The organism is Pseudomonas sp. S06B 330, from assembly GCF_002845275.2.
Taxonomy (GTDB): domain Bacteria; phylum Pseudomonadota; class Gammaproteobacteria; order Pseudomonadales; family Pseudomonadaceae; genus Aquipseudomonas.
In genome coordinates this window covers 4,519,912-4,973,946 of sequence record NZ_CP088149.1, presented here as the reverse complement: position 1 = coordinate 4,973,946, position 454,035 = coordinate 4,519,912, and the positions used below count along the sequence as shown (strand labels likewise).

Sequence of the window (454,035 nt, the reverse complement as noted above, 5' to 3'; positions counted from 1 at the left end):
CCGGCAGCTCCCAGCCGAGTTGTTCTGCCAGGAGGGCTTCCGGATTCTTGGCTTCAAAACGGCCCTGGTTGGCGACTTCCAGCACCACGCCACCGGGGCGGCCGGTCAATCGGGCAGCGCCGCGACCCAGCGGGCCGGACAGGCGAATGTCGTAATAATCCTGGCGTTGCAGCCAGAACAGGGTGCCGCTGCCGGAGTCTTTCGGGGCGCGGATGCCCACTTTGCCGTTGATCTGCCAGCCGTCCAGGGTGCTCAGCTGTTGTTTGTGCTCACGCCACAACTGTGGGCTGCCTTGGCCCTGAAGGGCTTCACGGGAGCCGAAGCCGGCACAACCGGCAAGCAGGGCGATCAGGCTGAAGGTGATGCAGTGGCGCAAAAACATAGGCTTAAAGAGTCTCGGATCCGGTCAGGCGCAGAACAGTCTTGCGCAGGATAGGGCTGTCGGGTTGGGCTTCGAAGCCTTTGGCCCAGGTCTGGCGGGCCTCACGACGCTTGCCGTTGGCCCACTGCACTTCACCCAGGTGGGCAGCGACTTCGTGGTCGGGGAAGCGTTCCAAGGCCTGGCGCAACAGGCGCTCGGCTTCATCAAGGTTGCCCATCCGGTAATTGACCCAGCCCAGGCTGTCGAGCACGGCAGGATCGTCCGGAGTAATCTGGTGAGCCTTGTCGATCAGTGCCTTGGCTTCGGCATAGCGCGTGGTGCGATCGGCCAGGGTGTAGCCCAGGGCATTAAGGGCCATGGCATTTTCCGGCTCGCGGGCGATGATGCTGCGCAAGTCCTTTTCCATCTGGGCCAGGTCGTTGCGCTTTTCCGCCAGCATGGCGCGGGTGTACAGCAGGCTGTTGTCATCGGGGTACTGCTTGAGGGCCTGCTCCAGCACTTGCAGGGCCTGGGCGTCCTTGTCGTTGTTGCCCAGGGCCTCGGCTTCGATCAGGTACAGCTGAATGGCATAGTCTGGCTGAGTATCGCGGGCCAGGGCCAAGCGTCGTGAGGCTTCACTGCTGCGGCCATTGGCAACGAGGATGTCCGCCTGGCGCAGTTGCGCGGGCAGGTAATCGTTACCCGGGCCGACCTGAGCGTACTCATCCAGGGCGGCCTGTTGCTGGTTGCGTTCTTCGTGGATGCGGCCCAGGTTCAGGTGCGCCGCGTCGACGTGGCTGTCACGTTCGATCAGTTCTTGCAGATAACCGGCCGCTTCATCCCAGTTCTTGGTTTCCAGGCAGATCAGCGCCAGGGAGTAGCGCAGTTCGTCATCATCCGGGTATTGCTCGACCAGGCTGGAAAACTCGATCTTGGCGTCATCCAGACGATCCTGTTCAACCAATGTGCGGGCGTAGGTCAGGCGCAGGCGCTTGTCGTCGGGGTACTGGCGGATGGTTTTCTGCAGTAGCGGCAGGGCTTCTTCGCCGCGACCGACGCTTTGCAGCAGGCGCGCGCGCAACAACACCGGTGCAATCTCGCCTTCTTCCGGTGGATGCTCCTCCAGCAGGGTCAGCGCCGCATTGGAGTCGCCGTCCTGTTGCAGAAGCAGGGCTTTACCAAACACCAGTTGGCCATTGTCCGGGTATTTCTGCAGCAGCCGATCGAAGCTTTTCTGCAGGCCGTCACGCGTGTCCTGATCGGTTTCGGCAGCCGACAGTGCGAGGAAATCGAAATGGGTATCGCCTTTGCCCTGTAGCACTTTCTCCATGTAAACCATGGAGTCATCGTAACGGCCTGCGCGTGCCAGTTGGATGGCCGCGGCGCGCTGGGCGTCGAGGCTGTTCGGGTCATTTTTTGCCCAGATCAGCGCGGTATCCAGGGCGGACTGATCAGCGCCGAGGTATTCGGCGATGCGATAGGCGCGCTCGGAAATGCCCGGATCCTGGGTTTTAATTGCTTCAGTAACATAGTTGTCCAGGGCAATATCGAAGCGATTGCGCTGGCCGGCCAGCTCCGCAGTCAACAGGTTGAAGACGGTTTCCTGGCTGAACGATCCATAAGCCACAGGCTTGTCCGGCTGCTGGGCGGCATCAACGGCAGGCGTCTGGGCGTCCGTTGAATCGGGGGCCAGGGTCTGACAGCCCTGGAGCAGGGCCAAGGCAAGGAACAACGCGTAGGATCTATTCATATGAGAATTTGGGCGGCTTACCAGCGGTCGGATCATCATGACACAAGCGCCGGGGCAAACCCATAAGCGAAGGTCTCAGTAGGGGTAGACTATAGAGACAATAGCGAGCGGTGGTTGTTCTGAAACCTGCGAAGTAGGACAATTATCGGCTTCTCGTCATAATCAGCGATCTTGCATGGCCTTTCTTGCCCTCGGTATCAACCATAAGACTGCCTCGGTAGACGTACGCGAGCGCGTGGCGTTTACCCCTGAGCAGCTGGTGGAAGCCTTGCAGCAGCTCTGCCGACTGACCGCCAGCCGCGAAGCTGCGATCCTTTCGACCTGCAACCGCAGTGAACTGTATATAGAGCAGGATCACTTGGCGGCAGAGAGTATTCTGCGCTGGTTGGCTGAGTACCATCAGCTGAGCCTCGATGAGCTGCGCGCCAGTGCCTACATCCATGAAGATCATGACGCCGTGCGGCACATGATGCGCGTCGCCTCCGGGCTTGACTCGCTGGTGCTGGGCGAGCCGCAGATCCTCGGTCAGATGAAGTCTGCCTATGCCGTAGCGCGCGAAGCCGGGACCATTGGGCCGCTGTTGGGGCGTCTGTTCCAGGCAACCTTCAGCGCCGCCAAGCAGGTGCGTACCGACACCGCCATCGGCGAAAACCCGGTGTCGGTGGCCTTTGCCGCCGTCAGTCTGGCCAAGCAGATCTTCAGTGATCTGGGCCGTAGTCAGGCATTGCTGATTGGCGCTGGTGAAACCATTACGTTGGTCGCGCGGCACCTGCATGAACAGGGCGTACGGCGTATCGTGGTGGCCAACCGAACCTTGGAGCGCGCCAGTACCCTGGCCGAGCAGTTCGGCGCCCATGCGGTACTGTTGGCCGATATTCCGCAGGAACTGGTTAACAGCGATATCGTCATCAGTTCCACCGCCAGTCAGTTACCGATCCTGGGCAAGGGCGCGGTGGAAAGTGCACTGAAGCTGCGCCGGCACAAACCGATTTTCATGGTCGATATCGCCGTACCACGCGACATCGAGCCGGAGGTCGGAGAACTGGACGACGTCTATCTCTACACCGTCGATGACCTGCATGATGTCGTCGCCGAGAACCTCAAAAGCCGTCAGGGCGCAGCCCAGGCTGCCGAAGAGTTGGTCTCGGTCGGCGCCGAAGATTTCATGGTGCGCCTGCGCGAGTTGGCCGCCGTTGATGTGCTCAAGGCGTACCGACAGCAGAGTGAACGCCTGCGAGATGAAGAGTTGCAAAAGGCCCAGCGTCTTCTGGCCAACGGTACCAGCGCCGAAGAAGTGCTGGCGCAACTGGCGCGCGGGCTGACCAACAAATTGCTCCACGCACCCAGTGTGCAACTGAAAAAGCTCTCTGCCGAAGGCCGCCTCGATGCGCTGGCCATGGCCCAGGAACTCTTTGCCCTCAATGAGGGTTCGACGGATAAAACCCCGCAATGAAAGCGTCGCTGCTCAATAAGCTGGACACCCTCCAGGACCGTTTCGAGGAATTGACCGCCCTGCTGGGTGATGCTGAAGTCATTTCCGATCAGACCCGCTTCCGTGCCTATTCCCGTGAATATGCCGAAGTCGAGCCCGTGGCTGCCGCCTACGCTCAGTGGCGTAAGGTCCAGGATGATCTGGCTGGTGCGCAGGCGCTGCTCAAGGACAGCGACCCCGATCTGCGGGAAATGGCGGTGGAAGAAGTGCGTGAAGCCAAGGCGCAATTGGCCGAGCTTGAGAATCAGCTCCAGCGCATGCTGCTGCCCAAGGACCCTAACGACGGCCGCAACGTATTCCTGGAAATCCGTGCCGGTACCGGTGGCGACGAAGCAGCGATCTTCTCCGGCGACTTGTTCCGCATGTACTCGCGATACGCCGAACGTCGTGGCTGGCGCCTGGAAATCCTCTCGGAAAACGAGGGGGAGCACGGCGGCTATAAGGAAATCATCGCTCGGGTCGAGGGCGAGCATGTCTATGGCAAGCTGAAGTTCGAGTCCGGCGCCCACCGCGTCCAGCGTGTGCCGGAAACCGAATCCCAGGGCCGCATCCACACCTCCGCCTGCACCGTGGCGGTGTTGCCAGAGCCCGACGAGCAGGTGGCGATCGAGATCAACCCGGCGGACCTGCGAGTGGATACCTATCGCGCTTCCGGTGCCGGTGGTCAGCACATCAACAAGACCGACTCGGCCATCCGCATCACCCACTTGCCCACTGGCATCGTCGTCGAATGCCAGGAAGAACGCTCCCAGCACAAGAACCGCGCGCGGGCGATGTCCTGGCTGTCGGCCAAGCTCAACGACATCCAGACCAGCGCCGCGCAGAATGCAATTGCCAGTGAGCGCAAGCTGCTGGTGGGCTCGGGTGATCGTTCCGAGCGAATTCGTACCTACAACTATCCACAGGGCCGGGTCACCGATCACCGCATCAACCTGACCCTGTATTCCCTGGATGATGTTCTGGCAGGTGGTGTCGACGCGGTGATTGAACCGTTGTTGGCTGAATATCAGGCTGACCAACTGGCTGCACTGGGTGAGTAAATGACGATTATCGCCAGCCTGCTTCGCGCTGCGGAGCTTCCGGATTCGCCAACTGCGCGTCTGGACGTGGAATTGCTGTTGGCCGCGGCCATCGGCAAGTCGCGCAGTTATCTGCATACCTGGCCTGAGCGAATTGTCAGCAGCGAGGCGGCATTGATCTTCGCCCAATACCTGCAGCGTCGTCGTAGCGGTGAGCCGGTAGCCTACATCCTTGGGCAGCAAGGGTTCTGGAACCTGGACCTGGAAGTGGCACCGCATACCCTGATACCGCGTCCGGACACCGAGTTGCTGGTCGAGACAGCCCTGGAGCTGTTGCCCACAACGCCGGTGCGGGTCCTGGATCTGGGCACCGGTACCGGTGCCATCGCCCTGGCCCTGGCCAGCGAGCGGCCGCAGTGGCAGGTCAGCGCGGTCGATCGCGTACTTGAAGCGGTGGCCTTGGCCGAGCGCAATCGCCAACGTCTGAGCCTGGACAATGTCCAAGTGCGTAGCAGTCATTGGTTCGACGCCCTGGGGGGGGAGCGCTTTGATCTGATTATCAGCAATCCGCCGTATATCGCCGCTGAAGACCCTCATCTGGTGTCCGGTGATGTGCGTTTTGAGCCCAGCAGCGCCTTGGTCGCCGGCGCCGATGGCCTGGACGACCTGCGTATTATCATCAGCCAGGCTCCTGCGCATCTGCAGCCTGGTGGCTGGTTACTGCTTGAACACGGTTACGATCAGGCCGCAGCAGTGCGTGAGTTGCTGGCTCTGCACGACTTTGAGCAGATCGAAAGCCGCATCGATTTCGGTGGGCATGAGCGCATCAGCCTGGGGCGACTGTCGTGCTGAGTGATCAGGAGCTGTTGCGCTACAGTCGGCAGATCCTTCTGGCTCAGGTCGATATCGACGGGCAATTGCGGCTAAAAAACAGCCGAGTGCTGATTGTCGGTCTCGGCGGCCTTGGCTCACCTGTGGCGTTGTACCTGGCAGCGGCCGGTGTCGGTGAGTTGCACCTGGCGGATTTCGATACGGTCGACTTGACCAACTTGCAACGCCAGGTATTGCATGACACGCCCTCGGTCGGTCAGAGCAAGGTCGACTCGGCGTTGACCCGCTTGCAGGCGATCAACCCTGAAGTGCGCCTGGTGGCTCACCGCAGCGCGCTGGATGAAGATTCCTTGGCTAGCGCCATACAGGCGGTGGACCTGGTGCTCGACTGCACCGACAATTTCGCTACCCGCGAAGCGGTCAATGCTGCCTGTGTGGCCTCGCGCAAGCCGCTGGTCAGTGGTGCGGCGATTCGCCTGGAAGGGCAGTTGTCAGTGTTCGACCCACGTCGCCCTGAAAGCCCTTGCTATCACTGTCTCTACGGACATGGCAGTGAAGCCGAGCTGACCTGTAGCGAAGCCGGAGTACTCGGTCCGTTGGTGGGCCTGGTAGGCAGTCTGCAGGCTCTGGAAGCGCTTAAGCTATTGGCCGATTTTGGTCAGCCGCTGGTAGGTCGGTTGTTGCTGATTGATGCCTTGGGTAGCCGTTTCCGTGAGTTGCGTGTCAAGCGCGACCCGGGATGCAGCGTGTGTGGCGGGCACAATGACTGAGCAGGTTACAGCGCCGATCGGCGTCTTCGATTCCGGCGTGGGTGGTTTGTCGGTACTGGCTGAGATCCAGCGCTTGCTGCCCGATGAGTCGCTGCTGTACGTGGCCGACTGCGGGCATATCCCCTACGGCGAGAAATCCCCTGAATTCATTCGTCAGCGCTGTCGCCTGGTGGCCGAGTTTTTCCGTGAGCAGGGCGCCAAGGCCATGGTGCTCGCCTGCAACACGGCCACCGTGGCTGCCGTTGCTGACCTGCGGGAACAATATCCTGATTGGCCATTGGTCGGTATGGAGCCTGCGGTAAAGCCCGCAGCCGCTGCGACTCGCAGTGGCGTGGTGGGGGTGCTGGCTACCACGGGTACGTTGCAAAGCGCTAAGTTCGCAGCCCTGCTGGATCGATTTGCCAATGATGTGCGGGTCGTGACCCAGCCATGCCCTGGGCTGGTCGAATGCATTGAAGCCGGCGATCTGGGAAGTCCAACCGTGCGTGACTTGCTCCAGAGTTATGTAAAACCGTTGCTCGAAGCCGGTTGCGACACCTTGATTCTCGGCTGCACGCATTACCCTTTCCTCAAACCGCTGTTGGCCCAAATGGTGCCGCCGTCGATTGCTATCATCGACACAGGTGCAGCCGTCGCCCGTCAGCTGCAACGGCTGTTGGATGAGCGGCAATTGCTGTCTGCCGGTCCGGCACGGGAAGCGCAGTTCTGGACCAGCTCAAGCCCGGAACATCTGCAAAAGATATTGCCAATGATGTGGAATAAATCGGCCAGTGTGCGAAGCTTCACCCTGTGAAAAGTGTGAAAAACACTCAGGATATTGTGAACTAACGCCGTACTATCGATTTCTATAAATTTTGTCCGACGAGGCAAAAGAATCAACATTAGCATTAGGAAAAAGGACGTTTCTCATGAAGAAACTGCTTTGTTTGGCTGCAGTTGCGGCCGTGACCCTGGGGCAATCTTTTACAACTCAAGCTGCTGATATCACGTTTGCGCTGGGACAGACTGGCGACTCGACCATGACCTATCGCCTAGGCCTTCAATCGAATTGGGATAGCAACTGGTGGGAGAGCAGCATTGGTCGGCTTACCGGTTATTGGGATGCCGGATACACCTATTGGGAAGGTGACGAGACGGCAAGTAACCACAGTCTTTCCTTTGCGCCGGTATTCGTCTATGAGTTTGCTGGCGAGTCGATAAAACCTTATATAGAAGCCGGCATCGGTGTCGCAGCTTTCTCCAGCACCGAAGTTGAAGATAACAAATTGGGATCGTCTTTCCAGTTCGAAGACCGCATTGGTTTCGGTCTGCGTTTTGCCGGTGGACATGAGATTGGCATTCGCGCAATTCATTACTCAAATGCCGGATTGCAAACGCCTAACGATGGTGTAGAAAACTACACACTTCATTACCGTATGTCGCTGTAAAGCTACATCGGCCCTGCATTGTTCGCAGGGCCGCAGCTTACCTGGGAAGCGGCCAGAGACTGTTCAGTTGCAGCGCTTCGAGAACCAGGTTGGCTGAGCGATCAGGCAGTCGCTCAAGGATCGCCGTTGCGGCGCTTTGTGCAGTCCAGCCTTGCGGGGTAACTTGCACCGGCGTCTGCGAATAATTCAAACTCTTGGGCGCAACGATCGTCAGTCCGATGGACTTGGCGGCAAGAGCGGTGCGTTGGGCATTCAGCAACTGCATCACGCTGTTGTCTGAGGTTGCCGGTTGTCTGGGGTCACCCAGTTGCAACGATGAATAGCGACTGAGAATACCGACTACCTGTGGCGAACGACCATGCTGCAGGAGTGCCAAGGCGTTTTCCAGGCAATGTCTGGATGCACTTAGATTACTTCTGACAATACCTTCGAACATGGCTGCCGCCGGCGTATCCGGTGCCAGATAGTCACACGTCCCGGCATTGATGATCAGGCAATCAAGCGCCCCCCAGCGATCAGCAATGTGTTTAGCCGCCTGCTGCGCCGCAAACGGCTCGGTCAGGTTGCTATCGAGCAATAGCAATCGGGAAGCGAACTGGCGAGCCAGAGCCTGCAATGCTTCAGCGCTGGGGCCACTGGCTGCAACCTGTGCACCTTGTTCCAGTAATTGTTCGACCAGCTCCAGCCCAAGGCCGCTGCTGGCACCGCTAATCCAGACTCTTCTGGCCATCGGGTTACTCAAGATGCGATTCCTCAAACTGCCGCGTGGATAAATTCTTGAAAGCAACTAAGGCACGTTGGCGACTGCTTGCGAGGTCCACAATCGGTAGTGGGTATTGAGTTGTAGCAAAAAGCCCATCAAATAGCATGGGTAAATGAATATTTTTGTCGTCGACGTCCACCCGTTCGGGTAGCCAGCGCCTGATGAAAAAGCCTTGGCTGTCGAAGCGACGGGATTGGCTGACCGGATTGAAAATCCGGAAGTAGGGCACCGCATCGGTTCCTGTGGAGGCACTCCACTGCCAGCCACCATTGTTGGCCGCCAGGTCACCATCAATTAGGTGGCGCATGAAAAAACGCTCGCCTTCGCGCCAGTCGATCAACAGGTTCTTGGTCAAAAACATCGCCACAACCATCCGCAGGCGGTTGTGCATCCAGCCAGTGGCGAGCAGTTGGCGCATGGCCGCGTCAATGATCGGGATACCGGTACGGCCCTCCTGCCAGGCTTTTAACTCCTCGGGCGCATGACGCCAGGGCAGTGCCTCGGTTTCCTGGCGGAAGGCGCGGTGGCGCGACACACGGGGATAGCCGTGGAGGATGTGTTTGTAGAACTCACGCCAGAGCAGCTCATTGATCCAGGTCACCAGCCCTTGGTTACCACTGTCAAACTCACCCAGGTTGTGCGCCAGCGCCCGATGCAGGCATTGACGAGGGGAAATGACCCCGGCTGCGAGGTAAGGCGAGAGTTGGCTAGTGCCCGTGACAGCGGGAAAATCGCGTTGCTGCTGATAGTCCTCAACGGATTCGTCGATAAAGCGCTGCAGGCGCGTTTCGGCCTCGGTTTCCCCTGCTGGCCACAGTTCGCTCAGGCTGGAAGCGGGTGGCTCGAACCCTGCCACTTGGGCGGGAATCGTGTCGCTGGCAATTGCTAACGGCGCCTGAGGCGTTGGCAAGCATTGCAGATTGGGGACGCTCATGTGCAAGCGCTGGTAACAGGCCTTGCGAAACTGGCTGAACACCTGGAAGTAACCACCACTGCGGGTGAGGATACTTCCAGGTCTGAACAACAACTGATCCAGGTAGCACTGCACGGCGATGCCTGCTTGTGTCAATGTCTGGCGGACGGCCTGATCGCGGCGACTTTCATTGACACCATATTCTTCATTCAGGTGCAGTGCCTGCACTTGATGTTCTCGGCAGATCTGCAAGAGCACGTCGGGGGCCTTGTCCCAGGTATCGGCCTCCCGCACCAGTAGCGGAATGTTCAATGCACCAAGCTGCTCGCGCAGGACCCTTAGATTGCGTAGCCAGAAATCGATTTTGCATGGGGCGTCATCGTGGCTGTGCCACTGCTGGGCACTGATAAGCCAGACGGCCAAGGTTGGCCCCTGGGTGCAGGCCGCCGACAGCGCGGTGTTGTCGTGTACGCGCAGGTCACTGCGCAGCCAGATCAGTTGCATGGTGCTCCCCGTGAATTGTGCTCTTGTAATTGCTGACCGTTTGGTCCGCTGGACGTTTCGTTGCTTTTGCCATTCATGCCGTTGTGTGAGCAGGTTGTGGCGTCTGTTCACATTGCATTGCGCACGTTCAGATTCTGCGAAGGCGGATCCAGGTAAACCTGATGTGTCAGATAGGCATTGGGATGACGGCACAGGTGCTGCTTGAGGCGAGTCAACGGAACCTTCAGGGGCACGGTGCCGGCGTGATATTGGCTGATCAGCTGACGCATTTCCTGGCGTTCGTCTTGGCTCAGCGACTTGCGCAGGTAGCCGCTCAGGTGCAGGAGCACGTTAGTGTGAGTGCCGCGTGTGGCACAGCGGCGTAGTGCCTGCATCAGTTGGCTGAAGTAGCGAGGGCCAAGCACCTGCGGATCATCGTCGTACGTCATGCTGCCCAGTAGTTTCCCCAGCACTTTGTACTGTTCTGGGTTATTGGCCATCAATTGGTACTTATAGCGCGAATGAAAGTTGATCAGCGCGCTGCGGCTGAGGCCTCTGGCTAGCAGTTGCTGCCACGCGGTGAAGGCGCGGACACGGATGATGAGGTTCTCCCACAGCACCGGGTCGCGTATTTGATCCTGTTCTTCGAGGGGGAAATCTCGGTGCTGCTGGCAAAAAATGTCCATGGCAGGCTTCAAATAATCTTGTACAAAATGAAATTATTGTACAGAACTATCAAAGTTGCGAGATTTTACCGCTACTCCAGATGTTCAAGCAGCCGCCGCGCGGCTTCCTGGCCGCTGAGCCAAGCACCTTCAACGCGACCCGAGAGGCACCAGTCACCGCAGGCATAGAGGCCCAGATCAGCATCAGCCAGTGCGCCCCATTCGTGATTACTGGCTGGACGGGCGTAGAGCCAGCGATGGGCGAGGGAAAAGCTAGGCGCGGGCACCACGCAACCGACCAATTCAGCAAAGTCGCCCCACAGGTGTTCAATCACGGCTTCCTTACTCAGGTCGATATGCTGCTTGCTCCAGTTTGACGTGGCATGCAGTACCCAGGTGTCCATATGCTCGTCGCGGCCTGGCTTGCTGCGGTTGCGCGCCAGCCAGTCAAGGGCGCTGTCCTGTACGAAGCAACCCTGCATCGGCGTATCCAGGGGGGTATCGAAGGCCAGGGCAATTGCCCAGGTCGGGTCCATCTGTACACCGGCGGCAGTCGCTGCCAGCTTGGGCGTGGCGGCCAACAATTGAGTGGCCTGGGGCGCTGGTACGGCGACGATCACCCGGCTGAACGGGCCATGGCTGCAACCATCGGTGTCTTGCAGGTGCCAGTAATGTTTGCCGCGAAATACCTCGGCAATTCGGCAGGTGAAGTTAACGGTCAGGTCTTTGAGTAAGCCGCGGGTAATGGCGCTCATGCGCGGCACGCCGACCCAACGGGTCTGTTCGTCCGGTGACGGGCTTAGAACCCCGTTCTGGTAGTTGTAGAGCTGCGGTTTCCACTCGGCGACCCAGCCGGCAGCCACCCAGTGCTGAACCTGGTCAACAAAGCGTCGGTCGCGAGCGGTGAAATACTGAGCCCCCAGGTCGAGGGCGCCTGCATCACTGCGTTTGCTGGCCATGCGGCCACCGCTGCCGTGGCCTTTGTCGAACAAGTGGACAGTCTGCCCGGCTTTTTGCAATGCCTGGGCTGCTGAGAGCCCGGCAATACCGGCACCGATGATGGCAATAGGTACAGTCATAATGGCCTCTTCGAACCTTAGGGTTGCAGGCTGTGCTGCAGGACAAACCTGTACAACTAACGATCTGTGTATAACATGGCGGAATTCGTCACCACAGGTTGACCTATGTTTATCCGAGAGTGTTCGGTCAAAAAAGTGCCTTGTTGTTAAAAATAGACCAGCGCGCGCCATGTGAGGACACAGCCATGCATATATTGCTGACCGGCGGTACGGGATTGATAGGCCAACAGCTTTGTCGGCTCTGGCTTGCGCAAGGCCATCGTTTAACGGTGTGGAGTCGAAGGCCTGAGCAGGTGGGTAAGTTGTGCGGGGCCGGCGTGCAGGGGATTGCTCGTCTGGAGGCGCTGGGCGAGGAACAAACAATCGATGCAGTGATCAATCTGGCCGGTGCTCCGATTGCTGATCGCCCTTGGAGTGCGCGGCGGCGTGCGCTGCTCTGGAGTAGCCGGATCACCCTTACGGAGCAACTGCTGGCTTGGCTCAGCAGTCGCCAGCAGCGCCCTGAGGTACTGATCTCCGGCTCTGCGGTAGGTTGGTACGGCGACGGTGGAGAGCGTGAGCTGACCGAGGCCTCACAGCCGGTCAAAGAGGACTTTGCCAGTCAGCTGTGCATCGCCTGGGAGGAAACCGCGCAGCGCGCACAAGCCTTGGGGATTCGTGTGGTGTTGGTGCGTACGGGCTTGGTGCTGTCGAGCGAGGGCGGCTTTTTGTCGCGTCTGCGTGTGCCGTTCAAATTGGGCCTGGGAGGGCCGATTGGTGATGGCCGACAGTGGATGCCATGGATTCATATAGACGACCAGATTGCCCTGATAGATTTTCTCTTGCAGCACAAGGACGCCAGCGGTCCTTATAATGCCTGCGCTCCGGAGCCGGTGCGCAATCGTGAGTTTGCCAAGCGCTTGGGCCGTGCGCTGCATCGCCCGGCCTTCATGCCGTTACCGGCAGTGGTGCTCAAGGCCGGGCTGGGTGAACTGTCGACCCTGCTGCTGGGCGGTCAGCGAGCACGGCCGGTGCGCTTGCTCGCAGCGGGTTTCACTTTCCACTTCAATGATTTGCAATCGGCCCTGGATGAGTTGTCCAGTCGCCTCTGAAATAGGACGTTGCATGACCGATCACGCTCTGCTGCTGGTCAACCTGGGTTCGCCGGCCTCCACGTCGGTGGCCGATGTGCGCCGCTACCTCAATCAGTTTCTGATGGACCCCTATGTCATCGACCTGCCTTGGCCAGTACGGCGCTTGCTGGTATCGCTGATCCTGATCAAGCGACCTGAGCAGTCGGCCCACGCCTATGCCTCGATTTGGTGGGATGAAGGCTCGCCACTGGTAGTGTTGACCCGTCGCTTGCAGGAGGCGATGCGTGAGCAGTGGTGCCACGGCCCGGTGGAAATTGCCATGCGCTATGGGGAGCCGTCGTTGCCGACAGTGTTGGCGCGACTGGCTGCTCAGGGTGTGAAGAAGGTCACGCTCGCACCCCTTTACCCGCAATTTGCCGACAGCACCGTGACGACGGTGATCGAGCAGGCTCGGCAGGTACTCGCTGAACAGAAACTGCCGTTGCAGATGGCCGTGCTGCAGCCGTTCTATGACCGTCCTGAATACATCGATGCGTTGGTGGCCAGTGCCCGGCCGTACCTTGAGCAGGATTATGACCACCTGTTGCTGAGCTTCCATGGCTTGCCCGAGCGCCATTTGAAGAAGCTCGATCCGACGGGCACGCATGATTTCCAGGCCGCCGACTGCTGTCGGGATTCCTCGCCCGAGATGCTTGCAGTGTGTTATCGCGGGCAGTGTCTGCGCACCGCCCAGGCGTTTGCCCGGCAGATGGGCATTCCCGATGGCAAGTGGTCGGTGTCGTTTCAGTCGCGGCTGGGGCGGGCTAAGTGGATTGAGCCCTACACCGAAACGCGGTTGGATGAACTGGGAAAATCAGGGGTGAAGAAGCTGCTGGTCATGTGCCCGGCCTTTGTCGCCGACTGTATCGAGACGCTGGAAGAGATCGGTGATCGTGGCCGTGAGCAGTTTGTTGCGGCAGGCGGGGAGGAGTTGGTATTGGTGCCTTGCTTGAATGATCACCCGCAATGGGCGCAGGCGTTGAACACGCTTTGTGTTCAGGCGGGTTGAACCTGGGAACGCCTCGCGGTCCAGCGCCGGCAAGGCCGGCTCCCACAGGAAATGTGGGAGCCGATAGGCTGCAGAACAGCCCAGTAGGCGTTCAGGTCAAGGCAACTGATCGTCCAGCGCCTTTTTCTTCCAGCCGTCGTTACCTGGCAGCAGCAAGTTCAAGGCAATGGCAACCACCGCACACAGTGCAATGCCTTTAAGTCCCCAGTCATCCGGGCCAGTACCGCTACCCACAAGCACGCCGCCGATGCCGAACACCAGCGTCACCGAGACGATCACCAGGTTGCGTGCTTCGCTCAGGTCGATCTTGTGGCGGATCATGGTGTTCATGCCCACAGCCGCAATCGAGCCGAACAGCAAGCACAGAATCCCGCCCATCACCGGCACCGGGATGCTCTGCAGTAATGCACCGAACTTGCCAATGAACGCCAGGGTGATGGCGAAAATCGCCGCCCAGGTCATGATCTTCGGGTTGTAGTTCTTGGTCAGCATTACCGCGCCAGTGACTTCGGCGTAAGTGGTGTTGGGTGGGCCACCGAACAGGCCGGCCGTAGTGGTGGCGATACCATCACCGAGCAGGGTGCGGTGCAAGCCAGGCTTTTTCAGGTAATCGCGGCCGGTCACACTACCGACGGCAATCACGCCACCGATATGCTCGATCGCTGGTGCCAGGGCAACCGGAACAATGAACAGGATCGCCTGCCAGTTGAACGCCGGTGCCGTGAAGTGTGGCAGGGCCAGCCAAGGGGCGGCGGCAATCTTGGCGGTATCGACTACGCCGAAGTAGAACGACAGAGCAAAGCCAACCAGCACGCCAGCAATAATCGGAACCAGGCGGAAGATGCCTTTGCCGAACACTGCGACGATCAAGGTGGTCAGCAGCGCCGGCATCGAGATCAGCATCGCCGTGCTGTAGGGCAGCAGCTCGGTACCGTCACCGGCTTTGCCCATGGCCATGTTGGCGGCAATCGGCGCCATGGCCAGGCCGATCGAAATAATCACAGGGCCGATGACTACCGGCGGCAGCAGGCGATCGATAAAACCGGTGCCTTTGATTTTCACCGCCAGGCCGAGGAACGTGTAGACAAAACCTGCCGCCATCACCCCGCCCATGGTCTCAGCCAGGCCGAACTGACCCTTGGCAAGAATGATCGGGGTAATGAAGGCAAAGCTCGAAGCCAGAAATACCGGGACCTGACGCCCGGTCACTACCTGAAACAGCAGAGTTCCCAAACCCGCAGTGAACAGCGCGACGTTAGGGTCAAGGCCGGTGATCAGCGGCATCAGCACCAACGCGCCAAAGGCGACGAAGAGCATTTGCGCGCCGGAGAGGACCTGGCGCCAGAGCGGGTCGTTGAACTCCTGCTGCATGCTCAGGCGTCCTTCTGCTTGGTGCCGAAGATCTTGTCGCCGGCATCGCCCAGGCCCGGGATGATGTAGCCATGTTCGTTCAGGCGCTCGTCGATCGAGGCGGTGTAGATCTGTACATCGGGGTGTGCTTTCTCGACCACGGCGATGCCTTCGGGCGCTGCAACCAGGACCATCGCGCGGATGTCTTTGCAGCCCGCTTTTTTCAGCAGGTCAATGGTGGCGACCATGGAACCGCCGGTGGCGAGCATCGGATCGATGATCAGCGCCAGGCGCTCGTCGATTTCCGGGGCGAGCTTTTCCAGGTAGGTATGCGCTTCGAGGGTTTCCTCGTTACGGGCAACACCCACAGCGCTGACCTTGGCGCCTGGAATCAGGCTGAGCACACCGTCGAGCATGCCGATACCAGCGCGCAGGATCGGTACTACAGTAATCTTCTTACCGGCGATTTTCTCGACCTGGACCTTGCCGCACCAGCCATCTATTTCATAGGTTTCGAGTGGCAGGTCTTTGGTGGCCTCGTAGGTCAGGAGCGTGCCGACTTCCTGGGCGAGTTCGCGGAAATTCTTGGTGCTGATATCAGCGCGGCGCATCAGGCCGAGCTTGTGACGGATCAGCGGATGGCGGATCTCACGGGTAGGCATAGGGAAAGCTCCGGGGGGCGGGCAAAAAAACCGCGGTAGATTAATCTATTCAGCCGTGTGTGTCCTATAGGCATTCTGGACGTTAGTCCATAAATGCTTGATCTGGCGCCCTTGGATGCGTACCTTTGCCCGCTTTTCACAATTGCAGCCCCCTGGAGAGCGCCATGTCCGCTGATCTCGAGCATATCCGTCAAGTCATGCGAGAGGCTGACTGCCTGTACACCGAAGCCGAAGTCGAGGCTGCCATCGCCCGCGTTGGCGCGCAGATCAGCGACGTTCTAGCCGAGAGTAACCCGGTGGTGTTCTGTGTGATGAACGGTGGCCTGATTTTCGCTGGCAAGCTGTTGACCCACCTGCAGTTCCCGCTGGAGTCGTCGTACCTGCACGCTACGCGCTATCGCAATCAGACCAGCGGTGGTGATCTGTTCTGGAAAGCCAAGCCGGAAGTCTCCTTCATTGACCGCGATGTGCTGATCATCGATGACATCCTTGATGAAGGTCACACGCTCAGCGCCATCATCGACTTCTGCAAACATTCCGGAGCTCGCGCCGTGCACACTGCCGTGCTGATCGACAAGGATCATGACCGCAAGGCCAGTGCCGAGCTTAAAGCCGACTTCTGTGGCCTGAGCTGTGTGGACCGTTACGTGTTTGGCTATGGCATGGACTACAAGGGTTACTGGCGCAACGCCAATGGTATTTACGCGGTTAAAGGGCTCTGAATCCCATGCGCCAGCCCGGATTTCTCGACCTCGCGTTGTTTGCCGAGCTGGCTGCCAAGGCTGCGGCTAATCCGCGCAGTCGCCAGCATCACAATTTTCATGAAATGGAAGAGCCTTGCCATCGCATGGCGGTTGGCCTGCAGCCTGGCACCTATATTCCGCCGCACCGGCACCTGTCTGCCGATAAGGCTGAATGCCTGATTGTGCTGCGTGGCAAGCTGGGCCTGTTGATCTTTGATGAGCAGGGCACAGTCATCGATAAACGGGTCATGCAGGTCGGTGGCGATTGCTTAGGTGTTGATCTGGCGCCGGGTACCTTTCACGGTCTGGTGGTGCTGGAGGCAGACAGCGTGATGTTCGAGTGCAAGTCCGGCCCTTATCGCCCGGTAGGCGAAGGGGAATTGGCGAGTTGGGCGCCGCGCGAAGGTGAACCTGGTGTTGCCGACTATCAGGCCTGGATGCGCACGCACTTCGAGTGACGTGCTAGAGTGCCAGGCCGTACCAAGGAGCCTGTCATGCGTGCGATTGTTCCTCTTCTTCTGCTGTTGAGCATGCCCCTGGCTGCAGCCCCTTTGCACAGCCAATTCCTGCCGCCTGATGACCTGTCCCTGCGCCAGGACGCCGTTGAAACCCAGCAATTGCTACAGGTCACCAGCTATTCGGTGGTGGTGGGCAATCAACGTCAGTCCAACCAGCAACCGATTCCCGTGACTTCGCCATTGACCTTGCGCCTCAAGGGCAAGCCTTTGAGTAAAGGCACAAGCGCCAACCAGGTACTGATCACGTTCGATGGCGAAAGCAAAAGCCTGAAAAAGCCGGTGTTTGACGGCAAAAGCAAAACCCTGAACCTCAATTACCCGCTGAGCCAGTACCGGGTGATCCTCGATCTGTTGCGCAACGATACCGTCTATGTGCAATTCCTCAGCTACGGCAACGGCCACATCTGGGCCGATCTACATACCGGAGCGGTACGCGCGCGTTGAGCGCCGGGGCCGGGCAGGGGTAAACTGCCGGCCCGTGAAAATGTCCGTGATGGTTCAGTTGGAGTCGGTAATGCGTAAAGACAAGAAGCAAGTGATTGGCGACGAGATCAGCGACGACTACGTCAAATCCTTCCTGCAGTTCGAACCAGCGGATGCCACTTCGCCTTCGCAGCATAAGCTGATCAAGGCCTATCGCGGCCTGCGCATCGACGACTTCGAGCGTTTTGTTGGTTTCTTCGTTGAGGCTGGCCTGGACCTGGACGGTAAAGACGAACACGGCCAAACCTTCGTCGACGTGATCAAGGACCAGCGTAACGCCGCTGAGTACATTGAGATCATCGACAAGGCCCGCGGCTGATTAGCCAGCGCGCATAAAAAAACGCCCCGAAGGGCGTTTTTTTATGCCGGTGCGTTACGCGTAGCTTTGCGCCGGGCTGTTTTCGACCAGGCCGAGGACCTCGTCGTTGTGTGCGCTGATCTTGTGATACAGCGCAGCGTCGGCGGCCAGGACCTTTTCCCGTGCCGGGAAAATTTCCTTGAGTTTGGCAGCCCAAGCGCCCTTGGTTTGCTCGGGGAAGCAGCGTTCGATCAGATCAAGCATGATCGAGACCGTCACCGATGCACCTGGGGAGGCGCCCAGCAGGGCGGCGAGGGTGCCGTCCTTGGCCGCTACCAGTTCGGTACCGAACTGCAGGATGCCGCCTTTTTTCGGGTCTTTCTTGATGATCTGGACACGTTGGCCGGCCACTTCCAGGCGCCAGTCCTCGGCTTTCGCCTCGGGGTAGAAACGGCGCAGGGAATCCAGGCGCTGTTCCATCGACTGCATCACTTCGCTGACCAGGTACTTGGTCAGGTCCATGTTGTCGCGCGCTACGGCGAGCATCGGGCCGATGTTGCCCATGCGTACCGACAGCGGCAGGTCGAGGAACGAGCCGTGCTTGAGGAACTTGGTGGTGAAGCCGGCATAAGGACCGAACAGCAGCGAGGTTTTGCCGTCGACAACGCGGGTGTCCAGGTGTGGCACCGACATCGGAGGCGAACCGACCGCAGCCTGGCTGTACACCTTGGCCTGGTGCTGTTTGACCACTTCAGGGTTGTCGCAGCGCAGCCATTGGCCGCTGACCGGGAAACCACCAAAGCCTTTGCTCTCTTCGATACCCGACTGCTGCAGCAGCGGCAGGGCCGCGCCACCGGCGCCGAGGAAGACGAAGCGGGCGTCGACTTCACGGCTGCTGCCGCTGTTGACGTCCTTGATGCTGACGGTCCAACCACTGCCATTGCGACGCAAGCCAGTGACCCGCTTGCAGTACTTGACCTGGGCATCCGGCGCGCTGGCCAGGTGCTTGAGCAGCTTGTTGGTCAGGGCACCGAAGTTGACGTCGGTGCCTTTCATGACGCGGGTGGCGGCGATTTTCTGGTCGGCAGGGCGACCCGGCATCATCAGCGGCATCCACTCGTTCATCACCGCTTTGTCTTCGGTGTACTCCATCTCGCTGAAGGCATGGTGCTGCTTGAGCAGCTCAAAGCGCTTCTTGAGGAAGTCGATACCTTTCTGACCTTCGACGTAGCTCAGGTGCGGCACGGGGTTGATGAACGCCCGTGGCGATTTGAACGCGCCTTTTTTGCTCAGGTAAGCCCAGAACTGCCGGGATACCTCGAACTGAGTGTTGATGAGCACCGCTTTCTTGATGTCGATGCTGCCGTCGGCGGCCTGCGGCGTGTAGTTCAGTTCACACAGCCCGGCATGGCCGGTCCCGGCGTTGTTCCACGGGTTGGAACTTTCCGCGGCACCCGAATCCATCAACTCGACGACTTCCAGCTTGATTGCCGGGTCGAGTTCCTTGAGCAGTACGGCCAGGGTGGCACTCATGATGCCTGCCCCTACCAGTACTACATCGACTGCTTCGTTCTGCGCCATTAACGCGTCTCCAAAATCTACAGCACCAAATTGACAGCATAGGATCCCAGGCTTGGCCAGGACCGCCATGTCCGATTCTTCGCAGTTTTTGCAACTTCAGCGGACACCGCCAACCGGGCTTTGCGTTGCCTATGAACGCATTTTAAGGCCGGTGCGGCAATTCGACTTATGGTCAAGGTGTCCGTCGTGCGTTATGGACCGGCCTCAGGCACTCATCCTGGATGAGCACATTTGCCAGCTGTTCAGGGCTGTTCGGGACACTTTAGGTGCTTTTGCACATGCCAGACTGTTCATTGCTCGCCACACTCTCGTGAAGTTGTGAAAACCCGTTTTTTCACGCTCTTTTGGAGTCGTGAACCTCAAAATGGTCTGCGCGATGGCAGGCCGGCAGGTTCTGGCAGAGCAGAGGGCCGTATGACGCAGGCACACTGGCTGGTGCAAGACCTGTGTGGAAGGCTCTCTGTGGGCGGTGCGGAGGGTGCCGATGGTGAACATTGGCGGTGCTGCGAGGCCCGATCAGGAGACGTCCTTATAATCGGGGGGAGATTATAACGATGTCTCAGACAGAAATGATCTTTATTAATGACTTTTATTGATGTGCGGTTCAGGTAGCGAGGCTGCGCTGTATCCAGTTACCACGACGGCGCGTGCAAACCCGGGCGCTGGCGGGCAGCGGCCGGTTAAGCCAGGCCAGGCGAATTTCTTCGATTTCCACCCAATCGCCGACATCCGGCTGTTCTGCACACTGCTTGAAGGCCAGGCAATGACCCTGGGCATCGAGGCGGGCAAAGCTGCGGGTGGGCAGGCGGTTAAACAGTGACGTCCAGAACCAGGACATGGCGGCTACCTCTGTGAGTGTTCTGCCGTGAGCATAACCGCGGGGTGATTAAACGATTGTGACAGTCGAACCGGGATCACCCAGGGCTGTCTTATTCGCTAATGGCACAGCGATGGCTGGGTCGCGTCACGGTGGTTATACTGGCGGCCTTTGCTGCCTATTCTGGAGAGATGAGCATGTTGCAACGTTTGTTGTTCGGTTTGATCGCGGTGACCAGTCTAACGCTGGTCGGTTGTGCCCACAGCCCGCAACAACTCAGCCCGCAACCAAAACTCACCGCTCAGCTGGCGCCGGTCGGTCACGGCCAGCCAGTGGTGGTCAAGGTGGTCGATGGCCGTGCTTCGCAAACCCTGGGCACCCGTGGTGGCCTGTACCCTGAAACCAGCGCGATTACCGTGACCGGCAACGACATCCTGCCAAAACTGCAAGCCCAGGCCGAAGCGGCCGTACGTTTGCTCGGCTTCACCCCGACGCCGAACGCCTACAATGCGCCGCAGCTGACCGTGACCCTGGCCGAGCTGAAGTACCAGTCGCCCAAAGAAGGCATGTACGTCACTGAAGCCACCATCGGCGCGACCTTCAAGGCTGACGTGTCTAATGCCAATCGTCGCTACAGCGGCCGTTATGGCGCGTCCCTGGACCAGCGCTTCGGCATGGCGCCGAACCAGGAAACCAACACCAAGTTGGTCGGCGATGTCCTCAGTGACGCCCTGACCCGTCTGTTCAAGGATCAGGCAATCGGCCAGATCCTCGGCGAGTAATCTACGCTGACGAAAAAGCCCGGTGACTGTACGCCAGTCATCGGGCTTTTTTGTGGCGGGCTTCAGGCCGCTTCGACGTAAAAGTCCAGTACGCTGATACCGGTCTGGACATCGACCTCGGGCAGGTACTCATGGGCATGGCCGCCCAGCGCGCAATACACCAGCCATTGACGGTCCTGGACATTGAACGCCAGGCCGTCGACCAGAGCTTGCTGTTCGTCGCTTTGGGCGATCAGGTAGAGACGGTCCTGGTTTTCGGCGTGCAGCATGAACGAGCTCCGGTTCGTTGAAGGCCGCTAGGGTGACGTGTGTGGATGACATTCGTGTGACGATGCTCGTCATTGGTCGAAAAGCGCAGGACTTGAGGCGGGGCTTGGGTAAAATGCCCGCCGATGTCTGACTTCGAGGTACTGGAATGTCGCTGCAAATGCTTTGGGGGCTGATCGCTGCCCACCCTGCCAAGTTGATCAACGTGCTGGCACTGCTGATTACCTGCCCTGGCGGCTTGCTGCTGCACAGTGCCCGGCGCCGTGAGGCACAGGCGCTGACCAATGCGCCTAGCGATGAAGCCGTGGTCGATGGCATGACCCTGCGCATCAACCGTTTCTACTACATTCTGGGTTTTGCCTTCCTGGCGTTGGCCTTGCTGCTGTCCTGGTTCAGTACCTGGGTGTGACCGGTCGATCGCCGACAACACCGGCCCCCACAGAAATTGCAGGCGTAACGGCCTTGCATTGATTTTGTGGGAGCTGGCCTTGCCTGTGCTGCGGTGAAGCTTAAAGCGCCAAACCTGCCTTGACCCGGTACTGATTACGGACCGGCATCGCATATTGCTGAACCAGATACGGCCGCTGCTCGGCCGGGCAGGCATCCAGGCGACGCTGCCATTCGGTCTGGGCGCGGGCCAGTTCGTCTGCCGGGAACACCTTGGCCGCCGCCGGCACGTCCAGTGCCGGATCAGCGTCAGCCCACTGCGCATACGCCAGGTAGTGCACCGGGAACAACCGGTAGCCAGCAAGAATCTGCCGATCAATTTCCGCCGCCAGTTGCTTGGTGTCCTCGAAGAACGCCGTTACGGGTGGGGCGAAGTTGATGTGCACACGCCCTTTGTAGCCGGTGATGCCCTGAGCGATGCTCAGATCATCCTCGCCCGGCGCCTTGCTATAGGTACCGGTGGTGGCGCGGATGTACAACTCGCGGGCCTTGGCTTGGTCGCAGGGGTCGTATTCGTAGCTGATCGACACCGGGCTAAGGTTCAGCGACTGGATCACTGCCCCGAATGGCTCGTCTTTGCGGCTCATGTGGAACATTTTCAGGATGGCCGAGTCGGTGCGGTCGTCACCGTCCTTGGCCCGGCCTTCGGCTTGGGCGATCCAGATTGACTGGCCGTCGTTGCGGATCGAGTGATTGATATAAGCCGAGAGCAGCTGGTAGGCCGCGAGTTTTTCGCGCCGTCCGGTGATCGAACGGTGGACAATGAAGCTCTTGTTCAGGCGCATCATGTCGCTGACGAATGGCTTTTGCAGCAGATTGTCACCGATGGCGATGCGTGGCGTCGGCAGCCCGGCGTGGTACACCGCGTAGTTGACGAATGCCGGGTCCATGACGATGTCACGGTGGTTGGCCAGGAACAGGTAGGCAGTGCCCGACTTGAGCAGTTCGACACCGGTGTAGGTGACGCCGTCAGTGGCCCGCTCGATGGTATGGTCGACGTAGTACTCGACTTTGTCCTGCAGGGTTGACACACAGCTGACCCCGGCAAACTCCTTGCGCAGGCGGCGGGCGATCAGTGGCTTGAGCAACCAGCCGAAGGCATTGGCCATGCGCGGGAAGCGGAAGTGGGTGAGGATATCGAGGAATGCCGGGTCGCTGAGCAGGCGTGCCAGAACGGCAGGGACCTCAGCGTCGTCGTACGGTCGGATGGCATCGAATTCGCCCATCATGCTCTCTTGTTGGAAACGGCTAGGGTAATAGGTAGGGCCGGGGTTCGAAAAACGGCTCGAACACGCGCAGGTCCTGTAAATAGACCGGCAATTATACGCACAAGTCACTGTGGAGGCCGCGATGCTCGAAGCTGCAACTTACGAATGCCCTTATTGTGGTGAGGAAGTTGAGACAACGGTGGACCTGTCAGGCGGTGACCAGGAGTACATCGAGGACTGTCAGGTGTGCTGCAAGCCCATCCGCTTTGTGCTGCAGGTGCATGGCGATGAATGGATGCTCGATGTTTACGGTGAGAATGACTGATGCAGCGAATCTACGACCCGGAAAGCCTGTTGGAAGCTGAAATGCTGATCGGAATGCTCGACAGCGAAGGGGTCAGGGTTCACCTGGTGGGCCGCGACCTGATGGGCGCCATCGGAGATCTGCCGATGCAGGGCCTGCTGGGTCTGGCAGTTGCCGATGAACAGGCCGAGTACGCACGCCAGCTGATCGCCGCGTACAATGCCGCCCAGCCACTGTCTGGCGACGAACCGGAGCACATTCCGGGAACCCTGATTTGCTAGGTCTCAATCCCTCATGTGTGGACGTTACGCGCTGTTTCGCTGGTCTCCTGCCTTTGCTGCATTGCCGGGGTTTCCGACCGACCAGCAGGCGCAATGGAATATTTCACCCGGTGCCTCGGTGCTGATTCAGCGCCGTCTTGAAGACGGACAACCGGAGTTGGCCCGTGCCCGTTGGGGCCTGACCCCGGCGTGGCTGACAGACCTGTCGCGCACCCCGGCCCATGCCCGTGCCGAAACCCTGGCCGAACAGCCGATGTTTCGCGAGGCCTTTCGCCTGCGCCGTTGCCTGATGCCCGCCAATGGTTTCTACGAATGGCGCGGGACCCAGCGAAAACGCCCTTACTGGTTGACGCCGGGTGAGGGCTCTTCGCTATTTTTTGCTGCCATCTGGGAGGCCTATCCGGTGCAGGACCAGGTTTGGTTGAGCACGGCAGTGGTCACTCAAGCGGCGATGAACCAGCGTCGGCCACTGATTCTGGATGCGGCCGGGCAGGCGGCCTGGTTGGATCCTGATACACCGCCGGCGCGGCTTTATGAGTTGCTGGCCAGCGCCCAGGCGCCGTTGCGTGAGCGGGTGCTGGCCAATATGGTCAATGATCCGAAACTCAATGGGCCGGAGTGTTTGACTCCGGCTTAAAAGCATTGCGGGGCTATGTTGTGGGAGCGAAATCATCCGCTCCCACGGGGTCAAACCCTGAACTGATTGATCAAGCGCCGTTGCTGCTCAGCCAGTTTGGTCAGTTCGGCACTGGCATTGCTCGACTCGTCCGCCCCGCCCGCCACTTCATTGGCCACCTGGCCAATATTGATTACGTTGCGGTTGATATCTTCAGCCACCGCGCTCTGTTCTTCTGCAGCGCTGGCAATTTGGGTGTTCATGTCATTGATCACCGAAACTGCTTGAGTGATGCTCTCCAGCGCCTGGGCGGCACGGGCAGCTTGTTGTACGCTGTCGTCAGTCTTGCCTTGGCTGTCTTCCATGACCCGCACCACATCGCGGGTACCTTGCTGCAGTTGCTGGATCATCTGCTGGATTTCTTCAGTGGCCTGCTGGGTTTTCTGCGCCAGGTTGCGCACCTCATCAGCAACCACCGCAAAGCCACGGCCTTGCTCACCGGCGCGTGCAGCTTCAATCGCGGCGTTGAGCGCCAGCAGGTTGGTCTGCTCGGCAATGGCGCGAATGGCGGTAAGGATGGCGTTGATGTTTTCGCTGTCGCGGGCCAGGGTTTGCACCACGCCGACAGCACGACCAATCTCCTCGGCCAGGGCGCTTATCGAACTCGATGTGCTGCGCACGATCTGCAGGCCCTGATGGGCCGCCTGGTCGGCGTTGCTGGCCGCCTGGGCCGCTTGGGTGGCATTGCGCGCCACGTCTTGGGCGGTAGCGGTCATTTCGTGCACCGCGGTGGCCACCAGGTCGATCTCGGCCATTTGCTTGTGCACGCCCTGGTTGGTGCGGATGGCGATATCAGCGGTGTGCTCTGAGGAATCGCTGACTTTCTGTACCGAGGTCACTACCTGACTGATCATGGCCTGCAACTTGGCCAGAAAGGTATTGAAGCCCTTGGCAATCGAGCCCAGTTCGTCGGCGCGGTCGCTGCTCAGGCGGCGGGTCAGGTCACCTTCTCCCTGGGCGATGTCGTCGAGCATGGCCACCATTTGGCGCAGCGGACGTGCAATGCCATGGGCCAGCAGCCAGATCACCAGCAAACCAAGGGCGGCGATGCCCAGGCCCATCAAGGTCATGCCGGTAAGGTCGGTGCTGCGTTGGGCGCTGAGTTCGTCCTGCAGTTTATTGACGTCAGCCATCACCGCGCTCAGGGGTAGCTCCAGCATCAGGGTCCAGCGGGCGTCGGTATTACCGATCTTGAACGGCAGGTACAACTCGATGCGTCCAGCGTCCTGATTGACTTCATAGCGCAGGTTTTCGCCACTGAGCTGGCTCAAGGTGGTTGCGACCCTGGCGTCGAGAGCATCACTGGCTTTTTCACCGAACTTGCTCGGGTCTTTGGTAAAAGCCACCAACCGCCCGTTGCCGGACACCAGGGCCAGCTCCCCGGCACCTTCGTAGAGTTGGCGGTCTGCTGAATTGAGCAGCTCCTGAATGAAGTTCACCGACAGGTCGGCGCCGGCAATCCCCTGGAACTGGCCGTCGATCAGGATCGGCTCAACGAAAGAGGCGAGCATCACCATCTTGTCGCCGACCTTGTAAGGTGCAGGGTCGATCACACAGGCCTTTTTCGAGTCTCGCGAGCACAGGTAATACTCACTCGCACGCACGCCGGTGGCGAGGATGGTCTGATCGTTGACGTCGGCGAGCTTGTCCAGGCCCAGGCTGCCGTCATCATTACGGAACCACCAGGGCAGGAAACGACCATTAGTGCTGTCGATACCGGTAATGGAGGTGCCGACGAAACGGCTGTCATCATGGTCCAGAGCGTTGGCTTCCCAGCCCAGGTAAGTGCCGAGGATCAACGGGTTGGTCACAGCGGTCTGCTTGAGCAAGGCGATCAGCTGTTCGCGCTCGATCTTGAGCTGCGGATTGCCGCTGGCGTCCTTCATGCCCAGCATGGCGTTGCTGGTGGCCAGGCCACGGGCAATCAGCAGAGGCGCCTCCAGGCCACGCTGGATTTCGCTGACTTGCGTGCGTGCCAGGGCGGTCAAACGTTGTTCGATCAATGCCTCGAATTGCTGCTGGGTACGGGTCTGCACCAGCTCCTGGGTGCGCTGGCCGGCGTACACGGCATACAGCACCAGTGCGGCGACAATGCTCAAGACAATGGCACCGGCCAGGGCGGCGACGGAAAACTGGATCGACCTGAACTTCATGAAGGGCTCCAAGCGCAAGAAAGTACGTCTGCCTTGCCTTATCGGCCTGTGCCGGGCAAAGCATGAGTGCCGTCTGGAGAATTCTTCGCTTGGGATATGGCGGGCTCAATCGAGTCGGCCTAGGATACGCGGCATGTTCGAATGGAGTGTTTTCATGCGTAAGTCATTTGTAATCGGCGCCCTGAGTGCCAGCGTACTGCTTTCTGGATGCCAGGCAGTGAACACCACCAGCGGCGGTGCCGTGGGTGTCGAGCGTAAGCAATACATGTTCAGCATGCTGTCGACCGACGAGGTCAACCAGATGTATGCGCAGTCTTACCAGCAGACCCTGGGGGAAGCGTCGAGCAAAGGTGTGTTGGACAAGACCAGCGCCGATGCCAAGCGTGTGAAGGTGATTGCCGACCGGTTGATTGCCCAGGCACCGAAGTTTCGTCCAGATGCGGCGCAGTGGAACTGGGAGGTCAACCTGATCAAGAGCGATGAGCTCAACGCCAACTGCGGCCCAGGTGGCAAGATCTTCTTCTATACCGGGCTGATCGATAAGCTCAAGCTGACCGACGACGAAATTGCGGCCGTCATGGGTCATGAAATTGCTCACGCCCTGCGTGAGCATGGCCGTGAAGCGATGTCCAAGGCCTATGGTGTGCAGATGGCTCGCCAGGGTGCGGGTGCTTTGCTCGGCCTGGGTCAGGACAGCCTGGCAATTGCCGACACCGTGGTGCAGTACAGCATGACCTTGCCCAACAGCCGTTCCAATGAGAACGAAGCGGACCTGATCGGCCTGGAACTGGCCGCGCGTGCCGGTTACAACCCGAATGCAGCGATCAGCTTGTGGGACAAGATGAGCCAGGCCTCGGGTGGTTCGCAGCCGGAGTTCATGAGCACTCACCCAGCTTCGGCCAGCCGTCAGGCTTCGTTGCAGGCGGCAATACCGAAGGTGATGCCGTTGTACGAGCAGGCCAAGAAGTAAGGCGGCGAGGGGCCACGCTGCGGCCCCTCGCCGGCAACGCCGGCTCCCACAGGTCCATAGCAACGGGTCAACCTATCCAGCCACTGACCTGCATTGCCGAGTAGACCGCCACTGCGGCCAGTACAAAGAACGCCGCCGACGCCAGGCGACGAATCAGGGTCAATGGCAGTTTCTCAGCGGCAAAGTTGCCCGCCAGCACCACCGGCACGTTGGCAATCAGCATGCCCAGGGTGGTTCCGATAATGACCATGATCAGGTGCGGATATTGCGCCGCCAGCATCACGGTAGCGACCTGAGTCTTGTCGCCGATCTCGGCAATGAAGAACGCAATCAGCGTGGTCAGGAACGGACCGAAGCGACGTGCCGTGCTGGCTTCGTCATCATCCATTTTGTCTGGAATCAGCGTCCAAAGCGCCGTGGCCGCGAAGCTGGCAGCGAGGATCCAGTGCAGGGTGGCGGCAGAGAAGAAGGTGCTGACCCAGGCGCCGACAGCGCCAGCAGCAGCGTGGTTAGCCAAGGTCGCGGCGATGATACCGGCGATGATCGGCCAGGGTTTGCGAAAGCGGGCAGCGAGGATGAGTGCGAGCAGTTGAGTCTTGTCGCCAATTTCGGCGAGGGCCACGATCGCAGTCGGGACAAGCAATGATTCCAGCATCAGGATTCCTACGGGGGCGGGTCGACACGGCTATGACACGTACAGCCTTCCCGCCCCGGGTAAGGTGTGCGTGTCATAGGTCTTGTCAAACCCTGGGTCCGTCTGTGCGGACCGTGGGTCGCACGCGCCATGGTCTGTGGACCAAGTATGTTGACGCGTACCGGGCGAGCTGGCTGCTCGCGGGAGACTACTCCCCTAGGACGGAGCGGATTCTGCCTAGGCAAATCCGTTTCGGCAAGCGCTGATTTTAACCGCGTATTGCCTGGTAGATCTTGAAGCCTTGTCCTTCGGCACGTACCTGGCAGTTGCCCAAGGCGCCTTCAATCAGTGGTTGGTAGCGCAGGAAGCTGTTGGCAACCAGGCGAAGTTCACCGCCTTTTTTCAGATGATCGGCTGATTTTTTCAACAAGTTTTCCGAAGCCTGGTAATTGGTGTGGACGCCGGTGTGGAACGGCGGATTACTCAGAATCACGTCCAGGCCACGCGGTGCGGCATCGATGCCATCGCCCGCAATCACTTCACCTTGCAAGGCATTGGCAGCCAGCGTCAGGCGACTGCTGGCCACGGCGAACGCATCGACGTCCAGCAGTGTGACCTGGCTTTGCGGGTAGCGACGTTTGATGGTAGCGCCGAGCACACCAGCACCGCAGCCGAAATCGAGGACATGGCCGGTCGGCAGATGATCCAGGTGTTCGAGCAGCAGGGCCGTGCCGCGGTCCAGGCGACCATGGCTGAACACCCCCGGCAAGGTGACAATTTGCAGCGGTCCGTCAGCCAGGGGCAACTCAAAGCGCTCGGCCAGGCTTTCCAATGACTTGGCCTCGGGCGCGTGCTCTACGGTGACTTGCCACAGTTGGCAATGGCGGGCGCTGTCGAGCTTGCGTGGCTTGCCAAAGGCATGCAGCTGTTTCGCCGCGCCTTCGATCCCGCCACGCTTTTCGCCGACCAGATACAGCATTCGTCCGGCCAGTCGCGAGGCCAAGGCATTGAGCAGGTAGTTGGCCAGATCGCGAGATTTGGGCAGAAACAGCACCGCGGCATCGAAACCTTGGGCTGGCGCCTCTACGCCGAAGTGGCTGCGCCCGGCAAAGCGCGCCTCGATCCCCGCCTGATCGCCGGCATGCCAGCTCCAGCCATGGGCGGCCGGCAGCTTGCCGAGCAAGTCATCGGCGGGCAAGCCGGCGAGTAACAGCGAGCCCTGGAAAAGCTCGGCCTGACGAAGCAACACTTCACTGCGCGGGTCCATGGATGGGGCTCCTGAAAAAGTGGCGCAGTTTACCAGAGCCGGGTGCGGCTTAGCCGACCTGTCGGCGCGGGCTGCCGGCAAAAAACGCTGTGGCGTTCTCGCCCAGTTGTTCGACGATGCGCTGGCGTGATTCAACCGCGCCCCAGGCGCTGTGCGGGGTAATGATCAAGCGTGGAATATCGCCCGCCAGCAGTGGGTTGCCATCGACTGGAGGCTCGACGCTCAGCACGTCGGTCGCCGCACCGCCCAGATGACCGGCGCGCAAGGTGTCGGCCAGAGCTTGTTCGTTGATCAGGCCGCCGCGGGCGGTATTGATGACAAAAGCGCCTGGCTTGAGCAGGGCCAGTTCCTCGGCGCCGATCAGGTTGCGCGTGTGTTCGTTGAGGGGGCAATGCAAGGTCAGGGCGTCGACCTGAGGCAGCAGCTCATCCAGCGGCAAGCGGTCTTCTCGAGGAGGGCGTCCGGGCAATTGCCCCAGCAGTACGCGCATGCCAAAGGCTTCGGCCAGGCGCGCCACGGCACCGCCCAATTCACCATGACCGAGCATGCCGAGGGTTTTACCTTCCAGCTCGACGATGGGGAAATCCAGCAGGCAGAACTGCTTGGCCTGGGCCCACTTGCCTGCAGTGACGGCGTGCTGATAGTCCGGCAGGCGTGTGGCCAGTGCCAACAGCAAGGCCAGAGTGTGCTGCGCGACTGACGGTGTGCCATAGCCCTGGCAGTTGCTGACCACGATGCCTTGAACCCGCGCCGCTTGCAGATCGATGTTGTTGGTACCGGTGGCGGCTACCAGGATCAGTTGCAACTGTGGGTTGGCGGCCAGCGTCTGGGCATCGATCATCACCTTGTTGCTAATCGCGACGGTGGCGCCGTGCAGGCGTTCGCTGACCTGCTCGGCGGTCGTGCTCGGATACAGCTTTAAATCGTCGAAACTGTTGCGCAAGCCAGTCAGGTCGAGGTCGCCCAGGTCCAGTGACGCATGGTCGAGAAATACGGCGCGACGAAGGGTGGGCATGGCAGCTCCTGTTGGAAGAAGGGGGTAGGCAAAGCCATCGTAATGGCTCTGTTCGAAGCTCCACAAGCAGGCGGGCATCTGCGAGGCCGCCTTGAACGCTATGTGTGCGTAGCCACTGCCTTCAGGCTGCGATCGGCTGCAAAGCAGTCGTTATTCAGTCACCAGGATGGGACTCAATGGCGGCCGTTTCACGCCCGATCGCAGCCTGGCGGCAGCGGCTACAGGTTGTTACATGTTGTGTCTAGGGCGTAATGTACGGTTCTCATGTTCACCCACTGCCGCAAGGAGCCCCCATGTATTGGGCTGAATTTCTCACAGTTGCCTTGATTCACTTGCTGGCGGTAGCCAGCCCCGGCCCGGACTTTGCTGTAGTGGTGCGCGAAAGCGTGACCCATGGTCGCCGTGCCGGTACCTGGACCGCGTTTGGCGTCGGCATGGCGATCTTCCTGCATGTCGGCTATTCGCTGCTGGGCATCGGTCTGATCGTGTCGCAGTCGATTGTGCTGTTCAACGCACTCAAGTGGCTGGCGGCGGCGTACTTACTCTATATCGGCTTCAAGGCGCTACGCGCCAGCCCTGCCGCACCCGGCAGTGACACTGTGCACGTGTCTACCGTCGAGCGCACGCCACGCGCAGCCTTTGTCGCCGGCTTCATGACCAACGGCCTTAACCCCAAGGCGACCTTGTTCTTCCTGTCGCTGTTCACCGTGGTGATCAATCCGCATACGCCACTGGCGGTCCAGGCCGGTTACGGGCTGTACCTGGCGATGGCCACCGGCCTGTGGTTCTGCCTGGTCGCCATGCTGTTCAGCCAGCAGCGCGTGCGTGCTGGATTCGCCCGTATGGGCCATTGGTTTGATCGCACCATGGGCGCAGTGCTGATTGCTCTGGGTGTGAAGATTGCCTTCACTGAGATGCATTGATGGCGATTTGCCTTTAGCTATTTACCCCGGTCAAATCATTCCTTTGGCTGATTTGACCGGCGTGGTGGCGTTCTAGAGTGGGCTATGTTTTGCCCATCTCGTGCACTCTAGAAAAGGGACTCCTATGTTACAAACCCGTGTCATTGCTCCCGCCGAGGGCGCTTATCAGTTTCCGCTGTTGATCAAGCGCTTGCTGCTGTCTGGCAGTCGCTACGAAAAAACCCGCGAAATCGTCTATCGCGACCAGGTGCGCTATAGCTACCTGACTCTCAGCGAGCGTATCGCGCGGTTGGCGAATGTGCTGACCGAGGCCGGGGTCAAGGCCGGTGACACGGTTGCAGTGATGGATTGGGACAGTCATCGTTATCTGGAATGCATGTTTGCCATCCCGATGATTGGCGCGGTGGTGCACACCATCAACGTGCGCCTGTCACCGGAACAGATTCTCTACACCATGAACCACGCTGAAGACCGCTTTGTGCTGGTCAACAGTGACTTCGTCGGCCTCTACCAAGCCATCGCCGGGCAACTGACCACGGTAGAGAAAACTCTGTTGCTCACCGACGGTGAGCCCAAGACGGCCGAGCTGCCGAACCTGGTCGGCGAATACGAGCAGTTGCTGGCCGCCGCCAGCCCAGTCTACGACTTCCCGGATTTCGACGAGAATTCGGTTGCCACCACCTTCTACACCACCGGTACTACCGGTAACCCTAAAGGCGTGTACTTCACCCACCGGCAACTGGTGCTGCACACCCTGGCCGCAGCCTCGGTAACAGGCAGCATTGACAGTGTGCGGCTGCTGGGCAGTAACGACGTGTACATGCCGATTACACCGATGTTCCACGTGCATGCCTGGGGCATTCCCTACGTGGCGACCATGCTCGGGGTCAAACAGGTCTATCCGGGGCGCTACGAGCCAGAAATGCTCTGCGAGCTGTGGCGCAAGGAGAAGGTCACCTTCTCGCACTGTGTGCCGACCATCCTGCAGATGTTGCTCAACGCCAAAGGCGCGCAAACCCAGGATTTTTGCGGTTGGAAGATTATCATTGGCGGCAGCTCACTGAACCGCGCCCTGTATGAAGCCGCCAAGGCCCATGGCATTCAACTGACCGCTGCTTACGGCATGTCGGAAACCTGCCCGTTGGTGTCCTGCGCTCACCTCAATGACGAGCTGCTGGCAGGCAGCGAAGATGAATGCATCACCTACCGGATCAAAGCGGGCGTGCCGGTGCCCTTGGTGGAGACGGCGATCGTTGATGGTGACGGCAATTTCCTCCCGGCCGACGGCGAAACGCAGGGTGAGTTGGTGCTGCGCGCACCCTGGCTGACCATGGGCTATTTCCGTGAACCGCAGAAGGGCGCCGAACTCTGGCACGGTGGCTGGTTGCACACGGGGGATGTTGCCACCCTCGATAGCATGGGGGTGATCGATATCCGCGACCGCATCAAGGATGTGATCAAGACTGGCGGCGAGTGGATCTCCTCGCTGGAGCTTGAAGACCTGATCAGTCGTCACCCGGCGGTGCGCGAGGTAGCTGTTGTCGGGGTTGCTGATCCGCAGTGGGGCGAGCGACCTTTTGCGCTGTTGGTGGTGCATGATAATCAAGCGATCGATGCCAAGGCGCTCAAGGAACACCTCAAGCCTTTCGTCGAACTGGGGCACATCAACAAGTGGGCGATTCCCAGTCAAATTGCCCTTGTTACTGAAATTCCCAAGACCAGTGTTGGCAAGCTCGATAAGAAGCGCATGCGCCTGGATATTACCGAGTGGCAGACCAGTAACAGTACCTTTCTTTCAACCCTGTGAGGCTGTGCGGGTCGGGCTCAATGGGGTGCGACCCGCAGGATAGACGCATATTGGTCTTGTCAAATGTCGTTTTTCAGCCATTCTTGCCGCTGCCAGTGCTGCGACTGGTGAAGAAAACCGCGGCAGAGGGTCAGCGATGCAAATCACACTTTAGAGGGATCTAGCACCACTACCTGCTGGCTATAGTCGGGTCAGGGGGTTTTCAGGAATGGGGGGCTGCACAGATTTGTGCCTAGCCACTTGTTTGACGATTCAGGTGCGCTCACACCCGTCGAACAAGGCGTTTCTGCAAAGGACTCACTGCCATAAAAATAAAGAAAGTACATGGAGTAGCGTCGATGACATCAGCAAATCTGTTCTGGCGCCGGGCGAAACTGCCATTGGCCGTCAGCCTCGCTTCTACGCTCGCCGGTCCTGCATTCGGCGTCAGTTTCAACATCGGTGAAATCGAAGGCTCGTTTGACTCGTCGCTGTCTGTGGGCGCCAGCTGGTCAACGGCCAAGCCGAACGAGAACCTGATTGGCGTCAACAACGGCGGCAAAGGTTTGTCGCAGACCTCCGATGACGGCCACCTGAACTTCAAGCGCGGTGAAACCTTCTCGAAAATCTTCAAAGGCATCCATGACCTGGAGCTCAAGTACGGCGACACCGGTGTATTCGTGCGTGGCAAGTACTGGTACGACTTCGAACTCAAGGATGAACACCGTGAGTTCAAGGACATCAGTGACTCCAACCGCAAAGAAGGCGCCAAGTCCGCCGGTGGGCAGATTCTCGATGCCTTCGTCTACCATAACTACTCGATTGCCGATCAGCCAGGCTCGGTGCGCTTGGGCAAGCAGGTAGTGAGCTGGGGTGAAAGTACCTTCATCGGCGGTGGTATCAACTCGATCAACCCGATCGACGTGGCCGCGTTCCGCCGTCCTGGGGCCGAGATCAAGGAAGGCCTGATTCCGGTCAACATGTTCTATGTGTCGCAGAGCCTGACCGACAACCTCTCGGCCGAAGCGTTCTACCAGATCGAATGGGACCAGACCGTCGTCGACAACTGCGGCACGTTCTTCTCCCAACCGGACGTTATCGCCGACGGTTGTACCGACAACTTGCGTTTGCTTAACAGCAGCCGCAGCCTGCCGCCACAAGCACTGGGTTTTCTGGCTAGCCAGGGTGTCGACATCAACGAAGAGGGTGTGAAGGTCGACCGTGGCGCAGATCGCGATGCGCGTGACAGTGGTCAATTCGGCGTAGCGTTTCGCTACATGTTCGAGCCACTGGATACTGAGTTCGGCGCGTACTTCATGAATTACCACAGTCGTGCGCCGATTTTCAGTGCCACGGGTGCTGATCCTTCGGTTTATGCCGGCTTGCAGAACCTGCCGCCGCAGCTACAGCCACTGGCGCCGCTGATTGTTGCCGGTAACTCGAAGTACTTCGTTGAGTACCCGGAAGATATCCGTCTGTACGGTTTGAGCTTCTCCACTACCTTGCCTACCGGTACCGCGTGGAGCGGTGAACTCAGCTACCGGCCGAACGCGCCGGTTCAGCTCAATACCACCGATATTCTCTACTCCGGTGTGACGCCAATCCCGGGGTTGGGTAATGCTTCGCTGCTCAAAGGTGTTCCAGGTCAAGACCAGCACGGCTACACCCGTAAGGAAATCACTCAGCTGCAAACGACCTTTACGCACTTCTTCGACCAGGTAATGGGTGCTAGCCGCCTGACCGTAGTGGGTGAAGTCGGCGTTACTCACATCGGTGGTTTGGAGAGTGCGCACAAGATGCGTTATGGCCGTGACCCGGTCTACGGCCCAGGGCCGCTGGAGCCTACCGGCCCGGCGAATACCTGTGAGTTCCTCAACGGGCGGACCATCACGGGTGCTGGCAACAATGCCTCGTCGGCCAACGCCTCGCGCAAATGCGAAAACGATGGTTTCACCACCAGTACCTCCTGGGGCTACCGCGCTCGCGCCATCTGGGACTACAACGACGTGTTTGCCGGGGTCAACCTCAAGCCCAACGTGGCCTGGTCGCATGACGTTTCCGGTTACTCCCCAGGCCCTGGCGGCAACTTCGAAGAAGGGCGCAAGGCGGTCAGCCTGGGCCTGGACGCCGAGTACCAGAACACCTACACCACCAGCCTGTCGTACACCAACTTCTTCGATGGCAAGTACACCACCGTGGATGATCGCGACTTCATTGCCCTCAGCTTCGGCGTGAACTTCTAAGCACACGGATTCAGGATGAGCATGAATATGAAAATGACCAAGAATCTGCTGCAAGCCGGTGTGTTGGGCCTGTCGCTGCTGGCCACCAGCGTCATGGCGGCAGTGTCTGCCGATGAAGCGGCCAAGCTCGGCACCAGCCTGACGCCGATGGGTGCGGAAAAAGCCGGTAACGCCGATGGTTCAATCAGCGCCTGGAAGCCGCTGGCGACCAATGCTGGTGCGGTTGACGCCAAAGGCTTCCTGGCCGACCCGTATGCGGGCGAGAAGCCGTTGTACACCATCACCGCGCAGAACGTTGACCAGTACAAGGACAAACTGTCCCCAGGCCAGATCGCGATGCTCAAACGTTACCCGGACAGCTACAAGCTCCCGGTGTACCCGACTCACCGTGGCGCTACCGTGCCTGACGCCGTGTTTGCCGCGATCAAGAAAAACGCTACCAGTACCAATCTGGTAGGCGGCGGCAACGGCCTGGAAAACTTCGATACCGCCATACCGTTTCCGATTCCCAAGAGCGGTGTCGAGGTCATCTGGAACCACATCACTCGCTATCGCGGCGGCAGCGTGACCCGACTGGTAACCCAGGCCACGCCACAAACCAATGGCTCTTACAGCCTGGTGTATTTCAAGGATCAATTTGTCTTCCGTGACAAAGTCAAGGATTACAATCCGGCCGAGCCAGGTAATGTGCTGTTCTACTTCAAGCAGAATGTGACGGCGCCGGCGCGCCTGGCCGGCACAGTGCTGCTGGTCCATGAGACCCTCGACCAGGTCAAAGAACCGCGTAAGGCATGGGTCTATAATGCCGGTCAGCGCCGTGTACGTGCCGCGCCACAAGTCTCCTACGACGGCCCGGGTACCGCCGCTGACGGTCTGCGAACGTCCGATAACCTGGATATGTTCAATGGCGCACCGGACCGCTACGACTGGAAGCTGGAAGGCAAGAAAGAGCTGTACATCGCCTCCAACAGCTACAAACTCGACTCACCGACACTCAAGTACGCCGACATTATCAAGGCCGGACACATCAATCAGGACTTGAGCCGCTATGAGCTGCGCCGTGTCTGGCATGTGGTTGCGACCTTGAAACCGGGCCAGCGCCACATCTATGCCAAGCGTGATTTCTACATTGATGAAGACACCTGGCAAGCAGCAGTGATCGATCAATACGACGGTCGCAATCAATTGTGGCGTGTTTCCGAGGCCCACTCCCAGGACTACTACAACGTCCAGGTGCCGTGGTACACCCTGGAAGCCATCTACGACCTGCAGTCGGGTCGCTATTTGGCACTGGGCATGAAAAACGAGGAGAAAAAAGCCTACGACTTTGGTTTCACCGCCTCAAAGGCTGATTTCCAGCCCGCAGCGCTTCGCCAGGAAGGTGTGCGCTAAGCTTCAAACCTCCGTGTGATCTCCCAGAACGCCCCGGCTTGCCGGGGCGTTTCTGTTTGTGTGGTCTGTCAGGCGTGGATCTGTTGCTTTTTGTTTTAGTCTTTTTTCTGCAAAGGGCGGCAATCATCTTCAAATGTGCGTGTTTAACCGCTAGTCTGCCCTGATCCGTACTGCCGAAGATTCCCTAACTAAAACGAGCCGGCCATGACTGATCTGTCCCGTACGCAAGGGTTCGCCAGCCAGGCCATGAGCGTCCTGGAAGGACGCTTCTATCGTCCGCCACTGCCTGAAGGGCACGTGCCGCGGGCGCGTTTGTGTCAACGGCTGCAATCTGGGCTGGGCGGGCGCTTGTTGCTGGTCAACGCACCTGCAGGGTTTGGCAAGAGTTCCCTGGCGGTGGAGTTCTGTCAGAGCTTACCCAATCACTGGAGCAGCCTGTGGTTGGGCTTGAGCCGGCGTGACAATGATCCGGGGCGCTTTCTTGAGCGCTTGCTTGAGGGGCTGCAACAGTATTGCCCGGCGCTGGGCAACCAGGCCTTGGGCCTGTTGAAGATGCGCCAGCGCCATCAGCCCTTTGCCTTCGAAGAATGGCTTGATGGCCTGCTTGATGAGTTGGCTCACCATCTGCAGCCACACAATCCGTTGTTACTGGTGCTCGATGACTACCATCTGGCGCAAGGACCGGTTCTTGATCGTTGTCTGCAATTTTTTCTCAACCACCTGCCACCGGGCTTGGTGCTTCTGGTTACCAGCCGTTTGCGCCCGGACTGGCACTTGGCGCGGCTGCGCCTGTCGCGGCAATTGCTTGAGCTCAACGAGCAGGACCTGCGCTTGACCCCCGACGAGTCGTTGGCGGTGTTGGGCCAACAATCAACCAGCTTGCGCGGCCAGGCCCTGGACAACCTGATACAACGCAGTGACGGCTGGATTGCCGGGCTGCGCTTCTGGCAACTGGCCGCCAGCGAGTCGGGGGTCGACAGTGCCTTGCCGCAGGCGTTGCATGGTGGCGAAGGGCTAATCCGTGACTACCTGCTCGAAGAAGTGATCGACATCCTTCCAGCGGAGGTCCAGGCCTTCCTCAATGACACTGCCTGTCAGGAGCGTTTCTGCAGCGAATTGTGCGATGCCCTGCGAGATAGCCACGACAGTGCTGAAATCATCCGTTATCTACAGGCGCATCAGGTCTTTCTGGTGCCGTTAGACGAGAACGGACGCTGGTACCGCTATCACCATCTTTTTTCCGACCTGTTGCGCAGCCGACAGCCCAGTTTGCCGCTGTCGAGCCTGCACTTGCGTGCTTGTCGCTGGTTCCATGGTCAAGGCTTGCTCGACGAGGCCGTGGAGCAGGCGTTGCGTGCAGGGCATCTGGATGTCGCCGCCAACCTGGTACAGAACCTTTCTGAAGAGCAGCTGCTGGCCGAGCAGAATGTCGGCATGTTGCTACGTTGGAAAATGGACCTGCCCGATAGCCTGCTGATCAGCACTCCACGCCTGATTGTGCTTTACAGCTGGGCCTTGGGTCTGGCTGGTCAACTCGACGCCGCCGAAGAGCTGGCCAGTCACTTGAGCCATTTCCTGCCAGCGCCATCGGCGACGGCGCAAAAATCCATGCTGGCGCAATGGCTAGCCTTGAGCGGCGTGATTGCCCGTGGCCGTGGCGATCGCGAGCGTACCTTGGCGTGCTGTGGCGAAGCGCTGCGCAGCCTGCCGCAAAAACGCTACGGCCAACGTCTGGTGTGTTTGTCGACCTTGTCCAACCTGGCCATTGCCGACGCTGACTTCCCGCGTGCACGCAACTGGAATCGCGAGGCCCTGGAGCTGGCGCAGCGCGTGGGCAATCCGCTGTTCGAAGCGCTGGCGCATTACGACCGCGCCCGGGTGCTCCATGCCCGTGGCGAAGTGCTGCGCGCCCTGGAAGAAGTGCGTCAGGGGTTACAGCGTTTGCAAGGGCTATCGGCGCAACGCCTGTACGCGGCACGTGCGCGCCTGACCTTGTACGAGGGTTATCTACTGGCTACGCGCCTGCAAGGGGAGGCCGGGCGTAGCCGCCTGCGCGCCGGCCTGGTCGAGGCGCGAGCTTGCCGCGATATCAGTGTGCTGATCGGCCATTGTGTCATCGCTTCGCTCGATGGCCGCGAAGGGCGCTTTACCGAGGCCTTCAGCGAACTGGCCGAGGCCGAGCGGCTGATGCACATCTGGGATGTGCCGCCGGTTTTCTATCTGGCCATGATTACCTTGGTCAAATGTGAACTGTGGTTGGCGCAGGGGCGCACCGACCTGGCGGAGTCCTGGCTATTGCGCCTGGGGCAGACCTATGGTGGCAAGAAGGCGGCTGCAGCGCCGGAGTTCCATCCCTTGCTACCGTTGCATATCGAGTTGCAACAAGCCTTGCTCGAACGGACTCAAGGACGCCTGGAACAGGCCGGGCAGCGTCTGCAAGCGCTGGTGGAGCGTGGGCAGGCAAGCGGCGGTCAGCTGCTGTGTGTCATCGCACTGTGCCAATGGACTGGCTTGCTGTTGGCCAACAACAGCCCGGTGCAGGCGCGTGATTTACTCAAGTTGAGCCTGGAGGCGGCACGCGGTGGCGCCTTGCAACCGTTTCAGCGGTTGTTGCAGGACCACCCTGTGTGGCTGCGCGAACAGCTGCTGATGCAACCCGCCAGCCCAATTCAGACCAGCCTGCTGGCGTTGTTGCCCGTCAGTGAAAGCGTGGACGTTGCCAGCGCGGGCAGTGAAACCTTGAGCACCCGGGAGAAGGCGGTGTTGGAACTGATTGCCCAAGGTTGCTCCAATCAGGAGATCAGTGAACGGCTGTTTATTTCACTGCATACGGTCAAGACCCACGCCAGCCATATCAACAGCAAGCTGGGCGTCGAACGCCGAACTCAGGCAGTTGCCCGGGCAAAGGCCTTGGGGTTACTGGCCTGAGCAGCGGTTTTGCCGCGTCAGGGTGAATTTCTGCTGTACTCTCTGGCAGGTATTTTCCGCTGGAGGCCTTGTCCATGTTCCGTGCACGCACCCTGGTGCTGGCGACCTGCCTGTTATCCACAGTTGCTGCGTTAGCGGCGCAGGGGCCGTCGTTTTCGTGTGACAACGCTGAGGGCGTGGCACTCAAGGTGTGCCAGAGCCCACAGCTGAGCAAGCTCGACCGCGACCTTGCCGCGCTGTACAAGCGTACCCTTGGGCAAGCCGATAGTGATACCCAAAAGCAGCTCAAGGCCACGCAACGTGGCTGGATCAAGGGTCGCGATGAGTGCTGGAAAGCCAGCGATGTCGATGCTTGTATCCTTGAGCAATACCAGGTGCGCATGGTCAAACTGCATATTCAGTCAGGTGCTGTTCAAGTGCCAGCAGCTGTTGAATTTGACTGCGATGACAGCAGCAAGCCGTTCACTGCAGTCTTCTACACCCAGCTGGAACCGCAGGCGGTAGTGCTTACCTATGGCGATGATCAGACCATCGCCATGGCCCAACCTGCGGCCAGTGGCAGCAAGTATGGCGCCGAAGGTGTTGAGTTTTGGGAGCACCAGGGCGAAGCCAAGGTGAAGTGGTTCGGTGCAGAGCTGAGCTGCCAAGCGGTGCAGTGAGCGGTAACCGACGACAGGCTTTACGACCGGTAGAGGATCGAAGATGATAGCCATTTGCTATCATTTCTAGGCGCCTCACCATGACGCATATGCTGTACATCGTCGTGCTCTGGATCGGCCTGGTCATCCTCTCGATCTTGTGGGTACGTGCGTTGCTGCGCGGACGAGACCTTGAACGGCAGCTATACGCTGGCCAGCCTGTGGATGGTCTGGCAAGTCCTGTGCGCCCGGAAGATATCGAGCGTTACAAGCGCAGCCAGTACTTCGCCCGGATTGGTGGTCTGCAATGGCCACGCCATCGGCGATCAGGTGCTGATGTTTACCGCCAAGAGGCTCAAGCAAATGCTGCGTACGGCCGACACAGTGGCGAGGATTGGTGGTGACGAGTTCGTCCTGACCCTTGAAGGGTTCTCACCCGGTCTGGAACTGGAGGAAGAAATACAGCTGATCTGCAGCAATGTGATCGAATCGCAGGCCTTTGCGATGATCATTTCCGGTGAGTTGTTGCAAATAGGCACCAGCTTGGGCGTGGCGATCTACCCGGATCATGCTGCGAGCATGGATACCTTGATTCACCTTGCCGACCTTGCCATGTATGAAGCCAAGCGCAGTGGTGACAACCAGTTCCGGCTCGCCGCTACAGCCTGTGCATAGCGTTTGTTATCAACACCAGGTGTCGACGCTGAGGTCGCGCCAGATTTATCTGCGAAGCCAGGCTGTGCTTATTGAGGTCTGTGCATCCTTTTTTTTACTTGCCATGTCGGATTTCGTGGATGCAGGTCTACAGCCAAAAAAGTTTTCTGATCGTTGATGATTTCTCCGATTTCCGCAGTTCCGCTCGCTCCATGTTGCGCGAGTTGGGAGTGCGTGATGTCGATACCGCCGACAGTGGTGAGCAGGCTCTGCGCATGTGCGCGCAGAAGCGCTATGACTTCATCCTTCAGGACTTTCACCTCGGCGATGGCAAGAAGAACGGCCAGCAGGTGCTCGAAGACCTGATCCTCGACAAGTTGATCAGCCATGAGTGTGTGTTTCTCATGGTGACCGCTGAAACCAGTCAGGCCATTGTCCTCAGTGCCCTGGAGCATGAGCCCGATGCCTACCTGACCAAGCCGTTCAACCGTATCGGCCTGGCCCAGCGCCTGGAAAAGCTGGTGCAACGCAAAACCCTGCTCAAGCCGATCCTGCAAGCCCTGGACCGTGGTCGCCCGGCCGAGGTGCTGGCGGCCTGCGCCGAGCTGTGCAAGAAGGACCCACGCTTTGCGCCGTTGTGCTTACGCTATCGCGCTGATGCCCTGCGTGATCTCAATCGTTACGACGAACTGGAAAAATTCCTCACCACCATTATTTCTAGCCGCGCTACCCCGTGGGCGTATGCGGCGCTGGGCAGCCTGTTGTACAAACGCAATCAGTTTTCCCAGGCCCAAGGTGTGTATGAACAGGCCCTTAAGGCGTTTCCGCTGATGCCAGGGCTGTACGACGGGTTGGCCGAAGTGTTGGTTGCTCTGGGGGAAAACAAGCGGGCCCAGGGCGTGCTGGAAGAGGCGGTGCGCTTGTCACCGCTGGCGGTGCGTCGGCAGATGATGCTGGGTAAGCTGGCGCTGAACAACGATGACTACGACACCTCTTCCAAGGCCTATCGGCATGCGGTCAACCAGGGGCAGAGTTCTCGTTACAAGGACCCTGAGAGCAACCTCGGTCTGGTCCAGGCATTGATGAGCAAGAACACCGGCAATGGTCTGGATGCGCGCACTCGGGTCGAGATCAACACCGTGCTCAGTGAGGTTGCCAAGGAAAACGTCGAAGACCAGGGGCTGCAGGTTCGGGCGCGGTTGATGAAGGCCGCCAGCCTGCAACAAGCCGGCGACGCCGAAACTGCCGCCAAGCTGACCGAGCAAGCCATGGCCCGCCTGGACAAGATGGAGCAATTTTTCTCGGTGGAAGCGGCGTTGGTGGTCGCCAGCCAATTGCAGAAACTCGGCCAGGAGTCGGCCGGCACCTCGATTTTGAAAAACTGCGTGGAAACCTACGGTGATGACCCCAAGGTCATGCAGAGCGTATCGCGCCTGACCGACGACCCGACAGTGCTCGGGGCGGTGACCGAAGCCGTCGACCTCAACCGTCAAGGCGTGCGCAGCTACCAGGGCGGGCAACTCAGTGAGGCCTTGGCGCTGTTCCGCCGTGCCCTGACGTTGCAACCAAAGAACATCAGCATTGCCCTCAACACCGCCCAGGCCTTATTGCGCATCGGCGGTGAAACGCCACCGCCAGCCTTGATGGATGAATGCCGGGCTTGCCTGACCTGTGTCGCCGGCATCCCTGAAAGCGACAGCCGCTACGACCGCTACCGCAAACTGCACATCCGGGCTTTTGGCGCATGAACCAGGACAATCAGGGGCTGGATTTCTCGACGGTGATCGCTTCCACCGTACACGATATGAAAAACTCCCTGTCAGCCCTGACTCAAGCCCATGGCCAGTGGCTGGCACGCCTGCCAGAGGCCCAGCGCAGCGGCAGTGAGCAAGGAGTGATAGAGCACGAATTCACCCATCTCAACGGCATGCTGGTGCAGTTGCTGGGGCTGTACAAATTGGGTGTCAACCAACTGCCCATGTGCCCGGATTACCACGAGCTGGACGACTTCATCGAAGCTCAGCTGGCGGCTCAGCAGAACCTGCTTCAACACCGTGACATCCTCGCCAGTTGGCGTATCGAGACCGCCAGCCCCCTGGGATTTTTTGACCGCGAGCTGGTTAGCTCGGTGGTCGCCAACATCCTCAACAATGCCATCCGCTACGCAGGGCACACCCTGCTGATCACGGTCAGCGACGAAGATGATCAGCTGCTGCTGAGCATAAACGACGACGGTCCGGGATTTCCGGCGCGAATGCTCGAGCGTCAACACGACTACGTGCAGGGCATTGATGCACGGAGTGGCAGCACCGGGCTGGGCTTGTACTTTGCGGCGCGGATTGCCGCCTTGCATGAGCGCAATGGGGTCAAGGGGCGGATTGAAATTGCCAATGGCGGGGCGTTGGGGGGCGGATTGTTCAGGTTGTATTTGCCGTAATGGCGACAACGGTCGGCTCCCCCGATGGAGCCAACCGTTGCCCCTGTCTACATTCCCAACAAATTAGGCAGTACCAACGAGATCCACGGTACATAGGTGACGAGGATCAGGAACAGCACCAGCAGCGTCAACCACGGCATGGCTGCGCGGACTGTTGCGGTTAGTGGCATGCCGGTCACCGCCGAGGTGACAAACAGGTTCAAGCCCACTGGCGGGGTGATCAGGCCGATCTCCAGGTTGACCACCATGATGATGCCCAGGTGGATCGGGTCGATGCCCAGCTTCATGGCAATGGGGAACAGGATCGGTGCCAGAATCAGGATGATTGCCGAAGGCTCCATGAATGCACCGGCTATCAGCAAGACAATGTTCACCACCAGCAGGAAGGTCACCGGTGTGAGCCCGGCATCGATCACCCAAGCGGTGATCTGCTGCGGCAGTTGTTCGGTGGTCAGCACATGGGCAAACAGCATGGCATTGGCGATGATGAACATCAGCATGATGCTCAGCTTGGCCGACTCCAGCAGCACTTTGGGTGCCTCGATGAAGCTCATGTCCTTATACACGAACAGGGCAATGAAGGCCGAGTACACCGCGGCCACTGCTGCGGCCTCGGTCGGCGTGAACATGCCGCTGTAGATACCGCCGAGGATTATCACCATCAACAGCAAGCCCCAGACAGCCTTGCGCGCGGCCGTCAGCCATTCCTTGAAGGTGGCCCGTGGCAGGGCGGGCAGGTTCTTCTTCACCGCCACGATGTAGATGGCGATCATAAGGATCAGACCCAGCATCAGACCTGGTACCACGCCGGCCATGAACAGCTTGCCCACTGACGTTTCAGTGGCCGCGGCGTACACCACCATCACGATTGACGGCGGAATGAGGATACCCAAGGTCCCGGCGTTGCAGATGATGCCGGCGCCGAAGGCTTGTGGATAACCGGAGCGAACCATTCCGGCAATCGCAATCGAGCCCACTGCCGCCACCGTCGCCGGGCTGGAGCCCGAGAGCGCGGCAAACAGTACGCACGCCAGCACTGCGGCAATCGCCAACCCGCCGCGAATATGCCCCACGCAGGTGTTGGCAAAATCGATCAAGCGCTTTGCCACCCCACCCGTGGTCATGAACGCGCCGGCCAAAAGGAAGAACGGAATCGCCAGCAGGGTGTAGTGTTCCGATGTTTCGAACAACTTGATAGCTAGCGAGCGTACCGAGTCCTGGCTGAACAGCATGATGGTCAGCGACCCGGAGAGGCCCAAAGAAATGGCAATGGGTACGCCGATGAACATCAGCGCGAACAGAGTGACGAACAGGAAGAGAATGGTCATTTTTTATCGTCCTCCTGTTCGGTCAGTTTTAGGGCATCAGCCGCTTCGTCGGCCAGGCCGAGGCCGGTCTGACGGTGACGGAGAATGCGCACGAAGATCTCAGCGAAGCGGATGAACACCAAGGCAAAGCCCAGCGGCACGATCAGACCGACCTGCCATTGCATGATGCCGAAGTGGCCCAGGTCCTCGGCGCCAATACCGGCGCTGAACAGGGTTTGAATCCACTCGAAACTGGCGATGCTCAGCAGGCCTGCATAGCCCAGGCAACACAGGCAGGCAAGCAGACCAAGCCAGCGCTGAGTAGGCTTGCTCGCCAACTTCACCAGAGCATCGACACCTATGTGTCCGGCTACCCGTACGCCATAGGCCAAGCCGAAAAAGATCAGCCAGCCGAACAGTGCCTTGGTCAGGGCGTTGCTCCAGGTCATTGATTGGGCGGCGTCCATTACATGGTCACCGATGCCATTGAGCAGGTCTGCGGCACCGACCCAGCGCTCAGCCAGGCTGTAGAACAAGGTGTAGAGGTTGTTGAGGATGACGTAGACGAAGGTCACCAGGGTCATGGCGGCCAGGAGGAAGACGATAAAGCCCTCCTCGAAGTGTTCCCAGATACGCCGTAAGGCATTCATGCGAATTCTCCGATGCTTGACGGTCACAGCTGCCACCTTGTGGGCGGCAGCTGGCTACGGCCTTACTGCGCCTGATTGGCCGCCTCGGCTGCCTGGATCAGGTCGGTGCCGATTTCACCTTCGAACTTTTTCCACACCGGCTTCATCGCCGTACGCCATTGCTCCCGCTCCTCGGGTGTCAGGGTAATGATTTCAGTCGTTTTGGCCGCCAGAATGCGTTCCTTGTCGCCCTGGTTGAGAGCCTCGGCTTCTTTGTTCACGTGTTGGGTGACTTCTGTGATGATCTTTTCCAGCTCTGGTTTCACATCAGGCGGCAGGCCGTTCCAGAACTGGGTATTGGTGATCAGCATGTAGTCCAGTACACCATGGTTGGATTCGGTGATGTACTTCTGTACCTCGTGCATTTTCTGGCTGTAGATGTTCGAGTAGGGGTTCTCCGCACCGTTGACTACCCCGGTCTGCAGGCCTTGATAAACCTCGGCGAAGCTCATCTTGCGCGGGTTGGCACGCACCGCCTTGAACTGCTCTTCCAGTACGGCCGAAGCCTGTACGCGGAATTTCAGACCGCGTGCGTCTGCAGGCACGCGCAGCGCTTTGTTGGCCGACAGCTGTTTCATGCCGTTGTGCCAATAGGCCAGGCCGGTGATGTTCTTGTCTTCCATGGACTTGAGCAGGCCTTGTCCGGCTGGGCTCAATTGGAAGCGGTTAACGGCATTGATGTCGTTGAACAGAAAGGGCAGGTCAAACAGCTGGACCTTTTTGGTGTACTGCTCGAACTTTGCCAGCGATGGCGCGATGATCTGCACGTCCCCGAGCAGCAGTGCTTCCATTTCCTTGCCGTCACCGAATAGCGATGAGTTCGGGTAGACATCGACCTTGACCTTACCGGGCAGGCGTTCCTCTACCAGTTTCTTGAACATCAGCGCGCCTTGCCCCTTGGGCGTCGAGTCAGCCACGACATGGGAAAACTTGATGGTGATTGGATCGGCCGCCTGAGTCCAACTGGTGACCGAAAGGGTGAGTGCGCAAACCAGCGCCTTGAGCTTGGGAGTAAACATCCAGGTACTTCCTCTTGTTGTTGTAGTGCTGCTCCTTGCGCTGACGCGCGTAGGCAGGTGTTGACCCCGGCAAGTTTAGGCGGCAATTCGAGACTTGTTTTGTGCGAGATCAATATCGGTGTCGGCGTTGGTATGGGAGCCACGTGTTGCTGACACTCGAATTGGCTTAGAGCCACCGGTCGGCTTTTCTCGACGCGCCTTGATGCTGCGGGGAAAGACGACTAACTTTTTTATGTGGGAAAATTTCCCACGAAAAATAAACAAAACAACACACACAACGAATGCCCGGCTTGATTTGACGTTTCTCGCGGTAAATGACCAGGAGACCGAAGATGCAGCCTCATAGGCTGTTCAACAAAGCGCTATTGGCGATAGCCATAGCAGGCGTGCTATCGGCCACAATCGTGTTGGTCCCCGATTCTATTTCCGACAGTTTCAGTGCCTACGCCAAAGATGGCGGGGGGGGCGGCGGCCATGGCGGTGGCGGCGGTGGCCACGGTAACCACGTCGGCGGCGAACCGGGTGACGATAACGGCAGGAGCTGAATGACAGCGACGGAATCCCATACAAGACCCATAAGGCGAGGTTTTGTATGGGCGTTGATTCCACCCATGCAGCGCATGGGAATTTTTCCCGCGCCGCTATACTGAGGGCCTCTGGTAAGGAACCTGTTGAATGCAATCGCCCACGCTCCCTCCCTCGTTGTTAAACGCGCTGCGCCGGGTCATGCGCCCATTGGTGCGGTTGATGTTGCGTAAGGGCATCACCTACACGGTGTTCGTCGATCTGCTCAAGGACGTGTTCGTCGACGTCGCTGATCGTGAATTCCGCCTGGACGACAAACCGTCGAGTGACAGCCGCATCAGCTTGCTCACCGGTGTGCATCGCAAAGACGTCCGGCGTCTGCGTCATGACAGCGACGCCACGCCTGCGGCGCTGCCAGAAAACATCACCTTGGGGGCGCAGTTGGTCACTGTCTGGACCAACAGCCGCCCCTTCTGCAAGCGCGTTGGCCAGGCCTTAGCCCTGCCACGCCTGGCGAGTGCTGGCGGCGAGGCTTCTTTTGATGCCCTGGTGGCCAAGGTCAGCACGGACATCCGCGCGCGGGTGGTGCTCGACGAATGGTTGCGCCTGGGCGTCGTGCGTGTTGATGAACAGGACTGTGTACACCTTGAAGCCCAGGCCTTTTTGCCGCAGAAGGGCTTCGATGAGAAAGCGGCCTATCTGGGCCATAACCTGCACGATCATGCCAGCGCTGCGGTGCATAACCTGACCAGCGAAGGCCGGCCCTACTTTGAACGCAGCGTGCACTATGACGCTCTGGCACCGGCCAGTGTCGAGGCCCTACGCGAGGCAGTGGCCAGTGAAGGCATGGAGACGTTGCTGGCGTTCAGTCGGCTTGCCGCTGATCTGGAAAAGCGTGATTTATCCAGCCTTGATCCGCGTCAGCGCATCACCATCGGGCTTTATTTTTACACTGAGCCTAATTCGCCAACGGCTCCTGCGCCATGATGCTCCCTGTGCGCCCCCTTCACTTTTCGCACTGTGCCAAAAATGTGCCATTAACTTTACAGGAACACCCATGGAAGCCGCAAAGCCCGCGCTAATACGAGAAACCTTCCCCGTCGGCCCTTTGCAGTGCAACTGCACCATTATTGGCGACCCGATCAGCAAGAAAGCCATCGTCGTCGATCCGGGCGGTAACCATGAGCAGATCCTGGCCCGTCTGGATGCCCATGGCCTGAAGGTAGTGAGCATCATCCATACCCATGCACACCTGGATCACTTTCTCGCCTCCGGGCAATTGAAGGAAAAGACCGGCGCCACCTTGCACCTGCACAAAGACGACCAGTTCCTCTGGGACAACCTGGAAATGCAATGCCAGATGTTCGGCGTACCCTATACCCCGGTGCCGTCGCCAGACCGCTGGTTGGCCGATGATGAAGAGCTGGCCTGCGGATGCGGTGTGGCGCTGCATACCCCTGGGCACACCCCAGGCTCGATGAGTTTCTGGTTTGCCGAAGCCAAGCTGCTGATTGCTGGCGACACCCTGTTTCGCCGCGGCATTGGGCGCACAGACTTGTGGGGAGGGGACCAAGCGACCATCGTTCGCTCGATCAAGCAGCGCCTGTACAGCCTGGATGAGGACGCCACGGTGGTCACCGGCCATGGCCCGGATACGCGGCTGGGTGATGAGATGCGCCAGAATCCTTTTGTGCGCGCCTGATTTTTCAGGGAATTTTTTTGACCTTTTGCACTCCAAGGCTGGCACAGAACCGCAAAACGGTCGCCTGTACTTTCGAATTACAGTAGGAGCTTGTCAATGTTCACCATGCGTCGTTTGATTATCGTCGCTACCGTTGCCGCACTGATGTCCGGTTGCGCCAACCAGAATCCGTACGACAGCCAGGGTCAGGCGCAACAAGGCTCCACCGGGATGAGCAAAACCGCCAAGTATGGCGGTCTGGGTGCGTTGGCCGGTGCGATTGCAGGTGCTGCCATCGATCACGACAACCGTGGCAAAGGTGCGCTGATCGGCGCTGCCGCTGTGGGCGCCGCTGCTGCCGGTTACGGCTACTACGCCGACAAACAAGAAGCCGCGCTGCGTGCCAGCATGGCCAACACCGGTGTTGAAGTTCAGCGCCAAGGTGATCAGATCAAGCTGATCATGCCGGGCAATATCACCTTCGCAACCGATTCGGCGAATATCGCCCCAAGTTTCTACTCGCCGCTGAACAACCTGGCCAACTCGTTCAAGCAGTACAACCAGAACACCATTGAAGTGGTCGGCTTCACTGACAGCACTGGCAGCCGCCAGCACAACATGGACCTGTCTCAGCGTCGTGCGCAGTCGGTGGTCAGCTACCTGACCTCACAAGGTGTCGACGCCAGCCGCGTCAGCGCCCGTGGCTTGGGCCCGGACCAGCCGATTGCCAGCAACGGCGACGCCAACGGCCGTGCGCAGAACCGTCGGGTAGAGGTCAACCTCAAGCCGATTCCTGGTCAGCAGTACCAGTAAGTTTCTGCCGATGTGAAAAAGGGGAGCTAGGCTCCCCTTTTTTTGTGCCCGGATTTTGCCCCGCACTGGTGTTACGCAGGTCCTAGGACATACCCTACGAAGTCTGTCGCCCTGCATATGATTGCTCCGGGGGAAATACGCCACTAGGCTCACTGGGTCGCTAACAAATTAGCGATCGGGTTTTCCTTTTGTCTCGGTTCGCCAACCCGCGTACAGCCGCCACCCATTCATTTGGCGACGATTCGGTGGTGGCTCCATTTCAAAAGGAGCTTCACCATGAAAAAATCGTTCCCGACCCACCCGAATTCCACCTGCTCGAAACCACAGAAACCCCCTTCGGACATCTGCGATGTCGGGCATCCGCCGTTATTTGCCGTGTGTGCTGGGGTCAATGTCGAAGGTGCTTTGGTGCATGCGGCGCTCTATCTGAAGTGCGCGAGCCCGGGCGAGGCTTTGTCCAGTCGACCTTGCACTCGATGGAACTGGCCAAGGGGCTGATTGATGCCTTGCTAGATGGGCTGGAGAGCCGTGGGATAAGTTGATACTGCGCTGAGCTGTAGCCGCTGCCGCCAGGCTGCGATCGGCTGCGCAGCAGTCGTCATCCAGTCACCAAGAGGGGCCTGCATGACGGCCGTTTCACGCCCGATCGCAGCCTGGCGGCAGCGGCTACGGAGCTGTTTAGTGCTGGGTCTTAATGGTCAGCACATCGGTAAAGACCATGTCGACAGTCTGGCCAACCTTCAAGTTTTTCATCTTCTCTTGCAGTTCCGGATCTTCAACCTTGACCACCTTCTGCGGGCCTTCTGGCGGCAGCAGGGTGACCTCGTGAGTTTTCAGGTCAACCTTGGTGATCTTCGACGTGATCTTGATCTGGCGGAACGCTTCGCCACCCGGGTTCGGGTTGTCTTTGGTCGCACGGATCACGCCGGCTTCTTTGCTGGCACCCGGTTCGCCACCGACAGTGGTGTCGAGCACAGTGGCTACGGAGCGGGTGACGTGCACATTGACTTGGTCGCCGACTTTCAAGTTACCCAGGGCCTTGGCCTTGTCAGTTAGCTGGATCGGTACCTGAGTGTTATTGGGGCCTTCAACCGTTACCAGGCGCTTATCCATATCGATGGCCAGGACTTTGGTTACCACGTCATCTTCAAGTGCGGTGCCACTGATCAGAATATCTTCTGCATGCACCGAGAAACTGGCTGCAGTCATGAGCGAAGCAAGGGCAATGGCGTGGGTCAGGGTGCGCAGCGGTTTCATAGGCTTACATTCCGTGTGATGGCAGATATAGAGAAGCTTCAGGTGCGAAACGTCTGCGAGAGAGCATAGATGCTGGAAGGCGATTCGTGGAGGGCAAGGCGATTTTCTGTTGATCTGCCTCAGTCCCAAGGGGAAGAAAACTTCCCGCTTGGGTGCATCCTCACGCCAATCAGGCGGAAGGCGCGTGGTGCAGGCGTTCGAGCAGGGCATCCTTGTCTTGCCACAGCTGGTTGATCCATTGCTGAAAGGCCAGGCGATAGGCCTCATCCTGGTCATAGTTTTTACCAAGGAATTCCTGCGGGATCGGCAGTTCTTCAAGCTGCACGACGAAGTGTTTCACCCGTCCGCACAGCAGGTCCCAGAACCCCGGTGCACCTTCTGGGTAATGAAGGGTGACGTTGATGATCGACTGCAGCTGCTCGCCCATGGCATCGAGGACAAAGGCAATGCCGCCCGCCTTGGGTTTGAGCAGGTGCTTGTATGGCGACTGCTGCTGGCGATGCTTGGCCGGGGTGAAGCGGGTGCCTTCGGCAAAGTTGAAAATCGCCGTCGGCTTACCGCGAAACTTGGCGCAGGTGCGGCGCGTGGTTTCCAGGTCCTTGCCGGCCTTTTCCGGGTGTTTGGCCAAGTAGGCCTTGGAGTAGCGCTTCATGAACGGGAAGCCCAGCGCCCACCAGGCCAGGCCAATCACCGGCACCCAGATCAGCACTTGCTTGAGAAAGAACTTCAGCGGCCGAATACGGCGGTTGAGCACGTACTGCAGCACCAGGATGTCTACCCAGCTCTGATGATTGCTGGTGATCAAGTAGCTGTGCTGGTAGTCCAGCCCGGCCAGGCCGTCGACTTGCCAGCGTGCCTTGCCCAACAGGTTGATCCAGGCGTTGTTATTGCTGATCCAGGCTTCATGGATAAGGCGCATCAGCTCGTCGGTGATGCGCTGCGCTGCGGTGAACGGCAAGCACAGCTTGAACAGGCTGACAATGAACAACGGCGTGCAGCAGACAATGGTGTTGAGCCCCAGCAGCAGCGAGGCAATGACCCCGCGTAGTGGCGCGGGTAGAAATCCGAGCATGTTCAGCTATCCAGTGAGCGGTTGGCCTGAATCGCGGTCAGGGCAATGGTGTAGACGATGTCATCGACCTGGGCGCCGCGCGGCAGGTCGTTGACCGGTTTGCGCAAGCCCTGAAGCATCGGCCCGAGGCTGACGCAATCGGCGCTGCGTTGCACCGCTTTGTGGGTGGTGTTGCCAGTGTTCAGGTCGGGGAACACATACACGGTTGCACGGCCTGCCACCTGGCTGTTGGGGGCCAGTTGCCGGGCGATTTCAAGGTTGGCGGCGGTGTCGTACTGCAACGGGCCATCGATCTGCAGGCCACGTTGGCTTTCCTGGGCCAGCAGGGTGGCTTCGCGGACCTTCTCCACTTCTTCGCCGCTGGCCGAATCACCGCTGGAGTAACTGATCATCGCCACCCGTGGCGCAATGCCGAAGGCTGCGGCGGAGTCGGCACTTTGCAGGGCAATTTCCGCCAGCTCGCTGGCGGTCGGGTGCGGGTTCATCACGCAGTCGCCGTATACCAGCACCTGCTCGGGGAACAGCATGAAGAATACCGACGACACCAGGCTGCAGCCCGGCGCTGTCTTGATCAACTGCAGGGCCGGACGGATGGTATTGGCAGTGGAGTGAACCAGCCCGGAGACCAGGCCATCGACTTCGTCCAGGGCCAGCATCATGGTGCCGATCACCACCGGGTCTTCCAGTTGCTGCTCGGCCATCGGCGCGTTGAGGCTCTTGCTTTTGCGCAGGCTGACCATCGGCTCGACATAACGCTCCCGAATGAGGTCCGGGTCGAGGATTTCCAGGCCTTCAGGCAGGCTGATGCCTTGGGCGCGGGCAACAGCCTGCACGTCGTCAGGCTTGGCCAGCAGTACGCAGCGAGCGATGCCACGGGCCTGACAGATGGCAGCGGCCTGCACGGTCAATGGCTCGGCGCCTTCGGGCAGGACGATCCGCTTGTTGGCTTGCTGGGCGCGCTGGATCAATTGATAGCGAAACACCGCTGGCGACAGGCGCAGTTCGCGTGGCGTGCCACAGCGCAGGTGCAACCAGTCGGCGTCGAGGTAGCTGGCAACAAAGTCGGTGATGATTTCCGCACGTTCGCGGTCATCGATCGGAATTTCCTTGTTCAGCTGGTTCAGCTGGTTGGCCGTGTCATACGAGCCGGTACTCACCGAAAGGATCGGCAAGCCCGCCAGCAACGCGCCCTGGCACAGTTCAAGAATGCGCGGGTCAGGCTTGCTGTCGCTGGTCAGCAACAGGCCCGCAAGGGGCACACCGTTGATCGCTGCCAGGCTCACGGCGAGGATAATGTCGTCGCGGTCGCCCGGGGTTACCACCAATGTACCGGGCTTGAGCAACGGCACGGTGTTGGCCACGGTACGGGCACAGATGATGATTTTGTTCATCCGTCGCTGTTCGTAGTCACCGGCGTTGAGTACCTGGGCGCCGAGCAGCTCAGCCACATCGCGGGTGCGCGGGGCATTGAGATCGGCCTGGTAGGGGATGCAGCCGAGCAGACGGAAGTCGCCGCCGCGCAGCAGCGGTGAGTGTTCTTTCAGGCGTTCGGCGAAGTCGCTCATGCTTTCGTCGGTACGCACCTTGTTCAGGATCACGCCGAGCACTTTCGGGTCTTTCGGCCCGCCAAACAGTTGTGCCTGCAATTCGACGCGGCCGGAAAGCTCGGTGAGCACTTCGTTTTCCGGGGCCGAGACCAGGATTACTTCGGCATCCAGGCTCTTGGCTAGGTGCAGGTTGACCCGCGCGGCGTAACTGGCGTGACGGGTCGGGACCATGCCTTCGACCACGACCACGTCTTTGCCGACGCACGCCTGTTGGTACAGGGTGATGATTTCTTCGAGCAACTCATCGAGTTGACCATCACCAAGCATGCGCTCGACATGGGCCAGGCTCAGCGGTTTTGGCGGTTTCAGGCCGTGGGTGCGGGCCACCAGCTCAGTGGAGCGTTCAGGGCCGGTGTCGCCAGGATGTGGTTGCGCGATCGGCTTGAAGAAGCCGACTTTCAGCCCGGCGCGTTCAAGGGTGCGGACCAGGCCAAGGCTGATGGAGGTCAGGCCGACACCAAAGTCGGTCGGCGCGATGAAAAATGTCTGCATGCGAGCTTCTCGAAATGAGCTGTGCAAAAGAGTCAATTGCCAAGGGTATCGCTATCGGCACCCTCAGCGCACCCGCCACGGGTAAATGCCGGGATGAAGTATTCGGCAACCCGTTTGTCTGGCTTGCGTTCGCTTTCGGGCGATGCGTTGGTTACACTTGTTCGTTCTACATTCTTATGCAAAAGGTCTCGCCCCATGCTGATCGCCGCCAAAAAGGCTGTCTCCATCGACTATACCCTGACCAACGACGCTGGTGAGGTCATCGACAGCTCCGCCGGCGGCGCTCCGCTGGTCTACCTGCATGGCGCAGGCAACATCATTCCAGGCCTGGAAAAAGCCCTGGAAGGCAAAACCGCCGGTGACGAGCTGGAAGTTGCCATCGAGCCAGAAGATGCCTACGGCGAATACCTGGCCGAACTGGTCAGCACCCTGAACCGCAGCATGTTCGAAGGCGTTGACCAACTGGAAGTGGGCATGCAGTTCCACGCTTCCGCGCCCGATGGCCAGATGCAGATCGTTACCATCCGTGATCTGGACGGCGACGACGTGACGGTTGATGGCAACCACCCACTGGCTGGCCAGCGCCTGAACTTCAAGGTCAAGGTCGTCAATATCCGTGACGCCAGCGACGAAGAAGTAGCTCATGGCCATGTTCATGGTGAAGGTGGCCATCAGCACTGATTTTCTGCGCTAAGCTCAGAGAGTCGCGAAGGCGCCCGGGCAAGTCCGTCGCACTCCACTAGGGGAAGACGGCTTGGCAGGGCGCCTTTTTAATGGGCTGGTGTTACTGCTTGCAGCCCGCAGCGGCAACCGGGATCTGGAGAGGGGAGTACGTCATGAGTGCATTTCACGACCTGAAGTTGCAGGCGCTCAATGGCCAGGAGTTACCTCTGGCGCCATTCAAGGGCCAAGTGGTGCTGGTGGTCAATGTCGCCTCCAAGTGTGGCCTGACCCCGCAATACGCGGCGCTGGAAAACCTGTACCAGCAATACAAAGGGCAGGGCTTCAGCGTGTTGGGCCTGCCATGCAATCAGTTTGCCGGGCAGGAGCCGGGCAGCGAAGAAGAAATCCAGCAGTTCTGCAGCACGAACTACGGCGTCACCTTCCCGCTGGGCAGCAAGCTGGAGGTCAATGGCCATGACCGCCATCAGTTGTATCGTTTGCTGGCCGGTGAAGGCGCTGAGTTCCCAGGCGACATCACCTGGAACTTCGAGAAGTTTCTGGTCGGCAAGGATGGTCGGGTGCTGGCGCGCTTTTCGCCACGTACTGCGCCGGATGATGCGACGGTTGTACAGGCCATTGAGAAAGCCCTGGGCTGATTGAATGACCTTATCGCCGGCCACGCCGGCTCCCACCCTGTGGGAGCTGGCCTTGCCAGCGATGAACACACCGCGATGCATCAAGATCACTCAAATCAATAGTACTGGGCCAAGCGCAAGGCTGACCCTATCCTCAGGCGCATTCCTACTTCTCTGGAGCGCCGCATGTCCACCACCGCACTGTTCACCCCTATCCAGCTGGGTACCCTCGCGCTGCCAAGCCGTGTGGTCATGGCGCCAATGACTCGTACTTTTTGCCCCGGTGGTGTGCCGCATGCCCAGGTGGTCGAATACTACCGTCGGCGCGCTGCCGCCGGAGTCGGGTTGATCATCACCGAAGGCACCACCGTCGGCCACAAGGCCGCCAACGGTTACCCCAACGTGCCGCGTTTTCATGGTGAAGACGCCTTGGCCGGCTGGAAAAACGTCGTCGAAGCCGTGCATGCCGAAGGCGGCCGGATTGTTCCGCAACTCTGGCATGTGGGCAGTGTGCGGCGTTTGGGTACTGAGCCGGATGCCAGCGTGCCGGGCTACGGGCCAAGCGAGAAGATCAAGGACGATCAGGTCCTGGTTCACGGCATGACCCAAAACGATATTGATGAAGTGATCCAGGCCTTTGCCCAGGCAGCTCGTGATGCCCAGGCGATCGGTATGGACGGTGTCGAGATTCATGGCGCCCACGGTTACCTGATTGATCAGTTTTTCTGGGCAGCCAGCAATCAGCGCACTGACCAATACGGTGGTGACTTGGCTGGGCGTTCGCGATTTGCCATTGAATTGATTCAGGCAGTACGCGCTGCTGTCGGCCCGGACTTCCCAATCATTTTCCGCTTCTCGCAGTGGAAGCAGCAGGACTACAGCGCGCGCTTGGTCGAAAGCGCCGAGGCATTGGGGGCTTTCTTGCAGCCGCTGGTCGACGCCGGTGTGGATATCTTCCATTGTTCCACCCGCCGCTTCTGGGAGCCGGAATTCGAAGGCTCGCAACTGAACCTGGCTGGCTGGACTCGTCAACTCACCGGCAAGCCAACCATTACGGTCGGCAGTGTCGGCCTTGACGGCGAGTTCCTGCAGTTCATGGTGGCGACCGACAAGGTGGCGCAGCCGGCCAGTCTGGAAAACCTGCTGGCGCGTCTGAACAATGATGAGTTCGATCTGGTTGCTGTCGGCCGGGCGCTGCTGGTTGACCCGGATTGGGCTGCCAAGGTCCGTGATGGTCGTGAGCAGGACATCCTGCCGTTTAGCCGCGAGGCGCTGACGAGCCTGATTTGATCACCAGCGTTGCGGCCTGGGGGGCGGTGTTGAGCTGTTGAGGCTGGCGGCAGGCTTCACGCAAGTGGTTCTCGAACTGCTCAATAATCGCCGGCCAGCCTTGACGGCTTGCGTGTTGACGGGCGTTCAGGCGCACCCGCCGCAGGGCTTCAGCGTCTTCCACCAGCCAGTTGCAGGCATCGATAAAGGCCTCCACGTCGCCTGGCATGGCCAGCGCGCCGCTATGGCCGTGGCGGATGTGTTGGGCGGCGGCGGCCTGATCGTAGGCCACCACGCCCAGGCCTGAAGCCAGTGCTTCGAGCACAACGTTGCCGAAGGTTTCGGTCAGGCTTGGAAACAGAAAAATATCCCCCGAGGCATAGTGCTCGGCCAAGGCTTCACCGCGTTGGGCGCCGCAGAACACGGCCTCGGGTAACTGCAATTGCAGGGCGCTGCGTTGTGGGCCGTCGCCGACCACAATCAATTTGATGCACCGCAGCGGATACTGTTGTTGCGCAGCGTGCAGACATTGCTGCAGCACCGCGAGATTTTTTTCCGCGGCCAGACGCCCGACATACAGCAGGGCAATGTCTTCATTTTCCAGGCCCCACTGGTCGCGTAGCGCCTTATTTCGTCTGCCGGGATTGAACAGCTGACTGTCGACGCCACGGGCCATTAACGTGAGGTTGTCGAAACCACGACGCTCCAGTTCCAGGCGCTGGCTGACGCTGGGCACCAGGGTGGTGTGGGTACGCCGATGAAACCAGCGCAGATAGTGGGTGAGCAGTCTGGTCAGCAGGCCCAGGCCGTACTCGCTGGTGTACTGCTGGAAGTTGGTGTGAAAACCACTGACCACAGCAATCCCCAGCCTGCGTGCCGCGCGCAGCGCACTCAGGCCCAGCGGCCCTTCAGTGGCGATGTACAGGACATCCGGGCGCTGCCGGCGCCAGCGGCGCAGCAGCTTGTGCATCGACACCTGACCCCACTGCAATCCTGGATAACCAGGCACCGGCCAGCCGCGGCAGAGTAGTTGCTCATCACCTGCGTGGGCCGGATCAGTGGCCTGGCGTGGGCGTACCAGATCGACCTGATGGCCGCGTTGGCGCAAACCCTCGCTCAGGCGCCCAAGGGTCGTGGCCACGCCGTTGATCTCGGGTGGAAAGGTTTCGCTGATCAGTGTGACATGCAGGGTTGGTGCGCTCATGAGTGCCAGTTTCAGCGGCCTCGATTGCGGCCATGTGACACAACCATGACTGATTTGTGACGTCCGATTTTCGGCGCCTGATTGCGGAAAATATTTCCCAGCATTGTGCTCAAGAATGCCTGGTCATCAGCCGATGAAGAAGTATTCGAATGACCGATTTCGCTCCAGGAGAGCGTTGATGTTCAACAGCAAACTGAAAAAAGAAAACCTGCAACTGCGCGAAGAACTGCTGTCTGTTGAGCAGGTCAAGAGCAGCCTGGACAGCGAGATGCTGGTCTTGCAACTTGACCCTCAGGGGCGGATCGAATCGGTCAACAGCAACTTCGAGAAAGAGATGCTGTACAGCAGCCATCAATTGCTCGGACGAAACATCGAAGATATTGTGCCGGCGCACGTCAAACAGCTGGAATTCTACACCCGCATGAAAACGGCTATTGCCCGCGGTGAGCACCTTAATGGTGCGTTTCGCTTGCTGCGTGGCAATGGAGAGGAAGCCTGGCTGCGCTCGATCCTGCAACCGGTAAAGGGGAGTGACGGGCGCCTCAAGTATTTCACTCTGCACTCCAGCGACCTGACGCGCACCATCGAATCTTCACGCGAGCATGAGAGCCTGATCAAGGCACTGATGCGTTCCACAGCGGTGATCGAATTCAACTTGCAAGGTGAGGTGCTGACGGCCAACGATCGCTTCCTGCAGACCATGGGTTATCGTCTGGAGCAAGTGGCCGGCAAGCATCACCGTATGTTCTGCGAACCGGAGGAGTACAACTCCCCGGCCTATCAGGCGTTCTGGGACACCCTGCGCCGCGGCGAATTTGTCGCTGAGCGATTCAAGCGCGTGGATGCTCACGGTCGGGTGGTTTGGCTGGAGGCTTCCTACAACCCGATTATCGATGCCCACGACGTGCTCTACAAAGTGGTCAAATTCGCCACCGTAATCACCGATCAGGTCAATCAGGAAGTGGCCGTGGCCGAGGCTGCCGATATTGCCTACACCACCTCGGTAGAAACCGATAACAGTGCGCGCAAGGCCACGGATGTCGTGACCCAGACCGTTGAGGTAATGCGTGGTCTGGAGGGCTACATGCAGGAGGCAGCCGAGGGGATCGAGGCGCTCGACAAGCAGTCGCAGGTCATCGGTTCGATCATCAAGACCATCAGCGATATTGCCGGGCAGACCAACCTGCTGGCGCTCAATGCCGCCATCGAAGCCGCCCGGGCCGGCGAGCAGGGGCGTGGGTTTGCAGTGGTCGCCGACGAAGTGCGGCAGCTGGCATCGCGCACCAGCACCGCTACGGAAGAAATTGCCCGGGTGGTCCAGCAGAACGAAAAGTTGGCCAAGGCCGCCGTAGACATCATCGACAGCAGCAAGCGCCAGGCCGAGCAGGGTCTGACCCTAGCTGGGGAGACCGGTACGGTGATTGTCGAGATTCAGGAAGGGGCAAAGAAGGTAGTCAACGCCGTGGGCCAGTTCTCCAACCAGCTCAGGTAGCCGCTACCGCCAGGCTGCGATGAGGCCCTCAGGGGCTCCAGAGCCTGGCAGCCGTGGCGGCCTCAGAGTGGCTGATTGAAGAATGCACTCAGCGTCGCGCTCACCGCTCGCGCACCGGTGGCAATGGCGGGCAGCTCTACGACGAAGCCTGGGGTGTGATTCATCGCCGGCGGCAACTGCTTTTTCTCGATCAGGTTTTTGTAGGCATCGGGTTTGCCCGACCCCACCTCAATGAACAGCACTTTGGTGTCCGGGTAAGGGCTGGCCAGCATGTGGAAGTCTTCCGAGCCCATCAGCGGTGGCACGCCAGGCAGTACCTTGTCGGCACCGAGCTGATGCACCAGAGCGGCCTGCGCCAGTTCGGTCTGGGCCTTGCCATTGACGACCGGTGTGGAATAACCCTTCATGGTGTACTTGGCCTGGTAGTCGTCGGGCATGTCGTTCATTACCAGCACGCCCTGGGTCACTGACTTGATTCCGGCGATCAGGCGTTCGCGAACCTTTTCGTCATACCAGCGCAAGTTGAGTTTGAGCGTGGCGCTGACCGGGATGATGTTGTTGTTAACCCCAGCCTGAAACGCTCCCACGGTAAGGACTGCGGGTTTGGATTGATCGAGCATGCGGCTGATGATGGTCTGGTAGCCCATGACCGCCATGGCGCCCATCACGACGGGGTCCTTGGTCACATGAGGGGTAGAGCCATGCCCACCGATGCCTGGCAGCTCGACGTCGATCTGGTCAGTGCCGGCCAGACGCGGCCCTTCACGCAGGCCGACACTGTCGGCCGGGTAGACCGGTGATACGTGGGCGGCCACCAGCACATCGGGCTTGGGGGCAAAGTCATAGAGGCCGTTGTTGACCATGGCGGTCGCGCCTTCGAGCAGTTCCTCGGCAGGTTGGGCGACCAGCACCAGGGTGCCTGACCACTGTCCCTTGAGCTGGGCCATGACTTTGGCCACTTCTATTAACCAGGTGGTATGCGCATCATGGCCGCAGGCATGCATGACCGGCTGGCTTGGGTTGTCGAGCCAGGGCGTGACCTTGTTACTCCGGTAGTCCAGGCCAGTGGCCTCTTTGATGGGCAAGGCATCCATGTCGGCCCGGTACATCACCACCGGCCCCGGACCGTTGCGCAAGATACCCACCACGCCGGTAGTACCGATTGCCGTCTTCACTTCGAAGCCTTGCTCCTGAAGGGCCTTGGCCACCTGGGCTGCAGTTTCCTTCTCCTGAAAGGCCAGTTCGGGGTTACGGTGCAATTGCTTGAACTGCGCGATCATCTGCGCTTCGTCCTGTTTGACCAGGGTGTCGATTTGGCTTTTCAGGTCGGTGGGGGCGGCATGTGCTGAAAAGGCGCTGGCGCAAGCAAGGGCAAGCAGGCCTTGGTGGTGACGCAAAGACATGGCGTAATTCCTTGTACGAAGTGGCGTGCACAGCAGGGTCTGGGCCGCTGCGGCAGATCGTTGTTGTTCTGGTGCGCTGTGTTGCACACGCACGCCAGTCTGTGTATCTATGCCCTGTGCGTCCAATGCAAAAATAACCGTGGATTGATGCAGTGGCTGACTCAATAGATTTGAAGCGCATTCGTCATCTGGTCCTGCTCAGCGAGGAATTGCACTTCTCCCGCGCAGCTGAACGAGCCAACTTGTCGCAGACGGCCTTTAGCCGCAGCATTCAGTCCCTGGAAGCCGACTTGGGGGTGCGCCTGTTTGACCGTGACACGCGGACAGTGCTGCTCACCGCAGCGGGGCGGCAACTGTTGGCCCGCGGGCGTGAGTTGCTGGGGTGTGCCGGGCGTCTGGTCGCCGAGGCCAATCATATTGCCCAGGCCGATGGCGGGGAGTTGAACTTCGGTGCGGGCATGATGGCCGCCAATCTCTATCTTCAAGATGCGCTGACTACACTGCGCAAGCGCATTCCCAAGTTGATGATGAAGGTCGAAGTCAATCATTGGCATCACCTGATTCACCAACTGGAGCAGGAGCAGATCGAGTTCTTCGTTGCCTATACCTGCGACCCGGGACGCCTGTCCGACCCGCGTTTTGTCATTACGCCGTTGCCGGCTAAGCCTACGTCGATCTTCTGCCGGGGTGACCATCCGTTGATGCAGCAGCAGGCACCGGTCACTCGCCAGCAGCTTCTGGCATACCCGTGGAGTTCGGTCCTGTTTGATGATGTGGCGCCGGCGCGGTTGCGTGATCTGCTGGGCTTGCCCGAGGGCGCCGTAGCGCCACTGGCCCTGGGCTGCAATGACCTGCAGCTGTTGCGCAGCACGACGCTGGGCAGCGACTCGCTGCTGTTTACCTGGCGCGCCTGGCTTGAGGAGGATTTGCGCAGCGGTGCAATCGGCGATGTGGGGGCGTTGCTGCAACCCGGTTTTCCTGGAGGTGGCTGCAGCATTGCCAGTGCGATTGTCTGTCATGCCGGGCGTACCTTGTCACCGATTGCACGCCAGGCCATCGAGCTGATTGTTGCAGCGGCCGTCAATTGAACGGTGACGGACGCGGGGTCTGTGCAGAAGACGGCGGCAACATCGGCAGCTTGAAACTCGGCTGATCGCCGGTCAGTGTGTCGAGGAACGCGACGATCTGGCCGACTTCATCGCTGCTCAGCTTGCGCCCCAATTGCAGCCGAGCCATGACGTCTACTGCCTCTTCCAGGTTCCAGTAGGCGCCATCATGGAAGTAGGGGTAGGTCAGTGCGACGTTGCGCAAAGTTGGCACCTTGAACAGCATCCGGTCTTGATCTTTGCCCGTCAGGCCAGCGACACCTTGAGCGGGGTTTTTCGTGGTGTAAGGTTCGACCATACCCATTTTTTGAAAGGAGCTACCACCCACCGCTTCACCATTGTGGCAGGCGACGCAGCCGATGCTCTTGAACAGTTGATAGCCTTGTTCGGCAGTGGCGCTGATGGCCTGTTTGTCACCCTGCAACCAACGGTCGAACGGTGCGTTCGGCGTAACCAGGGTTTCTTCGAAGGCAGCGATGGCGTTGGTGACATCGTCAATCTTGATGCCATCGTCGCCATACACTTGCTTGAACGAGGCTTTGTATTGCGCAATGGAACGCAGTACATCTACCGCCAGGTCATGGGTGAAGCCCATCTCTCCTGGGTTGGCGATAGGTCCCCCGGCCTGCTCCTGAAGGGTGGCAGCGCGACCATCCCAGAACTGCGCGACGCTCATGCTGGCGTTGAGCACGGTAGGTGAGTTGATCGGCCCCTGATGCCAGTTGTGGCCGATGGAGGTGGGCAGGTTGTCGCTGCCACCCATGCTCAGGTTGTGGCAAGAGTTGCAGGAGATGAAGCCGGATTTGGACAAGCGCGGATCGAAGAACAGTTGCTTGCCCAGTTCAACCTTGGCGACATCGGTGATTTTTGCAGGTTGCACCGGCAGGATCGGTTCGCTGGTGGGGGCGGCCGCCCAGGCCTGGCCTCCCAGGATCAATCCAAACATCAACGTCAACGGTCTGTACATGGTGCGCTCCCCTACAGGCTTATCGTTTTAATAACCATGTGCCTTGTAGGGGAATGTTGCTGTGATCCAGATCAAGCTGCGGATCAGGTCGTTTGCGCCACCAGCGTTTCAGCACCGCGTTCGCGCACCCAGAACAGGGTTGCCCCGGCGACTGCCGCTGGCATCATCAGAATATTGACGAAGGGGATCATCAACGCCAGGTAGGTGATGCCGCCAAAACCCAGGCTCTGCCAACGCTTTGCGCGCAACCAGGCGAGCATGTCCTGCCAGCTCATCTTGTGGTTGTCTGCCGGGTAGTCGATGTATTGGATAGCCATCATCCAGATGCCGAACAGCAACCACAGCGGCGCGGCAATGATGTTCACCACCGGGATCAGCGAAAGGATGAACAGGGCGATTGCCCGTGGCAGGAAATAACCCAACTTGCGCATTTCGCGGCCCAGGGTGCGCGGCACCATGGCCATCAGTTCAGCCCAGCTGAAGGCCGGGAAGTTATCGGTGCCACGCACCACCACTTCGACCTTTTCCGCCAGAAAACCATTGAACGGTGCGGCGATGATGTTGGCGAGCATGGTGAAGGTGAAGAACACCATCAGCACTACCAGGGCGACGAACAGCGGCCAGAGCACGTAGCTGAGAAAACTCAGCCAGCTCGGCAGGCTGGGCATCAGCGAATCAACCCATAGGCTGAACTGATGACCGGCAACGTAGATCAAGCCGACGAACAACAGCAGGTTGACCGCCAGGGGCAGCAGTACGAACAGGCGCAGGCTCGGGCTCAGGACCAGTTTCAGTCCTTCACGCAGGTACTGAGGGCCAGAGAGGACAGGGGCTTGCATAGAGAACTCCGGTAAAGGCAAACGCGCTGACCTTACCGAGTTTGAGCGGTCGACGAAAGCGCGGCGCAATCGACGCAATGGCCTGTAACAAAACCTCGGCACGCTAGACGGCAAGCCTTCATAGACAAACAGCTGTAGCCCTCAAGGATGAATAGAGCAGGCCTATAAGGTGGATTGTCTAAGGATATTTCCTTAATCTCTGCGGCCTCGCTAAAGTGCGCACATCTTTTCAACGCCTTCGAATTCTAATCTTCAAGGAGTTTTCATGAGCATTCTGGTCAACAAGCAAGCCCCTGATTTCGATGCGGCGGCGGTGTTGGGCGACGGTTCGATCGTCGACAGCTTCAAGCTTTCTTCCCTGCGCGGTAAATACGTTGTTCTGTTCTTCTGGCCGCTGGACTTCACCTTTGTCTGCCCGTCGGAAATCATTGCCCACAACAACCGCATGGATAAGTTCCGTGAGCTGGGTGTTGAAGTGGTTGGCGTATCCATCGACTCGCAGTTCACCCACCACGCCTGGCGCAGCACGCCGGTGGAGAAGGGTGGTATTGGCGAAGTCGAATTCACCATGGTGGCCGACGTCAAGCACGAGATTGCCCGTGCCTACGGTATCGAGCACGAAGACGGCGTGGCACTGCGTGCCTCGTTCCTGATCGACCAGCAAGGCGTGGTTCAGCACCAGGTAGTCAACAACCTGCCGCTGGGTCGTGAAGTCGACGAGATGATCCGCTTGGTCGAAGCCTTGCAGTTCACTGAACAGCACGGTGAAGTCTGCCCAGCCGGCTGGCGTCCAGGCCAGAAAGGCATGAAGGCTGACGCCAAGGGTGTCGCTGACTACCTGGCAGAAAACGCTGCCAGCCTGTAAGGCGGCGGTTTAACGATTTTCAGAACCTGCGGCCAAAAGCCTTCCCCAAGTGCTTCGCAGGTTCTTTTTTATTCCAGCCGGCGATCCCGGCGTTACGACGTGGGCAATTCAGCGCCCACCTCGACAGGAGCGTGTCATGTCTGAAGTACGTCATTCGCGAGTGATTATCCTCGGTTCCGGCCCTGCCGGTTACAGCGCTGCGGTCTACGCGGCTCGCGCTAACCTCAAGCCGCTGCTGATCACCGGCATGCAGGCTGGCGGCCAGCTGACCACCACCACCGAAGTCGACAACTGGCCGGGCGACGCCCATGGTCTGACCGGCCCGGCGCTGATGCAGCGGATGCAAGAACACGCTGAGCGTTTCGAAACTGAAGTGGTGTTCGACCACATCAATGCCGTGGACCTGGCCAGCAAGCCGTACACCCTCAAGGGCGACAGCGCCACTTACACCTGTGACGCGCTGATCATCGCTACTGGCGCCAGCGCCCGTTACCTGGGCCTGCCGTCGGAAGAGTCGTTCATGGGCAAAGGCGTTTCCGCCTGTGCGACCTGCGACGGTTTCTTCTACCGCAACAAGCCAGTGGCAGTGGTTGGCGGCGGTAACACCGCGGTTGAGGAAGCCCTGTACCTGGCCAACATCGCCAGCAAGGTGACCCTGGTTCACCGTCGTGAGACGTTCCGTGCCGAGAAGATCCTGATCGACAAGCTCAACGCTCGTGTGGCCGAAGGCAAGATCGAGCTGAAACTCAACGCCACCCTCGATGAAGTCCTGGGCGACGACATGGGTGTCACCGGTGCACGCCTGAAGAACAACGACGGCAGCTTCGATGAAATCAAGGTTGACGGTGTGTTCATCGCCATCGGCCACACCCCGAACACTTCGCTGTTCGAAGGCCAACTGACCCTCAAGGACGGTTACCTGGTGGTCAATGGCGGCCGTGACGGCAACGCCACTGCTACCAACGTTGAAGGTGTGTTCGCTGCGGGCGACGTGGCTGACCACGTTTACCGTCAGGCTATTACCTCTGCCGGTGCCGGTTGCATGGCGGCGTTGGATGTTGAGCGTTACCTGGACGGCCTGCAAAACGCTTAGTTCTGATCGACCTGCGCGGTAGCCGCTGCTGCCAGGCAGCGGCTACAACACCGGTATTGCCACCGGTATGAGCAATAAAAAACCGGCTGAATCAGCCGGTTTTTTTGTGCCTGCGCTAAACCTCAGAGGCTCAGTCGCATCGACAGATCCACCGCCTTCACATCCTTGGTCATCGCACCAATCGAGATGTAGTCCACACCCGTCTCGGCAATAACCCGCAGGGTGCTTTCGTTGATCCCGCCACTGGCTTCAAGCTTGGCCTTGCCGGCATTCATACGCACGGCTTCGCGCATGTCGTCCAGGCTCAGTTCGTCGAGCATGACGATGTCGGCACCGGCGTCCAGGGCTTGCTGGAGCTCTTCGAGACTTTCCACTTCAACTTCCACCGGCTTGCCGGGGGCGATCTTGTGGGCGGCATTGATCGCTTGGGCAATGCCACCGCTGGCCGCGATGTGGTTTTCCTTGATTAGGAAGGCATCGAACAGACCGATGCGGTGGTTGTGGCAGCCGCCGCAGGTAACGGCGTACTTCTGTGCCAGGCGCAGGCCCGGCAGGGTCTTACGGGTATCGAGGAGTTTGACCTGGGTGTCGGCGACTTTGTCGGCGAAAAACTGCGCACGGGTGGCCACACCCGAAAGCATCTGCAGAAAGTTCAGCGCGCTGCGCTCGCCACTGAGCAATGAGCGGGCCGGGCCCTCGAGGTGAAACAACGGTTGGTTGGCCTTCGCCCGTTCGCCATCCTTAACCTGCCAATGCACCGCCACTCGTGGATCAAGCTGACGGAACACGGCGTCGACCCAAGCAGTGCCAGCGATGACGCAATCATCACGGGTAATGATGGTGGCCTTGGCCAGGCGCTCGGCTGGGATCAGCTGGGCGGTGATGTCGCCACTGCCGATGTCTTCGAGCAGCGCACGGCGTACGTTGGCTTCGATTTCGGCAGTCAGGTCGGCGAGACGTAAATTCGGCATGGCAGGCTCCACAAGCTAAGTGCCCGGGATTATAGGGCAGGGCGGGGCGCGCTTGCAGCAAGCACGGCATCCAGACCTTTGGTCAGACGAAATGAGCTTTTTGCCGATTTATCAGTCTATCCCCCGGCGCAGGACTTTCAGCCCGCGCTGGCGAGCGTCTCGATTTTGCCAGATAATGCGACTTGTATTTGACGTCATGGCTTTGACGAGTCGTCGATTGATAACAAGACTAACCCTGCAAGGAGTCCGGGATGCACAAAGACGGCAAGGTGGTGCCGATCAAGGCTGCCATCGATCAGGCGTTTACTGCGCCTCTTGCTCGTCTGCCGGTGGTGCTTTTGCAGGTTCGTGACAAGGCCGCGCTACACCTGCGCCAAGGTCTGCAGGCGCTGTTCGACAATGCCGACGATACGCTGTTCGAGATGGCCGACAAGGCTGCCAGTAACAGCGAGCAGAACTTCCTCTTCGAAGCCATGCGCGACCTGCGCCTCAAGCGCAAGAGTATTGAGCGTGGCTATCTCGATTGTTTCTATGACGCGTTCATGCGCATCGGCCAAGGCGAGCCGCTGCCTGGTGCTGTGCCGGGCGGATTTGACCGGCCTGCGTTGCTAAGCAGTGATGCATTGGAGCGTACCGTGGCCGTGGATGCCATGGTTAACCGGGTTCTGGCTCGCGACGGCCTGGCCCTTGACCAGTTGACCCTGCGTCTTTCAGCCTTGACTGGACACAGCCTGGTGGTTCAGGTCAATCCGTTGGCACCGGCGATGTTGTGCGGTTACTTTCTCCAGGCCGGACGCAATCTGGGCGTGGGTATCAAGGTCAAGCTGGTGATCCTCAAACTGTTCGAGCGTTATGTGCTGCACGATGCCGATCAGCTCTATGGCGAAGCCAATCATCTGCTGCTGGCTACCGGCGTGCTACCTGAGCTCAAACCGGTGCCCCGCCGTCGCGCTCAAGACCGGTCCGCGCCGAGGTCAGAGGATGTAAACAAGCAAGCGCTGTGCGGTACCCAGAACGCTGAGCTCGATGCCAGCGAACAAGCGGTGTTTGCCTCCTTGCAGAACCTGTTGGCGAAAGTGCGCGGACGTGTTGCGCCTCGCCTGGAGGCCTGCACGCCGATGCAGCCGATCAGTACCCGCGACCTGCTGCGCCTGCTCTCGCACTTGCAGCACTTTGTGCCTCCGGCTGCTGAGGTCGACGATTTTGACTTGCACCAGCAACTTGAACAGCTACTGACCCGTGTCAGCGTCAAGAGTGGCACCTACCGTAAGGTCGAAGTGGTCGACGAAGATGTGATCAATTTGATCGCGATGCTTTTCGACTTCATTCATGGCGACAGCAATTTGCCGCATTCGCTGCGCACCCTGATCGGACGCATGCAGATCCCCATGCTCAAGGTCGCGGTGCTGGATAAGCGCTTCTTCAGTCGCAGCAGTCATCCGGCGCGGCGCTTGCTCAACGAAATCGCCACGGCGGCCATGGGGTGGGATGCCAGTGACGACTGTCAGCGCGATGCGCTGTATGTGCGGGTGGAAAAGATTGTCCAGCGTCTGCTCAATGACTTTACCGATGATCCGGTGATCTTTGCTGATCTGCTTGCCGAGTTCCTCGTGTTCAACAGTGATGAGCGGCGGCGCAATGAGTTGCTTGAGCAACGCACCCGTGATGCCGAAGAAGGCCGTGCACGTACGCAATTGGCGCGCCAGCGAGTGCAGCAGGAGCTCAATCGACGCCTGCTGGGCAGAACCTTGCCACGGTTCGTGGTGCGCCTGCTTGAAGAGGCCTGGAGCCAGGTGCTGTTGTTGGCCTGCCTCAAGCACGGGGATACTTCGGGCCCGTGGCTCAAGGCGCTGGAAACCATGGATGAGTTGATCTGGAGTGTGGAACTGCCCAGCGAGCCGCAGGAACGGTTTCGACTTCTGGAGGTCGTCCCTGGCCTGCTCAAGGCCTTGCGCGATGGCTTGGCCAGCGCTGCCTTTGATCCTTTTGCCACCAGTGAGTTCTTTGCCCAGTTGGAAGCCTTGCACGTGCAGGTGTTTGAAACCCGATTCGCAGGCGTGGAACCGGTCAGCGAGGCCACCGAGCGGGTGCTGGTGCTCGAGGAAATCGTGTTGCCAAGCCCGGAGCAGGCTTCACCTGTTCACAGCCCTGTGCACCTGTCCGATGAAGATCCGGCGCTGCTGAAAGTGCAACGTTTGCGGATCGGCAATTGGCTTGAGTTGGATGAAGACGGCGACGTGCAGCGGTGCAAGTTGATTGCGCAGATCGACAGCACGGACACGCTGATTTTCGTCAATCGCACGGGGCTGAAGGTGCGCGAGTACTCACCCATGGCGCTGGCGGTGGCCTTGCGCCGTGGTGATGTGCGCTTGCTCGACGACACCCTGTTGTTTGATCGAGCGCTGGACTCGGTGATTAGCCAGTTGCGTCGACACCAGGCGCACTAGCGTCCTGTGTGTTTTAACGATGCATCCCGTCACGCCTCGGGGCATACTGAGGCTGTGCTCTCGTGTTTCAGGATCTTTTATGCAACTGGACCGCTCTACAGGTTGGTTCGCCGGTATCACCCACTGCCCTTCACCCAACTTCAATGCTCGCGCCGAAGATGAGGTCATCTCCCTGCTGGTGATTCACAACATCAGCCTGCCACCGGCGCAGTTCGCTACTGGCAAGGTCCAGGCGTTTTTCCAGAATCGTCTGGACGCCAACGAGCACCCTTACTTCGATGGGATTAAGCACCTGCGCGTGTCGGCGCATTTTCTGATTGAACGTGACGGCAAGATCACCCAGTTTGTGTCCTGCCTGGACCGCGCCTGGCATGCAGGGGTGTCGAGCTTCGAGGGGCGTGAGGCGTGTAACGACTTTTCCATCGGCATCGAACTGGAAGGCACCGATGAGTTGCCCTTCACCGATGCCCAGTATCAGGCACTGGAGGCGCTGACGCGTCAGATCCAGGCAGCATGGCCGGCGATTGGCAACGAACGGATTCGTGGCCACAGCGACATTGCTCCGGGACGCAAGACCGATCCGGGCCCGGCGTTCAATTGGTCGCGTTACCGTGCGGCCCTCAAGGACAGCGAGGACAGATCATGAGTTTTCTGGTGTTGTTACTGGTGCTGTGGGTCGAGAAGTTCTCGGCACTGCGTCAGCAACTGCAACGTGATGGTTTCTTTTGCACCGAACTTGCGCGACTGGAGCGCAACGGCAAGAGTCATCCGTGGTGGCTGATGTCGATCCTGGTGTTGTTGCCCGTGGTCGTGGTTGCCTTGCTGGACCAAGTGCTGCAACCCGTCGCCTATGGCCTGCTGGCCTTGCCCGTGCACCTCTTGGTGCTGATCTACAGCCTGGGGCGGGGCGATGTAAAAGCCTCGTTGGGGCCGTTTCGCGATGCCTGGCGCCGAGGAGATGAACAGGCCGCGGTGCATGTGGCCGAACGCGACCTGGGGGTGACCGGTGATGATGCTTCAACGCTGCTGGAGCGGGTTCAGGGTCACTTGTTATGGCAGGCTTATCAAAGCTTCTTTGCGGTGATCTTCTGGTATGTCCTGCTCGGGCCTGCCGCCGCGCTGGCCTACCGCTTGCTCGCCCTGACGGCTGAGCATGCCCACGGTGCGCCGTTGCGTGAACGGGCCGAGCAGTTGCGCCATGCCTTTGACTGGGCACCGGTGCGGATCCTCGGTGTGAGCTTTGCCCTGGTCGGCAACTTTGTCGCGGTGAGCCGGGTGATGCTGCATGAGCTGCTCAATTGGCATATTCCGGCAGCCAAACTGATCGCCTCGATCGGCCAGGTTGCTGGAGAGATGCCACAGGGCGCACCCGCAGGTTCCGAGGGGCTGGTCGGCCTAGACTCACTGTGGGAGCTGCTGCTGCGCTCGGCAGTGCTCTGGTACGCCTTTTTTGCCCTGTGGACTGTCCTCGGCTGATCGGTGAGGGCGGGGCAGCCGTTGGTCTGCCCCCTCACCGGTTAACCTTAAGTTACAAAACCCCGTTCCGATATGCGTTATACAGGCACTGCTGATAATCATCAGTGGCCTAGTGCCATTGTGCGCGCAGAACAATAAGAATCGGAGGGGACTACCCGTGAAGAGCCTGTTGTATCCGGCCATCGCGCTGATGAATCGGTTGAGTTTCGGGATGAAATTCAGCCTCATAAGTGTTCTATTTTTTCTGCCCATGCTGGTCACCAACTATTACCTGGTTCGTGACTCCTTTGCGCAGTTCCATGCCACTCAGGTCGAACTGCAAAGCCTGGAACTGCTGAGCAATAGCCTGGCGTTGCGTGGCGACCTGGAAACCCTGGGCAATCTGGTGCAAATCAATGCGGTGCTTGGCCAATCAGGCAAGGCTGCTGATATCGAGACACAGATTGGCGCGCTCGAGCAACAGGTGCTGCAGCGCTTGACCGGGCTGACGGCCGTCAGCCCCGACGAAGCTCAGGCCAAGGATTTCCACGCCAAGCGCGATGAAATGCTCAGCCTGCTCAAGGCTGCCCGGGCCGAGTCATCGTTGTTGAGCAAGGTTGCCTACCTGGACAAGCTGCTCGGCCAGGCTCAGGTGTTGAGCAAAGTGATTGCCAGTCAGGCTGGTCTGAATCAGGACAGCGGTTCGGCGATTCGCCAGCTCACCGAACTGATGACTACCGTTACCCCGGAAATCACCCAGGCACTGGGTGAAGGGCGGGCGATGGGGGCCTACTCCTTGGGCCAGGGCTATCTCAATTCTGCGGTCAGTACGCGGTTTGAGGATTTGCTTCAGCGCCTGGACAAGCTTTCGGCCAATTACGCGCTCAGGCTCCAGGATGCATTGGCCACCGAGCCTGATGCGCAAGCACGCCTGGGCACCCTGGCCGCTAGCAGTCAGGCGTCATTGAAACAGGCCAGTGAACTGTTCGAAGAGCAGGTGGTGATGGCCGAAACCCTTGATGCACCGTGGCCGGGTTTTTATCAACAGGTCAGCCAACTGATGGCGCAAACCTACACCCTGAACGCGGCAACCGGCGAGTTTCTCGATCAGCAATTGCAACAGCGCTTGGGTGAACATCGTTTGCACATGATTGTGCTGGTGTCGGCCTTGGCCGGGGTGTTTTTGTTGATTGTCTATCTCTACGGCGGCTTCTATGCGTCCACCCGGCACACCCTGAAAACCTTGGGCGCGGTCATGGACAAAGTCGCTGCCGGAGATATGACGGTGAACTTTCACGCCAGTAGCCGTGATGAACTCGGAGAGTTGGGTGCAGTGTTCAATGGCACCGTCCAGCGTGTTCACGATCTGATTGAGCAGGTCGGCCACACAGTGGTCGAGGTCGAGCGTCAGGCTGAGCAGGTTCACGCGGTGTCGGCCCGTAGTAACCAGGCCGTCAGCGGCCAGCGCGGACAGATCGAGCAGGTCGCCACGGCAATGAACCAGATGTCGGCCACTGCCCAAGAGGTGGCCCGCAGCGCCGCAGCGGCGGTCAACAGTGCCCACAGCGTCAATCAGGAGACCGTCAGTGGCCGTGGCCTGGTGGAGTCGCAGCAGGGCAACATTGTGCGTCTGGCCGGCGAAATCGATCAGTCGGTGGTGGTGATCAACCAACTGGCCAGCGACAGCCAGGCCATCAGCCAGGTGCTGGAGGTGATCAAAAGCATTGCCGAGCAAACCAACCTGCTGGCCCTCAATGCGGCCATCGAAGCGGCGCGCGCAGGTGAGCAGGGGCGAGGCTTTGCAGTAGTGGCCGACGAGGTACGAACGTTGGCCAAGCGTACCCAGCACTCGACTGAAGAAATCGAGCAGATGATTGGCCGTCTGCAGGGCGGTGTCAGTGCAGCGGTCAAAGCCATGGACGCCAGCCATCAGGTAGCCGCCGGTACGGTCGGACAGTCGCAGCAAGTACAGCAGGCGCTGGAGAACATTCTCGCAGCGGTGGGCAGCATCGTCGATCAGAACCAGCAGATTGCCGCTGCGGTGGAGCAGCAAACTGCGGTCGCTCACGATATCGACCAAAACATCGTCGAGATCAATCGGGCGGCTGAGCATACTACCCAGGGCGCGCACCAGACCGAGGACGCCAGCCGCCAGCTGTCAGCCCAGGTACTGGAGTTGAAGCGTTTGATCAGCGCTTTCAGGGTCTGAGATCAGCAGTTGCTGAAGTTTTCCACGCTGTGACAAAGTAGCGCCCTGACGGATTCCAGGGAGCCGGATGTGTCGGCAACGCTGCGGGTGTAGTCTCACCCTCACAGCAACGGAACCTCGAGTCCCCCGCGATTCGGCTCCCTCAGCATTTTCACTGACGAGGTACAGACATTGGCCATCATCCATCCTAAAGTTCGCGGTTTTATCTGCACCACTACGCATCCAACCGGTTGCGAGCTGAACGTACGTGATCAGATCGAAGCCACCCGCAAGCAGGGCGTGCGCAAGGATGGTCCGAAAAAGGTCCTGGTGATCGGTGCCTCCAGCGGCTACGGCCTGGCAGCGCGCATCACCGCAGCGTTCGGCTTTGGTGCTGACACCCTGGGCGTGTTTTTCGAGAAGCCGGGTACTGAGACCAAGTCTGGCACCGCCGGCTGGTACAACGCCGCCGCCTTCGACAAATTCGCCAAGGCCGAAGGCCTGTACAGCAAGTCGATCAATGGTGACGCCTTCTCCGATGAAGCACGGGCCAAGGTCATCGAACTGATCAAGAACGAAATGGGCGGCCAGGTTGACCTGGTGGTCTATTCGCTGGCGTCGCCAGTGCGCAAGCTGCCTGCTTCTGCAGGCGAGCGCGCCGGCGAACTGGTGCGCTCGGCACTCAAGCCGATTGGCCAGCCGTACAAGTCGACCGCCATCGACACCAACAAAGACACCATCATCGAGGCGTCGATTGAGCCGGCTTCCGAGCAGGAAATCGCCGACACCGTGACCGTCATGGGTGGTCAGGACTGGCAGCTGTGGATCGACGCCCTGAACGCCGCTGGTGTACTGGCGCCACAAGCACGCACCGTGGCGTTCAGCTACATCGGTACCGAAATCACTTGGCCGATCTACTGGCACGGTGCACTGGGCAAGGCCAAACAAGACCTGGACGAAACCGCCAAGCGTCTGAACGCCAAGGTCGGTGGCGGCGCCAATGTCGCGGTGCTGAAATCGGTGGTAACCCAGGCCAGCTCGGCTATCCCGGTAATGCCGCTGTATCTGTCCATGGTCTTCAAGATCATGAAAGAGAAGGGTGTTCACGAAGGCACTCAGGATCAACTCGACCGTCTGTTCCGTGATCGCCTGTACCGTGCAGATGGCGCGCCAGCAGCGCTGGACGAAGAGGGCCGTCTGCGTCTGGACGACTGGGAACTGCGTGATGACGTCCAGGATGCCTGCAAGGACCTGTGGCCGACGGTCACCACCGAGAACCTGTCCAGCGTGACCGACTACAACGACTACAAGCGTGAGTTCCTCAAGCTGTTCGGTTTCGAGCGCCAGGATGTTGACTACGACGCCGATGTGGCTACCGACGTACGGTTTGACTGCATCGAGCTGTAACTAGCCGCTGCTAAGGTCTTGTTGCCACACCTGTTTTTGTTCAGGTGTGGCAACTGTTCCACAATCGAAACACAATTTGAAACAAGTCCGTCAATGGCCCTTTGCCATTCCCTCGCTGCGCTGATCTATACCACTCTCTAGCTGCCCTTCCAACCGCCCGGGTCACCAGGAGACGCCATGAGTGGATTGCAGAAACTAAAAGAGCGGATCAGGCAAAAGGGTCTCCAGAAGACCCTGAAAACACTCTGCGAGCGCTACATCTTCTTCCACTGGGAACTGCTGTGGATGGAGCGTGACCTGGTCAGCCCGGTTCCCCCGCATAAATTGCGTGACCATCCCCCCGTACGCCGAGTCGATATCACCCCGGAAAACGCCGACGCCTTTGCTCGTTACTTCGGTGACCGCGTGCAAACCATGAGGGAGCTGGCTGCTGAGGGGCATACCGGGCATATGTACCTAGATGACAAGGGCGATGCCGTGGCGTTTATTTTTGGCAGCATGCGTGACTATCACGACCGCCACTATTACGGTTGCAACTTCCCGGTAAAACCGGGGGAGTTCTTTGAATTCGGCGGCGAAATGACCCGCGCCTACTTCGGCACACGGTTGTCGGTAGATGCCCAGGTCGCGTTGTGGGAGGCCATGCGTGCCAAGGGCTGCAATAAAGTTGTGGATGTCTGCGAAACCCACAACATTCCGGCGCTGAAACTGCATATCCGCATGGGCTATCACGAACAGGGGCGGGTGATGCATGTGTATGGCCTGTTCGGACGCTGGCGCCTGTTCCGTGAAACCCGTTACGATGGCTCTCGCCTTGGCGGCCTGCGCAAGGTCCCGGCGCCGCGGGTAGCGGCTTCGGCATAAGAGGTCAATGAGCAGTCTCGAAGCATTTCCACCGCTGCCAGTCTCAAGCAACAGCGGGCATGCCTTTGTGCAAGCCGCTGCCGACGGTTATCCGCTCGGCGGCTGCTGCTGGCGCCATGCCCAGGTGGACAGTACGCGCCCTGTGGTGATCATAAACGCCGCCACCTCGGTGCGTAGCCGCTATTACGCGCGCTTTGCCGAGTATCTGTTCAGTCACGGCTTCGATGTCATGACCTATGACTATCGAGGTATCGGTGAATCGCGCCCGACCTCGATGCGTCACTTTCAGGCGTCCTGGACTGACTGGGGGGCGCTGGATTTCGAAGCGATGGTGCAGCGTGCCGTGCGCGAGTTTCCCGGACAACCCATCGACGTTGTCGGCCATAGTTTTGGCGGTTGCGCAGCGGGATTGGCGGTGTCGTCCAGGCACGTGCGCAGGCTGGTCACGGTCGGCGCGCAGTTTGCCTACTGGCGCGACTATGCCGTTGACAGTCGTTGGCAACTGTTTGGCAAATGGCATGTGCTGATGCCGTTGTTGACGCGGTTGTTCGGCTACTTTCCCGGCAAGCGCCTGGGTTGGCTGGAAGACACCCCGGCCGGGGTGGTCAAGGACTGGAGCACACTCACCGCAGCCTATGAGCGGCGCCCCAGTGGTCAATCACTGGCTGAGCTGCCCTTTGCGCAGGTCACGGCGCAAACCCTGGCGATCAGCTTGACTGATGATCCTTTCGGGACCGTTGCGGCGATTGAGCGGCTGTTGGCGTACTTTGAATCCAGTCCACGTAGCCATTTGCGGATTGCACCTGCCGACATTGACGAGAGGCAGATCGGTCATTTTGCTTTTTTTCATCAGCGCTTTCAGGCCCGGCTCTGGCCAATTGCCCTGCAGTGGTTGCAGCACGGGCAATTGGCTGACGATACGCCTGGGCAACTGAAGACGTTTAGCGTGCCTTGAGCGGCTGGGCGGCGAACTTCACGCCCGCCAGGCCGTGCCCGATCAACGCACGGATGTTGCCGTGATCACTGCCCTCGGGTGTGGCCAGTACTGAACGGTAGTGCTCGCCGAACGCCAGCAGCGCTTCTTCATCGCTCAAACCTTCAAGCAGGGCCAGGCCCAGGGTCTTGCACGAACCTTCGTTCTGACCGGCGGCATTTTCCACCCCGCCGTTGGTGAAGGCCTGTGGCTGGTAATCGTAGCGCGCTGCGATGAATGCCAGGGTATCGGCAAAGACATGCTCGCCGCTGTTAAGGCTTTGGCGCAGGGTATTGAGATCAGTCATTGGGTTTTCCTTTGGCGAACGCCGCTTGCTGTTCGGCGCTGGCTTCTTTCTGGTATTGAGCTTTCCATTCGGCGTAAGGCATGCCGTAAACCGCTTCGCGGGCTTCGTCCATGCTCAGCTCGACCTGACGCTCGTCGGCGGCAGCCTTGTACCACTTGGACAGGCAGTTGCGGCAGAAGCCGGAGAGGTTCATCAGGTCGATGTTCTGGACATCCTTGCGGCTGTCCAGGTGAGCTACCAGCCGACGGAACGCAGCGGCTTCGAGTTCAAGTTTCTGTTGGTCGTTCATGGTCATTCTCGTGACAAGGACAAATCAGTCTACCGCGATGCGGTTTTTCAGATGGCGGCCACCGTTGATGACCACATTGCTGCCAGTGCTGTACTGACTTTCGAGCAGAAATTGCACCGCTTCAATCAGTGGCTGCGCACCAGGTTCGAATTCCAGCAAGGCCTTTTTCAGGGTTTGCTGGCGGTAGGCCTCGTCACTGTTTTCCTTGAGGATCAGCAGCCCCGGCAAAATGGCGTTGACCCTGACGACCGGCGCGTATTTCTCAGCAAAGGACAGGACCATATTCTGCAGCGCGGCTTTGGTGGCGGCATAGCCGATATGGCTTTTGCTGCCACGTGAGGACGTCTCGTCGCAGATGTGGATGATGTCGGCCTTATCGAGCTTGTGCAGGTGTTCACCGAGTGCCAGGTTCAGGTGATACGGCGCTTCAACATGCAATTTGAACATGGTGTTGAGGTTGGTCAGGTCATCATCGAGCCACAACGAGGCGTTGTGGATGATTGCCCGTAGGCCATCGTAGTTGCTCTGCAGGTGTTCAATCAGGGCCAGACGGTCGTCTTCGCGGCACAGGTCGGCCTGGAACTGGATGATGTTCGGGTGCGCCGCTTCAGGGTTTTTGCTTCGGCTGGCACTGACCACAGTATGGCCGGCCTGCGCCAGGTTCAGGGCCAACGCCAGTCCGACTCGCTGGCTGGCTCCGGTGACAAGAATTGGGCTGTTCATGGTGGGGGCGGTCAACTTTTACAGGTTCGCGTGGATGGCCCCCAGCATACCCGAACTAGGCAGGGTTGCGCGCACCCTGCGGGTTGACGTTGGGCGTCGGGGGATTGAGCCAATTGGCCAGCAAGCGGGTCGACAATGGAATGAACAGATACACCATCAGTGGCGTCAGCCCCAGGGTGCTGAGCAGGATGCATGGCACCAGATCGAGGGCGCTCAACCAGTGGCCGAACAGCAGGTTGAACAATAACGAAACCGGAAAGAACGCCAGCCAGATTGCCACGGCCTGTTTCCAGCGTGGCGGGCGTTGCACTGGATTGCTGCCAAACCAGCCATCCAGGCCGCTGGCACGCAGCTCCTGGGGCTGCTTGAACAGGCCGTTGCCACGCGCCAGCCAAGCCTTGCGCGATGCCGAGTGCTCCCAGGCTTGCATGGTCTGCTCGTTGGTGAAGCGAAAGATGATCTGGAACTCATCACCTTGCGGGGGAGGGGCCAGGACGCCGGAACCCAGGTAGCCGGTGAAGTCGGTGGCCAGCTGTTCGCCTTCGTGCAGCCAGCTCATCAGATCCTGATAGCGGCCTTCGGCGACGCGACGCGTGACCATCAAGGTAACGGGAGGGGTAGACATTGTATATCTCCTGGCAACGGGGCGTGGCGGGTGGCCTGCCCATGAAATGCGTCCGGGGTGGTGGACGGCATTTGCTTGCATGCAAAAAGCGGGCACGGATTATTCCTGAAATAACCTGACTCGTCAGTGCTGAGCCCTGTCGCGCAGAGTAGAATATGCCTCGTCCCTCAAGAATCGTGGTTTTCCGGCAATGTTTGAGCCTGCCCAGCCTTCTCCGAATCCTGGCAACCTCGCTCAGGAGGAGCTGTACCCCATTCGCGAAGTCTCCCGTCTGACAGGTATCAACCCGGTCACGTTACGTGCCTGGGAGCGCCGATATGGACTGATACAGCCCACGCGCACCGAAAGTGGGCACCGCCTGTATTCCCAGGCTGATATCGACGAAGTCCGTAGCATCCTCGGTTGGATCGAACGAGGCGTGGCGGTGAGCAAGGTCGGCAAGATTCTCGCCCGTAGCCAGAGCCTCAAGCCACAAGTTGATTCCCTGCGCAATCAGGCTTCTGTGGATGACTTCAAGCAATGGCAGCTGTTACTGCGCCAGACGCTGAGAGTGTTTGATGAGCGCCGCCTGGAGCAAGTCTACGGTCAGGTGTTCAGCAGTTATCCGTTGGTAGTGGCTTTCCAGGACATCCTCTTGCCGGTCTGGCAGGAACTGCGTAGCACCCAGGAAGCCTTCGGCCACCAGAGCGAGTGGTTGTTTCTCGATAGTTTTCTGCGCGGGCGGGTGCTGCAGCGCCTACAGCTCTCGGCTGACCAACAACCTGTCAGGGTGTTGCTGGCAGCGATCCCCGGGCATTGCCGGGAGCTGGAGTTGCTGGTGGCAGCGCTTCTGCTCGGTAGCAGTGATATTGCTGTGACGGTGTTGGCGGTGGGACAGCCGTTGGAAGAGTTGAGCCTGGTCTGTGAGCGCATGGCGCCTCACGCGTTGGTACTGTTCTCCAATTGTCTGCTGGCGCAAGACCTGCCAAAGCAGTTGGCCCGCCTGAGCCTGGCACTGGAGTGCCCATTGTTGTTGGCAGGAGAGGCTGCGGACCTGGCCCAAGACAGCCTGATCGGATCGCAGGTGGCGTGCCTGGGCAGTGAGGGGCGCTTGATGCGTCGTCGCTTGCAGCAGTACCTGGCGGGTCACCTGGACAGCTGAGGGTGCAACTCTGGATGGGTCTGGCGATGGGCCTGGAGAATGTACTCGCGTAGCCGTTCGATTTCGCTCTGTTGGCTCTCGCTCAGGTTGTAGGCAGCCAAACTCTGTCCGGTACGTCGCTGAAGGACGCCGTGCAGGGCAATCGGCGCGCCGTTGGCCGGGCTAAACCAGAGGTCGAAGCTGCTCGGTGGCTCAGGTTGGTCTCGGATTTCCAGCAGCACACCCTTGAAAGAAATTTCCCGTACCCACAGGCCGGTACTCAGGCCCAGCTCGTCTTCCAGCGCCACCGGCGTATCCAGGGTCAGGCGCCACGGACGCATCATCGGGCCGTCTTCATAGATGTGCGGTGCACCCAACTGTAACTGCAGTGCGTGAAATTCGTCTTCGACCAAGTGCAGGGGAAAACTCATCTGCTGGTTCTCGAACTGCGCCTGCAGGGTCACCTGCTCCTGGGCAATCAATCGGGTTAGCAGGTCTTTGATCTGGCTGCCGCCATTGACCATCAGGTGCGACACAGACTCAGCCACGGCGGGCTGGAAGGTGTGTTGCATGGTCCTGATGAAGTCCAGCTCGTCCTGAGTCAGGAGGGCGTTTGCTTGCATGGTCGAACTCGAAGTGTCAGTCGTGGATGCATTTCTTCACCGTCATGGACAAGCAAACGGCGATTTGGTTTTTACCGTTCGTCGGCTTCCAGTTCGGCAATGCGGGCCCGAGCCTGGGCCAACTCGCGCTCCAGTTCGATTACACGCTGCTCGGCTTCTACCTGGCGGCTGACGTCCTTTTGAATGCCAATGAAATACTTGAGTTGATCGGCTTCGTTGAACACCGGGGTAATCGACAGTTCGTTCCAGAACCAGGTACCGTCTTTGCGGTAATTGCGCAGGATTTCCCGGCTTGGTTGCCCGCTCTTGATCGCTTCACGGATCCGTGCGCGCGGGGCCTGGTCACGGTCGCCGTTCTGCAGGAAGCGGCAGTCGCGGTAGAGAATGTCGTTGGCGTCATAGCCCGTCAGTCGCTCGAACGCCGGGTTCACATAGATCAAGATAGTGTCGTCATCACCTTCCTGTTCGGCGACCACAATGCCGTCGTTGGAAGCGTCAATCATGCGTTGCAGCAGTTTGGCGTTGATCATGGCGAAGTCCGTATCGTGTAGTCAGGGCGCGGCGGCTGATTCTAGAGGATTGAGCCTGTGGCTCACACTGGAGAATGAGGCCTTTTGCCAGTGCTGAATGTTAGTATCCTACGTTTTTACTCAGTTTCGGAATCCACTATGAAAGTCGCAATCCTTTCCGGTTCGGTTTACGGTACCGCCGAAGAAGTCGCACGGCATGCCGAATCCCTGCTCAAGGCCGCAGGTTTCGAGGCCTGGCATGCCAATCGCGCCACTTTGCAAGACCTCCTGGGCTTCGTCCCTGAAGCCTTCCTGGCTGTGACCTCGACCACCGGCATGGGTGAGCTGCCCGATAACCTGATACCGTTGTTCAGTGAAATTCGCGACGTGCTGCCGGCTGCCTGGCGCGGTTTGCCAGGTGCTGTCATCGGTCTGGGTGATTCCAGCTATGGCGACACCTTCTGTGGCGGCGGCGAGCAGATGCGTGAGCTGTTTATTGAACTTGGCATCCGCGAAGTGCAGCCGATGCTGCGCCTGGATGCCAGTGAAACCGTTACACCAGAAACCGATGCCGAACCGTGGCTGGCCGAGTTGGTCAGCACGTTGCGTGGCTGATCAAGCCGACTGTTGCTCGCGCAGCAATTGCAACCAGGCTTGGGCTGCGCGTGACAGGTAGGCGCCCTGGCGCCAGATAAAGGCGATGTCCCAGCGCAGGTCTACCGGTTCGCTCAGCGTCAGGCGGACCACGCCGGGGCGTTCCAGGCCTCGGGCGACAATACTTGGCAGCAGCACCACGCCTTGGCCAGCGGCTACCAGCGCAGCGAGGAAGTCGGCCTGGCTGCTGCGTCCGCCTTCCTTGGGCGTAAAGCCCAACTGCTGGCAGGCACTGAGTAGCCGATCATTGAGAACAAAGCTGCGCTGATAGAGCAGGAACGGCGTGTCGGCCAACTGCGCCAAGCTGACCTGACCAGTTCCGGCCAATGCATGATCAATCGGCAGCAGGGCATCCAGCGGTTCATTGCAAAATGGCTGGAAAGCAAACGCCGGATCGTTTGGGGTCAGGCTGCCACCCAGTTCCAGCTCGCCACTCAACACCGCCTGCTCGACATTGCGGCTGCCACCTTCGAGCAAATAAATACTGATGTTCGGATAGCGCCGACGGTACTCAGCGAACAGTCGCGCAAACAGCGCATCGCTGCCCAGCAGCGGTAGGCCCAGACGCAGTTCACCGCGTCCGAGCTGGCTCAGGTCATCAAGTTCGTTCTGCAACTCCTGGCGCAGGCGCAACATGGCTTCGCCGCGCTCCAGGACAATTTTGCCAGCGGCCGTCAGGTGCAACTGCGAGCCTTGACGTTCGAGCAGGGCAACACCTAAGTCTTGTTCCAGCTGGGCTACCTGCTTGCTGACGGCCGACTGGCTGATGTGCAGGGAGTGCGAGGCTTGAGTGAAACCTCCGCGGTGAATCACCTCGACAAAGCTGCGTAGCTGTTTGAATTCCATTGCCTGGATTCCATTTTGGAATTGATACCAGTCTAACAATTCGTTTTTAGCGTGGGAAAGGAGCTTTTAGAATGGAGCCTTGAAGAGGTCCCCGCGATGAAACCTGCATCTATCAAACGCTTCCTGCGCCTACTCGCCGAGCTGGCGGTATTCCTGTTTCTCTATGGGGTTGGCGGTCAGTTGGCAGCCTGGCTCGGTTGGCCGATCCCTGGCGGTGTCATGGGGCTGGCATTGTTGCTGTTGGCCTTCGCGTTCGGCTGGCTGAAGCCGGCTGCCTTGCAACTGGGCGCTGGCTTGCTGATGGCAGAAATGCTGCTGTTCTTTATTCCGGCACTGATGAGCCTACTCGACTATGGCAGCCTGCTGCGCGATGAGGGTTGGCGAATCCTGTTGGTAATTGGCGTCAGCACCTTGATGGTCATGGTGCTGACGGCACTGACGGTGGAATGGGTGTGTCGCTGGAGGATGCGTCATGACGCTTGAGCCCATGCCGCTGTTCTGGTTGGCCTTGACGCTATTGGCCTATCTGGGCAGTCGCTGGTTGTACCGGCGCACCGGTCGTTACCTGCTGTCGCCGCTGATCCTGGTTCCGGTTCTGCTGCTGGCGGTTGCGGTACCGCTGAACACGGCTTATGCCGAATATTCACGAGACACCCATTGGCTGATGTCGGTGCTCGGGCCGGTGACGGTGGCTTTTGCTGTACCTATCTGGCAGCAGCGTGCGTTGTTGGTTCGCCACTGGCCAGCATTGACCCTGGGGATGCTGGTGGGCAGCACGGCATCAATTGCCAGCTCCTGGGGGCTGGCGCATTTGTTGTCACTGGATAACGCGGTGAGCCTTTCGCTGGTGCCACGTTCGATCACCACTCCCTTTGCCATGCCTCTGGCTCGGGATCTGGGCGGAGTGCCAGAGCTGACGGCCGTTTTTGTGATGTTCACAGGCGTGCTCGGGGCAATGTTCGGTGGGGTCTTGCTCAAGTTCCTGCCGTTGCGTACGCCTTTGGCGCGTGGCGCGCTGTTTGGTGTCGGCGCGCATGGCGCCGGGGTCAGCCGGGCCCATGAAGTGGGCGGTGAGGAGGGCTCTGTTGCCGGCTTGGTAATGGTCCTGACTGGGCTGCTCAACCTGTTTGCTGCACCAATAATGAGCTTGCTGCTGTAAGGCTGCACTATTTTGTGGCCTGACTCACAAGGTCAATAAGCTGGCTGCCAATGCAACTTACCTTTGTCTGTAGGCTGATTAGACTGCTTCACAGTAGAGCACACGAATGTGCCGAGGTGATTGCAATGATCGCAACAGATGCCTTGCTCAACACGACGTTTTTCTATTATTTGCCGGGACTACGCTGATGCCATTGGCCGAGATACCATTGTGCGTCTGGCGTACCCGGGGCCTGAGTTTTACCTTCCGCGACCAGACCATTCGCTATTGGACAGCAGGGCAAGGCGAGCCATTGCTGCTTATTCACGGATTTCCCACAGCAAGTTGGGATTGGCACTACCTGTGGGCGCCGCTGGCCCAGCGGTTCCGGGTCATTGCCTGTGACATGCTTGGATTTGGCGATTCAGCCAAGCCTGTCCACCACCGCTACAGTCTGATTGAGCAGGCTGATCTGCAACAGGCGTTGCTCGAACACCTAAAGGTTGATCAGCCGGTACATCTGCTTGCCCACGACTATGGTGGCAGTGTCTCCCAGGAGTTGCTGGCGAGGCACTATGAAGGCCGAGCGAATATCGCCAGCTGTGTCTTCCTCAATGGCGGTCTGTTTCCTGAGCGACATCGATCGCTGCTGATTCAGAAGCTGCTGCTCAGCCGATTGGGCTGGCTGGTGGCGCGCTCCTTCGGGCGTGACGACCTGGTGCGTCATGTAACCCAGATCTATGGCCCGTGCTCACATCCCAGCGAAAGCGCGCTGGATGACTACTGGAGCCTGATGGTATCGAACCGTGGCACGCGGATTCTGCACAAACTGGTCACTTACGTGCCTGAGCGGGCGGTTCATCGTGAACGTTGGGTTGGCGCCATGCAGAAAGACGGCGTGCCCCTGCGCTTTATCAATGGCGCGGTCGATCCAGTGTCCGGCGCCCATATGCTTGAGCGTTACCTGGAACTGGTGCCGCATCCCGATACCGTGCTGCTGCAAGGCATCGGTCACTACCCCCATACCGAAGCACCGGCACAGGTGCTGCGCCACTACATAGCGTTTCGTGAACAGCCGCTGACCCACCTGCCACAGAAGGTAGCCTGGTCCTGAGGGGCCAGGCCGGGTCCATCATCGTCTGGCCTTATCACCTGCCATTCACCCTGTGCCCGCTTGATTGTGTGCTGGCTGGTGCTGGCCGACACTCGGGTATTCCGTGTTGATTTCCTGGAGTGTTGAGCATGAGCGACTCGCTGCGGCTGGACGATAAAGTGGTGATTGTGACCGGCGCTGGCGGCGGCCTGGGTCGGGCCCACGCCTTACTGTTTGCCCGTTACGGCGCAAAGGTGGTGGTCAACGACCTCGGCGGTTCGACCCACGGCGAGGGTGCCAGTGCCTCAGCAGCGGATCAGGTGGTGGCGCAGATTCGTGAAACGGGTGGCAGCGCGGTGGCCAACCATGATTCTGTGGCCGATGGTCAACGTATTGTCGAGCAGGCACTGGACACGTTTGGACGGGTTGATGTGCTGGTCAACAATGCCGGCATCCTGCGTGACAAGACTTTTCACAAGATGGACGACAGCGATTGGCAGCAGGTCTATCAGGTGCATGTCGAAGGTGCCTACAAAGTTACTCATGCTGCCTGGCCGCATCTGCGAGAACAAAACTGGGGCCGGGTGATTTTCACTGCCTCCACCTCGGGTATCTATGGCAACTTCGGCCAAGCCAACTATGGCATGGCTAAACTCGGTCTTTATGGTCTGACCCGGACCTTGGCCATTGAAGGGCGCAAACACAACATCCTGGTCAACGCCATTGCTCCTACAGGTGGCACACGCATGACCGAAGGACTGATTCCGCCTCAGGTGTTTGAACAGCTCAAGCCGGAGCTGATCAGCCCACTGGTGGTGTACCTGGGCAGCGAGCAGTGTCAGGACAGCGGTGGGTTGTACGAAGTGGGCGGTGGCTGGGTGGGTAAAACTCGTTGGGAGCGTAGCTTGGGCGTGGGTTTCAACCCGCATCAGGGCTTCACCCCAGAGGACGTGGCGGCCAGTTGGCAGGACATCGGCGATTTCGCTGACGCTGTGCACCCAAAGGACAGCCTGGAAGCATTGCAGCAGATGATGGCCAATCTGCAGAAGTTCTCTCAGTAACGCCTACCTGCCTGAGGTTGTGGTCGCCCGACAATCTTGCCTATGCTGGGCGGCCATGATTGATGCAGGAGTACACCGGATGTACGAGTCCAAGGCCGAAGCGGTGATCTCACCCCGCCAGTTTCGCTTTCGTTTGCTGCGCCATGGCCTGGCGGCCTGTGTGTTGTTGATCGTGTCGATTCTGTTTGGCGTGCTCGGCCACCTGTACTTCGAGCCGCATATTCCCCTGCACGACGCCATCTTCAACGCCACCTTGTTATTGGGTGGGGTAGGGCCGGTAATCTTGCCCGATAGTGTCGGCGGCAAACTGTTCTTTGCCGCTTATGGCTTGTATGTCGGGTTGGTGTTTGTTGCCAGCATTGGGTTGATACTGGCCCCCATCGCTCACCGGCTGCTGCACCGCTTTCACTTTGATGATGGCGATGACTGAATTGCAGAGATAAAAAAGGCCGCTGCAATGCAGCGGCCAAGTAAGACGTAGATCAAGGAGCTTCAAAATCAACGTCGGTGAACCTGTTGCCGGGAAGCGGGGTGTACACGCTTGATATGCCCGGTCCAGAGCGGCTGCCAGTGATGGCGCGGTCCAGCTGCAAACAGAATAGGCTGCTGAGTCGGAAGGAAAAATAGCCGATTTGGACATTCACTGTTGCGCCTCTGGCAACAGTTAAACGCAGTTCACATTAGCGCAGGCGTCGATGAATGAGTGTGAGCCTTTGTAAGCAATCTTAAGGTGTTTGTTCGTAGCCCATGCGCCAACTGATCATCTTCGCCGCGGCCAGCAATTGCTGCGCTGCCGGACCTTGTTCATCCGCATGGAAAATAGAGGTCGGGCCGACCACCGTCAACACGGCGGCAATTTTGCCAACGGCGTTGAACACCGGTGCCGAAAGCGCATCGACACCGGGCATCAACAAACCGTGGACGTGATGCAGGCCACGCTGGCGAATGTCGGCAAACAGTGTCTCGTACGCTTCGGTGGTGTGATTCAGAGCGGCCAATTCCTGATCGCGCAGCTCGACGGTCTCACGCTCCGGCAGGTAGGCGCCAAACACTAACCCGGTGGATGAACTGAGCAGCGGCAGCACCGAGCCGATCTGGGTAACGACGGTCACCGCGCGCACGGCCGGCTCGATGTTGACCACCGTAGCCCCCTGGTTACCCCACACAGCAATGAAGCAACTTTCGTTGAGGTCGTCGCGCAACTGCGACAGCGGCATGGCCGCGACTTTCAAAACGTCCATCCCGCCCAGGGCCGCCAGGCCCACGCGCAAGGCTTCACGGCCCAAGCCATAGTGGTTGGTGGCCGGATTCTGTTCGGCAAAGCCACTGGCAATCAGGGCCTGCAAGTAGCGGTGGACCTTGCTCGCTGGCATATCCACATGCTCGGCCAAGCGCGACAGCGAGGTTGAAGGCGATAGCTGTGCCAGGGCCTTGAGGATGTCGGTGCCGACTTCAGCTGAACGGACCTTCTGTTTGCCGGTGTTATCGGCGGGGGAGCTGGCTTTGGCCATGGTGCTTTCGATCCGGGTGGTCCAGGTGGGCGTCTTTATAGCTTGACGGTCTTCGTCAATCAAATTACGTTATGCGTAATGTAATTACGATAAAATAACGCAGCAGTGTTGCCACCTTCAACGGCTCGCAGCCAACTGCCATCAACCGGCCTGCTCTGGGCCCGGAGGCTCAATGAACCTCGACAGCACCCCCGTGCCTGAATACTTGAGTGGTTTCGGCAACGAATTCGCCAGCGAAGCTTTGCCCGGTGCCTTGCCGGTCGGACAGAACTCACCGCAAAAGGCCCCCTACGGCCTATACGCCGAACTGTTCTCTGGCACCGCTTTCACCATGACTCGCAGCGAAATGCGCCGTACCTGGCTGTATCGCATTCGCCCTTCGGCCTTGCACCCACGCTTTGAGCGCCTGGAGCGGCAACTGGCCGGTGGTCCGTTGGGGGCGGTGACGCCGAACCGCTTGCGCTGGAGCCCACAGGACATTCCCAGCGAGCCGACCGACTTCATTGATGGCTGGGTTGCTATGGCCGCCAATGCCGCCAGCGAGAAACCTGCCGGTATCAGCATCTACAACTACTGCGCCAACCGCTCCATGCAGCGGGTGTTCTTCAACGCCGACGGTGAACTGTTGCTGGTGCCGGAACAGGGGCGTCTGCGCCTGGTCACCGAACTGGGTGTGCTCATTGTCGAGCCCCTGGAAATCGCCGTGGTCCCTCGCGGCCTGAAGTTCCGTGTCGAGTTGCTCGACAGTCTGGCTCGCGGTTATATCGCCGAGAACCATGGCGCACCGCTGCGTATTCCGGATCTGGGCCCGATTGGCAGCAATGGCCTGGCCAATCCGCGCGACTTCCTCGCACCGGTGGCGCACTATGAGGATCATCAGGGGCCGGTCCAGCTGGTGCAGAAATTCCTCGGCGAGTTGTGGGGCTGTGAACTCAATCATTCGCCGCTGGACGTGGTGGCCTGGCACGGCAACAACGTGCCCTACAAATATGACCTGCGCCGTTTCAACACTATTGGTACGGTCAGCTTCGACCACCCGGACCCGTCAATTTTCACCGTGCTCACCTCGCCCACCAGCGTGCCGGGCATGGCCAACCTCGACTTCGTGATTTTCCCGCCACGCTGGATGGTGGCCGAGAACACCTTCCGTCCACCGTGGTTCCACCGCAACCTGATGAACGAGTTCATGGGGCTGATCCAAGGCGCCTACGATGCCAAGGCCGAAGGCTTCCTGCCCGGCGGCGCGTCGCTGCACAGCTGCATGAGCGCACATGGCCCGGATGCGGAGACCTGCGCCAAGGCTATCGCCGTCGAGCTTGCGCCATGCAAGATCGACAACACCATGGCCTTCATGTTCGAAACCAGCCAGGTGCTGCGCCCCAGCCGTCATGCCCTTGAGTGCCCGCAGCTGCAGGCCGACTACGATAGTTGCTGGGCATCCTTGCCGAGCACCTTCACCCCGAATCGGAGATAACCCATGAATCAGTCCGCTATTGCCCGCAGTTGGGTCGAACACGCCAATGGGCATCGCGATTTTCCGTTGCAAAACCTGCCGCTGGGGATCTTCAGCCACAACGGTCAGGGCAAGCGTTGTGGCGTGGCCATTGGCGATGCAATTCTCGATCTGGAAGGCGCCTTGGCGGCCGGCCTGTTCGACGGTGAGGCCCGTGCCGCTGTCGAGGCGACCCGTGGTGGTGCCCTGAATGCGTTCTTCGCCCTCGGTCGTGTTGCCCGCGTAGCCTTGCGCGAGCGCTTGCTGCAACTGCTCGGCGAGCACAGCGAGCATCAGGCCGCGCTCAAACCGCTGCTGCTGACAAGTGCCGAGTGCCAACTGCACCTGCCGGCACAGATCGGCGATTACACCGACTTCTATGTGGGTATTGAGCATGCCAAGAATGTTGGCAAGCTGTTCCGCCCCGACAATCCGTTGCTGCCCAACTACAAATACGTGCCGATTGGCTACCACGGCCGCGCCTCTACCATTCGTCCGTCGGGCACTGATGTACGCCGCCCTAAAGGCCAAACCCTGCCAGCTGGTCAGAGCGAGCCAAGCTTCGGCCCCTGCGCGCGCCTGGACTACGAACTGGAGCTGGGGATCTGGATCGGCCAGGGCAATGAGATGGGTGAGTCGATCCCTGTCGCTGAAGCGGCCGAGCATATTGCTGGCTTCTGTCTGCTCAACGATTGGTCTGCCCGTGACATCCAGGCGTGGGAATACCAGCCCTTGGGTCCGTTCCTGTCCAAGAGCTTCATTTCGACCATTTCCCCTTGGGTGGTGACCGCCGAGGCGCTGGAGCCGTTCCGTTGCGCGCAACCTGCGCGTCCTGAAGGTGATCCGCAGCCGTTGTCATACCTGCTGGATAAGCGTGACCAGGCAGGTGGCGCCTTCGATATCGAGCTGGAGGTGCTACTGCTGACCGAACGCATGCGCGAGCAGAATCTGCCAGCCCATCGTCTGACGTTGAGCAATACTTTGAGTATGTACTGGACCGTCGCCCAGATGGTCGCCCACCACAGTGTCAACGGTTGCCAGCTGCAGGCGGGTGACCTGTTCGGTTCGGGCACGCTGTCGGGTGCCCAGCCTGGCCAGTTCGGCAGCCTGCTGGAAATCACCCAGGGCGGCAAAGAGCCTGTACAGCTGGCTTCGGGCGAGGTGCGCAAGTTCCTCGAAGACGGCGACGAGATTATTCTGCGCGCGCGTTGCGTCCGTGATGGCGTGGCCTCGATCGGTTTTGGCGAGTGCCGCGGCAAGATCCTGCCGGCGCACTAAGAGGACAGGTCCATGGAGCTGTTCAATTACTACCGTTCAACCTCGTCCTACCGGGTGAGGATTGCCCTGGCGCTCAAGCAGCTTGAGTACCAGTACGTGCCGGTCAACCTGCTCAAGGGCGAGCAGTATGATGAGCACTTCCTGAGTCTCAATCCCCAGGGGCGGGTGCCGGCCTTGAGGATCGACTCCGGTGAGGTGCTGGTGCAATCACCGGCAATCATCGAGTACCTGGAGGAGGTTTATCCACAGCCGGCACTGTTGCCCGAAGAGCCTGTGTTGCGGGCTCAGGTGCGCAGTGTGGCGGCGCTCATTGGTTGCGATGTGCACCCGTTGCACAACGTCAGTGTGCTCAAGCAACTGCGTGCAATGGGGCACGACGAAGACCAGGTGAACCAGTGGATAGCCCATTGGATCAGCCAAGGCCTGGCGGCAGTTGAGCAACTGATTGGTGATGAGGGGTTCTGTTTTGGCGACGAGCCGGGGTTGGCAGATGTCTATCTGATCCCCCAACTGTATGCGGCCGAGCGTTTCAAGATCAGCCTCAGCGACTGTCCGCGGATCCGCCGGGTCGCCGCATTGGCGCGGGAGCATTCGGCGTTTGTCCTGGCGCATCCGGACCGCCAGGCTGACACCCCTGGTTAATGTACAGACGGCCTTGAGGGCGGCAGTTGGCCGAGACGCTCGGTCAGTCGCAGGCGTTGGATGGGATCGTCGCTGAGCAACAAGGCATGCTCCAGGTCGAAGCGTTCGGCCTGGGGGCATTCAAGGTGCTGGTACAGGGTGGCCCGGGCCAGGTAGTCGCTGGCGGTGCCGGGGCCCAGTTGCAGCACCCGTTCGGCATCTTTGAGTGCTGCCAGGTCATCGTCATGGGTCGTATGCAGCTGACGCAAGTTGCGGGACAAGCGTTGGAGCATTTGCTGTGGGCTCGCGGCAAGCAGGTGCTCGGCGCTGAGCTGTAATTGCGGACCAAACTGGCGGCCGAGCAGTTCGCGGCAATCGGCAGGGTAGAGCCTGCGGCCACCGCACGGATCGAGCAGGTGATCGGCGCCGGGCACGCGCAGGAGGAAATGCCCGGGAAAGTTCACCCCTTCCAGCGGGATCGACAAGCCTCGCGCCAGTTCCAAGGTCAGCAAGGCCAGGGCTAGCGGTTGGCCACGGCGACGCTCCAGAACCTTGTCGAGCAGGGCCGCCTGGGGGCGTAACGGGTGATACTCATCCTGCTGGAACCCCAGCGCATTGAGCCTGCGCAACAGGGGTTGGGCCAGCTCACTGAGCGGTAGCATCGGCAAACCGGCGCTGACCTCTTGCTGCAAGGTCCTGACTTGAGCCATGATCAGTAGCGGTTGGACACTGTTGTCGTGCTCTGCCGCGACCCATAGCGCCGCTTCCAGCAAAGCTACTGGATTACGTTCCAGGCAGGTGAGACAAGCTTGGCGTGGGCTCATGACAATCTCCGCTCAAGCTTATTATGTAGCGCTGGCCGGGCTTTTCGTCCAGTGGTCCGGGGGCTGTCATCAATCGGCAAAGCGCAGCCTATACTGGGATCAGCACCTCACTGAGGAGCCCGCTGATGTTCGCGCTCATGCAAAGTACTCGCACGCAATCGCTGCACCTGTGCATCGACCCGGCAACCGGCTTGAAAGCGGTGGTCGCCATTCACAGCGAACACCTGGGCCCGGCCATGGGCGGCTGTCGATACCTGGCCTATCCAGACGACGACAGCGCCATGATCGACGCCATACGCCTGGCCCAGGGCATGAGCTACAAGGCGGCATTGGCGGGCTTGCCATTGGGCGGCGGCAAAGCGGTGATCATTCGCAACCCCCATGTGGAAAACCGCGCGGCATTGTTCGAAGCCTTTGGTCGCTTTGTCGACACCCTGCAAGGTCGCTTCATCACCGCTGTGGACAGCGGCACCTCGACCCTGGACATGGATTGCATTGCCCAGACCACTCAGCATGTCACCAGTACTACTGCCGCTGGTGATCCTTCGCCCCATGCAGCTATGGGGGTGTTCGCCGGCATTCGTGCCACGTCGATGGCGCGCCTTGGCAGCGACAACCTCGAAGGCTTGCGGATTGCGATACAGGGATTGGGCAATGTCGGTTACGCATTGGCCGAGCAACTGCATGCCGCTGGCGCCGAATTGCTGGTCAGCGACCATGATCCCGGCCGGGTACAACTGGCCATTGAGCAGTTCAATGCCCGGCCGGTTGCCAATGAGATGCTGATTAGCACGCCTTGCGACATCTTTGCCCCGTGCGGGGTAGGGCCGGTGCTCAATGGCCAGAGTGTGATGCAGCTACGCTGTGCGGCCGTGGCGGGGGCGGCCAATAATCAGCTGACCACCTTGCAGGTGGCCGATCAACTGGAAAGCCGCGGAATACTCTATGCGCCTGACTACGTCATCAATGCTGGTGGCTTGATTTATGTCGCACTCAAGCACCGTGGCGAAGACCTGGGCGTTATCACTGCCCATCTCGCGCGTATTCCCTCGCGCCTGACCGAGGTGTTTGCTCATGCCCAGGCAGAAAAGCGCTCGCCGGCGCGGGTGGCGCAGATGCTTGCTGAACGCTTGATCTATAGCTGAGGCTTTTATTCGCTCGCTGTCTCAGCGAGCAGCTCGGACAAGGCGTCGGGCTGGCTCTTGAACGCTTTGGCGAACACGTCGCGGTTCTTGGCCATATAGATGCCGGCATCTTCGACTTGTTGTTCACTGAGCGACGGTACGGCTTTCTTCAGGACCTCGGCGAGCAGCTCGGCCAGTTCGAGCATCTTGTCGTGACGGTCAGCTTCGGCTTTATCCATGAACAAGCGCTCCAGATCGCGGCTGCTGCGGTATACCACTTCGACGGCCATTCATCACCTCACATGCCTTTTGAATATCGATGTGCTCGACACTGTTTATTTGTACAGTGTTAATGATAGGGTAATCCACAGGACTAAGATAGTGGCAATTGAGCATTCTGCTTTGCCCAGCGGGGTACTCCAGCCTGGCGCGGCACTTTTACCGTTCTAGAAGGTCTTCTTGCGCGTGTAGAATTCCGGTCAGGCCGTCGAGCCATTCAGTCAACTAAGGATATGCAATGAACGAGCAAACATCGCGCCTGAACCGGGAACGGCGCTTTCTGGTCCTGCTTGGAGTGATCTGCCTGGCCATGATCGGCGGTGCGCTGTATATGCAGGTGGTACTCGGCGAGGCACCCTGCCCGCTGTGTATCCTGCAACGCTATGCACTGCTGCTGATTGCCGTGTTCGCGTTCATCGGTGCTGCCATGCCCGGGCGTCGCGGCCTGACCCTGCTTGAAGGCCTGGTGGTACTCAGTGCCATCGGTGGGATCGCCGCCGCTGGCAATCATGTGTATATCCTCGCCAACCCTGCGATCAGCTGCGGTATCGATACCCTGCAACCGATCGTCGATGGCTTGCCGTTGGCGTCGGTGCTGCCGCTGGTGTTCCAGGTAGATGGATTCTGTTCCACGCCTTATCCGCCGGTGCTGGGGCTTTCACTGGCGCAATGGGCATTGTTGGCGTTCATCCTGACCGCCGTTCTGGTTCCTTTGGGCATCTACCGCAACCGCCGTAAGGCTTAGACAAAAGTCATGTTTTGATGCAAGTCAGATGTGCAATGAAAACTTCATTAGACGTCGCACATTCCTTGACTTGTATCAAGCTTCAGGCCTTGTAGAACAAGGCTTTCAGGGGCGTTGCGCGGGGTGCGACAAACTGTCGCGAAACTGATTTTTCAGACTTGATTGTTGTCAATTCTGTAAAAGACTGTTGCTCAATTAGTCATAGTCATTGATTGGCGACCTATCTACAATCGCCCCCAATTTCCGTTCGGCACCGCTTGCGAGTCGCAGGATTAAAGGAGCCCCAGGCTCTTTTTGCTGACTCTGACGAGCATCGCCTGCGGCGATGCCGGGCTGACCCCCCTCCGTGATTTCCCGCACCAAATGGAATTGGTCTGAACACAGGCCTGTTGCCTACGAAGTCAAAACAATAAACACCGTAATACCCGGTTTATGCCGAGCCGCCGCAGCTGGCCTCAAGGCATAACCGTATTCGATCCCATAAATGCTGACGCTTGGCAGGACGAAGTGTTGGCGACCAAAACACAAATTGCATTGAAGCAAGCTGCTCTAGAGGTCGTGAGATGAGTAAAAAGCGTTACCCCAGACTGTTTGGCATTCTGCCCTTTTTAGGCATGCTTTTACTCAGTGGGTGCAACTGGACCCTGCTCGACCCGAAGGGCCAGGTCGGCATTGAGCAAAAGAACCTTATCCTGATCGCTACCGGCTTGATGTTGCTGGTGGTGATTCCTGTCATTTTCATGACCTTGGCGTTCGCCTGGAAGTATCGTGCTTCCAACAAGGCTGCGACCTACACCCCTGACTGGTCGCACTCGACCAAGATCGAAGTGGCGGTGTGGACCATCCCGGTTCTGATCATCATTGCCCTGGGCTATGTGACCTACAAGACCACCCACGAGCTGGACCCGTATCGTCCGCTGGTTTCCGACGTGAAGCCGGTACAGATCGACGTGGTCGCCCTGGACTGGAAATGGCTGTTCATCTACCCGGAACAAGGCATTGCCACGGTCAACAAGATCGTCTTCCCAGCTAATACGCCGGTCAACTTCCGCGTGACCTCCGACTCGGTGATGAACTCGTTCTTCATTCCAGGCCTGGGCGGTCAGATCTACGCGATGGCAGGTATGACCACCAAGTTGCACCTGATCGCCAACGAGAATGGTGAGTTCGACGGTATCTCGGCGAACTACAGCGGTGCAGGCTTCACCGGTATGAAGTTCAAGGCAACCGCCACCTCCCAGGCTGATTTCGAAGCATGGGTGAACGAAGTCAAGCAATCGCCGAAACAGCTGGATGCGGCTGAATACGCTGCATTGGCCAAAACAAGCGAAAACAATCCAGTCGCGCTGTACAGCGTGGCCTCGCCTGAGCAGTTCCAGTCCATCGTCGACAAGTACGAAGGCATGAACCGCGGTCGGCCGGTCCACGAAAAAGAGCAGAGCAAAGAAGCGGCCGGTACCGAAGGGATGGACGTGAGTATGCATTCAGCTGCTGGGGCAGAGGAGTAAGAGATGTTCGGTAAACTAAGTCTGGATGCGATTCCGTATCACGAGCCGATAGTCATGGTGACACTCGCCATGATCGCGCTCGGCGGTCTCGCGTTGGTGGGTGCAATCACCTATTTCAAAAAGTGGACCTACCTGTGGTCCGAGTGGCTGACTTCGGTCGACCACAAGAAAATCGGGGTGATGTACATCATCGTCGCGATGATCATGCTGCTGCGCGGCTTTGCCGACGCCATCATGATGCGCACGCAGTTGGCCATGGCCACCGGCGGCTCCGAGGGCTACCTGCCTCCCGAACACTATGACCAGATCTTCACCGCTCACGGTGTGATCATGATCATCTTCATGGCAATGCCATTCTTCACCGGCCTGATGAACCTGGCCCTGCCTCTGCAGATCGGTGCGCGTGACGTTGCCTTCCCGTTCCTGAACTCCCTGAGCTTCTGGCTGCTGGTGTCCGGCGTAGTGCTGGTCAACGTCTCCCTGGGTGTCGGTGAATTCGCCAAGACCGGCTGGGTAGCTTATCCACCGCTGGCGGGTATCCAATACAGCCCTGGAGTCGGTGTTGACTACTACATCTGGGCGCTACAGCTATCCGGACTCGGTACGACGCTAACGGGTGTCAACTTCCTTGCCACCGTGCTGAAAATGCGCGCGCCTGGCATGAAGCTGATGGACATGCCGATCTTCACCTGGACCTGCACCTGGGCCAACGTACTGATCGTCGCTTCGTTCCCGATTCTGACCGCTGCACTCGCTCTGCTGACTGTTGACCGTTATCTGGATTTCCACATTTTCACCAACGAGCTTGGTGGGAACCCGATGATGTACGTCAACCTGTTCTGGGCGTGGGGTCACCCTGAGGTTTACATCCTGATCTTGCCGGCCTTCGGTGTGTTCTCGGAAGTCACCTCGACCTTCGCTGGTAAGCGTCTGTTCGGCCACAAGTCGATGATCTACGCTTCGGGCGCGATCGCGGTACTGGGCTTTGCGGTATGGCTGCACCACTTCTTCACCATGGGTTCGGGCGCCAGCGTCAACACCTTCTTCGGTCTGGCGACCATGCTGATCTCGATTCCGACCGGGGTGAAGCTGTTCAACTGGCTGTTCACGATCTACCAGGGCCGTCTGCGCTTCACGGCGCCGGTGTTGTGGACCCTGGGCTTCATGGTTACCTTCTCCATCGGTGGTATGACCGGCGTACTGCTGGCTGTTCCGGGTGCTGACTTCGTACTGCACAACAGCCTGTTCGTAATCGCCCACTTCCATAACGTGATCATCGGTGGTGCGGTATTCGGCTACATTGCCGGCTTCGCCTTCTGGTTCCCGAAAGCCTTCGGTTTCACCCTGAACGAGAAGTGGGGCAAAGCTGCCTTCTGGTTCTGGATCTCCGGTTTCTACGTGGCCTTCATGCCGCTGTATGCACTGGGCTTCATGGGTATGACCCGTCGTCTGAACCACTCCGACAACCCGCTGTGGGAACCCTACCTGTACGTAGCCGTGTTCGGCGCCGTGCTGATCCTGTTCGGTATCGCTTGCCAGCTGATCCAGCTGTACGTGTCGATTCGCGATCGCAAGGACAACATGGACGTGACCGGCGACCCATGGGGCGGCCGTACCCTGGAGTGGTCGACTTCGTCGCCACCGCCGTTCTACAACTTCGCCACCATGCCTGAGAACGTCGATCTGGATGCCTGGCACGAAACCAAGCAGGCCGGTAAGGCTTACAAGGTTCCAGCCAAGTACGAAGCGATTCACATGCCGAACAACACCTCCACTGGTGTGTTCATGGGTGCGTTGCTCACCGTATTCGGTTTCGCCTTCATCTGGCACATCTGGTGGTTGGTTGCTGCCAGCCTGGTCGGCACCATCGCTGTCTTTGTTGCCCACGCTGCGCGTGACGACCAGGGCTACATGGTTCCTGCCGAAGAAGTGGCGCGTATCGAAGGCGAGCGCATGAAGGCCCTGGGCCTGGCTACCGGTTCGCCGGATGGCGCACGTGTCAAATCGTTTGAACGGGTTTAATCAATGTCCAGTCATGTAATCAATGCAGACACTCATGCTCATGGTCACGACCATGGGCATGACGATCACCACCACGACTCGGGCCAGATGACCGTCTTCGGTTTCTGGCTGTACCTGATGACCGACTGCATCCTGTTTGCGTCGCTCTTCGCCACCTACGCGGTGCTGTCCGGCAGTTTTGCCGGCGGCCCGTCGGGTCACGACATTTTCCAGCTGGACTTTGTCGCGGTTGAAACCGCACTGCTGCTGTTCTCGAGTATCACCTTCGGCTTCGCCATGTTGCAGATGTTCAAGGGCAACAAGGGCGGCGTGCTGGGTTGGTTGGCTGTCACCTTCCTGTTCGGTGCCGGCTTTATCGCGATGGAAATCTATGAGTTCCATCACCTGATCGCCGAGGGCTTTGGCCCGCAGCGCAGTGGTTTCCTGTCGGCGTTCTTCGCGCTGGTCGGTACCCACGGTCTGCACGTGACTGCAGGTCTGATCTGGATGGCGGTCATGATGTACCAGATCAACAAGCACGGTATCACCGGTACCGCCAAGACCCGCATGAGCTGCCTGAGCCTGTTCTGGCACTTCCTGGACGTGGTCTGGATCTGCGTGTTCACCGTCGTGTATCTGCTGGGGGTTCTGTAAATGGCTAACGCACATAACAGCCACGCCGAGGGCAACCACGGTAGCGTCAAGTCGTATGTGATCGGCTTCATCCTGTCGGTGATCCTGACCGCGATTCCGTTCGGCCTGGTGATGTTCCCGAGCATGCCGAAGGACATCACCATCATGGTGGTGGTGGCCCTGGCGGTCATCCAGGTAGTGGTACACCTGGTGTATTTCCTGCACATGGACCGTTCCGCCGAGCAGCGCTCCAACGTGTCGACCTTCCTGTTTACAGCGATGGTCATTGCACTGTTGGTCGGCCTGTCGCTGTGGATCATGTTCAGCATCCACACCAGCATGATGGCGAAGTGAGGTAAGACGGCATGTCCATTAAGCACTTTATCCAAATCACCAAACCGGGGATCATTTTCGGTAACGTGCTTTCTGTGGCAGGCGGTTTCTTCCTTGCCGCGCAAGGGCATGTCGACTTCATGCTGTTCCTGGCCACGGTGATTGGCACTTCGCTGGTGGTGGCGTCCGGTTGCGTGTTCAACAACTGCATCGACCGTGACATCGACATCAAGATGGAGCGCACCAAGAACCGTGCAATGGTTCAGGGCCAGATCTCGCTGAAAGTCGCCTTGGCCTACGCCACCCTGCTCGGGGTGGCCGGCCTTGGTCTGCTGTATGTGCAGGCCAATGCCCTGGCGGCGTTGTTCGGCTTGATCGGTTTCATCATCTACGTGGGTTTCTACAGCCTGTACCTGAAGCGTAAATCGGTGCACGGCACCCTGGTTGGCAGCCTGTCCGGTGCCATGCCTCCGGTGATCGGCTACTGCGCCGTGAGCAACAGCTTCGACCTGGCTGCCTTGACCCTGCTGGTGATGTTCAGCCTCTGGCAGATGCCGCATTCCTATGCCATTGCGATCTTCCGCTTCAATGACTACCTGGCGGCCTCGATTCCGGTATTGCCGGTCAAGCGTGGCATCCTGGTGGCCAAGAAGCACATCCTCTGGTACATCGTGGCGTTCCTGGTCGCGACCCTGATGTTGACCCTGGGTGGTTACGCAGGCATGAGTTACATGGCCGTGGCCGCGGCCATGGGCATGTACTGGCTGTACATGGCCTGGACCGGCTACAAGGCTGTCGATGATCGGTTGTGGGCACGCAAGCTGTTCGTGTTCTCGATCTTCACCATCACTGCCTTGAGCGTGATGATGTCGCTGGACACCAAAGTGCCGACTGAGCTGTTGCTGACCTACGCACATTGAGTGTGATGAGTTGAACAAAAACGCCCCGGGCCGCAAGGTCCGGGGCGTTTTTGTTTGTGTCGTGGGCACCGGGGCAGGGCAGGCTTGCCCTCTGCTGCCGCACAGACTCTGTGAATAGAGTGCGTCAATGCTCATCCACGGAGGAAAATTACATGAGTGTACTGACCGTTTATTTCTGCGGAACCGGTTCGCATCGTTTCGATGACACCAACCCGAACTTCTGGAATGGCGAGCTGGTTTCGACCCTGGCCGCCAATGATCAGGGTAAGCAATACGCCAATTGGATTGCCGTTGATGGGCCTGGCAGTGGCAACCTGCAAGCCGATGAACTGTTCGTCGAGCCCGGTGGCTATTACAACTGGAACCAGACCTTGTTCGGCAAAGGCTGGGAAGAGAATGTTCAGCATGCGTTGCAGATCATCAAAGGCCACAGTGCCTGGCAGCGCAAGCAGCTGAGCGAAGACGAGTATCAGCGTCTGAAAGCTGCTGGTGTGCCTATTCCAAGCTCGACGGCAACGGCCTCCTGGTTCTGGCGTACTTACAACTACGGTGACCGTAAGGTGACTCCGCAGATGCTCCAGGAGCAGATCATCAAACAGTTTCGCAAGGATGGCATCATTCCCACCCAGATCAACCTGGTGGGGTGGAGCCGGGGTGGCGTCAGTTGCCATATGCTGGCCAATGCCTTGCTTGCGGACAGCGAGTTGAAAAAGCTTCCTGTAAACATTTTTGCCATCGACCCCGTCCCAGGGATCGGCAACTTTGACAGCCACCGCGTGCAGTTGGGCGAAAACGTGAAGCAATATGTGGGCTTCTTCTCCCGTGATGAGCGCTCCAAGGGCTTTTCCTGTGTGATCCCGAAAACCCATGCCAGCACACGTTGCCATGTTTATCCGATGCCCGGTCGCCATGCGACGCTGGTGGGTAATGCTTCGGCGGATGGTGCGGCGAGTGGCAAAATGCTCGCTGAACCAGGTTTGATTGTCCGGCATCTTGCTGAAGTGTGCCTGACCCGCTGGGGAGTGAAGTTGGACAAAATGCTCAAACTCAGTGAGCAAGACTTGAAGACGTTCCATGCAGCGCTGAATCGGGACGATGGTAAGTACCAGGCAATGCGCAAGCATTCCTACACGCTGCTGACCGAGTCCAAGCAGGATGAGCGCCTGGTCAGCCTCGGCGACAAAGGGGTTGCGTTCTCCAGTGTCAAAGGCGCGACCTTTCAACCCGGCAGCGCCCTGGCGGCGCCTGTTGGATGGGATGCGTCGGCATACAAAGAGATACGCTGACCCGCATCGGAGAATGCCAAGCGTTGTTGGGCCTGCGCTGACAGTGGCGTAGGCCCACATTTGTTTTCCTTCGCCGACTGGACAGCCATACCGCCCAGGCTCTATTGTTGGCACCGGCCACCGCAGTGGCCAACGTCGCTCGGACGGTTCCGGGCGCTTACGTCTTCGAGGAAACCATGGCTGACCAAGGTTCGCCGCGCCGCTTTGCGCGCATAGATCGTCTCCCACCTTACGTCTTCAATATCACCGCCGAACTCAAGATGGCTGCACGCCGTCGTGGCGAGGACATCATCGACCTGAGCATGGGCAACCCCGACGGGGCAACGCCACCGCACATCGTCGAAAAACTGGTGCAGGTCGCCCAGCGTGAAGACACTCATGGCTACTCGACATCCCGTGGCATTCCTCGCCTGCGCCGGGCGATTTCGCGGTGGTACAAAGACCGCTACGAGGTCGAGATCGACCCGGAAAGCGAAGCCATCGTTACCATTGGTTCCAAGGAAGGCCTGGCTCACCTGATGCTTGCCACCCTGGATCATGGCGACACCGTGTTGGTACCCAACCCCAGCTATCCGATTCATATCTACGGTGCCGTGATTGCCGGTGCCCAGGTGCGTTCGGTGCCGCTGGTGCCGGGTGTGGACTTCTTCAACGAGCTTGAGCGGGCGATCCGCGAGTCGATCCCCAAGCCGAAGATGATGATTCTTGGCTTCCCCTCGAACCCGACGGCGCAGTGCGTCGAGCTGGATTTCTTCGAGCGTGTTGTGGCACTGGCCAAGCAGTACGATGTGTTGGTCATCCACGATTTGGCCTACGCCGACATCGTTTACGACGGTTGGAAGGCGCCTTCGATCATGCAGGTGCCAGGTGCCAAAGACATCGCGGTGGAGTTCTTCACCCTGTCCAAGAGTTACAACATGGCTGGCTGGCGTATCGGTTTTATGGTCGGCAACCCAGAGCTGGTCAGCGCCCTGGCGCGGATCAAGAGCTATCACGACTACGGCACCTTCACCCCGCTGCAAGTAGCCGCTATTGCTGCCTTGGAAGGCGATCAGCAATGTGTGCGCGATATCGCCGAGCAATACCGACAGCGCCGCAACGTGCTGGTCAAAGGCTTGCACGAGCTGGGCTGGATGGTCGAGAACCCCAAGGCGTCGATGTACGTCTGGGCGAAAATACCCGAAGAATACGCGCACCTGGGTTCGCTGGAGTTCGCCAAGAAGCTGCTGGCCGAGGCCAAGGTCTGTGTATCGCCGGGGATCGGTTTCGGCGACTACGGTGACGACCATGTGCGTTTTGCCCTGATCGAGAACCAGGACCGCATCCGCCAGGCCGTGCGCGGTATCCGCCAGATGTTCCGGGCTGATGGGGTAGGTAAGGCGCAGAAGTAAGGCAACCCTTCGCGGAACAAGCCCGCTCCAACACTCAGTGGGGGTGGGCTTGGCTGCAGTAATATGGCTTTACGTGTGCGTTGAAGGCTTCAAGAAACGGCGTTTCACTTGCGCTGGCGATTGGGTGGAGTGTTAAAAACCCGTTTTGATCCAGCGGAATATCGAGATCCGGTGACAGCCTCCAGCTGGCCACCGTTACGCACAAAATCACTCACCTCTTTTACCCGGCGACTGCGTAGCCAGGTAATCCATCGAGCAAGCTCGGTGTGCCCCTGCAGCTTAATCATCTGCATGAAACGCACCTGCCAGCGCTTACAGGCGATTCCGCAAAGTCCAGTGCGTCGCTGCAAATCGACAATGCTCTCGCCATTGATCAGCCCTTGGGCAAAGCCCAGCCAGTGTTCTGGATAGCCCAATCGGCACAGCAACGTGCCTTTAATTAAGCTCACCGTGGTCCAGCAGCCAGGACAGCGGAAGTTAGGGCGTCGCTGATCAATTCGCTGCATATCAGGCGAGCCACACTTCGGGCAGACGGCCTGCCGAGTGGTCAGCAAGTGCTCTAACTTACCCATGAACGCCTGGGCTTGAGCGGCAATATGCGCGGGTGGTTCCAGGTTGGTGCGATCTTGTCGCGCAGACCACCAGTGATACAGCGCCGGAAACTCTTTGGCCATCACCGCCCGGCAAGGCTTGATCCAGCGTGTTGTGGTACTGGGGGAAATAGCCATCGCTTTGGCAGTGGCGAGCATAGGCCAACCCGCTAACAAGTAATGGCCATAGAGCGACCATAAGTGCATCAGGCCATAGTTCGAGAACGGGTGCTTCGTTAGGCAGTTGAAGCCTTTATTGCACGCTATGCAGCGGTAGAAGGGCAGGCGCAGGTTTGGCCGGGTATCCAGCCGGAAGTGTGGATGACCGCACTCCGGGCACTTGGCTGGTGAGCTATTGGGAAGCTCATGCAGATAATGGATGAAGGCATCCGCTAGGCTGTGCAGCTCGACGGGCAGGCATCGGTGATAGTCAGGTGGAGCCTGAACTTCGGATATCGGATTTGAGTTTTCCCTATCACTGTTTTGCATTCAGCTTATGCTCCTTTCTCACATTCCAGATCAACAAGACGCGTGGTGGGGCCATTGGCTTTCAAACGCTCAGTAACAAGGCTCGGCCAAAGGTTACGGGTGCGGCTTTTTGCGATGCTGTAAGTGAGTTCCTTTATTTTTGCCAAGGGGTAAAAGATAGGCTCTATTATCAACTTTAAAAAATCATTGCCACTTAAGTAGTTTCTGCCGCCTGCGTGCTGTTTCGCCTGCTTTATTTTCGCCAGGGTGTTTTTAAAGCTGTCGCTCATTTTGAATCGTACGGCCAGCTGGCTTTTTACGAACGCATCCGAATCGCTATGATTGCCGTGTTCATCGAAATAAGGGCCGTTGTTCATATAGGAGCGGATGTATTCCCAAAATCCTTTTTGCAGCGCCAGTGACTTTCCGAAGGGCGCCCCAAGGCTGATCATCAACGCTGTTTCCGGTTCTTCGAATTTCCACACCCTGATTTCCAGTGATGCGTTTTGAATGCTTCCGATTTGAGCTCCAACTATCTGAAACTCATTGGCTATGGCGACAATACCATCCCACGGAGAGTGGAATAATTCGCCGTTGTGATCGAAGTACACTTCGCGGGTTCGTCGGTTGAACAGGATGGGGAGAGGTAGGGGTCGTAGGGTTTCCCATAGGAATGGCACCAGAAAAAAACAAAGACCGAGAGTAAGCATGATGGGGTCGAAAATACCTTGCATCGCCAGTATTAAGGTAAGTCCCAGCGATGCGCATCCACCTATGCCGCCTAATACTCCTGTCAGGAGTCCTCGATAAAAGTCACCGCCTGCTAGCAAAGCCAGATAATGCTCCGTGTGCTCGTCAACGATAAACAACTCCATCGGCTGTTCTCCCGTCGATTTGTGCGCCTCAAGTATTACCGTGGGTGAGGGGCTGTATTGGGATTGTTCTGGCGAGCTCATACACATTTCATTCAAGATCAACAAGGCGCGTGGTGGGGCCATTGGCTTTCAAACGCTCAGTAACAACGCTTGGCCAAAGATTACGTGAACGGCGTTTTGCAATGCTGTAGGTGAATTCCTGGATTCGATCCTGGGGATAAAACATAGCTCCCAATATTAGTTTTATAACGTCATGACCGCTCAAGTAGTTCTTGCCGCCCATCTCTCGTTTTGCCTGCTTTATTTCTTCTCTTGTCTCTTTAAAACTGTCGCTCATTTTGGGGCGAATGGCCAGTTGACTTTTTACAAAAGTATCGGACTCACTGTGATTGCCGTGCTCGTCGAAATAAGGGCCGTTGTTCATATAGGAACGGATGTATTCCCAAAAGCCTTTTTGCAACGCCAGTGATTTTCCGAACGGCGCCCCAAGGCTGATCATCAGCGCTGTTTCCGGTTCTTCGAATTTCCACACCCTGATTTCCAGTGATGCGTTTTGAATGCTTCCGATTTGAGCTCCAACTATCTGAAACTCATTGGCTATGGCAACAATACCGTCCCACGGAGCATGGAATAATTCGCCGTCGTGGTCGAAGTACACTTCGCGGGTGCGGCGGTTGAACAGAATGGAGAGAGGAAGGGGGCGTAAGGTTTCCCATAGAAAAGGTATTACGCACATAGGTGTGCACATAGCGAGCATTATATTTAGCTCTTTAAGATCACCACTTTGCAAAAAACTTAACAGCCCCAACCCTATCCCTCCTATCCCCCCTATTCCTGTCAATATGCCTGTCAGCAATCCTCGATTGGATTCATCGCCTGCTTGTATAGTCAAGTAATGCTCGGTGTGCTCGTCGACGATAAACAACTCGATTGGCTTTTCTCCCGTCGATTTGTCCGCCTCAAGTATTACCGTGGGTGAGGGACGGTATTGGGATTGTTCTGGCGTGCTCATATTCATTTCATTCAAGATCAACAAGGCGCGTGGTGGGGCCATTGGCTTTCAAACGCTCAGTCACAAGGCTCGGCCAGCGGTTGCGGGAGCGGCGTTTTGCAATGCTGTAAGTGAGTTCCTGGATTCGATCCTGAGGATACAAAATAGGCTCAACTAGCAGCTTTATAACATGATGGCCACTCAAGTAATTTTTGCCGCCTGCCTCTTGTTTCGCCTGCTTTATTTGTTTGCATGTCCTTCTAAAGCTGTCGCTCATTTTGGGGCGTACAGCTAGTTGACTTTTCACAAAGGCATCGGACTCACTGTGATTGCCGTGCTCGTCGAAATAAGGGCCGTTATTCATGTAGGCACGGATGTATTCCCAAAAGCCTTTTTGCATCGCCATTGACTTTCCAAAGGGCGCGCCGAGGCTGATCATTAAAGCCGTATCCGGCTGTTTGAACTTCCGCACTCGAACTTCAAGCGAAGCACTTTGCATGGCACCGATCTGGGGGCCCACCAGCTGGAACTCATTGGCCACCGCGGAAATTCCATCCCAAGGGGAGTGGAATAGTTCGCCATTGTGATCGAAATACACTTCACGGGTGCGGCGGTTGAAAAGAATGGGGAGAGGTAGGGGGCGTAGGATTTCCCATAGGAATGGCACCAGTAATAAAGGTATGCCTATAGAAAACGTCATATAGGTGATGTCGAACTTTCCTTGTAATGCCCCTATAAGGCCAAGCCCGATCATTGCGCAGCCACCCATTCCACCTAACACGCCTGTCAGTAATCCTCGATCAAAGTCACCGCCTGCTTGTAAAGCCAAATAATGCTCGGTGTGCTCATCGACGATAAACAACTCCATCGGCTGTTCCCCCGTCGATTTGTTCGCCTCAAGTATTACCGTGGGTGAGGGGCTGTATTGGGATTGTTCTGACGTGCTCATATCCAATTCATTCAAGATCAACAAGGCGCGTGGTGGGGCCATTGGATTTCAAGCGCTCAGTAACAACGCTTGGCCAGAGATTACGGGAACGGCGCTTTGCAATGTTGTAGGTGAATTCCTTGATCCGATCAAGGGGGTAAAGCATTGGTTCGAGTATCAGCTTTGCAACATCACTAGCGCCTAAATAGTTCCTTCCGCCTGCCTCTTTTTTCGCCTGTTTTATCTGCGCCAGTGTGTGTTTGAAGCTATCGCTCATTTTGAATCTTACGGCCAACTGGCTTTTTACGAACGAATCAGATTCGCTATGATTTCCATGTTCGTCGAAGTAAGGGCCGTTGTTCATGTAGGCACGGATGTACTCCCAGAAGCTTTTTTGCATCGCCAGTGACTTCCCAAAGGGTGCGCCGAGGCTAATCATCAAGGCCTTTTCCGGTTGTTTAAATTTACACACTCGAATTTCAAGCGAAGCGCTTTGCATACTACCGATTTGGGCGCCAGCGAGCTGAAACTCATTGGCCACGGCGGAAATACTGTCCCACGGGGTGTGGAATAGTTCGCCGTCATGATCGAAATATACTTCGCGGGTGCGGCGATTGAACAGGATAGGGAGGGGTAATGGACGTAAGGTTTCCCATAGGAATGGCACTAGAAATAAACAAATACCGAGAGTAAGCATGATGGGGTCGAAAATACCTTGCATAGCCAGCATTAGAGTAAGACCCACCGATGCACATCCACCGGCTCCCCCTAATACTCCTGTTAACAGCCCTCGATCAGAATCTCCGCCTGCTAGCAAAGTTAAATAATGCTCCGTGTGCTCATCGACGATAAACAACTCCATCGGCTGTTCCCCCGTCGATTTGTCCGCCTCAAGTATTACAGTAGGTGAGGAGCTGTATTGGGATTGTTCTGGCGAGTTAATACCCACTTCATTCAATATCAACAAGGCGTGTGGTAGGGCCATTGGATTTCAAGCGCTCAGTAACAACGCTTGGCCAGAGATTGCGGGAGCGGCGCTTTGCAATGTTGTAGGTGAGATCCTGGATTCTGGCCCAAGGGTAAAACATAGGTTCGAGTATCAGCATTGCAACATCACTACCGCTTAAGTAGTTTCTACCTCCGGCTTCCTTTTTCGCCTGTTTTATTTGTGCTAGGGTATTTTTAAAGCTGTCGCTCATTTTGAATCGTACGGCCAGTTGGCTTTTTATGAATACATCCGATTCACTGTGGTTACCGTGTTCGTCGAAGTAAGGACCGTTATTCATATAGGAGCGGAGGTATTCCCAAAAGCCTTTTTGCAACGCGAGTGATTTTCCGAAGGGCGCCCCCAGACTGATCATCAGAGCTGTCTCAGGCTCTTCAAATTTGGACACCCTGATTTCCAGTGAAGCGTTCCGAATGCTACCGATTTGGGGGCCAATCAGCTGGAACTCGTTGGCAACAGCAGTAATACTGTCCCAAGGGGTGTGGAATAGCTCGCCATCGTGGTCGAAGTACACTTCACGAGTGCGGCGGTTAAATAGAATGGGGAGGGGAAGGGGGCGTAGGGTTTCCCATAGGAATGGTGCCAAAAACATCGGAAGGCAAATTCCAAGCATGATGTACAACCCTGTTGGTTCAGCAGTTTGCAATAGGCTGTAGACGCCTACACCCAAACCTCCGATAAAAACCCATCCAGCAAGCCCAGAAAGCGACCCTCGATTAGACTCCCCACCCGCTTGCAATGACAAATAGTTTTCGGTGTGCTCATCGACGATAAACAACTCCATCGGCTGTTCCCCCGTCGGTTTGTCCGCCGCAAGTATTACTGTGGACGTTGGGCTATTTCGTGGTTGTTCTGGCGCATTCATATCCATGCTCGCTCCGTGATTTTCACCGCAGGCAGCGTTAGCCCTTCGTGTGGGGAATAAATTAATTCGCCCTCTATACGCCGCAAGTCTCTAACACCGTCCTCATGGTAAACGCGGCGATAACGGGTTATGCCGGCTGGCACAGGAATGCGGGTACCGCTATGCTGAGCAAAGTCTTTACCTGTCCACTCGACCTTTCTGATTTGATCGGCGTAATACCCGAGGGTGTCGCCCCAAACTTCTTGGCCGGTGAAATGAAGCATGGCGTCGGTAAGCAAAATATTTTCCCCTGGCAAGTTCAGCATCAGATACGTAGAGGTAACTTGCCCTTGATAAGGGTGCATTTCTGTCAGCCGGTAAGCGTCAAAGCTGATGGGGAACAGAATGGGGTATAGATTGTCCATAGAAAGGATGTAGCTGCTAGACCATGTGTTGTCCGGGCGGATACCAAAGCGGCAATTTTTCACCCATTTTTCAAGCGCCGAGTCTGCTGTGTAAAGACGTGCAAGGACCCCACCTACAATTACCACTGTGAGTCCCAGTAGTTTGGCGCCAAGGTGTGGTACTACGTTGAGTCCTCTGGCAATCGTCGCTGCATCCCCGGCTATCACCGCGGCTCGTGCGGCCCGCAATGCGCGGAATGCATGGAGCTGAATCTTGATGCTGGCCAGAGAAGCGCCAACCACTACCAAGTTCGCGGTCATGGTGTCAAAGTCGCCCGTTTTGTAGGCCTCAAAGGCATCAACCCCATAAAGCACGACGTCAAACGCCAGAAGGATACCTTGCGCCAAAGCAGTATTGGCGGTGACCCCCATAGTCTTGGCCAAAAGTAGCCGAGAAGTAGTTGAGGTGCTACCGCTCTGCCGGACAACTGAAGCCCAATTTACCTCTGCCACTCGCTGAATTACGCCTGCACCTGCAGCACCGACACCAATTAGGGCCGCTGCTACCCCGAGTCCTCCTTTAACTGATTGATTACCGGCAAACTGCCCCGCCGTCCAAACAAAATTCACCCCAGCCACCAACGTCACAATCGACTTGACCGGTGCCTTACTCAATGCACTTTTCAAATCAAACACACTGCCCAGATCAGCGCCCGCGGCGAGGTTGACCGGCAGTGGTGGCAGTTTGGTACTCGCCGGTACCAGGTGCATAAACGGAATGCTTTCGCTCACCGCACTGGCTAAGGGGGCGACGTTGAGTCTGGCGGGCAGTGTGTTGCGGGTGCCTATCAGGTCGCTGTACCACTCGCCCAGTTGCCGCGGTGTAACGCCCAAGGTCTGAATGCGCTGATCACTGCGGGCCAACGCGGCGGCCATGTAAATGCGTCCGGCAGTGCTGGCGGCATTTTCCGCTTGGTGCAAGTGCAGCCCGGCAGCAGGCGCGAGGGATAGAAACAAGGTTTCCATGCTGGAGGCCGGAGCAAGTTGAGCGAGCTTTTCAGCCGTCTTGTTCAGCGCCTCTGCATAACCAACGGCTTTCGTCAGTTGAGTGATGCCCTCTTTGATTGAGGCTCCATTGTCGTGAGCCGCATCACTCAGATCGATCAGGTATTTTATTTCACCAATGCCAAGCCTCTTGGTTAACCCAAGCAATGCCCAGAGCAACCAGGGTTTGCCTTGCGCATTACCTTCAAGGCTCAAGGTTATGGCTTTGGCGCCTGTACTGGTACTGGCCGGGCCCAGGCAGGCAGCAGCGAAGTGCAATTCCAATGCCTCGCGACTGGCTGGCAGCGTGATGTCGAAGTGGCCGCAGGCGGTGTCCATACTGGACGGGCCATTCACTTGCACGGTGTTGAACCAGTCGACCCAGAGCTGCGCCAGTCGGCGCATGTCGACGGTATAGTTGTATTCTTGGGTGTTCTGGTCGTCCCAGACGCGGTTCAACTCCTCATAGCGGGTGATCAAGCGCAACTGCGATTTCAATTGCTCATCACTGTCCATCAACGACTTTAAAACACCTGCAATGGCCCACTCTTCGGCGTGATGTTCCTTATAGTTGTCAAATCCTGCCTTGCGCGCGCGCATTAGTGCGGCGAGATCGAGCAGCACACCCCATGCGTCATCGATTAGTGCGTAAGTCTGCTGTTCGCAACGTGTCATTTGCCGGAGCATGTTCGGCCAGGCGGGTGCGTGTTCCGTTGCAGGCTCACTGCTCCAGCCGTAGCGCGTGGCATCGCTGTATTCGCCAATATGCGTTTTGATCGCGCCAATTTGGCCACTGAGCGGCGCCACTCCCGGCACAAACGTACGCATGATGCGCTGACGCACAGCAGGGTCGTGTTTGGCGGCCTGGTACTGCGGCTCACTCCAACGAACCGGTGACCACACCAAACCGGCCGACGCGCCCGCTCTGAGCAGTAGGTGGGGTTGCGTCCGGGTATCAACTACCCGTCCTGCCCGTGAGGTTTGGGTGAGTTGAGCTGATTCGACCTGGTACTCCACCAACTTGGGGGGTGTGCTCTCCCAAACGTAGAGCCAACCATCACGCAGCAAGCGTGAGGTGTAGTTCAGGTCTTGCTCGCTCAGGTCAGGATGACGCGGGCCAAGCTCGGGAAACTGACCGTTTAGAGGCGGCAACTCATAGGCACTGACATCGACAGCTGCCGTGGGCCCCAAGGCATAGCGCAGCGGCAACACCGCAGCGAAAAGCGGGCACGTCCCGTATGGCGCTTGAATAGATTGACTCATGAAGGTTGTTCCGTGTTGGCCGGCAGGCTGAGCGCGTGCATGAGCGCGTTGGGCAAGGTGATTTGTGCCGCTAGACCTTTATCTGCCGGAGCAACATCACGCTCAGGCGCTTCGTTCGTCCAGGCGCACACCGAGGCGCCGTTGTGTCTCAGCCAGACGCTATCCACGCCAAACCAGAAGCCAGCAGGCCATTGGGCACCGGCCAAGTGGGCGCGATTGAGTACGGGGCCATCAGCCAGGCGTAACCAATATTCGCCTTGCTGCTCATCAAAAATGCGTAAGCGCCGTTGCAGGATTGGCAGTAATTGGTGGGCGCTTTTAACAGTGGCCAGCCATACACCGTGCTGCAAATCGCCGCCGCCCCACCACGCGCTATAGGCGGCACTGCCGAATGAGGCATCGAGTAAAAATGGTCCGGCCCCGGCAATGGGTTCGTATGGGGTTCCCTTGAACAGGGGGCGGGGATTGTCTGAACCGTAGTGTTGGTTCAGCCAATCAAAGGCATCGTCATACTGGGCACCGTCAAGCAGGAGGAGTCCCTTGGTCGGGGGCATGGACGTCATGCGTGTAGCTCCTCGGTGTCCAGCTGTTGTTGGGCGGCATCACACACCGGACAAATGCCAGAGCTGGCCTCACGGAAAACCGCGTTTTGTTTGAGCAGGGCTTCCATGGGGACGGCGCTGACGCTGGTTGTCAGCGCGGCCACAGGCATCGCCGACACCGCAGGCATCGCCGCTGCTGGTACGCCGCCGATGACTATCGGTACGCTGCTGAAAATTCCCCCAGGACCGATCACGATGTGCTGGTCACCGCCTTTCAAGGTGATGCTGGCGCCGGCATCGAGGATCACCTGGGCCCCTGCTTTGAGGTGCAGTTGCTGACCGGCTTCAATCGCCAGCGTTTGTCCGATGCGGGTATGGCTGCTGTCGGCAATGTGCAAATAGTCGTTGGCTTTGAGCTCAACTTTTCGGTCAGCGCTCACCGTGCGCTGGTCTTCAGCTTCCAGTACCGCAATGCTGTTGCCCTTGATGGTTTCCCGGCGCTCGTTACCGACTTCCAGGCGGCTGTCATTCTCGACCTTTTGCTCCAGGTCGCGCTGGGCACGCAGGTAGATCAACTCCTGGCCTTTGCGGTCCTCAATCGACAGTTCGTTGTAGCCACCGTTGTCAGGCGAGCTGCGGCTGCGCAGCACGGTCTTGGTTTTGTTCGCGGGCAACGGGTAGGGCTGCGGTGTGAGCCTGTTGGGTACGCAACCGGTAATCAACGGCTGGTCGGGATCACCTTCCAGGTAGGTGACCAGCACTTCCATGCCGATGCGCGGGAGGGTCACCGCGCCAAAACCCTGTCCAGCCCAGCTGGACGCTACCCGTAGCCAGCAACTGCTCTTGTCGCTGTTCAGTTCGGTACGGTCCCAGTGGAACTCGACTTTGACCCGCCCGTATTCATCGCAGAAGATTTCTTCCCCGGCCGGCCCGGTAACCCGGGCGGTCTGGCTGACCAGTACGGCGTTGCGGGTGACCAGCGGTGGCCGGTAGAACACGTTCCAGGGAATAGCGCTGAAGCTGTTGCGATAGCCTTGGCTGAAGCCGTCTTCGGGTTGGCTGTCGCTGCTGACTGACTCCTCAAGCACCTGCGGCTGTTTACCTTCATGGGTGACGCTAAGCAAGAGCCACAAGTCGTTGCTGTCTTTACGCGGGTGCTCGGTCAGGTCGAAGAAGTGGCCGCTGCGCAGAAATGGTTGGTCACTTTGACCTTCGGCCAACTGGTAGTCACAGCGGTGCCGCTCCAGGGCCTGGCGGGAGCGTTGTCTGCCAAGGCTCTCGGTGTCCATCGACAACGGGTAGCGGTAGTCCTCAAGCTCCGGGCTGAACTCGGCGGTGAACTGGCTCTCCAGCAGCAGGCTTGGCCGCTGGAAGTCATAGCCGCAGCGCGTGACCGTGCTGGTGCGGGTGCTGAAGCGCCGGGAGAACTGGCTGATGACCGGGTGATCGGCCACCAGACCACCGCCTTGCTGATACGGCGTTGCGCCGAGCTTGGGGAAAAACGTCTGGTCGTCGGTGAAGACCAGTAAGTGGCCATCCGGGCTGTGTTGGTGATGCCAGGCAATCCCGTCTTCACTGCACAGCCGCCGGATCAGCTCGTAGTCGCTTTCAAAATATTGAGTGCAGTATTCACGTTCAGGGCTGGTGCGGACATGAAAGACAAAAGCATCGGCCTGAATGCCATGGCCCTTGAGCACCTGGGCAACGATCTGCGGCACCGTCAGTTGCTGGAAAATCCGCTGGTTGTAGCTGAATTGCAAGTAGTGCAGCGCGGGCACCAAGGTCAGCTGATAGCGGGTCAGGCGCCTGCCGGATTCGCCAACCAGAACATCTTCGATATGCCCGTGAACCCCTTCACCCTGCAAGCCAAAGCGCAGGAACGCCGGCTGACCGAGCAGGCTTTCCAGATCGAAATCAGGGTACTCGCTGACCAGCTCGACGCTGATCGCATACAAGCAACTAATGGCTTCAGTACCGCTGAAAGCCAGCACTTTGAAGTCGTTGCGAACCGTGGGGATCTGTAGCTCGAAAAGCGCAGCATTGGCCGGTGCGAACATACACTTATCCTTAAGCTGAAAGGGAAAGCAAAAGGCGATGCGCAAGCCATTGCCTGAGCAAGCTCAATTTTTCGAGCACGCTAACAAGGCGACATGGGAATTGATGCAGGATGCGTCCTAAGCATCTGTGCGAATTTTCTTTACTTCAGGATTTTGAGCGACCAACACGCGGAATCAACCGCCTGTCAGAGACGCGATATTTCTGCAGGTGCCCCCTTCTCAAAGCGCTGGCGAAGCATAGAATGGCGGCGGGTTTTCTCCCAATAACGATAAACTTACCCCCCCGTCTCCTTATCATGTCCGAACATAATCCTTGTTTGAACTGCGGCGCCTGCTGCGGGTTTTTCCGTGTGTCTTTTTTCTGGGGTGAGTGCACATCGGCGGGAGGCTTGGTGCCCGACGATCTGGTGGTGCAGATCAATCCAACCCGAGTGGCGATGATTGGCACCGACAGCAAACCCTGCCGTTGCATTGGTCTTGAGGGTGAAATAGGTAAAGGGGTCAGTTGTGGCCTTTATGAGCAGCGCTCCAGCCCTTGTCGCGAATTCGAGGCATCCTGGGTCGATGGTCAGCACAACCCCAGTTGCGACGCAGCCCGGGCTGCCTATGGCTTGCCACCGCTGGAGGCCAACGAGCCGATCTGGCCACATGAGGGGGCGGAAGTAGCCTGAAGGCTATACAGCCAGGCCGCTGTACTCACAACCAGCGCCTGGCAACCTTGCGGTAGACTGTGCGGCTCTTCGACCAGAACAGGAGTTCTACTCGTGTCGTATTCCCACGCATTTCCTCTTGAGCTTTGCCTTGAAAGCCCACGTCTGCAGTTGCGGCCCATGCGCGCAGAGGATGCTGCTGCTTGGCTGGCGATCATGGCCGATCCGCAGGTCATGCGCTTCTGGAATCATGCTCCTTGGAATGAACTGGCTCAGGCTCAGGCAGCACTGGAGGCTGACCGTGAAGGCTACCATCAGGGCCAGTTGCTCAAGCTGGGTATCTATCGCCGTGACAGCAATGCGCTGATCGGCATGTGCCAGTGTTCCAACTTCGAGAGTGACTCGCGCCGTGGCGAAATCGGCTACTGCCTGGCCGGCAATGCCCAGGGGCAGGGCTTTATGGGCGAAGCGCTTGAACACTTCGTTCAATACCTGGCGCGGGACCTGAAAATGCGTCGCCTGGAGGCCGAGATCGACCCGCGCAACAGCGCTTCAGCACGGACCCTGGAGCGCCTGGGCTTTGTCCTTGAAGGCGTGCTTCGCGAACGTTGGTGTGTGGCGGGCGAATTATCCGATTCGGGACTCTACGGTTTGTTGCTCGAGCGTGAGCAGTGATCATCGCCCGCCGTTACGTCGTAATCACCTTGCTGTTGTTTTTGTCGAGCCTGTGTTTCAACGCCATGTACCTCAGCGGTGACGGACGCCTGCATGCGTTGCAGGCGCTGCTGTATGGGCCTTGGGGCCTGGTGTTCGGCATGTACGGTTGGTTCGCCAATCCCTTGCTGGGGCTGGCGATCCTTGTGCACCGGCGCTGGCGTTGGCTATCACTGGCTCTGGGGTTAGCCGCGTTCTACCTGGCGTTGACCAGCTTCGGCATTGATCGGATGCCTGATAATCGCAGTTACAACTTCGTCAACCTGACGCACTTTGCTCCGGGCTTTTACCTGTGGCTACTGGCGATCTTTGCGTTTTGCCTGGGGCAGGCCTGGTGGTGCCAACAGGCGCGTCAGGGGGCCGCGATACCTGGCTGGCATTGGCTGGAGGGTGTTTTGGTGGTGGTCTTGGGCGTGGTGATCAGCTTCGCCATTGAAGCCCCCAGCCTCAGGTTCGAAATTAATCGGGCCCTGGAACCGCCGCCCTACATCCAGCCCATTGACCCGGATACCATCTAGCGCGACGTCGATGTCCCCCATTGCACTACCAGCATGCCAAGCACGATCAGCCCGACCCCCGCCAGGCGCAGGCTGTTCACGGGTCGCTGCGTCAGGCCCATCAGGCCCCATTGATCGATCAGTAGCGATGACACTACTTGGCCGGCGATCACGCAAACGATGAACCCGGCAGCCCCCAGGCGCGGCGTCAGCATCAGCGCCGCAGTGATGTAGGCGACCCCGGCCACGCCACCCAACCAGGCCCACCAGGGGGCCTGGGCCAGAGCCGCGACCTGCGGCAATGGCGCGCGCATGACCAGCAAGGCCGGAATGACCATCAGCACACTGACCGCCAAGGACACCAGTGTTGCCCACAATGGATGACCAAGCAGGCGACCCAGGGCGGCATTGCTGCCGGCCTGGAAAGGTACTGCCGCACCGGCAAGCAGGGCAATGACAAGCGGTAGCAGCGCGGCAGGGGTAAACGACAGGCTCATGGCAAGACTCCTTGAAAATGGCTTGGTAAAGTCTTGGCTATCCATGTTGTTAATGGAAATTCGAATGATGCACTGGAGTTATTCGTCTGATGGATGATTTGCGGCGTATTGATCTGAATTTGTTGCTCACTCTGCATGCACTGCTGGTCGAGCAGCACGTATCGCGTGCCGCGTTGCGCTTGCACCGCAGTCAGCCGGCGGTTAGTCATGCACTGGCGCAGTTGCGCGAACTGTTTGCGGACCCGTTGCTGGTGCGTCGTGGCGGACGTCTGCAGGTCACCGCCCGTGCCCAGGCCTTGGTCGAACCGTTGCAGCAAGCCTTGGAGCAGCTCGATGGTTTGCTGGCTCATCCTGGTTTTGACCCACGCAAGGCACGGCGCAGTTTTCGTCTGGCCATGTCGGATTACGGTGCCCGGGTGGTGTTGCCTGGGCTCATGCGTGTGCTGCGAGAAGAGGCGCCGGGGATTGATCTGGTGGTTATTCAGGGCAGCCGCGAGGCGATGCTTGGGCATCTATTCGACGGTGAGGCTGATCTGGCGCTTGGGGTATTTCCCGACGTTGCCGCCGAGCTTCGGGTTGAAACCCTGTTTGAGGAGCGCTTTACCTGCATTGCCGATCGCAGTGGCTTGCCGGCTCGCGGCGGGCTCAATTTGGCAGATTGGCTGACGCGACCGCATGTGCTGGTGGCAGTGCGTCCGGGGATCGACAACGAGATCGATCTGGCGCTGACAGCGATCGGCGCTCGTCGCCGAGTGGCCTTGGCGTTGCCGCATTGGGCGGCGGCGCAAGAGGTGATTGCCGGCACTGACCTGATTCTTACGGTTGCCCGACGCAGCCTCGACAACGGCAAGCTCGACCCGCGTCTGCGCCGCTTCGAGCCGCCGCTGGCGATCAAGGCTTTTGGCTTTCAGCAGGCCTGGCATCAGCGCCGGGAGAGCGAGGCGGGGCATCGCTGGTTGCGTGAGCGAGTGGCTGCACTATGTCAGTGATTACACCTGTCTTGTGGGTGCCAGCCTTGCTGGCGATGGGATCGGCGCGGTGTCAGATGATACGCGGTGCCGGCATCAGTGTCGGGCCGCGCGGGCCAGCAGGTATTCGCGTACTTCAACCTGATCGCCGGAAAACTCGATGCGCTCGGCCTTGCTGTCGCGATGGTAGGCGTACATCGGGTCGTAATATTCACTGAGCAGGCCGCTGATCCAACCCCGATGCAGGTCAACTGCACCACTGCGCTGCTGCTCCTCCAAGGCCTGTTGCAGCACTGCTGACAGACGCTGGTAACGCTCACCCCCCAGGCGTTTGAGGATATTGCTCATGCTCTGGTTCAGGCGTTCGGCAAACAGTGTGAAGCCTTGTTCATCACCGTGCAGGGCTACAAACTCAGCACACAAATTGATCACATAGTCGCCAAGTATGCGTTCGACACGGTTGTCGAAGGTGTCTTCCAACCATACCAGCGGATACTGCTGCATGCCCTGGTACAGTTCCAGAGGCAGTGAACAGCTGCCGACGATACGCCCTTCATCTTCGAGTACGAACTGGTCGATACCCCGTGCACGCTTTTTCAGCACGTCGATGGCCAGGCTGTTCTCGAAATCGATTTGTGCCGGCTGGCCGGTGGCGCGCTTACCGAAGCTGGAACCGCGATGGTTGGCATGGCCTTCCAGGTCCAGGGCGTTGTCCAGTACCTGCAGCACTTCAGTCTTGCCGGTGCCGGTCAGGCCACCGATCAGGACAAAATCGCACTCGGTGACGGCGCTCTGGGTGGTATCAAGCAGGAAGTTACGCATGGCCTTGTAGCCACCAACCACTTTTGGGTACTCAATACCAGCTTCTGCCTTGAGCCACTGCTGGGCGATCTGCGAGCGCAGGCCGCCACGAAAACAGTAGAGGTAGCCTTCAGGATTGGCCCGGGCGAAGGCGGCCCAGGCGGCGATACGCTCATCTTTGCTTTGGCCACTGACCAACTGGTGGCCCAGGGCGATGGCGGCCTGTTGGCCTTGCTGCTTGTAGCAGGTGCCAACCTTCTGCCGTTCCATGTCGTTCATCAGTGGCAGGTTGATCACATTGGGAAAGGCGCCCTTGGCAAACTCGACCGGGGCGCGCATGTCCATCATCGCGACATCGTGCAAAAACAACTGGCGGTAGTCGGTGCTGTTGTCACGCATCACAGCACCTCAACCGCATGGCTCTGTCGCTCAACCAGCTCGCCGATCGGCGCCAGGTTCAGACCCAGCTCGGTGGCGACAGCAAGGAACTCGGCTTCACCTTCAGGCGTCACTGCAACCAGCAGGCCACCGCTGGTTTGCGGATCGCACAACAGGTGTTTCTGCTCGTCGCTCAGCGGCGCTATTTTCTCGCCGTAGCTGTCGAAGTTGCGCAGGGTGCCACCTGGTACACAGCCTTCGGCCAGGTAGTGTTCGACACTTGGCAGACGTGGTACGGCGTTGTAGTTCAGGCGCGCGCTCAAGCCGCTACCGTCAGCCAGTTCCACCAGGTGGCCCAGCAGGCCGAAACCGGTAACGTCGGTCATGGCTTTGACGCCTGCCAGCTTGCCGAAGCGACTGCCGGGGGTGTTGAGGGTGCACATCCAGTCGCGGGCCAGCCCTTTGTCCTGGTCACGCAGTTTGGACTTTTTCTCGGCGGTAGTGAGGATGCCGATGCCCAGTGGCTTGGTCAGGTACAGGCGGCAGCCCTGGGTGGCGGTGTCGTTGCGTTTCATGTGGCGCTTTTGCACCACGCCGGTTACCGCCAGGCCAAAGATCGGCTCGGGGGCATCGATGGAGTGGCCGCCGGCCAGGGGGATACCGGCCTCGGCGCACACAGCGCGACCGCCACGAATCACTTCGCGGGCCACTTCCGGAGCCAGCACATTGATCGGCCAGCCGAGAATGGCGATGGCCATCAGCGGGTCACCGCCCATGGCATAGATATCGCTGATCGCGTTGGTGGCGGCAATGCGCCCGAAGTCGTAAGGGTCATCGACAATCGGCATGAAAAAGTCGGTGGTAGAAACCACGCCACGCTCGTCGTCGAGGGCGTAAACTGCTGCGTCATCACGCGAGGCATTGCCGACCCAAAGGTTCGGGTCCAGCGCCTGGGTACCGCTTTCGGCGAGAATCACCTCGAGCATCTTCGGAGAGATCTTGCAGCCGCAACCGGCGCCGTGGCTGTACTGGGTCAGACGAATCGGCTCGCTCATACGCACCTCGAAAAATCGTGAAGGCCGATTGTAGCAAAGCTGGCCTTTGCGCCGTTGCCTCTTATAATTCTGGAGCCAGCCCGACGCTGGCTCTTTCCCCGCTATTGAACCGGAGAATCCCCATGCTCAAACGTCCCCTGGCGCTGTTCGCCGGTCTCGTGCTGTCTTGCTCGTCTTACCTGGCCCAGGCGGCCGATGTCCTTAAGGTCAGCGCCATCCCTGACGAGGCACCGACTGAACTGCTGCGCAAGTTCAAGCCGCTGGGCGAGTACCTGGAGCAGAAGCTGGGCATGAAGGTCGAGTTCGTGCCGGTGTCGGACTATCCGGCGGTGGTCGAGGCCTTGGCCACTGACCGCCTGGACATGGCCTGGCTGGGCGGTTTCACCTTCGTGCAAGTACACCTGAAGAGCCCGACCGCGACGCCGCTGGTACAGCGTGAACAAGACGCCAAGTTCACCAGCAAGTTCATCACCGCCAACCCTGATATCAAGAGCCTGGCCGACCTCAAGGGCAAGACCTTTGCCTTCGGTTCGATTTCGTCCACCTCCGGTAGCCTGATGCCGCGCTACTTCATGCTCAAGAACGACAACATCAAGCCTGAGACCTACTTCAGCCGTGTTGCCTATTCCGGTGCCCATGACGCCACCGCTGCCTGGGTCCAGGCCGGCAAGGTCGATGCCGGTGTGCTCAACGCCAGCGTCTGGGACAAACTGGTTGCCTCGGGCAAGGTCGATACCAACAAGGTCAAAGTGTTCGCTACCACCCCGAGCTACTACGATTACAACTGGACCGTGCGCGGTAGCCTCGATCCGGCGCTGAAGGAGAAGATCAAACAGGCCTTCCTCGACCTCGATCCGGCCAAGCCGGCTGACAAGGCGATCCTCGACCTACAGGCCGCCAGCCGCTTTATCGCCACCAGCCCGGACAACTACAAAGGGATCGAGGAGGCTGCTCGCGCTGCTGAGCTGCTCAAGTGACAATCCAGCTCAAGGGTACGAGTCTGCGTCATGGTCAGGTTCAGGCACTGCACGCCATTGACCTGCGCGTGGAGACCGGTGAGCGCGTTGCGATCATCGGTCCTTCGGGAGCGGGCAAGTCCAGCCTGCTGCACCTGATCGCCAGTGCCCTGGCGCCGACTACCGGCAGCATCGAGTTGCTCGGTGAGGCGCCATGGCGACTGTCTGCGCGTGCACGTCAGCGATTACGCGCGCGGATCGGTCTGATCCATCAGGCACCGCCGTTGCCGCCTCGCCAGCGCGTGGTGACTGCGGTGTTAGCCGGGCGCCTGGGGCAGTGGAGTACCCTGCGTGGATTGCTCAACCTGTTGTACCCCTCGGATGTACCGGGGGTGCGTGCGGTGTTGTCTGGGCTGGGCATGGCTGACAAGGTCTTTGCCCAGTGCGGGCAATTGTCCGGTGGGCAGTTGCAGCGTGTTGGTATTGCCCGTGCCTTGTACCAGCAGCCAGCGCTTCTACTCGCCGATGAACCGGTTTCGGCCATGGATCCGGTGCTGGCCGAACACAGCCTGAAAACCCTCAATCAGCATGCCAGCGAGCGCGGCATTACCCTGGTCGCCAGCCTGCATGCGGTGGACCTGGCGCTGGCGCATTTTCCACGGGTGATCGGTATTCGCGAAGGGCGAGTGGCGTTTGACCGCCCGGCCAGCGAGGTCTCCAGTGAAATGCTCGATGCCTTGTATGCCAACGAACACTTGGCTTCACCTCAGATGCCTTTACCAACGCTGAACCTGCAGATTCCACGATGCTGACGGCTGACAAACGCGACCCGGCAGCGCTGCCCAGACTGCTGCTGACGCTGCTGGCGATTGCCTTGCTGTGGCCCGGTATTCACTTGAGTGAGCTCAATCCCGGCGTGCTGCTGCAGGCTGAAAACCGCCGCGAGATGAGCAATTTTGTCAGTGCCTTTTGGCCGCCAGCGCATGATCCCGAGTTTCTTGCCTTGCTGTGGCAGGCCACGCTGCAAACGCTGGCGGTGGCCACGGCAGGCATGGCCCTGGCCCTGCTTCTGGCCATTCCGGCCAGCCTGTTGGCCAGTCGGGCATTGTCCTTGGGCGCTGCGTCGCGCGGTGGGCGTCTAGGGTACTGGTCGCGCGCGGTGCGTTTGCCAGTGCGCGGGCTGCTGATCTTTTTGCGCAGTGTCCCGGAAATCGTCTGGGCCCTGCTGTTCGTCCGCGCTGTAGGCCTGGGGCCGACGGCTGGTGTGCTGGCCATTGCCATCACCTACAGCGGCATGCTCGGCAAGGTGTATGCGGAGATCTTCGAGTCGGTGAATCAGCGGCCTGCTCATGCGCTGCTGCAGGCCGGCAGCAGTCGTCTGAGTGCGTTCTTCTACGGCATTCTGCCGGATGCCGCTGCGGAGCTTGTGTCCTATACGGTCTATCGCTGGGAATGCGCGATTCGTGCTTCGGTGGTGATGGGCTTTGTTGGCGCTGGCGGGCTTGGGCAGCAGATCGACTTGTCGATGCGCATGTTCGCGGGGGCCGAGGTGGCGAGCATGTTGCTGGCCTTCCTGGTGCTCGTTTGGTTGGCCGACCAACTCAGCCGTTTGTTGCGTGGGAGGTTGGCATGAGGCAGTTGATCAACGCCGCACTGATCCTGGCCATGCTGGCGGCAGTAGCAGGTTCATTCGCCTACTTGAGCCTCGACGTGCAGTCGCTGTTTGGTGAGGGTGGCCTGGGGCAGATGGGCGCTTATGCGGCGCGGTTCCTCAGCCCTGACCTGAGCCCGGAGCATTTGCGCGCAGTCGGCAAAGGGGCCCTGGAAACTCTGGCCATGTCCGGTCTGGGCACGTTGCTAGCAGTCATCCTCGGATTGCTGCTGGCGTTACCGGCAGCCGGGCGTTTTGGTTGGCCGCTGCAGGGCGCTGCACGGTTGTTGCTCAATGCCCTGCGGGCGATACCGGAGCTGGTTTGGGCCGCGTTGACCGTACTGGCGGCGGGTCTGGGACCGAATGCCGGTACCTTGGCGTTGGCCTTGCACACCTCGGGTGTACTGGGCCGGCTGTTTGCCGAAGCCTTGGAAAATGCCCCGCCAGAACCGGCCGCAGCCATTCGCTTGCAGGGTGGCAGTCAGGTCACGGCATTCTGCTTCGGTACCTTGCCTAACCTCTGGCCGCAGTTGCTGGCCTACAGCCTCTACCGCTGGGAAAACAACATCCGCATGGCCAGCGTGCTTGGCTTTGTTGGCGCAGGGGGGTTGGGGCAGATGCTCTACACCACCCTGAGCCTGTTCCAGGAAGCCCAGGCCAGCACGGTGATCATTGCCATGCTGGTGTTGGTGTTGCTGGTGGATGCGTTGAGCGATGTGCTCAGGCAGCGATTCGTGCGGGCCTAGCGGATGCCCAGGTAGCGATCCAGCGACCAGCGTCCGCCACCGCGGCCGATCACCACCAGTAACAAACCCGCCCAGCTCAGATGGGTAGGCCAGGCGTCAGGGTAGACGAACACCTGGATCACCAAGGTCATGCCCAGTAGCGCCAAGCCGGCAAAGCGGGTGAACAGACCGAGCACCAACAACAACGGAAACAGGTGCTCGGCATAGGTAGCCAGGTGCGCGGCCAACCAGGGCGAAAGCACCGGCAGCACGTATTCGGTACGGAACAGTTCGTAGGTGCTGGGCGTGATGCTCAGCAAGCCTTCGACCTTGGTTCGCCCCGATAGAAAGAAGATCGCGGCAATGCCCAGGCGCGCTACGAGTGATAGCAGCGAGTCGTTGATCAACCCCTGTAGCTGCTCGACGCAGCGCGACCAGTGTGTACAGCGATGGCTGGGGTGTTTGTGAGGGGTATCACTGAGCGAGTGCATGGCGTGCTCCAATCAAGGCCGCGCGGGCCTGGGGCTGTTTAAGCAAATACCCCGGCCGCGAGCAGGCGGCCGAGCAGGTTGGTGAAGTCCATCGACGCATCGAAGTTCAGTACGCCATTGGCGGCCTCTTCCAGTGATTGACCAGCGGCACAGGCGTCAAGAAAGATGCATTCGGCTTCGCTTAACGATTGCCACAGCACCTGGCCGCACTGGCGGCGTAACAGCAAGCCTTCACCTCTCCAGGCGAGCGGATCGGGCAACGCCAAACCCTGGCGGTTGCAGTGCCATATGCTGTAGATCGGTTGCCCGCTGAACCACTGCCAGCGCACGTCCAGGCGCGGTCGCAAGTGCTGCTGATCGAGGTGTTCAGGGCTGATACCGGCCATCGCTACCAGGTCCAGAGCGCGGTCTTCAGGCGCGATGTGGACCTCTATCCACAAACGATCAGCGCGTGCCACATCCGCCAGGTAAGGCAGGCTTTGCGCGGGCTCGAATTGTTCGAGGAACGTTGCGAACTGGTCTCCGTAAAGGATCAATCGAGGGTCGTTGGGGGGCGTTTGCATCGCATGAATGGCAGCGGCAGCACGAAACCAGTCGGTACCGACCAGGCGTTCGACGGTGGGGAAGTTCGCCTGTAAGGCATCGACACAGCCTTTGAACACGGTGTTGCGATACACCGTGAAGCCGGCCTGCTGGGTTAGCGGTAGCTGTTCGGCCGATCCCGGCTGGCCATACAAGGCGGCGGTGAAGGCCGACTGGAATGCGCCTAACGAAGAGCCGCTCATGGCCGGATACCGAGGTTGTCGAGTAGACACTGGGCGGTGTCGCGCTCACCCAGCAGCGCCTCGAACGGTGGAATCTGATCATCACGTTCAATTAGCGTTGGGCGCGGTCCGGTCCGCTGTAATAAGTGCCGGTACAGTGACCAAACCTCTGCGGCGACGGGCGCGTCATGGGTGTCGATCAATAGGTCACTGTTGGCGTCCTGGCTGAAACCGGCCAGGTGTATTTCGCTGATCAGGTGCGCCGGAAAGGCATCCAGATAGGCGCGGGCCTCGAAGCCCATGTTGTGGGCGCTGACGTGAACATTGTTGATGTCCAGCAACAAACTGCAGCCGGTGCGTTGGACCAGCTCGGTGAGAAAGTCGATCTCACTGAAGTCGTGTCCCTCCAGATGCACGTAGTGGCTGGGGTTCTCGATGGCTAGCGGACGGGCGAGGATGTCCTGGGCGTAGTGAATGTTTTCGACAATGCGTAGCAATGCAGCCTGGCTACGTGGGAACGGCAGCAGGTCAGGGTGGTACTGGCCTTGCCAGGTGGACCAGGCCAAGTGCTCAGAAAGCAGGCGAGGTTGTACTTGGTTGACCAGAGCCCTGAGTCGATACAGGTGCTCGGCGTCAGGCAGTTGATCAGCGGCCAGTGACAATGAAACACCATGTAACGACAGTGGATGACGCTCGGCGATGGCTTCCAGCCAGGTCAGCCTGGGGCCTGCGACCATGTAGTTCTCCGGGTGAACCTCGAACCACAACCCAGGGGCCTCACAGGCAATGGCATGTTCGTAATGCTCAGCCTTGAGCCCGAGCCCCGCACCGAGATGGGCGTCGGTGGGGAGGAGAGGGAAACTTTTCATGGTCGCTTCGCCTTTTGCGGGTTGCTGTGGATCAGGACTGTTTTGGCGTCAGCGAGCCCATGCCGTTGGGTGTCTTGATCGAAGTGCAGGTACCGGCAGGGACGTTTTTCCAGGCATTGGCCTGGTAGTCCATTTTCGAGGTTCCGGCGCAGCTGGTGCCGGCCCCGGCTTTGCAGTCATTTTTGCCGGCCATGGCCACGCCGTAGCATTTCTCCATGGCTGGTGTCGGGGCGTCGGAGGAGGAAGCAGCAACAGCAGTACCGGCGATCGAAGCGAAGGCGAGGGCAGCAGCGGTGGCGGCGAACGTTTTCATGTTGTCAGACTCCAGAAGGTGAGGTGGCCGGGCAACTTTGCTTGCGGCTCGTGATGTAGTTCGCCGGGTTTCACCAATGGGTTACAGCAGGGTAGAAATTTTTCCGCACTTTTCTCCCTGTTCGGAGCGCAGCGAAAACCGCTATGGTTTCCAGCAGCACTGTCTGTGTTCCAGACACTTTCCTATCGCCCCTGTAACCAGAGCCTTGGATGGAACGAACTACTCAGAGTGAACTGATGCGCATGCGTGAGGCCGCGCTGCAAGGCTTGTTATTGTCCGGGCTGGAGGGCAATGCAGACGCCTATCGGCAGTTTTTGCAGCAACTGAGCGGGCATTTGCGTAACTTTCTGCGCAAACGGCTGTATGCTCACGCTGATGACCTTGAGGACCTGCTTCAGGAAGTGCTTCTGGCCGTGCACAATGCCCGTCAAACCTACCAGCGTGATCAACCGCTGACCGCTTGGGTGCAAGCCATCGCCCGCTATAAGTTGGCCGATTATTGGCGTGGTCAGAGTCGCCGGGAGGTCTTGAACGATTCACTGGATGACGCCGACGCGTTGTTTGCCCAAGAGCAGTTGGAGCCCGCTCATGCTCAACGAGACCTGGGTAAACTGCTTCAACAACTGCCGGACAAGCAACGATTGCCGATCATGCATGTCAAGCTGCAAGGCTTGTCGGTTGAAGAAACAGCCCAGTTAACCGGGCTGTCCGGCTCCGCGGTGAAAGTCGGCATTCATCGGGGGCTCAAGGCAATCGCCGCGATGATTCGAGGGGCACAATGAAAACTGACGACTTGATTTCCCTGCTTGCCACTGGCATCGAGCCGGTTGATCGGCGGCAGTTTGCTCGTCGTTTGAGCCTCGCCATGCTGGTCGCCATTGTGGGCGCGTGCCTGCTGACGGTGGTGCTGTTCGGCGTGCGTGCCGACATTGTCGAGGTGGCAGCCACCCCGTTGTTCTGGGCCAAGCTTGCCTTGCCGGCAGCGCTGATGGTCGCGGCGCTGCTGGTATTCATTCGCCTGGCGCGGCCAGGGCTTGAAGTGGGCATACGCTGGGGTGGCATTGGCGTGCCGGTACTTGGCGTCTGGGCGGCGACGCTGCTGGTGCTGAGCGCAGTGCCGGAGGATCAGCAAGTGAGCTTGATGTTCGGCCGCACCTGGCGCACCTGTGCGTTCAATATTGTCTTGTTGTCGATACCGGGATTTTTCGCGCTGTTGCGGGCGATGCGTGAGCTTGCCCCGACACGCTTGCGTCTGGCGGGCGGGGTGACCGGCCTGTTGGCCAGTTCCACGGCGACCTTGGCTTACTGCCTGCATTGCCCGGAGATGGAGGTGCCGTTCTGGGGTGTCTGGTATGTGCTGGGTATGGCTATTCCGACCCTGATGGGTGCCGTGCTCGGACCGCGCTGGTTGCGCTGGTGATTGATGTGGGAGCGGGCACCTGCACCTGCATTAGCCAATCAATTCCCCACACTGCGCATCGCGCTGCATCGACTCCAGATTGCGCTCGATGGTTTCGCAGATGTTGTCCATCTGGATCTGATGCTCGCTGACGCGAAACGGGCTTTGCAGATCCGTGCCGATGCGTTCGATGGCCAGCAGCATAAAGCCCACCACTGTCGAGGCCAGCGGGGTGAACCAGCCCAAGGACTCAACCAGGCCGATTGGCACGATCAGGCAGAACAGTGAGATGAACAACCGCGGGAAATACACGTAAGGGTAGGGCAGCGGCGTATTCGCGATACGTTCCATGCCGCCCTGGCTGTTGGATAGGTCAACCAGGGTCGATTCCAGCCGCGCCAAGCGAATGCTGTCCAGGCGCCCAGCCTTGTATTCACGTGCCAGCAACGTTGCCGATCCGGTGAGGATGTCGTTGGCAAAATTGTTCGAGCGGCTACGGCGGTCAAATTCATCGGGCGGGATGAAGGCCATCAGCTCATCCGGGCACGGTTCACCGCGCAGATGCGCGGCCAGGCAATTGACATAGGCAACATGGCGGCGTAACAGCGTTGCCTTGATCGGATTGACGCCGTCACTTTGGTCGTCGATCAGGGTCAGAACCTGGCGGGCAAAGCTGCGTGAACTGTTAACCAACCCACCCCATAAGGTCCGCGCTTCCCACCAACGGCTATAGGCGCTGCTGTTGCGAAAGCTGACCAGCACCACCAGCGCTGAACCCAGCAGGGTCAAGGGCATCAGCGGCAGGGTGAACTTGCTGTTGAAGAACAGCATGAAGTCGATGGTCACCAAGACGTCCCAGATCAGCAGCCAGAACAGCGACCAGCCGACGTAGCCTAGGGTTTTGACGATCAGGCGATACTTGCGGGTGATAGCGTCTTTCACAGGTGAACCTCGAGCGGCGGATGCACAAGATCGGACGCCGCCGCGTGCTCAAGGTTCGTCGCAGTTCATCGATTCAGCGCAATGCCTGCTTCATCTGCACCAATGCCACCCGGGTATTACCCGGTCCCTGGCGTTCTTCAGTGGCGAAGGGGGTAAAACCCAGCTGTGGATACAGCAACAACCCGGCGGTGTTGTGGTTGAAGCAGGACACCCAGACTTCGCGGGCATTGAATTGCGTACGCGCCAGGTCGATCATCGATTGCACCAGATAGCGCGCTACGCCGTGGCCGCGGGCAGCTGGGGCCACCACGACATTGCCCAATGCACAGATACCGTTGTGTTCGGCCTTATAGAAATTGGCAAAGGCCAGTACTGCGCCGTCGCCCTCCACCACGGTTGAACCGGCGCGCTGAGTGATGGCGTCGTGCAGTTGTGTCGGTGTCAGCGGGTACTCGGCCTTGGGAAACATATAGAACAGTTCCTCGGGACCTTGAGGGAAACAGCAGATAGTGGCGATGTCCTTGGCCTGGACGGGGCGATGAGTCAGCTGCATAGAGTGGCTCGCTCAGGGGGGGGGCGGTGACAGCAATCCTACACTGCCAAGCGGTGCGTAGAGGTCCAATTGCCGTCTGTAAACCGGCCACCCGGATCCTGCCATGAGTCTTACTGTTCTCATCGTGCCCTGGCACTGCTGCTGATTGGTGCCTTGTCTTGAGTGGTGCTGAGGTATGAGCACCACTGGCCCGGAGTATCTTCGGGCCAGGTAGCAAGTACTAGTGAGCCAGTCCCAAGCTCACATCATCAACAATCGCCTTGGCCATCTCGCCTAGAAAGTGCGCAGCCCACACCAGGGTCTGGTCTTCATCGGTAGCACCCAGTGAGGTCAGCTTGTTTACGCAGGCCATGAGCAGTGAAGCCTGTTCCAGTGCGTGTTCACAGGCGATGCCCGGGTTGATGCGAAACAACTGATGGTGGGCGAAGGTAACTGCGCCTGGCGTTTCCCTGGTCATGAAGTGATCCTCAGTGCATCAGCTACGGACCTGAACGCAAGTCAACGCCTGCTCAACACGCCGGCGCGCTGCCTCGATTTCATGCAGTGCCGTACGTACCAGTGCTTGTCCATGGGCATCAGGGTGAAGCAACGCCGCCTGTTGGGTTACGGCCAGGGCGCAGGTCAGATGCTCGGAGGCATAGACAAGGGTGTCTTCCAGGAAGTGTGGGGAATCGGTGGGGAGAAGCGGGGGATCGGGGACGATTTTTAGCATGGTCAACTCCTGTATCGGTGGAGCCGCCACAAATCTGCTGTCAAACAGGAGGGTGGCAGCTGTACGCGGGTTGACAGACCGGTGATACAGGAACCGGCGCACACGAGTGTGCCCCACGCACAGCTACCATAAAACCGTGCGACTGTATCAATGGCGGTCTGTCAAAACCGGTCGTTGAATTGGCAACGACCGTTCAAGACTAGGCAGCTACCGACGCAGACGCAACAGCTGAAGTGCCCGGGGATTATGCTTGGGAAAAGGACTACACGAAATAGCGAAACTTCTGTATCCGTTACCTACAGGTGTGTCGATGCTTTGTAGCCGCTGCCGAGGTACGAGGCTGCGATCGACTGCGTAGCAGTCGCACTTCAGGCAGATCATTAGGGTCTACGGCCCCTTCGCGGCCGATCGCAGCCTTACGGCAGCGGCTACAAGCAGGTGGTACAGCTCAACATCGATACCATTGCCGCGGGTGGGGGAGGTATTCACTGCGTGACCCACCAGTTGCCTCATGTTTGAACCTGTTAAAGGCTCACTGAACCGTGGAACTGACCCGTGCCGGTTGCCCGTGTTGGCGGGTCAGCACAATCCCTAGTAATGAAATGATCAGTGCCAGACCAATGGTGGTCGTCACTTCGACCCGGTGTTCGGGCGTCACCAACATGACCCCGAGCGCTGCGACGATAAAGGCAATCACCGCATAGGTAAGCCAGGGGAACAGCCACATATGGAAGTTGAGCTGGACGTTTTGCTGCAGCAGCCTCTTGCGCATGCGCAACTGCGAGATAGCGATGACCAGGTACACCAGCAAGGCAATGGCGCCTGAACTGGCGAGCAGGAATTGAAACAGGCTAGGCGGTGCGAAGTAACTGACGATGGTGATCAGCGCACCCAGCACGGTGCTGGCGAAAACAGCCGCCCTGGGTACACCCACCTTCGAGGTCACTTTGATCTGCCGGGGTGCCTCGCCGCGCTTGCCCAGTGAGTAGAGCATGCGTGAAGCGATGTAGATCGACGAGTTCATGCAACTGGCAACGGCGACCAGTACCACTACATCCATCATGAACTTGGCGTGAGGGATGTTCATCAGCTCCAGCGCTCGCTGGTATGAGCCCACCGAGGCCAGTTGCGGGTCGTTCCAGGGCACGATGGAAATGATCACGGCAATCGACAGCAGGTAGAACACGCCGATCCGCCAGATCACTGAGCGAGTGGCCTTGGCGATGTTCTTCGCCGGGCTTTGCGACTCGGCGGCGGCGATGGTGACTGCCTCGATGCCGATAAAGCTGAACATCACCGTGATGAACGCGCCGACCACGGCCGAAGCACCATTGGGTGCGAAGCCGCCATGCTCAGCGAGCAAGTGACTGAAGCCGCTTACTTCCCGCTCCGGCACCCAGCCAGCCAGCACCGCAGCCCCCAAGCTGATGAACGCGATAATCGCCACCACCTTGAACATGGCGAACCAGAATTCGAACTCGCCGTACTTGGCAACACTGAACAGGTTGGTCGCTGCCAGGGCAATGATCGATAGCAGGGCAAACAACCAGGCCTCCACCTGGGGAAACCAGGTGTTCAGAACATGCCCGGCGGCGAGGGCCTCGATAGGAATGACCAGCACCCAGAACCACCAGTACATCCAGCCGATGGTAAAGCCCGCCCAGGGTCCGATCGCTTGATCGGCATAGGTGGAGAACGACCCGGTGTCAGGGTTGGCCACGGCCATCTCGCCGAGCATGCGCATCACCAGAATGACCAGCAGGCCGGACAAGAAGTAGGCCAATATTGCCGCAGGACCGGCGGCGGCAATGGCATGCCCGGAGCCGACGAACAACCCGGCACCGATGATGCCGGCAATTGAAAGCATGGTGACGTGACGCGGCTTGAAACCCTGCGCCAACTGACCTTTCGAATCCTCGGAGCCCAGGCTGATCATTGTGCTTATTCTCTTTGTATTTGATCTTGGGACGCGTGACTGAATGCACGGTTGAAAAAGGCCAAGTCACATTACCTAGGTGTATTAGCGCGTGGGTTTGTCGATTGCGCCGTGCTTAAGTCCGATTGCGCCATGGCGACGGTGCAAGTAGGGGGGAGGTTTTGTGTATAATCGCGCCGCCATCATTATGATGGCGCTTCATAAATTAAAGGATTTTTGTATGAAAAAGCTGTTCAAAGTAGCCGTCGCTACTGCCATGGTTTCTGGTGTTGCCCTGCTGTCCGGTTGCACTGGTCAGGTATATAACCAGCAAAAGAATTGCTCTTATGACTACCTGTTCCACCCTTCGGTTTCTATCTCTAAAGTTATTGGTGGCTGCGGTCCTATCGATAAACTGCCTCAGCCGCAGTAATTTTAGTGATGCGCTGATTAGTCCGATTTCGGCTTAATCGAGACCCCCTGCTACCGATGGTGCAGGGGGTTTTTATTGCGCGTTTGACTGGCCCCTTGTAGCCGCTGCCGTGAGGCTGCGATCGGGCGTGAAACGCTCGCAAAACCTGACCGCCGCGATCATCCGACAGGCACCTCGGCAGCGGCTACCGCAAGCAGTGCTGCCTGGCTAGTTGTTGTGGGGAGAGGGGCTTGGTGTGACTGAGTACCCTGGAAATGGAACCCAGCAGGTTAAGTCAGTCTCCATTGCTAAAGTGGGTCGCTTCGGTCCCCTTCAGGCAATGGAGTTTCTCTCATGAAAGTATTCTGGTTCACCACGTTATGGATCGCGTCGGTTGTCGCCCAGGCGCAGACAGTCGAAATGGCCCTGGTGAAAGCTGATGGCAGCGCCCAGCCCATCGGCACCATCACCCTTGAGCAAAATCGCTACGGCACCTTGTTGACCCCGAACCTGCGGGACCTGCCAGCCGGTGTGCATGGCTTTCACCTGCATGAAAAGCCTTCTTGCGCTGCGGCGATGGTGGATGGCAAGAACACGCCTGCTGGGGCTGCGGGTGGGCACTGGGACCCGGGCAGCAGCCAGCTTCACAAAGGCCCCTATGATGACAGCGGGCACCAAGGCGATCTGCCGGCGCTTTATGTCAGTGACAACGGTACGGCGACCTATCCGGTCCTGGCGTCACGTCTGAACGTTGAGGACTTCAAGGGGCATGCGTTGATGGTGCATGGCGGTGGCGATAACCACAGTGATCACCCGCAGGCGTTGGGCGGGGGTGGGGCGAGGATGGCGTGTGGGGTGGTGAAGTAAATTGCGGGCACAAAAAAGCCGACGTTTAAGTCGGCTTTTTCATGCGTTTGGTGCCCCGAGGGAGACTCGAACTCCCACTCCTTTCGAAAACGGATTTTGAATCCGCCGCGTCTACCAATTCCGCCATCAGGGCTTGTGGCGGCGAAGTATAGAGAGACCTCTACCGTTGGTCAATCAGGTTTCATGGTCAATTTTCGACTTTTCGGCTAAACTTTGCGACCCTGTCGAACCGAACACCATCATGCGCGTCGCTGATTTCTCCTTTGAACTCCCTGATTCCCTGATCGCTCGCCATCCGCTGGCGCAGCGCCACAGTAGCCGCCTGTTGACCCTGGACGGGCCGAGCGGGGCGCTGGCTCATCGCCAGTTCACCGATTTGCTCGAGCACCTGCGCCCGGGCGATCTGATGGTGTTCAACAATACCCGGGTGATTCCGGCGCGTTTGTTTGGCCAAAAGGCCAGCGGCGGCAAGCTGGAAATTCTGGTTGAACGGGTGCTCGACAGTCATCGGGTGCTGGCCCATGTGCGTTCGAGCAAGTCGCCCAAGCCAGGCACACAAATTCTTGTCGACGGTGGTGGTGAGGCCGAGATGGTCGCCCGTCACGACACTTTGTTCGAGCTGCGCTTTGCCGAAGAGGTATTGCCGCTGCTCGACCGCGTCGGGCATATGCCGCTGCCGCCTTACATCGACCGTCCGGATGAGGGCGCCGACCGCGAGCGCTATCAGACGGTGTATGCCGAGCGTGCCGGGGCCGTTGCAGCGCCCACCGCTGGTCTGCACTTCGATGAAGAACTGATGGCCAAGATCGCCGCCAAGGGCGTGGAAACCGCCTTTGTCACCCTGCACGTTGGCGCTGGCACCTTCCAGCCGGTGCGCGTCGAGCGTATTGAAGACCACCACATGCATAAAGAGTGGCTGGAGGTCAGCCAGGACGTGGTCGATGCTGTGGCGGCCTGCCGAGCCCGTGGCGGGCGGGTGATCGCTGTCGGCACCACCAGTGTGCGTTCGCTGGAAAGCGCTGCCCGTGACGGCGTGCTCAAGGCGTTCAGTGGCGACACCGACATCTTTATCTTCCCGGGCCGGCCGTTCCATGTGGTCGATGCCCTGGTCACCAACTTCCATTTGCCTGAATCCACGCTGTTGATGCTGGTTTCGGCCTTCGCCGGTTACCCCGAGACCATGGCTGCCTATGCGGCGGCGGTCGAAAACGGGTACCGCTTCTTCAGTTACGGTGATGCCATGTTCATCACCCGCAATCCGGCGCCGCGCGGCCCCGAGGATCAAGCATGAGTCGCACCTGTCGTATGTCCTTTGAATTGCTGGCCACTGATGGCAAGGCCCGCCGCGGCCGCCTGACGTTCCCTCGGGGTGTGGTCGAAACCCCGGCGTTCATGCCCGTGGGCACCTATGGCACGGTCAAGGGCATGTTGCCGCGCGACATCGAGGCTATCGGCGCGCAGATGATTCTGGGGAATACCTTCCACCTGTGGCTGCGCCCGGGCACCGAAGTGATCAAGGCCCATGGTGACCTGCACGACTTCATGAAGTGGCAGGGCCCGATCCTCACCGACTCCGGTGGTTTTCAGGTGTTCAGCCTGGGCGCCATGCGCAAGATCAAGGAGGAGGGTGTGACCTTCGCCTCGCCGGTCGATGGCTCCAAGGTGTTCATGGGCCCGGAAGAGTCGATGCAGGTCCAGCGTGACCTGGGCTCCGACGTGGTGATGATCTTCGATGAGTGCACCCCGTACCCGGCCGATGAAGACGTCGCGCGGATCTCCATGGAGCTGTCGCTGCGCTGGGCTCAACGCTCGAAGAATGCCCACGGTGACAACACTGCAGCGCTGTTCGGTATCGTTCAGGGTGGCATGCACCAGGACCTGCGCATGCGCTCGCTCGAAGGCCTGGACAAGATCGGCTTCGACGGCCTGGCCATCGGCGGCCTGTCGGTGGGCGAACCCAAGCACGAAATGATCAAGGTGCTGGATTACCTGCCAGGCCAGATGCCGGCTGACAAACCTCGTTACCTTATGGGGGTAGGCAAGCCTGAGGATCTCGTTGAGGGTGTGCGCCGCGGCGTCGACATGTTCGATTGCGTGATGCCCACGCGCAACGCGCGCAACGGTCATCTGTTTATTGATACCGGTGTGCTCAAAATCCGTAACGCGTTCCATCGTCATGATGATTCGCCACTGGATCCGACCTGTGACTGCTACACCTGCCAGAACTTCTCCCGTGCTTATCTGCATCACCTGGATAAGTGCGGCGAAATGTTGGGCAGTATGTTGAATACGATCCATAACTTGCGCCATTACCAGCGGTTGATGGCTGGTTTACGCGAGGCTATTCAACAAGGTACATTGGCCGTCTTTGTCGATGCCTTTTACGCCAAGCGCGGGCTGCCTGTGCCGCCCTTGGACTGACGTTTTGTCGATCCCTAACAAGTACTGATTGCAACTGGAGTGCTAAATGAGCTTTTTGATCCCTGCCGCTTACGCGGACGCCGCTGCCCCTGCCGCCGGCCCAGCCGGAACCGGCTTTGAGTGGATTTTCCTGGTTGGCTTCCTGGTCATCTTCTACCTGATGATCTGGCGTCCACAGGCCAAACGTGCCAAAGAGCAGAAGAACCTGCTGAGCAACCTGCAAAAAGGTGATGAAGTTGTCACCAATGGCGGTATCGCTGGCAAGATCGTCAAAGTTGCCGATGACTTCGTGGTACTGGAAGTGTCCGATAACGTTGAACTGAAGTTCCAGAAGGGCGCCGTTGCCGCGACCCTGCCAAAAGGTACGCTCAAAGCGATCTAAGTTTCAGTTTTTTACCAATCGACGGGGCGCGCAAGGCGCCCCGCGTCTTGAACGGGCGGCGTGATGCTGAACAAATACCCTCTGTGGAAATACGTACTGATCCTGGTGGTACTGGCGATCGGTTTTATTTATTCCGCTCCCAACCTCTACCCTGATGATCCGGCCGTCCAGGTCAGCGGTGCCAGCACGGCGCTGCAGGTCACTCAGGCGGATCTGGATCGCGTGAGCAAAGCGCTCGTCGAAGCCGGAATCCAGGTCAAGGCTGCAAGCCTGGGCGAGAAGGGCAAAGGCGCGTTGGTGCGTCTGACCAAGCAGGAAGATCAACTGCCAGCCAAGGATGTTGTGCGCAAGGCACTGGGCGATGACTACGTAGTCGCACTTAACCTGGCCCCGACGACTCCGCAATGGCTGCGTAACCTGGGCGCAAGCCCGATGAAACTGGGTCTGGACCTGTCCGGTGGTGTGCACTTCCTCCTCGAAGTGGACATGGACAAGGCCATGCAAGCCCGTCTGAAAGTCTATGAAGGCGAAGTCAAAAGCCTGCTGCGCAAAGAGCGCGTGCGCTATCGCAGCCTGCCGCAGCAAGATGGCGGCATTCAACTGGGCTTCTCCGATGAAGACTCCCGCGAACAGGCTCGCAGCCTGATCCGCAAGAATTTCAACGATTTCGAGCTGACCACCACCGAGCGTAATGGCCTGTCGGTGCTGCGTCTGGCGATTACCCCGGCCAAGGTCGCGGAAATCCGTGAATACTCGATCAAGCAGAACCTGACCACGGTACGTAACCGGGTCAACGAGCTGGGCGTTGCCGAGCCGCTGGTACAGCGCCAGGGCGCCAACCGCATCGTGGTCGAGCTGCCAGGTGTGCAGGACACTGCCGAAGCCAAGCGTATCCTCGGTAAAACGGCCAACCTGGAGTTCCGTCTGGGTGCCGAGCCGGGTGCTTCGAAAGCGACCACCGAAACCTTCGAGTTCCGTGAAGGTGGTCGTTCGGCGGCCGTTGAGCGTGGCTTGATCATCACCGGTGATCAGGTGACCGATGCCCAGGCCAGCTTCGACGAGCAGGGTCGCCCACAGGTGAACATCCGTCTGGATGGTCATGGTGGCGAGCTGATGAGTCGTGCGACCCGCAGTAACGTTGGTCGCAGCATGGCGGTGATCTTCATTGAGCAACGTCCGACCACGCGTTACGTCAAGCAGATGGTGGATGGCGTAGAGAAAGACGTCGCCGTCCAGACCTTCACCGAAGAGAAGAAAATCATCAGTCTGGCGACCATTCAGTCGCCGCTGGGTAGCCAGTTCCGCATCACCGGCCTGAACGGTCAGGGTGAATCTTCGGAGCTGGCCCTGCTGCTGCGCGCCGGTGGCCTGGCTGCGCCGATGTACTTCGCTGAAGAGCGCACCATCGGCCCGAGCCTGGGTGCTGACAACATCACCAAGGGTATCGATGCATCGTTGTGGGGCATGCTGTTTGTCTCGCTGTTCATCATGGTCATCTACCGCTTCTTCGGTCTGATCGCTACGGTCGCCCTGGCCGGTAACATGGTCATGCTGCTGGCGCTGATGTCGTTGCTGGGGGCAACCCTGACCCTGCCGGGTATTGCCGGTATCGTCCTGACCATGGGTATGGCGGTCGATGCCAACGTGCTGATCTTCTCGCGGATCCGCGAAGAGCTGGCCAATGGCATGTCGGTGCAGCGCGCCATTCACGAGGGCTTCAATCGTGCCTACACGGCGATTGTCGATGCCAACCTGACCACCTTGCTGGTCGGCGGCATCCTCTTTGCCATGGGTACCGGCCCGGTCAAGGGCTTCGCAGTTACCATGTCCCTCGGGATTTTCACCTCGATGTTCACGGCCGTCATGGTTACCCGCGCAATGGTCAACCTGACCTGCGGTGGGCGTGATATCAAGAAGTTGTGGGTTTAAGGGGCTGCCATGTTACGTACCATTAACTTCATGGGTGTGCGCAACGTTGCGTTCGGCGTCACCCTGCTTCTTACCGTGCTGGCGTTGTTCAGCTGGTTCTATAAAGGCCTCAATTTCGGTCTGGACTTTACCGGCGGTACGCTCATCGAGCTGACCTACGAGCGTCCAGCTAACCTCGGGCAAGTGCGCGAAGAGCTGGTCAAGGCCGGCTTCGAAGATGCTGTGGTGCAGAGTTTTGGCGCCACCACCGACCTGCTGGTGCGCATGCCCGGTGATGATCCGATGCTCGGCAACCGTGTTTCCGAAGCACTGCAGAAGGTCAATACCGACAACCCGGCCGTGGTCAAGCGAGTCGAGTTTGTTGGTCCGCAGGTGGGTGAAGAGTTGCGCGACCAGGGTGGCTTGGGCATGTTGCTGGCCCTGGGCGGCATCATGATCTACCTGGCGTTCCGCTTTCAGTGGAAGTTCGCCTTGGGTGCGATCTTGTCGCTGATTCATGACGTCGTGGTAACCATGGGGATCCTGTCGTTCTTCCAGATTACCTTTGACCTGACGGTGCTGGCGGCGGTGCTGGCAATCATTGGTTACTCGCTCAACGACACCATCGTCGTCTTTGACCGGGTGCGTGAGAACTTCCGTGTACTGCGCAAGGCTACGTTGATCGAGAACATCAATATCTCGACCACTCAGACTTTGCTGCGGACAGTAGCCACTTCGGTTTCGACCTTGCTGGCAATTGCTGCACTGCTGTTCTTCGGTGGTGACAACCTGTGGGGCTTCTCGCTGGCACTGTTCATCGGTGTTATGGCTGGTACCTACTCGTCGATCTACATCGCCAACGTGGTGCTGATCTGGCTGAACCTCAGCAGTGAGGACCTGATTCCTCCTGCCAAAACTGATGGTGTGGACGACCGTCCATAAGGTTTTCCCCGCACTGTTGGTCGTAGAAGAGGGCGCGAGTATTGAACTCGCGCCTTTTTTTATGCTCCAAGGCAGGGAGAAGGCGGGCAATGTTCCCGCAGGTACGATCAGGAGGTTCACGTGAACAAGTCAATGCTGGTGGGTGCGGTTCTGGGTGCAGTCGGTGTTACCGCCGGGGGTGCTGTGGCCACCTACAATCTGGTCAAGACTGGGCCGGAGTACGCAGAAGTGCTGGCGGTGCAACCGGTCAAGCAGACCGTCAAAACCCCGCGCGAAGTGTGCAAAGACGTGACTGTTACACGTCAGGCTCCAGTGAAGGACCAGCATCAGATTGCCGGTACGGTACTCGGTGCAGTAGCGGGTGGTCTGCTGGGCAACCAGATTGGTGGCGGTACCGGTAAGAAAATTGCCACGGTGGCTGGTGCGGTCGGTGGTGGTTATGCCGGTAACAAGGTGCAGGAAGGCATGCAGGAGCGTGATACCTACACCACCACGCAAACACGCTGCAATACGGTCAACGACCTGAGCGAGAAGGTTGTGGGCTATGACGTGAAGTATTCGATTGGCGACAAGGTCGGGCAGGTTCGTATGGACCGTGACCCGGGTTCGCAGATCCCATTGGACAAAGAGGGCAAGCTGGTGCTGAGTCAGGCACAGCCAGGCCAGTAATGGCGCACCCTTTGTGGGCAATAAAAAAGCACCCCGAGGGGTGCTTTTTTTGTGCCTGATCGAAACTTAGCGTTTGATCGAGGCTGGCAGGTGCGGCTGGATAGCAGTCAAGACGGCTTTGAAGCACTTGGTGTTGCCCGCAACGATGTGGCCCTTCTCGAGGAAGTCATGACCACCGGTGAAGTCACTCACCAGACCGCCGGCTTCCTGAATCAGCAGGGTGCCTGCAGCCATGTCCCATTCCGACAGGCCCGATTCCCAGAAGGCATCGAAGCGACCAGCGGCAACATAGGCCAGGTCCAGGCTGGCAGCACCGGCACGGCGGATGCCAGCGGTCTGGCCGACCAGGGCGCGGAACATACCCAGGTAGTTGTCCAGATCAGCCATTTGGTTGTCGCGGAACGGGAAGCCAGTACCCAGCAATGCGCCTTCCAGGCTGGTGCGTGGGCTGACGCGCAGGCGACGGCCGTTCAGCTGGGCGCCACGGCCACGGCTGGCGGTGAATTCTTCTTGGCGGACAGGGTCCAGAACCACGGCGTGCTCAAGGCGGCCACGGTATTTGCAGGCAATGCTGACAGCAAAGTGCGGAACGCCACGCAGGAAGTTGGTGGTACCGTCCAGTGGGTCGATGATCCACAGGTAGTCCTTGCCTTCTTCGCCGCTACCGGCGTGCAGGCCGGTTTCTTCGCCGTAGATGGAGTGGTTCGGGTAGGCCTTGCGCAGGGCATTGATGATGCTTTGCTCTGCGGCGCGATCGACTTCCGAGACGTAATCCTTGGCGTCTTTTTCATCAACCTTGATGGTATCCAGGCGCTCGATGGAGCGGAAAATCAATTCACTGGCGCTGCGGGCGGCGCGCAGCGCGATATTCAGCATGGGCTGCATGGACGTTTCACCTGGGTCGTTAAAGAAAGCCGAACATTCTAGCAGAAAACTTTGCGCGAAGAAGGGGCACATTTGCTTTCGTAGCGTAAAGTCGGTCGCTTCTGTAAGATTTGCACCCTCTATTCCGTGTCTGTGAGCGCTCGCCTTGCTGCAAAATATTCGTGTTGTTCTGGTCAATACCAGCCACCCCGGCAATATCGGCGGCGCTGCGCGTGCCATGAAAAACATGGGCTTGTCGCGCCTGGTGCTGGTCGATCCGCAGGATTTCCCGTCTCATGAGGCGGATGCCCGTGCGTCGGGTGCCAATGATGTGCTGGCCGGTGCACAGGTGGTCGGCACCCTCGAAGAGGCGTTGGTCGGCTGCAGTCTGGTGTTCGGTACCAGTGCTCGCGAGCGGCGTATCCCTTGGCCGTTGGTCGATCCGCGTGAATGTGGCAGCAAGGTCATTGAGCACGCAGCTCAGGGTGAAGAGATTGCTCTGGTGTTCGGTCGTGAATATGCAGGCCTCACCAACGAGGAGCTGCAGCGTTGCCACTTCCATGTGCATATCCCGTCGAACCCGGACTTCAGTTCGCTGAACCTGGGTGCTGCCGTTCAGGTGCTGGCCTATGAAGTGCGTATGGCCTGGTTGGTCGCCGAGGGGCAGCCGTCGAAGGTAGAAAAGTTCGAGGTGACGTCGGTGCGCAGTAGCGAGCTGGCGACCATGGATGAAATGGAGCTGTTCTACGAGCACCTGGAAAAGACCCTGGTCGACATCGGCTTCCTCGATCCAGAGAAGCCCAAGCACCTGATGCCGCGGCTGCGTCGGCTGTATGGGCGCAGCTCGGTCAACCGTTCGGAAATGAGTATTTTGCGCGGCATTCTCACGGAAACCCAGAAAGTGGCCCGTGGCGAGCCGCATAAGCGCAAGGATCAATAAATGTTCGAGCGTCTGCGTGAAGATATCCAGAGTGTTTTCCACCGTGACCCGGCGGCGCGCAATGCCTTTGACGTGCTGACCTGCTACCCGGGCATGCATGCGATCTGGTTGCACCGCGCGGCCCATGCGCTATGGAGGCGGGATTGGAAGTGGCTGGCGCGATTGGTGTCGAATTTCGGGCGCTGGATGACCGGTATCGAGATCCATCCGGGGGCCAAGGTAGGGCGGCGCTTCTTCATTGACCATGGCATGGGCATTGTGATCGGTGAAACGGCCGAGATCGGTGATGATGTCACCCTGTACCAGGGAGTAACACTGGGTGGCACCAGCTGGAACAAGGGCAAGCGCCATCCGACCTTGGAAGATGGTGTCGTGGTCGGCGCTGGTGCCAAGGTGTTGGGGCCTTTTACCGTCGGTGCTGGCGCCAAGATCGGCTCCAACGCTGTGGTGACCAAGGCAGTGCCGGCGGGTGCCACCGCTGTGGGTATTCCGGGGCGGATCATCGTCAAGACCGACGCTGAGGTCGACGCCAAGCGTAAGGCCATGGCTGAGAAGATTGGCTTTGATGCCTATGGTGTCAGCGAGGACATGCCTGACCCGGTGGCGCGTGCCATTGGTCAGTTGCTCGACCATCTGCAAGCGGTGGATGGGCGCCTGGAAGGCATGTGTGGTGCGCTGAAAAATCTGGGCAGTGACTACTGCGCCAAAGAGCTGCCAGCCCTGCGTGAAGAAGACTTCGCGCAGATCAAGAATGAAGCCCGCAGCGACGCGTCGACGCATTGACAGAAGGGCGTGCGTTGGCGCCCCTTAGTTTGCTATCATTCGGCCGCCGTCTAGCGGTAAACCCGACTAAAGCACTAGGTCTTATAGTTGACTTAAATGCTCGGGAATAGCATACTCGCTCCCATCCTGTAACCCCGTGGTACCTACTAGCCATGCGACTGACTACAAAAGGCCGATACGCCGTGACCGCCATGCTCGACCTGGCGTTGCACGCGCAGCATGGGCCGGTGTCTCTGGCCGACATTTCCGAGCGCCAAGGCATCTCCCTCTCTTATCTGGAGCAGCTGTTTGCAAAGCTGCGCCGCAGCAGCCTGGTTTCCAGTGTGCGCGGCCCTGGCGGCGGCTATCAGCTGTCGCGAAGCATGGAGAGCATTCAGGTTGCGCAGGTCATCGACGCGGTCAACGAATCGGTCGACGCCACACGCTGCCAGGGGCTGGGTGATTGCCACGCTGGCGACACCTGCCTGACCCACCATTTGTGGTGTGACCTGAGCCAGCAGATTCACGAGTTTCTCAGCGGCATCAGCCTGGCTGACCTTGTTACTCGCCGTGAGGTACAAGAAGTCGCCCAGCGCCAGGACCTGCGTCGTATAGCAGGCCGGGCACCGCAGCTGGACAAGATTGAGACGTCAGCCGTCGAATGACCGTTTCGACGCGCGGCGCGACCGCCTGATAGGAGATATTCAATGAAGTTGCCGATCTACCTCGATTACTCCGCGACCACACCGGTCGATCCACGCGTTGCCCAGAAGATGAGCGACTGCCTGCTGGTCGACGGAAACTTCGGTAACCCGGCGTCGCGCTCCCACGTCTTTGGCTGGAAAGCCGAAGAAGCGGTCGAGAACGCCCGTCGCCAGGTCGCAGACCTGGTCAATGCCGACCCGCGGGAAATTGTCTGGACCAGCGGTGCCACCGAGTCCGACAACCTGGCAATCAAGGGCGTCGCGCACTTCTACAGCACCAAGGGCAAGCACCTGATCACCTCCAAGATCGAGCACAAGGCTGTGCTGGACAGCACGCGTCAGTTGGAGCGTGAAGGTTTTGAAGTGACCTACATCGAGCCAGGCGCCGATGGTCTGATCACACCGGCCATGATTGAAGCTGCCCTGCGTGACGACACCATTCTGGTTTCGATCATGCACGTGAACAACGAAATCGGCACCATCAACGACATCGCTGCCATCGGCGAACTGACCCGCGCCCGCGGCATCATGTTCCACGTTGACGCTGCTCAGTCTACTGGCAAGGTCGAAATCGACCTGCAGAAGCTGAAAGTCGACCTGATGTCATTCTCCGCGCACAAAACCTACGGTCCAAAAGGCATTGGCGCGCTGTACGTCAGCCGCAAGCCTCGCGTACGCCTGGAAGCCACCATGCACGGCGGCGGTCACGAGCGCGGCATGCGTTCGGGCACCCTGGCTACCCACCAGATCGTGGGCATGGGCGAAGCCTTCGCCATCGCCAAAGAGCAGATGGCCAGTGAGAACCTGCGCATCAAGGCCCTGAGCGACCGCTTCTACCAGCAGGTTGAAGGCTTGGAAGAGCTGTACATCAACGGCAGCATGACCGCGCGTATCCCGCACAACCTGAACTTGAGCTTCAACTACGTTGAAGGCGAGTCGCTGATCATGGCCCTCAAGGACCTGGCAGTGTCTTCGGGTTCGGCCTGCACCTCGGCTTCGCTTGAGCCGTCCTACGTGCTGCGCGCCCTGGGCCGCAACGACGAGTTGGCACACAGCTCGATCCGCTTCACCTTCGGTCGTTTCACCACCGAAGAAGAAATCGACTACGCCGCGCAGAAAGTTTGCGAGGCCGTAACCAAGCTGCGCGAATTGTCGCCGCTGTGGGACATGTACAAAGACGGCGTCGACATCTCCAAGATCGAGTGGGCTGCGCACTAAGTAGTCGCCGGCAAGAGCGGCTCTCTGATGAGGAAGGAATTGCACCATGGCTTACAGTGAAAAGGTCATCGACCACTACGAAAACCCGCGCAACGTCGGCAAGATGGATGCTGAGGACCCGGATGTCGGTACCGGCATGGTCGGCGCCCCGGCATGTGGCGACGTGATGCGCCTGCAGATCAAGGTCAATGAGCAAGGCGTCATCGAAGATGCCAAGTTCAAGACTTACGGCTGTGGCTCGGCCATCGCTTCCAGCTCCCTGGCCACTGAGTGGATGAAGGGTAAAACGCTGGACGAAGCCGAAACCATCAAGAACACCCAGCTGGCCGAAGAACTGGCGTTGCCGCCGGTGAAAATTCACTGCTCGGTACTCGCTGAGGACGCCATCAAGGCGGCCGTACGCGATTACAAGCAGAAGAAAGGTTTGCTCTAAGTTCGCCTGTTGCAGGTAAGGAGTCTCGATGGCTATCAGCATGACAGAAGCCGCCGCCAACCATGTGCGGCGCTCTCTCGATGGACGCGGCAAGGGTGTAGGTATTCGCCTGGGCGTTCGTACCACTGGCTGCTCGGGCCTGGCCTATGTGCTGGAGTTCGTTGATCAGCCGGACGCCGAAGACCAGGTCTTCGAAAGTCATGGCGAGAAGGTGATCATTGACCCGAAGAGCCTGACTTACCTCGACGGCACCGAGCTGGATTTCGTCAAGGAAGGGTTGAACGAAGGCTTCAAGTTCAACAACCCCAACGTGCGCGGTGAGTGTGGCTGCGGCGAAAGCTTCAACGTCTGAGGCTGCGCGTGGGTACTCCTTGTCATTTCGCCCTGTTTGACCTGCAACCTGGCTTCCGTCTGGACCTCGATAAGTTGGCCGTTCGCTACCGCGAGCTGGCCCGTGAGGTTCATCCGGATCGCTTCGCCGACGCCTCTGAACGTGAACAGCGCATTGCGCTGGAGCGTTCGGCTGCGCTCAACGAAGCCTACCAGACACTCAAGAGCGCGCCCCGGCGTGCCCGCTACCTGCTGGCGATCGGCGGCCATGAAGTGCCGCAGGAAGTCACCGTCCACGATCCCGAGTTCCTGCTGCAGCAGATGCAATTGCGCGAAGAGCTCGAAGATCTGCAGGACAGTGCCGACCTCGATGGCGTTGCTACCTTCAAGCGCCGCTTGAAAGTCGCCCAGGAAGCGCTCAACGAGGACTTCGCCGCCTGCTGGGATGATCCTGCGCAGCGTGAACAGGCCGAGCGCCTGATGCGCCGCATGCAGTTTCTCGACAAGCTCGCCTATGAAGTGCGCCAGCTGGAAGAGCGCCTCGACGATTAACTCGGTGCTGCTTCTGGCGGCACCCCTGGTATTCAGATAAGCATGGCCCTACTGCAGATCGCCGAACCCGGTCAGAGCCCTCAACCGCACCAGCGTCGTCTGGCGGTGGGTATTGACCTTGGTACCACCAACTCCCTGGTTGCCGCCCTGCGCAGCGGCCGTAGCGAGCCCCTGCCTGACGCCCAAGGCCGGGTCATCCTGCCTTCGGCAGTGCGCTATCACGCTGACCACATCGATGTCGGTCAGGTGGCGCGTGACGCTGCTTCCAGCGACCCGCTCAATACCGTGCTGTCGGTCAAGCGCCTGATGGGTCGTGGCCTGGCGGACGTCAAGCAGCTGGGTGAGCAGCTGCCGTACCGCTTTGTCGGCGGTGAGTCGCATATGCCGTTCATCGACACCATTCAGGGGCCTAAAAGCCCGGTGGAAGTCTCTGCGGATATTCTCAAGGTCCTGCGCCAGCGTGCAGAAGAAACCCTGGGCGGGGAACTGGTCGGTGCGGTGATCACGGTTCCTGCGTATTTCGACGATGCTCAGCGTCAGGCCACCAAGGACGCTGCGCGCCTGGCGGGCCTGAATGTGCTGCGACTGCTCAATGAGCCTACTGCGGCAGCGGTGGCCTATGGCCTGGACCAGAACGCCGAAGGCCTGGTTGCGATTTACGATCTGGGTGGTGGCACCTTCGATATCTCGATCCTGCGCCTGACCGGCGGTGTCTTTGAAGTACTGGCCACCGGTGGCGATAGCGCTTTGGGTGGCGATGACTTCGATCACGCGATTGCCAGCTGGATCGTTGAGCAGGCCGGATTGTCTTCGGACCTGGACCCGGGTGCCCAGCGCCAACTGCTGCAAACCGCCTGCGCCGCCAAAGAAGCCCTGACCAATGCCGATTCGGTGTCGGTCGCCTATGGCAACTGGCAGGCCGATCTGACCCGTGGTGCCTTTGATGCGCTGATCGAACCGATGATCGCCCGTAGCCTCAAGGCCTGCCGTCGCGCGGTGCGTGACAGTGGCGTCGAGCTCGAAGAGGTCGGTGCAGTGGTCATGGTCGGTGGTTCGACTCGTGTGCCGCGTGTGCGTGAGGCCGTTGGTACGCTGTTTGGTCGTACCCCGCTGACCGAGATCGACCCGGATCAAGTGGTCGCCATCGGTGCGGCGATCCAGGCTGATACCCTGGCCGGTAATCGCCGCGATGGCGGCGAACTGCTGCTGCTCGACGTGATTCCGCTGTCCCTGGGGTTGGAGACCATGGGCGGGCTGATGGAAAAGGTGATTCCGCGTAATACCACCATCCCGGTCGCCCGTGCCCAGGAGTTCACCACCTATAAAGATGGCCAATCGGCCATGATGATTCACGTCTTGCAAGGTGAGCGTGAATTGATCAGTGATTGCCGCTCCCTGGCGCGCTTCGAGTTGCGTGGGATTCCGGCGATGGTTGCCGGTGCGGCAAAAATTCGCGTGACCTTCCAGGTCGATGCTGACGGTCTGCTCAGTGTTTCTGCACGGGAGCTGGGGTCGGGTGTCGAATCGAGCATTCAGGTCAAACCGTCGTACGGTCTGACCGACGGCGAAATTGCCCGCATGCTCAAGGACTCCTTCGAGCATGCCGGTTTCGACAAGGTTGCCCGCCAGTTGCGCGAGCATCAGGTCGATGCTGAGCGCTTGCTTGAAGCGGTGCAGGGCGCGTTGGACGCCGATGGCGAGCGCCTGCTGGACGCCGAAGAGCGTTTGGCAATCGAGCAACAGATGCAAGACTTGCGTGATTTGATCAACGGCACCGATGGCGCAGCCATCGAGCAGCAGACCAAGCGTCTGTCGCAGGTGACCGATGCCTTTGCCGCCCGTCGCCTTGATTCGACGGTAAAAGCCGCGTTGGCCGGGCGCAACCTGAATGAGATCGAGGAGTAACCAATGCCGCAGGTGATTTTTCTACCCCACGAGAAGTTCTGCCCGGATGGCATGGTGGTGGAGGCTGAGACAGGTAAGTCCATTCTGGAAGTGGCGCACGACAACCACATCGAGATTGAAAGCGCTTGCGGTGGCGTCTGCGCCTGCACCACGTGCCACTGCGTCATTCGCGAAGGCTTCAATTCGCTCAATGAGGCCGATGAGCTGGAAGAGGACTATCTCGACCGTGCCTGGGGGCTGGAGCCTACGTCGCGCCTGACTTGTCAGGCCAAGGTCGGCACCGAAGACGTGACCGTCGAGATCCCCAAGTACTCCCTCAACCACGCCGCCGAAGCGCCGCATTGATCTGGAGCTGACATGAGCCTGAAATGGGTTGATGTACTTGAAATTGCAATCCAGCTTGCCGAAAGCAAGCCGGAAGTCGATCCTCGTTATGTGAATTTCGTCGATCTGCACCAGTGGGTGCTGGCTTTGCCGGAATTCAGTGACGATCCGCAGCGTGGCGGCGAGAAAGTTCTCGAAGCCATTCAGGCGGCCTGGATCGAAGAAGCCGACTGAGCGCGCTCGGCAGGTTAGGCAATCCCCCGGAACCCGCGTATAATTCGCGGGTTTAATTTTTCGCTTCACTCAACGTTTCTGGAGTTTCACCATGGCTGTTCAACGTACTTTCTCCATCATCAAGCCTGACGCCGTTGCCAAGAACGTGATCGGCAAGATCACCACTCGCTTCGAAGACGCTGGCCTGAAAATCGTTGCTTCGAAAATCAAGCAGCTGTCCAAAGCCGAAGCTGAAGGCTTCTACGCTGAGCACAGCGAGCGCGGTTTCTTCGGTGACCTGGTTGCTTTCATGACCTCCGGTCCAGTTGTTGTTCAGGTTCTGGAAGGCGAAAACGCCATCGCTCTGAACCGTGAGCTGATGGGCGCTACCAACCCTAAAGAAGCTGCTCCTGGCACCATCCGTGCTGACTTCGCTGAGTCCATCGACGCCAACGCCGTACACGGTTCGGACTCCGAAGCCGCTGCTGCTCGCGAAATCGCTTACTTCTTCGCAGCTACCGAGGTAACCACTCGCTAAGCGAAAGCTTACGGGTGAGGGTGAATCCATGACGACATCGACTGGCAAAACTAACCTGTTGGGGCTTACCCAGCCGGAAATGGAAAAATTCTTCGACTCTATCGGGGAGAAGCGTTTCCGTGCCGGTCAGGTAATGAAATGGATTCACCACTTTGGCGTCGATGATTTCGACGCCATGACCAACGTCGGCAAGGCCTTGCGCGAAAAGCTCAAGGAAGTTGCCGAAGTTCGCGGTCCGGAAGTGGTCAGCGAGGACATCTCCAGCGACGGCACCCGTAAATGGGTGGTGCGCGTGGCGTCCGGCAGCTGCGTCGAGACCGTGTACATCCCCCAGGGCAAGCGTGGCACGCTGTGTGTCTCGTCTCAGGCCGGTTGCGCCCTGGACTGCAGTTTCTGCTCCACCGGCAAGCAAGGATTCAACAGCAACCTCACCGCCGCCGAAGTGATCGGCCAGGTGTGGATTGCCAACAAGTCGTTCGGCACCGTGCCAGCCAAGATCGACCGTGCCATCACCAACGTGGTGATGATGGGCATGGGCGAGCCGCTGCTGAACTTCGACAACGTGGTCGCTGCCATGCACCTGATGATGGACGACCTCGGCTACGGCATTTCCAAGCGCCGGGTGACCCTGTCCACCTCCGGCGTGGTACCGATGATCGAAGAGCTGGCCAAGCACATCGACGTCTCTCTAGCCCTGTCGCTGCACGCGCCGAACGATGCGCTGCGCAACGAGCTGGTGCCGATCAACAAGAAGTACCCGCTCAAGGTATTGCTCGAAGCGTGCATGAGCTACATGTCGCAACTCGGCGAAAAGCGCGTACTGACCATTGAGTACACCCTGCTCAAGGACGTTAACGACAAGCTCGAACACGCCGTGGAAATGGCCGAGCTGCTCAAGAACGTACCGTGCAAGATCAACTTGATCCCGTTCAACCCGTTCCCGCACTCTGGTTACGAGCGGCCAAGCAACAACGCTATCCGTCGTTTTCAGGACCACCTGCATCATGCCGGCTACAACGTCACCGTGCGCACCACCCGTGGTGAAGACATCGATGCGGCCTGCGGCCAATTGGTCGGCCAGGTGATGGACCGCACCCGCCGCAGCGAGCGCTATATCGCCGTGCGGCAGTTGAATGCCGACGGTGATGTGCAGGTGCAAGAAAGCGCTGCTGGCAACTGAAGAGAGGAACTCCATGACCTTGCGCGTCGCGCTGTCGATCCTGTCGCTCGCCCTGCTTGCAGGCTGCGTGTCCGGCGGGAGTTCGGACGCGCTGGCGAGCCGCGAAGGGCGGGCGCAGGCAACGCAGGCCTACGTGCAGTTGGGGTTGGGTTATTTGCAACAAGGTTTGACCGAGCAGGCCAAAGGCCCACTGAAAAAAGCCCTTGATCTCGATAGCCAGGACGCCACTGCAAACGGCGCCCTGGCGTTGGTGTATCAGGCCGAAGACGAGCCTGACTTGGCCCGCAGTCACTACCTTAAGGCCCTGGCCAGTCGCCCTGACGATACACGGACCCGTAACAATTACGGCAGTTTCCTTTATGCTCAGGGGCAATACGCGCAGGCGCAGCAGATGTTTGCCCAAGCGGCGGCCGATACCCTGTATCCTGAACGTTCACGGGTATTCGAAAGCCTCGGCCTGACCGCCCTGCGGCTTGGTCAGCGTGACCAGGCCCAGGAATACCTGGTAAAAGCTTTGCGACTCAACCAGCAGCAACCACGTGCGTTGCTGGAAATGGCTGAGTTGTCTTACGAAGACAGGCATTATGTGCCGGCCCGCGACTACTACGATCGTTTCAGCCAGCTGAGCGACCACAGTGCCCGCAGCTTGTTGCTGGGCAGTCGCCTGGCCAATGTTTTCGAAGAACGGAACAAGGCCGCCGATTTGGGCCTGCAATTACAACGACTTTATCCCGGTACGCCGGAATATCAGCAATACCTGTCGGAGCAATGATGAAAGCGGCGCATCCCGAATTAGCAGCAGCGACTCGCGAAAATCCAGGTGACACTCTGCGTCAGGCCCGAGAAAGCAGGGACTGGTCACAGGCCGAGGTGGCCCGCAAGCTAAACCTGACCGTGAGTTCCCTGAACAACCTTGAAGCCGGCGCCTTCGACAAGCTGCCGGGGCATACCTTTGCCCGCGGCTACATCCGTGCCTATGCCAAGCTGCTGGACATGGACCAGGCCCCCTTGGTGCAAGCCTTCGACCAGTGCACCGGCACCCATGCCCAAGGCAGCGATGTGCATGCGCTGGGACGCATCGAAGAGCCGGTGCGGCTGTCACATAACATCCTGCGCATCGTCAGCTTGTTGCTGTTGGTGGTGGTGATTGGTGGTGGCTTCTTCTGGTGGCAGGACCAGAGCAGTCAGCGCAGCAAGGACCTGGTCAACATGGCCCTTGAGCATGTCGAAGTTGAAAGCGCCGACGGCACCACTCAGATTCATCCATTGGACGAGCCGGAAGATCAGGCTGTTAACGCTGCCCAGCAGCCGCAAAGCACGCCTTTGGACCTTGAGCAGGCGCCAGCCAGTGCTGAGCCCGTGCAAGACGCGCCTGCGCCACAAGCGCCAGCCACCACCGCAGTTGTTCCTGCAGTTCCGGCAGCCACCGCTCCTGTAGTACCTGTCGCGCCAGTAGCCACGACCGCTCCGGCGCCTGCTGCTGCACCAGTCACCGCACCAGCAGCGCCTGCCACTCCTGTGGTGGTCGCGACCGCACCTGCCGCAACGCCTGCGCCAGCGGCGGTACAGGCACCGGCAGCGGCAGGCAGCGGCCAACTGCACATGCAATTCACCGCCGATTGCTGGACTTCGGTCACCGACGGCAATGGCAAGGTGCTGTTCAGCGCCATCAAGCGCAAGGGCGACAGCCTGGACCTGACCGGCAAGCCGCCGTTTGCGGTACGCCTGGGCTATGCCCGGGGCGCGCAGGTCAGCTACAACGGCCAGCCTGTTGACGTTGCGCCGTTCACCAGTGGCGAGACTGCTCGCCTGAAGTTGGGACAATAAGTCATGCACGGCGAATCACCGATCAAACGTCGCGAATCGCGAAAAATCTGGGTAGGAAATGTACCTGTCGGCGGCGATGCCCCTATCGCCGTCCAGAGCATGACCAACACCGACACCAATGACGTCGCCGCCACTGTGGCGCAGATCAACCGCCTGGTTGATGCCGGCGTCGATATTGTTCGTGTCTCGGTACCGGACATGGACGCGGCCGAAGCCTTTGGCAAGATCAAGCAGCAGGTCAGCGTACCGCTGGTTGCCGATATCCACTTCGACTACCGCATTGCCCTGCGTGTGGCAGAGCTGGGTGTCGATTGCCTGCGGATCAACCCAGGCAACATCGGTCGCGAAGACCGCGTGCGTGCGGTGGTCGACGCAGCCCGCGATCGTGGCATTCCAATTCGCATCGGCGTCAACGCCGGTTCCCTGGAAAAAGATCTGCAGAAAAAGTACGGCGAGCCGACCCCGGCAGCGCTGGTCGAGTCGGCCATGCGTCACGTCGAACACCTTGATCGCCTGGATTTCCAGGATTTCAAGGTTAGCGTCAAGGCCTCCGACGTGTTCATGGCCGTCGAAGCCTACCGCTTGCTGGCCAAGCAGATCATCCAGCCGCTGCACTTGGGCATCACCGAAGCCGGTGGCCTGCGTTCGGGTACGGTGAAATCCGCAGTTGGCCTCGGTATGCTGCTTGCCGAAGGGATTGGCGATACTATTCGCATCTCCCTGGCGGCAGATCCGGTTGAGGAAGTAAAAGTCGGTTACGACATCCTCAAGTCCCTGCACCTTCGTTCGCGTGGCATCAACTTCATCGCCTGCCCGAGCTGCTCGCGGCAGAACTTCGATGTGGTGAAAACCATGAACGAGCTGGAAGGGCGCCTGGAGGACTTGCTGGTACCGTTGGACGTAGCCGTGATCGGCTGTGTGGTCAATGGGCCGGGCGAAGCCAAAGAAGCCCATGTGGGTCTGACCGGCGGCACGCCGAACCTGATCTACATCGATGGCAAACCTGCGCAAAAGCTGACCAATGACAACCTGGTCGATGAGCTGGAAAGACTCATCCGCCAGAAAGCGGCCGAAAAGGCCGAGGCCGACGCAGCGTTGATCGCCCGTGGCTGACACCCAGATTCGTAAGGACTTTTCGTGAGTAAATCGCTGCAAGCCATCCGTGGCATGAACGACATCCTGCCCGAGCAGACTCCGCTGTGGCGCTACTTTGAGAGCACCGTGGCCGGCCTGCTGGATACCTACGGCTATCGTCAGATCCGCACGCCGATTGTCGAGTTCACCGAGCTGTTCAAGCGCTCGATCGGTGAAGTGACTGACATCGTTGAAAAAGAGATGTACACCTTCGCCGACCGCAACGGTGACTCCCTGACTCTGCGTCCTGAAGGCACTGCAGCCTGTGTACGTGCTGTGCTTGAACACGGCATCAGCGGTGGTGGCCAGGTGCAGAAACTCTGGTACATCGGTCAGATGTTCCGTCATGAGCGCCCGCAGAAAGGTCGTTATCGCCAGTTCAACCAGATCGGTGTTGAAGTCTTCAACCTCGATGGGCCGGACATCGATGCCGAGTTGATCGTGCTCACCTGGCGCCTGTGGGGCCTGCTGGGTATCCGTGACGCGGTCAAACTCGAACTCAACAGCCTGGGTACCAGCGAAGCCCGTGCCCGCTACCGTGATGCGCTGGTCGAGTTTCTCTCGGCGCGCCTGGAACAGCTGGACGAAGACAGCCAACGTCGCCTGAAGACCAACCCGCTGCGCATCCTCGACAGCAAGGACGCCAACACTCAGGCGGTACTGGTCGGTGCACCGAAGCTGGAAGATTATCTGGACGAAGAATCGCGGATCCATTTCGAAGGCCTCAAGGCACGTCTGGATGCTGCCGGGATTCCGTTCGTGATCAACACCAAGCTGGTGCGTGGTCTGGATTACTACAGCAAGACCGTGTTCGAGTGGGTCACCGACAAGCTTGGCTCCCAGGGCACTGTCTGCGCCGGTGGCCGCTACGACGGCCTGGTCGAGCAGATGGGCGGTAAGCCGACCCCCGGCGTTGGTTTTGCCATGGGTATCGAGCGTTTGATCCTGCTGCTGGAAACCCTGGAGCAGGTGCCTGAGTCGATCAACCGTCAGGTTGATGTCTACCTGTGCGCCTTCGGTGAGCAAGCGGAGCTGGCAGGCCTGGCCTTGACCGAGCGTCTGCGTGATCGCCTGCCGAACCTGCGCCTGCAGGTTAACGCCGGCGCTGGCAGCTTCAAGAGTCAGTTCAAAAAGGCCGACAAGAGCAACGCGCTGTTCGCTTTGATCCTGGGGGACGACGAACTGGCGCAACAAGTGGTAGGTTTCAAACCCCTGCGTGGCCAGGGCGAACAACAAAACATTGCCTGGGATGCTCTGGCAGAGCACCTGGAAGCTTCTCTCGCGCAGGCGTGAAGCGGGTCAACAGCCGATTTGGTGAAAAGGAGTATTGGGGTGTCGAGTAGCGATGATGAACAGCTGGCAGCATTCAAGGACTGGTGGCAGCGTAACGGCAAACCACTGGTAACCGGCGGCCTGCTGGCACTGGTAATAGTGTTCGGCTGGCAGGCTTTCCAGAAGTACCAGGGCAACCAGTCGCAAGGCGCCTCGAACCTCTATCAGGCCCTGCTGGAAACCACCCTGACGCCAAGCGGCGAGCCGGATGCGGCCAAGGTCGCTGAGTTGTCCGGCAAGCTCAAGAATGAGTTTGGCGGTTCTGCTTATGCCCAGTACGGTAGCCTGTTCGTGGCCAAGGTCGCGGTCGAGTCTGGCAAGCTGGACGACGCTGCCACCGAACTCAAGTCGATCGTCGACAAGCCGGCTGACGACACACTGGGCGAGATCGCCCGTCAGCGTCTGGCCCGTGTCCTGGCCGCTCAGAACAAAGTCGACGAGGCCCTGAAATTGCTGGAAGGCGATGCCGATAAGGCGTTCCTGGCCAGCCGCGAAGAGCTTAAAGGCGACCTGCTGGTACAGCTGGGCCGTGCTGCTGATGCGCACAGTGCTTACGAAAAGGCCAAGGCCGCGCTGTCTGACGACGCTGCGATCGGTGGTTTGCAACTCAAGCTCGACGACCTGGCCAAAGGGGATGCGTGACGTGATCGGTTGGAAACATGCAGCAGTGCTGACCCTGGCCCTTTTGGCCGTGGGTTGCAGCAGCAACAGCAAAAAGGAATTGCCGCCGGCCGAGCTGACCAAGTTCACCGAAGAGGTGGTCCTGAAGAAGCAATGGAGCCGCTCGATCGGTGACGGTCAGGGCGAGTCCTTCAACATGCTGGTGCCAGCGATCGAAAATGATCGCATCTACGCCGCCGATGTCACTGGCATCGTCATGGCGATGGATCGCAACAACGGCGACGTGGCCTGGAAAAAAGACCTCGAATTGCCTGTCTCCGGCGCTGTTGGCGTAGGTTACGGCATGGTCATGCTCGGTACGCTGCGCGGTGAAGTAATCGCCCTGGATGCCAGCACCGGTGAAGAACGCTGGCGTTCGCGCGTTACCAGTGAAGTGCTGGCGCCGCCTGCCACCAACGGTGACGTGGTGGTCGTGCAAACCCAGGACGATCGCGTAATCGGTCTGGATGCCAGTACCGGTGACCGCCGCTGGATCTACGAAAGCACGCCGGCCGTACTGACCCTGCGCGGTACCGGTGCGCCGATCGTGACCAACCGTCTGGCTGTCGCAGGTCTGTCGACCGGTAAGGTCGTTGCCCTCGATACCCGCAACGGTGTGCCGGTCTGGGAACAGCGTGTGGCAATTCCGCAAGGTCGCTCGGAGCTGGACCGCGTAGTCGATATCGACGGCGGCCTGCTGCTATCTGGCGGTACCTTGTACGTGAGCAGCTACCAAGGTCGGGTTGCCGGCCTGGACCTGGAAAGCGGTCGGGTGATGTGGCAGCGTGATGCGTCCAGCTACACCGGTGTGGCCCAGGGCTTCGGTAACGTCTACGTGAGCCTGGCTTCGGGTACCGTAGAAGGCATCGACGAGCGTTCGTCCAGCGCGCTGTGGAGCAACGATTCGTTGGCACGTCGTCAGCTGTCGGCGCCGGAAGTGTTCTCCAGCTATGTAGCTGTAGGTGACCTGGAAGGCTACCTGCACCTGCTCAGCCAGGTCGATGGTCGCTTCGTCGGCCGTGAGCGTATTGACAGCGATGGCCTGCGCGCCCGTCCGCTGGTGGTGGGTGACACCATCTATGTGTACGGCAACAGCGGCAAGCTCGAGGCACTGACCATCCGCTGAGGCTATGCTTGAGGCCTTACCGGCCTCGGGCTGCGGCACTTCGGGTGCCGCCCGAACTCCGGCCGCTGCAGTGCAGCGGCCTTTGTATTTTCTGAATTTATGAAGTGGAGAGCCGCATGGTTCCCGTAATCGCCCTGGTGGGCCGACCGAACGTCGGTAAATCCACCATGTTCAACCGCCTGACCAGGACCCGCGACGCTATCGTCGGCGACCTGTCCGGGCTGACCCGTGACCGTCAGTACGGTGAAGCCAGCTGGCAAGGCCGTTCGTACATCCTGGTCGACACCGGTGGTATTTCCGGTGACGAGCACGGCATGGACGAAAAAATGGCCGAGCAGTCGCTGCTGGCCATCGAAGAAGCCGATGTGGTGCTGTTTCTGGTTGATGCCCGCGCTGGCCTGACCGCCGCCGACCAGATGATTTCCGAGCACCTGCGCAAGCGCAACAAGCGCTCGATCCTGGTGGCCAACAAGATCGATAACATCGATCCGAACACCGCCATCGCCGAGTTCTCGCCGCTGGGTATGGGTAACGCCATTGGCGTGGCCGGTGCTCAAGGCCGTGGCGTCAACAACCTGCTGGAAGCCGTACTGAGCGATTTCCCACGGGACAATGACGAAGAAGAAGTCGACATGAACGTCGCCGAAGGTGAGGAAGCGGTCCGCATTCCTGGCCCAAGCGAGAAAGATGGCATCAAGATCGCCATCATTGGTCGTCCGAACGTCGGCAAGTCGACCCTGGTCAACCGCATGCTCGGGGAAGACCGGGTTATCGTCTACGACCAGCCAGGCACCACGCGCGACAGTATCTACATTCCCTTCGAGCGTAACGAAGAGAAGTACACCCTGATTGACACGGCGGGCGTGCGCAAGCGCGGCAAGATCCACGAGGAAGTTGAAAAGTTCTCGGTGGTCAAGACCCTGCAGGCGATCAAGGATGCCAACGTCGTCATCTTCGTCATGGATGCCCGCGAAGGTGTGGTTGACCACGACCTGAACCTGTTGGGCTTTGCCCTGGAAGCCGGTCGTGCCATCGTCATCGCCCTGAACAAGTGGGATGGCATGCAGCCGGGCGAGCGCGATTATGTGAAGACTGAGCTGGAACGTCGACTGTTCTTCGTCGACTTCGCCGACATTCATTTCATTTCGGCGTTGCACGGCACTGGCGTGGGCAACCTGTACCAATCGGTGCAGAACTCGTTCAAATCGGCGGTCACCCGCTGGCCGACCAGCCGTCTGACCCAGATTCTTGAAGACGCGGTCAGCGATCACCAGCCGCCAATGGTCAACGGTCGCCGGATCAAGCTGCGTTACGCTCACCTCGGGGGGGCTAACCCGCCGATCATCGTGATCCACGGTAACCAGGTTGAGAAGGTACCCAAGTCCTACTCGCGCTACCTGGAAAACACCTATCGCCGCGTGCTCAAACTGGTCGGTACGCCGATCCGTATCGAGTACAAGGGCAGTGATAACCCGTACGAAGGCAACAAGAACACCTTGACCGACCGTCAGGTCAACAAGAAGCGTCGCCTGATGTCGCACCACAAGAAAGCCGAGAAAAAGCGTAAAGATAAGCGCTGACTGTGTGAGAGCCAGCCTTGCTGGCGATGGGATCGGCGCAACGTCAGTTGTTGCGCGGTGTCTGCATCGCTGGCAAGGCCAGCTCCCACCTTGCAACACCCAAGGCTCACCTTTTTCCTGACCACTCAATCCGCTATGCTCGGTCTCTGACCGCGCCGCCTCGAGCCGGATTGATTCGCAGGAAAGAGGGCTCCATGATCAGCAGCAAGTTGCCGAACGTCGGCACGACCATCTTTACCACCATGTCCCAGCTCGCCGCGCAAACCGGCGCCTTGAACCTGTCCCAGGGTTTTCCCGATTTCAATGGCCCCCAGGCCCTGCTCGATGCCGTAGGCCGGCATGTCAGTGCTGGACACAACCAGTATTGCCCAATGACCGGATTGCCCGCCTTGCGCCAGCAAGTCGCGACCAAGATCGCCCGTAGCTATGGCGTCAGTGTCGATGCTGAAACTGAGGTCACCATCACCCCAGGGGCCACAGAAGCGATCTTCTGCGCTATTCATGCGGTCGTCCGTGCCGGTGACGAAGTGATTGTCTTCGACCCGAGCTATGACAGCTATGAGCCTTCGGTCGAACTGGCCGGCGGGCGCTGCGTACATGTCCAGCTTTCCGATGGCCAATTTGCTATTGATTGGCAGAAGCTCACCGAAGCGTTGAGCCCGCGAACGCGGATGATCATTCTCAATTCGCCACATAACCCCAGTGGTGCGCTGATCAGCCGAGATGACCTGGACAAGCTGGCGCTGCTGATTGCCGACCGCGATATTTACCTGATCAGTGATGAAGTCTATGAACACCTGGTGTTCGATGGCGTCCAGCATGCCAGTGTGCTGGCGGTTGAAGCCTTGTACCAACGCGCCTTTGTCGTCAGTTCGTTTGGTAAGACCTACCACGTTACTGGCTGGAAGACCGGTTATGTGGTTGCGCCACCGGCCCTGAGTGCAGAGCTGCGCAAGGTCCACCAGTACGTCAACTTTTGCGGTGTAACGCCATTGCAGTGGGCCCTGGCCGACTTTATGGCTGAGCATCCTGAGCATGTTGAAGAACTCCCGGCGTTTTACCAGGCCAAACGAGATCTGTTCTGCGATCTGCTGACACCTTCACGCTTTCAGTTCACCCGCAGCGCCGGTACTTACTTCCAACTGGTCGACTATTCAGCTATTCGTCCCGATTTGAACGATGTCGAGATGTCCCTGTGGCTCACCCGTGAACACGGCGTGGCGACCATCCCGGTATCGGTGTTTTACCAGCAACCCATCCCAGAACAGCGCTTGGTGCGCCTGTGTTTTGCCAAACGCGAGGAGACGCTGCGTCAGGCAGCGGAAAAACTATGCGCGATCTGAGTGCTCTGCCCAACCTGAAAGTAGCCCTGGTCCAGACAACCTTGGCCTGGCAGGACCGCCTGGCGAACTACGAGCATTTCGACAACCTGCTGGAGCAAGCGCGTGGCGCCGACCTGATCATCCTGCCGGAAATGTTCACCACAGGCTTTTCAATGGATTCCGAAAGCCTCGCTGAGCCAGAGAATGGCCCGACCTACAAGTGGCTCAAGAGTCAGGCGAAAAAACTTGATGCGGTGGTCACGGGCAGTGTGATCATCCAAGCCGCGGATGGTAGTCACCGTAACCGCCTATTGTGGGCGCGGCCAGATGGCGAGATTCTGTTTTACGACAAGCGCCACCTGTTCCGTATGGCCGGTGAGCATAAGCATTACACGCCTGGCGAGCGCCAGGTGCAGTTCGAGGTCAAAGGCTGGCGGGTAAGACCGCTGATTTGCTACGACCTGCGTTTCCCGGTGTGGAGCCGCGACGCCCAAGATACCGACCTGTTGCTGTATACCGCCAACTGGCCGGCGGCGCGGCGCCAGCACTGGAACCGTTTGTTACCGGCACGGGGTATTGAAAACCTGTGTTACGTCGCTGCGGTGAACCGGGTGGGTACTGACGGTAAGGGCTTTGCCTACTCAGGTGACAGCCAGGTGTTGGACTTCCAGGGTGAGAGTCTGCTGAGTGCGGGAGAAGCGGATGGGGTGTTTACGGTGGTCCTGAGTTCGGCGGATCTGGCGGCTTACCGCACACGTTTTCCGGCCAACCTGGATGCAGACACGTTCGATCTGCATTGAGGTCAATCGCCAGCAAGACTGGCCCCCATCGCTGGCAAGCCAGCCCCTGTGGGCGCCGGCTTGCCAGCGATGGAGTTTCAAGGCCTAGTACACATCCCGGCGATAGCGTCCACGTTCAATTAAACGTTCAACTTCGGCTGCGCCCAGCACCTCAGCCAGCACCTCATCGACACCACTGGCCATGCCCTGCAGGCTGCCACAGATATAGATCGAGGCTCCTTCAGCCAGCCAACGGCGCAGCTCAATCGCCTGTTCACGCAGGCGATCCTGCACGTAGACCTTGTGTGCTTGATCGCGAGAGAAAGCCAGGTCCAAGCGCGCCAAATCGCCCTTGCGCAGCCAACCTTGCAGTTCTTGTGCACAGAGAAAGTCGTGGGCCTGGTTACGTTCGCCAAACAACAACCAGTTGCGTTGCTCACCCGCCACGATACGGGCCTTGAGCAAACTACGCAGCCCGGCAATCCCGGTGCCATTGCCGATCAAAATCATCGGTGTTGCAGGCGCCGGCATATGGAAGCCACTGTTGCTGCGCAGGCGCAGGCTGACACTGTTATCCACAGGCACATGTTCAGTCAGCCAACCGGAACCCAGCCCGAGACTGCCATCAGTGTGCCGCTCCTGGCGCACGATCAGCTCCAGCACGCCATCACTGGCAATCGAGGCAATCGAATACTCCCGTGCTGTCAGGGGAATCAGCGCATCGACCAAGGCCTGGGCATGCAGGCCAACCAGGTGCTCACGACTTTTGGGTAGGTTACGGCTGGCCAGGGCCTGGAGCAGGCTTTCCTGCAGCCCCTCGACTTGCACCTGAGCTTCGCCATCCAGGCCCATTCCGCGCAGGAATACCGCAAGGTCTTGAGCGCTGTTGCGCGGCAGGACTTCCACCAGGTCACCGGCCTGCCACTGCGCTGGCTGCTGCGCCTTGAGCCCCAGCAAATAGACTGCCGAGCCCTGGCTGCCCGGGTTCATTAACTCACGCTGAACCAGGGTCCAGTTGCTCAATGCTGGTGCTTGCCAGGCGGCCGGCGGCTTGCTGCCGGTCAGCTGTGCCAGCTGCTCCTGCCAGTGTTGCAAGGCTGCAGGGTCGGCGTTGTCGACTTCCACCGGGGCAAAGGCCGTGGTGGCGCCGCGTTCACCCAGCCAGGCCTGTAGGCGTCGGGCGAAGCCACAGAACTCGGGGTACTGCCGGTCACCCAAAGCAAGCAGGGCGTAGTTCAGATTGTCCAGCGTCCAGGGTTGGCCGAGCACTTTGCGTTCGAACCCGCGAGCACTGTCCGGCGCTTCGCCGTCGCCAAAGGTACTGACCACGAACAACGCACGTTCGGCCTGGTTGAGATCGTCCTCGGTCAATTCGGCCAATGGCCGAACCTGAACCGCCACGCCGGCTGCCTGCAGCTGACCGGCGCTCTGCCAGGCCAGTTGCTCGGCAAAACCGCTCTGGCTGGCGAAACCCACCAGCCAACTGTCGCCCTGATCGGTCGCAGTTGCCAGGGTGCTGCGTGCTGCCTGCACCTGGCGTTTTTTACGGCGGCGATCCAGGTACAGCAACCAGCCGGTGATGAAGAACAGCGGCATCGTCAGGCTGGCGACAGTCACAATGATCCGGCCCGGCAAGCCGAAGTAACTACCCACATGCAGGGCATAAACGCTGGCCAGCAGCTGTGCCTTGAGTGACTTGTCGGCGTAGCGCTCGTGCTTTTTCACCTGACCGTTGGCCGGGTCGATGGTCAGGGTGTTGAGGGCGCGTTCGTGCTCGGCACCTTCAAGCAGGTAGAAGAGCGTCGCCGGTTGCCCGCCAGCAGGTGGCAGGCGTAGGTTGTAGCTGGTCATCGTTGGGCCGGCGGCCGCTTGCAGGTTGCTCCAGATGGCGTCGTAGTCGACGACCAGCGGTTTGGCGTCTTTGTTCGCAGCGCCGCCTGGGCGCCCGCGACTTTCGCCACGTTTGTGCTGCTCTCCAGCGGCAGGACCATCAGCCAGCAGTTTGTTCAAGCCTTCGCGGTACCACTCGTATGACCAGAACAGGCCGGTGAGGGCGAACAGCAAATAGAACAGCAGGCACCAGGTGCCGGCCACCGCATGCAGGTCCCAGTTAAAGGCACGACCTTTCTTGGCCCAGTCCAGGGTCAACCATGCACGCCAATTCAGCGTCTTGCGCGGCCAGCGTAGATACAAGCCGGAGAGGCAGAAGAAAATCAGCATCAGGGTACAAGCACCGGTGATCTGTCGGCCAGTGTCGCCCATGGCCAGAAAACGGTGCAATTGCAGCATCAGGTCAAAGAAGCCTTGGCCGGCTACGTCGCTCTGCAGCTTACCGGTGTAAGGATCGGCATAGCGCATCGGACCTCGACGTTCGCCCGGGGGCGGGGTGAAGAACACCCGTGCGGCGCTATCACTGCGGGTATCAACTCGCAACATCGAGACCTTGTCGCCTTGCTCGGTTTCGATCCGGCGTACCAGTTCAGGCATCGGCAATACGCCTTCCTGACGAACCTCAACCTTGAGTACATCGGGGTTGAACAGGTGCAGCAGTTCATCCTGGAACGACCAGATTGCTCCGGTGATGCCCATCAAGGCCAGCACCAGCCCGGCTGTGATACCGAAGAACCAGTGCAGTTGGAACAGCGACTTCTTCACCACATCAATCACCTTGTCTTGCCGCCAATGCGAATGCGTCGCACATTATGCTTGATACACAAAAGCCCCGTTCACCGAAGTGAAACGGGGCCTGCCAGACAGCGTCCGTCAGAAGTGGAAGCTGGTGGTCAGCAGGGCAGTGCGCCCCGCTGCCTGGTTGGCATAGTGTGCCGCGTAGGCCTTGTCGTAGTAGACCTCGTTGGTGAGGTTCTGCACGTTCAATTGCAGATCGACGTTCTTGGTCAGCTTGTAGCTGGCCATGGCGTCGTAGCGCCAGTACGAATCGACCATCACGCTGTTTGTCACGTTGCCGAACACATCGTCGACGTAGAAGGCGCCGCCGCCGATGGTGAGCTTCGGTGTGATGTTGTAGGTGGTCCACAAGGTCAGGCTGTTGTTCGGCGTGTTGGGCATCTGGTTGCCGTCGTTGTAGCCATCGATCAGCACACCACCTACCGATTGCGCGCCACCGTCGATCAGCTTGGCATCCATGTAGGTGTATCCGGCGAACACTTGCCAGGCGTTGGTCAACTTACCGGTGGCGGTCAGCTCCAGGCCGTCGACGCGGCTCTTGCCTGCGTTCTGGTAGGTGTTGGCATCGACCAGTACTCGGGCATTTTCCTTCTCGGTGCGAAACACCGCGGCAGTCAGGTTCAGGCGCTGGTCAAGCAGGTCCCATTTGGTGCCGATTTCGTAGTTGGTGGTTTCCTCGGGTTTCAGCTCACTGGTGGTGGTAGCGGTCAGCAGCGGGTTGCCGTCGCTGCCTTCACCCAACGCGGCGCCAGCCGGTGTGGCCGAGGTGGCATAAGAAATGTAAATGCTGCCGTTTTCCGCAGGCTTCCAGGTCAGGCCCAACTGGCCGGTAACGAATTCGCTGGTGTCTTCGGTCTTGAAGCTGGTCGCACCGCCTGCCACTTTGGTTTTGGCTTTGGTATCGAAATGGTCGTAGCGCAGGCCCATGGTCAACAGCCAGGCCGGATTCAGCTCGAGGGTGTCGGTCAGGTAGATAGCACGGGTGTTGCTAGTGGTATCGGCACCCGCATCGGTACGGCTCACGTCACCACCCCAGGCTTCGTTCGGGTCTGGGTTGGGGAATGAGGTGCAGACGCCCGGGATCTGGCCAGTAGGCGTCGAGCAGTTACCCGCGCGAAAACCGGTGATGTCGTAGCCTTCTTTGGTTGAGGCTTCGCGGCTCAACTCGATACCGGTAGAGAAGGTGTTCTTGAATCCACCGATGTACACCTCACCGAACAGATCAGTCTGGTTGGTGGTGGTACGGGTGTTGGCCACACGGTTGTTCGGTCGGCGCCAGACTTCACCGTTGAGGATGTTGCCTTTGCTGTCATCCGGCTGGCTGTAAATGTAGTCCTGCAGGGTATTGCCGTGGCGCAGGGTATTCTTGATGGTCAGCGAGTCGCTCAGGTCATGTTCCAGGGCAATGGTGCTGATGTCGGCGCGGGTTTTGTAGAAGTCGCGGCCGACCAGGCCGTAGTAATTGTCGCTGTCTCCGCCGTCGGTCGGCTTGTCTGGATTGGCCGACGTACGATTGGCCGAACTGCCGGATTTGAGGCTGTAGGGGATGCCTGAGTCTGGCAGGTCATCGCTTTCGACGTGGTAGTAGTCCAGGCTCAGGCGGGTATCTGTACCCAAGCCAAAGACCAAGGACGGTGCCACGCCCCAACGGTCATAGTTGACTTCATCGCGACCGGCGACATTGCTCTCATGGCTCATCAGGTTCAGGCGGAATGCGGCGGTATCAAGGAACTGATAGTTGCCATCGAAGGTGTAGCGATTGGTCTGGTCCGAACCCCAGGTAAAGCCACCATCGACAGTGTTACCCAGGTGAGCGCGCTTGCTCACCAGGTTGATGGTACCGCCCGCTGCGCCACGGCCGCCGATTGCCGAGTTCGGGCCTTTGGCGACTTCGACTGATTCAATGGCAAAAATTTCACGGGTTTGCGAGCCGGTGTCACGTACACCATCCAGGTACATCGAATTCTGTGAGTCAAAGCCACGGATGAATGGGCGGTCGCCTGATGGGTTGCCACCTTCGCCAGCCCCCATGGTGATACCTGGCACCGTGCGCAGCGCGTCTTGCAGGTTGAGGGCGTTAGTGTCTTTGATCACTTGCTGTGGGACCACAGTCACCGAGCGTGGAATGTCGACCAGCGGCGCGGTGTACTTCTGCGAAGAAGCGTTCTCGACCTTGTAGTCGGTGCTGGCTGTTTCAGCCTGTCCGGTGACGCTGGTGGCATCCAGGGAAATGGCGCCGTTGTTGGGCGTTTCAGTGTCCGCGGCGTAAGCCAGGTGTCCTGCAGAAGTAGCCGTAATCGCTACACCAATGGCGGAGGCGAGCAAGCGTGGTGAACTGACAGCGGTTGGCACGTAGTGACGCGGCATGGTGGTCCCCTTCCCCAGGTTTCAAGGCCGCGAAATATAATGTAAACAAATATGAGTAACAATTGAGAAGAATTGCTATTTGTTAGAAATTTACAATCTTTACAAATTGTTGCTGCGGCGGTTCCTTGCTGAAACGTCCCGCCTCTCGGAAAGAGCTTGTGGTGGGCCAATGGGAATCAATACCATTGGTGTCTTTTCCGTTCTCAGGTGCCCGCGCCATGCTGCTACACATATCCGGACTGTTCTCCACCGAGGAAGTCATGCGTATCCGTGAGGCACTGGAGCAGACCGAGTGGGCCGACGGTAAGGTCACTGCCGGCTACCAATCAGCCAAAGCCAAGCACAACCTGCAGCTGCCCGAAGGCCATCCGTTGGCCAAAGAAATTGGCACTGCACTGATCGAGCGCCTGTGGCAGCACCCGCAGTTCATGTCGGCGGCCTTGCCACACAAGGTTTTTCCGCCGTTGATCAACTGTTACCGCGAAGGTGGCAATTTCGGCTTCCACATCGACAACGCGCTGCGTCAGCCCCGTGGCAGCCACGAGCGGGTGCGCACCGATCTGTCTTCGACCTTGTTCCTGAGCAACCCCGAAGACTATGACGGTGGTGAGCTGGTGATTCAGGACACTTACGGCGAGCAGCAGGTGAAGCTGGCAGCAGGGGACCTGGTGCTCTACCCGGGCAGCAGCCTGCACAAGGTCAATCCGGTGACCCGCGGCGTACGTTATGCCGCGTTCTTCTGGACCCAAAGCCTGGTGCGAGAGGACAGCCAACGCGCGTTGCTGTTCGAGATGGACAACGCGATTCAGCAACTGACAGCGGAGTTGCCCGATCACCCGGCGCTGATCCAATTGACCGGCACCTATCACAATTTGCTGCGCCGCTGGGTTGAGGTCTGAGCCATGGCGTTCGCATTGCGTAATCGCCAGGAACTGGACAGCGAGCAGTTCGCTCAGATGCTTGAACACAGTCCGGCAAAGGCGGCTCAGGCCATTCTGGCCGCCGCCGGGCAGGACGTTATCGAAGCTCAGTTACTGCTTGGGCAGATCCTACTGGACGGTCGTGGCATCGAGAAGGACCCCACGCTGGCGCGTCGCTGGTTCAGCATCGCCGCCAGCCGCGGCAGCGCAATGGCTGACAATATGCTTGGGCGCTGCCTGGAACACGGTTGGGGCGGGTCGGTTGATCCCGCCCAAGCAGCACGTCACTACCGCATGGCCGCCGAGGCCGGGCTCGATTGGGGGATGTACAACTACGCCAATATGCTCGCCACCGGACGCGGTGTGCGCCTGGACCATGGTGCTGCGCAGGCCTGGTATCGGCAGGCGGCCGAGCAGGGGCATGGCAAGTCGATGAACCTGTTGGGGCGTTATCTGGAGGAAGGCCAGCATTGCCAAGGCAATGTTCTGGAGGCGCAGGGTTGGTACCAGCGCTCGGCTCACGCCGGAGATTTTCGTGGACAGTTCAGTCATGCCGGCGTATTGGCCGCCCATGGGCAAATACAGGAAGCACTCGCCTGGTTGCAGCGAGCATTGACCGGTGGTAATGCGAATTTTCTGAGGGTCGCCGGACCAGCGCTGGAGCAGGCTGAGCAGGCAGAAATCCGTAACCTGGCATCGGCCTACAGAACGCGCTTGGCGCAGCTCGAAGCGGGGCGTTGAACGCCCCACGATGGGCGGCTTGGCCGCCCGCTACAGCGATTACAGGTAGTAGGCCTTCAGCGGCGGGAAGCCGTTGAATTCCACCGCGCTGTAGCTGGTGGTGTAGGCACCGGTCGACAGCCAGTACAGGCGGTCGCCAATCGCGAGGTTCAGCGGAAGGCCGTACTTGTAATGCTCGTACATGATGTCGGCGCTGTCGCAGGTCGGACCGGCGATCACCACTTCTTCCATCTCGCCTTTTTTCTCGGTCCAGATCGGGAACTTGATGGACTCGTCCATGGTTTCAATCAGGCCGGAGAATTTGCCCACGTCGGTGTAGACCCAACGCTCGACAGCGGTACGCGACTTGCGTGCTACCAGCACCACTTCACTGACCAGGATACCGGCGTTGGCGATCAGCGAACGGCCTGGCTCGAGGATGATTTCCGGCAGGTCATCACCGAAGTCTTCCTTGAGGAAGCGGATGATTTCTTCGGCGTAGGTTTCCAGGCTGTTGGTACGGGTGATGTAGTTGGCCGGGAAACCGCCACCCATGTTGATCAGCTTGAGTTCGATACCGTCTTCTTCTTTGAGGCGCTCGAAGATCACTTTGACCTTGGCAATCGCCGCGTCCCAGACGCTGATGTCACGCTGTTGCGAGCCAACGTGGAACGAGATGCCGTAAGGCACCAGGCCCAGGTCGCGAGCGAGGATCAGCAGGTCCATGGCCATGTCGGTCTGGCAGCCGAACTTGCGCGACAGCGGCCAGTCGGCCGTGGTCGAGCCTTCGGTAAGGATGCGCACATAGACTTTCGAACCTGGCGCGGCCTTGGCGATGTTGCGCAGGTCGGCTTCAGAGTCGGTGGCATACAGGCGCACGCCCTTCTCGTAGAAGTAGCGAATGTCCTTGGATTTCTTGATGGTGTTGCCGTAGCTGATGCGGTCAGCGCTGACGCCACGGTCCATGACCTTGTCCAGCTCGTAGATCGAGGCGATGTCGAAGTTCGACCCTTTTTCCTTGAGCAGGTCGATGATTTCCACGGCAGGGTTGGCCTTGACCGCGTAATAGACCTTGGCGAATTCGAAACCTGCGCGCAGGTCATCGTAGGCCTGGCTGATCATCTGGGTGTCGATGAGCACGAACGGGGTTTCTTTCTTGTCGGCGAACGCCTTCATTTTCTCAAAGGTATCGCGCGCGAAGTAGTCTTCGACCTGAATCGACATGCTTAGGGACTCCATGGGCAAACTGAATAAAAAAGTGGCTGCAACTGAACGCCCTCCGTATCCCCACTTTGGTTCGCCTACTTCCCAAGGCATGTCGCCGAAAGCAAAAAGGTCAACCGTGCGTGATGAAGCGAGCTACGGGTGACCTTGCTGTCTCGTCGTCAGTACTTGAGCCGGATGGATCGTTTCCAGCATGGACGTTCGGCGCGAACTTTAGGACCTGAGGGGCTCAAGATCAACAAAAAATGTCGCGATTTCGCACACGTCTGTCGCCCCGTCTTGCACAGCCACTTTTTAACCGACCCAGGTAAACAGTAGATGTTCAATTTGATGACAAAAGCGTTAAAAATACCGAAATGCCCAAGGAACTATCAGTGATCTGGCCAGGTTGGCCGAGTGTTGCGAAATCGTCGAAGTTAGCGGCGAAAGCAGTAAAAAACTCTCGAATATTGCCCTGTAAAAGCACGGGCCGTATCAGCGGTACACAGTGCTGGCCGTTCATATTATTTTCCGTGCTCAACGATGATGTTGGGAGTCGCCTGTCACACATTTTTTTGTCCCGATCACGCTTCGTCGCCTGTCATGAACTTCGATTGCCGTGCTTAATAAGAAACATTACTATTCGCGTCATTCCTCACCGCTTGGCGAAGACCCCCGCATCGTGTCGCGACACAAAGGCTTTCTAGACCACTACCATGAGCTGATCGGCACCTGGACGCGCAAGTTGCGCAATCGTCAGCAGGCCGAGGATCTGGCACATGATGCTTTTATCCGGGTTCTGGAAAATGACCAGGTCGGGGTCGAACAGCCACGTGCATACCTGCACCAAACCGCGCGCAACATTGCGGTGGATGGTTACCGTCGTGAAGATCGCCGCCAGGCTGTGGAGCAAGACATTTTTGATCCGGGCACCGACACTAGTGGCGACCCGGAGGCCTACATGCATGCCATCGAGTTGGCTGACAGTGTCGAGCGTGCGTTGGCGCAATTGCCGCTCAATTGTCGGCGGGTGTTTATCTGGCAGAAGCTCGAAGGACTGACCCAGGCAGAAATCGCCGAACGCATGGGTTTGACCAAGAACATGGTCGAAAAGTATATGATCCGCACGCTCCGGCATCTGCGTGAGCACCTGGATGTGTCGACGAGATGAGTCAGGCGAATGTTTTCATGAATCAGCACGCGTGCCCTTGTGGCAACGAGGCCGTGCGCGAGCAGGCGGCCCAGTGGTTTGCCCGCAGCCGTGACGGGGCGCTGCCGGCAGACCAGCAGGCGCAACGTGATGTCTGGCTGGCGCAGCACGCACACCATCAGTATGAGTACGATCTGCTCGCCCGGCTCTGGGAGGCTGCCGATAGTCTGCCCCGTGCGCGTCTTGAGGCCTTGTGCCAGGCGGATCCGGTGCGTCAGTTACCGCGTCGGCGTTTTATCCAGCAGGCTCTGGCCGCAGGTGTCGCGGCTGCAGCGGTAGGGCTTGGCTGGTTCGGTTGGCAACATCATCAGCTCAACTATCAGGACCAATTGCACACAGCCCTGGGTGAACGTCGTCAACTTGAGCTACCGGACGGTTCGCACTTGGAGCTCAATGGCCGCACGCAATTGAAGGTCGACTTCAGTGCCGGACAACGGCGTATTGAATTGGCTGCCGGGGAAGTCATGTTCAGTGTCGCCCATGACAGCGCACGGCCCTTTGTCGTTAGTACTGTAAACGGCCACGTAACGGTCACAGGCACGCGCTTCGATGTGCGCCTGGATCCGGCGCGAACCCAGGTGGCGGTGGAGCAGGGCTCAGTCCGGGTGCAAGGCCGCGGCGACAGCCAGGCGTTACTCAGTGCCGGGCTTGGCTCGCAAATCGATGCCCAAGGCCAGGTGGCTGCGCCTTATGCCATCGACGCCGCCGCGTTGACGGCCTGGCGTAACGGCAAGCTGGTGTTCAATGACGCACCATTAAGCGAAGTGGTTGAGGAAGTCTCCCGTTACCGCGAACAACCCTTGCGCGTGGCAGAAGGCAAAGTGGCGGCGTTACGCCTGAGCAGCACCTTCAGTAGCGACGACACCGATGCCTTGTTACGGGCCCTGCCGAGCATTCTTCCAGTGGCGATCAAGACCCACTCCGATGGCTCCAAAGAAATAATTTCAAAATAGATTCAGGTTTTTTTTCAGTTGTTCGTCTTCCTGGCCAACTGCAACTGCCAAGCATTTACATTTGCATGCAGCTGGCATTTATCCCGTACCCTCAGGATTTCTCGACGACGTGAACAACAATAAGTTTTCCCCGCGTTCTGCCGCCCGCTTTCGTTTGCTGCCGCTGGCCCTGGCCCTGTCCATCAGTGGTGGCATCGCCACTGGCTACGCCGATGAGGCAGCCACTGCCATTCAAATCCAGGCTCAACCCTTGGCGTCGGCCTTGAGCCAGTTGGGTCAGCAAACTTCGCTGCAGCTGTTCTTCAGTCCGGAGCTTGTCGCTGGCAAGCAGGCCCCGGCGGTGTCCGGTACCCTGGCGCCGGAGCAAGCCCTGCAAACGTTGCTGCAAGGTAGCGGGCTGACCTACGAGATTTCCCAGGGCACCGTGGTGCTCAAGCCAGCACAGAACGCCGGCACCTTGAGCACTGGCAGCCTCGAACTGGCGCCGACCGACGTCAAGGTTGTCGGTGACTGGCTTGGCAACGCCGAAGAGACTGTGGTCCAGAACCATCCCGGCGCCCGCACCGTGGTGCGCCGGGAGGCGATGATCGAGCAGGGCGCGATGAACGTGCGGGATGTACTGCGCGGTATCCCGGGTGTGCAGGTGCAGGACTCCAATGGCACCGGCGGCAGTGATATTGCCCTTAACGTGGGGGTGCGCGGTCTGACTTCGCGTTTGTCACCTCGCTCGACTGTACTGATCGATGGCATCCCGGCAGCCTTTGCCCCCTATGGTCAGCCGCAGCTGTCCATGGCGCCAATTTCCTCGGGCAACCTCGACAGCATCGACGTGGTCCGCGGTGCCGGCTCGGTGCGGTATGGCCCGCAGAACGTCGGTGGAGTCATTAACTTCGTTACCCGCGCGATTCCCGAGAAGGCCACCGGTGAGCTGTCCACCACCATGGAAACGTCTCGCCATGGTGGTTGGAAGCATATCGAGTCGGCGTTTCTTGGCGGCACGGCGGACAACGGCCTGGGGGCGGCGTTGCTGTACTCCGGGGTTAATGGCGATGGTTATCGCAGCAGCAACAACGACAACGACATTGATGATGTACTGCTCAAGACCCATTGGGCGGTTACCGACAGCGACGAGCTGTGGCTGAACTTCCACTACTACGATGCCAAGGCCGACATGCCCGGTGGCTTGACTCAGGCACAGTTCGACGACGACCCGTACCAGTCCGATCGTGACTACGACAACTTCAGTGGTCGACGCAAAGATGTTTCGCTCAAGTACTTGCGCCAGATCGATGACCTCACCCAGTTTGAGGTGCAGACCTACTACACCGACAGCTTCCGTGGCAGCACCATCGCTTCCCGCGACCAGAAGACCTTGTCGTCATACCCGCGCAGCTACCACGTGTTCGCCATCGAACCACGTCTGTCGCGGATTTTCTTCGCCGGCCCTACCACCCAGGAAGTCAGCGTTGGTTATCGCTACCTCAAAGAAGCGATGCATGAGCAGGCTAGCCGCCTGGAGCTGATCGACAACGTGCCTGTCGAGACGCCGACCTCTGATGGGCACGTATACCAGGACCGTACGGGTGGTACCGAAGCGAGTGCCTATTACATCGATGACAAGATCGATGTTGGCAACTGGACCGTCACCCCAGGCATTCGTTTCGAGCACATCAACACCGACTGGCACGACCGTCCGGTACTCGGCACTAACGGTGTGCCGGTGCAGGAGAAGAAGCGCAGTGTCAGTAGCGACGAGCCGTTGCCCGCGCTGAGCGTGATGTATCACCTGTCGGATGAATGGAAGCTGTTTGCCAACTACGAAACCTCGTTCGGCAGCCTGCAGTACTTCCAGTTGGGTCAGGGTGGCAGCGGTGACCAGACGGCCAACGGCCTGGAGCCGGAAAAAGCCAAGACGTATGAAGTGGGCACGCGTTACAACAACGGCACCTGGGGTGGCGAGCTGACGGCGTTCTACATCGACTTTGATGACGAGCTGCAATACATCAGTAACGACGTGGGCTGGACCAACCTTGGTGCGACCAAGCACCAAGGTATCGAAGCGTCGATGCGCTATGACCTGTCGGGCCTGGATCCGCGCCTGCAGGGCCTGAGTGCGAATGCCGCTTTCACTTACACCCGTGCCACCTATGAAGGCGAGATTCCGGGCTTCAAGGGCCGTGACCTGCCGTTCTACTCGCGGCAGGTCGTCAACGCCGGGCTGCGTTACCAGATCAATCGCTGGACCTGGAACCTGGATGCCTACGCCCAGTCGAAACAGCGTGCACCGGGTACCGGCATGAACGCCGATGGCAGCTTCAATGGTGACTACATCACCGAGCCGAGTGCCGATGGCCAGTACGGCGATATTCCCGGGTACGTCACCTGGGCTGCGCGAGGTGGTTATGACTTCGGCAAGGAGCTGTCGAACCTCAAGCTGGCGGCAGGGGTGAAGAACATCTTCGACAAGCAGTACTACACCCGTTCCAGCGATAACAACTCAGGGATTTACCTGGGTGAGCCGCGCACTTTCTATGTGCAGGCCAGTGTAGGGTTCTGATGAGTAGGAGCCGCTTGCGCGGCCCATCGCCGGCAAGACCGGCTCCCACAGCTGAAGGGTAGGCCATCTGTTGTGGGAGCCGGCCTTGCCGGCGATGCGTTTGCGGATCAGGCCACAGCTTCAGCCGGCGATACGATACTGGTCTTACCTCCGCGCGAACGCCCCGAGCTCAGGTACGCAGCAATTGACTCCTGAGTGACCTCACCCAAGAACACCTGCTCGGCATCCAGTACTGGCAACCACGAGCGATTGAATTCATACATCCGCGACAGCAGGATACGCAGGTGTTCATCGTGCGCAGCGGTGGCATTGAAGGTGCGCAAGAAATCGGCGCAGGTACCCTGCTGACGATGCAGGTCACGGCGCCGCACATAGCCCATGGCTTTGTTCTGCTCACAGGTGACCACCACATAGCGGCGGTCATGTTCGTCCATCAATTCCAGGGCATCGTTGACCGGCGTCTGCGGGCTCACGGATGGCGCGTTATCCGCCGCATCTTCAGCGCGCACCAGCAGCAGGCGCTTGAGGGTACTGTCCTGGCCAACAAAGTTGCTGACAAAATCATCGGCCGGGTGTGCCAGCAGGGTGTCAGGATGGTCAATCTGGATCAATTTGCCGGCCCGGAAGATGGCAATCTTGTCGCCCAGCTTGATCGCCTCATCGATGTCGTGGCTGACCATGATCACGGTCTTGTTCAAGGCCCGCTGCATCTCGAAGAACTCGTTCTGGATCATCTCGCGGTTGATCGGGTCAACCGCACCGAACGGTTCGTCCATCAACAATAGTGGCGCATCGGCGGCCAGGGCACGGATCACGCCGATTCGCTGTTGCTGACCACCGGAGAGTTCACGCGGATAGCGTTGCAGGTACTGCTTGGGTTCGAGCTTGATCATGCTCATCAATTCGCGGGCACGCTCATGGCATTTCTGTTTGTCCCAGCCAAGCAAGCGCGGAACCACGGTGATGTTTTCCTCGATGGTCATGTTGGGGAACAGGCCAATTTGCTGGATCACATAACCAATACGCCGGCGCAGGGTCACTTCGTCCAGGCTGCTGGTGTCTTCGCCATTGATCAGCACCTTGCCGGAGGTCGGCGTGATCAGGCGATTGATCATTTTCAGCGTGGTGCTCTTGCCGCAACCGGACGGGCCGAGGAACACGCAGATTTCGCCTTCATTGACGGTCAGACTCACGGCGTCGACGGCTTTGACGTCTTTGCCGTTGGCGTGAAAGGTCTTGCTCAGGTTCTGAAGTTCGATCATTTGCGCAGTCCTTCTGGAGTCAGGGCACGTTGCAGGGTTTGCAGCAGCAGGTCGGCGAAGATGGCCAGCAGGCTCACCAGCACGGCACCGACCAGCAGCATCGACATGTCGCTACGGCTGATGGAGGTCAGGATAAGAACACCCAGGCCGCCGGCACCGATTGTTGCGGCGATGGTCATGACGCCAATGTTCATGACCACAGCGGTACGCACGCCGGCGAGAATGACCGGTACGGCAATGGGCAGCTCGACCATGCGCAAGCGCTGGCCGAAGGTCATGCCGATACCGCGCGCCGCTTCACGAATGCCCGGCTCGACATTGGTCAGTGCCAGGTAGGTGTTGCGCAGGATCGGCAGCAGTGAATAGAGGAACACGGCGGTGATTGCCGGTAACGGCCCAAGGCCCTGACCGAACTTGGAGTAGAACGGCAGCAGTAGGCCGAACAGGGCGATTGAAGGAATGGTCAGCAATACTGTGGCACAAGCCTGCAGAGGGCCGGCGAGGGCGGGGAAGCGGGTCATCAGGATGCCCAGCGGTACGCCGAACACAATCGCCAGGCTGACGGCGATGCCGACCAGGGTAATGTGCTGCCAGGTCAGGTGCAGTACCTGGGCCCAGTCCAGGTGAGCGAAGGTATCGAGCATGGTCATGGCTGCTCCTGTGCAGGTGGATGCTGGCGCAGGTATTCGACAGCTACCGTGCTCGGGCTCTGATGGTCGACGTCGACCTTGGCGTTGAGCTGGCGCATGGTTTCATCATCCAGCTGCTCGGCCAGCGGCTTGAGCAGGCGCGCCAGCTGCGGGTGAGCGTCGAGGATTTCCTTGCGCACCACGGGGGCTGCGGTGTAGTCGGGGAAGTAGTGTTTGTCGTCTTCAAGCAGCTTTAAGTCGAAGGCACTCAGGCGTCCGTCGGTGGTGTAGACCAGGCCACTGAACACCTGGCCGTTGCGCAGGGCGGTGTAGACCAGACCGGCGTCCATCTGGCGGATGTTGCGACGGGTCAGTTGCAGGTTGTAGGTATCAGTGAGTCCTACCAGGCCGTCGGGGCGATTGGCGAACTCGGTGTCCAGGGCCACTACATGGTTGCGGTCGTTTTCCTCGCGCAATACCTGGTTCAGCTCGCTGATAGTGTTTACCTGCGGATACTGCTCGGCGATCTTGCGCGGGAGGGCCAGGGCGTAGGTGTTGCTGAACTTCGAGGGCGTCAGCCAGATCAGGTCCTTCTTCGCGTCCAGTTCCTTGACCTTGGCATAGGTGGCAGCAGCACTGGGCATGCGCTCTTCGATATGGTTGTAGGACACCAGTGACACACCGGTGTATTCCCAGACCATGTCCAGCTGACCGGTTTCATGGGCGCTACGTGCCAGATTGCTACCCAATCCACCCGTGATGCGTACGTCAAAGCCATTCTGGTTGAGGTAGCGTGCGGTGATTTCAGCCAGCACGCTTTGTTCGGTGAAGACCCGTGCGCCGAGGCGAATCACAGGTTTTGTCGCGGCTTGGGCAAATCCCGAGAACAGCAGGGCCGCGCCCAGTAACAAGGCGATTTTTTTCATTGGAGTTCCTTCGCTTAGTGGGCCAGGCCGCGTTCGAGCCAACGCCGACTGCCTTGCGCCACCAGGGCGTCAAGCAGCAGGGCGAGCAGGGCGGTGCAGGCAGCGCCGAGCAGCAATTGCGGCTGATTGTTCAGGGCAATGCCGGGGAAAATCAGGCTGCCCAGACTGTTGGCGCCAATCAGGAACGACAATGGCGCCGTGCCGACGTTGATTGCCAGGGCCACACGCACGCCGCCGATGATGATCGGCACGGCATTGGGTAGCTCGACGCGCCATAGGCGCTGACGGGGCGTCATGCCGATACCGGTGGCGGCTTCCTTGAGCGAGGCGGGGACGTTTTTCAGGCCTTCGTAGGTGTTGCGCACGATGGGCAGGAGAGAGGCGAGGAACAAGGCGAAGATTGCAGGACCTGCGCCGATGCCCAGAAAGCTCAGGGCGATGGCCAGAACGGCCAAGGGGGGGATGGTGTTGCCAATGTTGAAAAACTGCATGAAACGTTCGGCGCGGTCGACTCGGTGTGGTCGACTCAAGGCAATGCCAGCGGGTATGCCCACGGCTAACGCCGCCACCATCGATAGCAGCACCAGGATCAGGTGTGCTTGCAGGTAGAACCACAGATCGGCGCGGTAATGCGCGATCGTATCAATGCCGATCCAGTGGATCAGCAGGGCCAGGATGACGAGCACAAAGGCACATCCCATCAGCCCCTTGCCATAGCTTTTAGCCACAGGCGGACTCCTTTTATTGTCGGCGAACACACTCCCGTGGCGGCCGCCATTCCAGGCAGCAGGCAGTGTGATCGCGATAAGCAGCGTGTTGTCCGAAGGGGAGCGAAACACGCCATAAGCGAAGCCTCGTCAGGCTCGTGTTGCCGGTGAAATCACCCCTGACGAACGGTAAAAACCGATTGCGAATCAGGGGAGTGGACGCCTCCACAGCCGTAAAGGTTCCCATCTGAAGCGGCATTTAGCCAGCGTTAATCCACCCAACGGTTCAGTTCAGGGGTAGTTTTGGGCTATAATCTGCGCCCTTTTTTTGAATCACCTGCCAGGCGATTTCCCATGACCAACCAGGCCGCCGAAGTCGCGAAACGCCGCACCTTCGCCATTATTTCCCACCCCGATGCGGGTAAAACCACCATCACCGAAAAGCTCCTGCTGATGGGCAAGGCAATTGCCGTTGCCGGTACGGTGAAATCGCGAAAGTCCGACCGCCATGCCACCTCCGACTGGATGGAAATGGAGAAGCAACGTGGTATCTCCATCACCACCTCGGTGATGCAGTTCCCTTATCGCGAGCACATGATCAACCTGCTCGATACCCCGGGCCACGAAGACTTCTCCGAAGACACCTACCGCACCCTGACGGCGGTGGACTCGGCGCTGATGGTGCTCGACGGCGGTAAAGGGGTCGAGCCACGGACCATCGCCCTGATGGACGTCTGCCGTCTGCGTGATACGCCGATCGTCAGCTTCATCAACAAACTCGACCGTGACATCCGCGACCCGATCGAACTGCTCGACGAGATCGAAGCAGTCCTCAAGATCAAGGCCGCGCCGATCACCTGGCCGATCGGTTGCTACCGCGACTTCAAAGGCGTGTATCACCTCGCCGGTGACTACATCATCGTCTACACCCCAGGCCACGGCCACGAGCGTACCGAGGTGAAGATCATCGAGAAGCTCGACTCCGACGAAGCCCGCGCACACCTGGGTGACGAGTACGAGCGCTTCCTCGAGCAGTTGGAGCTGGTGCAGGGCGCCTGCCACGAATTCGATCAAGGCGAGTTCATGCGCGGCGAGTTGACACCGGTATTCTTCGGTACGGCATTGGGTAACTTCGGTGTTGACCATGTGCTCGATGCCGTCGTCGACTGGGCGCCACGCCCACTGCCGCGTGTTGCCAACGAGCGCAGCGTCGAGCCAACCGAAGAGAAATTCAGCGGTTTCGTGTTCAAGATTCAGGCGAACATGGACCCTAAGCACCGCGACCGTATCGCGTTCATGCGTATCTGCTCTGGGCGCTACGAAAAAGGCATGAAGATGCGCCATGTGCGCACCGGTAAAGATGTTCGGATTGGCGACGCGCTGACCTTCTTCTCCTCCGAGCGTGAGCAGCTGGAAGAGGCCTGGGCTGGCGATATCATTGGTCTGCACAACCACGGCACGATCCAGATCGGTGACACCTTCACCGAAGGCGAAGCCCTGGGCTTCACCGGTATCCCGCACTTCGCGCCGGAGCTGTTCCGTCGCGTGCGCCTGAAAGATCCGCTCAAGTCCAAGCAGTTGCGCCAAGGCTTGCAACAACTGGCCGAAGAGGGCGCGACCCAGGTGTTCTTCCCAGAGCGCAGCAACGACATCATCCTCGGCGCCGTTGGTGTGCTGCAGTTCGATGTGGTCGCCAGCCGTTTGAAGGAAGAGTACAAGGTCGAATGCGGCTACGAGCCGATTACGGTCTGGTCGGCACGCTGGATCAGCTGTGACGACAAGAAGAAGCTTGAGGAATTCTCGAACAAGGCAGTGGAAAACCTGGCCATCGACGGCGGTGGTCACCTGACTTACCTGGCTCCGACCCGGGTCAACCTGGCGCTGATGGAAGAGCGCTGGCCGGATGTGAAGTTCCGCGCGACCCGCGAGCACCACTAAAAACTTCGCCGGCAAGCCGGCTCCCACAGCCCTTGTGGGAGCCGGCTTGCCGGCGATGGCGTTTACTCAGTTCCCTGCCTTGATACTGGTCCAGAGCCGCGTCCGAATGCGGTCAATCTTGGCCGGCATCGCCTCCAATGCATACAATTTGCCGAGCATTTCGTCGCTCGGGTAAATCATGGTGTTGGCCTTCATGGCCGGGTCCACCAGGGTGTCTGCCTTGAGGTTGCCGTTAGCGTACTGCACATGCTCGCTGATGTTGGCCATAACCTCTGGTTGCAACAGGTAGTTCATGTAGGCGTAGCCAGCTTTCTCGTTCGGTGCGTCGACTGGCATGGCAACCATGTCAAACCACATCGGTGCGCCTTCTTTAGGGATCGAGTAACCGACCTTCACACCATTCTTCGCTTCCTCTGCACGGTTCTTGGCCTGCAGCACATCACCCGAGAAACCCACCACTACGCAGATGTCGCCGTTGGCCAGGTCACCGGTGTACTTGGATGAATGGAAGTAGCTGATGTACGGGCGCACCTTCATCAGCAGTTCCTTGGCTTTTTCATAGTCCTTCGGGTCCTGACTGTGGTGCGGCAGGCCCAGGTAGTTGAGGGCAATTGGCAGCAGCTCCGGACCGTTATCCAGCACTGCTACGCCACAACTCTTGAGCTTGCTGATGTATTCGGGCTTGAAGATCAGGTCCCAGGAATCCACCGGCGCATTGTCGCCCAACACGGCTTTGACCTTGTCGATGTTGTAACCGATGCCGGTACTGCCCCACAGATAAGGGAAGCCATACTGGTTGCCCGGATCGTTGACCTCCAGGGCCTTGAGCAGCACCGGATTGAGGTTCTGCCAGTTGGGCAGCTGACTCTTGTCGAGTTTTTTCAGCATCTTGCCCTGGATCTGCCGGGCCATGAAGTGGTTGGACGGAAACACCACGTCATAGCCGGAGTTGCCGGTCATCAGCTTGCCGTCGAGGGTTTCGTTGCTGTCGAACACGTCGTAGGTCGGCACGATACCGCTGGCCTGCTGGAAGTTCTTCAGGGTGTCGGGGGCGATGTAGCTGGACCAGTTGTAGATTTTTACCGAGTCGGCGGCCTGGGCAACGGCGCTAGCCAGCAACAATGGGGCGATGAGCAATGGGCGCATGTCTGGATTCCTTGCTTTGTCTGTTTTTATCGAAGGAGGCAGGCGATCAAATGATCAGAAAATCAGTACGTAGGTTTTGCGCACGGTTTCCTGGATATCCCAGATTCCGGTGCTGTTAGCCGGCAGCATGATGGCGTCGCCGGCTTCGATGGTCAGTGGTTCGCCACCGTCAGGGGTGAAGGTGCAGCGGCCCTTGATGAAGTGGCAGAACTCCTGCTGGACAATCTGCCGCCGCCAGCGACCCGGGGTGCACTCCCAGATGCCGGTTTCGACGCCGTCGCTGCGCTCGACAGCGGTCACCGAAGCGATCGACACCGGCTCGCCGAGGGGCACGGCGACCGGATTCGATTCTTGCAACGCGACAGTGTCGGTGTTCTTGAACTGGGTAATGCTCATACCGGTGGATCCTGTACAGGGGGAACGAAAAGTCAGTGCATGAAACCTTCCATGAAGTCCGCGACACCACTGGCCAGGCGTCGGCGCCAAGGGGCGCTGTCCGGGTTGGCGAGGGTCTGGTCTTCATGGACGAAACTCTTGATGATGGCGTTGTAGCCCAGCCAGCGACACGGCTCTGGTTCCCAGCCCTTGAGGCTCGACAGTGTGCTGTCGGTGTGGACCCAGGGTTGCTCGGTCAGCTCACTGCGTCGCTCCAGAATCAGCTCGGCCAGGGTGCGGCCGCCCAGATTGCTGGCACCGACGCCTTCGCCGCCATAGCCACCGGCCAGGGCGATACCTTGTTTGCGGTCGCAGAGCATGTGCGGCTGGAAACGCCGGGCCATGCCCAGGTTGCCGCCCCATGCGTGGGTGATGGCGACATCCTTGAGTTGTGGGAACAGCTCGCCAAACAGGTAGCGACGTAGTTCGATTTCGCTGTCGGTGAGGTCGAAGTTTTCCCGCAGGCGCCCGGCAAAGCGGTAGCCTCCACGGGCACCGAATACCAGACGGTTGTCGGCGCTGCGCTGTCCATACGTGACCTGGCGGCTGTTTTCGCTAAAAGCCTGACCCTGGTTCAGGCCGATTTTTTCCCAGAAGTGCTCAGGCAGCGGCTCGGTGGCCACTAACAGGCTCTGCACCGGCATCTGGTAATGCCCCAGTGGCGGTAGATTGACCGAATAGCCTTCGACTGCGGGCACCACCCACTGACATTTGATTCGTGCCTGCGCCGTGCGCACTTCTCCGGCACGCCAGTCGATCACCGGGCTGTTCTCGTACAGGCGTACGCCCATACCTTCCACCGTACGCGCCAGGCTTCGCACCAGCTTGGCCGGTTGAATGGTCGCCACATTGGGATTGAAGATGGCCCCATAGGGTTTTCTGATACGCAGCTGGTGGGACAGTTGCTCCGGACTCATCCAGCGGTAATCGGCTTCGTTCAGACCTTGCTTGTAGAGCTTGTCCAGATAGGCGCGAAGAGTGGTTTGCTGCTCGGGGTAACGCGCCGCGCAATACAGCACGCCGCCTTTGCGGTAATCGCAGTCAATCTCCTCGCGCTCCAGCACACGCTGCACTTCATCGGGAATGCCGTGCAGCAGGTCATACGAGGCGCGGCGCTGCTCGGGCGAGCTGGCAGCGAGAAGGCGGTCCTCACCCAGTATATTGCCCATCAGCCAGCCACCATTGCGTCCGGAGGCGCCGAAGCCTGCGATATTGGCTTCGATGATAGCGATGTTCAGCTGCGGTGCTTGTTGTTTGAGGTAGTAGGCGGTCCACAGCCCGGTGTAGCCGGCGCCGATGATACAGACATCCACGTCCAGGTCCTGGTGCAGGGCCGGACGCGGTGTCAGGTTCTCATCCAGCTGGTCCATCCAAAGGCTGATCTTGCGCCATGGCTGCATTGTGTTCGGCTCCACATCCGTTACGGTCTGGAGGCGATCCTAGAAGCTGGCGGGGGGCCTTGTCTTAGCTGCGTGCACGCAGAGAGTTTTGCTTGACCCAGGCCTTGGGCGATAGCCCTGTGTGCTGGCGAAAACACTTGTAGAAGGCCGACAGCGAGTTGAAACCGGCGGCGAACGCCAGGTCGTCAGTCTTGACGTTGGCCGGCGCCTGGTTCAGGCCATCGAGCAGGTGGTGCAGCCGGGCCTGGTTGACGTAACGGTAGAAGCTCTGGCCAAGCACCTGGTTGAGCAGGTAAGAGATCTGGTTGCGGCTGTAGCCGCTGGCGTCAGCGACTTGCTGCAGGTCCAGCTCCGGGTCGAGGTAGGGGCGCTGGCGCTGGAAGTAGTGCTCCAGGTCCTGGGCCATGGTCGACAGCTGGCGTGGCGACAGGCCCAGGCGGCTGGTGGCCGGGCGTGGGCCGGAACGGGCGCTGCCGTTGCTGTCTCTGCGAATCAGGGTGGCGTATTCATTGACTCGCCAGATCAGCCCGTCTTTCACGGTAATGGCTTCGCTGGACTGGAACGCCACCAGGCCTTCGCCGCCTTGGACCGTCACCTGGTACTGGATGAACGCAGTGCAGCCGTCGACGCGGATGCGGTCGCTGTGAACGATGTCTTCGCCAGCTTCATGAGGCAGACAGACGCGTACGTAATCGCGTATCTCGTCGTAGCCGAGCACGCGGTTCTGGAAAAAGTCGTGGTACTGAACGTCCGGGTGATAGAGCGCGATCACCCCGTCGAGATCGCGGTGCTTCCAGCACAGGTGGTAGCGCAGGACCGTTTCAGCGGTGATCGGGGTTTGTTCAGGGCCGTCTGGGAGTGTGGTCAGGGTCATTGAGAGATAGTGCCGGGGGCCCGGGTTTGAAACAAGTCCAACGGATCCTGTGTAGAAGTGCCAGCACACATTGCATAAACCCTGAGCCAGGAACAGCCATTCGGGTGTTTTGCACGATCCTAGAAAGGCCTCGAAACTTAACCCATTGATTACCCATCAAGATATTTTTTGACACATTTGGCACAACGCCTGCACCGCTTTCAGAGCAAGCCGAATGGACCTGCTGTTCACGACTAAAGGCGCTCACTCATGATTACTTCAGCCGAACTGTCATCCGTTGCCAATGACGCTCCAAATCGCTCGGGCGTGTCGTGGGCGGCGATTTTTGCCGGCGCCGCCGCCGCGGCTGCCCTGTCGTTGATCCTGGTAATCCTTGGCGCGGGGCTGGGCTTCGCAGCCACCTCACCCTGGGCGGACGAAGGCGCCAGCGCCGAAGTGCTGGGCATCTCGACGATCATCTGGCTGCTGCTGACGCAGATTCTTGCCTCCGGGCTGGGTGGCTATATCGCCGGCCGGCTGCGGGTGAAATGGGCCAACCTGCATGGCGATGAAGTGTATTTTCGCGACACGGCCCACGGCTTCCTCGCCTGGGCGGTGGCCACACTGGCGGCAGCCATGCTGATTGTGGGCAGCGCTGGCGGACTGCTGAGCGCAGGGGCGAAAACGGGAGTGAATGCAATGGCCGCGGTTTCTAGCGTTGCGGCCACGCCTGACCCCATGGGCTATTTCGTCGACAGCCTGTTTCGCAGTGATCGCCCGGTGTCGGTCAGTGAAGACGCCGCCAATGCTGTGGCGGGGCGCATTCTGGCCAGGACAATCGCTCAAGGTGGCGCACTGGGAGAAGCCGACCGCGCTTATCTGGCGCAGTTGGTGGCCCAGCGTATTGATGTGAGCCAGGCCGAGGCCGAGGGACGGGTGGATCAAGTGTTCGCTCAGGTCCAGCAAGCCAAAGTTCAAGCGCAGCAGGCGGCTGATACCGCAGCCAAAGCAGCGGCATGGACCGCGTTGTGGACCTTTATTGCCCTGCTGTGCGGAGCGTTTTTCGCCAGTTTCGCGGCACTGTTCGGTGGCCGTCAACGCGACCGAGTGCAGTGGCTGGATGGCACTGCAGACGCTGCCGTCAGGCACGTCGGCGCACCGATTCGATAACGCTTCAACCAACGAGGATAAACATCATGCGCTCTCTATTGCTATGGATGCTCGGGGTCCCCATTCCGGTCATCATTCTGATCGCGATCTTCATGCATTGATTGGTCATTGATCAACCAAGACGCCGACATCATTGATGCCGGCGTCTTGGTTGGAGGGATGGCTGCTTCTCCCTGCGGTGCTTACAGAAACTGCTCCGCATAGTGACACGCCACCTGCCGCGTCCCCACCTGCCTGAACGCCGGCTCCTCTGACGCACAACGTTCAGTGGCATATGGGCAGCGCTTGTGGAACGCGCAGCCTGACGGTGGATTCAACGGATTGGGCAGCTCGCCGGCAATTTTGATCTTAGGCTTGAGCGGGTCCGGGTGGATAGTCGGGGTGGCCGACAGCAATGCCTGGGTATAAGGGTGCAGCGGCTTGTTGTAGATATCTTCCTTGGGGCCCATTTCCGCCGGACGGCCGAGGTACATCACCAGCACCTGATCGGCCACATGACGCACCACCGCCAGGTTGTGGGAAATGAACACGTAGGCGGTGTTGAATTCCTTCTGCAGGTCCATGAACAGGTTCAGTACCTGAGCCTGGATCGACACGTCGAGGGCTGAAGTCGGCTCATCGGCCACCAGCACTTTGGGCTGCAGCATCATCGCCCGAGCCAGGGCAATGCGCTGGCGCTGACCTCCAGAAAACATGTGCGGATAGCGCTGGTAATGCTCTGGACGCAGGCCGACCTGTTGCATCATGGCCTGGACCTTTTCCCGACGCTCGCTTTTTGACAGGCGGGTGTTGATCAGTAGCGGTTCGGCCAACTGGTCACCGATCTTCTGGCGTGGGTTAAGCGAGGCATAGGGACTCTGGAAGACCATTTGCACGTCTTTGCGCAGTTGCTTGCGCTCGGCTTTGTTCGCCCCGGCCACTTCTTGACCGGCAATTTTCAACGAGCCGGAAGAGGGCTCCTCAATCAGGGTCAGGGCTCGCGCCAGGGTCGACTTGCCGCAGCCGGACTCACCGACCACCGCCAGGGTTTTGCCAGCTTCCAGTTCAAACGACACACCGTTGAGCGCCCTGACCAGGGCATGCCCCTTGAACAGGCCGCGGGAAACTTCATAGTGACGGGTCAGTTCGCGGGCGGTAAGGACGACGGTCATTACGCCACCTCCTGGTTCAACGGGTAGAAACAACGGACCTGGCTGTGAGCCTGGGGATCGAGGGATGGACGGTGGCGGCGGCAATTGTCCTGGACGTAAGGGCAGCGAGGCGACAGTAGGCAGCCTTCAGGACGGTCATAGCGACCGGGAACGATACCGGGGAGGGTCGCCAGGCGCTCGGCCCCTTCACTGTGTTCGGGAATCGCAGCCAGCAGGGCTTCACTGTAGGGGTGTGCAGGAACATCGAACAGCTCCGGCACCTGACCGACTTCCACCGCTTGCCCGGCATACATCACACAGACCCGCTTGGCGGTTTCGGCGACCACGGCCAGGTCGTGGGTGATCAGGATCAGGGCCATGTTCTGCTCTTTCTGCAGGTTGAGCAGCAGTTCCATGATCTGCGCCTGAATGGTCACGTCCAGGGCGGTGGTCGGTTCGTCGGCGATCAGCAGTTTGGGTTCACCTGCGATGGCCATGGCGATTGCCACGCGCTGGCTCATGCCGCCGGACAGTTGGTGCGGGTAGGCGTCCAGGCGACTTTCGGCGGCGGGTATTTCAACTTTCTTGAGCAGTTCCAGAGCACGCTGACGCGCAGCCTTACCACGCAGGCCCAAATGCTGGCGCAGGACTTCTTCGATCTGGAAGCCGACGGTGTAGCTAGGGTTGAGGGCGGTCATCGGGTCCTGAAAGACCATCGCCATATCCTTGCCAACCACCTTGCGCCGTTGCCGACCACTGAGCTTGAGCATATTGGTGCCGTCGAAGGTGAGGGCGTCGGCGGTGATGCGCCCTGGGGCGTCAATCAGGCCCATCAGCGCCATCATGGTCACCGACTTGCCCGAGCCGGATTCACCGACAATGGCCAAAACCTCGCCTTCGTTGACTGTCAGGTCGAGACCATCGACCACCGGCACCGCGCTGGCATCGCCGAAGCGCACATTCAGATTCTTGATTTCTAGAAGTGACATGGCAATCTCCTCAGGCGGCATTCTTGAGTTTCGGGTCCAGCGCATCGCGCAGTCCGTCACCCATCAGGTTGATTGCCAGCACGCTGAGCAAAATGGTCAGGCCAGGCAGGCTCACCACCCACCAGGCACGTTCGATGTAGTCGCGGGCCGAGGCCAGCATGGTGCCCCACTCAGGGGTTGGTGGTTGTACACCAAGGCCCAGGAAGCCCAGGGCAGCGGCATCGAGAATTGCCGAGGAGAAGCTCAAGGTGGCCTGTACGATCAGCGGCGCCATACAGTTAGGCAGCACGGTGACGAACATCAGTCGCGGCAGGCTGGCGCCGGCCAGGCGTGCGGCGGTGACGTAGTCGCGGTTCAGCTCACCCATGACGGCGGCGCGGGTCAGGCGCACATAAGATGGCAACGAGACGATGGCAATGGCGATCACGGTGTTGATCAAGCCAGGGCCGAGGATCGCGACGATGGCCACGGCCAGCAGCAACGATGGCAGGGCCAGCATGACGTCCATCAGACGCATGATCGAGGGGCCGAGGATACGCGGGAAAAACCCGGCCAACAGGCCAAGGAATATCCCCGGAATCAGCGAGATCACCACCGACGACAAACCGATCAACAGTGACAGACGCGAACCTTGAATCAGACGCGAAAGCAGATCGCGGCCCAACTCATCGGTGCCGAGAATGAACTGCCAGTTGCCGCCTTCGAGCCACACCGGCGGGGTGAGCAGGAAGTCGCGGTACTGCTCGCTGGGGTTGTGCGGCGCGACCCAGGGAGCGAACAGCGCGCAAAACACGATCAGGCTCATGAACATCAGCCCGGCGACCGCGCCTTTGTTACGGGAAAACGCGTGCCAGAACTCCTTGTAGGGAGACGGGTAGAGCAGGCTCTGGTCGACAGCGGTGGCCGCAGTGGTAACGGCTTTTGCAAGTGGAGTGGTCATGGCGGGGCCCTCAGCGCTGATGACGGATGCGTGGGTTGGCCAGGCCGTAGAGGATATCCACGACGAAGTTGACCAGGATCACCAGGCAGGCAATCAACAGGATGCCGTTCTGGACCACGGGGTAGTCACGGGCACCGATGGCTTCAATCAGCCATTTGCCGATGCCCGGCCAGGAAAAGATGGTTTCGGTCAGTACCGCGCCCGCCAGCAACGTGCCGACCTGCAAACCGAACACGGTAAGCACTGGAATCAAGGCATTGCGCAAGCCGTGAACGAACACCACGCGTGCTGGCGACAGGCCTTTGGCGCGGGCGGTGCGAATGTAGTCTTCGCGCAGCACTTCGAGCATGGAGGAGCGGGTCATCCTGGCGATCACCGCCAACGGAATGGTGCCCAGAACAATGGCCGGCAGAATCAGGTGCATCAGCGCATCCTTGAAGGCGCCTTCTTCATCGCTGAGCAGGGTGTCGATGAGCATGAAGCCGGTTGTCGGCTCGATGTCGTAGAGCAGGTCGATACGTCCGGAGACCGGGGTCCAGCCCAGGCTCACGGAGAAGAACATGATCAGGATCAGGCCCCACCAGAAGATCGGCATCGAGTAACCCGCCAGGGAAATGCCCATGACCCCGTGATCAAACAACGAGCCGCGCTTGAGGGCCGCGATCACCCCGGCGAGCAGGCCAATGATGCCGGCAAAGAACAATGCCGCCAGGGCCAGCTCAAGGGTTGCCGGGAACAGTGCGAGGAACTCGGTCCAGACGCTTTCACGGGTACGCAGCGACTCGCCAAGATCGCCCTGGGCCAGCTTGCTGACATAGTCCAGGTACTGCTCTGGCAGTGGCTTGTTCAGACCCAGGCGCTCCATGGCCTGGGCGTGCATTTCCGGGTCAACCCGGCGTTCGCCCATCATGACTTCCACCGGGTCACCGGGTATCAGCCGTATGAGCGCGAACGTCAGCAAGGTGATGCCGAAGAAGGTCGGGATCAAGAGTCCCAGGCGCCGGGCAATAAAACTAAACATCTTCTGGTGTACCTCATCAGCCGTATGGCATGCCACCGGCACCCGGATAGGGGCCGGCGGTCGTTCTTGTTCTACTTCACCTGGGTAGTGGCGAAGTTGTTATTGGTGAGGGGGTTGATGTGGTACCCCTCCACGTTGTTGCGCATGGCGGTGAACATCTTCGGATGCGCCATGCTGATCCACGGTTGGTCTTCATCGTACACCGCCAGCGCCTTTACATAGAGCGCTGCGCGCTCATTCGTATCGGTTGCGGCCCGAGCCTTGTCGATCAACGCCTGGAATGTCTGATTGCACCAGCGTGCATAGTTCTCCCCGCTTTTGACCGCATCACAGCTGAGCAGCGGGGTGAGGAAGTTGTCCGGGTCGCCGTTGTCGCCGGCCCAGCCAGTGGACACCATATCGGGTTCGCCCTTTTTTGCCCGGCGCAGCATTTCGGCCCACTCCATGATGCGGATGTCGACTTTAAGGCCGATCTTGGCCAGGTCCGCCTGGAGCATTTCGGCACTCAGGCGCGGATTGGGGTTGGTCGGGCCGCCGCCATTACGGGTGAACAAGGTCAGTACCGTACCTTCCGGCACACCGGCTTCCTTGAGCAGGGCGCGGGCTTTGTCCAAGTCGCGAGGCGGGTTCTGGTTGGCGGTGTTGTAGCCCATCAGGGTGGGCGGGTAAGGGTTTACTCCGACCAGCGCGTTACCTTTGCCAAACAATTGGTCGACGTGAGTCTGGCGGTCGAAGGCCATGTTGATGGCTTTGCGCACGCGCACGTCGCTCAAATACTTGTGCTCGGTGTTCAGGGAAATGTAACCGGTGGTCAAGGCTTCCATCTCAGCCACTTTCAGCTTGGGATCAGCCTTGATGCTGGGGATGTCGTCGGGCTTGGGATAGAGCGCCACCTGGCATTCGTTAGCCCTGAGCTTCTGCAGACGCACGTTGTTGTCGTTGGCGATGGCGAAAATCAGCGCATCGGCCGGTGGCTTGCCACGGAAGTAGTCGGGGTTGGGCTTGTAGCGGACCTGGGCATCCTTGTTATAGCGCTGAAAGATGAACGGCCCGGTGCCAATCGGCTTGCTGTTGAGGTCGGCGGTCTTGTTAGCCTTGAGCAACTGGTCGCCATACTCGGCCGAGTAGATTGAAGTGAAGGCCATGGCCAGGTCTGGCAAGAAGGGGGCTTCCGGGCGGGTGAGGGTGAAGACCACGGTACGATCGTCGGTCTTCTCGACGCTCTTTAGCAGGTCCTTGAACCCCATACTCTCGAAGTACGGAAAGCCAATGCTGGTCTTGTTATGCCACGGGTGATTCGGGTCCAGCTGGCGGTGGAAGCTCCACAGCACGTCGTCGGCATTCATCTCGCGGGTTGGAGTGAAGTAGTCGGTGGTATGAAACCTAACCCCTTGGCGCAGATGGAAGGTATAGGTCAGGCCATCGGCGCTGACTTCCCAGCGTTCGGCCAGGGCCGGCTGGATCTGGGTGGTGCCGGGTTTGAAGTCGACCAGTCGGTTGAACACGGTTTCGGCCGAAGCGTCGGCGGTCACTGCAGTGGTGTACTGGACGATATCGAAGCCTTCCGGGCTGGCCTCGGTACACACCACCAGCGGCTTGGCCGAGAGGCCCGCCGCGGTACTCAACAGGACGGCTGCCAAGGCAGCCTGTAGCGGTAGCAATTTCATGAAACCTCCCTGCTATCAATTAAGCCAGCGTAGTCGTCACGACCGATTCAGTGAACCGGCCGTGGCGGTCGAGGCTAGAGAATGTTGAATGGAATGGTGGTCACGATACGCAGCTCGTCCAGGCTGCCGTCGCCTTGGTTCTTACTGGCACGGTGCGCGGTGTAGGTGGCGCGAATGGTGGTGTCCTTCAGGGCTCCGCTCTGAACGGCATACGTGGTGCCGATGCCCCACTCATAGTGGTTCTCGCCGGCGAGGTTTTTGACGTCATAGCCAGTGCCCCGGTAGTGGGTACCATCAATGTCCCAGCCGCGGGCGTTGTACAGGTTGAACTTCAGGCCGGGTACACCGTATTGGGCCATGTTCAGTACATAAGCGATCTGCATGGACTTCTCGTTCGGGCCGTTGAAATCCGAGAGTAGGGAGTTGGCCAGGAAGATTGCGTTGGTTTCATGCAGGTAATCGAAGTACTCGTTACCGTTCACCTGTTGGTAGGAGAAGGACAGGTTGTGCGCCTGGTGGGTCAGGCCCAGCGACAGACTGTAGGTGTCGTTGTCGATTTCACCGAGTTCGCTGCGGCCTTCATCTTTGGTTTTGTAGTAGTTCAGACCGGTGGTCAGGCTCAGCACCGAGCTGTCGCCCAGTACATGGTTAGCGCCGAAGTAGTACTGGTTCCAGAAGTCCTCGACCTTGGACACGTACAGGCTGGTCTTCAGGCTTTGCAGGGGCTGGTAGTTGAGGCCGGCCATGCTGATGCGGTCGGTTTCCGCACCCTTGGCGCCGTACTCGGAGCGAAACTTGCTCAGGCTTTGTTCGGTACGCGGTGACACCCGGTCGAAGGTGCCGACGTCGAACGACAGGTTGTCGAATTCTTCGCTGCGAATGCTTACGCCCTGGAAGCTCGACGGCAACGCACGGTTGCCGATGTAGGCGATGACCGGGGTGTCCATTGATTGGCGGCCAGCGGTCAAGGTTGTATTGGAAACGCGTGCCTTGATGTTGGCCAGCCCCATCTTGCTCCACTGGCCAATGACGTCGCCATCACTGTGGGTCAGGGTGCGGTTGTTTGGCCCGGCGACTGCCGCGCGTCCCTGTTCCAGGGCAATAGCGTTGTAGGCCGCAACTTCAGTGGCGAAGCCGATGGCGCCTTCGGTAAAGCCCGAACTGTAATTGAGGATGGTGCCTTGCACCCAGTTATCGCGGCTGTGAGTGTCATGACGAGTGCCATCGCTTTTGTAGTACTTCCAGAGCGGCGCGCGGGTGGCACGCTCGCGGGCGTACCAGTTGCGGGTCGAGCCGGAAAGGCTCTGGCCCTCGACAAAGCCTGTGGCTTCGCTCTGAGCACTGGTGCCCTTGACGGTGATCGGAACAACGTCCTGGCTGATGGGTTCGGCCTGGGACATGACGGACAACCCTGTGATGGACAGGGCCAGTACGGCGGTTGTGGTTCGTCTCAAGGTAAAGCTCCCTTTCATTTCTTTTTTTGTTAGCGTCAGGCCTCGTGAGCTTGACGTTTTCTTGGTGAAACAAGGGTTGCAAACGTTTGCTCGATGACAATCGGGCATATTCAAGCTGCACGCGTTCCTGGGAGTGGGTTGCACTCCCAGGAACGCGTGCAGGGGTTATTCGATGCCTACGCCAGAAAAGACGTTGCGCCCGAAGGGGCTTACCTTGAAGTCCTCGACCTTGGCACTGAGCGGTTGATTGACCGTCGAGTGGGCGATCGGGGTGATGGGCACCTGCTGCTTGAGGCGCTGCTGGGCCTGCTGGTAAAGGACGGTGCGTTGCTCGCGATCAGTGATGGTCTTGGCTTTCTTGACCAGCTCGTCGTACTGCGGGTCGCACCACATGGAGTAGTTATTGCTGCCGATGGCGTCGCAGCTGTAAAGCGTACCCAGCCAGTTGTCCGGGTCACCGTTGTCGCCGGTCCAACCGATCAGCGAGATGTCGTGTTCGCCATCCTTGGTGCGCTTGAGGTATTCACCCCACTCGTAGCTGACGATCTTGACCTTGAGGCCGACCTTGCCCCAATCGGCCTGAAGCATCTCGGCCATCAGCTTGGCATTGGGGTTGTAGGGGCGCTGCACGGGCATGGCCCAGAGGGTGATTTCAGTGCCTTCTTTGACGCCTGCAGCCTTGAGCAACTGACGGGCCTTGTCCGGGTTGTAGCCGGCGTCCTTGATGCTGTGATCGTAGGACCATTGGGTTGGTGGCATGCTGTTGACCGCCATTTGGCCGGCATGCTGGTACACCGCCTGGACGATGGCTGCCTTGTTCACTGCCATGTCCATGGCCTGGCGAACCTGAAGCTGGTCAAAGGGCTTGTGCTGGACGTTGTAGGCGATATAGCCGAGGTTGAAACCAGGGTTTTCGATCACCTGCAGTTGCTGATCGCTCTTCAGTGCTTGAAGGTCGGCCGGCCGTGGGTTGACGGTGACCTGGCACTCATCCTTACGCAACTTCTGGATGCGCACTGACGGGTCGGTGTTGATCGAGAAGATCAACTGGTCGAGTTTGACCTTGTCCTGGTCCCAGTAGTCCTTGTTGCCGCGATATCGGATCTGCGAGTCCTTTTGATAGCGCTGGAACACGAAAGGCCCGGTGCCAATCGGCTTCTGATTGATGTCGCTGGGGCGTCCGGACGTCATCAGGTGGTTGGCGTACTCGGCGGAGAGGATCGCGGCGAAGCTCATGGCCAGGTTCTGCACAAACGCGGCATCGACACTGTTGAGGGTGAACACCACTGTCATCGGCCCAGTTTTTTCAACCTGGGCAATGTTCTTGTCCAGGCTCATGCTGACGAAGTAGGGGAACTCGGTCGGGTAGTGTTTGCGAAATGGGTGCTCGCGATTAAGCATGCGGTTGAAGGTGAACAGCACGTCGTCAGCGTTGAACTCACGGCTGGGGGTAAAGTCCTTGTTGCTATGAAACTTCACGCCTTCACGCAGTTGGAAGGTATAGGTCAGCCCGTCGGGCGACACCTCCCAGCTTTTGGCCAGCGCGGGTTGGACGGCAGTGGCGCCACGCTCGAACTCGACCAGACGGTTATAGATCGGCTCGGCGGCGTCGTTGTCGGTGGAGCTGGTGTACTGCGCGGTGTCAAAACCGCTAGGGCTGCCTTCGGAGCAGAACACCAGGTTCTTGGCCTGGCTCAAAGGGCTCTGCGTCAGTAGGCCGAGGCCCAGCAACGCTGCAAAAACGGGGGTATGGCGCATAACGATCCTTGATTTCTTGTTGTTTTGATCAGTTCACAGCACACAGCCATGCAACTCGCGTCGCTTGCAACGCTGTCTTGACGGTAGGGGCGTCAGCGCGATTCAGCGAGGTACGGTTTCGCAAGGATGTGTAGGAGGTGTCCGATAGAGCGGAGCGACGTTTCCGTGTCGATGCGCTAGCGGTTGACCTGCCAGGCTAACGGGCTCGGACCCCAGGTGCCCTATGGCGCCTCGGGGCCGAGCCCGTTGGCTGCTATTTGGTCACACTTACCCCATAGAAGGAGTTCAAGCCGAACGGGCTGATCTTGAAGTCCTGTACGGTTTTGCGCATGGGTTGATACACCGTGGAGTGGGCGATCGGGGTCATTGGCACCTGCTCTTTCAGGCGGTGCTGGGCTTGCTTGTACAGTTCGGTTCGCTTGGCCTGATCGGAGGTGGCTTTGGCCTGTTTGATCAGATCGTCGTAAGGCTTGTCACACCATTTGGAGAAGTTGTTGCCGGCGATGGCATCGCAACCAAACAAGGTGCCGAGCCAGTTGTCTGGGTCACCGTTGTCACCGCTCCAGCCGATCAGCATGGCGCCGTTCTCGCCACCTTTGGAGCGCTTGATGTATTCCCCCCACTCGTAGCTGACGATCTTGGCCCTGATCCCGATCTTGCCCCAATCGGACTGGAGCATCTCGGCCATCAACTTGGCATTGGGGTTGTAGGGGCGCTGTACCGGCATGGCCCACAAAGTGATCTCGGTACCTTCTTTGATGCCGGCTTCCTTGAGCAGTTGCTTGGCTTTTTCCGGATCGTACTTGGCGTCTTTGATGGTGGTGTCGTACGACCACTGGGTCGGTGGCATGGCATTGACCGCCAACTGCCCTGCGCCCTGATACACCGAGTCGATGATCTGCTGCTTGTTCACCGCCATGTCCAGGGCTTGACGGACCTTGAGCTGAGCCATGGGGTTGGGCTCGTCACTGCCCTTGATCTTGTCCATCACGTTGTAGGCGATGTAGCCGAGGTTAAAACCAGCCTGGTCGGGCATCTTCAGGTTCGGGTCCTCCATGAGCGGCTTGATATCGGCCGGGCGCGGGAAGAGGGTGACCTGACACTCATTCTTCTTGAGTTTTTGCATGCGCACCGAAGCGTCGGTGGTGATGGCGAAGATCAGGTTATCGATCTTGACGTCATCGGGTTGCCAGTATTCCTTGTTGCCCTTGAAGCGGATCTGCGCGTCTTTCTGGTACTTGCTGAACACGAACGGCCCGGTGCCGATCGGTTTCTGGTTGATATCGGCGGGCTTGCCCTGCTTGAGCAACTGGTCGGCGTATTCAGCCGACTGGATCGAAGCGAAGCTCATGGCCAGGTTCTGGATAAATGCAGCATCCACACCATTGAGGGTGAATTTGACGGTGTGATCGTCAACCTTCTCCACCTTGGCGATGTTCTTGTCCATGCCCATGTCGGTGAAGTACGGGAACTCAGTGGGGTAGGCCTTACGGAACGGCATATCCTTGTCGAGCATGCGATTGAAGGTGAACAGTACGTCGTCGGCGTTGAATTCGCGGGTTGGCTTGAAGAAGTCGGTGGTATGAAACTTGACCCCTTCACGCAAGTGGAAGGTATAGGTCAGGCCGTCATCGGAAATGTCCCAGCGGGTCGCCAGGCCGGGGATGACCGCAGTGCCGCCACGCTCAAACTGGCTGAGGCGATTGAAGACTGTCTCGGCTGAGGCATCGAAGTCGGTTCCGGTGGTGTACTGGCCTGGGTCGAAACCGGCCGGGCTGCCTTCTGAGCAGAACACCAGGTTAGTCGCCGCGAGGGCAGAGGGTGCGCCGGCAAGCAAGCCTGCGCCGACTAGAAACGGAATGACCGCGTGTTTGAGCATGGTGGCCTCATTGTTGTCATTTTTGATTTGAGGGGGCCTTGTGAGCCGACCTGCGGATACTTATGCAGGCCTTGTACCCATTGCAACACTCAAAAGGATAGCTGACGACAAAGAGTGGGACGAACGTACAGGAATGTCGCATTCGTATAATTTTTTATGGAGTTGAACGTTTGCGAGGGTATATTTCAGTATGTTTCGAAGATGTTGTGCGCTAAGGGAGTCGTCTCTGGCACCGAAATGGTGCGCTCGGGTGCTACACGTAACAGCGTTCGCGGCAGCCGAAGTTGCCGCGAACCTGCAGAAAAGTAACGCTGTCGAGGGTAGCGCTATTTAAGGCATTTGCACTTCGATGGTGCCGTCGGCGCTCAGGCTGACCTGGCTGGTGCCCGCTTCGATATCCGGGCTCGGCGCGGCGCCTTCGGCATCCATGCTGGCTTTCATCATCATCGGGGCGCTGCGTGCGTAAGGATGTGGGTAGCCACTGCTGTTGAGGTTCAGGTTGACCACTTTGTAGCCTTTGCCACCTAGCGCTTCGGTAGCCAGTTGGGCGCGGGTCTTGAACGCATTGACGGCATCCTTGAGCAACGCGTCTTCACTGGACTTGCGCGTGGCGGGGGCGATGGAGAAGTCCATACCGCCCATCTTCAGCTGTTGCAGCAGCTCGCCGGTGAGCTTGGACAGGGCCGGGAAGTCGGCGCTTTCCAGGCGCAATTCGGCGCGTTCGCGCCAGCCGGTGATCTTCTGGCCCTTGTTGTCGTAGATCGGGTAGCTGTTGCGACTCCCCTGGCTGATTTTCACTTCTTTGACCTCGCGGGCCTGCTGCACCGCTTTATTCATGGTCTCAGTGATTTCGTTGGCAAGCTTGCCCGGATCGGTGTTCTGCGCTTCGCTGTAAAGGGTCACGATCATCAGGTCGCGTGGCACTTCCTTGCTGACTTCAGCGCGCAGCGAGATCTGGTTGTAGCGCGGCTCTTCTGCCAGCGCCGGGAGGCTGGCGAGCAGGCTGGTGGCCATCACGAAGGCGGTGCTGCGGCGGGAATTAAGCATGTATGACTCCTTCAAATTGAGGCGTGGACGCTGTGATATCCATTCCACGCAGGCCCATAAGACTCGCAAGCGTGTCGTGAGGTTCAATAGGGCCATTATTGATGTGTAAAAAAGTGTGGCGCTTTGCCGCATGTCAGCAGAGCATCGTGCAGCTTCGGTATACTCGCCACGATTCGCCCTGGAGCACTCATCAGGAGAGCTCATGCTCGCCCCCGTACAATTGCTGTCCGCTACGCGTCAGAACCTCTGGCGTCTGACCTTCATTCGTATCCTGGTACTGGCCGCCCAGGCCGGCTCAGTGGGCGTTGCCTACTGGACTGACCTGCTACCGCTGCCTTGGTTGTCGCTGGTGGTCACCCTTGGCCTGTCGAGCTTGCTCTGTGCGTTCACCGCCCTGCGCTTACGCTTGTCGTTGCCGGTTACCGAGCTCGAGTATGCCTTCCAGTTGGCCTGTGATTTGTTGATTCACAGTGCCTTGCTGTACTACTCAGGGGGCTCGACCAACCCCTTTGTGTCCTACTACCTGGTGCCGTTGGCCATTGCTGCGGTGACTTTGCCCTGGGTCTATTCGCTGGTGCTATCAGGTATCGCTCTGGCAGCCTACAGCTTGCTGTTGGTGCAGTTCTACCCGCTGGAAACCTTCCCCATGGCGCGGGAGAAGATGCAGGTCTACGGCATGTGGTTGAGCATTGCCCTGGCCGCTGCGGTGATCACTTTCTTTGCGGCAAAAATGGCAGAAGAGTTGCGCCGCCAGGAGCAGTTGCGTGCAGAGCGGCGTGAAGATGGCCTGCGCGATCAACAACTGTTGGCGGTCGCGACCCAGGCTGCTGGCGCTGCCCATGAGCTGGGTACGCCGTTGGCGACCATGAGTGTGTTGATCAAGGAAATGCGCCAGGACCACAGCGATCCTTTGCTGCAGGAAGATCTGGCCGTACTTCAGGATCAGGTCAAGTTGTGCAAGGAAACCCTGCAGAACCTGGTGCGCGCCGCCGAAGCCAATCGGCGTATGGCGGTGGAGGACCAGGAGGTCACCGCCTGGCTGGACGAAGCCCTCAACCGCTGGCACCTGATGCGTCCTGAAGCCAGTTACCGCTTCCAGCGCCTGGGTCAGGGCAGCGTGCCACGCCTGGCGCCACCGCCTGACCTGACCCAGGCCTTGCTGAACCTATTGAACAATGCAGCCGATGCCTGTCCGGACGATCTTGAAGTACGTCTGGATTGGGATGCCCAAGACATGGTGATCAGCATTCGCGATCATGGTCCGGGCGTGCCGGTGGCGATTGCCGAGTCGATCGGCAAACCCTTCTTTACCACCAAGGGCAAAGGCTTTGGCCTGGGCCTGTTCTTGAGCAAGGCCAGCGTGACCCGTGCTGGCGGCTCGGTAAAACTCTATAGTCATGAGGAAGGCGGTACGCTCACTGAGCTGCGCCTGCCGCGTGACGCCCGAGGAGATGTGTGATGAGTGATGAAATCCAGGTTGAAGGCGAAGAACTCCCGCACCTGTTGCTGGTAGATGATGACGCCACCTTTACCCGTGTCATGGCCCGGGCCATGAGCCGTCGTGGTTTTCGCGTGAGCACCGCAGGCTCCGCCGAAGAGGGACTGGTGCTGGCCCAGCAGGATGTGCCTGATTACGCCACCCTTGACCTGAAAATGGACGGTGACTCGGGCCTGGTGCTGTTGCCCAAGCTGCTTGAGCTTGACCCGGAAATGCGTGTGGTGATTCTCACCGGTTATTCGAGCATTGCTACCGCTGTGGAAGCCATCAAGCGCGGCGCCTGCAACTACCTGTGCAAACCAGCCGACGCGGATGATGTACTGGCTGCTTTGCTGTCCGAACATGCCGACCTGGACAGTTTGGTTCCGGAAAACCCGATGTCGGTCGACCGCTTGCAGTGGGAGCATATCCAGCGTGTACTGACTGAGCACGAAGGCAACATCTCCGCCACCGCGCGTGCCTTGGGCATGCATCGGCGGACCTTGCAGCGCAAATTGCAGAAGCGCCCGGTTCGACGCTGAGATTATCTCCCGCGGGAAAGTGAATTCGTAGCCGCAGCCGCCAGGCTGCGGCTACGAATCGATAGCGCTCAGGCTGTGTGCGGGGCTGAGCGCAGGCGTATCATTAGCCCCCTAACGACAGCCACCGGGACCGCCCTGCATGCTCGCCCTTTTTCTTCAGACCCTGAACATCACGGCGCCAGTCTTTGCCATGCTGTTCATGGGCGTGCTGCTTAAACGCATCAATGCGATCAACGACGGTTTCATTCATACCGCTTCGGCACTGGTGTTCAACGTTTGTATGCCGGCGCTGCTGTTCCTGGGTATCTACCACGCTGACCTGACAACGGCAGTGCAGCCTGGGCTGCTGCTGTACTTTGCCATCGCCACCCTGATCGGCTTCGCTCTGGCCTGGGGGATCGCGATCTGGCGCTGCCCGCGGCCAGACCGCGGGATCTATACCCAAGGCGCGTTTCGCGGCAACAACGGGGTGATCGGCCTGGCGCTGGCCGCCAGCATGTATGGCGATCAAGGGATCTCCTTGGGTGCGGTCCTCGCCGGGCTGGTGATTTTGCTCTACAACTCGCTGTCAGTGGTGGTGCTGGCCGTTTACAGCCCAAGCGCCAAGTCCGACCCGTGGAGTATCTGCAAGAGCATCCTGCGCAATCCGCTGATCATCAGCGTGCTGCTTGCCGCTGCCTTGGCTTACGGGCACGTGGCCTTGCCGAACTGGCTGCTGACTTCCGGTGATTACCTAGCGCAGATGACCCTGCCACTGGCTCTGATTTGTATCGGCGGCACCTTGTCACTGGCGTCGTTACGCCAAAGCGGTAACCTGGCCGTGAGCGTCAGCCTGCTGAAAATGGTCTGGTTACCCGTGTTGGCTACGCTTGGCGCCTGGCTGGTGGGCTACCGTGGCGCTGAGCTGGGTATCCTCTTCCTCTACTTCGGCAGCCCGACGGCAGCTGCTAGCTATGTGATGGCCAGGTCTACCCATGGCAACCACGAACTGGCCGCGGCAATCATCGTCATTACCACCCTGATGGCTGCCATTACCACCAATATCGGCATCTTTTTCTTGCAGTGGGGCGGCTGGATCTAGATTCTGTAAAAAAACAATTCCAACACTGCCTCTCACCGTCGAGGACATTTCATGCAAGACGAGATCACCCCAGAGCGGTTACACCGCGGTCTGAAGAATCGCCATATCCAGTTGATTGCGCTGGGTGGCGCGATCGGCACCGGTCTGTTTCTCGGCATTGCCCAAACCATCCAGCTGGCTGGGCCTTCGGTATTGTTGGGCTATGCAATTGCTGGCCTGATCGCCTTTTTCATCATGCGCCAACTCGGTGAGATGGTAGTCGAAGAACCGGTTTCGGGTACCTTCAGTCATTTCGCTCACCGCTACTGGAGCGAGTTTGCAGGCTTCATGTCGGGCTGGAACTACTGGGTGCTGTACGTGCTGGTCGGCATGGCCGAGCTGACCGCCGTGGGGATTTATATCCAGTACTGGTGGCCAGGCTTTCCGACGTGGGCTACGGCGGCGATCTTCTTCGTCATCATTAACCTGATCAACTTGAGTCAGGTGAAAGTCTACGGCGAGATGGAGTTCTGGTTTGCCCTGATCAAGGTGGTGGCTATCGTCAGCATGATTGCCTTTGGTGGCTACCTGTTGATCAGTGGCAACGGCGGTCCGGATGCCAGCGTGGCCAACCTGTGGCAGTACGGTGGCTTCTTCCCCAATGGCATCAGCGGCCTGATGATGGCACTGGCAGTGATCATGTTTTCCTTTGGTGGTCTGGAGCTGGTGGGGATTACCGCCGCTGAAGCCGACAATCCCAAGTACAGCATTCCACGGGCGACCAATCAGGTGATCTATCGCATCCTGATTTTCTACATCGGTGCCCTGGCCGTGCTGTTGTCGCTGTACCCGTGGCAAAAAGTAGTGCAGGGCGGCAGCCCCTTCGTGATGATTTTCCATGCCCTGGACAGCAACCTGGTGGCGACCCTGCTCAACCTGGTGGTGTTGACCGCGGCCTTGTCGGTGTACAACAGCTGCGTGTACTGCAACAGCCGCATGCTGTTCGGCCTGGCAATTCAGGGGGATGCGCCTAAGCGCCTGCTCAAGGTCAATGTTCGCGGGGTACCGTTGGCGGCCTTGGGCGTCTCGGCCCTGGCGACCGGATTGTGCGTACTGATCAACTACTTCATGCCAGCTGAAGCCTTTGGTCTGCTGATGGCGCTGGTGGTGTCGTCGCTGGTGATCAACTGGGGCATCATCAGCATCACCCACCTGAAGTTCCGCCGCGCCAAGCAGGCAGCCGGCGAGAGCACGTTCTACCAGAGCTGGGGCTATCCGCTGACCAACTATGTCTGTCTGGCCTTCCTCGCCCTGATCCTGGTGATCATGTATCTGGCGCCCGGTATCCGTATTTCGGTGCTGTTGATTCCGCTGTGGCTGGCGGTATTGGGCGTGGCCTTCTGGTTGAAGAAAAAGGGCCACAAGGCCGCCGTCACTGCCGACTGACGGCCTGCTCTGGAGGGATCGATCAGCCTTGCTGGTAGCTGTCGATCACTTCCTGGGCGGCGCGAAACGCATCGATCGCCGCCGGGACACCGGCGTACACCGCGCAATGCAAGAGCGCTTCGCGAATCTCGTCGACACTGCAGCCGTTGTTCAAGGCGCCACGCACGTGGCCCTTGAGCTCCTGGGGGCACTTGAGTGCGGTTAGCGCTGCGAGAGTGATCAGGCTGCGGGTTTTCAGCGGCAAGCCTTCACGGCTCCAGACACTGCCCCAGGCGTGCTCGTTGACGAAGTCCTGCAGGGGTTGAGTGAACTCGGTGGCATTGCCCAGTGCGCGGTCGACAAAGGCATCACCCATCACTTGGCGGCGAACCTGTTCGCCGGTTTTGTTGCTATCGCCCATCTTGTTTTCCTTAGTGTTGGCGGCGCCAGGCGCGCAGGGTGGTATACAGCAGCAACACCCCAAGCGCTGGCAGTGCATAGAACAGCATCAGTTTTTCCAGGCGGGTAGCCAGCGGCATGCCGGTGGTGAAAGCCACCACGTGCAGACCATAAGCCAGGTACAAGCCTAGAAACACCAGACCTTCGGCGCGGGTTACGCGGTAGCCTGAGTAGAACACCGGCAGACTCAAAACGGCGACGCCAAGCATTACCGGCAGGTCAAAGTCCAAGGCGTTGGGCGAGATCGACAGCGGCTCGGGAGCGATCAGGGCGGTCAGGCCGAGCACAGCGAGCAAGTTGAACAGGTTGCTGCCGATGACGTTACCCACGGCGATCTCGCGTTCACCGCGTAGGGCAGCAATCAGTGAGGTGGCCATTTCCGGCAGTGAGGTACAGACCGCCACCACGGTCAGGCCGATGACCCGTTCAGACAAGCCCAGGTCCAGCGCCACTTCGACAGCGGCCTCCAGCAACAGATGGCCGGCAAGGCTCAACAGGCCGAGGCCGGTGAGCATCAACAGCACACTGGTGACCCAGAACGTGCCACCGCGTTGCGGGCGCGGGCCGGGGCTGGGGTAGGTGCGGGCATAGTGACGCGATTGATGCCAGAGCATCGCCAGATAGCCCAAAAGGCCGGCCAGTAATAGGGCGCCTTCCAGGCGTCCGAGCATTTCATTGAGCGCTAGCAGGTAGACCAGCATGCTGGCGCCGATCATCAGCGGGATGTCCAGGCGCACCAATTGCCGTGAGACGCGCAGCGGAATAATCAAGGCGGCCAGGCCCAGAGTGACCAGGATGTTGAAGATGTTGCTGCCGATCACGCTGCCTACGGCTACGTCCGGTGCACCGGTATAGGCGGCCTGCAGGCTGACCGTCAGTTGTGGTGCACTGCTGCCGAAGGCCACCAGGCTCAAGCCGATGATCAGCGGGCGCACGTGCAGGCTGGCAGCGATGCGCAGGGCCGCGCGTACCAGCAGTTCGGCGCCAGCGATGAGCAGAGTCAGGCCGAAAGCCAGTTGCAGCAGGCTGAAGGTGGGTAATGCGGCCAGGTCGAAAATGGTCGTGCTCCGTAACAGGGTCAGTCGCTGAGACTTTGTACCCGTACGCGTGCGGTTCCGCTACGGATCATGCCGAGTTTTTCTGCTGCGGCCTGTGATAGATCAATCAACCGGCCACGTGTGTGTGGGCCGCGGTCGTTGATGCGCACGACCACGCTGCGTTCGTTGTTCAGGTTGGTGACCTTGACCCGTGTGCCGAAGGGCAGGCTGCGGTGGGCGGCCGTTAGGGCGTTTTTGTTGAAGGGCTCGCCACTGGCGGTGCGTTTGCCGTGGTGACGGGAGCCGTAATAGGAGGCGGTGCCGGATTTGTCGTAACCGCGGGGGTCGATGTCGTGGCTGGCGCAGCCGGCCAACAGGCTAAAAAGCGCGAGTGCGCTGAGGGGACGCCACATCAATTCAGTTGCTCCGAAGTGAAATGATCACCTGTGGGGGCCGACGTTGCCGGCCCCCACAGGGTAATGCGATTACCCTTCGAGCTTGCTCTTGAGCAATTGGTTCACTTGCTGCGGGTTGGCCTTGCCCTTGGAAGCTTTCATGGCCTGACCAACGAAGAAGCCAAACATCTTGCCGCGCTTGGCTTCATCGGCGGCGCGGTACTGCTCGACCTGCTCGGCGTTGGCCGCGAGCATTTCGTCCAGGACCTTCTCGATTGCGCCGCTGTCAGTCACCTGTTTCAGGCCTTCGGCCTCGATGATCTGGTCAGCGTCACCTTCACCGGCGGCCATTTTCTCAAACACCACTTTGGCGATCTTGCCACTGATGGTGTTGTCGAGGATGCGCTTGAGCATGCCGCCCAGTTGCGCGGCAGTCACCGGTGCCTGGTCGATTTCCAGGCCGAGCTTGTTGAGTAGGCTGCCCAATTCGACCATGACCCAGTTGGCGGCCAGCTTGGCGTCACCACATACGGCCACGACCTGTTCGAAGTAGTCGGCTTGCTCACGGCTCGAAGCCAGTACGTTGGCGTCGTAGGCCGACAGGCCGAACTGGCTCTGGAAGCGCTCGCGTTTTTGCGGTGGCAGTTCCGGCAGGGTGGTGCGAATGCTGTCGAGGTAGGCGCCCTCGATGACCACGGGCAGCAGGTCTGGGTCGGGGAAGTAACGGTAGTCGTTGGCTTCCTCTTTGCTGCGCATCGAACGCGTTTCGTCTTTGTTCGGGTCGTACAGGCGGGTTTCCTGGATGACCTTGCCACCGTCTTCGATCAGTTCGATCTGGCGCTGCACTTCGCTGTTGATCGCCCGCTCGATGAAACGGAACGAGTTGACGTTCTTGATCTCGCAGCGAGTGCCGAACTCGGTCTGGCCTTTCGGGCGAATCGAGACGTTACAGTCACAGCGCAGCGAGCCTTCGGCCATGTTGCCGTCGCAGATGCCCAGGTAACGCACCAGGGCATGGATGGCCTTGACGTAGGCTACGGCTTCCTTGGCGCTGCGCATTTCCGGTTCGGAAACGATTTCCAGCAGCGGGGTGCCAGCACGGTTCAGGTCGATCCCGGTGGAGCCGCTGAAGTCTTCGTGCAGGCTCTTGCCGGCGTCTTCTTCAAGGTGCGCACGGGTGATGCCGATGCGCTTGACTGTACCGTCTTCCAGAGCGATGTCCAGGTGGCCCTTGCCGACGATCGGCAGCTCCATCTGGCTGATCTGATAACCTTTGGGCAGGTCGGGGTAGAAGTAGTTCTTGCGCGCGAAAACGTTGTGATGACCGATCTCGGCGTCAATCGCCAGACCGAACATGCAGGCCATACGCACCGCTTCCTGGTTGAGCACCGGCAGTACGCCGGGCATGCCCAGGTCGATCAGGCTGGCCTGGGTGTTCGGCTCGGAACCGAAGGTGGTGGCGCTGCCGGAGAAAATCTTCGACTGGGTGGCGAGCTGGGTGTGAATCTCCAGCCCAATGACAACTTCCCATTGCATGTGGTGATCCCTCAGAAGCCGTTAGGTGCGCGAGTGTGCCAATCAGTAACTTGCTGATAGCGGTGCGCGACGTTGAGCAGGCGGCCTTCCTGGAAATACGGGGCCAGCAGTTGCACGCCAACCGGCAGACCGTCGACAAAACCGGCCGGCATCGACAGGCCTGGCAAGCCAGCGAGGTTGGCGGTAATGGTGTACACGTCTTCCAGGTACGCAGCGACCGGGTCGTTGTTCTTGGCGCCGATCTTCCAGGCCAGGTTTGGCGTGGTTGGGCCGAGAATCACGTCGACGTCGTTGAACGCTGCCATGAAGTCATTCTTGATCAGGCGACGGATCTTCTGCGCTTGCAGGTAGTAGGCGTCGTAGTAACCGGCCGAGAGGGCGTAGGCACCGACCATGATGCGACGCTGTACTTCAGCACCGAAGCCTTCGCCACGGGAGCGCTTGTACAGGTCGGTGAGGTCCACCGGGTTCTCGCAACGGTAGCCGAAACGCACGCCGTCGAAACGCGACAGGTTGGACGAGGCTTCCGCCGGGGCGATGACGTAGTAGGCTGGAATGGCGTGCTGCATGTTCGGCAGGCTGATTTCCTTGACCACCGCACCGAGCTTTTCCAGCTCTTTGACGCTGGCCTGGACCAGGTCGGCAATGCGTGGGTCCAGGCCGGCACCGAAGTATTCCTTCGGCAGGCCGATGCGCAGGCCTTCGAGCGAACCATTGAGGCTGGCGCTGTAATCCGGGACTGGCTCATCGATGCAGGTGGAGTCTTTGGCGTCGAAACCGGCCATACCTTGCAGCAGCAGCGCGCAGTCTTCTGCAGTGCGCGCCAGTGGGCCGCCCTGGTCGAGGCTCGAGGCGTAGGCAATCATGCCCCAGCGCGAAACACGACCGTACGTCGGTTTCAGGCCGGTGAGGTTGGTCAGCGCCGCCGGCTGGCGGATCGAACCGCCAGTGTCGGTGCCGGTGGTCGCCGGCAGCAGGCGCGCGGCCACGGCCGCTGCCGAACCGCCGGACGAGCCGCCGGGTACGTGCTCCAGATTCCACGGGTTCTTCACCGGGCCGTAGTGGCTGGATTCGTTGGCCGAACCCATGGCGAATTCGTCCATGTTGGTCTTGCCCAGGGTCACCGTGCCGGCGTCGGCCAGCTTGCTGACCACGGTCGCGTCGTAAGGCGCCTTGAAGTTGTCGAGCATCTTCGAGCCGCAGCTGGTGCGAATGCCCTGGGTGCAGAACAGGTCCTTGTGGGCGATCGGGGCGCCGAGCAGGGGGCCGCTCTCACCGGCGGCGCGACGGGCGTCTGCGGCGCGGGCCTGGCTGATGGCCAGCTCTTCGGTGACACTGATGAAGCTGTTGAGTTGCGGGTCAAGCTGATTGATCCGCGCCAGCAGGCTGCGGGTCAGCTCTTCGGAGGAGAAGCTCTTGTCGGCGAGTCCGCGGGCGATCTCGGCCAGGGTCAATTGATGCATGGCAGGCTCTATTCCCTTACTCGATGACTTTCGGAACCAGGTACAGGCCGTCTTCCGTCGACGGGGCGATGGCCTGGTAGCTGTCTCGATGGTTACTTTCTGTTACCACATCGGCGCGCAGGCGCTGATTGGCTTCCAGTGGGTGCGCCAGTGGCTCGATGCCAGTGGTGTCGACTGCTTGCATCTGGTCGACCAGTCCCAGAATACTGTTCAAGGCATCGGTAGTGCGTGGCAGATCGGCTTCATTCAGGCCCAGTCGGGCCAAATGAGCGATCTTTTCCACGTCGCAGCGTTCAAGCGCCATGGGGATCTCCTGGGGAAACAAAAACGGATTTGGTCCGCGATGAGGAACATGCTGGCAGAATTACGGTCATAAGGCCGCGATTGTGTGCAGGCTTGCTCGGAAAAACTGCCAATTTAACATATTGGCGCCTTGCCCAAAATCCCCGCCGTTGTTAGAGTTTGCCGCACTTTTTTACCCACGCGTTGCCTAGGGTCACTTTCCCATGTTCAAGAAACTGCGTGGCATGTTTTCCAGCGATCTTTCCATCGACCTGGGCACTGCCAACACCCTTATTTACGTGCGTGAGCGCGGTATCGTCCTGAATGAGCCTTCCGTTGTGGCCATTCGTACTCACGGCAACCAGAAAAGTGTCGTCGCGGTAGGTACCGAAGCCAAGCGCATGCTGGGCCGTACGCCCGGCAACATTGCTGCCATTCGTCCGATGAAAGACGGCGTGATCGCCGACTTCAGCGTTTGCGAAAAAATGCTGCAGTACTTCATCAACAAGGTTCACGAGAACAGCTTCCTGCAGCCAAGCCCGCGGGTACTGATCTGCGTGCCGTGCAAATCGACCCAGGTCGAGCGTCGCGCCATTCGTGAGTCGGCGCTGGGCGCCGGTGCTCGCGAGGTATTCCTGATCGAGGAGCCAATGGCGGCCGCTATCGGTGCCGGTCTGCCGGTCGAGGAAGCCCGTGGTTCGATGGTCGTCGATATCGGTGGTGGTACCACTGAAATCGCGCTGATCTCCCTCAACGGTGTGGTTTATGCCGAATCCGTACGTGTGGGTGGTGACCGCTTCGACGAAGCGATCGTGACCTACGTGCGTCGTAACTACGGCAGCCTGATCGGCGAATCTACCGCTGAGCGCATCAAGCAGGAAATCGGTACCGCCTATCCGGGTGGCGAAGTGCGTGAAGTGGATGTTCGCGGCCGTAACCTGGCCGAGGGCGTGCCACGTGCTTTCACCCTCAACTCCAACGAAGTGCTTGAAGCACTGCAGGAGTCGCTGGCGACCATCGTTCAGGCCGTCAAAAGCGCCCTGGAGCAATCGCCTCCAGAGCTGGCCTCGGACATCGCCGAGCGTGGATTGGTGCTGACCGGTGGTGGCGCCTTGCTGCGCGACCTGGACAAGCTGCTGGCCCAGGAAACCGGCCTGCCGGTCATCGTCGCCGAAGACCCGCTGACCTGTGTTGCCCGTGGTGGCGGTCGCGCCCTGGAAATGATGGACAAACACACCATGGACCTGCTCTCCAGCGAGTAAGCTGGCAGTAGCAAACATGCCGCCCGGTTTACAGGTAGTGCCCACAGTGCTACCTGTATGTACTGGGCTGACGTCCGTGTGGGCGTCATTTTCCGTCAATCCACAAGCAGGCCGGTGCGTTGCCGTATGAATGACCTCTTGAATCGTCGTCCACGAGGAGCGGCCTATTAAACCGCTTTTCGCCAAGGGCCCTTCGCTGGGCGTGCGCCTGCTCGTGCTGGTTGTACTGTCGATCACCCTCATGGTGGTTGATGCGCGCTTTCCCCTGCTCAAACCGGTACGCAGCCAGATGGGGCTGGTGCTGATGGAGTCCTATCAAGTCACCGACTTGCCGCAGAAGCTGTGGCAGGGCATCGCCAGCCAGTTTGGCAGTCGTACCGAGCTGATCGCCGAGAACGAAAAACTCAAGACCGAAGCGTTGCTGATGCAAGGCCGCGTGCAGAAGCTTGCCGCCCTGACCGAGCAAAACGTGCGCCTGCGCGAGCTGCTCAATTCGTCGGCATTGGTCAATGAGAAGGTCGAGGTGGCCGAACTCATCGGTGTTGACCCCAATCCGTTCACCCATCGCATCCTGATCAACAAGGGCGAGCGCGATGGCGTGGTCCTCGGCCAGCCGGTGCTCGATGCCCGCGGCCTGATGGGCCAGGTGGTCGAGTTGATGCCTTACACCGCGCGGGTCTTGTTGCTGACTGACACCACCCACAGCATTCCGGTGCAGGTTAACCGTAACGGCTTGCGGGCGATTGCCAGCGGTACCGGTAATCCCGAGCGCCTGGAACTGCGTCATGTTGCCGATACCGCCGACATCAAGGAAGGCGACCTGTTGGTCAGTTCGGGCCTGGGGCAGCGCTTTCCGGCCGGTTATCCGGTAGCCACGGTAAAAGAAGTGATTCACGACTCCGGTCAGCCGTTTGCTATTGTCCGGGCGATTCCGACGGCCGCACTCAATCGCAGCCGCTACCTGTTGCTGGTGTTTACCGACAGCCGCACGCCCGAGCAACGTGCCACCGATGCGGCCATGGCGCAGGAAGCTGCTGATCGTCAGGGCTTGCCGGGCAGCACTGCTGAGGCGGCTCAGGTGGGTGCACCTGCAGTTGGCCCCACGCCAGCGGCCGGTGCTGCTCCGGTGACACCGCAAAGTCCTGCTCAAGCGCCTGCCGCACCGCCCGCCGCTGCACCGGCTGCCCCCTCGGCGACCCCGGCTGCTGCCGCGCCCCCTTCCCGGGAGAGACACTGATGGTGAGTACTCGCAGCCGAAACGGCTGGGTCGTCTGGCTGACATTCGTGATTGGTCTACTGCTCAGCGTTTCGCCGTTGCCGCAGTTCATGGAAGTATTCCGGCCCATGTGGCTGGCCTTGCTGCTGGCTTTCTGGACCTTGGCCCTGCCGCATAAGATCGGCATGACCACAGCCTTTATCCTCGGCCTTGCCGAGGATGTGCTGTACGGCACATTGCTGGGGCAGAATGCCTTGGTGCTGACGCTGATCACGTTCCTGGTGCTGACCTTGCAGCAGCGCCTGCGGATGTTCCCGATGTGGCAGCAAAGTCTGGTGATTCTGGTGGTCTTCGGTTTGGCACAGTTGGTACAGCTGTGGTTGAGTGCGCTGACCGGTAATCGGCTGCCAACCCTGGCGCTGATCTGGTCGGCCGTCATCAGCGCCTTGCTCTGGCCGTGGATCAGCTTCGCCCTGCGTGGACTGCGTTTGCGTCTGAGCATCAACTAAGCCTGCGTTTCGACGTCGACAGGGAGAAGTCACGATGACCCCGCTGTACCTGGCCTCTGGTTCACCCCGCCGACGGGAATTGCTGACTCAGATCGGCATTCCCTTCACCAGCCTCAGCGCTGCGGTCGACGAAAGCCCGCTGCCCGGTGAGGCCGCACAGGCTTACGTCGAACGCTTGGCACGGGCCAAGGCCAATGCTGGCCTGGCCGCACTCATGCCCATTGATGCGCAGGCCGCCCTGGCGGTGCTGGGCGCCGACACCGCCGTGGTGCTCGATGGGCAAATCCTGGGTAAACCCATTGATCGCGATGATGCCCTGGCCATGCTGGCCGCGCTGTCTGGCCGTGAGCATCAGGTGCTCACGGCCGTTGCCGTCGCTGATCAGCAGCGTTGTGTCAGCGTCTGTGTTGCCAGCCAGGTGCGCTTTCGGCAGATTTCAACCGAGGAAGCTCAAGCCTACTGGGCCAGCGGTGAGCCGCTGGACAAAGCCGGCGCCTATGCCATTCAAGGTTTGGGGGCGGTGTTTGTGGAGCGCATTGAAGGCAGCTACTCCGCAGTGGTTGGCTTGCCGCTAAATGAAACCGCTGAGCTGCTCAAGCAATTTGAAATCCCCTGTTGGCAACCGTTGTCGGCCCGTTGAGCGAGGACAAGACAAGACTGCTGCTAGCCAGTCGCCCGCGCGCGATCCATCATTACTGAAGTCCTTTGACGAGAGCCTGCCATGAGTGAAGAGATTCTGATCAATATCACACCGATGGAATCACGCGTGGCGGTGGTGGAGAACGGTGTTCTTCAGGAAGTGCATGTTGAGCGCACGCAGCGCCGTGGCATTGTCGGCAATATCTACAAGGGCAAGGTGGTTCGCGTGTTGCCAGGGATGCAGGCGGCGTTCGTCGACATCGGCCTGGACCGTGCCGCCTTTATCCATGCTTCGGAAATCTCCCAGCGCGAAGGTTCATCGGTGGAAAGCATCAGCGCGCTGGTGCACGAAGGCCAGAGTCTGGTGGTACAGGTCACCAAGGACCCTATCGGCTCCAAAGGCGCACGGCTGACTACCCAACTCTCGATCCCATCGCGTTACCTGGTGTACATGCCGCGCACCAGCCATGTCGGTATCTCCCTGAAGATCGAAGACGAAGCCGAGCGTGAGCGCTTAAAGCAAGTGGTTACCGACTGCGTCGCCCAGGAAAACATCCAGGATGCCGGTGGTTTCATCCTGCGTACCGCTGCCGAGGGCGCCGGTGCCGACGAAATCCTCATGGACATCCGCTACCTGCGCAGGCTTTGGGATCAGATTGGTGCGCAGATCAAAACGGTTGGCGCCCCAACGGAAATCTACGAGGACCTGGGCCTGGCCTTGCGGACCCTGCGTGATCTGGTCAACCCGAAAATTGAGAAAATCCGCATCGACTCGCGGGAAACCTTCCAGAAAACCACGCAGTTCGTCGGCGAACTGATGCCCGAAATCGCTGACCGCCTTGAGCACTACCCGGGTGAGCGGCCGATTTTCGACCTGTATGGTGTCGAAGACGAGATCCAGCGGGCGCTGGACCGTAAGGTGCCGCTCAAGTCCGGGGGCTACCTGGTGGTTGATCCGGCCGAAGCGATGACCACCATCGACGTCAATACCGGCGCCTTCGTGGGGCATCGCAACCTGGAAGAGACCATCTTCAAGACTAACCTGGAGGCGGCCACCGCCATTGCCCGGCAACTGCGCTTGCGCAATATTGGCGGGATTATCATCATCGACTTCATTGACATGGAGGATGAGGAGCATCAGCGCCAGGTGCTGCGGACTCTGGAAAAGCAGCTTGAGCGCGATCACGCCAAGACCAACATCATCGGCATTACCGAGCTGGGTCTGGTGCAGATGACGCGCAAGCGCACCCGTGAAAGCCTGGAACAGGTGTTGTGTGAACCCTGCCATTGCTGTCAGGGACGAGGCAAGTTGAAGACCCCCGAGACGGTTTGTTACGAGATTTTCCGCGAAATTCTCCGTGAAGCCCGCGCCTACCAAGCCGAAGGCTATAGAGTGTTGGCCAATCAAAAAGTGGTGGACCGCTTACTCGATGAAGAGTCGGGTAATGTCGCTGAGCTTGAGACGTTCATCGGTCGGACCATTCGCTTTCAGGTCGAGTCGATGTATTCCCAGGAACAATACGATGTGGTGCTGCTCTGATCGCTGCATGCACCTGGCCACCGCAAGGGCTGGCAAAGCGCCCGGTAGCGGCCATAGTTAAGGCACGAGTTGGAGGGCCATTGCCATGGAACGTCTGATCCGCGTTCTAGGCGCGATGACTCGCTGGGGCTTGGGAATCTGTGCCTTGCTGGCGGTGCTGGTGGCGCTGTATGTAAGCCTTGGCCGACAACTGGTGCCGCTGGTGGCCGAATACCGCGCCGAAGTCGAAGACAAGGCCGAACAGGCTTTGGGCATGCCTGTGCATATCGGCAGCCTGGAAGGACGCTGGAGCGGTTTGGCACCGGTACTGGTGGTCAACGACATCCAGGTCGGCGAAGGCGCCTCGGCATTGCGCCTGGATGGCGTCAAGGTGGTACCGGATCTGTGGGCCAGCCTCACCGACCGGCAACTGCGCCTGGCTAACCTTGAAGTGGGTGGTCTGCATCTGAGCCTGCATGAAGATGAACGCGGAGCCTGGACCCTCGACGGGCTGCCGAAAACCGATGACCAGCCGCTGGATCCGCAGCAGTTGTTGGAGCGCATGCAGGCGGTGTCGAAAATCACCGTGCTGGATAGCCAGGTTACTCTCGAGCCTTTTCAGCGCGAACCGATGACCCTCAATTACGTCAGCCTTGGCCTGCAGACCGGTAGTGTTCGCCAGCGTCTGGATGTGCGCCTGACCTTGCCCGACGGTCAGCCGGTGGCCATGAATGTGCGTAGCCGTATCCGTCCGGCTCACTGGCGTGAGGGTGAGCTCGACGCCTACCTGAGTCTGCCGCAGAGTGATTGGGCGCGCTGGCTGCCGCCCAAGCTGCTCGGGCAATGGCAGGCAAAGGAGCTCAAGGCCGGTGGCGAGTTCTGGCTGCGCTGGGGCAACGGCCAGTTGCAGAGCACCGCCGTGCGCCTGAACGCACCGCAGTTACGTGGGAACCATGCAGAGCGTGAAGAGGCCAAGGTGGAAAACCTGGCACTCAATGCTTGGTTCCAGCGCCGTGAGCAAGGTTTCGATGTGCAGTTGAACTCTCTGGCCATGAGCCTGGGCAAGACCCGCTGGGAGACGCACTTGCAGCTCAAGCAGGATGCTGCCAGTGAGACGAGCGAAGAAACCTGGAAGGTGCAGGCCGACCGCCTGGACCTGACGCCACTCACGCCGTTGATCGAGTCACTGGCACCCTTGCCGGAAAAGGTCATGGCGGTGGTCGAGGGGCTAAAGGTCAAAGGCAGCCTGCGCAATGTCCAGGTGGATATCCGTCCCAAGGCAACGGGTGACCAACGCCTGAGCTTTGCTGCCAATCTTGAGCGGATCGGCTTCAGTGCCTACCACGGTGCGCCGGCGGCAGGAAATGTCAGCGGCAGCATCAGCGGGGACCTCGGGCATGGCGAGCTGCGTCTGGACACCGAAGCGTTCATGCTTCATCTCTACCCGATCTTCGCTAAACCCTGGAACTACCAGAAAGCCAATGCGCGCCTGACCTGGCGCCTGGACCAAGAGGGTTTCACCCTGGTCGCCCCGTATCTGAAAGTGCTGGGGGAGGAAGGCAAGATTGCCGGGGACTTCCTCATCCGCCTGTTGTTCGATGAAACGCGCGAAGACTACATGGACTTGCGTGTCGGTCTGGTCGAAGGCGACGGTCGCTACACCGCCAAATACCTGCCTGAGGTCTTGAGCCCGGCGCTGGATGAATGGCTGCGCACGGCAATCCTTAAGGGGACGGTCGACGAAGGCTACTTCCAGTATCAGGGCTCGCTCAATCACGGCGCATCTGATCAGGCACGCAGTATCAGCCTATTTTTCAAAGTGCATGATGCCGCGCTCGATTTTCAACCCGGCTGGCCGCAGGTGCAGAAGGTCGATGGTGAAGTGTCTATCGATGATGATGGGGTGCGGATCAATGCACGGCGCGGACAACTGCTCGATACCCAAGTCAGCGACGTGCAGGTCAACATCCCCCACGTCGCCAGTGGCGAGCACAGTCACCTGTTTCTCGATGGTGGCTTCGACGGCAACCTTGGCGATGGCCTGAAAATCCTCCAGGAAGCACCAATCGGTACCGCTGCAATGTTTGCGGGTTGGGAAGGCCAGGGCGGCCTCAAAGGCAAGCTCAAGCTGGATATTCCCCTGGCAAAGGGCCAGCAACCTAAGGTGGTGGTCGATTTCGACACCAGCGATGCACGGCTGAAAATAGCGGCGCCAGTGATTGAACTGCACCAGCTCAAGGGTGCGTTCCGTTTCGACTATGACAAGGGCCTCAGCGGTCAAAACATCAGTGCTCGGGTCTTTGACAAGCCGATCACCGCGCAGATTTTTGCCGAGGGTAAACCCGGTGAGCTCCAAACCCGAGTCGAAGCTAAAGGCCGTGTCGCCCTGAGTGCCCTGAGCCAATGGCTGCAGGTCAAGCAGACCTTGCCGTTATCCGGAGAGCTGCCGTATCAGTTGCAGCTCAACCTGGGGAGTCGTGACAACCAACTCAAGGTCAATTCCAGTCTCAAAGGGCTCGCGATCAACGTGCCAGCGCCGTTCGGCAAGACCGCCGACGAAACCCGCGACAGCCAGTTCGGCATGACCTTGCAAGGGCCGGAGCGACGCTTCAGCCTCAGCTACGCGAATGTGGCTAACATGCTCTATGCCGCGCCCATGGACAAATTGGCGCAAGGGCGTGGCGAGCTGGTATTTGGTGGTGGCAGTGCTCAGTTGCCCAGTAGGCAGGGCGTGCAGGTGCGTGGACGTTTGGCCGAACTGGATTTGCAGCCCTGGCAGCAGCAAGCAGAGGCTTTGGCGGGTAAAGATGCTGGCGGCAGTGCCGCTCAACTGTTGCGCAGTGTCGATTTGAGTATCGGTAAGCTCAAGGGGTTCGGTCTGAACCTGAACCAGGCGGTGGTGCGTCTGGACCGCAACAGCAACAACTGGGCGCTGCGTCTGGACAGCCAAGAGATCATTGGTAACGCTCGGGTGCCTGATGCCAAGGGCGCGCCGCTGGTGGTCAACTTGCAGACAATCCACCTACCGGCTGCGGATCCGGCGGAAGTGGCCTCACCCAACGCGCCTGATCCGATGGCATCAATTGATCCGCGCAAGATTCCCTCGATTGACCTCAATATCGACAAACTGTTTCGCGGCGATGATCTGCTTGGCAGTGCCGCCGTGAAGATCCGTTCGACTGCCAAAGGCATTGCGCTGAATGACCTCGACCTGAGTCTCAAAGGGCTGATGATTGATGGTAACGGTGGCTGGGAGGGCGCCCCAGGGGCCAGCAGCAGCTGGTACAAGGGACGCCTGGAAGGCAAGAACCTGGCTGACGTGTTAAAGGCCTGGAACTTTGCCCCGACGGTCACCAGTCGTGATTTTCGCCTGGATGTCGATGGTCGCTGGCCGGGCTCGCCAGCTTGGGTTGGTCTGAACCGCTACTCCGGGAGTCTTGATGCGGCCTTGCGCAAAGGCCAGTTCGTTGAAGTTGAGGGCGGCGCGCAGGCGCTGCGGGTGTTCGGCTTGCTCAACTTCAACTCCATTGGCCGTCGTCTACGACTGGACTTCTCTGACCTGCTCGACAAAGGGCTGAGCTATGACCGGGTCAAAGGCCTGCTGGTAGCCAGTGAGGGGGTTTACGTGACCCGCGAACCGATCACCCTGACCGGGCCTTCCAGTAACCTTGAACTCGAAGGCACGCTGGATATGGTCCGTGATCGTGTCGATGCGACCCTGCAGGTGACCTTGCCGGTAACCAACAACTTGCCATTGGCCGCGTTGATCGTCGGCGCGCCGGCGGTGGGGGGCGCACTGTTTCTGGTCGATCGTCTGCTCGGCGACCGGGTGGCGCGTTACGCCAGCGTGCATTACCGCATCGAAGGCCCTTGGAAAGAGCCTAAAATGACCTTTATCAAACCTTTCGACAAATAATCCCAGGAGCGCGCATGAAGTCAGCAGTGATCCAGATGGTCAGCCAAAGTGACATTGCGGCCAACCTGGAACAGGCTCGGCGCTTGCTGGAGCAGGCCGCTGCAGGCGGTGCGCGGCTTGCGGTGTTGCCGGAGAACTTCGCTGCCATGGGCCGTCGCGACAGCGCCGCCATCGGGCGCGCGGAAGCCCTGGGACAAGGGCCGATCCTGCCGTGGTTGAAACAAACCGCTCGCGACCTCAAGTTATGGCTGGTGGCCGGTACCCTTCCACTGCCACCCCAAGGGCAGCCTGAGGCCAAGTCCCATGCCTGCTCACTGCTGATCGACGAACACGGACAAACCGTTGCCCGTTACGACAAGCTGCACCTGTTTGATGTCGATGTGGCTGACAACCGCGGTCGTTATCGGGAATCGGATGATTATGCCCATGGCAGTCAGGTGGTCGTGGCAGATACCCCGGTGGGGCGCCTGGGCTTGAGCGTATGCTATGACTTGCGCTTTCCGGAACTGTACAGCGCCTTGCGCGCTGCGGGCGCTGAGTTGATCAGTGCGCCTGCTGCATTCACTGCCGTCACCGGCGCGGCACATTGGGAAGTGCTGATTCGCGCACGGGCGATTGAAACCCAGTGCTATGTCTTGGCCGCCGCTCAGGGCGGTACCCACCCAGGGGCACGGGAAACCTATGGCCATGCGGCGATCGTCGATCCCTGGGGGCGCATAGTCGCCGAACAGGCCAGCGGCGAGGCCGTGCTGCTGAGCGAGCGCGACAGCAGCGAACAAGCGTCCATTCGGGCGCGGATGCCGGTGGCCTTGCACCGGCGCTTTTTCTCGCAGGACGCCTTGCGGCCTGCGCACACCTCGGAGTGACTATGAGCGAGATGTTATCCACTGTCAGCGAGCACCTGCTGGCGCCAGGGGGACTGACCCTCGACAGCCTGCAGTCAGTGCTGGGTGAGTTGGCCGGGCCCGGCATTGATGCCGCCGACCTGTACTTCCAGGGGCAGATATCTGAATCCTGGGCACTTGAAGATGGCATTGTCAAAGAAGGTAGTTTCAACCTTGATCAGGGGGTAGGCGTACGTGCTCAGTCCGGTGAGAAAACCGGTTTCGCCTACAGTAACGCGATCAACCTTGAAGCCCTGACCTCGGCCGCCCGTGCTGCCCGCTCGATTTCCCGTGCTGGGCAACATGGCAGCGTCCAGGCCTTCAAAAGCCAGGTTGTTACCCAGTTGTATGGCGCCGACAATCCTTTGGAAGTGCTCAGCCGGGCCGAGAAAGTCGAATTGCTCAAGCGTGTCGATGCCGCCACCCGTGCGCTGGATCCGCGCATTCAACAAGTCACCGTGAGCATGGCCGGGGTCTGGGAGCGCATCCTGATTGCTGCAGCTGATGGCAGCCTGGCAGCGGATGTGCGCCCGCTGGTGCGCTTCAATGTCAGCGTGATCGTCGAACAGAACGGTCGCCGTGAGCGTGGTGGCCATGGCGGTGGTGGTCGAACCGACTATCGCTATTTCACCGATGAACGGGTCATGGGCTTTGCCCGTGAAGCCCTGCGCCAAGCCTTGGTCAACCTTGAGGCAATCCCGGCACCGGCGGGTACCTTGCCAGTTGTGCTCGGTTCCGGCTGGTCGGGCGTATTGCTGCACGAAGCCGTCGGCCATGGCCTGGAAGGGGATTTCAACCGTAAAGGCAGTTCGGCCTATAGCGGTCACATGGGCGAGAAAGTCGCGTCGAGCCTGTGCACCATCGTTGATGACGGCACCCTCGAAGGTCGTCGCGGCTCTTTGAGCGTCGATGATGAAGGCACCCCGACCGAATGCACCACGCTGATCGAGAACGGCATTCTCAAAGGTTACATGCAGGACAAACTCAACGCCCGATTGATGGGCATGGCGGTCACCGGCAACGGTCGTCGTGAGTCTTATGCGCACCTGCCAATGCCACGGATGACCAACACCTACATGCGTGCTGGCGAAAGCGATCCGGAAGAAATCATCAAATCAGTCAAGCGTGGTATCTATTGCGCCAACCTTGGTGGTGGCCAGGTCGATATCACCAGCGGCAAATTCGTCTTCTCCACCAGTGAGGCTTATCTGATCGAAGACGGCAAGATCACTGCACCGGTCAAGGGCGCGACGTTGATCGGTAATGGTCCGGAAGCCATGAGTCGAGTGTCGATGGTCGGTAACGACCTGTCCCTGGATAGTGGTGTGGGGACCTGCGGCAAGGATGGTCAGTCAGTTCCGGTGGGTGTGGGTCAGCCGACACTGAAGATCGATGCAATTACCGTGGGTGGCACGGGCGCATGAAACTGAAACCGGGCGGGCAGGGTGCCTGCCCGGTTGCGAAGATCAACGCAGGCCGCGTTGGATCTCGTCGAGGTCGCGGATGTACTTGAAGATCTTACGGCTGGCAGTCGGCGTCTTGTTGGTTTTCAGCTCGTGCTGGGCCTGGCGGATCAGTGAGCGCAGTTGCTGGCGATCGGCGTCCGGATACTCCTGGACGAATTTCTCCAGAACTTCGTCGGTGCCGTCGATCAGGCGGTCGCGCCAGCGTTCAAGGTTATGGAAGCGCTCGTTGTACTGGCGCGAGGAGGCGTCGAGCTGGTCAAGAAGCGCAGTGATCGCGTCGATGTCCTGGTCACGCATCAGTTTGCCGATGAACGACCGGTGACGCCTTTTGGCTTCGTTGGCCGTGTGCTTCTTGTGCTCTTCAAGAGCCATGCGCAGTTCGTCGGTCAACGGCAGTTTGGCCAGGGTATCGGGCTTGAGCGTGGTAAGGCGCTCGCCCATATCGACCAGCGCCTGCATCTCGCGCTTGATTTGGGTTTTGCTTTTTTCGCCGTCAAAGGCGGTGTCGTAAGAATCAACCATGGGGGCAGTCCGCTGAGAATCGCCGCCATGATAACCAGTCGGGGGCCGCTTGTCCGGTCCGGTCGTAGATTGACCCGCGCCGAACGCAGAATTTGAGTGGAGAAAACCATGAGTGCAGTCCAGAGCGTAGGTCCACAGGCCCTGCCGGCGTTGCAGGAACAGGTCGAGCAGATTATTGCCGAGGCCAAGCGCCAGGGAGCCAGTGCCTGTGAAGTGGCGGTATCGCTGGAACAGGGGCTGTCGACCTCGGTGCGCCAGCGTGAAGTGGAGACCGTGGAGTTCAATCGCGACCAGGGTTTTGGCATCACCTTGTATGTCGGCCAGCGCAAAGGCTCGGCCAGCACCTCGGCCAGCGGCAGCGAGGCCATTCGCGAGACTGTTGCTGCGGCCTTGGCGATTGCCAAGCACACTTCTGAGGATGACTGTGCCGGGCTTGCAGACCCGGCGTTGATGGCGCGTGAGCTGGCAGATTTCGATCTCTATCACGCCTGGGACATCACCCCGGAGCAGGCTATTGAAAAGGCGCTTGCCTGCGAGGCAGCGGCTTTCGATGCCGATGCGCGAATCAAGAACGCCGACGGCACCACGCTCAATACTCACCAAGGCTGCCGGGTCTATGGCAATAGCCATGGCTTTATCGGTGGTTATGCCTCGACCCGTCACAGCCTGAGCTGCGTGATGATCGCCGAAGCTGAAGGCCAGATGCAGCGTGATTACTGGTACGACGTCAATCGTCAGGGTGAGCTGCTGGCTGATCCGCGCAGCATTGGTCAGCGCGCTGCGCAGCGGGCCGCCAGCCGCCTGGGCGCGCGACCGGTGCCGACCTGCGAAGTGCCGGTGCTATTTTCCGCGGAGCTTGCTGGCGGCCTGTTCGGCAGCTTTCTGTCGGCGATCTCGGGTGGCAACCTGTATCGCAAGTCGTCGTTCCTGGAAGGAACGATGGGCCAGCGCCTGTTTCCGAGCTGGTTGACCCTGGATGAGCGTCCGCACCTTATGCGGGCGCTAGGCAGTGCGGCGTTCGATGGGGACGGCCTGGCCACGTATGCCAAACCGTTCGTCGAAAAAGGTGAGTTGGTGTCCTATGTGCTGGGTACCTATTCCGGGCGCAAGTTGGGCTTGCCGAGCACCGCCAACGCCGGTGGTGTGCATAACCTCTATGTCACGCACGGGGTCGAGGATCAGGCCGCCCTGATTCGGCGTATGGGGCGCGGATTGTTGGTGACCGAGCTGATGGGCCATGGTCTGAACATGGTGACCGGTGATTATTCCCGTGGTGCAGCAGGCTACTGGGTGGAGAACGGCGAGATTCAATTCGCTGTTCAGGAAGTGACCATCGCCGGCAATATGAAAGACATGTTCCAGCAAATTGTCGCGATCGGTAATGATCTTGAAACCCGTAGCAACATTCACACAGGCTCGGTACTGATCGAGCGTATGACCGTCGCCGGCAGTTGACCTGTGGCAGCGGGACTTGCCCGCAATCGACCGCCCGGCGGTCGTAATCCAGGCAGCTCCCTAGTTGCAGGTGCACCGGCCTCATCGGCAGGCCGCTCAAATCGTTGAACCCCACCATCAAGCCCGGCCATGTGTCGGGCTTTTTGCTTTTATTCTTTCACCTTCTTGAACTGATTATGATTATCACTTAATAATGAATATCATTATCTAGGTGATGATGTTCATGAAACCCGTCCTTCACGAATTGCCCTACCTCGAAAACTGGCGCTGGCTCAGCCGCCGTATCCGTTGTGCGATGGAGCCGGATGAACCGCGGCTGATCGAACATTACCTGGCCGAAGGTCGCTACCTGGTGTGCTGCACCGAGACCTCGGCCTGGACCGTCGCCCTGACCTCATTGCGCCTGCTCCTGGATACCGCCTGCGATCGCATGCTGCCCTGGCATTGGCGTTGCCTGTGCCTGGATCAGGCCTGGAAGCCACTGTTGCAGCTGCGCAAGCTCGACGGTGGTGAGCATGGCCAGCGTTGGCAGCCTCTTGCCCTGCAATTGGCGAACTGCACGCTACTGCCTTCGATTTCTTTCGCTGAACTGATGCAAGGACTTGATGATGAGTAATACCCGTATCGAGCGTGACAGCATGGGTGAACTGCAGGTACCGGCAGAAGCCCTGTACGGCGCCCAGACCCAGCGCGCGGTGAACAACTTTCCGATCAGTCAGCAGCGCATGCCGACTCAATTCATTCGTGCGCTGCTGCTGGCCAAGGCCGCTGCGGCCAAGGCCAACATCGAGCTTAAACAGCTGAACGAAGGGCAGGGCCTGGCCATCGTCAAGGCGGTCGAGCAACTGCTGGCTGGCGACTTCATCCAGCATTTTCCGGTGGATATCTACCAAACCGGTTCTGGTACCAGCTCGAACATGAATGCCAACGAGGTGATCGCTACCTTGGCCAGTCGCCTCCTCGGTGACACGGTCAACCCCAATGATCACGTCAATTGCGGCCAAAGCAGCAACGACATCATTCCGACTACTATCCATGTCAGTGCCGCCTTGGCGTTGCACGAACAATTGCTGCCAGCGCTCAACTACTTGGTCCAGGTCATCGAACGCAAGGCCGAAGACGTTCACCCGTTCATCAAGATCGGCCGTACTCACCTGATGGATGCCATGCCGGTGCGCATGAGTCAGGTGCTTGGCGGCTGGGCGGCGCAGATCAGAGCGGCCGTAGGTCATCTGGAGTCGACCTTGCCGGCCCTCCAGGCGCTGGCTCAGGGTGGGACCGCCGTGGGCACGGGCATCAATGCCCACCCCGAGTTTGCCGCACGGTTCAGCCAGCAGCTGAGTGAACTGACCAGCGTGTCGTTCACACCCGGGCAGAATCTGTTTGCCCTGATCGGTTCTCAGGACACCGCCGTGGCCTTGTCTGGCCAGCTCAAGACCACCGCTGTGGCCCTGATGAAAATTGCCAACGACTTGCGCTGGATGAACTCGGGCCCCTTGGCGGGCCTCGGTGAAATCGAGCTGGAAGGTTTGCAGCCGGGCTCTTCGATCATGCCAGGTAAGGTCAACCCGGTGATCCCGGAGGCCACCGCCATGGTTGCCGCCCAGGTCATCGGCAACGACGCGACCATTGCTGTGGCCGGCCAGTCGGGCAACTTCGAACTTAACGTGATGCTGCCGATCATCGCCCAGAACCTGCTGAGTAGCATCGAGTTGATGGCCAATGTCAGCCGCCTGCTGGCCGACAAAGCGATCGCCAGTTTCAAGGTGAACGAACCCAAGCTCAAGGAAGCGCTGGCGCGTAACCCGATCCTGGTGACTGCGCTGAACCCGATCATCGGCTACCAGAAGGCCGCCGAAATTGCCAAGACGGCTTACAAGCAAGGCAGACCGATCATTGAGGTAGCCCTGGAGCACACTGACCTGCCGCGCAGCCAGCTGGAAGTGCTGCTCGACCCGGAAAAGCTCACTGCTGGCGGTATCTGATAGCGCCCTGGAGGTTTGTCATGCAGCACTGGAAACGCACCACCGAGATCGCCAACCGGCTGTTCGACCAAGGCGAATTGGTCGATGCCCGCGAGTTGTATCTGCAGGCCCTGGCCCTGGCCCAGGTGTTGTTCGAGCGCTGGCATGACGCCGATGAGGCGGTGGCTGTGTGTGTCATTGCCCATCACAACCTGGCCGACCTGCATTTGCGCTTGAATCAGCCGCAGGAGAGCGCGGAGTACCTCTGCGCTATCCATCAGCGGCTTTTGCAGGCCATGCAGGACCAGCGCCTGGTGCCAGCGCTGCGCGAAGCGGCGCTGCGTCACAGCGGTAAAACCTACACCGAATTGCTCAACTTCATCAGCGAGTACGGCCAGTACCCGCGAACTGAACGCTTGCTCCATAGCCACGACCCGCAACCGGCAGCACTCGCCGTTAAGGAACGCGCCGGGTCTTCAGCACTTCATTACGGAATCCACTGACTATGCCTTATACCTTGCCTGCATTGCCCTACGCCTACGATGCGCTGGAACCGCACATCGACACCCAGACCATGCAGATTCACCACAGCAAGCACCACCAGACTTACATCAATAACCTCAATGCGGCGGTAGAAGGCACGAAGTTTGCCGAGTGGCCGGTGGAAAAACTGGTCGCCAGCGTCAAGCAACTGCCAGACACACTGCGCAATGCGGTGATCAACCAAGGGGGCGGTCACGCTAACCACTCACTGTTCTGGACAGTGATGTCGCCTAAGGGGGGTGGTCAACCTCAAGGTGCAACTGCCAAGGCAATCGAGGAGCAACTGGGAGGTTTCGAGGTCTTCAAGGATGCTTTCACCAAGGCCGCATTGACGCGTTTTGGCAGCGGCTGGGCCTGGCTGAGTGTGACCCCGGAGAAAAAGCTGATAGTAGAAAGCAGTGGCAACCAGGACAGCCCGCTGATGAACCGCAACACGCCGATTCTAGGTCTGGATGTCTGGGAGCATGCGTACTACTTGTTGTACCAGAATCGCCGTCCTGAATACATCAATGCCTTCTACAACGTGATCGACTGGTCCGAAGTCGAGCGCCGTTATCTAGCCGCCCTGGTGTGAGTCATTTCGGTATGCGCACAGATGTGATGTCCGTAAGTGGCGTACGCCTGTTTCGTCTGGCCCTTGGAACCCTGTTGCTGCTGGTGGGCAGTGCCTTGCTGGTGGCGCAGGGTATCGCCTGGCTGGACCTTGAGCCGCGCATGATGCGCGCGCTCGAAGGCGGTGCTCTGTGTGCATTGGGGACCGCGCTGGGCGCGGTGCCGGTGCTGGTGATCCGCAGCATGCCGGTAGCGTTGGCAGATACATTGCTGGGCTTTGGCGCTGGGGTGATGTTGGCGGCGATGGCCTTTTCTTTGATCATGCCCGGCCTGGATGCTGCGCAGGCCATTGGTTTGGATCAGTGGGGCGCAGGCGCGCTAATCAGCTTCGGCGTGTTGTTCGGGGCGTTCTGTCTGTACCTGGTCGATCTCAAGGTATCGGGTGCTTCGCCCGGAGCCTTGGTGGGCCCTGCCCAGCAACCGGTGATTGCGGCGCGGATATGGGTGTTTGTCATTGCCATCATCGCTCACAACATCCCAGAAGGTATGGCCATCGGGGTGTCGGCGGGTGGCGGTATGCCGGATGCCGACAGCTTGGCCATGGGTATTGCCTTGCAGGATGTACCCGAAGGTCTAGTTATTGCACTGGTGTTGGCCGGGGCAGGGATGGCCCGGTTCAAGGCCTTTGCCATTGGTGCAGCGTCTGGATTGGTCGAGCCGGTGGCGGCAGTGATATGTGCCTGGCTGGTGAGCGTAGCGCAGCTGTTGTTGCCGCTGGGCTTGGCCTGTGCGGCCGGAGCAATGTTGCTGGTAGTGACTCAGGAGATCATTCCCGAATCACGTAGCAACGGCCATCATCGTCTGGCGAGCCTGGGGCTGTGCATTGGCTTCTGTTTGATGATGGTGATGGATACGGCGTTGGCGTGAGGGGAAAGCGGGGGGCGGTCATTCGCCTTCGTCAAAGTAGTTGTTGATCAGTTCGACCAGGGCATCGAGCGCTGCGTCTTCATCTTCGCCTTCGGTCTGCAGGTGTACCTGGGTGCCTTTGCCCGCCGCAAGCATCATCACGGCCATGATGCTCTTGCCGTCGATCAGCCGGTCCGGTGCGCGGCCTATACGTACCGTGCAGGGGAAGCGTCCGGCCACGCCAACGAACTTTGCCGCAGCCCGGGCGTGCAGCCCCAGCTTGTTGATGATGGTGATTTCACGAGCGGGCATCGCGGCGGTGGTCCTGTGGGCTAGAGGTCGCGGTGGCGAACCTGGACATTCTTCAAGGATTGCTGCAGCAACTGGCCCACGCGTTCGGTCAGGTAAACCGAACGGTGGTGTCCACCGGTACAGCCAATGGCAATAGTCACATAGGCGCGGTTGCTGGCGGCAAAGCGTGGCAACCATTTGAGCAGGTAGCTGGAGATGTCCTGGAACATGTCTTCGACATCAGGCTGTGCTGCCAGGTAGTCGATGACCGGTTGCTCCAAACCGGAGTGCTCGCGCAGCTCCGGCTTCCAGTAGGGGTTGGGCAGGCAGCGCACATCGAACACCAAGTCGGCGTCTACGGGCATGCCTCGCTTGAAACCGAAGGACTCAACCAGGAACGCGGTGCCAGGCTCCGGTTGGTTTAGCAGGCGTAGCTTGATCGAATCACGCAACTGATACAGGTTCAGGTTGGTGGTATCGATTTTAAGGTCGGCGAGGTCGGCGATCGGCCCCAACAGCTCAGTCTCGTCCTTGATCGCCTCGGCCAGCGAGCGATTGGCGTTGGTCAGCGGGTGGCGCCGACGGGTTTCCGAAAAGCGCTTGAGCAGGGTCTCTTCATCGGCATCCAGGTACAGCACATCACACTGGATATGACGGCCACGGGCTTCCTCAAGCAACTCCGGGAAGCGGCTGAGGTGGCTGGGCAGGTTGCGTGCATCAATTGATACCGCCACTTTGGGCTGCATCAGCTCGGTATTGATCAGGGCGTTCTCGGCCAGCTGCGGCAGCAACCCGGCAGGCAGGTTGTCGATGCAGTAGTAGCCGTTGTCCTCAAGGACCGCGAGAGCGGTACTTTTACCGGAGCCGGAGCGGCCGCTAACGATGATCAAGCGCATATTCAGTGCCCGTTCTGTGCTTCCAGAACGACCTGGTAGAGCGCGTCGTTGCTGGTGGCCGCACGCAGCTTTTCGCGTACGTCCTGGCGGTCGAGCATGCTGGCGATCTGGCGCAGCAGCTCCAGGTGAGCATCGGTGGCAGCTTCGGGGACCAGTAACACGAACAACAGGTCAACCGGAGCACCGTCGATGGCATCGAAGTCTATGGGGGCGTCAAGATGTAACAGCGCGCTGACCGGATCTTTGCAGCCTTTGAGGCGGCAATGGGGAATGGCGATACCGTTGCCAAAGCCGGTGGAGCCCAGTTTTTCACGGGCAATCAGGGCTTCGAACACGTCCTGGGTTTCCAAGTCGGGTACTTCTTTGCCGATCAGGTTGGCGATCTGTTCGAGTGCGCGCTTTTTACTGCCTCCCGGCACGTTCACCAGGGAACGGCCGGGGGTCAGGATAGTTTCAAGTCGGATCATGGATGAGGGGGATCAGCGGGCCGCTGCACCTTGCAGCAGGCTTTGCTGTTTTTCCTTGTGTTTTTTCAGTTGACGATCGAGCTTGTCAGTCAAGGCATCGATCGCTGCATACATGTCTGTGTGTTCGGCATTTGCAACAACTTCGCCGCCGGGAATAAACAGCGTTGCTTCAATCTTCTGCTGCAGCTTCTCGACCTTCATGATTACCGTCACATTGGTAATCTTGTCGAAGTGCCCCTCCAGACGTTTGAGTTTTTGCTCGACGTATTCGCGCAGCGGCTGGGTGACTTCTACATGCTGTCCACTGATATTGACTTGCATACAGCTTCTCCTTTGTTGCCCGTGCATAAGAGGCAGGTGTTGCGCCTGCCACTGAACTGCGATGGCTATCTCAGGGGCTACATCAGTCGCTTGCGCTCACTCGACGGTGCAATGCCGAGAGACTCGCGGTACTTGGCGACGGTGCGACGGGCTACCTGGATGCCTTGTGCCTCCAGTAAACCAGCGATCTTGCTGTCACTCAATGGCTTTTTCTGATTTTCCGCTGCAACCAGTTTTTTGATGATCGCGCGAATCGCTGTGGACGAGCATTCACCGCCTTCGGAGGTGCTGACGTGGCTGGAGAAAAAGTACTTCAGCTCGTAAATGCCGCGTGGGGTATGCATGTACTTTTGCGTGGTGACCCGAGAAATGGTCGACTCGTGCATGCCTACCGCCTCGGCGATGTCATGCAGGACCAGCGGCTTCATTGCTTCGTCGCCGTGATCGAGGAAGCCGCGCTGATGCTCGACGATCTGGGTGGCGACCTTCATCAAGGTTTCGTTGCGGCTCTGCAGGCTCTTGATGAACCAGCGGGCTTCTTGCAACTGATTGCGCATGAAGGTGTTGTCGGCGCTGGTGTCAGCACGGCGGACAAACCCGGCGTATTGCGGATTGACCCGCAGACGCGGCACAGCCTCTTGGTTGAGCTCGACCAGCCAGCGATCGCTGTCCTTGCGTACGATCACGTCAGGCACCACGTACTCGGCTTCGCTTGACTCAATTTGTGAGCCAGGACGTGGGTTGAGGCTCTGAACCAGTTCGATGACCTGGCGCAGTTCATCTTCCTTGAGCTTCATCCGGCGCATTAGCTGGCTGTAATCGCGGCTACCGAGGAGGTCGATGTAATCGCGTACCAGGCGCTGGGCTTCGGCCATCCACGGGGTACTGGCAGACAGTTGGCGCAGTTGCAATAGCAGGCATTCGCTGAGATTGCGTGCGCCGATGCCGGCAGGTTCGAATTGCTGAATGCGGTGCAGTACGGCTTCGACTTCGTCGAGCTCGATGTCCAGCTCGGGGTCAAAGGATTCGCAGACTTCTTCGAGGGTTTCGTCGAGGTAGCCCTGGTTGTTGATGCAGTCGATCAGGGTGACCGCGATCAGCCGATCGGTGTCGGACATCGGCGCCAGGTTAAGTTGCCAGAGCAAGTGGCTTTGCAGGCTTTCGCCCACCGAGGTGCGGGTGGTGAAGTCCCACTCGTCATCGTCGTTGCTGGGCAGGCTGCTGGCGCTGGTCTGGTAGATGTCTTCCCAGGCGGTGTCGACGGGCAGTTCGTTGGGGATGCGCTCGCTCCATTCGCCGTCCTCCAGGTTGTCCACAGTTTGCGTGGTTTCCTGGAAGGTGGTTTCCTGGACTTCGGCGACCGGCTTGCTTTCGGCGTTGTCGGCCATCGGGTCGCTGTTGTCGAAGTCGTCGCCTTCCTCCTGGCGTTCGAGCATCGGGTTCGATTCCAGCGCTTCCTGGATTTCCTGCTGGAGGTCCAGGGTAGAAAGCTGGAGCAGTCGGATAGCCTGTTGCAACTGCGGGGTCATCGTCAGTTGCTGGCCCATTCTTAGGACGAGCGATGGTTTCATGGCAGGGGCTTTACACCTTTTTTGCCGGCGCACATGCGCCATCCACTACAAGGGCACCGAAGCGCCAACTTTAAGCAAATTATATGCCTGAAATTGGAGCGTTTGCCTAGGGCACTGTAACAATAAAGCCGGATTTCACCGGGTCAGCAGCCCATGGCAAGCGCTGTGTCGCCTCGAACTTACAAGCGGAACTCGTGGCCCAGGTACACCTCTTTCACCAGGTCATTGGCCAGGATGGTCTCTGCGTCGCCTTCGGCAATCAGTTGACCATCGTTGACGATGTAGGCGGTTTCGCAGATATCCAGTGTCTCGCGGACGTTGTGGTCGGTGATCAGTACACCGATGCCTTTGGCCTTGAGGTGATGGATGATCTGCTTGATGTCGCCGACCGAAATCGGGTCGACACCGGCAAAGGGTTCATCGAGCAGGATGAATTTCGGTGCGGTAGCCAGGGCGCGAGCGATTTCCACGCGGCGACGTTCGCCACCGGACAGGCTCATGCCGAGGTTGTCGCGAATGTGGCTGATGTGAAATTCCTGCAGCAGGCTTTCCAGCTCTTTGCGTCGGCCATCGCGATCAAGGTCCTTGCGGGTCTCGAGGATCGCCATGATGTTGTCGGCAACCGACAGCTTGCGAAAGATCGACGCTTCCTGGGGCAGGTAGCCGATACCGGCACGGGCGCGGCCGTGCATCGGCTGGTGGCTGACATCCAGGTCGTCGATCAGGACACGGCCCTGATCGGCCTGGACCAGGCCGACGATCATGTAGAAGCAGGTGGTTTTGCCGGCGCCGTTAGGGCCGAGCAAACCGACGATCTGGCCACTGTCGATGGACAGGCTGACGTCGCGTACCACTTGCCGACTCTTGTAGCTCTTGGCCAGGTGCTGGGCTTTGAGGGTCGCCATTTACTCGGCCTTCTTCTTCGGCTGGATCACCATGTCGATCCGTGGGCGAGGCGTTGACACCGATCCGCCGCGACCGGCAGTCGCAACCTGGGATTGGGTGTTGTAAACGATCTTCTCGCCTTCAGTGGTGTTGCCATCGCTGGTTTCCACCTTGGCCTGATCCGTCAACACCACCAGGTTTTTTTGCGACTGGTACTGGATCTGCTTGCCGTAACCTTTCATTTTGTCCGGTTTGTCGGCGCTTTGCTGCTGCTCGAAATAGGCAAGGTTACCGACCGAGGTCACGACGTCGACATCGCCATTGGCGGCGCGAGTAATGGTCACGGTGTTGCCTTTGATCATCATCGAACCCTGGGTGATGATGACGTCGCCGGTGTAGGTGGCGACCCCTTTCTTGTCATCCAGGTGCGCGTTGTCAGCCTGGATACGGATAGGCTGGTCACGGTCGTTCGGCAGGGCCCAGGCGCTCGCGCTTCCCAGTGCTGCGCTCAGGCTGAGCAAAAAGGGGAGGGTTTTAACGAGCCTCATACTGTCCTCTTACGTTGGACAGCAGGTCCATCCTGCCGTCTTTCAAATACGCTTTCATTCCATTGCCCGTAGTAACGCCACCGGCGCCGTCGATTTTAACGGCTTGTTCGGTTTGCGCATATTGCTTCTGCGGGAATACCGTCATGCGGCTGGTGGTAATGATCATGGTGCGGTTCTTTTCATCGGTGCGGGCAACCCGTACCGAGTCAATCAATTCCACTTCGGAGCCATCTGGGTTGACCTCGCCCTTTTCGCTCTGCACGTGCCACGGGTAGGTGGTGCCGCGATACAGTTGCAGGTCTGGCGTGGTCAACAAGGTCACTTCGCTGACCTTGAGGTGTTCGACCTTATCGGCCGTCATCTCGTACTGCATTTTGCCATCAGGCAGGAACTGCACGCTGTGGGCGTTGGTGGCGTAATAGTCGATGGCCTTCTCGTCGACGCTGGCGACAGGTTTGTCGAGAAAGCTCTCTGGGCTGATGTTCCAGTAGCCGACGGCCACCAGCAAGGCGGCAATCACACTGAACAGCGCAATAGTGCGAATTTTTTTACTGAACATGTGTCGCTCTACAGGTAGTGGGCGTTGGCCGCGTCGAGATTGCCCTGGGCTTGCAGGATCAACTCGCAAAATTCGCGGGCTGCACCTTCACCGCCACGGGCCTTGGTGATTCCATGCGCGTGCTCGCGGACGAAGGCTGCGGCATTGGCTACAGCCATACCCAGCCCCACACGGCGGATCACCGGTAGGTCAGGCAGGTCGTCGCCCAAGTAGGCGACCTGTTCATAGCTTAGGTTGAGCTGGCCGAGAAGTTCGTCCAATACCACTAATTTATCTTCACGCCCCTGATACAGGTGGGGGATGCCAAGATTCTTGGCCCGGCGCTCGACGACCGGGGTCTTGCGTCCGCTGATGATCGCGGTGGTCACACCCGAGGCCATGAGCATCTTGATGCCCTGGCCATCGAGGGTGTTGAAGGTCTTGAATTCGCTGCCATCTTCGAGAAAGTACAAACGACCGTCGGTCAATACACCGTCAACGTCAAACACCGCAAGTTTGATGGCTTTGCCGCGCTGGAACAGGTCCTGGCTCATTTACATCACTCCTGCACGCAACAGATCGTGCATATTCAAGGCGCCAACCGGGCGCTCGTCCTTGTCGATCACTACCAGCGCGCTGATCTTGTGGTCTTCCATGATTTTCAGGGCCTCGGCGGCGAGCATTTCGGCGCGCGCGGTTTTACCATGGGCAGTCATGACTTCTTCAATGAGGGTGGTGTGCACATCGATGTTGCGATCCAGGCTGCGGCGCAAGTCGCCGTCAGTGAAGATCCCGGCCAACCGTCCGTCGGTTTCGAGGACTACGGTCATCCCCAAACCTTTGCGAGACATTTCAAGTAATGCGTCTTTGAGCAGGGTGCCGCGCTGCACCTGAGGCAGCTCTTGGCCGGCGTGCATGACGTTTTCGACCTTCAGCAACAGGCGTCGGCCCAAGGCACCGCCGGGGTGCGAGAAGGCGAAGTCTTCGGCGGTAAAACCGCGGGCTTCAAGCAGGGCAATGGCCAGGGCATCGCCCAGTACCAGGGCGGCAGTGGTCGAGGAGGTCGGTGCCAGGTTCAGCGGACAAGCTTCCTGGGCGACGCGGGCATCAAGGTTGGCCTCAGCGGCTTTAGCCAGCGCTGAATCCGGGTTGCCGGTCAGACTGATCAGTTGGATACCCAGGCGTTTGATCAACGGCAGCAGGGTGACGATCTCGGCGGTCGTTCCGGAATTGGACAGGGCGAGGATAACGTCGTCGCGGGTGATCATGCCCATGTCGCCATGGCTGGCCTCGGCCGGATGCACGAAAAACGCTGGCGTGCCGGTGCTGGCCAGGGTCGCGGCAATCTTGTTGCCGATATGCCCGGACTTGCCCATGCCAACCACCACGACCCGCCCCTTGCTGGCCAGGATAAGCTCGCATGCCTTGACGAAATCGGCGTCGATGTGGGCTAGCAAGCCCTCAACCGCCTCGAGTTCGAAACGGATGGTGCGTTGCGCGGATTGAATCAGGTCGCTGGACTGGCTCATGTCGAAAATCGGGTTGCCTGATGAAAAGGCGGCGATTATAGCGGTTATGCGCAAATCCCTCACCCTGTGATTGTCATACCATCGCTCTGTTACCTTAACCCTTGCTGAACAAGCACTGCAGTGGCCTTGGGGCGTAGCTATCAGCGATGCTATAGTTCGCCCCCTGTTCGGCCCGCTCAGGGCGTGCGTGCCTCCACGAAGGGGGCGCGCGTCTGAGTGAGAAGGCTGCATCGCAAGGAGTCTAGATGAGCGTTGATAACGCCTACGCGGTCGAGTTGAAGGGTGTGTCCTTCAAGCGCGGTTCGCGCAGCATCTTCAGTAATGTTGATATACGCATTCCCCGCGGCAAGGTCACCGGCATCATGGGGCCTTCCGGGTGCGGCAAGACCACATTGTTGCGTCTGATGGGCGCACAGTTGCGTCCGGCCAGTGGCGAAGTCTGGGTGGCCGGGCAAAACCTGCCGACCTTGTCGCGCAGCGATCTGTTCGATGCACGCAAGCAGATGGGGGTACTGTTTCAGAGCGGTGCGCTGTTCACGGACCTCGATGTGTTCGAAAACGTCGCGTTTCCGCTGCGCGTGCATACCCAGCTGACCGATGAAATGATCCGCGACATCGTGCTGATGAAACTGCAGGCCGTGGGCTTGCGCGGTGCCATCGAGCTGATGCCTGACGAGCTGTCCGGCGGCATGAAGCGCCGTGTCGCTTTGGCTCGGGCGATCGCCCTGGATCCGCAGATCCTCATGTACGACGAACCCTTCGTCGGCCAGGACCCAATCGCCATGGGCGTGCTCGTGCGTCTGATCCGCTTGCTCAACGATGCTTTGGGTATCACCAGCATCGTGGTCTCCCACGACCTGGCCGAAACCGCCAGCATTGCCGATTACATTTATGTGGTGGGTGATGGCCAAGTGTTGGGTCAGGGCACGCCGGACGAGCTGATGGGCTCCGATAACCCGCGCATTCGTCAATTTATGAAAGGCGATCCGGACGGTCCGGTGCCCTTTCACTTTCCTGCGCCGGATTACCGCGCCGATCTTCTGGGGAAGCGTTGATGCGCAGAAAATCCTTACTCGAACGAATTCGTCGCTTTGGCCGCTCGGCCATCGACGTGCTGGCTGTGCTCGGGCGCTCCTTTCTGTTTTTGCTGCACTCGCTGGTCGGGCGCAGCGGTACCGGCGGCGGCTTTCAGTTGCTGGTCAAACAGCTGTATTCGGTCGGTGTGCTGTCGCTGGCGATCATTGTCGTCTCCGGTGTGTTTATCGGTATGGTCCTGGCCTTGCAGGGTTTCAGCATCCTGACCAAGTACGGCTCGGAGCAAGCAGTGGGGCAGATGGTTGCCCTGACCTTGCTGCGTGAACTCGGCCCAGTGGTCACAGCATTGCTGTTTGCCGGACGTGCCGGCTCCGCATTGACGGCGGAAATCGGCAACATGAAGTCCACCGAGCAGTTGTCCAGCCTGGAAACGATCGGTGTCGACCCGCTCAAGTACATCATCGCCCCGCGCCTGTGGGCGGGCTTTATCTCGCTGCCGATGCTGGCGCTGATCTTCAGCGTGGTCGGTATCTGGGGTGGGTCTTGGGTCGCGGTGGACTGGCTGGGAGTCTATGAGGGCTCGTTCTGGGCCAACATGCAGAACAGCGTGTCGTTTACCGATGACGTGCTCAATGGCGTAATCAAAAGCGTGGTTTTTGCCTTTGTTGTGACCTGGATTGCCGTATTCCAAGGCTATGACTGTGAGCCCACCTCAGAGGGAATCAGTCGTGCCACTACCAAGACCGTGGTCTATGCCTCATTGGCAGTCCTGGGTCTGGACTTTATTCTGACCGCCTTGATGTTTGGAGATTTCTGATGCAAAACCGCACCCTGGAAATCGGTGTCGGCCTGTTTCTTCTGGCCGGGATCCTGGCACTGATCCTGCTGGCCCTGCGCGTCAGCGGCCTGTCGGCGAGCCCGAGCAGTAGTGATAGCTATAAAGTTTACGCCTACTTCGACAATATCGCCGGTTTGACGGTCAGAGCTAAAGTGACCATGGCCGGTGTGACAATCGGCAAGGTCACCGCCATTGATCTGGACCGTGACACGTACACCGGTCGGGTGACGCTGCAACTGGAAAAACGCGTAGACAACCTGCCTACCGACTCCACTGCATCTATCCTCACCGCTGGCTTGCTCGGCGAGAAGTACATCGGTATCAGCGTCGGCGGCGAAGAGGCGGTGCTCAAGGATGGTGCAACCATTCACGACACCCAATCGGCGCTGGTGCTGGAAGATCTGATTGGCAAGTTCCTGCTCAATACCGTTGGCAAAGAAGCTAAATAAGGAGTTTCCATGATTTCGATCTTGCGACGCGGCTTGCTGGTGTTGCTGGCGGCGCTGCCCTTGGTGGCTGGCGCGGCTGCCGAATCACCCAAACAGGTGATCGAGAAGACCACCACGCAGTTGTTGGCTGACCTTAAGGCCAACAAGGAGCAATACAAGGCCAATCCAAGTGCCTTCTACGATGCCTTGAACGCCAACCTGGGGCCGGTAGTGGATGCCGACGGTATCTCCCGAAGCATCATGACCGTCAAGTACTCGCGCAAGGCCACCCCGGAGCAAATGAAGCGCTTCGAGGAAAACTTCAAGCGCAGTCTCATGCAGTTCTATGGAAATGCCCTGCTCGAATACAACAATCAGGGCATTACCGTTGGGGCCGAGAAGAAGGACGGTCCTGACCGCGCCAGCGTTGACATGACGGTCAAGGGGAACAGCGGTGCCGTGTATCCGGTGCAGTACACCCTGACCAACCTCAATGGCGAATGGAAAGTGCGCAACGTGATCGTCAATGGCATCAACATCGGCAAGCTGTTCCGTGACCAGTTCGCCGACGCCATGAATCGCAATGGCAACAACTTGGACATGACCATTAACAATTGGGCTGGTGAAGTGGCCAAGGCCAAGGAAACCGCTGAGCAAGAGTCCGAGAAGAAAGCGCAATGACCGACAGCACAATCACCCTCAGTGAGGACGGTGTGCTCAGCCTGTCTGGGGTGCTCGACTACCGTACCGGCCCTGCCCTGCGCAAGCACGGCAGTGCGCTGATCGCGGCGAGCAAGAACGCGGCGCTGGTGCTCGATTGCTCGCAGGTCGAGAAGTCCAGCAGTGTCGGCTTGTCCCTGCTGCTGGCATTCATGCGTGATGCCAAGGCAGCCGGCAAGACTGTCGAAGTGCGGGCGATGCCTCAGGACATGCGCGAAATCGCCGGGGTTTATGACCTTGACGAGGTGCTGGCGGGGCAATGACCGCCAGTCGATGAGCAGCCCCTCTGTCAGAGTCCTCGATTACGGGGTTCGCAGGCGAGGGGCTTTTTTGTATGATGGCCGACCCGCGCGCACAGGGCGCCGATTGAGGTTGAGCATGCAGGCCGTAGAAGTTAAGAACTTCCTTGAAGAAAAGTTGCCGGGAACCCGGGTCGAAGTTGAAGGCGAAGGCTGCAACTTCCAGTTGAACGTGATCAGCGACGAATTGGCGGCCCTGAGCCCGGTCAAGCGTCAGCAGCAGATCTATGCTCATCTTAATCCGTGGATCACCGATGGCAGCATCCATGCGGTAACCATGAAATTTTTCAGCAGCGCAGCCTGGGCTGAGCGCAACTGAGCCTAAATTGGCGGCGAGACAGAAATGGACAAACTGATTATTACTGGCGGCGTTCGTCTTGATGGCGAAATCCGCATTTCCGGTGCCAAGAACGCGGCTCTGCCGATTCTGGCCGGTACTCTGCTTTGCGATGGTCCGGTTACGGTCGGCAACTTGCCGCACCTGCACGACATCACCACTATGATCGAGCTGTTTGGTCGCATGGGCATTGAGCCGGTGATCGACGAGAAGCTCTCGGTAGAAATCGATCCACGCACCATCAAGACCCTGGTCGCGCCGTACGAGCTGGTGAAAACCATGCGCGCCTCGATCCTGGTACTGGGCCCGATGGTTGCCCGTTTTGGCGAAGCCGAAGTAGCGTTGCCTGGCGGTTGCGCCATTGGTTCGCGTCCGGTTGACCTGCACATTCGTGGTCTTGAGGCCATGGGTGCAAAAATCGAAGTCGAAGGCGGTTACATCAAGGCCAAAGCCCCTGAAGGCGGTCTGCGTGGCGCGCATTTCTTCTTTGATACCGTCAGTGTGACCGGTACCGAGAACATCATGATGGCCGCAGCCCTGGCCAAGGGCCGTAGCGTGCTGCAGAACGCCGCGCGTGAGCCGGAAGTGGTCGACCTGGCCAACTTCCTGATCGCCATGGGTGCCAAGATCCAGGGCGCCGGTACCGATACCATCACTATCGATGGCGTTGAGCGTCTGGGTTCGGCGACCTATCGCGTGATGCCCGACCGTATCGAAACCGGCACCTACCTGGTCGCCGCTGCTGTTACTGGCGGCCGAGTCAAGGTCAAGGACACCGATCCAACCATCCTCGAAGCCGTCCTGGAAAAACTCAAGGAAGCCGGCGCCGAAGTTACCACCGGTGAAGACTGGATCGAGCTGGACATGCACGGCAAGCGGCCAAAAGCCGTTAACCTGCGTACCGCTCCGTACCCAGCGTTCCCGACTGACATGCAGGCGCAGTTCATCTCGCTCAACGCCATTGCCGAAGGCACCGGTGCAGTGATCGAGACGATCTTCGAAAACCGTTTCATGCACGTGTACGAAATGCACCGCATGGGCGCGTTGATCCAGGTCGAAGGCAACACGGCCATCGTTACCGGTACCAAGGTTCTCAAGGGCGCGCCGGTAATGGCGACCGACCTGCGGGCTTCGGCCAGTCTGGTACTTTCGGCACTGGTTGCCGAAGGCGATACCCTGATCGATCGCATCTACCACATCGACCGTGGTTACGAATGCATCGAGGAAAAACTGCAGATGCTGGGCGCGAAGATCCGTCGCGTACCGGGCTAGTCTGTGACCGGCGCAGGGACGCGCCAGCCAATTGCTGCACCGAATTGAATGCGGTCGGGCCTCATCGGGCCTGACCGGCTGTAGCCGCATAAGGACCGACGTTTCCCATGTTGACCATCGCGCTATCCAAAGGTCGGATTCTCGACGATACCCTGCCGCTGCTGGCGGAGGCCGGTATTGTGCCGACCGAGAACCCGGACAAGAGCCGTAAACTGATCATTCCTACGACCCAGGACGATGTGCGCCTGTTGATCGTACGGGCTACCGACGTGCCGACCTACGTCGAGCATGGCGCCGCCGATCTGGGTGTGGCTGGCAAGGACGTGCTGATGGAGTACGGCGGCCAGGGCCTGTATGAGCCACTGGACCTACAGATTGCCCAGTGCAAGCTGATGACCGCTGGTGCTGTTGGTGCTGCTGAGCCCAAGGGCCGTTTGCGCGTGGCGACCAAGTTCGTCAATGTCGCCAAGCGTTACTATGCTGAACAAGGCCGCCAGGTCGATATCATCAAGTTGTACGGTTCGATGGAGCTGGCGCCGCTGATCGGCCTGGCGGACAAGATCATCGACGTTGTCGACACCGGTAACACCCTGCGTGCCAATGGCCTGGAACCCCAGGAACTGATTGCCACCATCAGCTCCCGGCTGGTGGTCAACAAGGCTTCGATGAAGATGCAGCACGCCCGCATCCAAAGCCTGATCGACACCCTGCGTCAGGCTGTCGAATCGCGACACCGCGGCTGACTTCTGCGCGCGACCTTCGCTGTCGCGCCCGTCTATCCGCGTCATAGCCAATTTTCTCGGGTGCCCGCGCGGATGGACTGGTAGCTTAGGGCGCCTGAGCATTCGCCATTTATTGAGGCCCTCGCTATGACCACGTCCACTGCAATTGCCCGACTCAATGCCGCTGACCCGGATTTCGCCCGACATCTGGATCATCTGTTGAGCTGGGAAAGTGTCTCTGACGACGCGGTCAACCAGCGCGTGCTCGACATCATCAAGGCTGTGCGTGAGCGCGGTGACGCGGCGCTGGTGGAATTCACCCAGCGCTTCGATGGCGTTGAAGCCACGTCGATCGACGACCTGATCCTCGGTCGCGAGCGCCTGGAACTGGCCCTGACGCGCATCACCACCGCCCAGCGCGAAGCCCTGGAGAAGGCTGCCAGCCGTGTGCGCAGCTACCACGAGCGGCAGAAACAGGACTCCTGGAGCTACACCGAAGCTGACGGTACCGTACTCGGGCAGAAAGTCACCCCGCTGGACCGTGCCGGCTTGTATGTCCCGGGCGGCAAGGCGTCGTATCCGTCTTCGGTACTGATGAACGCGATCCCGGCCAAGGTGGCGGGTGTCGGCGAAGTGGTGATGGTGGTGCCAACCCCGCGCGGCGAAGTCAACGAACTGGTACTCGCCGCTGCCTGCATTGCCGGCGTTGACCGGGTGTTCACCATCGGTGGCGCTCAGGCGGTAGCGGCACTGGCCTATGGCACCGAAAGCGTGCCTCAGGTGGATAAGGTGGTGGGCCCTGGCAACATCTATGTCGCCACGGCGAAACGTCATGTGTTTGGTCAGGTCGGCATCGACATGATTGCCGGTCCTTCGGAAATTCTGGTGGTCTGTGATGGTCAGACTGATCCTGATTGGATTGCCATGGACCTGTTCTCTCAGGCCGAGCACGATGAAGATGCCCAGTCGATTCTGGTCAGTCCGGATGCCGATTTCCTCGACAAGGTGGCTGCCAGCATCGATAAATTGCTGCCGACCATGGAGCGTGCCGAGATCATCAAGACCTCGATCAACGCGCGTGGCGCGCTGATTCAGGTGCGTGACATGCAGCAGGCCATGGAGGTCGCCAACCGCATCGCGCCTGAACACTTGGAGCTGTCGGTGGCCGACCCGCAAGCTTGGCTGCCACACATTCGCCACGCCGGCGCGATCTTCATGGGCCGTCACACCAGCGAAGCCCTGGGCGACTACTGTGCAGGTCCCAATCACGTGCTGCCGACCTCGGGCACCGCGCGCTTCTCGTCGCCACTGGGGGTGTATGACTTCCAGAAGCGTTCGTCGATCATCTTTTGTTCCGAGCAGGGCGCTTCGGAACTGGGCCACACCGCCTCCGTACTGGCCCGAGGTGAATCGCTGACCGCCCACGCCCGCAGTGCCGAATACCGCATCCTTGCCGACAAAGAGGGGAACTGAGCATGAGTAAATTCTGGAGCCCCTTCGTCAAGGACTTGGTGCCTTACGTTCCGGGTGAGCAGCCGAAGCTGGCCAAGCTGGTCAAGCTCAACACCAACGAGAACCCCTATGGCCCGTCGCCCAAGGCGCTGGAGGCCATGCGTGGTGAGTTGAACGACAACCTGCGCTTGTACCCAGATCCCAACAGCGACCTGTTAAAGCAGGCGGTGGCGGATTACTACGGGGTCAAGGGCAACCAGGTGTTCCTCGGCAACGGTTCGGACGAAGTGCTGGCACACATTTTCCACGGTCTGTTCCAGCACGGCGCACCGTTGCTGTTCCCGGATATCAGCTACAGCTTCTATCCGGTTTATTGCGGTTTGTATGGAATTCCCTTCGAGACGGTAGCGCTGGACGAACAGTTCCAGATTAGGGTCGAGGATTATGCCAAGCCCAATGGCGGGATCATCTTCCCTAACCCCAATGCCCCGACTGGTTGCCTGTTGGCGCTGGAGGCTATCGAGCAATTGCTCAAGGCCAACCCGCAATCGGTTGTGGTGGTTGACGAGGCCTACATAGACTTCGGTGGCGAGACGGCGATTAGCCTGGTTGATCGTTATGACAACCTGCTGGTAACACAGACCCTCTCTAAGTCGCGCTCGTTGGCGGGCTTGCGGGTGGGCTTGGCGGTTGGTCACCCTGACCTGATTGAAGCCTTGGAGCGGATCAAAAATAGCTTCAACTCCTATCCGCTCGATCGCATGGCAATCGTGGGGGCCGCGGCGGCATTTGAAGACCGTGCCTACTTCGATGAGACCTGCGGCAAGGTGATCGACAGTCGCCAGCGATTGGTGGGCGAACTTTCTACTCGTGGTTTCGAGGTGCTACCCTCAGCGGCTAACTTCATCTTCGCCCGGCACCCGCAGCACGATGCCAGTGAGCTGGCAGCCAAGTTGCGCGAGCAGGGGGTGATCGTGCGTCACTTCAAGCAAGAGCGTATTGCCCAGTTCCTGCGCATCACTATCGGTACACCGGAGCAGAATCAGGCGCTGCTTGATGCGTTGAACTGATACGGCGTTGTCATCATCGCGGGGCAAGCTCGCTCCCACGGGTCCGGCCCGGTGGGAGCGAGCTTGCCCCGCGATTGCATTCCCGGAAAACAAAGCGCTATCCTTCTTCTCCGAATTCATCCGATGATTGGATGTCATGACGTTACTTATTAAACGCTCTTTGGTCGAGCAAGCGGTCGATCAACTGCGCCAGCGGGTCGCCAGCGGCGCTTGGGCCGTGGGTCAGCGCTTGCCTACCGAACCGGAGCTGGCCAGTGAACTGGGCATCAGCCGTAACACCGTACGCGAAGCCATGCGTGTCTTGGCCTTCAGCGGCCTGGTCGAAGTTCGCCAAGGTGATGGCAGCTACTTGCGTACCGCTGTTGATCCGTTACAGGCGGTCCAGGCTTTATCGCGGTGCAGCCTGGAGCAGGCGCGGGAAACCCGGCATATCCTCGAGGCCGAAGCCATTGGCCTGGCCGCATTGCGGCGTACGGAAGAAGACCTGCAAGGGCTGCGCGAAGCGCTTGCCCATAGCAGCGAGCATTTTCATGCTGACCTTGAGCAGTACGTCAGCTGCGACCTGATTTTCCATCAGCGGCTGGTGGATGCTGCACACAACCCGGCCCTGAGTGAACTGTACCGCTACTTTTCCGGGGTGGTTGCCGCAACCTTGCACCACAACCTCAGTCACGCTCCCCGCTGCCAGCAGGTCTTTGACCTGCACGGGCAGATTCTCGATGCCATCGAACATCGCGATTCAGCCAAGGCCAAGGCCCTGAGCCGGACCCTTATCAACGAATCCTGACCTTGCGAGACTGCCATGGCGCATGACGCTACTCGAACCGCTGCGACGGCCAATGGGCCGGAGCTTGAAGAATTGCTGATCGACGCCGAAGTCGATGACGAACAGGTGCAACAACAGCCGGTGCTGCTCAAGCGCCCTTGGCTGTTGCTGGTAGGTCTGGTGCTGGTGGCGCTGAACTTGCGCCCGGCGTTGTCGAGCATGGCGCCGCTGCTTAGCCTGGTTTCTGATAGCTTGGGTTTGAGCGCCGCACAAGCGGGCCTGCTGACCACGTTGCCGGTCCTCTGTCTGGGCCTGTTTGCACCGTTGGCACCGATACTGGCCCGACGTTTTGGCAGTGAGCGAGTGGTCTTCGGCATCCTACTGACCTTGGCAGCGGGCATCGCCGTGCGCAGCGCCTTTGGCACGACCGGTATTTTCGTTGGCAGCATTATGGCCGGGGCGAGTATCGGCGTGATTGGGGTACTGTTGCCGGGCATCGTCAAACGCGACTTTCCCAAGCATGCCGGGACCCTGACCGGGGTCTATACCATGGCTTTGTGCCTGGGTGCGGCGATGGCGGCAGGCGCCACCGTTCCCTTGAGCGAGCGACTGGGGGACAGTTGGTCGTTGGGGCTGGGCGTCTGGTTGATTCCGGCGCTGCTGGCAGCGCTTATCTGGTTGCCTCAGGCCCGGCATGGACATGGCGCCCATCACGTCGCCTACCGCGTACGTGGCCTGCTGCGTGATCCGTTGGCCTGGCAGGTCACGTTGTACATGGGGTTGCAATCATCGTTGGCCTATATCGTCTTTGGCTGGTTGCCTTCGATTCTCATCGGGCGTGGCCTGTCGCCGACCGAGGCGGGCCTGGTGCTCTCCGGCTCGGTGATCGTGCAGTTGATCAGCTCGCTCAGTGCACCGTGGCTGGCAACGCGTGGCAAGGACCAGCGTCTGGCCATTGTCGTGGTGATGTTGCTGGCGTTGGCGGGGTTGTTCGGTTGCCTGTATGCGCCGCTTGATGGTTTGTGGGGCTGGGCCGTGGTGCTTGGGCTGGGGCAGGGCGGTACCTTTGCCTTGGCGCTGACGCTGATTGTGCTGCGCTCCAAGGACGCGCATGTTGCGGCGAACCTGTCGAGTATGGCTCAAGGTGTGGGTTACACCCTGGCGTCGATGGGGCCCTTTGCCGTGGGCTTGGTGCACGATATGACCGGCGGCTGGAATGCCGTGGGCTGGATTTTTGCGGTGTTGGGTGTCGGCGCCATCGGCTTTGGTTTGAAGGCCGGTCGCAACCTGCATGTTCAGGTGGTCAGCGAGCGGGTTTGAGTGAGGTCTGTGGGAGCCGACCTTGCCGGCGATGGGGACGGCGCGGTGTCAGCCAGTGCGTGGTGTCTGCATCGCTGGCAAGGCCAGCTCCCACAACGAAGCAAGTAAACCCGATACGCTCAGGGTGAGTCGATCTGGGTATTGGCCAGGTTAATGCCAATAGCTTTTTGCTGCAGGCGCGACCTATTGTGCGCATCTATCCCATCGCAAACGGACCTGCCCCATGAGCGACACCAACCGTGCTTTGATCACCCGCTTCTATCAGGCCTTCCAGCGCTTGGACGCCGAGGCCATGGTGGCCTGCTACAGCGACGACATCACGTTCAGCGACCCGGCCTTCGGTACCTTGCATGGCCAGGACGCTGGGGACATGTGGCGCATGCTCACCACCCGCGCCAAGGACTTTTCCCTGACCTTCGACACGGTGCGTGCCGATGAGCGCACTGGCAGTGCCCACTGGGTCGCCACTTACCTGTTCAGTCAGACGGGGCGCACGGTGATCAACGACATCCAGGCCCGCTTCGTCTTTCGTGATGGCAAGATTTGCGAGCATCACGACAGCTTTGACCTGTGGGGTTGGTCGCGGCAGGCATTGGGCTTCAAAGGTCTTGTGCTGGGTTGGACGCCTTGGGTGGCGGACAAGGTGCGTGCGCAGGCAACAAAGGGCCTGCGCGCGTTCCAGGCCGGGCGCTGACGCGGTAAGCTGTCGGCTTTGCAGCCTCGCCTCGACTTTGCCTGTGACCGATCTACCAACTGTTCCCAAACCCTGGTTCGTTTACCTGGTACGCGCCGCCAACGGTTCGTTGTACTGCGGTATCAGTGACAACCCGCAACGACGGTTTGCGGCCCACCAGAAGGGCACCGGTGCGCGCTATTTCAAGACCAGCCCAGCGATGGCGCTGGTCTACGTCGAACAATGGCCAGATAAAGGCGAGGCGTTGCGCCAGGAGCGCTTGGTGAAGAAGTTGCGCAAGAGCGCCAAGGAGGCCTTGGTGGCCTCCTGGCAAGGCCTTAGTCCTTGCGACGCTTGAGCTGATCGGTCAGCTGCGTCGGCAGTCCCTTGATGATCAAGGTGCCGTTCTCTTCATCGTATTCGATCTTCGAGCCCAGCAGGTGAGCCTCAAAGCTGATCGACAGGCCTTCGGCGCGACCCGTGAAGCGCCTGAACTGGTTCAGGGTGCGTTTGTCGGCAGGGATTTCCGGCGAAAGGCCGTAGTCTTTATTGCGAATGTGATCATAGAAGGCCCGCGGACGGTCTTCGTCGATCAGGCCTGAAAGCTCCTCGAGCGTTACCGGTTCACCGGCTTTGGTCTGGCTGGTAGCATACTCGACCAGGGTCTGGGTTTTCTCCCGGGCGGCTTCCTCAGGCAAGTCCTCGCTTTCGACAAAGTCACTGAATGCCTTGAGCAGAGTACGGGTTTCGCCGGGGCCGTCGACGCCTTCCTGGCAGCCGATAAAGTCGCGGAAGTACTCCGAGACTTTCTTGCCGTTCTTGCCTTTGATAAACGAGATGTACTGCTTTGACGCCTTGTTGTTCTGCCACTCGGAAATGTTGATGCGGGCAGCCAGGTGCAGTTGGCCCAGGTCCAGGTGGCGCGATGGGGTGACGTCCAGTTCGGCGTTCACGGCCACACCTTCACTGTGGTGCAGCAAGGCAATCGCCAGGTAGTCGGTCATGCCTTGCTGGTAGTGGGCAAACAGTACGTGCCCCCCCACCGACAGGTTGGATTCTTCCATCAGCTTTTGCAGATGCTCGACGGCCACCCGGCTGAAGGCGGTGAAGGTGCTGCCTTCTTCCAGGTACTCTTTGAGCCAGCCGCTGAACGGGTGCGCGCCGGATTCAGCGTGGAAAAAGCCCCAGGCTTTGCCCTGTTTGGCGTTGTAGCTGTCGTTGAGGTCGGCCAGGAGGTTTTCGATGGCGCTGGACTCGGCAAGCTCAGTATCACGTGCGTGCAGCACAGCAGGGCTGCCATCGGGCTTCTTGTCGATCAGGTGGACAATGCAATGACGGATCGGCATGGGATTCTCGGTTGAAAATGGGCGGTGCAGGCCGCGTTGCAAAGTTGCCAAGTGTACCTCAGCACTGAGGTGATTCAGCGGCCAGATGTTGGCAGATATGGCTGTTGTTCGTTTTTTGTTCAGTTTTTTGCGTTTTTTCGCGCAAACCCCCGAAAAACCTGCACATTTAGCCTGTCAGCAGCGGATATTTATCCATTCCTGTGGTAGTTTTGCCCGGTCTTGCGCCCCGTGTGTGGCGCATTGCTGGCAGACCGCTCGCGTCACGTCGAACCAAACGTCAATTTGTGTATCTACATACGCGTTGATGTGGCTGTAACACCGGACCGCCGGATACCCGCAGGTCTGGCTCGATGACTGACGTAGCACTCTGCATACTCACTGAATTTGATAGGGAAGGAACACCACCATGGCATTGACCAAAGACCAACTGATCGCCGATATCGCTGAAGCTATCGACGCGCCAAAAACCACCGCGCGTAACGCTCTGGAGCAACTGGGTCAGATCGTTGCTGATCAACTGGAAAATGGCAGCGAAATCACTCTGCCAGGCATCGGCAAACTGAAAATCACCGAGCGTCCTGCCCGTACCGGCCGTAACCCTTCGACTGGCGCTGCGATCGAAATCGCTGCCAAGAAAGTCGTCAAGTTCGTGCCAGCCAAAGTGCTGACCGACGCTGTAAACAAGTAATTGTAAACAGTTTCGAAAAAGCCGCGTCCGGGTTGCCCGGACGCGGCTTTTTTATGATTCTTCACGGATTATCGGGGAAGATGCTCTTGGGCTTGGGCTTGGGGCTTATCCATTCAATGCGGCGATGCTGCCGGCCCCTTCCGCCCTTACGGCGGCCTACTTTTTTCTTGGAAAAAGTAGGCATGGAACTGTCCCGTGACAACGGACGCCAAGAAGCGATACTTAAATCGCTCTCTTGGAGGTTGCCATGTACCCAAGCACTCGCCGTAACTATACCGATGAGTTCAAGGCTCAAGCCGTCGCATTAGCTGAAAGCGTTGGCAGAACCGAAGCTGCCCGCCAGCTAGAGATGTCCGTGAAAACGCTGGATAACTGGGTTGATGCCACGCGCAGAGGCCAGCCGTTGAGTTCACCTGAACGCAAGCCCATCACCAAGGAAGACAGTGAGCTCGCTCGCCTGCGGGCCGAGATTGCCGAGCTAAAAATGGAGCGTGAAATCCTAAAAAAGGCGGCGGTATTCTTTGCCAAAGAGTCCAGGTGAGATACGCCTTCGTCGCTACTGAGCGGACTCAATACCCCGTACGTGTGTTGTGTCGGGTGATGGATGTCTCGGTTTCAGGTTTCTACGATTACACGCACCGTCAGTCTCGCCCTGACCCTGACGCTCAAATTCGCATTGAGTTGCGTAAGGCCTATGCGGCCAGTCGAAACACCTACGGCCGGCCACGGCTAGTGGCAGCCTTGCGCCAGAAATTGCACGCGGTGGGCCACAAACGGGTTAGGCGGTTGATGCAGGAGGAGCAGATACGGGGCAAGTCCAAAGGCAGTTTCAGGCCCTGCACCACGGACAGCCACCATTACTTGCCGGTTGCAAGTAATGTGCTGGCGCGTCAGTTTTCCATCGATAACCTCACGCCAACCTGGGTCAGTGATATCACCTATCTCCCAACCAAGGAAGGTTGGTTGTATCTGGCCATAGTGTTGAGTATCCAAACCCGCCAGATACTGGGTTACAGCTTGTCTGATCGAATGCCTGACGACTTGGTCGAACGCGCGTTTCTGAACGCCTGGAGCGCCTGCTCTGGCGCCAACGGAGCGGTATTTCACTCCGATCAGGGCCGTCAGTACGCGAGCAGTAAGTTTCGCCTGACACTGGCCAAGAAGGACTTCACACAGAGCATGAGCCGAAGGGGAAACTGTTGGGACAACGCGGTGGCCGAGAGCTTTTTCGCTACGCTGAAAAGAGAGGAGGCTTGCGGGATCTACCCCACGAAAAAACAGGCGCAGTTATCAATCGCCAGTTACATCCATGGGTTTTACAACAGCAGCCGACTGCACTCTGCGCTGGGCTACCGTTCTCCGAACGAATATGCCAAAGGCTTGAGGCAGAGGGCTGGATAACCAGCTTCTTGGCGTCCGCTACCTGGGGGCAGACCCAGCAAAACCGCTGGCTCCTGCATACGGCCCTACGCTACGCTTCGGGTCCCCTCGCTCCGGCACCTTCCGGGGCCACGCGGCCTACGACTTGCTTCGCCAAGTCTACGTCTCGCGTCTTCGGCTACGCCGAAGGTGCTGCGCACTGCCCCTACAGGTACCTCCACTCAGCCTCCTGAAGTCGCAGATTGCGGCGCCTGAATTTACGCGTATGAAGATCAAGATCACAATTGGTCAGCAAGTACCTGCAATGGGGTTCGGCTATCCACTGCAAAACGTGCGTTCGAAGATAACGCCAGCCTAGGCGCCGTCCGTAACTTCGCGACTTCAGGAGGCCGAGTGGAGGTGTCTGGAGGGGGTAGGTGCGCAGCACCCTTCGGCGTAGCCGAAGTCGCGAGACGGAGACTTTGCGAAGCAAGTCGTAGGCCGCGCTCCCCCGGAAGGCACCGGAGCGAGGGGACCCGAAGCGTAGCGTAGGGCCGTATGAATGGAGCGGGCGGTTTTGGTTCCTTTTGCCAAGACAAAAGGGACCCGCCGTAAAGGCGGAAGGGGCCAGTAACGTCGCCACATCGACCGGATAAGTTCACGTTCTAAACACCCAGCACCAGCACCAGCACCAAAAACATCTTCCCGAGATTCCGTGAAGAACCTTTTTTATGCCTTGCTGCTGGTCCAGCGCAGTTGTCGCCAGGCTTGGCGGGCGTTGGCATCCTGAAAGGTCCAGGCGACCATGCGGCTCTGCTTTTGCCCCTGACCCATTTCGCTTACGCGCACATCCGCTGCACCAGCCTTCTTCAGCGCGGCCTGAATGCCGGGCAGGTTGGAGGCCTTGGACACCAGAGAGGTGAACCACAACACCTGTTGGCCGAGGGCCGCGCTTTCTGCCACCAGCTGGCTGACGAAACGGATCTCACCGCCTTCGCACCAGAGTTCGTTGTTTTGTCCGCCAAAGTTCAGCACTGGCAATTTACGCTTGGGATCGGCTTTGCCCAATGCTCGCCATTTGCGTTGGCTGCCGCGCGTGGCTTCCTCCCGTGACGCATGGAAGGGCGGGTTGCACAGGGTCAGGTCGTAGCGCTCGTCGTCTTTGAGCAAACCCTGGAGGATATGTTTGCGGCTCGCTTGCTGGCGCAGACCGATGGCTTTATCCAGGCCGTTGGCCTGGACGATGGCCTTGGCTGCGGCCAGCGCGGTGGTGTCGATGTCGCTGCCGAGAAAGCGCCAGCGGTAATCACTGTGGCCCAGCAGCGGGTAGATGCAGTTGGCACCGACACCGATATCCAAGGCGCGCACTTGGCCGCCGCGAGGAATCTCACCGTTGTTATCGAGGGCCAGCAGGTCGGCGGCGACGTGAATGTAGTCAGCGCGACCAGGAATTGGCGGGCACAGGTAGTCGGCTGGGATATCCCAATGCTGGATGCCGTACTGGGCTTTGAGCAGGGCACGGTTGAATACCCGGACGGCTTCGGGGTTGGCGAAATCGATGCTCGGCTTGCCGTGGGGGTTGGTGATCATGAACTGGCCCAGTTCTGGGCTGCTCTTGATCAGCTCGGGAAAGTTGTAGCGACCCTGATGGCGGTTGCGCGGGTGCAGGGTCGGTTTGTCTGGTGTGGTCATCTTTGTGTCCGGTGGAAAGCATCGCGGGCAACGCCCGCTCCCACAAAGTCATGTGCTGACTTGTGGCAGCGGGTGTTGCCCGCGATAGCATCACTGAAGTCAGCGATCGTTACAGTGCGGCAATCCGCGCATGCTGCTCGGTGAAGTTGGCCAGGGCCTGTTCGGCTTCAGCCAGCTTGGCGCGTTCCTTGTCGATCACGGCCGGTGGGGCCTTGTCGACGAAGGCGGCATTGGACAGCTTGCCACCCACACGCTGGACCTCGCCCTGCAGGCGCTGGATTTCCTTGTTCAGGCGCGCAAGCTCGGCATCCTTGTCGATCAGGCCTGCCATCGGCACCAGCACTTGCAGGTCACCGACCAGCGCGGTAGCGCTCAGCGGTGCTTCTTCCTGCTCACCGAGCACGGTGAAGGACTCGATTTTCGCCAGCTTTTTCAGCAGCGCTTCGTTTTCCTGCAGGCGACGCTGGTCTTCGGCACTGGCGTTCTTGAGGAACAGTTGCAGTGGCTTGCCTGGGCCGATGTTCATCTCGCCGCGGATGTTGCGCACACCGAGCATCAGTTCCTTGAGCCACTCGATATCGCCTTCGGCAGCGGCATCGATGCGGCTTTCGTTGGCCACTGGCCATGGCTGCAGCATGATGGTCTTGCCTTCAGCACCGGCCAACGGCGCAAGGCGCTGCCAGATTTCTTCGGTGATGAACGGCATGAACGGATGGGCCAGACGCAGGGCCACTTCCAGCACGCGGACCAGGGTGCGACGGGTACCGCGGGCGCGTTCGACCGGGGCGTTCTCGTCCCACAGAACCGGCTTGGACAATTCCAGGTACCAGTCGCAATATTGGTTCCAGATGAACTCGTAGAGCGCCTGAGCGGCCAGGTCGAAGCGGAACTGCTCCAACTGGCGGGTCACTTCGGCTTCGGTACGCTGCAGTTGCGAGATGATCCAGCGATCAGCCAGCGACAGCTCGTAGGCTTCGCCGTTCTGGCCGCAGTCTTCGCCCTTGTCCAGCACGTAGCGGGCGGCGTTCCAGATCTTGTTGCAGAAGTTGCGATAGCCTTCGACGCGGCCCATGTCGAACTTGATGTCGCGACCGGTGGACGCCAGCGAGCAGAAGGTAAAGCGCAGGGCGTCGGTGCCGTAGCTGGCGATGCCTTCAGGGAACTCGGCCTTGGTCTGCTTGGCGATCTTTTCGGCCAGCTTTGGCTGCATCATGCCGCTGGTACGTTTTTCCAGCAGCGCGTCGAGGGTGATGCCGTCGACGATGTCCAGCGGGTCAAGAACGTTGCCCTTGGACTTGGACATCTTCTGGCCCAGGCCATCTCGGACCAGACCATGGACGTAGACCGTCTTGAACGGTACCTGCGGGGTACCATCCTCGTTCTTCACCAGGTGCATGGTCAGCATGATCATCCGGGCGACCCAGAAGAAAATGATGTCGAAGCCGGTGACCAGCACGTCGGTGGAGTGGAAGGTCTTGAGGAATTCGGTCTGCTGCGGCCAGCCCAAGGTCGAGAAGGTCCACAGGCCAGAGCTGAACCAAGTGTCGAGAACGTCGTTGTCCTGGTTCAGAACCACGTCGGCGCCGAGCTTGTGCTTGCTGCGAACTTCTTCTTCGCTGCGGCCAACGTAGACCTTGCCGGACTCGTCGTACCAGGCCGGAATACGGTGGCCCCACCACAGCTGACGGCTGATGCACCAGTCCTGGATATCGCGCATCCAGGAGAAGTACATGTTTTCGTATTGCTTGGGCACGAACTGGATGCGGCCATCTTCGACAGCAGCGATCGCCGGCTCAGCCAGCGGCTTGGTCGACACATACCACTGGTCGGTCAGCCACGGCTCGATAACGGTGCCGGAGCGGTCGCCTTTCGGCACTTTCAGGGCGTGATCGTCGACACTGACCAGCAGGCCAGCTGCGTCGAAGTCGGCAACGATCTGCTTGCGTGCAACGAAGCGGTCAAGACCGGCATATTGGGCAGGCAGGGTGGCGTCGACGCTTTCGTTGACGCTACCGTCAAGGTTGAAAACCTGGGCGGCCGGCAAGACGAAGGCGTTTTTGTCGAAGATGTTCAGCAGCGGCAGGTTGTGACGCTTGCCGACTTCGTAGTCGTTGAAATCGTGAGCCGGAGTGATCTTCACACAGCCGGTACCGAATTCAGGGTCGCAATAGTCATCACCGATGATCGGGATGCGACGGCCAACCAGCGGCAGCTCGACGAACTTGCCGATCAATGCCTTGTAGCGCTCGTCTTCAGGGTTCACGGCTACGGCTGCGTCGCCGAGCATGGTTTCCGGACGGGTGGTGGCAACGATCAGGTAGTCTTTGCCGTCGGCCGTTTTGGCGCCGTCAGCCAGCGGATAGCGCAGGTTCCACAGGTGGCCCTTCTCGTCGTGGTTTTCCACTTCGAGGTCGGAGATTGCCGTGTGCAGCTTGGTGTCCCAGTTGACCAGGCGCTTGCCGCGGTAGATCAGGCCGTCTTCATGCAGGCGTACGAAAGCTTCCTTGACCGCTTCGGACAGGCCGTCGTCCATGGTGAAGCGCTCACGGCTCCAATCCACCGAGGAACCCAGGCGGCGAATCTGACGGCTGATGTTGCCACCGGATTGGTCTTTCCATTCCCAGACTTTTTCCAGGAATTTCTCGCGACCCAGGTCGTGGCGGTTCTGGCCTTTGGCTTCGAGTTGACGCTCGACCAGCATCTGCGTGGCGATACCGGCGTGGTCGGTACCTGGCTGCCACAGGGTGTTACGACCCTGCATGCGGCGGAAACGAATCAGGGCATCCATGATCGCGTTGTTGAAGCCATGACCCATGTGCAGGCTGCCGGTAACGTTCGGCGGCGGAATCATGATGGTGTAGGCATCGCCCGCGCCTTGCGGGGCGAAATAATTCTCGGACTCCCAGGTGTTGTACCAGGAAGTTTCAATAGCGTGCGGCTGGTAGGTCTTATCCATGCGCGGCGGGACCCTTAGGCATTTATTCAGGAAAGCCGGAGAGTATAACGAAGCGGCAAGCTTCAAGCGACCAGCTGCAAGCTCAGAACGCCGCACGGCACTTGCAGCTGGTCGTTTGAAGCTTGCTGCTGCTCTTTATTGATTGAGCAGGCGCTCGAGGCGGGCATCAAGACGGCGTTTGATCTCGTTTTCGATATGCGGAGTGAAGTCGTTGATCACGTCTTGCATGATCAATTGTGCCGCCGCGCGTAACTCGGCATCCAGGTGCAATAGGGTTTCCTGGCGTTTGGCCTGCGGGTCGAGTGCCGGCTCGGACGCTGCGACAGGTGCAGGCTCAGGCTCAGCTTCATCGAGCAGCAACGGAATCTGCTCTTCGACAGTGTCGGTCAGCAAAGGCGGTTCAAGGGATTCATCGCCCAGTAGCTGACGGATCGACTCAAGGTCGTCCAGCAGGTGTGCGGATTGCGGCAGGGAAGTGGGTTTGTCCATTGTTTTCAGAGTCGCTGTAAGCGGTGATCCTGCAGAGCATAGCCCTGTTCGCGGTAGAAGCGGAAACTCTCTCGGGCAGCCTGACGAATCGTCGGCTCCTCGACCACGATCTCGGCGATACGGGCAAAGCGTGCGGCGAACGGCGGTACCTTCAGGTCCAGGTTGATCAGCAGGTCATGATGGCTGCCGGGATCGTCACCCAATCCCAGTACCACGTTGCCTTGCGGCTGTTCTTCAGCGCCATTGTGCGGCACAAAAGCCTCACCCTTGAACGCCCACAAACGGGCATCCAGTTCTTCACGCTGGGCGGTATCGGTGCAATGCAGGTAAACCTGATGCCCCATGCGCCAGGCCTTGTCGCAGAGCTTGCAGGCAAAATCCAGGCGCGCCGAGGGCGCGTCGCTGGGCAGAATATAAAAGTCGACTTTGCTCATGATCAGTGGGCCGGCTGCCTACACCCTGGGGCGCAGGCGGCCGGCAGACACTCAGGCGCTGGCGCGATCGAGCAAGTATTGGGTCAGCAGCGGGACCGGACGGCCAGTGGCGCCCTTGTCCTTGCCACCACTGATCCAGGCAGTGCCGGCGATGTCCAGGTGCGCCCAGTTGTAAGCCTTGGCAAAGCGCGACAGGAAGCACCCGGCGGTGATGGTGCCGGCCTTCGGCCCGCCAATGTTGGCGATGTCGGCGAACGGGCTGTCGAGCTGTTCCTGGTATTCATCGAACAGCGGCAGTTGCCAGGCACGGTCGTCGGCACGTTTGCCGGCGTCGAGCAACTGGCTGACCAACTCGTCGTTGTTACCCATCAGGCCCGAGGTTTGGCTACCCAGGGCAACGATACAGGCGCCGGTCAGGGTCGCGATGTCGACCACTGCCTGAGGCTTGAAGCGCTCGGCATAGGTCAGTGTGTCGCACAACACCAGGCGGCCTTCGGCGTCGGTGTTGAGAATCTCGACGGTCTGCCCGCTCATGGTGGTGACGATGTCGCCCGGACGGGTGGCGCCGCCACTTGGCATGTTTTCGGCGCAGGCCAGCAGGCATACCAGGTTAATCGGCAGTTGCAGTTCGAGCACCGCGCGCAGGGTGCCGAACACACTGGCGGCACCGCCCATGTCGTATTTCATCTCATCCATACCGGCACCAGGCTTGAGGCTGATGCCGCCGGTGTCGAAGGTGATGCCCTTGCCGACCAGTACGAACGGTTTCTCGCTCTTCTTGCCGCCTTGGTGGTTGAGCACGATCAGGCGTGGCGGCTGGTCGCTGCCCTGGCCAACGGCGTAGAACGCGCCCATGCCCAGTTCCTTGATTTTTTTCTCGTCGAGGATGTCGACTTTCAGGCCCTTGTAAGCCTTGCCCAGCCCCTTGGCCTGCTCGGCCAGGTAGCTTGGGTGGCAGACGTTGGGTGGCAGGTTGCCAAGATCACGGGCGAAGCGCATGCCAGCGGCAATGGCCGTGGCGTGCTTGACTGCGCGTTCGACATCGGCGGCACCGGCCTTGTCGGCCAGCAGGGTGATTTTCTTCAGCGCGCGCGGTTCGGCCTTCTTACTCTTAAACTGGTCGAAGACATATTCGCCGTCGAGCAGGGTTTCGGTCAGCAGGCGCGATTTGCCATAGAACGCATCGCGGCCAGCGACAGCGACATCGCCCAGGGACAGCACCGCATCGTTACCGTTGAGGCCCTTGAGCACCGCCAGTACGGCGCTAACCACCTTGCGCCAGCTGCGGTCACCCAGCTCGCTGTCCTTGCCAGTGCCGACCAGCAGCACGCGTTCGGCCTTGAGGTTCGGCAGGCTTTGCAGCAGCAGGGTCTGGCCCAGCTTGCCGGTCAGGTCGCCGCGCTTGAGCACCGCACTCAGGGCACCCCCGCAGGCTTCGTCGATTGCCTTGGCGCTGGCGCCGAGTTTACGGCCTTCAGCAACTGGCAGGACCAGTGTGGCGGTTTTCAAGGATGCAGCGGCTACGCTTTTTACAACCAGTTCCATGTCAGGTTCCCCGAATGATCTGTCTTTGCACGCTGTCTTTGCAGGTGCATTAAGCGAGCTGGCCGCGTGGTCGCGTGCCAGTGATAAAGCCGCCAGTTTGAGCCTGCTCGGACCGACCTGACAACCCCGTTGGCGATGCATTGTGCGTCGCCAGTGACAGGCACGGCCAATCACAGGATAATGCGCCAACTTTTGTGCGGGCACGCTATGGCGAGCCAGCAACTATTCTTGGCTGTTATGGATTTTTTGTTTGGCTGTCCGAGCCTGACAACCCAGGAGTGTCTGGTTTGATCGTCTTCCGATATCTGTCCCGCGAGGTCCTGGTGACCTTGAGTGCCGTCAGCGCTGTGCTGCTGGTCATCATTATGAGTGGGCGCTTCATCAAATACCTGGCCCAGGCGGCCCAGGGTGTGCTCGATCCGGGTGTGCTGTTCCTGATTATGGGGTATCGCCTGCCAGGCTTCCTGCAGCTGATTCTGCCCCTGGGCTTGTTCCTGGGCATCCTCCTGGCCTACGGTCGCCTGTACCTGGAAAGCGAGATGACCGTGCTCTCGGCCACTGGCATGAGCCAGCAGCGCCTGCTCGGCATGACCATGGCTCCGGCAGCATTGGTGGCTGTACTGGTTGCCTGGTTGAGCCTGGGCCTGGCGCCACAGGGGGTTACCCAGGTGGCGCAGATCATCAACCAGCAGGATGCCCTGACTGAGTTCGATACCCTGGTGCCAGGGCGTTTCCAGACCTTGCGTGATGGCTCACGGGTTACTTATACCGAGCAGTTGTCCGAAGACCGCGGCAATCTGGCGGGGGTGTTCATTTCCGAAAAGCGCTTCTCTCAGGACAAGACCAAGGAGCGGGCGCCTTCGGTGCTGGTGGCGGAAAAGGGCCGTCAGGAAATCGGTGCCGACGGCAACCGTTACCTGATTCTGGAAAACGGCTACCGCTACGACGGTAACCCTGGGCAAGCCGATTACCGGGCGATCAAGTACGACACCTATGGCGTACTGTTGCCCAAGCCTGAAGTCAGTGAGGAAATCACCGACCGTGAAGCCATTCCGACCTCCGAGCTGATCGGCAGTGATGGGCGTCGCGAGCGCGCCGAGCTGCAATGGCGTCTGTCGCTGCCGCTGCTGGTGTTTGTAGTCACCCTGTTGGCAGTACCGCTGTCACGGGTCAATCCGCGCCAAGGCCGCTTCCTCAAGCTGCTGCCAGCCATTCTTCTGTATATGGCGTACCTGACAATGTTGATTGCCGTACGTGGTGCCCTGGAAAAAGGCAAATTGCCGATCGGCCTGGGTATCTGGTGGGTTCACGGCGTGTTCCTGCTCATTGGCCTTGGGCTGATGTACTGGGAGCCGCTACGCCTCAAGCGTGCCGCACGGCGTGCGGAGGTGGCCCATGGTTAAGCTCGATCGCTACATCGGCAAGAGCGTGCTGCTGGCCATTCTTGCCGTACTCGGGATCATCCTCGGTCTGGCTTCGCTGTTTGCCTTCATCGACGAGATGGGCGATGTCAGCGACACCTACACCCTCATGGATGCCGGCAATTTCGTCTTGCTGACGGCGCCACGACGGCTCTATGACATGTTGCCAATGGCCGCCCTGATCGGCTGTCTGATCGGCCTCGGCAGCTTGGCCAGCAGCAGCGAGCTGACCATCATGCGCGCCGCCGGGGTGTCTATCGGTCGTATCGTCTGGGCGGTAATGAAGCCGATGCTGGTACTGATGCTCGCCGGTATCCTGATCGGCGAGTACCTGGCGCCGGTAACCGAGAACAAGGCTCAGGCTGACCGTTCGTTGGCCCAGGGTAGTGGTGATGCGCAGAGCTCCAAGCGCGGTATGTGGCATCGCCAGGGTGATGAGTTCGTGCACATCAACTCGGTGCAGCCTAATGGCCTGTTGTACGGTGTCACCCGTTACCGTTTCGACAATGAGCGCCATCTGCTCACCTCAAGCTTTGCCCGTCGCGCTCAGTACCAGGAAGATCACTGGCAACTGAGCGACGTGACTACCACGCATTTCCGTGGTGATCACACTGAAGTCATCAAGGCTCCGGTAGAGCGTTGGGATGTTACTGTTACCCCGCAACTGCTCAACACGGTGGTGCTGGCGCCGGAGTCCCTGTCGATCACCGGGCTTTGGGATTACATCCACTACCTGTCCGACCAGGGCTTGAACAACGCCCGTTACTGGTTGGCGTTCTGGACCAAAGTTCTGCAGCCGATGGTGACTGCCGCGTTGGTGCTGATGGCCATCTCGTTCATCTTTGGCCCCTTGCGTTCGGTAACCCTCGGCCAGCGGGTATTCACTGGCGTACTGGTGGGCTTCGTGTTCCGCATCGGTCAGGACTTGCTCGGGCCATCGAGCCAGGTCTTTGGTTTCCCGCCGCTGTTGGCGGTAGTGATTCCGGCGGCGATCTGTGCTGGTGCCGGACTGTGGATGTTGCGACGCGCAGGTTAAGCGTTGCGGGCATAAAAAAGCCGACCCTAGGGTCGGCTTTTTTGTGCCTGCCCCTTGTGGGAGCCGGCTTTGCCGGCGATGGCATCGGCGCGGTGTCAGGTGCTGCGTCGCTGGCAAGGCCAATTCCCACAAAGATCAACTGAGTCGGTTGTTCACGCAGTTGAAACTAGCGCTGCAACGTTATTTGCTGCGCTTGGGGAGCTGCACCACCTGCGTATCAGAATACATGTCATGCCAGGTGCGCTTGCGCTTGTCGATCAGCGACCAGATGAAACCCAAGCCCAGGCACAGCCAGGAGGCGATAGCGACGACAAAGCGCAACAGGGCCTGCCACAGGCTGATCGCGCTGCCATCGGCGTTCTGTACGCGAATGCGCCATACCTGCATGCCCAGCGTCTGTCCACCATGGGTCCAGAACTTGGCGAAGAAGCCGAACAAGACGAACAACAGGACAGTGGACAACAACGGATCGCCGTCCAGCGCGCCCGCTTCAGTCAGCGCTCGCATCCTAGTCTCACCGATAATCGCCATCTGAATCATCTTGTACACGCCGGCAGTCACGATCAGCAGCGCGGTACACAAAAGAAAATCGTAGAACATGGCGGCCAGGCGCCGACCCAGGCCGACGACTGGGAAATCGCCCTGGGGCTGCAACAACTGCTTGGGCATACACGGGCCCTCCTTGGGCAAAACGCACATTCTACGGAATTGCACGCACAAAAAAGCCCCTGCTGTTGCCAGCAGGGGCTTCTTTGTTGATGAAGATCAGCCTTCGGCTTGAACTTCGTCAGCCTGCATGCCTTTCTGGCCTTGCACGGCGATGAAGGTGACTTTCTGGCCTTCTTTCAGGCTCTTGAAGCCATTACCCTGGATAGCGCGGAAATGTACGAACAGATCCGGACCGCTTTCTGGAGTGATGAAACCAAAACCTTTCTCGTCGTTAAACCACTTGACGGTACCGCTCTGACGTTGGGACATTGTCTTATTTCCTTTGAAACTTAGAATTAGTAACAGCTTCTTCCAAATGAAAGAGTACTGGGCTGGGTTGCAGGAAAGTAAGAGACGTCGAACGGGTTGTAGCAAATCTCAGCGCTACTGCCCAGGTCACGAACCATAGCGACCCATGCAAACACAGTGCAGTGACTCTACGCTAACTCTGTCGGCAAAAACAAGCCCTCAAAGCCGCCCCGGCTCTACCTTTTAGCGTCCGTTCGGTCGATTTTTTTTTGCTCATTCCAGCGCGTGCTGTGACGCTTTTCGAAAGTAATAAAACGCGTTCGAATTCGAAAATCCAAACGCGTGATGACACAAAGTTTCAACTAACGATTCAGCCGCGGTAATAGCGCTGGGCAACGAACGGCATCTTGCTGACTTTCATGGCGACGCGTTTACCGCGAACAATGGCCCAGACTGGGGTATCAAGTGCCGTATGCGCGCTATCCAGATAGCCCATCGCCACGGGACCGGCCAGGGTTGGACCGAAGCCGCCGCTGCAGACCTTACCAATGACACAACCGGTGTCATCGACAATTTCCGCGTCCTCGCGCACTGGCGTGCGTTCCTGTGGCAGCAAGCCGACCCGTTTGCGGGCGACACCGCTGTGTTGCTGAGCGAAAATCTGCTCGGCACCGGGGAAACCGCCGGCGCGGGCGCCGTCCGCCCGACGTACTTTGGAAATGGCCCATAGCACGCTGGCTTCGATGGGCGTGGTCTGGGTGTTCATGTCATGGCCATACAGACACAGGCCGGCTTCCAGGCGCAGGGAGTCGCGGGCGCCAAGACCAATCGCAGCGACTTCTGGCTCAGCCAGCAGGCGGCGGGCCAAGGCGTCGGCCTGCTCGGCTGGAACGGAAATTTCGAAGCCGTCTTCACCGGTGTAGCCCGAGCGGCTGACGTAGCAGTCAGTACCCAGCAGTTGCACCGACTGGAACTGCATGAAGGTCATTTTTGCTACCTCTGGTGCCAGGCGCGCCAGCACGGTGGCCGCCGCCGGGCCTTGAAGGGCCAGTAGCGCACGTTCTTCGAACAGTGGCTGGATCTGGCACTGATCGCCGATGTGCTGACGCAAGTGGGCCAGGTCCTGGTCCTTGCAGGCGGCGTTGACCACCAGAAACAGTTCATCGTTACCCAGATTGGCGACCATCAGGTCGTCAAGGATGCCGCCGTGTTCATTGGTGAACATGGCATACCGTTGCATACCCACTGGCAAGTCAATGATGTCGACCGGCACCAGGGTTTCCAGGGCCTGGGCCGCATTGGCGCCGCTCAGGCGAATCTGGCCCATATGCGAAACATCGAACAGGCCCGCCTGTTCACGCGTGTGCAGGTGTTCTTTCATCACCCCCAGCGGATACTGGACCGGCATGTCATAGCCGGCGAACGGCACCATGCGCGCGCCCAGTTCCAGGTGCAGGGCGTGCAGTGGGGTCTTGTGCAGTGTTTCGGTGGACATTGTTGACTCCTTGGTGCGTGAGAGGGTGTCAGCATTCGATGATGTTGACGGCCAGACCGCCGCGGGCGGTCTCCTTGTATTTGCTTTTCATGTCGGCGCCGGTCTGGCGCATGGTGCGGATGACCTTGTCGAGGGAGACGAAATGCTGACCGTCGCCGCGCAGTGCCATGCGCACCGCATTGATGGCCTTGACCGAGCCCATGGCATTGCGTTCGATGCACGGCACCTGGACCAGCCCGCCGATTGGGTCGCAGGTAAGACCGAGGTTATGTTCCATGCCAATCTCGGCAGCGTTTTCGACCTGCTGGACACTGCCGCCCATGACCTCGCACAGGGCGCCGGCGGCCATCGAACAGGCCACCCCGACCTCGCCCTGGCAGCCGACTTCGGCGCCGGAGATCGAGGCGTTCTCTTTGTAGAGGATGCCAATCGCGGCGGCGGTGAGCAGAAAGCGCACCACGCCGTCTTCGTTGGCGCCGGGGATGAAGCGTATGTAGTAGTGCAGCACGGCCGGGACGATGCCAGCGGCGCCATTGGTGGGCGCTGTGACCACGCGTCCGCCAAAGGCGTTTTCCTCGTTGACCGCCAGGGCGTAGAGGTTGACCCAGTCCAGTACCGACAACGCGTCGCGCAGACTCGCCTCGGGGTTGCTGCACAGTTGGCGATACAGGGCAGCGGCGCGGCGCTTGACCTTAAGCCCACCCGGCAGGATGCCTTCGTTGCGGCATCCGGCGGCGACGCAGTCCTGCATCACTTGCCAGATGCGCAGCAGGCCGCTGCGGGTTTCGCTTTCCGGGCGCCAGGCTGCCTCGTTGGCCAACATGACCTGACTGATCGACAGGTTCTGAGCGGTGCAATGGCCAAGTAGTTCTTTAGCGGTTTTGAATGGGAAGGGCAGCACTGTGCTGTCTTCGACAATACGGTCGGCGCCTGCGGCGTCCTCGTCGACGACAAAGCCACCGCCCACCGAGTAGTACTCGCGGCTGCGGATCTGCAGGCCGGCATGGTCGAAGGCGCGAAAGATCATGCCGTTGGGGTGATAGGCCAGGGGCTTGCGAATCATCGCCAGGTGTTGTTTTTCGTTGAAGTCGATGGCGTGCTCACCGAGCAGGTGCAACCGGCCACTGGTGCGGATGACCTGCAGGCGGGCGGGGATGCTCTCGGTGTCGACACTGTCGGGGTGCTCACCTTCAAGGCCGAGCAATACCGCCTTGTCGCTGCCGTGGCCTTTGCCCGTAGCTCCTAATGAGCCATAGAGCTCGGCTTTGACACTGACCGTGGTGGCCAGCAGGCCGTCACGACGTAAACCTTCGGCAAAACGCGCAGCAGCGCGCATGGGGCCGACGGTATGGGAACTGGAGGGGCCGATGCCGATCTTGAACAGGTCGAAGACGCTCAGTGACATGGTCGTACCCTCGTTGTTGATGAAGAGCATCGCCGGCAAGGCCGGCTCCCACAATGATGTTCACTGAACCTGTGGGAGCTGGTCTTGCCAGCGATAAAGCCCGAAAGCCCGACTCAAACGTCCTGATAGCTCTCGATCGACGGGCAGGCGCAGATCAGATTACGGTCGCCAAAGACGTTGTCGACACGACCGACCGGTGGCCAGTACTTGCCTTCTACCAGCGTCGCCAGCGGGTACACCGCCTGCTCGCGGCTGTACGGGTGGCTCCATTCGCCGGCGATTTCAGCAGCGGTGTGTGGCGCGTTCTTCAGCGGGTTGTCGTCCTTGTCCAGGCTGCCGTTTTCTACCGCGCGAATCTCTTCGCGAATGCGGATCATCGCCTCGCAGAAGCGGTCCAGTTCTTCCTTGGACTCGCTTTCGGTCGGTTCGATCATCAGCGTGCCGGCCACTGGGAACGACATGGTCGGGGCATGGAAGCCAAAATCGATCAGACGCTTGGCGACGTCGTCGACGCTGATACCGCTGCTGTCTTTGAGCGGACGCAGGTCAAGAATGCACTCATGCGCCACCAGGCTATTGCTGCCGGTGTACAACACAGGATAGTGCTCTTCCAGGCGGCGGGCGATGTAGTTGGCGTTGAGGATCGCCATCTGCGAAGCGCGCTTGAGGCCGGCACCGCCCATCATGCGGATGTACATCCAGGTGATCGGCAGGATGCTGGCGCTGCCGAACGGTGCGGCGCAGACCGCCCCCTGTTTGTTTTCCATATGCCCGTGACCTGGCAGGAACGGCGCCAGGTGAGACTTGACGCCGATCGGGCCGACGCCCGGACCGCCACCGCCGTGGGGGATACAGAAGGTCTTGTGCAGGTTCAGGTGCGAGACGTCACCGCCGAACTTGCCCGGGGCACACAGGCCGACCATGGCGTTCATGTTGGCGCCGTCGATGTACACCTGGCCGCCGTTGTCGTGGATGATCGCGCAGATGTCGCCGATGGCTTCTTCGAACACGCCGTGGGTCGACGGGTAGGTGATCATCAGTGCGGCGAGGTGCTCGCGGTGCTCGATGGCTTTGGCACGCAGGTCGTCGATGTCGACGTTGCCGCGGGCGTCACAGGCGGTCACCACCACGCGCATGCCGGCCATGTGGGCGGTGGCCGGGTTGGTGCCGTGGGCCGAGGACGGGATCAGGCAGATATCGCGGCGGGCGTCGCCACGGCTCTGGTGGTAAGCGCGAATGGCCAGCAGGCCGGCGTATTCACCTTGGGAGCCGGCATTGGGCTGCAGCGACACGGCGTCATAGCCGGTGGCGGCGCAGAGCATCGCTTCCAGCTCGTCGGTCAGCTGTTGGTAGCCCTGGCTCTGCTCAGCAGGTGCGAACGGGTGCAGGTTGCCGAACTCGGCCCAGGTCACCGGAATCATTTCGCTGGCGGCATTGAGCTTCATGGTGCACGAACCCAGCGGGATCATGGTGCGGTCCAGCGCCAGGTCCTTGTCGGCCAGGCGGCGCAGGTAGCGCATCAGCTCGGTTTCGCTGTGGTAGCGGTTAAACACCGGATGCTCAAGAATTGCCGACTGACGCAGGAGGTCGGCAGGCAGTTGCAATTGAACGCCGGCGGCCAGGGTGCTGAATTCAGGAACAGCTTTCCCGTCAGCGAACAGCTGCCACAGCGCTTCGACATCAGCCTGAGTGCTGGTTTCATCCAGCGACAGGCCCAGGCGCTGAGCGTCGATCTGGCGCAGGTTCAGGCGCTGAGCACGGGCCTTGTCGTGCAGGGCTGCCGTGGCGTTGCCGGTGGCCAGGGTCAGGGTGTCGAAGAACGCTTCGGTTTCGACACTCACACCGATTTGCTTGAGACCGGCGGCGAGGACCGCGGTCAGTGCGTGAGTACGCTCGGCGATCTGCTTCAGGCCCTGTGGACCGTGGTACACGGCGTACATGCTGGCGATGTTGGCCAGCAGTACCTGAGCGGTGCAGATGTTGCTGGTAGCTTTCTCGCGACGGATATGTTGCTCGCGGGTCTGCATGGCCAGACGCAGGGCGGTCTTGCCGAAGCGATCGATTGACACGCCGACCAGACGGCCCGGCATGTCGCGCTTGAACGCGTCACGGGTGGAGAAGTACGCAGCATGCGGGCCACCGAAGCCCAGTGGCACGCCGAAGCGTTGTGCGCTGCCGATGGCCACATCAGCGCCGAACTCTCCAGGCGGGGTCAGCAGGGTCAAGGCCAGGAGGTCGGCAGCAACAGCGACCAAGGCATTGGCAGCGTGGAAACGCTCAACCAGTTCGCGGTAATCGAAGACTTCTCCGTTGCTGGCCGGGTATTGCAGCAGGGCGCCGAAGTAGGCACCGACATCATCCAGCTCACGCTCATCGCCGACCACGACTTCGATACCCAGCGGCTCGGCACGGGTGCGCAGTACGTCGAGGGTCTGTGGGTGGCAATGCACGGAAGCGAAGAAGGCATGGCTGCTCTTGTTCTTGCTCAGGCGCTTGCAGAAGGTCATGGCTTCGGCGGCCGCGGTGGCTTCATCGAGCAACGAGGCGTTGGCGATCGGCAGGCCTGTGAGGTCGCTGATCAGGGTCTGGAAATTCAGCAGCGCTTCCAGGCGGCCCTGAGAAATCTCTGGCTGGTACGGGGTGTAGGCAGTGTACCAGGCTGGGTTTTCCAGCAGGTTACGCAGGATCGGGGCTGGGGTATGGCAGTTGTAGTAACCCTGGCCGATGAAGCTCTTGAACAGCTGGTTGTTGGCGGCGATGGCTTTGAGCGAAGCCAGGGCGTCGGCTTCGCTTTGCCCGTCGCCCAGTTCCAGTACGCTGGTGCCCTTGATGCTGTCAGGAATAACCGCAGCGCTCATGGTCTCCAGGGAGTCGAAGCCGAGGGTCGCGAGCATCTGTTGCTCGTCACGCTGGCGTGGGCCGATATGACGGGCAATGAATTCGTTAGCAGTGCCGAGGTTGATGGTCATGACGAGTCCTCAGGCGTTAGCGTTGGCGGTGATCAGGCGGTCGTAGGCGTCCTGGTCGAGCAGCCGCTCAACGGCGCCAGCGTCGGTCGGAATGAAACGGAAGAACCAGCCTTCACCCAGCGGGTCTTCGTTGACCAGCTCAGGGCTGTCTTCGAGCTGGTCATTGACGGCGATCACTTCACCGCTCAGGGGCATGTACACGCCGCTGGCCGCTTTTACCGACTCAACGGTGGAGGCTTCGGCGCCCTGGTCGTAGTTTTTCAGCTCTGGCAGTTGCACGTAGACCACATCACCCAAGGCGTTCTGGGCGAAGGCAGTAATCCCGACGGTGACGCTGCCGTCAGCTTCAGTACGCAACCATTCGTGATCTTCGGTAAAACGCAACTCGCTCATGGAAACTCCTCAAGGGTAGGCGTGGCTCAAGTTCGGCACTGAGCACTGATAATGAGGGTTTCCTTAGCAATATTGCGGCCAGTATAAAAAAATACTTATAAATCAGTGTCTTAAGATATTTTTGTGAAAATTCGTTCATTCTGATGGAATGAAAACGCTACAGATAGGGAGGTGGCGAAAAGGTTCGGAGGATCAACCCCTTGCAGATGGGGACTTGGATGGGTGTGTAACAAATTCGCTACAGTGTAGCGTTTTCGATACGACCCTTGCGCGAAATTGTTCGCGAAAGGGCCTGAACGCCGTACCCGGGCTTTCAAACGGCGACGAAGAATGGCAACGCCAAGTACAACTTGATCACGATGACATTGATGATGTCGATGAAGAACGCGCCGACCATTGGTACCGCCAGGAAGGCTATCTGCGACGGTCCGAAGCGTTGCGTCACGGCCTGCATGTTGGCGATGGCCGTTGGCGTTGCACCAAGACCGAACCCGCAATGTCCTGCTGCCAACACTGCCGCATCGTAATTGCTGCCCATGATTCGGAACGTCACGAAGATCGCAAACAGCGCCATGACCAATGTCTGTGCAGCCAGAAGAATGAAGAATGGCAATGCCAATGCCGCCAGATCCCATAGCTTGAGCGACATCAGCGCGATCGCCAGAAACAGCGACAAGCTGACATTGCCCAATACTGAAACTTCGCGCTCGAAAACCTGATACACGCCTAATAATGAAAGCCCGTTGCGCACCAGGACACCCACAAACAAAACGCAAACAAATGTCGGCAATTCGAATGCGCTGCCGTGGAGCAGGCTATTCAAGAGGGTGCCGGCCATCAGGCTGACCGCAATCAGCGCGAGCGTTTCGATCATTGTGAATGGCGTAATCAAACGCTCTTTGTTCGGCTGTTCAAAGCCTTTTGGGGCGCGGGGCATTTCATGTTCCATGCCGGGTGTCTGGACACGCTTGATGAGCAAGCGGGCAACAGGCCCGCCAATCAGCCCGCCCAGCACCAGGCCAAACGTGGCAGCGGCCAGTGCCAGCTCACTGGCGGACGCCAGACCGTATTTCTCACTGAAGGTCGCGCCCCACGCAGCGCCCGTGCCGTGGCCGCCCGACAAGGAAATCGAGCCGGACAACAAGCCCATCAAGGGATCGAGCCCCAGTGTCTTGGCCAGGGCGATACCCATGGCGTTCTGGACCAGCAGCAGTCCGGTGACTGCCAGTAGGAAAATACCGACTATGCGTCCGCCTTTCTTCAAGCTCGCGATATCGGCACTCAAACCGATGGTGGCAAAAAAAGCCAACATCAAGGGCGTTTGCAGTGAAGTATCAAACTGAACCTGCAGCTCCATGGCGCGCAGCCCCAGAAGCAGCAGGGCAACCAGCAGCCCCCCGGCTACCGGTTCGGGAATATTGTAAGTGCGCAAGAAGCCAACGCGTGTAACAAGCCCGCGGCCTAGTAAAAGCACCAGGGAAGCGGCCACAAGTGTGCCGTAGAAATCGAGTGCAAGCATTCAGGTTACTCTTTGCTCTAATTAGAGGCGAACGTTGCCTGGGGACGCCTTTGAGGGGGCGAGTTTATGGGCAATGTCAGCACTCTACGGTTAGGAAAATTCTGAATAACCTTGCGATTTCGCTCTGTAGGTAACAAAGGCGTGCGAACAACAACTCAGGCCTTGTCGGGAATGCCATATTTGCGCAACCGCTGGGCAATGGCAGTGTGCGATGTCTGCAACCTCCCGGCCAACTGCCGGGTGGACGGGTAGCTGGCATACAGACGCTGCAGCAGCTCGCGCTCAAAATCACCCACGGCCTGCTCCAGGCTCGCCACCTCACCATCCTGACCGCGCGCTACCGAGGTACCGGCGATGTCCAGGTCGCCGATGTCCACCAGGTTGCTTTCACAGATGGCCGCGGCGCGGAATATCACGTTCTGCAGCTGGCGTACGTTACCCGGCCAGGGGTTGGCCAGCAGTGCCGAGTGGGTGGCTGGTGTCAGGCGGCAAGCTGGGCGCTGGATCTGCGTGCAGGCTTGCTGCATGAAATAGTGCGCGAGCATGAGTATGTCCTGGCCACGCTCACGCAGTGGCGGTACCTGCAGATTGAGCACATTCAGGCGGTAGAACAGGTCTTCACGGAAGGTGCCTTCGGCGACCATGCGCTCCAGGTCGCGGTGGGTGGCGCTGATGATACGCACATCGACCTTCACCTCACGGTCGCCTCCCACGCGGCGGAAGCTGCCGTCACTGAGAAAACGCAGCAGTTTGGCCTGCAGGTAAGGTGACATCTCGCCAATCTCGTCGAGAAACACCGTGCCCTGGTTGGCCAGTTCCATCAGCCCGGGTTTGCCACCACGCTGCGCACCGGTGAACGCGCCGGGTGCGTAGCCGAACAGTTCGCTCTCGGCCAGGCTCTCTGGCAGCGCGGCGCAGTTGAGCGCAAGGAATGGCGCCGTGTGGCGGCTGCTGGTGGCATGGCACGCGCGAGCCACCAGCTCCTTGCCGGTGCCTGTCTCGCCATGCACCAGCAGTGGCGCATCGAGGGCCGCGACGCGCAGGGCGCGGACTTTGAGCGTGCGGATCGCCGGGGACTCACCGAGAAGTGCGTCGAAGCCTTCGGCATGTTCGTGGTGCAGGGCCGACAGGCGTTCGCCCATGCGGTTGGGCGGGTAGAGGGTCAGCAGGCCGCCAACATTGGTGATAGGGGTGGCATCGAGCAGCAGGCTCTGGCCGTTGAGCTGCATTTCGCGCATCGGCAGGTGGAAGTTGTTGTCCAGCAGGGCCTGCAGCAGGGCGGGGTCATCGAACAGCTCGCCTACCGAACGCCCGGCCGACTCACGGCCGCAGAGGGCGATCAGCGCGGGGTTGGCCAGCAGCACCTGGCCGGCACTGTCCACGGCCAGCACCGGGTCGCTCATGGCGGCCAGAAGAGCATCGAGCTGCAGGTGGCGGCGCTGGCCGGGGAGGATGTCGACCACGTCTACCGACTGCACGCCACGCACTTCGAACAGCGCGTCGTGCAGTTCTTCGAGCACGGCTGGGCTGAGGGTCGGGGCATCAATGTAGACGTTGGGTGGCACCATCTCCACGGCATCCAGATTGAGATTGCGGGCACCGAGCAGGGCCAGCACTTCCTGGGTGATACCGACGCGGTCGATGAAGCTGACGTGGATGCGCATAGGAGGGAGGACGGTTCAAGGCTGCCGAAGTGGGCAAGTATGCCTTGCGACCGCTTTGCGGTCGAATCGCCGGCAAGGCCGGCTCCCACAACGGTCTGCAGTCTTCACACACCCGGTGGGAGCTGGCGTTGCCAGCGATGGGGTCGAGTGGTTACTCGAAATGTTCTGGATTTACCGGGTCGCCGGATTTCATGTTCAGTTGAACACGTACGTCCTCGAACATGGCGTCGTAGTGCTTGTGTACCGAGCCAATGTTGCTCAGGTGCTTGGGAATACCATACTTCTCAGCGATTTTCGTTACGTTGCTGGCGAAGTTGTAGGCTTGTTCCTTGGGCAGAAAGAACGGTTCGTTCATGTCCTTGCCCTGGATCGTTCCATGCATTTTGAACTGTATGCCTTTACCTTCCTTGGGGTCGGTGGCAACTTCATAATCAAGGTTAATGTCGTAACTGACGTCGTCCTTGGTCAGTGCATGACGCTCGATGTGCAGATGACCGGGTGTGAACGTGGCCATGAAAGGCTCCTCTGGAAGGTTGAAAAGGGCGGACCCTAAGTCCGCCCAACTGCATCAACGGTAGCTTATTCCAGGCTTGGCCGTACTGACACGGGTACCTGCAGTACCTTTGACGATGCCTTCGATATCAGGCAGCGAGCCGATGACCGCGACTTTGCCGGTATTGCGGGCAAATTCGCAGGCAGCCTGGACTTTCGGGCCCATGGAACCGGCGGCGAAACCAAGCCGCTCAAGTTCGTCGGGGTGAGCCTCGGCGACAGCTTTCTGGGTCGGTTTGCCCCAGTCGATGTAAGCCGCGTCAACGTCTGTGGCGATGACCAGCAGATCGGCTTTGAGCTCCTGAGCCAGCAACGACGAGCACAGGTCTTTGTCGATCACCGCTTCTACACCGCTCAACAGCTTGCCGCTGTCGTCGTACATGGTCGGGATGCCACCACCACCGGCACAGATCACCACGGTCTTCTTTTCCAGCAGCCAGGTGATTGGACGGATTTCGAAAATGCGCTTCGGACGTGGACTGGCGACCACTCGACGGAATTTGTCACCGTCGGGTTTGACCACCCAGCCTTTTTCTTTGGCCAGGCGTTCGGCGTCTTCCTTGCTGTAGACCGGGCCGATAAATTTGGTCGGATCCTTGAACGCCGGATCTTTACCATCGACTTCAACCTGGGTCAGCAGGGTGGCGAATGGCACTTCGAACGGCAGCAGGTTACCCAGCTCTTGCTCGATGATGTAGCCGATCATGCCTTCGGTTTCCGCCCCGAGGACGTCGAGAGGATAGGCTTCGTCGGGCTTGTAGGATTGCGCCTGTAGCGACAGCAGGCCAACTTGCGGGCCATTACCGTGAGCGATGACCAGTTCGTTGCCGGGATGAATCTTGGCGATCTGTTCAGTGGCGATGCGGATATTGGCGCGCTGATTGTCCGCGGTCATGGGTTCGCCACGGCGCAGCAGGGCGTTGCCGCCCAATGCAACAACGATACGCATGATGATGTCCTTTTGGCATAGGAAGCGAAGCTTTTGTGGGAGCTGGCCTTGCCAGCGATGCAGGCACCGCGCAGTGCTTGAGACGGCGCTGATGTCATCGCCGGCAAGGCCGGCTCCCACAGAAGTGATGGGTTACAGGTCCGCGAGGGTCGAAACCAGGATCGCCTTGATGGTGTGCATGCGGTTTTCCGCTTGCTCGAAGGCGATGCAGGCTGGCGACTCGAACACGTCGTCGGTGACTTCGATACCGTTGGCCAGGTTTGGATACTGCTCAGCAATCTGCTTGCCGACTTTGGTGTCGGAGTTGTGGAACGCTGGCAGGCAGTGCATGAACTTGGTCCGTGGGTTGCCGGTGGCTTTCATCAGCTCGGCGTTGACCTGGTAAGGCAGCAGTTGCTGAATACGCTCGGCCCAGGCTTCAACTGGCTCGCCCATCGACACCCAAACGTCGGTGTGGATGAAGTCGACGCCCTTGACTGCGGCTTTTGGATCTTCGGTCAGGGTGATGCGTGCGCCGCTTTCTTCCGCATATTTCTTGCAGCGGGCAACCAGGTCGTCATGGGGCCACAGGGCTTTCGGGGCGCAGATGCGCACGTCCATGCCGAGTTTGGCGCCGATCAGCAGCAGCGAGTTACCCATGTTGTTGCGGGCGTCACCCAGGTAGACGTAGCTGATCTCGTGGATCGGCTTGTCGGCGTGCTCACGCATGGTCAGCACGTCGGCGATCATCTGGGTTGGGTGGTATTCATCGGTCAGGCCGTTGAACACCGGAACGCCAGCAAACTTGGCCAGCTCTTCAACGATTTCCTGTTTGAAGCCACGGTACTCGATGGCGTCATACATGCGGCCCAGAACACGTGCGGTGTCCTTCATGCTTTCTTTGTGGCCGATCTGCGAGGAGTTAGGGTCGATGTAGGTGACGTTGGCGCCCTGGTCATAGGCTGCGACTTCAAAAGCGCAACGGGTGCGGGTCGAGGTTTTCTCGAAAATCAGCGCAATGTTGTTGCCTTTGAGGTGCTGCTGCTCGGTGCCGGTGTACTTGGCACGTTTCAGGTCGCGGGACAGGTCCAGCAGGTAGCGCAACTCGCGAGGGGTGTGGTGTTCCAGGCTCAGCAGGTTACGGTTGTGGATGTTGAACGCCATGATGATTCTCCTTGGATTCGGTGATCGGCCCGGCCGGCACCGGATAGGTGCGGCCGGGTGGATGGTCGTTTAGTAGTCGATAGGGTCACGAACGATTGGGCAGGTCATGCAGTGACCGCCGCCACGGCCCCGGCCCAGTTCGCCGGCGCTGATGGTGATGACCTCAATACCGGCCTTGCGCAGCAGAGTGTTGGTGTAGGTGTTGCGGTCATAACCGATGACCACACCCGGCTCAACAGCCACCACGTTGTTACCGTCATCCCACTGCTCGCGTTCAGCGGCGAAGCTGTTGCCGCCAGTTTCGACGACGCGCAGTTTCTTCAGGTTGAGGGATTCGGCGACCACTTCGATGAAGGTTTTGTTTTCGCGACGCACGTCCATGCCATACGGCTTACTGCTGTCTGGACGGATGACGAACGGCACAATTTCCTTGACCACTTCAGGGAAGACAGTGACCAGGTCGCGGTCGCAGAAGCTGAACACGGTGTCCAGGTGCATCGCTGCACGGGACTTCGGCAGGCCGGCAACCACAACTTTCTCGACGGCGCCTTTGGCAAACAGCGACTGGGCCAGTTGGCCGATGGCCTGACGCGAGGTGCGCTCGCCCATACCGATCAGGACTACGCCGTTGCCGATTGGCATGACGTCGCCACCTTCCAGGGTTGCTTTGCCGTGGTCCTGATCCGGGTCGCCGTACCAGATTTCAAAGTCGGCACCGGTGAACTCAGGGTGGAACTTGTAGATCGCGGTGGTCAGCAGGGTTTCCTGACGTCGCGCTGGCCAGTACATCGGGTTCAGGGTTACGCCGCCGTAGATCCAGCAAGTGTTGTCGCGAGTGAACTGGGTGTTTGGCAGCGGGTCCAGCAGGAAGCTGGAGTGGCCCAGGTAATCGCGGTACATCTTGATCACACCGGAGCCTTCGCTTTCCGGCAGGTCTTCACCGGCCACGCCGCCGATCAGGAACTCGGCCAGATGACGTGGCTCCAGGCCTTCGAGCCAGCTGCGTACTTCGTTGGTCAGGCCGACACCGACGGTGTCCGAGGTGATCTTGCGGTCGAGGATCCATTTCAGCGCTTCAGGCTGCGCGACGATGTCGGTCAGCAGATTGTGCATCTCCAGTACTTCGATGCCGCGCTCACGCATTTTGGTGACGAAATCGAAGTGGTCGCGCTTGGCCTGATTGACCCAGATGACGTCATCGAACAACAGCTCGTCGCAGTTGCTCGGCGTCAGGCGCTGGTGCGCCAGGCCAGGGGAGCAGACCATCACTTTGCGCAGTTTGCCGGCTTCAGAATGTACGCCGTACTTAACTTTTTCCGTGGACATGGTTATTTCCTCCAAGTTGCGAATACGGGGGTTACAGAGTCAGGAAGCCGTCGTAGAGGCCATAGGCAGCCACCAGGGCGCCAACAACCACGGCGGCGAAGAGAAGCTTCTCCACATTGGTAAAGATGGGTTGACCGACCTCGCGCTTGGCCTTGGCGAACAGGATCACGCCAGGGGCATAGAGCAGGGCCGAGAGCAGCAGGTATTTGACGCCACCGGCGTAGAGCAGCCAGAGCGCGTAGATCAGGGCAATGCCGCCGATGATCAGGTCTTTCTTGCGTTCAGCCAGGGCCTGCTCATAGGTTTCGCTACGCAGTGCGAGCAGGAAGGCATAGGCCGCCGACCACAGGTAAGGCACCAGGATCATCGAAGTAGCGAGGTAGATCAGCGACAGGTAGGTGCTGGCAGAGAACAGGGTGATGACCAGGAAGATCTGCACCATGGCGTTGGTCAGCCACAGGGCATTGGCCGGCACATGGTTGGCATTCTCGCGGCGCAGGAACTCCGGCATGGTGTGGTCTTTGGCGGCGGCGAACATGATCTCGGCACACAGCAGCACCCAGGAGAGCAGGGCACCGAGCAGCGAGATGATCAGACCGACGCTGATCAGCACTGCGCCCCAGTGACCTACCACGTGCTCCAGCACGGCAGCCATCGAAGGGTTCTGCAGTTTGGCCAGTTCAGGCTGAGTCATGATGCCCAGCGACAGCACGTTGACCAGAACCAGGAACAGCAGCACGGTGATGAAGCCGATGACGGTGGCCTTACCCACGTCCGAACGCTTTTCAGCACGGGCCGAGAAGATGCTCGCGCCTTCGATGCCGATGAATACCCAGACGGTGACCAGCATCATGTTACGCACCTGGTTCATCACGCTGCCCAGGTCCGGGTTCATGGTGCCCCAGATGTCAGCGGTAAAGATGTCCAGTTTGAATGCGAACAGGGCGATCAGGATGAACAGCGCCAGCGGCACGACCTTGGCCACGGTAGTGACCAGGTTGATGAACGCCGCTTCCTTGATCCCGCGCAGGACCAAAAAGTGTACGGCCCAGAGCAGCACAGAAGCGCCGATGATGGCGGCCGGGGTATTGCCCTCGCCAAAGATCGGGAAGAAGTAGCCCAAGGTACTGAAGAGCAGGACGAAGTAGCCGACGTTGCCCAGCCAGGCACTGATCCAGTAGCCCCAGGCGGACGAAAAGCCCATGTAATCGCCGAATCCAGCCTTGGCGTAGGCATACACCCCACCGTCAAGATCCGGCTTGCGGTTGGCCAGGGTCTGGAACACAAAGGCCAGGGTCAACATACCGATAGCGGTGATGCCCCAGCCGATCAGAACAGCGCCTACATCAGCACTGGCAGCCATGTTTTGTGGCAGCGAAAAGATCCCGCCGCCGATCATAGAGCCGACTACAAGTGCAACAAGGGCACCAAGTCGTAGTTTTCCGGGAGCGTCTGACATCGAATAACTCCGTATCAGGAGAAGAGATGAAGCTAGAGTAAATCCAGCGACGTATTCATAAGCTGATTCAGGTCAGTTAATAGGGCATTCCATTGCGTCAATGACTGAAAGAGCTCCCCCGGAGTATGCCGATGGCAATGCTGCAAGCCTCGTACACAGGCACCTCCATGGTGATTTAGAGCATTCGCTCTGACAGCCTGCGAGATTTGAAGCTAGCCCGTTTCACAGGTTTAGCAAATTTTTGACAAGATTTTTTCTTATTTACTTGAAGCGTCGCGAGTGGTGCACAAAACTCACCAATTAGTATGTTTGGTATAGACGCACTAGTTATGAGGGTTATAGTTTTAAAGACGGAATACCTATAAACGCCTAAACTGCGCCTATATTTAACTCAGGGTGAACCCCTGAGGTTACAAAGACGAGACAGAAAGGGGATGTGCATGTCCGAACCTGGACAAAAATTGCGCCTGGGTGCGTTGATCGCGCTGGTGGTCGGGTCGATGATCGGCGGCGGAATTTTCTCCTTGCCGCAGAACATGGCGGCGCGCGCCGACGTCGGTGCGGTACTGATCGGCTGGGGCATTACTGCGGTGGGCATGCTGGCCCTGGCGTTTGTGTTCCAGACCCTGGCCAACCGCAAGCCGGAGCTCGACTCGGGGGTGTACGCCTATGCCAAGGCCGGTTTCGGCGATTACATGGGCTTTTCGTCCGCCTGGGGCTACTGGATCAGTGCTTGGCTGGGCAACGTCGGCTATTTCGTTCTGTTGTTCAGCACCCTGGGTTTTTACTTTCCGGTATTCGGCGAGGGCAACACACCGATTGCCATTGCCTGCGCGTCGCTGCTGCTGTGGGCTGTCCACTTCCTGGTGTTGCGCGGCATCAAAGAGGCCGCGTTCATCAACCAGGTGACCACCGTGGCCAAAATCGTGCCGCTGGTGATGTTCATCATCATCGCCGCGGTGGCGTTTCGTGCCGACATCTTCACGCGCGACATCTGGGGCTTGAGCAATCCGAAATTCGGCAGCGTGCTCGATCAGGTGCGCAACATGATGCTGGTGACGGTGTTCGTGTTCATCGGCATTGAAGGCGCCAGTGTTTACTCAGGCAGGGCGCAGAAACGCTCGGATGTGGGCAAGGCCACCGTGATCGGCTTCATTGGCGTACTGGCCTTGCTGGTGATGGTCAACGTGCTGTCGTTGGGGGTTATGACCCAGCCGGAACTGGCGGCGCTGCAGAACCCGTCGCTGGCCTCGGTGCTTGAGCATATCGTCGGGCCCTGGGGTGCCTTGTTGATCAGCATCGGCCTGGCCATTTCGTTGCTGGGTGCGTTGCTGTCCTGGGCCTTGCTGTGCGCCGAAATTCTGTTTGCCACTGCCCGTGACCAGACCATGCCGCGTTTTCTAGCCCATGAAAATGCCAACCATGTGCCATCCAACGCACTATGGCTGACCAACGTCATGATCCAGCTGTTTTTGCTGATCACGCTGTTCTCGGCGGGCACCTATACCAGCCTGATCTACCTGGCCTCGTCGATGATTCTGGTGCCGTATCTGTGGTCGGCGGCGTATGCCGTGCTGCTGGCAGTGCGTGGCGAGTCATATGAGGGCCATCCAGGTGCGCGACGCAAAGACCTGTTGATTGCAGGCATCGCCCTGGTCTACGCGATCTGGCTGCTGTATGCCGGTGGCTTGAAGTACTTGCTGCTGTCGGCGTTGCTGTATGCGCCAGGGGTGATCCTGTTTGCCCGGGCCAAGCATGAGCAGGGCCAGGGGCTGTTCACCCATTGGGAAAAGCTGATCTTTGCCGGGGTGCTGGTGGGCGCTGTAGTGGCGGCGTATGGCCTGTATGCGGGGCTGCTGACCTTGTAACGAACAGGGGAAGCCGCTGCCACCAGGCTGCGGCTATCCCTGCGAAGACTTCACCGAGCCCAGTTCATCCACCCCTCTTACAGTTTCCGGCCGCGACCAGATCCACAGGTTGCCCAAGGCCATGCCGCCGATGGCAAGAAACACCGGCCAACCGTGATCAAGGAACACCAGCATCAGGCTCGCGCACAACAGCATGCTGATGGTGGCGCTGAGTTTGGCGCGACGCTGGATGACCTTGCCATTGCGCCAGTTGTGCAGGATCGGGCCGAACAAGCGATGATTTTCCAGCCAGGCGCTCAGGCGCGGTGAGCTGCGGGTGGCGGCCCAGGCGGCGAGCAGAATGAACTCGGTGGTCGGCAAGCCGGGCACCACAATAGCGACCAGGCCGATGGCCAGGCTGATATAGGCCAGTAGGCCGAACAGCAGGCGGGAGAGTTTCGAGCTAGAAGGGCGGGTCATGGCAGCGTCGGTTGCACGGGTAAGGCCCGGTTACCACGAGGGTAACCGGGTACGGCGCATCAGGCCAGTTCGGCTTTAGGCGCAGTTGCGTAGGCGTGTTTGAGCAATTCGGTGAAGCGTTCGAACGCCGCTACGGCACCTTTTTCGGCTTTGGCTTCTTCTTCGGCGCTCAGCTCCAGACCGTCGAGGATGCGGGTGAACTGCTTCCAGCCTTCAGCGCGGCCACCGGCAGGCTCGCCCAGGTGACGGGCTCCGAAGCTGTCGGACAGGCCCAGCACCACGGCGCGCTTGATCAGGAATGCGGCACCCAGCTTGGAGCCTTCGGAAACGAAGATCCAGCCCATGGCTTCGCCCAGGCTCGGGTTCTCAACAGCACCGGGGAAATCTGCTGGAATCTCGGTGTTGAGGTCAGCCAGGTCCAGGCCAGCCTGTTCGGCGCGGCAGCGTTCGGCCAGGTCAGGGACGATGGCAATCAGTGCCGGGTCGGTGTACAGCGCCTTGAGTTCGTTCTGGAACAGGTACTGGGCGACGACGAAGCGGGCGAAGCTTTCGCGGGTTTCGAACGGCGCGTGGGATTTGACCAGAGCGTCCAGCTCGCTATGCGGGGCATGGGTCAGCTGGTTCAGGCGTTGCGAACGCAGGCTGGCGCGTTCGGTGGTGGTTGCGGCGGTCATGGTGATTCCTTGCGAAATGGGCGTGCCTAGTGACTAGACGAACAAGAGGACGCGTGACAGTAAAAAAACCTCACCTGTTTTTCTGTTATTGCTGGTTTGTGGGAGCTGGCCTTGCCAGCGATGCAGACGCCGCGCAATAGCTGACACCGCGCCGACCCCATCGCCAGCAAGGCTGGCTCCCACAAAAAGACGCGATGGGTTTAGATGTCCCAGACCAGGTTGATGGCGAAATTGCGCCCCGGCATAGTCAGGCGATCGAGGTTGGCCGGCGCGGTGACAGCCGCTTCGCCAAGGCCGTCGTAGCCGCGTACGTCATCCCACTGCCAGTACTTTTTGTCGGTCAGGTTGTACAGGCCGGCGTTGACAGTGATGTCGTCGGTAACCTTGTAGAAGCCGGCCAGATCGAGCACGCCGTAGCCTGGTGTGCGGAACTGTTTGCTGGCGCCATCCGGAGCGAAGAAGGTGGTGTCGTCAACCCGGTCCTTGCGCTTGACCAGGGTCCAGCTCAGCAAGGCGCCGTATTGCTCCTGCTCATAGCCCAGGCCCATCACCGCGGTCAGCGGATTAACACTGTTGAGCGGCTGACCGGTGTCATCATTGCGACCATGCGCATAAGCCAGCGAACCTTGGGTATACAGGCCTTGAGGCGCACCAAAGGCGTCCAGGTTCAGGCGACCCTTGAACTCGGCACCCTTGATGGTGGCGTGCTTGATGTTGTTGGCTTCGAAGGTTTGGCCCAGGTCGTTGCCCTGCACGGCGTCTTCATTGATGAAATCGCGGTACTTGTTGTAGAACACCGCCACATCGAAGTTACCAGCGTCGAAGTTGCCACGAAGACCGGTTTCGTAGCTTTTGCTCTTTTCCGGCTCCAGGTTGGGGTTGCCACGTACGCTGTAGTCCAGGCCCGGGTTTTCAAAGCGACCATAGAGCGCTTTGGCCGTCGGCGTACGGAAGCCTTCGGCGTACTGACCGTACCAGGTGTAATTGTTGTTGAAGGCATAGGTGATGCCGAACTTGGGCGATACCCGGTGCCATTTCTTGGCGTCGTCGTCGATTGGCTCGCCAGGCTTTGCATCGACGCCAAGGAGGAATTCGTCGGTCATGTCCGGGGTCATCTTGGTGTAGTCGTAGCGCACACCTGGCAGGAAGGTCCACTGGTTCCAGCGGATCTCATCCTGGGCAAACAGGCTGTAGGTGTTGACGGTCGGGTCCGGGAAATCGCTGACCAGTTCCTGGCCATCACGCGGGCTGTCAGCGCCGATAGCGGTGCAGGTGCCGCCGACATTCAAGCAGGTGCCGCTACCACTGCGCGAACCGGTGACTTTCTGATGCTTGAGGGTGGTGCCATAGGTCAGCAGGTGCTCGGTCTCGCCAATGCTGAAGGCTTTGTCCAGCTGGGCATCAAACAGCCACTGACGATCCTTGTAGGTGGTCTGGCGATCACGGAACACCTCGCGGCCCCCGGCAACATAGAGCTCTTCGGTGCGCTGGTCGGTCTTGCCGATCTGGTAGTTCAGGCTCCACTTGACGTTGTCGGCAAGCAGGCTGCCGAGGGCGAATTCGTGGTTGATACCGAAGCGTTCGCGGGTGATGGTGTCATTGCCGGTCCGGTCACGGTACGAGTTCATGGCACCAAAGCCAGGAATGAACGGGCCGCCCACCGAGCTCAGTTGATCCAGGTCGCGGTCGTCCTTGTAATGCTCGTAGGTGAAGGCCAGGCGCGAGTCGTCGGCATAGTTCCAGCCAGCCTTGGCCAGAATGTTGGTGGTGCGAACGTCTTCAGGGTTGGCTTCGGTACGCTCAAGGCCGGTGCCACCGTGGCCGCCATAGGACTCAGTCTCATGGCCGTTGCGTTGGCTCAAGTGCAGCAGGCCGTCGAAGTCGCCATGGCGCCCGGCAACGGTGGCCGAATTCAGCCAGCTTTCGTCTGCCGAGCTGTAGCCGGTCTTCAGGCGCGCACCAACGTCTTTACCGGGCTTGATGATGTCATCCGGGTCGAGGGTGAAGTAGCTGACTGCGCCGCCGATGGCGTTGCTGCCGTACAGCACCGACGCTGGGCCACGCAGAATTTCGACGCGCTTGATGATCTCGGGATCGACGTAGTTGCGCTGGGTCTGAGCATAAGGGCCGAAGAAGAAGCTGTCGGGGATCGACACACCGTCGATCTGGGTCAGCACACGCTCACCGTCGATCCCACGAATGTTGTAGCCGTTAAGGCCACTGCGCTGACCGGTGCCGCCGACCGAAACACCGGGCTCGTAACGCACCAATTCCTTGATGTTGTTGACGTTCTGGCGGTCGAGCTGCTCTCGGGTCTGTACCGATACGGTACTCGGCACCTGGCTGATGTCTTGGGCACTACGGGTAGCGCTGATGGTGATCTGCTGCAGGGCGATGGTGCTGGAGTTGTTGCGCTCCAGCACCACGTTACCTGCACTGAGGGTGCGGTATTTCAGGCCGGTGCCAGCAAGCAGGCGCTGTAAGGCCGCTTCCGGCTTCAGCGAACCCTGTACGCCCGGCGAGGCCACGCCTTCAGCCAGCTCAGCCGACAGCCCCACCTGCCAGCCGGTCACTGCGGTGAAGGCATTGAGCGCCGATACCAAAGGCTGCTGGTTGATGGCAAAGCGGTAGTCTCCCATGCGAGGGGCACTGGCTTGGGCGGGTTCAGCGGCCAGTGCTGGCAGGCTGCAGGCACCGCTGGCGAGCATGGCCAGGGTCAACAGGGAGAGCGTGCAACGTTGCAGCCCAGGCGTACGTGAAGTGTCTGAAGACCGACGAGTAAAACCAGTGTGCATCGAAAGCGCTCCCTGTCGCGCGAATGTTATAGGTGCAGGTTGATCCAAAAATAAGAATCAATTGCATTGGCTATAACGAGACGTAACGCCTCAGGGGATCGCGTAAAAAAACTTTCCGATCAGTTAAGAATGACCATGGCAGGAAGCTCATACAGCTGTGACGAAGTGATGTGTGCCAGGGCGCGTAGGGTTTCCAGTGGTTGGTCCAGACGGTAGTTGCCGGTGACCGCGACCTGCTCCAGGCGCTCGTTGCGCGAGATGATCAGGCCCGGATAGTAACGACGCAGTTCGGCGACTACCTGATTCAGCGGGCAGTTCTCGAAGATCAGACGGCCCTGGACCCAGGCCAGGTCCTTTTGCGCGTCGACCCGTTCGCGCTGGCCAAAGCCATTGGGGCCGACACGAATGCTATCGCCACTGGACAGGCGAATGCGCTGGTCACTGTTGCCTTGCAGGTCGACATCCCCGCGTTGCACACGCACCTGCGCTTCGCCGTCGAGATAGCGCACGGCGAAATCGCTGTCGCGGACGCTGGCGCGCAGTGGGCCGGCTTGTAATTCCAGTGGCTGGCTGCGACCTGCCGGGACCTCGAAGAAGGCCTCGCCCTGGTAAAGATGAGCGACGCGCTGGCGGGCATCGATGTCGCTGGAGAATGCCGAATTGGTGTTGAGCAGCACCTTGGAGCCATCTTCAAGCTGAAGGCGCTGGCGCTCGCCGACCACGGTCAGGTGATCGGCTTGCAGACGCACCGGTAGATTGCCAACGGTGAAAACGCTGATCAGCAATACCGCGGCAGCGGCCAGAGGTTTCCAGTGTGGGCGCAAGCGCGCCAAGCGCGAAGGGCGTTGGGTCAGGGCAATCTGGCTGGCGGCCTGGCGTAGGATATCGCCTTGCCACAGTGCTTCGGCCTCGACGTAGGCTTGGGCATTGGCCGGGTCGGCTTCCAGCCAGGCCTCGAAGGCATGAGTGTCCTCAGCGCTGGCGCATTGCAGTCGAATCAGCCAGTCCAGCGCCTGGTCCATGGCACTATCGCAGGCAGCCGGGTCTGGCGGCGAAGGGCGATCAGGGGCGCTATCGGTCACGGTACATCCTGGAAGGTCTTGTCGTTCTATTTATGATCAAGCGTAACCGCGTGGCTGGCAAGCCAGGGTTAATCGCGGTTCAGACGATTGGCAACACCGACACAGATGGCCATGATCAGTTTCAGTTCCTTCTGAACCGTGCTGGCCGAGACATTCAACTGCTCGGCAATTTCCAGATAGCTGGCACCGTGTAGGCGGCTGAGGATGAAAATCCGTTGCTGGCGTGCGGTCAATTGGCCGATGCTGATGCTCAGGCGTGTGAGCAGTTGTTCGGCATGGGCCGCGTCTTCGGCGCTGCTGCTGGGGGCGGCGACGTTGTGCAGGATTTGTTCGGGAACATCATCAACCAGGTTGCGTGCTTGTGCCCGACGCGCACGCAGGTGATCAAGGGCGAGGTTGCGCGCGGTCTGGAACACGAACGGTTCGAGGTGCTCGATCGGGCGTTCACGCAGCGCCCGGATGACACGCAGGTAGGTTTCTTGCAGCAGGTCTTCGGCGGTGCTGGGATTGTCGACCATACGCTGCAACGTGCGCAGCAGGCTGACCCGCTGGGCGAGGAATACAGTGTTGAAGTGGGACTGACTCACAGCGATACTCGAACAATGCGAAGCGAATGATAATGCTTATCATAAATAATAAGGTCAAGTGTTTGCTCCTCGGCACCGCAACGACTGCCGAGGCACGAGGTTGCGATCGGCAGCAAAGCAGTCGCACCTGAGGCACCCGGATGTTCAGGGTTTATGGCCGCTTTGCGGCCAATCGCAGCCTGTCGGCAGCGGCTACACGCTGGCCAGCCACAAGGGCAGGTTATTGCGCGTTACACAGCGCCAGGCAGTTATCCAGCATACGGTTGGAAAACCCCCACTCGTTGTCATACCAGGCCAGCACTTTGAGCATGCGGCCACTGACCCGCGTATGGTTGGCGTCGAAGATCGACGACAGCGGATTGTGGTTGAAGTCACAGGACACCAGCGGCAGGCTGTTGTAACCCAGGACCTTGGAGTGACGGCTGGCGTCCTTGAACAGGCTGTTGACCTCTTCGACGCTGGTATCGCGCTCGAGGTTGACGGTCAGGTCGATCAGCGACACGTTGATCACCGGTACCCGTACCGCCATGCCGGTGAGTTTTCCAGCCAGCTCCGGCAGCACCAGGCCGACAGCTTCGGCCGCGCCTGTCTTGCTCGGAATCATCGATTGGGTGGCCGCGCGGGCGCGGAACGGGTCGCTGTGGTAGACGTCAGTCAGGCTCTGGTCATTGGTGTAGGCGTGGATGGTGGTCATTAAACCCTGTTCGATGCCCAGCTCGCGGTGCAGCACCTGCGCCAGCGGCGCCAGGCAGTTGGTGGTGCATGATGCACTGGAGATGATCTGGTGCGAGGGGCGCAGGATGTCGTGGTTGACTCCATAGACAATTGTCGCGTCGGCGCCTTTGGCCGGCGCCGAGATAATGACTTTGCGCGCCCCGGCAGTAAGATGGGCGGCTGCCTTGACCCGGTCGGTGAACAGCCCGGTGCATTCAAACACGACATCGATGGCTTCGGCTTTCCATGGCAGCTCCGCCGGGTTGCGTATGGCGCTGACGGCGATACGGTCGCCATTGACGGTCAGGCTTTCGTGATCGGATTCAACACTGGCAGCAAAGACGCCATGCACGCTGTCGTATTTGAGCAGGTGCGCGTTGATCGCGCTGTCGCCCAGGTCGTTGATCGCGACGACCTGCAGGTCTTGACGGTAGCCTTGGGTATAGAGTGCGCGAAGGACGTTGCGGCCAATGCGGCCAAAGCCATTGATTGCGATACGAAGGGTCATGGAGCTACCTCTGGCAGACCGGGTGAAGCCCGTGGTAAACGAGGAACTGCTTCACTGAATCTGTTTTTGTTGTTGGAATTACAAGATTATTCGTAAAAAAATAGAAAACAAGCCTTTTTGCTGGCAGTATTTTGTTCAATCTACAACGAGCGATCGGCCAAGCCGTTCCTCCCGCAACAGCCACGCCTGCCTTTGAGCCTAGGTGGCGATTGTTGATTAGGGAAACTGCCGCAGAGGTCGCAACCACCGTTAGCCTGGAGTCCAGTACATGCATCCGCGCATTCTTGAGGTCACCCAACGGCTGATCGCCCGTAGCCGTCCCACCCGTGAGCGCTACCTGCAGTTGATTCGCGGTGCGGCCAGCGATGGGCCGATGCGGGCCAAACTGCAATGCGCCAACTTCGCCCACGGTGTGGCCGGCTGTGGCTCCCAGGACAAGAACAGCCTGCGCATGATGAATGCGGCCAACGTCGCCATCGTCTCGGCCTACAACGACATGCTCTCGGCGCATCAGCCTTACCAGCACTATCCCGAACAGATCAAACAGGCTTTGCGCGATATCGGCTCGGTTGGCCAGTTTGCCGGCGGTGTGCCGGCCATGTGCGATGGCGTCACCCAGGGTGAACCGGGAATGGAGTTGGGGATTGCCAGCCGCGAAGTGATTGCCATGTCCACGGCCATTGCCCTGTCGCACAACATGTTCGATGCGGCGCTGATGCTGGGCATCTGTGACAAGATCGTCCCGGGCCTGTTGATGGGCGCATTGCGGTTTGGTCACCTGCCGACCATTTTCGTGCCGGGCGGGCCGATGCCTTCGGGTATCTCCAACAAGGAAAAGGCCGATGTGCGTCAGCGTTACGCTGAGGGCAAGGCCAGCCGCGAAGAGCTGTTGGAGTCGGAGATGAAGTCCTACCACAGCCCCGGTACTTGCACGTTCTACGGGACGGCCAACACCAACCAGTTGCTGATGGAAGTCATGGGCTTGCACTTGCCCGGCGCCTCCTTCGTCAATCCCTATACACCGCTACGCGATGCACTCACCGTCGAAGCTGCACAACAGGTCACGCGCATGACCAAGGCCAGCGGCGATTTCATGCCGCTGGGCGAGATTGTCGACGAAAAATCCCTGGTTAACTCCATCGTCGCCCTGCATGCCACAGGCGGTTCGACCAACCACACCCTGCACATGCCGGCGATTGCCCAGGCTGCGGGTATCCAGTTGACCTGGCAGGACATGGCTGAACTGTCCGAGGTGGTACCGACCCTGTCTCACGTCTACCCGAATGGTAAAGCCGACATCAACCATTTCCAGGCGGCGGGCGGCATGGCCTTGCTGATTCGCGAACTGCTCGATGCCGGGCTGCTGCATGAGGACGTCAACACTGTCGCCGGCCATGGCCTGCGTCGTTACACCCAGGAGCCGTTCCTGCAGGACGGCAAGCTGGTCTGGCGTGAAGGGCCGCAAGCGAGCCTGGATGAAGCAATCCTACGCCCGGTAGCGCGGCCGTTTTCTCCGGAAGGTGGTTTGCGGGTGATGGAAGGCAACCTAGGGCGCGGGGTCATGAAGGTTTCCGCTGTTGCCCCTGAGCATCAGGTGGTCGAAGCCCCGGCGCGGGTGTTCCACGATCAGCAGGCGCTGGCCGATGCCTTCCAGGCCGGTGAACTGGAATGTGATTTTGTCGCGGTGATGCGCTTCCAGGGGCCGCGCTGCAACGGTATGCCCGAACTGCACAAAATGACCCCGTTCCTCGGTGTGTTGCAGGACCGTGGTTTCAAGGTGGCCTTGGTCACTGACGGGCGCATGTCGGGAGCTTCGGGGAAAATCCCGGCGGCCATTCATGTCTGCCCGGAAGCCTTTGATGGTGGGCCACTGGCGCGCGTGCGCGATGGCGATATCGTCCGCGTCGACGGCGTTGCCGGCACCCTCAGCGTCAAACTCGATGCTGCGGAGTTGACCAACCGGGAGATCCCACCGGCTCCCAGTGGCAATGATCTTGGCTGCGGTCGTGAACTGTTTGGTTTCATGCGCATGGCCCTGAGCCCGGCAGAGCAGGGCGCCAGCGCCTTCACCTCGGCGCTGGAGCAATTGAAATGAAGCGCGCCCTGGTCGGTGATATCGGCGGCACCAACGCCCGCTTTGCCCTCTGGGAAAACAACCAGATGCATGCGGTGCAGGTATTTGCCACCGCCGATTACACCAGCCCTGAGCAGGCCATTGGTGCTTATTTGCAGGCCCAAGGCGTAGCCAGGGGCGAGTTGGCGGCGGTTTGCCTGGCGGTGGCTGGACCGGTCAGCGGTGATGAGTTCCGCTTCACCAACAACCATTGGCGGCTCAGCCGCCAGGCCTTCTGCAAGACCTTGCAGATCGAGCAACTGTTGCTGATCAATGACTTTACCGCGATGGCCTTGGGGATGACCCGGCTGCAGCCTGACGAATACCGAACGGTGTGCCAGGGCGAAGCCGAAACCGGGCGGCCGGCGGTGGTGATCGGCCCAGGCACTGGCCTGGGGGTGGGGACTTTACTGGGCCTGGAGGACGGTCGCTGGATGGCCTTGCCCGGTGAAGGTGGGCACGTCGACCTGCCGGTGGGCAATGCTCGGGAAGCACAGATCCGTCAGCAGATCGAAAGCGAGATCGGTCATGTCAGCGCCGAAACCGTGCTCAGCGGCGGCGGCCTGTTGCGTTTGTATCAGGCTGTCTGTGCGTTGGAGGGGCAGCCGGCAACGCTACAGAGTCCTGCGGCCATCACTGATGCTGCGCTGGCCGGTGAGCGGCTGGCGCTGGCAGTGGTCGAGCAGTTCTGTCGTTTCCTTGGTCGTGTGGCCGGCAACAATGTGCTGACCCTTGGCGGGCGTGGTGGCGTCTATATCGTCGGCGGCATCATTCCACGTTTCGCCGAGTTGTTCTTGCGCAGCGGTTTTGCCCAGAGCTTTGCCGAGAAAGGTTGCATGAGCGGCTACTTCAAGGGCATTCCAGTGTGGTTGGTGACGGCTGAATTTTCCGGTTTGCTGGGAGCCGGGGTGGCCTTGCAACAGGCCGGTTGAGCGGGCTAACTGGCCGCTCACCGGCAACGCCGACTCCCACAGTCCACGCCTACAAGGAAGCACGTTGTGAGCAAGTCGATACTGCTGGTCGACGATGACCAGGACATTCGTGAACTGTTGCAAACCTACCTGAGCCGCGCCGGCTTCAGTGTGCAAGCGGTTGCCGACGGCCAACGCTTTCGCCAGGCCCTGGATGGCAGCGACTGTGACCTGGTGATTCTCGACGTCATGCTGCCCGATGAAGACGGCTTCAGCCTGTGCCGTTGGGTGCGCCAGCATCCACGCCTGGCCCAAGTGCCGATCATCATGCTCACCGCCAGCTCCGATGAGGCCGACCGGGTCATCGGCCTGGAGCTGGGCGCCGATGATTACCTGGGCAAGCCATTCAGCCCACGCGAGTTGCAGGCGCGGATCAAGGCTCTGCTGCGCCGCGCCGGTTTTGGTCAGGAGCGTAACGGTGGCGATGTACTGACGTTCGATGACTGGCGCCTGGATACGGTCAGCCACCGCTTGTTTCACCGCGATGGTGAAGAAGTGATTCTGTCGGGCGCCGACTTTGCCTTGCTCAAGTTGTTTCTTGATCATCCGCAGCAGATTCTCGACCGCGACACGATCGGCAACGCTACCCGCGGCCGGGAACCGATGCCCCTGGACCGCATCGTGGACATGGCGGTCAGTCGCCTGCGCCAGCGCCTGCGCGACACGCAAAAGCCGCCGCGCCTGATCCGTACCGTGCGCGGCAGTGGTTACCTGTTGGCGGCCAGCGTTGCGCCCGCGCACTGACCGGCGCTGGCGCCTGCCGCTGCCGCGTTCGCTGTTGGGGCGCATGCTGCTGTTGACCCTGCTGGTGGTGCTGCTGGCCCAGGGCCTGTCGAGCCTGATCTGGCTGTCGCAGCTGCGCGCCAGCCAGATGGAAGGGCTGGTCGCCAGTGCGCGTAGTCTGGCCCATTCGATGAGTGCCAGCGTCAGTTACTTCCGCTCCTTGCCGCTGGCCTACCGGCCGATGGTGCTCGACCAGTTGCGCAGCATGGGCGGCACCCGTTTTGTCGTTTCGCTGAACGACAAGCCACTGGACATGCAGGTGATGACGGTAACGCCGCGCAAGCGTGCGGTGATCAGTGCTGTTGACCAAGTGCTGCGCCAGCGTCTGGGCGCACAGATAGATGTTTCCGTTGAGTTTGTCAGCCCGCAGGACCTGCGGATCTTCAACAGTGGCTTGAAGCTCGATGAGCTGCCGCGTTCCTGGGCGCACTACGCACTGACCCTGGAACCGGTCAATCCCCCGGTACTGGTCACCCAGATTCGTTTGGGCGAAGGCGAATGGTTGTACATCGCCTCGCTGATGCCAGAACCCTACACCAGCCTCGAAGACGAAGGCCTGCCACGTCAACAGGTGTGGTTCATCGGCCTGACCAGCTTCTTTCTGCTGCTGTTCATCGGTTTGCTGGTGCATTGGCAGAGCCGCCCGCTCAAGCGTCTGGCGCGAGCGGCACGGGAGATGTCGCTGGGTGCAGATGTCGAGCCGGTGGTGGAGGGTGGGGGCAGCGAGGTGGTCGAAGTGGGTCGGGCATTCAATGCCATGCGCGAGCGCATCAGCCGCTACCTGACCGAGCGTAGCCAGTTGTTCAGTGCCATTTCCCATGACCTGCGCACACCGATTACGCGCCTGCGCCTGCGCGTCGAATTGCTTGAGGACGAGCAGCAACAGGCCAAGTTCAGTCGCGACCTGGACGAGTTGGAGATGCTGGTAAAAGGCGCATTGCAGTGCGTGAAAGACACCGACATTCACGAAAACATCGAGCCTGTTGACCTCAACCACGCTCTCGATTGCCTGATCGAGCCGTATCTGGCCAGCGGCCGAGTAACGCTTCAGGGTAGGGCGCTGGCGCCTTATCCGGGTAAACCGCTGGCGCTGCGCCGGTGTATGGGCAACGTGATCGACAATGCCTTGAAGTATGGCGAGCGCGCTCACCTGCGGGTGCTGGATAGCGAAACCGGGTTCGTCCTGCAGGTTGACGATGAAGGGCCGGGGGTGCCCGCGCAGCGTCTGGAACAGGTATTCGAGCCGCATTTTCGCTTGGCCGGGCAGCAACAGGGCTACGGCCTGGGCCTGGGGATCGCGCGCAACATTGCCCATAGCCATGGCGGTGAACTGAGCTTGCGCAATCTGCGTGATGGCGGGTTGCGCGTGACCTTGAGCTTGCCGCGTAGTAGCGACTGACGTGCTGTACAGAGGAATGTCACAGGTTGGTGACATTCGCGCATCCCTTCGTTACCTCAGCCCCCCAAGCGTCTGGTTAGACTCCGATGCACGCGCAAGCACCATGACTTGCACCTGCATAACAACAAGAAAAGGTTCCGCCCCATGAATGCGATCAGTCGCCTCGCCGCTGTTATTTCTCTCACCTGTCTGTTGCCCCTCAGCGCAGTGGCTGCCGGTACGGTTGAAGTGACCCATTGGTGGACCTCCGGTGGCGAAGCCGCTGCGGTGAAGACCCTCAAGGAGCAGGTTGAGAAAGACGGCTTTACCTGGAAAGACAATGCCGTCGCCGGTGGCGGTGGCGCGGCTGCGATGACCGTACTCAAAAGCCGCGCGGTTGCTGGCAACCCGCCAGGCGCTGCGCAGATCAAGGGGCCAGATATTCAGGATTGGGGCGCCATGGGGCTGCTCACCGAGCTCGACGAGGTCGCCACGGCCAACAACTGGGATGCGCTGCTGCCAAAGAAAGTGGCCGAGATCATGAAGTACGACGGCCATTACGTAGCGGTGCCGGTGAACATCCACCGGGTCAATTGGCTGTGGATCAACCCGCAGGTGTTTGAAAAGGCTGGGGCCAAGGTGCCGACCACCCTTGATGAGCTGTTCGTCGCCGCCGACAAACTCAAGGCTGCCGGCTTCACTGCGCTTGCCCACGGCGGCCAACCCTGGCAGGACAGCACGGTGTTCGAAGACCTGGTGCTGAGCATCCTCGGGCCTGATGGCTATCACAAAGCTTTCGTCGAACTGGATGACGCGACCCTGACCGGTGAGCAGATGGTCGAGGTATTCAAGACCCTGCAACGCCTGGGTACCTATATGGACCCTAATCGCGCCGGGCGTGATTGGAACATTGCGGCTGCCGAAGTCATCAATGGCAAGGCTGGCATGCAGATCATGGGCGACTGGGCCAAGAGCGAATGGACCGCCGCTGGCAAGGTCGCGGGCAAGGACTATCAGTGCGTGGCCTTCCCCGGCACCCAGGGCAGTTTTGCCTACAACATTGACTCGCTGGCGATGTTCAAGCTCAAGAACGGAGACGACATCAAAGCCCAGAATGACCTCGCCAAGGTTGCTCTGGAACCTGAGTTTCAGACTGTGTTCAACCAGAACAAAGGCTCGCTGCCGGTCCGTCAGGACATGGACATGAGTCAGTTCGACGCCTGCACGCAGAAGTCCTCGGTGGATTTCAAAGAAGCCGAAAAAGGTGACGGCTTGCAACCGAGCATGGCCCACAACATGGCCACGAGCCTGGCGGTACAAGGGGCGATCTTCGACGTGGTAACCAACTTCTTCAACGACCCGAAAGCGGATCCCGCGACGGCGGTCAAACAGCTGAATTCGGCGATCAAGTCGGCCAAGTGATGGACTAGGCCGCAACTCGGTCCACTGTGGGAGCTGGCCTTGCCAGCGACGCGGTGCATGGCGCCGCCCATCACACGAGATATCCCTGATGAACACGATTGCCACTCTGAACAAGGCCACGCCCGTCGATGCCTTGCAACGCTGGCTGCCCAAGCTGGTACTGGCACCCAGCATGCTGATTGTCCTGGTGGGCTTTTATGGCTACATCCTCTGGACCTTCATCCTGTCCTTCACCAACTCAAGCTTCATGCCCAGCTACAAATGGGTGGGCCTGGCGCAATATGCACGGCTAATGGAAAACGACCGCTGGTGGGTGGCGAGCAAGAACCTGCTGCTGTTCGGTGGCCTGTTCATCGCCATCAGTTTGCTGATCGGCGTGCTGCTGGCCGTGCTGCTCGACCAGCGTATCCGCCGCGAAGGCTTTATTCGCACGGTCTACCTGTACCCCATGGCCCTGTCGATGATCGTCACCGGCACGGCCTGGAAATGGCTGCTTAATCCCGGCCTGGGTCTGGACAAGATGCTCCGCGACTGGGGCTGGGAAGGCTTTCGCCTGGACTGGCTGGTCGACCCGAATCGAGTGGTCTATTGCCTGGTGATCGCCGCTGTGTGGCAGGCGTCGGGCTTTGTCATGGCACTGTTCCTGGCAGGTTTGCGCAGCGTCGATCAGTCGATCATTCGCGCCGCGCAAGTGGACGGTGCCAGTTTGCCGAGCATTTATCTGCGTATCGTGCTACCGAGCCTGCGCCCGGTGTTCTTCAGCGCGCTGATGATCCTCGCCCATATCGCGATCAAGAGCTTCGATCTGGTCGCGGCGATGACCGCAGGTGGCCCGGGCTATGCCTCGGACCTGCCAGCAATGTTCATGTACTCATTTACCTTCAGCCGTGGGCAGATGGGCATGGGTTCGGCCAGTGCGATCCTGATGCTCGGTGCGATCCTTTCGATCCTGGTGCCTTACCTGTATTCGGAACTGAGGAACAAACGCCATGACTAGTTCCCTGGTTTCGCGTCGGTTCAACTTCAGCCGCATTGCCATCTACGCCACGCTGCTGCTGGCCTGCGCGCTGTACCTTATTCCGCTGATCGTGATGCTGCTGACCAGCTTCAAATCGCCGGATGACATCCGTACCGGCAACCTGTTGAGCTGGCCTGAAGTGATCACCGGCATTGGCTGGCTCAAAGCCTGGGACACGGTCGGTGGCTACTTCTGGAACTCGGTGAAGATCACCCTGCCTGCGGTGGTGATCTCGACCCTGCTCGGCGCCTTGAACGGCTACGTGCTGTCGATGTGGCGCTTTCGTGGTTCGCAATTGTTCTTCGGCTTGCTGCTGTTCGGTTGCTTTCTGCCGTTCCAGACCGTGCTGCTGCCAGCCTCCTTCACTTTGGGCAAGTTGGGCCTGGCCAGTACCACCACCGGCCTGGTGCTGATGCACATCGTCTATGGCCTGGCTTTTACCACGCTGTTTTTCCGCAACTACTACTGCAGCGTGCCGGATGCCTTGGTAAGGGCGGCGCGACTGGACGGGGCGGGGTTCTTCACCATCTTCGGGCGCATCCTGCTGCCGATGTCGGTGCCGATCATCATGGTCTGCCTGATCTGGCAATTCACTCAGATCTGGAACGACTTTCTCTTCGGTGTGGTGTTCGCCAGCGGCGACGCACAACCGATCACCGTGGCCCTGAACAACCTGGTCAACACCAGCACCGGGGTCAAGGAATACAACGTCGACATGGCGGCGGCGATGATCGCCGGCTTACCGACCCTGTTGGTCTATGTGCTGGCTGGCAAGTACTTCCTGCGTGGGCTCACCGCCGGCGCGGTCAAGGGGTGAAACAACATGGCAACGCTTGAATTGCGCAACGTCAACAAGACCTACGGCAGCGGTTTGCCAGATACCTTGAAGCACATTGATCTGTCGATCGATTCGGGGGAGTTCCTGATTCTGGTGGGGCCTTCCGGCTGCGGTAAATCGACCTTGATGAACTGCATCGCCGGCCTCGAACAGATCAGCGGCGGGGCGATTCTGGTGGACGATGCCGACATCAGTGGCATGAGTCCCAAGGATCGCGACATCGCCATGGTCTTTCAGTCCTACGCGCTGTACCCGACCATGAACGTGCGCGACAACATCGCCTTCGGCCTGAAGATGCGCAAGATGCCGGCGGCGGCGATTGACGAAGAAGTGGCCCGGGTCGCCAAGCTACTGCAGATCGAACACCTGCTGACGCGCAAGCCGGGCCAGTTGTCCGGTGGCCAGCAGCAGCGTGTGGCCATGGGCCGGGCGCTGGCGCGGCGACCGAAGATCTACCTGTTCGATGAGCCGCTGTCCAACCTCGATGCCAAGCTGCGGGTGGAGATGCGCACTGAGATCAAGCTGATGCACCAGCGCCTTAAGACCACCACCGTGTACGTCACCCATGACCAGATCGAGGCCATGACCTTGGGCGATAAGGTGGCGGTGATGAAGGACGGCCTGATCCAGCAGTTCGGTACGCCGCAGCAGATCTACAACGACCCGGCCAACCTGTTTGTTGCCAGCTTCATTGGCTCGCCACCGATGAACTTCATTCCGCTGCGCCTGCAGCGCAAGGATGGGCGCCTGCAGGCGCTGCTCGACAGTGGTCAGGCTCGTTGCGAACTACCCTTGGGCATGAGTGATGCCGGGCTGGAGGAGCGTGAAGTGATCCTTGGCATTCGCCCAGAACAGATTGCCCTGGCCCCGGCGCAGGCCAACGGCCTGCCGAGCATTCGCGCCGAGGTGCAGATCATCGAGCCCACCGGTCCTGACCTGCTGGTGTTCGTCACGCTCAACCAGACCAAGGTCTGCTGCCGCTTGGCACCGGATGTGTCGACCCGGGTCGGTGACACCCTGACCTTGCAGTTCGATCCGGCTCGGGTGCTGCTGTTCGATGCTGCCAGCGGCGAGCGCCTGGGGGTGAATGCCACGCCGCAGCAGGCCGGCAAGGACAATGTCGCGCAATTCAAGGGTCGCTGAATTCGTTGTAAGTCGTACACGCCCATCAAGAACAATAAAACGAGGACACAAGGGATGGATCACTTAAAACGCATCAAGCCACTGCTTCCGCTGGGTCTGCTGGCGGCCCTCGGGGTCAACTGCGGGGCGCAGGCTGCCGATGCCTTTGCCCCGGAGTCGCAATGGATGACCGGCGACTGGGGCGGTACCCGTACCGAACTGCTGGAGAAGGGCGTCGACATCAAAATCGACTACGTTGGTGAAGTTGGCGCAAACCTCGATGGCGGCTTCAACGATGACAAGACTGCACGCTACAGCGACCAGTTCGGCCTGGGGGCCGCGCTGGATCTGCAAAAGCTGCTGGGCTGGGCCAACACCCAGGCCAAGATTCAGCTGACCAACCGTAACGGCGAGAACATTTCCAACGACCGCATTGGCGACCCGCGTGCCGGCACCCTGAGCTCATCGCAGGAAGTCTACGGCCGGGGGCATATGGTGCGTCTGACCCAGCTGTGGATTCAGCATCAGTTCTTCGACAACAAACTCGACATCAAGGCCGGTTACTTCGGCGAAGGCGAAGACTTCAACACCTTCCCGTGCGATTTCCAGAACCTGGCGTTCTGTGGCTCCCAGGTGGGTAACTGGGCCACTAACATCTGGTACAACTGGCCGGTCAGCCAGGCAGCGATCCGCTTCAAGTACAACATCAACGATGAGCTCTTTGCGCAAGTCGGGGCGTACAACCAGAACCCCTCTCAGCTGGAGCACGGCAACGGCTTCAAGCTCAGCGGCAGTGGTACCGCCGGTACGGTTTTGCCGGTCGAGCTGGTCTGGTCACCGAAAATCAACAGCCTGCCGGGCGAATACCGTGTGGGTTACTACAAGAGTACGGCCAACGCCGATGATGTGCGTGAGGATGACAACGGTCAGGATGCGGCGACCACGGGTAACAGTTATCGCGTGCATGACAGCAAGCATGGCTACTGGTTTGTCGCGCAACAGCAACTCACCCGCCATAACGGCGATGCCAGCCGCGGCCTGAACATCGCGGCGAACGCCACCTTCCATGACAAGGACACCAACTTCATCGACAACTACCAGTCGTTGATGTTTGTCTACAAAGGCCCGTTCGATGCGCGTCCGAAGGATGACATCGGCATTGGTTTTGCCCGTATCCATGTCAACGACGACGTGAAGAAAAACGCCGAGTTGCTCAATGCCGCCAACGCTGTGGGCAATTACGAAGATCCGTTGTTCTCGCCGCTGCGCACCACCGAATACAACTACGAACTCAACTACGGTTTCCACGTGACCAACTGGCTGACTGTTCGTCCTAACCTGCAGTACATCACCCACCCGGGTGGGGTGGACGAAGTGGACAACGCGCTGGTCGCTGGCTTGAAGATTCAGTCGTCGTTCTGAGGCAATATGTTGTAAATTTACGAGCTTGTCGCGGGCTTGGCCCGCGATGAGACCCTAACTAACAACAAGAGTCCCAGGTTATGCCCGAGCACCCGCTACAGCGCTTCTTCACCTCGCAGAGGCCGAGACCGACCTTTGAGTGGGAGCGTTATCAGCAGCGCGATGTGCTGATCATTGATCACCCCCAGTGCCAGGCTGCATTCAGCCGCCAGGGGGCTCAACTGTTGCACTTCCAGCCCAAGGGCGAACGCCCATGGTTGTGGTGCGCTGCGCAATGGCCACAGGTCGGCGCCATTCGTGGGGGTGTGCCCGTGTGTTGGCCCTGGTACGGTCGTCATCCCAGTGAAGATATGTGGCCAGCCCACGGTTGGGCGCGCTTGCTCGACTGGAAGCTGATCGACAGCAGCGAAGATGAGCAGGGCGTGACACTCAAATGGCGTTTGCAGCTGTGCGACTGGCAGGTTGATTTGCAGGCGCGACTGGGCGAGCGCATGGAATTGCAGCTCAGTACCGAACATCAGGACAGCCAACCTTGTCAGCTGAGTCATGCTCTGCTGGCTTACTGGCGTATTAGTGACGTTTCTGAGATAGCGCTGTCTGGGCTAGAAAACATTGAGGGCTACGACCGTTTGAACCGTCAGGCCTGTCGCCAGAAGGGCGCCTTGAAGGTCCATGGCGGCTGTCAGCGGGTGTTCCCCAACGCCGCCAATGTGCAGTTGCACGATCCGGCTTGGCAGCGACAACTGAGCATCGATACCGGTGACAGTGAGGACACCATCGTCTGGCACCCGGGCAGTCGGCCGTTGATGGGCGTCAGCAGCAGTGAAACCCTGGGGTTCGTCTGTGTCGAGGCGGCCAGTGGCAGCAGTGACAGCCTGAGTCTGGCGCCGGGTGAACAGGCTCACCTGCGTTTGCAGGCACAGTTGTTCAGTTGAGTTCGTCGTCGATCGGGTAGCGGCTGGCGTTGAGGCTTTCCTTGATCTTGCGCAGGTGCGGCTGGAAGTCCACGCCACGGCGTAGCGTCATCCCAGTGGCCAGCACGTCGAGTACGGTCAGCTGGATAATCCGTGAAGTCATCGGCATATAGATGTCGGTGTCTTCGGGCAAGGGAATGTTCAGGCTCAGGCTACTGGCCTTGGCCAGGGGCGAATCGGCGGCAGTCAGGCCGAGTACCGAGGCACCATTCTCCCGGGCCAGACGTGCAACTTCGACCAGCTCGCGGGTGCGCCCGGTGTAGGAGATGATCACGAACAGTTCGCCGGTATGGGCCACCGAAGCCAGCATGCGTTGCATCAGTACATCGGCGTGGGCGGATACGGCGAGGTTGAAGCGGAAGAACTTGTGTTGGGCGTCCAGCGCCACCGGTGCCGAAGCACCGAGGCCGAAGAAGTGGATTTGTCGGGCCTGGATCAGCATGTCGACAGCGCGGCTGATCAACTGCGGATCGAGTTGCTGGCAAGCACTGTCCAACGAGGCGATGGCACTGCCGAAGATCTTCTGGGTGTAGGACGCCGGATCATCATCGGCTTCCACCGCCCGGCTGACGTAGGCGGCGCCGCTGGCCAGGCTCTGCGCCAGTTGCAGCTTGAGCTCGGGGTAACCACTGACGCCGAACGAGCGGCAGAAGCGGTTCACCGTTGGCTCGCTGACCTTGGCGGCCTGGGCCAGGGCGGCAATGCTGAAACGGGTGGCTTGCTGAGGGTTGAGCAGGATGACTTCGGCGACTTTGCGCTCTGCCTTGTTCAGCTCTTCGAGGCGGCCCTGGATCTGTTCCAGGAGGTTTCGCACGCGGTCCATGGGTATATGTCCTTGGGTCGTTGAGGCAGCCCGTTGCCGATAGCAATGGGCTTTTGACACGGTGGCCTATCGTACTGATGGCATGGATGGCACACCACTTGAATCTGTCCACTGAGTAGAATGTTGTGGTTTTTACTACATTATTCCTTGAAAACTGCGATTGAAACCGGTATTTCTACGTCAACTTGATAAAAGAACCAACATCATGGCATCGATCAGCGTTGAACCTTGCAACTTTGCCCTGTTTGGCGCCCTCGGCGACCTGGCCTTGCGCAAGCTGTTCCCGGCGCTTTACCAGCTCGACCGCGCCGACTTGCTGCACGCCGAGACGCGGGTGCTGGCGCTGGCGCGTGAGCCTGGCAGTGCGGATGACCACCTGGCATCAATCGAGGCGCACCTGCAGGAATTTGTCCCAGCCGGGCAGATTGAACCGTTGGTGTTGCAGCGCTTTCTGGCGCGCCTGAGCTATATCCATGTCGACTTCCTCAAGGTAGAGGACTACCAAGCCCTGGCCCAGCAGGTTGGCGACGACAGTCAGCTGATCGCGTACTTCGCAACCCCAGCGGCGGTCTATGGCGGTATTTGCGAAAACCTCGACAAAGTCGGGCTCAGCGCGCGTACCCGCGTAGTCCTGGAAAAGCCCATCGGCCATGACCTGGACTCTTCGCGTCGGGTCAACGATGCCGTAGCGCAGTACTTTCCGGAAAACCGTGTCTATCGCATCGACCATTACTTGGGCAAGGAAACCGTACAGAACCTGATTGCCCTGCGCTTTGCCAACAGCCTGTTCGAAACCCAGTGGAACCAGAACTCCATTTCCCACGTGGAAATCACCGTGGCCGAGAAGGTCGGCATCGAAGGCCGGTGGGGTTATTTCGACAAGGCCGGGCAGTTGCGCGACATGATCCAGAACCACCTGTTGCAGTTGCTCTGTCTGATCGCCATGGACCCGCCCAGTGACCTCTCCGCCGATAGCATCCGCGACGAAAAGGTCAAGGTGCTCAAGGCCCTGGCACCGATCACCGGCGAAGGCCTGAGCACCTGCGTGGTGCGTGGCCAGTACATCGCCGGGTATAGCGAAGGCAAGCCGGTGCCGGGTTACTTGGAAGAAGACAACGCCAACGCGCAGAGCGACACCGAAACCTTTGTCGCTCTGCGTGCCGATATCCGCAACTGGCGCTGGGCAGGTGTGCCGTTCTACCTGCGTACCGGCAAGCGCATGCCGCAGAAGCTGTCGCAGATCGTCATCCACTTCAAGGAAACCCCGCACTACATCTTCGCCCCGGAACAGCGTTTGCAGATCGGCAACAAACTGATCATCCGCTTGCAACCGGACGAAGGTATCTCCTTGCGGGTGATGACCAAAGAGCAGGGCCTGGACAAGGGCATGCAGCTGCGCAGCGGGCCGTTGCAACTGAATTTCTCCGACACCTGGCGCAGCGCGCGAATTCCCGATGCCTATGAGCGCTTGCTGCTGGAAGTGATGCGCGGCAATCAGAACCTGTTTGTGCGTAAAGACGAAATCGAATATGCATGGAAGTGGTGCGATCAACTGATCGCCGGCTGGAAGAACAGCGGTGATGCGCCCAAACCCTATGCCGCGGGGTCGTGGGGCCCGATGAGCTCGATTGCATTGATTACCCGTGATGGGAGGTCTTGGTATGGCGATATCTGAATTGCAACTGCCGGCTAACGTGACGGCACACGACTTCAACACTGCCCAAACGCTCGCCGAAGGCTTGGCCAACGATGTAGCGGGGCGTTTGAATGCAGCCATAGCGCAGAAAGGCCAGGCCGTCTTGGTGGTCTCTGGCGGGCGCAGCCCGGTGGCGTTTTTTCAGGCGCTGATCCAGCAGCCGCTGGACTGGTCGAGAGTACTGGTGACCTTGGCCGACGAGCGCTGGGTGCCGGTCGAGCATGCTGACAGTAATGCCGGTTTGCTCAAGCGTCATCTGTTGACCGGCAATGCCGCCAAGGCGAGGTTCCTTGGCCTGTACCGCGCTGCCGCCAGCCTTGAAGCCGCTGCACTTGAAGCCGATCAAGCCCTGGCCGAGCTGCCGGGCATCGATGTACTGGTCTTGGGCATGGGCGATGACGGGCACACGGCCTCGCTGTTCCCCAATAGCCCGAACCTCAGCGAAGGCCTTGATCCACAGAGCCCGCGCCGCTGCTTGCCGATGCTGGCGCCAGCGGTGCCTCATCAGCGCCTGAGCATGACCCGTGCCTTGCTTACCCGCGCCGCGTTCACCGCCTTGTCTGTGCAAGGCCCGGGCAAACTCGCTACCCTGCGCGCCGCGCTGGCGGGTGCCGATCTGGCCCAAATGCCGATTCGTGCCTTTTTACAAGACCCCCTGGATATTTACTGGTGCCCATGAGCCAAGGATCCGCCGCTATGACCACGCATGAACTGAAACAGCCGGGAGTTTCCATGGCCGACAAAGTTGCCCGGATCGATCAGATCTGCACCCAGGCGCGTATTCTGCCGGTGATCACCATCGCCCGCGAAGAAGACATCCTGCCCCTGGCCGACGCCTTGGCTGCCGGTGGTATCAAAACCCTGGAAGTGACCCTGCGCTCACAGCATGGCTTGAAGGCCATCCAGGTGCTACGTGAGCAGCGGCCCGAGCTGTGCGTCGGTGCTGGCACCGTACTGGATCGCAAGATGTTCGCCGCCGTGGAAGCAGCCGGTGCACAGTTTGTGGTGACTCCAGGCATCACCCCGGACATTCTTGAGGCGGGCGTGCAAAGCGAGTTGCCGTTGCTGCCGGGAATCAGCACACCCTCGGAACTGATGATGGGCTACGCCCTTGGCTACCGTCGCTTCAAGCTGTTCCCCGCGGAAATCAGTGGCGGTGTGGCAGCCATCAAGGCCTTCGGCGGGCCATTTGGCGATGTGCGTTTCTGCCCAACAGGTGGAGTCAACCCGAGCAACGTGCGTAGCTACATGGCACTGCCTAATGTCATGTGCGTAGGCGGCACCTGGATGCTCGACAGTGGCTGGATCAAGCATCGCGAGTGGTCGCGGATCAGTGATTGCAGCGCTGAGGCATTGGCACTGCTGGACTGAATTTAACTGAATCGTTGTGTGCTACACGGCTTTACGGTGCGCTTGGTCGGCGCACCGTTTTTTTTCGCCACTCAGAAACTGTCGCTGGTGCTGAAGCTACCACCGCCGCTGCTGCCGGAAGTAGAGAAGCCGGTGCTGGAGCTTGAGCTGCTGGAACCGGAACTCGACCAACTGCTCGACGATGAGTCGCTGGAGGACGAACTGCGTGGCACTAGACGTCGGCCACTTTGTAGCAGGGTTTCCAGTGAGTGCAGGCTGAGGTCACGGGCCATATAGTCGGCCAGCAGACGCTCGAAACTCAGTTGGGTGTGGTAGCTGTAATCGCTGTCGCGGTAGTAGTCGGTGCGCAGCGCCCGTTCCAGTTCCTTGGCCCGTTCGTAGTCACCCAAGGCGTGTTCATGTTGGTCGCGCAGGCCTGGTAGTTGGGCCTGCACGTCATGCAGGCGTGGGTGCAAGTTCTTGAGCTGGGCGGCGATCCGGTCGTCGTTGCTGTCTGGGGTCTTCTGCACCTCGAGCATCAACTGTTCAAGGGTCTGCGCCTGCAGGCGTTCGGTGATGTTCTGGCGGATGCGCAGGTAGTACGGATCCTGTTTGCTGGCAAAATCGGCCAGTTGCTGGTGCTGCTCGTTGGCCCGAACTTTGGCGGCGACGATGTGATCGTTCAGCGCTGCGTCTTCGCTTGTCAGAGGGTCCATGCCTGCAGCCGTTCGGGCCTGGGCCAGGCGTTGGTCGCTATCGGCCTGTAATGCGGCAATTAGGGCCAGGCGTTCGCCTTGCAGCTCTTCATTGCGGGCCTGCATGGTTCGCAGCATCTGTTCGGTGCTGCGATTGCCCTGAAAGTTCACGCGCTTGGCTAGCGTGTTGTCCAGCCAGCGGTGCAAGCGGTTGTAGCGATACTGGGCGGTGCCGTAGTCGCGCTTGAGCAAGTAGTCGTAGATCGGGTTGGCACGGTATGTCGGCAGCTTGTCTAAACACTCCTGGCGGATCTCGTTGTAGCCGGTGATCTCTTCGCCATTGGCCTGTTGTGCGGCCAGCAATTGCTCGCCCAGTTCGCACCAGGCGGGTTGGCGTGCAAGTTGATCGTTGACCTGGCGGTCGACGCTTGCGATACGCGTGCGCAACGATTGCTGGTTGGCCAGCGAGCTGGCGATGTCCGTTTCGATCCGGGCCAGTTCCGCGCGCAGTTGGGCTTCAGCATCCCGGCGTGCCTGTAGTTGCAGCAGGGTATCCTGGTCGAGGGCCGGTCGATGCTCGAGCTTGAGAGTGGCAATGTTGCTCAGGCGCGTGAGGATATCCTGTTCCAGGCGCGCCTCCTGATCGCTCAGGGCAGTCAGCCGTTGCTCGGCGCTACGTAGCAATGCCTCGCTGTTACGGGCATTCTGCGCCACGGTACTGGTGAGGGTAGTGGGGGTCATGTGTTCACCAGTCCATGATCATGTCGGGAGTACTCGCGGCTCGCTGGTTGAAACGCAGGCTCAGCGAATTGGCAGCCTTGCTGGCCATCATCCGTTCATCAACATGGCCGTCGTCGAGCTTGTCCTGCTTGACCTTGAGGTACTCGGCCTGGCTGACGCGCACAGCGAAAAGGCGGGTCCAGCGTTGCTCGCCGGTTTCGACGCTGGTGACCGGCACTTCTGCCCTGATGCCACCCGGATCGGTGGCCTCGACCACCAGGAACCAACTTTTGCCCTTGTCGCTGACTTCGCCGCGGTTACAGCCTGCTGCATCGTAGCAACGCTCGACACCGGACTTGATCCCACTGCGGTCTACGACCTGAAGGGTCAGCGCTACGGCGGCAAAGTCGAGTAACCGCTTCAGGTGCTGGAGTTGAGTGCGGGTCTGGCTGAGGTTCTGGGTGTCCAGGCTCTTATTGGCATGTGCTAGCAATGCTTGCAATTGCGCATGCTCGCCAGCGGCCAAGGGCATTGCGTTGAGGCGCTGCAACAACTGATCGCGCAAGGTCATCTGCTCAAGCCAGTAGGCGCTCTGCTGGATTTGATAATCCAGTTCGCTGACCTGGCGGCTGGCCGCTTTGAGTGTGTCCTTATCTTTGACGTGCAGCAGGTGCTGGTCGGCAGCGGTGGCCAATTCCTTGAGTTTGGCGAACGGCTTGATGCCGTCCTGATAGGTCGGCATGGCCAATAGCCGTGCGAGCTCGTCGCGCTGCTCGTAGATGCCCGCGACGGTTGCGAAGCCGTCAGTGTTTGAGCGCAGTGCAGCGCTGACCTGCTTGAGTTGTGCCTCGCGCTTTTCGATCAGGGCCTTGACGTTATCCCTGTTGGCTTTGTGAACGAACTGCGGCAGATCACTGGCAACGGTTTGATCCAGTGGCGGCAATGTCTGCTCGACTCGCTCGAGAATACGGCTGACGGCGACATCGGGTTGCGCCAGTAGTTGGTCCTGCCACTGCTTGAGCTTGTTGTGCTGGCGCTGGATTTCGCTACGCAGGCGATCGTCGTGGCGTCGCAGGTCATGGGCGCTATTCTCTATATCGACGGTGATGCTGCTGTCATGCACGATACGGGTGCACTGGGTGACCAGCGCCGCCGCGATGATCGCAAGGGTCAGTTTGTACAGCTGGCTGCGCGCCATTGACGTTTTGCTCAGCAGCCGTTGGCGCCAGTTCAGCACAGGCGCCTCGAAGACCAGGCGGCGGGCGAAGAACTCGCGCACGCCTTGCTCGATCAACGCCTCATCGAAAGCGATGTTGTGGCGCTGGTAATAGTCACGAATACGCGCCGCTACTTCCCCGCGGCGCTTTGGCAGGTTCAGGTGTTCCTGGACCTGCATTTGCTGGTGGCGCAGTTCATCGACGAGCGCCATCGCTCCGAGCTGTTCGGAGAGTGTAATAGCGCTCATCAAGCGGCTTTGCTAAGTAATGCAGCAAACGTGCGCTTGGCGTCCTCGACGGCCTCGGCGATGGCGCGGGAGGCATTGCTCGATTCTGTCCGGTACGTTTCGGTCAGGCTGTTCATGTCGGTCTGGAACGACAGTGTGGCCTCGGCCAGCGCGCGTACCGAATCAACGTTGATGGTCGAACCGTAGCTGGCTTTTACGGCCGCTTCGAGTTGCTGATTGCCGGTGCTTCCCAGCGCTTCCAGGCCCTTGCTGATGCCGTCGGTGGTTGCATTGAGGGTATGGGTGGCTTCGGCCAGGCCACTGTTGCTGGTGAAGGATACGGCAAGCCCGGTCAGCACCACTTCATTGGTGGAGAAGAACGACACCATGCGCTGGTATTGGCGCTCCTTGACCACGTGCACCTGATTGATCCGGGCGAAGACCATTTCGGCGGTGTTGTAGCCCACCTTCAAGTCATCGGCGATGTCCTTGACGATCTGGTAGCGCTTGTCTTCGTCCTGCAGGGCTCGCACGGCTTCGTCGCGGCGCAACTCAAGGGCAGCGCGCTGGACCGGTTCCGCCGACTCGGCAGCGGTGACTTGCTGGTTTGCTTTGCTCAGCTCTGCAGTGCGCTGTTCCAGGGCCTGGCCAGCAATGACCAGTACCTGCTGGGCCTCGATCTCGGCAGCTTTGATGGCCATGCGAAAGTCCATATAAGACTCCAAGATCACCGTCTCGCGGCTGATCTGGTCGTTGGCCGCCTTGCATACCTGCAGGTAGTTTTCGCGAATGTCGTTGAAGCGACTGGGGATCGATCCGCGGCGAACGTTCATCCAGGCCTGCTTGAGCTTTTCCATGCTATCCAGGCGCCCGTCGTCCATCCAGCCGGCCATGGCCGCAGCGTCTTCACGGATTGAGGTAAAGCGCAGGGTGATGTCCATAAAGCGGGTGGAGATGTCCATGCCTTCAATTTGCTCGCGAACCATGCTGTTGAAGGCAGTGGATTGCTGCAACACGGCGGCGATGGAGGTGACCTTGCCGCTGTCGTACTGCGCTACGCGATCCAGCAACACCAGGACCGGAGCGTCCTGGACGGGGCGAAGCAGGTTGATGCCGATGGTGCGCAGGCTGCTCAGTGCGCGTTCAAGGTAGTGGCTCATCGAGTGTCCATTCTAGGTGTATGACTTGAGTACAGTGTGTGCAGATCAGAAGCCAAGGGAGCGCAGCCACATCGGTCTTCTTCCATGGGACGATGCGAGTAACGGTGACGCATGGGGGCAGTATACCGGCCATGCCAAGCGAATTGATGGCAGTTTCTGCGGACAAACGAAAATGCCCGCCTCCGTTGGGAGGCGGGCATTTCAGTTACAGCGTGATCAACCTACGTTTCAGGCCGCTTTGGCTGCCTGCTGGCTCAAGGAGCGGTTCAGCGCACTGAACAGCGCCTTGAAGCTGGCGGTGGTGATGTTTTCATCGATACCCACACCATGCACCGGACGACCACCGGCAACACGCAGCTCGATGTAGGCCGCCGCTTTGGCGTTGGTGCCAGCGCCGATGGCGTGCTCGTTGTAGTCCATGATCTCCACGGCAACCGGCAGGCCGGCCACCAGGGCTTCGAGGGCGCCATTGCCCTTGCCCCGCCAGTGCAGGGTGGTCTCGCCTTCGCTGGAGACTTCCACTTCAACCTTGCTGTTGCCGTTCTCTTCCTGCAGGCGATGGCTGACCAGCGCGTACGGGGCGTTGGCCTGCAAGTACTCGCGGTGCAACAGGTTGTAGATCTGCTGGGCAGTCATCTCCAGGCCCAAACGGTCGGTTTCACCTTGTACCACCTGGCTGAACTCGATCTGCATGCGGCGCGGCAAGCTGATGCCGTATTCCTGTTCGAGCAGGTAGGTGATACCGCCTTTGCCCGACTGGCTGTTGACGCGGATCACCGCCTCGTAGCTGCGGCCAATGTCGGCCGGGTCGATCGGCAGGTATGGCACTTCCCACTTGGCATCTTCTTTCTGCTGGGTGAAGCCCTTGCGGATAGCGTCCTGGTGCGAGCCGGAGAAGGCAGTGTGAACCAGGTCGCCAACGTACGGGTGACGTGGGTGTACCGGAATCTGGTTGCACTCCTCAACTACCTTGCGCACGCCATCGATGTCGGAGAAGTCCAACTCAGGGTTAACGCCCTGGGTGTAGAGGTTCAGCGCCAGGGTGACCAAGTCGACGTTACCGGTACGCTCGCCGTTGCCGAACAGGCAGCCTTCGACGCGGTCGGCGCCGGCCATCAGGCCCAGCTCGGTGGCGGCCACGCCAGTGCCACGATCGTTGTGGGTGTGCAGGCTGATAATCACGCTGTCACGGCGCGAAATATTGCGCCCGAACCATTCAATCTGGTCGGCGTAGATGTTCGGCGTCGACACCTCGACGGTGGCCGGCAGGTTGAGGATGATTTTGTTGTCCGGGGTCGGGTTCCACACCTCGATCACCGCGTCACAGACTTCTTTGGCGAACTCCAGTTCAGTGGCGCTGAAGGTTTCAGGTGAGTACTGGAACGTCCACTGGGTTTCTGGCTGCTGAGCGGCGTATTTGACGAACAGCTTGGCGGCGTTCACCGCGATGTCTTTTACGCCTTGCTTGTCCTGGTTGAAGACAATGCGGCGAAACGACGGGCTGGTGGCGTTGTACAGGTGGACGATGGCCTTTTTCGCGCCGCGCAGGGACTCGAAAGTACGGGCGATCAAGTCTTCACGGGCCTGGGTCAGCACCTGGATGGTGGTGTCGTCAGGAATGTGGCCGTCTTCGATCAGGGTGCGGACGAAATCGAAATCGGTTTGCGAAGCCGAGGGGAAGGAGGCTTCGATTTCTTTCACACCAACGCTGACCAGGGTCTTCCAGAAACGCAGCTTTTTCCCTGCATCCATTGGCTCGATCAACGACTGGTTGCCATCACGCAGGTCAGAACTGCACCAGATTGGCGCCTGGGTGATGGTCTTCGATGGCCAGGTACGGTCAGGCAAGTTGACGGTAGCGAAGGCACTGTATTTTTTCGAAGGGTCTTTGAGCATGGTCATGAAAGCAATCCTTGAATGTGCGGCCTGGAAAGGTGGCCTGCCGAACGAAAACGAGATGAAAAGGCGAGGCGTCGCGATTCAGCTTGGTAGTCGTGCACTGACCAGGCAGAGGCTGCGATGTTGACGAAGCAGGATGAGGGTCTGAAAGGTTTTCATGGCTTCAACTTAACCAGTGGGGTTAAAGATGGCAAGCCTTGCGGAAAAATTGATAGAAATGCTTAAAAATAGGAATTGTTCGAAATTTTATAGCGCTAATTTGCCGGTGGTCCCGATATATTTGCGTAATGCACGTCGCTTGGGAAATTCGGTGCATTTGCAACACCAGCTTCGTGGTGGGAGCGGGCGCGCCTTACGAACTTTTTGTGACTCATCAACCAACAGTCTGCAAATACGGATGTATTTTCGGAAGCGTCTGACATCAATTATTTGTCGCGCTTGGTAGCGTTTCCGGGTGTTGTCCTTGGCTCAAGCACGCTTTGGGCACCAGCGCTGCGTATCCAGCACATGGACAACGCTTGCCTGCACCTCGACGTGAACAAGGACGTGTGATGAACAAGCCCGCGACAGAAGCCGAACTGAACCAGGCCCGGCTCTACCAGGAATTCACCAACGCCCCGATGGGCAGGGGCCAATGCGCCTTCAGACAGGCCGAGGTGGCGATTTTCCCGGTGCGTTATGCGCTGGACGAATCACCGCTAAGCAAAGGCAGTAGCCAAGGACCGAATCCGCTTCCCGCCGGCTGGTCGAGCAAACAGCCCCCGCTGCAGACCCGCAGCTACACCCTGCGTCAGCTGCGTGATGGCTGGCTGTATGTGTGGAACAGCGTCGACCAGACCTTCCACGAGTACCAGGTAAACGCTGAGTACTTCACCCGACAGCGATAAGGTAGGGATCATCAGGTTGGCAATGTTTGCAGGCCATGGGGCGGGGCAGAAAACTGCCGAATGAGCCTGAACCCGTGGGCCGCAACTGCCACTGCGGCCAGTAAGTCTCAGGTATTGACTCCGGCAGTTGCCCTCTGAGGTCTTTTAGGGCTGGAAAGCACCGATGAAAATCGCCGGATCGACCCGCGCATCGTTAAGGCTGACGTTCCAGTGCATGTGCGGCCCGGTTGCGCGGCCGGTGGCACCGACCCGGCCAACCACAGCGCCACGGCTGAGTTGCTGGCCTGGTTTGACGTCGATTTTCGACATGTGGCAGAACATGCTGATAAAGCCCTGGCCATGGTCGACGAACACGGTGTTGCCATTGAAGAAGTAGTTGCCCACCAGAATCACTTTGCCATTGGCCGGCGTCTTGATCGGGGTGCCGGCAGGTACGGCGAAATCCAGGCCAGCATGGGGGTTGCGCTCTTCGCCATTGAAGAAGCGGCGCACGCCGAACTTGCTCGACAGCGGGCCGCTGACCGGTTTGTCGAGGATCAGGTTGCTCGGCAGGTTGGGGCTGAAGCTGCGGTAAGCGCTAATCTGCTCGGCAAGCTCGGCATCGATACGCTTGAGATCCGCCGGGTTGGGGTTGACCTGGCGCTTGTTCTTCAAGGTGATGCGCTGCTCTGGGTATTTCTTGCTGCCGACGTTGAAGGTCAACGTGCGCGTGCCTTGAGTGAGTTGCGCCTGGCCAGGCTTCTGCGTCAACGGCAGGCCAACGATGGCCAACCAGTTGTCCTGTTCCTTGACCACCAGCACCGGCTTGCCGTCAAAGCGCGCGCTCGGTGCCTGGGCAGCGGGGCCGAGATCGATGACGGCGACACCGCCAGGGACTGGCTTGTTCAGTTGGCGGGTGATGTAGCTGGCCTGGGCGCTGCTGGCAAACATCAGGCACAGCAGCAACAACGGGGCAAACAGACGGGGCATGGTTCAGTCCAGTAATGAAAGCGTGACCGGAGTCAGGTGGTTGTCTTCGACGCGTACTTGCAGCTCGCCTTCGCCCAGGCGGGCGGTCAGGCGCTGGCCGTTCTGCGTCTGGGCGGCACTGCGGATAGCGTGGCCGCGCTCGTCGAGGAGGATGCTGTAGCCGCGTCCCAAGGTCGCTAGCGGGCTGACTACGTGCAGGGTCTGCACTTGCGCCAGCAGGCGTTGGCGACGGTCTTTGAGGGTTTCGCGCATGGCCCGTGGCAAACGTTCGGCCAGGCTGTCCAGGCGCTGCTTGAGCAGAGTCAGGGTACGTCCCGGATGTTGCGCGGCCAGGCGCGTGTCGAGACGGGCGAGGCGCTCACGGCGCTGATTCAGGCGTTGTTCGAACGCCCGGCGCAGGCGCATGTCGAGGTCGTCGAGGCGCTGGGCCTGTTGGCGCAGACGTTCGCCAGGGTGACGCAGACGTCGGGTCAGGCTGTCCAGGCGCAGGCGGTCATGGCTCAGGCGGCTCTGGATGCGCAGCAGCAGGCGGCGCTTGAGACTGTCAATGCGTCGCTGCAAGTCGCTGCTGTCCGGGGCCAGCAGTTCGGCAGCGGCAGACGGCGTTGGCGCGCGCACGTCAGCGACAAAGTCACTGATCGAAACGTCGGTTTCATGGCCGACGGCGCTGACGATCGGGGTGACGCACGCGGCGATGGCGCGGGCTACGGCTTCTTCGTTAAAGCACCAGAGGTCTTCCAGTGAGCCACCGCCACGGGCCAGGATCAGTGCGTCAAATCCGCGGCTGTCGGCCAGTTGCAGGGCGCGGACGATCTGATTGATCGCTTCGCGACCCTGAACGGCAGTAGGGATCAGCGTCAGTTCGACCTGCGGCGCGCGGCGGCGGAACACACTGATGATGTCGCGGATCACCGCACCAGTGGGCGAGCTGATAATACCGATGCGTTGCGGGTGGGCGGGTAGGGCGATCTTGCCTTCGGCGCTGAACAGGCCTTCGGCGCCGAGCTTTTCCTTGAGCGCTTCGAACGCCAGGCGCAGGGCACCGTCGCCAGCCGGTTCGACGGTGTCGAGGATCAGTTGATAATCGCCGCGACCTTCGAACAGCGAGACCTTGCCACGCACTTTGACTGCCAGGCCATCACGCAGGGCCTGACGCACGCGTACGGCGTTCTGGCGAAACAGCGCACAACGCACTTGGGCGCCGCTGTCCTTGAGGGTGAAATAGACATGGCCGGAGGCTGGGCGGGCGAGGTTGGAGATCTCGCCTTCGACCCAGACATTGCGGAACACGTCTTCGAGCAGCACCCGGGCGCGGCCGTTGAGCTGGCTGACGGTGAGGACTTCGCGGTCCAGACCGAGTCTTTCGAAGGGGTCTTTGATCATGGGCTGCATCATAAAGGATTGTGGTGCCGGGGTGGCAAGGCTCACCACAAGCATGCGGCACATGCATTACCGGTGGGAGCCGGCCAGGCCGGCGATGAGCTGCGCAGCAGCCCTCATGTCAGTGATGAACGTCTCCACCAAAGGCCCGGCATCCCGGCGATAGGCCAAAGCGACGGTACTGCTACAGCCCTCATCAGCCAAAGCGATGAACTTAAGCGACGCGGGGGCAATGTCCTGCATGCACTGCGGCAACAATGCGACCCCAAAGCCAGCCTGAATCAGCTGCAACTGCGTGGTTTTGCGTGACATCACCCGCGCCGCCTTGGGAAAGAACCCAGCCCTCATGCACAGCTCGGCGGACAGGTAACTCAAACCGCCACGCTGGCGATGGGGAATGGAAATAAAAGGTTCGTCACGCAACTGGGCCAAACAAACGCTGGATTCTCTGGCCAATGGATGATCTTCGGCGACCGCCAGCAACAAGGGCTCTTCGAACAGCGGCAGAACACAAAGCCCCTCATGTTGACGCAGCACCGGCAAGCGCAACAGGCCGACTTCCAGGCGCCCGTGTGCCAGTGCTTCAAGCTGCGCCTCGGACGACTGCTGAGCGATCTCCATGGAAACGCCCGGATGCTCGTGCAGGTATCCACTGAGTCGCATCAGCAGTTGGCCGGTCAATGGCACGGTGCTGGAATGATTGAGGCGCAGATTGCCGCGTACCCCCTGGCCGACTTCCCGGGCCAGGGATTCGGCTTTTTCCAGGTCGACCAGCAAGGTTCGCGCCCGTGGCAGAAAGGCCTGGCCCGCAGCGCTCAGGCGCGGCTGGCGAGCAGTCCGTTCGAACAACAGGGTATCGAGGTGCTGTTCCAGCTCCTTGATCTGTCGACTCAAGGCGGACTGAGCGATATGTAACTGTTCGGCGGCAGCGCTGAAGCTGCCGCTTTCGGCGATTTCCACGAAGTAGCGCAACTGTCGGATAGAGGTCATCGGTGCTATGCCGTTTTGAGATGACTGTTAGCGAAATTGCATATTAGTCGGCATGGCTGGTGACTGGTTAAAGTTTCTACATCCTCCCGCTGACGGTCTTCATTCGCCATGCTCTCGACCTTGTTTGCCGAATTGCCCTTTTCCGCCCTCGACTGGTTGCCGATTCTGCTTGGGGTTGGTGTGGCTTATATCGTCTTCGGCATCGCGGGCTTCGGCACCGCGTTGGTGGCCGGGCCGGTGCTGATCAACTTCATGCCCCTGTCTCGGATCATCCCCTTGCTGGTGTTGCTGGATTTTGTCGCTGCCTTCGGCAACTGGCTGCCAGCACGCAAGGCCGTGGCGCGCGCAGAACTGCTGCGGCTGTTACCGTGCATGGCGCTGGGATGCACCCTGGGCGTGGTGTTCCTGCTCAACCTCAAGTCTGATCTGCTCCTGCTGTTGATGGGCCTTTTTATTAGTGCCTATGCCCTGTACAGCTTGGTGGTGAAGGACAAACCCGCCCGCTTGGGCGCTGGCTGGTCGGTACCGATGGGCACGGTGGGCGGGCTGTTTGGCGCGTTGTTCGGCAGTGGTGGCTTTCTTTATGCGATTTACCTCAGCGCCCGCCTGCCCTCCAAGGAGCAGGCACGGGCCACCCAGAGTGCATTGATCAGTTGCAGTACCGTCGTACGCCTGAGCTTGTTCCTGCTGGCCGGTGTCTATGCCGACTTACCGTTGTTGTTACTGGCGCTGTGTCTGTTGCCAATGATGGTAGTGGGCTTGTACCTGGGGCGGCGCCTGACCCTGAACATGTCCAGAGAGGCGTTTGTACGTCTGGTTACCTGGCTGGTCCTGGCCAGTGGCATTGCCCTGATCGGCCGCTACCTGAGTGAGGTAAACTGGCAGTTTTGAGCATGTTTGGCTGCCGTCATGATTACCCAGAGCATCATTGTCCCGAAGATCTCCACCGTTCCTGTGCATGAGCCGCGCGCGCGGGCGATCCTGCGCTGGCTGGTGCGCGAGAAAGTCATCGAGGAACAATTGAGCACCTGCGGCAGCACCGGCAACCGCATGGCCTATGCCATAGGCGAAGGTGCGCGCAAGGTTGTGGAACGACCTGAGTTGTTGCCGTACGGTCAGTCGGTCAACGGCCTGGAAGTGATTACCAAGCGTTGCATCTATACCCCGCTCGAGGATTTTCTTGAAGAAGCGGGCTGCGCCGAATGCCGTCGTGAAGTGGGTGTGGCACTGTTTGAAAGCTTGGAGGAGTGGATGCCCGGGCAGACTGACAACTTTATATGCCCGTTGTGCGGTCATGAAGACGACATCAATGGCTTTCTGTTCTTGCAACCGTGCGCGTTTTCCAACCTGGGTTTCATCTTCAACAACTGGGGTGCTGCGGGTTTCAAGCAGCGTTTTCTCGACGACTTCGCCGACTGGCTGGATCAGCCGGTGGCTGTGGTGCAGGTTACCCGCGCCGGTAACTGACCGAAGGCCCATCTTTGCATTGAGTGAAGGGCTCTGGATGAGTATAATGGCGCGCTTCCATTTTTCCCGCCCGGGAGCCCCCGCGATGCTGCGTATCAGCCAAGAAGCCCTGACCTTCGACGACATTCTCCTAGTACCTGGTTATTCAGAGGTGCTACCCAATGAAGTCAGTCTCAAGACCCGTTTGACCCGTGGCATCGAGCTGAATATTCCGTTGGTTTCCGCTGCCATGGATACCGTGACCGAAGCCCGCCTGGCCATTGCCATGGCTCAGGAAGGCGGCATCGGCATCATCCACAAGAACATGACCATCGAGCAGCAAGCTGCCGAAGTGCGCAAGGTCAAGAAATTCGAGGCCGGCGTGGTCAAGGATCCGATCACCATCGAGGCTGACGCCACGGTCCGTGATCTGCTCGAGCTGACCCAGCAAAACAACATCTCCGGTGTTCCGGTGCTGCACAATGGCGACCTGGTCGGCATCGTCACTTCCCGTGACATCCGCTTCGAAAGCCGTCTGGATGCCTCTGTCCGTGAAGTGATGACGCCTAAAGAGCGTCTGGTCACGGTCATGGAAGGCGCCGACAAGAACGAAGCGCGCGAACTGCTGCACAAACACCGCATCGAGCGCGTGCTGATCGTCGACGACAAATTTGCCCTCAAAGGCATGATGACCGTCAACGACATCGAGAAGGCCAAAGCCTACCCGTTGGCCAGCAAGGACGACCAGGGTCGTCTGCGCGTTGGCGCCGCAGTCGGTACCGGCAAAGACACCGCTGATCGCGTTTCCGCACTGGTTGCTGCTGGCGTTGACGTGGTGGTGGTCGACACCGCCCACGGTCACTCCAAAGGCGTGATTGATCGCGTTCGCTGGGTCAAAGAGAACTTCCCGCAGGTTCAGGTCATCGGTGGCAACATCGCCACCGGCGCTGCTGCCAAGGCCCTGGCCGAAGCAGGCGCTGATGCCGTCAAGGTCGGTATCGGCCCTGGCTCGATCTGCACCACCCGTATCGTCGCCGGTGTCGGCGTGCCACAGATCAGCGCCATCGCCAATGTTGCCGCTGCCCTCGAAGGCACTGGTATTCCGTTGATCGCCGACGGTGGCATCCGCTTCTCCGGTGACCTGTCCAAAGCTATCGTTGCCGGTGCCTCGGCAGTGATGATGGGTTCGATGTTTGCCGGTACTGAAGAAGCACCGGGCGAGATCGAACTGTTCCAGGGGCGTTCCTACAAGGCTTACCGTGGCATGGGCTCGCTGGGCGCCATGTCCCAGGCCCAGGGCTCCTCGGACCGCTACTTCCAGGACTCCTCGGCCGGTGCCGAGAAGCTGGTACCGGAAGGCATCGAAGGTCGTGTGCCGTACAAGGGCACCCTGACCGCGATCATCCACCAGCTGATGGGTGGCCTGCGTTCCTCGATGGGTTACACCGGCAGCGCCAACATCGAAGAGATGCGCACCAAGCCTGAGTTCGTGCGTATCACCGGTGCCGGCATGGCCGAGTCCCACGTGCATGACGTACAGATCACCAAAGAAGCGCCAAACTACCGCGTAGGTTGATGCTTCTGGCAACACTTGCTAGCGGGGCTGTTATCGACAGCCCCGCGTCGTTTCCGATTTCCACTGACGAGATTGAGTCATGGCCCTCGACATTCACGCTCACCGAATCCTGATCCTCGACTTCGGTTCCCAGTACACCCAGCTGATCGCCCGCCGCGTACGCGAAATCGGCGTGTACTGCGAACTGCACCCGTTCGACATGGACGACGAAGCGATTCGCGAATTCGCGCCGCGCGGCATCATCCTGGCCGGCGGCCCTGAGTCCGTTCACGAAGCCGATAGCCCGCGTGCACCACAGGCCGTCTGGGACCTGGGCGTACCGGTATTCGGTATCTGCTACGGCATGCAGACCATGGCCGAGCAACTGGGCGGCAAGGTTGAAGGCTCCGAGCTGCGCGAGTTCGGTTACGCCCGCGTTGACGTAGTCGGCAAGAGCCGTCTGCTCGATGGCATCGAAGACCACGTCGATGCTGACGGCGTACTGGGTCTGGATGTGTGGATGAGCCACGGTGACAAGGTCACCCGCATTCCACAAGACTTCCATATCCTGGCCAGTACCCCGAGCTGCCCGATCGCCGGCATGGCCGACGACACCCGTGGCTACTACGGCGTGCAGTTCCACCCGGAAGTGACCCACACCAAGCAGGGCGGTCGCATCCTCTCGCGCTTCATCCTCGACATCTGCGGCTGCGAAGCGCTGTGGACCCCGTCGCACATCGCTGAAGACGCCATCGCCCAGATCCGCGCCCAGGTCGGTAGCGATAACGTCCTGCTCGGCCTGTCCGGCGGTGTTGACTCCTCGGTGGTTGCAGCCCTGCTGCACAAGGCCATCGGCGACCAACTGACCTGCGTCTTCGTCGACAACGGCCTGCTGCGCCTGCACGAAGGCGAGCAAGTGATGGCCATGTTCGCCGAGAACATGGGCGTCAAAGTGATCCGCGCCAACGCCGAAGAGCAGTTCCTGAACAACCTGGCGGGTGAGTCGGATCCTGAGAAGAAGCGCAAGATCATCGGTCGTACTTTCATCGACGTGTTCGATGCCGAGTCGAACAAGCTGCACAACATCAAGTACCTGGCTCAGGGCACCATCTACCCTGACGTGATCGAGTCGGCTGGCGCCAAGAGCGGCAAAGCTCACGTGATCAAGTCGCACCATAACGTCGGTGGCCTGCCGGAAGAGATGAATCTCAAGCTGGTCGAACCGCTGCGCGAGCTGTTCAAGGACGAAGTTCGTCGCCTCGGTCTGGAACTGGGCCTGCCGTACGACATGGTCTACCGTCACCCGTTCCCGGGCCCGGGCCTGGGTGTGCGCATCCTGGGTGAAGTGAAGAAAGAGTACGCCGACCTGCTGCGTCGCGCTGACCACATCTTCATCGAAGAGCTGCGCAAGGCCGACTGGTACCACAAGGTCAGCCAGGCGTTCGTAGTATTCCAGCCAGTGAAATCGGTCGGTGTGGTCGGTGACGGCCGTCGTTACGCTTGGGTCGTGGCCCTGCGTGCGGTAGAAACCATCGACTTCATGACTGCACGTTGGGCACACCTGCCTTACGAGCTGCTGGAGACGGTCAGCGGCCGTATCATCAATGAGATCGAGGGCATCTCTCGCGTCACCTACGACGTGTCGAGCAAGCCGCCTGCCACTATCGAGTGGGAGTGAGTTGAACAACCAGGGCGCCTACGGGCGCCCTGGTTGTATCTGCGTTGTGCTCAGGGGCACCTCTCTACATCCAAGGGCGGGAGATCGCCACTTGCAGGAGCAGGTCGTTCCTGACGAAGAAGTGCTCACCGTCCACTTCGTCCCAGAAGCCGGAGTCGGCGCCAATGCTGCCAGCTTGGCCAATTTCGATATCTTCAATCCGCAGGCCGATGGCGCCTTGCAACTCACTCAAACCTGGTACGCGGTTAAAGGTATTGACGTGAGAGTTGCCGACCAACGCAACCCATCGCCCTGCGCCGCGTCGCACTTTATCGGCCTCAATAATCCGCTGAGCAAAGAAGTTCATCATTTCCTGGCGGATGGTGGGTGAGGGCTTTTCGTACCAGGCCTGGCGGTATGAGGCCAGGCAATCGATAGCTTGTATGCGTACGTTTTGCTTGTATGCCTCATGCAGCACTTTCTTCATGGTGTAGGGTGTCTGTTCGCCAAGCGTGGCGATGTAATCATAATTTTCGACATAGGCTTTGAGCCCATCGGGTAGGGTCCCGGTTCGATTGAACAGATCCAGATCGGCTTGATGGAAGTCCGTCATGAAATGTTCCATGTAGAGCACATCAACGCCCTGTTTTTTGAGCTGGCGCATCGTGCTTATCAAGAACTGCTTGGCGCTTTTTTGGGTGTGTGATTCGCCGATCACCAGGCCTGCGCTTTGTTCATAGAGGCTGCGCAGAATTTCTTTGGGGCTGGCGGTGCTGGAAATTTCCGGGATCACTGGGCGAGCAGGTGGCACGACAGCAGCGTAAAACTGCTGTGCGTCAGTGGCCAGTTGGTCGCGTAACTGCCGATACAGTGAGTAGGGGGAACCGTTATAGGGGTCGCTCAGTGCCCTGTCTTCTTTGCCGTCCGCTGCGCTCTGCAAGGGCTCGCGCTCGGCTTGCGGGACTTCATAGGGGCTAGGCTCTAATGCGGGTATGGCTGGCCTTGGGGCCAGCCTGCCCCAGGCCTTGAGCAGAAATCGGGGGGTCCCGCCCCTGAGCCCCAGACGTTCGGTGAACTGCCAGTTACCGTCGCCGTCCGCAACGATGGGAACATTGCGGGCAAACGAGTAGGGGTTATCCGGGTCAATAATGACCCATGTCTTTAACTCCCTCACGTAGCGCACCTGATAGGTGTCCTCGCCGACCATTGCGTATTGCTTCCCGTCTTGAAAAAGAATGCCGGTGAAGCGACCGCTGTCAGGAACGTTCCTGAGAATATCGTTGCTTTCCAATGACTCTAGCAACGGCGCCAGCTCGCTTGGCTGGAACGGTTTTGGGACCCAGGCCTCTATTTCGACCGAGGTGGCCGGTTCTAGCTCCTCGCCTGTCGGTTGGCTTTCTTCGCTTGGTTCGAACGGGTTCTCGCCACCGGTAGTGGCTTCACCGATTTCAGTGGCCTCAGCGATTTCTCCGGCGGCATTCACGCCACTCGCGTACAACAGGGCCACGTTGAACAGGGTGTTGACCCCGGCCAGTATGGCCCCCGTGACACCTGCCTGGCGCTCGGCGGTAGTATGACCATTGATGGCCTGGTCGATGTTCAGGCCGGTCTCGGCCAGGCCCGCTCCCACCACCGCCAAGGCCACTGGCCAATCGACAGCGGCCATGGGGCCAAACACTTTGGCGAAGGCTGCGAGGTAGCCGATCCACAGCTGTTTGCGCAGGTCTGCATTGGAGCGCAGGGCAAAGTGGGCGTCGTCGAGCATGCGCTGGCGTGTTGCATCGCGAAGGTAGCTGAAGGCGTCTACCTGCAGGGTTCTGTCCAGTGTATTGAGGCCTACAGGGTGCGCGCAGTCCCATTGCGTCTTCAGGACGTCGAGTAGGTGGCCGAGCCCCACGCTGGTGTCATTCTCTGCTTGGCTGTTGAGCGCGAAGTGACTCATGAATCGTGCCCGATCTTCTGCTGTGCCGGTTTGTGCCAATACCCACGTATTCAGCGCTCTAGCATCGCTGAACAGTTGCAGCGCATCCACTTCGCCAGGAAGGTAGAGCAACTGGTAGCCATCCTCCATCACCACTCTGAAGATCGAGCTGGCGATGTGGCCACCTACGTCGAAGGTGCACAGGCGAAACCCTTGTGCTGGGCTGATCTCTTGCTGTAGCTGTTGTAGGGTCGGCGGCCAGGTCCGTTCACCGGTTAAGGCCTCAGCCACCTGGCGGGCGCGTTTGGCCAGGGCGCTGCTGCCTTTCTGTGCGCTGACCTCCAGGACTTTGCTGAGGAATGTGGACTTGGCCAAGGTGCGATAGGCGTCTGAGTCTTCTGACCAGAATTGCTCAAGGTGCTGATGGAAGTCCGCGCTGAAATCGACTTCCCAGAAAAATTCAAGCGCCTCTTTAGGCGCAAGAGGGATCTCATTGCTCTCGTCGTAGCCATCCTTACCCGGCCCAGCACTATAGAAACCAGTGTAGTTGGCAAGCTCGTCGCTGTAGTTCTGGTCGTCGACAGAGAAGCGGTGCATGACCAGCTGCGGCAAGGTCAATGATTGGTAAGGCGGGCTGTAATGCTGCCAGCCGCTGAAGGTGCGCGGGCTGCTTGAGGCTGAGTGGAAGCGGTGAAAGTAGACCTGGTCAGGGTCATGGCTAGACAGGTTGTGCCGGGCGAGCAGTTGTTTGGCGATACTGCGGGCCATCTGCCGGATGTCCGGGCAATGTGTGCTCACCTGAGTGGCTAACTGTCTCAAGCTTTGAAGGTCGCTGCTTTGCTGGGCGTTAAGGGGCATGAGGTGTCTCGCAATGATGGGCGAGCGGGCAGGATGAGGCAGGCGGTTGGCGTAAAGGTGGTAACTAATACTGCGCTCGTTCGCTATCTGCGCTGGCAGGTGCGACATCATGCGCAGGAGCTAAAACAAGACTTCACTTAATCTTTCGCAAATGCAGGTGTATCGTATTCGCCCTTCATCGCCGCGGCTTTGGCTCTTTTTGGGCAAGCTGCCGGCATGGTGTTCTTGGCAATACGAGGTACCTGCGGCATGGCTTTTACCCGGCGACAAATACTCGGTGGCCTGACCGGCCTGGTGGCAATCGGTCTGGGGGCCGGTGGCGCATCCCGTTATTGGTTGGGGCGCAGCGACCCAAATGCCGGGCATGACTACGAGCTGATTGCCGCGCCGCTAGATGTTGAGCTGGTGTCCGGTCACACGACCGAGGCCTGGGCCTTTGGTCCCTCGGCGCCAGGTACCGAGTTGCGCGCGCGTCAGGGCGACTGGCTGCGCGTACGCTTCATCAACCACTTGCCGGTGGCCACCACCATTCACTGGCACGGCATTCGCCTGCCGCTGGAAATGGACGGCGTGCCGTACGTCTCGCAGCTGCCGGTATTGCCGGGTGAGTATTTCGATTACAAGTTCCGCGTGCCGGATGCCGGCAGCTATTGGTATCACCCTCATGTGAACAGTTCCGAAGAGCTTGGCAAAGGCTTGGTCGGCCCGCTGATCGTCGAGGAGCGCGAGCCCACTGGCTTCAAGCATGAGCGCACCCTGAGCCTGAAGAACTGGCATGTTGACGAGGAGGGCGCTTACCTGCCGTTCAGCATCCCCCGTGAGGCTGCCCGCGGCGGCACTGCTGGGCGCTTGATCACCATCAATGGCCAGCCCAATGCCATAGTGGAGATGCCGGCAGGGCAGATTGTCCGGGTACGCCTGCTCAACCTGGACAACACCCTGACCTATCGCATCAACCTCAAAGGCAACTTCGAGGCGAAGATTTATGCGCTCGATGGCAATCCGATCACCCCACGGCCATTGGGCAAGGATTACTGGCTTGGGCCGGGTATGCGTATCTGCCTGGCAATCAAGATGCCGCCTGCCGGTGAGGAGCTGTCGTTGCGAGATGGTCCGGTGCGTCTGGGAACCTTGCGTTCGGTGGCCAGCAGTGACACGCCGGGTGATTGGCCAGCGGCGTTGCCGGCCAACCCGATTGCCGAGCCGGACCTGGCTAATGCCGAGAAGCTCAACTTCAATTTCGAATGGGTCGGTTCGGTCTCGGTAGATACCGACAACGGCCGACCGCCGAGCCTTTGGCAGATCAACGGCAAGGCTTGGGATATCACCGACAAGACCTGCGCCGACCGCCCGATTGCCACGCTGCAGAAGGGCAGAAGCTATATTTTCGAACTCAAGAACATGACTCAGTACCAGCACCCGATTCATTTGCATGGCATGAGTTTCAAAGTGCTCAGCTCGAACCGTCACAAGATTCAGGAACAGTACTTCACCGATACCTACCTGCTGGGCAAGAACGAGCGAGCACAAGTGGCATTGGTGGCCGATAACCCGGGCACCTGGATGTTCCATTGCCATGTCATTGACCATATGGAAACCGGTCTGATGGCCGCGATCGAGGTCGCCTGATGCGTCAGCCGCAGATCATCGATCGTAGCCGCGATCAGGAGTTCATGCGCCAGGCCTTGGCGCTGGCGGCACAGGGTGCTGCCATGGGCGAAGTGCCGGTCGGCGCCATTTTGGTGCAGCATGGCCAGGTCATTGGTCGTGGCTTCAATTGCCCGATCAGTGGCAGTGATCCCAGCGCCCATGCCGAAATGGTCGCCATTCGTGCTGCCGCTCAGGCTGCGAGCAACTATCGGCTGCCAGGTAGCACCCTGTACGTGACACTGGAGCCCTGCAGCATGTGTGCCGGGCTGATCGTGCACTCACGCATCGCGCGCGTGGTGTACGGCGCGCTGGAGCCCAAGGCGGGCGTCGTGCAGAGTCAGGGGCAGTTTTTTACCCAGGCTTTTCTCAATCACCGGGTGGTGTTTGAGGGGGGGGTGTTGGCCGAAGAGTGCGGGACAATTCTGTCTGAATTCTTTAAGGCGCGTCGGGCCAAGGCGTAGCCGCTGCCGTCAGGCTGCGATCGGCTGCGAAGCAGTCGCCACCCCGTCACCATTGTGTCGTTGTGTGCCTGAATGGCGGACGCTTCACGCCCGATCGCAGCCTGGCGGCAGCGGCTACAAGGATCACAAAGGCGGCGTCTGCTCGGTCGGCTTGGTCTTGTCGACCCCCGGCACATGCAGGTTGCCATCGGCCACCTGGCTGCCCTCGAGCTGCGGCTGGGTCACCCAGGTGAGGATGTCGTAGTAACGGCGGATGTTGGCGACGAAATGCACCGGCTCGCCGCCCCGGGCATAGCCATAGCGGGTTTTGCTGTACCACTGCTTCTGTGCCAGGCGTGGGAGCATTTTTTTCACATCCAGCCATTTGTTCGGGTTCAAGCCCTCACGCTTGGCCAGTTTGCGCGCATCATCCAGGTGACCGCCGCCGACGTTATAGGCCGCCAGGGCAAACCAGGTGCGATCTGGCTCCTTGATATCGTCGTCCAGCAGCGATTTGACGTACATGAAGTACTTGGCCCCGCCACGGATGCTTTGCACCGGATCCAGGCGGTTGGACACGCCCATGGCCTGGGCGGTGCGCTGGGTCAGCATCATCAGGCCGCGCACACCGGTCTTGGAGGTGACTTCAGCCTGCCACATGGACTCCTGATAGCCGATGGCGGCCAGCAGGCGCCAGTCGACCTGTTCTTTCTTGGCTGAGGCCTTGAAGTGCTTTTCATACCGCGGCAGGCGTTGCTGCAGGTGCTGGGCAAAGGTGTAGGCACCGACGTAGCCAAGTACATCAACATGGCCGTAGTAGCGGTCTTTCAGGCGTTGCAAGGTGCCATTCTTCTGCACCTTGTCGAGAAATTCGTTGATCTCGTTAAGCAGACTGTTGTCATCGCCGGCGGCCACTGCCCAGCGCTGGTCGCGCGAATCGCCCAGGTCGAAGGCAACCCGTACCTTGGGGAAGTAAACCTGGTTCATCGCCAGCTCATTGGAGTCGACCAGGGTCAGATCGATCTGACCTTCATCGACCATGCGCAGCAGGTCAACGACCTCTACTGCGTCAGACTCTTCGTATTCAAGTGCCGGATACTGCTTTTTCAGCGCTGCCAGCTGCTCGGCATGGGTGCTGCCTTTGAGTACCATGATCTTTTTGCCGACCAGATTCTTGGCATCGGTGGGCCGTGAGCGACCGTTGCGGTAGATGATCTGTGGGGTCACTTCCAGGTAAGGGTGAGAAAAGCGTACCTGAGACTTGCGCCGCTCGCTGCTGACCAGGCCCGCAGCCGCCAGTACCGGGCCGGATGGCTGGCCAAGCTGGCTGTACAGTTCGTCGAGGTTGTCGGCCGTCTCGATCTTCAGCTCCACGCCAAGGTCATCGGCAAAACGCTTGACCAGCTCATACTCGAAGCCGGTCTCACCATTGCGGTCCTCGAAATAGGTGGCGGGGCTGTTACGGGTGATCACGCGCAGCACACCGTCCTCCTTGACGCGCTCCAAGGTGCTGGGTTTTTCAACACAGGCACCGAGCATCAGGAAGAGTCCGGTTGCGATGAGCCATCTGGCGCAGCGCTGGCGCAAAGCAGTTTGGGCGAACATAGCTTGCAGTATACGCAAAGGACTGGTCTCGCCATATCTCGACAACGGTTTGCTTGTCTGCTAGCACGCTTGGCGCCAGGCGAGGAATGCGGCCTCAAATCGATCGGTTTTTTGACCTCTGAGTCCGGTTTGCGCCGCCGACATAATGCGCGGTTGCGGGTGCCGAAAGCGACGGATTTAGGCTAGAATGCACGGCCTCTAAGCACACCCCCTTCCTGAGGCTGTCCCGACGATGTTGATCCTGCGCGGCGCTCCTGCCCTTTCTGCCTTTCGCCACGGTAAATTACTCGAGCAATTGAGCCAGAAAGTCCCCGCTGTTAGTGGTTTGTACGCTGAATTTGCTCATTTCGCCGAGGTTGACGGCGATCTGACCGCCGACCAACAGCAGGTGCTCGCGCGTCTGCTCAAGTACGGCCCGAGCGTACCGGTACAGGAGCCAAACGGTCGCCTGTTCCTGGTCATGCCACGATTCGGCACCATCTCGCCCTGGTCGAGCAAGGCCAGCGACATCGCCCACAATTGCGGCCTGGAAAGCGTTAAGCGCCTGGAGCGCGGTATCGCCTACTACGTCAGCGGTGAGCTGAACGAAGCCGATGCCGCTGTCGTCGCCGAGGTGCTGCACGACCGCATGACTCAAATGGTCCTGAGCAAGCTGGAAGAGGCCGCCGGCCTGTTCAGCCACGCCCAGCCCAAGCCGATGACGTCCGTGGACATCCTCGGCGGTGGCCGCGCCGCGCTGGTGCAAGCCAACGCCGACCTGGGCCTGGCCCTGGCCGAAGACGAGATCGACTACCTGGTCGACGCCTTCCAGGGCCTCAAGCGCAACCCGAACGACATTGAACTGATGATGTTCGCCCAGGCCAACTCCGAGCATTGCCGCCACAAGATTTTCAACGCCAGTTGGGATATCGACGGCCAAAGCCAGGAAAAAAGCCTGTTTGGCATGATCAAGAACACCTATCAGATGCACAGCGAAGGTGTGCTGTCCGCTTACAAGGACAACGCCTCGGTGATCGTCGGTAACGTCGCCGGCCGCTTCTTCCCGAACCCTGAAACCCGCCAGTACGGTGCGGTGCAGGAGCCGGTGCACATCCTGATGAAGGTCGAGACCCATAACCACCCAACCGCCATCTCGCCGTTCTCCGGCGCGTCCACCGGTTCCGGTGGCGAGATTCGCGACGAAGGCGCAACCGGCCGCGGTGCCAAGCCAAAGGCTGGTCTCACGGGTTTCACCGTGTCCAACCTGCAGATCCCAGGCTTCGAACAACCTTGGGAGAAGGCATACGGCAAGCCTGAGCGCATCGTCAACGCCCTGGACATCATGATTGAAGGCCCGCTCGGTGGCGCGGCTTTCAACAACGAGTTCGGGCGCCCGGCGCTGACCGGCTATTTCCGGACCTTCGAGCAATCCATCAACACCCCGCACGGTGAAGAAGTGCGCGGTTACCACAAGCCGATCATGCTGGCTGGCGGTATGGGTAACATTCGCGAAGATCACGTGCAGAAGGCCGAGATCACGGTTGGTGCCAAGCTGATCGTCCTCGGTGGCCCGGCCATGCTGATCGGCCTGGGCGGCGGTGCGGCGTCCTCGGTTGACACCGGTTCCAGCTCTGCCGACCTTGATTTCGCCTCGGTGCAGCGTGAAAACCCGGAAATGGAGCGCCGCTGCCAGGAGGTCATCGACCGTTGCTGGCAGCTGGGCGACAACAACCCGATCGCCTTCATCCACGACGTGGGTGCGGGCGGTATCTCCAATGCCTTCCCTGAGCTGGTCAACGACGGTGGCCGCGGTGGCCGCTTCGAGCTGCGCAACGTGCCTAACGACGAGCCAGGCATGGCCCCGCACGAGATCTGGAGCAACGAATCCCAGGAACGCTACGTACTGGCGGTCGACGCGGCCGACTTCGAACGTTTCAAGGCCATCTGCGAGCGTGAGCGTTGCCCGTTCGCGGTGGTTGGTGAAGCGACTGCCGAGCCGCACCTGACCGTCACCGACAGCCATTTCGGCAATAGCCCTGTGGACATGCCATTGGACGTGCTGCTTGGCAAGCCGCCGCGCATGCACCGTTCGGTGACCCGTGAAGCCGAGCTGGGCGATGATTTCGACCCAAGCACCCTGGAGCTCAAGGACTCGGTCGAACGTGTTCTGCACCACCCGGCCGTGGCCAGCAAGAGCTTCCTGATCACCATCGGCGACCGCACCATCACCGGCCTGGTTGCCCGTGACCAGATGGTTGGCCCTTGGCAAGTACCTGTGGCTGACGTGGCCGTCACTGCCACCAGCTTCGACGTCTACACCGGTGAAGCCATGGCCATGGGTGAGCGTACGCCGCTGGCCCTGCTCGACGCTCCGGCTTCCGGGCGCATGGCGATCGGCGAGACGCTGACCAACATGGCTGCCTCGCGCATCGAGAAGCTGTCCGACATCAAACTGTCGGCCAACTGGATGTCCGCAGCCGGTCACCCAGGTGAAGACGCGCGTCTGTACGACACCGTCAAGGCCGTCGGCATGGAACTGTGCCCTGAGCTGGGTCTGACCATTCCGGTGGGCAAGGACTCCATGTCCATGAAGACCCGTTGGGAAGACGAAGGTCAAGAGAAGACCGTGACCTCGCCGCTGTCGCTGATTGTCACCGGTTTTGCACCGGTCACTGACATTCGCAAGACCCTGACGCCTGAGCTGCGTATGAACAAAGGCGAGACGGATCTGATCCTGATCGACCTCGGCCGTGGTCAGAACCGCATGGGCGCTTCGATTCTCGCCCAGACCCATGGCAAGCTCGGCAGCCAGGCCCCGGACGTCGACGACGCTGAAGACCTCAAAGCCTTCTTCGCAGTGATCCAGGGCCTGAACGCCGACGGTCACCTGCTGGCCTACCACGACCGTTCCGATGGCGGTCTGATGACCACCGTGCTGGAAATGGCCTTTGCCGGTCATTGCGGTGTGAGCCTGGAGCTGGACACCCTCACCAGCAAGCGTGAAAAGATCGCCGCCATCCTCTTCAACGAAGAGCTGGGTGCCGTGATTCAGGTGCACCAGGACGCTACCCCGGATGTATTGGCACAGTTCAGTGCTGCCGGTCTGGGTGAAGACTGCGTCGCCGTGATCGGTCAGCCGGTCAACAACGGCGAAGTGGTGATCCATCACATGGGCGAAGAGCTGTTCCGCGGCGACCGTCGTTTGCTGCAGCGTCAGTGGGCGCAAACCAGCTACCAGATCCAGCGTCTGCGTGATAACGCCGACTGCGCCGATCAGGAGTTTGATGGCCTGCTCGAAGAAGACAACCCGGGCCTGAGTGTCAAGCTCGGCTTCGACGTCAACCAGGACATCGCCGCGCCGTACATCAAGAAGGGCATCCGTCCTCAGGTGGCGGTACTGCGCGAGCAGGGCGTTAACGGTCAGGTCGAGATGGCAGCCGCCTTCGACCGCGCAGGCTTCAATGCCATCGACGTGCACATGAGCGATATCCTCGCCGGTCGTGTTGATCTGAATGCGTTCAAAGGTCTGGTTGCCTGCGGTGGTTTCTCCTACGGTGACGTACTGGGTGCCGGTGAAGGCTGGGCCAAGTCGGCGCTGTTCAACAGCCGTGCCCGTGACGCCTTCCAGGGCTTCTTCGAGCGTACCGACAGCTTCACCCTGGGTGTGTGCAACGGTTGCCAGATGATGTCCAACCTGCACGAGCTGATCCCAGGCACCGAGTTCTGGCCGCACTTTGTGCGTAACCGTTCCGAACAGTTCGAAGCCCGCGTGGCGATGGTTCAGGTTCAGGAATCGAACTCGATCTTCCTGCAGGGCATGGCCGGTTCGCGCATGCCGATCGCCATCGCTCACGGTGAAGGTCATGCCGAGTTCGAAAGTGAAGAAGCGCTGCTTGAAGCTGACCTGTCCGGTTGCGTTGCCCTGCGCTTTGTCGACAACCACGGCAAGGTCACTGAAAACTATCCGGCTAACCCGAACGGCTCGCCGCGCGGGATCACCGGCCTGACAAGCCGCGACGGTCGCGTCACCATCATGATGCCGCACCCTGAGCGGGTCTTCCGTGCCGTACAGAACTCCTGGCGTCCGGATGACTGGAACGAAGACGCAGCGTGGATGCGTATGTTCCGCAATGCGCGGGTCTGGGTGAACTAAGGGTGTACAAGCTCGCCTTCTTCGTCCCGCCGAGCCATGTGGACGTGGTCAAGGCCGCTGTGTTCGCCGCTGGCGGCGGGCGCATCGGCGACTACGACTGTTGTGCCTGGCAGGTGTTGGGCCAAGGCCAGTTCCGCCCGCTGGACGGCAGTCAGCCGTTCATCGGACAGAGCGGGGTGGTCGAACAGGTCCAAGAGTGGCGAGTGGAATTGGTGGTGGCCGACGCGCTGGTTCAGTCGGTGGTCGCTGCGCTCAAGCACAGTCATCCTTACGAGACACCGGCTTATGAGGTCTGGCAGTTAGCAGACTTCTGAGGCCTGATAAAAAAGCCGCGACTGCTTGCAGATCGCGGCTTTTTTTTGCTTTCACGTCGAATTCTGTGGGAGCCGGTCTTGTCGGCGATGGGGTCAGCACGCTTTCAGTTGCTGCGCGGTGTCCGCATCGCTGGCAACGCCAGCGTCCACAAAAGCAAACAAGGCAGTTGCTTTTACTGGCGTAGGCCACCTTGCGTGATAGTGGATGCCAACGTGGTCGAACGATCATGGCCACTGGTTCGAATCAGGCCGAGATCGACAGGGTTTTCTTCCTTGCCAGACTTGGCTGCACTGTAGGCATCGATCAGGCCACCGATCAGGTCAACGGGAGCATTGGAAACAGTGATGCCCACCTCTCGGCGGTAGTCACGACCGTTCAGGGTTTCCTGGGTTACGGGTCCATTACCCAGTTCGACGTTGCCATTGGCTGATTGCAGGCGTGCAGCGCTGAGTTCGGTGGCGCCACCAACCGCCAGGGCAATGCCGTCACGACCATTGAGCAGACTTTGACGGGTGACGCTGTCGCGTTGAGTACGCTCGACGTTGAGGTTCAAGGTTGGCGACAGGCCTGGTTCAACTTTTTGCACCGTTGAACCGAGCTGTTCTCCAACCTTGCTGGCCAGTGGGCCTGCCAGGGCATTGGTAGCGTTGAGAAGGCCCTGCGGGTTTTTTTCCTGGCTCAGCCGCACATCGACGTCCACCGTCAGGCTGTTGATGCGGTCTTGCATGCTAGCGACGCGCAAGTCGCCACCTATTTGACCCTCCACTCGTTCGGCTTCTATGCGTACGCCGTCCAGGCGAGTGTCTGTCAGACTGTTCAGCGTAACCTGCCCAGCACGCCACTGGCTGTTTTCATAGGTGAGGTTGTCGCGTTGATCGATGTTGACCTTTGCTCGCGCGTGCAACCCTCGCGTAGCCTGCTCAGTTGTTGCGCCGGGGGCGGTGTTGACGCCTGCGCCTGCCGTCACCTGCATGTTGTTGCGCAGGTCTGTGCTGCTAGCGGCCTCAATCAGAATTCCGCCATGATTGGCGCTGATATCGACCTGTGCTGCTGAGCCATTCAGGCCTTGCAGATGCACGGCATTTGTCTGGGCGTCGGCACTGCTGATTGTCAGTGTGTCTTTGGCGAACCATTGCGCTGCGCTGGCAGAGCTGCTGTTTTCGTCGGTGCGGCCGCTATTGAGATGGCCTCCCAGCCCACCTCCCTTGCCATGGGCTGTGCTTTTTGCCTGCAACTCCAGGCCACCACCGAGCGTTTTACCTTGAGCGGTATGGGTGCCCGTGGCGGTGTTGGCGTGAAGCATTCCGCTACTGTTCAGGCTAATGTTCGTGACCTTGGCGGTGCTGCTGCCTATCCGCGTGCCGACCAGTTCGAGCGCCCCGCCTGCTTGCATTTGCACGTCCCCTTTGGCGTCGATAGTGGCAACCCGTGCCTGGCTGTCGACTGTGTTGAGGGTGGTATGGTCCAGATAGCCGCGCAGTTCCAGAGCACTGTCCAATGGGTTGTTGCCGCCCTTGATCCAGGCATTGCCGTCCAACTGTTCCAGATTACTCTGCTGTTTGTCGTTGGCCTGAGCCAGGCTCAGGTTACCGTCAGCCAGCAGTTTCAACGAGCCGTCAGCGGCATCGAAGCGAGTGCCTTCATAGACGCCGTCGCTGCCCAGTTGGATCTGTATACCGGTTTGCCCGTAGAGGCTGCCGGGGTGGGCTGTCAGTTTGAGTTCATTCTTTTGCAGCGAGCCACCCTTGCCTGAAAGACGCAGATTGATATCGCTGCCGGTGCTGGTATCGAGGCGTATGCCGCTATCGACATCCAGGCGGCGGACTTCGCTGGTGTCGCTGTCCTGGGCGGCGGCGAAGTGGTGTGAGTCGGCCTGGATCGTCAGCGGCCCCTTTTCGGCGCGGTACTGGGTACCTGTATCGTCAAGGGTCTTGGCGTTGATGCTGATGCTGGCCGCTTGTAGTTTGGCGACCTGGGCAGTGCTCGACTGATGGGTTGCCTCGCGGTTCTGGTGCTTGAATTCAAGTTCAGCGCCCACCGTCGGAGGCGCCAGGCTGTCTTCAAGGGAGGCCTGTTGAAATCGATTGCCGTCGATGCGGTTGATCAGGTTTTCAATGGGCCGGGTCAGCCCCTGGTAGGCAAGGCTGGCGCCCAGTCTGGCCTGCCAGTTCTGTTCTGTCTGCTTGGAGGTATGCGTATCCTCTACCGAGCGGTTCTCCAGTTTGTCAGTGTTCACTGTCAACACCTGGCCGGCGGTCAGGCTGGCGGCTTCGTTGATCAATGTGTTGGTGCTGACGCGTACATCGCCCGTGGCGGAGAGGCTGCTGCGTTGCGACTGGCTTGAACGTTCTGCAAGGTTTTTTTGTTGGTGGTAACCCTCGAGGGCACTGGCCAGGTTATCAATGCCACCACTGACCCTCAGGCCGCCACCGCTATGGCTGGCAGTGGTTTGTTGTGACTGTTCGTCATGCTGAGCGGTGAGATTGATGTTGCGCGCATCGATTTCCAGATCGCCAGCCGTCGCGCTGACACTTGAGCCACTGATGTTGACGTCATGCTGGCTTTTGAGCTGAACCTGGCCGCCGGTGAGGATACTGGCGATCTGAGTTTTGTCGGTTTGCGTGCTGTCGACCTGGCTGACGTTGTAGCCTACCGAAGCGCTGTACTGATGAGAGTCGGGCTTGCCGTCCTCGGCATTCTGGGTCTGGCTGGCGCTGGCAGTGAAGCCTTTGTCCTGCTGGCGGGTGGTCACACTCTGCGACTGTTCAGCGGTGCCGACGGTGATGTCTTTGTTGGCCTGCAGCTGTAGTTGGTGCCCAGCGCTGACTTTGGCCCCCAGCACTCGCAGGTCATCGGCACTTGCCAGACGCAGATTGCTCTGCGAGGCCAGGTCGCTGATCAGCACATCCTGGCGCTGCTCTTGGCGCTCAGTATCTGTTGATATCAGGCCGAACAGCTTGCTGTCATTTTCGTGATGGTTGAGGGTGGACTGGCTCTGCGCCGCTTCGACGCTCAGTAATCCTTTTTCACTGAGTAATAGAGCATCGCCTTGGCTGTTGACCTTGGAGCCTTTTATGCGAACTTCCTCAGCCGTTACGGTTAGGGCGCCACCGGCCTGGATCAGGCTGCCCCTGGCGGTTTGACCTTCGCTGTCGGATCGTGCGTTTTTGCCAAAAAAGGCGCCCGAAGTCAGGTCGCCTCGGTAGCCTTTGGTGGTTTTTGAGTCTTGCAGGGACACTTCGGCGACCTCCAGCGTGCCGGCCCTGAGTGCGATATCACCGGTACTGGTCAGGGTGCTGCCCGCCACGCGCGTTTTTCCCCCGGATGTCAGGGAAATCTGCTGGCCGGACAGGGCACTGGCCTTGGCGCTTTCCTGGTAGTGGCTGCTGTCCTGGTCACCGCGCCAGAGGTGTTTGCGATGGCGTATCTGTTCATCCACCTGGTGACTATCGATTGCGGCACTGATATTGAGCGTATCGCCCGCTTGCATGGCCAGATGTCCACCGGCCTGGAGTGAGGTGGCAACCAGATTGATATCCTTGTCTGCTTGCAGGCTGATGTTTTGACTTGCCTGCAACTGACTACCGAGATGTTCGCGATCGGTCCGCGTACGTTCGCGGTCAAATGTTTCGGTGGTGACAAATAACCATTTGTCTGTACGACTTTCACGCTCGCGGTTCAATGATTCGCGCATCTGGGTATCGAGGGTCAGGTTTTTTCCGGCCTTCGCTTGGATTTGCTGCCCCTTGACTCCGACGGCGTTGAGGCTGAGGTTGTCAGCGGCATTCAAGGTTATGGCGCCTTGCTCGGTGTGCAGCAGGCCACGCTGTTGCGTCGTACCACTGATTTCAATGGCGCCCCGTGAGTCAATGGCAATCCCTTCGCGGGCGTGCACCTGATTCCCCTCCATGCGCACACCAGCGCCTTCTGCGGTGCTGAGAATTCTTATACGTCCGGCCTGCATCGCCCCGAAGAGACTGGCATCGACACTGCCGGCGGGGACTGCGAGGTGATCGATCACCTGGCGGTCAGTACTGCGCACAAGATTGCGACCTACAGTCAGGTTGAGGTCGTCCCGGGCAGTGAGCGAGCCCCGGCTGTCAATGCGTGGGGCAATCAGCTCTAGGGCGCCGTCGAGGTTGCTCTGGCCACCATCGAGGATCTGCAGGGCACCTGAGGCATTGCGTGTGTCGAGGTGTGTGAGGCGCTGCGCTTCGAACTCGGGTGTCCCGACCAGAAAGCCTGCGCGCGTGGTATTGATGAATCCGCCGCCGTTGAGGGTGATGCCGTTGGGGTTGGCCAGAATGTAGTCAGCGGGTCGCCCGAAAATTTCTTGGGTGCCCTCAATGCGTGAGGCATTACGGCTGATGACTTCATTGAGGATGGTAGACGCAGCCTGGCCTTGAAATTGCGGGTTGGCTGCCAGCGCGCCGGCCAGTTGCGACTGTCCGGATTGCAGCGCGTTGTTCAGAACCACCCCAGGTTTGTTGACGTTGTAGTCGAGGAATTGGTTGTGCGACAAACCGCTGGCATTGGGGGCAACGATGTTGATGACCGGCACACCATGTTGATTGCTGATCAATGGCGTACCGCCGACGCCGGTAGTCGCTTGCAGGCCATTGTCAGCCAGGCTGAGGTAAGGCGTGAGCAGGCTAAGGGCAATTATCCAACGCAGGTGGTTGGGGGTGAGTCGTTGAACGGGTGGGGTGGACCGTTGGGGGTTGGTGGACATCATTGTCTTCTCTCTCTTTGTTGTGGTGACTTCAGATGTTCAGGACCCACTCCAGCAGCCAGTAACCCGCTTCCAGGTGGTGTCGATGGACGGTGTTGGCATGCAGGGCACGTTGGTAGTCGAGGGTGAGGCGACTGTCGGACAGGCTCAGTTCCAGGCCAGCGTGGGCACCGACCAGTCGTTGTGCGGCACTGCCGTGGTCAAATTTGCTCCAGCCGACGTCCATACCCAATTGCGGACGCAAGATCAGGCCGCGGGGCAAGTCCAGTGGTAGCGGCTGGCTCACGGTGTTACGCCACACCGCGCCGCTGGCCCCGGCGACCGATAATTGGCGGAAACCGCGTACGGCTGAGTTGTCGCTCAGCAGTTGCTGTTCGACCGCAGGCAGGCTATCGGGGCTGTACTGCAGGTTCAGCTCACTCTGCCAGCGCCACGGCCAGGCCGGGTTGCGGCCGTGGCTCAGGCGCAGAAGATTGGCCCGGTACTTGCGAAAGCGAGGGTGTGGCGCATTGCTGACTAACGGTTCGTGGTCGGCACCGAACCAGTCCAGGCCCTGGCTTACGCCCAGGTAGGCACTCCACAGGCCACCGTCGAGCCATAGCATGTTGAGGCCTGCTTCAAGGGTGGTGAGCTTCGGGCTTTGCACCGTTAGCTGGAGATCACCCAGGCGGTTGTCCAGACGCTTTTGTTCCAGGCGCAAGCTGGTGCTGAGCAGGCCCTGCTGATTGCGCCACAGGTTGTGTTCAAAACCCAGGCTGTAGAAGTCGCTTTTGCCGCTGGAGTATAAGCGTCGACCGGGGAGCTGCGCCCGGTAGCGCAGTTGATTGAGGCTCAGGGCGTAGGTCCAGGCGCCATAGGGGATGCTGTAGTACAGGCCATAGCCACGGCTGTAGTTTGCGCCGTGTTGGCGTGTGGCGTTGCTGGACACCTGTATGAAGTCGTTGCGTTGCAGGGGGCTGTCGAGGCTCAAGCTCAGGCCCAGACGCTCGCGCCCGGTCTGGTCGCTGCCACGGTTGTCGAAGGTGCTGCCCAGGTGCCAGCGGCTGCGGGTCTGCCTGGGTACGACGATGATCCGGGTTGCCCCTTCGCTACTGCCGGGTAACAGGTCGGCGCCGAGGTCGAAGGCCTTCAACCGGTTCAACTGGTCCATGCCTTGTTCCAGCTCGGTCAGGCGTAACGGTTGACCCAGCAGCGTGGGAAAGGCGCTGTGCAGTGACAGTGGCAAGTCGGGGTCAGACAGTTCGATCGACTCGACAAAGCCCTCGACGATCACGACGTCCAAGGTGCCACCGGCCACCGGCCGGCTTGCGAGATAGGGGCGGCTGGCCAGGTAGCCGGCCTGGATATAGTGCTGAGTAAGGGCTTTGAGCAGTCGGTTGATTTGCGCCGGGCTCATGCAGGGCTTGATCAGCGGTTGTACGACGTGCGCCAATTCTGCGGACGACAGTTGCCGGTTACCGGCTAGGCGTAGCCCGCGCAAAGGCCAGCAGGCGCCGGTGTCGGCAGGGGCAGATTGCTCGTCGGCTGCAGGCGGTGGTTGATCGGTTCGTTGCAGCGTGCGCAAGCGTTGGTGTTGCTCGAGGTGTTCGCGTTGCAGGCGCTGATCCTGAAGCTGCTGTAGCGCTGGATTGCTATCAGCCGCAGCGGATTGCGCGCTCCACAAGCAAGCGCCCACGATGCCCAGCACGAGATTGGTTAATGGCCGCAGACAACGGTGTGCGGCAGCGCTGCTGAAGGCGTGAGGCATAGCATTGCGTCCAGGGTGTGGGGTGTTGGGAACACACCCGGTTATCCGATTGAGCGGATTCTAGGGACGCTGCTATTCGTTTGGATGCGATACGGAGCCTGTAGGTCCGTAGGGCTTAAGCCTTAAGCATGTAGGGGATTTCCGGCGCGGCGCGCCGGAAGGAGGGATGCAGAAGGGGATCAGGGACGAATTTCGATCATCGTGCCGTCGGGCACCAGGTTCCAGACTTCGCGCATGTCGCTGTTGGTCATGGCGATGCAGCCTTCGGTCCAGTCAAGGGTATGGAAGACCTCTTCAGGGTACTCTTCATCCAGCGGTGTGCCGTGAATCATGATCATGCCACCGGGGGGGACGCCTTCGCGTCGGGCGCGTGCCGAGTCGCTGATGTTGGGATAGGACACATGCATGGCCAGGTTGTAGCGATCACTCTGCTTGCGCCAGTCGATCCAGTACAAACCTTCGGGGGTACGTTTGTCACCTTCACGCAGCTTGGGGCCCTTGGGCTGTTTGCCCAAGGAAATGCGGTAGGTTTTCAGTGGCGTGCCGCCACTGATCAGTTGCAGGCGTCGTTCAGACTTGATCACCAGGATCTTCTCGATCGCCGAAGTCTGTTGTGGCTTGAGCTGCAGGGGCGAGGGCGCCACCTTCTCGATAGGCCTGGTCACGATCGTTTCGGTAAACGCTGCCTGGGACACCGAAGTCACACCGAGGCAGAAAAGGGCAAACAACCAGCGCATGAAACGATATCCCTGAAAACTAGGTGTTGGGTGACGAGATGAGCAAGGGTGGCAAACACTCGTTGCCAATCGGGTAGCGTTGCTCAATGCGGTCACGATAATAGCATTCTAGGGTACGACTGACGGTCCGGAAAGCCAGCTCGTCCCACGGGATTTCATTTTCATCGAAAAGTTTCACTTCCAGGCTCTCGACCCCGACGGCGAACTCCAGGTCGACAAGTTCGGCGCGAAAGAACACATGTACCTGGCTGATGTGCGGCAGATCGAACATTTGGTACAGGCTTAGCTGTCCGACCCGAGCACAGGCTTCTTCGACCGTTTCGCGACGGGCGGCTTGTTCCAGGGTTTCGCCGTTCTCCATGAAACCGGCGGGTAGGGTCCAGTAACCCCGGCGTGGTTCGATGGCGCGGCGGCACAACAAGACCTGGCTACCCCAGGTTGGCAACACGCCGGCGACAATATTGGGGTTCTGGTAATGAATGGTCTGGCAGTGGTCGCAGACATAGCGCAGACGCGTGTCGCCCTCAGGGATGCGCTGATTTACCGGATTACCGCACGCGCTGCAGAATTTCATGCTTTTATTCCTATAGGTTGCATCTATCTTGGCGCGACTTTCAGTACGCCTGCAAGCCGGTTCACCTCAGGGCTTGGGCGGCTCGCGGCTTTGGTGCATCATGCAGGTCGGTCCTTGAATCGAGAGAGAGCAATGCTGGACGAGCTACTTCGCCGCGTGAGCAGTCATACGCCGGGTACCCTGGAAACCGATCGTCGTTTTCCTGAGGCCGCCGTGTTATTGCCCATTACCCGTAGCGAAGCACCTGAGCTGGTATTGACCTTGCGCGCCAAAGGCTTGTCCACCCATGGCGGTGAAGTCGCCTTCCCGGGTGGGCGACGCGATCCGGAAGACCCGGACCTGGTGTTCACCGCCCTGCGCGAAGCTGAAGAGGAGATCGGCCTGCCGCCGGGACTGGTGGAAGTCATTGGCCCACTAAGCCCGCTGATCTCGTTGCATGGGTTGAAGGTGACGCCATTCGTCGGCTTGATTCCCGACTATGTCGAGTACCAGGCCAATGATGCTGAAATTGCTGCGGTGTTCACTGTGCCATTGGAGTTCTTCCGTCAGGACCCGCGCGATCACACCCACCGCATCGATTACCAGGGGCGCAGTTGGTATGTGCCCAGCTACCGCTTTGGCGAGTACAAGATCTGGGGGCTGTCGGCGATCATGATCGTCGAGCTGGTCAACTTGCTTTACGATGCCGATATCAATCTGCATAAACCGCCTGAGCGCTTCATTCCAATTTGAGCGGGCACACCCGCCACCCTTGTCGTACCGTGAGGAACCACGCATGAAATACCGTCTGGGCGACCTGCGGGTCGAAACCCATCCACGCAGCTGGGCGGCGCCCACTGCCACACTGATCGGCAAGGTCCGCCTGCAGGCAGGGGCCAGTGTCTGGTTCGGCGCGGTGTTGCGTGGTGACAACGAACTGATCGACATCGGCGAGAACAGCAACGTCCAGGACGGTACCGTGATGCACACCGATATGGGCTCGCCGCTGACCTTGGGCAAGGGCGTGACGATCGGTCATAACGCCATGCTTCATGGCTGCAGCATCGATGACTACAGCCTCGTCGGTATCAATGCGGTGATCCTCAACGGTGCGCGTATCGGTAAGTACTGCATCATCGGCGCCAACGCGCTGATTCCCGAGGGCAAGGAGATCCCTGACGGTTCTCTGGTGATGGGCTCGCCAGGCAAGGTCGTGCGTGAACTGACCGAGGCGCAGAAGAAAATGCTCGAGGCCAGTGCCGCGCATTACGTGCATAACGCCGAGCGCTATGCCCGCGATCTTGCCCCGCAGGAGGACTGATGAGCAGCAATGAGCGTCCGGTCGCTTCGCCCTGCGTGCATATCTGCGCGTTGGATGAGGCTGACATTTGCACCGGCTGTCAGCGCAGTGCCGCAGAAATCACCCGCTGGGGCCGGATGGACAACAGCGAGCGCCGCCAGGTGCTGAAACTGTGTCACGAGCGGGCCGTGGCGGCAGGTCTGATCTTCAGCGTCGGTTGATCTGGCGCTTGGCCACAGGCGGTCGCTGAAGTACCCTGTAAGGCTTGCCCAGCGGTCAATTCCATGCCTTTTCTGATTGCCTACATCAGCAGCGTTGTGCTGATCAACTACGCCTTCTCCAGTGCCCCCCACCTGGACGTTATCTGGTCTGCCTGGGGTGGCCTGGTGTTCATCCTCCGTGACATGGTGCAGACCCGCTATGGCCATGGGGCACTGGTCGCCATGCTGGCGGCGCTGGCGCTTTCATATATCACCTCCGAGCCAGCCATAGCCCTGGCAAGTGCCACAGCATTCGCGGTCTCGGAGCTGATTGACTGGCTGGTGTTCAGTATCACCAAGCGGCCACTTCACGACCGTCTGTGGTTGAGCTCGGCGCTGAGCATCCCTATTGATACCTTCATATTCTTTGGCATGATCGGTGCCTTGACCCCCGCCGTGGTGGGCACGGCCCTGGCCTCCAAGTTCGCCGGGGTGACGGCCGTCTGGTTGATCATGGCCTGGCGTCTGCGTAAGCGTGCCATCACCGGCTGAGGCCCAAAGGCTCGGTTCATGTAAAATGGCGCTCCTTTTCACCGGGTTGCACCGTGCACGGGGCGGCCCTGGATTCCTTCCCTCTGAGGACCTGAAATGACCCGTATCGGAACCCCATTGTCGCCAACAGCGACCCGCGTACTGCTCTGTGGCTGTGGCGAGTTGGGCAAGGAAGTGGTGATCGAGCTGCAGCGCCTGGGCGTTGAAGTGATTGCCGTGGACCGTTACGCCAATGCCCCGGCCATGCAAGTTGCCCATCGCAGTCATGTGATCAACATGCTCGACGGCGCTGCCTTGCGGGCAGTGATCGAAGCTGAGAAACCGCACTACATCGTGCCGGAGATCGAGGCCATCGCCACTGCGACCCTGGTCGAGCTGGAAAACGAAGGCTTCACCGTGGTGCCAACGGCGCGTGCCGCGCAGTTGACCATGAACCGTGAAGGCATTCGGCGTCTGGCTGCCGAAGAGCTGGACCTGCCAACGTCGCCGTATCACTTTGCCGACACTTTCGAGGAGTACAGCAACGCGGTCGACGACCTCGGCTTCCCCTGTGTAGTCAAGCCGGTGATGAGTTCCTCGGGCAAGGGCCAGAGCCTGCTGCGCAGTGCTGACGATGTACAGCAAGCCTGGGACTATGCACAAGAAGGCGGGCGTGCAGGCAAAGGTCGGGTGATCATCGAGGGTTTCATTGATTTCGACTACGAAATCACCCTGTTGACCGTTCGTCATGTCGGCGGCACTACTTTCTGCGCGCCAGTCGGGCATCGTCAGGAGAAGGGTGATTACCAGGAGTCCTGGCAGCCGCAGGCCATGAGCCCGGTAGCCCTGGCGGAGTCTGAGCGCGTAGCCAAGGCGGTCACTGAAGCCTTGGGTGGGCGTGGCCTGTTTGGCGTGGAGTTGTTCGTCAAGGGTGATCAGGTGTGGTTCAGTGAAGTCTCGCCGCGTCCACATGATACCGGTCTGGTTACCCTGATTTCGCAGGACCTGTCGCAGTTCGCTCTGCATGCGCGGGCCATTCTTGGCCTACCGATCCCGCTGATCCGCCAGTTCGGTCCGTCCGCTTCGGCGGTGATCCTGGTCGAAGGCCAGTCGCAGCAAACCGCCTTCGCCAATCTGGGCGCCGCCTTGAGCGAGCCGGATACCGCGATTCGCCTGTTCGGCAAGCCGGAGGTCAATGGTCAGCGGCGCATGGGGGTATGCCTGGCGCGTGATGAGTCGATCGAGGCCGCGCGGGCCAAGGCGACACGTGCCTCGCAGGCGGTCAAGGTAGAGTTCTAACGCGGTTGTATTGCCATCGCCGGCAAGGCCGGCTCCCACAGTGGCAGGGTGTCAGAGCCCCTATGGGAGCTGGCCCTGCCAGCGAAAGGGCTGCAGGGCAGCCCCGTTTTTTCAAAGCTCCGAATGACGGGTCTCTTTCAGGCAAAGCACGGCAATCAGGCTTAGCAAAGCCGCCGCCGAGACATAGCCGCCCACCCAGCTCAAGCCTCCCATCGCCACCAGTTTCTGGGCAAAGAACGGCGCCGCCGAAGCCCCGACAATGCCGCCCAGGTTATAGGCCGCGGACGCGCCGGTGTAACGTACGTGGGTCGGAAACAGCTCTGGCAACAGCGCGCCCATCGGGGCAAAGGTCACGCCCATCAAAAACAGCTCAATGGCCAGAAACAGCGCCACGCCTATCGTCGAGCCTGAGGTCAGCAGGGGCTGCATGGTGAACCCCGAGAGAATCGCCAATACCGCGCCCACAATCAGCACCGGTTTGCGCCCGTAGCGGTCGCTGAGCCAGGCCGAGAGTGGCGTGGCCAACGCCATGAATAGTACTGCGAAGCACAGCAGGCCGAGGAAGGTTTCACGGCTGTAACCCAGGGTCGATACACCATAGCTGAGCGAAAACACCGTGGAGATGTAGAACAGCGCGTAGCACACCACCATCGCGGCGGCGCCCAGCAATACCGGCATCCAGTACTGCGAGAAGAGTTCGACCACTGGCATTTTTACCCGCTCGTGGCGGGCCATAGCTTTGGCGAAGACTGGGGTCTCTTCAAGCTTGAGGCGTACATACAGGCCGACAATCACCAGTGCAGCGCTGAGCAGGAACGGTATGCGCCAGCCCCAGTCGCGGAACTGCTCATCGCTGAGCAACATGGCCAGGGTCAGGAACAGGCCATTGGCAGCGAGAAAACCGATCGAAGGGCCCAATTGCGGGAACATGCCGAACCAGGCGCGTTTGCCCTTGGGGGCGTTTTCGGTGGCCAGCAACGCCGCGCCGCCCCATTCACCGCCAAGGCCAAGGCCTTGGCCGAAACGGAGCACGCAGAGCAGGATTGGTGCCCAGGCGCCGATACTGTCATAGCCCGGTAGCACGCCGATCAGTGTGGTACACACCCCCATTAGCAACAATGAGGCGACCAGGGTCGATTTGCGCCCGATCCGGTCACCGAAGTGGCCGAACAGTGCCGAACCCAGAGGCCGGGCGAGGAAGGCGATACCGAAGGTGAGAAAGGCCGAGAGCATCTGCGCAGTACCGGAGGTCTGCGGGAAGAACACCGGGCCGATCACCAGTGCGGCGGCGGTGGCGTAGACGTAGAAGTCGTAGAACTCAATGGCGGTGCCGATAAAGCTGGCGGTGGCCACCCGTGCTGGCGAATTGCCGGGGCTGGCCTGTTCAGTTTCGGCGTAAGTGCTGCTGGTTGTCATGCGATTATCCCTGACAGTCGAGTGCTCCATGGGCGTTGCTACCGTCCTGCACAGGCAGGCATCAGCAAGCAGGCGCCGAAGCGTATTGTTGTTGATCGCGTGACTGAGCATACGCCCGTTGGGGATAGGGGCGGCGCGGGCAATGTTCGGGGTGTGAAACAGTGCAGGTTGTGCGCGCAGTATTCAGTGATGCGGACTGGCCGTGAAACGCTGAGTGCGGGTAGCGGGCGTGACGGCTGGGCTGGGTAAGCGTGACTCGAGTATAGCTAGCGAGTCACGGTCCAGACCAGTATCCGACTGGCACAATTGTCCTCTGTTTCGAGGATTTCCAGGCGATAGCGACCGATTTTCAAGCAAACCGCACTGGCCGGGATGCTTTCCAGTGCTTCGGTGACCAGGCCATTGAGGGTCTTCGGCCCATCGCTAGGCAAGTGCCAGCCGAGGCTGCGGTTTAGCTCACGAATCGAAACGTTGCCTTCAATGACAAAGCGCCCGTCGGCCTGGGGGTGGATGTGCGGATTATCGAGGCTGTGTTCGTCTTCGAATTCGCCGACGATCTCTTCGAGAATGTCTTCCAGGGTGACGATGCCCAGCACTTCACCATATTCGTCGACCACCACGCCAAGGCGCCGCTGCTGCTTGTGAAAGTTCAGCAGTTGCAACTGCAACGGCGTGCTTTCCGGGACAAAGTAAGGGTCGTAACAGGCTGCCTGTAGCGTTGCGCGAGTCAGCTCGGCCTTGGGCAGCAGGTGGCTGATCAGCTTGGTGTTGAGGATTGCTTCGACCTGGTTGATATCGCTGTGATAGACCGGCAAGCGGGTGTGGCGGCTGATGATCAGTTGTTCGATGATCTGTTCGATCGAATCGTCGAGGTTGATCCCGTCGATGTCATTGCGCGGTACCAGAATGTCATTGACGGTGATCTTGTCCAGCGCCAGCAAGCTCTCCGGTAGGTTCAGGCGGTGGTCGAGCTGGTGGTCATCGATGTCGTCGTCGCTGCCATCCAATTCGTGCAGGGTGACGGCATGGGGCTGAATACGGAACGGGTGCAGTAGCAGCCGGGCGCAGCCATCGAGTAGCCAGGCCAGCGGCTGGAGCAGTTTCAATGGGGCTTTGAGCAGGCTGTTGCCCAAGGTAATGAAGGTGTGCGGGTTGCGTCGGGCCAGTTGCCGCGGCAGGTATTCGGCCAGCACCAGCACCAGGCCGGCAGCGCCAAGCCCGGCCAGCCAGAAGCCTTGTTCGCCGTTATAGCGCTGGCCCAGCAGGCAGGCCAGTGCCAGCACCAACAACTTGCCCAGGGTGGAACACAGCACCAAGGACTGGGGGGTGACCGCCAGTGCCGGGTGTTCATCGGTGAGGCCGTTACGCCGTACCCCATTGAGCTGTTGCTGGGCGGCGTCTACGGCGGTGAACAGCGCCGACCACAGCAGGGCCAGTGCCAGAATACCAAGCAAGGGGCCTAACGGCAGTGCGTCCATTTACCTGTGCCCGTCAGATGTGCAGGATGAATTCGCGCACCAGCTTGCTGCCGAAGTACGCCAGCATCAGCAGGCAAAAACCGGCCAGTGTCCAGCGAATCGCCTTGTGGCCGCGCCAGCCCAGGCGGGTGCGGCCCCACAGCAGCACGCTGAACACCACCCAGGCTACGCAGGCGAGCAAGGTTTTGTGCACCAGGTGCTGGGCGAACAGGTTGTCGAGGAACAGCCAGCCGGAAATCAGCGACAGCGACAGCAGTCCCCAGCCGGTCCAGAGAAAGCCGAACAACAGGCTTTCCATGGTCTGCAGTGGCGGGAAGTTGCGAATCAGACCGGAAGGGTGCTTGTGCTTGAGCTGGTGATCCTGCACCAGCAACAACAAGGACTGGAACACGGCAATGGTGAACAACCCATAGGCCAGGATCGACAGCAGGATATGCGCAAGAATGCCCGGCTCTTCGTTGATCAGCGGCACCGTGCCTGACGGTGCGAACTGCGCGATTAGCGCCGTGGCCATGCCCAGCGGGAACAGCAGCAGCAAGAGATTTTCCACCGGAATGCGCAGGCAGGCCAGCAGGGTCAGGGCAATCACTGCCGTGGCGATCAGGCTGGCGGCGCTGAAGAAGTCCAGGCTCAGGCCCAAAGGCGTAAGCAGTTGCCAGCACAGCGCAGTGCCTTGGGCAATGACCGCCAGTGCCCCCAGCAGTCCGAGCAGGCGTTTGTCGGCCTTGGCGCCTTGCGCCAGCCGGGAGCCGTGATAGAGAGTCGCGGCGGCGTACAAGCAGGCGGCGATCAGGTTAGGTAGCAAGCTGGGTGACAAAGGGAGCATAAGTCCTGTTAGGCAAGCCCGAAAAGAGTTGAGTTTGGCATAGAACGCGCCTGTCAAGGAAGACTGCTAACCGACGGCAAGGTGTGCGCTAGCCCGAGTCTTCGTTATAATCGCCGATCTGCCCCTGCCCAAGGCCCGTCGAATACGCCAGAGGCAGCTGATAAACCTCGGTTCTACAGAGCCTGAAAGGATCACCATGTTTGAAAACCTGACCGACCGTCTGTCACAGACGCTGCGCCATGTCACCGGCAAGGCCAAGCTGACCGAAGACAACATCAAAGACACCCTGCGTGAAGTGCGCATGGCGTTGCTCGAGGCTGACGTCGCCCTGCCGGTGGTCAAGGATTTCGTCAACAAGATCAAAGAGCGTGCGGTCGGCACCGAGGTGTCGCGCAGCCTGACCCCAGGTCAGGCGTTCGTGAAAATCGTCCAGGCCGAACTCGAAGGCCTGATGGGCGCGGCCAACGAAGACCTGGCGCTCAATGCTGCTCCACCTGCCGTGGTGCTGATGGCCGGTCTGCAGGGTGCGGGTAAGACCACCACCGCCGGCAAGCTGGCGCGCTTCCTTAAAGAGCGCAAGAAGAAGTCGGTGATGGTGGTGTCGGCTGACGTCTACCGCCCGGCGGCAATCAAGCAGCTGGAAACCCTGGCAAGTGATATCGGCGTTACCTTCTTCCCTTCCGATATCAGCCAGAAGCCGGTAGCGATTGCCGAAGCGGCGATCCGCGAAGCCAAACTGAAATTCATCGACGTGGTCATCGTCGATACCGCCGGTCGTTTGCATATCGACGCCGAGATGATGGCCGAGATCAAAGACCTGCACGCCGCGGTCAAGCCGATCGAGACGCTGTTCGTGGTTGACGCCATGACCGGTCAGGACGCCGCCAACACCGCCAAGGCGTTTGGTGATGCGCTGCCGCTGACCGGTGTGATCCTGACCAAGGTCGACGGTGACGCCCGTGGCGGTGCTGCGCTGTCGGTGCGCGCCATTACCGGCAAGCCGATCAAGTTCATCGGTATGGGCGAAAAGAGCGAAGCGCTCGAACCGTTCCACCCCGACCGTATTGCGTCGCGAATCCTCGGCATGGGCGACGTGCTCAGCCTGATCGAGCAGGCCGAACAGACCCTCGACAAGGAAAAGGCCGACAAACTGGCCAAGAAGCTGAAGAAGGGCAAGGGTTTCGACCTCGAAGACTTCCGTGACCAGCTGCAGCAAATGAAGAACATGGGCGGCCTCGGCGGCCTGATGGACAAGTTGCCCAACATGGGTGGAGTCAATCTGGCGCAGATGGGCAATGCCCAGGGCGCAGCCGAGAAGCAGTTCAAGCAGATGGAAGCGATCATCAACTCCATGACCCCGGCCGAGCGCCGCGACCCTGAGCTGATCAGCGGTTCGCGTAAGCGCCGGATCGCCATGGGTTCCGGCACCCAGGTGCAGGACATCGGTCGTTTGATCAAACAGCACAAGCAGATGCAGAAGATGATGAAGAAGTTTTCTGCCAAAGGCGGCATGGCAAAAATGATGCGCGGCCTGGGTGGCATGATGCCCGGCGGCGGCATGCCCAAGCTGTAACCCTATTCGGATCGTCGGCGCGAATGTGCGCCGATGATCGAACCCCCGCCCTTGGCGGGACACTGTTGCCTTATATAAGGCAGCGTTATTCGCAAATCAGCAGGCAGGCCTTTTTGCATCAGGTAAAAAGGCATTTGCAAAAGTCCGGATATTCCTTGAGAATATGCGGCCTTTCGGGCACCCGTGTGCCCGCTGTGCATTATGATTTGCAGCACCGACTACAGGAACGATGTTCAATGCTAACCATCCGTCTTGCCCGTGGTGGCTCTAAAAAGCGCCCATTCTACACCCTGACCGTGACCGACTCGCGTAACCCGGTTACCGGTTCGCACATCGAGCAGGTTGGTTTCTTCAACCCTATCGCTCGTGGTCAGGAAGTTCGTCTGTCCGTTAAAGAAGACCGCGTTGCTCACTGGCTGAGCGTTGGCGCACAGCCTTCTGATCGTGTTGCCCAGCTGCTGAAGCAAGCTGCCAAGGCTGCTGCCTGAGCAATATGAACGCGACGCCAGAAAGTGCTGACGATTTGATCGTTGTCGGCAAGATTTTCTCGGTTCACGGCGTTCGCGGCGAGGTGAAGGTTTTTTCCTTTACCGATCCGATTGAAAACCTGTTGGATTACCCTAACTGGACGCTTCGGCACGACGGGAAGGTAAAACAGGTAGAGCTGGTCAGTGGCCGTTCCACTCAAAAGGATCTGGTCGCCAAGCTCAAAGGCCTCGACGATCGTGATGAAGCCCGTCTTCTGAGCGGTTATGAGATTTGTATCTCGCGAAGCCTTCTGCCCAACCTGTCTAGCGACGAGTACTACTGGTACCAGTTGGTAGGCCTGAAAGTCATCAATCAGGACGAACAGCTGTTCGGCAAGATTGATCACCTGTTGGAGACCGGCGCGAACGATGTAATGGTGGTCAAGCCCTGCGCGGGCAGCCTGGATGATCGTGAACGCCTATTGCCCTATACAGAGCAATGCGTGTTGAAGATCGACCTGGTTGCAGGCGAAATGAGGGTGGAATGGGACGCGGACTTCTAAGCAATGGCCAGCCTGCGCGTAGACGTCATCACGCTGTTCCCCGAGATGTTCTCGGCCATCAGTGAGTACGGCATTACCAGCCGAGCGGTGCGACAGGGGTTGCTGCAACTGACCTGCTGGAACCCGCGGGACTACACCACAGATCGTCACCATACGGTGGATGATCGGCCGTTTGGCGGTGGTCCGGGCATGGTGATGAAGATCAAGCCTCTGGAAGATGCCCTGGTAGCTGCCAGGCAGGCAACCGGAGAGGCGGCGAAGGTGATTTACCTGAGCCCGCAAGGCCGCAAGCTGAATCAGTCGGCGGTCAAAGACCTGGCGAGGCATGAATCGTTGATTCTGATAGCCGGTCGATATGAAGGCATTGACGAGCGCTTTATTGAGGCTCATGTCGATGAAGAGTGGTCGATTGGGGATTATGTCCTGTCCGGTGGTGAGCTACCGGCGATGGTCCTGATTGATGCGGTTACGCGACTGCTGCCCGGAGCTTTAGGGCATGCGGACTCGGCGGAGGAAGACTCCTTCACTGATGGTCTGCTTGATTGCCCGCACTACACCCGACCGGAGGTGTATGCGGATCAGCGTGTTCCCGACGTGTTGCTTAGTGGCAACCATGCACACATCCGGCGATGGCGTTTACAGCAGTCCCTTGGGCGGACCTATGAACGACGCGCCGATCTTCTGGAAAGTCGCTCACTTTCTGGAGAAGAGAAGAAGCTGCTCACGGAGTATCTCCGAGAGCGGGACGATAGTTAACGTATCGATGGTAGATCCGACGATTTACCTTAGGAGCACAGCATGACCAACAAAATCATTCAGCAGATCGAAGCTGAGCAGATGTCCAAAGAGATCCCGACCTTTGCCCCGGGCGACACCATTGTCGTTCAGGTGAAAGTAAAGGAAGGCGATCGTTCGCGTCTGCAGGCTTTCGAAGGCGTTGTCATCGCCAAACGTAACCGTGGTCTGAACAGCGCTTTCACTGTTCGCAAGATCTCCAACGGTGTTGGTGTTGAGCGTACTTTCCAGACCTACAGCCCGCAAATCGACAGCCTGGCCGTGAAACGTCGTGGTGACGTGCGTAAAGCCAAGCTGTACTACCTGCGCGACCTGTCCGGTAAAGCCGCTCGCATCAAGGAAAAACTGTCCTGATGACAGTTTGACCGGTGGCTACGGCCACTATGCGAAAAAAGCAGCCTTCGGGCTGCTTTTTTGTTGTCTGTAATTTGTCCCTGATGTGAGTTTATGAGCCCCAGAGAGCAGGAAATCGAACGCCGCACCGAACTGTCGGTGACCCGCGTTACCAAGGCGGTGTTTCCGTCCACTACCAATCATCACAACACCTTGTTCGGTGGTACCGCTTTGGCCTGGATGGATGAAGTGTCGTTCATCGCCGCCACGCGCTTTTGCCGGTTGCCGTTGGTGACTGTGTCCACCGACCGGATCGACTTCAAGCACCCGATTGCCGCTGGTTCCATTGTCGAGTTGGTTGGGCGGGTGGCTGCTGTGGGCAATACCAGTCTCAAGGTTGAGGTTGAAGTGTTTGTCGAAAGCATGAGCTGTGACAGTCGCGAGAAGGCCATCCATGGCCTGTTCAGCTTTGTTGCCATCGATGAAGACAAGCGGCCGGTGCCGGTTCTGCCTGGGTTCTGAGTACCAGCCCCGATCCCTTCGCCGGCAATGTCGACTCCCACAACGTGTGGGAGCTGGCGTTGCCAGCGATGAGGTCGCAGCGGCTAGCTTTGTTCCGGCTGAATCAGTGCCACCACTGCCCACCCAGCGCCCGGTTTGAGCGCACTATCGGGCCCGAACACATGCACCCAGCCACTGCCGTCACGGGCAAACAGCAAGGTTGCCCGCTCGCCATGCAGTGCTTGATAGTCTTCCCAGCCAAAGGTCTCAGTCAGGTTGGTGCTGTACAGCTCTGCACCCTGATGTAACTGATTGGCCAGCTGAACGTAGGTCAGTGCCTGGCTGCCCAATACATGCCCCCGATGCTCGTCACTGGCGCGGTGCTTGTCACTACGCTGCGTCTCCAACCCGCTGGCCAGTACGAACAAACGCGCATGACCAAAGTCATGACGAAATCGTGCGCACGCCAGGGTATTGAGCTCTCCCGCAGGGGACAGGCCAAGCAAGTGCCCCAGGCCAACCAGATCCAGATGGGCATCGGCATGCTGTGAGGCTGGATTACCAAAGTAAGTCGGCAGCCCCTCCATTCGCGCCGCACGGATGTTTTCCCAGCTCGAATCGGTGAGCAAAACCCGGCAGTCCAATTGCTGCAAGGCCTTGGCGATGGTGCGGGCCGGAGGGTTGGCGCCGACGATCAGAAAGCCGCTAGGCGCAGGTTCCGCGACCTTCAGCAAGCGTGCCAGCGGCCGAGCCGTGGCACTTTGCAACACGACAGTGCCGATAATCACGGCAAAGGTCAGCGGCACCAGCAGCAGGGCGCCCTCATGACCGGCTTCATCCAGGCGAATGGCGAAAATCGCTGACACCGCCGCGGCAACGATCCCTCGCGGTGCAATCCAGCCGAGCAGGGCGCGTTCGCGCCAGTTCAAGTTCGAACCCCAAGTAGACAGTACGACGTTCAGTGGGCGGGCGATCAACTGGATGACCAGCAGCAATGCCAGCACCGCCGGGCCAAGGCCGAGCAGGGCGTTAAGGTCCAGGCGTGCTGCCAGGAGGATGAACAGCCCAGAGATCAGCAGGACGCTTAGGTTCTCCTTGAAGTGCAGGATCTGCCGAACATCTACGCCTTTCATGTTGGCCAGCCACATACCCATGAGGGTTACTGCCAGTAGACCTGATTCATGGGTCACCTGGTTGGAGGCGATAAAGATGCCCAGTACCGCAGCCAGCGACGCCAGGTTATGCAGGTACTCGGGGAGCCATTGTCGGCGCATCACCTGGCCGAGGATCCAGCCCCCGGCTGCGCCAAATGCGCTACCGCACAGAATCACTCCGGCGAAGGTCATCAGGCTTTGACTCAGGCCATTGCCGGCAGCACTGGCGATGATGAAGCTGTACACCACTACCGCTAACAGCGCGCCGATCGGGTCGATGACAATGCCTTCCCAGCGCAGAATATTGGCAATGGTCGATTTCGGTCGCACCACCCGCAACATCGGCACGATGACTGTAGGGCCAGTGACCAGGGTCAAGGTGCCGAACAGGGTCGCCAGCAACCAGTCAAAGCCCAGCAACCAATGGGTGGCCAAGGTGATGATGATCCAGGTCGACAGGGCGCCGACGGTAACCATGCGATGCACCACCGTGCCGATCTCGCGCCATTGCGACAAGTGAAGGGTCAAACTGCCTTCGAACAGGATCAGTGCCACCGCCAGTGAAACCAGTGGCATCAGCAGCGGGCCGAACATTTCTTGTGGATCCAGCCAGCCAAGAATTGGTCCGGCAAGAATGCCGCTGACCAAGAGAAAGAGTATTGCCGGTAGTTTTAAGCGCCAGGCCAGCCATTGGCAGGCGAGGGCAGCAACGCCAATGCCACCAAAGGTCAGCAATATCTGTTGTTCGTTCATTCGGACTCCCTATGCCGACCATGTTGTGGAAGACTAGCGGCAATATTGCGCTTTCGTCATCTGCTTCCGAGTTGTCATGCCTGCCATTGAACATCCCCTGATTGACCAGTTCCTCGACGCCCTGTGGCTGGAAAAAGGCCTGGCGGATAATACCCGCGAGTCTTATCGCAGTGACCTGGCGTTGTTCAATGGCTGGCTTGAAGAGCGCGGTGTGGCGTTGCCTGATGCCGGGCGCGAGCTGATTCTCGATCACTTGGGCTGGCGCCTGGATCAAGGCTACAAGCCGCGGTCGACTGCGCGCTTTCTTTCTGGTGTCCGTGGCTTCTATCGTTATTTGCTACGGGAAAAGCTGATTGGCGTCGACCCAACATTGCAGGTCGAGATGCCGCAGTTAGGTCGGCCTTTGCCCAAGTCGCTGTCTGAGGAAGACGTGGAGGCGTTGTTGCAGGCGCCAGACCTCGGCGAGCCTATCGGTCAACGCGACCGTGCCATGCTTGAAGTCCTTTACGCCTGTGGCCTGCGTGTCACTGAGTTGGTCAGTCTGACCCTGGATCAGGTCAACTTGCGTCAGGGTGTATTGCGGGTCATGGGCAAGGGCAGCAAGGAGCGCCTGGTGCCGATGGGTGAAGAGGCGGTGGTATGGCTGGAGCGCTACCTGCGCGATGGCCGCAATGAGTTACTCAACGGGCGCCCGAGCGACGTGCTGTTTCCCAGCCTGCGTGGCGAGCAGATGACCCGTCAGACGTTCTGGCATCGGATCAAGCATCAGGCGCAGGTTGCCGGTATCAGCAAGAGCCTGTCACCGCACACCTTGCGCCATGCCTTCGCCACGCATTTGCTCAACCATGGGGCTGACTTGCGGGTAGTGCAGATGCTACTGGGGCACAGTGACTTGTCGACCACGCAGATCTACACCCATGTTGCCCGGGCTCGGTTGCAGGAGTTGCATGCCCGCCATCATCCGCGTGGCTGATCACGGTATCGGCTGGGGGCGGTCTGCATGGACATGATGTGGTAGGCTTGGGCGGTTTGCATCAAGGGCCATCCGCGCACCGTCATTTCAGCACGTGCCTTGCTTGATTGGCCCTTTGCCCGCCTTCAGGAGTTTCCATGCGCGTGACCCAGATTATCGCCACCGCCACCCTGGCGTTGGTCAGCACTTTTGCCGCTGCCGCCGACAACGCCGAGCAGGCAATCCGTAAGACCCTGCAGACCCTGGAACTGGGTTTGCCGGTCGAAAGCGTTGCCTCAAGCCCATTGAACGGCTTGTACGAAGTCAAGCTTCAGGGCGGTCGCGTATTGTATGCCAGCCCCGATGGCCAGTTCGTCATGCAGGGCTATCTGTATCAGATCCAGGATGGCAAGCCGGTCAACCTGACGGAAAAAACCGAGCGTCAGGCCATCGCCAAGAGCATTAATGCTATTCCAGCGGCCGAGATGGTGGTTTATCCTGCCAAGGGCGAAACCAAATCGCACATCACTGTGTTTACCGACACGACCTGCCCGTACTGCCACAAGCTGCACGCCGAAGTTCCTGAGCTCAACCGTCGCGGTATCGAAGTGCGCTACGTAGCCTTCCCGCGACAGGGCCTCGGCTCCCCGGGCGACGAACAATTACAAGCCGTCTGGTGCTCCAGCGACCGCAAGGGCGCTCTGGACAAGATGATCGACGGTAAAGAAATCAAGGCGGCCAAATGCGCCAACCCGGTCAGCAAGCAATTCCAGCTGGGCCAATCGATTGGTGTCAACGGTACCCCGGCCATCGTCCTTGAGGACGGTCAGGTGATTCCGGGTTATCAACCGGCGCCACAGGTTGCCAAGTTGGCACTGGCCGGCAGTAAGTAAATCAACAAGCGAGCCGTCACCATGGGGAGACGGCTGTTTTCACGAACGGCTGCGTGCCGTTCGTTCAATGGGGAGTTCACAGTGAAACCGGTCAAAGTAGGCATCTGTGGGTTGGGGACCGTCGGTGGCGGTACCTTCAATGTACTTCAGCGTAACGCCGAGGAGATCGCCCGCCGTGCCGGGCGTGGTATCGAAGTGGCACAGATTGCCATGCGTTCGCCAAACCCGAATTGCCAGATTACCGGTACCCCCATTACCGCTGATGTATTCGAGGTCGCAACGAACCCGGAAATCGACATTGTCATCGAGCTGATTGGCGGCTACACCATTGCCCGTGATCTAGTGCTCAAGGCAATCGACAACGGCAAGCACGTGGTCACCGCCAACAAGGCGCTGATCGCCGTGCACGGCAACGAAATTTTCGCCAAGGCGCGCGAGAAGGGCGTTATTGTCGCCTTCGAAGCGGCAGTGGCAGGCGGTATTCCCGTCATCAAGGCAATTCGTGAAGGCCTCTCGGCCAACCGCATCAACTGGGTCGCCGGGATCATCAACGGCACTGGCAACTTCATCCTCACTGAAATGCGTGAGAAGGGCCGCACCTTCCCCGACGTGCTTGCCGAAGCTCAGGCCTTGGGTTATGCCGAAGCCGATCCAACCTTCGACGTTGAAGGCATCGACGCGGCGCACAAGCTGACCATCCTGGCCTCCATCGCCTTTGGTATCCCACTGCAGTTCGACAAGGCTTACACCGAGGGTATCACCCAGCTGACCACCGCCGATGTGAACTACGCCGAAGCCCTTGGCTACCGGATCAAGCACCTGGGCGTGGCGCGCAGTACCGCCAACGGCATCGAGCTGCGGGTCCACCCGACACTGATCCCAGCCGACCGCCTGATCGCCAACGTCAACGGTGTGATGAACGCGGTCATGGTTAACGGTGATGCCGCTGGCTCTACGTTGTTCTACGGTGCGGGCGCTGGTATGGAGCCTACCGCTTCCTCAGTAGTGGCCGATTTGGTCGACGTGGTCCGGGCAATGACCTCCGATCCGGAAAACCGTGTGCCCCACCTGGCCTTCCAGCCGGATTCACTGTCGGCACATCCGATCCTGCCGATCGAAGCGTGCGAAAGCGCCTACTACCTGCGCATCCAGGCCAAAGATCATCCAGGCGTGCTGGCCCAAGTGGCAAGCATCCTCTCGGAGCGGGGCATCAACATCGAATCGATCATGCAGAAGGAAGTCGAGGAACAGGACGGCCTGGTGCCAATGATCCTGCTCACCCACCGTGTGCTCGAACAACGCATGAACGATGCCATCACCGCCCTGGAAGCATTGCAGGATGTGGTTGGCAACGTCGTACGTATCCGTGTCGAACAACTGAACTGAGCAGTCTTTGCGTTAGAGGATTAGGTCATGCGTTACATCAGTACCCGCGGTCAAGCACCGGCCCTGAATTTCGAAGACGTCCTGCTCGCCGGTCTGGCCAGTGATGGCGGTCTGTACGTGCCGGAAAACCTACCGCGTTTCACCCAGGAAGAAATTGCCTCCTGGGCAGGCCTGCCGTACCACGAGCTGGCATTCCGGGTGATGCGCCCGTTCGTCACCGGTAGCATTGCCGATGCCGACTTCAAGAAGATTCTCGAAGAAACTTACGGCGAGTTCGCCCACGCCGCAGTCGCCCCGTTGCGTCAGCTGAACAGCAACGAATGGGTATTGGAGCTGTTCCACGGCCCGACCCTGGCGTTCAAGGACTTTGCCCTGCAACTGCTCGGTCGCCTGCTGGACCACGTGCTGGCCAAGCGTGGCGAGCGCGTAGTGATCATTGGCGCCACCAGTGGTGACACCGGTTCTGCTGCCATTGAAGGCTGCCGCCGTTGCGACAACGTCGACATCTTCATCCTGCACCCGCACCAGCGTGTATCGGAAGTTCAGCGCCGGCAGATGACCACCATCTTTGGTGAGAACATCCACAATATCGCCATCGAAGGCAACTTCGACGACTGCCAGGAGATGGTCAAGGCCAGCTTCGCTGACCAGGGCTTTCTCAAGGGCACGCGCCTGGTGGCGGTCAACTCGATCAACTGGGCGCGGATCATGGCCCAGATCGTCTACTACTTCCACGCGGCCCTGCAGTTGGGTGGCCCGGCGCGTTCGATTGCGTTCTCGGTGCCGACCGGTAACTTTGGCGATATCTTCGCTGGCTACCTGGCGCGCAACATGGGCCTGCCGATCAACCAGCTGATTGTCGCCACCAACCGCAATGACATCCTGCACCGTTTCATGAGCGGCAACCAGTACGTCAAGGAAACCCTGCACGCGACCCTGTCGCCTTCGATGGACATCATGGTCTCGTCCAACTTCGAGCGCTTGCTGTTCGACCTGCACGGTCGCAACGGCGCGGCGATTGCCGGGTTGATGGATGACTTCAAGCAGGGTGGTGGTTTCAGCGTCGATCAGGATCGCTGGACCGAAGCGCGCAAGCTGTTCGATTCGCTGGCCGTCGATGATGCGCAAACCTGCGAAACCATCGCCGAGGTCTTCGCCCAGACTGGTGAAGTACTTGATCCGCACACGGCGATCGGGGTCAAGGCCGCTCGCGAATGTCGGCGCAGCCTGGATACACCGATGGTGGTGCTGGGCACTGCGCATCCGGTCAAGTTCCCGGACGCGGTGGAAAAGGCCGGCGTCGGCAAGGCGCTGGAATTGCCAGCACACCTGAGTGACTTGTTCGCCCGGGAAGAGCGTTGCACAGTCTTGGCCAATGACCTGAAGGCGGTACAAGCGTTCGTCAGTCAGCATGGTAATCGCGGCAAGCCACTCTGACCGACTGATAGGCCCACAGAAAGCCCGTCTATGACGGGCTTTTTATGTTTTGGCATCGCGGCCTTCGACTCGCCACGTAAATCTACCTCTTGCGTCTTCAGTTACACCGAAGGTGCTGCGAACTGCCCCTGGATACCTACACAGCCGGACGCCCTCGGGCGACAATTGTGGGCGCCAGTTTTACTGGCGGTGGCATCGACTGGGTGTTAGTCAGTGTGCGGTGTCTGCATCGCTGGCAAGACCAGCTCCCACAAAAGCAGTGCAACACCTCGCACTGCACTTGATCTTGATCTTGATCTTGATCTTGTTTTTGATCTTTGTACGCGTAGGTTCATGCGCTGCAGACTGCGACTTCAGGAGGCCGAGTGGAGGTACCTGTAGGGGCAGTGCGCAGCACCTTCGGCGATAGTCGAAGACGCGAGACGTAGACTTGGCGAAGCAAGTCGTAGGCCGCGTGGCCCTGGAAGGTTCCGGAGCGAGGGGACCCGAAGCGCAGCGTAGGGCCGTATGCAGGAGCAAGCGGTTTTGCCTACTTTTTCCAAGAAAAAAGTAGGCCGCCGTAAGGGCGGAATGGGTCGTCAGCGTCGCTGCACCGAATGGCTCAGCCCCCGCCCTAAGCACCAGCACCAGCACCAGCACCAGCACCAGCACCAGCACCAGCACCAGCACCAGCACGAGCCCCCAGATCAGGATGCCGTGAAGAACCTATTAACTTCTACACTGGCCTGAGTCAGAAGTAGCAATGGAGAATCGATGCGCAAAGGACCCCGTCAAACAACGGCGTTGCTGTTGGCCTGCCTGCTGTGGATCTGCACGGTAGGCTGGGCGCAGGCAGCACAACTGCCCTTTACCCTGGCACCGCCGTTCATCGACCTGGAACCGATGCCGTTGAGCCATGCCGAACAGCAATGGCTCGGCCCGGCACGCGTACTGCGGGTGGGGATCTCCATTGCTGATTATGAGCCGGTTGATATCACCATCGACCGCAACCGCTACCAGGGCATCAGTGCCGACTACCTGAGCCTGGTTGCCGACCGCCTTGGGCTCAAGACTCAAGTACTGGCATTCGCCAAGCGCGAGGAAGCCATCGAAGCCCTGCACAACGGGCTGATCGACGTGCTGACCAGCGCCAATGGCTTCGAGCGCAGCGTACCGGGCCTGCTTTTTACCGAGGACTACATCCCCGACCGCTCCATGGTAGTGGTACGCGGTGGCGCGGCGTTGCCCGCCGAGTCCCTGGCCGGGAAGAAGATTGTCCTGCTCGACGGCTATGCCGATACCCAGGTAATGCAGCGAGTCTATCCCCAGAGCCAGGTGATACTGGCCCCCAACCTCAGTAGCGCCCTGGAAGCCCTCAACCTGGGGGAAGTCGATGCCTTTATCGGCAACGAGATCATCATTCGCGCCTTCAACGCTCTGCGTCCGTACCTGGGCCTGCAAGTGGTTGGTCCCAGTGCCTTGCCACCCATTGGTTTCGCCTTCGCCATACGGGCCGAAGATCGGCCGTTGCAGGCCTTGTTCAACCGTGCGCTGGCCAGTCTCGATGATGCGGCGCGTCGGGAGATTCTTGGCCGTTGGACCTCCGGGCTAGGCTCGGATGTGGCCCATCACCGCGTCGTACTGACCGCCAAGGAGCGGCAATGGATCGCCAGCCATCCAAAGGTGACGGTGGTCGGCAGCCAGTATCCACCGTACCTGTTTCGCAATCGCCAGGGCGATTGGACAGGCCTCAACAGCGATGTATTGGCCACCATTGCGCAGTTGACCGGGCTGCAGTTTGTCTATGCACCTTCCGGGTCGATCGCCCAAAGTCTGCACCTGCTCAAGACCGGACAGGCAGACATGAGTACCACGTTGAGCGAAACGCCGGAACGTCGGACGTTCCTCAACTTCACCCATTCGTTGGGTGGGCAGAGCTGGGTGTTCATTGTTCGACCCGCGAACCTGGGGCTGGCGTCGCTGGAAGAGCTGGCCGGCGAAACCCTGGCCTTGCCTGCCCAGCATGCGCTGGAGAGCAGTATCCGCCACGAGCACCCTGGCATCCGTTTGCTGCTGGTGGATTCGCTGCAGCAGGCGCGGGAAAAAGTACGCACCGGCGAGGCGTTGGCGACCATTGACAGTGAGATCGGTGCCTACAGCGTGCTCAACAATGAACCGCAACTCAAGGTCGGACGTGGGGTGGAGGGCAAATGGGCGCCGGACAGGTTTTCCGTGCGACGCAACGCCCCGGAACTGGAAAGCATTGTGAACAAGGCGCTGGAAGCCTTCCCGGTTGCTGAGCTACGTGCCGTACGCATGAAGTGGTTGGGCGCGTTGGCTCCACCAGCTCCGGCTTGGCAGCAGATTGCACCCTGGATGTACTGGAGCGCGGCGGGCGCTGTGCTGTTCGGACTGGCTTCACTGCTCTGGAGCAGTCGCTTGCGGGCGCAGATCAACCAGCGGGAAAAGGCCGAAGAGGCGCTCAACGACCAGTTGGCCTTCAAGCGCGCATTGCTCGACGGAATCCCCAATCCAATTTATGTGCGGGATCTGGAGGGACGCCTGATTACCTGTAACAAGAGTTACGAGCAGGTGTTCTCATTGCGCCTGGAGGATGTCAAAGGACGTCGCCTGACCGACATCGAGGTGATCCCCCATGAATTGGCAACGCAACTGCACGCAGACTATTTAAGTCTGCTGCAGGACCCCAAACCGGTGTTTGTTGATCGCTGTATTGAGCATCAGGGCCAGCGCACCGATGCCTACCAATGGACAGTGCCGTTCTACCGCGCCGATGGTCAACTGCAAGGCCTGCTCGGCGGCTGGATCGACATCACTGAACGCAAGCAACTGGAAGTTGATCTGGTCGAGGCGCGCCAGCAGGCGGAGCAGGCCAACCAGGCCAAAAGTGTCTTCCTGGCGACCATGAGCCATGAGATCCGAACGCCTATGGCGGTGATCGTCGGCTTGCTTGAACTGGAGCGCGAAACAGCTCTGGCCAACGGCCAAGTGCCGTCACCAGGATTGGAGACTGCCCACCGATCGGCGGGTGAGCTCATGGCCTTGATCGGTGACAGCCTGGACCTGGCCCGGATTGAAGCCGGTAGCCTGCAGCTGGCACCTCAGGCGATTGCGCTGAAGCCGTTTATGGAAGGCATAGTCAGTCAGTTTCGCAACCAGGCTGTGACGCAAGGCTTGGATCTGCACCTGCACGTTGCCGACGACGTACAAGGCGCGTATTGGTTTGATCCTCTGCGACTGCGTCAGGTGATGGTCAACTTGCTCGGTAATGCCCTCAAGTTTACACACCTGGGCCAGGTCAATGTCCAGGTCAGTCGTACCGGGCAGGACACGCCAGCAGGGGTGGGCTTGCTGTTTTGTGTGCGTGACAGTGGAATTGGCCTCAGTGCGCAGCAGCAAAGCGAACTGTTCACTCCCTTTGTTCAGGCCAGTGCGCGTTTAGCCGGCGAGTACGGGGGCTCTGGTTTAGGTTTGAGCATTTGCCGGCAACTGGTAGAGCTGATGGACGGTACAATTAGCCTGCAAAGTGCGCCGGGTCAGGGCACCGAGGTACGTGTGGAGATTGCCGTTGAGCCGGTTGTCCAAGCCCAGGAACCTTGCGTCGCAGAGGCTGTACCCCGTCAGGACAGCCAGCCACGACGGATTCTGGTGGTGGATGACCTGTCTGCCAATCGCCTGGTGCTCAGCCAGCAACTGGCGTTTCTCGGCCATCAGGTGCTGGCCGTGGAATCGGGCCAGGCGGCACTGGAGGCGATGCAACGCGAACGCTTTGACCTGCTGCTGACCGACTGCAACATGCCGGTCATGAGTGGTTACGCCCTGGCTCGAGCGATCCGCCGGGTGGAAAGCCAACAGCTGCGACCGGCGACCGCCATCGTGGGTTGTACCGCCAATGCCATGAAAGAGGAGCGTGAGCGTTGCCTGGCGGCAGGGATGGACGACCTGCTGGTCAAACCGGTTTCCCTCGCGCGTTTGTCGGCGGTGATAGAGGCGCGGGCGCCGCTGTGCAGTTTTCGCATCCAGACCCTGCAGCAGATGACCCAGGCTAACCCGCAGGTCATGCAGCGTATGCTTGAGGAGTTGCAGAAGAACCTTGGTGAAGAACAGTTGTTGCTTGCTCAAGCCGTATCGGACCAGGCGCTGGACGCTATACGCGCCTCCTTGCATCGGATTGAGGGCGTTGCCTGCCTGATTGACGCCTTGCCCTTGGCCCAGGCGTGCGCTGCCTTGAGCCGCGCACGCCGTGAACGTGGTGCGGACGCGGTAAGCGCCGCCTGGCCTGCGCTGGAGCAGGTGATGCTGCAGCTCAAGGCGGATATTGAAAGGGAGCTTCAGAAAGTGCCGCATGCACTTTAGGACAAGTCCGATAGGTTGTTCGGATGTACTTGCCTAGAGTGGTACTTGTGCTGTCGCACATGACTGCCACTGCGGGGTAAGGTTCATGCATTCACTCAAGGTTCTGATTCTCGAGGACCATCCCTTTCAACTCATGGCGTTGCATCAAATGCTCAACGCCAACGGTGTATTCGATGTCTTGACTGCCGAATCGGTCGAGTCTGCCTGTCAGACCCTGTCGCGACGCGGTCGGGTCGATATCGCCATTTGCGACTTGCAAATGGACGGCGCTGATGGCCTGGCGTTGATCCGCCATCTGGCTGAAAGCGGGTTAGCCGCAGCGGTTGTCATTCTCAGTGCCGCCGAGCCTTGCGTAATTGAAAGTGTGGGAGCGCTGGCCCGGCAACTGGGGCTGAACGTACTGGGTTGTGTGCCCAAGCCGGCCACGAGCCTGGTCCTGCATGAGTTGTTGCGCCGTTACCTTGATCAGGAAAGCACCAAACTTGCCCCTGTCGAGTTGCCAGTGTGTCCGCAGTTGCTGCACCTGACAGCGCCCGAGCTGGCGCAATGCAAGGACCAGTGGGTGGTGCATTATCAACCTCAGGTCAATTGCGACGGTAAGCTGGTGGGGACTGAAGCATTGGTTCGCTGGCAGCATCCGAGGTTGGGCATGTTGTCACCGGCGCAGTTTCTTCCGCTGATCGAGCGTGCGGGTTTGTTTGATACCTTGACCTGGCATGTGCTGGACCAGGCGTTGGCGTTCAGTGCGCAGTATCAAACGCGCACCGGTGCGGCGTTGCCAGTGGCGGTAAACATCGCCCCGCAACTGTTGCTGCGTGATGATTTTCACGATCAGGTCAAGGCGGCGCTTCAGCGTCATGCTGTGCCTGCCAACGCCTTGACCCTGGAAATGATCGAAACTGCCGGTAGCGCACTGAACGAGGCGCAGCTCGAGGGCCTGCTGCACCTGCGCATTCTCGGTTGCCAGCTGTCCATCGATGATTTCGGCACGGGCGTTTCCAATGTACAGCGCCTGCTGGAACTGCCGTTTAGCGAGTTGAAACTGCCCAGTGAATTTGTTCGCGGTATGGCTCAGGATGGCCGCAAGGCTGCGGTGGTAGCGGGTGCGCTGATCATGGCGCGGCGTATGAACCTCAATGTGGTGGTCGAGGGGGTGGAAACGCTTGACGATCTACTGGCCATCAAGGATTTGGGGCATCCGGTCATGCAAGGCTACTTCATCGCCCGACCCATGCCGGGCGGGCAACTGCTGGAGTGGATCACAATGCGTACAAACGCCAGTATCCAGCAAGTGGCCACGGCGTGAACGTTCGCTCACCTCAGGCCATGCTCCTGCAGGTAGAGATAGAGCGCAGCATCGTTGGCCACCCCCAGCTTGCGCATGGCGCTGACTTTTTGGGTGCTGACCGTTTGTTTACTGCGATTGAGCAGGGCGGCGATCTGACTCACTGTATGTCCGGCGGCCAGCAGACGGGTAACCTCCAGCTCCTTGGGCGAAAGGTTTTCCTGAACGCCCATCATGTCCTCGCGTACGGCGCCCTCCTGAAGCAACAGGCGCTGAACTGAGGTGGCCAGGTAGGTTTTGCCTTGGGCCATGTAACCGATGGCCTGAGGCAGTTCATCAGCCAGGCTGGCCTTGCTCAACAAACCATTGACTCCCAGATTGAGCATCGCCCGGAACAGCCCGGCGTTGCTGAGCATGGTCACCACCAAAATCGGCAAATGCGGATAGTGCCGGCGAATCTGCTCAAGCAATTTCAGGCCGTCGTTCTGCTCCTCGGCCGGCATCATGAAGTCCGTCACCAGCACATCGCACTGTTGAGCGTGCAGGTGGGTCAACAATTCCTTCGGGCTTCCGGCTTGGGCGACGACCTTCACGCCGCTGATCTGATCAAGTACAGCCTGCAAACCGATACGAAAGATCGGATGGTCGTCCGCCAGGATGATGCGCAATGGCTGCAGGGGGGAAGTACTCAAAGCAGGCTCCGTTCGGGCAATGGAGGGATTCAAACTGTCATTTTTGCCGGTCATGCTCGTTGAGCGAGCCGTGAAGCATACCAACAGAACTTTTCCGCATGATTCGCGGTCATTGGTGTATCCCTTGGAAACAGGAAGGTGAGCAATGGACAGAATGGAATGTTTGGGCTCGTTGCTAAGTGAAGCATTGGCGCCGTACCAGGTCACGCTGCAACCACAAGGTTCAGCAAATCTATTCACTCTGTGGGTGGTTGATGAGTCTAGCCAGCCCATCCTGCGTCGTTCAGTGGCACTTGGCGAACTGCAATCGCAATCCTTGCTGGTTGACTTGGTCGATGGCTTGCAGCGTGATTTGCGTGTCGTCGAAGGGCGCCTGCAGCCGTCAATGATCGCTGCCCTGCAGCAGGTACAGCAACAGCGTCGTGGCCAGTCGCTCAGCCTGTAAAGGAACCTTTGCCATGGTAGGCAATCTGAGACTATAGGGACCGTTGATGGGTGTTTTGCTCCGATACCTTTCGACGGTCGCGAGAAGTCCTGCGGGACTTTTGCTTAACCCCGGCGTCTTCCCCAGCGTCCGGGGTTTCTTTTTGCCTGTTGACTGTCAGTCGCCGAAAAACTGCTGACTGTCCTGCAGGTAGCGTTCGCGCAGCTCCGGGTCCAACCACTTGGCATAGAGGTCTGGCAAGGTATCGCGGCGTAGGGTTTTCAGCAGTTGGTCAATGTGACTGATGGCTTCGCGCCCAAGCGGGGTGTCGGCACAACCAACGTGGATGAACTGGTAGCGAGCCACACCCTGGATCGGATAGAACCGGTAGTTGTCTGCCGGCCATCCTTGTTGTTGTATCAGGTAGCGGACCTCCGGCCAGTAGCCAAGCAATAACTGCAGGCGCTCGCGTTGTTGCATCTGCAGCAAGTTGGTCACCGCATCATTGCCAAAGTGACGGCTCAAGGTTTTGGCTGGCAGGGTCTTGAGCAAGGCATCGACCGTAGGGCTATAGCTGCGTTCAGCAACCACGCCGAGTTTCATTGAAGTGCTGTCGAGCAAGGTGCGCAGGTTGACTTCGTCGTTGTTCAAGTAGGGTTTGAGCAGAGGCTGGTCTTGTTGGCGCACCACCACGCCGCTGCTGAGAATGCCCAGACTGGGCTGGGAGAAGTGCACGAATTGAGCACGCTCGGGTGTCCATAGGAGGGTGGGGTCGCAGGTAAAACGCCCCTCCTGGAGCATCTGATTGCCGCGTGCGCGGTTGACCCGCAGGATGCTGTGATCGTATTCGGGCATTTTTTCGATCAGCATCGGTAGCAACTGGTCGACGACTCCCTGGCCTTTGCTTGAACCCTCGAAGATCGTCAGCGGCGGCAGGTCGCGCAGCAGCCAGAACAACCGTTCCTTGGCCACTGCAATACCGGGCATGCTGGTGCCCAGCAGGGTGCAGAGCATCAATGCCAACAGCGTATGGCAGCGCTGTCGCCTGCGTTTGATCATATGCAAGTCTCCACCGTCGGGCCGGTCACCGGGTCAGGCGCAATGCGTTACACCGCGCCTTGCTCACGTAGGCGTGCAATGCCTGGTGCGTCGTAGCCGAGCTCAGCAAGCAGTTGCTCGGTGTGCGCGCCCAGTTCCGGCCCGACCCATTCGCTGGAGCCCGGTGTCTCTGATAGTTTTGGCACGATCCCAGGCATCTTGAACGGCTTGCCGTCGGGAAGCTTGGCGTGCAGGAACATTTCGCGGGCCAGAAACTGCGGATCGCTGAACATATCTTCGGCACTGAAAATACGGCTGGCCGGGACCTGCGCATCGTTGAGCACCTGCATCAGAGCGTCCAGCGTTAGGCTGGCGGCCCAGCGGTCGATGACGCCGTAGAGTTCATCGCGGCGTAAATCGCGGCCGTCGTTACTGGCCAATTGCGGATCGTCGGCCAGGTCCTGGCGGCCGATGGCCTGCATGAAGCGTTTGAAGATCGCATCGCCGTTGGCACCGATCTGCACATGTTTGCCGTCGGCGCTGGTGTGGATCGACGAAGGCGTGATGCCTGGCATGATGTTGCCCGTGCGCTCGCGAATAAAACCGAACACATCAAACTCGGGCACCATGCTTTCCATCATCGCGAAGATCGCTTCGTACAAGGCGACATCCACCACTTGGCCTTCACCGCCATTGACTTCGCGATGACGCAACGCCATCAAGGCGCCGATCACCCCCCACAATGCAGCGATTGAGTCGCCGATAGAAATGCCCGTACGCACCGGGGGGCGGTCTTCGAAACCGGTGATGTAGCGCAGCCCGCCCATGGACTCACCCACCGCACCAAAGCCAGGCTGGTCTTTCATCGGCCCGGTCTGGCCAAAGCCGGACAGGCGCACCATCACCAGCTTGGGGTTCAGGGCGTGCAGCGTGTCCCAGCCCAGGCCGAGCTTTTCCAGTACGCCGGGGCGGAAATTCTCGATCAGGATGTCGGCGTCGGCCAGCAGCTTTTTCAGAATGTCGATGCCTTCGGCATGCTTGAGGTTGAGGGTCAGCGATTGCTTGTTACGGGCCTGGACAAACCACCACAGCGAAGTGCCCTCATACAGCTTGCGCCATTTGCGTAACGGATCACCGCCATCGGGGGACTCGACCTTGATGACCTGGGCACCGAATTCGGCACAGATGCGCGAAGCAAAAGGGCCGGCAATCAGGGTACCGAGTTCGATGACTTTCAGTCCGGCGAGGGGTTTGCTGGGCGTGGGCATGTGGCGTCCGTAGCGGCAGGTCAGAGCTCCCGTTTTTATCACAGGCAGACGCGCTCAGATACTGTCGCGGGGCAAGGATTGTACGGATCGGTTAGACTGGGCGACTTTTTCTTTGCGCAAGATGCCCGCCATGGCCCAGCCCTCCACGACCTACAAGTTTGAACTGAACCTCACCGATCTTGATCGCGGTGTGTACGAAAGCGTCAAGCAAACCATTGCCCGCCACCCTTCGGAAACCGAAGAGCGTATGGCCGTGCGGTTGTTGGCCTATGCGCTGTTCTACAACGAACAGCTGGCGTTCGGTCGCGGCTTGTCGGAGGTCGATGAGCCCGCTTTGTGGGAAAAAAGCCTGGATGATCGCGTGTTGCACTGGATTGAAGTCGGTCAGCCAGACGCGGAGCGTTTGACCTGGTGCTCGCGTCGCACTGAACGTACCAGCCTGCTGGCCTATGGCAGCCTGCGTGTATGGGAGACCAAGGTCGTTCCAGCGGTCAAGAATCTGAAGAATGTGAATATTGCCGCTGTGCCGCAGGAGGTCCTGGAGACACTGGCCAAAGACATGCCGCGAGCGATCAAGTGGGATGTGATGATCAGCGAAGGTACGATCTTTGTCACTGATGACCGCGGCCAGCATGAAGTCCAGCTGCAATGGCTGCTGGGTGAGCGCGGCTGAGGCCGCCTTGCGCACATTCCCTATTTCCGATTGACGAGAAGCCCACCTCCGCCCATGCGTATCGAACCACGCCCACTACCTTCGACCCTGCCGCTGCTCGGCGACCTGCCGCCGTTGCTGACTCGCCTGTACGCCGCCCGCGGCGTGCAGTCAGCCGAAGAACTGGACAAAAGTCTGGCACGCCTGCTGCCTTTTCAGCAGCTCAAGGGCATTGATGCGGCGGTGGATCTGCTGGTTGAGGCCCTGGCTGAGCGTCAGCGTATTCTGATTGTTGGCGACTTCGATGCCGATGGTGCCACGGCCAGTACGGTGGGCGTGCTGGGCTTGCGCCTGCTGGGCGCAGCCCATGTCGATTATCTGGTGCCTAATCGCTTCGAATATGGCTACGGCCTGACGCCTGAGATTGTCCAGGTCGCGCTGGAGCGTCAACCTCAGCTGTTGATCACCGTCGACAACGGTATTTCCAGTGTCGACGGCGTGGCAGCGGCGAAAGCGGCCGGGCTCAAGGTGCTGGTGACCGATCACCACTTGCCAGGCACTGAATTGCCAGGCGCTGATGCCATCGTCAACCCCAACCAGCCGGGTTGCACCTTTGCCAGTAAGGCGCTGGCCGGGGTTGGGGTGATCTTTTACGTGCTGATGGCGTTGCGCGCGCGCCTGCGTAGCCTCGGGCACTATGAAAACCAGCCTCAACCGAATATCGGTGAATTGCTCGACCTGGTGGCGCTGGGCAGTGTCGCTGACGTGGTGCCGCTGGATGCCAATAACCGTATCCTGGTGCACCAGGGGCTCGAACGCATTCGTGCCGGTCGTGCCCGCCCGGGGCTCAAGGCGATCCTGGAAGTGGCGCGGCGTGACCACGCGCGTATCACCTCCACTGACCTGGGCTTTATTCTCGGGCCACGGCTCAATGCTGCCGGTCGCCTGGATGACATGAGCCTGGGCATCGAGTGCCTGCTCAGCGAGGACCCGAACCTGGCTCTGGAGATGGCCGGGCAGTTGGATGAATTAAACCAGGACCGCAAATCCATCGAGCAAGGCATGCAGCGCGAAGCACTGGCCCAGCTCAAGGACCTGCCACTGGAGTCGATGCCCTTCGGCCTTTGTCTGTTCGAACCAGACTGGCATCAGGGCGTGATTGGCATTCTTGCCTCGCGTCTCAAGGAACGCTACCACAGGCCAACCATTGCCTTCGCCGATGCAGGTGATGGCATGCTCAAGGGCTCAGCCCGTTCGGTACCAGGTTTTCACATTCGTGATGCCTTGGATGCCGTGGCGGCGCGCCAGCCGCAACTGATCAGCAAGTTCGGCGGCCATGCCATGGCCGCCGGACTGTCGTTGCCGGCGGATAACTTCCCGGCATTTGCCCAGGCGTTCGACGAAGAAGTGCGCAGGCAGTTGCAGGAAGATGACCTGACCGGCCGTCTGCTCACGGATGGCACGTTGGCCGTTGAAGAGTTTCACCTGGAGCTGGCGCGCGCACTGCGCCACGCCGGCCCTTGGGGGCAGCACTTCCCCGAGCCGTTGTTCCATGGGGTGTTCCAGCTGGTTGAGCAACGGGTGGTGGGCGAACGGCACCTGAAGGTGGTGCTCAAAAGCGAGTGCGGCGCGGTAAAACTCGATGGCATCGCCTTTAGCGTTGATCGGGAAGTTTGGCCGAACCCGACCGTGCGTTGGGTCGAATTGGCCTACAAGCTTGACGTCAACGAGTTCCGCGGCCAGGAAAGCGTACAGCTGATGATCGCGCATATGGAGCCGCGCTGAACTCAGAGATCAAAGTGGTCTAGGCTCAGAATGATTGGTCGAAGAACCTGCGGGGAAGATTCTGTGGTCGGCCGGTCAACCATCTGGAGCCTTACCACTTGATTTGAGAGGTGCCCCATGAGCCTGCTGCTTGATCCCTATACCCTGCGCCACCTGACCCTGCCCAACCGTATTGCGGTTTCACCCATGTGCCAGTACTCCAGTGTCGATGGCCTGGCCAATGACTGGCACCTGGTTCATCTGGGCAGCCGCGCGGTGGGCGGTGCCGGATTGATTTTTACCGAAGCCACGGCGGTCACTGCCGATGGCCGGATTACTGCCCAGGACCTGGGGCTGTGGGACGATGCGCAGATTGCGCCGTTGCAACGCATCACCCGCTTTATTACCGCGCAGGGCGCCGTGCCAGGCATTCAGTTGGCCCATGCCGGACGCAAAGCCAGTACCTATCGGCCATGGTTAGGCAAGCAGGGTAGCGTCAAGCCGCAAGAGGGCGGCTGGGTGCCGATCGGGCCGTCGAAGATTGCTTTCGACCCGCAGCACACCGCACCTGTGGAGATGAGCAAAGCGCAGATTGACGAGGTGATCCAGGCCTTTGTCGACGCGGCGCAGCGTGCGTTGAAAGCCGGTTTCAAAGTGGTTGAGGTGCATGCGGCTCATGGCTATTTGTTGCATCAGTTCCTTTCGCCCTTGAGCAATCAACGCCGTGATGAATACGGCAGCAGCTTCGAAAATCGCGTTCGTTTGACCTTGCAGGTAACTGAGGCGGTGCGAGAAGTCTGGCCGGAAGAGTTGCCGGTGTTTGTCCGGCTCTCGGCCACCGATTGGGTCGAGGATGGCTGGAACCCGGATGAAACCGTCGAGCTGGCCAAGCGTTTGAGGAAGCTGGGGGTGGATTTGATTGATGTCTCCTCCGGGGGAACATCAGTGAATGCCGAGATCCCCACGGGGCCTGGGTATCAGACGCAATTTGCCGCGAAGGTGCGTGAGGAGTCGGGGATTGCTACCGGTACGGTGGGGATGATTACCGATCCGATGCAGGCTGAAACCATATTGCGTACCGCGCAGGCCGATATCATCTTTCTGGCCCGCGAGCTGTTGCGCGATCCCTATTGGCCTTTGCATGCAGATGATGATCTTGGGGGGAACAGGGCGACCTGGCCGGCGCAATATCAACGTGCGACCAGTCGCGCTAATCCAATTCATGAGTCGGATTTACGCGATTGATTGGGCCTTGATGCTCAACAATGTGGGAAAACCATCTTTGCTTTGTTTGTGGGAGCTGGCCTTGCCAGCGATGCAGGCGCCGCGCAGCAACTGACACCGCGCCAATCCTATCGCCAGCAAGGCTGGCTCCCACAGCAATAGCCGACAACCTGTCGCTTTTATGCAAGCTCACCCACCGCCCGCCAGGCCTCATCAATGGCCGCATGCGCATAAGCACTCCAGGCCGCATCGGAATTGGCGATGCTGACGTTGCCGACCGGCTTGCGCGCGAGTTCCATCCACTGTTCCGTCTGTTCGGCGTCGTCATAAAGGGTGTTGGTGAAACAAGCGTATCCGTGTGGCCAGCGGTTGACGGTAATCGCCAGGATGTCCTGGGTGTGATCAAAACCACCGGGGCCAAGCATTCGCTGCAACTGTTCGCGCAATTGGCTTTCCAGTACATCAAACGGCGTGCCATACAAGCGTCCACGCCCGGCGCGAGCCTGGTCCCGGCTGTTCATCCCGCTGTCGGGGCTGGTCGGCACGTAGACCATGTGCAGGCCAATGGGCTGTGCCGGGTCGCGTGGATGCTCGTAGCCGCCGAGACTGACCGGGTAGTCCAGTTTGATCCGACTGTAGGGTTGGGTGGCGGCATAGATTTCATGCACCCCAAGCGTTTGAAACGCTTGCCAGTTGCGCACGATGACTTTGCTGTAAACCAGCGGGAACTTCACATTCTGGCTCAGAGCATGGGCCTGCTCAGTGGACAGGTCGCGCAGCAAGTAAGGGATCATCATGTTGTAGCAGGCAAGGATGCAGTGCTTGCCGCGCACCTGGACCAGTTGCCCGTCGCGGCTGTAGCCGACGTTTACCGCGCCCTCAACATTGCGCACGCTGACCGCGGTACTGTTCAGGCGCAGGCGAACCAGTTGCTCGGCGCGGTCGAGCTGGCTGTAGTCGAAATTGGCCAGGACGATGTCTTCCATGTCCTTGCCCGGTGCTACAGGTGGAATCAGGCTGCGCACCAGCAAGCGCGCCAACGAAGCATTGCCGTCAGGGAAATGGTAGATGTAGGGCTCTTGCATTTCGGCCTGGGCTTCTTCGCTAATAGGCTCCAGGTTCATCGCGGCAAAACCAGGGAAGCCTACGCTGTAGGCGTCAGCAGCAGCCACCGTATCGATGCTCAGGGCCATAAAATCGTTGGTGCGCCCTTGAAAATACTTCACCGCCGTTGCTGACAGGCCGACATCCTTGAGCAGAAAGTCCTGGTAGCTGGTGCGCTCCAAGTAGGTGGTTTTGTCCTCCAGGGACTTGCCTGCCAGGTAATCCCGAGGCGTCTGGTGCAGGTCGATCAAGGCCTTGCGGTCGCTTTCTGGCAAGGGGAAATCGTTGATGAAGTCACTGATCGAGCGGGCGTTGAGCTGTGTCGGGGCAATGTCGTCGGCGACCATCGGCGTCGGATCGCCGCTGACCAATTTATCTTCGCCGAAGTGCTCTTTGTCGAAAAACACCCCGCGTGACAAGCCCAGGTCGGGATAGAAGCTGCGATCGAACGCGGTTTCGAAGCGTTTGATATCGACGCCGAGCTTGTTCAGCAACGCGTTGACCTCGGTGCTGTACAGGTGGTTGGGGGACTGAAAGGCTTCGCTGCCACCGTAGCCGATAATCATCCGGCCACCGGCGCTGAATTCGTTGCGTTTGGCATGCCCGCCAAAGTCGTCGTGGTTTTCCAGAATGAGGATTTTTGCTGTTGGGTGTTTTTCCCGATAGAAAAAGGCCGCCGAGAGCCCGCTGATACCACCGCCGACCACCACCAGGTCGTAGGTTTCGCTGATCGGCAGGGCGTCAGTGGTGAAGCGCTTTTTCTCCCAGCCCATTTGGTGCGCCACTTCGAAGGCGCCGACATGGCTGCCACGTAGTCCAGTCAAGGACGGTGGGTAGTAGCGCTCATTCTGGGCAGCTTGCAGCAATTGCAGGGGCGTCAGGCCCGCGGCAATGCCGATAGCGACGCCATTGATGAAGTCGCGTCGGGTGATTTCCATGGGTTTCCTTACCTTAGTGCTTGAACATCACGTGCCGAATGCAGGTGTAGTCTTCCAGTCCGTACATGGACATATCCTTGCCATAGCCGGAAAGTTTCTGACCACCATGGGGCATTTCGCTGACCAGCATAAAGTGCGTGTTGACCCAGGTACAGCCGTACTGAAGGCGTGCCGAGAGGCGGTGGGCACGGCCGACATCGCCGGTCCAGAGCGAGGAGGCCAGGCCATAGTCCGAGTCATTGGCCCACGCCAGTGCTTGGGCTTCATCGTCGAAACGGGTGACTGAAACAACGGGGCCGAAGACTTCGCGGCGTACGATCTCGTCGTCCTGCTGGGCATCAGCCAGCACGGTTGGCTCGAAAAAGAAGCCGTCGCCAGCCACGGCTTTGCCACCGGTGACCAGGCGGATGTGCGGTTGGGCCACGGCGCGCTCGACCATGGCGGCGACACGGTCACGGTGCTGGGCGGTGATCAGTGGCCCAAGTTCAGTGTCCGGATTGTTTTGCAGGCCATGTTTGATACTGGCCACGGCGTTGCCAAGCTTTTCCACGAATTGCTCGTAGATACCGGTTTGGGCATAGATGCGACAGGCCGCCGTGCAGTCTTGGCCTGCGTTGTAGAAGCCGAACGTGCGGATGCCTTCAACGGCGGCGTCGATATCGGCGTCGTCAAAGATAATCACCGGGGCCTTGCCGCCCAGTTCCATGTGCATGCGTTTTACGCTTTGCGCTGTGCTGGTAATGATGTTGCTACCCGTTGGAATCGAGCCAGTCAGCGACACCATGCGTACTTTCGGGTGAGTGACCAGCGGCGTGCCGACACTCGGCCCGCGGCCAAAGAGGATGTTGAGCACACCCGCAGGAAACATCTCGGCAGCCAGTTGTGCCAGGCGCAAGGCAGTGAGTGGCGTCTGTTCCGAAGGTTTGAGTACCACTGTGTTGCCTGCAGCCAGAGCCGGCGCGATTTTCCAGGCGACCATCATCAATGGGTAGTTCCACGGTGCAATCGAGGCGACCACACCGAGTGGGTCGCGGCGAACCATAGAGGTGTGCCCAGGCAGGTATTCACCGGCCGCTGAACCGCCGAGGCAACGGCTGGCGCCAGCAAAGAAGCGGAATACATCAGCAATTGCCGGAATTTCGTCGTTGAGTGCTGCCGCGAAGGGCTTGCCGCAATTGTCGGACTCCAGACGCGCCAATTCCTCACCGTGGGCCTCGATGCTGTCCGCCAGTTTCAGTAAAAGCAGGGAACGGTCCTTGGGTGTGGTCTGCGACCAGCTGTCGAAGGCGTGGTCGGCGGCGCGTACGGCGGCATCAACCTGCGCCTCGCTGGCCTCGTTGATCTCCACCAGCACGCTGCCCAGGGCTGGGTTGAGTACAGCCAGTGCATCGCCTTCACCGGCAACCAGTTGGCCATTGATCAGCAGTCGGGTTTGCATGGTTAAGTCCTCCTAGAGTTATTTACCGCTGCCGGCAACGCTTTCGCCACCGCGGGTCAGGTAATAGGCGCCAAGGATCGGCAGCATGGTCACCAGCATCACTAGCATGGCGACCACGTTGGTCACCGGCACGTCCCGTGGCCGACTGAGCTGGTTGAGCAACCAGATCGGCAAGGTCCGTTCGTGACCGGCGGTGAAGGTGGTGACGATGATTTCATCGAACGACAAGGCAAACGCCAGCATGCCGCCCGCCAACAGCGCCGAGCCGAGGTTGGGCAGGATGATGTAACGGAAGGTTTGCCAGCCATCTGCACCCAGGTCCATCGAGGCTTCGATCAGGCTGTGCGAGGTGCGGCGCAGGCGGGCAATGACGTTGTTGTAGACGATCACCACACAGAACGTTGCGTGACCGATGACGATGGTGAGGATGCCAGGTTCGATCCCCAAGGTCTTGAAGGCCGAGAGCAGGGCGATACCGGTGATGATGCCGGGCAGGGCGATTGGCAGGATCAGCATCAGCGAGATGCTTTCCTTGCCAAAGAAGCTGCGTCGGTACAGCGCCGCCGAAGCCAGGGTGCCGAGCACCAGCGCGATCAGTGTGGCCAGACAGGCCACCTGCACCGACAATTTGATCGCTTCGAGCACATCAGGTCGGGCAAACGCGACACTGAACCACTTCAAGGTAAAGCCCTGGGGCGGAAAGCTGAAAGCGGCATCCTGGGTGTTGAAGGCATAGAGGAAGATGATCAGGATCGGGAAGTGCAAGAACACCAGCCCGCCCCAGGCTGCCAGGCGCAGGCCCCATGAAGCGTGTTCAGAGTGCATCGAATGCCCCCAGGCGTTTGACGATCGACAGGTAGATGGCAATCAGCACGATCGGCACCAGCGTGAAGGCCGCGGCCATGGGCATATTGCCGATGGCGCCCTGCTGGGCGTAGACCATGCTGCCGATGAAGTAGCCAGGCGGACCGACCAGTTGCGGCACGATGAAATCGCCCAGCGTCAGCGAGAAGGTGAAGATCGAACCGGCGGCAATGCCCGGTACCGAGAGCGGCAGGATCACCTGCATGAAGGTTTGCCGGGGTTTTGCCCCCAGGTCCGCCGAGGCTTGCAGCAGTGACGGCGGCAAGCGCTCCAGCGATGCCTGGATGGGCAGGATCATGAACGGCAGCCAGATGTACACAAACACCAGAAACCGGCCCAGGTGCGAGGTCGACAGGGTGCTGCCGCCCACCCCGGGAATGGCGAGAATGAACTGCAACACCGGTTCCAGACTGAGTACCTGGACAAACCATTGGGCCACACCGCCTTTGGCCAGCAACAAGGTCCAGGCATACGCTTTGACGATATAGCTGGCCCACATCGGCAACATCACCGCAATGTAGAAGAACGCCTTGGTCTTGCCTGTGGTGTAGCGGGCCATGTAATAGGCAATCGGAAAGGCCAGGGCGGCGCTGGCGATCGACACGGCCACGGCCATGCCCAGGGTGCGCAGGATGATGTCGAAGTTCGACGGGTTGAACAGGGCGGCGAAGTTGGCCAGGGTCAGCGTCGGGGTGACCGCCATGGTGAAGTCGTCGAAGGTGTAGAAGCCTTGCCAGAGCAGACTCAGCAGTGAACCCAGGTAAATCGCGCCGAACCAGATCAATGGCGGGATCAATAGCAACGCCAGGTACAGGTTGGGCCGTCGGTAGAGCAGGTTGGCGAAGCGTCGCAGCGGCGAGTTGGAGGACACCGACGTGGTTGATCCCTGGGCCAGGCTCATATCACTGCCCCTCGTTCAATACGGTTTCCTGCAGTGACGTCATCGCTTGCCGTGCCCAGCGTGCCTGCAAGCGTTGTCCGGGCTGCCAGGGGATAGCCTGCGCTTGCCATTGGTTGTTGGCCTGGCTCACACAGAGCAGCTGACCATTGTCCAGTTTCAACTCATAACGGGTGGCGCTGCCCTGGTATTGGATATCGTGCAGCAGCCCGCTGACGTGGACCTCATCGCTGGTCGCTGGCTGGTCGCCCAGGCGAATGTGTTCCGGTCGGATCGAAAAGGGCAGTTTGCTGCCGTTCAACCGCGTCGCCAGCTCACCGCGCAGCACATTGGAGGTGCCGACGAATTCGGCGACAAAGGTGGTGGCCGGTTTCATGTACAGATTGCGCGGTGAATCGACCTGCTCGATGCGCCCGCGGTTGAATACCGCAACCCGGTCGGACATCGACAGCGCTTCGGTCTGGTCATGGGTGACGAAGATGAAGGTGATACCCAGCTGACGCTGCAGTTTTTTTAGCTCGCCCTGCATTTGTTCGCGCAGTTTCAGGTCCAGGGCGCCGAGAGGCTCGTCGAGCAACAGCACCCGCGGTCGATTGACCAGTGCCCGGGCCAGGGCCACACGCTGGCGCTGGCCGCCAGAAAGCTGCACCGGTTTACGTTGCCCATAACCGTCCAGGGCAACCATGGCCAAGGCTTCATCGGCGCGGGCCATGCGTTCTTGTTTGCCCACGCCTTTGACCTTCAGGCCGTAGGCAACGTTATCGCGCACGTTCATGTGCGGGAACAGGGCGTAATCCTGGAATACGGTGTTGACGTCGCGCTGGTACGGCGGCAGTCCGGCGGCCTCGACGCCGTGGATGCGGATGGAACCAGCACTCGGTTGCTCGAAGCCAGCGATCAGCCGCAGGCAGGTAGTCTTGCCCGAGCCCGAGGGGCCGAGCATCGAGAAGAACTCGCCGTCATGAATGTCGATGGACACCCGGTCGACGGCCTTGACCTCGGCGAAGTGGCGCGAAACGTTGGTGAACTGGACGGCAAAGGTCATGGTGCAAAGCTCCAGCGAAATGAGTGTATTCGCATCACTGGCAATGTGGGCTCCCATAGGGGCTGGGGCGCTGAACCCTTGTGGGAGCCGGCATTGCCAGCGATTAGGCCTTAACGCCCACCCATGATCCCGATGTAATCCTGGGTCCAACGGCTATAAGGCACAAATTTGCCACCCTCGGCCTGTGGGGTTTTCCAGAAGGCAATCTTGTCGAAGTTGTCGAAGCCATTGGTCTTGCAACCTTCTGCGCCCAGCAACTCGCTGCTAGTGCAGGCCGCCGGAACTGCAGGCAGCGAACCGAACCAGGCGGCGACATCACCCTGGACCTTGGGTTGCAGTGACCAGTCCATCCATTGGTAGGCGCAGTTGGGATGCTTGGCCTCGGCATGCAGCATGGTGGTATCAGCCCACCCAGTGGCACCTTCCTTGGGAATGGTCGAGGACACCGGTTGCTTGTCGGCCTTCAGGGTGTTGACCATGTAGCCCCAAGAGCTGGAAGCGACCACCCCTTCGTTCTTCACATCGCTCATTTGTACCGTTGCGTCGTGCCAGTAGCGATGCACCAAGGGTTGTTGCTGGCGCAGCAGATCGAGCACGGCCTTGTACTGGGTCTCGTTGAGCTCGTAGGGGTTCTGGATGCCCAGCTCAGGCTTGGCCGACTTGAGGTACAGTGCCGCATCGGCAATGTAGATGGGCCCGTCGTAGGCCTGGATCCGACCTTTGTTCGGTTTGCCATCCGGCAGGTTTTGCGGCTCGAAGACCACGCTCCAGCTGGTCGGTGCTTGCTTGAAGATGTCGGTGTTGTACAGCAACACATTGGGGCCCCACTGATAGGGGGTGCCATAGACCTGATTGTTGACCACATACCAGGCGCCGTCCTTGAGGCGTGGGTCGAGGTTCTTCCAGTTCGGGATCAGTGCCGTATTGATCGGTTGAATCCGTTTGCCGGCAATCAGGCGCAACGAGGCATCGCCAGAGGCGGTGACCAGGTCGTAGCCTCCCTTGGTCATCAAACTGACCATTTCATCAGAGGTGGCGGCGGTTTTGACGCTGACTTTGCAACCGGTTTGCTTCTCGAAACCGCTGACCCAGTCGTAGGCCTTGTCACTTTCACCCCGTTCGATATAGCCGGGCCAGGCGACAATATCCAGTTGACCTTCGCCGGCACCTACGGCTTTGAGCGGTTCAGCAGCCTGCAGACCTGCACTGGCCAGCAAGGCAGTAGCCAGGGTGCTGAGCAAGGTGGTGTTGTTCACGAACATGGTGTTCCCTCTTGTTCAAATTATGATCGGGGCAGTCATGAAAGCGCTGGCATAGCGTATTAAGCGTAGTGCTGAAATTCACCTGTATTGCAGCGCTTCACCGCGCCATGTCGTTTTTGCCACTGTGCGGGCAACATCTGGAAGCAAATGCATTCAGCTTGGTTTCAGCTTGCGGCAGTACTCTTGGGGTTTGTTTCCCTCTCAGGAGATGCCCGATGAACACCCGTGGCTTGCTCGATCAACTGCTCAAATCCGGTCAGGACCTGCTGCAAAACCAGGCTGGCAAAAGTGCCGGCGGCAAACCCAGTACTGGCGGTGGGCTTGGCGACTTGCTGGGCGGTAAAAGCGGTGGCGGCCTTGGCAGCCTGCTTTCCGGGGCTGGCGGTGGGGCGCTGGCGGCAGGCGCCATGGGGCTTCTGCTGGGCAATAAAAGCGCCCGCAAATACGGTGGTAAGGCTCTGACCTACGGTGGCCTGGCCGCGCTCGGAGTGCTGGCATACAAGGCCTATGGCAATTGGCAGGCCAACCAGGGCGCCACGGCGCAACGTGAGCCACAGACCCTCGATCGCCTGCCGCCAGCTCAAGTCGAGCAGCATAGCCAAGCGATCCTCAAGGCGCTGGTGGCTGCTGCCAAATCCGATGGTCATGTTGATGAGCGCGAGCGGGCGCTGATAGAGGGCGAATTCGTCAAGCTCTCCAATGATCAGGAACTGCACCATTGGTTGCACGCCGAACTCAACAAACCGCTGGACCCGGCCGATGTGGCACGTGCCGCCAGCACGCCGGAAATGGCCGCCGAGATGTACATCGCCAGCGTCATGCTGGTCGATGAAGAGCATTTCATGGAGCGTGCCTACCTGGATGAACTGGCCCGTCAGCTCAAGCTTGACCCGGCATTGAAAATCGAACTGGAAAATCAGGTGAAGCAGGCCATCGCTCAATGATTCTGGGGTAGTGGCCAGCGTCCTGGCCATTTGCCCCGGTCCCACCTAAACGTCAGCCGCAAAAGCCCAGGGTGCCTGGGCTATACTCTGCGCATTTTTCTGCTCGCGTAGAACATTTGAGGGCTGACTGTGAAAAACTGGACCTTGCGCCAACGGATTCTGGCGAGCTTCGCCGTGATTATCGCCATCATGCTGCTGATGGTGGTGGCTGCCTATTCGCGTCTGGTGGCAATCGAGACCGATGAAGAAGCAGTGCGCACCGACAGCATCCCCGGGCTGTATTACAGCTCGATGATCCGTAGTGCTTGGGTCGACAGTTACGTGTTGACCCAGCAGTTGGTCGGATTGGGCGAGCACCGCGACATCACCGCCGCCGACAGGGCGTTGTACAAGGACTTCGATGATCGGCTCAAACAGCACATGGCCAATTATCAGGCGACTATCCAGGACCCCAAAGATCAGGCCACTTTCGATGAGTTCGAGCGTATGGAGACGGCCTACGACAAGGCCATCGACACGGTGCTTGAAGCCTACGCGCGCAAAGACTACGCACAAGCCGAACAACTGATCGGCGAGGTGTTGACCCCAGCTTGGGTGGTGGGTCGCAAGCATCTGAACGAGGTGATCGAGCACAATCGTAAATCAGCCGTCGAGGCGGCAGACTCGATTGTCGATGCTGTGGTCACGGCCAAGTTCAGCATGATCACCTCACTGGTCCTGGCGATCATTGCCGCAGGTGTTTGCGGCCTGATGCTGATGCGCGCGATCACCGCACCGATGCAACGTATCGTGCATGCCCTGGACAAGCTCAGCAGTGGCGACCTCAGCGTGCGCATGAAGCTTGACCGCAAGGATGAGTTCGGCGCCGTGGAAACCGGCTTCAACGAAATGATGGGTGAGCTGACCAACCTGGTGTCCCAGGCCCAGCGCTCTTCGGTACAGGTCACCACCTCGGTGACCGAGATCGCCGCGACGTCCAAGCAGCAACAGGCGACTGCGACTGAAACCGCCGCCACCACCACCGAAATCGGCGCGACCTCGCGGGAAATCGCTGCCACCTCCCGCGACCTGGTGCGGACCATGACCGAGGTCACCTCGGCCGCCGACCAGGCGTCGACCCTTGCAGGCTCCGGTCAACAAGGTCTGGCCCGTATGGAAGAGACCATGCACCAGGTGATGGGCGCGGCGGATCTTGTCAACAACAAGTTGGCCATCCTCAACGAGAAGGCGGGCAACATCAACCAGGTCGTGGTGACCATCGTCAAGGTCGCCGACCAGACCAACCTGCTGTCGCTCAACGCCGCCATCGAGGCAGAGAAGGCCGGCGAGTACGGTCGTGGCTTTGCCGTGGTTGCCACTGAGGTCCGGCGTCTGGCTGACCAGACTGCGGTAGCCACCTATGACATCGAGCAGATGGTTCGCGAGATCCAGTCGGCCGTCTCCGCAGGGGTCATGGGCATGGACAAGTTCTCCGAAGAAGTCCGCCGCGGCATGTTCGAAGTGCAGCAGGTCGGTGAACAGCTGACCCAGATTATCCATCAGGTCCAGGCCCTGGCGCCGCGGGTGCTGATGGTCAATGAAGGGATGCAGGCCCAGGCCACGGGCGCCGAGCAGATCAACCACGCCCTGGCGCAGTTGGGCGATGCCAGCAGCCAGACCGTGGAGTCGCTGCGCCAGGCCAGCTTTGCCATCGACGAGTTGAGTCAGGTTGCGACCGGTCTGCGTGGCGGTGTCTCGCGGTTCAAAGTCTGAAACGCCGATGAACGACCTTCAGCCTCGTCGCAGTCAGGACGCGAATGTCCACGGCACCTTGTACCTGTTGTTCAGGATCGGTGAGCAACGTTTTGCCCTCGACGCTCATGAAGTCGCCGAAGTGTTGCCACGCTTGCCGCTCAAGCCCATTGCCCAGACGCCCAGCTGGGTGGCTGGGGTGCTGGCGCATCGCGGTGCGCTGGTGCCGGTGATAGACGTCGGTGCCTTGAGCTTTGGTTTGCCCGCGCCAGTGCGCACCAGTACCCGTCTGGTGTTGGTGCACTACCGGCTTGAACCGCCGCAGCCAGATGCATTGTTGGGCCTGATTCTGGAACAGGCCACCGACACCTTGCGCTGTCTGCCGCAAGCGTTCCAGCCCTATGGCCTGGACAACCAACAGGCGCCTTACCTGGGCCCGGTACGTGAAGATGCCCAGGGGATGGTGCAGCGCATCAGCGTACAGGACCTGCTCAATGACGAGGTGCGAGCGCTGTTGTACCCCTTGCCTGAGGCGCCGGTGGGTGAGCGCAGGGAGCCGCAATGAGCAGCGAACAGCGTTTCTTCCGCTTTTTGCAAGAGCGTATCGGGCTTGACGTTGCCTCGGTCGGTGCGCCTATGGTCGAGCGCGCACTACGTCAGCGCTGTGCCACTGTCGGCGCCTTCGACCTGGATGACTATTGGCTGCGCTTGCAGCAGTCACGCGATGAGCAGCAAGCGCTGATCGAAGCGGTGATCGTTCCCGAGACGTGGTTCTTTCGCTATCCGGAGTCGTTCACAGCGTTGGCGAGTCTTGCCAGCAAGCGCCTGGCAGAACTCGCCGGGGCTCGGCCGCTGCGCATCCTCAGCTTGCCATGTTCTACCGGTGAAGAGCCGTATTCCATCGCCATGACGCTGCTTGATGCCGGCATTGGCGCCCACTCGTTTCGCGTCGACGGCATGGACATCAGTCCTTTTTCGATCAGTCGCGCCGAGCAAGGGGTGTATGGGCGAAATTCCTTTCGCGGCTCGCATCTGGATTTCCGTCAACGGCATTTTGACCCTACCGACGACGGCCATGTACTTCACCAACGTGTGCGCCAGCAGGTCAAACTGCAATCGGGGAATGTGCTCGACCCGGCGTTGAAAGCCCGGGCTGGTAGTTATGATTTTGTCTTTTGTCGAAATTTGCTGATCTATTTCGATGTGCCTACCCAGCAACGGGTGTTCGAGGTGCTCAAGAGCTTGATCCATGAGCAGGGCGTATTGTTCATCGGGCCTGCTGAAGGCAGCTTGTTAGCGCGGATGGGCATGCGTCCGCTGGGCATTGCCCAATCCTTTGCCTATGTACGCCAAACTGAAGCTGCGCCAGTGTTTACCCATAAGCCAGCGGCGTTCACGCCGATGCCGACAGCACCGAGCAATGCACCGCGCCCCGTGCTAGCTCCCGCACGCAAGCTCAAGGTCATCGCGCCACCGGCGCCAGCAAAACCTAACGCGTCGGACAGCAGCACCGAGCTACTGGCGCACATTACCCGGCTGGCTAATGCAGGCAGCAGCGCTGAGGCCCAAGCGGCGTGTGCGCGCTATCTGCAGCAACACCCGCCGCATGCTCAAGTGTTCTATTGGCTTGGCCTGCTCTGTGATACCGCTGGCGACACCGGCGAGGCGCTCAGTCATTACCGCAAGGCGCTGTACCTCGATCCGCAGCACGCCGAAGCATTGGCGCATCTGGCGGCATTGCTTGCTTCTCAGGGCGATGCTGTCGGAGCCCGGCGACTGCAGGAGCGTGCTGCGCGGCGAGCGGATCGGGAGTCTGAACAATGATGGGAGATTTACCGGTGCAAGTTGTTGCCACTGATGCTACTGCCATCGATGACTGCTGGAACCGCATCGGTGTGCGCGGTGATAAAAGTTGTCCGTTGCTGGTTGAGCATGTGCACTGCCGCAATTGCGATGTGTACGCCAGCGCTGCAACACGCCTGTTGGACCGCTATTCGTTGTCCCAGGACGTACATGAACAGGTGCAAGTGCAAGAGGAACGTGCCGGTCGCTCGATGCTGCTGTTTCGCCTGGGTGAAGAGTGGCTGGCGCTGGCAACCCGTTGTCTGGTCGAAGTCGCCCCGTTGCAACCGGTGCACTCGCTGCCCCACCAGCGCTCGCGCGTACTGCAAGGCGTGGCCAATGTTCGCGGCGCCCTGGTGCCGTGCCTATCGTTGGCAGACTTGCTGGGCCTGGAAGAGCTCACCAATGGCAGCAGCTCGGCGCGGGTCATGCCGCGCATGCTGATCCTTGCCGCCGCGGGTGGTGCGGTGGTGGTGCGGGTGGATGAAGTCGATGGTATCCACGGCCTGGACCCTGAGCGGGTGGTGCGAGAGCAGGGTGAGGCACATTTTACCGCCGCAGTTCTGCAATGGCGCGAACGCAGCGTACGGGTGCTGGATGAAGAACAGCTATTGTCCGCTGTAAACCGGAGCCTTTCATGACCCCAGAGCAAATGCGCGATGCTTCCTTGCTCGAGCTGTTCGGGCTGGAGGCTGAAGCCCAGACCCAGGTGCTCAGTGCCGGCCTGCTGGCACTGGAACGCAATCCGACCCAGGCCGATCAATTGGAAGCCTGCATGCGTGCCGCTCACTCGCTCAAGGGCGCGGCGCGGATCGTTGGGGTCAATGCTGGGGTCAGCGTGGCCCATGTGATGGAGGACTGCCTGGTCGGTGCCCAGGAAGGTCGCGTGCTGCTACGTGCCGAGCATATCGATGCCTTGCTGCAGGGGACTGACCTGTTGATGCGTATTGCCACACCCGGCGATACCACGCTTGAACCTGCAGTCCAGGCGTTTCTGTTGCAAATGGCAACGCTGCTGGAACCGACCACCACACCCGCGGCGCTCGCTCCGAGTGTCTCGATGACGCTGCGCGAACCCGTGCCGCCGGTCGCAGAGCCGTTGTTAGAACCAGCAGTGCCTGAAGTCGAGCCCGAGATCACCGCGCCGCGTACTGGTAAACGCGCCACTGAAGGCGGTGAGCGGATCTTGCGAGTAACTGCCGAACGCTTGAACAGTCTGCTCGACCTGTCGAGTAAGTCATTGGTCGAAACCCAGCGGTTCAAGCCTTACCTGGCAACTTTGCAGCGCCTCAAGCGCATGCACAGCCAAAGTGTTCGCGCCCTTGATGGCCTGAAAGTCCAGTTGGAGGCCAGTAGCCAGAGCCCGGAAGTCCAGGATGCCCTGGCCCAGGTGCAGCAGTTGTTGGGGCAAACCCAGCAGATCCTCCTGCAGCAGGCGGCCGACCTTGATGAGTTCGGCTGGCAGGCCAGCCAGCGCGCACAATTGCTCTATGACACCGCGCTGGCCTGCCGTATGCGGCCCTTCGCCGATGTGCTTACCGGACAGAGCCGCATGGTCCGTGACCTGGGGCGTTCGTTGGGCAAGCAGGTGCGCCTGCAGATCGAAGGCGAGAAGACCCAGGTTGATCGCGACGTCCTGGAAAAGCTCGAGGCGCCGCTGACCCATTTGCTGCGTAACGCCGTCGACCATGGCATCGAACTGCCTGAGCATCGCTTGCTGGCCGGCAAACCGGCGGAAGGACAGATCCGATTACGTGCCTCCCATCAGGCCGGATTGCTGGTGCTTGAACTGAGCGATGACGGCGCTGGCGTTGATCTGCAGCGCTTGCGCCAGAGCATTGTTGAGCGTCAGTTGTCACCGGAGCAAACCGTGGCGCAAATGAGCGAGGCGGAGTTGTTGACCTTCCTGTTCCTGCCTGGCTTCAGCCTGCGCGACAAGGTCACCGAAGTTTCTGGCCGCGGCGTGGGTCTGGATGCGGTGCAACATATGGTCCGCCAGCTACGCGGCTCGATTGTGCTGACCCAGACCAGCGGGCAAGGCAGCAGCTTCCACCTGGAGGTGCCGCTGACGCTGTCGGTGGTGCGCAGTCTGGTAGTCGAGGTTGGCAGCGAGGCCTATGCCTTCCCCTTGGCCCATATCGAGCGCACCCTGGAGTTGCCCGCTGAGGCCATCGTACAAATCGAGGGGCGTCAGCATTTCTGGCACGAAGGCCGGCATATTGGCCTCGTCGCGGCCAGTCAGTTGCTCAATCGGCCGCCAAGCCAGAGTGACGGGCAAACCATCAACGTGGTGGTCATCCGCGAACGAGACATGCTCTACGGCGTGGCTGTCGAGCGCTTGATCGGCGAGCGTGTGCTGGTGGTGATGCCGCTCGACGCGCGGCTGGGCAAGATTCAGGACATTTCCTCCGGCGCGCTGCTGGATGATGGCAGTGTGGTACTAATCATCGACGTTGAAGACTTGCTACGCTCGGTCGACAAACTATTGAGCACCGGCCGCCTGGAGCGCATTGAGCGCGGCCAGCGTCACACCCGCGAGGCCGCGCGCAAGCGCATCCTGGTGGTCGATGACTCGCTGACCGTTCGCGAGTTGCAGCGCAAACTGCTCAGTAATCGCGGTTATGAGGTGGCAGTTGCGGTCGATGGCATGGACGGTTGGAACGCCTTGCGCAGCGAGGATTTCGACCTGCTGATTACCGACATCGACATGCCGCGAATGGATGGTATCGAGTTGGTCAGCCTGTTGCGTCGCGACAACCGTCTGCAGTCGCTGCCGGTGATGGTGGTCTCCTACAAGGATCGGGAGGAAGATCGACGTCGTGGACTGGACGCTGGAGCCGACTACTATTTGGCAAAGGCCAGTTTCCATGATGATGCCTTGCTTGATGCCGTTGTCGAGTTGATCGGGGGAGCACAGGGATGAAGATCGCTATCGTCAACGACATACCCATGGCTGTGGAAGCCTTGCGCCGGGCGTTGGCGTTCGAACCACAACATCAGGTGGTGTGGGTGGCCAGCAACGGCGCCGAGGCGGTGAAGCGCTGCGCCGAGCAGATCCCGGACCTGATCCTGATGGATCTGATCATGCCGGTCATGGACGGGGTCGAGGCGACCCGGCGGATCATGGCCGAGACGCCTTGCGCCATTGTGATCGTCACGGTAGATCGCCAGCAGAACGTTCACCGGGTGTTTGAAGCCATGGGCCACGGTGCACTGGACGTGGTCGATACCCCGGCGTTGGGTGCCGGGGACCCCAAGGAAGCGGCTGCGCCGCTGCTGCGCAAGATCCTTAACATTGGATGGCTGATCGGCCAGCAGCGCAGTAACACGCTGCGGCCAATGGCGGCGCCATTGCGTGAAAGCGCGCAGCGTCAGGGGCTGGTCGCCATCGGTTCTTCGGCGGGTGGCCCGGCGGCCCTGGAGGTCCTGCTCAAGGGCTTGCCGCGCGAATTTCCTGCGGCGATAGTTTTGGTTCAACACGTTGACCAGGTGTTTGCCGCTGGCATGGCGGAATGGCTCAGCAGTGCCTCAGGACTGCCCGTGCGCCTGGCCTGTGAGGGAGAGCAGCCGCAACCTGGGCAGGTGCTGCTGGCGGGCACCAACCACCACATCCGGCTACTGAAAAACGGCACATTGGCCTACACCGCAGAGCCGGTGAATGAAATTTATCGCCCTTCGATTGATGTGTTTTTTGAAAGTGTGGCCCGCTACTGGCGCGGTGACGCCGTTGGCGTACTGCTGACCGGGATGGGCCGAGATGGTGCTCAGGGTCTGAAACTGATGCGCCAGCAAAACTTCCTGACGATTGCTCAGGACCAACACAGCAGTGCCGTCTACGGCATGCCCAAGGCGGCTGCTGCGATAGAGGCGGCAGTTGAAATTCGTCCTTTGGAGCGAATCGCTGCGCGACTGATGGAAGTTTTTCCAAAATGACGATATGTAATGTGCCACGCCGCTCCGCCGGCAGTGACCAGGTGATAGCGCATGAATGATTTACCGCTCGACGGTTTCCCGACCACGAATGAAAACTCGGCAATGGTGCTGTTAGTCGACGATCAGGCAATGATCGGTGAGGCAGTGCGACGGGGTCTGGCGCATGAAGAGAATATTGATTTCCACTTTTGCGCCGACCCGCATCAGGCTGTGGAACAGGCCGTGCGAATCAAGCCGACGGTGATCCTGCAAGACCTGATCATGCCTGGGCTCGATGGCTTGACCCTGGTGCGCGAATACCGCAATAACCCGGCCACCCAGGACATCCCGATCATTGTCCTGTCGACCAAGGAAGACCCGCTGGTCAAGAGCGCGGCCTTTGCTGCCGGGGCCAACGACTACCTGGTCAAACTGCCGGACAACATTGAGCTGGTGGCGCGCATTCGCTACCACTCGCGTTCCTACCTGACGCTGCTGCAACGCGACGAAGCCTACCGTGCTCTGCGGGTTAGCCAGCAGCAATTGCTCGACACTAATTTGGTGCTCCAGCGCCTGATGAACTCCGACGGCCTGACCGGGCTGTCGAACCGTCGTCATTTCGACGAGTACCTGGAGTTGGAATGGCGTCGGGCGATGCGCGAGCAGGCGCAGCTGTCGCTGTTGATGATCGATGTCGATTACTTCAAGGCGTTCAATGACACTTTTGGTCATCTTGCGGGTGACGAAGCGCTGCGCAAGGTCGCCGAGACCATCCGTGGTTCCTGCGCCCGCCCTAGCGACTTGCCCGCCCGATACGGTGGCGAAGAGTTCGCTCTGGTGTTGCCTAACACGTCGCCAGGCGGCGCGCGCCTGGTGGCGGAAAAACTGCGCCAGAGCGTGGCAGCGATGAACATCGCCCACAACATGCCAGATGCCAACGCCTGTCTGACCGTAAGCATCGGCCTGGCGACCCAGACGCCAGGCATTGGCAGTCACTGCCGGCAGTTGATTTCGGCGGCCGACAAGGGGCTGTACCTGGCCAAAAACAACGGTCGCAATCAGGTGGGTGTGGCCTGAAGCGGTTTGCGGGCACCCTTCAATAGGGGAGCCAGCCTTGCAGGCGATGAACTGTACGCGGTACCAGTGGGTATGCGGCGTCTGCATCGCTGGCAAGGCCAGCTCCCACACCTCTGCCGCCCGACGGGCTGCCGTCAGCTTTCAGACTCGGTTATACTCTCCGGCTTTTCTACCGATTACGCACGAGAGCTGCCCGACCATGGAAATCAACCCGATCCTGAATACCATCAAGGACCTGACCGAGCGTTCCGAGTCAATTCGGGGGTATCTTTGACTACGATCAAAAGCATGAGCGTCTGATCGAAGTCAACCGCGAGCTGGAAGACCCAAGCGTCTGGAACAAGCCCGAATACGCCCAGGAACTGGGCCGCGAGCGCAGTGCGCTGGCACAGATCGTCGACACCCTGAACGAAATGCACAGCGGCCTGGCCGATGCGCGCGAGCTGCTCGACATGGCCGTTGAAGAGGACGACGAAAGCGCCGTCAACGATGTCGTCGAGATGCTTGAGGGCCTTGAAGCGTCCCTCGCACAGCTTGAATTCCGCCGCATGTTCAGCGGTGAAATGGACATGAACAACGCCTACCTGGATATCCAGGCCGGCTCCGGTGGTACCGAAGCGCAGGATTGGGCCAACATCCTTCTGCGCATGTACCTGCGCTGGGCTGACAAGCGCGGCTTCGACGCCACCATCATGGAGCTGTCTGCCGGTGACGTCGCCGGGATCAAGGGTGCTACCGTGCACATCAAGGGCGAGTACGCCTTTGGCTGGCTGCGCACCGAAATCGGTGTGCACCGTCTGGTGCGCAAGAGCCCGTTCGACTCCGGTAACCGTCGCCACACCTCGTTCTCGGCGGTGTTTGTGTCCCCCGAGATTGATGACAAAGTCGAAATCGAGATCAACCCGTCCGACCTGCGTATCGACACCTACCGCTCCTCCGGTGCCGGTGGTCAGCACGTAAACACCACCGACTCGGCGGTGCGGATTACTCACGTGCCGACCAACACTGTGGTCAGCTGCCAGAACGAACGCTCCCAGCACGCCAACAAAGACACCGCCATGAAAATGCTGCGGGCCAAGTTGTACGAGCTGGAGATGCAGAAGCGCAACGCCGCTTCCCAGGCGCTGGAAGACAGCAAGTCGGACATCGGCTGGGGTCACCAGATCCGTTCGTACGTACTCGATGCCTCGCGGATCAAAGACCTGCGCACCAACATCGAGCGCAGCGACTGCGACAAGGTGCTCGACGGCGATATCGACGAATACCTGGAAGCCAGCCTCAAACAGGGGCTGTAACCCGCGAAACCGATGCTGCGGGCAGGTTCACTCCCTGATGGAGCGAGCGTGCCTAGCGATCCCTTGGCAATGGCAGGGGACAATGAACCCGTGATGGAAGATGTGACGACATGAGCGACCTCAAACTCGACCCGCAAGACCTGCAACAGGAAGAAAACACCCTGATCGCCCTGCGCAAGGAAAAGCTTGCTGCAGAACGCGCCAAGGGCAATGCCTTCCCCAACGACTTCCGCCGTGACAGCTACTGCAACGACCTGCAGAAACAGTATGTCGACAAGACCAAGGAAGAGCTGGAAGCTGCAGCGATTCCGGTCAAGGTTGCCGGACGCATCATGCTCAACCGTGGTTCGTTCATGGTGATCCAGGACATGACCGGTCGCATCCAGGTCTACGTCAACCGCAAGACCCTGCCGGAAGAAACCCTGGCTGCGGTCAAAACCTGGGACCTGGGCGACATTATCGCCGCCGAAGGCACCCTGGCCCGTTCCGGCAAGGGCGACCTCTACGTCGAGATGACCAACGTGCGCCTGCTGACCAAGTCGCTGCGCCCGCTGCCAGACAAGCACCATGGCCTGACCGACACCGAGCAGCGCTACCGTCAGCGTTACGTCGACCTGATGGTCAACGAAGAAGTCCGCGACACCTTCCGCGTGCGCTCGCAGGTCATTAACCATATTCGCAACTTCCTGATTCAGCGTGACTTCCTTGAAGTCGAAACGCCGATGCTGCAGACCATCCCGGGTGGCGCCGCGGCCAAACCGTTCGAAACTCACCACAACGCCTTGGACATGGCCATGTTCCTGCGTATCGCGCCGGAGCTGTACCTCAAGCGTCTGGTGGTCGGTGGCTTCGAGAAAGTTTTCGAGATCAACCGCAACTTCCGTAACGAAGGCGTTTCGACCCGGCACAACCCCGAGTTCACCATGCTCGAGTTCTACCAGGCCTACGCTGACTACGAAGACAACATGGACCTGACCGAAGAACTGTTCCGCGAGCTGGCGCAGCTGGTGCTGGGCAGTACCGACGTGCCGTATGGCGACAAGGTGTTCCACTTCGGTGAGCCGTTTGTGCGCCTGTCGGTGTTCGATTCGATCCTCAAGTACAACCCTGAGCTGACCGCTGACGACCTCAACGATATCGACAAGGCCCGCGCCATCGCCAAGAAGGCCGGTGCCAAGGTGCTGGGCTTCGAAGGTCTGGGCAAGCTGCAGGTGATGATTTTCGAAGAGTTGGTCGAGCACAAGCTGGAGCAGCCGCACTTCATCACCCAGTACCCGTTCGAAGTGTCGCCGCTGGCCCGTCGCAACGACGAAAACCCGAACGTTACCGACCGCTTTGAGCTGTTTATCGGTGGTCGCGAGATCGCCAACGCCTACTCCGAGCTCAATGACGCAGAAGATCAGGCCGAGCGTTTCATGGCCCAGGTGGCTGACAAGGACGCCGGCGACGACGAAGCCATGCACTACGACGCTGACTTCGTCCGTGCCCTGGAATACGGCATGCCGCCAACCGCCGGTGAAGGTATCGGTATCGACCGTCTGGTGATGCTGCTGACCAACTCGCCTTCAATTCGTGATGTGATCCTGTTCCCGCACATGCGCCCACAGGCCTGAGTGATCTGAACAAGCCGCCTTCCGGGGCGGCTTTTTCATGCCCGTAGAAAATTCATCCATCGGATCCAACTCATGGGGGTAGATCAGCCGTGACTCCTGCAATGGCTCAACAAGGTGCCGCTGGCGTTGCCACGACAGTTGCCGAAAGTGTTCAGTATCAGGGCCGCAAGGCCAGTCGTCAGGGCAGCGAACAGCGCCGCCAGGACATACTCGATGCCGCCATGCGCATTGTCGTGCGTGAGGGCGTGCGCGGTGTACGCCACCGCGCCGTGGCGGCTGAGGCCGGGGTGCCGCTGTCGGCGACTACCTACTATTTCAAAGACATCGAAGACCTGCTCACCGATACCTTCGCCCAGTATGTCGAGCGCAGTGCGGCCTACATGGCCAAACTGTGGGAGCACACCGAGGTCGTGCTGCGCCAGTTGCTTTCTCAGGGTGACCAAAGCCCGCAGTGCCGGGCGCGCCTGGCCGATGAAGTGGCGAAGATGACGGCTGAATACGTGCAGCGTCAGTTACACAACCGTCGTGACTTTCTTATGGCCGAGCAGGCCTTTCGCCAGGAGGCTTTGCTGTGCCCGCGCCTGGCTGAACTGGTCAAGCTGCATGAGCAGATTTTGCTCCGTGGTGCCTGCCAGATGCTTCAGGTCGTGGGCTCGCGCCAGCCACAGCAAGACGCGCTGGTGTTGACGGCGATTATCGAGCAGATGGAATATCAGGGCCTGCTCGACGACTCACGCGTTGATGCGCAAGCGCAGATGCTCGCTATCCTTACCCGGTACCTGCATTTGGTGCTGGCCGCCGTGTGAGGCGCGACCCTATTTCAAGGAGAACCCGATGAAAGCCAGAAGTCTGCTGTTGGCGCTGTCGTTCCTGCTGCTGGGTGGTTGTCTGGTGACCTTCAATGAGCCAATGCCGGCCAATGAGGCCGCGCCCAAGACCTTGCTGGGCAAATGGTCCAGCAAAGACGCCTGGGGTGAGCCACTGACCCTGCAGATCAGTCGCAGTGGCGGTGACGCTTACAAGGCAGTGGCCATCGGCAAGGACAAAAAACGTGACGAGTACGTATTCACGGTGTCCAGACACGGCAACCGCTGGTACCTCTCGGCGGGCGTGCCCAAGCGCCTGGGCGGCAACTTCCTGATTGGCGGCTTTGACGTCATAGATGGCAAGGAGTTGGTGATCTACAACCTCGATGTTGAACAGGTTAACCAGGCCGTGGCGAAAAAAGAGCTGAGCGGGCGTACCTACGAGGTACCCGAGGACAATGGTGAGGGTGTGCTGATCGACAGCCCGGCCGAGCGGGTCCTGGCCTACCTGGACGACCCGGCCAACTCCGACCTGTTCATCGAAGTGGCGCGGTTTCAGCGGGCCGGCAAGTAATCAAGGTTAGCAATACAGACCAATCAAGGAGTGTAGGGTGGACGAGTACCAGCAGACGATTCGTGCCTTGTCTGATCGCATTGTCCTGGCACAAACGCCGATTCGCGTGCTCGATGCGGTGAAGTGGGACGACACCATCCGCCAGGGTTTTCTCAACGCCAAGGGCAAGGAGCCACCCGCGGTGGACCGTGCCTATTACCAGGCGCGGCCGCTGTCGTTCGACTCAAGTGCAGTCAAACTCGAGTTCCAGAACATCGAGCGTGACATCACCCGCCAGTTGGGGCAGTTCAACCCGGTCGGGCAGATCATGCGGCGTATGTGCAAGGAATACCGCATGGTGGTGCGCATGCTTGAAGCGCGCGGCACTGAAGACTTTGGCCTGATCTCCCAAGAGCTGTACGGCGCGGCATCCGATGCGTTCCATGCCGGTGATCCGACCCTGGCCGACCTGGGCCTGATGCTTTCGGACTATCTGAACAACATCGATGGTCGCGGCGATCTCAAGGACGAACCGAAAAACCTCACCGCCAAACAAGCCGTAGAGCTCCTCCAGGGACGCTTGAACAAAGTGTTCAACGAGGCCGAGGACACCATTCGGGTGTTCGAGTCTGACGGTATCGTCGCCGATGCCGCGGCGGGTGCCGATTACATCAAGATCCGCGCTGATGCCATGTTCAACAGCCGTGACGTACGCGCACTGGAAGTCCACGAAGGCCTGGTGCATGTCGGCACCACCCTCAACGGCTTGAACCAGCCGATCTGTACCTTCCTGGCCAAGGGCCCCCCCTCATCGACGGTGACCCAGGAAGGCCTGGCGATTCTCATGGAAGTGATTGCTTTTGCCTCCTACCCGAGCCGCCTGCGCAAACTGACCAACCGCACCCGGGCCATCCACATGGTCGAGGAGGGCGCCGACTTCATGCAGGTCTACGAATTCTTCCGCGCCCAGGGCTTCGGTATGCCGGAAAGCTACGGCAATGCCAGTCGAGTGTTCCGTGGCTCGGTGCCCAATGGTTTGCCATTTACCAAGGACTTGTCCTACCTCAAGGGCTTCATCATGGTTTACAACTATATTCAGTTGGCCGTGCGCAAGGGCAAGCTCGAACAGATCCCCTTGCTGTTTTGCGGCAAGACCACCCTTGAAGACATGCGCACCTTGCGCCAACTGGTCGACGAAGGCCTCGTGGAACCGCCCAAGTACTTACCGGAGCAGTTTCGCGACCTCAATGCACTGTCGGCCTGGATGTGTTTCTCCAACTTCCTCAATCACCTGAGCCTGGACCGGATTGAAGCCGATTATTCGAACATTCTCTGAAGCATGGCGCAGGCCCCTGGGCCTGCTGCTGGTGCTGCTGAGTCTGGGTGGCTGCAGTTCGCTGCTGTTCTACCCCGAACCTGGCCAGCCGTTCACTCCAGAGAAAGCCAAGCTTGAGTACCGTGACGTAACCCTCACGGCAGCCGATGGCACGCGCTTGCACGGCTGGTGGCTGCCGGCCAAGGCGGGCGTCGAGGTCAAGGGTACGGTGCTGCATCTGCATGGCAATGGCGGCAACCTGGCCTGGCACCTGGGTGGCAGTTGGTGGTTGCCCAAGCAGGGCTATCAGGTGCTGTTGCTCGATTACCGCGGTTATGGGCTGTCCCAGGGCAACCCCGCATTGCCCGAGGTCTACCAGGACATCGGCGCCGCACTGGACTGGCTGGACCAAGCGCCCGAAGTACAGGGCAAGCCACAAGTGCTGCTCGGGCAGAGCTTGGGCGGTGCCATGGCCATTCATTACCTGGCCCAGCACCCGCAGCAGGCCAAGCGTTTCAAGGCGCTGGTGTTCGATGGTGTGCCGGCCAGCTACCGTCAAGTCGGACGCTTTGCCCTGAGTACCTCCTGGCTGACCTGGCCGTTTCAGGTGCCGCTGTCATGGTTGGTGCCCGATGGTGACAGTGCGATTTATTCGATTGCCCAGATCAAAACCCCGCCAAAGCTTTTTTTCCACAGCATCGATGACCCGATCGTGCCGCTGGTCAATGGTCTGCAGCTCTACCAGGCGGCCCCACCGCCGCGCGTATTGCAACTGACTCGTGGCGGTCATGTGCAGACCTTCGCCGACAAGACCTGGCGACAAGTGATGCTGCGGTTTCTCGAAGACCCGGAACATTTCAATGGATTGCGGCGTTTGGCCGAAATCCCCAATTACCCTGACGAGACGTCACAATGAGTGAAGAACGTAACGCGATTCCCCTGATTATCACGGGTGTATGCAGCATCATCGGTACCGTAGGGGCGCTGTGGTATTACGGCTACCTGCATTTCGCCAAGCCTGAAGATGCGCTGTTGTTGTCCGATTTCACCATGCTCAAGACAGTTCCGGGGGAGGACTACAAAATCTCCCTCAAGCCCGCCAATCAGGTAGCGCAGTGCGTTGATGGAGTCCTGGTATTGTTCGACATGTCACAGAAGGGGCTGACCGGTGTGCTGGTCGACAACAAGAAGCAGGCGGTGCGTTGCATGGGGCAGGAGACCCCGCAGGAAGTTCAGGAGTAACAGCATCGCCAATTGATGTGAGAGCTGAAGTTGAACTGTGGGAGCCAGCCTTTCTGGCGATGGCATCAGCGCGGTATCAGTTGCTGCGCGTCGCCTACATCGCTGACAAGGCCAGCTCCCACAAGACCATCACATGGCATTGGCTCTCACAATCTTCAATGCGCCTGACTCACTGTCCGCGGCGCCACCGGCTGGTTGTCATTGGAGATGGTCACTTCCACCCGACGGTTTTGCGCCCGTCCCGAGTTGCTTGAGTTATCCGCCACCGGGAACTCTTTGCCATAGCCTTGGGCAACAATCCGCGCCGGATCCACTCCGGCACGCACCAGGGCCATGCGTACCGAGGTTGCACGGCGCTCAGACAGCGACTGGTTGTAGTTGGCGCTGCCTTTGCTATCGGTATAACCCTCGACAATCACCTTGCGGTCAGGGTTTTGCTGGAGAAACTGCGCCAGCTGGGTGATGTTGGGGTAGGCACTGCTTTTTAGGGTGGCTTTGTCGAAGTCGAACAGTACGTCGCCGAAGGTCACCAGGGTGCCGCGATCGGTCTGCTTGGCGTTGAGGCTGTCCTGCAGTTTTTTGATCTGCGCATCGCGGGCATCAAGCTGCGCCTGAGCGCGCTTGTCTGAGGCATCGTTGAGCGTGGCTTCGGCACTGCGCAGGGCGATGGTTTGCTTGGCCACTTCGATACGCTGGTTGGTCAGGTAGGCGAGCTGGTCAACTTTTTCCTGGTCTTCCTTCTCCATGTAGGCCTGATCGGCTTTGTTCAAATAATCCTGAGCTTCTTTGGTTTCCAGGGCGGCGACTTTGCTCGCCTGCGGGTTGCTTTGCAGGGTCGAGAAGTTGGTCCGGGCCGATTCCAGGTTGGCGTTTGGTTGCGTGGAACAAGCGGCCAGGCCAACGCTAAGGGCCAGAAGGGCGGGGATCATCATGTCTTTACGCATAACAGTTCATCCTTTGATTGTTTACCAATGCACGGGTCGACAGCGTCGCCTCACTGGGCGTTGCGCATACCTTCCTCACGCACGTCCTGTACGCCCTCTTGGGCATCCTTTACGGTTTTTTCGGCCTTGGCGGCCTGAGCCTTGCGTTCGGCGACCCGGGCGTCCCACTCGGCCTGTTCGGCCAGGCGCTTGGCGTCGTCGTAGTGTTTGTCGTGCATGGCGATTTCAGCCTGCTTGAGCTTGTCTTGGGCCGCTTTCATTTCAACCGCGGCAAACTCGGTGCCGCCAGCGCTGACCGCAGCGTTGACGGCTGATTGGCTCACAGCGAACTGTTCGCTGGGTGGGTTGCCGGCACAACCGGCCAGCACCAGGCTGCTGCCCAGTGCCAGTGCGGCCAGTTTGAGCCCGCGCAGGTGGTTCGATGTGGTCGTAGCGGTACGGGTCTTCATGGTGGTCAACTCCATTGGATCGCTCCTGATGAACAACGAATTCCATAACAGTCCATTGGCGCCAATCAGCTGCGGCGGGAAATGCGGTCCACGCGCTTGCAGAGGGTCTTTGCCAGGATGGCTACAGGTTCTGACTTTGGCGTTTTTTCAATAGTTCAGAAAAATTGCTGCACGTTCACCGGTTTTGGCGACGGATTGGCTAGCTTGATTTTTTGAACTTCAAGCGCGGGCCGTAGTATGCGGGCGCCTGTTCAGGCGCTCGCTAACGGCTTGGAGGAGGGGCGTCAGTGGGGTTGTTCGTCTTTGCGACTGCTCATGTCGTGCAGATAACGACGGGACAATGCCAGAAAGCGCGGTGTCGGGCCGATGTCTTCGTAAAGCGGATCACCTTCTTCATCGGTGGCAATGACCTGCTGGCCCTGGATGTAGGGAAAGCTCGCTTCCAGCTCTTCCAGTGCCGCGCCGAGTAATTCACCGAGCAGTTCTTCGGGGCGACGCTTGGGGTACATCTCGGTGAGTGCGGCCAGACGCGCCGCCGATTCCACGTCAAGATGCAGGACATGGCCGGTGGGGCTCAGGCGGCCTTTGGCGTTCTGCTCCCAATGCTGCGCAAGCTCGCGGATTTTCATGATCACCTCGTAAAAGCCTGGGTACCTGATTTGAGCGTAGACACTGTGCAGGCTTTGGTCTGCCTTGAAAGCACGACCGGTACTGGGGCACTCTGGACCCAGAGCGGTTTTCCAGGAATGCCGGAGACAAGGCTGATGACTGATATCGATGTGCGCTTGCGTGAAGATGTTCATTTGCTGGGTGAGTTGTTGGGGGACACCATTCGTGAGCAGCACGGCGAAGCGTTCCTGCAGAAAATCGAAGCCATTCGCCGCAGCGCCAAGGCTGATCGAAGTGGGAGTGCCGAGCAGCTGAGCTCAAGCCTCGACGACCTCGCCGAAGATGAGCTGTTACCTGTGGCGCGGGCCTTCAACCAGTTTCTCAATCTGGCCAACATCGCCGAGCAGTATCAATTGATTCGCCGTCGCGATGCCGGCCAGGACGAACCCTTTGAATCGCGAGTATTGCCTGAGCTGCTGGCGCGACTCAAGGCCGCCGGGCACAGCGACGATGCGCTGGCGCGTCAGGTGGGCAAGCTGAGCATTGAACTGGTGCTGACCGCCCACCCCACCGAAGTGGCGCGCCGCACGCTGATCCAGAAGTACGATGCCATTGCCGTACAATTGGCCGCTCAGGATCATCGTGACCTGATTCCCGCAGAACGCGAGCAGGTCCGTGAACGCTTGCAGCGCTTGATCGCCGAAGCCTGGCATACCGAGGAAATCCGCCGCACCCGGCCAACGCCGGTGGACGAAGCCAAGTGGGGTTTTGCGGTGATCGAGCATTCGCTCTGGCAGGCCATTCCTCATCATCTGGGCAAAGTCGACAAAGCCCTGCACGCAGCCACTGGCCTGCACTTGCCGCTTGAGGCTGCGCCAATCCGCTTTGCCTCGTGGATGGGCGGCGACCGTGACGGCAATCCCAATGTCACCGCCGCGGTGACCCGCGAGGTGCTGTTGCTGGCGCGCTGGATGGCCGCTGACTTGTTCCTGCGTGATATCGATGCCCTGGCCTCGGAACTGTCCATGCAGCAGGCCAGCGAGGCACTCAGGGCCAAGGTGGGCGAGTCTGCCGAGCCTTACCGCGCGCTGCTCAAACAGTTGCGTGATCGCCTGCGCGAAACCCGTAGCTGGGCGCATAGTGCGTTGACCTCGGCGCAAGCGCCATCGCCCTTGGTTCTGCAAGACAACCATGACCTGTTTGAGCCCCTGCACCTGTGTTTCGAGTCTTTGCATGCCTGCGGCATGGGCGTGATCGCCAATGGTCCATTGCTTGACTGTCTACGCCGGGCAGTCACCTTCGGCCTGTTCCTGGTGCGCCTGGACGTACGTCAGGATGCCGCCCGACACACGGCGGCGCTCAGTGAGATCACCGAGTACCTGGGCTTGGGGCGTTATACCGATTGGGACGAAGACGCGCGTATTGCCTTCCTCCAACAAGAACTCAACAGCCGTCGCCCGCTGTTGCCTGGAGACTTCAAGCCCCAGGCTGATACGGCCGAGGTGTTGGCCACGTGTCGGGAAATCGCCGCCGCACCTGCCGCCTCCCTGGGCTCTTATGTGATCTCCATGGCCGGTGCCGCTTCTGATGTGCTCGCCGTGCAACTGCTGCTCAAAGAAGCAGGTGTACGGCGGCCTATGCGCGTGGTGCCGCTGTTTGAAACCCTGGCTGACCTGGATAACGCCGGACCGGTCATGGAGCGTCTGCTCGGCTTGCCGGGTTATCGCGCCGGCTTGCACGGCCCGCAGGAAGTGATGATCGGCTATTCCGATTCGGCCAAGGACGCTGGCACTACGGCGGCGGCCTGGGCCCAGTACCGGGCCCAGGAGACGTTGGTGCGGATCTGTCGCGAACAACAGGTCGAACTGTTGTTGTTTCATGGGCGTGGCGGCACTGTCGGACGCGGCGGTGGCCCGGCCCACGCGGCGATCCTTTCACAGCCACCAGGGTCGGTGGCCGGGCGTTTCCGTACCACCGAACAGGGCGAGATGATCCGCTTCAAGTTCGGTCTGCCGGACATCGCTGAACAGAACCTCAACCTGTACCTGGCCGCGGTACTGGAAGCGACGTTGTTGCCGCCACCACCGCCGCAACCGGCCTGGCGTGTGCTCATGGACGAATTGGCCGCCGACGGCGTCAAGGCCTACCGCGGCGTGGTGCGTGACAACCCCGAGTTCGTCGAGTACTTTCGTCAGTCCACTCCGGAGCAGGAACTGGGTCGCCTGCCGTTGGGCAGCCGTCCGGCCAAGCGCCGTGCCGGTGGTATAGAAAGCCTGCGGGCGATTCCGTGGATCTTTGGCTGGACCCAGACCCGTTTGATGTTGCCGGCCTGGCTCGGCTGGGAAGCGGCACTCAATAATGCGCTGACGCGCGGACAGGGCCCGTTGCTGGCCGAGATGCGCGAACAATGGCCGTTTTTCCGCACCCGTATCGACATGCTGGAAATGGTACTGGCCAAGGCCGATGCCGAGATCGCCCGCTCCTACGACGAACGTCTAGTGCAACCAGAACTGCGACCTTTGGGTGCACATTTGCGCGACCTATTGTCGCAGGCCTGCCACGTGGTACTGGGTCTGACCGGGCAGCCGGTGCTACTGGCGCACAGCCCAGAGACCCTGGAATTCATCCGTTTGCGTAACACCTACCTGGACCCGCTACATCTATTGCAGGCCGAGCTGCTGGCCCGTTCACGCCAGCGCGAAGCCGCTCTGGATAGCCCGCTGGAACAGGCCTTGCTGGTCACTGTGGCCGGTATTGCGGCAGGCTTGCGCAACACCGGTTGATCGTAAACACGGGGACGCCAAGTATCGTTCAAGAACGATGAGAATGCTTGCAAAGCAATAGGTTGCGCTCGGCGCAACCGGTGCTTTGCCAGCCCCGTGTGCAGAGATTTTTCCGACTTTCGACCGCTTGTGTGGCTTGAAGGCGCTGTGTATCTTGAGCAGCCTTTTGACCGATTTGTGGTCATGACCCAATTCCGGACTTGGCCCTCTGCGCCGAATCCACTGATTTGCTTACAAAAATGAGGAGCACAATATGCGCGTGATTCTGCTGGGAGCTCCCGGGGCCGGTAAAGGTACTCAGGCAAAGTTCATCACCGAAAAATTCGGTATTCCACAGATCTCCACTGGCGACATGCTGCGCGCCGCAGTCAAGGCCGGCACTCCGCTGGGCCTCGAAGCCAAGGCGATCATGGACGCTGGCAAGCTGGTTTCCGACGAGCTGATCATCAACCTGGTCAAGGACCGCATTGCTCAGCCTGACTGCGCGAACGGCTTCCTGTTCGACGGTTTCCCACGCACCATTCCTCAGGCGCAAGCGCTGGTGACCAATGGCGTCGAGCTGGATGCTGTGGTTGAAATCGCCGTTGAAGACGAAGAAATCGTTCAGCGTATTGCTGGTCGCCGCGTTCACGAAGGTTCGGGCCGCGTTTACCATGTGGTCTACAACCCGCCGAAAGTGGCAGGCCAGGACGACGAAACCGGTGAAGCGCTGGTGCAGCGTAAAGACGACACCGAAGAAACCGTGCGTCATCGCCTGTCGGTCTACCACGAGCAGACCAAGCCACTGGTAGACTTCTACCAGAAGCTGTCGGCTGCTAACGGCGGCAAGCCGAAGTACGCCCATATTGAAGGCGTTGGCTCGGTCGACGCGATCACCGCTAAGGTTCTGGCCGCTCTGGGCTGATCACGACCTGTTGGTGCAGACAACGGCCCGCTTGCGGGCCGTTGTTGTTTATAATGCCGCTCTTTTTTCTCTCGCCTGGATACACCGATGACCACCTTGCTGGCCCTGGATACCGCCACTGAAGCCTGCTCCGTTGCCTTGCTGCATGACGGCAAGGTTTCCAGCCATTACGAGGTGATCCCGCGCCTGCACGCGCAGAAGCTGCTACCGATGATCCAGCAGTTGTTGGCCGATGCCGGCACGACACTGTCGGCCGTCGATGCCATTGCCTTTGGTCGTGGGCCAGGCGCGTTCACTGGTGTGCGCATTGCCATCGGTGTCGTGCAAGGCTTGGCCTTTGCCTTGGAGCGCCCCGTGCTGCCGGTGTCGAACCTGGCGGTGCTGGCCCAGCGTGCCTTGCGCGAGCAGGGTGCAAGTCAGGTCGCAGCAGCCATCGATGCGCGCATGGATGAGGTGTACTGGGGCTGCTATCAGCAAGTCGACGGCGAAATGCGTTTGCTCGGTAGCGAAGCGGTGTTGCCACCGGAGCGTGCCGTATTGCCGGAGGACGCTAGCGGCGAGTGGTTTGGCGCCGGTACTGGCTGGGGCTATGCTGAGCGTATCCCGGTGGTACTCAGTGGCCAGGATGCAACATTGTTACCGCATGCCCTGGACCTGCTGAGCCTGGCCACCTTTGCCTGGCAGCGTGGTGAGGCGATCGCCGCTGATCTCGCGCAACCTGTGTACCTGCGTGACAACGTGGCGACACCGAAAGCGCGCTGAGTGCTGTTCATCGGTTATTCCCAGGCCAAATAAAACCTTTTGCCCGAACTGTGGTCCAGTTATCAGTCGGGCATTAGCGTAGGTACTCTGATGCTGCTAAATTGCCATCATTGCTCCTGAGAAGATCGCCATGCGTATCGACGGTTTTTCCTCACAGTCCTACCCCATCAAGCGGGCCCCGCGCAAAGCACCGGTTCGTAGTGATGACGTGGACGAGGATTTGCCGGGCGAGTTCGAAGTGCAGCCGCAGGCCAGCACTGGCCAGGCCCGCAGAGGTGGATTGCCGGCCCGTCAGCAAGACATGATCTTTCCCCGTGCACGCAATAAACGCACCGCCCAGGCCCTTACCAGTTACCTGACCACCGCAGGTTTCGTTGACTGGGAGATGGAAGTGCTGGGGTTGGACCTGTACATTTGATGGATGAGTCTGTCTACACTGCCCTATTTTCTCGGTTGCCCGTCCTGGAGTGAAAACGCCTGGCGCGAGTACCTGTACCCGGCTGACGCTAAAAGCGGGGATTTTCTTGGCCTCTACAGCCAGGTCTTCAATGCCGTAGAAGGCAACACCACCTTTTATGCCCGCCCGGCCCCGGCTACTCTCGAGCGCTGGGCCCAGATCATGCCCGCGCACTTTCGTTTCACTGCCAAGTTTCCCGGTGATATCAGCCATGGTGGGGACCTGCGGGAGCAATTGGTCGCGGCGCAAACCTTCATTGAGCTGCTCAAACCACTGGGTGCACGGGTTGCGCCCTACTGGCTGCAATTGCCGGCGGCGTTTAGCCCGGCCCGCTTGGCAGAGTTAGTGGCGTTTATCGACGAGGTTGGCGTGCCTATCGCGGTCGAAGTGCGCAACCAGGCTTTCTTTGCCAAGGGTGAAGAAGAGCGCCTGCTCAATCGCTTGCTGCTTGAGCGGGGTGTCGAACGTATCTGCCTGGACCCGCGCGCGTTGTTCAGCTGTACCTCACGTGAACTGGGGGTGCTCCATGCCCAGGCGAAAAAACCGCGGGTGCCGCCGCGTCCCACAGCTTTCAGCCAGCATCCGCAGGTGCGCTTCATCGGTCATCCGGAACTGGCGGCCAACGAGCCCTTTCTATTGCCATGGCTGGACAAGGTTGCGGCCTGGATCGAGGAAGGTCGCAGCCCCTATGTTTTCCTGCATACTGCTGATAATCGCCTGGCCGCAGCGCTGGCGCAGCGTTTTCATCGTGGACTGATGGAGCGTCTGCCGGGGTTGCCGGCTTTGCCTGAACTGGACAGGACGCCTGAGGCCGAACAACTCGGTCTGCTCTGAACGCGTCCTGCCGTCTGCCCGGGAGCTGTGATCATGGATGTACAAACCCTGCGTGCCGAAGCCTTTAAAGCCTTGCATGAACGCGAAGTCGCGTTCGTTATCCCCAACCCTTGGGATGCTGGTTCCGCCAAGTTGTTAGCGAGCCTGGGCTTCGAGGCCCTGGCCACCACCAGTGCCGGCCTGGCCTTCTCCCTAGGGCGACCGGACGCCGAAGGCGCCATGAGCCTGGAAGAAACCCTCGACAATGCCCGCGCCATTGTCGATGCCACGGCCTTGCCGGTGGCCGCCGATCTGGAGAATTGTTTTAGCGACGATCCCAAGGGCTGCGCCGATGCCATCTTGCAGGCGGCACAGGCAGGGTTGGTGGGTGGCTCTATCGAGGATGCTAGCGGTAACAGTGAAGACCCCATTTACAGCTTTCACCACGCCGTGGAGCGGGTTGAGGCTGCCGTAGCGGCCGCCCGTAGTCTGGACTTCCCGTTCATGCTCTGTGCCCGCGCCGAAAACCTGTTGCACGGGCGCCTGGACCTGGACGACACCATTGCTAGGCTGCAAGCCTTCGCTGAGGCCGGTGCTGATGTGCTCTATGCGCCAGGGTTGCGCACCGCTGAAGAAATTCGTGCGGTGGTCCAGGCCGTGGCACCCAAACCTGTAAACGTACTGATGGGCATGTCTGGTGTGGATCTGAGCGTTAATCAGTTGCAGGACCTGGGCGTTCGGCGGATCAGCGTTGGTTCGTCATTGGCTCGTGCTGCCTATGGGGCGTTCTATCGCGCCGCCGAGGAGATCAAAGGGCAGGGCCGTTTCAGCTATGGTGAGCAGGCACTGAGCTTTGATCAGCTGAACCAACTGTTCAGGCGCTGATCGAGCATGGGCAAAGGCCTGCTGCTGTGTCTGTTGCTGGTGGCGGCGGCGCTGTTTGCCTGGTATCAGGGTGTGCGCTTGCCTGACGCCTGGAACCCTTGGGCTGTGCTTGATGTGCGCCTGCCACCGAACCTGCTGACGCCTTATAAGTTGAGCCGCCTGGATGATGATCCCCAACGCTGCGCCCAGGCGTTGGCGACCTCCGAGCTGCGCTATCGGCCCCAAGCTGACAGTCCGGCACAGGCGCCTTGTCCGTTGCAGAACGTGTTGCGGGTCGAAGGTTCATCCGTGCGCCTGAGCAGCAGCTTTCTTGCCTCCTGTCCTTTGGCGGTGGCCTATGCCCTGTTCGAGCGTCATGCCTTGCAACCGGCGGCGCAGCGCGCGTTTTCCCAGGCAGTGGTGCAGGTCGATCATCTGGGCAGCTTTGCCTGTCGCAATGTCTACAACCGCAAGAACGCTCGGCTTAGTCAGCATGCCTCGGCCAATGCCCTGGACATCGCCGGCTTTCGCCTGGCGGACGGACAACGGATCAATTTATTGAACGACTGGAAAGGTGAGGGCGCCAAGGCGCGTTTTCTACGCGAGGTGCATGCCGGCGCCTGTGACAGCTTCAATACCGTGCTGGGGCCGGAGTACAACGCCGCGCATCGCAATCACTTTCACCTGGACATGGGTCTTTGGCAGATCTGTCGCTGAGGCTCAGGCGGCGATGCGTACGTTGTTAAGCACGACGGGACGGGCCCAACGGGTGTCGAAGTCCAGGGCTGATTGCTGGGCAACCAGTGTCGGCTCATCGAAGGGCTCTGGCGCCGTGTCCAGCAGATCAGCTTCAAGCTCGGCAATGGGCAGGTACAGTGATTTTGGCGCAGGGCCCGGCCCAGGCTCAGGCAGCGGATGGCCCTGGCTCATGACTACCGGACGAACCCAGGTGTTACTGATGTCCAACTGACGCTGCTGTTCGATCAGTTCAATTGCACTGAATGGCGGGGCGAGTTTTTCCAGCAGTTCTGGTTCGAACTCGGCAATCGGCAGGAACAACGGCTCAGGGGGCGCGATCTCGGTTTCCTGCACGTTGCACAGGCGCTGAGTGTGAATCTGTGCCAGCACCTGGCTGCCGCTCAGGGGCTCACCGGTGATCTTGTCGAATTGCTCGGGGGCCATGCCGCCAGCCTGGCTGCCTTCGGCTTGTTGCTCGGCCAGGGCGCGGGCAAAAAAATCCTGCCACAGGTGGCTGACGCCGCCCAGTGCCTGGGTATTGTGCCGGCCATAATCGCCAACGGGCGATAAGTAACCTGAGCTGAGCTGAAGAATGTCGGTCATGGCAGTCGCGGGCCGTGAAGGTCTGGCAAAATAGCGAATACTTCGTATATCGGCCGTGGCCGACGATCATTTAATTTTTTTGAGTAGTGGGTGTGATGGTGGAGCAACTGGCGGACGGCGGTATCCGGGTCGAGGCACTGACAGCCGATTATCAGGCCAAGGCCCAAGCGTGGGCTCAACGCCTGGATCTGCCGTTGGTTGACGACAACGCCGGGTTCGCTGTGCAAGTGGGAGCCGGTGGCTTGCAAATTCAGCAGCTCGGCCCGCAAGCACCTGGCCCTGTGCGGGTTGATTTCGTCGAAGGTGCGGCAGCGCACCGTAGGGTGTTTGGTGGTGGCAGCGGGCAGATGATTGCCAAGGCCGTGGGCATCGCCCAGGGCGTGCGCCCGCAGGTCCTCGATGCCACCGCGGGGTTGGGCAAAGATGCATTCGTGTTGGCCAGCCTGGGCTGCCAGATGACCCTGATCGAGCGCCAGCCACTGGTAGCCGCACTGCTTGAAGACGGCTTGGCGCGGGCGGCCGAGGATGCCGAGGTTGGGCCCATCGTGTCGCGCATGCACCTGCTCACCGGCAACGCTATCGAGCGCATGCGCAACTGGCAGGGCGAGCCGCCGCAGGTAATCTACCTCGACCCGATGTTCCCGCACCGCGACAAGAGCGCCTTGGTGAAAAAGGAAATGCGCGTGTTTCGCCCGTTAGTGGGTGATGATCTGGACGCGCCAGCACTGCTCGAAGCAGCCTTGGCCCTGGCCAGCCATCGGGTGGTGGTCAAGCGCCCGCGCAAGGCGCCGATCATCGACGGACCAAAGCCAAGCCACAGCCTGGAAGGCAAATCGAGTCGCTACGACATCTACCCGAAAAAAGCCCTCAAGGCCTGATCAGGGGCGATAAGCGCGCAAGAACATCGCGACCACTTCGGTAACGTGGGCGTGAGCGGCTTCGGTATCCAGGGCCGGGGAATAGCCGAGCAGCAGCCGATAGTTCGGCGCGCCCTTAAGCAGGCAGAAGAAGTGCTCCGCCGCTTTGTCCGGGTGCTCGATGCGCAGCAGGCCGCGTTGGTCGACGCGCTGCAGCAGCAGTTCCATTTCGCGCAGGACCCGCAACGGGCCGGCTTCGAAAAAGATCTGGCTGAGCTTGGGGTCTTGGGTGCCCAGGGTCATGATCAGGCGGGTCAGTTGCACCGACTGCTCGCTGCTGATTAATGCCTGAAAACCACAGCCGATATTGAGCAGCACCTGCTCCAGCGGCACGTTGTCGGGCAGCTCGAAGATCAGCTCCGGCAACTGCGCGGTGCAGGTGGCAGAGATCGCAGCAGTGAACAGCGTCTCCTTGTCGGTGAAGTGGCTGTAGACCGTGAGTTTTGAAACACCTGCCGCTGTCGCGACCGCATCCATGCTGGTGCTGGCATAACCAAGCGTTAGAAACAGCTGCTTGGCCGCCTCGAGAATGGCCTGGCGTTTAGCCAGGTCCTTGGGCCGGCCGGGGCCGACGGGAGCGGTGAGATCGTTGGGCATGTTCAGTTGTACAGATTCCAGTAAGTGCACATGGTACATCGCCGACCCGTACGGAGCAGGCAGATATCGTCATAAGCAACGCCTGTTAATACGTTTTTTCTCTTGGGCAGGCGCTTCCCCGCTCTGGTTCCCTGATTTAATATACTCGCGAGTATAAATATTCAAAGCGTCACTCGCGAAAGGTCATTCATCATGTTGCGCCTTGCCTTGCCCCTCGCTGCGCCCCTTGCGTTTGCCCTGTTGCTCACTGCCTGCGGGCAGGAGAGTGCGCCGCAGACTTCCCTGCGTCCTGCCATGGTGGTGCAGCCGCAACCGGCCAGCGCCGCTGCCGACAGCTACCCGGGTGAGGTACGCGCGCGCTTTGAGCCGGAGTTGGCCTTCCGCATTGCCGGCAAGGTCAGCAAACGCTTGGTGGAGGAGGGGCAGCGGGTCAAGGCTGAGCAGCCATTGGCCGAACTCGACCCACAGGATGTGCGCCTGCAGTTGGAGGCCAGCCGCGCGCAGTTGGCTGCCGCTGAAGCCAACCTTAATTTGGTCAAGACTGAGCGGGATCGCTACAAGACGCTGCTGGAGCGGCAGATGGTCAGTCGTTCGCAGTACGACAACGCGGAAAACCTTTACCGCGCCGGCCTGGCCCGGCTCAAGCAGGTGCGTGCCGAATTTGATGTGGCCGGCAACCAGGCTGAGTATGCGGTGCTGCGTGCCTCCCAGGATGGGGTGATCGCCAAGCGCCAGGTTGAGGTAGGGCAGGTGGTGTCGGCGGGTCAGACGGTGTTTACCCTGGCCACTGACGGTGAGCGCGAAGTGCTGATCGGCTTGCCGGAGCAGCATTTCGGCCGTTTCAAAGTCGGTCAACCGGTGTCGGTCGAGTTGTGGTCGCAACCGGATCAGCGTTTCAACGGCCGTATTCGTGAATTGTCACCGTCGGCCGATCCACGCTCGCGGACCTTCGCTGCACGGATCGCCTTCAGCGCCGGCAAGGTGCCAGCGGAATTGGGGCAGAGTGCCCGGGTGTTTATCCAGCATGATCAGCAGGTGCCGCTGGCAGTACCCCTGTCGGCGTTGACCGCTGAAAACGGCCAGACCTACGTCTGGCGGGTGGATGCCAACAATACCCTCAAGCGTGTTCCGGTACGGGTGGGCGCCTATGGTGAAAACAGTGTGCCGGTGCTTGAAGGCCTCAATGCGTCGGACTGGGTCGTGGCGGCCGGTGTGCATGTGCTCCAGGAGGGGCAGCAGGTACGACCGGTAGATCGTTCCAATCGTGTGGTGAATCTGGCGGCCAAGGAGTAAGTCCCGATGGGTTTCAACCTTTCCGCCTGGGCGCTGCGCAACCGGCAAATTGTGCTGTTCCTGATGATTCTGCTGGCTATGGTCGGCGCTTTGTCTTACACCAAACTGGGGCAGAGCGAAGACCCGCCCTTCACCTTCAAAGCCATGGTGATTCGCACCCTCTGGCCCGGCGCCAGCGCTGAGGAAGTCTCGCGGCAGGTCACCGAGCGCATCGAAAAAAAGCTGATGGAGACCGGTGAGTACGAGAGGATTGTTTCTTTCTCCCGCCCCGGTGAGTCGCAAGTCACCTTTATAGCCCGTGATTCAATGCACTCGGCTGATATTCCCGAGCTTTGGTATCAGATCCGCAAGAAAGTCGCTGATATTCGTCATACTCTGCCCCCCGGCATTCAAGGGCCGTTTTTCAACGATGAGTTCGGCACCACCTTCGGCAATATCTATGCGCTGACCGGCGAAGGTTTCGACTATGCCGTGCTCAAGGATTACGCCGACCGCGTGCAGATCCAACTGCAACGGGTCAAGGATGTGGGCAAGGTCGAGTTGCTCGGCTTGCAGGATGAAAAGATCTGGATCGAGCTGTCCAACCTCAAACTGGCCACCCTCGGTTTACCTCTGGCAGCCGTACAACAGGCGCTTGAGGAGCAGAACGCGGTCAGCACCGCCGGTTTCTTCGAGACCCCCAGTGAGCGCTTGCAACTGCGGGTAAGTGGGCGCTTTGACACCGTCGAGCAGATAGAACAGTTCCCCATCCGGGTGGGTGACCGTACGTTCCGTATCGGTGATGTGGCTCAGGTGCGTCGTGGGTTCAACGACCCACCCGCGCCACGCATGCGCTTCATGGGCCAAGATGCCATTGGCCTCGCCGTGTCGATGAAAGCCGGTGGCGACATTCTGGTGCTGGGCAAGGCGCTGGAAGCCGAGTTCGCCCGTATTGCCAATAATCTCCCGGCCGGTATGGAGTTGCGCAAGGTTTCGGATCAGCCAGCGGCGGTGAAAACCGGGGTCGGTGAATTTGTCCAGGTGCTGGTCGAGGCACTGGCGATCGTGTTGCTGGTGAGTTTCTTCTCGCTCGGCATGCGCACCGGCCTGGTGGTAGCCCTGGCGATTCCCCTGGTGTTGGCGATGACCTTTGCCACCATGTATTACCTCGGCATCGGCCTGCACAAGATTTCTCTCGGGGCACTGGTACTGGCCCTGGGGTTGCTGGTGGACGACGCGATCATCGCCGTGGAGATGATGGCGATCAAGATGGAGCAGGGTTATGACCGGATCAAAGCCGCCAGTTATGCCTGGACCAGCACCGCGTTTCCGATGCTCACCGGCACCTTGATCACGGCAGCAGGCTTTTTGCCTATCGCCACCGCTCAGTCCAGCACCGGTGAGTACACCCGTTCGATTTTCCAGGTGGTGACCATCGCCCTGATTGCCTCGTGGATTGCCGCCGTGGTGTTTGTGCCGTATTTGGGCCAGCGGCTGCTGCCCGACCTGGCCAAGCTGCATGCGGCCAAGCATGGCACCGCTGAAGGCGGCCCTGACCCCTACGGCACGCCGTTCTACCAACGGGTTCGGCGCCTGGTCGGGTGGTGTGTGGAGCGGCGCAAAACGGTAATCGTGGCGACTCTTGCGCTGTTCATTGGCAGCATCGTGCTGTTCCGATTCGTGCCCCAGCAATTCTTCCCGGCTTCCGGGCGACTGGAACTGATGGTCGACTTGAAACTGGCCGAAGGCGCATCGCTGAGCAATACCGCCGAGCAGGTCAAGCGCCTGGAGGCGATGCTTAAAGACCGCGCGGGTATCGACAACTACGTCGCCTATGTAGGCACCGGTTCGCCACGTTTTTACCTGCCGCTGGATCAGCAATTGCCGGCCGCCAGCTTCGCTCAATTCGTGGTTCTGGCAAAAACCATTGAAGAGCGTGAAGCGCTACGCAGTTGGTTGATTGCCACCCTCGATGAGCAGTTCCCAGACCTGCGTTCGCGGGTCACGCGTCTGGAAAACGGTCCACCAGTGGGTTATCCGGTGCAGTTCCGGGTCACGGGGGAGCATATCGAGCAGGTTCGTGCCTTGGCGCGCAAGGTGGCGGCCAAGGTCCGCGAGAACCCACATGTGGTCAACGTGCACCTGGACTGGGAAGAGCCGAGCAAGGTGGTCTACCTCAATATCGACCAAGACCGCGCTCGTGCGCTTGGGGTGAGTACCGCCAACCTGGCCAAGTTCCTGCAGAGCTCGCTAACCGGGTCGTCGGTCAGTCAGTTCCGTGAAGACAACGAGCTGATCGAGATCCTCCTGCGTGGTACCCAACAGGAGCGTACCGAGCTTGCCAATCTGCCGAGCCTGGCGGTGCCGACCGACAATGGTCGCAGTGTTGCCCTGTCGCAGGTGGCGACGTTGGAATACGGTTTCGAGGAAGGCATCATCTGGCACCGTAATCGCCTGCCCAACGTCACCGTGCGTGCTGATATCTACGGCAAAGAACAACCGGTCACCCTGGTCAAGCAAATCCTGCCGACCCTGGATGCGGTGCGTGCCGAGTTGCCGGATGGTTACCTGTTGGACGTCGGTGGTACGGTGGAAGACTCTACCCGAGGACAGAAGTCGGTCAATGCCGGTGTGCCGCTGTTCATCGTCGTGGTGCTGACCTTGCTGATGCTGCAACTGCGCAGCTTTTCACGCACGGTGATGGTGTTCCTCACCGCACCACTGGGGCTGATCGGGGTGACCTTGTTCCTGCTGGTGTTCCGCCAGCCGTTTGGTTTTGTCGCCATGCTGGGAACCATTGCCTTGTCAGGGATGATCATGCGCAACTCAGTGATCCTGGTCGATCAGATCGAACAGGACATTGCTGCGGGGCTGGACCGCTGGCAGGCAATCATCGAAGCGACGGTGCGACGTTTCCGGCCTATCGTACTCACCGCGCTGGCTGCCGTGCTGGCGATGATCCCGCTGTCACGCAGCGTGTTCTTCGGACCGATGGCGGTGGCGATCATGGGCGGGTTGATCGTGGCGACGGCGTTGACGCTGTTGTTCCTGCCGGCACTGTATGCGGCGTGGTTCAGGGTGAAGAAGGCTTGACGGTGGCAAGACCAGCTTCCGCAAGGTGATCATTGCTTGCAACACCTGTGGGAGCCGGCCTTGCCGGCGAGGGGCTGCGAAAGCAGCCCCGTGGTAGCTTACAGTGCGCCAAAGACCTTCTTGGCCAGGCCGGTAGCTGCTGCCGCCGGGTTCTGGCGAATGCCTTCTTCCTGCTTGGCAATCATTTCAAACAGACCATTGAGCGCTTGCTCGGTCACGTAACCTTCGACATTGGCACTCTTGGCATCCAACACGCCAAATGCTGCCGCTTGCCCGGCAAAGCTGTTGTACTGCTGAGCCACGCCGACCTGATCGGTCGCCTTCTTGACGATCGGCAAGAACTTGGCGCGGATCTGCTCGCGGCTGGTCTTGTTCAGGTATTGGGTGGCTGAGTCATTGCCGCCAGCGAGAATGCCCTTGGCATCATCGACAGTCATTTTCTTCACGGCATCGACCAGTAGCGCCTGGGCCTGAGGCATAGCGGCCTCAGCGGCCTGGTTCATGCTGGCTTCAAGTGCGTCGACCTCGGCGCCCATACCGAACTGCTTCATTTTCTTTGCGACTTTGCCGAGCTTGCCCGGCAATTCGATGCGCACCTCAGGGTTGTTGCTGAACCCCCCAGGAGTACCCAGTTGCTTCACGGCAACCTGAGCGCCTTGGGTCAGGGCATCTTTCAAGCCACCAGAGGCGTCTTTTTGCGACAGATCGCTGAGCGACAACGCCAAGGCGTTGGCCGACAGCAAGAGGCCGGCGCACAGGCCGGTAAAGGTAAGAGCAGGGCGGAACATGGCAGCATCCTTATCAAAAATCACGTCGGGCTATCAGCGAACAGCATCGACCTTGATACGCAACGGTTGCGGATCGTTGCCATCAAGTTGCACGCCATGGTGTTCGGTGTTGATGAACAAAAGCTTGCCATCCAGCTCGATTCGCGCGCTGATTGCGTAGCGGTGGCCAGGCTTGACTTGGGCCGGGTCGTAGTTCAAATGGAAAGGCAGCGGGACGTTGCCCTTGATCGGACCGTTCTGGCTGGCCAGGGTCACCGCCGGTGCGTCCATCAACGACACGTCCTGCAACGCGACACTCAGCGTGGCGGCAGGCGGCAGGGCAATGCGCTGGAGGTAGAACACTTCGCCTTCCAGGCTGGCCTTGGGGGGCGAGGGGTTACTGCTGCAGGCGGCGAGCAGGCTACCCAGTAGGATCAGGGACAGTTTTTTCATCTAAAGCTCCTTGAGGAAGGTGCCGCAGCAGCGGCAGCCAACCGGTTAAGTCGTATTACTCCAAGACACAGTCAGTTAGGACTATGCCGTTGTTTCGGGAATATCCTCGCTGCGGTGCAAGGCCACCTGACGGATCGACAGGCGAATCTCAGCGGACAGCACACGCTTGGCCGCACCCTCTGCCAGCTCACTGAGTTTCTCGTGGTAACCGAGCTTGCCATGGGTATCCGGGCGCAGCACGCCTTGTTTGATCTGGGTCTGGATAAAGTGGCGGAACAGGGTCTTGTCGAAAAACTCCGGCGCATTGAGCCCATGCAAGATCGACAGGCGCTGGGCCATGATCACGCACAGATCCTCCAGTTCTTCGGCGCTTAAGGTGTGCTGGCCACTGTTAAGCAGCAGGGCCGTGGCCATGTAGAAACGCTGCAGCGTCTGGGTGATGGCCCGCGCCAGCAGGGTCAGCAGCACAAACTGTCGTGAGCTTGGCGCTGGACGCAGGTACACGCCATTTTCGTAACGCAGCAGCCCCTGCTCGACAAAGGCTTGCAGCCATTGATCAACGACGTCGTCCAGCTCTTCGAGGTCCCAGCGAATGAACAGCTCCGACTGCAGGTACGGGTACAGCGCTCGGGTGTATTGCAGGATCAGGTCGCGGCTCATGCGTGAGCTGCTCTGGAAAAAGCTGGCCAGCAGCGCCGGCAGGGCAACGATGTGTAGGACGTTGTTGCGGTAATAGGTCATCAGTACCGCATTCTGCTCGTCCAGGTAGAGAATCCTGCCCAGCGCATCACTTTGCTCAGCCAGCAGGTCCATACCCTTGACGTAACTGATCAGAGCCAGGCCATCACCTTCGGGCAAAGTGGTGTGCGGCGAGTACGGTACGCTGCGCAGCAACGCCAGGTACAGATCCAGCACCCGCGCCAGGGCGCGTTCGTCAAGCGCCAGGCGGCTGGTGGACAGCAAGGCCAGGGCCACCAGATTGACCGGGTTGATTGCGGCCGCTTCATTGAGGTGGCGTGCAACCTTCTCACCCAGGCGTGAGGTGGTTTCGTTGAGCCAGCTTGGGCGGAACTGCGGGGCGTGCGCCTGTTCGCGCCAGCCAGGCTGCTGTTGGTCGAGGAAGGCGCCAAGGCGGATCGGCTCGCCGAAATTCACGGCCACCTGACCGAACCGCTGCTTGAGCGCGCCGATGACTTTGAAGATGTCGAAGATCGACTCTTTCTTCTTGCTCGCGCCACGCAGTTCGCCCAGGTAGGTGCGCCCCTCAAGCACGCGCTCGTAGCCGATATACACCGGGACGAAGACGATCGGCGTGCGCGAAGAGCGCAAATAACTGCGCAGGGTAATGGCCAGCATGCCAGTCTTCGGTTGCAGCATGCGCCCGGTGCGTGAGCGCCCGCCTTCGACAAAGTACTCTACTGGGAAACCCTTGGTGAACAAGGTGTGCAGGTATTCGTTGAACACTGCCGTGTACAGCGGATTCCCCTTGAAAGTACGGCGCATGAAGAAGGCCCCGCCGCGACGCAGCAGGCCGCCGATCACTGGCATGTTGAGGTTGATCCCGGCGGCGATGTGCGGCGGGGTAAGGCCGTTGCGAAACAGCAGGTACGACAGCAGCAGGTAATCGATATGGCTACGGTGGCAGGGCACGTAGATGACTTCATGGCCTGGGGCAATGCCCTGGACCTGCTCGATATGGTTGACCTTGATACCGTCGTAGATCTTGTTCCAGAACCAGCTGAGTATCACTTCGAGAAAGCGAATGGCGGTATAGGTGTAGTCCGAGGCAATTTCGTTGCCGTAGCGCAGGGCCTGGGCTTCAGCCTTGGCCAGGGGGATTTTCTCGCGCTCGGCCTCATCGGCGATGGCTTGGCGCACCAGTGGGTCGTGGACCAGGCCTTTGACCAGGTTGCGGCGGTGCGAAATGTCCGGGCCGATGACGGCGGTCTTGAGGTTGCGAAAGTGTACCCGCAGCATGCGCTGGGCCATGCGTACCGTGCGCTCGTGGCCTTTGTTGTGCTGCACCAGCTCGCGCAGGTGAATGGGGGCGGAAAACTGCACACGGGTCTTGCGGCCCAGAATCAGCACGGTCAGCAACCGTCGTAGGCGACCGGTAACCGCCCAGCTGTCAGCAAACAGTAGTTTCCATGGGCTTGATTCACTGGCTGGCGACTGGCCCCAGAACACGCTGACCGGAATGATCTGTGCGTCCTCTTCGGCATGCTGGCTGATGGCATTGACCAACCGCGACAAGGTCGGCGGCGCGCCGCGCTTGTCCTGGCGACCTAGCCAGTCTGGCTCCGGAGTCAGGTAGAAGAACGCGGCCGGCTCTTCTAGGGTACCCACCGCCACCGGCAACACCGGGCGTGGTAGCCCGGCTTTGGTGCATTCACGGTCGAGCACGGCCAGGTCGGTCAACGACGGCGACTGCAACGCGTAGAACACCGGCCGGCTGCGATCCAGGTTCAGGGTGAAGGACGACTGATTGATGGTCTCGGAGCGAACCCACAGGTACAACAGGCGACGCAGAGCGCCAAAGATCAAGCGGCGCAAGGGGGAACGGGTCATACGGTGTGTGCTCTGGGTAAATTTTTCGAGTGATTGCTCAGTTGGTTAGTGTGCCGTATCTGCGCAAGTTCAGCAAAAAGCTGGCCCGTCATAAAAAATATTTCAAGCCTGTCATATACTCGGTCCGCAGCTTGCAGGCGTAATGCTCAAGCTGTGTCAGCGGAGGAAGGTGATTCTCTGCTTGCAAGGCGATTCCAAAATAAAAACCCGGAGTAGTTCAGATGTCGTCTCGTGAGACTGGAAGTGTTAAGTGGTTCAATGACGCCAAAGGTTATGGCTTCATTCAGCGTGAAGGTGGTGCCGATGTGTTCGTTCACTACCGTGCCATTCGCGGTGAGGGGCATCGCACCCTGCTTGAGGGGCAGCAGGTCGAATACAGTCTGACGCAGGGCCAGAAAGGCCTGCAGGCCGAAGACGTAATCGGGCTGTAAGCACCGGACCACAGGCCTTGAGCCTGGGTCCATAAGCGAAAAGGCCCGTCGCCGGACAACCGGGACGGGCCTTTCGTAGAACTGGCCTCAGCTGGTACGCCAGGTGATTTCCTCTTCACCGTCGGCGCTGATGCGGATCCAGCGATCAGCATCTTCTTCACCTTCTTCCTCGACCCAGCTACCGGGGGCACAGCGCACTTCGACGTTCAGGGCCGTGAAGGCTGCACGCGCGCAGGCAATGTCGTCATCCCATGGAGTCTGGTCGCTTTCCAGGTAAAGACTGTTCCATTTGCCTACAGCCTTCGGTAACCAGGTAACTGGAATGTTACCGGCCTTGCACTTGTAGGTCTGGCCTTTTTGTACCCAGTCACTGCAAGGGCCCAGGGCTTCGGTGAGCCAGGCTGCGATCTGCTTGTGGTCGACGTCGGCGTCTTTGAGGTAAATCTCGATATCGGGTTGGCGCATTGGGGGCTCCGGGTGTGCTCAGTCTTGGCGCACGAAATAGTCGTAACGCATCGATACCGTGACTTCGAAAGGCTCGGCTTGCTCGATGACGCCGGCACGTTTTTCTGCGCTGGCCCGCCAACCATGAGGAGTCATGGCCAGCAGGTCGGCGCGGGATTTGCCATCGACCAGGCTGAGACGGAATTTAAGGGTTTCGCTATGGGCATGCTGCATACCCGTCGGAACCAATGCCAAGTGCTTGTCATCGGCATAGTCGCGCACTTCATCGTAGAGCCTGTGACGCAACTCAATCAGGTGCTCGTTGGTCGGTCCGACGCGCATCAGGCCACCGCCGGGGGCCAGCAGGCGCAGCGCCTCCTGCCAGTCGAGGGGACTGAATACGCTGGCCAGGAACTGGCAACTGGCATCGGCCAGGGGCACGCGCGCCATGCTTGCCACCAGCCAGGTCAGCGCCGGGTTGCGTTTGCAGGCGCGCTTGACCGCTTCACGGGAGATGTCCAGAGCATAGCCGTCAGCCTCGGGCAACGCCTCGGCTATCTGCGCGGTGTAGTAGCCCTCGCCGCAGCCGATATCCAGCCAACGCGCGGGTGCCCGTTCGGCAGCCAGTTCGGCCAAGCGGCGAGCCACCGGGGCATAGTGGCCAGCATTGAGGAAGTCACGTCGTGCCTCAACCATGGCCTGGTTATCGCCCGGGTCGCGGCTGTTCTTGTGCTGCACCGGCAACAGGTTCAGGTAACCCTGGCGAGCACGGTCGAAACGGTGGCCGGCCGGGCAGGCGACACCGTTGTCGAGGGTGCTCAGCGGGGCGCTGCAGAGAGGGCAGGTGAGCATCAGGCGAGCAACCGGGTCAGGGTCTGGTAGTAGATTTCGGTCAGTACGTCGAGGTCACTGGCCAGGATCCGTTCGTTGACCTGGTGGATAGTAGCGTTGACCGGACCGAGTTCGACCACTTGAGTGCCGAGGGTGGCAATGAAGCGCCCGTCAGAGGTGCCGCCGCTGGTCGAGGCTTTGGTTTCGCGACCTGTGACCGCCTTGATGCTGGCCGACACGGCATCGAGCAGGTCACCCGGTTCGGTCAGGAACGGCAGACCGGACAGCGCCCAGTCCACGTGCCAGTCGAGCTGGTGCTTGTCGAGAATCGCTGCGACACGTTGCTGCAGGCCTTCAACGGTCGACTCCGTGGAGAAGCGGAAGTTGAACAGGGCGGTCAGTTCGCCTGGCACTACGTTGGTGGCGCCAGTGCCCGAGTTGAGGTTGGAGATCTGGAAACTGGTTGGCGGGAAGAACGCGTTGCCTTCGTCCCAATGCTCGGCTGCCAGTTCCGCCAGCGCCGGAGCGGCCAGGTGAATCGGGTTCTTGGCCAAGTGCGGATAGGCCACATGGCCTTGCACGCCATGCACGGTCAACTTGGCGCCGAGCGAGCCGCGACGACCGTTTTTGACCACATCGCCAACCAGGCTGGTGCTCGACGGCTCGCCGACGATGCACCAGTCCAGGCGCTCCTTGCGCGCCGCCAGGCGTTCGATCACCGCCTTGGTGCCGTGGTGGGCCGGGCCCTCTTCGTCACTGGTGATCAGGAAGGCGACTTTGCCGCGGTGGTTCGGGTAGTCGGCGACGAAGCGTTCGGTGGCCACCACCATGGCCGCCAGGCTGCCTTTCATGTCGGCAGCGCCACGGCCGCAGAGCATGCCGTCAGCATCGATCAGGGCATCGAACGGATCGTTCTGCCAGGCCTGCACAGGGCCTGTAGGCACTACGTCAGTGTGACCGGCAAAGCACAGCACCGGACCTTCCTGAGTGCCATGGGTGGCCCAGAAGTTGTCGACGTCTTCGATACGCATTGGCTCCAGCATGAAACCGGCATCGCCCAGGCGTTGCATCATCTGTTTCTGGCAGTCGGCGTCGACCGGGGTCACCGAGGGGCGACGGATCAAGTCGCAGGCCAGTTCAAGGGTAGGCGAGAGGTCGGCTGGGGCCGTCATTGAAGGAACTCCGGGGGCAAGGCAGGGCACGAATTCGAGGGGGGTTATCTTATAGCAATTCGGCAGGAGTGAGGACCGTGGATCTCTGCAGTCTGTCAGGGCCTCATCGCTGGCAAGGCCAGCTCCCGCAGGTTTGGTACATGCCAATACATTAGGTGGGGTGTATGACATTCCTGTGGGAGCCGGCCTTGCCGGCGAAAGGGCGGCAAGGCCGCCCCGAGGTCAGGAAGCCTGTGCCGGCTGAGGAGCATCCACAGGCTTGGGCAGCGACGACAACAGTGCCATGATCAGCGCCGCCAGGTACGGCAGCGACTGCACCAGCAGCATGGTCACCCAAAAGCGCATGTCATTGCTCGGCAGGCCTTGGACCAGGTAGATGCCAGCAGCAGCGCCCCACAGCAGCAACATGATGAACAGTTCTTCACGCGCTTCGGACAGTGCCACCAACAAGCCATGACTGTCGGCATTCTTCGGCGTGCGAAAGAACGGAATGCTGCTGGTGAAGAAGCCGTACAACACCGCTTTGGCGATGGTGTGCGACAGGGCCAGGCCCGCCAGTGCTGCGGCGAAGGCGTCCTTGAGGTTGACCCCGACCGCACGGCGATAGAGGAAGACGATCTTGCCGACCTTGAACACGAACAGCGCCAACGGTGGAATGGCGAAGATCAGCAGCGGCGGGTCGACCCGTTGCGGCACGATGATCATCGCCGCCGACCAAAGCAGTGCGCCGACGGTGAAGAAGATGTTCATGCCATCGGCGATCCACGGCAACCAGCCGGCCAGGAAGTGATAGCGCTGGCCGCGGGTCAGCTCAGTGTCCTTGCCGCGCAACAAGCTGGCGGTATGACGTTTGATGATCTGGATGGCGCCATAGGCCCAGCGGAAACGCTGTTTTTTGAAGTCGATGAAGGTGTCGGGCATCAGGCCCTTGCCATAGCTCTCGTGCGAATACGCGGCCGAGTAGCCCTTCTCGAATACCCGCAGGCCGAGTTCGGCGTCTTCACAGATACACCAGTCAGCCCAGCCCAGTTCTTCGAGTACCGAGCGTCGGGTCATGGTCATGGTGCCGTGCTGAATGATCGCGTCGCGATCGTTGCGGGTCACCATGCCGATGTGGAAGAAGCCCTTGTACTCGCTGTAGCACAGCTTCTTGAAGGTGCTTTCATTCTGGTCGCGGTAGTCCTGGGGCGATTGCACCACGGCGATTTTCGGATCGCTGAAGTGCGGCACCATATGCTTGAGCCAGTTGCGGTCGACACAGTAATCGGAGTCGATCACCGCAATCACTTCGGCATCTTTGGCGGTGTGCGGGATCAGGTAGTTCAGTGCTCCACCCTTGAAACCGGCCAGAGGGGCGACGTGGAAGAACTTGAAGCGTTCACCAAGCATTTCGCAGTGGGCCTTGATCGGCTCCCAGACTGCCGGGTCCTTGGTGTTGTTGTCGATGATCAGGACTTCGTAGTCCGGATAGTCCAGCGCCGCCAGGGCGTTGAGGGTCTGTTTGACCATCTCCGGCGGTTCGTTGTAGCACGGTACATGCACCGAGACTTTTGGACGGTAGGCGCTGTCGGCCTGCACCGGCAGGAACTCGCGGCGGCGTTTGTGAATCCACACCGCCTCAGCCAGTTCATGGGCTTCGGTCAGCAACACGATAAACACCCCGAGCGCGCCCAGCGCGAGCAAGAAGCCCACCGTCAGACTGAACCAGGTGCTGTACTGCTGGCTGTAGTCGTAGCCGATCCACACCAGCACCGAACCGCAGAGAAAGGCGATAAAAGTCAGGAATGTGCGACCACGCTGACGCAGCGCCGAGCCGTCGATCAACAGCAAGGTCAACGAGAGCATGGCCAGCACCACCGAACCTACAGCCAATACACGCCACTGAGGGATGGCGACAACTGGGCCTTCGAAGTTGAACTTCTGCTGGCGGGCGGCGTTGAACACCCCCCAGTAGGCGCCGACCGAGCCTTCATCGCTGGCCTTCCAGGGTTGGTCGTAGGCTTCAATGACGAAGTAGTTATAGCCTTGGCGATTGAGCTTGTTGACCAGGGTGCGCAGGTAAATGGCCTGGTCAGCCTGGGTGGCGTCGGCACCGCCGCGCATGCGTCCGTTGCTCGGCCAGCCGACTTCGGACAGCAGCAGCGGTTTGCGCGGAAACTGTTGTTTGAGGTCGCGGGCACGGTCGAGCACGAACTGACCGGCGTCCTTCATCGGAATGAATTCCCAGTACGGCAGGATGTGCGCGGCGACCAGGTCAGCGTGTTTGGCCAGTTCCGGGTGTTCCTTCCAGATGTGCCACTGTTCACTGGTGGTCACCGGTACTTTTACCGCAGCACGTACGCGATCCATGTACTGGATTAGTGCTTCAGGGGTGATTTCTTCGCGGAACAAGGCTTCGTTGCCGACCATCACCCGTACGACACTACGCGAGCTGTTGGCCAGTTCAATGGCCTTCTGGATCTCCCGCTCGTTACGCTCAAGATCTGGGCTGATCCACACCCCGAGGGTCACCCGCAGGCCGAACTCTTCGGCCAGGCGCGGGATTTCCGCCTGGGTGCCTTCGACGGTATAGATACGAATACTGTCGGTCAGCTTGCTCAGTTGCTCCAGGTCCTGACGCAGTTCGTCTTCAGTCGGGTACTGGCCCTTTTGTGGGCTTTGGCCAAGACGGAACGGCGAATAGGAGAAGCCAGAAATCTGCTCCGGCCAGTTGGGCGCAGAAACCGGGCGATTGATCAGCGCCCAGAACCCGGTGAATAGTGCGGCGATGGCCATGACTATTACCAGGTTGATACCAAATTTACGCGATGACATAGATAGTTCGGGTTCCGAAAGGTGGAACGGGCGAGCGCCACTGGGCGCGGATCCTGCTCGTTATCCGCCTATGCTGTGTAGGAATAGGTCGGCGGCAGTAGGTTAGATTCGCTTCATGTCTTGAAGTTCTAAGGCCCGTGCTGTTGTCGTCCAGGACTAGGGATTGCATCGGACATTAAAACAGGATTACCGCCGACATTACCAATTCCGACGCAGGCGGCTGGTCCGAAGCGGGATGGCATTGGGCCGCAAGAGGCCTATAATGCGCGCCGGTTTTTTCGGGGTTTGGCCATGAGTACAGATGATCCACGCTTTGCCGGTGTTGCCCGGTTATACGGTGACAACGGCCTGCAGCGCCTGCGCGAGGCCCATGTGGCAATCGTCGGCATTGGTGGTGTCGGCTCCTGGGCGGCAGAGGCTATGGCCCGTAGCGGTGTCGGCGAAATCTCCCTGTTCGACCTCGATGACGTTTGCGTCAGCAACACCAACCGCCAATTGCATGCCCAAGAGGGCAATATCGGTAGGGCCAAGGCCGAGGTCATGGCTGAACGCCTGCGGGCGATCAACCCAGCGTGCAAGGTGCATGCGGTGGTGGATTTCGTGACCAAGGAAACCCTGCCGGAGTACATTGGTGAAGATATTGACTGCGTCATTGACTGCATCGACAGCGTTATGGCCAAGGCCGCACTGATCGGCTGGTGCAAACGCCATAAGGTCACCATCATCAGCACCGGTGGTGCCGGTGGGCAGATCGACCCGACGCAGATCCGCGTCGCTGACCTGAACAAGACCTTCAATGACCCACTGGCGTCGCGAGTGCGCTCAACCCTGCGACGCGACTATGGGTTTTCCCGTACGGTGACTCGCAACTACAGCGTGCCCTGTGTGTTCTCTACCGAGCAACTGCGTTACCCCAAAGGTGACGGCAGTGTCTGCCTGCAAAAGAGTTTTGTGGGTGAGGGCGTCAAGCTTGACTGTTCGGGTGGCTTTGGTGCGGTGATGATGGTGACGGCGACTTTCGGCATGGTCGCCGCCAGCAAGGCGGTGGAAAAACTGGTAGGGGGTGCACGCCGCCCCTCCGAGCGCAAGGCTCAGGTGCCAGCGGCAAGCTGAGCCATACGTTGCAGCACGGCGTTAAGGCCGTTGCTGCGCGAGGGCGAGAGTTGCCGGCCCAGGCCCAACTGGTTGAACCAGGCGGGCAAATCCAGTTGCTGGAGTTCGCGGCTGGACAAACCTTCAACCCGGATCAGCAGCAGCGCCAGCAAGCCACGAATGATTCGCGCATCACTGGCGCCTTTGAAGCGCCACTGGCCTTCCTGCTGCTCAGCGACAAGCCAGACCTGGCTCTCACAGCCATGCACGCGGTTTGCTTCGGACTTCTCGGCATCGCTCAAGGGTGTCAAACGCTCACCCCATTGCATCAGCAGGCGCGCCCGTTGCTCCCAGCCAGCCGCCTGTTCGAGGCTGTTCAGTGCTTCCTGTGCTTTATCGGGCAGGCTCATCGCAGCAGCTCCAAGGCTTGATCCAGTGCCTCGAAGAAACGTTGCAAGTCGTCAGAGTCGTTATACAGCGCCAGCGAGACTCGTATCGCCCCGTCCAGGCCCAAACTTTTCAGCAGCGGCATGGCGCAGTGGTGCCCCGCACGTACGGCAATGCCTTGTTCGGTGAGCAGGTGGGCGAGGTCGGCGTTGTGCACGCCGTCCACCACGAAGCTGGCCAGTGCCAGTTGCGGTTGGCCGAGCAGACGAATGCCTTCACGGTCATTCAGGCCGCGCAACAACGTGCGGTGCAGACCAGCTTCGTGTTCACTGACTGCGTTCGGGTCGAGTCCGGCCAGGTAGTTGAGGCTGGCGCCCAGGCCGATCACGCTGGCGATTGGCGGGGTACCGGCTTCAAAGCCCAGAGGCGCCGGGCGGAAGCTGGCCTGGTGATAGTCAGCCAGTTGGACCATCTCTCCGCCGAATTGCCAGTGGCGCAGGCGTGCCAGCGCTTCACTGCGGCCGTAGAGCACGCCAACGCCGTCTGGGCCATACAGCTTGTGGCTGGAGAACACATAGAAGTCGCATCCCAGTTGTTGCATGTCCTGACGGCCATGCACGACACCCTGGGCACCGTCGACTACCGTCAGCGCCCCTTGGGCATGTGCGTGGGCCAGCAACGGAGCCAGCGGCTGCCAGGTGCCGAGCACGTTGGACAACTGGCTCACTGCCAGCAGTCGGGTGCGCGGGCCGATCAACTGCAAGGCAACTTCGAGATTGATCAGACCGCGGTCGTCCAGGGGCAGAACTACCAGTTTGAGGCCGCGGCGCTGGGCCAGTTGTTGCCAAGGCAACAGATTGGCGTGGTGTTCCAGCGCGCTGATGGCGATTTCATCACCGGCTTCGAACAAGCTCTCAAGCCCATAGGCCAGCAAGTTCAAGGCTGATGTAGCGCCATGGGTGAAAACAATCTGTTGGCTGTCGCTGGCATTCAGCCAACTGGCAACCTTTTCCCGGCTACGTTCGAAGGCTTGGGTCGCCAGGGCGCCGGGAAGGTGTTGGGCACGGTGCACATTGGCGGCGCCGTGGCCGTAATAGTGGCTCAAGGCATCGAGCAAAAGTTGCGGTTTTTGCGTGGTAGCAGCGCTGTCCAGGTAGGTCTGGTGCTGGCGTTGCAGAGCGGCGATGGCTGGAAAGTCAGCACGCCACGGGGAGGGCTGGAACATGATGATCGGACCTGAATATCGGGCCTGGCGTTAGGCCAGACCCGATGGTACCACTTAGTTGTGGGCGTGCAGCGCTTCGTTCAGCTCGATGGCCGACTTGTGGGTCTTGCACTCCACAGCGCCATTCAACGAATTGCGGCGGAACAGCAGATCGGTCTGGCCGGCCAGATCGCGGGCTTTGACCACCTTGACCAGCTGGTTGTTCTCGTCCAGCAGGTTCACCTTGGTGCCGGCAGTGATGTACAGGCCGGCTTCGACCGTGTTGCGGTCACCCAAAGGAATGCCGATACCGGCGTTGGCACCGATCAGGCAGCCTTCGCCGACCTTGATCACGATGTTGCCGCCGCCCGACAGGGTACCCATGGTCGAGCAACCGCCACCCAGATCCGAGCCCTTGCCGACGAATACGCCCGCCGAGACGCGGCCTTCGATCATGCCTGGGCCTTCGGTGCCAGCGTTAAAGTTGACGAAGCCTTCGTGCATGATGGTGGTGCCTTCGCCGATGTAGGCGCCCAGGCGTACACGGGCGCTGTCGGCAATACGCACGCCGGCAGGCACAACGTAGTCAGTCATCTTCGGGAACTTGTCGACCGAGAACACTTCCAGCAGCTCGCCCTTGAGGCGCGCTTCCAGTTGCTGCTCGGCCAGTTCTGCCAGGTCGACGGCGCCCTGGCTGGTCCAGGCGACGTTAGGCAGCAGCGGGAAAATGCCGGCCAGGCTCAGGCCATGCGGCTTGACCAGGCGGTGCGAGAGCAGGTGCAGCTTCAGATAGGCTTCCGGGGTAGAACTCAGGGCCGCGTCTTCGGCCAGTACGGTGGCGACCAGCGGCTTGTTGCTTTCGGCCAGACGGGTCAGCAGCGCGGCTTGAGCGCTATCGATACCCTTGAGGGCCTCGGCCAGCTGTGCGGCTTGGGCATTGCTGAACGCGATGGCATGGTTGCCACCTTCATAGCCCAGTACTGGCGTGATCGCAGCGACCAGCTCGGCACTCGGGTTGATCAGCGGTTGTGCGTAGAACACTTCCAGCCATGCGCCTTGACGGTTCTGGGTGCCGACACCGAAGGCCAGGCTGAACAGGGTAGTGGACATGCAGTTACCTCTTGCGAATTTGATTGAAAGCGTGCGCCGCGTTATTGCAGAGCGGCTGCGTACAGGTCGGGCTTGAAGCCGACCAGGGTCCGCTCGCCGAGGTCGAGCACCGGGCGCTTGATCATCGACGGTTGGGCCAGCATCAGTTCAATGGCCTTGGCCTGGTCGAGGTCGGCCTTCTGGGCGTCTTCGAGCTTGCGGAAAGTGGTGCCGGCACGGTTGAGGATTGTTTCCCAGCCGTGTTCGTCACACCAGCGGGTCAGGCTGGCACGGTCAATGCCTTGGGTCTTGTAATCGTGAAAGTCGTAACCCAGGCCTTTGTCTTCCAGCCAGGTACGGGCTTTCTTCATGGTGTCGCAGGCCTTGATTCCATAAAGGTGCAATGGCGTGTCGCGTTTGGTCATGTCTTGCCCCTCCTGGGAAAAAATGGTGAAGGATTATGCCACGGTCAACCGGTTTGGGTTGGCCTTGCCGAGGCACTTTGTAGCATTGTGTTACAGGTTTTGGCAGCCTCTGCGACTTTTGTGCAGCGGTGCGCCTGCAGCCTGAACGGCTACTATGTCGTTTCAATGGCAATGCCCAGAATGGGCGAATGGTGCGCCGTTGACTGTGCTCGAACTGGAAGGAACACGCCGTATGCAATCAGCCTACACCGTTCTCATCCTGCTGATGCTGGTGAGTGTCTCCAAACTTGTCGGTCGGGTCATCCCGTTACCGTTGCCCCTGGTGCAGATTGCCGCCGGGGCATTGCTGGCCTGGCCCACGTTGGGGTTGCACGTGGCCCTCGATCCGGAATTATTTCTGTTTCTGTTCTTGCCGCCGTTGCTGTTTGCCGATGGCTGGCGCATGCCCAAGCGCGACCTATGGCGCTTGCGCGGTCCGATCCTGACCTTGGCTGTGGGGCTGGTGCTGTTCACGGTCGTTGGCGCTGGCTACTTTATTCACTGGTTGCTGCCGAGCATCCCGTTGCCGGTGGCCTTTGCGCTAGCTGCCGTGCTCTCGCCAACTGACGCCGTCGCCGTCTCGGCGATTACCCAGGATCGCTTGCCCACGCCCTTGATGCACATGCTTCAGGGTGAGGCGCTGATGAATGATGCGACAGGTCTTGTGACCTTCAAGTTTGCCTTGGTGGCGGCCATCACCGGCGCGTTTTCTCTGGCTGAGGCCAGTGTCACCTTCGTGCTGGTGGCTGTGGGTGGTCTGGCTATTGGCGTGGCTCTAAGCTGGCTGGTAGGGCGCCTGCGGGCCTGGATGATCGCCCGTGGCTGGGATGATCCGGCTACCCATGTGGTGTTCATGCTGCTGTTGCCCTTCGCGGCCTATGTTGTGGCCGAGCGCTTGGGAGCATCGGGGATTCTCTCGGCAGTGGCGGCCGGAATGATGCAAAGTTGGCTCGACCTACTGCCACGCCAGACCAGCACGCGCTTGCTCAACCGCAGTGTCTGGTCGTTGCTGGAGTTCAGCTTCAATGGCCTGATCTTCCTGTTACTGGGGCTGCAACTGCCTGACATCATCAAGGCGGTCACCAGTCACGAAGCCTCGTTGTGGCCGACGTTGATGTGGCGCTGCCTGGATGTGGTGGCAATCTTTGCGGTACTGGTGGTGCTGCGCTTCGTCTGGGTGCAAGGCGTGTGGCGCCTGATCGGGGTGATCCGCCGCTGGCGCGGCAAGCAAGACCTGGTGGAAGTGGCCGACGCCCGCTCCTGTTGGTTGCTGACCATCGGTGGTGTGCGTGGCGCCGTGACGCTGGCCGGTGTCATGTCGGTGCCGTTGCTGATCAGTGCGGGCAAGGCATTCCCGGAGCGGGACTTACTGATCTTTATCGCCGCCGGGGTGATTCTGCTATCGCTGATATCCGCTTGCATTGCCTTGCCAGTATTGTTGCGCGGGGTGACCAAGAGCCCTGACGACACCTTGCGCCAGGAAGCCAAGGAGGCCTGGCGACGGACAGCAGAGGCGGCCATTCATGCGCTGGAAGCCGAGGAGCTGGCCGAGCCCGGCTCACCGCAAGATGCGGCCCAGGCGGCGCTGGCTGCAGAGCTCAAAGCACGCTTGATGGCTGAGTACCGCCATCAGTTGGACACTTACGACGACAATGCTGAAGCCCAGGCCCTGGCCGAACAAATGGATCAGTTGGAGCGACGCTTGCGCTTGCGAGCGTTGCGGGCCCAGCGATTGGAGTTGTACAAGCTGCATCGCCATCATCAGGTTGGGGATGATGTCGTGCGGGAAGTGCTCGGCGAGCTCGATATGAGTGAGGCCAATCTGGGGGTGGTGAAGTAGCCAGGCATTGCGGGGCAATCTGCTTCCCAGGGGGATAGGAAAGCGCTTGTCCCGCAATGGACCGACATGCGTCATTCGAAAGGGTGCAGGTCAGGCAGCCCGATCAGTCATGAGGGTAGGCCAGGCGCATGAACTCCAGGTCTTTCTCGCTGAGTTCAACGTTTGGCTTCATGTCCCAGTCGCCCAGAATGAATTCCGGGGGAATGTAGTAGTGCATGATCGAGGTGCGATCATATTCCGTTTTCACTAGGCCGCTGGGGTTGTATTTACCTAGTACCTGGGCCTTAACTTCCTCTTCGGTCCAGTCTTGCGACTGCATGTAGTGCGGCACCGCCACTGCTTCGTTCCAGGGTATGTCCGCGTCGGGATGTTGATGCTCATGCTGGCACCCTAAGGCATGGCCAAACTCATGCAGTACGACGTATTTGAAGTACGGATGGTCCGGAGTAACGGTCAGGGATATTGTGTAATCTTCGTGATCCAAGGCGTCGGTTCCGATGTCGGACTCGTTAAACTGCGCGTCTGGGCCGGTGAGAACCCTGATCTGGGCGCGGCTGTCATCGTCTTCTGCCAGATCAAGCTCCAGATTGGCTCCCGAAAGATCTACCCATTCACTGGCTAGCTCGAAAATGGCCATTTTCAGGCTCCTTTCTGGTGCGCCGAGAAAGGAAATCCACAGCGTTCGTCCGGGTTGCCAGAGTCTGCTGGTGACGGCTAATGAGCGTTTTTTTCGGCCACCGCTGCTGGTGGCGGCGGCGTTACGAGGATTTTCTTCCACCGCCAGCTCATGGGAGCGTTGCTCGGTCAGGCGGTTTCGGTAGCGGGGATAGATTGGAACGGTCATGAGAAAACTCCGTAAATAGAGGAGCTCGGAGTTTCCCCCTACAAGGACCTGGTCATGTGGTAGCTATGTATCGTGGCGACGCCTTGAAGGGCGCCGCCAGGCGTTTACCGCTTAGCGTTTGATAAATGACCGAATGCGCTCAGCCGCCTCGACACACTCCGCCAGCGATGCCACCAGCGCCATGCGCACGCGACCAGCACCCGGATTGACACCGTTTACTTCGCGGGACAGATACGATCCTGGCACCACAGTCACATGCTCGGCCTCGAACAGATCCCGGGCGAACTCGGCATCATCTCCAGGTACTTTGGCCCAAAGGTAGAAGCCACCGTCCGGACGCTTCACGTCAAGCACCGGTGCCAAAATCTCCAGCACGGCATCGAACTTCTCACGGTACAGATCTCGGTTGGCCAGTACGTGGTCTTCGTCGTTCCAGGCGGCGATGCTCGCCAGTTGGGTTTGCACCGGCATGGCGCAGCCGTGGTAGGTGCGGTACAGCAGGAACGGCTTGATGATCTCGGCGTCACCGGCGACAAAGCCCGAGCGCAGGCCTGGCAGGTTGGAGCGCTTGGACAGGCTGTGGAACACCACGCAACGCTTGAAGTCGCTGCGACCCAGCTCCACGCAGGCGCTGAGTAGGCCAGGTGGTGGGCTTTGTTCGTCGAAATAGAGTTCGCTGTAGCACTCGTCGGCGGCAATCACGAAATCGTGCTCGTCGGCCAGGGCGATGAGCTTCTTCAGTGTGTCCATCGGTACCAGCGCGCCGGTAGGGTTGCCTGGAGAGCACAGGAACAGGATCTGGCAGCGTTTCCAGGTCTCGGCAGAGACGGCATCGAAGTCCGGGTTGAAACCGTTGCTGTCCAGGCACGGCAAGTAGTGAGGCGTGGCGCCGGCGAGCAGGGCAGCGCCTTCATAGATCTGGTAGAACGGGTTGGGGCTGATGACCAGGCCGTCGGCGCTACGGTTGACTACCGCTTGGGTGAAGGCGAACAGTGCTTCACGGGTGCCATTGACCGGCAGTACATGTTTGTCGGCATCCAGCCAGCCGCTTGGTACACCGAAACGCTGCTCGCACCAGCGAGTGATGGCCTGACGCAGGGCTGGCAGGCCGACGGTCGTCGGATACACCGCCATCTGCTGAAGGTTCTCGGCCAGGGCCTTAGCGACGAACGCCGGCGATTCATGCTTGGGCTCACCGATCGACAGGGCAATGGCGCGTTTGTCGGCCGCAGGCTGGACGCTGCCGAGCAAGGCGCGAAGTTTCTCGAACGGGTAGGGCTGAAGCTGAAGCAAATCGGTGTTCATCGGCGCAAGGTCTCGTCAAACGTTAAATGGTCAGGCGGGAAACGGTGGCCCCGGCAGCCTGGTCGACGCGCAATTGCTCGACGATGGCGTCCTGTAGGCGGCTGCACAACTGGGGGTCAGAGAGCGGCTGGTTGTCGGCGTCGGTGATGAAGAACACGTCTTCGACCCGTTCGCCGAGGGTGGCAATCTTGGCATTTTGCAGCGATAAGTCGAACTCCAGGAAGATCTTGCCAATCCGCGCCAGCAGGCCTGGGCGGTCGGGGGCGCTGAGTTCGAGGATGGTCACCGGTCGCTGGGCGTCGTTATGGATGGTCACTTGCGGGGCAAAGGTGAAGTGCTTGAGTTGACGTGGAACCCGCCGCTTGATGATGGTCGGATAATCGTCCGGGTTGCGCAGCGCCTCGGTCAGGCCATCGCGGATCTCCTTGACCCGCTGAGGGTTGTCGCCGATCGAGCCGCCGTCGTTGTCGAGCACGATGTAGGTGTCGAGGGTGAACTGGCTGCTGGACGTGATGATCCGGGCGTCATGGATGTTCAGGTTGAGCTGGTCCATGGCGGCAACAGTCACGGCGAAGAAGTCGTGCTGGTCAGGCGCATAGATGAAAATTTGCGTGCCGCCTTCGAATTCGCGCTGGGTGGTTTCCTTGATCAAAACCAGTGGGCCGCCATCGGCCGGTTGCTGGAGGATCGCATCGCTGTGCCAGGCCACGTCGGCAGCGGTGTGGCGCAGAAAGTAGTCATCACCCAGTTGCGCCCAGAGCTGCTCGACGTCGTCCGGGTCGGTGCCTTCACGGATCAGGGTGTCCAAGGCGGCGCTTTGTGTCTGGCGAATCTGCTCTTCGCGGTCCAGCGGGTTCTCCAGGCCGCGACGCAAGGCGCGCTTGGTCTCGGTGTAAAGCTGGCGCAGCAGGCTGGCGCGCCAGGAGTTCCACAGGCTGGGGTTGGTGGCGTTGATATCGGCCACGGTCAGCACATAGAGGTAGTCCAGGCGGGTTTCGTCGCCCATCTGTTGGGCGAAGTCGTGGATTACCTGTGGGTCGGACAAGTCCTTGCGTTGGGCGGTGGTCGACATCACCAGATGATTCTGCACCAGCCAGACGATCAGGCGGCTGTCCCAGAGCGGGAGCTGGTGGCGCAGGCAGAACTCCTGCGCATCCACGGCGCCCAATTCTGAATGGTCGCCCTGGCGACCTTTGCCAATGTCGTGATAGAGGCCCGCCAGGTAGATCAGCTCGGGCTTTGGCAGGCGCCCCATGAGCTTGCTCGCCAACGGGAATTTCTCTGACACCGGGGTGTATTGCAGTTTGCGCAGGTGCTTGATCAGGTTCAGGGTGTGGGCATCGACGGTATAGATATGAAACAGATCGTGCTGCATCTGCCCTACGATCAGGCCGAACTCCGGCAGGTAACGGCCGAGAATGCCGTAGCGGTTCATCCGGCGCAGGTTGCGATGGATGCCGATTTCGCACTTGAACAGCTCAATGAACAGGCTGGTGTTGCGGATATCATTACGAAACGCGTCGTCGATCAAATGTCGGTGTTCACGCAGCAGGCGAATGGTGTCAGCGCGCACACCTTTGATTTCTGGGTGCTGGGCCATCAGCACAAAGATTTCCAGCATGGCGAACGGTGTGCGCTTGAACACGTTCGGCCGTACTGCCTCGATGTAGCCGTCATGCAGGCGGAAGCGTGCATTCAGCGGCTGGGTGCTGCCGCTGTCGTCGTCGAGGATCACCTCTTCAAAATGCTGGATGATCAGGTCGCTGAGCTCAGCAATGCTCATGACCACCCGGTAGTACTGCTGCATGAACTGCTCGATGGCGCGTTTGGGGTTGTCATCGCTGAAGCCAAGCAGGGCAGCAATGCTGCGCTGGTGATCGAACAGCAGACGGTCTTCGGCGCGACCGGCGAGCATGTGCAAGGCGTAGCGGACCTTCCACAGGAACTCCTGGGAGGAGGCCAGCAGGGCGTTTTCGCTCTCCAGCAGGAAGCCTTCGCCAGCCAGGGCGTGCAGGTTCAGGGTGCCGTACTGGCGCCGGGCGATCCACAACACGGTTTGAATGTCGCGCAGGCCGCCGGGTGAGCCTTTGACGTTGGGCTCAAGGTTGTATTCGGTGTCGTTGTACTTGTGGTGGCGGGCCTTCTGCTCGGCGCGCTTGGCCAGGAAGAATTCCTTGCTCGGCCACATGTGCGCGGTGCTGGTGACTTCCAGCATGCGCTGGCGCAGGCGCTCGGGGCCAGCAATGGTGCGACTTTCCATCAGGTTGGTAACGACCGTGAGGTCGGCACGGGCCTGCTCGGCGCACTCATCGATCGAGCGCACGCTCTGCCCGACTTCCAGGCCAATGTCCCAGAGCAGGGTCAGAAAGCGTTCGATCGAGTCACGAAACACTTCGTGATCAGCGCTGTCGAGCAGAATCAGCAGGTCGATATCGGAGTAGGGGTGCAATTCGCCGCGACCGTAACCGCCGGTGGCGACCAGGGCGATATCGGCGTCTTCGCTCCAGGTGAACTGATTCCAGGCCTGTTGCAGGATGTTATCGACGAACCAGGCGCGGTCCTCAATCAGGCGGCGGATCTCGCGGCCGTCACGAAAACGCTTGTCGAGCACGTCGCCAGCCTGGCGGATGGCCTTCTTGAAGGCTGCGATAGGGCTAGCCTTGAGAGCCAGTTCCGCCTGGAACTGGCCGCGGTCGAACAGCTCGGGATCCACCTGGGGCATCGAGTCACTTTCCTGTTTGAGTCAGGCCGACGTGCGGGGAATGGTGTCGTCTTTACGCAGGGTGAAGATCTCGTAGCCGGTAGCGGTCACCACCAGGGTGTGTTCCCACTGGGCCGAGAGTTTGCGGTCCTTGGTGATGGCGGTCCAGCCGTCGCCCAGCACTTTGGTGTCAGCGCGGCCCTGGTTGATCATCGGCTCGATGGTGAAGGTCATGCCTTCCTTGAGCTCCATACCGGTGCCGGCACGGCCGTAGTGCAGAATCTGTGGTTCTTCATGGAACACTTTGCCGATGCCATGGCCGCAGAATTCGCGAACCACTGAGAAGCCGTTCTTTTCCGCATGCTTCTGGATCACTTCACCGATGTCGCCCAGGCGGCAGCCCGGCTTGACCAGCTCAATGGCCTTGTACATGCATTCTTGGGTAACTTGCGACAGGCGCTCGGCCCAGACTGGCACATTGCCGACGTGGAACATGCGGCTGGTGTCGCCGTGGTAACCGTCCTTGATGACAGTTACGTCGATGTTCAGGGTATCACCGTCCTTGAGCGGCTTGTCGCCCGGGATGCCGTGGCACACCACGTGGTTGACCGAGGTGCAGATCGACTTGGGGAAGCCCTTGTAGTTGAGCGGCGCCGGGATCGCCTTCTGCTCGTTGACGATGTAGTCGTGGCACAGGCGGTCGAGTTCTTCGGTGGTGACACCGGGCTTGACGTGTTCTTCGATCATCTCCAGGACTTCGGCGGCCAGGCGGCCGGCGATGCGCATCTTTTCGATGTCTTCGGCGGTTTTGATGGTGACGGTCATTGCAGGCTCTCTACGGCGCATTGATGCGCAAATAAACAGGGAAAGGCCGGATTCTATCAGAGCAGCGCCTGCTCCGGCGGCTATGGCATTGATACAACCTCTATATAGAGGCATTCTGGCGCGATTATAGAAGCGGCGCAAAAGCTGCTGACGGGCGATGCTAATTCAGGTTCCGTTTGCTGCGCTTGTGTGATATAAAATGCGCCGCTTTGCGGGGATAGCCCCGAAAGCTTAAACCCACACACGTGTCGACACGATGACCTGGGTGCCTTGGATCTACGGATCCTGGGTTGGTCATTGGGATACGTGGAGGCCCAACCCGACTTATCAAGGAACTATCATGTCCCAAGTCAACATGCGCGATATGCTGAAGGCCGGTGTGCACTTCGGTCACCAAACCCGTTACTGGAATCCGAAAATGGGTAAGTACATTTTCGGCGCGCGCAACAAGATTCACATCATCAACCTTGAAAAAACCCTGCCAATGTTCAACGACGCACTGACTTTCGTCGAGCGTCTGGCCCAGGGCAAAAACAAGATTCTGTTCGTCGGCACCAAGCGTTCCGCTGGCAAGATCGTTGCTGAAGAAGCAGCACGTTGCGGTTCGCCGTACGTCGATCACCGCTGGTTGGGCGGCATGCTGACCAACTACAAAACCATCCGTGCTTCGATCAAGCGTCTGCGCGACCTGGAAACTCAGGCCGAAGATGGCACTTTCGCCAAGCTGACCAAGAAAGAAGCCCTGATGCGCTCCCGTGATCTGGAAAAACTGGATCGCAGCCTGGGTGGTATCAAGGACATGGGCGGCCTGCCTGATGCCCTGTTCGTGATCGACGTTGACCACGAGCGCATCGCTATCACCGAAGCCAACAAGCTGGGCATCCCGGTCATCGGCGTTGTCGATACCAACAGCAGCCCAGAAGGCGTTGACTACATCATCCCAGGTAACGATGACGCCATCCGCGCTATCCAGCTGTACATGGGTTCGATGGCTGACGCCGTTATCCGTGGCCGCAACAACGTTGCCGGCGGCACTGAAGTTTACGCTGAAGAAGCCGCACCAGCTGCTGAGTAATTGACGCCTGGCGTCTACTCGGCACGCAAAAAGGGGGCTAGGCCCCCTTTTTGCCACCTTGAAATCCTCTTGTCAGCATCGCCGTTGCAACCTTGTTACCGCATGAGTGCTGGTGAGTGGATTTACAGAATTGAACGCCCGTCAAGTATCGGGTGGAATGGTTGAAAACCTATCCAAGAGGAATTTGAAATGGCAGCAATTACTGCAGCGCTGGTCAAAGAACTGCGTGAGCGTACTGGCGAAGGCATGATGGATTGCAAGAAGGCCTTGGAAAAGGCTGGCGGCGACATCGAAAAAGCCATTGATGACATGCGTGCTTCGGGCGCCATCAAGGCCGCTAAAAAGGCTGGCAACGTTGCCGCTGAAGGCGCTATCGCTATCAAAGCTGACGACAAATCCGCCGTCCTGCTGGAAGTGAACTCGCAGACCGACTTCCTGGCTCTGCAAGACGACTTCAAAAACTTCGTCAACGCCAGCGTTGAAAAAGCCTTCGCTGAAAAGCTGACCGATGCCGCTCCGCTGATCGCCGCTCAAGAAGGCGCTCGTGAAGCCCTGGTTGCCAAGGTTGGTGAGAACGTCAACATCCGTCGCCTGGTGCGCGTTGAAGGCGACGTTGTCGGTACCTACCTGCACGGTAACAAGATCGGTGTTGCTGTTGTCCTGAAGGGCGGCGACGTCCAGCTGGCCAAAGAAATCGCCATGCACGTGGCTGCCAGCAACCCAGAGTTCCTGAATCCATCGGAAGTCTCCGCTGAAGCAATCGAGCGCGAGAAGGCTGTATTCATGCAGCTGAACGAAGAGAAGATGAAGGGCAAGCCTGAGAACATCGTCGCCAACATGATCGACGGTCGTATCAAGAAGTTCCTGGCTGAAGCTTCGCTGGTCGAGCAAGCCTTCGTCATGAACCCGGAAATCAAGGTCGGCGAACTGGCCAAGAAAGCCGGCGCTGAAATCGTTTCCTTCACCTACTTCAAAGTAGGCGAAGGCATCGAGAAGCCAGTCGACAACTTCGCTGAAGAAGTTGCCGCTCAGCTGGCTGCTGCCAAGCAGTAAGACAGACTTACATCTGTCGCCCCGAAGAGGCTGCCCGCTCACGCGCGCAGCCTCTTTGTCAAAGCGGGAGCGGTTTACAAGACTGCCTTTCGCTGGCGCAGTAGCTGCGCCACGCTTAGAGTTACGCGCAGGCTGAAAACAGCCCGCCAGATTTTTACAAACGCCGCAGGAGAGATTCGCAATGGCTCAGCAGAGCAGTGGCTATCAAGCTCGCTATAAACGCATTCTACTCAAACTTAGCGGCGAGGCCCTGATGGGCTCGGAAGAGTTCGGGATCGACCCCAAGGTCCTGGATCGCATGGCGCTGGAAGTCGGCCAACTGGTCGGTATTGGTGTTCAGGTAGGCCTGGTGATCGGTGGTGGTAACCTGTTCCGTGGTGCGGCGCTCAGCGCGGCTGGCATGGATCGCGTCACCGGTGACCACATGGGCATGCTGGCCACGGTAATGAATGGCCTGGCCATGCGTGATGCCCTGGAGCGCGCGAACATCACCGCTATCGTCATGTCGGCTATTTCCATGGTAGGTGTGACCGATCACTACGATCGTCGCAAAGCCATGCGCCACTTGAACGCCAAAGAAGTCGTAATCTTCGCTGCCGGTACTGGCAACCCGTTCTTCACCACCGACTCCGCCGCTTGCCTGCGTGCCATCGAAATCGATGCCGACGTGGTATTGAAGGCAACCAAGGTCGATGGTGTATACACTGCAGATCCATTCAAAGACCCGCATGCCGAGAAGTTCGATCATCTGACCTACGATGAAGTGCTGGATCGCAAGCTGGGCGTGATGGACCTGACGGCAATTTGCCTGTGCCGCGACCACAAGATGCCGCTGCGCGTCTTCAACATGAACAAGCCCGGCGCCCTGCTGAACATCGTGCATGGCGGCGCTGAAGGAACTCTGATCGAGGAAGTTCAAAAATGATCAACGAAATCAAGAAGGACGCGCAAGAGCGCATGCAGAAGTCGCTGGAGTCCCTGGCGCACGCATTCAGCCGAATTCGTACCGGTCAGGCGCATCCTAGCGTTCTGGAAGGCGTCATGGTGCCTTACTACGGTGCCGACACGCCGATCAAGCAAGTGGCCAACATCACCGTGAAAGATGCCCGTACCCTGCAGGTCGTGGCGTTTGAGCGCAATATGCTGGGTGCAGTAGACAAGGCTATTGGCAGTGCAGGTCTGAACCTCAACCCGACCAACCTCGGCGAGTTGCTGTTGATTACTATGCCAGCTTTGACCGAAGAAACCCGTAAGGGCTTCACCAAGCAGGCTCGTGATGCCGCTGAAGATGGTCGTATTGCCGTGCGCAATATCCGTCGTGATGCGTTGAGCCAGCTCAAGGATCTGGTCAAGGAGAAGGAAATCAGCGAAGACGACGAGCGCCGTGCGGCCGACGAAATCCAGAAGCTGACTGACAAGTTCGTGGCCGAGATCGAAGTTGCCGTCAAGCAGAAAGAAAAGGACCTGATGGCCGTTTAAGGGTCGGGACTTTTTTTAATGGAAAAGACCAAACAGGGTGTGTCCCCATCGGTGCCGCGCCATGTCGCGATCATCATGGATGGGAATAATCGCTGGGCGAAGAAGCGCCTGTTGCCCGGTGTTGCCGGGCACAAGGCTGGCGTCGACGCTGTGCGCGCGGTCATCGAGGTGTGTGCTGAGGCCAAGGTCGAAGTCTTGACCCTGTTCGCCTTCTCCAGTGAGAACTGGCAGCGACCGGCTGAAGAGGTCGGTGCCCTGATGGAGTTGTTCTTGTCGGCCCTGCGCCGCGAGGCCAAGCGCCTCAATGACAACAACATCAGCCTGCGCATCATCGGCGATCGCTCACGCTTCCACCCTGAGCTGCAGGCCTCCATGCGTGAGGCCGAGGCGCTGACGGCTGGTAGCAATCGTTTCATCCTGCAAATCGCTGCCAATTATGGTGGCCAGTGGGATATCGCTCAGGCCGCCCAACGCCTGGCGCGCGAAGTTCAGGCCGGCCACCTGCGTCCGGACGACATCACCCCCGAGCTGCTGCAGACCTGCCTGGCAACAGGTGACCTGCCGTTGCCCGATCTGTGCATCCGTACCGGTGGCGAGCACCGCATCAGCAACTTCCTGCTGTGGCAGCTGGCCTACGCCGAGTTGTACTTCTCCGACCTGTTCTGGCCGGACTTCAAACACGAGGCCATGCGCACAGCGCTGGCCGATTACGCTTCGCGCCAGCGCCGCTTCGGTAAAACCAGCGAGCAGGTCGAAGCTGGAGCCCGTGCTTAATGCTTAAACAACGCATCATCACTGCGCTGATTCTGTTGCCGATCGCCCTGGGTGGCTTCTTCTTGCTCGATGGCGGCGATTTCGCTCTGTTCATCGGTCTGGTGGTCACTCTTGGTGCCTGGGAATGGGCACGCCTGGCGGGCCTGGTGGCGCAAACCGTGCGTGTAGCCTATGCCGCTGTAGTGGCCGGGCTGCTGATGCTGCTCTACCTTATGCCGGACCTGGCGCCTTGGGTGCTCGGCGCGTCGGTGTTGTGGTGGGGAGTGGCGACCTGGTTGGTGCTGACGTATCCGCGTACCAGCGAACTCTGGTCCAGCGTCGCCTGCCGTTTACTGATCGGTCTGCTGATCCTGTTGCCTGCCTGGCAAGGCCTGGTGCTGCTCAAGCACTGGCCGCTGGGTAATTGGTTGATCATGGCAGTCATGGTGCTGGTCTGGGGGGCTGATATCGGTGCGTACTTCTCCGGGCGGGCCTTCGGCAAGCGCAAGCTGGCACCACAGGTGAGCCCTGGTAAGAGCTGGGAGGGCGTCTACGGCGGCCTGGCACTGAGCTTGGTGATTACCCTGGTGGTTGGCCTGAATCGTGATTGGAGTGTCGCAGAGCTGCTGCTGGGCCTGTTAGGTGCTGCGGTAGTGGTGCTGGTGTCGGTGGTCGGTGACCTGACTGAAAGCATGTTCAAGCGCCGTTCCGGGATCAAGGACAGTAGTAATCTGCTGCCTGGCCACGGTGGTGTGCTGGACCGTATCGACAGCCTGACCGCTGCCATACCGTTGTTTGCTGTGCTGCTCTGGGCAGCCAACTGGGGCGTGATGTGAGCAGCGTGCAGCGAATTACCGTATTGGGTGCAACCGGTTCCATTGGTATGAGCACCCTGGATGTGATTGCCCGTCATCCCGAGCGTTATCAGGTGTTCGCCCTGAGCGGTTACTCGCGGCTGGAGCAGTTGCTGGCGCTGTGCCTGCGCCATTCGCCGGTGTTTGCCGTGGTGCCGTCGGCTGAGGCGGCCGTGCAGTTGCGTGCAGGTCTGCTAGCTGCAGGCTCGGCCACCGAAGTACTCGAAGGCGAGGCCGGATTGTGCCAGGTGGCGGCAGCCTCTGAGGTCGATGCCGTGATGGCCGCGATTGTCGGCGCGGCGGGTTTGCGCCCGACCCTGGCGGCGGTTGAGGCGGGCAAGAAGGTGCTGTTGGCCAATAAAGAGGCGCTGGTCATGTCTGGCGCCCTGTTTATGCAGGCCGTGCAGCGCAGCGGTGCCGTACTGCTGCCGATCGACAGCGAGCACAACGCAATCTTCCAGTGTCTGCCCGGCGATTATGCCCGTGGCCTGTCGCAGGTAGGTGTGCGACGTATCTTGCTCACAGCCTCCGGTGGACCGTTTCGCGAAACGCCGTTGGCCGATCTGGCTGAGGTCAGTCCGGAGCAGGCCTGTGCGCATCCGAACTGGTCCATGGGTCGCAAAATCTCAGTCGACTCGGCCAGTATGATGAACAAGGGCCTTGAGCTCATCGAAGCCTGCTGGTTGTTCGATGCGCGCCCAAGTCAGGTCGAGGTGGTTGTGCATCCGCAGAGTGTGATTCACTCGCTGGTCGATTATGTCGATGGTTCGGTATTGGCCCAGCTGGGTAATCCGGACATGCGCACGCCGATTGCCAATGCCCTGGCATGGCCGCAAAGGATCGATTCCGGCGTTGCGCCGCTCGATCTGTTTGCGATTGCCCGTCTGGACTTTCAGGCGCCCGATGAGCAGCGGTTCCCGTGTCTGCGTTTGGCGCGTCAGGCTGCCGAAGCCGGCAACAGTGCGCCAGCGATGCTCAATGCGGCAAACGAAGTGGCGGTGGAGGCATTTCTCCAGCGGCGGATTCGCTTCCCGGAGATCGCGAGTATGATCGAGACTGTGCTCGACCAGGAACCGGTCGTGGCAGTGCAGACGCTTGACGCGGTGTTTAATGCCGATCAGCGTGCCCGGCAGTTGGCCGGGCAGTGGTTGAACCATCACGGGCGCTGAGGCTGGGCGCCTGGCTGGGCTGAACGTCATTCGGAGAAAGATATGAGTGCGCTCTACATGATTATCGGCACCCTGGTGGCATTGGGTGTGCTGGTCACCTTTCACGAATTCGGTCACTTCTGGGTGGCCCGGCGTTGCGGCGTCAAGGTTCTACGTTTTTCCGTCGGCTTTGGCATGCCATTGCTGCGTTGGCACGACCGCCACGGCACCGAGTTCGTGGTGGCAGCCATCCCGTTGGGTGGCTACGTCAAGATGCTTGATGAGCGTGAAGGTGAAGTGCCGCTTGATCAGGTTGAGCAATCGTTCAATCGCAAATCGGTGCGCCAGCGCATTGCGATCGTCGCTGCGGGGCCCGTGGCCAACTTTCTCTTAGCCATCCTGTTTTTCTGGGTGCTGGCAATGGTCGGCACTCAGCAGGAACGTCCGGTCATTGGCGCGGTCGAGGCTGGCAGCGTGGCCGAGGCCGCAGGCCTGAAAGCTGGCCAGGAAATTGTTTCCATTGATGGCAAGGCGACCAGCGGTTGGTCCGCCGTCAATTTGCAGTTGATTCGGCGCCTGGGTGAAAGTGGTCAGTTGCACATCAGTGTGCGCGAAGAGGGCGCGACCGTTGACAGCCCGCATGTGTTGACCCTGGATAACTGGCTCAAAGGCGCCGATGAGCCTGATCCTATTCGCTCCTTAGGCTTGCGTCTTTGGCGTCCAGCATTGCCGCCGGTGCTGGCTGAGCTGGACCCCAAAGGACCGGCCAAGGCCGCAGGGCTGCAGCCCGGTGATCGTCTGCTGAGCCTGGATGGCAAGGCACTCAACGACTGGCAGCAGGTAGTGGACACCGTCCGCGGCCGTGCGGGTAACAAGATTGTACTGCAGGTCGAGCGCGACGGTGCGACCCTGGATGTACCGGTTACCTTGGCCACCCGTGGCGAGGGTCAGTCGGCGAGCGGGTATCTGGGGGCTGGCGTAAAGCCAGTAAAGTGGCCGGATGCCATGCTCCGAGAAGTCAGCTATGGGCCGTTGGAGGCTGTAGGCGAAGGGCTTTCGCGGACTTGGAACATGAGTGTTCTGACCCTCGAATCGTTGAAGAAAATGCTGTTCGGCGAGCTCTCGGTAAAAAACTTGAGCGGACCGATAACCATTGCTAAAGTGGCGGGCGCTTCAGCCCAGTCCGGCGTTGGGGATTTCCTGAATTTCCTCGCCTACCTGAGCATTAGCCTGGGGGTTCTTAATTTGCTGCCCATTCCAGTGCTGGATGGGGGGCATTTGCTGTTCTACCTGATCGAATGGGCGCGTGGTCGTCCGCTTTCGGATCGGGTGCAAGGTTGGGGGATCCAGATCGGTATCAGTTTGGTAGTCGGGGTGATGTTGCTTGCCCTGATAAACGATTTGGGTCGACTGTAAAGCTTCGCTCAATTGCGAACCTGTCGCGTCCCGCGGCGGGTCGTTTATTGCCAGTTGGAATAAGAAAGGACTTCATGAAACGTCTGCTGCTAACTGCGGTTCTCGCCGTACTGATGATCGCTGAAGTTCACGCCGAGTCCTTCACCATCTCCGATATTCGTGTCAATGGTCTGCAGCGGGTTTCCGCGGGCAGCGTTTTCGGTGCGTTGCCATTGAACGTTGGCGATGAGGCCGATGACCGTCGCCTGGTGGAATCTACCCGGGCACTGTTCAAGACCGGTTTCTTCCAGGACATCCAACTGGGCCGTGACGGCAACGTCCTGATCATTACAGTGGTCGAACGTCCTTCGGTGTCGAGCATCGAGATCGAAGGCAACAAGGCCATCAGTACTGAAGACTTGATGAAAGGTCTGAAACAGTCTGGTCTGTCTGAAGGCGAGATCTTCCAGCGCGCCACCCTCGAAGGCGTGCGTAACGAACTGCAACGTCAATATGTTGCCCAGGGTCGTTACTCGGCCGAGGTTGACACTGAAGTCGTCCCGCAGCCGCGTAACCGCGTTGGCCTGAAGATCAAGATCAACGAAGGCACCGTTGCCGCCATCCAGCACATCAACGTGGTGGGCAACACGGTTTTCCCAGAGGAAGACCTGGTCGGCCTGTTCGAGCTGAAGACCACTAACTGGCTGTCGTTCTTCAAGAACGATGACAAATATGCCCGTGAGAAGCTGTCCGGTGACCTGGAGCGTCTGCGTTCCTACTACCTGGACCGCGGCTACATCAATATGGACATCGCGTCCACCCAGGTGTCGATCACTCCGGACAAGAAGCACGTCTACATCACTGTTAACGTCAACGAAGGCGAGAAGTACACCGTTCGCGACGTGAAACTGTCCGGTGACCTCAAGGTACCGGAAGACCAGATCAAGTCGCTGATGCTGGTGCAGCCGGGTCAAGTCTTCTCGCGTAAAGTGATGACCACCACCTCCGAGCTGATCACCCGTCGTCTGGGTAACGAAGGCTACACCTTCGCCAACGTCAACGGCGTGCCACAACCGAACGACCAGGACCACACCGTCGACATCATGTTTGTTGTCGATCCGGGCAAGCGTGCCTACGTCAACCGTATCAACTTCCGTGGTAACACCAAGTCCGAGGACGAAGTGCTGCGCCGTGAAATGCGCCAGATGGAAGGTGGCTGGGCATCGACCTACCTGATCGATCAGTCCAAGACCCGTCTGGAGCGTCTGGGCTTCTTCAAGGAAGTCAACGTCGAGACGCCGGCCGTTCCGGGTACCGATGACCAGGTCGATGTTAACTACAGCGTCGAAGAGCAGGCTTCCGGCTCGATCACCGCCAGTGTCGGTTTTGCCCAGAGCGCCGGTCTGATCCTCGGTGGTTCGATCAGCCAGAGTAACTTCCTCGGTACCGGTAACAAGGTATCCCTGGGCCTGACCCGCAGCGAATACCAGAGCCGCTACAACTTTGGCTATGTTGACCCCTACTGGACGGCCGATGGCGTCAGCCTGGGTTACAACGCCTTCTATCGCACCACTGACTACGACGACCTTGACGTCGACGTGGCCAGCTATGCGGTCGACAGCCTGGGTGCAGGTGTTAGCGTCGGTTACCCGATCAGCGAAACCTCGCGTCTGACCTTCGGCCTGACGGTTCAGCAGGACGAAATCAAGACCGGTAAGTACACCGTCGACGAGATTTTCGACTTCGTTAACGAAGAAGGTGACAAGTACCTGAACTTCAAGGCGTCCGCCGGCTGGTCTGAGTCGACGCTGAACAAGGGTGTGCTGGCTACCCGTGGTCACTCGCAGAGCCTGGTGCTTGAAACAACCACCCCAGGCAGCGACCTGTCGTTCTTCAAGCTGGATTATCGCGGTCAGCTGTTCAAGCCAATCACTAACGACTACACCGTGCGCCTGCACACCGAGCTGGGCTATGGTGATGGTTTCGGTGGCACCTCGGGCCTGCCGTTCTACGAGAACTACTACGCCGGTGGCTTCAACTCGGTTCGTGGTTTCAAGGACAGCAGCCTGGGCCCACGCAGTACCCCAAGTAATGGTAAGAACCCGGGCACCATCGCCGACCCGGACCAGGATCCACTGCCGTTCGGTGGTAACGTCCTTGTCCAGGGTGGTGTAGAACTGTTGTTCCCACTGCCGTTTGTCAAGGACCAGCGTTCGCTGCGTACTTCGGTATTCTGGGATGTGGGTAACGTGTTCGATACCAACTGCGGTTCTAAACCTGATTGCGAAGACATCGGTCTGTCGGGTCTGGCCAGCTCCGTTGGTCTGGGCGTGACCTGGATTACTGCGCTCGGTCCGTTGAGCTTCAGCCTGGCCATGCCGGTGAAGAAACCGGATGAAGCTGATACCCAGGTGTTCCAATTCTCTCTGGGCCAGACCTTCTAAGGTCTGCCCCTTGCTAACGACAACGGATTCTGTAGGAGTGCATCGTGCGTAAGTTGACTCAACTGGCAGTACTGGCTGCGACCCTGATCGCAACCCCGGCTTTCGCCGAAATGAAGATTGCCGTCCTGAACTATCAGATGGCCTTGCTCGAATCGGATGCGGCGAAGAAGTACGCTGTTGATGCCGAGAAGAAGTTCGGCCCGCAGCTGACCAAGCTGAAGAACCTGGAAAGCAGCGCCAAGGGCATTGCCGACCGCATCCGTGCCGGTGGCGACAAGATGGCCCAGCCAGAGCGCGAGCGTCTGGAGCTTGAGTACAAGCAGAAAGCCCGTGATTTCCAGTTCCAGTCCAAGGAGCTGAATGAGTCCAAGGCTGTGGCTGACCGCGAAATGCTTAAGCAGCTCAAGCCCAAGCTTGATGGCGCCGTTGAGGAAGTGATCAAGAAGGGCGGCTTTGACCTGGTGCTCGAGCGTGGCGCGGTGATTGATGTCAAACCTCAGTACGACATCACTCGCCAAGTCATCGAGCGCATGAACCAGTCCCGTTGAACATGACTGTGACCATGAAACTCGGTCAGCTGGCCGAGTTCCTCGGCGCCACCTTGAGTGGCCCCGAGGAGCTGGAAATCACTGGCCTGGCGACCCTTCAGGAAGCTGGGCCTGGGCAGTTGAGCTTTCTGGCCAATCCGCAGTACCGCAAGTACCTCGGTGAAAGCCACGCGGCCGCGATCCTGCTCAAAGCCGCAGATGCCGAAGGTTTTGCCGGCAACGCGCTGATCGTCCCCGACCCGTACCTCGCTTATGCGCGCGTCTCCCACCTGTTCGATCCAAAGCCCAGGGCTGTAGCGGGAATTCATCCCAGCGCCGTGGTTGCTTCTGATGCCCAGGTTGATGCCAGCGCTAGCATCGGTGCTTGTGCGGTGATTGAAAGCGGTGCGCAAATCGGCCCAGGCGTCACCATCGGTGCGCAGTGCTTCATCGGTGCCCGTTGTGTGATTGGCGAGGGCGGTTGGTTGGCCCCGCGAGTAACCCTGTACCACGATGTCCGCATCGGCAAGCGGGTGGTCATTCAGTCGGGCGCGGTTATCGGCGGCGAAGGCTTCGGCTTTGCCAACGAGAAAGGCGTCTGGCAGAAGATCGCCCAGATTGGTGGGGTCAGTATCGGTGACGATGTCGAGATCGGCGTGAACACTGCTGTCGACCGCGGTGCGCTGGCAGACACCCGTATTGGTGATGGCGTCAAGCTCGACAACCAGATTCAGATCGCTCATAACGTACAAATTGGTGATCATACGGCGATGGCGGCCTGTGTCGGCATTTCCGGGAGTACCAAGATCGGCAAGCATTGCACCATCGCTGGCGGTGTTGGCATGGTGGGGCATATCGATGTCTGCGACGGCGTTTTCGTATCCGGCATGACCATGGTCACGCGCTCGATCACCGAGCCTGGGGCTTATTCTTCCGGTACGGCAATGCAGCCGCTGGGCGAGTGGCGCAAAAGTGCCGCGCGGATTCGCCAGCTCGACGAGATGGCGAAACGCCTCCAACAGTTGGAAAAGCGTGTCGAGGTCGTGACCTCAGGCAGCCAGCCTTCATCAGAAGGCTGATACCATTTCCTGATCGAGAGTGAATAGCCACAGGCTGACTCTTTGATTTGCAAAAGGAGCGCCTGGCAAAAGCGGGCGCTCCCTATCTTTACTACAGGCTTCCCCCCGAAATGATGGACATCAACGAGATTCGCGAATACCTGCCTCACCGTTATCCGTTCCTGTTAGTGGACCGGGTAGTGGACCTGGACGTCGAGGCCCAGCGCATTCGTGCCTACAAGAATGTCAGCATCAACGAACCTTTCTTCAATGGTCACTTTCCGGCGCACCCGATCATGCCGGGCGTGCTGATCATCGAAGCCATGGCCCAGGCGGCCGGTATCCTTGGCTTCAAGATGCTCGACGTGAAACCTGCAGACGGTACGCTGTACTACTTCGTCGGTTCCGACAAGCTGCGTTTCCGTCAGCCGGTATTGCCGGGTGATCAACTGATCCTCGAAGCCAAGTTCATCAGCTGCAAGCGCCAGATCTGGAAATTCGAGTGTCAGGCGTCGGTCGACGGCAAGCCAGTGTGCTCGGCCGAGATCATCTGCGCGGAACGCAAACTATGAGTTTGATTGACCCTCGGGCGATCATCGATCCGTCGGCGAAGATCGCCGACGGCGTCGAGGTTGGCCCTTGGTCTATCGTTGGTGCTGGTGTCGAGATTGGCGAGGGGACCGTTATTGGTCCGCACGTGATTCTCAAGGGGCCGACCCGTATCGGTCGGCACAATCGTATCTACCAGTTCTCCTCGGTAGGCGAAGATACCCCAGACCTGAAGTACAAGGGTGAACCTACGCGCCTGGTAATCGGTGACCACAATGTCATCCGTGAAGGTGTGACCATTCACCGCGGTACCGTGCAGGATCGCTCGGAAACCACCCTGGGCGATCACAACCTGATCATGGCCTATGCCCACATCGGTCATGACAGCGTCATCGGTAACCACTGCATTCTGGTCAACAACACGGCGTTGGCCGGGCATGTGCATGTGGATGACTGGGCAATCCTCTCCGGCTTCACCCTAGTCCATCAGTTCTGCCATATAGGCGCCCACAGCTTTTCTGGCATGGGCACTGCCATCGGCAAGGATGTACCGGCCTATGTAACGGTATTTGGCAATCCGGCCGAAGCACGCAGCATGAACTTCGAAGGCATGCGCCGTCGTGGTTTCAGCGAAGAAGCCATTCACGCCCTGCGCCGTGCCTACAAGGTCGTCTATCGCCAGGGGCTTACGGTCGAGCAGGCGATTGCCGAGCTGACCGAGCCAGCCGCCCAGTTCCCTGAAGTCGACGTGTTCCTCAAGTCGATCCAGAATTCCACTCGCGGCATCACGCGCTGATCATGGCTGAACTCTGTGTAGCGCTGGTGGCGGGTGAGGCCAGCGGCGATATTCTTGGCGCCGGATTGATGCGTGCTCTCAAGGCACGTCATCCTCAGGTCCGTTTCATTGGGGTCGGTGGCCCACTGATGCAGGCCGAGGGCCTGGTGTCTTACTTCCCTATGGAGCGCCTGGCGGTGATGGGCCTGGTCGAGGTGCTGGGTCGCCTGCGTGAGCTGCTCAAGCGGCGCAAGGCATTGATCCAGACCCTGATCGAAGCACGCCCGGATGTGTTCATCGGTATCGATGCGCCTGATTTCACCCTTAATATTGAGTTGAACCTGCGCAAGGCCGGGATCAAGACCGTGCATTACGTCAGTCCCTCGGTCTGGGCCTGGCGGCAAAAGCGCGTGCTGAAGATCCGCGAAGGCTGCGACCTGATGCTGACGCTGTTCCCTTTCGAGGCCAAGTTCTACGAAGAGAAGGGCGTACCGGTACGGTTCGTAGGCCACCCGCTGGCCGATACCATTGCCTTGGAAGCCGATCGCCGCGTTGCCCGTGAACAGCTGGGTTTGGCTGACGGGCCTCTGGTGGCGTTGATGCCTGGCAGCCGTGGCGGTGAGGTGGGGCGTTTGGGGGCGTTGTTCCTCGACACTGCCCAGCGCTTGCGTGAATTGGTGCCGGGAGTGCGCTTTATCAGCCCGTGTGCCAACCCCGAGCGGCGTGCCCAGTTGGAGCAGATGCTCGAAGGGCGTGATCTGCCATTGACCCTGCTGGATGGCCAATCGCACCAGGCCCTGGCGGCTTGCGATGCGGTATTGATCGCCTCGGGAACGGCAACCCTGGAAGCACTGCTGTTCAAGCGACCGATGGTGGTCGCCTACCGTTTGGCACCGCTGACTTACTGGATTCTCAAGCGACTGGTCAAAAGCCCTTACGTGTCCCTGCCCAACCTGCTGGCCCAGCGCATGCTGGTGCCCGAGTTGCTGCAGGAAGCTGCCACTCCCGAAGCCCTGGCCCAGACTCTGGCGCCACTGGTCGAGGGTGGCGTGCAGCAGACTGAAGGTTTTGACCAGATTCACCGTACCCTGCGCCGCGATGCCTCTAATCAGGCAGCCGAAGCGGTGCTGGCCCTGCTGGAAAACCGATAGATGCAAATGGGACTGGACTTCAACCTGGTCGAGGACCTGGTCGCCGGCGTCGACGAAGTCGGCCGCGGCCCGCTGTGTGGCGCGGTGGTAACGGCGGCGGTGATTCTCGACCCGCAACGACCGATCCTTGGTCTGAACGACTCGAAAAAGCTCACCGAAGCGCGCCGTGAAAAGCTGTTTGATGAAATCTGCGAGAAAGCCCTGAGCTTCTGTATCGCACGTGCCGAAGTTGAAGAAATCGACGAGCTGAATATCCTGCATGCCACCATGCTGGCCATGCAGCGCGCGGTCGAAGGGCTGAGCGTTACGCCGAAACTGGCACTGATTGACGGTAATCGCTGCCCTAAGCTGTCAGTGCCCTCGGCGCCGGTGGTCAAAGGCGATAGCCAAGTGCCTGCGATTGCGGCGGCCTCGATTCTGGCCAAGGTCACCCGTGACCGGGAAATGGCGGCATTTGAGCTGATTTACCCGGGTTATGGCATCGGTGGGCACAAGGGGTATCCGACCCCCGTGCATCTCGAAGCCCTGGCACGGCTGGGGCCGACGCCGATTCACCGGCGATCGTTCGCGCCAGTGCGTGCCGCTTTTGAAGCCCGCGACGCCCAGGGCGTTGGCTTCGCCGAAGTCTGACGGCTACGGGCAAGTGTCAGCAGTCAGGTTTGCCCTGCGCTGGCTGATGTTTTGATCAAGGCCCGGTACAATCCGGGCCTTGTTGTTTTGTGCTGCTATAGGATCATCATGTCGGCTTCATTCGTTCATCTTCGCCTGCACACTGAATTCTCCCTGGTCGATGGCCTGGTGCGGATCAAGCCGTTGGCCAAGGCATTGGCCTCGATGAACATGCCGGCCGTAGCGGTCACCGACCAGAGCAACATGTGCTCGCTGGTCAAGTTCTACAAGAACGCCATGGGTTCGGGTATCAAGCCGATCTGTGGCGCCGACCTGTGGCTGGCCAACCGCGACCCGGATGCACCGCTGTCGCGCATCTGCTTTCTGGCCATGGACGCCAAGGGTTATCGCAACCTTACGGAGTTGATCTCCCGCGGCTGGGTTGAAGGCCAGCGTAACGGTCTGGTGATCATTGAACGTGAGTGGATTGCGCCCGCCAGCGAAGGGCTCATCGCCCTGTCGGCAGCCAAGGAAGGCGATATCGGCCAGGCCTTGCTCAACGGCAACCCGAATGAAGCTGAAGCCTTGCTGCAAGACTGGATGGCGATGTTCCCCGATCGCTTCTACGTCGAGGTGCAACGGACCAACCGCGCCGGTGATGAAGAGTACCTGCACGCTGCAGTCGCATTGGCCGACAAGTTCAATGCGCCGCTAGTGGCGACCAACGATGTGCGTTTCATCAAGCAGACGGACTACGACGCCCATGAAACCCGCGTCTGCATCGGCGAAGGCCGCGCCCTGGACGATCCGCGGCGCTCGCGTAACTACAGCGACCAGCAATACCTGAAAAGCCCGGAGGAAATGGCCGAGCTGTTCAGTGACCTGCCTGATGCGGTGGCCAACACCGTAGAGATCGCCAAGCGCTGCAACATCCAGGTACAGCTGGGCAAGCACTTCCTGCCAGACTTCCCGACCCCCAACGGCATGGGTATCGACGATTACCTTCGACATGTCTCTCATGAGGGCCTGGAGGAACGTTTGGCGGTGCTGTGGCCCAAGGAGACCACACCCAACTACGAAGAAAAGCGCCAGGTTTACCTCGATCGCTTGAAGTTCGAGCTGGATATCATCATCCAGATGGGCTTCCCTGGTTACTTCCTGATCGTTATGGACTTCATCAAGTGGGCCAAGAACAACGGCGTGCCGGTAGGCCCGGGCCGGGGGTCGGGTGCCGGCTCCTTGGTGGCTTACGTACTGAAGATCACCGACCTCGATCCGCTGGCCTACGACTTGCTGTTCGAACGTTTCCTCAACCCGGAACGGGTTTCCATGCCCGACTTCGACGTCGACTTCTGCATGGACGGTCGCGACCGGGTTATTGAATACGTGGCTGATGCCTATGGCCGCAACGCCGTAAGCCAGATCATCACCTTCGGTACCATGGCTGCCAAGGCCGTGGTGCGCGACGTGGCACGGGTTCAGGGTAAGTCCTACGGCTTGGCAGATCGCCTGTCGAAGATGATCCCGTTCGAAGTCGGTATGACCCTGGAGAAGGCCTACGAGCAGGAAGAAATGCTCCGCGACTTCCTCAAGACCGATGAGGACGCCAAGGAAATCTGGGACATGGCCCTCAAGCTCGAGGGTGTCTGCCGTGGTACCGGTAAACACGCTGGTGGCGTGGTTATCGCGCCCACCAAGCTCACCGATTTCTCGCCGATCGCCTGTGATGAAGAGGGCGGTGGCCTAGTCACTCAGTTCGACAAGGATGATGTCGAGGCCGCGGGCCTGGTGAAGTTCGACTTCCTCGGTCTGCGGACCCTGACCATCATCAAGTGGGCGATGGAGACCATCAACCGCGAGCAGGCCAAGAAAGGCCTGGATGACCTCAACATCGATTTCATCCCGCTGGACGATAAGAAAACCTACGACCTGTTGCAAAAGGCCGAAACCACTGCGGTATTCCAGCTTGAATCGCGCGGCATGAAAGAGCTGATCAAAAAGCTCAAGCCCGACTGCCTGGAAGACCTAATCGCACTGGTTGCGTTGTTCCGTCCCGGCCCGTTGCAATCGGGCATGGTGGATGACTTCATCAACCGTAAGCATGGTCGCGCCGAGCTTGCCTATCCGCATTCGGACTACCAGTACGAAGGCCTAAAGCCAGTACTGGCACCGACCTACGGCATCATCCTGTACCAGGAACAGGTGATGCAGATTGCTCAGGTGATGGCCGGCTACACCCTCGGTGGCGCGGACATGCTGCGCCGGGCCATGGGTAAGAAAAAGCCCGAGGAGATGGCCAAACAGCGGGGCGGCTTCATTGAAGGCTGTGCCAGCAACAACATCGACCCGGACCTGGCGGGCAACATCTTCGACCTGGTAGAGAAGTTCGCCGGTTACGGTTTCAACAAATCCCACTCCGCCGCCTATGGCCTGGTGTCTTACCAGACAGCCTGGCTGAAAACCCACTACCCGGCACCATTCATGGCCGCGGTGCTGTCGGCGGACATGCACAACACCGACAAGGTCGTGACCTTGATCGAGGAAGTGCGCAGCATGAAGCTGCGCCTCGATGCGCCTGACGTGAACACGTCAGACTTCAAGTTCACGGTCAACGATGACGGCCGTATCGTCTATGGTCTGGGCGCGATCAAGGGCGTCGGCGAGGGGCCGGTAGAGGCCATTGTCGATGCGCGCAAGGCCGGTCCGTTCAAAGACCTGTTCGACTTCTGTGAGCGCGTCGACCTCAAACGCATCAACAAGCGAACCCTCGATGCGCTGATTCGCAGTGGTGCCCTGGACCGCCTGGGGCCGTACTTCCACGACGAGCTCAAGGCCTACCAGGCCAACATCGACCGTAACCGCGCGGTATTGCTGGCCGCGATGGAAGAAGCAATCAAGGCTGCCGAGCAAACCGCGCGAACCGCTGACAGTGGTCACGCCGACCTGTTCGGCGGCTTGTTCGTCGAGGAAGACGCCGATGTCTACGCCAACCACCGTGCGGCCCGTGAGCTGACCCTCAAAGAGCGTCTGCGCGGCGAAAAGGACACCCTCGGCCTGTACCTTACCGGGCACCCGATCGATGAATACGAAGGTGAGATCCGCCGCTTTGCCCGCCAGCGCATCATTGACCTGAAACCCGCCCGCGACACCCAGACGGTGGCCGGCATGATCATCGCCCTGCGGGTCATGAAGAACAAAAAGGGTGACAAGATGGGCTTTGTCACCCTCGACGACCGTTCTGGGCGTATCGAGGCCTCGCTGTTCGCTGATGCCTTCATGGCCGCCCAAGCCCTGCTGCAGACCGACGCAATGGTGGTGGTCGAAGGCGAGGTCAGTAACGATGACTTCTCCGGTGGCCTGCGCCTGCGGGTCAAGCGCGTCATGAGTATGGAAGATGCCCGTACCAACCTGGCCGAAAGCCTGCGCCTGAAGGTGCATACCGACGCCCTCAAGGGTGACCGGCTGAATTGGCTGGGCGAATTGTTCAAGCGTCATCGTGGTGCTTGCCCGATCACCATGGAGTACACCGGCAGCGATGCCAAGGCGATGCTGCAGTTTGGCGAAAGCTGGCGAATCGACCCGGCAGATGGCCTGATTCAGGCACTGCGTGACCAGTTCGGGCGTGAGAACGTCTTTTTGCAATATCGATGAATTTTTAATCTCGACCTGAATGCGCCTGATCCCTTAAGGTAGGGCGCCAAACGGATCAACCGGCCGGCCGCCTGGCCGTAGACCCAAGACGGATGCCTATGAACCCGAATTTTCTGGATTTCGAACAGCCGATTGCTGACCTGCAAGCCAAAATCGAAGAGCTGCGCCTGGTCGGCAATGACAACTCGCTGAACATCGGCGATGAAATCGCCCGTCTGCAAGACAAAAGCAGCACCCTGACCGAAAGCATCTTCAGCAACCTGACCAGCTGGCAGATTGCGCGTCTGGCGCGTCATCCACGTCGTCCATACACCCTGGACTACATCGATCACTTGTTCACCGAGTTCGACGAACTGCACGGCGACCGTCACTTTGCCGACGACGCTGCGATTGTCGGCGGTATCGCCCGTCTGGACGACAAGCCGGTGATGGTCATTGGTCACCAGAAAGGCCGTGAAGTGCGCGAAAAAGTGCGTCGCAACTTTGGTATGCCGCGCCCTGAAGGCTACCGTAAAGCGTGCCGCCTGATGGAAATGGCTGAGCGCTTCAAGATGCCGATCCTGACTTTCATCGATACCCCAGGTGCTTACCCGGGCATCGACGCCGAGGAGCGCAACCAGAGCGAAGCGATTGCCTGGAACCTGCGAGTCATGGCGCGCCTGAAAACCCCGATCATTGCCACCGTTATCGGTGAGGGTGGTTCCGGTGGTGCACTGGCCATTGGTGTCTGCGACCAACTGAACATGCTGCAGTACTCCACGTACTCGGTGATCTCGCCAGAAGGCTGCGCCTCGATTCTGTGGAAGACCGCCGAGAAGGCCTCCGATGCGGCCGAAGCCATGGGCATCACCGCTGAGCGCCTCAAGGGCCTGGGCATTGTTGACAAGGTCATCGCTGAGCCGCTGGGTGGCGCCCACCGTGACCCGGCGAAAATGTCGGCGAACATCCGTGGCGAGCTGATCGAGCAGTTGGACATGCTCAAGAAGTTCGATAACGACGCGCTGCTCAAGCGCCGTTACGACCGCCTGATGAGCTACGGCCTGTAAGCTGAGATCAGTTGGCGGGGCTGCGTTGCAGCCATCGCCGGCTCCCACAGCAATCGAGTGCACCTCAATCGTTGTGGGAGCTGGCCTTGCCAGCGATCGAGTGCGTAGCGCTCGTAAATGAGGGCCCAGCGATGCTCGATCTCTCCCCAAGACTGACGCCTTGGCTCACCGCCCCTTCCTGGTGCGTCGCCCTCTCTGGCGGCCTGGACTCCACAGTCCTTTTGCACTTGCTGGCAAATCTGCCGAACAAGCCCCCCCTTCGTGCTATCCACATCCACCACGGCCTGCAGGCTGCGGCTGACGCCTGGCCTATTCATTGTCAGCGCCTGTGTGAGGAACTGGGCATTGAACTGCTCATCGTCCACGTCCAGGTCGCTGTAGGTGCCAGCCTTGAACAGGGTGCCCGCGAGGCGCGTTATGCAGCGTTCGCTGACGCCTTGCGCCCGGGGGAAGTCCTGCTGACCGGGCAGCACCGCGAGGATCAGGCCGAGACCTTGCTGTTTCGACTCTTGCGCGGTGCCGGTGTGCGTGGCTTGGCGGCGATGCCGGGCCAGCGTGTGCTGGGGCGGGGGCTGCTGGTGCGGCCTTTGCTGGACGTCTCCCGCCAGGCGCTGGAGGCCTACGCTCAAGCGCAGCAATTGACCTGGGTCGAGGATCCCTCCAATGGTGATATCCGGTATGCGCGTAACTACTTACGCCATCAGGTCTTCCCGCTAATGCGTCAGCGCTGGCCACAAGCGGCGCAGGCGCTGGCACGCACGGCCGAGCACCTGAGCGAGGCCCAGAGCCTGCTGGATGAGTTGGCGGTACAGGATCTGGCCCGGGCCTCGACAGCAAATGGCTTTGATTGGCTGTCTCTGGCCTCATTGGAGCTGTCGGTGTTGTGCGAGCTATCCCCGGCGCGCCAGCGCAATGCTTTGCAATACTGGTTGGCTCAGCGCACTCGCCTGCCAGACACACGGCACTGGGCTGGTTGGGAGAACTTGCGTGATGCTTTAGGCGACGGACGGCCATGCTGGCGGCTGACCGACGGTGAACTGCATCGCGCCAATGGGCGTATCTGGTGGCTGGCCGACGACTGGCTCACTATTCCCGGCGCGCTGGTCTGGGACGATCCGGCACAACCGCTGCTGTTGCCGGGTAATGGCAGCTTGCAATTGAGCGGCATGATGCCGCAGGGGCCGTTGCGCATCGCCTACCGCCAAGGCGGGGAAAGCCTGCAGGTTGCCGGGCGCGGGCGCCGCGACCTCAAGCGCCTGCTCAATGAATTTCAGGTGCCTGCGTTTGTCCGTTCGCGCCTGCCGTTGCTCTACCGTGACCAGCAGTTGCTGGCCGTCGCCAACCTGCCGCAACTGAGCCAGGGCGACTGGCAATTGCACTGGTGTGTACCGACGAGCGCGCAAGGTTTGAGATGAAAGGCACATTCGGGTAGACTACGCTCCCTTCTTGATACAACTTCTGTGGCTTCCCCGAAATCACAGCAGTTGCCGATTACCAAGCAGTTTTTTGCTGGGCGATTCTAAAAATGTTTAGCGAGCTCCTAACCGGGTATTCAACCCCCGGTGTGTCCAGACGCGGCAGTTTTTTAAGATGCACTGTGATTGACGCAGGTGATCGGGGGCTTCGGCCTTCCTTCGCTTTCCCCGGCGGCACTGACCGCTTTAACGCAGACTTCTAGGGTTTTTCATGACGCGCTACATATTCGTCACGGGCGGTGTTGTTTCTTCATTGGGGAAAGGCATTGCCTCGGCTTCATTGGCGGCCATCCTGGAGGCGCGGGGGCTCAAGGTCACCATGCTCAAGCTGGACCCGTACATCAACGTCGACCCGGGCACCATGAGCCCGTTCCAGCACGGTGAAGTGTTCGTCACCCACGACGGCGCCGAAACCGACCTGGACCTGGGCCACTACGAGCGGTTCATCCGCACGACCATGACCCAGAACAACAACTTCACCACCGGCCGTATCTACGAGCACGTGCTGCGCAAAGAGCGCCGTGGTGATTACCTGGGCGCGACCATTCAGGTCATTCCGCACATCACCGACGAAATCAAGCGCCGCATCATCAAGGGTGCTGGCGATGCTGACGTGGCCCTGGTGGAAATCGGCGGTACCGTGGGTGACATCGAGTCGCAGCCGTTCCTCGAGGCGATTCGCCAGCTGCGTGTTGAAGTCGGTTCCAAGCGTGCCATGCTGATGCACCTGACCCTGGTGCCGTACATCGCCACCGCTGGCGAGACCAAAACCAAGCCGACCCAGCACTCGGTCAAGGAGCTGCGCTCCATTGGCCTGCAGCCTGACGTGCTGATCTGCCGCTCCGACCACCCGGTCGATGTGTCCTCGCGCCGCAAGATCGCCCTGTTCACCAACGTTGAAGAACGTGCGGTGATTTCCCTGGAAGACGTCGACACCATCTACAAGATCCCGGCCGTGCTGCACGCCCAGGGTCTGGATGATTTCGTTGTCGAGCGCTTTGGCCTGCAGTGCAATGGCGCTGACCTGTCCGAGTGGGAAAAGGTCGTCGATGCCAAGCTCAACCCAGAGCACGAAGTGACCATCGCCATGGTCGGCAAGTACATGGAGCTGCTGGACGCCTACAAGTCGCTGATCGAAGCGATGAGCCACGCGGGTATCCAGAACCGCACCAAGGTCAACCTGCGCTATATTGATTCCGAAGACATCGAGAATCAGGGCACCAGCCTGCTCGAAGGCGCTGATGCCATCCTGGTACCGGGCGGCTTCGGTCTGCGCGGTGTCGAAGGCAAGATCACGGCCGTGCAGTACGCTCGTGAGAACAAGATTCCATACTTGGGCATCTGCCTGGGCATGCAGGTGGCGGTCATCGAGTTCGCCCGTAACGTCATGGGCTGGAAGGACGCCAACTCCACCGAGTTCGATCGCAACAGCGGTCACCCGGTCGTTGGTCTGATCACCGAGTGGGAAGATGCCACCGGCGCGGTTGAAACCCGTACCGAAGCTTCTGATCTGGGCGGGACCATGCGTCTGGGTGCTCAGGAATGCCAGCTGGAAAGCGGCTCCAAAGTCCATGACTGCTACGCCAAAGATGTGATTGTCGAGCGTCATCGTCATCGCTACGAAGTGAACAACAAGCTGCTGCCACAACTGGTGGAAGCCGGCCTCAAGGTTTCCGGTCGTTCCGGTGATGGCGCGCTGGTCGAAGTGGTCGAGTCCCAGGACCATCCGTGGTTCGTCGCTTGCCAGTTCCACCCTGAGTTCACCTCGACCCCGCGTGACGGTCATCCGCTGTTCAGCGGTTTCGTCAAGGCGGCATTGGCTCAAAAGAACAAGGCCTGATACATGACCCAGAAGATCATTCGCGTCGGTAACATCGAGATCGCCAACGACAAGCCGTTCGTCCTGTTCGGTGGCATGAACGTGTTGGAGTCGCGTGACCTGGCCATGAAGGTCTGCGAAGAGTACGTGCGGGTTACCGAGAAACTCGGTATCCCTTATGTGTTCAAGGCCAGCTTCGACAAAGCCAACCGCTCGTCGATCAACTCCTACCGTGGCCCTGGCCTGGAAGAGGGGATGAAGATCTTCGAAGAGATCAAGCGCACCTTCAAGGTTCCGGTGATCACCGATGTTCACGAGCCGCACCAGGCGCAAGCCGTGGCGGACGTCTGTGACATCATCCAGCTGCCGGCGTTTCTGTCGCGTCAGACAGATCTGGTGGTGGCCATGGCCAAGACCGGTGCGGTGATCAACATCAAAAAAGCTCAGTTCCTCGCCCCCCAGGAAATGAAACACATCCTGACCAAGTGCGAAGAAGCCGGTAATGATCAGTTGATCCTCTGCGAGCGCGGTTCGAGCTTCGGTTACAACAACCTGGTTGTGGACATGCTTGGCTTCGGCCTGATGAAGCAGTTCGAGTACCCGGTGTTCTTTGACGTGACTCATTCCCTGCAGATGCCGGGTGGTCGCGCCGATTCCGCTGGTGGCCGCCGTGCCCAGGTCACTGACCTGGCCAAGGCCGGTCTGAGCCAGGGCCTGGCCGGGCTTTTCCTTGAAGCCCACCCTGATCCGGACAACGCCAAGTGTGACGGTCCTTGCGCCCTGCGCCTGGACAAACTGGAGCCTTTCCTGGCCCAGCTCAAGCAACTGGACGATCTGGTGAAGAGTTTTCCGACGGTAGAAACCGCGTAACACTCAATTCTCCGGTAAAGTACCGCCCGTTCATCCCCTGACCCTCGGGTCAGGGGCTTGTCCGCGTCAGGCCTGCCCGTGTGCCAACCGCCTGTGACGGACCCGGTTTTTTCTCAGCTGCGTTGTTTTCGTCAATTCTGGAGTGCTTACAACAATGGCAAAAATCGTCGACATCAAAGGTCGTGAAGTTCTCGATTCGCGCGGTAACCCCACCGTTGAAGCGGACGTGCTGCTCGACAACGGCATCATTGGCAGCGCCTGTGCGCCGTCGGGTGCTTCCACGGGCTCGCGCGAAGCGCTGGAGCTGCGTGATGGCGACAAGAGCCGTTACATGGGCAAGGGTGTCCTCAAAGCTGTTGCCAACATCAACGGCCCGATTCGTGATCTGCTGCTGGGCAAAGACCCGGTAGACCAGAAAGCCCTCGATACCGCCATGATCAAACTGGACGGTACCGAGAACAAGGCTAACCTGGGCGCTAACGCCATCCTCGCGGTATCTTTGGCCGCTGCCAAAGCCGCTGCTCAGGACCAGGACCTGCCGCTGTACGCGCACATCGCCAACCTCAACGGCACCCCAGGCCAGTACTCGATGCCGGTACCGATGATGAACATCATCAACGGTGGCGAGCACGCTGATAACAACGTCGACATCCAGGAGTTCATGGTTCAGCCAGTTGGCGCCAAGACCTTCTCCGACGCGCTGCGCATGGGCACCGAGATTTTCCATCACCTCAAGGCTGTTCTGAAGGCCCGTGGCCTGAATACCGCTGTTGGTGACGAAGGTGGTTTCGCGCCTAACCTGGCGTCCAACGAAGACGCGCTGTCGGCCATCGCTGAAGCTGTGGCTAACGCCGGTTACAAGCTGGGCACCGACGTGACCCTGGCGCTGGACTGCGCTGCCAGCGAGTTCTTCGAAGACGGCAAGTACAATCTGTCTGGCGAAGGCAAGTCGTTCGACGCTGCCGGTTTTGCCGATTACCTCAAGGGCCTGACCGAGCGCTTCCCGATCATCTCGATCGAAGACGGCCTGGACGAGTCCGACTGGGCTGGCTGGAAAATCCTCACCGACAAAGTCGGCGATAAAGTCCAGCTGGTGGGTGACGACCTGTTCGTAACCAACACCAAGATCCTGAAAGAAGGCATCGACAAGCACATTGCCAACTCGATCCTGATCAAGTTCAACCAGATCGGCTCGCTGACCGAAACCCTGGAAGCCATCCAGATGGCCAAGGCTGCCGGCTACACCGCAGTGATCTCGCACCGTTCGGGTGAAACCGAAGATTCGACCATTGCTGACCTGGCCGTGGGTACCGCTGCCGGCCAGATCAAAACCGGTTCGCTGTGCCGTTCTGACCGCGTTTCCAAGTACAACCAGCTGCTGCGTATCGAAGAGCAACTGGGCAGCAAGGCTGTGTACCGTGGTCGTGCCGAGTTTCGCGGCTAAGCAAGAGATGGTAAAAAGACAGCAGCCAAGGTTCGCTGAACAGCCATACTGACTGTTCAGCAACTTGATGCAGCAGGTCTGTATACACAAAGCCTGGCTTCGGCCAGGCTTCGTACCATCAGTGCCCTGCAGAGGTGGCGGTCTTTTTCCACTGGATACCCTGATGCGCAGTCCCTATTGGTTGTTCCTCGTCCTGCTCCTGTTGCTTGGTGGCCTGCAGTACCGTCTGTGGGTAGGCAATGGCAGCCTGGCCCAGGTCACCGAACTCAAGCAACAGATCGCCGACCAGCACGCCGAAAACGAGCGTTTGCTGGAACGTAACCGTGTGCTTGATGCTGAAGTACTGGAGTTGAAAAAAGGTATGGAAACCGTCGAAGAACGGGCTCGCCATGAGCTGGGTATGGTCAAGGAGGGTGAAACCCTCTACCAGCTTGCCCAATGAACCAGACCTTGCCGGCCTTCTGGGCCGTGATTCCCGCCGCGGGTGTGGGTGCCCGCATGGCTGCTGACCGTCCCAAGCAGTACCTGCAATTGGGCGGGCAGAGCATTCTTGAGCATAGCCTCAACTGTTTTCTCGACCATCCCTGTGTCAAGGGGGTGGTGGTCAGTGTTGCCGCTGACGATCCTTATTGGTCTGGCTTGCGCTGCGCCAGCGACCCGCGTATCCAGCGTGCCGACGGCGGGCGGGAGCGCGCCGATTCGGTGCTCAATGCATTATTGCTGCTGCACGCCCAGGGCGCTGCCGACAGTGATTGGGTCCTGGTTCACGACGCCGCCCGCCCCAACCTGGCCCGCACCGACCTCGACAGGCTGCTGTTTGAGCTGGCGGATGATCCGGTCGGTGGCCTGCTGGCGGTGCCGGCGCGCGATACTCTCAAACGCGCCGATGCCAAGGGGCGGGTCAGTGCCACGATCGACCGCAGCACCGTTTGGCAAGCTTACACCCCGCAGATGTTTCGCCTCGGCGCCTTGCATCGGGCCCTGGCTGATAGCCTGGTGGCGGAGGTGGTAATCACCGATGAGTCCTCGGCCATCGAGTGGGCCGGACAGTCGCCGCGCTTGATCGAAGGGCGCAGTGACAATATCAAGGTGACCCGACCGGAAGACCTTGAGTGGTTGCGTCAGCGTTGGGCCAAGCGCGGTTGAATACCTGCCGAGCCTGTGCTTTCAGGTAACTCGGTATTCAGGCAATCCAGCCAGTCCCTCGCGCAGATAGTCCACCAGCTTGCGCACCTTCGGCGAGAGATGCCGCTGCTGCGGGTACAGCGCCCAGACCGCGGTATTAGGGGGTTGCTGAGCCTCAAGCAGCGATACCAGAGCGCCTGCTTTGAGGTGCTCCAGCACGTAATAGTCCGGCAACTGACACAAGCCCATGCCCTGCAACGCGGCATCCAGCACTGCTTGCCCGCTGTTGCAACGCCAGTTGCCTTGAACCCGAACACTCTGCTCGCGACCTTCGTGCTGCAGTGTCCAGCTGTCCGAACTGCCGATCAGGCAATTATGCCGCACCAGTTCCGACACGCTGTGCGGTCGGCCGTAACGCTCCAGATAGGCCGGTGAGGCACATAGGTACATACGCCGCGGTGCCAGGCGGGTGGCAACCAGGCGCGAGTCTTGTAGACGGCCCAGGCGAATGGCCAGGTCCATGCCCTCGTGCAGCAGGTCGAGGGTGCGATTGCTCAGTTCGATGTCCACGCGCAATTGCGGGTACAGCGCCATAAAGCGCGTCACCAACGGCACAATGAAGCGCTCGCCATAGGCCACTGCACAGGTCATGCGCAGCAGCCCTTTGGGTTCACTGGTGAGATCGCCCATCGCGCGCAAGGCTTCCTCGCGGCCATCCTGCAAGCGCTGGCAGTGCTGCAGAAAGGTCTGCCCGGCTTCGCTCAAGGTCACCTTGCGCGTACTGCGATAGAGCAGACGGGTTTGCAGGCGATCCTCCAGTCGGGCGATCTGGCGGCTGATATGCGAAGAGGAAACGCCCAGGCGCTCGGCCGCCGCGGTGAATTGGCCTGACTCAGCCACCGCGACAAACTCGTCGATACCTTCCCAGCGGCTGCTCATTGATTATCCCTGCATGGCAATAATGTTTTGTCTTCGTCAGGATTATTAATCAAATGATGATGAATTACACTTCGAGCTTGAACTGACCCCTTGCTGGAGAAGATTGATGATCAAGTCCCGTGCCGCTGTTGCCTTCGAGGCCAAGAAACCGCTGGAGATCGTCGAAGTCGACGTGGCCATGCCCAAGGCTGGCGAAGTGCTGCTGCGCGTTGTCGCCAGCGGTGTCTGCCACACCGATGCCTACACCCTGTCCGGTGCGGATCCTGAGGGTATCTTCCCGTCGATTCTGGGGCACGAAGGTGGCGCCATCGTTGAAGCAGTAGGTGAGGGCGTGACCTCGGTTGCCGTCGGTGACCATGTGATTCCGCTGTATACCCCTGAGTGCGGTCAATGCAAATTCTGCCGCTCCGGCAAAACCAACCTGTGCCAGGCCATTCGTGCCACTCAGGGCAAGGGTCTGATGCCTGATGGCACCACACGTTTCTCCTACAAGGGCCAGCAGCTGTTCCATTACATGGGTACCTCGACCTTCTCCGAGTACACCGTGCTGCCGGAAATCTCCGTGGCCAAGATCCAGAAAGAAGCCCCGTTGGAAAAAGTCTGCCTGCTCGGCTGTGGCGTCACCACCGGCATTGGGGCGGTGCTCAATACCGCCAAAGTCAAGGCGGGTGACACCGTGGCGATCTTTGGCCTGGGTGGCATTGGCCTCTCGGCAATCATCGGTGCAGTCAAGGCCAAGGCGTCGCGGATCATTGCCGTCGACATCAACCCGGATAAATTTGAAATCGCCAAGCAACTGGGCGCTACCGATTGCATCAACCCCAAGGACTATGATCGTCCGATTCAGGAAGTCATCGTTGATCTCACCGATGGCGGCGTGGACTTCTCGTTCGAATGCGTTGGCAACGTGCAACTGATGCGCGCAGCCCTGGAATGCTGCCACAAGGGCTGGGGCGAGTCGGTGATCATCGGCGTTGCCGGTGCCGGCCAGGAAATTGCCACCCGTCCGTTCCAGCTGGTCACCGGCCGGGTCTGGCGTGGTTCGGCGTTCGGCGGCGTACGCGGGCGCAGCGAGTTGCCAAGCTATGTGGAAATGGCGGAAAAGGGCGAGATTCCACTGGATACCTTCATCACCCACACCATGGGCCTGGAAGACATCAACAAGGCTTTTGACCTGATGCATGAAGGCAAGAGCATTCGCAGCGTCATCCACTTCTGAGGTTTGTCATGAGCCTGGAAAACATTTCCTGTCAGAAAAGTTTTGGTGGCTGGCACAAGCGTTACCGACACCGATCCCAGGTGCTCGGTTGCGATATGGTGTTTGCTGTCTACCTGCCGCCGCAAGCGGAACAGGGGGAGAAGTTGCCGGTGCTGTACTGGCTCAGTGGCCTGACCTGTACCGATGAGAACTTCATGCAGAAGGCTGGCGCGCACAGGCTGGCTGCCGAGTTGGGGCTGATCATTGTTGCCCCGGACACTAGTCCGCGTGGGCCGCAAGTACCGGGCGATGCGGACGGTGCCTGGGACTTTGGCCTCGGGGCGGGTTTCTACCTTAATGCCACTGAGCAGCCCTGGGCTCAGCATTACCGCATGCACGATTATGTGGTGCAGGAGCTGCCCGCACTGATCGAAGCGCATTTCCCTGCGTCCGATCGCCGGGGTGTCAGCGGTCACTCCATGGGCGGCCACGGCGCACTGGTGTGCGCGTTGCGTAATCCGGGGCGTTATCAGTCGGTATCGGCATTCGCGCCGATCAGCAATCCGATGGATTGCCCCTGGGGTCAGAAGGCTTTTTCGCGTTATCTGGGTGAGGATCGGACCCGCTGGCGTGAATGGGATGCCAGTGTGCTGATTGCTGAGGCCAAGGAGCGCCTGCCGTTGCTGGTTGATCAAGGTGATCGAGATGATTTCCTCGAAAACCAGCTCAAACCTCAGGTGCTGGTACAAGCGGCAAAGGCGGCAGATTACCCTCTGGCGTTGCGTCTGCAGCCAGGCTATGACCATAGCTACTACTTCATTGCCAGCTTTATTGATGAGCATTTGCGCCATCATGGGGTGGCCCTGGGTTTGTTGTAGGCACTGTCCTACAAATCAGCCAAAGGCCCGGCAAAGCAGGTAGAATCACGCCCTGACTCAATCAGGGCGTTTTTTTTATGCGTATTGGCCACGGCTACGATGTGCACCGCTTCGCGGAAGGCGATTTCATCACCTTGGGTGGGGTGCGCATTGCGCACAGGTTCGGGCTGCTGGCCCATTCCGATGGCGACGTGGTGCTGCACGCCCTGAGCGACGCTTTGCTGGGTGCTGCAGCGCTGGGTGATATCGGCAAGCACTTTCCCGACACGGACCCCCAGTTCAAAGGTGCTGACAGCCGAGTGCTGCTGCGTCATGTGGTCAAGATCGTCCAAGGCAAAGGTTGGAAAGTCGGCAACGTCGACGCCACCATTGTTGCTCAGGCGCCGAAGATGGCCCCACACATCGACACCATGCGTGAGCTGATTGCGCAAGATCTGCAGGTTGAACTCGACCAGGTCAACGTCAAGGCCACCACCACCGAGAAGCTCGGCTTCACCGGTCGTGAGGAGGGCATTGCCGTCCACGCCGTTGCCTTGTTGTTGCCAGCATGACCGAACTTGAGCTTTTAGGGCCGCGTGCATCCGGTCCGGCGTTGGGTAGCGCCATTCTCAAAGCCACCGCCGAAGACTTTCAGGTGGATGAAGTCCTCGACATCCCGTTGTCTGGCACTGGCGAGCATCTGTGGTTGTGGGTCGAAAAGCGCGACCTCAATACTGAAGAAGCTGCTCGTCGCCTGGCCCGCGCCGCTGGCGTGCCGCTGCGTAGCATCAGCTATGCTGGCCTCAAGGACCGTCAGGCCCTGACCCGTCAATGGTTCAGCCTGCACTTGCCGGGCAAGGCCGACCCCGATCTGAGCGCCGCCGAGAATGAAACCTTGAGCATCCTCAAGCGCACCCGGCATTCGCGCAAGCTGCAGCGGGGCGCCCATTCGGCCAATGGCTTCACCCTACGTCTGACCGGCCTGAACGCTGATCATCCGGCGTTGGATGTACGTCTTGAGCAACTGCGCAGCCATGGCGTACCCAATTATTTCGGCAGCCAGCGTTTCGGCCATGAGGGCGGCAATGTTCATGATGCCCGTGGCTGGGCTGAGCGCCAGGCACTGCCAGAGCAGCGCAACGTGCGTTCACGGCTGCTCTCCAGTGCCCGTAGCTATCTGTTCAACCAGGTGCTGGCGCAACGTGTGGCCGATGGCAGCTGGCAGCGTGCTCAGGTGGGTGACCTGTTGGCCTTCACCGATAGCCGTAGCTTTTTTCCGGCAGGCGAAGCGGAGTGTTCTGATCCACGCCTGGCCATCCTCGACCTGCATCCCACCGGGCCGCTGTGGGGAGAAGGGGCATCGCCCGCTGGCGGCGTCACCGCTGAACTCGAGCAACGCATTGGCGAGCAGCACGCATCGTTGTGCCAATGGCTGGCTCGCGCGGGCATGAATCACGAACGGCGCATCCTGCGACTGCCCATTGGCGGTCTGACGTGGCATTATCCCGAGCCTGATATTCTGCAACTGGAATTCGTCCTTCCGGCCGGATGCTTTGCCACCGTAGTGGTGCGCGAGCTTGTTGATCTGGTGTCGGCAGGGCAGACGGACAGCCCATGCGTATTCTGATTTCGAACGACGACGGGGTCACCGCACCCGGACTCGCCGCGCTGCATGCTGCGCTGGCGGACTATGCCGAATGTGTGGTCATTGCCCCGGATCAAGACAAGAGCGGCGCCAGCAGTTCGCTGACGCTCGACCGACCGCTGTGCCCGCAGACTCTGGCCAATGGCTATATCAGTCTCAACGGTACGCCGACCGATTGCGTGCACCTTGGGCTCAATGGCCTGCTGGAGCACACGCCGGACATGGTGGTGTCGGGGATCAACCTGGGAGCAAACCTGGGCGATGATGTGCTGTATTCCGGCACTGTGGCCGCCGCTCTTGAAGGACGTTTCCTGGGCGGAACCTCGTTCGCCTTTTCCTTGCTCTCGCGCTTGCCTGACAACCTGCCGACTGCCGCGTATTTCGCCCGCAAACTGGTGGAGGCGCACAAGACGCTGGAATTGCCGCCGCGAACAGTGCTCAATGTGAATATCCCCAACTTGCCGCTGGAGCACATTCGCGGCATCCAGTTGACGCGCTTGGGGCATCGCGCACGCGCGGCCGCGCCGACCAAGGTGGTCAACCCGCGGGGGAAAGAAGGTTACTGGATCGCCGTCGCTGGAGATGCCGAAGATGGCGGTCCAGGCACGGATTTTCATGCGGTGATGCAGGGCTATGTCTCGATCACCCCGTTGCAACTCGACCGCACTTTCAACGAGGCCTTCGAGCGTTTGGATGGTTGGCTGGAGGGGCTGCTCTGATGCGTGAACAGGAGGATCTGATGCGCCATGGTATCGGTTTTACCTCGCAGCGAACCCGTGAGCGGTTGATTCAGCGATTGATTGAGGAAGGCGTCTCCAACCCCAACGTACTCGACGTACTGCGGCGTACGCCACGCCACCTGTTTGTCGACGAGGCGTTGGCTCACCGTGCCTACGAAGACACGGCGCTGCCAATTGGTAACAACCAGACGATTTCCCAGCCGTTCATGGTCGCGCACATGAGCGAACTGCTGCTTGAGGCTGGCCCGCTGGACAAGGTGCTGGAGATCGGTACCGGCTCGGGTTATCAGACGGCTATTTTGGCGCAATTGGTCGAGCGGGTGTTTTCCGTGGAACGCATCAAGGTGCTGCAGGATCGCGCCAAGGAACGTCTGACCGAGCTCAACCTGCGCAACGTGGTGTTTCGCTGGGGCGACGGCTGTGAGGGCTGGCCGGCACTGGCACCGTACAATGGCATCATCGTTACGGCTGTGGCTGCGGAAGTCCCCCAGGCCTTGCTTGATCAACTGGCCCCAGGTGGCCGGATGGTCATTCCGGTAGGCGCGACAGGGGAAACCCAGCAACTGATGCTGATTGTGCGTGAAGAGCATGGGTTCTCGCGACGGGTGCTAGGCGCAGTGCGCTTCGTCCCACTGCTGACCGGCCCGCTGGCCTGATCCAGACTTTTTTTCGCAGCAGGCGAATTCCTCCGCTATTGCTCTGTCTATCTGGCGGACTCGCCTATTCTGTCAGGGTTCACATTTTGCCAGCGCTCAGCGTCCGCAAGGCGCATGCGCTCGGTTATAATTGCAACAATATTGCATTTCACAGCAGTCACCATGAGAGGGAGCGGCGGGTGGGTCACACATTCATTCAGCAGTGCAGGGGATTTTCGCGCTTCAAGCTTCTGCTGATTGCACTTGCTGTCGGTTCGCTGCTGTCGGGTTGCTCCAGCACGTCCTCGAACAACGCCCGGGTGGTGGACCGTAATGCACCGGTTGCCAAGCGCCCAGTGGTCACCAGCGGTCAATACGTGGTACGCCCTGGCGACACCCTTTACTCCATCGCCTTTCGCTATGGCTGGGACTACAAGGCCCTGGCTGCACGCAATGGCATCGGACCGCCCTATACCATTCGCGTCGGCCAGCCGATTCGTTTCGATGGCCGCTCCACTGCACCGGCAACGGGCAGTGCGACGGTCGTGAGCCGTTCGCAGTCGTCTTCTGGCAGTAGCACCGTTACCCGTCGCCCGGCAGGAACACCTGCCCCGGCAAGCAAGCCAGCGAGCCCTGCGCCGGCTCCTGTAACCAGCACTGCGACGTCAACCCCAGCGCCAGTTCAGGTTCCCTCTGCAGAGCGTGCGGTGGGTGGCTGGGGGTGGCCGGCCAGCGGCGTGCTGATTGGTAAATTTGCTTCAAACGGTAGTTTGAATAAAGGCATTGATATCGCCGGTGATTTGGGACAGCCTGTTTTTGCTGCGTCTGATGGTTCAGTTGTCTACGCCGGGAGTGGCTTGCGGGGCTACGGCGAGTTGGTAATCATCAAGCACAGCGACACCTACGTCAGTGCCTACGGCCACAACCGCAGGCTTTTGGTTCGGGAGGGACAGCAGGTCAAAGTTGGGCAGACAATTGCCGAAATGGGTTCCACGGGCACAGACCGGGTGAAGCTGCATTTTGAGATTCGCCGTCAGGGCAAGCCTGTTGATCCGCTGCAATTCCTGCCACGTCGTTGATTGCTAGTACCCGGCCTGTTCCTCGCGTAGAGGGGACAGGCTCCAGCGTTGCCAGGGATATTGGCGCCGCTTGAGTCTGAGTTCGAACTCAGCAAAGGACTATAACAATGGCTCTCAGTAAAGAAGTGCCGGAGTTTGACATCGACGATGAGGTTCTCCTGATGGAGACCGGCATCGTTTTGGAAACGGACGCGGTGTCAGACGAACCTGCTGTATCTACGGTTCGGACCAGGGCTAAACAAGGCTCTACGCTCAAGCAGCACAAGTACATCGATTATACTCGGGCACTTGATGCAACCCAGTTGTACCTCAATGAAATCGGTTTTTCGCCTTTGCTTTCGCCAGAGGAAGAGGTTCATTTTGCGCGGCTGTCGCAAAGTGGCGATCCGGCGGGGCGCAAGCGAATGATCGAAAGTAACTTGCGTCTGGTGGTGAAAATCGCCCGGCGTTATGTCAATCGCGGGCTTTCGCTGTTGGACCTGATTGAAGAGGGCAATCTGGGGTTGATTCGCGCGGTCGAGAAGTTCGACCCTGAGCGGGGTTTCCGTTTTTCTACCTACGCCACTTGGTGGATTCGGCAAACCATCGAACGGGCGATCATGAACCAGACCCGTACCATTCGCTTGCCCATCCATGTGGTCAAGGAACTTAACGTATACCTGCGTGCAGCTCGCGAACTGACCCAGAAGCTCGATCACGAACCGTCCCCGGAAGAGATCGCCAGCCTTTTGGAAAAGCCGGTGGGCGAGGTCAAGCGCATGCTCGGGCTTAACGAGCGGGTGTCGTCGGTGGATGTGTCCTTGGGGCCAGACTCCGATAAAACACTGCTCGATACCCTGACCGACGATCGTCCCACCGATCCTTGCGAGCTGCTCCAGGATGATGACCTGTCCCAGAGCATTGACCAATGGTTGAGCGAGCTGACCGACAAGCAACGCGAAGTCGTGATTCGTCGATTCGGCCTGCGTGGGCACGAAAGCAGTACGTTAGAAGATGTGGGGCTGGAAATTGGCCTGACCCGTGAGCGGGTTCGCCAGATCCAGGTCGAAGGCCTCAAGCGTCTGCGTGAGATCCTCGAGAAGAACGGCCTGTCCAGTGAGTCGCTGTTCCAGTAAGCATTGCTTGCAGCAAAGAACGCCTCGATATGATCGAGGCGTTTTTGTTTGTGTCTTGGCGAAGCGCTGCCGACGGATATGTCCTCTTGTTACTGGGGAAACATGCAGATTTAGCCGAGAGCCCCAGCCATTGTTGGCACAGTTCTTTTCTGTGTAAGACTTCGCTTACTTGTTATGTAAGCCTTCGCTATAGGTTTTAGTAAATCGTTGTCGCTTTCAATGTGAGTTTTTTTGTATGGCATTGATAAATAACGCATTTGTTATTTGTTTCAGTAAGGTTTCTGCAGCTTTTTGAGAGCTTTGACCCGTTGCCGTAAATTCTCTGGGCGGTACTATCTAACTGTGTCTACGGACTGACACAGGCCTTCAAGGAAGAGGGTCAAGGACATCGCAGGATGCGATTCATCAGGATGATGACAGGGAACGCAGGGACTACGGAAAAAATGTGGGCGGGTTAAACCGCCCCTTTTTTTTGGGTTTTTCCCGGATTATCGGGGGAAGATGCTTTTGGGTTTGGGTTTGGGTTTGGGTTTGGGTTTGGGTTTGGGCTTGGGGGCTTATCCATTCGATGCGGCGATGCTGCCGGCCCCTTCCGCCCTTACGGCGGCCTACTTTTTTCTTGGAAAAAGTAGGCAAAACCGCTCGCTCCTGCATACGGCCCTACGCTGCGCTTCGGGTCCCCTCGCTCCGGCACCCTCCGGGGCCACGCGGCCTACGACTTGCTCCGCCAAGTCTCCGTCTCGCGTCTTCGGCTAACGCCGAAGGTGCTACGCACTGCCCCTACAGGTACCTCCACTCGGCCTCCTGAAGTCGCAGACTGCGGCGCATGAACTTGCGCGTATGAAGATCAAGTGCAGTGCAGTGCAGTGCAGTGCAGTGCGAGGTATTGCACTGTTTTGGGAGAGCTGGTCCTGCCAGCGATGCAGACACCGCGCAACACCTTTCACTGCATCGATACCATCGGTGGCAAGACCGGCTCCCACAATGGGGCCGCGGGCGTGCCTGCGATGGCGTTCAAAACGTGCGTTCGAAGATAACGCCAGCCCAGGCGCCGCCCGTAACCTCGCGACTTCAGGCGCGTAGGGCCCGCAGCAAACATGAAAAAAGGCCCTCGAAGGGCCTTTTTTGTGATCTTGGCGCTTAGCGTTCCAGATCGGCGATCTTGCCTGGCTTGCCATCCCACTCTGCAGCGTCGGGCATCGAGTCTTTCTTTTCAGTGATGTTCGGCCAGATATCCGCCAGCTCGGCATTGAGCTCGATGAAGTTTTCCATGCCGCTTGGCACTTCGTCTTCCGAGAAAATGGCGACGGCAGGGCATTCAGGCTCGCACAGCGCACAGTCGATGCACTCATCCGGGTGAATGACCAGGAAGTTCGGGCCTTCGTAGAAGCAGTCCACCGGACACACTTCTACGCAGTCGGTGTACTTGCACTTGATGCAGTTGTCGGTGACGACGAAGGTCATTTCTAATTCTCTCCTCAGGCGACGGCAGCGATACCCTTCCAGACAGGGTCGCTCGGTTTGGTCGTTCGGTTGCAGACCAGGCTAGTAATCTGCAGCAGCACCAAACCGCGCGGGATTCTATCAGCTTGTGTGGGCTCGCGTTATAACAGAGTCTTTAGTGTATAGAGCATTTCGATAGCTTGACGCGGCGTCATATTGTCCAGGTCAAGCTTCCCGAGCTTCTCGATGGCCGGGTGTGGCAGGCTGGCAAACAGGTCGCTTTGATGCGGAACATCTGCCGCACCTTTGGGCTGCACGGGCATTTCATGGGGCAGGCTGGCGGTTTCCAGGCGGCCCAGGTGTTCACGCGCGCGCTGGATCACCGGTGTTGGTACCCCGGCGAGCTGCGCCACGGCCAAGCCGTAACTCTGGCTGGCAGGCCCCGGCAGCACATGGTGGAGGAACACGATGCGTTCGTTATGCTCGGTGGCGTTGAGGTGGACGTTGGCCACCAGCGGCTCGCTGTCCGGCAGCACTGTCAGTTCGAAATAGTGGGTGGCGAACAACGTGTAGGCACGCAGTTGTGCCAGACGCTCAGCCGCCGCCCAGGCCAGGGACAGGCCGTCGAAGGTGCTGGTGCCACGGCCGACTTCGTCCATCAGCACCAAGCTGCGCTCGGTCGCGTTGTGCAGGATGTTGGCGGTTTCGCTCATCTCGACCATAAAGGTCGAGCGCCCACCGGCCAGGTCATCGCTGGAGCCGATTCGGGTGAAAATCCGATCGACCAGCGACAGCTCGCAGCTGGCAGCCGGCACGAAGCTGCCGATATGCGCCATCAGCACGATCAGTGCGGTCTGACGCATGTATGTGGATTTACCGCCCATGTTCGGGCCGGTAATCACCAGCATGCGAGTATTGTCGTCCAGTGCCAGGTCGTTGGCCACGAATGGCGTGGTCAGCACTTGCTCGACCACCGGGTGGCGGCCTTGGCTAATGCGCATGCATGGCTCGTCAACGAACGACGGGCAGTTCAGGTCCAGGTTCAGCGCGCGCTCGGCGAGGTTGCTCAGCACGTCCAGCTCGGCCAGGGCGGCGGCGGTGTCCTGCAGCGGTGCCAAGTGACCGATCAGGGTTTCCAGCAGCGCGTCGTAGAGCATCTTCTCGCGAGCAAGCGCGCGGCTCTTGGCTGACAGCGCCTTGTCTTCGAAGGTTTTCAGCTCCGGGGTGATAAAACGCTCGGCGCCCTTGAGGGTCTGTCGGCGAATATAGTCAGCAGGCGCCTGCTCGGCTTGTTTGCTCGGCAGCTCGATGAAGTAGCCGTGCACCCGGTTGTAGCCCACTTTGAGGTTGGCAAGGCCGGTACGGGCTTTTTCCCGTGCTTCGAGGTCGATCAGGAACTGGCCGGCGTTCTCGCTCATGGCCAGCAGTTCGTCCAGTTCGCTGTCGTAGCCGGTCTTGAGGACGCCGCCATCGCGGATCACCGCCGGCGGGTTGTCAATAATGGCTTTTGCCAGCAGGTCAGCCAGTTCCGGGTAGGTGCCGGCGATGGCCGCCAGCAAGGCCAAGTGCGGCGCTTCCAGCTCGGCCATGGCGTTCTGCAGCTCGGGCAGGGCACCAAGGGCATCGCGTAGGCGTGCCAGGTCGCGAGGACGGGCGTTACGCAAACCGATCCGGGCAAGGATCCGCTCGATGTCGCCGATTTCCTTGAGCTGCGGCTGCAGCTTTTCAAAACGGTAGCTGTCGAGCAGGCAGCGAATCGAGCCTTGGCGCGCTTGCAGTACTTTCAGGTCGCGCAGCGGGCGGTTCAGCCAGCGGGTCAGCAAGCGGCTGCCCATGGCGGTTTGGCAGCGGTCGATGACCGACTGCAGGGTGTTGTCGCGGCCGCCTGCGAGGTTCACGTCCAGTTCGAGGTTGCGACGGCTGGCGCCGTCGAGCACCACGGTATCGTCCAGTCGTTCGTGCTTGAGGCTACGTAAGTGCGGCAGGGCAGTGCGCTGGGTTTCCTTGGCGTAACCGAGCAGGCAGCCGGCTGCGCCGATGGCCAGGGTCAGCTTCTCGCAGCCAAAGCCTTTGAGGTCTTGGGTTGCGAATTGCTGACAGAGGCTCTTGCGTGCCGAGTCACGGTCAAAATCCCAAGGTGCGCGACGGCGGGCGCCACGGCGCTTCTCGGCCGGCAGGCCTTGTGGCCAGTCATCGGGGATCAACAGCTCCACCGGGTTGATGCGCTCAAGCTCAGCCAGCAGGTTCTCCCAGCCCTTGATCTCCAGCACCGTGAAGTTGCCGCTGGTGATGTCCAGCACCGCCAGGCCGAACAGGCGCTCGTCACCGAGTACGGCCGCGATCAGGTTGTCGCGGCGCTCATCTAGCAGCGCCTCGTCACTGACTGTGCCGGGGGTGATGATGCGCACGACCTGGCGCTCCACCGGGCCTTTGCTGGTGGCCGGGTCGCCGATCTGTTCACAGATCACCACCGATTCGCCCAGCTTCACCAGCTTGGCCAGGTAACCTTCGGCCGCATGGAAGGGGATGCCGCACATGGGAATCGACTGGCCAGCTGACTGGCCACGGGCCGTCAGGGTGATGTCGAGGAGTTTTGCGGCCTTCTTCGCGTCTTCATAGAAGATCTCGTAGAAGTCGCCCATGCGGTAGAACATCAGTTGATCTGGGTGCTGGTTTTTCAGCTTCCAGTACTGTTGCATCATCGGGGTGTGTGCGGAAAGATCGCTCATTACAGAAACTTGGCTCGCAGTGTCGTTTAGACCAAAGGCAAGCGGGCAATGGTACAGGGATTTTGCAGGCGATGCCGAGGCCAAGCGCGGCGCTGCGACCATTTTTCCATGCATTTTCGTGCATATCGGCAATTGCAATTGAGCTAAACCGGTTGCATTATGCACGTTATGCAAAAACGCAACGTAGCATCCGTCTTAAGAGCATTGCTCGACCGTCACGGTATCTCCCCCACGGAGCTGCACCGGCGTACCGGCGTGCCGCAATCAACCCTGTCGCGCATTCTCAGCGAGAAGATCGTCGATCCTTCCGATAAGCATGTGTCGAAGATCGCCGAGTATTTCGGCGTGAGCACCGATCAACTGCGTGGTCGCGTTGAACTTGGCGAAAGCCGTGAGGCCACGCCCGCCCGCAGTCATGCCGAGTTGCGTGATATCAGCCTGTGGGATGATGACACACCGGTCGAGGACGACGAGGTGTCCATTCCGTTTCTTCGCGAGGTCGAGTTGGCTGCAGGATCAGGACGATTTGTCATCGAGGAAAGCGAGAAGGCCAGCCTGCGTTTCGGCAAGCGCAGCCTGCGCCACAACGGCGTGCAGTTCGACCAGGCCAAGTGCGTCACGGTGCGCGGCAACAGTATGTTGCCGGTGCTGCGTGATGGCGCCACGGTGGGGGTCAATGCCGGTAAGAGTGGTATTGGCGACATCGTTGATGGCGACCTCTACGCGATCAACCACAATGGCCAACTGCGGGTGAAGCAACTCTATCGCTTGCCTACCGGCATTCGCCTGCGCAGCTTCAACCGTGACGAACACCCGGATGAAGACTACAGCTTCCAGCAGATGCAGGAAGAGCAGATCAGCATCCTTGGCCATGTATTCTGGTGGGGCATGTACGCACGCTGATTCACCTGCTCTCCCCAAAACCCGCTTCGGCGGGTTTTTTTTCGTCTATGGAAAACCTCCCAAGCCCATACCAGACAAGGCCTACATGCATAGGTGCAAATTCTTATGCATAAATATTTCCATAAATGCATTGACTGCATATGCATCAATGCATAATCTCTGTCTCAAGCCGGTCGACACCGGCAGCAACAAAGGCAGCGATGAACAGGCCTGAACTGTTCAGAGGGTTGGCAACTGGCCCGGGTGTGCAGCGTAAAGCACCACAAGCAGTTATCCGGCGGGCAGGTGGCCGCGGCCGGAGGAACAATTAGAAGCGGAGTCGCCCAGCGCACCAGTCGTGGCGGGCGGTTCGACAACGCATTACTGAAAAGCCTGGGGAGGCCGGGCTTTTTGGAATGCCGAGTAATCGGCGCTTGAACAGTAGAACAACGCTCCGTGGCCTTAAGGCTAAGGAGCTAACAAACAAGGAGACAGGACAGTGACACATGAACAACAGACGTTGCTGGAAATACCGATCTGGTTGGTGATCGTCCTGGCATTGCTAGGCGGTGTGTCTGGCGA

The 454,035-nt window shown here is 59.6% G+C and carries 421 protein-coding genes, 1 tRNA gene, 7 pseudogenes and 1 riboswitch (2 of these 430 cut by a window edge); of the genes and pseudogenes, 255 read left to right on the top strand and 174 right to left on the bottom strand.

The window, feature by feature from the left end; genetic code table 11:
* Window positions 1–382, bottom strand: partial view of a lipoprotein insertase outer membrane protein LolB gene (gene lolB / locus CX511_RS22415; RefSeq protein ID WP_045188023.1) — the 5' portion only. 236 nt of this gene lie to the left of the window's left edge; 382 of the gene's 618 nt are visible here — the first part of the coding sequence; its start codon is at window positions 380–382; its stop codon lies off the left edge, out of view.
* A 4-nt stretch (window positions 383–386) separates the two neighbouring features.
* On the bottom strand, window positions 387–2,111 hold the full coding sequence (locus CX511_RS22410; RefSeq protein ID WP_101292414.1) for a tetratricopeptide repeat protein: 1,725 nt from the start codon (window positions 2,109–2,111) through the stop codon (window positions 387–389).
* Window positions 2,112–2,286: 175 nt separating this feature from the next.
* Between CX511_RS22410 and hemA the strand changes: the two genes are divergently transcribed.
* The 6 genes from hemA (at window position 2,287) to CX511_RS22380 (ending at window position 7,650) form a co-directional block, all read left to right on the top strand.
* Window positions 2,287–3,564, top strand: a complete 1,278-nt coding sequence (hemA, locus tag CX511_RS22405) for a glutamyl-tRNA reductase (protein WP_045188028.1) — start codon at window positions 2,287–2,289, stop codon at window positions 3,562–3,564.
* A complete protein-coding gene (gene prfA, locus CX511_RS22400) occupies window positions 3,561–4,643 on the top strand; it encodes a peptide chain release factor 1 (protein WP_045188030.1) in 1,083 nt (360 codons plus the stop codon). Before hemA ends, prfA begins: the two co-directional genes overlap by 4 nt.
* Window positions 4,644–5,474: a peptide chain release factor N(5)-glutamine methyltransferase gene (prmC, locus tag CX511_RS22395; protein ID WP_045188032.1), complete on the top strand. Its 831-nt coding sequence runs from the start codon at window positions 4,644–4,646 to the stop codon at window positions 5,472–5,474.
* Window positions 5,468–6,223, top strand: coding sequence for a molybdopterin-synthase adenylyltransferase MoeB (locus CX511_RS22390; RefSeq protein ID WP_045188034.1), 756 nt, complete (start codon window positions 5,468–5,470; stop codon window positions 6,221–6,223). Before prmC ends, CX511_RS22390 begins: the two co-directional genes overlap by 7 nt.
* Entirely contained in the window at window positions 6,216–7,016 is an 801-nt protein-coding gene (murI, locus tag CX511_RS22385; protein WP_101292416.1) for a glutamate racemase, read from the top strand. The genes CX511_RS22390 and murI overlap by 8 nt, the downstream gene beginning before the upstream one ends.
* 115 nt (window positions 7,017–7,131) lie before the next feature.
* Window positions 7,132–7,650 (top strand): acyloxyacyl hydrolase, encoded by a 519-nt coding sequence (locus CX511_RS22380; protein WP_045188039.1) that lies wholly within the window; start codon window positions 7,132–7,134, stop codon window positions 7,648–7,650.
* Between the two features lie 37 nt (window positions 7,651–7,687).
* Here the strand turns inward: CX511_RS22380 and CX511_RS22375 are convergent, their stop codons facing one another.
* The 4 genes from CX511_RS22375 to CX511_RS22360 all read right to left on the bottom strand — a co-directional run bounded on the left by CX511_RS22375 (window position 7,688) and on the right by CX511_RS22360 (window position 11,553).
* On the bottom strand, window positions 7,688–8,380 hold the full coding sequence (locus CX511_RS22375; protein ID WP_052675635.1) for an SDR family NAD(P)-dependent oxidoreductase: 693 nt from the start codon (window positions 8,378–8,380) through the stop codon (window positions 7,688–7,690).
* A gap of 4 nt (window positions 8,381–8,384) precedes the next feature.
* Entirely contained in the window at window positions 8,385–9,830 is a 1,446-nt protein-coding gene (gene phrB, locus CX511_RS22370; protein WP_045188043.1) for a deoxyribodipyrimidine photo-lyase, read from the bottom strand.
* Window positions 9,831–9,937: 107 nt separating this feature from the next.
* Entirely contained in the window at window positions 9,938–10,495 is a 558-nt protein-coding gene (locus tag CX511_RS22365; RefSeq protein WP_052675637.1) for a YbgA family protein, read from the bottom strand.
* 71 nt (window positions 10,496–10,566) lie between these two features.
* A complete protein-coding gene (locus tag CX511_RS22360) occupies window positions 10,567–11,553 on the bottom strand; it encodes an NAD(P)/FAD-dependent oxidoreductase (protein ID WP_045188045.1) in 987 nt (328 codons plus the stop codon).
* A gap of 185 nt (window positions 11,554–11,738) precedes the next feature.
* Between CX511_RS22360 and CX511_RS22355 the strand changes: the two genes are divergently transcribed.
* The gene (locus CX511_RS22355; protein ID WP_045188047.1) at window positions 11,739–12,644 is read left to right on the top strand and encodes a TIGR01777 family oxidoreductase; all 906 of its coding nucleotides are present in this window, start codon (window positions 11,739–11,741) and stop codon (window positions 12,642–12,644) included.
* A gap of 13 nt (window positions 12,645–12,657) precedes the next feature.
* Complete coding sequence (gene hemH / locus CX511_RS22350) at window positions 12,658–13,674, top strand: ferrochelatase (RefSeq protein ID WP_045188049.1); 1,017 nt, start codon at window positions 12,658–12,660, stop codon at window positions 13,672–13,674.
* Window positions 13,675–13,770: 96 nt separating this feature from the next.
* Here the strand turns inward: hemH and CX511_RS22345 are convergent, their stop codons facing one another.
* Window positions 13,771–15,045: a uracil-xanthine permease family protein gene (locus CX511_RS22345; protein ID WP_045188051.1), complete on the bottom strand. Its 1,275-nt coding sequence runs from the start codon at window positions 15,043–15,045 to the stop codon at window positions 13,771–13,773.
* A gap of 2 nt (window positions 15,046–15,047) precedes the next feature.
* A complete protein-coding gene (upp, locus tag CX511_RS22340; RefSeq protein WP_045188053.1) occupies window positions 15,048–15,686 on the bottom strand; it encodes a uracil phosphoribosyltransferase in 639 nt (212 codons plus the stop codon).
* Window positions 15,687–15,850: 164 nt separating this feature from the next.
* On the opposite strand from upp, the gene CX511_RS22335 reads away from it, so the two are divergent.
* The 4 genes from CX511_RS22335 (at window position 15,851) to CX511_RS22320 (ending at window position 17,749) form a co-directional block, all read left to right on the top strand.
* On the top strand, window positions 15,851–16,408 hold the full coding sequence (locus CX511_RS22335) for a hypoxanthine-guanine phosphoribosyltransferase (protein ID WP_045188055.1): 558 nt from the start codon (window positions 15,851–15,853) through the stop codon (window positions 16,406–16,408).
* Between the two features lie 5 nt (window positions 16,409–16,413).
* Window positions 16,414–16,887 carry a WbuC family cupin fold metalloprotein gene (locus CX511_RS22330; protein WP_045188057.1) on the top strand — a complete coding sequence of 158 codons (474 nt, stop codon included), beginning with the start codon at window positions 16,414–16,416 and terminating at the stop codon, window positions 16,885–16,887.
* A 36-nt stretch (window positions 16,888–16,923) separates the two neighbouring features.
* Window positions 16,924–17,391 (top strand): hypothetical protein, encoded by a 468-nt coding sequence (locus CX511_RS22325; RefSeq protein WP_045188059.1) that lies wholly within the window; start codon window positions 16,924–16,926, stop codon window positions 17,389–17,391.
* A gap of 70 nt (window positions 17,392–17,461) precedes the next feature.
* Complete coding sequence (locus tag CX511_RS22320) at window positions 17,462–17,749, top strand: PA4642 family protein (RefSeq protein WP_045188061.1); 288 nt, start codon at window positions 17,462–17,464, stop codon at window positions 17,747–17,749.
* A gap of 54 nt (window positions 17,750–17,803) precedes the next feature.
* On the opposite strand, the gene mqo is transcribed toward CX511_RS22320, so the two are convergent.
* A complete protein-coding gene (mqo, locus tag CX511_RS22315) occupies window positions 17,804–19,309 on the bottom strand; it encodes a malate dehydrogenase (quinone) (RefSeq protein ID WP_045188063.1) in 1,506 nt (501 codons plus the stop codon).
* Window positions 19,310–19,913: 604 nt separating this feature from the next.
* Window positions 19,914–20,147 (bottom strand): hypothetical protein, encoded by a 234-nt coding sequence (locus tag CX511_RS22310; protein WP_045188065.1) that lies wholly within the window; start codon window positions 20,145–20,147, stop codon window positions 19,914–19,916.
* Between the two features lie 176 nt (window positions 20,148–20,323).
* Here CX511_RS22310 and CX511_RS22305 point away from each other — a divergent pair, with 176 nt between their 5' ends.
* Window positions 20,324–20,908 (top strand): YajG family lipoprotein, encoded by a 585-nt coding sequence (locus CX511_RS22305; protein WP_045188067.1) that lies wholly within the window; start codon window positions 20,324–20,326, stop codon window positions 20,906–20,908.
* 62 nt (window positions 20,909–20,970) lie between these two features.
* On the opposite strand, the gene CX511_RS22300 is transcribed toward CX511_RS22305, so the two are convergent.
* Complete coding sequence (locus CX511_RS22300) at window positions 20,971–21,177, bottom strand: hypothetical protein (protein WP_045188069.1); 207 nt, start codon at window positions 21,175–21,177, stop codon at window positions 20,971–20,973.
* A 146-nt stretch (window positions 21,178–21,323) separates the two neighbouring features.
* On the opposite strand from CX511_RS22300, the gene CX511_RS22295 reads away from it, so the two are divergent.
* A complete protein-coding gene (locus tag CX511_RS22295; RefSeq protein ID WP_045188071.1) occupies window positions 21,324–21,584 on the top strand; it encodes a hypothetical protein in 261 nt (86 codons plus the stop codon).
* 100 nt (window positions 21,585–21,684) lie between these two features.
* On the opposite strand, the gene CX511_RS22290 is transcribed toward CX511_RS22295, so the two are convergent.
* Window positions 21,685–22,848, bottom strand: a complete 1,164-nt coding sequence (locus CX511_RS22290; RefSeq protein ID WP_045188073.1) for a 1-acyl-sn-glycerol-3-phosphate acyltransferase — start codon at window positions 22,846–22,848, stop codon at window positions 21,685–21,687.
* 124 nt (window positions 22,849–22,972) lie between these two features.
* Here CX511_RS22290 and CX511_RS22285 point away from each other — a divergent pair, with 124 nt between their 5' ends.
* From CX511_RS22285 to CX511_RS22275, 3 genes are read left to right on the top strand one after another with little or no spacing between them, the layout of a single operon-like run.
* The gene (locus CX511_RS22285; protein ID WP_045188075.1) at window positions 22,973–23,155 is read left to right on the top strand and encodes a CPXCG motif-containing cysteine-rich protein; all 183 of its coding nucleotides are present in this window, start codon (window positions 22,973–22,975) and stop codon (window positions 23,153–23,155) included.
* A complete protein-coding gene (locus CX511_RS22280; RefSeq protein ID WP_045188077.1) occupies window positions 23,155–23,415 on the top strand; it encodes a putative signal transducing protein in 261 nt (86 codons plus the stop codon). Before CX511_RS22285 ends, CX511_RS22280 begins: the two co-directional genes overlap by 1 nt.
* Window positions 23,416–23,428: 13 nt before the next feature.
* Window positions 23,429–24,052, top strand: coding sequence for an SOS response-associated peptidase (locus tag CX511_RS22275; protein WP_045188079.1), 624 nt, complete (start codon window positions 23,429–23,431; stop codon window positions 24,050–24,052).
* A 50-nt stretch (window positions 24,053–24,102) separates the two neighbouring features.
* On the opposite strand, the gene CX511_RS25725 is transcribed toward CX511_RS22275, so the two are convergent.
* The gene (locus CX511_RS25725; protein ID WP_409077867.1) at window positions 24,103–24,846 is read right to left on the bottom strand and encodes a methyl-accepting chemotaxis protein; all 744 of its coding nucleotides are present in this window, start codon (window positions 24,844–24,846) and stop codon (window positions 24,103–24,105) included.
* Window positions 24,847–24,957: 111 nt separating this feature from the next.
* Window positions 24,958–25,152 (bottom strand): annotated as a pseudogene (locus CX511_RS25720) (HAMP domain-containing protein); the annotation flags it as partial.
* Window positions 25,153–26,398: 1,246 nt separating this feature from the next.
* On the opposite strand from CX511_RS25720, the gene CX511_RS22265 reads away from it, so the two are divergent.
* Window positions 26,399–27,214 carry a M48 family metallopeptidase gene (locus tag CX511_RS22265; protein WP_045188217.1) on the top strand — a complete coding sequence of 272 codons (816 nt, stop codon included), beginning with the start codon at window positions 26,399–26,401 and terminating at the stop codon, window positions 27,212–27,214.
* Between the two features lie 67 nt (window positions 27,215–27,281).
* Here the strand turns inward: CX511_RS22265 and CX511_RS22260 are convergent, their stop codons facing one another.
* The 3 genes from CX511_RS22260 to CX511_RS22250 all read right to left on the bottom strand — a co-directional run bounded on the left by CX511_RS22260 (window position 27,282) and on the right by CX511_RS22250 (window position 30,130).
* Entirely contained in the window at window positions 27,282–27,869 is a 588-nt protein-coding gene (locus CX511_RS22260; RefSeq protein ID WP_010225776.1) for a TMEM165/GDT1 family protein, read from the bottom strand.
* 87 nt (window positions 27,870–27,956) lie between these two features.
* Window positions 27,957–28,078, bottom strand: a riboswitch (yybP-ykoY riboswitch).
* 38 nt (window positions 28,079–28,116) lie between these two features.
* Window positions 28,117–29,115, bottom strand: a complete 999-nt coding sequence (locus CX511_RS22255) for a methyltransferase (RefSeq protein WP_101292420.1) — start codon at window positions 29,113–29,115, stop codon at window positions 28,117–28,119.
* Window positions 29,116–29,164: 49 nt separating this feature from the next.
* Entirely contained in the window at window positions 29,165–30,130 is a 966-nt protein-coding gene (locus CX511_RS22250) for a 2-hydroxyacid dehydrogenase (RefSeq protein ID WP_045188085.1), read from the bottom strand.
* Between the two features lie 293 nt (window positions 30,131–30,423).
* On the opposite strand from CX511_RS22250, the gene CX511_RS22245 reads away from it, so the two are divergent.
* From CX511_RS22245 to CX511_RS22200, 10 genes and pseudogenes are all read left to right on the top strand, one after another.
* The gene (locus CX511_RS22245; protein ID WP_045188087.1) at window positions 30,424–31,053 is read left to right on the top strand and encodes a LysE family translocator; all 630 of its coding nucleotides are present in this window, start codon (window positions 30,424–30,426) and stop codon (window positions 31,051–31,053) included.
* A 124-nt stretch (window positions 31,054–31,177) separates the two neighbouring features.
* Window positions 31,178–32,860 (top strand): fatty acid--CoA ligase, encoded by a 1,683-nt coding sequence (locus CX511_RS22240; RefSeq protein WP_101292422.1) that lies wholly within the window; start codon window positions 31,178–31,180, stop codon window positions 32,858–32,860.
* Between the two features lie 338 nt (window positions 32,861–33,198).
* A complete protein-coding gene (locus tag CX511_RS22235; protein ID WP_045188091.1) occupies window positions 33,199–35,082 on the top strand; it encodes a DUF1302 domain-containing protein in 1,884 nt (627 codons plus the stop codon).
* Between the two features lie 27 nt (window positions 35,083–35,109).
* Entirely contained in the window at window positions 35,110–36,474 is a 1,365-nt protein-coding gene (locus CX511_RS22230) for a DUF1329 domain-containing protein (RefSeq protein ID WP_045188093.1), read from the top strand.
* 204 nt (window positions 36,475–36,678) lie between these two features.
* Window positions 36,679–39,402 carry a winged helix-turn-helix domain-containing protein gene (locus CX511_RS22225; RefSeq protein WP_101292424.1) on the top strand — a complete coding sequence of 908 codons (2,724 nt, stop codon included), beginning with the start codon at window positions 36,679–36,681 and terminating at the stop codon, window positions 39,400–39,402.
* A 74-nt stretch (window positions 39,403–39,476) separates the two neighbouring features.
* A complete protein-coding gene (locus CX511_RS22220) occupies window positions 39,477–40,061 on the top strand; it encodes an MliC family protein (RefSeq protein WP_101292426.1) in 585 nt (194 codons plus the stop codon).
* Between the two features lie 80 nt (window positions 40,062–40,141).
* Window positions 40,142–40,444, top strand: a complete 303-nt coding sequence (locus CX511_RS22215; RefSeq protein ID WP_231353349.1) for a hypothetical protein — start codon at window positions 40,142–40,144, stop codon at window positions 40,442–40,444.
* A pseudogene (locus CX511_RS22210) lies at window positions 40,350–40,715 on the top strand (GGDEF domain-containing protein); the annotation flags it as partial. The gene CX511_RS22215 and the pseudogene CX511_RS22210, both read left to right, overlap by 95 nt.
* 119 nt (window positions 40,716–40,834) lie before the next feature.
* A complete protein-coding gene (locus CX511_RS22205; RefSeq protein ID WP_045188101.1) occupies window positions 40,835–42,442 on the top strand; it encodes a tetratricopeptide repeat-containing response regulator in 1,608 nt (535 codons plus the stop codon).
* Window positions 42,439–43,131 (top strand): sensor histidine kinase, encoded by a 693-nt coding sequence (locus CX511_RS22200; protein ID WP_101292428.1) that lies wholly within the window; start codon window positions 42,439–42,441, stop codon window positions 43,129–43,131. Before CX511_RS22205 ends, CX511_RS22200 begins: the two co-directional genes overlap by 4 nt.
* A gap of 47 nt (window positions 43,132–43,178) precedes the next feature.
* On the opposite strand, the gene dctM is transcribed toward CX511_RS22200, so the two are convergent.
* From dctM to dctP, 3 genes are all read right to left on the bottom strand, one after another.
* Window positions 43,179–44,459, bottom strand: a complete 1,281-nt coding sequence (gene dctM / locus CX511_RS22195) for a C4-dicarboxylate TRAP transporter large permease protein DctM (protein ID WP_101292430.1) — start codon at window positions 44,457–44,459, stop codon at window positions 43,179–43,181.
* On the bottom strand, window positions 44,456–45,088 hold the full coding sequence (locus CX511_RS22190) for a TRAP transporter small permease (RefSeq protein WP_101292432.1): 633 nt from the start codon (window positions 45,086–45,088) through the stop codon (window positions 44,456–44,458). The genes dctM and CX511_RS22190 overlap by 4 nt, the downstream gene beginning before the upstream one ends.
* A gap of 62 nt (window positions 45,089–45,150) precedes the next feature.
* The gene (gene dctP / locus CX511_RS22185; protein ID WP_101292434.1) at window positions 45,151–46,146 is read right to left on the bottom strand and encodes a C4-dicarboxylate TRAP substrate-binding protein DctP; all 996 of its coding nucleotides are present in this window, start codon (window positions 46,144–46,146) and stop codon (window positions 45,151–45,153) included.
* Window positions 46,147–46,478: 332 nt separating this feature from the next.
* Here dctP and CX511_RS22180 point away from each other — a divergent pair, with 332 nt between their 5' ends.
* The 4 genes from CX511_RS22180 (at window position 46,479) to CX511_RS22165 (ending at window position 49,165) form a co-directional block, all read left to right on the top strand.
* Complete coding sequence (locus tag CX511_RS22180; protein ID WP_101292436.1) at window positions 46,479–46,691, top strand: hypothetical protein; 213 nt, start codon at window positions 46,479–46,481, stop codon at window positions 46,689–46,691.
* Window positions 46,692–46,821: 130 nt separating this feature from the next.
* On the top strand, window positions 46,822–47,658 hold the full coding sequence (locus CX511_RS22175; RefSeq protein ID WP_101292438.1) for a DUF6502 family protein: 837 nt from the start codon (window positions 46,822–46,824) through the stop codon (window positions 47,656–47,658).
* 70 nt (window positions 47,659–47,728) lie between these two features.
* Entirely contained in the window at window positions 47,729–48,373 is a 645-nt protein-coding gene (locus CX511_RS22170; RefSeq protein ID WP_045188109.1) for an MBL fold metallo-hydrolase, read from the top strand.
* Between the two features lie 96 nt (window positions 48,374–48,469).
* A complete protein-coding gene (locus tag CX511_RS22165; protein ID WP_045188111.1) occupies window positions 48,470–49,165 on the top strand; it encodes a YiaD family glycine zipper/OmpA-like lipoprotein in 696 nt (231 codons plus the stop codon).
* Between the two features lie 678 nt (window positions 49,166–49,843).
* On the opposite strand, the gene CX511_RS22155 is transcribed toward CX511_RS22165, so the two are convergent.
* The 4 genes and pseudogenes from CX511_RS22155 to CX511_RS22140 all read right to left on the bottom strand — a co-directional run.
* Window positions 49,844–50,422: a hypothetical protein gene (locus CX511_RS22155; protein WP_045188114.1), complete on the bottom strand. Its 579-nt coding sequence runs from the start codon at window positions 50,420–50,422 to the stop codon at window positions 49,844–49,846.
* A 169-nt stretch (window positions 50,423–50,591) separates the two neighbouring features.
* Window positions 50,592–51,494, bottom strand: coding sequence for a 1-acylglycerol-3-phosphate O-acyltransferase, YihG family (yihG, locus tag CX511_RS22150; RefSeq protein WP_045188116.1), 903 nt, complete (start codon window positions 51,492–51,494; stop codon window positions 50,592–50,594).
* A gap of 2 nt (window positions 51,495–51,496) precedes the next feature.
* On the bottom strand, window positions 51,497–53,593 hold the full coding sequence (gene pta / locus CX511_RS22145) for a phosphate acetyltransferase (protein ID WP_045188118.1): 2,097 nt from the start codon (window positions 53,591–53,593) through the stop codon (window positions 51,497–51,499).
* Window positions 53,594–53,703: 110 nt separating this feature from the next.
* A pseudogene (locus CX511_RS22140) lies at window positions 53,704–53,820 on the bottom strand (DUF3565 domain-containing protein); the annotation flags it as partial.
* Here CX511_RS22140 and CX511_RS22135 point away from each other — a divergent pair.
* The 3 genes from CX511_RS22135 to CX511_RS22125 all read left to right on the top strand — a co-directional run bounded on the left by CX511_RS22135 (window position 53,789) and on the right by CX511_RS22125 (window position 56,181).
* Window positions 53,789–54,274 carry an FKBP-type peptidyl-prolyl cis-trans isomerase gene (locus CX511_RS22135; protein WP_045188120.1) on the top strand — a complete coding sequence of 162 codons (486 nt, stop codon included), beginning with the start codon at window positions 53,789–53,791 and terminating at the stop codon, window positions 54,272–54,274. The pseudogene CX511_RS22140 and the gene CX511_RS22135 overlap by 32 nt on opposite strands.
* 155 nt (window positions 54,275–54,429) lie before the next feature.
* Window positions 54,430–54,912, top strand: coding sequence for a glutathione peroxidase (locus tag CX511_RS22130; protein WP_045188122.1), 483 nt, complete (start codon window positions 54,430–54,432; stop codon window positions 54,910–54,912).
* A 165-nt stretch (window positions 54,913–55,077) separates the two neighbouring features.
* On the top strand, window positions 55,078–56,181 hold the full coding sequence (locus CX511_RS22125; protein WP_101292440.1) for an NADH:flavin oxidoreductase: 1,104 nt from the start codon (window positions 55,078–55,080) through the stop codon (window positions 56,179–56,181).
* Here CX511_RS22125 and CX511_RS22120 read toward each other — a convergent pair.
* Window positions 56,150–57,364 (bottom strand): glycosyltransferase family 4 protein, encoded by a 1,215-nt coding sequence (locus CX511_RS22120; RefSeq protein ID WP_101292442.1) that lies wholly within the window; start codon window positions 57,362–57,364, stop codon window positions 56,150–56,152. The genes CX511_RS22125 and CX511_RS22120 overlap by 32 nt on opposite strands.
* 178 nt (window positions 57,365–57,542) lie before the next feature.
* Here CX511_RS22120 and CX511_RS22115 point away from each other — a divergent pair, with 178 nt between their 5' ends.
* A complete protein-coding gene (locus CX511_RS22115; RefSeq protein ID WP_045188127.1) occupies window positions 57,543–58,856 on the top strand; it encodes a methyl-accepting chemotaxis protein in 1,314 nt (437 codons plus the stop codon).
* Window positions 58,857–58,918: 62 nt separating this feature from the next.
* Here the strand turns inward: CX511_RS22115 and CX511_RS22110 are convergent, their stop codons facing one another.
* Window positions 58,919–60,259: an amidohydrolase gene (locus tag CX511_RS22110; RefSeq protein WP_101292444.1), complete on the bottom strand. Its 1,341-nt coding sequence runs from the start codon at window positions 60,257–60,259 to the stop codon at window positions 58,919–58,921.
* 152 nt (window positions 60,260–60,411) lie between these two features.
* On the opposite strand from CX511_RS22110, the gene CX511_RS22105 reads away from it, so the two are divergent.
* Complete coding sequence (locus CX511_RS22105; RefSeq protein WP_045188131.1) at window positions 60,412–61,347, top strand: LysR family transcriptional regulator; 936 nt, start codon at window positions 60,412–60,414, stop codon at window positions 61,345–61,347.
* Here CX511_RS22105 and CX511_RS22100 read toward each other — a convergent pair.
* Together CX511_RS22100 and cysZ are read right to left on the bottom strand one after the other, a co-directional pair.
* Window positions 61,340–62,332, bottom strand: a complete 993-nt coding sequence (locus CX511_RS22100; protein WP_045188133.1) for a cytochrome-c peroxidase — start codon at window positions 62,330–62,332, stop codon at window positions 61,340–61,342. The two genes, CX511_RS22105 and CX511_RS22100, sit on opposite strands and share 8 nt — an antisense overlap.
* A gap of 83 nt (window positions 62,333–62,415) precedes the next feature.
* A complete protein-coding gene (cysZ, locus tag CX511_RS22095) occupies window positions 62,416–63,171 on the bottom strand; it encodes a sulfate transporter CysZ (RefSeq protein ID WP_045188135.1) in 756 nt (251 codons plus the stop codon).
* A 265-nt stretch (window positions 63,172–63,436) separates the two neighbouring features.
* Here cysZ and CX511_RS22090 point away from each other — a divergent pair, with 265 nt between their 5' ends.
* Both CX511_RS22090 and trxB read left to right on the top strand, forming a co-directional pair.
* Window positions 63,437–64,036, top strand: coding sequence for a peroxiredoxin (locus CX511_RS22090; protein ID WP_045188136.1), 600 nt, complete (start codon window positions 63,437–63,439; stop codon window positions 64,034–64,036).
* Between the two features lie 136 nt (window positions 64,037–64,172).
* On the top strand, window positions 64,173–65,129 hold the full coding sequence (gene trxB / locus CX511_RS22085) for a thioredoxin-disulfide reductase (RefSeq protein WP_045188138.1): 957 nt from the start codon (window positions 64,173–64,175) through the stop codon (window positions 65,127–65,129).
* A 122-nt stretch (window positions 65,130–65,251) separates the two neighbouring features.
* On the opposite strand, the gene nadC is transcribed toward trxB, so the two are convergent.
* Entirely contained in the window at window positions 65,252–66,100 is an 849-nt protein-coding gene (gene nadC / locus CX511_RS22080) for a carboxylating nicotinate-nucleotide diphosphorylase (protein WP_101292446.1), read from the bottom strand.
* A 251-nt stretch (window positions 66,101–66,351) separates the two neighbouring features.
* Between nadC and CX511_RS22075 the strand changes: the two genes are divergently transcribed.
* The 8 genes and pseudogenes from CX511_RS22075 to CX511_RS22045 all read left to right on the top strand — a co-directional run bounded on the left by CX511_RS22075 (window position 66,352) and on the right by CX511_RS22045 (window position 75,416).
* Entirely contained in the window at window positions 66,352–68,547 is a 2,196-nt protein-coding gene (locus CX511_RS22075) for a DUF1631 domain-containing protein (RefSeq protein WP_101292448.1), read from the top strand.
* 79 nt (window positions 68,548–68,626) lie between these two features.
* A complete protein-coding gene (ampD, locus tag CX511_RS22070; protein ID WP_045188144.1) occupies window positions 68,627–69,193 on the top strand; it encodes a 1,6-anhydro-N-acetylmuramyl-L-alanine amidase AmpD in 567 nt (188 codons plus the stop codon).
* Entirely contained in the window at window positions 69,190–70,023 is an 834-nt protein-coding gene (gene ampE, locus CX511_RS22065; RefSeq protein WP_045188145.1) for a regulatory signaling modulator protein AmpE, read from the top strand. The genes ampD and ampE overlap by 4 nt, the downstream gene beginning before the upstream one ends.
* A 190-nt stretch (window positions 70,024–70,213) precedes the next feature.
* Window positions 70,214–71,353 (top strand): annotated as a pseudogene (locus CX511_RS25715) (HAMP domain-containing protein); the annotation flags it as partial.
* 144 nt (window positions 71,354–71,497) lie between these two features.
* Window positions 71,498–72,211: a methyl-accepting chemotaxis protein gene (locus tag CX511_RS25710; RefSeq protein ID WP_422211476.1), complete on the top strand. Its 714-nt coding sequence runs from the start codon at window positions 71,498–71,500 to the stop codon at window positions 72,209–72,211.
* Between the two features lie 171 nt (window positions 72,212–72,382).
* Complete coding sequence (fabV, locus tag CX511_RS22055; protein ID WP_045188150.1) at window positions 72,383–73,597, top strand: enoyl-ACP reductase FabV; 1,215 nt, start codon at window positions 72,383–72,385, stop codon at window positions 73,595–73,597.
* A gap of 177 nt (window positions 73,598–73,774) precedes the next feature.
* Window positions 73,775–74,461 carry a GNAT family N-acetyltransferase gene (locus CX511_RS22050; protein ID WP_045188153.1) on the top strand — a complete coding sequence of 229 codons (687 nt, stop codon included), beginning with the start codon at window positions 73,775–73,777 and terminating at the stop codon, window positions 74,459–74,461.
* A 7-nt stretch (window positions 74,462–74,468) separates the two neighbouring features.
* Window positions 74,469–75,416, top strand: a complete 948-nt coding sequence (locus CX511_RS22045; protein ID WP_045188155.1) for an alpha/beta hydrolase family protein — start codon at window positions 74,469–74,471, stop codon at window positions 75,414–75,416.
* On the opposite strand, the gene CX511_RS22040 is transcribed toward CX511_RS22045, so the two are convergent.
* From CX511_RS22040 to CX511_RS22025, 4 genes are read right to left on the bottom strand one after another with little or no spacing between them, the layout of a single operon-like run.
* Entirely contained in the window at window positions 75,403–75,741 is a 339-nt protein-coding gene (locus CX511_RS22040) for a HopJ type III effector protein (RefSeq protein ID WP_045188157.1), read from the bottom strand. The two genes, CX511_RS22045 and CX511_RS22040, sit on opposite strands and share 14 nt — an antisense overlap.
* A complete protein-coding gene (locus CX511_RS22035) occupies window positions 75,734–76,030 on the bottom strand; it encodes a DUF1244 domain-containing protein (protein WP_045188159.1) in 297 nt (98 codons plus the stop codon). The genes CX511_RS22040 and CX511_RS22035 overlap by 8 nt, the downstream gene beginning before the upstream one ends.
* 24 nt (window positions 76,031–76,054) lie before the next feature.
* Complete coding sequence (gene folM, locus CX511_RS22030; protein WP_045188161.1) at window positions 76,055–76,753, bottom strand: dihydromonapterin reductase; 699 nt, start codon at window positions 76,751–76,753, stop codon at window positions 76,055–76,057.
* Window positions 76,754–76,808: 55 nt separating this feature from the next.
* Window positions 76,809–77,378, bottom strand: a complete 570-nt coding sequence (locus CX511_RS22025) for a putative antibiotic biosynthesis monooxygenase (protein WP_101292452.1) — start codon at window positions 77,376–77,378, stop codon at window positions 76,809–76,811.
* Between the two features lie 190 nt (window positions 77,379–77,568).
* Between CX511_RS22025 and CX511_RS22020 the strand changes: the two genes are divergently transcribed.
* Window positions 77,569–78,519, top strand: a complete 951-nt coding sequence (locus CX511_RS22020; RefSeq protein WP_101292454.1) for a MerR family transcriptional regulator — start codon at window positions 77,569–77,571, stop codon at window positions 78,517–78,519.
* Here CX511_RS22020 and CX511_RS22015 read toward each other — a convergent pair.
* Window positions 78,504–79,121 carry a hypothetical protein gene (locus CX511_RS22015; protein ID WP_045188166.1) on the bottom strand — a complete coding sequence of 206 codons (618 nt, stop codon included), beginning with the start codon at window positions 79,119–79,121 and terminating at the stop codon, window positions 78,504–78,506. The genes CX511_RS22020 and CX511_RS22015 overlap by 16 nt on opposite strands.
* A 71-nt stretch (window positions 79,122–79,192) precedes the next feature.
* Complete coding sequence (locus CX511_RS22010; RefSeq protein WP_101292456.1) at window positions 79,193–79,651, bottom strand: PAS domain-containing protein; 459 nt, start codon at window positions 79,649–79,651, stop codon at window positions 79,193–79,195.
* Between the two features lie 138 nt (window positions 79,652–79,789).
* Between CX511_RS22010 and CX511_RS22005 the strand changes: the two genes are divergently transcribed.
* A complete protein-coding gene (locus tag CX511_RS22005; RefSeq protein WP_101292458.1) occupies window positions 79,790–80,245 on the top strand; it encodes a flavodoxin in 456 nt (151 codons plus the stop codon).
* Here CX511_RS22005 and CX511_RS22000 read toward each other — a convergent pair whose 3' ends face one another.
* The gene (locus CX511_RS22000; protein ID WP_101292460.1) at window positions 80,246–81,130 is read right to left on the bottom strand and encodes a LysR family transcriptional regulator; all 885 of its coding nucleotides are present in this window, start codon (window positions 81,128–81,130) and stop codon (window positions 80,246–80,248) included.
* A gap of 96 nt (window positions 81,131–81,226) precedes the next feature.
* Between CX511_RS22000 and CX511_RS21995 the strand changes: the two genes are divergently transcribed.
* The 5 genes from CX511_RS21995 (at window position 81,227) to CX511_RS21975 (ending at window position 84,852) form a co-directional block, all read left to right on the top strand.
* Window positions 81,227–81,613 carry a CidA/LrgA family protein gene (locus CX511_RS21995; protein WP_045188174.1) on the top strand — a complete coding sequence of 129 codons (387 nt, stop codon included), beginning with the start codon at window positions 81,227–81,229 and terminating at the stop codon, window positions 81,611–81,613.
* Window positions 81,603–82,289, top strand: a complete 687-nt coding sequence (locus CX511_RS21990; RefSeq protein ID WP_101292462.1) for an LrgB family protein — start codon at window positions 81,603–81,605, stop codon at window positions 82,287–82,289. Before CX511_RS21995 ends, CX511_RS21990 begins: the two co-directional genes overlap by 11 nt.
* Window positions 82,290–82,476: 187 nt before the next feature.
* The gene (locus tag CX511_RS21985) at window positions 82,477–83,382 is read left to right on the top strand and encodes an alpha/beta fold hydrolase (protein WP_101292464.1); all 906 of its coding nucleotides are present in this window, start codon (window positions 82,477–82,479) and stop codon (window positions 83,380–83,382) included.
* A gap of 128 nt (window positions 83,383–83,510) precedes the next feature.
* Window positions 83,511–84,422 carry an SDR family oxidoreductase gene (locus CX511_RS21980; RefSeq protein ID WP_045188180.1) on the top strand — a complete coding sequence of 304 codons (912 nt, stop codon included), beginning with the start codon at window positions 83,511–83,513 and terminating at the stop codon, window positions 84,420–84,422.
* Window positions 84,423–84,501: 79 nt separating this feature from the next.
* The gene (locus tag CX511_RS21975; protein ID WP_045188182.1) at window positions 84,502–84,852 is read left to right on the top strand and encodes a hypothetical protein; all 351 of its coding nucleotides are present in this window, start codon (window positions 84,502–84,504) and stop codon (window positions 84,850–84,852) included.
* A gap of 295 nt (window positions 84,853–85,147) precedes the next feature.
* On the opposite strand, the gene CX511_RS21970 is transcribed toward CX511_RS21975, so the two are convergent.
* Window positions 85,148–85,933, bottom strand: coding sequence for an IclR family transcriptional regulator (locus CX511_RS21970; RefSeq protein ID WP_045188184.1), 786 nt, complete (start codon window positions 85,931–85,933; stop codon window positions 85,148–85,150).
* 172 nt (window positions 85,934–86,105) lie between these two features.
* Here CX511_RS21970 and hmgA point away from each other — a divergent pair, with 172 nt between their 5' ends.
* From hmgA to maiA, 3 genes are read left to right on the top strand one after another with little or no spacing between them, the layout of a single operon-like run.
* Window positions 86,106–87,407, top strand: a complete 1,302-nt coding sequence (hmgA, locus tag CX511_RS21965; protein WP_101292466.1) for a homogentisate 1,2-dioxygenase — start codon at window positions 86,106–86,108, stop codon at window positions 87,405–87,407.
* 3 nt (window positions 87,408–87,410) lie between these two features.
* The gene (gene fahA, locus CX511_RS21960; protein WP_045188188.1) at window positions 87,411–88,703 is read left to right on the top strand and encodes a fumarylacetoacetase; all 1,293 of its coding nucleotides are present in this window, start codon (window positions 87,411–87,413) and stop codon (window positions 88,701–88,703) included.
* Between the two features lie 12 nt (window positions 88,704–88,715).
* Window positions 88,716–89,345 carry a maleylacetoacetate isomerase gene (gene maiA / locus CX511_RS21955; protein ID WP_101292468.1) on the top strand — a complete coding sequence of 210 codons (630 nt, stop codon included), beginning with the start codon at window positions 88,716–88,718 and terminating at the stop codon, window positions 89,343–89,345.
* On the opposite strand, the gene CX511_RS21950 is transcribed toward maiA, so the two are convergent.
* Window positions 89,342–90,148, bottom strand: coding sequence for a SirB1 family protein (locus CX511_RS21950; RefSeq protein ID WP_045188192.1), 807 nt, complete (start codon window positions 90,146–90,148; stop codon window positions 89,342–89,344). The genes maiA and CX511_RS21950 overlap by 4 nt on opposite strands.
* A gap of 125 nt (window positions 90,149–90,273) precedes the next feature.
* On the opposite strand from CX511_RS21950, the gene CX511_RS21945 reads away from it, so the two are divergent.
* Entirely contained in the window at window positions 90,274–91,293 is a 1,020-nt protein-coding gene (locus tag CX511_RS21945) for a Leu/Phe/Val dehydrogenase (protein WP_045188194.1), read from the top strand.
* A gap of 5 nt (window positions 91,294–91,298) precedes the next feature.
* Here CX511_RS21945 and CX511_RS21940 read toward each other — a convergent pair whose 3' ends face one another.
* Window positions 91,299–91,562 (bottom strand): YebG family protein, encoded by a 264-nt coding sequence (locus CX511_RS21940; RefSeq protein WP_045188196.1) that lies wholly within the window; start codon window positions 91,560–91,562, stop codon window positions 91,299–91,301.
* 227 nt (window positions 91,563–91,789) lie between these two features.
* On the opposite strand from CX511_RS21940, the gene CX511_RS21935 reads away from it, so the two are divergent.
* The 8 genes from CX511_RS21935 (at window position 91,790) to alaC (ending at window position 100,368) form a co-directional block, all read left to right on the top strand.
* Window positions 91,790–92,296: a disulfide bond formation protein B gene (locus CX511_RS21935; protein WP_045188198.1), complete on the top strand. Its 507-nt coding sequence runs from the start codon at window positions 91,790–91,792 to the stop codon at window positions 92,294–92,296.
* A gap of 563 nt (window positions 92,297–92,859) precedes the next feature.
* A complete protein-coding gene (gene cyoA, locus CX511_RS21930; RefSeq protein WP_045188200.1) occupies window positions 92,860–93,804 on the top strand; it encodes a ubiquinol oxidase subunit II in 945 nt (314 codons plus the stop codon).
* Window positions 93,805–93,807: 3 nt separating this feature from the next.
* The gene (gene cyoB / locus CX511_RS21925; protein WP_045188202.1) at window positions 93,808–95,826 is read left to right on the top strand and encodes a cytochrome o ubiquinol oxidase subunit I; all 2,019 of its coding nucleotides are present in this window, start codon (window positions 93,808–93,810) and stop codon (window positions 95,824–95,826) included.
* A 3-nt stretch (window positions 95,827–95,829) separates the two neighbouring features.
* On the top strand, window positions 95,830–96,459 hold the full coding sequence (locus CX511_RS21920) for a cytochrome o ubiquinol oxidase subunit III (protein ID WP_045188204.1): 630 nt from the start codon (window positions 95,830–95,832) through the stop codon (window positions 96,457–96,459).
* Window positions 96,460–96,792, top strand: a complete 333-nt coding sequence (gene cyoD / locus CX511_RS21915) for a cytochrome o ubiquinol oxidase subunit IV (protein WP_045188206.1) — start codon at window positions 96,460–96,462, stop codon at window positions 96,790–96,792.
* Window positions 96,793–96,803: 11 nt separating this feature from the next.
* The gene (cyoE, locus tag CX511_RS21910) at window positions 96,804–97,691 is read left to right on the top strand and encodes a heme o synthase (RefSeq protein ID WP_045188208.1); all 888 of its coding nucleotides are present in this window, start codon (window positions 96,804–96,806) and stop codon (window positions 97,689–97,691) included.
* A gap of 152 nt (window positions 97,692–97,843) precedes the next feature.
* A complete protein-coding gene (locus CX511_RS21905; protein ID WP_101292470.1) occupies window positions 97,844–98,977 on the top strand; it encodes a hypothetical protein in 1,134 nt (377 codons plus the stop codon).
* 176 nt (window positions 98,978–99,153) lie between these two features.
* Entirely contained in the window at window positions 99,154–100,368 is a 1,215-nt protein-coding gene (gene alaC, locus CX511_RS21900; protein WP_045188219.1) for an alanine transaminase, read from the top strand.
* 104 nt (window positions 100,369–100,472) lie between these two features.
* On the opposite strand, the gene CX511_RS21895 is transcribed toward alaC, so the two are convergent.
* The 9 genes from CX511_RS21895 to CX511_RS21855 all read right to left on the bottom strand — a co-directional run bounded on the left by CX511_RS21895 (window position 100,473) and on the right by CX511_RS21855 (window position 111,380).
* The gene (locus CX511_RS21895) at window positions 100,473–101,447 is read right to left on the bottom strand and encodes a hypothetical protein (RefSeq protein WP_101292472.1); all 975 of its coding nucleotides are present in this window, start codon (window positions 101,445–101,447) and stop codon (window positions 100,473–100,475) included.
* A gap of 5 nt (window positions 101,448–101,452) precedes the next feature.
* Window positions 101,453–102,382, bottom strand: a complete 930-nt coding sequence (locus tag CX511_RS21890) for a hypothetical protein (RefSeq protein ID WP_231353345.1) — start codon at window positions 102,380–102,382, stop codon at window positions 101,453–101,455.
* 7 nt (window positions 102,383–102,389) lie between these two features.
* A complete protein-coding gene (locus CX511_RS21885) occupies window positions 102,390–103,313 on the bottom strand; it encodes a hypothetical protein (RefSeq protein ID WP_231353335.1) in 924 nt (307 codons plus the stop codon).
* A 7-nt stretch (window positions 103,314–103,320) separates the two neighbouring features.
* A complete protein-coding gene (locus CX511_RS21880; RefSeq protein WP_101291821.1) occupies window positions 103,321–104,241 on the bottom strand; it encodes a hypothetical protein in 921 nt (306 codons plus the stop codon).
* A gap of 7 nt (window positions 104,242–104,248) precedes the next feature.
* Entirely contained in the window at window positions 104,249–105,082 is an 834-nt protein-coding gene (locus CX511_RS21875; protein ID WP_231353333.1) for a hypothetical protein, read from the bottom strand.
* Between the two features lie 88 nt (window positions 105,083–105,170).
* Window positions 105,171–106,097 carry a hypothetical protein gene (locus tag CX511_RS21870; RefSeq protein ID WP_101291819.1) on the bottom strand — a complete coding sequence of 309 codons (927 nt, stop codon included), beginning with the start codon at window positions 106,095–106,097 and terminating at the stop codon, window positions 105,171–105,173.
* Complete coding sequence (locus tag CX511_RS21865; protein WP_101291818.1) at window positions 106,088–108,781, bottom strand: toxin VasX; 2,694 nt, start codon at window positions 108,779–108,781, stop codon at window positions 106,088–106,090. Before CX511_RS21865 ends, CX511_RS21870 begins: the two co-directional genes overlap by 10 nt.
* A complete protein-coding gene (locus CX511_RS21860) occupies window positions 108,778–109,344 on the bottom strand; it encodes a DUF4123 domain-containing protein (protein WP_101291817.1) in 567 nt (188 codons plus the stop codon). The genes CX511_RS21865 and CX511_RS21860 overlap by 4 nt, the downstream gene beginning before the upstream one ends.
* Window positions 109,341–111,380, bottom strand: coding sequence for a type VI secretion system Vgr family protein (locus CX511_RS21855; protein ID WP_220639092.1), 2,040 nt, complete (start codon window positions 111,378–111,380; stop codon window positions 109,341–109,343). The genes CX511_RS21860 and CX511_RS21855 overlap by 4 nt, the downstream gene beginning before the upstream one ends.
* 296 nt (window positions 111,381–111,676) lie before the next feature.
* Here CX511_RS21855 and CX511_RS21850 point away from each other — a divergent pair, with 296 nt between their 5' ends.
* The 3 genes from CX511_RS21850 to CX511_RS21840 all read left to right on the top strand — a co-directional run bounded on the left by CX511_RS21850 (window position 111,677) and on the right by CX511_RS21840 (window position 113,262).
* On the top strand, window positions 111,677–112,051 hold the full coding sequence (locus tag CX511_RS21850) for a YkgJ family cysteine cluster protein (protein WP_045184501.1): 375 nt from the start codon (window positions 111,677–111,679) through the stop codon (window positions 112,049–112,051).
* Window positions 112,052–112,144: 93 nt separating this feature from the next.
* Window positions 112,145–112,705, top strand: a complete 561-nt coding sequence (locus CX511_RS21845) for a GNAT family N-acetyltransferase (RefSeq protein WP_045184505.1) — start codon at window positions 112,145–112,147, stop codon at window positions 112,703–112,705.
* A 2-nt stretch (window positions 112,706–112,707) separates the two neighbouring features.
* Complete coding sequence (locus CX511_RS21840) at window positions 112,708–113,262, top strand: hypothetical protein (RefSeq protein ID WP_045184849.1); 555 nt, start codon at window positions 112,708–112,710, stop codon at window positions 113,260–113,262.
* On the opposite strand, the gene CX511_RS21835 is transcribed toward CX511_RS21840, so the two are convergent.
* Complete coding sequence (locus tag CX511_RS21835; RefSeq protein ID WP_101292897.1) at window positions 113,259–113,738, bottom strand: DMT family transporter; 480 nt, start codon at window positions 113,736–113,738, stop codon at window positions 113,259–113,261. The two genes, CX511_RS21840 and CX511_RS21835, sit on opposite strands and share 4 nt — an antisense overlap.
* Before the next feature lie 89 nt (window positions 113,739–113,827).
* Between CX511_RS21835 and CX511_RS21830 the strand changes: the two genes are divergently transcribed.
* Window positions 113,828–114,727, top strand: coding sequence for a LysR family transcriptional regulator (locus tag CX511_RS21830; protein WP_045184511.1), 900 nt, complete (start codon window positions 113,828–113,830; stop codon window positions 114,725–114,727).
* A gap of 75 nt (window positions 114,728–114,802) precedes the next feature.
* Here CX511_RS21830 and mnmH read toward each other — a convergent pair whose 3' ends face one another.
* Window positions 114,803–115,906 (bottom strand): tRNA 2-selenouridine(34) synthase MnmH, encoded by a 1,104-nt coding sequence (gene mnmH / locus CX511_RS21825; protein WP_101292898.1) that lies wholly within the window; start codon window positions 115,904–115,906, stop codon window positions 114,803–114,805.
* Window positions 115,906–116,940: a selenide, water dikinase SelD gene (selD, locus tag CX511_RS21820; RefSeq protein ID WP_045184517.1), complete on the bottom strand. Its 1,035-nt coding sequence runs from the start codon at window positions 116,938–116,940 to the stop codon at window positions 115,906–115,908. Before selD ends, mnmH begins: the two co-directional genes overlap by 1 nt.
* A 122-nt stretch (window positions 116,941–117,062) precedes the next feature.
* Here selD and CX511_RS21815 point away from each other — a divergent pair, with 122 nt between their 5' ends.
* Genes CX511_RS21815 through phnE form a run of 4 tightly spaced genes read left to right on the top strand, consistent with a single transcriptional unit; the run spans window position 117,063 to window position 120,293 of the window.
* A complete protein-coding gene (locus CX511_RS21815) occupies window positions 117,063–117,917 on the top strand; it encodes a putative selenate ABC transporter substrate-binding protein (protein WP_101292899.1) in 855 nt (284 codons plus the stop codon).
* Window positions 117,914–118,708, top strand: a complete 795-nt coding sequence (locus tag CX511_RS21810; RefSeq protein ID WP_101292900.1) for a phosphonate ABC transporter ATP-binding protein — start codon at window positions 117,914–117,916, stop codon at window positions 118,706–118,708. Before CX511_RS21815 ends, CX511_RS21810 begins: the two co-directional genes overlap by 4 nt.
* Complete coding sequence (locus tag CX511_RS21805) at window positions 118,702–119,529, top strand: PhnE/PtxC family ABC transporter permease (protein WP_101292901.1); 828 nt, start codon at window positions 118,702–118,704, stop codon at window positions 119,527–119,529. The genes CX511_RS21810 and CX511_RS21805 overlap by 7 nt, the downstream gene beginning before the upstream one ends.
* Window positions 119,526–120,293 carry a phosphonate ABC transporter, permease protein PhnE gene (gene phnE / locus CX511_RS21800; RefSeq protein ID WP_045184528.1) on the top strand — a complete coding sequence of 256 codons (768 nt, stop codon included), beginning with the start codon at window positions 119,526–119,528 and terminating at the stop codon, window positions 120,291–120,293. The genes CX511_RS21805 and phnE overlap by 4 nt, the downstream gene beginning before the upstream one ends.
* On the opposite strand, the gene CX511_RS21795 is transcribed toward phnE, so the two are convergent.
* From CX511_RS21795 to CX511_RS21780, 4 genes are read right to left on the bottom strand one after another with little or no spacing between them, the layout of a single operon-like run.
* A complete protein-coding gene (locus tag CX511_RS21795) occupies window positions 120,290–120,763 on the bottom strand; it encodes a DoxX family protein (protein ID WP_045184531.1) in 474 nt (157 codons plus the stop codon). The genes phnE and CX511_RS21795 overlap by 4 nt on opposite strands.
* A gap of 38 nt (window positions 120,764–120,801) precedes the next feature.
* Window positions 120,802–121,548 carry an HvfC/BufC N-terminal domain-containing protein gene (locus tag CX511_RS21790; RefSeq protein ID WP_101292902.1) on the bottom strand — a complete coding sequence of 249 codons (747 nt, stop codon included), beginning with the start codon at window positions 121,546–121,548 and terminating at the stop codon, window positions 120,802–120,804.
* Window positions 121,545–122,396 (bottom strand): MNIO family bufferin maturase, encoded by an 852-nt coding sequence (gene bufB, locus CX511_RS21785; RefSeq protein ID WP_101292903.1) that lies wholly within the window; start codon window positions 122,394–122,396, stop codon window positions 121,545–121,547. Before bufB ends, CX511_RS21790 begins: the two co-directional genes overlap by 4 nt.
* 31 nt (window positions 122,397–122,427) lie before the next feature.
* Window positions 122,428–122,709, bottom strand: a complete 282-nt coding sequence (locus CX511_RS21780) for a BufA1 family periplasmic bufferin-type metallophore (RefSeq protein ID WP_045184542.1) — start codon at window positions 122,707–122,709, stop codon at window positions 122,428–122,430.
* A 209-nt stretch (window positions 122,710–122,918) separates the two neighbouring features.
* Between CX511_RS21780 and CX511_RS21775 the strand changes: the two genes are divergently transcribed.
* Entirely contained in the window at window positions 122,919–123,491 is a 573-nt protein-coding gene (locus CX511_RS21775; protein WP_045184545.1) for a sigma-70 family RNA polymerase sigma factor, read from the top strand.
* Window positions 123,488–124,129: a DUF1109 domain-containing protein gene (locus CX511_RS21770; protein WP_101292904.1), complete on the top strand. Its 642-nt coding sequence runs from the start codon at window positions 123,488–123,490 to the stop codon at window positions 124,127–124,129. The genes CX511_RS21775 and CX511_RS21770 overlap by 4 nt, the downstream gene beginning before the upstream one ends.
* Window positions 124,130–124,159: 30 nt before the next feature.
* Here the strand turns inward: CX511_RS21770 and CX511_RS21765 are convergent, their stop codons facing one another.
* The 4 genes from CX511_RS21765 to CX511_RS21750 all read right to left on the bottom strand — a co-directional run bounded on the left by CX511_RS21765 (window position 124,160) and on the right by CX511_RS21750 (window position 126,315).
* The gene (locus CX511_RS21765; RefSeq protein ID WP_101292905.1) at window positions 124,160–125,050 is read right to left on the bottom strand and encodes a bestrophin family protein; all 891 of its coding nucleotides are present in this window, start codon (window positions 125,048–125,050) and stop codon (window positions 124,160–124,162) included.
* Window positions 125,051–125,123: 73 nt separating this feature from the next.
* Window positions 125,124–125,603 carry a GNAT family N-acetyltransferase gene (locus tag CX511_RS21760; protein WP_101292906.1) on the bottom strand — a complete coding sequence of 160 codons (480 nt, stop codon included), beginning with the start codon at window positions 125,601–125,603 and terminating at the stop codon, window positions 125,124–125,126.
* 220 nt (window positions 125,604–125,823) lie between these two features.
* On the bottom strand, window positions 125,824–126,060 hold the full coding sequence (locus CX511_RS21755) for a DUF3077 domain-containing protein (protein WP_101292907.1): 237 nt from the start codon (window positions 126,058–126,060) through the stop codon (window positions 125,824–125,826).
* 18 nt (window positions 126,061–126,078) lie between these two features.
* A complete protein-coding gene (locus CX511_RS21750) occupies window positions 126,079–126,315 on the bottom strand; it encodes a hypothetical protein (protein WP_101292908.1) in 237 nt (78 codons plus the stop codon).
* A gap of 432 nt (window positions 126,316–126,747) precedes the next feature.
* Between CX511_RS21750 and CX511_RS21745 the strand changes: the two are divergent.
* Window positions 126,748–126,834 (top strand): annotated as a pseudogene (locus tag CX511_RS21745) (agmatine deiminase family protein); the annotation flags it as partial.
* A gap of 13 nt (window positions 126,835–126,847) precedes the next feature.
* Here CX511_RS21745 and gabP read toward each other — a convergent pair.
* A complete protein-coding gene (gabP, locus tag CX511_RS21740) occupies window positions 126,848–128,251 on the bottom strand; it encodes a GABA permease (RefSeq protein ID WP_101292909.1) in 1,404 nt (467 codons plus the stop codon).
* Window positions 128,252–128,471: 220 nt separating this feature from the next.
* Between gabP and CX511_RS21735 the strand changes: the two genes are divergently transcribed.
* Both CX511_RS21735 and sodC read left to right on the top strand, forming a co-directional pair.
* Window positions 128,472–128,663 (top strand): YhfL family protein, encoded by a 192-nt coding sequence (locus tag CX511_RS21735; RefSeq protein WP_045184564.1) that lies wholly within the window; start codon window positions 128,472–128,474, stop codon window positions 128,661–128,663.
* A gap of 333 nt (window positions 128,664–128,996) precedes the next feature.
* A complete protein-coding gene (gene sodC / locus CX511_RS21730; RefSeq protein ID WP_101292910.1) occupies window positions 128,997–129,509 on the top strand; it encodes a superoxide dismutase family protein in 513 nt (170 codons plus the stop codon).
* A 48-nt stretch (window positions 129,510–129,557) separates the two neighbouring features.
* Here sodC and CX511_RS21725 read toward each other — a convergent pair.
* Window positions 129,558–129,642: transfer RNA gene (locus CX511_RS21725), tRNA-Leu, on the bottom strand.
* A 108-nt stretch (window positions 129,643–129,750) separates the two neighbouring features.
* Here CX511_RS21725 and queA point away from each other — a divergent pair.
* From queA to CX511_RS21695, 6 genes are all read left to right on the top strand, one after another.
* Window positions 129,751–130,800, top strand: a complete 1,050-nt coding sequence (gene queA, locus CX511_RS21720) for a tRNA preQ1(34) S-adenosylmethionine ribosyltransferase-isomerase QueA (RefSeq protein ID WP_101292911.1) — start codon at window positions 129,751–129,753, stop codon at window positions 130,798–130,800.
* Window positions 130,801–130,814: 14 nt separating this feature from the next.
* Window positions 130,815–131,930, top strand: a complete 1,116-nt coding sequence (tgt, locus tag CX511_RS21715) for a tRNA guanosine(34) transglycosylase Tgt (protein WP_177327789.1) — start codon at window positions 130,815–130,817, stop codon at window positions 131,928–131,930.
* A gap of 46 nt (window positions 131,931–131,976) precedes the next feature.
* Window positions 131,977–132,312, top strand: coding sequence for a preprotein translocase subunit YajC (gene yajC, locus CX511_RS21710; protein ID WP_010223473.1), 336 nt, complete (start codon window positions 131,977–131,979; stop codon window positions 132,310–132,312).
* A 63-nt stretch (window positions 132,313–132,375) separates the two neighbouring features.
* Window positions 132,376–134,241: a protein translocase subunit SecD gene (gene secD / locus CX511_RS21705; RefSeq protein WP_101292912.1), complete on the top strand. Its 1,866-nt coding sequence runs from the start codon at window positions 132,376–132,378 to the stop codon at window positions 134,239–134,241.
* A 9-nt stretch (window positions 134,242–134,250) separates the two neighbouring features.
* The gene (secF, locus tag CX511_RS21700; RefSeq protein WP_101292913.1) at window positions 134,251–135,162 is read left to right on the top strand and encodes a protein translocase subunit SecF; all 912 of its coding nucleotides are present in this window, start codon (window positions 134,251–134,253) and stop codon (window positions 135,160–135,162) included.
* 120 nt (window positions 135,163–135,282) lie between these two features.
* Window positions 135,283–135,831, top strand: a complete 549-nt coding sequence (locus CX511_RS21695) for a glycine zipper 2TM domain-containing protein (RefSeq protein ID WP_045184579.1) — start codon at window positions 135,283–135,285, stop codon at window positions 135,829–135,831.
* Window positions 135,832–135,897: 66 nt separating this feature from the next.
* Here CX511_RS21695 and suhB read toward each other — a convergent pair whose 3' ends face one another.
* Window positions 135,898–136,716 carry a type III secretion system regulator SuhB gene (suhB, locus tag CX511_RS21690; protein ID WP_045184582.1) on the bottom strand — a complete coding sequence of 273 codons (819 nt, stop codon included), beginning with the start codon at window positions 136,714–136,716 and terminating at the stop codon, window positions 135,898–135,900.
* Between the two features lie 145 nt (window positions 136,717–136,861).
* On the opposite strand from suhB, the gene trmJ reads away from it, so the two are divergent.
* The 21 genes from trmJ to CX511_RS21585 all read left to right on the top strand — a co-directional run bounded on the left by trmJ (window position 136,862) and on the right by CX511_RS21585 (window position 155,575).
* Window positions 136,862–137,635 (top strand): tRNA (cytosine(32)/uridine(32)-2'-O)-methyltransferase TrmJ, encoded by a 774-nt coding sequence (trmJ, locus tag CX511_RS21685; RefSeq protein ID WP_045184585.1) that lies wholly within the window; start codon window positions 136,862–136,864, stop codon window positions 137,633–137,635.
* Entirely contained in the window at window positions 137,636–138,418 is a 783-nt protein-coding gene (gene cysE, locus CX511_RS21680) for a serine O-acetyltransferase (RefSeq protein ID WP_045184588.1), read from the top strand. It begins immediately after the preceding gene.
* A gap of 152 nt (window positions 138,419–138,570) precedes the next feature.
* Complete coding sequence (gene iscR / locus CX511_RS21675; protein ID WP_038614519.1) at window positions 138,571–139,062, top strand: Fe-S cluster assembly transcriptional regulator IscR; 492 nt, start codon at window positions 138,571–138,573, stop codon at window positions 139,060–139,062.
* A 42-nt stretch (window positions 139,063–139,104) separates the two neighbouring features.
* Entirely contained in the window at window positions 139,105–140,319 is a 1,215-nt protein-coding gene (locus CX511_RS21670; RefSeq protein WP_045184594.1) for an IscS subfamily cysteine desulfurase, read from the top strand.
* Window positions 140,320–140,365: 46 nt separating this feature from the next.
* Complete coding sequence (gene iscU, locus CX511_RS21665) at window positions 140,366–140,752, top strand: Fe-S cluster assembly scaffold IscU (RefSeq protein ID WP_040261926.1); 387 nt, start codon at window positions 140,366–140,368, stop codon at window positions 140,750–140,752.
* Window positions 140,753–140,780: 28 nt separating this feature from the next.
* Complete coding sequence (gene iscA, locus CX511_RS21660) at window positions 140,781–141,104, top strand: iron-sulfur cluster assembly protein IscA (protein ID WP_045184602.1); 324 nt, start codon at window positions 140,781–140,783, stop codon at window positions 141,102–141,104.
* A gap of 8 nt (window positions 141,105–141,112) precedes the next feature.
* Window positions 141,113–141,634, top strand: coding sequence for a co-chaperone HscB (gene hscB / locus CX511_RS21655; RefSeq protein ID WP_045184606.1), 522 nt, complete (start codon window positions 141,113–141,115; stop codon window positions 141,632–141,634).
* Between the two features lie 42 nt (window positions 141,635–141,676).
* Window positions 141,677–143,539 carry a Fe-S protein assembly chaperone HscA gene (gene hscA, locus CX511_RS21650; RefSeq protein WP_045184610.1) on the top strand — a complete coding sequence of 621 codons (1,863 nt, stop codon included), beginning with the start codon at window positions 141,677–141,679 and terminating at the stop codon, window positions 143,537–143,539.
* Window positions 143,540–143,542: 3 nt separating this feature from the next.
* Window positions 143,543–143,884: an ISC system 2Fe-2S type ferredoxin gene (gene fdx, locus CX511_RS21645; protein WP_043864467.1), complete on the top strand. Its 342-nt coding sequence runs from the start codon at window positions 143,543–143,545 to the stop codon at window positions 143,882–143,884.
* Between the two features lie 12 nt (window positions 143,885–143,896).
* The gene (gene iscX, locus CX511_RS21640) at window positions 143,897–144,097 is read left to right on the top strand and encodes a Fe-S cluster assembly protein IscX (RefSeq protein ID WP_028942766.1); all 201 of its coding nucleotides are present in this window, start codon (window positions 143,897–143,899) and stop codon (window positions 144,095–144,097) included.
* A 91-nt stretch (window positions 144,098–144,188) separates the two neighbouring features.
* Entirely contained in the window at window positions 144,189–144,614 is a 426-nt protein-coding gene (gene ndk / locus CX511_RS21635; RefSeq protein WP_045184618.1) for a nucleoside-diphosphate kinase, read from the top strand.
* A gap of 28 nt (window positions 144,615–144,642) precedes the next feature.
* Window positions 144,643–145,794 carry a dual-specificity RNA methyltransferase RlmN gene (gene rlmN, locus CX511_RS21630; protein WP_045184620.1) on the top strand — a complete coding sequence of 384 codons (1,152 nt, stop codon included), beginning with the start codon at window positions 144,643–144,645 and terminating at the stop codon, window positions 145,792–145,794.
* Between the two features lie 13 nt (window positions 145,795–145,807).
* Window positions 145,808–146,566, top strand: coding sequence for a type IV pilus biogenesis/stability protein PilW (gene pilW, locus CX511_RS21625; protein WP_101292914.1), 759 nt, complete (start codon window positions 145,808–145,810; stop codon window positions 146,564–146,566).
* Entirely contained in the window at window positions 146,566–147,621 is a 1,056-nt protein-coding gene (locus CX511_RS21620) for a RodZ domain-containing protein (protein ID WP_045184625.1), read from the top strand. The genes pilW and CX511_RS21620 overlap by 1 nt, the downstream gene beginning before the upstream one ends.
* Window positions 147,622–147,624: 3 nt before the next feature.
* Window positions 147,625–148,734 carry a flavodoxin-dependent (E)-4-hydroxy-3-methylbut-2-enyl-diphosphate synthase gene (gene ispG / locus CX511_RS21615; protein WP_045184627.1) on the top strand — a complete coding sequence of 370 codons (1,110 nt, stop codon included), beginning with the start codon at window positions 147,625–147,627 and terminating at the stop codon, window positions 148,732–148,734.
* 24 nt (window positions 148,735–148,758) lie between these two features.
* Window positions 148,759–150,048 carry a histidine--tRNA ligase gene (hisS, locus tag CX511_RS21610; RefSeq protein WP_045184629.1) on the top strand — a complete coding sequence of 430 codons (1,290 nt, stop codon included), beginning with the start codon at window positions 148,759–148,761 and terminating at the stop codon, window positions 150,046–150,048.
* A gap of 39 nt (window positions 150,049–150,087) precedes the next feature.
* Window positions 150,088–150,729, top strand: a complete 642-nt coding sequence (locus CX511_RS21605) for a YfgM family protein (RefSeq protein ID WP_045184632.1) — start codon at window positions 150,088–150,090, stop codon at window positions 150,727–150,729.
* Entirely contained in the window at window positions 150,722–151,873 is a 1,152-nt protein-coding gene (bamB, locus tag CX511_RS21600; protein ID WP_045184634.1) for an outer membrane protein assembly factor BamB, read from the top strand. Before CX511_RS21605 ends, bamB begins: the two co-directional genes overlap by 8 nt.
* Window positions 151,874–151,989: 116 nt before the next feature.
* Window positions 151,990–153,453 (top strand): ribosome biogenesis GTPase Der, encoded by a 1,464-nt coding sequence (gene der, locus CX511_RS21595; RefSeq protein ID WP_045184638.1) that lies wholly within the window; start codon window positions 151,990–151,992, stop codon window positions 153,451–153,453.
* Window positions 153,454–153,647: 194 nt separating this feature from the next.
* Window positions 153,648–154,796 carry a pyridoxal phosphate-dependent aminotransferase gene (locus CX511_RS21590; RefSeq protein ID WP_045184641.1) on the top strand — a complete coding sequence of 383 codons (1,149 nt, stop codon included), beginning with the start codon at window positions 153,648–153,650 and terminating at the stop codon, window positions 154,794–154,796.
* Entirely contained in the window at window positions 154,784–155,575 is a 792-nt protein-coding gene (locus CX511_RS21585) for an amidohydrolase (RefSeq protein WP_045184644.1), read from the top strand. The genes CX511_RS21590 and CX511_RS21585 overlap by 13 nt, the downstream gene beginning before the upstream one ends.
* Before the next feature lie 84 nt (window positions 155,576–155,659).
* Here the strand turns inward: CX511_RS21585 and CX511_RS21580 are convergent, their stop codons facing one another.
* Together CX511_RS21580 and CX511_RS21575 are read right to left on the bottom strand one after the other, a co-directional pair.
* On the bottom strand, window positions 155,660–158,212 hold the full coding sequence (locus CX511_RS21580; RefSeq protein WP_101292915.1) for a sulfite reductase flavoprotein subunit alpha: 2,553 nt from the start codon (window positions 158,210–158,212) through the stop codon (window positions 155,660–155,662).
* A 105-nt stretch (window positions 158,213–158,317) separates the two neighbouring features.
* Window positions 158,318–160,609, bottom strand: a complete 2,292-nt coding sequence (locus CX511_RS21575) for a TonB-dependent receptor (protein ID WP_101292916.1) — start codon at window positions 160,607–160,609, stop codon at window positions 158,318–158,320.
* A gap of 218 nt (window positions 160,610–160,827) precedes the next feature.
* On the opposite strand from CX511_RS21575, the gene CX511_RS21570 reads away from it, so the two are divergent.
* On the top strand, window positions 160,828–161,508 hold the full coding sequence (locus CX511_RS21570; protein ID WP_045184652.1) for a Fe2+-dependent dioxygenase: 681 nt from the start codon (window positions 160,828–160,830) through the stop codon (window positions 161,506–161,508).
* A 3-nt stretch (window positions 161,509–161,511) separates the two neighbouring features.
* The gene (locus tag CX511_RS21565; RefSeq protein ID WP_101292917.1) at window positions 161,512–162,270 is read left to right on the top strand and encodes a tetratricopeptide repeat protein; all 759 of its coding nucleotides are present in this window, start codon (window positions 161,512–161,514) and stop codon (window positions 162,268–162,270) included.
* Between the two features lie 39 nt (window positions 162,271–162,309).
* Here the strand turns inward: CX511_RS21565 and CX511_RS21560 are convergent, their stop codons facing one another.
* Complete coding sequence (locus tag CX511_RS21560) at window positions 162,310–163,473, bottom strand: type III PLP-dependent enzyme (protein WP_045184657.1); 1,164 nt, start codon at window positions 163,471–163,473, stop codon at window positions 162,310–162,312.
* 661 nt (window positions 163,474–164,134) lie between these two features.
* On the opposite strand from CX511_RS21560, the gene CX511_RS21555 reads away from it, so the two are divergent.
* The 3 genes from CX511_RS21555 (at window position 164,135) to CX511_RS21545 (ending at window position 168,172) form a co-directional block, all read left to right on the top strand.
* Window positions 164,135–164,623: an RNA polymerase sigma factor gene (locus CX511_RS21555; protein WP_045184853.1), complete on the top strand. Its 489-nt coding sequence runs from the start codon at window positions 164,135–164,137 to the stop codon at window positions 164,621–164,623.
* 17 nt (window positions 164,624–164,640) lie between these two features.
* Window positions 164,641–165,615, top strand: a complete 975-nt coding sequence (locus tag CX511_RS21550; RefSeq protein ID WP_101292935.1) for a FecR family protein — start codon at window positions 164,641–164,643, stop codon at window positions 165,613–165,615.
* Between the two features lie 109 nt (window positions 165,616–165,724).
* The gene (locus tag CX511_RS21545) at window positions 165,725–168,172 is read left to right on the top strand and encodes a TonB-dependent siderophore receptor (protein WP_045184659.1); all 2,448 of its coding nucleotides are present in this window, start codon (window positions 165,725–165,727) and stop codon (window positions 168,170–168,172) included.
* A 107-nt stretch (window positions 168,173–168,279) separates the two neighbouring features.
* On the opposite strand, the gene CX511_RS21540 is transcribed toward CX511_RS21545, so the two are convergent.
* Genes CX511_RS21540 through CX511_RS21525 form a run of 4 tightly spaced genes read right to left on the bottom strand, consistent with a single transcriptional unit; the run spans window position 168,280 to window position 171,717 of the window.
* Window positions 168,280–169,434 (bottom strand): osmoprotectant ABC transporter ATP-binding protein OsmV, encoded by a 1,155-nt coding sequence (locus CX511_RS21540; protein WP_101292918.1) that lies wholly within the window; start codon window positions 169,432–169,434, stop codon window positions 168,280–168,282.
* Complete coding sequence (locus CX511_RS21535) at window positions 169,431–170,084, bottom strand: ABC transporter permease (protein WP_045184665.1); 654 nt, start codon at window positions 170,082–170,084, stop codon at window positions 169,431–169,433. The genes CX511_RS21540 and CX511_RS21535 overlap by 4 nt, the downstream gene beginning before the upstream one ends.
* Window positions 170,081–170,989, bottom strand: a complete 909-nt coding sequence (locus tag CX511_RS21530) for a glycine betaine ABC transporter substrate-binding protein (RefSeq protein ID WP_045184669.1) — start codon at window positions 170,987–170,989, stop codon at window positions 170,081–170,083. The genes CX511_RS21535 and CX511_RS21530 overlap by 4 nt, the downstream gene beginning before the upstream one ends.
* Window positions 170,990–171,003: 14 nt before the next feature.
* Window positions 171,004–171,717 (bottom strand): ABC transporter permease, encoded by a 714-nt coding sequence (locus tag CX511_RS21525; RefSeq protein WP_045184672.1) that lies wholly within the window; start codon window positions 171,715–171,717, stop codon window positions 171,004–171,006.
* A 333-nt stretch (window positions 171,718–172,050) separates the two neighbouring features.
* Here CX511_RS21525 and CX511_RS21520 point away from each other — a divergent pair, with 333 nt between their 5' ends.
* Window positions 172,051–173,634, top strand: coding sequence for a peptide chain release factor 3 (locus CX511_RS21520; RefSeq protein ID WP_045184856.1), 1,584 nt, complete (start codon window positions 172,051–172,053; stop codon window positions 173,632–173,634).
* Between the two features lie 66 nt (window positions 173,635–173,700).
* Here CX511_RS21520 and CX511_RS21515 read toward each other — a convergent pair whose 3' ends face one another.
* The 4 genes from CX511_RS21515 to CX511_RS21500 form a co-directional block, all read right to left on the bottom strand.
* On the bottom strand, window positions 173,701–174,780 hold the full coding sequence (locus CX511_RS21515; protein WP_082071347.1) for a polyamine ABC transporter substrate-binding protein: 1,080 nt from the start codon (window positions 174,778–174,780) through the stop codon (window positions 173,701–173,703).
* 54 nt (window positions 174,781–174,834) lie between these two features.
* On the bottom strand, window positions 174,835–175,176 hold the full coding sequence (locus CX511_RS21510) for a cupin domain-containing protein (protein ID WP_045184680.1): 342 nt from the start codon (window positions 175,174–175,176) through the stop codon (window positions 174,835–174,837).
* A gap of 32 nt (window positions 175,177–175,208) precedes the next feature.
* The gene (locus tag CX511_RS21505; protein WP_045184684.1) at window positions 175,209–176,615 is read right to left on the bottom strand and encodes an NAD(P)/FAD-dependent oxidoreductase; all 1,407 of its coding nucleotides are present in this window, start codon (window positions 176,613–176,615) and stop codon (window positions 175,209–175,211) included.
* A 64-nt stretch (window positions 176,616–176,679) separates the two neighbouring features.
* A complete protein-coding gene (locus CX511_RS21500) occupies window positions 176,680–177,489 on the bottom strand; it encodes a helix-turn-helix domain-containing protein (RefSeq protein WP_101292919.1) in 810 nt (269 codons plus the stop codon).
* A 249-nt stretch (window positions 177,490–177,738) separates the two neighbouring features.
* Here CX511_RS21500 and CX511_RS21495 point away from each other — a divergent pair, with 249 nt between their 5' ends.
* The gene (locus tag CX511_RS21495) at window positions 177,739–178,638 is read left to right on the top strand and encodes a hypothetical protein (RefSeq protein WP_101292920.1); all 900 of its coding nucleotides are present in this window, start codon (window positions 177,739–177,741) and stop codon (window positions 178,636–178,638) included.
* A gap of 182 nt (window positions 178,639–178,820) precedes the next feature.
* Here the strand turns inward: CX511_RS21495 and CX511_RS21490 are convergent, their stop codons facing one another.
* The 9 genes from CX511_RS21490 to CX511_RS21450 form a co-directional block, all read right to left on the bottom strand.
* Window positions 178,821–179,789: a peptide ABC transporter ATP-binding protein gene (locus CX511_RS21490; protein WP_045184691.1), complete on the bottom strand. Its 969-nt coding sequence runs from the start codon at window positions 179,787–179,789 to the stop codon at window positions 178,821–178,823.
* Window positions 179,789–180,757 carry an ABC transporter ATP-binding protein gene (locus tag CX511_RS21485; protein WP_101292936.1) on the bottom strand — a complete coding sequence of 323 codons (969 nt, stop codon included), beginning with the start codon at window positions 180,755–180,757 and terminating at the stop codon, window positions 179,789–179,791. The genes CX511_RS21490 and CX511_RS21485 overlap by 1 nt, the downstream gene beginning before the upstream one ends.
* A gap of 10 nt (window positions 180,758–180,767) precedes the next feature.
* Window positions 180,768–181,697 carry an ABC transporter permease subunit gene (locus CX511_RS21480; RefSeq protein WP_045184693.1) on the bottom strand — a complete coding sequence of 310 codons (930 nt, stop codon included), beginning with the start codon at window positions 181,695–181,697 and terminating at the stop codon, window positions 180,768–180,770.
* 10 nt (window positions 181,698–181,707) lie between these two features.
* Window positions 181,708–182,718 (bottom strand): ABC transporter permease subunit, encoded by a 1,011-nt coding sequence (locus CX511_RS21475; RefSeq protein ID WP_045184696.1) that lies wholly within the window; start codon window positions 182,716–182,718, stop codon window positions 181,708–181,710.
* 71 nt (window positions 182,719–182,789) lie between these two features.
* Window positions 182,790–184,385: an ABC transporter substrate-binding protein gene (locus CX511_RS21470; protein ID WP_045184698.1), complete on the bottom strand. Its 1,596-nt coding sequence runs from the start codon at window positions 184,383–184,385 to the stop codon at window positions 182,790–182,792.
* 74 nt (window positions 184,386–184,459) lie between these two features.
* Window positions 184,460–185,857, bottom strand: a complete 1,398-nt coding sequence (locus CX511_RS21465) for an OprD family porin (RefSeq protein ID WP_101292921.1) — start codon at window positions 185,855–185,857, stop codon at window positions 184,460–184,462.
* Between the two features lie 147 nt (window positions 185,858–186,004).
* Complete coding sequence (locus CX511_RS21460) at window positions 186,005–187,597, bottom strand: ABC transporter substrate-binding protein (protein WP_045184703.1); 1,593 nt, start codon at window positions 187,595–187,597, stop codon at window positions 186,005–186,007.
* A 253-nt stretch (window positions 187,598–187,850) separates the two neighbouring features.
* The gene (locus tag CX511_RS21455; protein ID WP_101292922.1) at window positions 187,851–189,476 is read right to left on the bottom strand and encodes an ABC transporter substrate-binding protein; all 1,626 of its coding nucleotides are present in this window, start codon (window positions 189,474–189,476) and stop codon (window positions 187,851–187,853) included.
* A 330-nt stretch (window positions 189,477–189,806) separates the two neighbouring features.
* Entirely contained in the window at window positions 189,807–190,523 is a 717-nt protein-coding gene (locus tag CX511_RS21450) for an SIMPL domain-containing protein (RefSeq protein WP_045184709.1), read from the bottom strand.
* Between the two features lie 202 nt (window positions 190,524–190,725).
* Here CX511_RS21450 and CX511_RS21445 point away from each other — a divergent pair, with 202 nt between their 5' ends.
* The 4 genes from CX511_RS21445 to CX511_RS21430 all read left to right on the top strand — a co-directional run bounded on the left by CX511_RS21445 (window position 190,726) and on the right by CX511_RS21430 (window position 195,048).
* Window positions 190,726–191,982, top strand: a complete 1,257-nt coding sequence (locus CX511_RS21445) for an ATP-binding protein (protein WP_045184711.1) — start codon at window positions 190,726–190,728, stop codon at window positions 191,980–191,982.
* Window positions 191,982–192,542 (top strand): response regulator transcription factor, encoded by a 561-nt coding sequence (locus CX511_RS21440; RefSeq protein ID WP_045184713.1) that lies wholly within the window; start codon window positions 191,982–191,984, stop codon window positions 192,540–192,542. The genes CX511_RS21445 and CX511_RS21440 overlap by 1 nt, the downstream gene beginning before the upstream one ends.
* A gap of 139 nt (window positions 192,543–192,681) precedes the next feature.
* On the top strand, window positions 192,682–193,623 hold the full coding sequence (locus CX511_RS21435; protein WP_045184716.1) for an AEC family transporter: 942 nt from the start codon (window positions 192,682–192,684) through the stop codon (window positions 193,621–193,623).
* Between the two features lie 51 nt (window positions 193,624–193,674).
* The gene (locus tag CX511_RS21430; RefSeq protein WP_101292923.1) at window positions 193,675–195,048 is read left to right on the top strand and encodes an amino acid permease; all 1,374 of its coding nucleotides are present in this window, start codon (window positions 193,675–193,677) and stop codon (window positions 195,046–195,048) included.
* 22 nt (window positions 195,049–195,070) lie between these two features.
* Here CX511_RS21430 and CX511_RS21425 read toward each other — a convergent pair whose 3' ends face one another.
* From CX511_RS21425 to gatC, 6 genes are all read right to left on the bottom strand, one after another.
* Window positions 195,071–195,448, bottom strand: a complete 378-nt coding sequence (locus CX511_RS21425) for a carboxymuconolactone decarboxylase family protein (protein ID WP_101292924.1) — start codon at window positions 195,446–195,448, stop codon at window positions 195,071–195,073.
* A 10-nt stretch (window positions 195,449–195,458) separates the two neighbouring features.
* Window positions 195,459–196,535, bottom strand: a complete 1,077-nt coding sequence (locus tag CX511_RS21420; RefSeq protein WP_502579518.1) for a calcium/sodium antiporter — start codon at window positions 196,533–196,535, stop codon at window positions 195,459–195,461.
* A 29-nt stretch (window positions 196,536–196,564) separates the two neighbouring features.
* Window positions 196,565–196,936 (bottom strand): septal ring lytic transglycosylase RlpA family protein, encoded by a 372-nt coding sequence (locus CX511_RS21415; protein WP_045184728.1) that lies wholly within the window; start codon window positions 196,934–196,936, stop codon window positions 196,565–196,567.
* A gap of 72 nt (window positions 196,937–197,008) precedes the next feature.
* Complete coding sequence (gatB, locus tag CX511_RS21410; RefSeq protein WP_101292925.1) at window positions 197,009–198,454, bottom strand: Asp-tRNA(Asn)/Glu-tRNA(Gln) amidotransferase subunit GatB; 1,446 nt, start codon at window positions 198,452–198,454, stop codon at window positions 197,009–197,011.
* 11 nt (window positions 198,455–198,465) lie between these two features.
* Window positions 198,466–199,917: an Asp-tRNA(Asn)/Glu-tRNA(Gln) amidotransferase subunit GatA gene (gene gatA, locus CX511_RS21405; RefSeq protein ID WP_045184734.1), complete on the bottom strand. Its 1,452-nt coding sequence runs from the start codon at window positions 199,915–199,917 to the stop codon at window positions 198,466–198,468.
* A 16-nt stretch (window positions 199,918–199,933) separates the two neighbouring features.
* Window positions 199,934–200,221 carry an Asp-tRNA(Asn)/Glu-tRNA(Gln) amidotransferase subunit GatC gene (gene gatC / locus CX511_RS21400; RefSeq protein ID WP_045184736.1) on the bottom strand — a complete coding sequence of 96 codons (288 nt, stop codon included), beginning with the start codon at window positions 200,219–200,221 and terminating at the stop codon, window positions 199,934–199,936.
* A gap of 202 nt (window positions 200,222–200,423) precedes the next feature.
* On the opposite strand from gatC, the gene mreB reads away from it, so the two are divergent.
* From mreB to tldD, 8 genes are all read left to right on the top strand, one after another.
* Window positions 200,424–201,461: a rod shape-determining protein MreB gene (gene mreB, locus CX511_RS21395; protein WP_008371426.1), complete on the top strand. Its 1,038-nt coding sequence runs from the start codon at window positions 200,424–200,426 to the stop codon at window positions 201,459–201,461.
* A 166-nt stretch (window positions 201,462–201,627) separates the two neighbouring features.
* On the top strand, window positions 201,628–202,698 hold the full coding sequence (gene mreC, locus CX511_RS21390; protein WP_082071349.1) for a rod shape-determining protein MreC: 1,071 nt from the start codon (window positions 201,628–201,630) through the stop codon (window positions 202,696–202,698).
* Window positions 202,698–203,186 carry a rod shape-determining protein MreD gene (gene mreD, locus CX511_RS21385; RefSeq protein ID WP_045184749.1) on the top strand — a complete coding sequence of 163 codons (489 nt, stop codon included), beginning with the start codon at window positions 202,698–202,700 and terminating at the stop codon, window positions 203,184–203,186. Before mreC ends, mreD begins: the two co-directional genes overlap by 1 nt.
* Window positions 203,187–203,220: 34 nt before the next feature.
* On the top strand, window positions 203,221–203,826 hold the full coding sequence (locus CX511_RS21380) for a Maf family protein (protein WP_045184752.1): 606 nt from the start codon (window positions 203,221–203,223) through the stop codon (window positions 203,824–203,826).
* Window positions 203,827–203,907: 81 nt separating this feature from the next.
* Window positions 203,908–205,365 carry a ribonuclease G gene (gene rng / locus CX511_RS21375; RefSeq protein ID WP_045184755.1) on the top strand — a complete coding sequence of 486 codons (1,458 nt, stop codon included), beginning with the start codon at window positions 203,908–203,910 and terminating at the stop codon, window positions 205,363–205,365.
* Between the two features lie 85 nt (window positions 205,366–205,450).
* Entirely contained in the window at window positions 205,451–209,260 is a 3,810-nt protein-coding gene (locus CX511_RS21370) for a YhdP family protein (RefSeq protein ID WP_101292927.1), read from the top strand.
* A 14-nt stretch (window positions 209,261–209,274) separates the two neighbouring features.
* A complete protein-coding gene (locus CX511_RS21365; protein WP_101292928.1) occupies window positions 209,275–210,126 on the top strand; it encodes a carbon-nitrogen hydrolase family protein in 852 nt (283 codons plus the stop codon).
* A 2-nt stretch (window positions 210,127–210,128) separates the two neighbouring features.
* Window positions 210,129–211,568, top strand: coding sequence for a metalloprotease TldD (tldD, locus tag CX511_RS21360; protein WP_101292929.1), 1,440 nt, complete (start codon window positions 210,129–210,131; stop codon window positions 211,566–211,568).
* A 42-nt stretch (window positions 211,569–211,610) separates the two neighbouring features.
* On the opposite strand, the gene yjgA is transcribed toward tldD, so the two are convergent.
* The gene (yjgA, locus tag CX511_RS21355; protein ID WP_045184762.1) at window positions 211,611–212,132 is read right to left on the bottom strand and encodes a ribosome biogenesis factor YjgA; all 522 of its coding nucleotides are present in this window, start codon (window positions 212,130–212,132) and stop codon (window positions 211,611–211,613) included.
* Window positions 212,133–212,240: 108 nt separating this feature from the next.
* Here yjgA and pmbA point away from each other — a divergent pair, with 108 nt between their 5' ends.
* From pmbA to CX511_RS21325, 6 genes are all read left to right on the top strand, one after another.
* A complete protein-coding gene (gene pmbA, locus CX511_RS21350) occupies window positions 212,241–213,587 on the top strand; it encodes a metalloprotease PmbA (RefSeq protein WP_045184764.1) in 1,347 nt (448 codons plus the stop codon).
* 214 nt (window positions 213,588–213,801) lie between these two features.
* Window positions 213,802–214,203: a FagA protein gene (locus CX511_RS21345; protein WP_082071350.1), complete on the top strand. Its 402-nt coding sequence runs from the start codon at window positions 213,802–213,804 to the stop codon at window positions 214,201–214,203.
* Window positions 214,196–215,572, top strand: a complete 1,377-nt coding sequence (locus tag CX511_RS21340; RefSeq protein WP_101292930.1) for a class II fumarate hydratase — start codon at window positions 214,196–214,198, stop codon at window positions 215,570–215,572. Before CX511_RS21345 ends, CX511_RS21340 begins: the two co-directional genes overlap by 8 nt.
* 20 nt (window positions 215,573–215,592) lie before the next feature.
* Complete coding sequence (locus CX511_RS21335) at window positions 215,593–216,054, top strand: DUF2753 family protein (RefSeq protein ID WP_045184769.1); 462 nt, start codon at window positions 215,593–215,595, stop codon at window positions 216,052–216,054.
* Between the two features lie 2 nt (window positions 216,055–216,056).
* On the top strand, window positions 216,057–216,668 hold the full coding sequence (locus tag CX511_RS21330) for a superoxide dismutase (RefSeq protein ID WP_101292931.1): 612 nt from the start codon (window positions 216,057–216,059) through the stop codon (window positions 216,666–216,668).
* An 11-nt stretch (window positions 216,669–216,679) separates the two neighbouring features.
* Window positions 216,680–217,573 (top strand): ZIP family metal transporter, encoded by an 894-nt coding sequence (locus CX511_RS21325; RefSeq protein WP_101292932.1) that lies wholly within the window; start codon window positions 216,680–216,682, stop codon window positions 217,571–217,573.
* An 18-nt stretch (window positions 217,574–217,591) separates the two neighbouring features.
* Here CX511_RS21325 and CX511_RS21320 read toward each other — a convergent pair whose 3' ends face one another.
* The 10 genes from CX511_RS21320 to CX511_RS21275 form a co-directional block, all read right to left on the bottom strand.
* Complete coding sequence (locus CX511_RS21320; protein ID WP_045184778.1) at window positions 217,592–217,864, bottom strand: HPr family phosphocarrier protein; 273 nt, start codon at window positions 217,862–217,864, stop codon at window positions 217,592–217,594.
* A gap of 20 nt (window positions 217,865–217,884) precedes the next feature.
* Window positions 217,885–218,739 carry an RNase adapter RapZ gene (rapZ, locus tag CX511_RS21315; RefSeq protein ID WP_045184781.1) on the bottom strand — a complete coding sequence of 285 codons (855 nt, stop codon included), beginning with the start codon at window positions 218,737–218,739 and terminating at the stop codon, window positions 217,885–217,887.
* Between the two features lie 2 nt (window positions 218,740–218,741).
* Window positions 218,742–219,206, bottom strand: coding sequence for a PTS IIA-like nitrogen regulatory protein PtsN (gene ptsN, locus CX511_RS21310; protein ID WP_045184784.1), 465 nt, complete (start codon window positions 219,204–219,206; stop codon window positions 218,742–218,744).
* A gap of 12 nt (window positions 219,207–219,218) precedes the next feature.
* Window positions 219,219–219,527 (bottom strand): ribosome hibernation-promoting factor, HPF/YfiA family, encoded by a 309-nt coding sequence (hpf, locus tag CX511_RS21305; RefSeq protein WP_028942831.1) that lies wholly within the window; start codon window positions 219,525–219,527, stop codon window positions 219,219–219,221.
* Between the two features lie 77 nt (window positions 219,528–219,604).
* Complete coding sequence (locus CX511_RS21300; protein ID WP_045184787.1) at window positions 219,605–221,098, bottom strand: RNA polymerase factor sigma-54; 1,494 nt, start codon at window positions 221,096–221,098, stop codon at window positions 219,605–219,607.
* Between the two features lie 179 nt (window positions 221,099–221,277).
* Complete coding sequence (lptB, locus tag CX511_RS21295) at window positions 221,278–222,003, bottom strand: LPS export ABC transporter ATP-binding protein (RefSeq protein ID WP_038996944.1); 726 nt, start codon at window positions 222,001–222,003, stop codon at window positions 221,278–221,280.
* Window positions 222,004–222,531 carry a lipopolysaccharide transport periplasmic protein LptA gene (gene lptA / locus CX511_RS21290; protein WP_045184794.1) on the bottom strand — a complete coding sequence of 176 codons (528 nt, stop codon included), beginning with the start codon at window positions 222,529–222,531 and terminating at the stop codon, window positions 222,004–222,006.
* Window positions 222,518–223,090, bottom strand: a complete 573-nt coding sequence (gene lptC, locus CX511_RS21285) for an LPS export ABC transporter periplasmic protein LptC (protein ID WP_045184797.1) — start codon at window positions 223,088–223,090, stop codon at window positions 222,518–222,520. The genes lptA and lptC overlap by 14 nt, the downstream gene beginning before the upstream one ends.
* Window positions 223,091–223,098: 8 nt before the next feature.
* Window positions 223,099–223,623, bottom strand: coding sequence for a KdsC family phosphatase (locus CX511_RS21280; protein ID WP_045184801.1), 525 nt, complete (start codon window positions 223,621–223,623; stop codon window positions 223,099–223,101).
* Window positions 223,624–224,598, bottom strand: coding sequence for a KpsF/GutQ family sugar-phosphate isomerase (locus CX511_RS21275; RefSeq protein ID WP_045184802.1), 975 nt, complete (start codon window positions 224,596–224,598; stop codon window positions 223,624–223,626).
* 245 nt (window positions 224,599–224,843) lie between these two features.
* Here CX511_RS21275 and CX511_RS21270 point away from each other — a divergent pair, with 245 nt between their 5' ends.
* The 14 genes from CX511_RS21270 (at window position 224,844) to CX511_RS21205 (ending at window position 235,888) form a co-directional block, all read left to right on the top strand.
* Window positions 224,844–225,653, top strand: coding sequence for an ATP-binding cassette domain-containing protein (locus tag CX511_RS21270; RefSeq protein WP_045184804.1), 810 nt, complete (start codon window positions 224,844–224,846; stop codon window positions 225,651–225,653).
* Window positions 225,653–226,450: a lipid asymmetry maintenance ABC transporter permease subunit MlaE gene (gene mlaE / locus CX511_RS21265; RefSeq protein ID WP_045184807.1), complete on the top strand. Its 798-nt coding sequence runs from the start codon at window positions 225,653–225,655 to the stop codon at window positions 226,448–226,450. The genes CX511_RS21270 and mlaE overlap by 1 nt, the downstream gene beginning before the upstream one ends.
* On the top strand, window positions 226,450–226,920 hold the full coding sequence (mlaD, locus tag CX511_RS21260; RefSeq protein WP_045184809.1) for an outer membrane lipid asymmetry maintenance protein MlaD: 471 nt from the start codon (window positions 226,450–226,452) through the stop codon (window positions 226,918–226,920). Before mlaE ends, mlaD begins: the two co-directional genes overlap by 1 nt.
* Window positions 226,921–226,929: 9 nt before the next feature.
* Complete coding sequence (locus CX511_RS21255) at window positions 226,930–227,580, top strand: MlaC/ttg2D family ABC transporter substrate-binding protein (protein WP_045184812.1); 651 nt, start codon at window positions 226,930–226,932, stop codon at window positions 227,578–227,580.
* Window positions 227,577–227,882: an STAS domain-containing protein gene (locus tag CX511_RS21250; protein ID WP_101292933.1), complete on the top strand. Its 306-nt coding sequence runs from the start codon at window positions 227,577–227,579 to the stop codon at window positions 227,880–227,882. Before CX511_RS21255 ends, CX511_RS21250 begins: the two co-directional genes overlap by 4 nt.
* 115 nt (window positions 227,883–227,997) lie before the next feature.
* Window positions 227,998–228,237: a BolA family protein gene (locus CX511_RS21245; protein ID WP_028942843.1), complete on the top strand. Its 240-nt coding sequence runs from the start codon at window positions 227,998–228,000 to the stop codon at window positions 228,235–228,237.
* A gap of 24 nt (window positions 228,238–228,261) precedes the next feature.
* Entirely contained in the window at window positions 228,262–229,527 is a 1,266-nt protein-coding gene (gene murA / locus CX511_RS21240; protein WP_045184816.1) for a UDP-N-acetylglucosamine 1-carboxyvinyltransferase, read from the top strand.
* Window positions 229,528–229,634: 107 nt separating this feature from the next.
* Window positions 229,635–230,270: an ATP phosphoribosyltransferase gene (gene hisG / locus CX511_RS21235; protein WP_045184819.1), complete on the top strand. Its 636-nt coding sequence runs from the start codon at window positions 229,635–229,637 to the stop codon at window positions 230,268–230,270.
* Between the two features lie 126 nt (window positions 230,271–230,396).
* Complete coding sequence (gene hisD, locus CX511_RS21230) at window positions 230,397–231,722, top strand: histidinol dehydrogenase (RefSeq protein ID WP_045184821.1); 1,326 nt, start codon at window positions 230,397–230,399, stop codon at window positions 231,720–231,722.
* Window positions 231,723–231,724: 2 nt separating this feature from the next.
* Complete coding sequence (gene hisC / locus CX511_RS21225; protein WP_101292934.1) at window positions 231,725–232,771, top strand: histidinol-phosphate transaminase; 1,047 nt, start codon at window positions 231,725–231,727, stop codon at window positions 232,769–232,771.
* Between the two features lie 136 nt (window positions 232,772–232,907).
* A complete protein-coding gene (locus tag CX511_RS21220) occupies window positions 232,908–233,558 on the top strand; it encodes a FadR/GntR family transcriptional regulator (RefSeq protein WP_045184827.1) in 651 nt (216 codons plus the stop codon).
* A gap of 15 nt (window positions 233,559–233,573) precedes the next feature.
* Window positions 233,574–234,857: a CynX/NimT family MFS transporter gene (locus tag CX511_RS21215; RefSeq protein ID WP_045184830.1), complete on the top strand. Its 1,284-nt coding sequence runs from the start codon at window positions 233,574–233,576 to the stop codon at window positions 234,855–234,857.
* A 223-nt stretch (window positions 234,858–235,080) separates the two neighbouring features.
* Window positions 235,081–235,551, top strand: coding sequence for a nuclear transport factor 2 family protein (locus CX511_RS21210; protein WP_045184834.1), 471 nt, complete (start codon window positions 235,081–235,083; stop codon window positions 235,549–235,551).
* A 43-nt stretch (window positions 235,552–235,594) separates the two neighbouring features.
* Window positions 235,595–235,888, top strand: coding sequence for a GIY-YIG nuclease family protein (locus tag CX511_RS21205; RefSeq protein WP_045184837.1), 294 nt, complete (start codon window positions 235,595–235,597; stop codon window positions 235,886–235,888).
* Here CX511_RS21205 and yejK read toward each other — a convergent pair.
* Window positions 235,869–236,876 carry a nucleoid-associated protein YejK gene (gene yejK / locus CX511_RS21200; RefSeq protein ID WP_045184840.1) on the bottom strand — a complete coding sequence of 336 codons (1,008 nt, stop codon included), beginning with the start codon at window positions 236,874–236,876 and terminating at the stop codon, window positions 235,869–235,871. The two genes, CX511_RS21205 and yejK, sit on opposite strands and share 20 nt — an antisense overlap.
* Before the next feature lie 406 nt (window positions 236,877–237,282).
* Between yejK and CX511_RS21195 the strand changes: the two genes are divergently transcribed.
* The 3 genes from CX511_RS21195 (at window position 237,283) to CX511_RS21185 (ending at window position 238,965) form a co-directional block, all read left to right on the top strand.
* Window positions 237,283–237,564, top strand: a complete 282-nt coding sequence (locus CX511_RS21195; RefSeq protein ID WP_009398256.1) for an HU family DNA-binding protein — start codon at window positions 237,283–237,285, stop codon at window positions 237,562–237,564.
* Between the two features lie 247 nt (window positions 237,565–237,811).
* Window positions 237,812–238,105, top strand: coding sequence for a transposase (locus CX511_RS21190; RefSeq protein ID WP_220639103.1), 294 nt, complete (start codon window positions 237,812–237,814; stop codon window positions 238,103–238,105).
* Entirely contained in the window at window positions 238,102–238,965 is an 864-nt protein-coding gene (locus CX511_RS21185; protein WP_220639111.1) for an IS3 family transposase, read from the top strand. The genes CX511_RS21190 and CX511_RS21185 overlap by 4 nt, the downstream gene beginning before the upstream one ends.
* Before the next feature lie 687 nt (window positions 238,966–239,652).
* Here CX511_RS21185 and rlmF read toward each other — a convergent pair.
* From rlmF to CX511_RS21160, 5 genes are all read right to left on the bottom strand, one after another.
* Window positions 239,653–240,615: a 23S rRNA (adenine(1618)-N(6))-methyltransferase RlmF gene (rlmF, locus tag CX511_RS21180; RefSeq protein ID WP_045190148.1), complete on the bottom strand. Its 963-nt coding sequence runs from the start codon at window positions 240,613–240,615 to the stop codon at window positions 239,653–239,655.
* 109 nt (window positions 240,616–240,724) lie between these two features.
* Window positions 240,725–243,571 (bottom strand): valine--tRNA ligase, encoded by a 2,847-nt coding sequence (locus tag CX511_RS21175; protein ID WP_045190149.1) that lies wholly within the window; start codon window positions 243,569–243,571, stop codon window positions 240,725–240,727.
* A gap of 135 nt (window positions 243,572–243,706) precedes the next feature.
* Window positions 243,707–244,060 carry a hypothetical protein gene (locus CX511_RS21170; protein WP_045190152.1) on the bottom strand — a complete coding sequence of 118 codons (354 nt, stop codon included), beginning with the start codon at window positions 244,058–244,060 and terminating at the stop codon, window positions 243,707–243,709.
* Between the two features lie 5 nt (window positions 244,061–244,065).
* On the bottom strand, window positions 244,066–244,494 hold the full coding sequence (locus CX511_RS21165; protein ID WP_045190154.1) for a DNA polymerase III subunit chi: 429 nt from the start codon (window positions 244,492–244,494) through the stop codon (window positions 244,066–244,068).
* Window positions 244,495–244,545: 51 nt separating this feature from the next.
* On the bottom strand, window positions 244,546–246,039 hold the full coding sequence (locus tag CX511_RS21160; RefSeq protein ID WP_101292140.1) for a leucyl aminopeptidase: 1,494 nt from the start codon (window positions 246,037–246,039) through the stop codon (window positions 244,546–244,548).
* A gap of 287 nt (window positions 246,040–246,326) precedes the next feature.
* Between CX511_RS21160 and lptF (CX511_RS21155) the strand changes: the two genes are divergently transcribed.
* Together lptF (CX511_RS21155) and lptG are read left to right on the top strand one after the other, a co-directional pair.
* Window positions 246,327–247,442, top strand: coding sequence for an LPS export ABC transporter permease LptF (gene lptF / locus CX511_RS21155; protein ID WP_045190157.1), 1,116 nt, complete (start codon window positions 246,327–246,329; stop codon window positions 247,440–247,442).
* The gene (lptG, locus tag CX511_RS21150) at window positions 247,435–248,496 is read left to right on the top strand and encodes an LPS export ABC transporter permease LptG (RefSeq protein ID WP_045190159.1); all 1,062 of its coding nucleotides are present in this window, start codon (window positions 247,435–247,437) and stop codon (window positions 248,494–248,496) included. The genes lptF (CX511_RS21155) and lptG overlap by 8 nt, the downstream gene beginning before the upstream one ends.
* Window positions 248,497–248,676: 180 nt before the next feature.
* Here the strand turns inward: lptG and CX511_RS21145 are convergent, their stop codons facing one another.
* From CX511_RS21145 to arcD (CX511_RS21085), 13 genes are all read right to left on the bottom strand, one after another.
* Window positions 248,677–249,165 (bottom strand): RDD family protein, encoded by a 489-nt coding sequence (locus tag CX511_RS21145; RefSeq protein WP_045190161.1) that lies wholly within the window; start codon window positions 249,163–249,165, stop codon window positions 248,677–248,679.
* Window positions 249,166–249,261: 96 nt separating this feature from the next.
* Window positions 249,262–249,474, bottom strand: a complete 213-nt coding sequence (locus tag CX511_RS21140; protein ID WP_007931076.1) for a cold-shock protein — start codon at window positions 249,472–249,474, stop codon at window positions 249,262–249,264.
* A gap of 349 nt (window positions 249,475–249,823) precedes the next feature.
* Complete coding sequence (gene gcvT, locus CX511_RS21135) at window positions 249,824–250,948, bottom strand: glycine cleavage system aminomethyltransferase GcvT (RefSeq protein ID WP_101292141.1); 1,125 nt, start codon at window positions 250,946–250,948, stop codon at window positions 249,824–249,826.
* A gap of 28 nt (window positions 250,949–250,976) precedes the next feature.
* Window positions 250,977–252,353: an L-serine ammonia-lyase gene (locus tag CX511_RS21130; RefSeq protein ID WP_101292154.1), complete on the bottom strand. Its 1,377-nt coding sequence runs from the start codon at window positions 252,351–252,353 to the stop codon at window positions 250,977–250,979.
* A 113-nt stretch (window positions 252,354–252,466) separates the two neighbouring features.
* Window positions 252,467–255,322 carry an aminomethyl-transferring glycine dehydrogenase gene (gene gcvP, locus CX511_RS21125; RefSeq protein WP_045190166.1) on the bottom strand — a complete coding sequence of 952 codons (2,856 nt, stop codon included), beginning with the start codon at window positions 255,320–255,322 and terminating at the stop codon, window positions 252,467–252,469.
* 9 nt (window positions 255,323–255,331) lie between these two features.
* The gene (gcvH, locus tag CX511_RS21120) at window positions 255,332–255,715 is read right to left on the bottom strand and encodes a glycine cleavage system protein GcvH (protein WP_101292142.1); all 384 of its coding nucleotides are present in this window, start codon (window positions 255,713–255,715) and stop codon (window positions 255,332–255,334) included.
* A 313-nt stretch (window positions 255,716–256,028) separates the two neighbouring features.
* The gene (gltS, locus tag CX511_RS21115) at window positions 256,029–257,234 is read right to left on the bottom strand and encodes a sodium/glutamate symporter (RefSeq protein WP_045190170.1); all 1,206 of its coding nucleotides are present in this window, start codon (window positions 257,232–257,234) and stop codon (window positions 256,029–256,031) included.
* A gap of 155 nt (window positions 257,235–257,389) precedes the next feature.
* Entirely contained in the window at window positions 257,390–258,898 is a 1,509-nt protein-coding gene (gcsR, locus tag CX511_RS21110) for a transcriptional regulator GcsR (protein ID WP_045190172.1), read from the bottom strand.
* A gap of 151 nt (window positions 258,899–259,049) precedes the next feature.
* Window positions 259,050–259,412, bottom strand: a complete 363-nt coding sequence (locus tag CX511_RS21105; protein WP_045190174.1) for a DUF5064 family protein — start codon at window positions 259,410–259,412, stop codon at window positions 259,050–259,052.
* Window positions 259,413–259,466: 54 nt separating this feature from the next.
* On the bottom strand, window positions 259,467–260,399 hold the full coding sequence (gene arcC / locus CX511_RS21100) for a carbamate kinase (RefSeq protein ID WP_045190175.1): 933 nt from the start codon (window positions 260,397–260,399) through the stop codon (window positions 259,467–259,469).
* 132 nt (window positions 260,400–260,531) lie between these two features.
* Window positions 260,532–261,542 (bottom strand): ornithine carbamoyltransferase, encoded by a 1,011-nt coding sequence (locus CX511_RS21095; RefSeq protein WP_045190177.1) that lies wholly within the window; start codon window positions 261,540–261,542, stop codon window positions 260,532–260,534.
* A 69-nt stretch (window positions 261,543–261,611) separates the two neighbouring features.
* Complete coding sequence (arcA, locus tag CX511_RS21090; protein ID WP_045190178.1) at window positions 261,612–262,868, bottom strand: arginine deiminase; 1,257 nt, start codon at window positions 262,866–262,868, stop codon at window positions 261,612–261,614.
* A 31-nt stretch (window positions 262,869–262,899) separates the two neighbouring features.
* Entirely contained in the window at window positions 262,900–264,327 is a 1,428-nt protein-coding gene (arcD, locus tag CX511_RS21085) for an arginine-ornithine antiporter (RefSeq protein ID WP_045190180.1), read from the bottom strand.
* A 440-nt stretch (window positions 264,328–264,767) separates the two neighbouring features.
* Between arcD (CX511_RS21085) and arcD (CX511_RS21080) the strand changes: the two genes are divergently transcribed.
* A complete protein-coding gene (arcD, locus tag CX511_RS21080) occupies window positions 264,768–266,195 on the top strand; it encodes an arginine-ornithine antiporter (protein WP_045190181.1) in 1,428 nt (475 codons plus the stop codon).
* A 33-nt stretch (window positions 266,196–266,228) separates the two neighbouring features.
* Here the strand turns inward: arcD (CX511_RS21080) and CX511_RS21075 are convergent, their stop codons facing one another.
* From CX511_RS21075 to gap, 6 genes are all read right to left on the bottom strand, one after another.
* Window positions 266,229–266,654: a YbaN family protein gene (locus tag CX511_RS21075; protein WP_045190183.1), complete on the bottom strand. Its 426-nt coding sequence runs from the start codon at window positions 266,652–266,654 to the stop codon at window positions 266,229–266,231.
* Between the two features lie 59 nt (window positions 266,655–266,713).
* Window positions 266,714–267,328 (bottom strand): biliverdin-producing heme oxygenase, encoded by a 615-nt coding sequence (locus CX511_RS21070; RefSeq protein ID WP_045190186.1) that lies wholly within the window; start codon window positions 267,326–267,328, stop codon window positions 266,714–266,716.
* 200 nt (window positions 267,329–267,528) lie between these two features.
* Entirely contained in the window at window positions 267,529–270,123 is a 2,595-nt protein-coding gene (locus CX511_RS21065; RefSeq protein ID WP_101292143.1) for a TonB-dependent receptor, read from the bottom strand.
* A gap of 119 nt (window positions 270,124–270,242) precedes the next feature.
* Complete coding sequence (locus CX511_RS21060) at window positions 270,243–271,205, bottom strand: FecR family protein (protein WP_045190190.1); 963 nt, start codon at window positions 271,203–271,205, stop codon at window positions 270,243–270,245.
* Between the two features lie 68 nt (window positions 271,206–271,273).
* Entirely contained in the window at window positions 271,274–271,792 is a 519-nt protein-coding gene (locus CX511_RS21055; protein ID WP_101292144.1) for an RNA polymerase sigma factor, read from the bottom strand.
* A gap of 220 nt (window positions 271,793–272,012) precedes the next feature.
* Window positions 272,013–273,014 carry a type I glyceraldehyde-3-phosphate dehydrogenase gene (gap, locus tag CX511_RS21050; RefSeq protein WP_101292145.1) on the bottom strand — a complete coding sequence of 334 codons (1,002 nt, stop codon included), beginning with the start codon at window positions 273,012–273,014 and terminating at the stop codon, window positions 272,013–272,015.
* 268 nt (window positions 273,015–273,282) lie between these two features.
* On the opposite strand from gap, the gene edd reads away from it, so the two are divergent.
* The 10 genes and pseudogenes from edd (at window position 273,283) to CX511_RS21000 (ending at window position 285,016) form a co-directional block, all read left to right on the top strand.
* Entirely contained in the window at window positions 273,283–275,109 is a 1,827-nt protein-coding gene (gene edd / locus CX511_RS21045) for a phosphogluconate dehydratase (RefSeq protein ID WP_101292146.1), read from the top strand.
* Window positions 275,106–276,059, top strand: a complete 954-nt coding sequence (locus CX511_RS21040; protein ID WP_045190197.1) for a glucokinase — start codon at window positions 275,106–275,108, stop codon at window positions 276,057–276,059. The genes edd and CX511_RS21040 overlap by 4 nt, the downstream gene beginning before the upstream one ends.
* A gap of 66 nt (window positions 276,060–276,125) precedes the next feature.
* Complete coding sequence (locus CX511_RS21035) at window positions 276,126–276,842, top strand: response regulator (RefSeq protein ID WP_045190198.1); 717 nt, start codon at window positions 276,126–276,128, stop codon at window positions 276,840–276,842.
* Between the two features lie 43 nt (window positions 276,843–276,885).
* Window positions 276,886–278,280 carry an ATP-binding protein gene (locus CX511_RS21030; protein WP_101292156.1) on the top strand — a complete coding sequence of 465 codons (1,395 nt, stop codon included), beginning with the start codon at window positions 276,886–276,888 and terminating at the stop codon, window positions 278,278–278,280.
* Window positions 278,281–278,424: 144 nt separating this feature from the next.
* The gene (locus CX511_RS21025; protein ID WP_101292147.1) at window positions 278,425–279,681 is read left to right on the top strand and encodes an ABC transporter substrate-binding protein; all 1,257 of its coding nucleotides are present in this window, start codon (window positions 278,425–278,427) and stop codon (window positions 279,679–279,681) included.
* Between the two features lie 88 nt (window positions 279,682–279,769).
* A complete protein-coding gene (locus CX511_RS21020) occupies window positions 279,770–280,678 on the top strand; it encodes a carbohydrate ABC transporter permease (RefSeq protein ID WP_101292148.1) in 909 nt (302 codons plus the stop codon).
* Window positions 280,671–281,516, top strand: coding sequence for a carbohydrate ABC transporter permease (locus tag CX511_RS21015; protein WP_045190205.1), 846 nt, complete (start codon window positions 280,671–280,673; stop codon window positions 281,514–281,516). The genes CX511_RS21020 and CX511_RS21015 overlap by 8 nt, the downstream gene beginning before the upstream one ends.
* A gap of 6 nt (window positions 281,517–281,522) precedes the next feature.
* Window positions 281,523–282,680, top strand: a complete 1,158-nt coding sequence (locus tag CX511_RS21010; RefSeq protein ID WP_045190207.1) for an ABC transporter ATP-binding protein — start codon at window positions 281,523–281,525, stop codon at window positions 282,678–282,680.
* A gap of 126 nt (window positions 282,681–282,806) precedes the next feature.
* Window positions 282,807–284,081 (top strand): annotated as a pseudogene (locus CX511_RS21005) (carbohydrate porin); the annotation flags it as partial.
* A gap of 80 nt (window positions 284,082–284,161) precedes the next feature.
* Window positions 284,162–285,016: a D-hexose-6-phosphate mutarotase gene (locus CX511_RS21000; protein ID WP_045190211.1), complete on the top strand. Its 855-nt coding sequence runs from the start codon at window positions 284,162–284,164 to the stop codon at window positions 285,014–285,016.
* On the opposite strand, the gene hexR is transcribed toward CX511_RS21000, so the two are convergent.
* Complete coding sequence (hexR, locus tag CX511_RS20995) at window positions 285,009–285,869, bottom strand: DNA-binding transcriptional regulator HexR (RefSeq protein ID WP_174242320.1); 861 nt, start codon at window positions 285,867–285,869, stop codon at window positions 285,009–285,011. The two genes, CX511_RS21000 and hexR, sit on opposite strands and share 8 nt — an antisense overlap.
* Before the next feature lie 214 nt (window positions 285,870–286,083).
* Between hexR and zwf the strand changes: the two genes are divergently transcribed.
* The 3 genes from zwf to CX511_RS20980 are packed head-to-tail and all read left to right on the top strand — an operon-like array spanning window position 286,084 to window position 288,945.
* Window positions 286,084–287,553, top strand: coding sequence for a glucose-6-phosphate dehydrogenase (zwf, locus tag CX511_RS20990; protein ID WP_101292150.1), 1,470 nt, complete (start codon window positions 286,084–286,086; stop codon window positions 287,551–287,553).
* The gene (gene pgl, locus CX511_RS20985; protein ID WP_101292151.1) at window positions 287,540–288,253 is read left to right on the top strand and encodes a 6-phosphogluconolactonase; all 714 of its coding nucleotides are present in this window, start codon (window positions 287,540–287,542) and stop codon (window positions 288,251–288,253) included. Before zwf ends, pgl begins: the two co-directional genes overlap by 14 nt.
* Window positions 288,254–288,270: 17 nt before the next feature.
* Window positions 288,271–288,945, top strand: a complete 675-nt coding sequence (locus CX511_RS20980) for a bifunctional 4-hydroxy-2-oxoglutarate aldolase/2-dehydro-3-deoxy-phosphogluconate aldolase (protein WP_045190217.1) — start codon at window positions 288,271–288,273, stop codon at window positions 288,943–288,945.
* A gap of 71 nt (window positions 288,946–289,016) precedes the next feature.
* Here the strand turns inward: CX511_RS20980 and CX511_RS20975 are convergent, their stop codons facing one another.
* The 4 genes from CX511_RS20975 to leuA all read right to left on the bottom strand — a co-directional run bounded on the left by CX511_RS20975 (window position 289,017) and on the right by leuA (window position 294,845).
* Complete coding sequence (locus tag CX511_RS20975; protein ID WP_101292152.1) at window positions 289,017–290,360, bottom strand: coiled-coil domain-containing protein; 1,344 nt, start codon at window positions 290,358–290,360, stop codon at window positions 289,017–289,019.
* A gap of 4 nt (window positions 290,361–290,364) precedes the next feature.
* On the bottom strand, window positions 290,365–291,804 hold the full coding sequence (locus CX511_RS20970) for a DUF6384 family protein (RefSeq protein WP_177327836.1): 1,440 nt from the start codon (window positions 291,802–291,804) through the stop codon (window positions 290,365–290,367).
* A complete protein-coding gene (locus CX511_RS20965; RefSeq protein WP_045190220.1) occupies window positions 291,804–292,943 on the bottom strand; it encodes a hypothetical protein in 1,140 nt (379 codons plus the stop codon). The genes CX511_RS20970 and CX511_RS20965 overlap by 1 nt, the downstream gene beginning before the upstream one ends.
* A 228-nt stretch (window positions 292,944–293,171) precedes the next feature.
* Window positions 293,172–294,845: a 2-isopropylmalate synthase gene (gene leuA / locus CX511_RS20960; protein ID WP_101292153.1), complete on the bottom strand. Its 1,674-nt coding sequence runs from the start codon at window positions 294,843–294,845 to the stop codon at window positions 293,172–293,174.
* 548 nt (window positions 294,846–295,393) lie between these two features.
* Here leuA and CX511_RS20955 point away from each other — a divergent pair.
* Window positions 295,394–295,729: a toxin VasX gene (locus CX511_RS20955; protein ID WP_220639159.1), complete on the top strand. Its 336-nt coding sequence runs from the start codon at window positions 295,394–295,396 to the stop codon at window positions 295,727–295,729.
* Between the two features lie 144 nt (window positions 295,730–295,873).
* Here the strand turns inward: CX511_RS20955 and CX511_RS20950 are convergent, their stop codons facing one another.
* From CX511_RS20950 to CX511_RS20940, 3 genes are all read right to left on the bottom strand, one after another.
* Window positions 295,874–296,698, bottom strand: coding sequence for a M23 family metallopeptidase (locus CX511_RS20950; protein WP_045189472.1), 825 nt, complete (start codon window positions 296,696–296,698; stop codon window positions 295,874–295,876).
* A gap of 3 nt (window positions 296,699–296,701) precedes the next feature.
* A complete protein-coding gene (gene xseA / locus CX511_RS20945; RefSeq protein WP_101292082.1) occupies window positions 296,702–298,081 on the bottom strand; it encodes an exodeoxyribonuclease VII large subunit in 1,380 nt (459 codons plus the stop codon).
* A 66-nt stretch (window positions 298,082–298,147) separates the two neighbouring features.
* Window positions 298,148–299,068 (bottom strand): LysR substrate-binding domain-containing protein, encoded by a 921-nt coding sequence (locus CX511_RS20940; RefSeq protein WP_045189473.1) that lies wholly within the window; start codon window positions 299,066–299,068, stop codon window positions 298,148–298,150.
* A 108-nt stretch (window positions 299,069–299,176) separates the two neighbouring features.
* Between CX511_RS20940 and CX511_RS20935 the strand changes: the two genes are divergently transcribed.
* The 4 genes from CX511_RS20935 to guaA all read left to right on the top strand — a co-directional run bounded on the left by CX511_RS20935 (window position 299,177) and on the right by guaA (window position 303,747).
* On the top strand, window positions 299,177–299,959 hold the full coding sequence (locus CX511_RS20935) for a sulfite exporter TauE/SafE family protein (protein WP_045189474.1): 783 nt from the start codon (window positions 299,177–299,179) through the stop codon (window positions 299,957–299,959).
* Window positions 299,960–299,977: 18 nt separating this feature from the next.
* Window positions 299,978–300,535 carry a hypothetical protein gene (locus tag CX511_RS20930; RefSeq protein ID WP_045189475.1) on the top strand — a complete coding sequence of 186 codons (558 nt, stop codon included), beginning with the start codon at window positions 299,978–299,980 and terminating at the stop codon, window positions 300,533–300,535.
* A gap of 85 nt (window positions 300,536–300,620) precedes the next feature.
* Window positions 300,621–302,090 (top strand): IMP dehydrogenase, encoded by a 1,470-nt coding sequence (guaB, locus tag CX511_RS20925; RefSeq protein ID WP_045189476.1) that lies wholly within the window; start codon window positions 300,621–300,623, stop codon window positions 302,088–302,090.
* Window positions 302,091–302,169: 79 nt separating this feature from the next.
* Window positions 302,170–303,747 (top strand): glutamine-hydrolyzing GMP synthase, encoded by a 1,578-nt coding sequence (guaA, locus tag CX511_RS20920; protein WP_045189477.1) that lies wholly within the window; start codon window positions 302,170–302,172, stop codon window positions 303,745–303,747.
* Window positions 303,748–303,811: 64 nt separating this feature from the next.
* On the opposite strand, the gene CX511_RS20915 is transcribed toward guaA, so the two are convergent.
* Window positions 303,812–306,505 (bottom strand): dermonecrotic toxin domain-containing protein, encoded by a 2,694-nt coding sequence (locus tag CX511_RS20915; protein ID WP_331275182.1) that lies wholly within the window; start codon window positions 306,503–306,505, stop codon window positions 303,812–303,814.
* A 249-nt stretch (window positions 306,506–306,754) separates the two neighbouring features.
* Between CX511_RS20915 and CX511_RS20910 the strand changes: the two genes are divergently transcribed.
* Window positions 306,755–308,134, top strand: a complete 1,380-nt coding sequence (locus CX511_RS20910; RefSeq protein ID WP_045189479.1) for a multicopper oxidase family protein — start codon at window positions 306,755–306,757, stop codon at window positions 308,132–308,134.
* Window positions 308,134–308,616: a tRNA adenosine(34) deaminase TadA gene (tadA, locus tag CX511_RS20905; protein ID WP_045189480.1), complete on the top strand. Its 483-nt coding sequence runs from the start codon at window positions 308,134–308,136 to the stop codon at window positions 308,614–308,616. Before CX511_RS20910 ends, tadA begins: the two co-directional genes overlap by 1 nt.
* 123 nt (window positions 308,617–308,739) lie before the next feature.
* Here the strand turns inward: tadA and mltF are convergent, their stop codons facing one another.
* The gene (mltF, locus tag CX511_RS20900) at window positions 308,740–310,200 is read right to left on the bottom strand and encodes a membrane-bound lytic murein transglycosylase MltF (RefSeq protein WP_045189481.1); all 1,461 of its coding nucleotides are present in this window, start codon (window positions 310,198–310,200) and stop codon (window positions 308,740–308,742) included.
* Window positions 310,201–310,432: 232 nt separating this feature from the next.
* Between mltF and purL the strand changes: the two genes are divergently transcribed.
* Window positions 310,433–314,332 (top strand): phosphoribosylformylglycinamidine synthase, encoded by a 3,900-nt coding sequence (purL, locus tag CX511_RS20895; RefSeq protein WP_101292079.1) that lies wholly within the window; start codon window positions 310,433–310,435, stop codon window positions 314,330–314,332.
* 2 nt (window positions 314,333–314,334) lie between these two features.
* Window positions 314,335–314,646, top strand: coding sequence for a YqfO family protein (locus tag CX511_RS20890; RefSeq protein ID WP_101292078.1), 312 nt, complete (start codon window positions 314,335–314,337; stop codon window positions 314,644–314,646).
* Window positions 314,647–314,819: 173 nt separating this feature from the next.
* Here CX511_RS20890 and CX511_RS20885 read toward each other — a convergent pair whose 3' ends face one another.
* From CX511_RS20885 to CX511_RS20870, 4 genes and pseudogenes are all read right to left on the bottom strand, one after another.
* On the bottom strand, window positions 314,820–319,379 hold the full coding sequence (locus CX511_RS20885) for a hemagglutinin repeat-containing protein (protein ID WP_101292081.1): 4,560 nt from the start codon (window positions 319,377–319,379) through the stop codon (window positions 314,820–314,822).
* Between the two features lie 31 nt (window positions 319,380–319,410).
* A complete protein-coding gene (locus CX511_RS20880) occupies window positions 319,411–321,126 on the bottom strand; it encodes a ShlB/FhaC/HecB family hemolysin secretion/activation protein (protein ID WP_101292077.1) in 1,716 nt (571 codons plus the stop codon).
* Between the two features lie 179 nt (window positions 321,127–321,305).
* Window positions 321,306–321,728, bottom strand: a pseudogene (locus CX511_RS20875) (L,D-transpeptidase family protein); the annotation flags it as partial.
* Between the two features lie 154 nt (window positions 321,729–321,882).
* Window positions 321,883–322,437: an NUDIX hydrolase gene (locus CX511_RS20870; protein WP_045189487.1), complete on the bottom strand. Its 555-nt coding sequence runs from the start codon at window positions 322,435–322,437 to the stop codon at window positions 321,883–321,885.
* A gap of 132 nt (window positions 322,438–322,569) precedes the next feature.
* Here CX511_RS20870 and CX511_RS20865 point away from each other — a divergent pair, with 132 nt between their 5' ends.
* The 5 genes from CX511_RS20865 to purT all read left to right on the top strand — a co-directional run bounded on the left by CX511_RS20865 (window position 322,570) and on the right by purT (window position 325,746).
* The gene (locus CX511_RS20865) at window positions 322,570–323,169 is read left to right on the top strand and encodes a CoA pyrophosphatase (protein ID WP_045189489.1); all 600 of its coding nucleotides are present in this window, start codon (window positions 322,570–322,572) and stop codon (window positions 323,167–323,169) included.
* 43 nt (window positions 323,170–323,212) lie between these two features.
* The gene (locus tag CX511_RS20860; RefSeq protein WP_045189491.1) at window positions 323,213–323,737 is read left to right on the top strand and encodes a gamma carbonic anhydrase family protein; all 525 of its coding nucleotides are present in this window, start codon (window positions 323,213–323,215) and stop codon (window positions 323,735–323,737) included.
* Entirely contained in the window at window positions 323,737–323,937 is a 201-nt protein-coding gene (locus CX511_RS20855; RefSeq protein WP_045189493.1) for a DUF1289 domain-containing protein, read from the top strand. The genes CX511_RS20860 and CX511_RS20855 overlap by 1 nt, the downstream gene beginning before the upstream one ends.
* A gap of 63 nt (window positions 323,938–324,000) precedes the next feature.
* Window positions 324,001–324,468, top strand: coding sequence for a VUT family protein (locus CX511_RS20850; RefSeq protein ID WP_101292076.1), 468 nt, complete (start codon window positions 324,001–324,003; stop codon window positions 324,466–324,468).
* Between the two features lie 96 nt (window positions 324,469–324,564).
* Window positions 324,565–325,746: a formate-dependent phosphoribosylglycinamide formyltransferase gene (gene purT, locus CX511_RS20845; RefSeq protein ID WP_045189497.1), complete on the top strand. Its 1,182-nt coding sequence runs from the start codon at window positions 324,565–324,567 to the stop codon at window positions 325,744–325,746.
* Window positions 325,747–325,857: 111 nt separating this feature from the next.
* Here the strand turns inward: purT and CX511_RS20840 are convergent, their stop codons facing one another.
* The 3 genes from CX511_RS20840 to CX511_RS20830 form a co-directional block, all read right to left on the bottom strand.
* Window positions 325,858–327,162, bottom strand: a complete 1,305-nt coding sequence (locus CX511_RS20840) for an MFS transporter (RefSeq protein WP_045189499.1) — start codon at window positions 327,160–327,162, stop codon at window positions 325,858–325,860.
* A gap of 266 nt (window positions 327,163–327,428) precedes the next feature.
* Window positions 327,429–328,640 carry a transporter associated domain-containing protein gene (locus tag CX511_RS20835; protein WP_101292075.1) on the bottom strand — a complete coding sequence of 404 codons (1,212 nt, stop codon included), beginning with the start codon at window positions 328,638–328,640 and terminating at the stop codon, window positions 327,429–327,431.
* 13 nt (window positions 328,641–328,653) lie between these two features.
* Window positions 328,654–329,466 carry a cytochrome C assembly family protein gene (locus tag CX511_RS20830; protein WP_045189505.1) on the bottom strand — a complete coding sequence of 271 codons (813 nt, stop codon included), beginning with the start codon at window positions 329,464–329,466 and terminating at the stop codon, window positions 328,654–328,656.
* A gap of 196 nt (window positions 329,467–329,662) precedes the next feature.
* On the opposite strand from CX511_RS20830, the gene ffh reads away from it, so the two are divergent.
* The 6 genes from ffh to CX511_RS20800 all read left to right on the top strand — a co-directional run bounded on the left by ffh (window position 329,663) and on the right by CX511_RS20800 (window position 333,719).
* The gene (gene ffh / locus CX511_RS20825) at window positions 329,663–331,039 is read left to right on the top strand and encodes a signal recognition particle protein (RefSeq protein ID WP_045189506.1); all 1,377 of its coding nucleotides are present in this window, start codon (window positions 329,663–329,665) and stop codon (window positions 331,037–331,039) included.
* 236 nt (window positions 331,040–331,275) lie between these two features.
* Window positions 331,276–331,527, top strand: a complete 252-nt coding sequence (gene rpsP, locus CX511_RS20820) for a 30S ribosomal protein S16 (RefSeq protein WP_045189508.1) — start codon at window positions 331,276–331,278, stop codon at window positions 331,525–331,527.
* A 5-nt stretch (window positions 331,528–331,532) separates the two neighbouring features.
* Entirely contained in the window at window positions 331,533–332,069 is a 537-nt protein-coding gene (gene rimM / locus CX511_RS20815; RefSeq protein WP_045189510.1) for a ribosome maturation factor RimM, read from the top strand.
* Between the two features lie 3 nt (window positions 332,070–332,072).
* A complete protein-coding gene (trmD, locus tag CX511_RS20810; RefSeq protein ID WP_045189511.1) occupies window positions 332,073–332,825 on the top strand; it encodes a tRNA (guanosine(37)-N1)-methyltransferase TrmD in 753 nt (250 codons plus the stop codon).
* Window positions 332,826–332,867: 42 nt separating this feature from the next.
* On the top strand, window positions 332,868–333,218 hold the full coding sequence (gene rplS, locus CX511_RS20805) for a 50S ribosomal protein L19 (protein WP_010220244.1): 351 nt from the start codon (window positions 332,868–332,870) through the stop codon (window positions 333,216–333,218).
* A 93-nt stretch (window positions 333,219–333,311) separates the two neighbouring features.
* A complete protein-coding gene (locus CX511_RS20800) occupies window positions 333,312–333,719 on the top strand; it encodes an acyl-CoA thioesterase (protein ID WP_045189513.1) in 408 nt (135 codons plus the stop codon).
* Window positions 333,720–333,802: 83 nt separating this feature from the next.
* On the opposite strand, the gene CX511_RS20795 is transcribed toward CX511_RS20800, so the two are convergent.
* The gene (locus CX511_RS20795; RefSeq protein ID WP_045189516.1) at window positions 333,803–335,605 is read right to left on the bottom strand and encodes a cation:proton antiporter; all 1,803 of its coding nucleotides are present in this window, start codon (window positions 335,603–335,605) and stop codon (window positions 333,803–333,805) included.
* A gap of 76 nt (window positions 335,606–335,681) precedes the next feature.
* On the opposite strand from CX511_RS20795, the gene xerD reads away from it, so the two are divergent.
* From xerD to CX511_RS20765, 6 genes are all read left to right on the top strand, one after another.
* Window positions 335,682–336,578, top strand: a complete 897-nt coding sequence (gene xerD / locus CX511_RS20790; protein WP_045189518.1) for a site-specific tyrosine recombinase XerD — start codon at window positions 335,682–335,684, stop codon at window positions 336,576–336,578.
* Window positions 336,579–336,715: 137 nt separating this feature from the next.
* Entirely contained in the window at window positions 336,716–337,450 is a 735-nt protein-coding gene (dsbC, locus tag CX511_RS20785) for a bifunctional protein-disulfide isomerase/oxidoreductase DsbC (RefSeq protein WP_045189520.1), read from the top strand.
* An 81-nt stretch (window positions 337,451–337,531) separates the two neighbouring features.
* The gene (locus tag CX511_RS20780; protein WP_045189522.1) at window positions 337,532–338,836 is read left to right on the top strand and encodes a homoserine dehydrogenase; all 1,305 of its coding nucleotides are present in this window, start codon (window positions 337,532–337,534) and stop codon (window positions 338,834–338,836) included.
* A gap of 27 nt (window positions 338,837–338,863) precedes the next feature.
* Entirely contained in the window at window positions 338,864–340,273 is a 1,410-nt protein-coding gene (gene thrC / locus CX511_RS20775) for a threonine synthase (RefSeq protein ID WP_045189524.1), read from the top strand.
* 753 nt (window positions 340,274–341,026) lie between these two features.
* Entirely contained in the window at window positions 341,027–344,629 is a 3,603-nt protein-coding gene (locus tag CX511_RS20770; protein ID WP_101292682.1) for a transporter substrate-binding domain-containing protein, read from the top strand.
* Window positions 344,630–344,714: 85 nt separating this feature from the next.
* Entirely contained in the window at window positions 344,715–345,935 is a 1,221-nt protein-coding gene (locus CX511_RS20765; protein WP_045189528.1) for an EAL domain-containing response regulator, read from the top strand.
* 8 nt (window positions 345,936–345,943) lie between these two features.
* Here the strand turns inward: CX511_RS20765 and CX511_RS20760 are convergent, their stop codons facing one another.
* Window positions 345,944–346,606, bottom strand: a complete 663-nt coding sequence (locus CX511_RS20760; protein ID WP_045189530.1) for a response regulator — start codon at window positions 346,604–346,606, stop codon at window positions 345,944–345,946.
* A 154-nt stretch (window positions 346,607–346,760) separates the two neighbouring features.
* Between CX511_RS20760 and CX511_RS20755 the strand changes: the two genes are divergently transcribed.
* The gene (locus CX511_RS20755; protein ID WP_045189732.1) at window positions 346,761–347,051 is read left to right on the top strand and encodes a DUF3509 domain-containing protein; all 291 of its coding nucleotides are present in this window, start codon (window positions 346,761–346,763) and stop codon (window positions 347,049–347,051) included.
* Window positions 347,052–347,207: 156 nt separating this feature from the next.
* On the opposite strand, the gene CX511_RS20750 is transcribed toward CX511_RS20755, so the two are convergent.
* A complete protein-coding gene (locus CX511_RS20750) occupies window positions 347,208–348,089 on the bottom strand; it encodes a TIGR02285 family protein (RefSeq protein WP_409077863.1) in 882 nt (293 codons plus the stop codon).
* Window positions 348,090–348,136: 47 nt separating this feature from the next.
* Window positions 348,137–349,336 carry a CaiB/BaiF CoA transferase family protein gene (locus tag CX511_RS20745; RefSeq protein WP_045189532.1) on the bottom strand — a complete coding sequence of 400 codons (1,200 nt, stop codon included), beginning with the start codon at window positions 349,334–349,336 and terminating at the stop codon, window positions 348,137–348,139.
* Between the two features lie 130 nt (window positions 349,337–349,466).
* Between CX511_RS20745 and CX511_RS20740 the strand changes: the two genes are divergently transcribed.
* From CX511_RS20740 to CX511_RS20730, 3 genes are all read left to right on the top strand, one after another.
* Window positions 349,467–350,009 (top strand): YaeQ family protein, encoded by a 543-nt coding sequence (locus CX511_RS20740; protein WP_045189534.1) that lies wholly within the window; start codon window positions 349,467–349,469, stop codon window positions 350,007–350,009.
* A gap of 54 nt (window positions 350,010–350,063) precedes the next feature.
* The gene (recJ, locus tag CX511_RS20735; RefSeq protein WP_101292680.1) at window positions 350,064–351,773 is read left to right on the top strand and encodes a single-stranded-DNA-specific exonuclease RecJ; all 1,710 of its coding nucleotides are present in this window, start codon (window positions 350,064–350,066) and stop codon (window positions 351,771–351,773) included.
* 117 nt (window positions 351,774–351,890) lie between these two features.
* On the top strand, window positions 351,891–352,997 hold the full coding sequence (locus CX511_RS20730; protein WP_045189538.1) for an NADH:flavin oxidoreductase/NADH oxidase: 1,107 nt from the start codon (window positions 351,891–351,893) through the stop codon (window positions 352,995–352,997).
* A 158-nt stretch (window positions 352,998–353,155) separates the two neighbouring features.
* Here the strand turns inward: CX511_RS20730 and CX511_RS20725 are convergent, their stop codons facing one another.
* From CX511_RS20725 to ydcS, 6 genes are all read right to left on the bottom strand, one after another.
* Entirely contained in the window at window positions 353,156–355,018 is a 1,863-nt protein-coding gene (locus tag CX511_RS20725; RefSeq protein WP_101292678.1) for an NAD(P)-binding protein, read from the bottom strand.
* 13 nt (window positions 355,019–355,031) lie between these two features.
* Complete coding sequence (locus CX511_RS20720; RefSeq protein ID WP_101292676.1) at window positions 355,032–356,456, bottom strand: gamma-aminobutyraldehyde dehydrogenase; 1,425 nt, start codon at window positions 356,454–356,456, stop codon at window positions 355,032–355,034.
* Between the two features lie 18 nt (window positions 356,457–356,474).
* Window positions 356,475–357,281, bottom strand: a complete 807-nt coding sequence (locus CX511_RS20715; protein ID WP_045189545.1) for an ABC transporter permease — start codon at window positions 357,279–357,281, stop codon at window positions 356,475–356,477.
* Window positions 357,271–358,221: an ABC transporter permease gene (locus CX511_RS20710; protein WP_045189549.1), complete on the bottom strand. Its 951-nt coding sequence runs from the start codon at window positions 358,219–358,221 to the stop codon at window positions 357,271–357,273. Before CX511_RS20710 ends, CX511_RS20715 begins: the two co-directional genes overlap by 11 nt.
* A 1-nt stretch (window position 358,222) precedes the next feature.
* Window positions 358,223–359,263 carry an ABC transporter ATP-binding protein gene (locus CX511_RS20705; RefSeq protein WP_101292674.1) on the bottom strand — a complete coding sequence of 347 codons (1,041 nt, stop codon included), beginning with the start codon at window positions 359,261–359,263 and terminating at the stop codon, window positions 358,223–358,225.
* Window positions 359,264–359,373: 110 nt separating this feature from the next.
* Entirely contained in the window at window positions 359,374–360,525 is a 1,152-nt protein-coding gene (gene ydcS / locus CX511_RS20700) for a putative ABC transporter substrate-binding protein YdcS (protein WP_045189553.1), read from the bottom strand.
* Between the two features lie 215 nt (window positions 360,526–360,740).
* On the opposite strand from ydcS, the gene CX511_RS20695 reads away from it, so the two are divergent.
* The 15 genes from CX511_RS20695 to CX511_RS20625 all read left to right on the top strand — a co-directional run bounded on the left by CX511_RS20695 (window position 360,741) and on the right by CX511_RS20625 (window position 376,855).
* Entirely contained in the window at window positions 360,741–361,469 is a 729-nt protein-coding gene (locus CX511_RS20695) for a tellurite resistance TerB family protein (protein WP_045189555.1), read from the top strand.
* A 129-nt stretch (window positions 361,470–361,598) separates the two neighbouring features.
* The gene (locus CX511_RS20690; RefSeq protein WP_045189557.1) at window positions 361,599–363,221 is read left to right on the top strand and encodes a methyl-accepting chemotaxis protein; all 1,623 of its coding nucleotides are present in this window, start codon (window positions 361,599–361,601) and stop codon (window positions 363,219–363,221) included.
* Between the two features lie 7 nt (window positions 363,222–363,228).
* Window positions 363,229–363,765, top strand: a complete 537-nt coding sequence (locus tag CX511_RS20685; protein ID WP_045189559.1) for a chemotaxis protein CheW — start codon at window positions 363,229–363,231, stop codon at window positions 363,763–363,765.
* On the top strand, window positions 363,762–365,024 hold the full coding sequence (locus CX511_RS20680) for a CheR family methyltransferase (RefSeq protein WP_101292672.1): 1,263 nt from the start codon (window positions 363,762–363,764) through the stop codon (window positions 365,022–365,024). Before CX511_RS20685 ends, CX511_RS20680 begins: the two co-directional genes overlap by 4 nt.
* Window positions 365,021–365,683 (top strand): chemotaxis protein CheW, encoded by a 663-nt coding sequence (locus CX511_RS20675; RefSeq protein ID WP_045189563.1) that lies wholly within the window; start codon window positions 365,021–365,023, stop codon window positions 365,681–365,683. The genes CX511_RS20680 and CX511_RS20675 overlap by 4 nt, the downstream gene beginning before the upstream one ends.
* Window positions 365,680–367,965: a hybrid sensor histidine kinase/response regulator gene (locus tag CX511_RS20670; RefSeq protein ID WP_101292669.1), complete on the top strand. Its 2,286-nt coding sequence runs from the start codon at window positions 365,680–365,682 to the stop codon at window positions 367,963–367,965. Before CX511_RS20675 ends, CX511_RS20670 begins: the two co-directional genes overlap by 4 nt.
* Window positions 367,962–368,975, top strand: coding sequence for a chemotaxis response regulator protein-glutamate methylesterase (locus tag CX511_RS20665; protein WP_101292667.1), 1,014 nt, complete (start codon window positions 367,962–367,964; stop codon window positions 368,973–368,975). Before CX511_RS20670 ends, CX511_RS20665 begins: the two co-directional genes overlap by 4 nt.
* A gap of 51 nt (window positions 368,976–369,026) precedes the next feature.
* Complete coding sequence (locus CX511_RS20660) at window positions 369,027–370,031, top strand: response regulator (protein WP_045189569.1); 1,005 nt, start codon at window positions 369,027–369,029, stop codon at window positions 370,029–370,031.
* A 199-nt stretch (window positions 370,032–370,230) separates the two neighbouring features.
* Window positions 370,231–371,326, top strand: a protein-coding gene (gene prfB / locus CX511_RS20655) for a peptide chain release factor 2 (protein ID WP_101292665.1) whose coding sequence is annotated in 2 segments (ribosomal slippage) — window positions 370,231–370,302 and window positions 370,304–371,326 — 1,095 coding nt in all. Because the reading frame shifts where the segments join, the coding sequence is not laid out codon by codon here.
* Between the two features lie 110 nt (window positions 371,327–371,436).
* Window positions 371,437–372,939 (top strand): lysine--tRNA ligase, encoded by a 1,503-nt coding sequence (gene lysS, locus CX511_RS20650; RefSeq protein WP_101292663.1) that lies wholly within the window; start codon window positions 371,437–371,439, stop codon window positions 372,937–372,939.
* 101 nt (window positions 372,940–373,040) lie between these two features.
* The gene (locus tag CX511_RS20645) at window positions 373,041–373,745 is read left to right on the top strand and encodes a TetR/AcrR family transcriptional regulator (protein ID WP_045189576.1); all 705 of its coding nucleotides are present in this window, start codon (window positions 373,041–373,043) and stop codon (window positions 373,743–373,745) included.
* A 28-nt stretch (window positions 373,746–373,773) separates the two neighbouring features.
* Window positions 373,774–374,319 (top strand): hypothetical protein, encoded by a 546-nt coding sequence (locus tag CX511_RS20640; RefSeq protein ID WP_045189578.1) that lies wholly within the window; start codon window positions 373,774–373,776, stop codon window positions 374,317–374,319.
* Window positions 374,320–374,356: 37 nt separating this feature from the next.
* Window positions 374,357–375,634 carry a flavohemoglobin expression-modulating QEGLA motif protein gene (locus CX511_RS20635; protein WP_045189580.1) on the top strand — a complete coding sequence of 426 codons (1,278 nt, stop codon included), beginning with the start codon at window positions 374,357–374,359 and terminating at the stop codon, window positions 375,632–375,634.
* The gene (locus CX511_RS20630; protein ID WP_045189582.1) at window positions 375,606–376,529 is read left to right on the top strand and encodes an alpha/beta hydrolase; all 924 of its coding nucleotides are present in this window, start codon (window positions 375,606–375,608) and stop codon (window positions 376,527–376,529) included. The genes CX511_RS20635 and CX511_RS20630 overlap by 29 nt, the downstream gene beginning before the upstream one ends.
* Window positions 376,526–376,855, top strand: a complete 330-nt coding sequence (locus tag CX511_RS20625) for a PA3694 family proteiin (RefSeq protein ID WP_045189584.1) — start codon at window positions 376,526–376,528, stop codon at window positions 376,853–376,855. The genes CX511_RS20630 and CX511_RS20625 overlap by 4 nt, the downstream gene beginning before the upstream one ends.
* 155 nt (window positions 376,856–377,010) lie before the next feature.
* On the opposite strand, the gene lptF (CX511_RS20620) is transcribed toward CX511_RS20625, so the two are convergent.
* From lptF (CX511_RS20620) to CX511_RS20610, 3 genes are all read right to left on the bottom strand, one after another.
* A complete protein-coding gene (lptF, locus tag CX511_RS20620; RefSeq protein ID WP_045189586.1) occupies window positions 377,011–377,799 on the bottom strand; it encodes a lipotoxin F family OmpA-related lipoprotein LptF in 789 nt (262 codons plus the stop codon).
* Window positions 377,800–377,849: 50 nt separating this feature from the next.
* Window positions 377,850–378,263, bottom strand: a complete 414-nt coding sequence (locus CX511_RS20615) for a DUF4398 domain-containing protein (RefSeq protein ID WP_101292661.1) — start codon at window positions 378,261–378,263, stop codon at window positions 377,850–377,852.
* A gap of 269 nt (window positions 378,264–378,532) precedes the next feature.
* Window positions 378,533–378,877, bottom strand: a complete 345-nt coding sequence (locus CX511_RS20610; RefSeq protein ID WP_045189592.1) for a hypothetical protein — start codon at window positions 378,875–378,877, stop codon at window positions 378,533–378,535.
* Between the two features lie 135 nt (window positions 378,878–379,012).
* On the opposite strand from CX511_RS20610, the gene ppc reads away from it, so the two are divergent.
* The 7 genes from ppc to CX511_RS20575 all read left to right on the top strand — a co-directional run bounded on the left by ppc (window position 379,013) and on the right by CX511_RS20575 (window position 386,157).
* Window positions 379,013–381,640, top strand: a complete 2,628-nt coding sequence (ppc, locus tag CX511_RS20605) for a phosphoenolpyruvate carboxylase (protein WP_101292659.1) — start codon at window positions 379,013–379,015, stop codon at window positions 381,638–381,640.
* A 253-nt stretch (window positions 381,641–381,893) separates the two neighbouring features.
* Window positions 381,894–382,544 (top strand): adenylate kinase, encoded by a 651-nt coding sequence (gene adk, locus CX511_RS20600; RefSeq protein ID WP_045189595.1) that lies wholly within the window; start codon window positions 381,894–381,896, stop codon window positions 382,542–382,544.
* Between the two features lie 87 nt (window positions 382,545–382,631).
* Window positions 382,632–383,306: a tRNA (adenosine(37)-N6)-threonylcarbamoyltransferase complex dimerization subunit type 1 TsaB gene (tsaB, locus tag CX511_RS20595; protein WP_045189597.1), complete on the top strand. Its 675-nt coding sequence runs from the start codon at window positions 382,632–382,634 to the stop codon at window positions 383,304–383,306.
* 130 nt (window positions 383,307–383,436) lie between these two features.
* A complete protein-coding gene (locus CX511_RS20590) occupies window positions 383,437–383,724 on the top strand; it encodes a hypothetical protein (RefSeq protein ID WP_101292657.1) in 288 nt (95 codons plus the stop codon).
* 3 nt (window positions 383,725–383,727) lie between these two features.
* Window positions 383,728–384,597: a DUF72 domain-containing protein gene (locus CX511_RS20585; RefSeq protein ID WP_101292655.1), complete on the top strand. Its 870-nt coding sequence runs from the start codon at window positions 383,728–383,730 to the stop codon at window positions 384,595–384,597.
* Window positions 384,598–384,630: 33 nt separating this feature from the next.
* Window positions 384,631–385,461, top strand: a complete 831-nt coding sequence (locus tag CX511_RS20580) for an isocitrate lyase/PEP mutase family protein (RefSeq protein ID WP_045189604.1) — start codon at window positions 384,631–384,633, stop codon at window positions 385,459–385,461.
* 6 nt (window positions 385,462–385,467) lie between these two features.
* Complete coding sequence (locus CX511_RS20575) at window positions 385,468–386,157, top strand: extensin-like domain-containing protein (protein WP_101292653.1); 690 nt, start codon at window positions 385,468–385,470, stop codon at window positions 386,155–386,157.
* 3 nt (window positions 386,158–386,160) lie between these two features.
* Here CX511_RS20575 and CX511_RS20570 read toward each other — a convergent pair whose 3' ends face one another.
* A complete protein-coding gene (locus tag CX511_RS20570) occupies window positions 386,161–386,781 on the bottom strand; it encodes a hypothetical protein (RefSeq protein WP_045189608.1) in 621 nt (206 codons plus the stop codon).
* Window positions 386,782–386,876: 95 nt separating this feature from the next.
* Here CX511_RS20570 and CX511_RS20565 point away from each other — a divergent pair, with 95 nt between their 5' ends.
* Window positions 386,877–387,659, top strand: coding sequence for a class I SAM-dependent methyltransferase (locus tag CX511_RS20565; protein ID WP_101292651.1), 783 nt, complete (start codon window positions 386,877–386,879; stop codon window positions 387,657–387,659).
* On the opposite strand, the gene CX511_RS20560 is transcribed toward CX511_RS20565, so the two are convergent.
* Window positions 387,660–388,295 (bottom strand): TetR/AcrR family transcriptional regulator, encoded by a 636-nt coding sequence (locus CX511_RS20560; protein ID WP_045189612.1) that lies wholly within the window; start codon window positions 388,293–388,295, stop codon window positions 387,660–387,662. It abuts the gene before it with no gap.
* A gap of 192 nt (window positions 388,296–388,487) precedes the next feature.
* Here CX511_RS20560 and CX511_RS20555 point away from each other — a divergent pair, with 192 nt between their 5' ends.
* Window positions 388,488–389,588 (top strand): efflux RND transporter periplasmic adaptor subunit, encoded by a 1,101-nt coding sequence (locus CX511_RS20555; RefSeq protein ID WP_101292649.1) that lies wholly within the window; start codon window positions 388,488–388,490, stop codon window positions 389,586–389,588.
* Window positions 389,589–389,594: 6 nt separating this feature from the next.
* Window positions 389,595–392,660, top strand: coding sequence for an efflux RND transporter permease subunit (locus CX511_RS20550; RefSeq protein ID WP_045189618.1), 3,066 nt, complete (start codon window positions 389,595–389,597; stop codon window positions 392,658–392,660).
* A 98-nt stretch (window positions 392,661–392,758) separates the two neighbouring features.
* On the opposite strand, the gene CX511_RS20545 is transcribed toward CX511_RS20550, so the two are convergent.
* The 3 genes from CX511_RS20545 to plsB form a co-directional block, all read right to left on the bottom strand.
* A complete protein-coding gene (locus CX511_RS20545) occupies window positions 392,759–393,448 on the bottom strand; it encodes a DUF4197 domain-containing protein (RefSeq protein ID WP_101292647.1) in 690 nt (229 codons plus the stop codon).
* A gap of 33 nt (window positions 393,449–393,481) precedes the next feature.
* Window positions 393,482–393,880, bottom strand: a complete 399-nt coding sequence (locus CX511_RS20540) for a YbaY family lipoprotein (protein WP_045189622.1) — start codon at window positions 393,878–393,880, stop codon at window positions 393,482–393,484.
* An 81-nt stretch (window positions 393,881–393,961) separates the two neighbouring features.
* Complete coding sequence (gene plsB, locus CX511_RS20535; protein ID WP_045189624.1) at window positions 393,962–396,448, bottom strand: glycerol-3-phosphate 1-O-acyltransferase PlsB; 2,487 nt, start codon at window positions 396,446–396,448, stop codon at window positions 393,962–393,964.
* A 221-nt stretch (window positions 396,449–396,669) separates the two neighbouring features.
* On the opposite strand from plsB, the gene CX511_RS20530 reads away from it, so the two are divergent.
* Window positions 396,670–396,879, top strand: coding sequence for a cold-shock protein (locus CX511_RS20530; protein WP_045189627.1), 210 nt, complete (start codon window positions 396,670–396,672; stop codon window positions 396,877–396,879).
* An 87-nt stretch (window positions 396,880–396,966) separates the two neighbouring features.
* Here CX511_RS20530 and CX511_RS20525 read toward each other — a convergent pair whose 3' ends face one another.
* The 4 genes from CX511_RS20525 to CX511_RS20510 all read right to left on the bottom strand — a co-directional run bounded on the left by CX511_RS20525 (window position 396,967) and on the right by CX511_RS20510 (window position 402,140).
* Window positions 396,967–397,344, bottom strand: coding sequence for a hypothetical protein (locus tag CX511_RS20525; RefSeq protein WP_045189629.1), 378 nt, complete (start codon window positions 397,342–397,344; stop codon window positions 396,967–396,969).
* 18 nt (window positions 397,345–397,362) lie between these two features.
* Window positions 397,363–398,175, bottom strand: coding sequence for a putative RNA methyltransferase (locus CX511_RS20520; protein ID WP_045189630.1), 813 nt, complete (start codon window positions 398,173–398,175; stop codon window positions 397,363–397,365).
* A complete protein-coding gene (gene dapE, locus CX511_RS20515; RefSeq protein ID WP_045189633.1) occupies window positions 398,175–399,326 on the bottom strand; it encodes a succinyl-diaminopimelate desuccinylase in 1,152 nt (383 codons plus the stop codon). Before dapE ends, CX511_RS20520 begins: the two co-directional genes overlap by 1 nt.
* A 222-nt stretch (window positions 399,327–399,548) precedes the next feature.
* Entirely contained in the window at window positions 399,549–402,140 is a 2,592-nt protein-coding gene (locus CX511_RS20510) for a glycosyltransferase (protein ID WP_045189635.1), read from the bottom strand.
* A 291-nt stretch (window positions 402,141–402,431) separates the two neighbouring features.
* On the opposite strand from CX511_RS20510, the gene tcdA reads away from it, so the two are divergent.
* Entirely contained in the window at window positions 402,432–403,253 is an 822-nt protein-coding gene (gene tcdA / locus CX511_RS20505) for a tRNA cyclic N6-threonylcarbamoyladenosine(37) synthase TcdA (protein ID WP_045189637.1), read from the top strand.
* On the opposite strand, the gene CX511_RS20500 is transcribed toward tcdA, so the two are convergent.
* Genes CX511_RS20500 through CX511_RS20485 form a run of 4 tightly spaced genes read right to left on the bottom strand, consistent with a single transcriptional unit; the run spans window position 403,232 to window position 406,337 of the window.
* Complete coding sequence (locus CX511_RS20500) at window positions 403,232–403,642, bottom strand: SufE family protein (protein ID WP_101292645.1); 411 nt, start codon at window positions 403,640–403,642, stop codon at window positions 403,232–403,234. The genes tcdA and CX511_RS20500 overlap by 22 nt on opposite strands.
* Window positions 403,639–404,844 (bottom strand): aminotransferase class V-fold PLP-dependent enzyme, encoded by a 1,206-nt coding sequence (locus CX511_RS20495; protein WP_101292644.1) that lies wholly within the window; start codon window positions 404,842–404,844, stop codon window positions 403,639–403,641. Before CX511_RS20495 ends, CX511_RS20500 begins: the two co-directional genes overlap by 4 nt.
* A gap of 54 nt (window positions 404,845–404,898) precedes the next feature.
* Window positions 404,899–405,933 (bottom strand): 2,3,4,5-tetrahydropyridine-2,6-dicarboxylate N-succinyltransferase, encoded by a 1,035-nt coding sequence (dapD, locus tag CX511_RS20490; RefSeq protein ID WP_101292642.1) that lies wholly within the window; start codon window positions 405,931–405,933, stop codon window positions 404,899–404,901.
* Between the two features lie 41 nt (window positions 405,934–405,974).
* Entirely contained in the window at window positions 405,975–406,337 is a 363-nt protein-coding gene (locus CX511_RS20485) for an ArsC family reductase (protein WP_045189645.1), read from the bottom strand.
* A 232-nt stretch (window positions 406,338–406,569) separates the two neighbouring features.
* Between CX511_RS20485 and CX511_RS20480 the strand changes: the two genes are divergently transcribed.
* On the top strand, window positions 406,570–408,216 hold the full coding sequence (locus tag CX511_RS20480) for a Na+/H+ antiporter (protein WP_101292640.1): 1,647 nt from the start codon (window positions 406,570–406,572) through the stop codon (window positions 408,214–408,216).
* Window positions 408,217–408,319: 103 nt separating this feature from the next.
* Here CX511_RS20480 and CX511_RS20475 read toward each other — a convergent pair whose 3' ends face one another.
* The 4 genes from CX511_RS20475 to map form a co-directional block, all read right to left on the bottom strand.
* The gene (locus tag CX511_RS20475; protein ID WP_143527718.1) at window positions 408,320–409,060 is read right to left on the bottom strand and encodes a M12 family metallopeptidase; all 741 of its coding nucleotides are present in this window, start codon (window positions 409,058–409,060) and stop codon (window positions 408,320–408,322) included.
* 111 nt (window positions 409,061–409,171) lie between these two features.
* Entirely contained in the window at window positions 409,172–410,365 is a 1,194-nt protein-coding gene (gene dapC / locus CX511_RS20470) for a succinyldiaminopimelate transaminase (protein WP_045189652.1), read from the bottom strand.
* Between the two features lie 22 nt (window positions 410,366–410,387).
* On the bottom strand, window positions 410,388–413,087 hold the full coding sequence (locus tag CX511_RS20465) for a [protein-PII] uridylyltransferase (protein ID WP_045189654.1): 2,700 nt from the start codon (window positions 413,085–413,087) through the stop codon (window positions 410,388–410,390).
* Between the two features lie 21 nt (window positions 413,088–413,108).
* Window positions 413,109–413,891, bottom strand: a complete 783-nt coding sequence (map, locus tag CX511_RS20460) for a type I methionyl aminopeptidase (protein ID WP_045189657.1) — start codon at window positions 413,889–413,891, stop codon at window positions 413,109–413,111.
* A 340-nt stretch (window positions 413,892–414,231) separates the two neighbouring features.
* On the opposite strand from map, the gene rpsB reads away from it, so the two are divergent.
* The 23 genes from rpsB to ispD all read left to right on the top strand — a co-directional run bounded on the left by rpsB (window position 414,232) and on the right by ispD (window position 440,212).
* Window positions 414,232–414,966, top strand: coding sequence for a 30S ribosomal protein S2 (rpsB, locus tag CX511_RS20455; RefSeq protein ID WP_038614011.1), 735 nt, complete (start codon window positions 414,232–414,234; stop codon window positions 414,964–414,966).
* A gap of 189 nt (window positions 414,967–415,155) precedes the next feature.
* Window positions 415,156–416,019 carry a translation elongation factor Ts gene (gene tsf, locus CX511_RS20450; RefSeq protein ID WP_045189660.1) on the top strand — a complete coding sequence of 288 codons (864 nt, stop codon included), beginning with the start codon at window positions 415,156–415,158 and terminating at the stop codon, window positions 416,017–416,019.
* A 181-nt stretch (window positions 416,020–416,200) separates the two neighbouring features.
* Window positions 416,201–416,944: a UMP kinase gene (gene pyrH / locus CX511_RS20445; protein ID WP_045189662.1), complete on the top strand. Its 744-nt coding sequence runs from the start codon at window positions 416,201–416,203 to the stop codon at window positions 416,942–416,944.
* The gene (gene frr / locus CX511_RS20440) at window positions 416,941–417,498 is read left to right on the top strand and encodes a ribosome recycling factor (RefSeq protein WP_038996742.1); all 558 of its coding nucleotides are present in this window, start codon (window positions 416,941–416,943) and stop codon (window positions 417,496–417,498) included. Before pyrH ends, frr begins: the two co-directional genes overlap by 4 nt.
* 18 nt (window positions 417,499–417,516) lie before the next feature.
* Window positions 417,517–418,272, top strand: a complete 756-nt coding sequence (gene uppS, locus CX511_RS20435) for a polyprenyl diphosphate synthase (protein WP_045189664.1) — start codon at window positions 417,517–417,519, stop codon at window positions 418,270–418,272.
* Window positions 418,272–419,087 (top strand): phosphatidate cytidylyltransferase, encoded by an 816-nt coding sequence (locus CX511_RS20430; protein WP_045189668.1) that lies wholly within the window; start codon window positions 418,272–418,274, stop codon window positions 419,085–419,087. The genes uppS and CX511_RS20430 overlap by 1 nt, the downstream gene beginning before the upstream one ends.
* Window positions 419,084–420,274, top strand: a complete 1,191-nt coding sequence (ispC, locus tag CX511_RS20425) for a 1-deoxy-D-xylulose-5-phosphate reductoisomerase (RefSeq protein WP_101292636.1) — start codon at window positions 419,084–419,086, stop codon at window positions 420,272–420,274. Before CX511_RS20430 ends, ispC begins: the two co-directional genes overlap by 4 nt.
* 42 nt (window positions 420,275–420,316) lie before the next feature.
* Window positions 420,317–421,669, top strand: a complete 1,353-nt coding sequence (gene rseP, locus CX511_RS20420) for an RIP metalloprotease RseP (RefSeq protein WP_045189672.1) — start codon at window positions 420,317–420,319, stop codon at window positions 421,667–421,669.
* Between the two features lie 74 nt (window positions 421,670–421,743).
* The gene (gene bamA, locus CX511_RS20415; RefSeq protein WP_045189675.1) at window positions 421,744–424,092 is read left to right on the top strand and encodes an outer membrane protein assembly factor BamA; all 2,349 of its coding nucleotides are present in this window, start codon (window positions 421,744–421,746) and stop codon (window positions 424,090–424,092) included.
* A gap of 44 nt (window positions 424,093–424,136) precedes the next feature.
* The gene (locus CX511_RS20410; RefSeq protein ID WP_045189677.1) at window positions 424,137–424,640 is read left to right on the top strand and encodes an OmpH/Skp family outer membrane protein; all 504 of its coding nucleotides are present in this window, start codon (window positions 424,137–424,139) and stop codon (window positions 424,638–424,640) included.
* Window positions 424,641–424,642: 2 nt separating this feature from the next.
* The gene (gene lpxD, locus CX511_RS20405; protein WP_045189679.1) at window positions 424,643–425,698 is read left to right on the top strand and encodes a UDP-3-O-(3-hydroxymyristoyl)glucosamine N-acyltransferase; all 1,056 of its coding nucleotides are present in this window, start codon (window positions 424,643–424,645) and stop codon (window positions 425,696–425,698) included.
* A 110-nt stretch (window positions 425,699–425,808) separates the two neighbouring features.
* Entirely contained in the window at window positions 425,809–426,249 is a 441-nt protein-coding gene (gene fabZ, locus CX511_RS20400; RefSeq protein WP_038613986.1) for a 3-hydroxyacyl-ACP dehydratase FabZ, read from the top strand.
* Window positions 426,246–427,022: an acyl-ACP--UDP-N-acetylglucosamine O-acyltransferase gene (gene lpxA / locus CX511_RS20395; protein WP_045189682.1), complete on the top strand. Its 777-nt coding sequence runs from the start codon at window positions 426,246–426,248 to the stop codon at window positions 427,020–427,022. The genes fabZ and lpxA overlap by 4 nt, the downstream gene beginning before the upstream one ends.
* Before the next feature lie 2 nt (window positions 427,023–427,024).
* A complete protein-coding gene (lpxB, locus tag CX511_RS20390; RefSeq protein ID WP_045189683.1) occupies window positions 427,025–428,152 on the top strand; it encodes a lipid-A-disaccharide synthase in 1,128 nt (375 codons plus the stop codon).
* Window positions 428,153–428,782, top strand: coding sequence for a ribonuclease HII (gene rnhB, locus CX511_RS20385; protein ID WP_045189686.1), 630 nt, complete (start codon window positions 428,153–428,155; stop codon window positions 428,780–428,782).
* A 108-nt stretch (window positions 428,783–428,890) separates the two neighbouring features.
* The gene (gene dnaE / locus CX511_RS20380; RefSeq protein ID WP_045189689.1) at window positions 428,891–432,412 is read left to right on the top strand and encodes a DNA polymerase III subunit alpha; all 3,522 of its coding nucleotides are present in this window, start codon (window positions 428,891–428,893) and stop codon (window positions 432,410–432,412) included.
* A 98-nt stretch (window positions 432,413–432,510) separates the two neighbouring features.
* Window positions 432,511–433,458 carry an acetyl-CoA carboxylase carboxyltransferase subunit alpha gene (locus CX511_RS20375; RefSeq protein WP_045189692.1) on the top strand — a complete coding sequence of 316 codons (948 nt, stop codon included), beginning with the start codon at window positions 432,511–432,513 and terminating at the stop codon, window positions 433,456–433,458.
* Between the two features lie 131 nt (window positions 433,459–433,589).
* Complete coding sequence (gene tilS, locus CX511_RS20370; protein ID WP_101292634.1) at window positions 433,590–434,873, top strand: tRNA lysidine(34) synthetase TilS; 1,284 nt, start codon at window positions 433,590–433,592, stop codon at window positions 434,871–434,873.
* A 271-nt stretch (window positions 434,874–435,144) separates the two neighbouring features.
* Window positions 435,145–436,773 carry a CTP synthase gene (gene pyrG, locus CX511_RS20365; RefSeq protein WP_045189699.1) on the top strand — a complete coding sequence of 543 codons (1,629 nt, stop codon included), beginning with the start codon at window positions 435,145–435,147 and terminating at the stop codon, window positions 436,771–436,773.
* A gap of 3 nt (window positions 436,774–436,776) precedes the next feature.
* A complete protein-coding gene (gene kdsA / locus CX511_RS20360; RefSeq protein WP_045189700.1) occupies window positions 436,777–437,622 on the top strand; it encodes a 3-deoxy-8-phosphooctulonate synthase in 846 nt (281 codons plus the stop codon).
* A gap of 154 nt (window positions 437,623–437,776) precedes the next feature.
* Window positions 437,777–439,066 carry a phosphopyruvate hydratase gene (eno, locus tag CX511_RS20355; RefSeq protein ID WP_045189702.1) on the top strand — a complete coding sequence of 430 codons (1,290 nt, stop codon included), beginning with the start codon at window positions 437,777–437,779 and terminating at the stop codon, window positions 439,064–439,066.
* Window positions 439,067–439,229: 163 nt separating this feature from the next.
* Entirely contained in the window at window positions 439,230–439,508 is a 279-nt protein-coding gene (gene ftsB / locus CX511_RS20350) for a cell division protein FtsB (RefSeq protein ID WP_038996723.1), read from the top strand.
* Entirely contained in the window at window positions 439,505–440,212 is a 708-nt protein-coding gene (ispD, locus tag CX511_RS20345; protein ID WP_101292632.1) for a 2-C-methyl-D-erythritol 4-phosphate cytidylyltransferase, read from the top strand. Before ftsB ends, ispD begins: the two co-directional genes overlap by 4 nt.
* A 21-nt stretch (window positions 440,213–440,233) precedes the next feature.
* Here the strand turns inward: ispD and CX511_RS20340 are convergent, their stop codons facing one another.
* The gene (locus CX511_RS20340; protein WP_045189706.1) at window positions 440,234–441,130 is read right to left on the bottom strand and encodes a LysR substrate-binding domain-containing protein; all 897 of its coding nucleotides are present in this window, start codon (window positions 441,128–441,130) and stop codon (window positions 440,234–440,236) included.
* A gap of 106 nt (window positions 441,131–441,236) precedes the next feature.
* Between CX511_RS20340 and CX511_RS20335 the strand changes: the two genes are divergently transcribed.
* The 8 genes from CX511_RS20335 (at window position 441,237) to rpoS (ending at window position 448,399) form a co-directional block, all read left to right on the top strand.
* Window positions 441,237–442,349, top strand: a complete 1,113-nt coding sequence (locus tag CX511_RS20335) for an S-(hydroxymethyl)glutathione dehydrogenase/class III alcohol dehydrogenase (RefSeq protein ID WP_101292630.1) — start codon at window positions 441,237–441,239, stop codon at window positions 442,347–442,349.
* An 8-nt stretch (window positions 442,350–442,357) separates the two neighbouring features.
* Window positions 442,358–443,206 (top strand): S-formylglutathione hydrolase, encoded by an 849-nt coding sequence (gene fghA, locus CX511_RS20330; protein ID WP_045189710.1) that lies wholly within the window; start codon window positions 442,358–442,360, stop codon window positions 443,204–443,206.
* 77 nt (window positions 443,207–443,283) lie between these two features.
* On the top strand, window positions 443,284–443,757 hold the full coding sequence (gene ispF / locus CX511_RS20325) for a 2-C-methyl-D-erythritol 2,4-cyclodiphosphate synthase (RefSeq protein ID WP_045189712.1): 474 nt from the start codon (window positions 443,284–443,286) through the stop codon (window positions 443,755–443,757).
* On the top strand, window positions 443,754–444,812 hold the full coding sequence (gene truD, locus CX511_RS20320; RefSeq protein WP_101292628.1) for a tRNA pseudouridine(13) synthase TruD: 1,059 nt from the start codon (window positions 443,754–443,756) through the stop codon (window positions 444,810–444,812). Before ispF ends, truD begins: the two co-directional genes overlap by 4 nt.
* Window positions 444,800–445,549: a 5'/3'-nucleotidase SurE gene (surE, locus tag CX511_RS20315; protein WP_101292626.1), complete on the top strand. Its 750-nt coding sequence runs from the start codon at window positions 444,800–444,802 to the stop codon at window positions 445,547–445,549. The genes truD and surE overlap by 13 nt, the downstream gene beginning before the upstream one ends.
* Complete coding sequence (locus CX511_RS20310) at window positions 445,549–446,226, top strand: protein-L-isoaspartate(D-aspartate) O-methyltransferase (protein WP_045189718.1); 678 nt, start codon at window positions 445,549–445,551, stop codon at window positions 446,224–446,226. The genes surE and CX511_RS20310 overlap by 1 nt, the downstream gene beginning before the upstream one ends.
* A gap of 179 nt (window positions 446,227–446,405) precedes the next feature.
* Window positions 446,406–447,284 (top strand): peptidoglycan DD-metalloendopeptidase family protein, encoded by an 879-nt coding sequence (locus tag CX511_RS20305; RefSeq protein ID WP_101292624.1) that lies wholly within the window; start codon window positions 446,406–446,408, stop codon window positions 447,282–447,284.
* A gap of 107 nt (window positions 447,285–447,391) precedes the next feature.
* Window positions 447,392–448,399 (top strand): RNA polymerase sigma factor RpoS, encoded by a 1,008-nt coding sequence (rpoS, locus tag CX511_RS20300; protein ID WP_045189722.1) that lies wholly within the window; start codon window positions 447,392–447,394, stop codon window positions 448,397–448,399.
* Window positions 448,400–449,539: 1,140 nt separating this feature from the next.
* Here rpoS and fdxA read toward each other — a convergent pair.
* On the bottom strand, window positions 449,540–449,863 hold the full coding sequence (gene fdxA / locus CX511_RS20295) for a ferredoxin FdxA (protein ID WP_045187823.1): 324 nt from the start codon (window positions 449,861–449,863) through the stop codon (window positions 449,540–449,542).
* Between the two features lie 140 nt (window positions 449,864–450,003).
* Complete coding sequence (gene mutS, locus CX511_RS20290) at window positions 450,004–452,571, bottom strand: DNA mismatch repair protein MutS (protein WP_101292184.1); 2,568 nt, start codon at window positions 452,569–452,571, stop codon at window positions 450,004–450,006.
* Between the two features lie 159 nt (window positions 452,572–452,730).
* On the opposite strand from mutS, the gene CX511_RS20285 reads away from it, so the two are divergent.
* Together CX511_RS20285 and CX511_RS20280 are read left to right on the top strand one after the other, a co-directional pair.
* Window positions 452,731–453,474, top strand: coding sequence for a LexA family transcriptional regulator (locus CX511_RS20285; protein ID WP_045187820.1), 744 nt, complete (start codon window positions 452,731–452,733; stop codon window positions 453,472–453,474).
* Between the two features lie 478 nt (window positions 453,475–453,952).
* Window positions 453,953–454,035, top strand: the 5' portion of a protein-coding gene (locus tag CX511_RS20280; RefSeq protein ID WP_045187818.1) for a phage holin family protein. Its footprint extends 283 nt past the window's final position; the window shows 83 of its 366 coding nt (coding positions 1–83); it begins with the start codon at window positions 453,953–453,955; the stop codon falls past the right edge of the window.

What these genes read in the sequence shown, in the direction of transcription:
- CX511_RS22410 (WP_101292414.1), bottom strand. Translation starts at nt 2,111, where the DNA reads ATGAATAGATCCTACGCGTTGTTCCTTGCCTTGGCCCTGCTCCAGGGC.
- hemA (WP_045188028.1), top strand. Translation starts at nt 2,287, where the DNA reads ATGGCCTTTCTTGCCCTCGGTATCAACCATAAGACTGCCTCGGTAGAC.
- prfA (WP_045188030.1), top strand. Translation starts at nt 3,561, where the DNA reads ATGAAAGCGTCGCTGCTCAATAAGCTGGACACCCTCCAGGACCGTTTC.
- prmC (WP_045188032.1), top strand. Translation starts at nt 4,644, where the DNA reads ATGACGATTATCGCCAGCCTGCTTCGCGCTGCGGAGCTTCCGGATTCG.
- murI (WP_101292416.1), top strand. Translation starts at nt 6,216, where the DNA reads ATGACTGAGCAGGTTACAGCGCCGATCGGCGTCTTCGATTCCGGCGTG.
- CX511_RS22380 (WP_045188039.1), top strand. Translation starts at nt 7,132, where the DNA reads ATGAAGAAACTGCTTTGTTTGGCTGCAGTTGCGGCCGTGACCCTGGGG.
- CX511_RS22375 (WP_052675635.1), bottom strand. Translation starts at nt 8,380, where the DNA reads ATGGCCAGAAGAGTCTGGATTAGCGGTGCCAGCAGCGGCCTTGGGCTG.
- phrB (WP_045188043.1), bottom strand. Translation starts at nt 9,830, where the DNA reads ATGCAACTGATCTGGCTGCGCAGTGACCTGCGCGTACACGACAACACC.
- CX511_RS22365 (WP_052675637.1), bottom strand. Translation starts at nt 10,495, where the DNA reads ATGGACATTTTTTGCCAGCAGCACCGAGATTTCCCCCTCGAAGAACAG.
- CX511_RS22360 (WP_045188045.1), bottom strand. Translation starts at nt 11,553, where the DNA reads ATGACTGTACCTATTGCCATCATCGGTGCCGGTATTGCCGGGCTCTCA.
- CX511_RS22355 (WP_045188047.1), top strand. Translation starts at nt 11,739, where the DNA reads ATGCATATATTGCTGACCGGCGGTACGGGATTGATAGGCCAACAGCTT.
- hemH (WP_045188049.1), top strand. Translation starts at nt 12,658, where the DNA reads ATGACCGATCACGCTCTGCTGCTGGTCAACCTGGGTTCGCCGGCCTCC.
- CX511_RS22345 (WP_045188051.1), bottom strand. Translation starts at nt 15,045, where the DNA reads ATGCAGCAGGAGTTCAACGACCCGCTCTGGCGCCAGGTCCTCTCCGGC.
- upp (WP_045188053.1), bottom strand. Translation starts at nt 15,686, where the DNA reads ATGCCTACCCGTGAGATCCGCCATCCGCTGATCCGTCACAAGCTCGGC.
- CX511_RS22335 (WP_045188055.1), top strand. Translation starts at nt 15,851, where the DNA reads ATGTCCGCTGATCTCGAGCATATCCGTCAAGTCATGCGAGAGGCTGAC.
- CX511_RS22330 (WP_045188057.1), top strand. Translation starts at nt 16,414, where the DNA reads ATGCGCCAGCCCGGATTTCTCGACCTCGCGTTGTTTGCCGAGCTGGCT.
- CX511_RS22325 (WP_045188059.1), top strand. Translation starts at nt 16,924, where the DNA reads ATGCGTGCGATTGTTCCTCTTCTTCTGCTGTTGAGCATGCCCCTGGCT.
- CX511_RS22320 (WP_045188061.1), top strand. Translation starts at nt 17,462, where the DNA reads ATGCGTAAAGACAAGAAGCAAGTGATTGGCGACGAGATCAGCGACGAC.
- mqo (WP_045188063.1), bottom strand. Translation starts at nt 19,309, where the DNA reads ATGGCGCAGAACGAAGCAGTCGATGTAGTACTGGTAGGGGCAGGCATC.
- CX511_RS22310 (WP_045188065.1), bottom strand. Translation starts at nt 20,147, where the DNA reads ATGTCCTGGTTCTGGACGTCACTGTTTAACCGCCTGCCCACCCGCAGC.
- CX511_RS22305 (WP_045188067.1), top strand. Translation starts at nt 20,324, where the DNA reads ATGTTGCAACGTTTGTTGTTCGGTTTGATCGCGGTGACCAGTCTAACG.
- CX511_RS22300 (WP_045188069.1), bottom strand. Translation starts at nt 21,177, where the DNA reads ATGCTGCACGCCGAAAACCAGGACCGTCTCTACCTGATCGCCCAAAGC.
- CX511_RS22295 (WP_045188071.1), top strand. Translation starts at nt 21,324, where the DNA reads ATGTCGCTGCAAATGCTTTGGGGGCTGATCGCTGCCCACCCTGCCAAG.
- CX511_RS22290 (WP_045188073.1), bottom strand. Translation starts at nt 22,848, where the DNA reads ATGGGCGAATTCGATGCCATCCGACCGTACGACGACGCTGAGGTCCCT.
- CX511_RS22285 (WP_045188075.1), top strand. Translation starts at nt 22,973, where the DNA reads ATGCTCGAAGCTGCAACTTACGAATGCCCTTATTGTGGTGAGGAAGTT.
- CX511_RS22280 (WP_045188077.1), top strand. Translation starts at nt 23,155, where the DNA reads ATGCAGCGAATCTACGACCCGGAAAGCCTGTTGGAAGCTGAAATGCTG.
- CX511_RS22275 (WP_045188079.1), top strand. Translation starts at nt 23,429, where the DNA reads ATGTGTGGACGTTACGCGCTGTTTCGCTGGTCTCCTGCCTTTGCTGCA.
- CX511_RS25725 (WP_409077867.1), bottom strand. Translation starts at nt 24,846, where the DNA reads ATGGCCGAGATCGACCTGGTGGCCACCGCGGTGCACGAAATGACCGCT.
- CX511_RS22265 (WP_045188217.1), top strand. Translation starts at nt 26,399, where the DNA reads ATGCGTAAGTCATTTGTAATCGGCGCCCTGAGTGCCAGCGTACTGCTT.
- CX511_RS22260 (WP_010225776.1), bottom strand. Translation starts at nt 27,869, where the DNA reads ATGCTGGAATCATTGCTTGTCCCGACTGCGATCGTGGCCCTCGCCGAA.
- CX511_RS22255 (WP_101292420.1), bottom strand. Translation starts at nt 29,115, where the DNA reads ATGGACCCGCGCAGTGAAGTGTTGCTTCGTCAGGCCGAGCTTTTCCAG.
- CX511_RS22250 (WP_045188085.1), bottom strand. Translation starts at nt 30,130, where the DNA reads ATGCCCACCCTTCGTCGCGCCGTATTTCTCGACCATGCGTCACTGGAC.
- CX511_RS22245 (WP_045188087.1), top strand. Translation starts at nt 30,424, where the DNA reads ATGTATTGGGCTGAATTTCTCACAGTTGCCTTGATTCACTTGCTGGCG.
- CX511_RS22240 (WP_101292422.1), top strand. Translation starts at nt 31,178, where the DNA reads ATGTTACAAACCCGTGTCATTGCTCCCGCCGAGGGCGCTTATCAGTTT.
- CX511_RS22235 (WP_045188091.1), top strand. Translation starts at nt 33,199, where the DNA reads ATGACATCAGCAAATCTGTTCTGGCGCCGGGCGAAACTGCCATTGGCC.
- CX511_RS22230 (WP_045188093.1), top strand. Translation starts at nt 35,110, where the DNA reads ATGAAAATGACCAAGAATCTGCTGCAAGCCGGTGTGTTGGGCCTGTCG.
- CX511_RS22225 (WP_101292424.1), top strand. Translation starts at nt 36,679, where the DNA reads ATGACTGATCTGTCCCGTACGCAAGGGTTCGCCAGCCAGGCCATGAGC.
- CX511_RS22220 (WP_101292426.1), top strand. Translation starts at nt 39,477, where the DNA reads ATGTTCCGTGCACGCACCCTGGTGCTGGCGACCTGCCTGTTATCCACA.
- CX511_RS22215 (WP_231353349.1), top strand. Translation starts at nt 40,142, where the DNA reads ATGACGCATATGCTGTACATCGTCGTGCTCTGGATCGGCCTGGTCATC.
- CX511_RS22205 (WP_045188101.1), top strand. Translation starts at nt 40,835, where the DNA reads ATGCAGGTCTACAGCCAAAAAAGTTTTCTGATCGTTGATGATTTCTCC.
- CX511_RS22200 (WP_101292428.1), top strand. Translation starts at nt 42,439, where the DNA reads ATGAACCAGGACAATCAGGGGCTGGATTTCTCGACGGTGATCGCTTCC.
- dctM (WP_101292430.1), bottom strand. Translation starts at nt 44,459, where the DNA reads ATGACCATTCTCTTCCTGTTCGTCACTCTGTTCGCGCTGATGTTCATC.
- CX511_RS22190 (WP_101292432.1), bottom strand. Translation starts at nt 45,088, where the DNA reads ATGAATGCCTTACGGCGTATCTGGGAACACTTCGAGGAGGGCTTTATC.
- dctP (WP_101292434.1), bottom strand. Translation starts at nt 46,146, where the DNA reads ATGTTTACTCCCAAGCTCAAGGCGCTGGTTTGCGCACTCACCCTTTCG.
- CX511_RS22180 (WP_101292436.1), top strand. Translation starts at nt 46,479, where the DNA reads ATGCAGCCTCATAGGCTGTTCAACAAAGCGCTATTGGCGATAGCCATA.
- CX511_RS22175 (WP_101292438.1), top strand. Translation starts at nt 46,822, where the DNA reads ATGCAATCGCCCACGCTCCCTCCCTCGTTGTTAAACGCGCTGCGCCGG.
- CX511_RS22170 (WP_045188109.1), top strand. Translation starts at nt 47,729, where the DNA reads ATGGAAGCCGCAAAGCCCGCGCTAATACGAGAAACCTTCCCCGTCGGC.
- CX511_RS22165 (WP_045188111.1), top strand. Translation starts at nt 48,470, where the DNA reads ATGTTCACCATGCGTCGTTTGATTATCGTCGCTACCGTTGCCGCACTG.
- CX511_RS22155 (WP_045188114.1), bottom strand. Translation starts at nt 50,422, where the DNA reads ATGAAACCGCTGCGCACCCTGACCCACGCCATTGCCCTTGCTTCGCTC.
- yihG (WP_045188116.1), bottom strand. Translation starts at nt 51,494, where the DNA reads ATGCTCGGATTTCTACCCGCGCCACTACGCGGGGTCATTGCCTCGCTG.
- pta (WP_045188118.1), bottom strand. Translation starts at nt 53,593, where the DNA reads ATGCAGACATTTTTCATCGCGCCGACCGACTTTGGTGTCGGCCTGACC.
- CX511_RS22135 (WP_045188120.1), top strand. Translation starts at nt 53,789, where the DNA reads ATGCTGATCGCCGCCAAAAAGGCTGTCTCCATCGACTATACCCTGACC.
- CX511_RS22130 (WP_045188122.1), top strand. Translation starts at nt 54,430, where the DNA reads ATGAGTGCATTTCACGACCTGAAGTTGCAGGCGCTCAATGGCCAGGAG.
- CX511_RS22125 (WP_101292440.1), top strand. Translation starts at nt 55,078, where the DNA reads ATGTCCACCACCGCACTGTTCACCCCTATCCAGCTGGGTACCCTCGCG.
- CX511_RS22120 (WP_101292442.1), bottom strand. Translation starts at nt 57,364, where the DNA reads ATGAGCGCACCAACCCTGCATGTCACACTGATCAGCGAAACCTTTCCA.
- CX511_RS22115 (WP_045188127.1), top strand. Translation starts at nt 57,543, where the DNA reads ATGTTCAACAGCAAACTGAAAAAAGAAAACCTGCAACTGCGCGAAGAA.
- CX511_RS22110 (WP_101292444.1), bottom strand. Translation starts at nt 60,259, where the DNA reads ATGTCTTTGCGTCACCACCAAGGCCTGCTTGCCCTTGCTTGCGCCAGC.
- CX511_RS22100 (WP_045188133.1), bottom strand. Translation starts at nt 62,332, where the DNA reads ATGTACAGACCGTTGACGTTGATGTTTGGATTGATCCTGGGAGGCCAG.
- cysZ (WP_045188135.1), bottom strand. Translation starts at nt 63,171, where the DNA reads ATGCAAGCCCCTGTCCTCTCTGGCCCTCAGTACCTGCGTGAAGGACTG.
- CX511_RS22090 (WP_045188136.1), top strand. Translation starts at nt 63,437, where the DNA reads ATGAGCATTCTGGTCAACAAGCAAGCCCCTGATTTCGATGCGGCGGCG.
- trxB (WP_045188138.1), top strand. Translation starts at nt 64,173, where the DNA reads ATGTCTGAAGTACGTCATTCGCGAGTGATTATCCTCGGTTCCGGCCCT.
- nadC (WP_101292446.1), bottom strand. Translation starts at nt 66,100, where the DNA reads ATGCCGAATTTACGTCTCGCCGACCTGACTGCCGAAATCGAAGCCAAC.
- CX511_RS22075 (WP_101292448.1), top strand. Translation starts at nt 66,352, where the DNA reads ATGCACAAAGACGGCAAGGTGGTGCCGATCAAGGCTGCCATCGATCAG.
- ampD (WP_045188144.1), top strand. Translation starts at nt 68,627, where the DNA reads ATGCAACTGGACCGCTCTACAGGTTGGTTCGCCGGTATCACCCACTGC.
- ampE (WP_045188145.1), top strand. Translation starts at nt 69,190, where the DNA reads ATGAGTTTTCTGGTGTTGTTACTGGTGCTGTGGGTCGAGAAGTTCTCG.
- CX511_RS25710 (WP_422211476.1), top strand. Translation starts at nt 71,498, where the DNA reads ATGAACCAGATGTCGGCCACTGCCCAAGAGGTGGCCCGCAGCGCCGCA.
- CX511_RS22050 (WP_045188153.1), top strand. Translation starts at nt 73,775, where the DNA reads ATGAGTGGATTGCAGAAACTAAAAGAGCGGATCAGGCAAAAGGGTCTC.
- CX511_RS22045 (WP_045188155.1), top strand. Translation starts at nt 74,469, where the DNA reads ATGAGCAGTCTCGAAGCATTTCCACCGCTGCCAGTCTCAAGCAACAGC.
- CX511_RS22040 (WP_045188157.1), bottom strand. Translation starts at nt 75,741, where the DNA reads ATGACTGATCTCAATACCCTGCGCCAAAGCCTTAACAGCGGCGAGCAT.
- CX511_RS22035 (WP_045188159.1), bottom strand. Translation starts at nt 76,030, where the DNA reads ATGAACGACCAACAGAAACTTGAACTCGAAGCCGCTGCGTTCCGTCGG.
- folM (WP_045188161.1), bottom strand. Translation starts at nt 76,753, where the DNA reads ATGAACAGCCCAATTCTTGTCACCGGAGCCAGCCAGCGAGTCGGACTG.
- CX511_RS22025 (WP_101292452.1), bottom strand. Translation starts at nt 77,378, where the DNA reads ATGTCTACCCCTCCCGTTACCTTGATGGTCACGCGTCGCGTCGCCGAA.
- CX511_RS22020 (WP_101292454.1), top strand. Translation starts at nt 77,569, where the DNA reads ATGTTTGAGCCTGCCCAGCCTTCTCCGAATCCTGGCAACCTCGCTCAG.
- CX511_RS22015 (WP_045188166.1), bottom strand. Translation starts at nt 79,121, where the DNA reads ATGCAAGCAAACGCCCTCCTGACTCAGGACGAGCTGGACTTCATCAGG.
- CX511_RS22010 (WP_101292456.1), bottom strand. Translation starts at nt 79,651, where the DNA reads ATGATCAACGCCAAACTGCTGCAACGCATGATTGACGCTTCCAACGAC.
- CX511_RS22005 (WP_101292458.1), top strand. Translation starts at nt 79,790, where the DNA reads ATGAAAGTCGCAATCCTTTCCGGTTCGGTTTACGGTACCGCCGAAGAA.
- CX511_RS22000 (WP_101292460.1), bottom strand. Translation starts at nt 81,130, where the DNA reads ATGGAATTCAAACAGCTACGCAGCTTTGTCGAGGTGATTCACCGCGGA.
- CX511_RS21995 (WP_045188174.1), top strand. Translation starts at nt 81,227, where the DNA reads ATGAAACCTGCATCTATCAAACGCTTCCTGCGCCTACTCGCCGAGCTG.
- CX511_RS21990 (WP_101292462.1), top strand. Translation starts at nt 81,603, where the DNA reads ATGACGCTTGAGCCCATGCCGCTGTTCTGGTTGGCCTTGACGCTATTG.
- CX511_RS21985 (WP_101292464.1), top strand. Translation starts at nt 82,477, where the DNA reads ATGCCATTGGCCGAGATACCATTGTGCGTCTGGCGTACCCGGGGCCTG.
- CX511_RS21980 (WP_045188180.1), top strand. Translation starts at nt 83,511, where the DNA reads ATGAGCGACTCGCTGCGGCTGGACGATAAAGTGGTGATTGTGACCGGC.
- CX511_RS21975 (WP_045188182.1), top strand. Translation starts at nt 84,502, where the DNA reads ATGTACGAGTCCAAGGCCGAAGCGGTGATCTCACCCCGCCAGTTTCGC.
- CX511_RS21970 (WP_045188184.1), bottom strand. Translation starts at nt 85,933, where the DNA reads ATGGCCAAAGCCAGCTCCCCCGCCGATAACACCGGCAAACAGAAGGTC.
- hmgA (WP_101292466.1), top strand. Translation starts at nt 86,106, where the DNA reads ATGAACCTCGACAGCACCCCCGTGCCTGAATACTTGAGTGGTTTCGGC.
- fahA (WP_045188188.1), top strand. Translation starts at nt 87,411, where the DNA reads ATGAATCAGTCCGCTATTGCCCGCAGTTGGGTCGAACACGCCAATGGG.
- maiA (WP_101292468.1), top strand. Translation starts at nt 88,716, where the DNA reads ATGGAGCTGTTCAATTACTACCGTTCAACCTCGTCCTACCGGGTGAGG.
- CX511_RS21950 (WP_045188192.1), bottom strand. Translation starts at nt 90,148, where the DNA reads ATGAGCCCACGCCAAGCTTGTCTCACCTGCCTGGAACGTAATCCAGTA.
- CX511_RS21945 (WP_045188194.1), top strand. Translation starts at nt 90,274, where the DNA reads ATGTTCGCGCTCATGCAAAGTACTCGCACGCAATCGCTGCACCTGTGC.
- CX511_RS21940 (WP_045188196.1), bottom strand. Translation starts at nt 91,562, where the DNA reads ATGGCCGTCGAAGTGGTATACCGCAGCAGCCGCGATCTGGAGCGCTTG.
- CX511_RS21935 (WP_045188198.1), top strand. Translation starts at nt 91,790, where the DNA reads ATGAACGAGCAAACATCGCGCCTGAACCGGGAACGGCGCTTTCTGGTC.
- cyoA (WP_045188200.1), top strand. Translation starts at nt 92,860, where the DNA reads ATGAGTAAAAAGCGTTACCCCAGACTGTTTGGCATTCTGCCCTTTTTA.
- cyoB (WP_045188202.1), top strand. Translation starts at nt 93,808, where the DNA reads ATGTTCGGTAAACTAAGTCTGGATGCGATTCCGTATCACGAGCCGATA.
- CX511_RS21920 (WP_045188204.1), top strand. Translation starts at nt 95,830, where the DNA reads ATGTCCAGTCATGTAATCAATGCAGACACTCATGCTCATGGTCACGAC.
- cyoD (WP_045188206.1), top strand. Translation starts at nt 96,460, where the DNA reads ATGGCTAACGCACATAACAGCCACGCCGAGGGCAACCACGGTAGCGTC.
- cyoE (WP_045188208.1), top strand. Translation starts at nt 96,804, where the DNA reads ATGTCCATTAAGCACTTTATCCAAATCACCAAACCGGGGATCATTTTC.
- CX511_RS21905 (WP_101292470.1), top strand. Translation starts at nt 97,844, where the DNA reads ATGAGTGTACTGACCGTTTATTTCTGCGGAACCGGTTCGCATCGTTTC.
- alaC (WP_045188219.1), top strand. Translation starts at nt 99,154, where the DNA reads ATGGCTGACCAAGGTTCGCCGCGCCGCTTTGCGCGCATAGATCGTCTC.
- CX511_RS21895 (WP_101292472.1), bottom strand. Translation starts at nt 101,447, where the DNA reads ATGCAAAACAGTGATAGGGAAAACTCAAATCCGATATCCGAAGTTCAG.
- CX511_RS21890 (WP_231353345.1), bottom strand. Translation starts at nt 102,382, where the DNA reads ATGAGCTCGCCAGAACAATCCCAATACAGCCCCTCACCCACGGTAATA.
- CX511_RS21885 (WP_231353335.1), bottom strand. Translation starts at nt 103,313, where the DNA reads ATGAGCACGCCAGAACAATCCCAATACCGTCCCTCACCCACGGTAATA.
- CX511_RS21880 (WP_101291821.1), bottom strand. Translation starts at nt 104,241, where the DNA reads ATGAGCACGTCAGAACAATCCCAATACAGCCCCTCACCCACGGTAATA.
- CX511_RS21875 (WP_231353333.1), bottom strand. Translation starts at nt 105,082, where the DNA reads ATGGAGTTGTTTATCGTCGATGAGCACACGGAGCATTATTTAACTTTG.
- CX511_RS21870 (WP_101291819.1), bottom strand. Translation starts at nt 106,097, where the DNA reads ATGGATATGAATGCGCCAGAACAACCACGAAATAGCCCAACGTCCACA.
- CX511_RS21865 (WP_101291818.1), bottom strand. Translation starts at nt 108,781, where the DNA reads ATGAGTCAATCTATTCAAGCGCCATACGGGACGTGCCCGCTTTTCGCT.
- CX511_RS21860 (WP_101291817.1), bottom strand. Translation starts at nt 109,344, where the DNA reads ATGACGTCCATGCCCCCGACCAAGGGACTCCTCCTGCTTGACGGTGCC.
- CX511_RS21855 (WP_220639092.1), bottom strand. Translation starts at nt 111,380, where the DNA reads ATGTTCGCACCGGCCAATGCTGCGCTTTTCGAGCTACAGATCCCCACG.
- CX511_RS21850 (WP_045184501.1), top strand. Translation starts at nt 111,677, where the DNA reads ATGTCCGAACATAATCCTTGTTTGAACTGCGGCGCCTGCTGCGGGTTT.
- CX511_RS21835 (WP_101292897.1), bottom strand. Translation starts at nt 113,738, where the DNA reads ATGAGCCTGTCGTTTACCCCTGCCGCGCTGCTACCGCTTGTCATTGCC.
- CX511_RS21830 (WP_045184511.1), top strand. Translation starts at nt 113,828, where the DNA reads ATGGATGATTTGCGGCGTATTGATCTGAATTTGTTGCTCACTCTGCAT.
- mnmH (WP_101292898.1), bottom strand. Translation starts at nt 115,906, where the DNA reads ATGCGTGACAACAGCACCGACTACCGCCAGTTGTTTTTGCACGATGTC.
- selD (WP_045184517.1), bottom strand. Translation starts at nt 116,940, where the DNA reads ATGAGCGAGCCGATTCGTCTGACCCAGTACAGCCACGGCGCCGGTTGC.
- CX511_RS21815 (WP_101292899.1), top strand. Translation starts at nt 117,063, where the DNA reads ATGCTCAAACGTCCCCTGGCGCTGTTCGCCGGTCTCGTGCTGTCTTGC.
- CX511_RS21805 (WP_101292901.1), top strand. Translation starts at nt 118,702, where the DNA reads ATGCTGACGGCTGACAAACGCGACCCGGCAGCGCTGCCCAGACTGCTG.
- phnE (WP_045184528.1), top strand. Translation starts at nt 119,526, where the DNA reads ATGAGGCAGTTGATCAACGCCGCACTGATCCTGGCCATGCTGGCGGCA.
- CX511_RS21795 (WP_045184531.1), bottom strand. Translation starts at nt 120,763, where the DNA reads ATGCACTCGCTCAGTGATACCCCTCACAAACACCCCAGCCATCGCTGT.
- CX511_RS21790 (WP_101292902.1), bottom strand. Translation starts at nt 121,548, where the DNA reads ATGAGCGGCTCTTCGTTAGGCGCATTCCAGTCGGCCTTCACCGCCGCC.
- bufB (WP_101292903.1), bottom strand. Translation starts at nt 122,396, where the DNA reads ATGAAAAGTTTCCCTCTCCTCCCCACCGACGCCCATCTCGGTGCGGGG.
- CX511_RS21780 (WP_045184542.1), bottom strand. Translation starts at nt 122,709, where the DNA reads ATGAAAACGTTCGCCGCCACCGCTGCTGCCCTCGCCTTCGCTTCGATC.
- CX511_RS21775 (WP_045184545.1), top strand. Translation starts at nt 122,919, where the DNA reads ATGGAACGAACTACTCAGAGTGAACTGATGCGCATGCGTGAGGCCGCG.
- CX511_RS21770 (WP_101292904.1), top strand. Translation starts at nt 123,488, where the DNA reads ATGAAAACTGACGACTTGATTTCCCTGCTTGCCACTGGCATCGAGCCG.
- CX511_RS21760 (WP_101292906.1), bottom strand. Translation starts at nt 125,603, where the DNA reads ATGCAGCTGACTCATCGCCCCGTCCAGGCCAAGGACATCGCCACTATC.
- CX511_RS21755 (WP_101292907.1), bottom strand. Translation starts at nt 126,060, where the DNA reads ATGACCAGGGAAACGCCAGGCGCAGTTACCTTCGCCCACCATCAGTTG.
- CX511_RS21750 (WP_101292908.1), bottom strand. Translation starts at nt 126,315, where the DNA reads ATGCTAAAAATCGTCCCCGATCCCCCGCTTCTCCCCACCGATTCCCCA.
- gabP (WP_101292909.1), bottom strand. Translation starts at nt 128,251, where the DNA reads ATGATCAGCCTGGGCTCCGAGGATTCGAAAGGTCAGTTGGCGCAGGGT.
- CX511_RS21735 (WP_045184564.1), top strand. Translation starts at nt 128,472, where the DNA reads ATGAAAAAGCTGTTCAAAGTAGCCGTCGCTACTGCCATGGTTTCTGGT.
- sodC (WP_101292910.1), top strand. Translation starts at nt 128,997, where the DNA reads ATGAAAGTATTCTGGTTCACCACGTTATGGATCGCGTCGGTTGTCGCC.
- queA (WP_101292911.1), top strand. Translation starts at nt 129,751, where the DNA reads ATGCGCGTCGCTGATTTCTCCTTTGAACTCCCTGATTCCCTGATCGCT.
- tgt (WP_177327789.1), top strand. Translation starts at nt 130,815, where the DNA reads ATGTCCTTTGAATTGCTGGCCACTGATGGCAAGGCCCGCCGCGGCCGC.
- yajC (WP_010223473.1), top strand. Translation starts at nt 131,977, where the DNA reads ATGAGCTTTTTGATCCCTGCCGCTTACGCGGACGCCGCTGCCCCTGCC.
- secD (WP_101292912.1), top strand. Translation starts at nt 132,376, where the DNA reads ATGCTGAACAAATACCCTCTGTGGAAATACGTACTGATCCTGGTGGTA.
- secF (WP_101292913.1), top strand. Translation starts at nt 134,251, where the DNA reads ATGTTACGTACCATTAACTTCATGGGTGTGCGCAACGTTGCGTTCGGC.
- suhB (WP_045184582.1), bottom strand. Translation starts at nt 136,716, where the DNA reads ATGCAGCCCATGCTGAATATCGCGCTGCGCGCCGCCCGCAGCGCCAGT.
- cysE (WP_045184588.1), top strand. Translation starts at nt 137,636, where the DNA reads ATGTTCGAGCGTCTGCGTGAAGATATCCAGAGTGTTTTCCACCGTGAC.
- iscR (WP_038614519.1), top strand. Translation starts at nt 138,571, where the DNA reads ATGCGACTGACTACAAAAGGCCGATACGCCGTGACCGCCATGCTCGAC.
- CX511_RS21670 (WP_045184594.1), top strand. Translation starts at nt 139,105, where the DNA reads ATGAAGTTGCCGATCTACCTCGATTACTCCGCGACCACACCGGTCGAT.
- iscU (WP_040261926.1), top strand. Translation starts at nt 140,366, where the DNA reads ATGGCTTACAGTGAAAAGGTCATCGACCACTACGAAAACCCGCGCAAC.
- iscA (WP_045184602.1), top strand. Translation starts at nt 140,781, where the DNA reads ATGGCTATCAGCATGACAGAAGCCGCCGCCAACCATGTGCGGCGCTCT.
- hscA (WP_045184610.1), top strand. Translation starts at nt 141,677, where the DNA reads ATGGCCCTACTGCAGATCGCCGAACCCGGTCAGAGCCCTCAACCGCAC.
- fdx (WP_043864467.1), top strand. Translation starts at nt 143,543, where the DNA reads ATGCCGCAGGTGATTTTTCTACCCCACGAGAAGTTCTGCCCGGATGGC.
- iscX (WP_028942766.1), top strand. Translation starts at nt 143,897, where the DNA reads ATGAGCCTGAAATGGGTTGATGTACTTGAAATTGCAATCCAGCTTGCC.
- ndk (WP_045184618.1), top strand. Translation starts at nt 144,189, where the DNA reads ATGGCTGTTCAACGTACTTTCTCCATCATCAAGCCTGACGCCGTTGCC.
- rlmN (WP_045184620.1), top strand. Translation starts at nt 144,643, where the DNA reads ATGACGACATCGACTGGCAAAACTAACCTGTTGGGGCTTACCCAGCCG.
- pilW (WP_101292914.1), top strand. Translation starts at nt 145,808, where the DNA reads ATGACCTTGCGCGTCGCGCTGTCGATCCTGTCGCTCGCCCTGCTTGCA.
- CX511_RS21620 (WP_045184625.1), top strand. Translation starts at nt 146,566, where the DNA reads ATGAAAGCGGCGCATCCCGAATTAGCAGCAGCGACTCGCGAAAATCCA.
- ispG (WP_045184627.1), top strand. Translation starts at nt 147,625, where the DNA reads ATGCACGGCGAATCACCGATCAAACGTCGCGAATCGCGAAAAATCTGG.
- bamB (WP_045184634.1), top strand. Translation starts at nt 150,722, where the DNA reads ATGCGTGACGTGATCGGTTGGAAACATGCAGCAGTGCTGACCCTGGCC.
- der (WP_045184638.1), top strand. Translation starts at nt 151,990, where the DNA reads ATGGTTCCCGTAATCGCCCTGGTGGGCCGACCGAACGTCGGTAAATCC.
- CX511_RS21590 (WP_045184641.1), top strand. Translation starts at nt 153,648, where the DNA reads ATGATCAGCAGCAAGTTGCCGAACGTCGGCACGACCATCTTTACCACC.
- CX511_RS21585 (WP_045184644.1), top strand. Translation starts at nt 154,784, where the DNA reads ATGCGCGATCTGAGTGCTCTGCCCAACCTGAAAGTAGCCCTGGTCCAG.
- CX511_RS21575 (WP_101292916.1), bottom strand. Translation starts at nt 160,609, where the DNA reads ATGCCGCGTCACTACGTGCCAACCGCTGTCAGTTCACCACGCTTGCTC.
- CX511_RS21570 (WP_045184652.1), top strand. Translation starts at nt 160,828, where the DNA reads ATGCTGCTACACATATCCGGACTGTTCTCCACCGAGGAAGTCATGCGT.
- CX511_RS21565 (WP_101292917.1), top strand. Translation starts at nt 161,512, where the DNA reads ATGGCGTTCGCATTGCGTAATCGCCAGGAACTGGACAGCGAGCAGTTC.
- CX511_RS21560 (WP_045184657.1), bottom strand. Translation starts at nt 163,473, where the DNA reads ATGTCGATTCAGGTCGAAGACTACTTCGCGCGCGATACCTTTGAGAAA.
- CX511_RS21550 (WP_101292935.1), top strand. Translation starts at nt 164,641, where the DNA reads ATGAATCAGCACGCGTGCCCTTGTGGCAACGAGGCCGTGCGCGAGCAG.
- CX511_RS21540 (WP_101292918.1), bottom strand. Translation starts at nt 169,434, where the DNA reads ATGATCGAACTTCAGAACCTGAGCAAGACCTTTCACGCCAACGGCAAA.
- CX511_RS21535 (WP_045184665.1), bottom strand. Translation starts at nt 170,084, where the DNA reads ATGACCATGCTCGATACCTTCGCTCACCTGGACTGGGCCCAGGTACTG.
- CX511_RS21530 (WP_045184669.1), bottom strand. Translation starts at nt 170,989, where the DNA reads ATGAAAAAAATCGCCTTGTTACTGGGCGCGGCCCTGCTGTTCTCGGGA.
- CX511_RS21520 (WP_045184856.1), top strand. Translation starts at nt 172,051, where the DNA reads ATGACCAACCAGGCCGCCGAAGTCGCGAAACGCCGCACCTTCGCCATT.
- CX511_RS21515 (WP_082071347.1), bottom strand. Translation starts at nt 174,780, where the DNA reads ATGCGCCCATTGCTCATCGCCCCATTGTTGCTGGCTAGCGCCGTTGCC.
- CX511_RS21510 (WP_045184680.1), bottom strand. Translation starts at nt 175,176, where the DNA reads ATGAGCATTACCCAGTTCAAGAACACCGACACTGTCGCGTTGCAAGAA.
- CX511_RS21505 (WP_045184684.1), bottom strand. Translation starts at nt 176,615, where the DNA reads ATGCAGCCATGGCGCAAGATCAGCCTTTGGATGGACCAGCTGGATGAG.
- CX511_RS21500 (WP_101292919.1), bottom strand. Translation starts at nt 177,489, where the DNA reads ATGACCCTGACCACACTCCCAGACGGCCCTGAACAAACCCCGATCACC.
- CX511_RS21495 (WP_101292920.1), top strand. Translation starts at nt 177,739, where the DNA reads ATGATTACTTCAGCCGAACTGTCATCCGTTGCCAATGACGCTCCAAAT.
- CX511_RS21490 (WP_045184691.1), bottom strand. Translation starts at nt 179,789, where the DNA reads ATGACCGTCGTCCTTACCGCCCGCGAACTGACCCGTCACTATGAAGTT.
- CX511_RS21485 (WP_101292936.1), bottom strand. Translation starts at nt 180,757, where the DNA reads ATGTCACTTCTAGAAATCAAGAATCTGAATGTGCGCTTCGGCGATGCC.
- CX511_RS21480 (WP_045184693.1), bottom strand. Translation starts at nt 181,697, where the DNA reads ATGACCACTCCACTTGCAAAAGCCGTTACCACTGCGGCCACCGCTGTC.
- CX511_RS21475 (WP_045184696.1), bottom strand. Translation starts at nt 182,718, where the DNA reads ATGTTTAGTTTTATTGCCCGGCGCCTGGGACTCTTGATCCCGACCTTC.
- CX511_RS21470 (WP_045184698.1), bottom strand. Translation starts at nt 184,385, where the DNA reads ATGAAATTGCTACCGCTACAGGCTGCCTTGGCAGCCGTCCTGTTGAGT.
- CX511_RS21465 (WP_101292921.1), bottom strand. Translation starts at nt 185,857, where the DNA reads ATGAAAGGGAGCTTTACCTTGAGACGAACCACAACCGCCGTACTGGCC.
- CX511_RS21460 (WP_045184703.1), bottom strand. Translation starts at nt 187,597, where the DNA reads ATGCGCCATACCCCCGTTTTTGCAGCGTTGCTGGGCCTCGGCCTACTG.
- CX511_RS21455 (WP_101292922.1), bottom strand. Translation starts at nt 189,476, where the DNA reads ATGCTCAAACACGCGGTCATTCCGTTTCTAGTCGGCGCAGGCTTGCTT.
- CX511_RS21450 (WP_045184709.1), bottom strand. Translation starts at nt 190,523, where the DNA reads ATGCTTAATTCCCGCCGCAGCACCGCCTTCGTGATGGCCACCAGCCTG.
- CX511_RS21445 (WP_045184711.1), top strand. Translation starts at nt 190,726, where the DNA reads ATGCTCGCCCCCGTACAATTGCTGTCCGCTACGCGTCAGAACCTCTGG.
- CX511_RS21440 (WP_045184713.1), top strand. Translation starts at nt 191,982, where the DNA reads ATGAGTGATGAAATCCAGGTTGAAGGCGAAGAACTCCCGCACCTGTTG.
- CX511_RS21435 (WP_045184716.1), top strand. Translation starts at nt 192,682, where the DNA reads ATGCTCGCCCTTTTTCTTCAGACCCTGAACATCACGGCGCCAGTCTTT.
- CX511_RS21430 (WP_101292923.1), top strand. Translation starts at nt 193,675, where the DNA reads ATGCAAGACGAGATCACCCCAGAGCGGTTACACCGCGGTCTGAAGAAT.
- CX511_RS21425 (WP_101292924.1), bottom strand. Translation starts at nt 195,448, where the DNA reads ATGGGCGATAGCAACAAAACCGGCGAACAGGTTCGCCGCCAAGTGATG.
- CX511_RS21415 (WP_045184728.1), bottom strand. Translation starts at nt 196,936, where the DNA reads ATGTGGCGTCCCCTCAGCGCACTCGCGCTTTTTAGCCTGTTGGCCGGC.
- gatB (WP_101292925.1), bottom strand. Translation starts at nt 198,454, where the DNA reads ATGCAATGGGAAGTTGTCATTGGGCTGGAGATTCACACCCAGCTCGCC.
- gatA (WP_045184734.1), bottom strand. Translation starts at nt 199,917, where the DNA reads ATGCATCAATTGACCCTGGCCGAGATCGCCCGCGGACTCGCCGACAAG.
- gatC (WP_045184736.1), bottom strand. Translation starts at nt 200,221, where the DNA reads ATGGCGCTTGAACGCTGCGACGTGGAAAAGATCGCTCATTTGGCCCGA.
- mreB (WP_008371426.1), top strand. Translation starts at nt 200,424, where the DNA reads ATGTTCAAGAAACTGCGTGGCATGTTTTCCAGCGATCTTTCCATCGAC.
- mreD (WP_045184749.1), top strand. Translation starts at nt 202,698, where the DNA reads ATGGTGAGTACTCGCAGCCGAAACGGCTGGGTCGTCTGGCTGACATTC.
- CX511_RS21380 (WP_045184752.1), top strand. Translation starts at nt 203,221, where the DNA reads ATGACCCCGCTGTACCTGGCCTCTGGTTCACCCCGCCGACGGGAATTG.
- rng (WP_045184755.1), top strand. Translation starts at nt 203,908, where the DNA reads ATGAGTGAAGAGATTCTGATCAATATCACACCGATGGAATCACGCGTG.
- CX511_RS21370 (WP_101292927.1), top strand. Translation starts at nt 205,451, where the DNA reads ATGGAACGTCTGATCCGCGTTCTAGGCGCGATGACTCGCTGGGGCTTG.
- CX511_RS21365 (WP_101292928.1), top strand. Translation starts at nt 209,275, where the DNA reads ATGAAGTCAGCAGTGATCCAGATGGTCAGCCAAAGTGACATTGCGGCC.
- tldD (WP_101292929.1), top strand. Translation starts at nt 210,129, where the DNA reads ATGAGCGAGATGTTATCCACTGTCAGCGAGCACCTGCTGGCGCCAGGG.
- yjgA (WP_045184762.1), bottom strand. Translation starts at nt 212,132, where the DNA reads ATGGTTGATTCTTACGACACCGCCTTTGACGGCGAAAAAAGCAAAACC.
- pmbA (WP_045184764.1), top strand. Translation starts at nt 212,241, where the DNA reads ATGAGTGCAGTCCAGAGCGTAGGTCCACAGGCCCTGCCGGCGTTGCAG.
- CX511_RS21345 (WP_082071350.1), top strand. Translation starts at nt 213,802, where the DNA reads ATGATGTTCATGAAACCCGTCCTTCACGAATTGCCCTACCTCGAAAAC.
- CX511_RS21340 (WP_101292930.1), top strand. Translation starts at nt 214,196, where the DNA reads ATGAGTAATACCCGTATCGAGCGTGACAGCATGGGTGAACTGCAGGTA.
- CX511_RS21335 (WP_045184769.1), top strand. Translation starts at nt 215,593, where the DNA reads ATGCAGCACTGGAAACGCACCACCGAGATCGCCAACCGGCTGTTCGAC.
- CX511_RS21330 (WP_101292931.1), top strand. Translation starts at nt 216,057, where the DNA reads ATGCCTTATACCTTGCCTGCATTGCCCTACGCCTACGATGCGCTGGAA.
- CX511_RS21325 (WP_101292932.1), top strand. Translation starts at nt 216,680, where the DNA reads ATGCGCACAGATGTGATGTCCGTAAGTGGCGTACGCCTGTTTCGTCTG.
- CX511_RS21320 (WP_045184778.1), bottom strand. Translation starts at nt 217,864, where the DNA reads ATGCCCGCTCGTGAAATCACCATCATCAACAAGCTGGGGCTGCACGCC.
- rapZ (WP_045184781.1), bottom strand. Translation starts at nt 218,739, where the DNA reads ATGCGCTTGATCATCGTTAGCGGCCGCTCCGGCTCCGGTAAAAGTACC.
- ptsN (WP_045184784.1), bottom strand. Translation starts at nt 219,206, where the DNA reads ATGATCCGACTTGAAACTATCCTGACCCCCGGCCGTTCCCTGGTGAAC.
- hpf (WP_028942831.1), bottom strand. Translation starts at nt 219,527, where the DNA reads ATGCAAGTCAATATCAGTGGACAGCATGTAGAAGTCACCCAGCCGCTG.
- CX511_RS21300 (WP_045184787.1), bottom strand. Translation starts at nt 221,098, where the DNA reads ATGAAACCATCGCTCGTCCTAAGAATGGGCCAGCAACTGACGATGACC.
- lptB (WP_038996944.1), bottom strand. Translation starts at nt 222,003, where the DNA reads ATGGCGACCCTCAAAGCCCAGCACCTGGCCAAGAGCTACAAGAGTCGG.
- lptA (WP_045184794.1), bottom strand. Translation starts at nt 222,531, where the DNA reads ATGAGGCTCGTTAAAACCCTCCCCTTTTTGCTCAGCCTGAGCGCAGCA.
- lptC (WP_045184797.1), bottom strand. Translation starts at nt 223,090, where the DNA reads ATGTTCAGTAAAAAAATTCGCACTATTGCGCTGTTCAGTGTGATTGCC.
- CX511_RS21280 (WP_045184801.1), bottom strand. Translation starts at nt 223,623, where the DNA reads ATGAGCCAGGACCTGTTCCAGCGCGGCAAAGCCATCAAACTTGCGGTG.
- CX511_RS21275 (WP_045184802.1), bottom strand. Translation starts at nt 224,598, where the DNA reads ATGAGCCAGTCCAGCGACCTGATTCAATCCGCGCAACGCACCATCCGT.
- CX511_RS21270 (WP_045184804.1), top strand. Translation starts at nt 224,844, where the DNA reads ATGAGCGTTGATAACGCCTACGCGGTCGAGTTGAAGGGTGTGTCCTTC.
- mlaE (WP_045184807.1), top strand. Translation starts at nt 225,653, where the DNA reads ATGCGCAGAAAATCCTTACTCGAACGAATTCGTCGCTTTGGCCGCTCG.
- mlaD (WP_045184809.1), top strand. Translation starts at nt 226,450, where the DNA reads ATGCAAAACCGCACCCTGGAAATCGGTGTCGGCCTGTTTCTTCTGGCC.
- CX511_RS21255 (WP_045184812.1), top strand. Translation starts at nt 226,930, where the DNA reads ATGATTTCGATCTTGCGACGCGGCTTGCTGGTGTTGCTGGCGGCGCTG.
- CX511_RS21250 (WP_101292933.1), top strand. Translation starts at nt 227,577, where the DNA reads ATGACCGACAGCACAATCACCCTCAGTGAGGACGGTGTGCTCAGCCTG.
- CX511_RS21245 (WP_028942843.1), top strand. Translation starts at nt 227,998, where the DNA reads ATGCAGGCCGTAGAAGTTAAGAACTTCCTTGAAGAAAAGTTGCCGGGA.
- murA (WP_045184816.1), top strand. Translation starts at nt 228,262, where the DNA reads ATGGACAAACTGATTATTACTGGCGGCGTTCGTCTTGATGGCGAAATC.
- hisG (WP_045184819.1), top strand. Translation starts at nt 229,635, where the DNA reads ATGTTGACCATCGCGCTATCCAAAGGTCGGATTCTCGACGATACCCTG.
- hisD (WP_045184821.1), top strand. Translation starts at nt 230,397, where the DNA reads ATGACCACGTCCACTGCAATTGCCCGACTCAATGCCGCTGACCCGGAT.
- hisC (WP_101292934.1), top strand. Translation starts at nt 231,725, where the DNA reads ATGAGTAAATTCTGGAGCCCCTTCGTCAAGGACTTGGTGCCTTACGTT.
- CX511_RS21220 (WP_045184827.1), top strand. Translation starts at nt 232,908, where the DNA reads ATGACGTTACTTATTAAACGCTCTTTGGTCGAGCAAGCGGTCGATCAA.
- CX511_RS21215 (WP_045184830.1), top strand. Translation starts at nt 233,574, where the DNA reads ATGGCGCATGACGCTACTCGAACCGCTGCGACGGCCAATGGGCCGGAG.
- CX511_RS21210 (WP_045184834.1), top strand. Translation starts at nt 235,081, where the DNA reads ATGAGCGACACCAACCGTGCTTTGATCACCCGCTTCTATCAGGCCTTC.
- yejK (WP_045184840.1), bottom strand. Translation starts at nt 236,876, where the DNA reads ATGCCGATCCGTCATTGCATTGTCCACCTGATCGACAAGAAGCCCGAT.
- CX511_RS21195 (WP_009398256.1), top strand. Translation starts at nt 237,283, where the DNA reads ATGGCATTGACCAAAGACCAACTGATCGCCGATATCGCTGAAGCTATC.
- CX511_RS21190 (WP_220639103.1), top strand. Translation starts at nt 237,812, where the DNA reads ATGTACCCAAGCACTCGCCGTAACTATACCGATGAGTTCAAGGCTCAA.
- rlmF (WP_045190148.1), bottom strand. Translation starts at nt 240,615, where the DNA reads ATGACCACACCAGACAAACCGACCCTGCACCCGCGCAACCGCCATCAG.
- CX511_RS21175 (WP_045190149.1), bottom strand. Translation starts at nt 243,571, where the DNA reads ATGGATAAGACCTACCAGCCGCACGCTATTGAAACTTCCTGGTACAAC.
- CX511_RS21170 (WP_045190152.1), bottom strand. Translation starts at nt 244,060, where the DNA reads ATGGACAAACCCACTTCCCTGCCGCAATCCGCACACCTGCTGGACGAC.
- CX511_RS21165 (WP_045190154.1), bottom strand. Translation starts at nt 244,494, where the DNA reads ATGAGCAAAGTCGACTTTTATATTCTGCCCAGCGACGCGCCCTCGGCG.
- CX511_RS21160 (WP_101292140.1), bottom strand. Translation starts at nt 246,039, where the DNA reads ATGGAACTGGTTGTAAAAAGCGTAGCCGCTGCATCCTTGAAAACCGCC.
- lptG (WP_045190159.1), top strand. Translation starts at nt 247,435, where the DNA reads ATGGTTAAGCTCGATCGCTACATCGGCAAGAGCGTGCTGCTGGCCATT.
- CX511_RS21145 (WP_045190161.1), bottom strand. Translation starts at nt 249,165, where the DNA reads ATGCCCAAGCAGTTGTTGCAGCCCCAGGGCGATTTCCCAGTCGTCGGC.
- CX511_RS21140 (WP_007931076.1), bottom strand. Translation starts at nt 249,474, where the DNA reads ATGTCCCAACGTCAGAGCGGTACCGTCAAGTGGTTTAACGACGAGAAA.
- gcvT (WP_101292141.1), bottom strand. Translation starts at nt 250,948, where the DNA reads ATGTCCACCGAAACACTGCACAAGACCCCACTGCACGCCCTGCACCTG.
- CX511_RS21130 (WP_101292154.1), bottom strand. Translation starts at nt 252,353, where the DNA reads ATGTCACTGAGCGTCTTCGACCTGTTCAAGATCGGCATCGGCCCCTCC.
- gcvP (WP_045190166.1), bottom strand. Translation starts at nt 255,322, where the DNA reads ATGACCATCAACCTCGGCACTGCTAACGAATTCATTGCCCGTCATATC.
- gcvH (WP_101292142.1), bottom strand. Translation starts at nt 255,715, where the DNA reads ATGAGCGAGTTGCGTTTTACCGAAGATCACGAATGGTTGCGTACTGAA.
- gltS (WP_045190170.1), bottom strand. Translation starts at nt 257,234, where the DNA reads ATGCTTGCACTCGATTTCTACGGCACACTTGTGGCCGCTTCCCTGGTG.
- gcsR (WP_045190172.1), bottom strand. Translation starts at nt 258,898, where the DNA reads ATGCGCATCCACGTCAGCTTCATCGACCGCGTCGGTATCACCCAGGAA.
- CX511_RS21105 (WP_045190174.1), bottom strand. Translation starts at nt 259,412, where the DNA reads ATGGCCACGTTCACACCCGGTCATCTGCACATCGAGCGTCATGCACTG.
- arcC (WP_045190175.1), bottom strand. Translation starts at nt 260,399, where the DNA reads ATGCGTATCGTTGTTGCATTGGGCGGCAACGCCCTGCTGCGCCGTGGC.
- CX511_RS21095 (WP_045190177.1), bottom strand. Translation starts at nt 261,542, where the DNA reads ATGGCGTTCAACATCCACAACCGTAACCTGCTGAGCCTGGAACACCAC.
- arcA (WP_045190178.1), bottom strand. Translation starts at nt 262,868, where the DNA reads ATGTCCACGGAAAAAGTTAAGTACGGCGTACATTCTGAAGCCGGCAAA.
- arcD (WP_045190180.1), bottom strand. Translation starts at nt 264,327, where the DNA reads ATGTCAGACGCTCCCGGAAAACTACGACTTGGTGCCCTTGTTGCACTT.
- arcD (WP_045190181.1), top strand. Translation starts at nt 264,768, where the DNA reads ATGTCCGAACCTGGACAAAAATTGCGCCTGGGTGCGTTGATCGCGCTG.
- CX511_RS21075 (WP_045190183.1), bottom strand. Translation starts at nt 266,654, where the DNA reads ATGACCCGCCCTTCTAGCTCGAAACTCTCCCGCCTGCTGTTCGGCCTA.
- CX511_RS21070 (WP_045190186.1), bottom strand. Translation starts at nt 267,328, where the DNA reads ATGACCGCCGCAACCACCACCGAACGCGCCAGCCTGCGTTCGCAACGC.
- CX511_RS21065 (WP_101292143.1), bottom strand. Translation starts at nt 270,123, where the DNA reads ATGCACACTGGTTTTACTCGTCGGTCTTCAGACACTTCACGTACGCCT.
- gap (WP_101292145.1), bottom strand. Translation starts at nt 273,014, where the DNA reads ATGACCCTTCGTATCGCAATCAATGGCTTTGGCCGCATTGGCCGCAAC.
- edd (WP_101292146.1), top strand. Translation starts at nt 273,283, where the DNA reads ATGCATCCGCGCATTCTTGAGGTCACCCAACGGCTGATCGCCCGTAGC.
- CX511_RS21040 (WP_045190197.1), top strand. Translation starts at nt 275,106, where the DNA reads ATGAAGCGCGCCCTGGTCGGTGATATCGGCGGCACCAACGCCCGCTTT.
- CX511_RS21030 (WP_101292156.1), top strand. Translation starts at nt 276,886, where the DNA reads ATGCTGCTGTTGACCCTGCTGGTGGTGCTGCTGGCCCAGGGCCTGTCG.
- CX511_RS21025 (WP_101292147.1), top strand. Translation starts at nt 278,425, where the DNA reads ATGAATGCGATCAGTCGCCTCGCCGCTGTTATTTCTCTCACCTGTCTG.
- CX511_RS21020 (WP_101292148.1), top strand. Translation starts at nt 279,770, where the DNA reads ATGAACACGATTGCCACTCTGAACAAGGCCACGCCCGTCGATGCCTTG.
- CX511_RS21015 (WP_045190205.1), top strand. Translation starts at nt 280,671, where the DNA reads ATGACTAGTTCCCTGGTTTCGCGTCGGTTCAACTTCAGCCGCATTGCC.
- CX511_RS21010 (WP_045190207.1), top strand. Translation starts at nt 281,523, where the DNA reads ATGGCAACGCTTGAATTGCGCAACGTCAACAAGACCTACGGCAGCGGT.
- CX511_RS21000 (WP_045190211.1), top strand. Translation starts at nt 284,162, where the DNA reads ATGCCCGAGCACCCGCTACAGCGCTTCTTCACCTCGCAGAGGCCGAGA.
- zwf (WP_101292150.1), top strand. Translation starts at nt 286,084, where the DNA reads ATGGCATCGATCAGCGTTGAACCTTGCAACTTTGCCCTGTTTGGCGCC.
- pgl (WP_101292151.1), top strand. Translation starts at nt 287,540, where the DNA reads ATGGCGATATCTGAATTGCAACTGCCGGCTAACGTGACGGCACACGAC.
- CX511_RS20980 (WP_045190217.1), top strand. Translation starts at nt 288,271, where the DNA reads ATGACCACGCATGAACTGAAACAGCCGGGAGTTTCCATGGCCGACAAA.
- CX511_RS20975 (WP_101292152.1), bottom strand. Translation starts at nt 290,360, where the DNA reads ATGACCCCCACTACCCTCACCAGTACCGTGGCGCAGAATGCCCGTAAC.
- CX511_RS20970 (WP_177327836.1), bottom strand. Translation starts at nt 291,804, where the DNA reads ATGAGCGCTATTACACTCTCCGAACAGCTCGGAGCGATGGCGCTCGTC.
- CX511_RS20965 (WP_045190220.1), bottom strand. Translation starts at nt 292,943, where the DNA reads ATGAGCCACTACCTTGAACGCGCACTGAGCAGCCTGCGCACCATCGGC.
- leuA (WP_101292153.1), bottom strand. Translation starts at nt 294,845, where the DNA reads ATGACCATGCTCAAAGACCCTTCGAAAAAATACAGTGCCTTCGCTACC.
- CX511_RS20955 (WP_220639159.1), top strand. Translation starts at nt 295,394, where the DNA reads ATGAACAAGCCCGCGACAGAAGCCGAACTGAACCAGGCCCGGCTCTAC.
- CX511_RS20950 (WP_045189472.1), bottom strand. Translation starts at nt 296,698, where the DNA reads ATGCCCCGTCTGTTTGCCCCGTTGTTGCTGCTGTGCCTGATGTTTGCC.
- xseA (WP_101292082.1), bottom strand. Translation starts at nt 298,081, where the DNA reads ATGATCAAAGACCCCTTCGAAAGACTCGGTCTGGACCGCGAAGTCCTC.
- CX511_RS20940 (WP_045189473.1), bottom strand. Translation starts at nt 299,068, where the DNA reads ATGACCTCTATCCGACAGTTGCGCTACTTCGTGGAAATCGCCGAAAGC.
- CX511_RS20935 (WP_045189474.1), top strand. Translation starts at nt 299,177, where the DNA reads ATGCTCTCGACCTTGTTTGCCGAATTGCCCTTTTCCGCCCTCGACTGG.
- CX511_RS20930 (WP_045189475.1), top strand. Translation starts at nt 299,978, where the DNA reads ATGATTACCCAGAGCATCATTGTCCCGAAGATCTCCACCGTTCCTGTG.
- guaB (WP_045189476.1), top strand. Translation starts at nt 300,621, where the DNA reads ATGCTGCGTATCAGCCAAGAAGCCCTGACCTTCGACGACATTCTCCTA.
- guaA (WP_045189477.1), top strand. Translation starts at nt 302,170, where the DNA reads ATGGCCCTCGACATTCACGCTCACCGAATCCTGATCCTCGACTTCGGT.
- CX511_RS20915 (WP_331275182.1), bottom strand. Translation starts at nt 306,505, where the DNA reads ATGCCCCTTAACGCCCAGCAAAGCAGCGACCTTCAAAGCTTGAGACAG.
- CX511_RS20910 (WP_045189479.1), top strand. Translation starts at nt 306,755, where the DNA reads ATGGCTTTTACCCGGCGACAAATACTCGGTGGCCTGACCGGCCTGGTG.
- tadA (WP_045189480.1), top strand. Translation starts at nt 308,134, where the DNA reads ATGCGTCAGCCGCAGATCATCGATCGTAGCCGCGATCAGGAGTTCATG.
- mltF (WP_045189481.1), bottom strand. Translation starts at nt 310,200, where the DNA reads ATGTTCGCCCAAACTGCTTTGCGCCAGCGCTGCGCCAGATGGCTCATC.
- purL (WP_101292079.1), top strand. Translation starts at nt 310,433, where the DNA reads ATGTTGATCCTGCGCGGCGCTCCTGCCCTTTCTGCCTTTCGCCACGGT.
- CX511_RS20885 (WP_101292081.1), bottom strand. Translation starts at nt 319,379, where the DNA reads ATGTCCACCAACCCCCAACGGTCCACCCCACCCGTTCAACGACTCACC.
- CX511_RS20880 (WP_101292077.1), bottom strand. Translation starts at nt 321,126, where the DNA reads ATGCCTCACGCCTTCAGCAGCGCTGCCGCACACCGTTGTCTGCGGCCA.
- CX511_RS20870 (WP_045189487.1), bottom strand. Translation starts at nt 322,437, where the DNA reads ATGAAATTCTGCAGCGCGTGCGGTAATCCGGTAAATCAGCGCATCCCT.
- CX511_RS20865 (WP_045189489.1), top strand. Translation starts at nt 322,570, where the DNA reads ATGCTGGACGAGCTACTTCGCCGCGTGAGCAGTCATACGCCGGGTACC.
- CX511_RS20860 (WP_045189491.1), top strand. Translation starts at nt 323,213, where the DNA reads ATGAAATACCGTCTGGGCGACCTGCGGGTCGAAACCCATCCACGCAGC.
- CX511_RS20855 (WP_045189493.1), top strand. Translation starts at nt 323,737, where the DNA reads ATGAGCAGCAATGAGCGTCCGGTCGCTTCGCCCTGCGTGCATATCTGC.
- CX511_RS20850 (WP_101292076.1), top strand. Translation starts at nt 324,001, where the DNA reads ATGCCTTTTCTGATTGCCTACATCAGCAGCGTTGTGCTGATCAACTAC.
- purT (WP_045189497.1), top strand. Translation starts at nt 324,565, where the DNA reads ATGACCCGTATCGGAACCCCATTGTCGCCAACAGCGACCCGCGTACTG.
- CX511_RS20840 (WP_045189499.1), bottom strand. Translation starts at nt 327,162, where the DNA reads ATGACAACCAGCAGCACTTACGCCGAAACTGAACAGGCCAGCCCCGGC.
- CX511_RS20835 (WP_101292075.1), bottom strand. Translation starts at nt 328,640, where the DNA reads ATGGACGCACTGCCGTTAGGCCCCTTGCTTGGTATTCTGGCACTGGCC.
- CX511_RS20830 (WP_045189505.1), bottom strand. Translation starts at nt 329,466, where the DNA reads ATGCTCCCTTTGTCACCCAGCTTGCTACCTAACCTGATCGCCGCCTGC.
- ffh (WP_045189506.1), top strand. Translation starts at nt 329,663, where the DNA reads ATGTTTGAAAACCTGACCGACCGTCTGTCACAGACGCTGCGCCATGTC.
- rpsP (WP_045189508.1), top strand. Translation starts at nt 331,276, where the DNA reads ATGCTAACCATCCGTCTTGCCCGTGGTGGCTCTAAAAAGCGCCCATTC.
- rimM (WP_045189510.1), top strand. Translation starts at nt 331,533, where the DNA reads ATGAACGCGACGCCAGAAAGTGCTGACGATTTGATCGTTGTCGGCAAG.
- trmD (WP_045189511.1), top strand. Translation starts at nt 332,073, where the DNA reads ATGGCCAGCCTGCGCGTAGACGTCATCACGCTGTTCCCCGAGATGTTC.
- rplS (WP_010220244.1), top strand. Translation starts at nt 332,868, where the DNA reads ATGACCAACAAAATCATTCAGCAGATCGAAGCTGAGCAGATGTCCAAA.
- CX511_RS20800 (WP_045189513.1), top strand. Translation starts at nt 333,312, where the DNA reads ATGAGCCCCAGAGAGCAGGAAATCGAACGCCGCACCGAACTGTCGGTG.
- CX511_RS20795 (WP_045189516.1), bottom strand. Translation starts at nt 335,605, where the DNA reads ATGAACGAACAACAGATATTGCTGACCTTTGGTGGCATTGGCGTTGCT.
- xerD (WP_045189518.1), top strand. Translation starts at nt 335,682, where the DNA reads ATGCCTGCCATTGAACATCCCCTGATTGACCAGTTCCTCGACGCCCTG.
- dsbC (WP_045189520.1), top strand. Translation starts at nt 336,716, where the DNA reads ATGCGCGTGACCCAGATTATCGCCACCGCCACCCTGGCGTTGGTCAGC.
- thrC (WP_045189524.1), top strand. Translation starts at nt 338,864, where the DNA reads ATGCGTTACATCAGTACCCGCGGTCAAGCACCGGCCCTGAATTTCGAA.
- CX511_RS20770 (WP_101292682.1), top strand. Translation starts at nt 341,027, where the DNA reads ATGCGCAAAGGACCCCGTCAAACAACGGCGTTGCTGTTGGCCTGCCTG.
- CX511_RS20765 (WP_045189528.1), top strand. Translation starts at nt 344,715, where the DNA reads ATGCATTCACTCAAGGTTCTGATTCTCGAGGACCATCCCTTTCAACTC.
- CX511_RS20755 (WP_045189732.1), top strand. Translation starts at nt 346,761, where the DNA reads ATGGAATGTTTGGGCTCGTTGCTAAGTGAAGCATTGGCGCCGTACCAG.
- CX511_RS20750 (WP_409077863.1), bottom strand. Translation starts at nt 348,089, where the DNA reads ATGATCAAACGCAGGCGACAGCGCTGCCATACGCTGTTGGCATTGATG.
- CX511_RS20745 (WP_045189532.1), bottom strand. Translation starts at nt 349,336, where the DNA reads ATGCCCACGCCCAGCAAACCCCTCGCCGGACTGAAAGTCATCGAACTC.
- CX511_RS20740 (WP_045189534.1), top strand. Translation starts at nt 349,467, where the DNA reads ATGGCCCAGCCCTCCACGACCTACAAGTTTGAACTGAACCTCACCGAT.
- recJ (WP_101292680.1), top strand. Translation starts at nt 350,064, where the DNA reads ATGCGTATCGAACCACGCCCACTACCTTCGACCCTGCCGCTGCTCGGC.
- CX511_RS20730 (WP_045189538.1), top strand. Translation starts at nt 351,891, where the DNA reads ATGAGCCTGCTGCTTGATCCCTATACCCTGCGCCACCTGACCCTGCCC.
- CX511_RS20725 (WP_101292678.1), bottom strand. Translation starts at nt 355,018, where the DNA reads ATGGAAATCACCCGACGCGACTTCATCAATGGCGTCGCTATCGGCATT.
- CX511_RS20720 (WP_101292676.1), bottom strand. Translation starts at nt 356,456, where the DNA reads ATGCAAACCCGACTGCTGATCAATGGCCAACTGGTTGCCGGTGAAGGC.
- CX511_RS20715 (WP_045189545.1), bottom strand. Translation starts at nt 357,281, where the DNA reads ATGCACTCTGAACACGCTTCATGGGGCCTGCGCCTGGCAGCCTGGGGC.
- CX511_RS20710 (WP_045189549.1), bottom strand. Translation starts at nt 358,221, where the DNA reads ATGAGCCTGGCCCAGGGATCAACCACGTCGGTGTCCTCCAACTCGCCG.
- CX511_RS20705 (WP_101292674.1), bottom strand. Translation starts at nt 359,263, where the DNA reads ATGACCTTTGCCGTCCAGTTCACCAACGTTTCGCGCCACTTCGCCGAG.
- ydcS (WP_045189553.1), bottom strand. Translation starts at nt 360,525, where the DNA reads ATGTTCGTGAACAACACCACCTTGCTCAGCACCCTGGCTACTGCCTTG.
- CX511_RS20695 (WP_045189555.1), top strand. Translation starts at nt 360,741, where the DNA reads ATGAACACCCGTGGCTTGCTCGATCAACTGCTCAAATCCGGTCAGGAC.
- CX511_RS20685 (WP_045189559.1), top strand. Translation starts at nt 363,229, where the DNA reads ATGAACGACCTTCAGCCTCGTCGCAGTCAGGACGCGAATGTCCACGGC.
- CX511_RS20680 (WP_101292672.1), top strand. Translation starts at nt 363,762, where the DNA reads ATGAGCAGCGAACAGCGTTTCTTCCGCTTTTTGCAAGAGCGTATCGGG.
- CX511_RS20675 (WP_045189563.1), top strand. Translation starts at nt 365,021, where the DNA reads ATGATGGGAGATTTACCGGTGCAAGTTGTTGCCACTGATGCTACTGCC.
- CX511_RS20670 (WP_101292669.1), top strand. Translation starts at nt 365,680, where the DNA reads ATGACCCCAGAGCAAATGCGCGATGCTTCCTTGCTCGAGCTGTTCGGG.
- CX511_RS20665 (WP_101292667.1), top strand. Translation starts at nt 367,962, where the DNA reads ATGAAGATCGCTATCGTCAACGACATACCCATGGCTGTGGAAGCCTTG.
- CX511_RS20660 (WP_045189569.1), top strand. Translation starts at nt 369,027, where the DNA reads ATGAATGATTTACCGCTCGACGGTTTCCCGACCACGAATGAAAACTCG.
- lysS (WP_101292663.1), top strand. Translation starts at nt 371,437, where the DNA reads ATGAGCGACCTCAAACTCGACCCGCAAGACCTGCAACAGGAAGAAAAC.
- CX511_RS20645 (WP_045189576.1), top strand. Translation starts at nt 373,041, where the DNA reads ATGGCTCAACAAGGTGCCGCTGGCGTTGCCACGACAGTTGCCGAAAGT.
- CX511_RS20640 (WP_045189578.1), top strand. Translation starts at nt 373,774, where the DNA reads ATGAAAGCCAGAAGTCTGCTGTTGGCGCTGTCGTTCCTGCTGCTGGGT.
- CX511_RS20625 (WP_045189584.1), top strand. Translation starts at nt 376,526, where the DNA reads ATGAGTGAAGAACGTAACGCGATTCCCCTGATTATCACGGGTGTATGC.
- lptF (WP_045189586.1), bottom strand. Translation starts at nt 377,799, where the DNA reads ATGCGTAAAGACATGATGATCCCCGCCCTTCTGGCCCTTAGCGTTGGC.
- CX511_RS20615 (WP_101292661.1), bottom strand. Translation starts at nt 378,263, where the DNA reads ATGGAGTTGACCACCATGAAGACCCGTACCGCTACGACCACATCGAAC.
- CX511_RS20610 (WP_045189592.1), bottom strand. Translation starts at nt 378,877, where the DNA reads ATGAAAATCCGCGAGCTTGCGCAGCATTGGGAGCAGAACGCCAAAGGC.
- ppc (WP_101292659.1), top strand. Translation starts at nt 379,013, where the DNA reads ATGACTGATATCGATGTGCGCTTGCGTGAAGATGTTCATTTGCTGGGT.
- adk (WP_045189595.1), top strand. Translation starts at nt 381,894, where the DNA reads ATGCGCGTGATTCTGCTGGGAGCTCCCGGGGCCGGTAAAGGTACTCAG.
- tsaB (WP_045189597.1), top strand. Translation starts at nt 382,632, where the DNA reads ATGACCACCTTGCTGGCCCTGGATACCGCCACTGAAGCCTGCTCCGTT.
- CX511_RS20590 (WP_101292657.1), top strand. Translation starts at nt 383,437, where the DNA reads ATGCGTATCGACGGTTTTTCCTCACAGTCCTACCCCATCAAGCGGGCC.
- CX511_RS20585 (WP_101292655.1), top strand. Translation starts at nt 383,728, where the DNA reads ATGAGTCTGTCTACACTGCCCTATTTTCTCGGTTGCCCGTCCTGGAGT.
- CX511_RS20580 (WP_045189604.1), top strand. Translation starts at nt 384,631, where the DNA reads ATGGATGTACAAACCCTGCGTGCCGAAGCCTTTAAAGCCTTGCATGAA.
- CX511_RS20575 (WP_101292653.1), top strand. Translation starts at nt 385,468, where the DNA reads ATGGGCAAAGGCCTGCTGCTGTGTCTGTTGCTGGTGGCGGCGGCGCTG.
- CX511_RS20570 (WP_045189608.1), bottom strand. Translation starts at nt 386,781, where the DNA reads ATGACCGACATTCTTCAGCTCAGCTCAGGTTACTTATCGCCCGTTGGC.
- CX511_RS20565 (WP_101292651.1), top strand. Translation starts at nt 386,877, where the DNA reads ATGGTGGAGCAACTGGCGGACGGCGGTATCCGGGTCGAGGCACTGACA.
- CX511_RS20560 (WP_045189612.1), bottom strand. Translation starts at nt 388,295, where the DNA reads ATGCCCAACGATCTCACCGCTCCCGTCGGCCCCGGCCGGCCCAAGGAC.
- CX511_RS20555 (WP_101292649.1), top strand. Translation starts at nt 388,488, where the DNA reads ATGTTGCGCCTTGCCTTGCCCCTCGCTGCGCCCCTTGCGTTTGCCCTG.
- CX511_RS20550 (WP_045189618.1), top strand. Translation starts at nt 389,595, where the DNA reads ATGGGTTTCAACCTTTCCGCCTGGGCGCTGCGCAACCGGCAAATTGTG.
- CX511_RS20545 (WP_101292647.1), bottom strand. Translation starts at nt 393,448, where the DNA reads ATGTTCCGCCCTGCTCTTACCTTTACCGGCCTGTGCGCCGGCCTCTTG.
- CX511_RS20540 (WP_045189622.1), bottom strand. Translation starts at nt 393,880, where the DNA reads ATGAAAAAACTGTCCCTGATCCTACTGGGTAGCCTGCTCGCCGCCTGC.
- plsB (WP_045189624.1), bottom strand. Translation starts at nt 396,448, where the DNA reads ATGACCCGTTCCCCCTTGCGCCGCTTGATCTTTGGCGCTCTGCGTCGC.
- CX511_RS20530 (WP_045189627.1), top strand. Translation starts at nt 396,670, where the DNA reads ATGTCGTCTCGTGAGACTGGAAGTGTTAAGTGGTTCAATGACGCCAAA.
- CX511_RS20525 (WP_045189629.1), bottom strand. Translation starts at nt 397,344, where the DNA reads ATGCGCCAACCCGATATCGAGATTTACCTCAAAGACGCCGACGTCGAC.
- CX511_RS20520 (WP_045189630.1), bottom strand. Translation starts at nt 398,175, where the DNA reads ATGCTCACCTGCCCTCTCTGCAGCGCCCCGCTGAGCACCCTCGACAAC.
- dapE (WP_045189633.1), bottom strand. Translation starts at nt 399,326, where the DNA reads ATGACGGCCCCAGCCGACCTCTCGCCTACCCTTGAACTGGCCTGCGAC.
- CX511_RS20510 (WP_045189635.1), bottom strand. Translation starts at nt 402,140, where the DNA reads ATGTCATCGCGTAAATTTGGTATCAACCTGGTAATAGTCATGGCCATC.
- tcdA (WP_045189637.1), top strand. Translation starts at nt 402,432, where the DNA reads ATGAGTACAGATGATCCACGCTTTGCCGGTGTTGCCCGGTTATACGGT.
- CX511_RS20500 (WP_101292645.1), bottom strand. Translation starts at nt 403,642, where the DNA reads ATGAGCCTGCCCGATAAAGCACAGGAAGCACTGAACAGCCTCGAACAG.
- CX511_RS20495 (WP_101292644.1), bottom strand. Translation starts at nt 404,844, where the DNA reads ATGTTCCAGCCCTCCCCGTGGCGTGCTGACTTTCCAGCCATCGCCGCT.
- dapD (WP_101292642.1), bottom strand. Translation starts at nt 405,933, where the DNA reads ATGTCCACTACCCTGTTCAGCCTGGCCTTCGGTGTCGGCACCCAGAAC.
- CX511_RS20485 (WP_045189645.1), bottom strand. Translation starts at nt 406,337, where the DNA reads ATGACCAAACGCGACACGCCATTGCACCTTTATGGAATCAAGGCCTGC.
- CX511_RS20480 (WP_101292640.1), top strand. Translation starts at nt 406,570, where the DNA reads ATGCAATCAGCCTACACCGTTCTCATCCTGCTGATGCTGGTGAGTGTC.
- CX511_RS20475 (WP_143527718.1), bottom strand. Translation starts at nt 409,060, where the DNA reads ATGACCGTTCCAATCTATCCCCGCTACCGAAACCGCCTGACCGAGCAA.
- dapC (WP_045189652.1), bottom strand. Translation starts at nt 410,365, where the DNA reads ATGAACACCGATTTGCTTCAGCTTCAGCCCTACCCGTTCGAGAAACTT.
- CX511_RS20465 (WP_045189654.1), bottom strand. Translation starts at nt 413,087, where the DNA reads ATGCCCCAGGTGGATCCCGAGCTGTTCGACCGCGGCCAGTTCCAGGCG.
- map (WP_045189657.1), bottom strand. Translation starts at nt 413,891, where the DNA reads ATGACCGTCACCATCAAAACCGCCGAAGACATCGAAAAGATGCGCATC.
- rpsB (WP_038614011.1), top strand. Translation starts at nt 414,232, where the DNA reads ATGTCCCAAGTCAACATGCGCGATATGCTGAAGGCCGGTGTGCACTTC.
- tsf (WP_045189660.1), top strand. Translation starts at nt 415,156, where the DNA reads ATGGCAGCAATTACTGCAGCGCTGGTCAAAGAACTGCGTGAGCGTACT.
- pyrH (WP_045189662.1), top strand. Translation starts at nt 416,201, where the DNA reads ATGGCTCAGCAGAGCAGTGGCTATCAAGCTCGCTATAAACGCATTCTA.
- frr (WP_038996742.1), top strand. Translation starts at nt 416,941, where the DNA reads ATGATCAACGAAATCAAGAAGGACGCGCAAGAGCGCATGCAGAAGTCG.
- uppS (WP_045189664.1), top strand. Translation starts at nt 417,517, where the DNA reads ATGGAAAAGACCAAACAGGGTGTGTCCCCATCGGTGCCGCGCCATGTC.
- CX511_RS20430 (WP_045189668.1), top strand. Translation starts at nt 418,272, where the DNA reads ATGCTTAAACAACGCATCATCACTGCGCTGATTCTGTTGCCGATCGCC.
- rseP (WP_045189672.1), top strand. Translation starts at nt 420,317, where the DNA reads ATGAGTGCGCTCTACATGATTATCGGCACCCTGGTGGCATTGGGTGTG.
- bamA (WP_045189675.1), top strand. Translation starts at nt 421,744, where the DNA reads ATGAAACGTCTGCTGCTAACTGCGGTTCTCGCCGTACTGATGATCGCT.
- lpxD (WP_045189679.1), top strand. Translation starts at nt 424,643, where the DNA reads ATGACTGTGACCATGAAACTCGGTCAGCTGGCCGAGTTCCTCGGCGCC.
- fabZ (WP_038613986.1), top strand. Translation starts at nt 425,809, where the DNA reads ATGATGGACATCAACGAGATTCGCGAATACCTGCCTCACCGTTATCCG.
- lpxA (WP_045189682.1), top strand. Translation starts at nt 426,246, where the DNA reads ATGAGTTTGATTGACCCTCGGGCGATCATCGATCCGTCGGCGAAGATC.
- lpxB (WP_045189683.1), top strand. Translation starts at nt 427,025, where the DNA reads ATGGCTGAACTCTGTGTAGCGCTGGTGGCGGGTGAGGCCAGCGGCGAT.
- rnhB (WP_045189686.1), top strand. Translation starts at nt 428,153, where the DNA reads ATGCAAATGGGACTGGACTTCAACCTGGTCGAGGACCTGGTCGCCGGC.
- dnaE (WP_045189689.1), top strand. Translation starts at nt 428,891, where the DNA reads ATGTCGGCTTCATTCGTTCATCTTCGCCTGCACACTGAATTCTCCCTG.
- CX511_RS20375 (WP_045189692.1), top strand. Translation starts at nt 432,511, where the DNA reads ATGAACCCGAATTTTCTGGATTTCGAACAGCCGATTGCTGACCTGCAA.
- tilS (WP_101292634.1), top strand. Translation starts at nt 433,590, where the DNA reads ATGCTCGATCTCTCCCCAAGACTGACGCCTTGGCTCACCGCCCCTTCC.
- pyrG (WP_045189699.1), top strand. Translation starts at nt 435,145, where the DNA reads ATGACGCGCTACATATTCGTCACGGGCGGTGTTGTTTCTTCATTGGGG.
- kdsA (WP_045189700.1), top strand. Translation starts at nt 436,777, where the DNA reads ATGACCCAGAAGATCATTCGCGTCGGTAACATCGAGATCGCCAACGAC.
- eno (WP_045189702.1), top strand. Translation starts at nt 437,777, where the DNA reads ATGGCAAAAATCGTCGACATCAAAGGTCGTGAAGTTCTCGATTCGCGC.
- ftsB (WP_038996723.1), top strand. Translation starts at nt 439,230, where the DNA reads ATGCGCAGTCCCTATTGGTTGTTCCTCGTCCTGCTCCTGTTGCTTGGT.
- ispD (WP_101292632.1), top strand. Translation starts at nt 439,505, where the DNA reads ATGAACCAGACCTTGCCGGCCTTCTGGGCCGTGATTCCCGCCGCGGGT.
- CX511_RS20340 (WP_045189706.1), bottom strand. Translation starts at nt 441,130, where the DNA reads ATGAGCAGCCGCTGGGAAGGTATCGACGAGTTTGTCGCGGTGGCTGAG.
- CX511_RS20335 (WP_101292630.1), top strand. Translation starts at nt 441,237, where the DNA reads ATGATCAAGTCCCGTGCCGCTGTTGCCTTCGAGGCCAAGAAACCGCTG.
- fghA (WP_045189710.1), top strand. Translation starts at nt 442,358, where the DNA reads ATGAGCCTGGAAAACATTTCCTGTCAGAAAAGTTTTGGTGGCTGGCAC.
- ispF (WP_045189712.1), top strand. Translation starts at nt 443,284, where the DNA reads ATGCGTATTGGCCACGGCTACGATGTGCACCGCTTCGCGGAAGGCGAT.
- truD (WP_101292628.1), top strand. Translation starts at nt 443,754, where the DNA reads ATGACCGAACTTGAGCTTTTAGGGCCGCGTGCATCCGGTCCGGCGTTG.
- surE (WP_101292626.1), top strand. Translation starts at nt 444,800, where the DNA reads ATGCGTATTCTGATTTCGAACGACGACGGGGTCACCGCACCCGGACTC.
- CX511_RS20310 (WP_045189718.1), top strand. Translation starts at nt 445,549, where the DNA reads ATGCGTGAACAGGAGGATCTGATGCGCCATGGTATCGGTTTTACCTCG.
- rpoS (WP_045189722.1), top strand. Translation starts at nt 447,392, where the DNA reads ATGGCTCTCAGTAAAGAAGTGCCGGAGTTTGACATCGACGATGAGGTT.
- fdxA (WP_045187823.1), bottom strand. Translation starts at nt 449,863, where the DNA reads ATGACCTTCGTCGTCACCGACAACTGCATCAAGTGCAAGTACACCGAC.
- mutS (WP_101292184.1), bottom strand. Translation starts at nt 452,571, where the DNA reads ATGAGCGATCTTTCCGCACACACCCCGATGATGCAACAGTACTGGAAG.
- CX511_RS20285 (WP_045187820.1), top strand. Translation starts at nt 452,731, where the DNA reads ATGCACGTTATGCAAAAACGCAACGTAGCATCCGTCTTAAGAGCATTG.